This window comes from Oceanipulchritudo coccoides (assembly GCF_010500615.1).
GTDB lineage: Bacteria > Verrucomicrobiota > Verrucomicrobiia > Opitutales > Oceanipulchritudinaceae > Oceanipulchritudo > Oceanipulchritudo coccoides.
The window spans coordinates 114,990-576,362 of record NZ_JAAGNX010000002.1 but is presented as its reverse complement, the minus strand read 5'-3'; the positions used below and the strand labels follow the sequence as shown (position 1 = coordinate 576,362).

The following is a 461,373-nucleotide window of genomic DNA, read 5'->3' as shown; positions in this document are numbered from 1 at the left end:
CTCAAGGTATTGATTATCGGCTCAGGCGGACGTGAACATGCGCTTTTAAAGGCCTGCAAGGCCAGCCCGCTTGTGGAAAGCGTGGTCGCGGCTCCAGGAAACGGCGGTATGGAAGCGGAAGCCCCCTGCCATCCACTCGATGTGGAGGATATCGAAGCAACCGTGAAGCTCGCGACCGAGCTGGGAATTAATTTTGCCATCGTCGGCCCGGAAGTCCCTCTGGCGCTCGGGGCCGCGGATTCGCTTCGTGCGGCGGGCATTGATACCTACGGGCCCGGACGCGACGGGGCCGTGCTTGAATCAAGCAAGGCTGCCTGCAAGGCGTTTTTCAAGCGCTACGACATTCCGACTGCCGCTTGGGATACTTTCTCGGAAGTTGAGCCTGCGCTGGAGTACGCCCGCTCATGCCAGTTGCCACTGGTCGTCAAGGCGAGCGGCCTTGCGGCGGGAAAGGGCGTCATCATCTGTGAAACCGCTTCCGAGGCGGAAGAGGCCATCCGCGGAATGCTTGAAGGCAAGCAGTTTGGCGAAAGTGGCGAGGAAATCGTCATTGAAGAATTCCTGACAGGCCAGGAAGCCTCGATCATGGTCATGGTGTCCGGCAACAAGTATGTCTGCCTGCCACCAAGCCAGGATCATAAGCGGATTGGGGAAGGTGACACAGGGCCCAACACCGGAGGAATGGGCGCATATGCCCCGGCGGTGGTGGTCACGGATACCGTGATGGAGACGGTTGCGAAGGATATTATCAAGCCCACCCTGGGAGGCTTTGAGAAAGAAGGGATTGATTTTCGCGGAACCCTCTTCGTTGGCCTGATGATCAATGATGAAGGCATCCCCAAGGTGCTGGAATACAATGTCCGCTTTGGGGACCCCGAATGCCAGGTCCTTCTCCCACTTTGTGAAACGGACCCGGTTGAGCTAATGCTCGATTGTGCCCGCGGGACGCTTGAACCGCAGGATGTGAAGATCCGGAAGGATTATGCGATGAATGTTGTCCTCTCGGCCAAGGGTTATCCCGGCTCATACGCGAAAGGAGATATCATCCAGCTTCCGGATGAGCTTCCTGACAATGTCCACATCATCCATGCCGGGACCCGGATTGATGAAAGCGGCAACCTTGTCAGCAGCGGGGGGCGGGTGCTCGGCGTTGTCTCGATGGCTTCTTCCCTCGAGGCTGCCGCGAGGGATGCCTACGCGGTCTGCGATGCAGTAAAATGGGAAAACAAGAATTTCAGGCGGGACATCGGCCATCGCCAGTTGAAATCTCCGGCGGAATCCTGAAGGATATAATTATGAAAAGTGCTTACGAATTGGCCATGGAACGGCTCGAAAAGGATGATCCCGAGGGAGCGGTCACGCTCAGCGAGGAACAGAAAGAGGCTCTTGGCGACATTGATACCAAATTCAAGGCGAAGATTGCCGAACGGGAGGTCTTTCTAGAAAAGCAGTTGTTGGAAGCCCGCCAATCCGGTGATCCTGACGCAATCGAGCAGATCCGGACACAATTAAGGAATGAACGCCTTCGCCTCGAGGAAGAGCGGGAATCAGCCAAGGAAAAAGTCCGCAAGGCAGGATCTGGAGAATGAAGGCTTATCTCGATTTACTTGAACATGTGCTGAAGAACGGCGTGGAACGGGATGACCGGACAGGCGTTGGGACACTCTCCTGCTTCGGCGCGCAGACGCGCTTTGACCTGCGTGAGGGATTTCCATTGGTCACGACCAAAAAGCTCTACCTGCGGGCCATTATCCACGAGTTGCTCTGGTTTCTCAAAGGCGATACCAATACGCGTTATCTCAACGAGAACAGGGTCACCATCTGGGACGAATGGGCTGATGAAAACGGTGATCTCGGACGCGTCTATGGCGCCCAATGGACCCAATGGCGCAAGCCTGACGGGGAATCCATTAATCAGATTGATCAGGTAATTGAGTCCATCCGGACAAATCCCGCCAGCCGGCGCCACATTGTCTCCGCCTGGAATCCGGGTGAGCTGGACCAGATGGCCCTGCCCCCCTGCCATGCTTTCTTCCAGTTTTATGTGAATGAAAAGGAAGGCACTTTGTCCTGTCAGCTCTACCAGCGCAGTGCGGATTTGTTTCTCGGCGTTCCCTTCAATATCGCCTCATACGCGCTTCTCACGATGATGATGGCCCAGATATGCGAGCTCAAGCCGGGGGAATTTGTCCACACCTTCGGGGACCTGCACATTTATAAGAACCATCTTGAGCAGGTTAAGCTCCAGCTTTCTCGCGAACCGCGCCCGCTCCCGACCATGCACCTGAATCCCGAGCGGAAGAAGATTACCGACTTCATCTACGAGGATTTTGAGCTCCGCGATTACGATCCACATCCGGGAATCAAAGCCCCGATCGCCGTTTAACCCAACCAATGAGTCGGTCTTTCAAGCCCGGTTACATACTATGAAATCCCATCCCTGGAAAGCCATCGCGGCCATGTCTGAAAACCGTGTCATCGGAAATCGCGGACAGATCCCATGGCACCTCCCGGAAGATTTCAAGTGGGTCAAAGCCTGCACGGAGGGACAGGTCATTGCCATGGGGCGGAAAACCTTCGAGTCGATGGGTCGGCCCCTTCCCAAGCGCGAAAACATTGTCATTTCACGCTCCGCGGAGGAAATCCCAGGCTGCACCGTCCTGCCGTCGCTGGACGCTCTTGAGGCATACACAACCGACCGCGAAATCTGGATCTTTGGCGGGGCGCAGATCTACGCCCAGGCATTTGACCGGATCGGTGAGCTTTACCTGACAATCGTCAAGGGCTCCTTCGAGGGAGACACTTTTTTCCCGCCCTTTGAGGACCAGTTTGATCTCGCTGAAACTGTCCGGGAGGAGCCCGCTTTCAAGATCCTCAAATACGTGCACAAGGCCAACGGAAAGTGACTGCGAATCGGGCGATTTAACTACGGATTACACTAATTTTTAAACTGCGGAATATAAGAAACAATCGAAAATTCTTCCGTGTTTTCTGTATCTTCTGTAGTAAAAACCAATTCGAGTGATTCGAGCGATTCGTAGTTAAGACCGGACCTACAGCGCGGCCAGGTCGATTTCCGGGAAGATCAGTTGATTGGGATCGAGGCATTCAACCGGCCATGGGCAGCCGCCATTTCCCATCACCTGGTGCACCTTCTCGGGATGGTTGCAATCCTTGCTCAGGTGAGCCAGCAGGACACGCTGCCACTTGGGCTGCTTGACCGATTCGAGGAAGGCGCGGGCAGCCGCGTTGGAGAGGTGTCCGTGGCGACCAGTGATCCGCTGTTTCACAGAATGGGGGCGCTTGACATCCTGCTCGAGAAGATCCGGGTCATGATTGGCTTCCAGTACGAGCAATTGCACGTCACGGACAAGCTCCGCCAGATTGGCGGGCGCATGGCCCAGGTCCGTTATCCAGGCGATGCTTCCGGGAGGCTCAAACAGATCGCCACCGCCGGTTCGGAATACATAACCCACCGGCTCCATCGCGTCGTGCGGTAGAAGCATTGTTTGAACGGCTATATCCTTGAATTGAAAAGGGGTCCCTGTCTCGAAAATTTTCCATGACAGATCCTGATTCAGTTTTCTCTGGGCCACCTGTGCCGTGCCATAATTCGCGAAAAACTTGAGATGCTGATGACGCGCCAGTCCGCGGAGACCGGCCGTGTGGTCACTATGCTCATGGGTCAGGAAGACCGCATCCACGGTCTCAATCGGTTTCCCGATAGCATTCAAGAGGGCCACTAAACGCCGTCCACTGAAGCCAGCGTCCAGTAAAATCCGCGTCTGCCGTGTCTCGATCAAGGCACAATTGCCTGAACTACTGGTACCAAGAATCTGGAAGCGAAACCCCATGCCTCATACTCCAGCCCAGTCCATGCCGCTGTCACGCATTTTCTCCAAAATCTATTTCCAACAAGTTGCCTCTCCCCGAAATTAGTGTCATACTGACCCCTCATCACGACAAAAGAAGCCTTGATGCGAGTGAATCCGGACCCTACGGTCCACAATTCCTTTGAAATCCGTGACTACTGAATACAGACAATCCCTGCCCGATACACAAAACCGTGATGCCGCCGAGATCCTCGGGGCAAACGTCCCGATTCTGCAGGTCGGCATATCCAATTTCCGCCTGCCGCTACGCGTTATGTCAGCCAAGGGAGACCCGATCAGCCTGGAAGTCTCGGTAACTGGAACCGTTTCCCTCGGCGCGGACAAGAAGGGCATCAACATGTCCCGGATCATGCGGATTTTCTATGAGTTCAAGGACCGGGTTTTCACACCCGAGCTGCTTGAGGAGATCCTGATTGCCTACAAGGAGAAGATTGGCTCAAGCCGGGCCCGGCTGAAGCTGGGCTTCAGCTATCCGATCATCAAGAAGAGCCTCCGCAGCGACATGGAAGGCTACCAATATTACGAAGTGGCGTATGAAGGCATCCTCGATGATCTCGGGCGCTTCCGCAAACAGATCCATTTTGATTTTGTCTACAGTTCGGCCTGTCCCTGTGCCTCCGACCTCTCGGAGCATGCGCGGGAGACCCGCGGCCAGTATGCAATTGCCCATTCCCAGCGCAGCAAGGCACGCGTCAGTATCGAGGTGCGCCCCGGCAAAACGGTCAACATTGAGGATTTGCAGGCGATCTGCGACAAGGCCTTGCTGACCGAGACACAGGTCATGGTCCGCCGCGAAGATGAGCAGGCATTTGCCGAGCTCAATGGTGACCAGACCAAGTTTGTCGAGGATGCTGCCCGCTTGCTGTATGAAGCCATCGATTCGGATCCGCGCATTTCCGACTTCCAGGTTGCCTGCGCGCACTTGGAATCCCTGCACAGCCACGACGCAGTCGCGGTGATCAACAAGGGGGTCGATCACGGCTTTCCGGGTCATATCGATGATTTTCGCAGCCTGATTTGTTAATCCGAAATAATTCGGGAACAAATCCTCTATCCAGATCTCCGACTGGTATGAAACGGAATAACCCACTGGGAAAAAGTCTGATCCCCGGCCTCATTCTTCTGACGGCCATCCTCTACCCGCTTTTTCTCTTCTCAAACACCGCACACGATAAACCGATGGAAGAAAAACCAAGCGCACCTGAAGAAGTATCTGCTCCGGAAAAGCTGGAAGAGTCCGACTGGAAGGAACGGTTGACTCCCGAGCAATATCGAATCCTTCGACAAGCCGGGACGGAACGTCCGAATGGCGATGTCTATCATCAATTCAAGGACCAGGGTGCCGGAAAATATTTTTGTGCCGGATGCGGAACGATGCTCTTCTCATCAGAGCACAAGTTTGACTCGCGTTGTGGCTGGCCCTCCTTCTGGGACCCCGCCGCTATCGATAGCATCGAAACCCGCACCGACATGAGCCTCGGCATGAAGCGCGTGGAAGTGGTCTGTGCCAACTGTAAGGGACACCTCGGGCACCTTTTTGAAGGCGAAGGCTTCGACACCCCAACCGATCAACGTTTCTGCATCAACGGGACCGTGCTGACATTTGTGCCGGACGAGAAATAACGCCTTGGAGTGCGTCGACATGACGCCGCACTTCAAGTTACTCTTTAATGAACGCTTCCGCCCTTCTGCTTAATTGGCTCCGGTGCCTTTTCAGTCGGTACGTTGGGACCTTCTGAAATATCCTTCCACCAACCTTGTGGGCGGGCCCATTTCACCGCGTTGTAGATGACACGCTGAATCGTCTTGTCATGATAAATCGGGTACGTTTCGTGCCCCGGACGGAAATAGAACACCTTTCCGTTTCCGCGATGCCAGCAGTTGCCGCTCCGGAAAACCTCGCCACCCTCGAACCATGAGATAAAGACCTGCTCCTCCGGTTCGGGAATGGAAAAAGGTTCCCCGTACATTTCTGTATTCTCCAATTCGATACAGGGGCCAATGCCCTCCGCGATGGGATGGCCGGGATTGACCACCCAGAGCCGCTCGCGCTCACCGGCCTCGCGCCACTTGAGTGCGCAGGGTGTTCCCATGAGCCGCTTGAAGATTTTTGAGAAGTGCCCGGAGTGAAGCACGATCAGCCCCATTCCCTGGAGGACGCGCGAATGAACCCTCTCAACAATCCCGTCCTGAACCTGATCGTGGGCACAGTGTCCCCACCAAATCAGGACATCGGTATTTTTAAGAATCTCCTCCGACAGGCCATGCTCCGGTTGTTCCAAAGTAGCCGTCCTCACGGACAACTCGTCCTCAGCAGCCATGAAGGTCAGTCCCTTCGCAATAGCCTTGTGGATTCCCTCAGGATAGATTTTTTGCACGAGCTCATGCTCTTTCTCGTGCACGTATTCGTTCCAGACAGTGACCTTGATCATGCCTTGGCCTTCTTTAATGCGCTCTTTATTTTGTCAAGGGAAGAGGCGTTGAACACGTCGACCGGAGTGAGCCCTGCCTTGCGGGCGGTAAGGATGCCAACCCTCAAAAACGCCAGGTCATCAATCCTGTGTGCATCAGGCGTTATGACGCAGGGGACACCTTGCTCCTTCGCATAGGCCCAATAGCGCCAATCCATGTCCATGCGCCAGGGATTGGCATTCAGTTCAATAAGGACTCCATTGTCACGGGCAGCATCAATCAGTTTGCGTACGTTCACAGCATACCCCTCGCGACGGAGAAGCAGTCGACCGGTTGGATGTCCGAGGATTTTCAGACAACCCGTGTCGGTTTCAATTGCGCGTATGATCCGCTGAGTCATCTCCGTCTCACTCTGGCCACTCATCGAACCGTGAACGGAGAGGACGCAGTAATCCAATTCCTTCAGAATGTCCTTTTCAAAATCAAGTGATCCGTCCTTGAGAATATCAACTTCCGAACCGGCAAAAAGATGGGCCCGCTTACCACGATTCTTGTTCAGTGCATGAATTTCCCGGACCTGTTCGAGCAGGCGCTCTTCCGACAAACCGTTGGCCTGAAAACTTGCCTTGGAGTGATCCGCAATCCCAATGTATTCCAGTCCCATGTCAGCCGCGGCCTGGGACATTTCCTCAAGAGTATTGTGCCCGTCGGAAGCCTTGGTGTGGTTGTGGAAGGTTCCCTTCAGGACATCAAGCGGCAAGGGCTTCTCAAGCTTGTGCTTTTCCGCCAGCTCGATCTCGTCGATTCCCTCGCGTCGCTCCGGCGGGACAAAATCGAGACCAAGCGCCTCGAAAAGATCCGCTTCCTCCTCGATGCCCTTTTTGGCAAGGGGGCGATCATAGGCTTTACCACTCTCTTCGGATGGCTCATCGCCCTTGTTGAAAATCCCCCACTCTGACAACGACAAGCCCAGGCCAAGCGCACGCTGGCGCATCTTGACATTGTGATCCTTGGAACCCGTGAAGTGGTGCAGGGCAAAAACAAAACGGTCCCCGGGGACAACCCGAAGATCGGCTTGCAGGCCACCATCAAACCGCACGCTCGATTTAGTCTCCCCTTTGGCGGAGACCTCAACCACGTTTTTGCGTGTTGTGAACCACTCCATGATCGGGGCGGGCCTGGAGGAGGCGACAATGAAGTCGAGGTCACCCACCGTTTCCCGGGCACGCCGGAAACTTCCAGCTACCTCCGCCCGGTCGACTTCCGGCAAGCTCCGCAGCCCTTCAAGCAGCGGTAAGGCAACCTTCTCCACATCCCACCAAAGGTGACGCTTGCCGTAAGCAATGCGGTTTTCAATTCCGCTAAGGATATTCGCTGCGGACTTTGCCCCGAAACCCGGAAGTTCCGCGATCTGGCCGGACTCGCAAACCTCCTTCAAGGCATCAATGGTCTCGACTCCGAGGGCCTTGTGGACCTTCCGGATTTTCTTCGGTCCAAAACCCGGTATCTCCAGCATCTCGATCAATCCATCCGGAATTGAGGCGCGCAGCTTGTCATAAAAGGGAAGTTCTCCGGTTGTCCTGAGTTCGATAATCTTCTCCGTCAAGGCCTGCCCAATGCCCTTCACTTCATTTAGCCGCTCCTCTTCGATCAATATATCGAGGTCTTCCTCAAGGCTCTCCAGGGTGCGGGCGCCGGACTGGTATGCGCGAACCTTGAAGGGGTTCTCCCCCTTGAGTTCAAGCAAGACGCCGATCTCTTCCAAACGGCTGGCAATATCGCGAACTTCCATCCATCCCAGTAAAGGAAGAAAAAGGATTCGGGCAAGGGTCAGATGTCCGTTAATTTTCTCTGCCGCCTAAAGCCGGCAAGGATGTCCCGGACAAAGTCGCGGAAGGAGCTGACAGGAACACCAGCAGCAGCATTTTCAAGGGCGATCTCATGCGCTAACCGCCACTGGGCAAAGAGGGTCTGCCATGCATGAAAAAGCCCGTATTGGGGATCATAGATATGGGTTGACTCAGAGGTCGCACCGTTGACTTCGAGGACCTTGAGGCCGCGCCCAGCCTTGAGTGCTTCATCTCCCTCCGCCTTGAAATCAAAGCGGCCAAAATAGAACCCCGGGATGGCCTTCGCGATTCGGTCCACGCAACGACTCAGCTCTGGTGTCAATAAGTCCTTCCCGTCGAGGAAGAGGGACCCAAGGGCGTGAGTCCCGAGCTGGCCGAGGGGAATTTCCTCCCCGGAATCGGGGACCCGGTCCAGTTGCTTGTCAAAGCGGGCAAGAAACAGATTCAGCATGGCGATGGCCCGTGGGTGTTGATAGATCAAATCCTCCACAGTGTCCTCCCCGTTGCCGGTAATCGAAAGCTGCTCCTTGCGGGTGATGGATATAATCCGGCCCTCCGGCTTGCTCGGGAACCGGGCATAGAAAATGCCGTACTCTTTCCCTCCGGCATATTCCTGAAGGATAGCGGTTCCTGGAGTTTTCCCCAGCCATTCGTGCGCAACGGGCTCATCGGGTATGATTTCCACCGCAAGACCGCGCTGACCTTCGTCTGGCTTCAAGACAACCGGATACTTGAGCCCCTTTTCAGCCATGATTTCACGCACAGCCTGAATGCGCTCCGAAGGGGTACCGGGTTTAACTTGTTCCCATGCCAGAAGCCCTTCGCACGAAGGGGAAATCGTCTGCATCAAAGCGCCCTTGCTCTCCCCGATTATTCCACCGTGAGGCATGCAGGGGTTTACTGCTGTGACAAGCATCGGGCGACGGTATCGGACCAGGCCAAGATAAACGACATGAAGCAGGACGGCCCAGTTGACTTGCCAGACAGGCCAGAATTCCCAGCGGACCGCACGCATCCACTTGCCACGTAATTGCCGCCGGCCACGCCATGTTAAAAGAGGAATTCCGTAGTGGAAAATAAAATACAAGGCTAGGCCCGCAAAAAGAATAGCAGGTAAGGCAAAGGCCTCGTACACTTCGTAAAATTCGATCAGTTGCTTTCCGATTACAGCGCTTATTCCCACCAGCAGGGGTGTCCAGAGAAGTGCTGCGAGGGCAAACACTAAAACAAAAGGAAGTACCGGCGCATGGACTGATCCGGCGGAAAAATAGGTGGCCGTCCGCGTTCCGGGAATGAAACGGGTCATGAGGATAATCCAGATTCCGTGTTTTTCGAAAGCGCGCTGTGCGCGATCCACGGCACGCTCGGAAACCAGCCAACGCGACCAGCGATGGCACAGGATTGGGCGACCGATAAAGTATCCAAGTCCGAAAATGATGAGGTCTCCGACAAAGATGCCAAGGAAAGCAGCTGCCGTGGCAGAGACAAAATCCAACTGGCCGGATCCCGAAAGCAAGCCTGCACTAATGCTTGCCAGGTCCTCGGAAACAAAAGTGCCGAAGAATATGCCGATGAGAGTCCAAGCGTTCTCTTCGCTCGAGACGAAATATGCCACAACGCCACTCAACAAGACAAACGCGATAGCGAGCCACCATTTTGCGGAACGATTCATGCTCAGGCAGGATAACAAATCCTGATAGGTTCTTTAAACCCGACCCCATCCGGTTCACGCCCCCTGTAAAGCGCCGTGAACGAATCTTCCTCCACCTCAACATGGATCTGGCTCACCGTCCGTGCATCCTCGCGGTCCATTGTCGCTCCAAAGCCGGGATTTTCTCTATTTCCCATTCGTAGCCTTTCTGCCACTACAGCACTTTTCATTGGATGTCTGGACTGCCCTTTCCACCACTGTTTTCGCCAATTGATCACAGTATCCGGATCACGGGAAGAAGTTGTCCAGAAGGTAGCGGGACTGCTGTCCGGGGTAAGATGTTTTCCATCCCATGTGAATCCATACCTCGAGGAAGGCCCCATGAGAAACAAATGAAACGGGGAATAGGGCGACAGATCCAGTCTTGAAAACCTTTCGATGGCTTTTGTGAATGAGTCACACAACACCAGCTCCTTGACGATGAGCCCGCGGCTTTGGACACCCCCGGCATCATTATCTTCATCCGTCAGGTAAGCATTCAGGAGCGCGACAACAAATCCCCTCGAAGACACGGCAAACCAGGTTCCTCCACCTTGGGGATCCCTGGCATAGGCAACCGGGCCATTAGGTCCCTCATGCAGGGCGAACGCTTCTGCTTCAGGCCGGCTTCGCTGTTCATCCCGATTGAAACAAACCCACAGCTTCCCCGAATCCTCACCCCAAGCCATCGTGCACATGACGAATCAGGCTCCCTTGTCGGCGTGATAGTGGATTGTTGAAGGAGCAATCCCGAAATTCTCGGGAAAACGGCGGATCCCAAAGCCTCTCGCTATGGCAACCATGAGGGCATAGTGGTGGATTGAGTGGCTCAGGAGAAATTGTAGCTCCCTGCGCAGCGAGGTGGCGCTCCGTGTTGAATCGCGGCCGTCGTCCATGCAAATCTGCATCGGTCGATCGAGATCCGTTTCTCCCAACTGTTCGAGAATCACCATCAACCGGTTCATGAGGGAAATCGCCGTGGAAGGATCCGTCTCCAGCAATTCCTCGCGTTCGCGATTGTCATAATCGATCATGCTGCTGCCCAGCCCAGCAACAAAGGCGGCATAGTGGTCCAGATTGTGCCGCATGTGACTTCCGATCGAGCTGCCAAACAAGTCCTCGCAAGGGCGCGCGTAGAGTGTTTCCGGCAGAGACTCGAGAAAGACAAGACCTTGTTGCAGGCAGGATAAATTGGCAGATACGAGGCTGTTCATTCTGGGGTAAGAGACCAATCTACAGTATTCATTCCCGTAAAATCAATCCTCGATGGGGCCAACCCGACCACTGGCCTTGCCATTTTCGCGGAGGCCCCCATTAGTGTCTTTTTTTAAATCATGCCCGAAGACACATTTGATTCAGTAGAAGCAGCCATTGACGATATTGCTGCAGGAAAATTGGTCATCGTTGTTGATGACGAAGACCGGGAAAACGAGGGTGACCTCATTATGGCTGCCGCCAAGGCAACCCCGGAAACGGTCAACATGATGATCCGGCACGGCCGGGGCCTGATTTGTGTCCCGACGATTGAGCACCAGCTGAAGCGCCTCGGGCTCAACCCCATGGTCGCCAACAACCGGGAAAGCCATCGCACGGATTTCACCGTGTCTGTGGATGCTGCCGAAGGAGTGACCACCGGCATCAGCGCGGCGGACCGCTGTGAGGCCATTCAAATCATCGCCAACCCGGACTCCACCGCAGATCAGCTGGTGCAACCCGGACACGTCTTTCCCTTGCGCGCCCGCCCCGGAGGTGTTCTCCAGAGGGCTGGACATACCGAAGCCGCGGTAGACCTCGCCGTCCTCGCCGGCTTGCCGCCCGCAGGCGTTCTCTGCGAAATCCTGAATGAGGACGGGACAATGGCCCGCCTGAAGGAGCTGATCGAATACCGAAAGACTTTTGGGCTCAAATTAATCTCCATCAAGCAACTGATCGAATACCGGCACAGCCGGGAGAAGCTCATCGACCGGATTCTTTCCCAGCCATTCCAGAATGCCTACGGAGACTGGACCCTTCATCTCTTCCGTTCGCTGACCGATCATCGCATTCATTTTGCCCTGACGATGGGCGAACTGGGCGAGGGACCCACCCTCGTGCGTGTTCAATCTGAAAATATCCTCAGCGATGTCTTTTCGGGTAATTTGGAAGGATCTGAACGCGCAGTCGACCTCGCCTTGCGACAGATTGCCAAGGCTGGCAGAGGAGCCTTCGTCTATATGACCCATTCCTGCGCGGGCTTGAACATTCCCCAAGGCAGCGGTGGAGATCCCGATTCCTGCGCCCTTGAGCCGGTTAGCATGGACTTCCGGGGATACGGACTTGGAGCCCAGATCCTTTATACACTGGGGTTGCGGGAAATCCGGCTTCTTTCCTCCTCCCAGAGAAAACATGTCGCCCTGGACGGGTACGGGCTGCATATCGATTCCTTCGAGCCTCTGGACGGAGAAACCGTTTGACCCCGTTTTCGACCGTTCAACACACTTTTTCCAGCCTTTTACCGGAGACCGTTGACCGGGTCAGGGGAATTCGGATGTACTTCACATCGTGCTGACTTAGTCACACATTTTTGGGGTATTAGTATAAGAGCTGAAAGCCGCGGTCTGAAAGGACCGCGGTTTTTTATTTACGCAGGTTGGATTTCCTTCAAAACCAAGACTCCAGTAAAACCAAAGAAGTAACATTATGAGTCAGCAAAACTACCAGATGGGCACCCTTGCCGTTCACGCCGGACAAACACCGGATCCTGCCACCGGAAGCCGCGCCGTCCCCATTTATCAGACCACCAGCTACACTTTCCGTGACACTGAGCACGCCGCCAACCTCTTCGCCTTGAAGGAGCTCGGCAACATCTACACCCGGATCATGAATCCGACCACGGATGTGCTGGAGAAGCGGGTTGCCGCCCTTGAGGGAGGGACCGCCGGCCTCGCCCATTCCAGCGGCAGCGCGGCCGTGACCAATGCCATCCTGAATGTCGCGGGGGCAGGCGACCACATTGTTTCGGTCGCCCAGCTCTATGGGGGCACCTACAACTTGTTTCATTACACCCTACCAAAACTCGGCATTGAGGTCAGTTTTGTGGATGGGGAAAACCCGGAGGCTTTCAAGGCGGCGATCCGCCCGAACACAAAGGCCCTCTACGGCGAAACCCAGGGAAATCCGCGCCTGAATCCGTTTCCGATCGAGGAAGTAGCGGCCATTGGACAGGCCGAAGGGATTCCAGTGATTCTGGACAATACTGCCCTCTCTCCGGCCGTCTGCAGGCCTTTTGATTTTGGGGCCAACGTGGTGGTTCACAGCCTGACAAAATTTATCGGAGGCCATGGCACCAGTATTGGAGGTATTGTTGTGGATGGTGGGAATTTTGACTGGGGAAGCGGACGCTTCCCGGGATTCACCGAGCCTGATGACAGCTACCATGGACTTGTTCACTGGGATGCTTTCAAGGCCTTTGAGCCTGCTGGCGGGGCCAATATCGCCTTCGCCATGAAAATGCGGCTGCAACTGCTTCGCGATACAGGCAACTGTGCCGCCCCATTCAATTCATTTCTCCATCTGCAAGGCCTTGAAACCCTCCATTTGCGCATGGAGCGGCACTGTTCCAACGCGTTGGCCGTCGCGGAATTCCTGGCCGCCCACGACAAAGTTTCCTGGGTCAATTACCCGGGCCTCCCCGACAGTCCTCACCATGCCATGGCAAAAAAGTATTATCATGGAGGTTTTGGGGCACTCGTTGGATTCGGAGTCAAAGGTGGCCTCGAAAATGGGCGTAAGGTCATTGAAGGGCTCAATCTTTTCAGTCACCTCGCAAATATCGGCGACGCGAAAAGTCTGGCCATTCATCCAGCCAGCACGACACACGGACAATTGAGCGCGGAGGAGCAGGCATCGAGCGGGGTCACTCCTGATTTTATCCGCCTCAGTATCGGCATCGAGGACAAGATCGACCTGATTGCAGACCTGGATAGTGCGCTTTCGGTGGTTTGATTTGAACGAACACCTACCACATTCCATCAGATCGGTTGCACCGGAGCTACCGGTCAAGCACCAGCATCACGGCGTCACCCGGGTAGACCCGTGGCATTGGTTGCGCGAGCGCGAAAACCCGAATGTCCTTGCCCACCTCAAAGCCGAGAACACCCATACGGAAAACTGGTTTGCCCGTACCGGGAATTTGCGGGATGAAATTTACCAGGACTTGATCGGGAGGATTGAGCAGTCCAACTGTTCAGCCGTGTATCCAAAAGGGGACTACTTTTACCAGTCGCGAATCAGGAAGGGTCAGGAATACCGGGCATATTACAGGAAGCAAAGATTGATTAAGGGCGATTGGGAACTCTACTTTGATGCCAATGAAGAGTCCCGGGGAGAGGCGTATTTCGATCTGGGCCTTCTCGATATAAGCCCGGATGGGAATATTCTCGCCTACTCGATTGATACTGCCGGAGAGGAAAGCTACATCCTGCGCTTCAGAAACCTTGCCACAGGCGAAGATCTCCCCGGCCGGATTGAGAATACGTGCGCCGAAGGCGAATGGGATGCCTCCGGGAAGAATTTTTATTTTGTCATGGAAGACGAGACCCGCCGGCCGGATCGCATCTACCGCCATCGCGTAGGAACCAACCCTGGAGATGCGGAATTGGTATACACCGAAGCTGACCCGCTCTACTATGCCAGCATCTACAAGAGCCAGGACAGCCAGTTCCTGTTTGCCGTCAGTGAAAGCAAGGAGACCTCGGAAATCCACTTCATGGAGGCACACATCGCCAAGGGCAAATTCCAGATTCTCTTTCCCAGGCGTCCTTCCATACAATATTCAGTCGATCATCACGAAGGACACTGGTTGATTCGTACAAATGAGGATGCACCTGATTTCAAGCTCCTCCGCCTTCCAGTAAATGAAACGGGTCTCCAAACTGCCGAGGTGATGGTTCCCCCGAGCGACAAGGTCCGGCTCAATGATCTTCTTGTCCTCAAGGATTTCCTCCTCCTCTTCGAACAGACGGGGGGACTCGACCGGATTCGCGTTAAGTCACTCCGGGGGGAGCCCGAACACTTTATCGAAATGCCGGACCCGGTCTACGACCTGCAGGAGTCAATCAACGCTGAATACGACACCAACTTCTTCAATTTCACCGTCAGCTCTCCGATCCGTCCGTCCTCAACATTTCGTTACAACTTGAAAACACGCCAGAGCAAGCTCCTGCGTGAGGCCAAGGTTCCCTCCGGACATGATCCGGAACGGTATACCACATACCGGATTAACGCCACGGGTGAAGATGGGGTCAGGATTCCCGTCACGGTGGTCCACTTAAAGGCGCTCGGGATGGATGGATCCCACCCTCTTTACATCCATGCCTACGGGGCTTACGGGGAGACGGTCGAATGTGGGTTTCGTACATCCTGGCTGACATGGCTTGAGCGTGGGTTCGTGGTCGCCATCGCACATGTTCGCGGCGGCGGCCTCCTTGGCGAAAGCTGGTATCAGGATGGAAAACTGGAAAAAAAGGAGAATTCCTTTCGTGATTTCATTGCCTGCGCCGATTGCCTGATTGAAAAGGGCTATTCCAAGGCTGGGAAAATCCTCATCGAAGGAGGAAGCGCCGGGGGCCTCCTGGTCGGTGCCGCGATAAATATGCGGCCAGAACTATTCAAGGCGGCCGTGGCCACAGTACCTTTTGTTGATGTGGTCACCACCATGTTGGATCCAAGCCTGCCCCTGACGACCATCGAATACGAGGAGTGGGGAAATCCTCAGGAACCAGAAGTCTTCAGGCGGCTCCTCGCCTACTCTCCCTACGATAATATTCGCGAGACCGAATACCCCGCCCTGCTGGCCACTGCCGGTTTTAATGATCCACGCGTTCCCTATTGGGAGGCTGCCAAATGGGTCGCCAAACTGCGGAAAAACCAGAAGGGTAAAAACCCGATCCTGCTGAAAACAAATCTGGACACGGGCCACAGTGGTGCCTCAGGGCGCTATGAATACTGGAAAGAGATAGCCGCCGAACAGGCATTCCTTTTGACTGCAATTCAGCCCTTGGATGTTCCCGGAAGCTGACGGCTCAGTCGCCAGCGTCAAATATACCACATTTCCTCGGAGCCACGGGACATGACCTGCTCCACGGTGTAGCTTTTCAGGATCAATTCGAATTTTTCCGCCACTTCGCTCCAGACTGCTGACATCCGTGGGGAAGATTGACCTGTTCCCGGTTGACTGTGGGCAAGAATATTACCCTCCACCGCCTGCATGATGTCATGAAGCGTGATCTCCGCAGGAGGTCGCGCAAGGGCGTACCCCCCCTGCTTGCCACGCCGGGAGTTGATCAGGCCAGCCGTCCTTAACTCGTTCAGAATCTGAACCAGGTAATTCGATGGGATTCCCTCAGCTTTTGCCAGGTCCTCAATATGCGGGAGCTCGGGAGTATTAACAGTATACCCGAGCTGTGCCAGGACTTGGCAGGCATATTCGACCTTGAGGCTTAATTTCATCTCCTTTACATATCCTCCAAAGTATCTTGGGTTTCAAACCTAAATTTAAAATTATCCAGTTGTAGCCTCTACTTGCATTCCGTTTCAAGCTGGGCATAGTCCTCACTCGTGGCCCGGACTCTGCCAAAACCTGAGAAGTTTCATGAGAAGATGAGCCAGCTGGCAAAGCGCCTGAAGTTAACCGAAAAGGAGGTTAATTCGGGGGAGCGGCTGGCTCGATTCCGTGAATTCTTGACGCGTTCCAACGACTGGATCAACCGCTACCACCGAAGTGGAGGAAGCGGTCTTCGGGTTGTTCACTGCCGTTCCATCGCCATGGATGTCATGATCGGCCTGCTTTACGAGCTGGCCTGTGAGGAGGTACGGTCCCGGCAGGGGGGCGAACTCTGCGCGGAGGTTTCCCTTCTGGCCCTCGGGGGATATGGGCGCACTGAACTGTGCCCGTTCAGTGATATTGATCTCATGTTTCTCTATCCCGCCCGGGTCCGCTCGCCGAAATTCCCCGAAATGCAGAGGATTATCAATGATTCCATCCTGTATATGTTGTGGGACCTCAACTTGAAGGTCGGGCACAGCACCCGGACGATCAAGGAAGCGCTCATCGAGGCGGAAGGCGATGAACAAAGCAAGAACGCCATGCTGGAGTCCCGGCTGATCTGCGGGTCAGACAAGTTGCATGCAAAGTTCTCCAGCGAATACGATCGCTTCATCCGGAAGGACAACGTCCTTGCCTACCTTAAAGATCGCCTCAAGGACCAGACTGCCCGCCGGAGCAAACACGGGAATTCCGTCTTCCTGCAGGAGCCCGATATCAAGAACGGTGTGGGTGGATTACGGGACTACCAGAATATCCTCTGGATGGCTCGGCTTCAATATGACGGTCGGACCCTTGCCAAACTGGTCAAACTGAAACTGCTCAGGAAAAAGGAACACGACGAGCTGGAGAAGGCCTACGATTTCCTGTTGCGGGTCCGTAACGAGCTGCACCTTCAATGCCAGCGCGCAAGTGACCTGCTCGACCTTGAAAAACAGCCAAAGGTGGCATGGGCCATTGGTTACCGCCAACGTCTCATTTTCAACCGGGTGGAAACCTTCATGCGTGACTACTACAAGGCTGCCTACAAAATTTTCCACCTGTCGGAGTATCTTGAAAAGCGCCTGTCCCTGAATGCCCAGACCAGTATTAGCTTCCAATCAGTCTTGCAGTCGAGGCGTCTGGGGAAAACCGAACGCTTCGATGGTTTTGAAACGGAAGACAAGCTTTTGCTGGCTGAATCGCCGAAGACCTTCAAACAGGATCCAATTCGTTTGATCCGCGTTTTCAGGCACCTTCAAGCAAGGGGCCTTGAGCCCGATTTTGATCTTGAGCGATTGGTCGAGGAAAATCTCGACCTGATCGACAAGTCCGTCATCGAGTCAGAAGAAGCCAACCGCTCCTTTCGGGCGATTCTTCAGGCAAAAGGAGAAGTCTACCCGATCCTCAAGCTGATGAATTCGACCGGCGTGCTCCCCCGGTTCATGCCGGAATGGGCCGGACTCCATTGCCTGGTTCAGCATGAATATTACCATCGTTACACGGCGGATGAACACGTTCTCAAGACAATCCGGGAACTGGATCGGGTTTTCTCGGGGGAAGAGCCTGACCTTACACGCCGTTATCGTCAGGCCCTCGAAGATACCGAATTGCCAGGTCTGCTGTATTTAATCCTCCTGCTTCACGATATCGGTAAGTCAAAGGCAATTGATGACCACGCCAATATCGGTGCCGAAATGGCCATGCCAATTCTTGTGCGACTTGGGGTTGTGGAAAAGGCCAGAGAGAAAATTCTATTCCAAATCAAGAATCATCTGGAAATGGCACGAATCTGGCAGAGGTATGATTTGGATGATCCTCAAACTATCCAGATTTTCTGTTCCCTCGTGGGTAACGCAGAGCAACTGCGCTACCTTTACGCGCTCACATTTTGTGATGCCCGCGGGACTAAGCGGGGACTCTGGAACAGCTTCAAGGACACCCTTCACACGCAGCTGTTCAAATTGGCCCTCGGCCATTTCCAATCGCCGTCTGTTACTCCGCCTGCCCTGCCCATGATTTCACAGTCCCATATCCTCAATAAAGTCGATGGCCTGTCGGAAGAGGAAGTTGAAGCGCACTTCAACTTGCTTCCGGACAGGTACTTTTCCTACCACAGTGAAAAGGAAGTCCTGCTACACCTGAAGATGATCCACCAGCTTCTGGAAAATATCTCAGAAGCGGATTCAGTGGGCTCGCTGGTGCCGGTTGTTGAATGGGAAGACGACCACAACCTCGGACTTTCCGTTGTTCATATCGTCACGTGGGACCGGGCTGGACTGTTCTACAAGCTGGCCGGCGCGTTCACGCTTGCCGGACTCTCCATCGTCAGTTCGAAGGCCCTCTCACGGGCAGATCATATTACGATTGATACATTTTATGTCAGTGATCCAAAAGGTGGATTGGTGACCGACCAGAATGCCTTGGCCGTGTTCCAGAAGCATGTTGAGGAAGCTCTCATTCAGGGCAAAAGCCTTCAGCCGCTTATCCGGGAACGGGTCGAGAGCCAGAGCCGTCCCAGCTATGTCCGTAACGACACCACGCTTCCAGCGACCATTCCGGTACGGGTTGATGTCTACCATGAACTGTCCTTGAAGCGGACGATCATTGAGGTGGAAACCAATGACGACATCGGACTGCTCTACGAGGTGACCCGGACTATTTCCAAAAAGGGATTTGATATCACCTTTGCAAGGATCTCCACGGAGCGCCGCGTCGCGGTGGACACCTTCTACATTGAGCCCAGTTCACAGGCAGGCGACATGGAAAATTCGCAGGATCTGGTTGAACTCAAGGAAGCCCTCCTTGCCGTTCTCTTGGAAAGAAATCCCACTTCGGGCGAATAATCGTCTCCAAGGGATTGTTTGATGCTCGAGTTTAGGATTGGAAAGTGTCCCGACTGAGACATGCTAACCCGAAGTCATCGGCAAAATGACAGACCCATGAAGGACCAATCCGAGCAGCTCGCCATAGATGCCCTCTACCGCATTTCCAGTATCGTCAGCACGACTGAGGACCTGAGTGAAGCCCTGGAGATCATCATCGACGAAATCATGCACGTCCTCCCCTCGGAAACGGCCTCCATAGAAATCATTAATCCGGACAAAAATTCGCTGGAAGTGGAAGCCTACAGGGGCTTTCCAAAGGATGTCACGGAAACGGTCTTGAAAGTCGGTGCCGGGGTGACCGGATGGGTTGCCCTGCACGGGCGCCCCGTGAACATCGGGGATGTCCGGAAGGACGCGCGTTATATTGAGATTGATAAGAGAATCCGTTCCGAGCTGGCGGTTCCCATGCGTACAGAAACCGGGATGATCCTCGGCGTTGTCAATATCGACAGCTTCCAGAAAAACGCCTTCTCCGAACAACATGTCAAAATTCTCACCTTGCTGGCCGCGGAGGCCACACGAGGATTAAGCCGACTCTGGCTGATCCAGCAACTCAGGCAAACCGCCGACCACCTTGAAGTCTTGATTGATATCGCCCAGAGCGTTGTCAACAAGCGCCAGCTTGACGAAATCCTCGGAATTATCACCTCCCGCTCAAAGGAGATTTCCCCCTGCACGCTCAGCGCAATCTTCCTGCGCGAAGGAGACGAGCGACAGCTCTCACTGAAGGCATCGAGCGGGCCGGAGGGACCTCTCGATTACACCGAAACCATCTTCCTCGAACAATCTTCAATCGGAACAGCTTTCAGCCGCCGCAAGACAATTGAGATCATGGATCTCCCACGGATTGAAGAAAACCACTTCCGGGAACTGATCGCAGAATACCACCTTGCTTCAATGCTCTCCTGCCCGATCCAGTTTGAAGATGAGGTTATCGGGGTACTGAATATCTATACGGATCATCCCCATCGCTTTAATGATGGGGAAAAAAGGATTTTTGAGACGCTGGCCAACTTGAGCGCTGCCGCCATCCTCAATGCCCAGTTGTATCAGCGAGTCTTTCAAAGCGAGGAGAAGCTGCGCCGTTCGGAGAAGCTCACCACCCTTGGCCTGCTTTCCTCGGAAATTGCCCATGAGATCCGGAATCCCCTGACGGTCATTCAATTGCTCTTTGAATCCCTCACCCTTGAGTTTGAGGAAGGCGATCCGCGCCAGAAGGATGTGGCGATTATTCATGAAAAGCTGGAGCAGTTGGAAGTCATTGTCTCGAGGGTACTCAGCTTTGGTAAATCCCGACAGGAAATGCATTCACGATATGAACTGCCCAAGTTGATCGAAGATACCCTTCACCTGGTCCGTCTCAAGTTGCGCCAGGGAAAAGTCAATGTTTCCTATGCCTGCGAGACCAGTTCACCCCTGAAGGTTGACGTCAACAAGGGCCAGATACAGCAGGCGCTTCTAAACCTCATTCTGAATGCCGCACAAGCCCTGCCCAAGGGCGGAAGTATCGATATTTCCGCTACATCTGAGCAGGCAAACGGGCAGAACTGGGCTGTCGTTCGAATCCGCGATAACGGATCCGGCATCGATCCAGCCATCCAGGACTCGATTTTTGATTCATTCCTGACCGGTCGCCCCGACGGGACCGGACTGGGCCTGTCCATTGTCAAGAGGATCCTCAAATCGCACAAAGGATCTGTAACCGTTGAAGAAAGCGGCCCGGAGGGAACCACAATGAAGCTGCTCCTTCCACTTGCCGGATGAGAAATTCCTAGGAAGCGCTTCGCTCCCCGACCGGAAGGAAGTGACGCCATTCCTGTTCGATCTCGGAGGATGCGGCGACAGCCGAAAACGGACGCCATTTCGGCTTGATAGGTTTCCGGATCAGCCGCAGACCGGCCTCATGGGGAAGCTGGTTTGCCTTCAGGGAATTGATATCGCGCCGGCAGGTGACAATGTTCTCCCAGCTTGTTTTTCCTCCACGCTCCCGCGGGATGACATGATCCAGGGTCAGGTCGGCCGCCCGACAGCGTTTCCCCGTATACTGGCAGGTGTAATTGTCCCGGATAAAGACGTTCTCCCGGTTAAATTTGATTTCCGTAATCGGCAAACGGTCAAATGACCTGAGCAGAAGAACTTTCGGGATCAGGATTTTCATCCGCACCGTATGAATCACCTCATCCTCCTTGTGTGGTCCATGCTCCATGGAATAGGCAATCCACTCGGCCGCATCCAAGGGGGCAAAATCCCCACTGAGGGTATTGATAACCCGGGCATGGTCCTGACAAAGGAGCCCAAAGGCCCGGCGCACCCCGACAATATTAACCGCCTGCCAGTTTCGGTTCAGTACCAGAACTCGGCAAGAGGGAACATTTGCCAATCCATTCATCTGATTTCCGTTAACACCCATGCAATCCTCGAGGTGTCTCTGAATGTGCTCCCCGGCTGGATCCTGTCAACGCCAAAGCCCGGCCGGGAACGTCCGGCAGAGGCAATTTTTCCGGGAGAAATAGTCGCATTTTCCCATTGTCGAGTCTGTTCATTTTCAAAAGACTGCCCCGAATGAATCCCTCCCACTATCGGCACACAAAGATTATTTTCACGATCGGGCCGGCCACGAACAGTCCGGAAATGCTCGCCCGCATGTTAAGTGCGGGCGTGGATGTCTGTCGTCTCAACATGGCCCATGCAGATCATGAATGGACCCGTCAAGCCATTGAAAACGTTCGTTCCGCCTGTAAGGTCGTAGGGCGGAAAGTCGCCCTGATGATGGATGTCAAGGGGCCGGAAATCCGCACCGGACCCCTCGATGAACCCTTCCAGTTGGAACGGGACGAAACCTTTGATTTTCTCCTTGATCGCGATCAGGAACCCGTGAGCGAAGGCATCCGGGGGGTTCGAATAAACTACCCCTCCTTGAAAGAAGACGTAAAGGTCGGGGACACAATTCTCGTCGACAGCGGGTTACTGCGAATGCGTGTGCTCGAGGTGACGGATGAACGGGTCCGTTGCTCGGTCCGGATCGGCGGGGAACTGGGCAGCCGTCGGCACATCAACCTGCCGGGAGTCCATGTACGCCTTCCCGCATTGACCGACAAGGACCGCGGGGACATCGATGTCGGCATTGAGAATGGAATTGATTTTTTCGCCCTTAGTTTTGTCCGCAGTCCGGACGATCTGGACATTCTCCGCCGCTACATTGAAACAAGAGGATCAAAGGCCCACATTATCGCCAAAATCGAGGACCAGTCAGCTATTTCAAACCTCGAGGATATCATCAAGGCATCCGACGGCCTGATGGTTGCGCGGGGAGACCTCGGCATTGAAATCCCGTTTGAGACGCTTCCCGTTGTCCAGCGCAGGGCGGTCTACGCCTGTCAGCGAATGGGCAAACCAGCCATTGTCGCAACGCACATGCTAGAATCAATGATCACCAACCCGCTCCCGACGCGTGCCGAGATCACGGACATCTCGAACGCCGTCTATGAGCAGGCCGATTGCGTGATGCTCTCCGGTGAAACAACGGTGGGAAAGTATCCTGTGGAATGCGTGGATGTCATGAACCGGATCATTTTCTCGGTGGAAGCACAAGCTGAGCGTAAGAACAATGATTCTCTTCCCTTGAAAACGCCCAAGGCATTGCTCGTGAAGTCAGCCATGTTATTGAGCGATGAATTGACCAATTCGGGGATTGTCGTCTTCACGCGCAGCGGTTTTCTGGCACGTGTTTTGAGTGCCCTTCGCCCAAGAAAATCTCCCATTTACGCTTTCACGGATGATGAAGACGTATTCCAGAATTTGTTAATTTACTGGGGAATCGAACCGTTCTTCATGAATTTCGATGAAGAGCCCGAAGTGACAATTCAAAATGCCTTTTCGCGACTGAAAAGCCGGGGCTGGGTTGAAACCCGTGACAACATGGTTGTTGTCTCCAATGTGCTCGCCGGGAGCAAGGTGATCGATTCGATCCAATTACGAACGATTAGTTGAGCCGGATTTTTCTCAGCCCAAGAGACGATTCAAGCGGTCTTGCAACCCATCTTTGAACCGGAAGTAACCGGCCGTTGCATGTGGCCAATGCAGGGAATCCCATCGGCGACGGTATTCGAAGACTTTGATTCCCTGGGCCTTGAGGGCACTTCTCAAATCATCCATGGCGTCACCCCAGGGTCCTACGGGCGGTCTTAAATACCATACCGATTTGAGATGCTCGTTTCGCGCCCACGTGACGACTCCGTCAACCCAGCAATTCACCGACCCGCCATAAACACGCATCCGCTCACGGCGACCGACGTTATCCGGGGAGGCTCGTCCAACCGTCGGGATAACCTCTCCCTGGCACTCTGTCACCTTGCCGTCCCAATGCGCTGCAAGGCGATCTGCACTATCCGCAACGGCTCCTTCACAGAATGCACGCACCTTCGGGGAAGCATTGAAGGAATCCATCACGTCATTTCCAGAAAGCACACAGATCGAACTGAATGGAGTTTCCGACAATTCACCAGACTCGGGAGTAAGATCGTCAGGAATGACAAGAAGGCCCGCCGGGCAGCAGGATAAACTCGGGAGATGAACATCCCTCAACAAGGCAACTTTGGCGAAGGGAACAGATTCAAAAGCACCATCCGGAGGCAAGGGCGCGGCAGATTCATTCAGAAGGCCCTGTGGATTGTAACGACCGTCTGTGTAGCGATTGATGTTGTCTGCACGTGCGAGATAGTGCTTCCCCCTCGTGTGGAGACCGGCAACCCATCTCCAACTAAGGGTATTGGACGCAGCATCACCATCGAGAAGATGCTCAAGGAACAGAGCTGCACCCGCTTGCCAAGGCAGCTTCAATGTAAAAATCCATATACTGGCAAACCACATTCGCGTGTGGTTATGTAACCATCCAGTGGTGACAAGTTGCTGAACCCAGTCGTCAAAACAATCGATCCCAGTCTGTCCGCGTCGAGCTTTTTCAAGCCGATTTTGAAGATCCACCTCAAGATTGTCATGCAAGGCCTGATTATCCACCTTGTAGCGCTCCCAGATACCTGGACGCATTTCAAGGTAACCCTTCCAATAGGTCCGCCAGCAAATTTCCTGGATAAACTTTTCCGCGGACTCGTAGGAATATTCCGCCAAAACTGACTCAACAACCTCCCGCTCAGTGACAAGGCGATATCGAAGGAAAGGGCTTGCTTCACTGACAGCCTGATTCCCCGGACGGTCAAAATTTCTTCCCTTTGCGTAGCCGGAAACATTGGGCATAAACGCCGCAAGACGCGCGATTGCTTCGTCGCGAGTCGGCGTTATGGCCAGTGTATTGACTACACTGCTTTGGAAGGAGGATTTCATTGTCGAAAGAATCAGACGATTCAGGATATTTCTCACCCAAATTCCTGTCGGTGGTCAATTTGGTGCCCTGAATGGAGTATTTTGAGGGATTGGGAATTGCCAAAACCGCATTCAATTCGTTCCGATAGGATATGGAGCGTTCAAAAGCCTTGTTTGAAAAAGCCTCCCGGCTAATCCCGGGCGGAGTAAATTCACCTGTCCGTGCCTTCCGATCAGTCGGAGGAACCCCCTTCTTCACACAATCAGCAAGTGGAAGTCGCCTGACAACGGCAGACGGTCGCGAACTGATTGACTTTGTCTGCACATGGGGGCCCGCCATCCACGGCCACAATCCCCCCGAGATCAAAAGCGCGATTGCGGAAGCTTTGGAAAAGGGAACCAGCTTTGGCACTCCAAACCCCTACGAAGTGGAAATCGCCGAGCGTGTGGTTTCGATGGTCCCGTCACTGGAGCAAGTGCGTTTCTGCAATTCCGGAACGGAGGCCACAATGAGCTCAATACGGCTTGCTCGCGGAGCCACTGGACGGTCGGTCATTGTGAAGTTTGCCGGTTGTTTTCACGGTCATGTTGACTCCCTGCTGGTCAAGGCCGGCTCAGGGGCCCTTACCTTGGGAAATCCCGACAGTGCCGGAATTCCTGCCGCCTTCGCCGCTGAAACCCGCGTTCTTGAATACAATGACCTGGCTGCAGCCGAGGAACTCTTCAAAAAGGAAGGTGAGTCAATTGCAGGGGTCATTGTTGAACCCTATCCGGCAAACTGCGGCCTGATCCTTCCAGATCCGGGATTCCTGGAAAAGCTCCGGGAGCTTTGTACACGTTATGGTTCTGTTCTTATTTTCGATGAAGTCATGACCGGGTTCCGCCTCGCGGCGGGCGGAGTGCAGGAGAAAGTCGGTATCACCCCTGACCTGACAGCCATGGGCAAGATTATCGGTGGAGGCCTGCCCGTGGGTGCCTTCGGCGGAAAACGCGAGTTGATGCAACAGCTTGCCCCGGTCGGCCCGGTTTATCAGGCGGGCACCCTTTCCGGGAATCCACTGGCAATGGCAGCGGGGATCGCCGCCCTTCGCCTGCTTGTGGAGACCAACCCCTATGATCGGCTCGACAAAATGGGCCAGGCGGTCCGCGATGCCTTGCTGGAGGCGGCCAAGGAGAAAGGCCTTGCCCTGCAAGTCCCGCAAACCGGTTCAATGTTTGCCCTGTTCTTTTCCGATTCCCCGGTAAGGAACTACACGGATGCCATTGCCTCCCAAACATCCCACTTCAAGACGCTATTCCATGAAGCTCTCAACCGTGGCATTTATCTCCCTCCGAGCGCTTATGAAACCTGTTTTATCTCCACCGCCCATGAAGCTGGAGACATTGATATCGCCATCGAAGGATTAACTGCCGCCCTCAAGGCCATCTGATTCAGGGGAGATTCCGTCCAGCATCAGTTTGCGCGATATCTCCCCGTGTCGCATTTCCACGAAGGTCGGCTTGCCTCGGGCATTCAATAGAGGATTTTCACAGGATAGAAGGCTCCGCACGAGGCTTTCCCAGTCGCCCTGGGAACTGACCTGAAACCCGCGTGCTTCGCGGGTCGCAGCCATGCGCGCAACGAGGCTGCGCGCTGAAAGGGCATCCTCTGGACGAATACCCCGCTCCCGGATTCGGCTGACGATCTCCTCAACGAATTGCTCTGGATTCTCGCTTTGCATCCATGCCGGGACACTGCGAATGCGGAAGAGTTGTCGCCCGAAGGGTTCGATTTCAAAACCCATCTTGTCAAAAAACTGGATTTGATCGGAAAGGATGCCTGCATCGACCGGACTCAGCTCAAGCATTGAAGGAATTAAAAGTGGTTGCCGGGCGACATTTTCACCGGCAAGCGACCCCTCAATTCGCTCAAACAGGATGCGCTCACGGGCGGCGGCGGCATGGAGAAGAACCAGTCCGTCCGGACTTTCAAAAAGCCCCACATGGCGACGGAAAGTCCCGCAAAAGCGCCAGGCTGACTGGTCGGATTTTCTCGCAGTTTGTTCTGGAGCGGCCACCGGAGCGAAAGGCTTCTCGATGATTCTGGGAAAGGGCCGTGGCTCTTCCCAAGGGGATGTGCCGGTCTGCTTACCCGGCTCGACTTGATCAGCAGTCTGTTGCGATTCCACCGGCTCCGCTCTCCGCAGGCTCTTGTGCGAATGTTCCCCAAGAAATTCAATCAGTCCGTTCATCACCGCGCTCCGGACCCTCGGTTCATTCCTGAAACGGACCTCGCGCTTGGTCGGATGCACATTGACATCCACCTCCTCTGAAGGAACCCCGACAAACAGGAAAGCCATCGGGTAGCGTCCACGCGGAATAAACCGGTGGTAGCTTTCGATCAGGGCATAGTTAAGAAGACGGCTGTCCACGGGCCGGTCATTGACATAGGTAATCATCTCTGAACGCGTACTTCGGGCGCTTCCGGGCCGCCCGACCAGACCCTTCAGCTGGATGCCATCCACCTCACAATCAATTGGCAGCAGCTCCTCCATGCGTCGCTTCCCAAAGATCTCGCGGACCCGCTGGGAGTAATCCGGACAGGCGGGCGAGCGAAATACTTCATGCCCATCTTCCACCAGGCTGAATCCCACCTCCGGGTGGGCAATCGCCAGCAAACGGCACATTTGAAGAATATGGGCTGCTTCCGTCCGGTCAGTCTTCAGGAATTTCCGGCGTGCCGGGACGGTCTGGAAAAGGTTGGCCACCGTAACTTCCGTCCCTGGCGACATTCCACAATCCTTGATCACCGGGGCAGCATTGGCATTTATTTGGATTTCGGTCCCCTCGCCTGCCTCCCGGGTGCGGGTCTTCAGGGTAAAACGGGATACGCTGGCAATGCTGGGCAAAGCCTCCCCGCGAAACCCGAAACTTCCGATTTTCAGGATGTCACCGACCTCGCGAATCTTACTCGTGGCATGGCGTTCAAGCGATAAAATGGCATCTTCACGGGTCATGCCAATACCGTCATCCAGCACCCGCATGAGGGCCTTCCCGCCCTTTTCAAACTGGACCTCGATTGATTTGGCTTCCGCATCAAGGGCATTCTCAACCAACTCCTTGACCACCGCGACTGGACGCTCCACCACTTCCCCGGCGGCAATCTGGTTGGCTACTGAGTCGGGTAACTTGACGATCCTGCCAGACATCCGGGGAGCTATTGGAAAATAATGGGGATCATCGACTGCGCTCTTCGATGTTGAGAATCTCGTCCTCGGCCCGCAGCCATTTGATATCAAACCACCGGATAAACAGGAAAAAAGCGACGCCAAGACCGACAAAAAGGACGATCCAGTGCTGCTTTCCTTCCGTCCCGGGGATCATGTCGTCGAGAATCATGGCCAGAAGATAACTCAGGAAAATACTCAGGACTGCCCCTGAGGGGATGAGCAAGCGGGCGACCTCGACGGAAAGCTCGGGATCCACCTTCTTGACGACATACGCATTAATCCCGACCCAGAGCAGGAGAATCCCAAACAAGGTTCCACAAAAAACCAAACCTTCCTGATCTTGCTGGATGCCCAGAGTGAGTGCCATCAGCAACAAACTCACTGTTCCCGTTAAGGAAAGGATCAGGATGATTCGAAGAACGAATGATTTGAGCATTCTCATGATAAAATGGAAATTATGCAGATAATATGTAATTCCTTTAAAGGTTTCGTCCTCCCCGCAAGCATGTAATTCAGACAAAAGCTTGAGCCGAAGAAGAAAGCTACCATGAATTCATGCATGGCGAAAGCATCAAAAAGAACCGCAATCCAGCCAACTCGGGAGGAAAATTATCCGGAATGGTACCAGCAAGTCGTCAAGGCGGCTGAACTAGCCGAAAACTCTCCCGTTCGCGGGTGCATGGTGATCAAGCCGTGGGGCTACACGCTGTGGGAAAACATGCAGCGGGTGCTCGACCGGATGTTCAAGGAAACCGGCCATACCAATGCGTATTTTCCGCTCTTCATTCCGAAAAGCTATCTGGAAAAGGAAGCCCAGCATGTGGAGGGATTTGCCAAGGAATGCGCTGTTGTGACGCATTCGCGACTGGAAATGGGTAAAGACGGCAAACTGCATCCCGCATCGCCCCTCGAAGAGCCGCTCATTGTCCGTCCGACCTCGGAAACCATCATCGGGGAAATGTATGCCAAGTGGGTCCAGAGTTATCGTGACTTGCCGATCCTGATCAATCAATGGGCCAATGTCGTCCGCTGGGAAATGCGGACCCGGCTTTTTCTCCGCACGGCAGAATTCCTCTGGCAGGAAGGGCACACAGCCCATGCGACTGAGAAGGAAGCATGGGAGGAAACCCGCCAGATGCTCGATGTATACGCCAAGTTCGCCGAGGAATACATGGCGATGCCTGTCCTCCGAGGCGAAAAGACCGAAGGGGAGCGCTTCCCGGGGGCCGTCTCCACACTTTGCATTGAGGCCATGATGCAGGACCGCAAGGCCTTGCAGGCCGGCACTTCACACTTTCTTGGCCAGAACTTTGCCAAGGCCAGCGATATCAAGTTCCTCGATGATACGGGCAACACCCAGTTTGCCTGGACGACTTCATGGGGGGTCTCGACACGCCTGATCGGGGGCTTGGTCATGACCCATAGTGATGATGACGGAATGATCATTCCGCCACGGCTCGCCCCGGCGCAGGTGGTCATTCTCCCTGTCATTCCAAAAGATGAACACCGTGGCCCTGTCATGGAGGCATGCGAATCCCTGAAAAAAGAGCTTTCGGCCATCACCTGGGTGGACGGACAAAGGCTGGATATACATTTGGATGCCCGCGACCTTCGCGGCGGCGAAAAGATGTGGCACTGGGTCAAGAAGGGAGCCCCTATCCGCGTTGAAATCGGACCGCGTGACTTGGAGAAGGGCGGCGTCTTTTATGCTCGCCGTGACACCGGTGAAAAAGCGGGCTGCTCAAGGGAGGAGTTTGTCGGCAAGGTCACGACAATCCTAGATGAGATTCAGGATGGCCTTCTCAAGCGCGCCCTCGACTTCCGGGAAGCAAATTCCAAGGTGATCGATTCCGTTGATGATTTCCGCGCATTTTTCACGCCTCAAAACGAGAAACAGCCGGAAATTCACGGCGGATTCGCCTACTCGCACTTTTGCGGAGACCCCGCATTGGAAGACCAGCTCCAAAAGGAACTGAAGGTCACCGTGCGTTGCATTCCCTACGCCGACGAAGCCGAGCCGGGCACCTGTATATTCACGGGCAAGCCCAGCAAGCAACGGGTTGTTTTCGGTAAATCTTATTAAACGCCATGATTATTGTTCTTAAGCCCAAGGCCTCCAAGACGGAGGCTGATGAAATCCTTTCCAAGATTGAGGCCAAGGGCCTCAAGCCGCTCTACATGCCAGGCAGCGAGCGCACTGTGATCGGCGCACTTGGAGATGAACGGCTTCTGGGCGAGCTGCACCTTGAGAGCCATCCCTCCGTCGAGAGAGTCGATCCGATTCTCGCGCCTTACAAGGCGGTAAGCCGCGAAATGCACCCGGAGGATTCTATTGTCAAAGTGGGCTCCCTGGAAATCGGCGGGAGCGGCTTTGCCGTCATTGCGGGGCCTTGCGCAGTGGAGAGCTACGAGCAGATGTCAACCACGGCGAAAGCTGTTGCGGCAGCCGGCGCACATGGCTTGCGGGGCGGAGCCTTCAAGCCACGGACAAGCCCCTACTCTTTTCAGGGACTCGGCCTTGAAGGTCTTAAAATCCTGAAGCAAGTCCGCGAGGAAACCGGGTTACCAGTCATCACCGAAGTCGTCGAGGTTGCCGATGTTGAAGCTGTGGAGGAATATGCTGATGCCTTTCAGGTCGGCGCCCGCAATATGCAGAATTTCCGTTTACTGACCGCCCTTGGGCAGGCCAAAAAACCTGTCTTCCTGAAACGCGGCATGGCCGCCACCATCAAGGACGTTCTTATGTCGGCTGAGTATATCGCGGCCGAAGGCAACAATAAGATTATCCTGTGCGAGCGTGGAATCCGCACCTTCGAGACCGGTACCCGCAACACACTCGACCTCTCCGCGGTCTGCCAGTTCAAGCAACTGAGCCACCTTCCTGTCATGATTGATCCCAGCCACGGAACCGGTGTCCGGGACTATGTCGCCCCGATGGCTTACGCCGCAGCCGCAGCCGGGGCGGATGGCATTCTGGTCGAGGTTCATGTGGATCCCAAGGAAGCCCTGTCGGATGGCGCGCAGTCGCTTTACCCGGAGCAATTTGCCGAGTTGATGAAACAAATGAAGCCGTTCGCTGAAGCAGCGGGAAGGAAGCTCTGAAGGACCGATCCGGCCCGGCCTAATCAAACACCACGGTCTTGTTGCCGTAGACGAGGACACGGTGCTCCAAGTGCCAGCGGACTGCCTGGGCAAGGACGCTTTTTTCGAGGTCGCGCCCGCGCCGGACCAGATCCCGAACGGAGTGGCGGTGGTTGACGGGTGAAACGTCCTGCTGGATGATCGGTCCGTCATCGAGGACGGCCGTGGCATAGTGAGCGGTTGCCCCGATCAGCTTGACCCCTCGTGAATGGGCCTGGTGGTACGGCTTGGCACCCGCAAAGGCGGGCAGGAAGCTGTGATGAATGTTGATCACCGGGCATCCGCAGGTAGCGAGAAAATCCGCGGAAAGGACCTGCATGTAGCGGGCCATGACAACAAGATCTACCTTGTAGTCACGAAGCAATGACACTTGCGAATTCTCTGCTTCCTTCTTGGTTTCCTTGCCAACCGGGATGTGATGAAAAGGGAGTCCGTAATACTCGGTGATCGACCGGAGTTCGGTATGGTTGGAAATAACACACACCAACTCGGCCGGGAAGTCCCCCATTTTCCACCGGGCAAGGAAGTCGACAAAACAGTGCTCGATTTTCGATACAAACAGGGCGACCCGCGGCAGGACATTTGATTGCGCGATTGAAACTTTCATCCCAAGAGCTTTCACAAAGCTGGAAAAGTCTTCCTTCTCCCCCTCGGTTGCCCCGGCTGCTTCCCATTCAATCCGCTGGAAGAAAATTCCCGCTTCATCGTCACGATGCTGGTCCGCATGAAGGATGTTTCCATCCCGCTCGTATATCCAGTTTGCTGTCTTTGCCACAAGACCCGGTTGATCCGGGCCATGCAATAATGCGACAAGAGTCGGCTTGGCTGGCGAAGCGGCGTTCATCCTACTTGGACTTGGAGGGAGAATGGATGCGGTCTCGGTAGTGTTGCAGTGGATACACCTGAAGGTCGTGCTTATTCAGTGCCTGGAGGGCCTGCACTGCCGCGCGCGCGCCGGAGAGGGTTGTCATGATCGGCACACCCTGCTTGATGGCCTCGGTGCGAATGACATTCTCATTCTGGCGGGGTACCATTCCCGACGGTGTGTTGATGATCATGTGAAGCTCACCGTTTTTGATCATGTCGACAACATTGGGGCGCCCTTCATTGATCTTGTGGACATTCTTCACCTTGACCCCGTTTTCCTGAAGATGATCTTTAGTCCCGCTTGTGGAATAAATCTCAAAGCCCAGCGCTGCAAATCTCCTTGCGACATCGACCGCGAGGGACTTGTCACTGTCCTTGACCGAGAGAAAAATATTGCCCTTACGCGGAAGGGCTGGACCAACCGCCATGTGCGTTTTGGCGAAGGCCATGCCAAGGTCGTCGTCGATCCCCATGACTTCCCCAGTTGAACGCATCTCGGGAGATAGGGTGATGGGCGAACCCGGAAAACGGACAAACGGGAAGACCGATTCCTTGACGGCCCAGAAGTCCGGGATGATCTCTTCCGTAAACCCGAGTTCCTTCAGGGACTTTCCGGCCATGACGAGTGATGCATACTTGGCCAGCGGTATACCGATCGCCTTCGAAACAAATGGAACCGTGCGGCTGGCGCGGGGATTCACTTCCAGGATATACAGGTCATTATCCTTGATGGCGTATTGGATATTCATCAGGCCGACCACGTTCAGTTCCTTGGCCAGAGCGTAGGTGGCCTCGCGGACTTCCTGTAGAATCTGGCGACCAAGGGTGTGCGGTGGCAGCACCATGGCCGCATCGCCTGAGTGAACACCGGCAAATTCAATGTGTTCGAGCATACCGCCAATAACTGTCGTTTCTCCATCGCTGATCGCGTCGACATCCAGCTCAATGGCATCCTCAAGGAATTTATCCAGAAGGACCGGTTTACCCGGGGCCACATCAAAGACTTCGCGGACGACCTGTTTCATCTCATCCTTGCTGTAGAGAATGAACATGCCGCGACCCCCGAGAACAAAACTTGGGCGTAAAAGTATCGGAAACCCGATACGCTCCGCTTCCTCGAACGCTGTCGCCTCGTCGTAAGCAATCCCGTTGATGGGTTGCTTCAAGCCGATCCGGGTAAGGATATCCTTGAAAATCTCACGGTCTTCGGCGGCATCGATCATGGAGGGATCCGTACCAATGATATTGACCCCGCTCTCCTTCAGTTGGGTCGCCAGATTGAGTGGTGTCTGCCCGCCAAACTGGACAATCGCCCCATGGCACTTTTCCTGATGATAAACCTCAAGGACGTCATCGAGGGTCAGCGGCTCGAAGTAGAGCCGGTCGGATGTGTCATAGTCCGTGGAAACCGTTTCGGGATTGCTGTTCACCATGACGGTTTCATAACCGTGCTCGCTGAGCGCGAAGCTCGCGTGAACGCAGCAGTAATCAAATTCAATCCCCTGCCCGATCCGGTTCGGGCCCCCGCCAAGAATCATGATTTTCTTCCGGTCACTGGGGATGATTTCATTCTCATCACCGTAGCTGGAATAATAGTAGGGTGTCTTGGCCTCGAATTCTGCGGCACAGGTATCAACAAGGCGGTAAACCGTATTGATTCCGTTCTTATCGCGCATCGAACGGACTTCAGTCTGGGCAAGACCGGTTAAATTGGAGACCTGCAAGTCGGTAAACCCGTACTCTTTGGCAATTTTCAGGACCGGATGGGAAAGGGATTTTCCAGCCGCCTCAAGGGTCGATTCCATGTCCACGATTTCCTTGACCTGTTGCAGGAACCAACGGTCGATGAAACTGAGGTTGAAAATATCCTCAACACTCAACCCGGCACGGAAGGCATAACGAATGAAATACGGGCGCAGGCAGGTCGGCCGGGTCAGGCCGGCTTTGATCTGGTCGATATCCGTGATTTCGTCGCTCCCCCACTTACCGCCTCCACCGAGCCCGAGGGCACCGACTTCGAGTGAGCGGAGGGCTTTCTGGAAGGACTCCTTGAAGGTACGGCCAATTGCCATGGCCTCCCCGACCGACTTCATGGAAGAGGTCAGGGTGTCATCCGTGTTCGGGAACTTTTCAAAAGTAAAGCGGGGGATTTTCGTGACGACATAATCGATCGTCGGCTCGAAACAGGCCGGCGTCTCGCGTGTGATGTCGTTTTGCAGCTCGTCCAGGGTGTATCCAACAGCAAGTTTGGCCGCGATCTTGGCGATCGGGAATCCGGTAGCCTTACTAGCCAGGGCCGAGGAACGGCTCACACGCGGATTCATTTCAATAACGACCATGCGTCCATCCTCCGGATTAACAGAGAATTGGATATTGGATCCACCTGTCTCAACTCCGACTTCACGGATACAGGCGAAGGACGCATCCCGCATCAGCTGGTATTCCTTATCCGTCAGCGTCAAGGCCGGGGCCACGGTGATGGAATCCCCCGTGTGCACGCCCATGGGGTCAAAATTTTCAATGGAACAGATGACGACACACTGGTCCTTGTGGTCACGCATGACCTCCATCTCATATTCCTTCCACCCGAGGAGGCATTCCTCAATCATCACCTCGTGTGTTGGGGAAGCGTCCAGACCGTGCTGGATAAGCTCTTCAAAGTCCTTTTTATTGTAGGCCACCCCGCCGCCGGTCCCGCCAAGAGTGAAGCTTGGCCGGCTGATCAGCGGAAATGTACCAATCTCCTCCATGGCCTGACGCGCATCCTCAAGGTTGTTGACCACGCGGCTGATCGCCACGTCGAGCCCGATTTTCTGCATCGCCTCCTTGAAAAGCTCCCGATCCTCACCCTTCTGGATAGCCTCGTAGCGGGCACCAATCATCTCGACCCCGTACTTCTCGAGGATACCCTTTTCATACAAAGAGACCGCCAGATTGAGGGCGGTCTGGCCGCCAAGGGTCGGCAGCAAGGCATCCGGTTTTTCGGTTGCGATGATCTTCTCGATAATCTCCACCGTCAGTGGCTCGATATAGGTCACGTCAGCAAAATCCGGGTCGGTCATGATCGTAGCCGGATTGCTATTCAGCAGAACAACTCGATACCCTTCCTCCCTCAGGGCTTTACAGGCTTGGGTTCCACTATAATCGAATTCACAGGCCTGACCGATGACAATGGGTCCCGATCCTATGATGAAGATTGTTTCAATGTCCGTGCGTTTGGGCATTGAAATAGGAAATAAGCGGTCACCTGCTCATTCAGGCAAGGAGAAATTCGCATTTGTTTTTCCGATTGCCTGCGAAGCCGCTCAGTAGGCTGAAAATGCCTTGGTTAGGGAAGCGGTGTTCCACGACCGGCAAGGTAGAGGGCATACCATTCCTCACGGCTGAGCTGAATCGAAAGGGCCTGATGGCAAGCCCTCAGCCGGGAGGGCTCGCGTGTGCCGATAATCGGCTGGATCATGGCGGGATGCCGGAGAAGCCAGGCGATAACAACCGCCTCGGGTGCCACTTCATGCTTTGTGGCAATTTCCTTAACGAGCGAGGCCGTCTTTCCCACCCGCTCAGGATCCCAGTCCGGTTCCCGGCCGCTGAGATATCCGTAGGCCATTGGGGCCCAGGCCTGGGTGACGACACCCCGCATGCGGTGCCATTCAAGTGTTCCATCCGCCGGGTGTCCGTCAGCAGGGAGCCGATCCTGCGAAACAACGGAAGAATCGAGCAGGCTGGTCCGGAGAAGATTCAATTCAATCTGGTTGGCGACGGGGGTAAACCCCGCCTCACGATACAGGTCGAGAAGGGGTGGAGTGAAATTGGAAACACCGAAATAGGCCACTTTCCCTGAAGCGTGGAGGGAAGCAATCGCCTCCATCACCTCATGGGGATCAGCCAGCAGGTCAGGCCGATGGAGCAAAAGACAATCCAGATATTCCATTCCCAGCCTCTTCAGACTTTGATCTACCGAAGCGATGATGTGCTCACGGGAAAAATCAAATCGATGGGGCTCGTCGCCATTTGGTTCACCCGGAAAACGAATCCCGCACTTGTCCTGAACAATAATCGATTCGCGCGGGACTTTCATTTCCCGGATTAACTCGCCGAACAACTGCTCGCTTTTGCCCCGGCAATAGATATCGGCGTGGTCGAAGAAATCCCAGCCCAACTCAAGGACAGTCTCCAGCGCGGCACGGGCACGGGCACGGTCTCCGGACGAAATGGGCACACCGGCTTCCCAGGATCCGCCGAACTGCATGCAGCCAAGGCCGAGTCGGGAGGCCGTAAATCCAGAGGCTAAGGGATAGGCCAAAGTCTGGCCACCGTCAGTTGAAAAGACTGGAAGATTAGACATGGAAAGCCTTTTAGCTCCACGTCTCTGGAAGGTCAAGGAGCGGGCTTCAAGAACCGGCGGTCAGCAGGTCGACCATGAACTTGCCGGGACGATAATTGCCCATGATAACCGTCGTCTCGCCACCCTTGCGCATCCGGACTTCGGGCACACGCACCTCGGGTGTCTTGTGGGGTGCATAGAGAACATCGTCATGGGAGGCATTCTTGTGCTCCTTGAACATGTCCGGCGTCAATTTCCCGCCAAGATGATCGTCTCGACCGGTAGCAACATGGATGGTACCAAGGATTTTCTCATCCTGAATATCGCGTCCACTGAATGGAAGAACCTGTGTTCCAAAACCCAGTTCGCCAATCGCCCCGACCATTGGATCATCGACCAATTTGGCATTGTGTTCCTCAATGAGGGCGTAGTCGCCATAGATAAGGCGACTGTTCACGATCTTGCCATCCTTCACGGTGAGAAGGCCCAAGGTTTCCTCGTCGTATTTGAACGGGAACTGCCCTTCAGCGCCCTCGGGTACAAAATAGACTTCTCCAGCTGGAAGATTGGCCACGTCAGGTTTGCCAGGAGGGCACAACCCATGGCTTTTCTGTGCTTCCTGACCGTCCGTGATGAGCCTCAAGGTTGTTGTGACACCCTCCACTTCAAAATCAATTTCAAACCAGTCCGCCTGCGTCAGCCCGAGGCGGAGGAGCTCGGCCTCGTCACTGACCTGCTGGTAATTCACACTGAGCCCGGTATCGACAATGATCTGGTTAAGCCCGTGGAGGGTCGCTCCACGAAAACCAAACTCCTTTGCCTTGGCAGTGAGGGGCGCCGTCGCGGAAAAGGTCGAGACAACCAGAATGACCTGATAGTTCGGATAAATATCCTTATCGAGACTGAGCTTGTTGCCGTTAATGTCGTAGCACTCATCCTCCATATCAAGATTGCTCCCTCCTGTTTCCTTGTAAGCGAAGAAGTCACCATCCTTGTAATTCATTTCCTCGAGCCCGCCATTTTGGAAACCCTGATAGAATACCTTGTGCCCGTAATTCTGAATGGAGAGGCGAGGGTTATCGAGAAAAGCGAAATCCTTGACCTCGGTCGGATCAGGCAAATCGATCAAAATGCACAGGCGTTCACCTGAGCCTTTACCGAAAGACGTCTCCATGAGACGCTTGAGTGAGAAAGGAGGGAAGTTGCGTTTACTTGCGTCGAATTCCATATGAATAGTCTTACATTCTGTATCCATTATGTAAAGCGCCGAGGGCAATTCCTCACGATGTGACCCGGTCGACGGTCAAAATCCCAGATAAACATCAAAGACCGCCTGAGGGCCGAACGGCAGCTTCAGCCTATTCAAAAAGCCCGTCCCGCATGTGGAAGCAATGGTCACAGGCTCTTGCGAGGTCGAGATTGTGAGTCACAACGAGGATGGTCCGGTTTAGTTCATGGGCCAAGGCCTGCAATTGGTCGAAAAGTGCCTTTGAATTCTGGTAATCGAGGTTACCCGTCGGCTCATCGGCAAGGATGAGGTCGGGGTCATTAGCGAGCGCGCGGGCCACGGCGACGCGTTGTCGCTCACCCCCGGAAAGCTGGTTTCCCTTACGCGCGGTTTTGTCCCCCAAGCCAACGAGCCCAAGAAGCTCACGGGCCCGCTCAAGGGCGGTTTCGCGATCAATTGGCAAATGCTTGAGCATCGGCAGGGTCAGGTTTTCGGCAGCGGAAAATTCGGACAGGAGAAAATGAAACTGGAAGACAAAGCCAATCCGGCGGCCCCTGATGCGGGTACGCTCCGCTTCCGCGGCGTGATCCACACGTTGCCCGGCAAGCCAGATTTCCCCGGCATCCGGACGGTCAAGCAAACCAAGCAGGTATAGGAGTGTGCTCTTTCCACAACCGCTGGGCCCGACAATGGAGTAGGTCTTGCCCCGCTCAAGTCTGAGATCGATTCCCCGCAGGACATGCACCTTGTCGATACCTTCCCCAAGCGTGCGGTGCACCCCGCGTGTTTCCAAAACCAGATTTTCCTTGGATTCCGTCATGATCAGCCTCCCGTCCCCCGTATGACTTCACCCGGTTCCGTGCGGGCCGCGCGGCGGGCCGGAATCAGGGCAGCGATGACAACGACAATCCCCGCTACAATGGCTGCCGAGGCATAATGCCAGATCGACCAGGAAACGAGAAAGTGGTCCGTTGAGAAGATGCCGCGGATGCGAATTGGAAGCGACTCCGCAGTTCGGGTAAGGATTGCGGCAAGGACAAACCCGATGAGGGTGCCAAGGACATAAACGATCAAACCCTGATAGAGAAATATGTTGAGAATGTCATTCCTGCTGAATCCAAAGGAGCGCAAAATGGCGATTTCCCGGGATCGCTCCATGACGATTATGGCCAACGTGTTAAACATTCCAAGGCCGGCGATGAGGATGATCGTCGACATGGACAGTGCCGAGGAAATCCGCAGTACGCGAAATACCTCGAGCCAGGATTTTTCCCGTTCCTGCCAGCTAGCCACGTAATGACCGAGCGCATGTTCCATCTGGCTGGCCGTTGCCGGAGCCATATCCGGATCCTTGGTCATGATCTGGATGTAGCTGACCCGGTCCATCTTGTTAAGGAGACGACGGGCTTCCTGAAGATGGGTGAAGACATGTGTCTTATCAAAAAAATCGATGCCGGTCTCGAAGATACCGCTCACCCGGTACCGACGTGTCTCGCCAAGGTGGCTGAGAAGGATAAAACTGCCGGGACTTGCTTCCAGGCGTTCAGCCAGTCGCCTTCCCATGATCAGTCCATCAGGCGTTTCAGCAAAGGTCCTCAAATCCCCATAGACTATCTGGTATTCAAGATCCGAAACCTCAATGTATTCCTTCGGTTCCATCCCGATGACGCGCCCGCTTTCGGTCCGGAAACCACTTGAGATCTGGATATCCCCGCGCAGGACCGGCGTGGCCGCCTCAACACTTTCAAATTGCTTGATGGCATCGATCAGTGCTTCGGGATTGCGGATACCGGGCAGGTATTTTCTACCCTCGCGAAGGGGGACCTCGAAGGAACCGCCAGCCCCATCGCTTGCCACAACCATGCTGGTGATGGAATTCTGAAATTCATCCTGGACTCGGATCGTGCCATTGGTGCCGAGGATGGTCCGGATAAAGAAAGATTCGAAACCGGTGGTTTGTGCCTGCGTGAAGATGAAGAAGGCCACTCCGAAAACAATACCGGTCAGACTCATCAACATGGCCCGCTTCTTGGCGATGAGGAACCGCCAGGCGATGAGGATGTTCTGGCGCATTATGCTTAGCGCTTCCCGGACTCGACCGCTTCAACACGATCCCCCGGTTTAAAAAGATTCTGGTTTTCGAGAATGATCAAATCCCCTTCCTCGATTCCCTCGAGGACCTCCGCCTGGTTCAGCCCCATGTACCCTGGTTGGACCCGCCGAACGTCCACCGAGCCATTATCGACAACATAGACCAGATTGCCGATGAGTGCCCGGCGTGGAATGAGGACCGCGTTGTCGCGCTCATCCTTGACGAGGTACCCTTCACCAGTCAGGCCCGGGACCAGAATGGAATCCGGTGCGTCAACCGTGACGAATACATTGCGCGTCTTGCTGTTGGAATCCGACACGTCCTCAAGCCGTTGCACGGTCCCCGCAAAAGTGCGGTCAGGATAGGAAGCCAGCCGCAAGGTAACCGGCTGGCCCTCTTGTACCCCAAAGTAATCCTCTTCCGTCAGCTTCAAGATCACGATTCGCCCATGCGAAATCAGGCGCACAAGATTCTGGCCACCGTTGACCAAGTCACCCTTGAAGGCATTGATCTCAGCAATTGTCCCGGCAAAGGGCGCCTGCGTTATCATCTGGTTTTTCTTCAGGCTGAGCTGGGCAAGTTGGTTTTCGAGCAGACGCCGGCTTTCGCGTTCCTGAATTTCCTCAGCTTTCCAAAAGACCTCCGTCTTTCGCTTGTTGCGCTTCAGATTCTCCAATTGGGAAACCGGGGCCTGCTTTAATTGCACCGCGAGCGCAACGCCCTCAATTTCCTCCTCAATGGATTCCAGATCAATTTTGTTGGTGCTCTCAAGCGCTTCCCTTGCCCGTGCCGCTTCAAGCCGTATCTGTGCCTGCTCAATCTGCAGATCAAGATCCTCCGAAGCCTGCACGGAAATCACGGCATCAATTTCCACAACCTGACCCGGTTGGACTCGGTTTTCCACAATGACTCCAGGATGCTGCGCCTTGACACGAATATCCGCGTTGGCCCGCACCTCGACAGTCCCCGTAACAGCATTGACCGCCTTTCCTCCCGTAGCCGGGGCGACGATGGCCGTCATGCCAAATTGGCGATTGAGGAGAAATATCGCTACAAGAACGACCAGTACGGGAATGCCAATTTTGAGCCAGCGATTCATGATTGCGGAGTATAGTAAGCAGCTGCCGGATCCATGTCGAGCAGGACCCCGAGGCGCATCAGGTTCATAAGATATTGGACACGGGCTTCCATGAGCCACTGCTGCACATTGAGGTAGTTGATTTCACCCTCGATTAGATCAATCCCGGTGATGAGATTTCGCTCGGCCTGTTGGCGCAGGAGCGTGACTCGCCGGTCGAGCAGACTTTCGCGCTTACCCCTTGCCTCGATCTGTTTCAAGTTCAACTGGATCTCTGCCAGCAAGGAATCAACCTGTCGGCTGAAATCATCGGAGGCTTCTTCCTTGCGAAGCGCGTATGCCCGCTTCCGGGCGAGTGTGCTGCGCTTGTAGCCATCGGTTTGCCAGCTGTCGAAAATGTTCCAGTTAACCTGAAGGCCTGCATAAAATCGGACTCGGGTGACGGAATCCTGCTGATTGATTGAGTCCAGCTGATCGGTAAAAGCTCCGGCCACCAAGTCGACAAAGGGCCAGTTGCGCTTGTCCAACATGGCCAGCTGCTCGTCCTCAATTTGCTCAAGGATCTCCCAGCGGGATTGTAGCGGATCCGAAACTCCGCCCAGGCTTTGACGAACCGATGCCTGCAACTCTGCAAACTCCTCGCTCGACATGGGTTCAATCAAGGTAAGCGGAGCACCCTTTAGTCCACTTTGAGCGATGGAAATTCCGCTAAGCCGGGAAAGCGTGTCTTCCTGATTACGGATAGATTTCTCGGCAAAGGCCAGCGACTCACGGTTCTCAAGGAGACGGGCTTCCATTTCCAGAACATCCTGCTCAGAGCTCTGGCCTGCCTCCAGCAACTGGCGCCGGGCGGCCACGAAGGATTCCGAGAGCTCAATGGATTGACGGGTTATGCGGCGGCGTTCGCGCATCAGGATCCAATTCAGGTAAGCCTCGCGCAATTGCATGAACTGACGGGATCCCTGGTTTTCGTATTCCACACCCTCCAATTCAAGGCGTTGTCGAGCCACTTCGACTCGGCGCTTTAAATTGCCCCACTGATAAAGGGGTTGATTGATGGTAACACCGGCACTCAAGTCACCGCGAAAATCGTTATCAATGTCATCCCGGACGTCGTAATTTCCCAGTAGGCGCGCGTTAAGACGGGCACTCGGACGGTTTTGGGCAATGGCAACATCCAGATCGCCCGCTCTTTCCTCAACCCGAAGCTCCAGCAAACGGAGCCCGGGAGAATCCATCGCGGCACCTGTCATCAACTCCTTCAGCTCCGGAAAGAGCTCCTCGGCAAAGGGGATCGGGGCCTTGGCGAAGAGCCCTGTGCACAAAAACAAAGAAAGAAACAGGACAGGAAAACGTGGTGACATCATCGATACACTAGAATTTTGATTGAGGAATATAGCCGCGGTTGCGCTTCTTCTTTTTCGGCTTGCCGAGCTTTTCAAAAAGCGGAGACCAGTTGTAATTGAAAGAGTCCAATTTCTTCTGCGGGATCTCCTTGCCGATGAAGCGCTCGATCGATCGCAGAAAATCCAGCTCGCCGGCCGTCAGCAAAGTGACTGCGTCACCGGACTTGTTGGCACGGCCAGTCCGTCCAATTCGGTGAACATAATCTTCGGCGTGCAGGGGAATATCATAATTAACGACATGGCTGACGTCACTGATGTCGATTCCGCGGGCAACAATGTCGGTGGCGACAAGGATTTCAATCTTACCCGATTTAAAATCCGCCAGGCAGGCTTCGCGTTCCTTTTGTTTGCGGTCCGAATGCAAAACCCCGATTGGGCCGTGGTTTGTCTCGTTCAGCCAGCGGGAAATAGTATCCGCACCAACCTTAGTACGGGTAAAAATGAGCACACTGTGATATTCGATTTCCTCGAGGATCGCGACCAGCAGATCGAACTTCTGCCGGTCGTCCACCGGATAAATGGCATGCTCGATCGTCTCCGCCGGTTGGCGGCCTCCGCCAATCTTGATCTGCACGGGATCCTTGAGCATCATCTTGCTCAAGCGGTCAATCTCGGGCGGAATCGTTGCCGAAAACAGGAGGCTTTGTCGCTTTTTGGGACATTCTCGAAGGATGCGGTGAACATCCGGGAGAAAACCCATGTCTAGCATCCGGTCGGCCTCGTCAAGGATGAGGACTTCCACTTTTGCGAGGCTAGCGGTCTTCTGCCCCATGTGGTCGAGGAGTCGCCCGGGCGTCGCCACAATAATATCCACCCCGTTCTTCAAGGCGTCCTTTTGTTTCCCGTAACCTACCCCGCCATGCAACAGGACAGACTTGAGATGGCGGTATTTGCCGTAAGTCTCAAGCTGCACAATCACTTGCTGGGCCAGCTCGCGGGTCGGTTCAAGGATCAGGACCCGTGGATTCTTGTGGTTCTCCTGAAGATTGGAGAGAAGTGGCAGGGAAAAAGCCGCTGTCTTTCCGGTTCCGGTCTGGGAGCCGCCGATGACGTCCTTTCCTGAGAGGAGGAGCGGGATGGCCTCTGCCTGAATGGGCGTTGGGCGCTCGTATCCCTTTTCCTCGAGGGCCCGGAGAACATCCGGGTGGAGGCCTAATTCTTTAAAAGCCGGCAGCGCTTCCGCACTTGCCGCGTCTGATATGTCGATGTCTGTCATGGTATTCGTGATTATCTTCAACCTGCTCCAACAGTGGAACAGTGCTAACCACGAACCTACAGGGATGCCCTCCGGAAGCGTTTGGAACGATACGAAGAGCATTCGTGTCCATTCGTGGTTAACATTGAAAGTGCGGGCATTATCACCCATGCTTCGCCGGATTCAAGGATGAAAGCGCCAGAGCACACAAACACGCCCGCAAAGTACCGGGGCCGGATTGCCCCGACTCCCTCGGGATGGTTGCACCTGGGACATGCAGTGACATTCTCCATGGCATGGCGAAGGGCCCGGGATCAACAAGGTGCTCTGGTCTATCGCACGGAGGATCTGGATCCGGACCGTTGCCGCCCGGAATTCTCCCGCGGGGCAATGGAGGACTTGCGTTGGTGGGGCCTCGACTGGGACGAGGGCCCGGATTGCGGTGGCCCCTTTGGTCCTTACACGCAAAGTCAGCGTATGGAGACCTTCGCGGCGGCATTGAAGCAGTTAAAGGCCAGCGGATTCATTTATCCCTCACCGCATTCGCGGCGCGAAATCAAGGAAAGGCAGCCGCAGCAATCGCCGGTTGATGGAGACCCGCTCTTTCCGGTTGAACTCAGGAACACCTCATCCGACAGCCCGCAAAGCTATGCCGAAGAGGAAGTGAACTGGCGATTCCGCGTGCCTGACGGTCAGATAATCCGCTTTATCGACAACCGGTCGGGCGAAAAGGCCTATCTGGCCGGGCGCGACTTTGGAGACTTCATCGTCTGGCGCCGGGATGGTCTGCCCTCCTATGACTTTGCCGTTGTGGTGGATGATCACGCAATGGGAATCACGGAGGTTGTCCGAGGAGAGGACCTGCTGGTTTCAACAGCACGGCAACTCCTGATTTACAAGGCCATGGGCTGGGAACCACCCGAATGGTACCATTGTGGGTTGGTCATGGATCCGGCAACCGGCAGACGTCTTTCCAAGACACACCAGTCCCTGGGCTTAAGGGCGCTCAGGGAAAAGGGCCTCCGCCCGGGGCTTGAGCCGGGTGCTTACAGCAGCCTCAGTCCGTCTCAAGACGCTTGACAAGGGCTTCCGCGGAACGGCCCATCTCCATTTCCTTGAGCAAGGAAACCGCCCGCTCCGGATCCGGTTCGGCATGGGCCTCAATATCGATTGAGAGTGACCGGTCCAGCTTGGTCATTTCAAGATTTCGGCGGATATTGTCTGCCTCGGCGTAGACCAATCCCTGAAAGCGCTTGGGATTCAACTCCCCACAGTGGGCAATAATTTCCTCGAGGGTCCGGTATTGATTCAACCACTTGGCAGCCGTTTTGGGACCCACACCCTTGAGCCCGGGAATGTTGTCCGAAGTATCTCCAATCAGGGCGAGATAGTCGGCGATCTGGTTCGCGCGCACACCAAATTTTTTCTCCACTCCCTCAGGGTCCAGCTCACGCCAACCCAGCTTGGGATTGGCTGTCGGGGGCGGGACGAGTTGGTGTACCTTGTCCGTCACCAGTTGGGCGAGGTCCTTGTCGGCGCTGAGGATGAGGACCTCGTGGCCTTCCTCCGCGTATTTGACGCTGTAGGCAGCGATGAGGTCATCGGCCTCAACCCCGTGTTCTTCAATACCGACATAACCCGCAGCGCGGGTCCATTCCTTGATGACCGGGATCTGCTTTTCGAGATCCTCCGGCGCTTCACCCCGGTTGGCCTTGTAATCCTCACGGATCGCCAACTGCCTCTGGGCACCGCCCAAATCAAAAAAGACGAGGAGATTGTCCGGCTTCACATTATCCTCGATCCACCAGAGGGTACGGACCCAGCCATGCACCGCACCGGTCGGGAAACCATCCTCCCGGGTGAGCTCGGGCATTCCATAGTAGGCGCGGAACGCCATGTTGAATCCATCGACAAGGACAACTTTCATAACGGGCTCCCTAGAGGCGACAGGTCTTTATTTCCTGGGCGATAATACCCTTTGCCTGAAGCTCACCCAGTTGGTCAATAATCCGGTTTAGTCCAGCGGCCTTGACCATGGCCGCAACCGCCACCCAACCCGCTTCATTAACCGGTGAAACCGTCGGGCTTTTCACACCCGGAGTGATTGCGCAGGCCGCATCGATCGAATTGCGCGGCACCACGTACTCAAGCAGAACGTATTCGCGGGCGACGAGGATTCCCTCAAGACGCTTCAAAAGAAGGTTCAATGCCTCGTCGGGTGAATTGCCTTTGCGGTGAATGACCACAGCTTCCGATTTCATAATCGGGTCACCCGTGATTTCCAGCCCAGCCTCGACGAGTGTCCGACCCGATTCAACGACATCGGCAATGACGTCCGCCACCCCGAGCTTGATGGAAATCTCAACCGCGCCGTCCAGACGGACCACCTGCGCCTCAATTCCCCGCTTTTTCAAATCCTGGCGGACGATACTCGCGTAACTGGTCGCAATCCGCTTTCCGCCAAGCGTATCCGGGGTGATCCCGGATCCCTTTGGGACAGCATAACAGAAGCGCGATCGACCCAAGTTAAGAGAGAGGCATTCCTCCACGGCCGCCTCCGAATCCTGTGCCAAGTCACGGCCCGTGATGCCCGCATTGACCAGTCCCGAGCCCACATACACGGCAATATCCCGGGGGCGGAGGAAAATGAACTCCACATCGTGCTCCGCGTCGCGGACCACCAACTCGCGACTGTGCCGCTTGCACCGGTATCCGGCGTCACTCAGGATTTCCACGGCTCCCTCTGAGAGTGAGCCTTTGTTGGGTATGGCTACTTTGAACATATCAATTTATAAATAGCGGTAGATGTCTTCCAGTTCGAGATCATTGGCGAGCATCATTACCTGGGCGTGGTAAAGGAGCTGGGAAATTTCCTCCGCAGTCTGCTCTTTTCCCTCATATCGGGCCGCCATCCAGACCTCGCCGGCTTCTTCAATCAGCTTCTTTCCGATGGCATGCTTGCCTTTCGCCAGCAGCTTCACCGTGCCGGAAGAGGGGTCAGCGCGCTCCGCCTTCTCTTTTAATTCTTCAAACAGGCTCTCGAATTTTTTCATGGAAGGAACAACAAAACCCCTGACGCCTTTCCTCACAATGGTAATTTTATTTAATTCAAGGGATTTTTACATTTGTAAAATGTCTGTAAGTGATTAGAGAAGTTAGTATAAAGGTAAAAAAGTCATGGCTAAACCAAAACCACTCATCCTCATCGTCGAAGACGACCCGGAACTCGCCCACCTGATTTCCGATCAACTTGAGTCCTCGGGAATGCTCACCCAGGTGCATCACCGGGCCGCGAATGTCGTCCGCTATCTGCAGAGTAATTTTGCCAACCTGATGCTGTTGGACATCAACCTGCCGGATGGATCGGGCTTTGATCTCGTGGAAAAGCTGAAGGCTGAGAATATCGACGTGCCGATCATTTTCCTGACGGGGAACAACAACGAGACGGACCGGGTCAAGGGCCTTGAAATGGGCGGGGATGACTACATCACAAAACCGTTCAGCTTCACGGAGCTGGTAGCCCGGATTCACGCCGTCTTGCGGCGTGCGGAGACCTCGCTCGACAATCGCGTGACGAAAAACGCCAGCGTTTCGGAGGGACCCTTCGAGTTCCAGGGAGCCATGGTCAATCCGGAACGTATGGAGATTGAGTTTCCGGACAAGAAGTCTGAAAAGATCGGGCGCAAGGAGTTGGGCATTCTCGCCTTCCTGAATGACAATGCGAATTCTGTCATCACCCGGCGCACCCTGATTCACGGGGTCTGGGGAATCCACGCCGACGTCCGTAGTCGCAGCCTTGACCAGTATATCGTCAAGGTGCGGGGGCTGTACCAGAAACACGGCCTGAACCTGGATGCCTTCAAGACCATTCACGGTGTCGGATATATCTACAACACCGAGGGTGAAGAAAACTGATTAACAGGACGCGATGGAACTCAACGCCATAGAAGCTAGGGTTCTCGGGGCTCTCATGGAGAAGGCGAAGACTACGCCCGAATATTATCCGCTTACGTTGAATTCCCTCATCAGTGCCTGTAACCAGAAAACGAGTCGCGATCCCGTGACGGACTACGACGAGGAGGAAGTCTCGGGAGCGATCGAGACGCTCCGCGAAAAACATCTCGCCATGCGAGTGGATATGGCTGGTTCTCGCACGGCTAAATTCCGGGAAAATGCCTCTGTCACTTGGGAACTCCGGAAAGAGGAGTACGCCCTTTTGACTGCGCTCCTTCTGCGCGGTCCACAAACACCCGGCCAGCTTCGCCAGCGGACCGAGCGGATTTACCCATTTGCGGAGCTGCCGCAAGTAACGGATTGGCTTCATCGAATGGAGAACCGTGAGGATGAACCACACACCCTCGTGCAATCCGTTGGACGCACTCCCGGGGGCAAGGAAATCCGTTATCTCCACACGCTCGTTCCCGGGCTTGAGAATTTCGAGGCTCCCGTAGAAAAAGTTGAAAGGACAAACATCCCTGTCCCGACGGGCAGCAGCCGCTTGGACAACATCGAAGAGACCCTTGCCAACCTCCAGTCCAAAGTTGCCCACCTCGAAAAACTGATCGATGACATCACCTCCTGAAAACTCCAAAAGGGTCCGCCTCATTGATCCGAGGGAAGCCGGGATTTCAATTCGTGAGCCGCTCAACATCTACCCGTTCGAGTATGAGTCAGCTTCCGGGTGGATCGGTCTGCAAAAGGAAACGATTGTCTGGATCTCTTTTGGATCCTTGGACCGCGAGGCCCTGAAAAAATACTGGAGCGGTCCCTTCAAGGAGGGCAAACGCTGTCCGGTCAAGGTGGAATTGCTGGCGGAGGCAGCCAAAGGAGACGCCTCCCTTAAATTGTGCCCTATCGGAACCCCCTTCCAGAGGAAAGTCTGGCAACACCTCATTTGTATTCCTTTTTCCACGACAAGAACCTACGGGGAGATTGCCTCGGAACTGGGCTCAGCCAACCATGCACGGGCCGTGGGAACAGCCGTGGGGGCAAACCCGATCGCCTGGCTCATCCCGTGTCACAGGGTCCTTCCGGCAAGTGGGAAAACAGGGGCCTATCGCTGGGGCAGCAATTACAAGAAGATGCTCCTTGAGTGGGAAAATGGTTCACCAAAGAAAGAATCCATTAATCCGATTCCGGAGGGAAAGCAGAAGCTTGAGGCAATGCTGCTGAAGGCGCAACGCTTCGAGGATATCGCAAAGCTGGCGGGGGACATCGCCCACGACCTGAATAATCTCCTCGCCCCGATCGGTATGTCGACACAGCTCCTGAAACGCAAAATGCAGGACGAGTCACTCAACCGCTATGTTGACATCATTGAGACGAGCACCGGCAGGGCCCGCTCTGTCATCCAGGAAATACTGACATTTTCACGGGAAACGGAAGGCGGGGAAGTCGAGATTATAGCGGTCCATCCACTTCTCAAGGAAATCGAAAAGATCGTCCGGGAGACCTTCCCTGATCGCCTTGAAGCCGACTTTCAATACTCGCCAACCTCGACGAAAATCAGGATTGACCCGACCCAGTTTCATCGCGCCATCCTGAATATCCTCGTCAACGCGAGAGATGCGATCAAGGGAAAGGGCAGGATTACGCTTCAGGAAAGCGTGCATGATTTGAAAATGAAAGTGTCGGTGGGGGACCGACAGCTGGTACCCGGGCGCTTTGTCTGTATTTCCATTTCCGATACAGGATGCGGCATCCCCGAGGATATACGGGAACAGATTTTCGATCCATTTTTCACGACCAAGCCGAAGGAAGAAGGAACCGGACTGGGCCTTGCCTCAGTCTACGGGATCATTGCCCGGGCGGGCGGATTCATTGATTTGGAATCAACCCCCGGAGAGGGATCAACTTTCCACATTTATCTCCCGCAGCCCAAAAGCTGAACGAGAACCTCAGGATTCAGGTACCTTCTTGGGGACAGACTTCTCCGCGGGAGCGTCTTTTGCTGGTGTGGCTGGCTTCTTGTCGGTATCGACGGCGTCCATGGCCTCCTGGAAATCATCCTGAACCTCCTGGGTCGCCTTCTTGAATTCCTTCATGGATTTGCCAAGGCCCTTCGCCAACTCCGGGAGCTTCTTGGCTCCGAAAAGCAGGAGGATAATGACGAGGATAATCAGCAGTTCCGGGCCGCCAATGCCCTGGATAAAAGCGAAAGGGAATGCGTTCATTTGATCGTTACCTTATAGTTGAACGGGCCCCTGTAAAGGACAAGCCGCCAGCAGGTCCCAATAATATCCACCGATCCTGGTCGTCTTCACGCTTGCAAAGGCCGGTCCTCCGTAAATCCTTGGGATAGAGGAAACCCTCAATATCATGAATCCAATATTACGGAGCGAGTTGGACAGCAATACAAGAAAAGCGCTTGAATTGGCTGAAACTACCTTGGCCAACAGCCACTGTCCTCATTCAGGGCTTTGCGTCAGCGCAGGCCTGCTGCTGGAGGACGGACAGGTCATTACCGGTATCAATTACGAGAGCGATTCCTATGGATTGACCTTGTGTGCCGAGCGGACAGCGCTGTCGCGGGCCCAGGCCAAAGGTGTTATCGAGAAAGCCATGGCCATTGTCATAAGCGCGCGCTGGCGGGCTAATGCATCCGCCTCGGAGCCCTTGACCCCCTGTGGCGCCTGCAGGCAGTGGCTTTCCGAACTCAGCCACCGCCTCGGTCGGGATCTGCCCGTTTACAGCTTCTGGGCATCCGAGGAGAGCGGCCTGTCGACAACGGCCCGCGAGCTCCTTCCGGGGTCCTTTTCCCTCGACCAACATGAACCTGATAATCCCACCAACTGAATGAAGATCAACTTAGCCGCTTCTGTCGCCATTCTGCTGACCTTTGCCTTCGCCATTCTCACCCTTGGGAAAGACCTCATCATCCCGATGGTGCTCGGGATCTTTATCTGGTATCTGATCAACATCCTCGCCGATTCGATCCTGAAAATCAAATTGGGCGGGATTGGCCTTCCGCGCTTCATTGCCTTCCTGCTCGCTCTGGTGATTATCCTTGGATCCCTCACCCTTCTGACAAATGTCATCAGCACGAGCATCAACAATGTCATCCGTTCCGCCCCCGCATACCAGGAAAACATTGATTCTCTTCTCGACCGCGGGGCGCAGTGGGTCGGCCTCTCGGAATCGCCTCAATTGAAGGAGCTCCTGCACAAGATTGATTTAACCAAGATCATCCAGAATCTCGGAGTGACCCTGGCAGGTTTCATTGGCAGCGCAGGCCTGATTCTGGTCTACACACTGTTTATCTTTCTCGAGCAAAAGTGCTTCATGCCGAAAATCGACCGGATGCTGAATGAAGATTCCCAGCGGAAGAAAGTTCACCGCATGCTGGAGCGGGTCTACAATGACACCAAGACGTATATTGGGATCAAGACCCTGACCAGTTTGCTGACCGGCTTTGTCAGCTACGCCATCATGAAAAGCGTCGGTCTTGATTTTGCCGTGTTCTGGGCCCTCCTGATTTTCCTTTTCAACTACATCCCGACAATTGGATCAATTGTCGCCACGTTCTTTCCGTCCATTCTGGCGCTTGTCCAGTTCCCCACCCTCACTCCCTTCCTTGTGGTTGTCATCGGAGTCGCGGCAACGCAGGTTGTTGTCGGGAATATTCTCGAACCGCGCCTGATGGGAACAACCCTTAACCTGAGCCCGCTGGTTATCCTGATCTCGCTGGCCCTGTGGGGAACTGTTTGGGGGATTCCGGGTGCCATTCTCTGTGTGCCTATCACGGTTGTCCTGGCGATTATCTGCAGCAATTTTGAGAAAACGCGCCCGATTGCCATTCTCCTCTCGAAGGATGGCGAAATCCGGCCAGAAGGGTGATGCGCTCGGGGATCGCCCTTTTTCTGGCCACCGTGGCCGCAGGCTCGCTCGATGCCAGGTTACCGGATGGATACGAGACTCTTTACCTGAGTCCGCATGCTTCGAATGAAGTAAAGGAGGCCGCGGGCGAGTTGGCGCAACTCATGGAACAGCAGTTTGGGACGGCCCCGAAAGTTGCCAGACTGCCCATGTGGGGTGCGAGGAATGGAATCATTATTGGGCCGGATGCGAACCATGAGGCATTCGACGAGAATCCACTGACCGACGAAGTCCGGGTTGCACGCACCCGCCACGGTCTGGAAATCACCGGGTCGGACAATCCCAGTACCTGTTTTGCGGTGTTCCGCTTTGCCGAGCAGTTTCTTGGCTGGCGCTATTACCAGCCGGGTGAAACAGGGTTGGAACGGTTGGATTCACCACCGGAAGCACCATCCGTTCAAGGAGCGGACGAAGTCCTCCTTTTCGAAAGACCTTCCTATTTGAGCCGCAACCCGTATTCCCTTGGCCGCGCACAGGAAGGCCCGGACTGGGGCTCATGGCATGGCTTGAGGGAGCGCTTTTACTACAACCATACGCTGCACCGCGTGCTACCGCCAACGGAGTTTGACCGGCATCCCGAGTGGTTTGCCAAGGATGAAAACGGGAAGCCAATGCGTCCACCTTACTATCCGAAGGTCCATGGCTACAATGACCATCCGGATCTTTCGAGGCCTGAGGTCAGGCAATGGGCAATCGAAGCAACGCTTGATGCGATCGAAGCCGCGACTTCCTTCCAACGATCCGGGACAAAAGTGACTAGCACCTATCCGCCGGTGCGGCAATCCCGTGGCGTGCTCTCGGTGAGTGCCAGCCTCGGGGATTCCTTCGTATTCGGGCATTTTGGTGAAGATTACCCGTGGAAACCCGAAGGATATTTTCGCCGCTGGCCCGACTGGAGCAACCATGTCTTCGCATACAGCAATGCTGTCGCGGAAGGAATTGAGCATGGACTGCAGCAGGGAACCTGGAAAAGCCAATCCAGACCGGATCTGTACATCGGCACCCTCGCCTATTTGAACTGGGAGAATGTTCCGGATTTCCCGATTCATCCATCCATTGTTCCATACCTGACCTTTGACCGAAGCCAATGGTATGATGAAGCAGCCAAGGCTGACGATCTGCAAAATGTCGAGGCGTGGAACAAGACTGCCGCCCCTTTCCTCGGCACATGGGATTATCTATTCGGGTATGGATTCATTATTCCACGGTCGATGACGGAGATTGTCAGCGAATCGATTCCCGCCCTTCACGAGCGGGGAGTGAGGGCTTATTTCTGCCAGATCGCCGCAATCTGGCCCTACGATGGCCATACCAACTGGCTGCTGGCGAGGTTACTTTGGGATGTCGATAGCGATCCTTCCGACCTCCTCGATGAATATTTCACGGAGTTCTACGGGCCTGCGGCGGAACCCATGCGCGCATTTTTCGCCCATGCGGAAAAGCTCTGGATGGAGCAACCGGGCAGTGGGTGGTGGCTCAGGCACTGGAAGGATCCCTGGCAAGCAGGGCTCTGGAAGCAGGAGGACCTCGCCCTCTGCCGGAACCTGCTCGAGGAAGCCCTTGAGAAGGCGAAGTCCTTTCAGCGTGTGGAAAGTGGGTTGCAGGCCAATCGATTTGCCAAACGGATTGAGCCAACCCGGCAACTATTCGCCTTCACAGAAGCCTTCCATGAATATCAATCCCTCTGCTGGAAACTGCAGGGCAATGATTGGGATTCCGCCTCCCGGGAGGCCCTTCTGACCGGAATCCAAACGGCCAAAGCCGCTTCCGAGGCAAGATCACGCATGATTACTCTCCGCGACAAGGCGGTCCGCACATTTCCACTGGCTGCCCGTGCAAGCGATCTTCAATGGGTGTTCCGTTATGATTCACTTGGGGCAAACATGGCCGCTCTCCTGACAAATCTGGTTTCCCGCTTTCAGGAGGAGCAAGCGTCGAAAATCACGGAAGCGCTCTTGTCCGATTGGACCACGTCACAAGGCATCCAATGGGATCCTGGTAGGGAAATTAAACCCGTGCAGGTCTTGAACGACCGGAGTTTTGAACATGTTGAAAATCCAAGAATCTGGCATCGCCAATTCATGGATTCGGAAGGCATAGTGCAAAAAGCTCGGAAAAACCCGAATGGGTTCATCGCCGGGAATGTCCGCCGGGGTCATCTGTACCAGTTGTTTGCCGCGACTCCGGGAAATTACTATCTGGGAAAAGTCGATGTGGAGACCCGGCAGTCATTGACAGGCGAGGTCTATATCCGGATCGACTTTTTCAACAAGGAGCATGCGCTGCTGGCTGAATCCCCACGGGCAAGGATCGCACCGGTTGAAATGGCAGGCACCCGGCAAACCGTCCGTGCCTTGATGCAGGCCCCGCCTGATGCGGCATATGGACGGCTCTTTATTCGGTTTTATGAGATGGATCCGGGCTCTGAGGCGGTACTGAATTCAGCGAGCGTCCTCCAGTTGAAGTCCCGGGTCCCGTAAATTCGTGCATTGTCACAGTATTCTCCGCGGAGATGCCCTCGCGCGAGAAGACCGTCGAGACTGTTTTCCAGAGGATCTTTAAATCCAGAAGAAGCCCGGCATGGTCAACATACCAGACATCCATCTGGAACCGCTCGTCCCAGTCCACCTGATTACGCCCGTTGACCTGGGCCCAACCCGTGATACCGGGCCGGCATTCATGCCGGCGGGCCTGCTCTGTGGAATACCTGTCGAGATAAACCACCGGCAAAGGCCGTGGTCCGACGAGGCTCATGTCCCCGCAAAGGACATTGAAGAGCTCCGGGAGCTCATCCAGGGAAAGGCTCCTCAGGCGCTTGCCGAATGGCGTCAGGCGGGCCTCGTCCGGGAGCAGCTTGTGATCACTGTCCCGGAGATCACGCATTGTGCGGAACTTGATAATTTCAAACGACTTACCGTCTTTTCCTGCCCGTTTCTGACGAAAGAATGCCGGGCTCCCCAGTTTTATCCGCACAGTCAGCCAAAGCAGTATAAACAGGGGAAGCCAGAATGGCAGCGCGACGAGAACAAGCAAAAGATCGAGGATACGTTTCATCACATCCTGCCAGAACGCCTCAGTCGAGGTACGGGGAATATTCAGGAATAAACTGGTGCATTTCCTGTTTGATCTTATCGGGGTCAGCTTGCCCGAATTGCGCCTTCATGTGCCTCAGGAAGGTCTCCACTTCGCTGAGAGGATAAGGCTCCCCCGTGAAGCGCAGAATTCGGGGATGATGTGTAGGGGAATACTCTTCCCCAACATGCTGGAGCTCTTCGAACAACTTCTCCCCCGGACGTAAGCCGACAAAATTTATCTCGATATCCCGTTCCGGCTCGTAGCCAGAGAGCTGAATCATCCGACGCGCCAAATCGACAATCTTGATCGGCTTGCCCATATCGAGGACGAAAATCTCACCCCCGGAAGCTTGCGTGGCACACTGCAGAACCAATCCGGAAGCTTCCGGTATCGTCATGAAATATCGGATCACCTCCGGATGGGTCACCGTTACCGGCCCACCAAAGGCAATCTGTTTGCGGAACAAGGGAACAACACTCCCCGATGAACCAAGGACATTGCCGAACCGGACCGCCATAAAACGCGTTTTGCCTTCCTGGCTGCCGTTGTAGCTCTGCAGGAAAATCTCCGCCAGACGCTTGCTCGCTCCCATGACATTGGTCGGGTTGATGGCCTTGTCAGTCGAAATCAAGATAAAGCGCTCGACCTCAAACTCACTTGACATTCGAGCCAGAAGCCGTGTCCCAAAGGTGTTGTTCTTGAGGGCCTCCGTAGGCTGGTGCTCCATGATCGGAACATGCTTGTGGGCCGCTGCATGAAAAACCAGATGTGGACGGTAGCGGGTAAAGATATCGCGCAAGCGCGGCTCGTCGCATACATCCCCGATCAGCGGAAGGAGATTGGCCCCACCATAGCGGCTCTGCTTGAGATCCATTTCAATCCCGTAAAGTTGCACCTCGCAACGCTCCACCAGAATAAGGCGCTTCGGGTTGTTGAGGGCAATTTGCCGGCACAACTCGCTCCCGATACTGCCCCCGGCACCGGTCACCATGACAACCTTATTCTGAATCAGGGTCCGGATATCCTCCGTGTCCAGGTTTACGGGATCACGGCCAAGCAAATCCTCAATTTCTACCGGACGAATGCGCGAGGCGCGGACTTTGCCAGTGGCAAGTTCCGTAACCGAGGGCATGATGTCGGTCGACATTCCAAGGGCTTGCGCTTTCTCCGTGATTTCAAGAATCCGCCGCGCTGATGCTGAGGACATGGCGATAATCACTCCCTGAACACCAAAACGGTCCCGCAAGGAATCCAAGTCATTCGAGGCCCCGACAACCGGGATCCCGTGCACCTGATGGTTCCACTTGCTCTTGTCGTCATCCAGAAAAACAACCGGCCGGAGGCCAACACCGGCCCGGCTCAACAGGTCGTATGCCAAGTCCGCACCTGTCCGGCCTGCTCCGATAATCACCACTCGCTTGCTCTTGGAAAGACCTTTCTTGTCCGGCAAGGCACGTTCCCGATACACGCGCAGGGATGTGCGGAAACCAGCTACAAAAAACAGGCTTAAAATATAATCCGCGAGCAATACACTGCGCGGTGGAATCGGTAGCTCAGGGAATAAATACCACGCTTTGACAAACAACAGGGAGGCAATTGTCAGCCCCGTGGCGATTCGATACAGGTCGGGCAGACGAAAATAGGAGAGCAAGACGCCAAACTGTCCGAACATGAACAGCATGAGAAGCTTGATCAAAGCCATAACCGGAAAGGCATTGATAAACTCTGTCTGGTATCCCTCCGGAATAACAAAATCAAATCGGAGCAGGTAGGCCGTCCACAAGCTGACTGCAAACACGCCACTGTAGATCAAACAAAGGACCAAGGTGCGGCCCAGCAGGAGCTGGTTCGTCAAGGTGCGAAGAAAATGAAAGATCCGGAATTTCATCAATTTGGGGATAATCCTTCAGATAGGCCCCTTCTATTCTTGCTGACAAGCGAATTTTGAAGCGGGAATTTAAAGGGAAGTGGAGCTCCATAAATACATCTGTAAAAAGTGTAAAACACGAGCCTTAAGCGGCAGAAATGAGGGTAAATAGGGCCCCACCCAAAGGAAACTAAAAAAATATTGACAGACATCTAAGAAAAATCTGACACTCTTCTAGGTATTATACCTTATATCTACGTCGCAAATTCATTTCTTCAAATGGTCATAACTTCTGTCGCACAAGTTTATTTGTTTGTTTCAGGGCTTGCTGTCAGTATCGCCGCAACGGCTGCGTTTACTATCCTGGTCAAACATCTGGCACTTCGCTGGAACCTTGTGGATCAACCGAATCACCGGAGCGTTCACAAGAAACCAATCCCCAGAGTGGGTGGAGTCGCCATCGTTGGCGGGTTCATCGTGGGGCTCACGTACTTCTACGGACTGCAGATCCTGGTCCCCCAATGGGCATGGATCATCGACTTTCCGGACAAGTGGATACTTGTGGGAGCCGGTATCATGTTCTTACTCGGACTGACCGATGACCTCCTGCAAATCAAACCGCGGGTAAAACTCTTCTTCCAGGCACTGGCCGCCTTTGTCGTGGTAGCGGGCGGCTTCCGCTTCCAGATTCCGTTCCTCTATTTCCAGGACTGGGGAATGATGAACGAGATTATCGCTGCAGCGATCACCTTTGTCTGGATCATCGGCATCATAAACGCAGTCAACTTGATGGATGGAATGGACGGGTTGGCTGCCGGGATGGGCGTTATTGCCATCAGTAGCCTGACCATAGCGCTTGCCGTTAATGGGTACGGGCCAGACATCGTCCTTGTGACGGCTTTCATCGGAGCCCTTGTAGGCTTCCTGCTGTACAACACCTATCCTGCAAGTATTTTCATGGGAGACTCCGGGAGCTTGTTCCTGGGCTTTATTCTGGCCACGTTTTCCCTTCCTACGGCGGGCGCCCAAGTCGGCGGCCTGTCCTATCTGGTTCCGATTCTGGCCCTCGGGCTTCCCATCCTTGACACCCTGACCTCGATCATCCGGCGCGGGCTCAAGGGAAATGGAATCTTCACCGCGGATCGCGATCATATTCACCACCGACTCTTCAAGGACCGTGGAGAACGCCAACGTTCAACGGTCTTCATCCTGTACGCGGTAAATGCAATTTTTGGCGTCATGGCCATTCTCATTCTGAGCTCACGGGCAATGGCCCAGGTCACCCTGGTCCTCTCTCTCACTGCCATTTTCTGTCTTCTGTTCCTGCTGAAGCTCGGTTACATACAAATCAAGCAAGAATCCTCAACTCGTAAGACACAGATCTTAAACTAACCTAAATGGGCGCATTCCAAGAGAGTCGTCCGTCTCCTTCTTCCAAACCTGATCCTGAAATACTGGTCTGCCCCGAAGATGTCGACTGGATATTCGATGTAGATACTCTGCATTCTGCCGGAGGGGAGGCACTTATCCGGAGGAACGGACTTGAAGAACCACCCCGGGACTCTCCCCACCACCCTTTCAACTTAAGTGCGAGCTCGACAACCGTCTGGGACCAGACTGTGCGAAAGCTCTCCATGGCAGCGGGGGAATCACACCTCGTGTTGACCGCACACAGTAATTCTGAGGCACAGGAAATTGTCTTTTATGCACGGGTGGCGGGATTCCGGGAAAAAGGATTACCCAGAATTGCGGCAACCTTTCAGCGTATCAACCAATCAAGTTATCAATCAGTGGCGGACAATGTCCGCCAAAATTGGTTATACCTGCTCCATGAAATCAAGAATCCCCTTTCCATTTTAAAGGCAGCCGACGACATCGAGTACATGGAACTCCAGAAAGCCGAAAAGGACCCCAGCCGTTCCGCCCAAACCCGGCGATTCGCGATTACCTGCCTTGAGGATCATCTTCGCAACGGGGTATTTCTGGCGACCGAAGATTCCCGGATGATCCCCAACAATCCCGAGCCGCTCGATCTCAAGCTGTTCATGGAGGATCTCAGGGAATCCTTCGAGTTGATCCTGGGAATGGAGAATAACAATATCGAGCTGAAGCTTGATATCGAGGCCTTTCAAGTGGCTCGAATTGACCGGACGCTCCTCTCGCAACTGCTGAACAATCTGCTCCTGAATAAAATCAACCTTTTGCAGAATGAGACGGTGACCCTCGATTGCTCCCTTGCTTCCTCGAGGAGCGATGGGTCGGGGACCCTTCTTGTGATTACAATCGAGGATGAAGGCCCGGCCTTTCCGGCCGAAGTTCTTCAGGAACAAGAGAGCGATCCCAACCTTGAAGGCCTCCTGCGCATCCAGCGAAATTCCGGATTGGGCTTGCCCATCTGCCGGCGAATTGCCTCTGTGATGGGGGGGGAGATCAAATTCTACAATGATGCGCCAAAAACCCGGATCCGCATCTGGCTTCCCCTCAGCTGAGATTTTTTAACAAGACTTTCCTACAGACAGCAGCAGAAGTAGGACCATGAAGACACAGCGCGCGGCCGGAAACGGTCGCGCGCTACTGCATCCATAACTGCAAAGAGCCCGCAGGGCCCGACAAGCCACCCATTTAAAGTTTGCGGGAAGAATTGACGAAAGCACCTATTTTAAGAGTAATAGACGCTGTTGCTGTCGCTACAATTCCATAACAACCGATAAATATCCAATGAAAGCCAGGGTCATCCTAATCCCCATCGTCGTCCTAGTTGCGGCAGTCGCCATTTATTCCATCTTTTCGATCAAAGGTTCTCCTGTTTCTGACCGATTGACCATGGACTCCCTTGCCGGGCTTTCCGAAAGTGAGCAGGACGAAATCCTTGAGGAGGCCTTCTCAGGCGGATTTCTTCCAAATGGCGAGGAGGTTGAAATACTGGTCTGGGCATTTGCAAATCGTGGCGAGCAGGCACAAGCCATGCTGCAAAAATATTCGCGTGAGTTTTCCAACTTGCCACGGCACCTGAGCGACGCCGCCCTCCAACTCTTTAAGGAAATGAATCCTGACGCTGGGTTAGCCGCGCTTTCACTTGCTCGTGAGCTTTACCCGAATGATCCAGATGTCCTCGGCGTGACCGGTGTGATCGCCTTTCTTGGCGGCCGCGAGTTGGATGCCCGGCAATTCCTCGAGGAAGCGGAATCATGGAGGCAACATAGGCCTTTGGTCGATTTCTACCTCGGAGGGATTCTAATCCTTTCGGAATCCACTGCAGACCGTACTCGCGGTAAAAACCTCTTGATGCGCGTGGTAAATGGAGATGATCCAGAGTTCCGCGAATTGGCAGGACTTTCCCTTCTCGGAAATTCCGGTATTCCGATGATCCGCCAGGATGTGGAATCAGTTTTTGGACAGCTGTCTGAAGACTCTGTTTTCAGGGCTGGAAATTCCAATCTATCAGCTGAGGTCATCCGCATATTGCTCAACCGGATTGTCCCCTTTCTGCCAACCGAAGCCCTCGAACTGGCGGATCTCTTGATGGAATATCCGGGCAGGACGGCTCAGGACCAACTGGGAATCATCCAGCTTGCACAATCCCTTGGAAACACCCAAAAGGCGGAAGATTACCTTCTCAGACTGGAGAAGGAAGATACATTTGCAGAGGGCTCCCCCGAATTTCTGCGCCTGGAAAGAGTCAAGGCCATCCAGTTGATCATGGAGCAACAGTTTGAGCAGGCATTGAAGGCCATTCAGACGATTGTTAAAACCCAGGATGATTCTCCCGAGCTGCAAAACATGTTCAAGACCGCAATGGCTTATGAGGTTCCACTGGAAATTGAACGTGAGTTGCTCCGGACCTACCTGGAAATACCTGTTTCGAATGTCCGCACTTCACTCAATGTCACGTCACGACTCATGGCAATTGATCCGCTTGGTGAAGACCAGTGGATTAGCTATGCAACAAAGAACCTGCTCCATCTGGACCCGATCCGGGTGGGTCAATGGCTTACCTCAATCGGTGCTTCCGAGAAAATAATTGATTACCTGGGCAGCAAGGAGGAAAAGACCTCGAATGAATATCTTCTTCTGGTCAATTCATACCTTGAGGTGGAAAACCCTGATGATGCACAGGCAGCGTTGGCACTTTCAGAAAACACAATCGACCCAGCCATCGTAGCTTACTTCCGGGCAAGAATCTACGACCAACAGGATAAGAAAGAGGAAGCGTTTAGTTACTGGAAAGATGCCTACCAATATGCGGTTAGAGGGAATACCTTCCCGCTCCTGAAAAACCTGGGAATCCTCGCCGGCAGACTGGATCAACCGGTCTCTGCATTGCAGGCCCTGTATACTGCCTTTTCCTCGGGTGTTCCGTTCAGTTCAGACGAGGCGGCAGAGCTTCTTAATCTTACCCTTGAATATGGCAACCTGTCGCAATCCATTGAGATCGCCAGCTATCTTGCTGAAGAAAATCCGGAGGAAAACGATTATGCCAATAACCTCGCTTACTTCAATTTCCTAGCAGAGAGGAATCTTGAGGATTCCATCGAGAAAATGCGCGTAATTGTCGAGGACAGCCCGGATGTTCCGGAGTACCGCCTCACCCTTGCACTGGGACTGCTCAAGGCGGGTCGGATCAATGAGGCGGACCGGTTGGTTCAGTCCACGGATGTGGATTGGAACAAAATGGGCACGAGGGGGAAAATGGTTTATGCAGTGGTACTGACTGCGACCGACAAACGGACTTTGGCCGAGGGATTGATCCAGAACATGAACCTCGAAGATTTGATTCCCGAGGAGAAGGCCCTTCTTGAAGCATTTTAAGTTCTTCAAGCGTCTGAAAGCACTTCACCCCCGACGAGAAATTTCTGCTGCGGAATGACAGGAAATAAAAGCCTCCAGTCCCTTCTCAATGAAGCTGTGACAGCTGTTCTTGCTCTCACAATTGTATGGGTTATTCTCATTACACAGGTGAGGCATCATTGGGGCGGGGAATCCTACTACAACTTCGGCATGTTTGTTCCATTCCTGTCGATCTGGTTGGTTCTGAGAAATCTGGATTCGTTGCCCCGTAGCGTTACCGGATCCCTTCGCCCCAACCTGATCATAGCAGGCCTTTCCCTGCTTCTTATCCTGCCCTTTCACGCCGTATCCGAAGTCAATCCTTTCTGGCGTCTTCCGCTCTGGATCCAGGCCAGCGGATTGGTTCTTTTTACGGGAAGCGTTGTTCACTCCCTGTATGGATGGAAGGGAGTAAAGGCCGCCGTCTTTCCCGTCTTTTTTCTCTCAACGATGATCCCCTGGCCCTACCGGATGGAATTGCTCATCGTTCAGAATCTTACCCAGGTGGTCGTTGAGTTGGCGGTTAACGGATTGCACTTTCTTGGATATCCGGTCGAAGTGGCTGGCCGGAGTCTTGTCCTGGGAGACCTGAGTATTGGGGTCAACGAAGCCTGTAGCGGCATTCGCTCCCTGCAGGCTCTCTTCATGGTCACCTTGTTTCTTGGCAGCTTGTTTGGTCAAAGTGTGCCGCGGCGAGCGCTTGCCGTTCTCCTGCTTCCCTTTGTAGTCATTATCGTCAACACAGGCAGGGCCATCTTCCTTTCCATCCAAGTCATTGTTAACGGCCAGGAAGCCTATGATTCATGGCACGACCCGGCTGGATACATTGCCTTCGGGATCAGCATGGTGTTGATCTATGCCTGCATTGAACTCTTGAATGTGGGCAGTGATGAAAGTCGCCAATCACAAGGAGTTGACTTTCAAAACCTGGTCTCGGTCTGGAAAGCTTCATCCTTCAGAAAAAGCGTGGTCTGGTTTATGGTTTTCCCAGTCATCCTGTTTGTCTTGGTCGAAGGCTGGTTCCTGTATCACGAAGCCACCGCTCCGCCCGAATCCGGCTGGTCCTTCAATCTTCCCGAAGAGGAGGAAGGAATCATCCGCTACGAGACGATTCATCCACAAATCGAATCTGCCCTAGGATATGGATATGGATCTCGTTTCCTGATGCGGTTCTCCAGGACCAGCGGCGGCGAATTCTACTACTATGGATACGGTCCTGAGGATAAACTGGCCAGTGTTTCCTCCTACGGGCACTCACCCGCCATCTGCATGGAGGCTATCGGGGCAACCATGCTCAAACAATTTCCCAATATTGTTTTCCAGAAAGAGGGCCTCGCTATCCCCGTCACGCATTATCTGTTTGAGCTGCACTCAAACAATAAACAACTGCACGTCTTCTGGATTGTTTGGGAGCGCCGGAATATGGACATTAACCCGGAGGACCTCAAGGAACTGAACTACAAAACCCAATGGATTCAGTTACTGAAAGGAAGGCGCGACTTCAGCCGACAGGTCCTGCTGGCGAGCCTTGTAGGCGTTCAAGATAGCGATGAGGCAAGGCAGACTATTCTCCGCCTTCTTGAGGAGTGGATTGACCCCTCGGCTGGCTGAGTAAAAAGGCCTCACGCGGCAGAAGGAATTCACTCTCTTCCGGGAAAATGAGAGATTCTCGGGAAACACCGAGCAGGATTGCGGCAACCCGAAGGAAACGAGGCGATGTCCGACCGAGTTCAGGCATTCCCTGAAGAAATCCAGAGGCCACATCCTGACGGCCCTGCAAGAGATACGAAACCCCAAGGACAAGACGAAACTCGAATACCTCGGGATACTGGGTCAGGAGCGACTCAAGACGCCGGTTTAATTCTGGACGATAGCCTTCCAAAAGCAGGCGCAAGTATAGAATGAAACTGGCCTTGCCTGGCTCGGCATCGTATTCCCCAAGTTCAATCTGCTCGAGAATCCGTTCAAGATTGGTCTGGTCTCCAATATAATAGTAGGCCCCGAGCGCTTTTAAGAGGTAAATCGGATTGCCCCCCTCATCCTTTAGAATGATTTCATAGAGCTTAACAAGCAGGTCCCATCGGTTGTCACGCACGAGAAATCCTTCAATCTCGGTTGTTTCTGTAGGATTCACGACATCGATAGCCAATTCAAGGGCAGCACTGGCCTCATCCAGAAATCCCAACTGCTCAAGGGCTGCGGCACGGTAATAGAGGAGCGCAGAGGACCCTGCTTGCCGATCTTTGTATTCTCGTTCCGTCAGGGTCAAAAGGCGATCGTAGGCCCCCTGATTATAAAGAAGACGCAGGTAGAGTTCCCCGTTGGCGCCCGTGCCGATGAAGGTTTCCCAGGAAACCGTGTCCAGAAACCAGGAAACAGCGTCCATCCAGGTAGCCCAACGGGTCAGTTCCTGTAATTCCTCACTACTGGGAGCTTCCAGGATTTGGTCGAGAATCGGGAAGAGCTCGTCGCGATCCAGAGCACCAGACTTCACCGCGACGCTGCGCCCATATAATATATCCAGATCATCCTGAGGATGCTCCTCCAGATAATCAGTCGCCAGAAGACGTGTCTTTGTGTCGACAGTCGGGTGGGCTGCCAATTCACGTGCAGCGCGTAAGGAAAGGGGTCCGTCCTCCTCAATGAGTCTGCGCAGGTGATCGATCACCAGTTCCTCGCCCTTTTCACCATAAAAGTTCTCTTGCATCGACATGTGGAGCTGGTGAATCGACCAGTCCTCGCTGCCACTACCTGCCAGCTCGCCTGCCAGACTCATCATTCGGCTATATCGACGCTCCATTTGCAGGGCCGTCAGCCATAGCCGACGGGTCTCCGGATTTTCGCCGTCCAAAATCATCAGGCGGCCGAGAAAAGTCGTTCCATCCTCCAGTTCCCCGGCAGTTAACAACACCTCCGTCAACAAGCGCAGTTCATCGATCGGCAGGTCCGGCTCGTCGATGACCAGCTTCCACCAATCGACTGCCGAGCGATCACGCTGTTTCAGCAAAGCACGAGCCACCAGAAGCTGGACGGCCTTGTTTTCACTATCCAGATAATAGGCCGCTTTTCCCTGTCGTGCGGCCTGCTCCCACAATTCCTGTGAAAAAGCTTCCTCGGCCTTGGAAACAAGGCGCTCCGACCGGATCCCATTCACGGTCTGCTTAATCGGCTCACGGAAAATAAAAACTCCCCCGATTGAAACGAAGACCGCGACAATGATGACGAGGATAAGTATGCGTAGTTTTGAAAAGTTCATCTAAGATTCCTGTGACTTCTTATGCGATGCCTCATACTGCCTGCCAACACTGTAATTTGACAATTCCTTTCCACACGACCCCGAAAGGATTTTGTCTTACAAAATTGTCTCAACACCGTTGGGGTAAATACCTTAATTAAGGCGGGCATAATCCATTACGGTATATTTGACTCAAATAAATAAGGTGAACTCCCCACTATTTCTAACGGAAAGGGGCTGTTTTCGTCTTTATTTACAATATTTTAACGGTTTTTGTGAATTTCCTTCAAAAAAAGACTTGATCTTATCGGGTATCTACCCCAGATTGATGTTCTTAAATCGCAAACTCAATCATCATGAATAAATTACTAAAGCTTGCTATCTGTACGGGGATCATCTCCCCCATCTGCGCTTCTGCACAACTTATCACGGTCAGTGAACCATCGACCAGCGCCTCTTTCAATGCCTTGGTTGCCTTGATGGCAGCGGACGAAGCTGCCCTTGGAACCGGAGCAGGTGAAGCCAACGCTTCCATCTTTTCCGAAGTCCACTGGGACACCAGCGCCAATGCCTGGGTGACGGGTTCACTGTCTAACGACAATAACGACCTGAACTTTGAGCTGATCGACATCAACTTCCAGTACTTCATCCAGACCGGTAACAATATCGATATCGGCTTTGTCGGTAACGAAAACTGGGATTTGGACGAACTGTTTGTTAACGCATACGCTCTGGGAGATCTCGGAAACTCCGACCCACGCGTCAGCCTCTTCGACTACAGTGACAATGTGGCCGCAAACAACACGCCTGGTGACACTGCACGTTTGTCCCTGACTCAGGGAACGGACGCTCCGATCGTTCTGGAATTCGAGCACATCAACCAGACGAGCAGCCCATTGGGACCATTGTATCAATCCAGTGAGATCCGTTTCAAAATGTACCAAGGCGTCAATGTTGACGGAAATGGTGCGATTACGGATTACAAAAATGACGAGTGGCTGTTCGGTATCAATGACCGCAACAAGAACTTCGACAAGGATAGTGATGATGGATACTTCTTCATCAATGGCGACATCCGCCCTGTCCCGGAACCGTCTCAGATTGCTGCCTTGAGCCTCCTCGGCCTCGGCGCTCTCCTGATCATCCGCCGTCGAATCCTGAAACGCGTCAAATAATCCTTCTGGGAATTGACTTTCAATCACAATGCCACTCCTTGGCGGAGTGGCATTTTTTTAACTGAAAATAAGATCATCATGAGAAAATTACTAAAGCTAGCTGTCTGTGCGGGGATCGTCTCCCCATTCTGTGCCTCGGCACAGTTGATTACTGTCAATGAACCCTCAACGAGTGGTTCATTCAATGCCCTCATTTCGCTTATGGCGGCGGATGGAGCAGCCCTCCACGTCGGCAATGGCGAAGCAAATGCGACTGCCTTCACTCAACTCTACTGGGATGTCAGTGCATCGGCCTGGGAGGTCGGAAGCCTGTCCACAGATATTGAGGACTTCAACTTCCAGTTGAGAAACACGAATGTGCAGTATTTTGTTCAAACGGGTCCGACCGTGGACGTTGGATTTGTTTCCAATGAAAATTGGGACCTGGATGAGCTATTCATTAACGCTTATGCTGTTGGCGACCTCGGGAACTCAGATCCCCGCGTGAGCCTGTTTGACTACAGCAGCAAACCGGGATCAACGGCAACGGATGTTCCCGGTGACACGGCTGAACTCGTGCTTGCTGATGGCGTCAGTGCTCCTGTCATTCTGGAGTTCGAACACATCAACCAAACGGTTAGTCCTCTGGGTCCGCTGTACCAATCAAACGAAATCCGTTTCAACATGTTCCAAGGCGTTAATGTCGACGCACAAGGGGCTGTTGTCAGCTACATCAAGAATGAGTGGCTGTTTGGCATTAATGACAAGAACACCGACTTTGATGGGGACGGGGACGATGGATATTTCTACTTTAGCGGAGATATCCGGCCTGTTCCAGAGCCGTCACAAATTGCCGCTCTCAGCCTCCTCGGACTGGGTGCCTTTCTGTTTGTGCGCCGCCGCCTGATGAAACGCGGCAAGTAGTTTGCGATATAAGTCAAAAGCAAGTTTTATTCAGAACGCCACCTTTCGAGGTGGCGTTTTTTTTGAGCGAATATGCCCCAAAAAGCTGAAGGCCATCCCCACAAGGGGGATGACCTTCTTTTTTTTGTTCCTTGGTCGAAGCAGCAGCGCAGTTACCAAGAAAACACAGGTCTACTACCGTATCGGTAATTTTGGATTATCTATTCCAACAGTTGCGACAGTCGGACAGAATCGTCCAAATTCGTTTAATTCGCGGAAACGGATTCATAAAGATTGTTGATTTCTTCCGGAGTCAGGGCACAGCACCAGATATTTAAATCGTCGATTGATCCGGAGAAGGGATCCAAGCGGCGCACTTCCCGGCTGCGGTATACTGTTCCGCCCTGAACCTGGCCAATACCCGTCTTTTCCATGTTTGCCCAGAGCATCGAAGCAGGGCCCGAGGCAACAGGTTGACCATTCACATAAAGTGTCAGGCCGTTCTCCTGCACCGTCTCAGCGGCATCCAGAACCAGAACAATATGGGACCATTGGCCGACCGGGAGCTCACCGCCCTTGAGGGTCGTCCCGGCCCAGTCAGATTCCTTGACGGGACGATTCCAGCCACTGGCAAAGAGCCAACCTTCATCGACAATCAAATTCAACCCACGCCAGAAGCCACCTTGCTCATAGACTACGGATGTCTTTTTGGAGGAATTACTGGCAATTTTGACCCACAGAGAGAGTGTGAGACTCTTCTGGTTGGTCAGGTTTATCGCATTGGAATCAGGTACTTCGACGCCCTTATGAGAGCCGGAGAATTCCAAACCGGTCTGCAAGGCACCGACACCATCGCCCCAGTTGGTACCAGATTGTGCGCTCAACTCGATATCCAAAGCCATTGAGCCGGAATCATAGGCAATCGGTTCTGCCCCATTGTTGAATTTCCAATTGTGCTCAGCCCTTGGCCAAGGAATAGACTCCGTAAAGACCAAACCACTCTCGGTCCAACCTGAGAACAATCCGTTCCTTACAGAGCGAATACGGAACTGGTATTCCACGGATTCAACCAAATCCTGAACAAGCAGGGACGTGTCGTTCTGGTTCAATACCAGGCCAGCCTGCAAGTCTTCATAAGCAGCTCCTGATTCGCTGATTTGCAATTCGAAGCCATCCACTGATTCGCTGCTGCTCCAGGACAGGTTCACGGTGGTTGTTTCAATCAGAGTAGCGGCAATTGTCGGGGAAGCTGGGGCCTCAGGGGCGGGAGCCAGGGTTTTCACGGTGCTGGATAATCCCCAGTCTGAGCTAACTCCTTCCTTAACAGAACGTATTCTGAAGGCGTAGTTGACACCTTCTTCAAGTCCGAGCAACTGGACACCTGACTCGGTGCCAGTAAGCGGATCGGTGAGTTCAACATCAGCAAATTCCGCTCCGGACTTGCTCATTTGCAGCTCGAAGCCGTCAACCGTGTCACTTGTGTTCCATGAAAGATCTACAGTGCCGATGCCGACTGAATCGACGCTAATGGAAGGTACGACGAGAATGCCCTGAGAGGCCTCAGTGGTGGTTGCAAGCTTGCTCTTTTTCCACATTGAAGTGAGGTCGCCGCGGACTGCGCGTATTCGGAAACGGTAGCTCAGCCCCTGACCGAGTCCGGTCAACTGTACACCGGTTGCGCTACCCGAGAATTGGGATACGCCGGGCAATGGAGCGTACTTTTGGCCGGAGACACTTGCCTCAAGATCAAATGCATCAACACCCTCGGAAACAGACCAGCTGAGGGTCACAGTCCCAGCGCCAACGCTTTCGATATTGATGAAAGGCATCGGAGGTTCCACGTCGACTGGTCCTGAAACCAAAGTCGTTGCCAAGGAACTCACCTTCCAGGTCGAGGTGAGGCCGCTGCGTTCAGCGCGGATCCGGAAGCGGTAATCCACTCCCTCGCCAAGGCCCACCAATTGTACACTGGTTTCATTTGAAGCAAATACTCCACCACCGCTCAGGGCCACGTAGGCGCCACCGGCTTCGCTCATTTGTACCTCAAAACTGTCGACACTTTCGGAAGCGCTCCAGGAAAGGTCAATCGTGCCTACCCCTACTCCGGAAATTGCAATTTCGGGAACTGATGGAGCGACGGGCGCTGGAACCAAAGTCGTTGCCAAGGCACTCACCTTCCAGGTCGAGGTGAGACCGCCGCGTTCAGCGCGGATCCGGAAGCGGTAATCCACTCCCTCGCTAAGGCCCACCAATTGTACACTGGTTTCATTTGAAGCAAATACTCCACCACCGCTCAGGGCCACGTAGGCGCCACCGGCTTCGCTCATTTGTACCGCAAAACTGTCGACACTTTCAGAAGCGCTCCAGGAAAGGTCAATCGTGCCCACCCCTACTCCGGAAATTGCAATTTCGGGAGCTGATGGAGCGACGGGCGCTGGAACCAAAGTCGTTGCCAAAGAACTCACCTTCCAAGTCGAGGTGAGACCGCCGCGTTCAGCGCGGATCCGGAAGCGGTAATCCACTCCCTCGCCAAGGCCCACCAGTTGTACACTGGTTTCATTTGAAGCAAATACTCCGCCGCCGCTCAGGGCCACGTAGGCGCCACCGGCTTCGCTCATTTGTACCTCAAAACTGTCGACGCTCTCGGAAGCGCTCCAGGAAAGGTCAATCGTGCCCACCCCTACTCCGGAAATTGCAATTTCGGGAGCTGATGGGGCAACAGGAGATGAAATTAAAGTTGTCGCGAGAGGACTGTTTTTCCAATTGGAAGTCACGCCATCAAGAACAGCCCGGATACGAAAACGATAGTCTACGCCCTCACCAAGACCCGTGAGGCTAACGCTTCTTTCTGAACCCCCAAAGGAAGAAGCACCGGAAATGGATGCGTAGGGAGATCCTGCCTCACTCGCTTGAAGTTCAAATCCATCAACGGACTGGGAAGTATTCCAGCTAAGGCTGACTGAGCCGACCCCAACCTCGTCCAATGAAATAGAAGGTGCCTCAGGCGCAGTTGGCGCAGGGGCCAGAGTGGTGACAATCCCGCTCTCTTTCCATGAGGAAGCCAGGGCCCCTTTCAAGGACCGGATCCGGAACTTGTAACTGGTCTCCTGAGGCAGGTTCTCAACAAGCACACTTCTCTCGGATCCCTGCAAAACAGAGGTGGGTTCAAGGGCGGAAAAGGCAACGCCAGACTCGCTGACTTCTAGTTCAAAGGCGTCCACTGATCCTGAAACACTCCATTCAAGCCCGATACTGTTGGTGCTTACGGAAGCGATATTGAGGGATGGAAGACCAGGGGTTGGGTCTTGGGGGTCTGTGTTTGAGAGTGGTTCTCCCAAAAGCGCTTCAACGGCACCGCTCACATTCAGCCGGCCGTTGGAAATGCATAGGCCGTCGAGACTTGGGACAACATCCACACCCGCAACAATCGCAGAGGTAATTTCTCCAGCGGTTGCTTCAGGCTTGATGGCCCGCAACAAGGCGACTGTTGAGCTCACAAGTGGTGTGGAATAGGAAGTCACACTCGCGGGTGCAAAAAGGTCCAAATAGATTGAACTGAAATTGGAGGCGGCCCTCACGTCCGATGCATCGCTTGCGCCAACCCCAATCAAGTTGGGAGCAGTCAAGCAAACTGGATACAGCGGGTATTCACTGAGGTCACGCTTGTTGTTTCCTGCAGCAGCAACGATGATACAGTCAACTTTTGCGGCTTCAGTAATGACGTAGGAAAACATCGAGGAACTTGTGGCAATAAAACTGCAATTCACGACGTCTGCCCCGTTGTCCACGGCATATATCATTGAGTCGATCACATCGTAGTGGGAGCCGGCATTTGTCTCATAGTACATCACGCGCATCAGGGAAGCCGAACTCGCGGGGCTTGCTGTTCCAACGCCATTATTCGTGATGCTGGCAGCAATCCGGGAAACCGTGCTACCATGCCCGCCTGCAAAACTCAGGTCGTTTGAATTGTAGACAAAATTCCAGCCACTGACATCGTCCACAAAGCCATTTCCGTCATCGTCTTTTCCGTTACCTGGAATTTCATCCTCGTTGATCCAAATATGCAGATCTGTGCTTGTATCCGATGCCCCATTATCCACTACCGCGATGATTGGACGGCGACCCAATTGGGCCTCTGGGGAAAACCCATAAGCATCCCATACGGGTTCAAGCTCAAGCTTGTTCAAGGTGTAAGAACCGGCGTAGTTTGGGTCATTGGGTGCCGCTACCGGAAAGACGAGGGTGTTCATTTCAAACAATCCCTCATCTATGGAAGCGCCGATAATGCTTTGTGCGAGGAGCTGGTCGTCCAAGTTGCTCGCACGGAAACGAACGCTTGTGACCAGCCGGTTGGACTCAACGATCTCGACATATCCGCTATCAATATAACCAGCAGACTGCCACTTATTCAGAGGCAACGATTCATTCAAAACAACAAATTCCCCCAGAATGGCGGATTCCCGAATTTCCCAATCAGATCCCTGCGTCCGTTCCGCTTCAAAATAAACCGGCCCGAGTTCTTCAAAGACTAGAATCCCCTCAACAGTGGAATCTTTCCGGGCGCGCCATTCGATTACCGATCCTAAATCAAATTCATGCGAATCGAAGCGGAGGCTCCGAGCTTCGGCAAAGGAGAGTGTAGGAGAAGCCACTGCTGACTCCGGGCTAGCTTTAACCGATACCTTTTCAACATCCACAATCTCCAGTACTGGATTGATCGGAGCTGCGGGTTCAGTGGATAGCGGCGCAGGTGCTTGCTGAGAGAGAATCGCAAGGCCCAGGAACAGAGCCGTGATCGATCCGGCAAAGATGCTGCGTGAAACAGTGTGGTTGGATGTGCTGCTTTTCATTACAGCAGCAGACTAGGCCCTCGGATCACCCTGTGGTAAGCGGTCTCAGCCTTTTACTGAATCTTTCACAAGTCTTTGACGAAAGGAGCTTGGCTTGGTCTTTTCCGCCCAACATGGGAACGTCGGGGTCGTAAAAAGGTGTAAAGTCAAAGGCCAAGGTTGGCGGATGGTCGTTGGAGCGACTGCAAAGCTGTCTGCGATCTCTGGAGGGGCATTCTCTATTGGGCATGTAAACAGAATTAACGATCTTCAGGCAATCAACCTGACATCCTTAAATAATTCGTAAAGAGTTCCAGATAAGCGCCTTTCAGGCACTTTATTGTTGTCGTAGTGCTGACATTCGGTACTTGTGAGAGATATTATTGCTGGGGTATGAAAAGATTAGAATATACTGTCTTGAGCCGTGTTGTGCTCACATTTTTACTGTTCCTGATTACTACTGGAGGGATTGCTCAAACTGCGGCAACACCCCTTCCGGGAATTGATGAACGAGGAGCCAAGTTTTATAAATTGCGTCCGGGTGATACGGTCCAAATCACCGTCTTCAATGAGCCGGACCTGAGCGTTCTACAAGAGCTCGATCCAAATGGTGTTCTGATTGTTCCTCTCCTTGGAAGAACTGATCTTGGGGGCCTTACTTTGCGGGAAGCCGAAACTCGGCTTGAGGAAACCTATATAAGTGAGGAGTATTTGATAGACCCACAGGTCACGGTCTCAGTTGCTGAGTTTGCAGAACAAGTGTTCTACATTTTTGGTGAAGTGAACCAACCGGGGGCAAAAAAATTCCCCCGTGGCAAGCAATCCCTGGATATCCTGGAGGCTATCACAATGGCTGGGGATTTATCACAATACGCCAAGCGGTCGGAAATTGTCGTGCGCCGACCGATTAAGGGATCGGACAGGGAAGAGAAGATAATAGTGGACCTGGAAAAGGTCATCCGCGGCAGCAAACGTGGCAATGAGGATCTCATTACAATTTTTCCTGAAGACATAATTTTCGTCCCGGAACGGATGTTTTAAGTCATCCCCTTAAGCACCTGATCAATTTCCCAATCTTTCTACTATAAATGAGTAATCAACAATACGAATCAAACCCGAATTCTTCCCAAAGGAATAGCGGTAATTCAATTTCAAGTGAGAAGAGCTGGCTTGATTACCTGTTTGTCATTCGGGAGCACTGGATGCTCGCCTTGCTGGTAGCCCTGTCCGTTTCCGGCTTCTATGCATACAAAAAACTGCAGACGGTCCCCCTCTATAAGTCTGTTGCGATTCTTCTGTTTGAGCTCCAACAGGACAAAGTCATCAACATCCAACAGGTGGTGGATAACTCTCTTGGACGCTCGGCCGATTTTATCTTAAGGAATCACCTCACAGATTTACGAAGCAACTCTTTCCGGAACCGGGTTGTTGATTCACTGACCACGGAAGAGGTAAACCTGATCACCAAGGATTACCGGGACAATGACGGCAATAACGCACCAAGCATCCACAACATAATTGCCAGCGCCAACAAGATTGCCCTAGTTGGCGGTAATATTTTCAAGTTCGAATTTCATCATCGCAACCCACAAGCGGCAGCATTGCTCGCAAACAGGTTCAGCGAGGAATTCAACGACTTCCTTGTGGAGCGCTCGCGCAAAACCAACGACTCTGCCCTCAGGTTCTTGAGAAGCCAGAGTGAGGAATTAAAACTTAAAGTTGAACGCTCGGAACTCGCCGTGCAGCGATACCGCCAGGAGCGCAATCTCGTTTCGCTTGAGGAAAGCCAGAACCTGATTGTTGACCGCATGAAAAATCTCAGCGGGAGCCTGAACGATGCCAAGGTCGAGTTGTTGAACCTGTCTGCCACACTTGAGAAAATCCAAGAGGCAAAAGGAGACTTGGACTTGCTGGCAAAGTTACCCGCGATAAACCAAATGGGGACCCTGCCTTCCAAATTTGAAAGCAGGAACAATCTTCTTGCTGAGCGCAACAGCCTTTCCCTGCGTTATGGTCGTCGACATCCCCGCATGATAGAGAATGCGTCCAGCCTCGAGGGAGTTGAAACGGAAATTCAGGCGGCACTTGAAAAAAATGTCTCGGATTTTGTCCAACAACACAGCCAACTGAAGGCCCGGGTTTCAAATCTTGAGGAAGCCCTCACCCAGGCCGAACAGGAATCCCTCGAGCTGGACCAGGTGGCCATTGAATACAATGTCCTGCGGCGCAAACTTGATACCGATAAACGGCTGTTCACCCAAGTTCATCAGCGCTTGAATGAGGCTATACTGGCAAGCCAACTCAGCGATGTGAACCTTCGGGTCGTTGATCAGGCTTGGCCTGCGGGCGCGCCTTTTACGCCAGACGTCAAGAAAATCTACTCGGTCACTGTTTTCCTGTTTCTGTTCGCTTTTTCATGCGTGCCCTTTGGCATTCATTACCTCAACCTGAACCTCAAAACGGCGACAGACATTGAGCAGCAATTGCGTGTACCCTTCCTGGGCGAAATCCGCACTTTCCCTCGACGCCTCAAGAAGCTGCATCGGCTGGTGCTGGATCAGATGGACCCACAGGCCTCGGAACTGTTCCGCCAAATACACAGCCAAATTCTTCTCAAGAACAAGAAGCTCCAACCAGGGCATACTTTTGTTGTCACCAGCGCCCTTCCAAAAGAAGGAAAATCCTTCTTTTCAATCAATTTGGCAGCCTCCTTTGGCCGGCACCATTACAAGACATTGTTGATCGACTGTGACTTTCGCAGACCGTCCATCGGTGAGCGCATGGAAGAAGATCTTGTTAAACTTCTGGAACAGCGTGAGGATCCGGAAAAGCCTCTTGTGCTCTCAGAGGGACTCCATATCCTGCCCTTCGAAAATAGCACCGTCGAGGCGACTGAGTTGATTGAATCACCAGCCTTCCGCCAATCAATTGAGAAGTTCCAAGAGCAGTATGATATTATTATCATTGATACCGCTCCTGCTGGATTGTTCCCGGATGCCGGACTCATCGGGAATTATGCCCAGAATTTTATCTTCCTTACGCAGCTCAACAAGCACCGCAAGGCGACCCTCAAGGCAATTCTTGGCCGCCTCAGCCAAAGCAAGGCGGAAATTCTCGGTGTCGTTGTGAATAAGGTCTCGCGGAGCAAATCTCGTAACTTGGGCACATACAAATATGTGGACTATGGAAAATACAAGAGTTACTATCCGCAAAAATCTGAAAAAACTCGCTAGGATTCCAAACTACAAACGACAAGGACGATACTCATGAAAAACCAGACCAAACTGCTGATTTCTCTCCTGCTGGTCTCTTCAAGCCTGCATGCCTTTATGCGGCTGGGCGAAGGGAACATAGATCTGACTCTGGATGTGTCCACGTACTATGATTCTGAGATAAGGGGCCAGGATGAGGGATTGGATGATTTAATCTTCACTGCCTCACCGGGACTCCAGTACTCCCGCCAAAGCCGGAACTTCGGGATTGATGCTTCTGCCGGAGTCACCTTCGTCAAATACGCTGATAATGATCAGTTTGATGATGAAAATTTCTTCTTTGACCTGTCCTTCACTCCAGGAGCAAGGATGGAGACCTCCCGATTTGTTATCTCCGGGGATCTGATCCTGAGCAATGAAACACGCACGGAAGAATCTGTGGGTAACATTGTTACAGTCCTTACTTATGGCGCTTCAGGCTCAGTCACCTATAATCCCAATAGCAAATACAGCCTTATTGGCGGTGTTTCCTACAGTCGGGAAGATCCTGACTCTGACCTGTTTAGTGAGAAGGACCAGTATGGAGCCTCCCTTACGCTTGAGGTCCCTGTCAGCGAGACCACTAATAGTAGGATTGGCGTGTCGTATGGAAAGACCGAGTCAGACACTTCCGTTACGGACAATGATACTTTCACTTATTTTGTTGGACTGAGTGGCAATCTCCTGCCGAAAGTCTCGGGAAGTATCGATGTAGGAATCCAGCAACAGAAACTGGATTCTGGAAAAGACGAAAAAAGCCCCTACCTTTCGGCGGGGCTTCAGTGGTCGGCCAGTGAGCGGACCCAGGTTGCGTTGGATGCTTCTAAAAGTTTCGGGACGACGATTGACGATCGTACCTCAGAAAGCCTTTCATTTTCAGTTACTGGCAGCCACCAATTAACCAGGGCATGGTCAGTAAATGTTTTTGCGGGTTACATCGAGGATGACTATTCCGGACCGGGTCCCTTGGACAACCGGACAGATGAAGAGACCTTTGTCGGTGCGGGCACTTCATACCAGTTAGTGGAATGGGGGTCAATAGGCCTCGATATCCGGTATTCCGACCAGTCTTCTTCAGAGAGTACCTTCGAATATGATCGCCTCAGAGTTGGTATCAATTTCAGCGGTCAGTGGTAGAGCGTTTTTGCCAAACGGGATCTAATGGATCCAATAGTAGTCTTCCCATAGGGAGCGCTTAACAAGTTTCACCGTGCCGGTCTTCGGGTCCTCAGCGTAAACGTCAAGGACTTGGCCGGCCTCGGACTGGCTGCGATGGGTTAATTGGACCGCTGCGAAAGGAGCGGAATAACGACACCCGGCTGGTACTTCTTCACAAGTGAGTGCACGTCCTTCTTTGACTTCAGTATAAAGCAAAGCAAGGCTCTCACGGGCTGAAGGTCTCGTCTTTAACCAATTAGGATAGGCGTCGTGCGACAACTCCGGTAATTCTTGAAGATTCATGGTGAGCTGGATCACATGGCTGACCGGAAGGGCGAGAAGGATAACCATAAGGACTCGTTGAAAAAGCGCATTCCGTGTCAGGGAGCGACTGAACCCAATATCAATCGCGAGAAAATAAAATAAATACAGGGCAACAAGTATGCCTGCAGAGCGACGCAATCCGGGCAAATTAGGGCTGAGATGACCCATTACTAAAAAGGTCATGAGCAATACGCCGGCAAAGAGTCCAATTTGCACATTGGGTTGCCTGAGAAATCCGATCGCTTCACTTTTTCGGGGAGGCTGAAATCCTCTGATCACCAACAATAAAATTAAAACAGCTGAAAGGACACCTCCAGCAGCTAAAATTGTCCCGAATTCTGGGTGCGGCAGGTAAAACTGGTAGCTGTTCCCTGTGTGAAACAAATCAAGGAATGTGCGCCAGACGGAGTCCCAAAAGGCGAAAGGATTCAAGGATAATTTCCCTCCTCCCCTAAAAAGGCCAGCCCCGGTGTGTGGATCGAAATAGAGAACTTGGGGCCGGTTTACTAAAAGGAACGGGACAGCCAAGCCTGCTAGAATACCCCCACCAATAATACTCAGCCTTAAACAGGCCCCTTTGAGCAAGTCACTGGGATTCGCCGCCTTCAAAGACCGCACAATCACGTCCGTTAGGATGAGTGCGGGCAGATAAAAAAGCCCCGGGGGAAACATGCCTGCCAACAGGATGGCCAGGAATGCAGCAAGGAACAAAAGCACTGTGGATTGTAATCCAGTGCTCCGAAGACTACACAACCAGATAACTCCAACGACAGGAAATACCTGCAGGTCTATTCCGAATGAAGCTTGATGTGTTCCAAAATAGAGCAGCGTTGGCGATAGTACCCAGGCCAGAAAAGCCACGGCTGTTGCAATTGTAAACGGCACACAACGGTAAAGAAAGGTCCCCACTACGGAAATGGACAGCAGGGACAAGATTAGCCGGAACTCCTTGGCGGCAAAGAGATGAAAGCCACCAACCCGGTAATACAAATCCAGCGCTTTGTAGTAGACGATATTACTGGAAATACCGTCAAAAATATCCCCACCGGAAATCCAGTAGGGATTGCGAATGGACTCAGCAATTTCCTCAAAGGTTAATCGTTCCCAAAGTGCGAATGAAAAAACGCACTGGGCGGCGAATCCTGTCAACCCAATGAGAGAAATCCAAAGTGCCGGCCGGACCTTAAACTTCATTAAATGCAATTTTGAAATTCACCGGAAAGGAGTTATTCAGCTTTTCAAAGCGGGCCCGCGAAGAGTCCCCTAATTTCCGAAGTTCGGTTGCCGGCAGGCCAATGATCTTCTCAATACAGGCTTCCAGTGCTTTAGGCTCCACGGACCAGCGGTCCTCCATGTAGCTCTTCCCCATATGATTGGCATGAACACAAAACCCGCAGGAATCATCAACCAGTTCATTCATGGGGGCGGCATCTGTTGTCACAACTATACTGCCGACTGAAAGACCCTCCAGAATATAGTGTCCGAAGCCTTCCATCTCAGATGGACACAAATGAACTCCACACGTGTTCTGGTACCGGGATAATTCTTCCGCAGAGATCCAGCGTTCAATAACCTCGATATTCTCGGTGCTTTTCAAGCTCCTCCTGGGGCTTCCATAACAGTCATTCAGGGTTCTGATAATGGTCAACCGTGGCCACGATGGATGTTTTGACCAGATGTCATATACGGTATCGGTTCCCTTGAAATTACTGGCCCCAGCAAGATGAAGAAAACTCTGGAAATCTTTTTTATAGACCGGATTGAGATTATCATCACTGGTGAAGCCCGTATACACAGTCTTTAATCCCAATTCATCAAAGAGTTCGACCGCGCGGTGTGATTTGCAAAACACAACTGGAGACTCGTAGATCTTACGGAACAGATCGCTGTCTGTTATCTCGGGGTTTGGCAGTAAGATGTTTGTTTTGCCAAACCTGAATTGCTCACGGTGGATTTGTTCGACATGAATCTGCAACTCCCGTTTAAACAAGAGCCTTGGCAATTGAAGCAGAAAACGCCAAATACGCTCCTGTTTGGAACGCCTGTTGCGAGTAACAATGTGGTGGACGCGAAATCCCAAATTGGTCAATTCGTGCTCGAGAATCTTGATGTCCTTGGCAATGCCCGAACCAGAGGCCCAATATACTAAACTGACTGACTTATGTTTTCTCACGGTAAGTCTCCCTTAAGAAACTTCTTCGGTGCTGCTCAAGCCACTGGGAGTCCAGCTCACTTTATTGGATAGCACGGACTCTGTAGAATCGAGAATAGTCTCATCGTCAAAAACAGGATCCCCATGGTCCAGATGATAAAGGATTGCCTGCCTCCAAACTTTGTTGGCAGTGACACCACTCACCAAAAGCCTGCCCGCCATTTCAATATCTTCCAGAGCCCAGCCTTCGAGCGACTCGTTAAAGCCGTTTATCTTGACGATATCACTCTTCCAGAAGGCCATATTGCATCCCACTGCCAGATTGGCGAGTTCTCTTGCTGTTACATCTCCGTAGTTAATCCGATAAGGACGCTCAAGAGGATTGCGGATTGCAACATATCGCTTGTGCAACTTCTTAGACAAAATTCCCTTCATCACCTGCATGAAAGTTGGCTGGAAATCATTTGTATAAGGCTGCTTCACATGAGCCCGGTCTCCCAGGGTAAAATGTCCTTCTCTGGCAAGCTGCTTATGGTCCTCGATAAACTTGTGATGAGGCACACAGTCTCCGTCAATAAAGACGATGTAATCCCCGGCAGCTTCCTTAATCCCCATATTCCGGGACTTGGACACCTGCCAGCCCTCATCTGGTTGCCAGAGATGGCGTAGGGGAACCGGGAAGTCTAGCTTGAGCCGGTCCAGCATGGATCGTGTTTCAGGGCCTGATCCGTCATCACAGACAATCACTTCGTCAGGCAGAACGGACATTCGTCTGATGCCGCTTAGGACCTGTTCCAACTGGACAGGCTTATTGTAAGTCGTGATGCACAAACTTATTTTCATCAACTACTCCTGCAATCACTCGAAGAGATGAATGTAATCCATAATGACATTCGCCCACTGGAATTTTTGTGAGAACAACTTTTGTCCAGCCGAGCCTATTTGGTCGCGTAACTCCGGGTTTTCGACAAGTTTTACCAACGCGGACTCCACGGAATTCTGATCATGGGGCCGTGTTAAAACGGCTGTTTTTTGATCTTCAAGGATTTCCGCCACACCAGCATCTTCACTGACTATGATCGGTAACCCCGAGGCCATCGCCTCAAGAAAAACAACCCCGAAAGGTTCAGCCCATCCAACCAGCGCGAAAATGTCAGCATTTTGCATTTCTGAAACAACAACTTCAGAGGGAAGAAGTCCCATCAGCGTAACCCGGTCCTGATGCTTGAGTTTGCTGAGACAGTCTACCACTTTTGCACGGTCCGGGCCATCTCCAGCTACTCTCAGTCTTACATCATAGCCTTTTTCAACCACAGCATCGAAAGCGCGAAGAAGAAGGGGAATATCTTTCCTCCCATAAAATTTGGAGCAGCAAAACACGGTGACCGGACCGGTCTCCGGGGATGGAACTCTATCCTTGTAGATGTCAAAGGAACTTCCGTTATAGATCGTGGAAAAGGGAATGTTTGGAAGAACCGCTTCACCTTCTCTTTGCATCGCGCTTGATACAACCACCATCCGCTTGGCATGCTTTCCAACATCGTTGAATATCCTGTTCACTTTGGCGTTGTCTCGACAGCTGATCAAATCCCCTACTTCATGGTCTGTTACAATGTAAGGGGTCCTGTGCTTCTTAAATAATTTCAGGGCGAGTTGCCCGGCCACAAGCGTGTGATGGGCGACAATGGCGTCTGGTTTGAACCGATCAACAATCCTGTTAATTCTTGTCTGGGCGAAATGCCACCCGATAGAGATGATCCTATCTGGATACCGGCGATTTATTCCGTGAAAAGTGTGCCAGGGATAACAGGGCCACCTCGGGTATTCGACCTGCAACTCTCCAAACTTCATAGTCACAGGTGTCCCGGAATAGGCTGCTAGCTTGGGATGTAACTTGCCTAGAATCCTTGGAACCCACGGTGTTGGGACGACAACCAGAACATCAATACCAGCATTTTGAAAAGCCTGTGCTTGCTCCAGCGCCCAATTCCCCCTTGAGGGATTGTTCGGATCCGGAAAGTAAGTCGCCAGAAAGAGTAGTTTCTTAATCTTCATCTGTTTTTCGGACAATTGCGTCTTTGACCGTTGCAGCATTCCGCTTCCAGGAATGATCATCCGCATATTCTGCAAAGTGAAATTCTCGACCTGGCTTCAGGAGCGAAGTAACGGCAGAGGCAACTGACTCCTCGTTCAAGTCTTCAATCCATTCACCAATTGGGTAATTGCTTACTGCGGTTTTCAATGGTCCCGCTCCCCCCGAGGCAAGCACTGGCTTGGCGCACTCAACAGCAATGTTCAAGACTCCACTCGCTGAAACAAAGGCCTTGGAATAAGTTAACAGGACAAGGTCCGAGGCAGCGAATAGATCTGCGATTTCGTCTTCGTTAATGTATTTGATAAGCCACTGGCAGCGGGCATCCACTCCCCTCTCCCGCGCCTCATTCTGATAGTATTCCGGAGTCTTCTGGGATCCGGAATCACTTTTGCCTGCCACAAGTAGTTTCACGCTCTCGGGGAGGGAAGTCATTGCCCGGAGGAACAAATCGAGATTTTTACCGTCGCGAATTTGCCCGAATGAAAGACAAACCTGATCGTCCTTTTGGAATCCCATCTCCTCGCGCACTATTTCACGACCTTTGATTGGGGGAGAAATCTCGTAAGGACCATGAGGAATTTCATGAATTCTGATTGTCTCCGGGTGCGATCTGCCAAAGTCGATTCTGCTGCTGTCATGCACATACACATCGTCAATAAAACTGTAGGCCATGCGAATGCTGAGGCTATGCCACCAATGCGGACCAACAACAAAGTCGCGCACAGGATCATGTGCGACGACCCCGAAACGAATTCCCTTGGCTCGTGCTTTCTTCAGTGGACCAACCCAGAAAGGAGAGAGGTACTCTCTGAAACAATCAAGGAGCACGTAGTCATAACCCCCTCCCGTGACTAAATCTAAAACCTTTCGAGAAATTGTGCGGGAGTCTGAAATATAGTCGAGGACGCGCATCAGTGAGGAAGCCTTCTTCTGTTTTGCCGGCAGTTCGGCCACGAAGGAGACTCCTGGAATTTTCTTATGCGGGTAATCCTCGCGGCACAATATTGTTACTGCTAATCCTGACTCAACCAGTGCCAGAGAATGGAATTTCACATACTCGGCAATACCACCAGAGCTGGCCTCGGCACAGTACAGCACTCGAGCTTTTGTGGAGGTATTGGATTTCATTCAGGTTTGTTAAGCAGGGGATTCCAGGGTTTCACGCCCGAGGGCCCTTAAGTGTTTTCTTGATTAATCCAGCGATTGTCGACCTGGCCTGATAAAGCGGCTTCGCCCACTTCTGATATTTCTGGTTTTGCATCCGGAACCGTTCGAGTGCATTGTCACCATCTTGAAAAACTGAATTGTATGTATCCATAAAACGCTCTTTGCAGATGGCATATAATTCCGAATCAAGTTGGTTGCATTCCTTGATCCGGATCTTGAGATCTTCATGGGCGGCCGGTTTACTTTCTGTGATCCGGCTGGTATTAAGCCTTACATAACATGGGTTTCTCCAATTGAAGGTTTCTGCAAGCAGAAGAAGGGAGCGGTCAAACTCTTCCTGGATGCCGACAAAGCTAAAAAAGTTGTCCAAGTTGGATAATGCTTTTTCAAGCATCTTGTGGCCGCATTTCCCGTATGGAGTTCGGTTGATAAAGAGGTCTTCCTCATCGCCGGCAAGAAAGCGGGTCATTCCATTGTCCATTTCAAGGAGCTTGCTCTCAAAAAGGAATTCCTCGCAGGTCATATCCTTGGCAACTTTGTAGTAATGTGCTCCGGGGGTGTTCGCGGAAAAATTATACAGGGAGATCAAACGGGAAGCCGGATCCCTGAGAAAGGTAATATATGTCGTATTGAAGTTTAGAAGCCGGTGCACCCCAAAGCAGAAGTGTCCCATGAAGATCTTGTCCTTTTGTGAAAGCGCAGAAAGCGCTTCAGCCATTCCCAGCCCCTCCGGGGATCTTTTTAGTAGCCGCCTAATGCTTCTCTTAGCCAATCCTGGGCCATACTGACGCCTCAAGAGCTCCTGCAAAGTCATGCCGGCAGTCTTCTGGAGGTGAAGGAAGAGGATAAAATCGGAAGGTGCTGGTTGTTTCATTGTTAAGAGGTTCGGAGTGTTCTTGTTCAACCGGGGATGTTGTATCCGGCTTGCTGGATTTCTGTAATTTGTGTTTCTGTCAGGGATCCGACCCTGAAATCGCGTGAACCGCGATTGCCCGTCAGGCGCATTTCCAATCCCTGCCGTTTCTGGTTCACAAATCCGCTCACATTATAGAAAAACTTTTTCCGTGGAACAAACAAAGCGGACAAGTTGGATAGCAATTCCTGTTTGCCCTGGAAATCCAGTTCCTTCAACTCAGAGAATACGTTGTAAGCACGTTTTTGAAAAAGGAACCAATCTGTCGGAATGTATCTGTTTTTCCTGCAGAGATGATTTGCCTTTATAAGAAACCGAGCCCACTCAACCAAACGCTTTATTAACCCTCCACCCGATTCAGTGATCTTGTCTGTATTATCCGCCCGATACAATTCGAGCGTATCCGGGGAATGGACTACCTTGGCTCCCGCCAATAGACAGCGAAGAAACATGAACTGATCTTCACCGACAAAGAGGTCATCCGGGAATCCTCCTGAGCGCTCAACAATATCTCTCCTGAACAAACAGGCATGAGGCACGATCGACCAGTCGCAGAGCAATGACTTGACGAGATCTCCGGCAGGCAGGCCTCTCTGCTGGAGTACGCCGTTTGAAGGAATAAATGTTTTTCCAGAAAACGCGCCCTTGATCCACGGCCCGTAAGCAATGTCGGCACCACCGGCCTCTAACGCCTTGAGCTGGACTTCATGTTTGTTTGGTACCGCAATATCATCACTATCAAAGAAGTGTATGAATTCTCCGCGACTTTGGCGAAGCCCGTTATTGCGTGCCGCAGAGGGGCCTTGGTTTTCCTGATGGATGACTCGCACGCTTGGTCCAAAACTGGCCGCAACCTGGGCGGTTTGATCTGTGGACCCATCGTCAACGACGAGGATTTCTACCGCCGGGATAGTTTGATTCAGTAAACTTTCCAGCGTCGGACCAATTAATCCTTCACGATTAAAGGCCGGGATAATGACACTGATCTCACTGGCACTCATGCAATGCTCCTCCGGAAGGAATAGAGAGGTTTGGCGCCAAACAGAAAAGCGGTTAGCTTAAATCGCCGGATTATCAGCGCTGTTACGAGGGACAGTGGATAGCTGAGCAGGATGACAGTGAAATATACGGTGAGCGCTGTAATCTGCAATTGAATTAGCAGGTATGTGAGAAGGCTGATTACCGGAAAATGAATCAAATATATTGTATAGGTCGAGTTTGTGACAAAATTCAACCGGGTCACCCTCTTGTTCAAGTATACATTAAAAATGGACAGCATGAGAACTAGCGGCAGTGCATTCGAAATTACAGAGTACAATTGAATTACGGGCTGCAACCCGTATGCATAGCCCGTATACCCGGTTAGGGCGTAGATCAGGATAAACACAATTGTTTCGTATAGGTTGAAGCGGATATTATTTTGAAACCGTTTAAAGGAAAGACCTGCCAATGCACCTACTGAAAAATATGTAATGTTGTGAACCAGGTACTTAAGTGGAAGGAAGGGAACGTTCTCATAAAGTTCATCCGGAACAGTGTGTAGAAAGACAAATTTACAGGTCTCAATGAAAAGCAGTGCTCCAAGAAAAGTATACTTGCTGTAACAAAACAAATCAGAGGCTTTTCGGAGGCCTGATTTTAAAAATGCAACCTTTTGGGCAATCCAGTAAAACCCAAGTAGAACACCACTGTAAATGATCAGCACATATAAAAACCAGACATACCCCAAGCCGCCAAAGCCGCTGACTATATAATTCGAATAGTCCTCAACATTCAAAACCCGGGAAAGATCACCAAACCTGCTTATCACAAGAACAAGGTAAACATAAGAGCAGAGGGCAATTATCAGAGGAATCAGGATCCGTTCGAACCTGGTCTTGGAAAAACCGGCTATTCCACGCTTGCCCAGATACGTTGCCGAGAACAAACCAGCTATGAGAAAAAAAAAGGGTACTCGGATTGGGCCCAGATTCATTGAGAAGAACCGTAACAATTCAACCAGTTCCAATTCGCTTGTGCTAAGGGTGGTTTCCAGCGACTTGTTCCAGAATGAGTGGTTGAGGACGATCAGGAAATTGACCATAATCCTTAAATTATCAATATAGGCGACACGATCCCTCATCGAATTGTGACTAGATAATCGAGCAATTTTCGCGGCGGATCCGCTGCTTCCAACTGTAGGGCTCGTTCATGTGCGCGAGCACCAAGTAATTGCCAGTCATTCTGCAAACCCCATGCCCGATCAAGCGCTTTCCCGAATGAACTGGCGGTTGGCGCATCAGCAATGAAGCCTGAAATTCCCTCATCAATTATTTCACTGTTGCCTCCGACATCGGTTGCAACCACAGGGCGCCCGCACATCATCGCTTCCAGCGCGGCTAATGGTGTTCCCTCTCCACGCGATGGAAGGAGCAGCAGGTGATGCGAACCGTAGACCTCTCTCATGTCGCGGACGTATCCTCCAAACTTAACCTTTTTGGAAAGCTCGTACATTGTCACAAGTTCCCGGATATATTGCTCATCCGGCCCGGTCCCGAAAATTGTCAGTTCCCAATTTCGCTCCCTCCAGATATCTCCTGCAAGTGTTTCCAGAAGGATATCGTGCCCTTTCCATTCTGTTTCCAGACGGGCCACCTGCGCAAAACGGATAGGACTGTCGGGCCAGGCAAGAGGCTTATCCATCTTTAACCGTGGACCGTTTACAATAACCTGTGCTGAAGGAAACAGGGTCGCTAATTGTCTTTCGAGTACCCGCTTGTTATCTTTGCTTACAAATACCATCCCGCTCATTTCCAGGAAGGTTTCCTTCAATGCCGCGCGGTCCGGAATCCTCAATCGGTCAGAATTGAAATGGCAGAAAAATACTTTGGGCGCATTCAGCTCCCTGCAGAAATCCCATATGTAGGGTGAGAAAACATGGTCTAGGGGAGACCCCGCGTTAACCAGGATAACATCCGGGGAAAACGCCTCGACTGGAGCCATGTCTGGACGGATGCGCTGCTTGAGGAGAAACAGCCGCATCGGTTTGAAGAGTCTTCTGGAGGCAGTTTTCAATCCAAGTTTGACAAGCTCCTTCACCTGATCCGAGGCCACCACTTTCTCGTCTGCGCCAAGCATGATTTCATGGCCCTCTTCCATCGCCAGTTTCGCGAAATGGTACCAGACTTCTTCCGTCCCGGCCCACGAGTAACCCCGCATGGTTGAAATGATGGCAATTCTCATTCGGCACCCTTGATTCTGGTTGCAGGTACCCCACCCCAAGTTTCGCCGGCAGGCACGTCCTTCGTCACAACTGCACCTGCACCAATGATCGCGCCGTCCCCGATTTTGACACCGGGCAAAACAACTACATGACAGCCCAACCAGACATTACTTCCCAATTCGATACTGGCTCCGCTGTAACCCTGCTGGTCATATGTGTCTCCGCCTTTATCAGTCCTGTGATTGGCCGTGATCAAGTAGGAATGGGCACCAATCATTGAATTACTGCCAATCACCAGCTTGTGACAAGAGCCTAGAAAAGCATAAGGCCCGATATAGGAATTATTTCTAATCAGGATTGATCCCTGGCTTCCCTCGGATTCATCCACCCAGAGAATACAGCCTTTGTCTATCGCAACGCCTTTTTCGATTACCAGGACCTCGCCCAGCTCATTCAATCCAGGCACATTTTTTCTAACCTCAGTAGAAGGATCTATGATTCGGCCCGAGCGCCTGTGTCGATACAGCCACATCCAGCGCTGGAACCCGCGCAGAATATCCGGCCGGGGTGAATCCAGACAAGAGAGCAAGGCAAAGCCCCGGTATTTTACCCTGAGCCAATTGATCAAATTCTTCACGTATGCCTGTAAGGTTAGAAATTAAGCTTCAGGAAATAATTCGCTCCAAACTGGGAGTCAGCGTCAACCCGAAGCGATTCAAATGGGAGGCGTACTCTCTGGCCAGTTTCTTGCGCTTTTCCACATAGGACATCCAATCTAATTGAGAGAGATTAATCAAGTCCTTCACACTAACCGGGTTTTCCAGCTTCAAAGCGTCTTCAATCTTAATGTAAGGAACGCCCATCAAGGACGCCAACCCCTCTGTCCTTGAATCTGTAGCAACAAGCACAGCGGGAGTTCCGGCCTGTACGGGAGCCATTGTTCCATGGATTCTTGACCCGATTGCGAAGTCCCACGAACTCGCATCCTTAAGCCATGCCTCCACATCAAGATAGACCCCTAGGAGCGACCTCCATTCCTCAAATGCTTCCTTTCGACCAAAGAATCCGCCACCCAGCTTGAAAGACTTTCTCATGTGACGAATGTCTTTGCCTGAGTATTCGCCTGATTTGTCCAGCGCCATGGCAATGGCCCCGTTGTGGTTTGCCTGGACGAGGTAAGATCCCGGGCGGTGCTTGGTCAACGGGAGCAACTTCCGGTCAAGCTCAAGGGTTGGCCCCGCAAAGTGCCCTGAGTTCAAAATGACCTTATCATAATGCGAACGTTCAGTCTTGGAGATCAACTTGTCAGCAAAGTCATCGCTGGAGTTGATGAAATTGGAAGGACAACCAGTCAGGTGCACATCTTTTAAACCGTAGTGCCGGCATTGGATCAGGGTCATTTCATCCCGGACAAGGACACAGGCCTCCAGTTCGCGGAGAGCATCAAGAAAATCCAATGTCTCCTTTGGAAATTCCAACTTCTCATGTGTAGTGAAATAATGCTGGCATCCCAATCCTATACAGATGACGGGAAGTCCCAGTTCGCGAAGGGCCCGGGCACGCTTCTCGTTGCCAAATGGCTGGGATGTGTTCAACCAGTTGGCTCCTGCCAGCACCACTCCATCAAATTTCCCGGTCTGCGCCAAGGCTACCCCCTCCTTCCAGTGGGTGTCCACCAGCTCATCCCCGATCTGTGAACGAATAGCGTAACGGAATAGTAGATTCCCCGTATTGCCACCTGCCTCACGAAGGATCTGCTGGATTGGCTTTTCTTCGGGGTTCAAGATGGCCCGATGAACCGGAAGATCAAAAAACAAGTACTTCATGAATTGGTAAAATTGGCATCCATTAACTAGTGGGCTTTCCTGTAGGCCTCGATCGTCTTGATCGTTTCCGCCAGTGCCCGCCCAAAGACAATTCCAGCATCCAGATTTTCCTTGAAAAACCGTTCACCGTTCCGAATCAGGGACTGTCTTTTTTCTGAACTAACCTGTAACTCCTCGGCCACCCTGACAACCGCAGTTGGATCAGGATTCGTGACAACCTCGGCAAACCCTTCACGGCGGGCGTGCTTGACCGCAGTGCAATACTCTGGTCCCCAGATGATCAACGGCTTTTGCTGCACCAGGTAATCAACCATCTTGGACTTGAAACTTGTGCTTTCAATCATCCTGCTGTCTTCATCAAACCCCATTATGACGAGAAGGGCATCCGCCTCTCCCAATGCATCCGCACAGGCTTCATGGTCAAGAAACCCGAGAAAATGGCCAGACGCCCTCAGCTCCTCACCCCGTTCCTCGGACCATGGGGCGTTTTTTCCAGCGACCTTCAATTGTATCTTCTCATGCCCTTCAAGAGCGTCCAACAGCTGAATGATGGCGTGTCCGTACCACTGACCTAGATTCCCGGCAAACATGACAACGAAGCGACCATCATTACTGACTTGCGACGCCCTGCTATCCTGCCCGGTCCAGTTTCCGGAGGGATAGTATACATGGGCATTGGGATGCGGTCCCAACGCTTCCAACATCTCGGGGCAGATTCCAAATGCAAGGTGACACCGATGATACCGGCGCTTGAACAAAGTAGTAAATTTCCGTTTCACGCAGTCATGACCAAGTGAAGCGTAGGTCGGCCAATCCATGAAGTGGCCCGCGACTGGAACATCGAGTTTTTTGCCAAGTGTAATCGCGAGGTCGCTCATCCACGTTTCCGCGCCTGTGATAATGACGTCGGGATTAAATTTTCTGGCGAATTGTAGTGATTCTCTTGAGGCAAATTTTCCTGCAAAGAGGTGAATGAAGTCATGTCCAAAAAGCGAAAAACGCGTCCTTAAAATCCGCGCCAGCCAACGGGGATGTTTGACTTGAAACCAAGGGACAGAATCCAGTTGTGAATCCAACCGGTCGGTCATCACAGCAACATCATAGTCAGCCCTCTCGATGAACTGTCGGTAAAACAGGAGGCTACCTCCCATCTCCTTTAGAGGAGGATTCGTCGTGACAATTAATACGCGTGGGCGATTCATTCGGTAAAACCTCAAAACTCAAGCATCGGGGCTGTACCACCCAAGTTCGTTGTAGAGGTCGATATGCCTCTGCGTGATTTTTTCAATTTCAAATGTTTCTTCGGCAAAACTGCGACAGGATAGACTCCACTTCTCACGTTCTCGAGGAAGGCCCTCGGCCATCCGGGTTATCCGGTCCAGAAGAGCGCTGGAGTTGCCTTTTTCAAACAGGTATCCCGTCTTCGCCTCTACAACCAATTCAGGAATTCCTCCTATCTCAGATGCGATAACGGGCACTCCGCAGGCAAGCGCTTCGCATATCACATTCGGATAATTGTCCGCCTCGGATGGAACGATCAGAAAGTCTGATCCCGCATATAGATTGGCTAGCTTCTCCTCGTCGTGGATTTTTCCCAACCATTGCCATTCCTCCGGGAATTGGCCTTCACCCTTGTCTCCCAGATAACAAATCCTAATCGATGGATTGTCGATATGCCGCAAGGATTCGATAAGCGTCTTCATCCCCTTGAGAGGATTCTCAAAAGAGGCAGCGACAAACAGAATGACAATCTCATTCGGATCACAGGCAATCATCTGGCGACCTTGATCTCGTTTGTTTGGACTGAATGTTTCCAGATCGAAACCATTGCGAATTACTTCACAGCGAACACCTTCAAAAATGGAACTCCTACTGGCCATTTTGGCCATCCACTCGCTAGGACATACTAGTGTGAGTTGCTCCTTGATGCCGTGTACAGCCTGTGCCTTTCGGCCATGGCTTAAAAACGTTTCGTGTCTTGCGGAAGCTGCTGACAATTGAGGACATTCCCCGCAACTCTCCTCAAAGCGTTCGCATCCCAGACTGTAGGAACACCCACCCGTGAAGGCGCCCATGTCATGAAGCGTCCAGACCAGGGGGAGGTCCTCGGGCACCCGTTTCATCGAGTCCAGATAATCAATCAAGTCACACACCCAGTGAAAGTGGAGCAGGCTTGTGGAATTGAACATTTCGCTCATTGCCAACCCGTTCGGACTTCGGTCGCTGAAAAAGACCGCTCCCGAAGATGATATTCCCTCGTATCCTTTTCCAGAACGCTTAAGCTGATAGTTTCTCAATCGCCGCCGTAAATTGGAAAAAACATCCCCCTTATAAGTGACCCCAAGAATGTGATCCGCCTCTACCTCAGGACTAAAACCAACGAGCTTTGTATCCACTCCGGCACGCAGCAGTCCTCTCACAAGTCGGTCTGCCGCAATCCCCGCCCCACCCCGGGCGGGATACGTGCAAAAATGATGGATTGCCGAAGGTCGAGGCATTTTTTTTCGGAGGTGAAGAGGATTTCAATTCAGCTGGAAAACTGCGATTTCCAAGCCGCAATATCTTTCGTTCTTAAATTCAAGCGGACTGGTTCAGAACCTTCTGTCCATTTTTTGATGGCATCCAGATTATCCCGTTCAACAGTTGGAAGGTGTGTCTCCTTGCCAATTTCCCGGGCCCGGTTATCCACTTCAAGGGTCAGGCAGCGCTTGCCGTTAATCAAGCAACGCACCCCGCCATGTAGCCTTGTCCCGACATAGTCCAGTTCGGGTTCATCTGCCAGAACAGCATCCAGAGCATCCAGACTTCGGTCCAGGACAACGCCCCCAAAGTCCAGATCCTGAATATACAAGTAGTCACCAAATCCTTGTGGCCAGAAATAGACCGTTTCGTATTGGGATTCCAAGAGGCTGAGCAAGGCCTGATCCAGTTCAGGATCCGGATAGTAGTCTGTCAGCATGCAAAGAACCTTCTTTGCCGGGCGAGTACGAATTGCGGCCGTATCCATTGTCGCGAGTGGCCACATTGTCGGACATCCCGTATTCAAAACGTTACGAATCTTGGTTAACCCAAGAAGCTTCTTCGCCTGTCCGTCGCGGACGGAATGTTTGAGTTTTCTCGAAAGGACAAGGTTTAACAGGATCTTGGTGTAGCGGTTGGGTTCACCCTGGTCTCTCCACCAGCCTGCCCCCATCAGGACTGCTCCTCGAGCGGCAAAGGCATTCTGCATGGTCAGGTCCCATTGAAAATATCCATCCATGTAGGAGCTGAGCAAATTGGAGCCGCCAATAACAATCCGGTCTGCGGATCGAACCAAATGTCGTTGTTGCGGGCCAAAACGCAGGTGGGTTGAAACCTTGCTCAATTTCCAACCCGGGAAGAGTTCATTGATTTCCCGAAGAACAGCTTCCTCGATAATCAGGTCGCCCAGATTTGCACTAGGCCTTCCTTCATGATTCTCAATTCCCGGAGACCACAATACTAAATGTTTTTCTTTCATACTTTTGCTTGCGTCACGTCCTTGTCCAGAATTCAGCTGGCTTTCCAAAGTCCTTTAAAAATGCAATGTTATCCTCGGAGATATCCTGAAGGAATTTAGCCCTGAGGTTCGTCTCCCAATCATCATTTCCAAATTTGATGGGTTTGCTCCCGATATTGGATTCAGCGACTGCTGCCTTTAATCCTCCCGGAACGAGCCCCTTGACCGAATTCCAGAGAGAGCTTTCTTCAAGCCGTCGGCGGAATGGGGTTTTCTGGGATCGGTTTTCTCCTGTGTTGTAATTAATGCGACTGGCTTCTTCCAGGGTGCCGGGAGCCAACTCTAGAAAATTACTCACCTTGTTCAATGTATCCGTTTTTCGCTCTTTTAAATCCTCAAGGAATATCACATGTTGCTGTTCCTTGGGAAAAAGTTGCCAGGCCTCCAGTTGGTAACGGTAAGAACTGGTCAAGACCATATGCTTGTAAACCACCGGATCCCGCAACCAGTTGTTGAACCCTTTCTTCGATGTCGTGATGAGGTGATTTCCAAAGTCAGACTGAGTCGGCTCAAGGGAGGCCCACATTTTCCAGGCCGACACACATCGCGCCAGGGGATCCCTGACCATGTAGATAATTTTTGATTGGGGATTGTGCTCGTGGATTCTTTCCGCCGCGGCACCACATTGTGCCCGGATTGAATAAGCTGGTGTGGCTTCGGCCACTAACGATTCACCGGCATAGTGCGGGAAAAAAGTGTTTTGATACCAATCAATTCCCTTTTCAAAGAGCCGGTCACTGCCAAAAAACATCGTTTCCTTTGGCTCGCTGAAACAACACTCATCCAAATCGCTCAGCCATTTTGCAAGGCTGGTCGTACCAGCTTTACCAACACCTATAATAACCAGGTTAACTCTGAATTGCGCCATGTGCTAATAATTCCGGAAAGCTGCTATTCTGTTGTCTCATTTCCAGGGAGGAGAGAAACGACTTCGTCATAAGTGCCTTGGGCGCCAATACCTCCATCCTTGAGCAGAACCACTTGATCGGCCCGTTGGACAGTTGTTAATCGGTGTGCGATGACAAGTAAACTGAGTTTGCCCTGTAAGCCCTCAATGGCGGACATCAGGGCAGCTTCCGTCTGGTTATCAAGGGCACTCGTTGCTTCATCAAGGATGAGTAAGGATGGCCGATGGTACAAGGCGCGGGCCAGACCAATGCGCTGGCGCTGGCCACCAGAGAGGCGCACCCCCCGTTCGCCTGTTCTCGTATCGAATCCAGCGGGGAGTTCTGCCTCAATAAACCCGCGAATCTGGGCCGCCTCAGCAACTTCGCGAACCCGGTCGTAATCAATTTCCTTTGGACTTATGCCGAATGCGATATTCGCTGCGATTGTATCATCCATCAGGAAGATATCCTGCGGCACATATCCTATTCCAGCTCGCCAAGCTCGTTTTTCACTCTCCTCAAGAGGTTTCCCGTCAATGAGCAGACTCCCTTCACTCGGCCAATGGAGCCCGAGAATCAAATCGATCAAGGTAGACTTGCCGGATCCAGTCTCACCGATGAAGGCAAAGAACTGGTTCTTCGGGATAATCAGGTTCAGGCCGCTCAGGACAGGTCGCTTTGCCTCTGCGTACGAAAAAGAAATCCCCCGCAACTCAATTTGTTCATTCCATTCGATCGCCTTGATGCCTTGGCCGCCCCTGAATCGTGCCGGCATTTGATAGGAAGGATCAGAAGTTGAAGTCAGCTCCTCATGGATTTCTTCGAGGGCATGACTTGAGAGGGAAATCCCACTGAAAGCCCCATAGATCAATTGCATATTGGGGAGCAGTCGGTATCCCGCCAGGGCCATTACACCAAGGATTGGAAGCACTTTGTCCAGTTCACCTCCGGAGATAATATAATACAGGACAACGATCACAATACCGCCAAAGGCCAAGGGCTCTATCAGGTAGCGGGGTCCGTTGGAAACAACCGGCATCCACTTGGAAAGACGGGCAAGCATCGCAGTGTGAAGACTATATCGGTTGATGAAATGTTCTTCCACACCATGTACCTTGATCGGCTTGATGCCGGAGAGACATTGCAATGCCTCCTTCATCGCACCACGGTTGGCAATCTTCAAGCCATCTGATGTGCGTCTGCGCAGAGCCCCCAGGAGCTTGTAAACGCTCAGGTAATACAAGCCAAGGGCAGCACCGGCGATGAGGGTTAAGCGGGGACTTATAATCAGAAGTGTCCCGATCAGCAGCCCGACCGTAATTAAACGGGCAACCAGATCCATTAGCGGGGCAAGAATACCCGCAATGAAATTCATCACATCTCCCGATGCTTTCTTGATTAACTCACCAGTATTGCGGCTGAGAAAGTAATTATAAGGATTGTTCACCATCCTGGTCAGCAATCTCACACGCAACCAATGGCCAAGCCCCTGGACATAGCGTGCCCTGAAGACTTCACCGAAGAGCAACATCCCGTTTGCGATTCCCAGCATCATTACCGCAAAAACCCCGGAAAGAACCAGTAATTGCTGCTCGGTTATCTCTGGCAGGATCCCGAGGACGCTTTGGCCAAGGCCGGACTCCATAAACAAGGTTGGGTTAGCCGCCAGGGCAAGGAAGGGAAAGATGGAAGTGACACCGACAACCTGAAGAAGTCCCTGTAGAAGGGCCACCAGGAACATGATGAATAGCTTCTTCTTGCCGTATGGTGCCGCGATCAGGAAGACCCGGCTGATTTTTGACCAGAAAGTATGCATTAAATTGCTTTTGTTGGCTCGTGCAAAAACTGGAGATTACTTGGCAACATTGAGCCAATCGTTCTCCTTTTCCGCGAATGAGGCAATCTCTTCAAGGACTTCCCCAATCGGGGTTTGCGGTTGCCACTCCCATAATTCGGAGGCCTTTTGGCAATCAAGGACAACCCAGGGAAGGTCGAACCGACGCACTTCCGGCGAGGAGGCGGGCGTGCCGGTTTGGGAACCGGGAAAGCGCGCCTGACACCAGTGCGTCAGCTCTGCAAGGGACATGCTGTTTGCCAGTCCTCCGGCAAGGTTGATGACACGGTCCGTTGTTTCCGGCATGTCCCCTGAGGAGAATTGCTTCTCAAGCAAGGGCAAGATGTCGCGCGGATGCAGACAATCCCGCACCTGCCGGCCCATGCCATCAAAGCCAATGTACTTGAGAGGTTTTCCTTCGCGGAAGGAATGTATCCAAAAAGCAAATATTCCCTGGGCAGGATGCCCAAACTGTCCGGCGCCAGAGAGAACCCCACAACGATTAATCCAGACGGGAAAGTCGAAGGTCGCGCCATACTCAAGGGCCAGATGCTCGCTTGCTACCTTGGTGCTTCCATACAGGGAAACAGGTGGATCGATACTGTACTTCTCGGAAACCCCATTGACTGAAATTCCTGCGGGAAAGTGTTGCCCTGAATCTGGAATATAACGATTCCGTAATTCTTTACCATCCGCTTTCGGTAAATTCTCCACCTCCATCCTCAATCCGGAAAGTTCCGGGATGGAATAAACCCGACTGGTTGATAAAAGAATGAATCCCGCCTGATGCTGCTTGCAATATTCAAGGAGATTTACGGTTCCGTAGAGATTGTACTCCACCAGTTGGCGCGAGCTTGTTTTACCATCTACACCAGCGAGCACGCTTGGATTGGCAGCCGCATCAATTACCCAGTCGCAGGCTGGCAACATTTCCAGGTCCGTCTGGGAACGAATATCGCCGGTGAAAAACCGGACTCCTGATTCATCTTCCAGGGCATCCCGGTTTCTCCAGGATCCAGACCGGGAGAAATTATCAATCCCCACAATCTCCCAGTCGGGATGGGCTGCATGAATGGCCTTGGCCAGAGTGGATCCGACAAACCCGCAGATGCCTGTAATTAGGATTTTCATAAAAGTTCGTTCAACATCAGGTTAACCATGGGGCAAATGAGAGCCTGTAATCAAGTTCGCGTTCACGGGTCCCAATCACCTTTGCCGGTGTTCCCGCAACAATAGTGTAAGGATCCACGTCGCGACTCACGACAGATCCTGCAGCGACAACCGCTCCATCCCCGATGGAAACCCCGGGAAGAATGAGCGCCCGGTAACCAATCCATACATGATCTCCGATAATCACGGAGCCCCCCTTATCGGCAAAGGACTTTGATTGGGGGTCATGGCCAAGGGTAAGAATACTGGCTTCCGGACCAATACTGACGTCCGATCCTGTCCGGATCTCGAACTTTCTTCCGTCAAAGAGGCAACCGAAGTTGATGACATTCCGCTCACCCAGGAGGACCTTGCGGCCATTCAGAAATCGACACCGCATCTGGACACTGCTCCCTCGGCCCATCTTTCCCAGCCACTGACGAAGATAGAATCCCCGCAACTTTCTCGAGGGAACGGAATTAATCCATTCATTGTGGATGTAAGCGCAAAGCGCTCCTGCCAGTACACGGCTCTTCATGATACGGTTGCCTCCTGCATCAATTGATGAAACCGCTCCGTGGAGTGGTACTTGATCAACTCTTCAGCGTGTGTTTCTGCCTCCACTTTCAGGGAATTGAATTCTGATACAGCCTGTCGGATTGCTTCAGCGAGGGCCTTGCCGCTTTCGGCTCGAATCGGTACACCCGCTTTTGAAATTTCAGCCACTTCCGCGGCCCATGTACCCGACATGTAAACCAAGGGTTTTCCTCGTCCTGCTCCTTCAATTGCAACGCGTGACACGCGGTTATGGTACGACTCCCGCCGGTAGGGAAGCAATATAATATCACTTTCCTGAAGCAGAGATTCATATTCTTCCAAATTGAGGTTTTCGTTTTTAAACTCGACCTGTGGATGCTTGGTCAAGACCTCCCTCGGTTGCATGAGACTGCCGTCCGGCATTTCAAATGGATTGGGCCATTGCAGAATAAAGCGAACATGGTTCAACTTGTCGTCGCTTAGAAGTTCGAGGATGGCGTCCTGCAACAGGTCCGTTCCTTTCTCGTGCCTCGCAAACCCGGGACAGGTCAGCGTAATCTGTTTCTTTTCCACTACAGCTTTATCAGACAATACTGGGGGAGGGACCGGATGTGGAAATAAAGCTACTGGGAGACCCGTAAAGCGTTCCAACTCATCCTGCATGCCTTTTGTCTCAGCAGCCAGTACGATCCTTCCCGAGCGTACTGCCTTGGACATCAGGCGAAAACATAATCGGGCCAGGAGAGTGGACCTGTTGCGCGGAAAAACACTTTTTCCGATCGTCGCATCATAGCGACCGAAGCCCTGCACAAAAAGCAGAAGGAAGTGTGTTTCCCGGGGAATATCCCGTGCACGACTCATTAGGGCAAAGGCGAGCAAATGCTGCAACCTCATGGTCAGGGCACAAACAAGGTCGTAGCGTTCGCTTCTTGAGCAAATCCATGACTTGAGTTCCCTGCGAAAGATAAAATTGTGTCGCAACCCGCCAAGCCCCCCTTGGCTTGCCGGATCCAACCAGCAATTCCGACTGAATACCGGCGTGCCATCGAGCGCAGCATAGAGATCCGGAACACAGTTTTTGTGAACCAAAATGTCTACACTATTTCCAGCTGAGCGCAGGCCGGATGCGATGCCTCCGATGTAGCCCGGCCAATGGCCAGTTCCCGTTTGAAGGGCTTCCTCAGCAATTAAGACTTTCATCCTGTGGCAATTAGAGGTTGGAATGTCCGGCTAAGAAGCTGTCGGACCCCATCGTGGACAGGAACTATGAGCACGGACAGGAACAAGGTCCATCCTGTTATATTGATCCCGTTGTTGGCGATTCCCCATCCATCAACAAGCAAGCTGATAAAAAGGGGATGCACGAAGTAAATGACCATTGATAGATCGGAAAGTCTCTTCGAGGAGTGGGTCCATGGCAATGTGGTAATCGCAAGAAACAAGGCGGGGGCAGCCAGCCCAAGAGCCAGGAGACAATCGAAGGAATGTCTTGTTTCCTTGAGAAAAGCATAATTCATCCCTGCTTCAAGAAAGACAAGAGTGAGCCCGATACCCAAAAGTGACCAAACAAGCCCCGGGGAAAGCCTTTTCTGGATGGAATGGCGGCGTATCAGGATCCCGGTAACCATGAAAGGGTATGCCATAAACAGAAAGTTTCGGCTTATCCACTCCACATCAAGCAGGTTGTTAATCGCCGACTGAGGAAAGGAAATGTAGGCGCGCACATATTGAAGAAACACCCCAACACTGAATAGAATTCCAGCGGAAATGACCAGGAAGCGGGATGATCGGTTCCTGAGTAAGTAGATAACAATTCCCGACAGGATGAAGGCAGAAAGATACCAGATATGATGATAGCCCAGAGCCAATGTCTTCAGAAAACGTGCAAAGGATGATACTGTGAGACTGCCGGGAATATAGAATGGGAGAAATACCACCATCCAAGCCATGTAGAGAAAGAAAACTTTCTTAAACCATGGCATAAGGGATTCACCAGCAAGTACGCGCGAAAAGAAATATCCATTTATGATAAAGAACACCGGTACCGCTACGCGAAAAAGCCCATTCCCCAGAAGATCGCCCCAGAGGGTGCCTGACCCGTTTAGGAAATAGGAGTGAATTCCCACCACGAAGACGGCCAGAAGAACCTTTAAGGAGTCAAGGGCGAGGTCTCTTTTCATCCAGGATGAATTAGCTCAAGTGCGGCAGGATAATCCTATCCGGAGTTGCGGGACTGCCAGCTTTCCACGATTTGCCGAATGGTCTCCTCCAAACTGATCGAAATATCCCACTTTGGGTAATGCTCCCGCATTTTCCTCAAGTCAGAGTAGTAGCAAATGTGATCCCCTATCCGGTTGGTCTCCACATAGGAGGAAATCATTGCCTTACCGGAATACTTTTCAACCAGCTTGAATGCTTCAAGAATTGAGCAGGTGTTATCCTTCCCTCCCCCGATATTGTAGACCTCTCCACAACGTGGTGCTTCAATGAAAGCATGGATGAAGCGGGCGACATCATGACTGTGAATGTTATCCCGGACCTGCTTGCCCTTGTATCCGAAAATCTTGAATTCCCGTTCCTCCAGATTGCACTTGGCAAGGAAACTCAGGAATCCGTGCAGCTCGACACCCGAGTGGTTGGGGCCCGTAAGGCATCCTCCGCGAAGGGCGCAAGTCGGGAGATTGAAGTAGCGTCCATATTCCTGGACCATTACATCTGCCGCCACTTTAGAGGCCCCGAACAGTGAGTGCTTTGACTGGTCGATGGGGAACTCCTCCGAAATTCCGTGGGCAAAGTGATCATCATCGTAATCCCAGCGTGTCTCCAGTTCCTTCAAGGCAATTGTGTTGGGTCGGTCACCATATACCTTGTTGGTCGACATGTGTGCGAACGGTGCTTCCGGACAGGCCCGACGGGTAGCTTCGAGAAGATTGACCGTTCCCACCGCGTTTGTATCGAAATCCGAGAAGGGAATGGCCGCCGCCCGATCATGGCTGGGTTGTGCCGCCGTATGCACAACAGCATCCGGCTTCACTTCCTCCAGAAGGTCCAGGATACTCAGCCGGTCACGAATATCGACCTCATGATGGACAAACTGTTTTTTAAGGGATTCCGTCAATCTCTGCTGGTTCCAGCGTGTATCCCCCTGCGGCCCGAAAAAGACCGCGCGTTGGTTATTGTCCACGCCATGTATTTCCCACCCGCGCTCCGCAAAGTAAATGCAGACTTCGGAACCAATTAATCCTGATGATCCAGTTACCAATATTCGCTTCATGATGTTATATTGTTATAATAGTACTAAGGGCTTCCTGTTTGAATTGATGCTGGGGACACGCTGCCGCCCTTGGTCGAATTCGCGCATTTGCGAAAAACCAATCGCTCTGGATGTCCTCAAGGGAGTTTGACTTCATTATTCTTTCAGCCGCGAATAAACCGCGAACTGGCTGCTGCCTGCAAAGGCTCTTATAGACCACTCAAATCGGTTCATCGGGTCAAGGGACATGGCTTTTTGATCACTGACATGGAAAATATAAACATGGATTTTACAGCTGATGCCGCTTTAGAAGACGCTTGTAAAAATCAAACTGCTTGGTGGCGAGAATATCATAGGTGTAATTCTCTTCAATGTAGTCACGGGATTTGGCAGAAAGCTCTGTGTACGCGGCCAAATCCATCGAAAGGACCTGGTCCATGGCTTCCCTCACACTTTCCATGCTGGGCTCAATCCTAATGCCGAGTGCTTTTTCAAATACATCGGGGAAATTACAACCACTGGTAATAACCGGAACGAGCCCGTTGAGCATGGCTTCCAGGACACTTGTGGGGAAGCCTTCGCTGTAGGAAGGTAACAGGTAGAAATGACTTTCACGGAGAAGGGCCTCCTTTTTGTCTCCATAAACCGGTCCAAGGTACTCCACATTACTCACGCTGTCATTCACCTTGAGGAATTGCTCAAGCTTCTGAAGCTCACCATCATCCGGGCCCGCGATTTTCAGGCTGTAACCCTCACGATTGCAGAGTTGGCTGGCTTTCCAGCCCTCCAGCATGGGAAGAACACCCTTCTTGTGGTGCAAGCGGGCCATAAACAGTACTGTCCGGTGAAGAGGTTTATCAGCCGTATCAGCATTCTCATCACTTGGTGGGACGCCGTTCGGCAGCCAGACAAGATTACTTTTGAAAACTGTCTTCAGGCTGTCCAACTCAGGGCGCCCAACTGCACGGATTTTGTCAGCTTGCTTCAAGGAAGGTTTCTCAATGCTATGAAAGTAAATCCACTTCCGGAGACGCTTTTGGGACACGCTCCATTGCTCAAGCATTCCATGGGGCACTGCCAGCCAGGCAAATCCCTTTTGTTTTAACAGCCTCCCCCACCGGGTCGGATATTGCCAGCACCCATGACTCACGATGATATCGGTTGCGGGATCCAGTCCGGCCAGACTTGCGGTGCTTTCCATTTGAGCCTTGTCCAGACGGGCCAATCCGCGAGGAAGAGCGCCATTTAGTTCGGAGTCTTCCGCTTCCCGGGTTGCCTCTGGAAACCAGATTTCAGAGGAAACATTAAATTTCTCCTTCAAAACTCCCGCGGTAGCGATGGAAGCATTCCAAATTCCGAAATTAACTCGGTCGAGCCGGTCAACGAGGTTAATTATCCGCATCTTTCAAGAATCCCTTTCTTAACTGTTCCGCCCAATCCTCACAACGATAGCCGGAGATAATATTCGTGGAGGCTGTGCTTAATTTCTCCCAGTCACTCTCCTTGAGTTCTGCAATCTGGTCCAGCAATCTGGTCAGCTCCTCTTTGTCGTCTGCTGGAAAGACAAAACCATTCGACCTTGTCACAAGGTCGGGGACACAACCACAGGCGTCGCTGGCGATAATCGGCAACCCTCCAGCCATCGCTTCGTTTATGACGAGACCCCATGGTTCAAAAATGCTGGGCAGGATGAAGAAGCGGGCCTGCCCGTACTGGTCTGGAAGGTCCGCGTATTCGACCCAGTCCAGCAGCTCTACCCGCCTCCGCTCGTCCACGATTGCTTCCAGTAGTTTTCTGTCTGGGCCGCCGCCAATGATCCTGAGCTTGTACCCTTCTGCCAAACGAGACTTCTGAAACGCTTCTATGAGGCAGGAAAGATTCTTCTCAGGGCTGAAACGGGCAACGCAGAGGATGACAGGTTCCCGGGAGTGAGATCCCTTTCGGGAAAAATGCTGGTTGTCCACTACACTGTATTTGCAGAGGATCCTTCTGGCCGGGATGCCCAGTTGTTTTATGAAATGCTGACGAGACCGCTCCCCTGAGACAAAAAACACGTCGGCAAGTATCTTGAGGAACAAACCCTTGAAAAAATTCTTGAGCGCCTGACTCCCATACCATGACTCGGCAAACATGACGATCCGGCACCCTGCCATCCTGGCAAGAATCAGAAAGATGAAGTATTCAGGGTGCGCATAGCCAGCAACTGCTATCTGCGTGATACTTTTGTCTTTGATGATGCTCCTGAATGCCCTTGCCCGTCCCCTGATATCACGCTCATCAACAGGCTTTTCAGATAGGACGAAATGCCTCTCGCTCTCACTGGAGGCTTTCCACCCATATAGCTTGTCCGTACTTCCTAGATCGGCCGTGAAAACAGTCTCCTTTCCCACAAGTTCCTCAAATGCTCGAACGCGGGCACGGTGATAATCGCCGATTCGATCCCAGATAATTAACGTGCGCGCTTCAGTCATTCTTACCCCCCCTACCCGGCGTCCCAAGCCGGACAAGCACTTGTTTCCATTTCTCTATCTCGAGGGATTTCTGGTATTTCTCTTCCCAGAGGACTCGAGCCAGCTTACCTGCTTTGGCGGATTTCTCCTGATCTGCTTTCGCTGACCGGATGACTTCGGCTAAGGCGGTGCCTTGGCCTTCGGATAATGCGTGACCAATTTTGTTTGAGCGGATCAAGCCGGCAATTTCCCCTGCAGTGGATCCAATAAAAATCAGGGGTCGACCTGCCTGCAATATCCCAAAGAACTTACTCGGAAAGATAAAAGGCGTGAGACTTTCCTTCAAGGTAAGCCAATGTATGTCCGGCACCCGGAGCGTTGCGCCCAACAGCTCAAGTGGTTGGTAGGGAAGAAAACCAAATAGCTCCTGTAGTTGTTCCTCCTCCACGGCGATTTTCAGCTGTTCATAACCGTGCCCACCGCCACAACAAAGAAAGAGCAGGTCTTTTTCCTGTTTAAGCAACCTTGCCGCTTCAAGCAAAGTCTCCCAGTCGTGGGCCCGTCCGAGGTTGCCCGAGTATCCAACGACAAAAGTTCCCGTTGGAATGCCCCACTTTTCCCGCAAGGCTGCTTCATTGATCGACGGTTCCTCATCCTGAACCGACCAATTGGAAATTTCCTGCAGTTTCTCTTTTGGAATGCCTCGCATGGAAAGAAAATCCGTCATGTCCTTCCCAAGGACAACAACAGCATCGGCAACCTGCAGGCTCCAGTCCCTGATCCGGGCCAGGACATTAAAGATCAATCCGGCCCCCTTCGGTAATTGTATTCCAGAAGTCGCTACTTCCGGAAAGACATCCTGACACCACGCAACCATCCTGAATCCCTTGACGGTTTTCCCCACCGCACCCGGGATGCTTAACAGGGGCGGGTCTGTCTTGAATACCGCTATATCCTCCGCACCGAGCCTGCTGATTGTGAAAACAAAGAAGGAAAGGTAAATCGTGGCATAATCCAATAGTCGGCCCAGTAGTGTGGATCTTCCAAAGCGCGTTGACCAGAGCCGTGAAATCTCAATCCCCTGGAACTCCTCTTGGCCCGGATACGCGACTGCCGGATCGCCGTAATTCAACCGGCTCGTGACAACCGTGACCGCGTATTCGCGTTTGTCCAATCCCCGGCAAAGATCCGTCAGTATCTGGGCCGTGGCACTGTTGTCCGGCCAGAAAAACCTGTTGAAAAAATAGACCCGTTGGCGACTCATGTTTGTTCGGGGCACGAACCCTTTTCAGGAAGCGGGCGGTCCTTCACCTTGCGAGCAGGATTTCCCCCGATTATTGAAAATTCCGGAAAGGACTTCAGGACGACGGAACGCGCACCCACAATACTGTAGTCACCGATCGCTACACCCGGCCCGATGAATGCATCCGCACAAACCCAGATTCCGGTCCCCAGGCGAATCTCCGGTTTCAGCAGGGGCAGGTTGATTTTTGAGTAATCATGCGTGCCGGCGCAAAAATGCGCCCCGTAGGAGATCATGGTTCCGTCACCGATAATAATTTTCCCAAGCGAGTAGAGTTGAACATGGGTTGCAATGGTTACTTCATCCCCAATTTCAAGATTCCATGGATAAAAGATATCCACCGAAGGATATATACGGACCGACTTGCCAATCTTCGCTCCAAACAGGCGGAGAATCCGGTTGCGGAATTCATAAAAAAAACGCGGAACAAAACGCAGGAGAGGACGGGCCGCCATCCAAAGGACACGTTTCCTGAATTCCTCCGGCCGGTAATTGTCGTTGGCACGGTGCAACCGCACATTGAAAACTTCGTCTCGTGGATGTTCTTTCATGCCTGCCTTCTCCTTGAACCAACGGATTGGCGGTTCAATTGTGTTCCCGCCTCCTGTGCTTGTAGATAAATGCGCCCATTATGATCAGGGCAATTGAGGGCAACAATGCCGTTGTGAAAAACAGCAGGCTTCTCATCAAAAGGAGAATAGAATAAAAGCCACTGGCAAAAACCACCAAAGGAAAAGGACTGTGTATGAAGTTGGCCAACTGGTTCCAGAAACAACAGAATATGCCAATCAGGATACCCGTGGCAACAATCCAAATAACGCCGCCGGCGACATAGGCCTCCCCCACCCAGGTACAGGCAATGGTGTAGCCTTTCGCCCCGATCACTTCCTCGAGCCCGACTTTGAGATCAGTTGGTTTGCCGGGCCAGAGGGCCCTCGGGATGGGTTTTGTAATGGCAACAAAAGGCAAATTCCAGCCGATGTAGTCGTACAATTCCGGGAAAGCGGCCACCATCTGCGCAATGCGCCATAGATTGTAGTCCACGAAGTATCCGGAATCCGTGGTCGCGGCATCTTCCCCGTAATATTCATCCTGAAAGGCGTAGTAACTTGCATATTCCCGGCCTTCGGCGAGATATCGCTTCAATCCCACCTGCCGGAATTCCAGCATCATCTCCGCAAGAAACACAAAGGTCACGGCTATGACCAATCCCAGAATGGCCACCGGCATGATTTTTAAACGCTTCTGGATAATCAGAAAACCGCCAAGAAAACCTGCCATCTGGATCGCGAGAATGTTCCGGGTACCGCTGGAAAAAGCAACAAACCAAAGTGTCAGCAATGTAATCAGGACAAAAAAGAGGGCAAATTTGCTGTAGTCCTTCCGGTTGGCGAAAATCACTCCGGCAATCGGCGGCATGATGTATCCAAGCAATTTGAGCTCGTGCAGGAGCGCCGATACATCACCGAATTTTCCGCGCCCCCAGGCCCTGCCAAAACGCGGACTCATCAGTTCGTCAAACCACCTGACGGGATTGAATTCGACAGACAGCCACATGGGAAGACTGCTCAGGATGAAGGCCCCAAAATAAATTGCCAGAAGATCGCCCCGCCGCATTTCAATCTCCCCGATAAACCCCAGCCAGCGCTTTGGCAGCACGTCTATATGCCGGGCGATGGCAAATGTCGCCAATCCCACCAGAGTCAAATGAACCGCCTTCACGACATCGCTCCCAACGACAAGATAGTCAAATCGCGACTGGGGAAACAAAAACTCAAAGTAGGTCAGGAAATAGAAGGCAAGAAGCGCGAAAACATCCACCCGGATGAGATTTCTTAAGCCGTGTCGCCAATCCAGAAGGAAGCTGACAATTAATCCGATCAGGAGGGAATAACTCACTCCTCGGGCCATAAGCGAGGGCTCAACTGGCTGAAAGCTCAGGAAAACGGAAATCAAGCACGAGCCAATAATGGCGATGGTACCCGCTACGGTGGGATGAACCTTATCTGATGCTTCCATTGTTGAATCAGCTTGGTAAAGATTGGCTGGCCTGCAAAAGCAAATTATCGGCACAGGCCGACCAAGGAAAATGATCTTCCACCGTTAAGCGTTTCTCCTGCCAATCAAGGAGTGAATTTGCGATGGCTTCGTGGTCTGCGAAAGGAACGATACTACCAGATTCACCATCCCGGATTAAATCCTTTGCCCCAACACGGTCACTGACGATGCAAGGCACGCCAATCTCGAGGGCCTGCACAACCACCAATCCGAATGCTTCCTCCGCTGAAGGGAGGACCAGCACATCCATTTCACGGAGGGATTCTGCCAGCTCTTTCTGGGGAACCGACCCCCGCTGCAAAACCTTTGCTCCCCCGCTGAATTCCGAGAAATCCCGGGCAGTCTCCTTGAACTCCATACCGAAGCAATGCAGCTCCCAACCTTGGGAATCCACACTTTCAAGAGCTTTCAGCAAGTAATGGATGCCTTTCCGGAGGGATTGGCGTCCCGCAAAACAGATCCGGAACGGGCCGCTCGGCACAGTTCTCCGCTTGGCAAAAAGGGCGGCATCCGCCCCGTATGGGACCACCCAGATTTGCTCCGCGGGAATACCGTCAGAAATCAACTGATCCCGCACAACTGTGGAAGCCACACAATGGACGTCCGCCAGTTGCCGCTCACCGTGCAGCCGCTCTTCATATCCTTTCGGAAACGGAACCAAGGCTTCCAGATCCAATCCAACCCGCTCGTACTCCGGGGCGATCATCGCCCGCTGCTGCTCCACTGGGCCGGAGGCATGATTCAGGATGGTCCGCATCCCTATCGTCCGGGCCCGCTTGAATATCTCCAGGCACTGGCCAGGAATGCCATGAATAAAACCCTCCCCGGCGAGGCTCCTTGACACGGCTCGATCAAAGCCGGCGTCCTGCCAGCGGAACATGGAGTCGTCATTGATCCTCAGTGCTTCGGGAAGACGCTGCATGCCGTATGTGACAAGCGTTCGGAAGGCCTTGGTCTTTATCGGGAACGCCGGGGGCGGTTTGAGTCGCCACCGGGGATATCCGCTGAAATAGGCCCCAAGGGCCTTTTTCTCCCAAAGCGCCAAGGCCATGTCATAGACGTGGCACGGGTTTGTCGCTGCAAAGGAATGCTTCATCCGTGCTTCGCTAATTCCACCCCTCGACTCGAAATACAGCCACTCATGAAGCTATTTAATACGCAGGCCAGAGGCCTTTCTGCAAGCCGGTAAAATTATATTGACCCCGCGCTGTTTCGGGGCCGATAATAGGGACCTCTCACCTCGATAAAGTTACTACCCCAAGTGATCGTACTCTCCAAAAAACTATTTTGCCTGATCTTGATCGGACTGGCCAGCCTGGCCGCCGCAAGCCTGTGCTCCGTTTTGCGATTGCCCATGTCCCAAGCCGTCTTGGTGTTTCTGGGAACCTGGGTTGTACTGATTACCCTTTTTGAGGTGGGAACCACTTTTCAGGGCCCATCCGATCACTTTCAGGAGACTCCAAAGCATAAGTAGATTGAGTTTGCGACGATTCAGCTCTTTTCCGGAGTTTTCCAAATCTGTAAAGAAGGCCAGCAATGGCCTTCTTTTTTGTGCTCTCGTCAGGGTCAACCAAGGAAGCAGACTTCAGTTTTCAATTGAACCCCCTCCTTGTTGAAAACCACTGCCTGAATGTGTGAAATCAATCGCCGTACGTCGCTCGCAGTGGCCCCGCCAAGGTTCTCGATCCAATTGGCATGCTTGAAGGAAACAACGGCCCCACCGACCTTGAGGCCTTTCAATCCGCAACGGTCGATAAATACAGCTGCCGGGACACCCTCATCCGTTCCCTTGAAGACCGAGCCACAGGTCGGGCGGGTCAGGGGTTGCCGTGAACGCCGCATGGCCAGATGCCCGGCTGTCACGGCGCGGATTTTTTCTTTTGTTGATCGCTCGGTAAGGGCAAATTTTGCCCCCGTTGCGATGACATTTCCGTCCACAAGGCGGGTATGGCGATAGACCGGTTGAACCTCCGAGTAAGCTTGCCAGCTTGACTGGCCATCCAGTGAAACCGTTCTGATCTCCCGGCAGCGATTGGCCGTCTGGCGTTCATCCCCGGGCCCAAAGCCTGCATTCATGACCACCGCGCCACCGACCGTACCAGGAATGCCAATATAGAATTCGTAGCCTCCAAACCCGAGCTGTGCAGCCACCTTGGCCAAGCGTGGCAGCGACATCCCTGCTGAAACGGTGAGCAGTCCCCTGCCCTCACCGTCATCTTTAAATTCAAACCAATCTTTCTCCAGTTTGCGCAGGCAGATTACAAGGCCGCGGATTCCTTCATCGGGTACAAGGACATTGGAGCCTCTTCCGAGGACTTGAACAGGATGGCAATTCTCCCTCGCCCAATCCAGGGCACACAACAATACGGCTTCTGTCTCGGGCGCACAATACCACTCAGCGGGACCACCAATTTTCCAGGTAGTCAGCGGCGCAAGGCTTACTTCCCGCTGGAGGAACGACTCCATCCTGATCAGGACTCTTTCAGGAGCTTGTCAAAGTAGTGGATACTCTTTTTGAGGCCTTCCTCAAGAGGGACCTTGGGCTCCCAAGAGAGTTTTTCCCGGGCAAGGCTGATGTCCGGCTTGCGCTGCAGCGGATCATCCTGCGGAAGGGGCTCATTGATAATCTTCGACTTCGATCCAGTGAGGCGGATAACGGCCTCGGCCAGCTGGAGAATGGTGAACTCACCCGGATTACCCAGATTAACCGGACCGACGAAATCCTCGCAGTTCATCATCCGGAGAAATCCCTCCACGAGGTCATCGACATAACAGAATGAGCGGGTCTGCGAGCCATCCCCATAAACCGTAATGTTATCCCCTCGCAACGCTTGAACAATGAAGTTGGAAACGACACGCCCGTCACCCGGATGCATCCGCGGTCCATATGTGTTAAAGATCCGGACTACGCGGATATCCACCCCGTTTTGCCGGTGGTAATCAAAGAAAAGTGTCTCGGAGACACGCTTACCCTCGTCATAGCAAGCGCGGATTCCAATCGGGTTGACCGAACCGCGATAGGATTCCACCTGCGGATGTACTTCCGGATCACCATAGACTTCAGAGGTGCTCGCCTGAAAGACGCGTGCCTGCACCCGCTTGGCCAGGCCAAGGCAATTGATCGCCCCCATAACGGAAGTCTTCACCGTCTTGATGGCATTGAACTGGTAATGGACCGGCGATGCTGGACAGGCCAGATTGTAGATTTGGTCGACCTCCACCTTGAACGGGTCCGTCACATCCCAGCGCATTAGCTCGAAATTCGGATTTCCCAGCAAATGGCGGATATTTTCCTTCGCGCCCGTGAAGAAGTTATCCAGACAGATAACATCGTGACCTTGCTCAATCAAGCGGTCGATTAAATGCGAGCCAAGGAAACCAGCTCCACCCGTAACGAGAATGCGTTTGTTCATAACTTAAAAATAAGGGTTTATCGGATAAGACAATGGAAGGCCATTTCACGGGTTGTTTCATCACTGCCATTGGTAGCCCGTAATTGAAATGTAACGCGTTCGGTTGCACGCTTGTCCGTGTTTTTGGGGGCAATACTGTACACCCATTCATTGTCAGCCGTCTTCACATCCATCACGGTGAAATGTTGCATGTTGAATTGCGGCTCCACCAGTTCGATGTTTTCCGGGGATTCTATACGCAGGCGGATTTCCTTTGGCGAGGGAGCGTTTCCAATGGTCCAGCGAACAATCTGGGGAGTGATAGTGGCCCAGTTGGGAATCGTGGTCGTGAGGAGCAGGCTGTAGTTCTCTTCGCTCGTGGAGACCGTGATGCGCTTTCGCTGAACGCCGTGGCGGCTCCCGAACTTGAAGACAGCCTTGATCTCACCGCTTTCGCCCGGCGCATATTCACGCTTGGCCAACTCGGGGACCGTACACCCGCAGGATGACTTTAGGTTAGTAATAACAACTGGCTCGTCACCCGCATTGGTAAAACGGTAAAGCCCTGTGGATTGATCGTCCATGAGGCCTGCTTTAATCTCAACCTCGGTGGTCTCGAATACGAGCGAGCTCGCAGGAAGGCTACCCATGGAAAGGAGTAAAAAACAAAGAGCTGAGTTAATATGCTTCATGATCAAAATGGAAACTTCGTCACAATACCAGATTCCAATATATTAGCCATTATAAACCGACAGTTCAGGAGCAAGCCAAGCCTGTTCCTTCAAGTACCAGTCCGCCAGTTCCTTGAAACCCACCTCCGGTTTTACCTGCGGAATCCAGTTGAGCAATCTGCTGGCCTTCGTGATATCGGCAGCTGTGTGGCGCATATCCGCAGGATTCCAGGCCTGTTTTTCGATGATCGCCTTTTTACCGACAAATCCCTCCATCAATTCAATCATCTGGTTGATGGTGATCGGTTCATTCCCTCCACCAAGATTGATGATTTCAAATCCAGCAGGCTTCAGGGACGCCACAACACCCCGGGCAATATCGTCGACAAACGTAAAGTCCCTTTGTTGCTCACCGTTCCCGTACAAGACAATGGTTTCACCCTGCACAATCCGGTGGATAAACTTGAGCGGCGACATATCCGGGCGACCGCCGGGCCCGTAAACCGTGAAAAACCTCAACACGGAAACATCGAGCTGATAAAGGTCGTGCCAGGCATGGGCTAAAATTTCAGAGGCCTTTTTGGAAGCTGCGTAGGGAGACTGGGGCCGGTCCACCGGTTGATCCTCGTTAAAAGGCGGTTGCTGGCCGGCGTAGACAGAGGAGCTCGATGCATGTACCAGTTTCTTGACCCCCGCCCGGCACATTTCCTCCATCAATCCGACTGCTCCGCTCAGATTGGTTTCAACATACGACAAAGGATCTGCGATGGAGGCACGAACCCCGGCGCGGGCCGCTAAATTGATCACCGCATCAGGTTTTGTATCCTGCAGCAATCGAGCGAGGAGTTTCCTGTCGAGCAAGTCTCCTTCAACAAATTGGAAATGCCCCTGACTCCCTTTTTCCAACTCGCCGAGTCGCCATTTTTTCAGCGCAACCGGGTAGGAGTCATTCAAATTATCGAGGCCGGTTATGGTGTGGCCCGCATCGAGCAATTGTTCGCATGTCTTCCAGCCAATAAACCCCGCACAGCCTGTTAACAAAATCCTCATAGAGAGTCAGTCTGCCACTCAGGAACGAAGGAGTCCAGATTCCAGGGAAGATAAAAAGTCCTTATAAGCGGAAGCGATCCCCTCTTTCAGTCCGATCCGGGGTTTCCAGCCGAGATTGTTGATCAGGGAATTGTCCATCAACTTCCGGGGAGTGCCATCGGGCTTGCTGGTATCAAGGCGGATCTCGCCTGAAAAACCAACCACCTCGGCAACGACCCCGGCAAGATCACGAATGGCAATATCTTCACCACTCCCCACATTCACCCAGTCGGGCGGATTTTCAAGTTCAAGCAGGTAAAGCAATCCCTCGGCAAGGTCGTCGACATGGAGGAATTCACGCCGGGGCGTGCCCGTTCCCCAGATAGTGACCGCTTCGGCACCCGCCTCCCTTGCTTCATGGAAGCGACGGATGAGCGCGGGAAGGACGTGTGAATCCTGTGGATGGTAATTGTCTCCGGGTCCGTAGAGGTTGGTTGGCATCGCCGAATGGAAAAGCACATTGTATTGACGGCGTAAATACGCGCAGTACTTCAATCCGGAAATCTTGGCCAGTGCGTATGCCTCGTTTGTCTGCTCGAGCTGGGAAGTCAGGAGGCAATCCTCGGGCATCGGTTGGGGTGCCTCACGCGGATAAATGCAGGAGGATCCAAGAAACAGGAAACGACCGGTTTTGTTCTTATGGGCGGAGTGGATCGCATTCATCTCCATCATCATGTTCTCATACATGAATTCCGATGGATATGTGTTGTTTGCGTGGATACCTCCAACCCGGGCGGCCGCAAAAATGACTGCGTCCGGTTGCTCCTCCTGAAAAAAGGTTTCCACTTGCGACTGGGAGACGAGGTTCAACTCACTTGATGTCCGCGTGACCAGGTTATTGAACCCTTTTGACTTCAGGCACCGGCATACCGCCGATCCGACCATCCCGCGGTGTCCTGCAACGTAAATCTTAGCTGTCTTTTCCATGATCGCCCGGCTATAAAAATTTGTGAAGCCTACCAGCCGAACTTTTCGACTTCCGCAAGGTCAGCATCCGTCATGAGGCGGACAAGGTCGACAAACTTGGTCTTGGGTTCCCATCCAAGCTCATTCTTTGCCTTGGTTGCATCACCGATCAACAACTCCACCTCGGCCGGGCGATAGAATTCCGGATCAACAGCGACCCGGACAACGCCGTTGGCATCGATCCCCTTTTCCTGTTCCTCCTTGCCTGTCCACTCAAGCGGGATGCCTACCTGCTTGAATGCCAGATCGGCAAACTCCCGGACTGTGTGGGTCTCATTTGTCGCGAGGACAAAATCATCCGGTTGGTCATTCTGGAGAATCCGCCACATGCCTTCCGTGTATTCCGGGGCAAATCCCCAGTCGCGCTTTGCATCAAGGTTGCCCAGGCGAAGGGTCTCCTGCTTGCCCAGTTTGATCCGCGCAACACTGCGCGTGATCTTGCGGGTCACGAAATTCTCACCGCGGCGCGGTGACTCGTGATTGAAGAGGATGCCATTGGAGGCATGGATGCCATAGGATTCACGATAGTTTACGATGATCCAGTAGGCGTAAAGTTTGGCCACCCCGTAAGGAGAGCGTGGATAGAACGGGGTTGTTTCGCTCTGGGGAACAGCCTGCACTTTCCCATACAATTCAGAAGTCGAGGCTTGATAAAAGCGGACCTTGTCTTTCAACCCGACTTCCTTGATCGCATCCAGAAAGCGGAGGGTCCCGATGGCATCCACCTCAGCGGTGTACTCCGGCACCTCGAAAGAAACTTTCACGTGCGACTGGGCACCAAGATTGTAGATCTCTTCCGGCTGGATTTTTTCCAGGAGGCGATTGAGGTTGGAGGAATCGGTCAAGTCGCCGTAATGCAAGAAGAGGCGCTTCCCCCCGATTTCGGGATCAAGGTTAAGGTGCTCAATCCGGCCCCAGTTGAAGGAACTGCTCCGGCGAACCATGCCATGTACGATGTACCCTTTTTCGAGAAGTTGTTCAGTCAGATAGGAACCGTCCTGGCCGGTGATCCCGGTGATCAGGGCGACACGGCCCTCGTATGGATTTTTTTGAGAAGACATTGTAGTGATTAATGGTTACGTGTTTCGAATCATCCCTCCAGCGAGGGTTTCATTGGTAAAAGGATCGATGAGGACAAGCGATCCTGTGATGCGGTTGCGCGTATATTCGTCAAAAAACAGCGGACTGGCAACGCGGATATGAACACGGGCAATCTCGTTCAGGCCGACCTCATGGTCTTCTTCAACCTTGTGCAGGGTGTTCACATTCACCTTGTACTGGACATGCTTGACGATCGCTTTCACCTCGCGGGTTGTGTGGCGCATCATCAGTTTGTCGCCCGCCTTCAGTTTGCGGGTCGGGGAAAACCAGCAGATCATGGCGTCGATTTCCTGTTCCACCTGGGGTTTATTGTTGGGCTTCACCAGCATGTCACCGCGTGAGATATCAATTTCGTCCTCAAGGGTGATTGTGCAACTATGCGGGTTGAAGGCCTCCTCCAACTCGCCCTCAAAGGTGTGGATTTTCTTGATCCGGGAAGTGAACCCCGACGGGAGAACCATTACCTCATCCCCGGGCTTGAAAACTCCCCCGGCAACCCGTCCGGCATACCCGCGGAAATCATGCCATTTGTCGGAATGAGGACGAATCACCCACTGCACCGGGAAACGGGCATCGACGTGGTTGGCATCCGGCCCGATGTAGACCGTCTCCAAGTGATAGAGCAGACTTGAGCCTTGGTACCACGGCATGTTCTCCGACTTCGAAACAACATTGTCGCCATGGAGGGCGGAAATCGGAATGAAGGTGATTTGCGGGATGTCCAGGCGCGATGCAAAGTCCTTGTAATCCGACACCAACTCGTTGAAGCGCTCCTCTGACCAGTCAACAAGGTCCATCTTGTTGATCGCCACGACCACGTGTTCAATCTGGAGCAAGGAGGCAATGAAGGAGTGGCGGCAGGTCTGTTCAATCACCCCGTTTCGCGCGTCCACGAGAATGATGGCCAGATTGGCTGTGGAGGCCCCGGTCACCATGTTGCGCGTGTACTGGATGTGACCTGGCGTGTCCGCAATGATGAATTTTCGCTTGGGCGTTGCAAAATACCGGTACGCCACGTCAATCGTGATTCCCTGCTCCCGTTCCGCCTTCAGGCCGTCCGTTAAAAGCGCCAAGTTGACGTTTTCGTCACCGCGTTGTTTGGACGTGCGTTCAACTGCTTCCAGCTGGTCTTCGAAAATGGTTTTCGTGTCGTACATCAAACGGCCAATCAGCGTTGATTTGCCGTCATCCACGGAACCAGCCGTCGTGAAACGAAGGAGCTCCATGTCCATGTAATTGTCTTTTACGTCTGTCATGATGGTAAATTCCTTTTCGGCTTAGAAATAGCCCTGTTTTTTGCGGTCTTCCATGGCCGTTTCGGAGCGCCGGTCATCGGCACGGGTCCCGCGCTCGGTTTGCCGTGCCGCCGCCACTTCGGCAATGATATCATCAACAGAGCTGGCCTTGGAACGGGTACAGCCGGTGCAGGTGGCGTCCCCAACTGTGCGGAACCGGACTACTTCTTCGAAGACTTCCTCGCCGTCCTGGACGGTAATGAAATCGGTCAGGGCCATGAGTGTCCCGCCGCGCTCAATTACTTTGCGTTTGTGGGAAAAGTAAATGCTCGGGAGATCGATGCTTTCCCGCTTGATGTATTGCCAGACGTCCATTTCCGTCCAATTGGACAGCGGGAAGACCCGGAAATGTTCACCGGGATTCATCTTTCCATTGAACAGGTTCCAGAGCTCCGGACGCTGGTTTTTCGGATCCCATTGGCCGAAATCGTCACGATGCGAGAAGAACCGCTCTTTCGCCCGCGCCTTTTCCTCGTCCCGGCGGGCGCCTCCAATCGCAGCATCAAAGCCATTCCCTTCAATCGCGTCCAGAAGAGTCACGGTCTGCAGTCCGTTGCGGGAGGCATTCGGGCCCTTTTCCTCGACCACCCGGCCCTTGTCGATCGAGTCCTGCACGGAGGCCACCTCAAGGCGCGCCCCCATTTCCGCCACAAACCGGTCCCGGAATTCGATCGTTTCCTCAAAATTGTGCCCTGTGTCCACGTGCATCAGCGGAAAAGGGACCCGCGAGGGCCAAAATGCCTTCCGCGCCAGGTGCGCTACGCAAATCGAATCCTTCCCGCCGGAAAACAGCAGGACCGGATTCTGGAATTGCGCCGCCACTTCACGGAGGATGAAAATCGCCTCCGATTCAAGGTGCTCCAAATGCGTGATTGTATAGGATCTATGCATGTTCCGTCGAATTTGTGGTTTGTAAGGTTAAATGGTCAACACTTAAGCTGAAGGGATTTGCCGGGCCTTATGGACGGCGAGGAGTGACTGGACACAATCCTCGACGGATTGGTTCTCGGTATCGAGGACAAGGACATCGTCGGCATCTCCAGGCTCCTCGAAGGCGGAATCCTTCCCGGTAAAGTTGGCAATCTTGCCGGCGGAGGCCTTGGCGTAAAGGCCCTTTGGGTCTCGCTCGGCACAGGTTTCGAAACTGGCCTTGACGAAGACTTCAACGAAATCGGCCTCACCGACGTGTGACCGGGCAAGGAGGCGGAGCTCCCTTGTCGGGCAGATAAAGCTGGTGATTGTGATCAGTCCCGAGTGCAGGTAAAGTTTGGCGACCTCGGCGATACGGCGGATATTCTCGGCACGGTCCTCATCGGAGAACCCGAGGTTGGAATTGAGCCCGGAACGGATATTATCCCCGTCAAGGATTTGCGTCAGGTGGCCGGATTTGTGGAGTTCCCTTTCAAAGGCGTTGGCAATCGTCGATTTTCCAGAACCGGAAAGGCCGTAGAGCCAGTACACGGTGGAATGTTGCTTCAGGAGAGCTTCCTTGGCCTCTCGTCCGAGCATTCGATGAAATTCAGTATGAATATTGTCCATGAAGAGTTCGTTCCGGAAAAGAAATAGATCGACGGATAAGAGGGGACGAGGACGGCTAAGTGTCAATTGAAAAGCGGCTTGGATACTGACTGGAGAAGAGATCGGGGCTTTTCCGTTGCCATGGCGAACGGGACCATAAAACTCGCCTTCAAACAAAAAAAGATGAATACAGAAATATGGGAATCATTGGTGTCGGTGAAGACGGGGCCCTTCACTCTCGGCGAGCTGGGTCTCAGCTTTGGAATTATTCTGGCCACGCTCTTTCTCCGAAAAGTGCTGGCGCGTGTGCTCTTTGCCAATTTGAAACGGCTGGCCGGAAAGACACGCTGGGAACATGACGACCGGTTTCTGGACGCCCTGGAGTCGCCAACCTCGACCTTCATCCTGGTGCTGGGGGTTTTCCTCGCGACCATCGTCCTTCCCTTTTCGACAGAATGGGAAGACCTCGTTCGCACGATTTTTCGGGGGCTTTCCATTCTCATCGTTTTCTGGGGGCTGTTCCGCATCACCGATGTGCTCGTCGATATCATGGCAGACCTCTCCTCAAAGACAGGCAGTGACAGCTTCCGGGGCTTTGGCGACCTGGTAAAAAAATCCTTGCGGGTCTTCATCATCATTGTCGGTGCGGTGATGGTAATCGACAACCTCGGTTACAATATCGGCGGCATCCTGGCCACGCTCGGGATTGGTGGAGCCGCCTTTGCCTTTGCGGCCAAAGACACGATCGCCAATATCTACGGTTCCATTGCGCTCGCCCTTGACCGGCCTTTCCAAGTGGGCGACTGGATTCAAGTGGGCGACCGCGTGGACGGTGATGTGGAGGAAATCGGCCTGCGCTCGACGAAAGTCCGTACCTGGCCGAAGACCGTTATTTCCATTCCCAACGCTGTCCTGGCCAATGAAATGATCGATAACTGGAGCCGCATGCCCAAGCGACGGGTTAAGCAGGTCGTCGGGGTCACGTATGAGACTTCTCCCGAAACCATGGAGAAAATTGTCCAGGCGATCCGCACCATGCTGGCCAATGATCCTGACGTGAATCAGGAATTCACACTCGTCAACTGGACAGATTTCGGAAGCAGCTCACTGGATATCCTGGTCTACTATTTCACCACTACGACCAAGTGGTTGGAGTACATGGATGTCCGCCAACGGATTAATGTGAAAATGGCCAACATTGTGCGCGAGCATGGTTCCAGCGTGGCCTTCCCGACCCGGACGCTATATCTCGAGGGCGAAATTGCCCAGCAGATGGCCGGTGGAGTCCGTTTGCCGGATGACCGGGGTCCACAGCAACCGCATTAATCACCGCCACTCCTTCCGCGGATGACGGGTTGATCACGGACGATGACGTGGGCCACGGGGGAGCGTTTCCTCCCTTGGTGGCTCAAATTTCGGCCCCGGTTGCACGGAATCGGCATAACGATCGTTGAGGAAGCCCTTGGTCCACCAGAGGAGGATTGAAAGCACAACGGATCCGAGGATCAAAATCAGGCAAAGAAGCCGCTTGAAGGAGGGTTCCAGCTTGAGACCCTTTTCAAACTTGGCGCTCCATCCGATTGCAATGACCGGAAGGATAAAGATAAGCGGCCACCAAAGCCCGATTGCCTTGAGCGGGCTCCGCAGGATGCCAGCAAGGGAAAAGCCCAATAGGGCCATCGCGAAAACAATGGAAAATACCAGACTGTTTCCTTTCAGCCCCTTCCAAAGTGCCCTGAGGGAAAGAAACGGCATGACGGGACGCTGTTAAGGGGTGGATTTTACGCGCTCGGGTCTGCCTCGGCGAAAGTGCCGGATGAGGCCAAAGAAAATATAGCCGAGAAAGAGGATAGCCACGCCAAGAAAGTGAAAGAGGAAAATCCCCGTAAAGACCAGTAGGAGAAGGATGAAACCACGGAAATCAATTCGGCTGTGGGTTCCAAGGGTTTTCAGGCTCGGGTAATGGATGTTGGAGACCATCAGGACCGCGATGAGGATCATCAGGATCGGGAGAAAAAGAGCGCCCGCAGGCAAGTCAAAGCGGTTCAGGACAAGAACAATGGATGAGACCATGCCCGCTGCGGCGGGAACCGGCAAACCGAGAAAATCATCCTTGGGAAAGGCTTCGGCCTGAGGAAGAAGCGGGGTCGTGATGACATTGTAGCGAGCCAGGCGCACAGCCGCACAAAGAAGGTAAAAGAAACCCACCAGGCCGCCAATTGTCCGAACCAAAGGAAAATCAGCAGTCGGGGTAAGAAGGACAAAAAAGACCAGCAAGGCTGGGGCAACGCCGAAAGACACGACATCTGCCAGCGAGTCGAACTCCTTCCCAAAGAGTGACTCCTTCTGGGTCATGCGAGCCATCCGGCCGTCCAGCATGTCAAAAACAACAGCCGCAAGAATAAACCAAACGGCCTGCTCATACAATTGGCTTGGCGTCCGGGCGATAGTCTCGATGAAATCCGCGTTGAGGCCCTCGGTGGTCGAGGCAAACTTGGCCTGGATACAGCGGATGATGGCGACAAACCCGCAGAAAAGATTACCGGCGGTCATCAGGTTCGGGAGGAGGTAGATCTTGCTCGCTTCTCCCGAGTCAGAGTAGAGGGGAATGTAGTCAGCCTTTTTGGAAGACTCTACGGGATCAGGCTGTTCCTCTACGGGCGCATTCACGAAGGATCGTTCTTTTTCAACGTTTCGAGATATTTCCAGAAAGACTTGTGCTGTTCGACCATGGTCTCGGTCGTGACCGGAAGTTTGTTGCGGTAAATAAAGTCGGTCAGGGAGTTCTTGTGCAGAATGTAATGGGCGTAAAGGGTGTCGCCCTTGATCTCAAAATAGCAGCGGAAATCGCCGGCACGGACCCGGTAATAGGTAATGCCTTCACGGTGGAAGCGTCCGATGGCTTCGTCCGGCTCGCTCAACTGGGCAGGAGTGACGTTGGAAATCTTGTCAACGAGGTCCAACTGGTTCTCGACCGGGAGTTTGTTCAACTCGCGCATCGAGTGGTCACTGAAGGTCACTTGATAGAGGCCGCGGGCTCGGCGGGAAAGGGTCTGGGCATTTTCGGATTCCATTAATTTAACCCGAATTAAACGACTCCAAGGGCCTTTGGCAAGATCGGCCCTCTGAAAAGCACCATATGGGCCGAATTCGGGCGTGATTTTGCATTGCCACCATTTGCCGGAGTCCTCAATGATCTGCCGTATCCAATGAAATTTAAAATCAATCGCGACCACTTTACGAGCGGACTTCAGCAAGTTCTCAATGTTGTAGGCACCCGGGCAACCATGCCAATTCTTGGGAATGTGCTTATTGAAGCCTCTGAAGACCTGATTTCCCTTACCACGACTAACCTGGATCTGGGCATCCGCTGCAAAATCAAGGCCAACGTCTCCGAGCCGGGGTCGCTCACCCTGCCCGTTCGCAAGCTGGCCAGCATCATCCGGGAAATGCCTTCCCTGGAGGTTGAACTGGAAACCTATTCCAATAATCAGGCCAAAATCACCAGCGGCTCATCGCTCTTCCGTGTCATGGGTATCGGCGGTGATGAGTTCCCTCCCCTTCCAAGCTTTGCCGATCAACACAGCTACCTGCTGCGCCAGGATGACCTCCAGCGGATGCTCAAAAGCGTCTCCTATGCGCAATCGGCCGATGAGACCCGCTACATCATGAATGGCGTGTTTTTTAACTTTGAGGACCAGCAGCTGACGCTGGCCGCCACCGATGGACGCCGGTTGGCCGTCATTTCCAAGGAAGTGGAAGTTTCCGAGGAAAATGCCGGACATCTGATCCTGCCGGCGAAGACCGTTCAGGAAGTTGAGCGCCTTCTCGGTAAGGGGGACAATGTCCGCATTGCCTTCAACGAACGGCAGGTCGCCTTCGAAATTTCCTCCGATGAGGATGCGGAAGATTCCGGGCTGGTCGACTCCATCTACCTTGTGTCGAAAGTGGTAGAGGGAAATTACCCGAATTACCGGCAGGTAATCCCCAAGGGCAACGACCGCCACATCAAGTTGAATCGCGAAAACTTCGCCAACTGTGTGCGCCGGGCCGCCCTTGTGACCAGTGAGAAAAACCACTCGGTGAAGGTGCACGTCCAAGACAATGTGCTTGAGGTGACAGGCCAAAGCCCTGAGTTCGGCGAATCCAATGTTTCCCTCAATGTGGAATACGACGGGCCGGAAATCACGGTCGCCTTCAACCCGCAGTTTGTCCTCGACCCGCTCCGCGCGCTGAGCCGTGACGAAGTCATTTTTGAGTTCAAGGACGAGCTCAGCCCAGGCGTGATTCGTACGCCGGACAGCTTCCTCTGCGTCATCATGCCTTTGCGCCTTAACTAGGCGCCCGCCAGCACATGACCGCCGTTTCCAATGGAAACGCCCTCCTGATCCAGGTCCTGATCCTTCTCCTGGGCGCTCTGAGCTTGGTGTTCTCATGGTGGGCCGCCCGTGCCGCCTCACCCGTGATCGCTATTTTCGGTCGATGGATCCGCTGGTTTTTCATCGCCTCATTTGCTGCCGGCCTCCTTCAGGTTACCGGCTGGACCGGATACGGTTTCGGGACGCTACTGATAGTGGCCTTGCTCCTGTTCTTTGTTCTCGAAACAGGCTATAACTGGCTCGCCATATCCGCACTCAGCAAAAGCGAGTTACCCCTCTTCCCTAAATTCGAAATCAATGAGCGCGGGGACGAATGGCCAAGCAATCCCGCCTTCATCAAGCTGAAAGGATGGCTTCGCCAATCAGGGTTTCAAAAACGACAGGCCCTTCTTTCCATGCTCGGGGAAACACTTCTGATGCGGGTCTCCGTCTATGAGAATGAGGAGCAGACCCTGCGCCTGCACATCCTCTTCCTCCCGAACGCACGCGGGAATACCGCCTCCTGCTTCACCTTTTACTCCACGACCCAGTCCGGGGAAGCGATTGTCACCGATAATATTTTTCTCCCCTTTGGCGGCTTTTATCCAGAATCATGGGAGGTCGAACGCCAACCATGGATCCGCTCGATTGACCGGCTCCTCCAACGCCACCGGGCCAGGATCGACGCGAAGGGAGAGGCACTGATGCCTTTCCTTACCGAGCCTATCGAGCAGATTAACGCTGACCAGCGCACCGTCGAGCAACTCAACCGCGAGCTTGGATTTCTCCATACGCCAGCCGAGGAAGCGGAACAAGGGCGGCTCACCACTGCTGGCCGCGCCCGTATCTGGCAGGAGGTATGGACCCTCGCCTACCTTGGCCTGTCGCTCAAGTATTCCTGAACCGGGAATTCCACGGAAAAACTGGCCCATTCCAGTTCTTTTGCTATGCTATCTGGCATGGACTCGCCGCCTTATCAAAAACTACTCGCCGAGACGGAAGCCGCCGCGCAGGCCGCTCCCGCGCCGGGCTCACCTGCCGAAGCGGAAGCGCTTGGCCGCTTCCAGACCTTCTTTGAAAATATGACCCCGGAGCAGGTTGCGAATACAGTGGCACAGGTTTACGCACCACAAGCATGGCTCTACGATACCCTCGTCCTTCATCACGGGATTGATGAGATCAAGCCCTACTTTATCAAGACCGCCGAACGCGCTGCCGGTGTCCGGGTGGAGGTTCTTGATATCCTCCGCAGCGGGCATGACTTCTATTTAAAGTGGTCCATGGATATCGATTGGTCGGCCTTTAAGAAAGGAAAGACAACCCGCTCCTTCGGCATGTCCCACTTGCGCTTTAACGACTCCGGACAAGTCATCATGCATTATGATTTCTGGGACAGTACCAACGGCTTTTTCGAGCACCTGCCTATAATTGGTGCCGTCATCAAGTGGATTAAGCAAAAGGTCGCGACAGGCTCTTAATCACTCAGCCTGTAAAGCCGCAGTTCCTCACGGCCTGCCCGCGATTCATAGGCTTGCTTCGGGACACCTGCCTTGAGGAGCGAGAAGCGGGGCTCGAACAATGACTCGATCGTCGCTTCGTCAATGCCGAAGGGCGGACCGGCGTCATCGTGCGGATTACGGTAGAACAATGCCAGGAAGTGCCCCCCGGGCCGGAGCAGCTTAGGAATCGCCGCAGCGTATGCCGGCCAGAACTTCGGTTCCATGGCACACAGGCAGGTATGCTCAACAACCCAATCAAATTGACGGTGCAGCTCAGGCGCAGGATTGAGAATGTCGCCCAGCATGTACCGTGCGCCCGGACACGGATTCCTCGCCTGGGCCACTTCAATGGCTGACGGGGCGATGTCCAAGCCGGTTACACGTGCGCCCAGCTCGGCAAAAAAACGAACATCGTGCCCTGAGCCGGCTCCGGGAATGAGGATCTCCCCTGTCGGGGCGCCTTCGTTCTGGACAAATTCCGCAAATGGCGGTGCCGGGCGCCCGTGATCCCAAGGGGTGTGCCCGGATTGCCAGCGGCCTTCCCAGAATGCATCTGATTCGCCGGGTGCTGATTCCATTTCCATACCGGATGAAGTCTTGTCCGGTCACTTGATTGGATCAAGTCTTGTCAGCCGAATTTAATTGATCCATGAATCTTGAGCTTCATGCCCAACCATCGACATATCCGCAGTGCAGCAAGGGCCGTCGTCATTTGCGACGGGTCCCTGCTGGCGACCAAAATGCGCGATAGCCGGGGGGTTTACTACATTCTCCCCGGAGGTGGCCAACAGCACGGAGAGACCCTTGAGGAAGCGGTAAAACGGGAGTGTCTTGAAGAAGTGGGCCTGAAGGTGAAGGTCGTCCGGATGCTTTACGTGCGCGAGTATATCGGCAAGAACCATGATTTTTCCAAACGGCACAAGGCCTTCCATCAGCTTGAGCATGTCTTCCTCTGCGAAGTGGAAGATCCTTCCAAGGCTTGTCCGGGACATGAAACCGACAATTACCAGGTCGGCGTGAGTTGGCTTTCAATCGAGGCCCTGCAGAACATTCGCTTCTATCCGGAAGCCATCAAGGAGTACTTCCGCTCGGGCAAACCCGAGTTTCCGGACACGTATCTGGGCGATTGCAACTAGGGGTTGGAAACGGCTTTTTTAACCTCTGTCAGCTCCGCCCAGAAGCTGCCGACCGCTACCTGGCTTTCCATTCGCAGAGGCAGCTTTTCTTCATCCGCACTGAAATAGAAACGGATCCGGCCACCCTCTGATCGTTTAAAGACACCGCCCACATCCTTGATATCGGGCTCCAGTAAAAAGGCCTCACGTTTCCCGAGTGCAAACTTCCGTTTCACTTTCTTCACCACATGGACAACCGTGTAGAAAAATTCCTTCCCGTTACTTGTCGGAACAAGAATGTCGTCGCCAACTTTGAAATCCAGACAGCGGACAAAATAAACAATGCCCAACGGATCGAAAGTACCGGGCTCGATCTTGATTTCGTCGCGCTCGCTCCCGTTCAGGTTGTTCCGGTACCGGGCCGTCAATTCCACCGGCTTGAAGGTTGCCACTGTATCCCGGTTGCGTGTGCTTTCCTTTTGCACAGCGCTGAATTCAAAGGCATGGGTGACTTCGGGGGAGATCCAGCTGGTGCTGAGATTGCGCACTTTGTAGAACGCATCGGCAAATAAATTGGTCTCCGTCTCGAGTGTGACTTTCAGGGCCGGTTGCTCCTCGTAGAAACCCGGGTTCACGGAAAGGGTTGAATCCGCAACGCGAAAGAACCCCCACCCGAGCTTGTAGGTCAACTCCTCGCCGGCACTGAAAACGGGCGCATTCTTGATCGTAAGTGGATCGATTGTCCCAGACTTTTCCGCGCCCATACAACCACAGGCGAGTCCACAGCCCAAGGCTGCAAGAATCACTGAACGAATTCGACCCATAGTTGAGTAAGACGCTTAAACCGGGTCACCGTTCATCGATACTTTCACCGGGGTGAGTTTCCAGATCTCTTCCGCGTATTGGTGAATAGTGCGATCACTGGAAAACTTGCCCACTCGCGCGGTGTTGAGAATTGCCATGCGCGTCCAGTTATCCTGATCACGGTAAGCCTTGTCCACCCGCTCCTGAGCCTCGACATAAGCCGCAAAGTCCTCGAGGACCAGATAGGGATCCCCACCGTCTAGAAGGGAATCCTTGATGGGCACAAGTGCGTCGGGATGGTCAGGCGTAAAGAAATTCGAGCCGATCCAATCGACAATCGCGCGCAAGTTCTCGTCATTAAAGTAACGGTCGTAAGGATTATATCCGCCATTCCACAACGCCTGCACCTCATCCACATTAAGGCCGAAGATAAAAATATTATCATCACCGACTTCCTCGAGGATTTCAACGTTGGCTCCGTCGAGGGTTCCAATGGTCAAGGCCCCGTTAAGGGCGAACTTCATATTACCGGTTCCACTGGCTTCCTTACCCGCGGTCGAAATCTGCTCGGAAACATCAGCCGCCGGGATCAGGCTCTCGGCCAAAGTCACGCGGTAGTTTGGCATGAATACCACCTTGAGCTTACCGCCAATCCGCTCGTCGTTGTTGATCTTCGCTGCCACCGCGTTAATCGCCCGGATGATGGTTTTTGCCATCGCATATCCGGGTGCCGCCTTGGCGCCGAAGATGAAGACCCGCGGATGCATGTCAAAGTTCGGGTCCTGCAACAGCTTCCGGTAGAGGTGGAGGATATGCAACAGGTTCAGATGCTGCCGCTTGTATTCATGCAGTCGCTTGATCTGCACGTCAAAGATCGCATCGGGGGAAATTTCAATCCCGCATTCGGACCAGACAAGCTTTGCCAAGGCAACCTTGTTGGCATGCTTGATCGCACGGAACTTTTCGCGGAACTTCGCCTTCTTCGCATGCGGTTCAAGGGCGCGGAGTTTGTCGAGATCGGAGGCCCAGCCATCACCGATTGTTTCCGTGATCAGTGCTCCCAGATCCGGATTGCTGGCCAACAACCAGCGCCGCGGTGTGATCCCGTTGGTCTTGTTCTGGATCTTGCCGGGATAGAGGGCATTAAACTCCGGAAACAAATCCTTTTTCAGGAGTTCCGTATGCATCGCTGCCACTCCATTCACGTATCCACTTCCCACTACACTCAGGTAGGCCATTCGGAGCATTTGCGGATTGCCTTCCTCAACAAGCGAGAGCTTCTCCTTCATCCCATCGTCACCGGGCCACTTGGCCTCAACTTCGTCCTCGAGAAAGCGACGGTTGATTTCAAAGATGATCTGCAGGTGCCTTGGCAGGACCTTTTCAAAAAGCGGGACGCTCCACCGTTCAAGCGCTTCCGGGAGAAGTGTGTGGTTTGTGTAGTTGCAAACCTCGCGGGTAATGTCCCATGCGCGATCCCATTCGAGCCCTTCCTCGTCGACGAGGATGCGCATCAGTTCAGCGACCGTAATCGCGGGGTGCGTATCATTGAGCTGGATGGTCGCCTTCTCCGGGAAGCTGTCCCAGTCACTGTTCAATTTTCTCCAGCGTCGGATGATATCCTGGATCGAGCAGGAAACAAAGAAGTACTGCTGGACCAATCGCAACTCCTTGCCCGATTCCGAATTATCATTCGGGTAGAGCACCTTGGAAATGGTTTCTGCTTCCGCCTTGTCCTGGACAGCCTCAATGTAGCCACCCTCGTTGAAGACATCAAAATCGAAATCCTGCGAGGAACGCGCTTCCCACAAACGGAGGAAATTAACTGTTCCGACATTGTAGCCACTGATTGGAATATCATACGGCAGGCCATTCACTTCGACCGTGTCCGACCACACCGGGGCCGGGTTTCCAAGGCTGTCAAATCGCATTTCCACTCGGCCATACAAACGAACTGTCTTTGTATACTCAGGCCGGACAATTTCCCATGGACAACCAAACTTTCGCCACGAATCGGGGCGCTCCACCTGCTCGTTGTTCTCAAATTTCTGACGGAACATACCGAATTCATAGTAGATCCCGTAGCCGACCGCCGGATACTCCAGCGTGGCCAATGAATCAAGGAAGCAGGCAGCCAGGCGGCCAAGGCCTCCGTTGCCCAATCCCATGTCCTCCTCAAGTTCCTCCAGTTCCTCAAGGGAGAGGTCGAGCTCGGCAAGGGCCTGCTTCGTGATATCGTAAAGTCCCGCGTTCCAGACGTTGTTGCGCATCATCCGGCCCATCAGATATTCCAGGCTGAGATAATAGACGCGCCTCACGTTTTGATCATTGTGCTCACCCATGGTGCGGATGAAGCGCTCAAGGATCCGGTCGTGGACGGCGTGACAGGTGGAAATCCACCAATCCCGCTGTGTGGCAGTCCCGGTATCCCGGGCCAAAGTGAACTTCAGGTGATTGAGAATGGAGGACTTGATGCCTTCCACTGTCATGTGCGTGTTGAAGTTGAAGGATGGCTTGGGCGTACCAGTCTTGGCCTTGGACGCTTTTTTCTGGGCTGGTTTCTTGGTTGGCATGATGAAATTCTTTGAGTTTGAGTTAAAAATTTCCCGCGAGACTAGAGGGACTGGCCTGCATGGGAAGCGTAAATAAAGTCCTTTTCTGGATGCATGAGTTTGAAAGCAGGTCTTATTCCGATATTATGAAGAGGCGTCAATGAGACGATTTACAAAACTGTTCAGGGACTTGGATGAGTCAAACCGCACCGGCGACAAGGTGGCGGCCCTGCGGGCGTACTTTCATGAGGCCCCGGCTGAGGATGCCGCCTGGGTCCTCTGGTTCCTCTGGGGCAACCGGTTAAACCTGAAAATTCCCTCCCGCCGCCTGCGTCAATGGGCTGCAGACCTTTCGGGTTATCCGGATTGGCTCGTTGAGGCCTGCTACGAGCGGGTCGGTGATCTGGCAGAAACGGGTGCCCTCCTCCTGCCGCTCAAGCCCACGGAGGCCGCAAACCTTCCCCTTCACAAGGTCATTGAAACCCACCTTTTGCCGCTCAGACACTGGGATGACCGGTTTCAATTCCAACTCCTGCGCGAATTCTGGCTATCGCTGGACAGGGATAAGGTCCTGGTTCTCAACAAGATGCTGACCGGTGGATTTCGCATTGGCGTCTCGCGGCTTCTGGTTGTACGCGCCCTTTCGGAAGCATTGGGCATCGAGCGCGCAACCCTCACTCACCGATTGATGGGCGATTGGGAACCCGATGCCGACTTTTTTCATTCACTGACCGACCCTGAGGCCAATGCGGAGGCCCTTATTACCTGTCCCTATCCTTTTTACCTGGCCTCCCCGATCAGTCAGGAACCCTCGGAACTTGGAAAAATCGATGACTGGATTGTCGAATGGAAATGGGATGGCATCCGGGCGCAGTTGATATGCCGGGAGGGCACCTGCCACATCTGGTCACGCGGGGAAGAACGTGTCACCGATTCCTTCCCCGAGTTGGTGGAGGCGGCAAAAGGGTTTCCAGACGGAACCGTTCTGGACGGGGAAATCCTTTGCTGGGAAGGCGACTCCCCTTTGGGATTTCATGTCCTGCAAACGCGGCTCAACCGAAAGAAGCCTGACGCACAAATCATGGAAACAGCCCCCGTCGTTTTCATGGCCTATGATTGCCTCGAGCAGAATGGAAAGGATATCCGGGACCAGCCCCTCGCCAATAGAAAAGCCTTCCTGGAGGACCTCATGAGAGGTCTGGAGAGCCCTTTAATCCGGCTCTCACCTGTAATTCAAGTGACTGACTGGCAATTACTTGAGGAGAAATGGTCACAATCCAGGCAGCTCAAAGTGGAAGGCTTGATGCTGAAACACCGTGACAGCGCCTACAAGGTCGGGCGCGTTCGCGGGGAATGGTGGAAATGGAAGGTGGATCCCTACACCGCCGACCTGGTCATGGTTTATGCACAGGCCGGGCACGGCCGGCGCGCTTCGCTGTACACGGATTACACACTGGCAGCCTCTGACGGCGAAAAGCTGGTCCCTGTGGCCAAAGCCTACTCGGGCCTGACCGATGAGGAGATCCGCAAAGTCGATAACTGGATCAAGCGCAACACCCTGGCCCGGCGTGGCCCCGTGAGAACAGTCCCCCCGGAGCAGGTCTTTGAAATTGGCTTTGAAGGACTGCGCCCCTCAAGCCGGCACAAATCGGGCCTTGCCATGCGCTTTCCGCGCATCCTCCGTTGGCGCAGGGACAAACCCGTCTCGGAAATCGACACCGTGGATTCCCTGCGCAAATTGATCGAATAACGGAGTGCCGTTGACTTGCTGGCATAGCTGAGTCAACTCATGGCCTATGGATTGGAGTCATTTGTTGGAGGCTGCGGAAAAGGCAGCGCGAGAGGCTGGCGAAATTTTGAAGGAGGGCGCAGCCCACTTGCGGGAAGTTGAATTTCAGGACAAGCGGGACGTAAAACTCCGGGCGGACATGGAGTCCGAGGAGCTTATCCGGAAATGTCTTGGCGAAGCGGCGGAATTCCCCATCTACGGGGAGGAAAAGGGCGGAGATGCCAGTCTGCGGGAGCGGGATGAGCCCTACTGGATTGTGGATCCGCTTGACGGGACATACAATTACCTACGAGGCAGCGCTCTTTGTGCGGTCAGCATTGGGCTCATGCGCGGGGAGACCCCTATCCTCGGCGTCATCTACGATTTTAATTCCGACCGCCTCTACAGCGGGGTTGTCGGGGATTGTTTTCGCATCAACGGCAAGGATACCCGGCCAAATTGGGAAACCCGTCTGGAGCAGGCAGCTCTGGCCACCGGATTTCCCGCCGGAATGGACCGCTCCTCTGCCCGCATGGAAGCATTTTTGGAACGGATTGCTCCTTTCAAGAAGGTGCGCATGGTCGGGTCCGCCGCCCTCGCCCTGGCTTACGTGGCCGGCGGTATCTACGACGTATACTTTGAGGAATCCATCCGCTTGTGGGACGTTGCGGCCGGTCTGGCACTTGTCCAGGCAGCCGGAGGCACCATCCGCATGAAGCCAAGCCGCTCGGGCAAGCCGATGGCCTACGATGTCTGGGCAGGGAAGGAAGCGTTTTTCGCACAATAAAGCCGATGCCCAACAGACTTGCACAGGAAGACAGCCTCTACTTGCGCCAGCACGCCGAAAACCCGGTTGACTGGTATCCGTGGGGAGATGAGGCATTCAAAAAGGCGCGGGATGAAGACAAGCCGGTCCTCGTCTCAATCGGCTATTCAGCCTGCCACTGGTGCCATGTGATGGCCCATGAGTCCTTCGAGGACGCTTCCATCGCCAAGCTGATGAATACCCACTTCATCTGCATAAAGGTCGACCGTGAAGAACGCCCGGATATCGACCAGATCTACATGGATGCGGTGCAAATGCTTAACGGTCACGGGGGTTGGCCGCTCAACGCATTCTGCCTGCCCGATGGACGGCCCTTCGCCGGCGGGACCTATTTCCCGCCCGATGAGCGCCGCGGCCACAATATCGTCCCCTGGCCACAGCTGCTGATGCGCGTAGCCGACTTTTACGACCGTCAACGCAAAGACCTTGTCCAGAATGCTGAGGCCATCATCGGGAATCTGGAAGCAAGCAACAGCCCGCACCAGGCGACTGGAGACCCCGTCGGACCAGATGAATTCCTGCAGGCAGTCGGTCGCCTCCTCGACAATCACGATGCGGAATTTGGCGGCTTTGGAACGGCGCCCAAATTTCCACCGGCGATGACCCTCGAATTCCTGCTCGCCATGCGGGCCAGCGCGACCATCGAGCTGGGCAATCCGGAGATTGCCGGGGGAGTTGATCAGGCGATCAACCGGACCCTCACCGGAATGGCCCACGGAGGGCTCTTTGACCAGATTGGGGGTGGCTTTGCACGTTACAGCGTGGATCAACACTGGCTCATCCCGCATTTTGAGAAAATGCTCTATGACAATGCCCTGCTTCTGGATATTTATTCCAAGGCATGGCAGCGTTACCCAAAACCGCTCTACAAGAAAGTGGTTGAGGAAACAGTCGGCTGGCTTGAACGGGAAATGCGGTCACCGGAGGGTGCATATTACGCTGCGCTTGATGCCGATACCGAAGGTGAAGAGGGAAAGACTTATCTCTGGTATCCGGCCGAGGTGAAATCCATTCTCGGGGATGAGGCCGGTGCGCGTTTCTGCGAAGCGTACGGCATCACCACCGAAGGGAATTTTGAGGAAACCGGACTGAGCAACCCAGCCCTTCTGGAAGGTGATGCGGATATGCGTGACACCTTGGAAAGCGACCGCAAAAAGCTGCTTCAAGTACGAAACGCCAGGCCCCAACCGGGACGGGACAATAAGTGCCTCACGGCTTGGAATGCCCTCCTTGTCCGGGGCCTGGCTCAAGCCGCGTTCACTTTCGGACGGAAGGATTGGATGGAGGCAGCCATCCGTCTCGGGGAGTGGATCTGGTCGCACATGCGCGATGAAAATGGTCGTCTTCTTTCTGTCTCCTACAACGGCACTGCCCGCGGCAATGGCAATCTCGATGACTACGCCCACACGGCCCAGGCATATATGGTCCTGGCAGCCTACGCCGAATGGATCAGTCCGGGCGCTTCCAAAACATGGCGGGAACGGGCAGAGGAACTTGTAGGGATTGTATCACGACATTTTGGCGATCCTTCAGCAGTCGGGTATTACTTTACGAGTGATGATCACGAGTCACTCGTCCACAGGAAAAAGGACTGGTTTGACAATGCCACACCTTCTGGAAATGCGAGTATGGCGCAGGCTTTTTCCAGCTTGGAAGCGGTCACCGGCGAAGCGGCTTTTGGCGAACAAGTCGAGCGACTCAAGGTCGCCTACCCCGGCATTGTGCAAACCTCCCCTGCGGCCGCCAGCCACGCATTGTCGGCTTTTGTCCAGCGCGCTGTCGGCATTGCCGTGATCAAGGTACGTCAGGATGCGGATCTGGAAGCCCTCCATAAAGCCCTCACGGGACGGCCATGGAGGCAGGTCTTCATTTCAGTCGAGGAAGGCGATGAGCTTCCTGCCGCCTACCAACTATGCGCAGGTACCCAATGCCTCCCTCCGACCAACTCCGCCGAGGAACTCGCAGGTCATCTGTAATTTTCTATTTTTGCGGCAAAGGACGCCAACCAGCGACAGCAAGACGGTGATCCGAGCCGACTGAAGCATCCGTGGCCGAAGGAAAAAGGCCGACCGGGGTAAAGGCCTTCACCGAAGCAGGGGTTGTCCAGAATCCATCCAGCAACTCAAACTTGGCGTCCTTCTTGTAATGGTAAGTCCATTGCTGGCCTTGCACATCGGTCAACGGGACGGGCTCCCAATTCTCCCGGATTGGATCAAGAAGGGGCGATTCAAATGGAGTATTTAAATCGCCGAGGAGGAGAAGGGTTTCGTTCTTCCCTGAAATGGCGAGCCGCTGGTCCAGGATTCCCTTCAAGGCGGCCAGTTCGGCGGCGCGGAAAATCCGTGAATCCGGGTCTGCGTTGTCGGATGTGTAGCGGCTTTTCAGATGGACATGAAATATCCGTAACCGCTTTTCCATGAAAACAAAGACCACTTCCTGAATTCCCCGGCGGGTCAGGGAAGCGCAGGTTCCGGATTCCGATTTTGGATCAAGGTGGAGCACCTCATCCGGCGCGATTGAAGAGAGGATTGCCAGTCCGCTACGCGAGTCCGACAGGGCTGAGAAATGCGAAAAAGGATAATCCAGCCCGGCAATGGCCAGATCCTCCCGGAGCTCTCCCAGCATGGCCTCGGAGCCAATTTCCTGAAGGAAAAGGATGGCCGGGCGAGCTTCCAGCAGCTGTTCACGCAGGGCTGCCTTATCCGCTTCCGGTTTGGGATATTCAAACCGGTAACGGCTCTCCTCCCAGCGGTTTTGCAGGAGGTAATTCTGCACGTTCCAAGTGCCCAGACGGAGCACCGATGATTCCGCACAGAGCGAAACCAGCCCTGACAGCCACGTCATTAGGAGAAGCAGGCAAGCTCTCTTCACGACATTAGCCGAGCAGTGACTTTTCACGCTCCAGCAGGGTCGGATGGGAATAATAGAACGCGCTGTAGACAGGATGCGGGGTCAGGTTGCTGAGGTTCTTTTCGCTCAGGATCCGCAAGGCCTGCAGAATCGGGTTCGGGTCATCATCCAAGGCGCGCTTGGCAAATTCGTCCGCCTCGTATTCGTGCTTCCGTGAAAGCGCGTTCGTGAGGGGGGAAATCCAGAAGGTAACCAATCCAGCCAGAAGGGCAAAGAGCAGAATAACAGGGCCTATGGCCTCCGTGGAGGCAAACCCGAATGCCTCGATAAACCACCCGCTCCCTTGCAACCATCCAAGGGCAAGAAAACTGAAGAAAAGCGAGATAACTGAAAGCAGGAGGAGTTTAGGGATATGGCCCAGCTTGTAATGCCCGATTTCATGGGCCAGAACGGATGCCAGCTGGGTTTCCTCCATTTGCTCGATCAGCGTGTCATAAAGGACAATTCGCCGGAAGCGCCCAAAACCGGTAAAATAGGCATTTGAATGCCCGGAGCGCTTGCTCCCGTCCATGACGAGAATCGTCTTGGCCTTGAATCCAGTCCGATCCCCAAGATCCATGAGCCGTTGGCGAAGCGACCCTTCCGGTAGATCCTCAAACTTGTTGAACAAGGGCAGGATAAACATCGGATACAGGACCACCATGACAAGTTGCAGAACGACAAAGGCGGCAAATCCCCACAACCACCAATATTGGGAGAGCCCAACGAGGAAGATCAGGAAAGCAAGGGCTGGAATGCCCAAGGCCGCTCCGATGGCAAAGCCCTTGAGTTTGTCGACAATCCATAAGCCCATTGTGCTTTTGTTGAAACCAAAGCGCTCTTCCAGCCGGAATTGACGGTACCATTCAAAGGGCAGTCCGGGAATTCCAAGGATCAGGAAGACAGAAAACAGTGAAAGGGCCTGTCCCCAGATCCCCGATCCAAGAATGCCCGTGGTGTTGTTCCAGAGCCAGGGAAGCAATCCGGAAAATAAAACCACGGCCAGAATAGCCGCGTCAAAAAGGGTTTCAATAATGCCTAACTTGTTCTTGGCCAACGTATAAGAAACCGACTTCTCATAGGTCGGCGCATCGATGAAATCACGGTAGGCTTCCGGGACTTCGCCCGCTTTATCAAGGACGCTGCGACGGTTCAGCAGGTCCAGCCATACTTCGGCAAGGGTCTTGAGGACCAGGAGGGCCATAATCAGGAGCAAAAAACTGTTCATAGGACGTGCCCAAGTCTTCAGCTGGATTACCCTATTTGAGCAAGGGAAAAATCTTGCTCGATTCAGGTGTCCGGCACACCTTTACAGCGATGTCTCCAAAGAAAAAGGAAACGACTTTCGAAGAAGCCCTCAAAAACCTGGAGGCTCTTGTAACCTCCATGGAATCCGGAGATGTCCCTTTGGCCACTCTGGTTGAAAAATTTGAGGAAGGCAGTAAGCTCGTCAAAACATGCGAGGAACGACTCAAGCAGGCAGAGCTCAAAATTGAGAAATTACGCCAGGACGCCGACAAGGCTTCGCTGGAGCCGTTCGCGCCCGACGCAGACTAGCTGAATAAAATGTCCCTTCTTTCCAAAATTCACACCCCGTCCGATTTAAAAGCCCTGACGCGGGAACAACTCGACCAAGTGGCGGAGGAAATCCGCGCCCGGGTTATCGAAGTGACCTCCCATAATGGTGGCCATATCGGCCCAAACCTGGGTGTCGTCGAGCTGACCATGGCCCTTCACCGGGTCTTTGATTCCCCTTCAGACCGCTTTGTATTTGATGTCTCCCATCAGGGGTATGTCCATAAATTGCTGACAGGAAGAAACGGTGAGAAATTTGACCAAATCCGGCAGACTGACGGATTGAGTGGTTTTCTTTGCCGGAGCGAAAGCCCGCACGACTCCTTTGGAGCCGGACATGCGGGAACAGCTCTTTCGGCTGCCTTGGGAATGGCAGCTGCCCGTGACTGGAAAAAAGAGGACAACCATGTGGTTGCGGTCCTCGGAGATGCCGCATTCACCTGCGGGATCACAATGGAAGCGCTGAACAATATCGCTGAGACAACATCCCGGCTGGTCATCATCCTGAATGACAACGAATGGTCCATCGCCAAGAATGTCGGTGCCCTTGCGCGCTACTTCAACGAGATCATTACCAATCCCGTCTACAACCGAATCGACCGTGGGCTTGGCTCCTTCTTAAAGAAAGTTCCCGGCGGGGCTTCCGTTTTGGAATACGGCAAGCGCTGGAAACGCGAGACCAAGGACTTTATCGTCGGATCAAATCTCTTTGAGGCTTACGGGGTCCGCTACATCGGACCGATTGACGGCCATGATCTCGATCTCGTGACCAAGCATTTGGAATTCGCCAAGAACGAGCAGCAGCCGATCATTCTCCACCTGCTCACCAAAAAGGGCAAAGGGTATGAGCCGGCCATGGCCTCCCCGGAAAAATTCCACGGCCTCGGCCCTTTCGACAAGGAAACCGGAAAGGCGCCACCTAAAAAGAAGGACACTCCGCCAAACTATCAGGATGTCTTTGGTAAATGCCTTCTGAAATATGCCAGACAGGATTCACGGATCGTCGGGATAACGGCCGCAATGCCACCCGGAACAGGCCTCTCTTTCCTGCGGGAAGAACTCCCGGGGCAGTTTTATGATGTGGGTATCGCAGAGGAGCACGCCGTTCTCTTTGCAGCTGGCATGGCCACCGATGGATTGCGACCGGTTGTCGCCATCTATTCGACTTTCCTCCAACGCGCATATGACCCGATCATCCACGATGTATGCCTGCAGAACCTGCCTGTGACCTTCTGTATGGACCGGGCCGGCCTGTCGCCAAATGACGGCCCCACCCATCATGGCTTGTTCGATATCGCCTACCTGCGCACTGTGCCCAACACGATTGTCATGCAGCCCAGGAATGAGGACGAGCTAGCCGACATGCTGTGGACCTGCCTGCACGTTGATGGACCTACTTTCATTCGGTACCCGCGTGGAAGCGCTACGGGAATCGAGAAGAAAGCTGAGCCGGTCCTGCTGCCTGTCGGCAAGGCGGAAGTTGTGCGCGAAGGTAGCAATATCCAATTCTGGGCTCTGGGTCCATGGGTTGCTGAGGCAGAGGATATTGCCCGTGAATTGGAAGCTGAATCCGGCGCCTCAATCGGCGTTGTCAATGCCCGCTTTGCCAAACCGCTCGATACAGAGTTGCTTCTTTCCCAGGCAGGAAAAGCAGACCTGATTGTGACCTTTGAGGATCATGTCATTCAAGGTGGATTCGGAAGCGCTGTCCTCGAGTGTATCAATGATCATGAAATCCGGACGCCGGTTCTTCGTTTCGGCTATCCTGATCGCTTTGTAGATCATGGTTCCAGTACGGCAGACATCCGCTCAAGCGCGGGCTTGGACCACCAGTCTATCATCAGTTCAATCCGATCAAGAGCATCCCTGCCGGAAAGCAAACAGCAGAGAACTTCCGCGACAGTTGATCAAACTTGAACAAAATCCGTAAATTGCTGACAAACACCCCCATGAGAAACCTCCCTGGTACGTTTATACTATTTTTAGGCTCCTTATCCGCACTGCTGGGTCAAACGACTATCCTTCCCGAGGTGCTGGACCTTTCCCAAACCACAGAGAAGCCATACTCCTACAACGGCTATCTGGGTGTGGGGAGCACAAACGGGTTTGCCAGCGGCAGTGCCTCCATGGTGGAAAACGGTGTCATCGTGACAGCTGCACACGTAATTTTCGATGATGTGAATCTCGTCTGGGAACCCTCCAATGCGATCTCTTATTATCCACAGCGCCACACGCCCAACGGATCGCCCGTACTGACCGGTTCCTTCAAGCCAGAGGCGTTCTCTCGTTGGACCTCATACGCAACCCGTGTAGAAAATGACCCCAGCGGGATAGGCCTGAGCTCCCCGGATACCTTCAATATCGATTTTGCGGCAGGGTATATCAGCCCCTTTATCAAACTGGCTTCGTTGAGATCATTTCCCGAAGTACATGTGGATGCCGAGGAAACAGTAAGTATTCTCCGGGACAACCGGGAGAAAATGATCGTCGGCTACCCGGCGGATACCGATTTCATCCCTGAAAGCAATATCGGCCTCATGCACCGGACCGAACCCGGAGACTACTTTTCATTCTGGAGCGGATTGGAAAGCCGGCCTGACGACACCTGGCGGGATAGTGAAAACTTCTGGGTCGCCACATATGGATTTGAAAATGTGAACACCCACTCAGGGAACAGCGGTGGCCCAATTTATGTCAGGGATGATGAAAATGCCTGGGTTGTTGCCGGTGTTGTCGTCGGGAGCGTGGGCAGCACGGGGGTCCTTATACGGGGCATCGATGAAAACGCCTGGCAGTGGATTGAAGAATCGATTGTCGCCCGTGGAACCAGCGATCTTCGAAGAGTCACCAATCTCACCGCTGAGCAAACATCCAGCACGACGATTCTCCTTCAGTGGGAGGATAATTCTGAAGGAGAAACGGGATATAAAATCTACCGGCTGGATGGCGGATTTTGGGAGGCAATCGCAACCGTACCGGCTGACCGCGAAGCCTACGGCGACGTGAATATTATTCCCGGACAAGTCTACCGCTACAAGGTGCAGACAATCGGGACCGGTTCCGCCCTGACGCCTAAAAGCAAGCCTGTCACCGTTGTAACCACAGGTCGCAGTACGGTGGCCGCCACTCACTTTGACCAACCTTGGCTTGGATTTGTTACCGAGGGTGACAGCAACTGGTTTGTCGATGATGGAAACCGGTTAAGGGCAGGTAAGGTTCGCTCCCTTGGACAATCCTCACTCCGTCTGGACATTATTGGCCCCGGTACCCTTGATTTCTCATGGAGTGTTTCGAGTGAGGTCAACCAGGAGTACAACACGCCAGGGCCTACTTTCGGTGAAATATATGACGCCGTCTATCTGCATCTAAACGGGAATCCGGTTATGGAGGGTCAAACTCCTGTTTTCCTGTCTGGATTCATCGGTCCAACAGCTCGACAGATGGTGCTTCCCGCAGGAGCCCATACTATCGAATGGATCTATGAGAAAGACCCCTACTCTACCGAGGGAGAGGATACCGCTTTCCTTGATTCTTTGCTTTGGACGCCGGACCCGGCCAACCCCTATCCGGTTCAGGGTGGCTTTGCCATGGAAGATCCCGGGTGGCATAGTTCAACCTGGTTCGGTCCCTATGTGGCAACCGGCACCCCGTGGGTGAGTCACTCAGAACTGGGCTGGCTCTATTTGAGGCCTGGCAACGGGGAAGACCTCTACTTCCACAGTATTCTGCCAGAGTTGGGCGACCTCTACACTAATTCGGCAGTCTTCCCCTATGTCTATCATATCAACCGGGGGGTCTGGCTCTTCTACTTTGAGTCATCCGGGGACTTCGGGGAACGGTTGTGGTTCTATGATCAAGAGCTCAGTATCCCGGTCCGGGTGAATTAGTATAGCCAACTACCTCTATTCAGGTGGCGAAAACCGTTGCCCTGTTCCGCCCTTGGCGTTCCCATCGGCACTATGAATACCGTAGCCGAACTGAAAGAACTCCCGAAGGACCAGAAGGTCCCTTATGAGGCGGTCGTGGTCCTTCGCAAATCCTCGATCCGGAAAGCCCGGAATGATTCCGAGTTTCTCATGGTTGAATTCGGGGACAAGTCAGGCGTTTTTCACTACATTTGCTTTGGTAACTCATCGCATTACCAGCTCTTCCTGAATGCTGTTGAGGGGACAATTTACCGCGTTCAGGGATCAACCGATTACTACCAAAACCGGTTTTCCCCAAGCATTACCCATATCGAGAAGGTCCACGAATCAGAGGTTCAGCGGTACCTCGACCGTCTGGTTGAGTGCGCCCCGATACCGGTCAAGGAACTATGGACGGAATTGCAGGGCTTCATCGCGAAAATCAACCACGCTCCCCTGAAGGAGACGGTCAACTCCGCCCTGTCCGAGTTGGAAAAGGAATTCAAAACCATCCCCGGTGCCATTTCCATGCACCATGCCTACCGCTCCGGCCTTATGGAGCACACGGTCCGCATGTGCCGGGCCTGCGTCAGCCTCCTACCGCTTTACGATGAAGTTGACCCCGATCTGGCCCTCGCGGGTGTCATCCTGCACGATCTGGGTAAAGCCCTTGAATACACTGGCGATCTTGCCACCACCAAGAGCCGGCTGGGACACCTTCACGGCCACGTCGTTCTCGGCTACCGTCAGACCCGCCGTGCCGCCATCAAGGCCGGTCTCAGCGAGGATCTGCTCGACCGCCTTGAACACATTATCCTCTCCCACCAGGGCGAGCTTGAATGGGGGGCCGCCGTGAAAGCCGCCACCCCTGAAGCGGTCTTTGTTTCAATGGTCGATAATCTCGATGCCAAAATGGGAATGGTCCAATACGCGCTTCGCTCAACTCCCGAAAATCAGGACTTTTCCGATTATGTCGCCGGCCTGGGCGCCCCGCTTCTCGTGCGCAAACCACAGTATCCAGCCTGATTTCCCCAGAGATTCGGGGAATTTCCCTTTTCCCTCAGCAAGCACCCGATGCGGGGGTTAATAATTATTATCCAAGTCTGTTTTACGGGGATTCAATCCCTGTTGCCCCGGTACAGGGAACCGACATCGTCATCAATCTCGATCGCTCCGGCTCCGGAAGTGTTGGATTTCTTTGCTCGTTGGCGGTGTCCGGGCCGCCTCCCGCCGGAAAAAAACGCTTCTAAAAGGTTATCGCTTCAGTCAATCCCTGAGGATCAGACACCGTTTACCAATAGCTCGGCCAACCCTTTTAGCTTGCACCCCCACTCCACATTGGGCAAAGCTCTGGTTAATAATTATTAACCATAACACTTTACCCCCCACACCCCGCATATGTTTGGTACTAATCTAGAATCCTGGGACTTACTGGTCATTGTCTTTTATTTTGGCTTTCAGCTCAGCCTGGGAGTGATCTTCCGGGCCTTCAGCAAGGACGCGAGCGACTATTTTCGCGCGGGGGGAAGCATGCTCTGGTGGTTGGTCGGGGCGAGTGCCTTCATGACGCAGTTCAGTGCATGGACCTTCACGGGAGCGGCCGGAAAAGCCTATACCGATGGTATTCTGGTGGCGGCAATTTTCTTTGGGAACGCACTGGGATACTTCTGCAATTACCTGTTCACCAGTTACAAATTCCGCCGGATGCGCAACATCACGGCAATCGAAGGCGTCCGCGACCGTTACGGCCGGACAAACGAGCAGGTCTTCACGTGGCTACAGGTTCCCATGAGCGTGGTTTACGCGGGCATCTGGCTGAATGGTCTGGCGATTATCGCGGCTGGATTCTTCAACATTCCACCGAACCTGACAATCTGGATTGTCGGCTTTGTCGTGGTGTTCATGTCGGTCATTGGAGGTTCTTGGGCCATTGTTGCTTCGGACTTCATGCAGACTGTACTCTTGATGAGCATCACGGTAGTCGCCTGTGTTTTAGCCCTTGGTCATCCAGAAGTGGGCGGAATTACCGGATTTGTGGAAAAACTTCCGGCGAGCCATTTCAAATTCTGGGAAGCTGAGGATGCGACTTTTGTGTACATATGGATATTCGCGGCTTTTGTGATCCAGTCATTCAAGCTGAACAACATGTTCGACGCGTACCGTTATCTTTGCGTAAAGGATGACAAGCAGGCGCGCAAAGCGGCCTTGATGGCCTCGGCACTGATGTTCATTGGTCCCTTCATCTGGTTCATTCCACCGATGGCCGCACGGATCATCCAGCCTGACTTGACCTCGGTCTTCCCCAATCTAGGCGACAAGGCCTATGAGGGAGCGTTTGTCTTCATCGGTCTGGAGCTGATGCCGGTGGGCATGCTCGGGCTCCTGCTCTGCGCGCTGTTTGCGGCGACAATATCCTCAATGGACTCCGGCTTGAACCGGAATGCGGGCATCATTATCAAGAACTTCTACCAGCCCATCCTGCGCAAGGCGGCCTCGGCCAAGGAGCTTCTGGTTGCTGGAAAAATTGCCTCGGCGCTGTTTGGGTTTATGATCATCCTGTCCGCGCTGGCCATCCGTTCCATCAAGGATTTCAACCTGTTTGAAATCATGATCCTGTTTGGATCCTTGATCGCGATCCCGTACGCGATGCCATTGGTCTGGGGCATCTTTTTCAAGGGTGCCCCGCGGTGGGCCGCCTGGAGCAGCCTTGTCGTGGGATTTACGTTCTCGGCCTTTGTGAAATTGGCCCTTGATCCAGCATGGTTTGGCTACACCGACCTGACAAACCGTGAAGTCTCTGACTTTCTGTTTATCACAAGTGGACTTGGAAATATCATCATCTGCTCAATCTGGTTTTTCTGCACCATCTGGATAGCGAAGCGCATGAAGGCGAAGGTACATCCGGCAGTGGAGGATCTCTTTGACCGCATGAACCGCCCCGTCGACCACAGTGGGGAAGGTGGTGTCGACTCCGACCAGATGCAGGCCCGGATACTTGGAAAACTCTGCTTCACATACGGCGGCTTCATCACCGTTCTCGGCATGGTCATCCCTAATCCACTTGGCGGAAGGTTTGCCTTCATGTTCTGCGGGTTGCTGATTGTGGCTGTTGGAGGCCTTCTTTACCGTGCCTCGAAGATTCACCGGAAACGGGATGAGGCCAATGAGGCATCAAAAGAGACTCCGACGATCTGACAGGACGGGTGAGAGGGCTCTACCCGGAAGGTCACCCGCTGTTGGCTAAAGACCGCGGAGGGTCTTCCAGATGGCTATGACGGGCTCGACGACAGCAGCCAGTTGGTTGAGCGGTATCTGATTCGGGCCATCGGAAATCGCTTGATCCGGATCCGGATGCGTCTCGACAAACAAGCCGTCCGCTCCAGCGGCAACAGCGGCGCGTGAGAGCGGTGGGACAAATTCCCGCTTGCCGGAGGTTGTGCCGTCACCGGCTCCCGGCATTTGCACACTGTGCGTGGCATCAAAGATGACTGGATGGCCGTAGGTTTTGAGAATGTCGAAATTGCGCATATCGACGACAAGGTTCTGGTAGCCAAAAGTCGTCCCGCGTTCGGTGAGCCAGATTTCACGGGCATCCGATCCCTCCAGTTTGTTCACGACATAGCGCATTTCCTGAGGGCTCAGGAATTGTCCCTTCTTCACGTTGACGATGGCTCCGGTGCGGGCTGCCGCGACGAGCAAGTCCGTCTGGCGGCACAGAAAGGCGGGGATCTGGAGGATATCCACAATCTTCCCGGCCTCGGTAGCCTGGGCTTCCGTGTGAACATCCGTCAGGATCGGAAGGGCGAACTCCTCCTGGATCATCTTCAATATCTCAAGGCCCTTTTCGAGACCGGGGCCGCGCGGGGAATCGAGGGATGTCCGGTTGGCCTTGTCGAATGATCCCTTGAAAACCACTTCAATCTCCTCGTGGGCAGACCATATCTCGCGGAGAAGGGATGCCACGGTACGGCAAAGTTCATGGGATTCGAGGGCACAGGGCCCGGCGATCAGGAGGAACTTATCTGGGTTTCTCTGGAACATGCTCAAGTATTCTGACGTGAAAGTGCGGCGGCGATAAAGTCGGCAAAGAGCGGATGCGCCTTGCGTGGCTTGCTCTGGAATTCCGGATGGAATTGTACCCCGACAAACCAGGGATGTTCGGGATTCTCGACTATTTCGACGAGGTTGCGGTCGGGATTCATCCCCGCAATGACAAGGCCAGCCGACTCGAGTTGCTCCTGGTAATCGTTGTTGAATTCAAAACGGTGTCGGTGCCGTTCACTGATCAAGTCTTCCTTGTAAGCCTTGGCGCTGATCGTCCCGTCCTTCAATTTGCAGGGATAGGCACCGAGGCGCATGGTTGCCCCCTTGTCTGTGACGCCTTTTTGCTCCGGCATCAGGTCGATGACCGGGAACGGGGTCTTTTCATTGAATTCCGAACTATGGGCTCCTTCAAGGCCAGCCACATTTCGGGCAAATTCAATCACCGCCACCTGCATCCCGAGGCACAATCCAAAATAGGGAATGCCACTCTCACGGGCGATCCGGACCGCCTCAATTTTGCCTTCAATGCCACGGGACCCAAAACCGCCGGGAACAAGGATGGCATCAACACCGTGCAAGGCTTCGTAATTGCCCGACTCTTCAAGCTTCTCGGAATCCAGCCGATGGATCTCAACCGCACAATCGTTGGCGATGCCTCCGTGGACGAGGCTTTCATAGACGCTTTTGTAGGCATCCTGCAGCTCAATATACTTCCCGACGACCGCCACGTCGACGCGATGTTTTGGATAGCGCAGGATGCGCACAACTTTGTCCCAGCCGTTTTCCAACTGTGGAAGGTGATCAAGGCCGAAAAACTTGAGGACGAGCTTGTCCAGTCCTTCGTTCTCAAGCATCAGAGGCACCTCATAGATGGAGGTCTCAACATCCTTTTCCTCAATGACCGCGGATTCGCGCACATTACAAAAAAGGCTCAGCTTCTGGCGAAGGTCACGACCCATGGTCTTTTCCGTCCGGCAGACAAGCGCGTCCGGCATGATTCCGATTTCACGCAAGCGGGCCACGCTCTGCTGGGTCGGCTTGGTCTTGAGCTCACCGGCTGCATTCAAATACGGAAGCAATGTCACATGGAGAAACATCACTTCGCCGGCATCACGCTCCAGGCTGAACTGGCGCATTGCCTCAAGGAAGGGCAAGCCTTCGATGTCGCCCACAGTCCCCCCGATCTCGGTGATAATAATGTCCTCGTCGACGGCATTCGCCTCAAAGCGGGACTGGATCTCGTTGGTGACGTGAGGAATGACCTGGATGGTCTGGCCAAGAAAATCGCCCCGCCGCTCTTTCTTCAGGATGGTATCGTAGATCTGGCCGGAAGTCAGGTTGTTGTCATAGCTGAGATTGCCGCTGGTGAAGCGTTCGTAGTGCCCGAGATCGAGGTCCGTCTCGGAGCCGTCATCGAGCACATACACCTCGCCGTGTTGGAACGGGTTCATCGTCCCGGGATCGACGTTCAGATAGGGATCAAACTTCTGCAGCTTGATCTTCAGGCCTCTCTGCTCAAGCAGCGCCCCAAGGGCGGCGGCGGTCAGGCCCTTGCCTAAGGAGGAGACAACGCCTCCTGTTACAAAAATGTGTTTAATGCGTTTTTTATCAGCCATATAGTGCACTCCGTTGCGGTTGGAGGCATCGCCCGCCAACGGGAGTCCAGCAGAAACTCGAAGGAGGTGACATGGCAATCACAAAGGAAAGAAAACCGCACAAAGGGGAGTTCAGGGCCGGTAATCCACGGCATTCCCGGAGAAAATATTTCCCTGGTCGACGAGGTCGTCCACATCATTGAAAATTTCAACTCCATAGGACGTATTATCCTCAATACGGTTGTCGAGCATCCAGACCCAACGGGAACTCGTCACGGAAATGCCGGTATTATTGTCCTGAACGGTATTTCCCCGGATGTAGATGTGATCGCCGCCGATGTCATGCACACGGATTCCGTAGCGGCATCCGGAGAAAGTGTTCTCGTCAATGTAAACCACATCGGAGCCCTGGATCACTTCTATGCCTGAGACAGCTGCATTCTCGACGGTATTGTGATGGATCCAGTTATTCGGGCCGCTGCGATCGTGTGTAGAACCAGTGTTCCCGACACCAAATCCGTCGCGGTCTCCCCCTGATGCGGTGTTGTACCGTAACTCGTTGGCATATTCGTCCTCCCCGTGGAGGTCGTAGGCATCCTCGGAGTTGTCCACCGCGAGGTTGTGCTCAATCAAGTTGTTATGGGAAAAGTACTGAACCAGGATGGCGTGCCGGATCACGGGTCCGATCGTGTTGTGCCGGATCCAATTATTGTTGTTTGTCGGATAATTGAGGGCGATCCCATAACCACGGCCCCCGCCGCCCAGATTTGTGGCGTTGAGGATCTCACAATTCTGGACAAGCACGTGGTTGCTATCACGCAGGGAGACTCCGTGGATGGAGAATTTCTCGATCCGCAGGTTGTCAATGAGGATGCGGTAGCTGTTCAGGCCAGTTCGTGAACTGCCAACATAGACCCCGAACGCGAGCTCTTCAGTCGATCCCAAATACGTGATGGCAAAGTCCTCGATGCGAATGTTGTTGGCACGAGGACCAACGTATACCGCCCGGTTGATCCCTTCCGTGACAAGGATCGTCTGGTCCTTGCCCGCACCGCGCAGCGTCAGCCCGGTGGGAATCTGCAGCTCCTGCCGGAGGGTGTAGGTTCCTGCGGGAATGAAGATGATGTCGCCCGGTTGTGCCACGCTGATGGCGACCTTGATCCCGACGGCGTCGTCGTTGGTCGGCGAGATGTTGCTTGGCGAGGCACCGAATTGCGTGACATCCCACACTTCGCCATCCGGTTCCGGAGGTGTTTGAAAGGGCTCTGATAGTCCGATCGTTGTCGGACGCTCGTAAGCTCGCGTACTCACGCGGAAAAACCGGTTACCCGCGCTCAGGGATTTACTGAGTTCAAAGCTTTCTGACTCTTCAAGGTAGACCGGAGAACCGGTCGGCGACCACGTATCCAGATCAGAAGATTCCTCCACCGTGTAGGTCGCACCACCACCTTGGAATCCAAATGAGTAGGAATCGGAGCCTGTGAATGTCATTGCCGGCTCCGCCTTGGGAACACTCCATTGGGATAGGGTTGTAGCAGAAACTTCACTCGCTTGGGGATCGCCCGTGACAAGCGCCTGGACGCGATACGTGTAAGCGGTGTCGGGAAGGAGGCCGGTATCCGTGTAAGCCGTATTGTCCGGTGGCGTGGTGATCACTGTCTCGAAAGCTCCGTCCCCGGACTTACGCTCCACAAGGAAACCGGTTTCACTGTCGGTGACATCTTCCCAGCGAAGGAAAATGCTGCCACCTGGAGCAGCGATCGCCTCCAACCCGGTAACAGTGGCCCCCGCCGCACAAGCGGATAGCAGGAATACTCCCGCACCCGCCCGGCGGAAAATCAGGAAACGTTTCATTGTAGCAGAATCATAAATACAATCAGATGGCTTTCTCCCAGGCCGCCTGCTGGCTGTTATAGATGAAGATGCCTGCTCCAGCCGCCGGATCATAGTAGATCCAGGCATCGCGTTGTGGATCGAAGAAGAACGGATAGCAGTCACGCGAGGACCACAGCCATCCGTCCTCGGAAGCGCTCCAGAACCACATGCTTTCGGTCGTCGTGATGGCCTTGATGTAGAGCCAGCCGTAAGCGCGATGGTAAATCCACTCGGCGTTGACGATATTGAACATCCCGTACGTGGGCGAATCTATCAACCGCCCGGACTTGAGGGCTGGTCCCCTCCATGGCGGGGATGTATCGATACTTTCACGCCATGCGGGTCCGGATTCCAACGGCTGGATCGGGCCGCCGACATTGAGGCCCGGAAGGTTCACCAGCTCGTCGGCGCCGACGTCGGGCGAGCTGTCGCGCGCCTGTCCGTCAAGATCCAGATCGAGGTCCGAGCCGACCGAGGCATCGACAACAGGACTTCCCGCCTGCGGGCGCAGGAGCCCGTAAGCACCTGTTACATATGGCACGGTAACAATTGTTGCACCGGAAGAAGCGGCAACATCCCCGAGCGTCACCCCGGAAACAATATTCCCGGCATAGGCGGCGGTGGGTGCCGCTTCTCCGCTGATCGCGGGGCCGTTATAGCTGAACGTTGTTGTGGCCCATTTGGCAAAGAGGTTGTTATCGACAACAACTCCTATTGGCAGGACCGTGCGGTCTCTTGATGGATAGCCAGCCCCGACAGAAATATGGGTCCCCACAACGTCAATGATCGAATTATGTGCGATCAGCGCATTGTTTGCCGGGAAATACTCGTTCAGGGGCGAGTTGGGGACACCGGCATAAACCGTGATAGCAGCGCCGTCTCGCCCGGTGGTGCGTTCGAAGTAGTTATTCACCACTACATGGTCCTCGCCGATGACACGGATTCCCCCCGTATTGGAAACACCCTCGCCAAGGAACATGTTCCCCTCGACAAGGCACTGGTTCCCGTGGCGCAGGGTCAGCATTCCCTGGTTTCGCCAGAAGGTGTTGTAGCGATAGATGTTCTCGCCCGACTTATTGGAGATCGTCTCAATTTCACCGTTGCAGGCCTCAAAGAGATTATACTCCACGATACACTTCGAGGAGCTCAAGGAATCGGAGCTGGTTCCGATACGGATGGTCTCCCATCCATTCTCGCCACCACCACTTGGGCGGTTGCGGAAGTGATTGTACGCGATCCGGTGACGGTCTTCCTTTCCGGGCGAACGCCAGACGACGAGAGTGACCCCGAGAGAGCTGTGGCCCGAGATGAGATTGTGGTCAAAGGTGTTGTCTGTGCCATAGAGGGCAATCCAGTCACGGTCTGTTTCAGGATTGGGCGGGCTGAAATCAATGATGGCGCAATTGGTCACCCGGCAGTTTTTAGCTGGATTGGAGCTGCCGGCCCTGAAGCTGATAACAAAGTCCCGGGTCTGGTTCCACCCATTAGTGAAGAGAAGCCCGTCGACAACCATCCAGCTTCCGCCGACTTCAAGGGAGGAATCATTGGTAAGGATAACCTTTCCCGGTGTCTCCGCCTTCAAGGTGATCGGCGCGTTGGCTGTTCCCTGTCCGCTGAAAACAATATGCGCATTAGGATAGGTTCCATTATCAAGAACATAGGTGTCACCCGGCAACGCATCGGGAAGCAGCGCATTGAGCTGGGTCAGGTTGACCACCCGGATAATCCGAGGGTCGAACACTTCGACCTCGGCTGTGACGGAATCATCCGATCCGTTTGCGTTGCTGACGCGCACCCAGTATGTCGCAGCGGACATAAGCACCGGTGTTGTGAAAGAGACATCGGTCGCCCCTGGAACAGGATTGGAAACGTCACCGCTTGTCCCCTTGTACCACTGGTAGGAAAGCGGAGCAAGCCCCGTGGCCGAAACGGTCAAGGTAATGCTGGTTCCCTTGGGAATGGATCCACCCACAGGTTGCATGGCGATGTTTGGTACAAGCTGGGCCAGCGTTGTAGCGGAAGCCTCATTACTTGGTTCCGAGATGGAACCGTTTGTGGAGAGCACGCGGGCGGTGTATTCCGTTTCGGAATCGAGTCCCGTGAGTTCAACGGATATCACATCCGCCTCAACGGTAGTCGCCTCGATCCAGGACGCGCCATCAAGTAGCTCGATAATAAATCCACTCTCGTCGTCGGAGTTGTCCGTCCACTCCAAAAGGATGGAATCCGGACCCGTGGCCTGGGCGGTCAATCCGCTCGGGGCCTCCGGCGCCTCAAGAGAGGCGAATTCGCGAATGGAAAGATTGTCGAAAACAATACCACCTTGACGACTGGTATCCTGATAAATTCCCAACCTTCCGAAATCATCAGTTGTTTCAAAGAAGGCGATTGTCCCGGCGTTATTAGGATCCGGGGTGTTAATGAAGAGATACTCGCCGAGCTTCACGTCATTGAGAAACAGGACCATTGTATTTGGAGGGACTTCGCCCTGCCCAAGCTGGGCATCGTCATATGGGAATGAAACAGAATTATTACCGTTGGCAAAAAAGGTGAGGTGGTTAATTCCCGTTGTCAGGTACTCGCTCACGATCACCGATTCACGGCCTTCTTCAAGAGCTCCGGTGGGGTTGTAATTCACGACAAGGTTGCCGTTGTTGAGTATCCGGATTTCGAAGGGCCGGAAATCGGAGTTGTTTGTTTCCTTCCCGGCCGGGGCAAGCCCGACCTGGATCCGGGAATCCTCGTCATCAATGACAGTGTCGTACATCCGTTGAAAATCAAAATCAACGCGGACATTGCTTGTGTTGGCCGGGGCAAAATCAAAACGCATGTGTGTGGGGGCGCTGCCAACCATGTCGTAGGCGTAAAGAGCCTTTCCAGTATCCATTGGGTTGGCAGGTGTCGTTCCTGAATCAACAACAACAATACCGTTTGTCGAAGAGTTACTGCCGGGACTGAAAATTGTCGCGAAAGGGATTACCGGCTGTGCGCCAAGTGTCTGGTCCTCGAAGTCCAGAAGATCAAGAAAGACAACGGGTTCACCGCTGCCGCCACCACCGCCGCCGATTTCAAGCTCAGTGATTAGAACATCATCAAAAACAATGCCACCTTGACGGCTTGTGTCCTGATAGAAGGCAACCTGTCCAAGATCGGCGTCACTTGCCCAATAATCAACAGTGGGAGCCCCTAACGTATCAGGGGTTTTCAAAGTGAGGAAAGATCCGACAAACGAGGCGTTAATATACACATCCATCATATTAGGCAGCAGTAATCCCGAATGGTTTCCGTCGTCATAGGCAACCGATTCTGTCCCGTGTGAGTTGATGAAAAACACTGCCTCATTGGGGTTGTCCGTGTCGTAGGTTCCAACCACGGTGGATCCGCGTTTGTCACCGGTGCCATCAGTCGAGTATTCAACGCGCATCTCACCACTGTTGTAGGCGCGGAACTCAAATAGTCGAAAGTCGGAATTGTTCATTGCCAGGCCAGCGGGTCCAACTGTGAAGTGTACCCGGGTGTCCGCATCTGATGCCTCGTACATTCTCTGGAAAGAAAAGGAAGCGCGCACGGCTGAAACATTCACACCACCGCTTAACGGCAGGCGCGCATGCGTACTGGCGCCGCCAGACTGGTCGTAAAGATAAAGGCTTTGCCCGGTGAGCGGATTGGCCGGTGTTGTTATGCTGTTAACAACAACAGCTCCATTTGTTCCCGTGTTGCTGGATGGAGAAAATGTCCAATCTCCAGTCGGTTGTTGACCGGGAGTGCTTCCCTCAAAGTCAAGGGAAAGAAGAGTGCTTTGTCCGGCAAGCAGGAGTGGGCTGGAGAAAGCAATAAGAAGGGAAATTTGGCGAGACAGCTTTTTCATTGGTAGAAAATTTTAAGGATTGTTGAGGAAAAAAGGCGGCCCCGGCTCGCCGGGGCCGCCTCGAAAAACAGCTGGATGCCAGAGGCAGGAATTACTTGTAGATGTAGCTCCAAGCACCGGCGTCACCAACAAGATCTTCGGGAAGATAGATGTAGGTTTCGAGATCGGCACTATAAACAAAGGGAGCCTCATTCACGTAAATCAACCCAAGCCATGCGCCTGTATTGACCCAGCCTTCAGGGGAAACAGCATAACCGGCCCAGGTATTTCCGCTGCCGCCACCAAAGTCGGGGGCAGTGAGGTTCTCGCCGGTGACGTCAACAGCCACATTATCAAAATAGACCGGGTCGAGACTCTTCTCACCTTGGACGGAATTACCGCGGCTCAAGGCAACAAGCATGTGATTCACTACACTCGTTTCGCCAGGATTGAAGCGGAAGAACCAGATTCCGGACATATCACCCGCGTCAAGCTTGGTCCGCTCCGTCCACTGACCGCCTTGAATGTAGGTCTCATAGAAGTTCAGGTTGAAATCGACGACAAACCAGATCTTGTAGCTGACGTCTGCCTGAAACGCCTCGATGGTGACATAGCTGCCGCCGTTGCGCCCTTCGAAGTTATCGGTGGTGATGAGAATGCGCTGCATTGCGTTGTAGGAGTCATAACGCGTGGTGAGAACATTATCGGGCTGTTCGTTGGAAAGCCCCCAGGTAACGTCGACAATGGACTTGCGGGTACCGCCAGCACCATCGGAAACAATCGGCTGGGTCACTTCCACATAGAAGGTGACAGCGCCGCCGACACCGATCGAGGCAGCCCTCAGGTCAGTGCCGAGATCCAACATTCCGTACAGGTTTGAATTGGTCTCAAAGAGGAGACCCGGGAACAAGGCCCATTTCCCGTCAATAATTTCAGAACGGGCTTCAGAGCCTTCGATGTTCGCGACATCAGTGACAAGGTCGAGTGCGCTGGCATCGTCAAACGTGCTGACAACAGTCCAGTCTGCTTGGGCAAAAACTGCGCCCAAGGCACAGGATAACACAGTAAGGGGGATTTTTGTATTCATAGTAGTTTTATTTATGTATTGTTAATATTGAGGTTGGGAAACTTAGAAAGATACGGCCAACCCGACTCGGAAGGTTGTCGGTGTGTAATATTTTTCCGTGCGCTTCGTTACTTCAGCTCCGGTGATTGGATTGCGCGTGTCCAGAGTCTTGATCTCAACGTCGTACGTCTTGTCGAAAATGTTGTAGACATTGATAGACAGGCGCATGTCCAAATTGTTCCATGTCCACCGGTAGGATGCACCAAGGTCAAACTGGAACCGTTCCGGCACTTCAGGGGTCACCTGCAGGCCAGCCAGCGGGCTGACAGTATTGAAAGAGACGCTTGTCGCGGAAGAACCGATATACTTGAGTCCGGCCGTCAGGTTGAGGCGCTCAAGCAGACCCTCCGTGAAGGTGTACTTGCCGAATATGGAAAGCTCATCCTCCGGATTGTAGTTCAGGCTGATCCCCGTGAGGATTCCGCTGTAATCGGTCGCCTTGGCATTGTTGTTTTCATTGATGACATTGCCGCGCTGGTCGACCAGAAGCAGCAACTGACCGGCTGCTGACCGGTCAACGAAAGTTTCATTCGAAATGGGAGTGTCGGATTCCCCGTCGGGCACCCGCTCAACCGCGGATTCCGGGAGATTGTCGATGCTGACAACTCCGTCACTGGAGGCAGCGCGGGCTGCTTCGTAGGCGTCAAAATCCACCCAGGCGAGGTCAATACCCGCATTCTCCCATCCGTATTCGCGATGCAGCATCGAGAATGCGGGAATATAAGTCCCGTCATTACCGGCGATGCTTTCCCACTCGGTGAACTGGAAGCTGTCCTTGGCCTCGCGCTCAATGTGCGAGTAGTTGATGACAAACTGCAGGTTCTCGGTCGGAGTGAGGAACACTTCAAATTCGAAGACATTAATCTCCTCGTCAAAGGTGACCAGGGCCCGCCGCTCAAAATCAACATTGTTGTTGTTTTGGGGCTGACCATCACTGGAAAGGCGATGGTAACGGATCGGGTGCACATCCTGAAGCAGGCTGTTCTTACTGAAATCAACCGTCCGGTCAGCAAAGGCCGAATAAATCACCGGTAAATTGCTGATGTCCTTGGTGATGAATTCGTTTGTCTCCGGATTGTAGAAGGTGACCTCCATCAACTCATCGAAGCCATCCGGATTAATCCCGTAGTAATCAAGGGTGACCGCACCATTGAACGGTGCCTGACTGGTGTAGTAGTTTGCAAACTGCTCGGGGAGAACGGTCTTGTCGGCAACATCCTTGAGAAGCTGGAGCCGTTCCAAGATTGGAAGATTGGGATCCAAATCGCCAAGGCTCACCTTTTGGTTGAGTTTGCTGCCGGCCGCCTGCAATACAAGTTTACCGGGATCAATTCCATACTCATCGGCGATATAGTCGGCCAGATAATCCCCGCGAACCAGATAAGTGGTTGGCACCTCTGGATCGTAGGCGGGAGTATCCCAGTCGCTGGCGCGCGTTAAACTGTTCTGGGCATCCAGCCACCTCGAGGCGTTGGGCGCAAAAGAGTTGTCCCAGATTCCGTTTTCGCGATCGATCCTGGACAGGGCCACGTTACCGGAAATCTTTCCTTCCATAAGATCAAATTTAAGGCCGATCTCACGACTCTCGGTTTCCTCTGCGGGAATAACATCCCCAGCCCCATCGCGCAAAGCCGTGTTAGGGCTGATTCCCTGCGCATACAAACCATAAATGGTCAAATCGGGCGTGATGTCGAAATTCAACCCGAACGTGTAGGTGGTCACTTCGATATCATCTTCAAAGACATCAAATTTGCTCCCGGGGACAACGCCGAAAGTCTCGTCGGGCGCACCGGCCCGATTAGCGTATCCAAAATAGCCCTGGTCCCCACTTTCAAATGAATCCCGGTACCATGCGGTGATATAGCGGTCGTCGGCGGTGGTCTGTGCGATAATATCATTTTTGATTTGTTCGATAACAGCGGCGTCGCCTCCGCCCAGGTCCTTCGCGATGTCCTCAGCTGTCTTCACCACATCGGCAAGCGCCTGCTCACGCAGGAACGCATCGGACACATCCGCCCGCTTGTGGGTGAGCTGGGTGGCGTTGTAGATGTCCCTGCGGACACCAAGGATCACTTCAAGTCGGTCCCTGAAAAACTTGCCCTGGTAAATCCCGTAGTAACCTGTCTGCTCAATAACCTGGTTTAAGTAAACATCGCCGGCGCGAACCGTGTTGTGTCCATCAACCCCGTCATTGCGGCCATCAAAATAAATGGGCTCAAAATTGGAAATGGAGCGGTAGTAGAGTCCGTCATTGTTGAAGGGGTCGGCTACAGGCGAACCGGTTGTGGTGCTATCCACAATAGGGATCCCGGCAAAGTCGGTGGATCGGTTGGCACGAGCATTGCCCCGGTTGATCCCGCCATCCGGAAAATCGATATCGTCCTTGATGTAGGAAAATCCGACAAGAAAGGTATGGTGAGCCTCTTCATCGCGGAAAAAGGGCGTATCAAAGCTATACGTTGCGCGCGCCCGGTATTGCTCGGAGTCGCTTTTGACTACGCTGTCTCGCCACCAGTATTCGATCAACTTAATGTCGTCTGTCGTGGCTGGAAGGATGTAGCTGCCCGTGTGTTTGGTCGGATCCACCTTGGTCGTCAGGCCAAAGGCGTCCCGCACCACATCATCCATCGGTACACCGTAAATTCCGCCGGACTGCCAGATGGAATTCAGCTGGGCATCGTTGGGAATAACCACTTCCACCAGGTTCCGGGAATCGGTACCATCGGTTGAGGTGAATTGCATGGTCCGCTCGGTTGTTTCCTGGCTGGCGAGGAAGGCCCCCAGGTTGATGGAGAGGTTTTTCACCGGAGTCAGGGTAAGATCAGCGAGGAAGTTCTGTTCCTCACGCTCGGCAAAGGTGTCAGGACCGGTGATGCGAAAACCGTCCTTGCGGCCTCCCCCGACAAAATTTTCGTCCTTCAGTTTGAATCCGGGCTGGGTCTTTTCTAACCCGTTTGCGTCAATCGTGTTGAGAGAGGTATTGTAGCCGTTCGGATCGAGCGGTTGCAGGGTTGGGATTTCGCCATCATGCTTGGCCCAGTTGTAGGCTTCGTCATAGATATTCCGGAACTCGGTATTCTTGGCATTGTTGACATTGTCGTAGATCCACTGGGAGGCGATCCCGTCAAACCGGTTAAACCCATCCTGATACTCAAGGAAAAGATTGGCCCACTTGGCCGGGGAATAATCCAGCTGCACTGTCCAGTATTCGGTCTCTTCTTCGGAAAAGTCTCTCCAATTACCGCGGGATTCGATCGATCCCGCTGCACGGTAATTCAGCTGGCCGGGAATCCAATCAGCCACAATCGGTCCAGTGAATTCTGCTTCTGTACGCAAAAAGTCATAATTTCCACCCTTAATACTGAAACCATAGTGCGGTTCAGACAATGGCTTCTCGGGAATCACGTTTACAATACCGGTGAGTACGCCAACACCATAGAGCAGGGAATTCGGGCCCTTGACCACTTCGATACGCTCGATATTGGCGGAGTCCAGCATGCCGCCAAGGGCGATACTCGAATTGGGTGTGACAATCAGGCCACCGTAACGGAAGCCGTAGCGGTTCTGGTATGGGGTCGACAAACCACGGATATAAACCGTGTTCGCAAAACGGTTTGACTGACCGGCCGAGGAAACCGAGCGGTCGCCACTCCCGCTCCCAGCGACTGAACCTTGGGTCCCGCGCGTTGCTCCGACTGAATTGCTTGCCTGATTATCGTCGGTGAACACACCTGCGGCATATATCAGCGCCTCGTTCAGGTTCGATGCACCAGTATCCGTGATGAAGTCCTGGTTGATGACCTGAATAGCCATCGGCAGGTCCTTGATCGCCGTGTTCAAGCTTGTTCCTGAAGTTGAGTTGGTCGACAAGTAGCCAACGTCCTGCGAAGTCGAAACTTCAAAGGGAGACAGCTCAAAAATATCCCCGCCACCGGGGAATTCTGTATCCTGTCCGTTCACCAATGGAACGATCATGCTGATCGTTCCCGCCAATCCTGCTAAACGGATAAATCGGTCAAGTCTGCTTAGTGTTGCCATCATTTTCGGGGTGTTAAAATAAAGGGTAATTAGAAACTGCTTTAATAATTATGAATGCCCAAAGCCCATGTCAACGGCATTTACTGATAATTATAATAGCCGCTCCGGAAAGGCGGGTGGGTCAAACGGGGACTCCCCGGCTCAGGAACCCGCGGCAAGGAGGCTTTTAAGCTTTAGGGACGGCTTGGGCAAGGCGGGGCCTGAGCTCTCGCGGACCACAAATTTAGAGGGGAGGACGATATCGAGGAGGGAATCCCCTTCGTGGAGCTCGGGGTTGAGGAGAATCCGTCCGGCCTCGCGGCCAAGATTTTCCGGAATGGAGGCCGCACTAGTGATACCGGGAATTTCCTCAGCGCAAACGCGGGTATTATCGAAGGCGGCGACGCTGACATCTTCGCCGATGTTGAGCCCTTCCTGGAAGAGCCGGCTCAAGGCGCCCCGGGCGACAAGGCCGTTTACACACATCCATGCTGTGGGGAAATTCTTGGTGTGCCCTTGGAGGATGGTCCCGGCCATCTGGTATCCCTGCTTCCGTTCGGCGTCCTCCATGATGAACACGGCCTCATCGGGTAAATTGAGATTATACCGGGCAAGAGCCCGCTGGAGGCCGTGGAGGCGTTCATCATTTCGGCTGCGGGAGACCATGCCACCGAGGAAGGCGAAGTGCCGGTGACCGAGTTCGTAGAGGTGATCCACCAATTGCTCAGCCGCCTGATATTCATTCCCGTTAACGGAATGGCAAAACCCGGGGCTGCGCGCACTCAGATAAACCAGGGGCTTGCCGAGATCCCTCACTGCGCCGAGAAAGTCTGAGTTGACTTCGCCCATGATGACAACCCCCGTAAGGGGCGTATTGCGCCAGCTATTATTGGCCAACTCCTTTGTGGAAATATCCATTTCAGAACCAAGGAAAACCAATTTGTAGTTCTGCCCTCGCAGGAAGTCATGCAACCCCTGGGCCACATGACTGAAAAAATTGCTCTTGTTCGCCAATTTCAGCGGCGCACGAAGGAAGTAGCCCACAGTCTGCATGGATTCCCCACCGAAGGCACTGTTTTCCGACAACTTCATCCCTTTCGGCGAATACCCATGCTTCAGTGCATAGTCCCAGATACGGTCGTAGGTTTCCTTCGCAATGCCCTCCTTGCGCCCATTCAGGACAATCGAGACCAGCGACTGGGAAACTCCAAGCTTCTCGGCAATCTTAGCCTGTGAAATCTTTTTAGGCATTAAAAGAAATTAATTTAGATTTCAGCCGGAGTGCAATTTTCTTTAAGGAAAAATTTAGCTGTGCCCAGGACCCGTTTTGATTGGTGTTCTTCCCTTTGTTAGTCCTGCTCCTTAATTTAGCCTTGAAGATACTCGCCCAACAGGCAAGAACCTCTGTTTAATAATTATTATAAAAGGTAAAATATGACGCACTCAAGTGAACTTAACTGGAGCTTTTCGAGTTTGGGCTGTCCTGAACTCGGGCTTGAGGAAATTGTTAAACTGGCGCAGCAGTATGACCTGAGCCGATTGGAGCTCCGAACCGTGGAAGACCGTGTGGACCTGCCGGAACTGTTCAAGGGGCGATACGGGAATGCAGAAACGCTTTCGAGGTATTTATCGGACGAAGGAATGTCCGTGGTCGCGTTGGATGCATCCTTGAAACTGGTCGGAAACACGCCAAGCGACCGGGATGAATTTCTGAAATTCATGGAATGGGCAGATGCCCTGGGAGCCCCCAATGTGCGGATCTTTGATGGAGGAAGCTTCACTCCTGAACTGGGAGAGGCGGACATGGAAGCCGCTCTTGAAACCATTTCCTGGTGGCGCGGGGAACAAGCCGGAAATGGCTGGAAGGCAGACATCATGGTGGAAACGCATGACTGCCTGACCGCTACGCGCGCAGTGCAGCAGTTACAAGCGGCACTGAGTGATCCGGTAAGGATTCTCTGGGACACGCACCATACATGGAAAAAAGCGGACGAAAAAATTGAGGATACCTGGGCAGCGCTCAAGGAATGGATTCCTCATGTGCACGTGAAGGACAGCATCAGCGAACCATCGGCACGTCATCCATTCACTTATGTGATGCTGGGAGACGGGGAATTCGATCTCGCCTCGACCGTTGACCTCCTTCGTGGTGAAGCTTTTCAGGGAACGGTGAGCATTGAATGGGAGCGTAAATGGCACCCGTATCTGCCACCTCTCGGGGACGCCCTGAAGCGCGCGCGGGAACTCGGATGGTGGTGAATGAAGGAACCTTCTTTTTAGAGTGACTCGATGCTGAGCTCTCCATCCGTGAGGCGAATGCGGTCGATCTTGCCGTCGGGTCGCTGGATTTCAATGCCCTCACGGTCGATTAGCTCCATCTTAAACTCCGAGGCCTCGGCGGCGTCGCGCGACGGCCAGAGGACGGCAAAAATCGTTTGTTCATCCCTGTCGTTCAAGGTGTTGGCCTGGAAGTGCGCCTGGTCAACGGCGGGTTCCCGCAAGTAAACCTGGGAGTTGATAAACCCGGGATCCTTGTACTTTGGATCGACCTCTACCGGGAACCCGGTCCAGCCTTTCATCTGCAGGGTGTTGTCGTAGGCGCGCAAGCGTCCATAAAGATAGACACCGTTGCGCTCGATGACGACCGACCCATCCACCTCGTGGAAGGTCATGGGATCCCGGGCATGGAGTAGCCAATCAATCCGGCCGGGGCTTTTCAAGAGGACATGATCGCGGATGACGAAGTATCGATTGTCGATGAAGATAATGTCGCGGATTGCCTTGCGCACAGTATCGTGGCGGGATTGGCGGGTATTGTATGCCACGGTGGCATCACCGGTTGTCCAGACCGCGCGGTCCGATTCCTCAAAACGGAGAATCTTGCCGGTAGCGTTCTTGTCCTGCGACTGCTGCCCCTGGCGACTGATAAGAATGTTGTTCTTCGAAATTGTCTGCCTCGTGTAGTACTTGTGCATCTGGGAGCGGTGGTACTCGCGGTATCCGCTGTTGATGGCAAGCTGCTCGCCATAGGCATTCAGGATAAAGGAATTCTGGTCGGCATGGCTGTGGCTGAAGGAACCGTAGGGACTGCTCTTGAAAGACAGCATGATGTCGTTCTCCGGATTCCCAAGGTCACTGTGCATCGAAACCCAGCCGACATCGGCAAACAGCCGCGATCCGGGAAGTTCTGAGAGCGGTTCGCGCTCCAGTTGGCCCGCCTTGGCGCCGATGAAATCGCGAACCCAGGATTCGGCAGCGGTCGGATAGGAACGGTAGAGATGCTCAATACCGAGATCAACCGGTAGCGGACGCGGATCAGAGTAGAGATCAGTATAGGACAAAAGGTATCCATTATTGGTGACACGCCCAAGGTGGGCCAGGAAATGACATACACCCGGTTCCATGTTGAATTGTCCAGCGTTTGAAAGATCACCGAATCCAGTTGTCGGATACGGCTGGACGAAATACACCTGAAAATAGCCCGTGTTGCGCCAGAAAGACTGAGCGTAGGCGAGTGGGTCTCCAATCGCGAACAGGGCATCCTGAAAAATGGCGTGCTCATAGACACCCCTCCAGTAGGCGGGGCCTTCCGCCCAGCCGCCGTCATCGCCGCCCCAGGGTGTGAAGATATCGCGATACCATGTGTAGACAAATTCCCACCAGTCACGCGCTTCAGGAAGATCGTCCCACAGGGCAAGGGCGGCCAGACCAGTCATGGCCATGAACCGGACCGAGTGGCTGGCCGGCTCATTCTCGACTGAATTACGTGTCAGATCAGGAACTCCGTGTTCCATGATTGAAGCCATGTTGCGTCCGCCCCGGACACGGAAGTGATCAAGGACTTGCTGCCGCTCAGTATCCGATAATTGAGTACGTATTTGATCGTAAACCTGGGGCAGTTTGCGGAAAAGCCTGAAATGGGCCTCATCATTGTAATCAATCCCTGTCGGGCCGAGTGGATCCCACTTCGTCAATAAAAGGAGTATCGCCTTCGCCTTTTCCAGATAGGGCTCCTCATCCGTAAGCAGCCAGATAAGCGTTGCTGCCTCAGCAACACCCGTTAACTGGCCGCTGAGATCCTGCATGCCCCGCCACTTGTCAACTTGCTCACTCGTGCGCCGGCGGGGATCGGGATCCCCATAACTCTCGGGTTCTTCGGGAATGGGCCAGTCCATCCAGAATGTATCTAAATCTTCCTTGAGTCGTTCGAGGTAAGCCTTCCCGTTTCCCGTGGAATTGAATTGAATGAAGGTATTCTTCTGTCCGGAGAGGACCCATGTCCGTGGAGCCTCCTCGGGGACATGCTTAAACGGATCGAGGCCAACATCGGCGGAATCCAGGAGCAGGGGGCTCCCCGCAAGGGTGATCAAGATCGCGAGATTTTTGTTCATAGGTGGAGTCTCCTTATAGATTCAATGACGGCAGGGCGGAATGTGTGATCGTCCAATTCCCGAGGGAGGGATGTTCGAGTATCCATTTACCCCGCTGGATGGAAAGACATTCCCACGGCTTGGCTTCCTCCTCCTTGTTTCCGCCGTAGACAAGGGCGGCAAGCACACGCTCGCCGGAAGCCTTTCCTGTCTGCGCCAGAGGCGTGACGTGGTAAGGTGCCTGCACATGGCTGCGGCGCTCATCATCATCTGTCCGCTCGTCCCACAAAACGCCTTCAAACCCCAGCAATGGCTGGAGTGCACTGTAGCGGCTATTTGTCGCAACTGAGTGGATACACCCATCGCTCTTTCTCTTAAATGACTGCGCTTCCCTGCTGGGAAGGGCGTACCCTCCGAGCGTGAAGAGAACGGGCTGGTAGGCGTCCGTCCAATGGATTTCGAGTAGCCAGCCCTTGTTCCACCAGATGCTGGTTTCGACAATGGTGAGGAGCTGCTCCAACTTATCCCCGAGGGCGTACGTGCAGGACAGGTGGTCCTTATCCAGTTCAAAGGGTTGTGTATAGTGGCGTCCATGGATGCGGGTGTCACTGCCGCCTTCCATGGTCAGACCCCCGTCACGGGAATACCATCCGGCGAACTTGTTGTAATACTCGCCTTGATGTCCGATTTGAAACCCCATCCCCGTGCGGTAAGCCAGTTTGCCCCATTTCCATGGACCGAATTTGGTCATGTTCATGGGGGAGATCTCGGTCCCCGCATTCAGGATTTCCACCTCTCCATCAATTGACCGGAAAACAAGACCGGCATCCTTTTGAACCCGGACATATTCCCCTTCTTCAGAGGCAAGCGGCTCCTCGGCATCAACCCAAAAGGGATGATCCGGGGGGAGGAGCAAAGCGGAAAAAGCCTTGGATGCCCAATAAACGGATCCTGCGCAGCTATACCCTTCGGACAACTCGGGGAACACATCGGTCCAACCGATTCCGATCGCCCCTTGCTCCTGGTAAATCGGCTTCTCAAGGAAAAAGCGGAGATTGCGATTGCAGAGGCGACGGGCCCTTCCTGCAGAGAGCGGACTCACGCCAAGAAGCGCGGCTAAAGGAAAGGGCGCACAGGCATTGAAACGGTAGGTGATCGACCGGCCAAACGCTGGATGTTCCCCGCTGGCCGCGAACACGTGCTGGTACTCGTCAAGGAATTCGCCGGCCCAACCGCACCAGCGGGCCTTGCGCTCCGGATTGGTATGTCCGAAGAGGTGACTCCATAGCAGACCGTAGAAATGAAAGGCGTAGGCATTGTAATGATCGTAGCTCTGATTCACCCCATCCATGAACCAGCCCTGGCTGCGGTACATTCCCTCCATTTCAGAAAACCAGGATTCAATGGAGGCGGCGTCAGCTGGACGGTCCATGCCGATTTCCCTTAAAAACTCCAATGCGAGAAGCCCAAAATAAAAATGATTGTTCCACACATGGCCGGTTGCCCGGTTTGTGGCAATGTAGCGACTGACCTGATACTTTTCCTCATCGCTGAATGGATTCCACAAATATTCCCGTGCCAGGAGCAAGGCACTGGCGAGCAGACCGATCTCCACCCCATTCTGATGGTAGTTTGTGTTGGGCCCCCAATAACAGGGTGATTCAGGGTCAGTTCCGCGCAACAAGGCTTGCCTCAGCCAGGAGGCCACCCGTTCCCGCTTACCTGAGTCGTTGCCGTGCTGTAGGGATTGCAACCAGAAAGCGGACAATAAACAGGGCCGGGTAAAGGCTTCCAGCCTGTCCGCGTTCGCATCATGGTCACTTGCCTTTCCGGATAAGGGAATCTCGGATCCCTCTGGATCTGCCAAGGCCATCAAAGCATCAACGAGTTGCTCTGCAGATTCCTGCCAGAACACGTAGTCAGCTGGTAGCTTCATAAATCAGGATATCCGCTTACTCACCTCGGCCGTGATCTGGTCCATCATCGGTTCCCCGGCCAGATAGCGATGAATATTCCTAATTCCATGCAGTGTGGCATCCTGCCGGCGATCAATAGTCGGGCCTCCAAGATGCGGAAGCGTAAAGACTTGGTCCAGTTTTCTGAAGGGAGAATCAGCTGGCAGGGGTTCTTCACCAAACACATCCAAGGCAACCTGAATATTTCCCTCCGCCGCAACTTTGGCAAGGGCCACTTCATCCACAACCGCACCACGGCCAATATTCACGAAGGCTCCACCGTGCTCAATCATCCGCAAAAGTTCCTCAGTAACGATCCCACGGTTTTTAGGCGTAAGGGCAGCCAACTCGAAAATCACATCGTTTTTGGAAAAGAGATCCTCCAGCGTGTCAGCGCGCAGCACATCATGCTCCGCAAGAAGCGCATCGGGGACACTGGGAGAAAAGGTCGAGACAGGGCAGTCAAACGGAACCAGCAGTCTGCGGAGCTCCTGGGATATTGCGCCAAATCCGTGCAGGCCCACACGGCGCCCAAAGAGCGAACCGGTTTCCACTTTTTTGCGGTCCTTCCATCCCGCGCGGTTATGCATTTCCAATGTCCAGAATGACGCCCTTCTCAGGGCACCGATCGCCAGCATCAAACCGCATTCGGCTACTGTCCGGGAAATTGAATGCCCCCAGTTGGTCACGATAAGTCCTTCAGCAATCAAATCGTCAGATACGGTCCCCTTGACCGACCCGACGAGATGGCACATGTAATTCAACTCCGGGATTTCCTTTAAACAGTCTTCCGGCAGGGATGGGGTCATCCATCCCGTCAGGATAATTTCTGGACGAATTTCCTTCAGCCATGCTTTCCATTCATCCTCGCCCTGGAAAGAGGATGCCTCAGCAAAATGGATATCGTCGCTGATTTCCTCTAGCTTTTGTAAAATGTGCTTGGGTATGAAACTTGAGTATTCCCAGGGGTCGAGAATCACTCCAATACGGGGGTTGCGTGTTTTCATTTAAGAAGAGTGTTGAGGTAGTTAGGATGGTATAATGGAACCACCGCTAAAGAAGGATTAGATTGTGAATTGCCGTAAGTCCAACAGGGAGGCCACGTGCTTATGATTCATATTTATTACTTATTAAAATAAACAGGGGTTGCGTCAAGCCTTGGGTTTAAAAAGGGAAAGGAATAAATATCCTCGCCAGCGGGTAACGAAGATATTTCTTACGGAATACATGAAAATCTGTTGTATAGGAGCCGGATATGTGGGTGGGCCGACGATGGCCAAGATTGCCCAGAAGTGCGAAAAGATCGAAGTCACGGTTGTGGACATGAACCCGGACCGGATAGCCGCATGGCAGACGGATGAGCTACCTGTTTACGAACCGGGACTGCTTGAGGTTGTCAAGGAGGCCCGTGGTCGCAACTTGTTTTTCTCAACGGATGTGGACGCAAAGATCAAGGAGGCCGATATTGTCTTCATTTGTGTAAACACCCCGACAAAGACATTTGGAATCGGGGCCGGAAAAGCCGCTGATCTCCAGTATGTGGAGAAGTGCGCCCGGCAGATCGCGTCTGTCTCGGACAGCGACAAGATCATTGTCGAAAAGTCGACCCTGCCCGTCCGCACCGCCGAATCCATCAAGCGCATCCTCGACTCGACCGGTTCCAGCAACAAATTCCAAGTCCTCTCCAATCCGGAATTCCTTGCTGAAGGAACGGCTATGGCGGACCTTGAGAACCCAGACCGGGTCCTGATCGGTGGCGAGACGACGGAAGAAGGCCAGGCAGCTGTCCAGAAGCTCGTGGATGTCTATGCCGAATGGGTGCCGCGGGAAAACATCCTCACCACGAATCTCTGGAGCTCCGAGCTTTCAAAATTGACCGCCAACGCCTTTCTGGCCCAGCGCATCAGCTCGATCAACGCCATTTCGGCCCTCTGTGAAGCAACAGGGGCGGATGTGGACGAGGTAGCCTACGCAATTGGCCGCGATTCACGGATTGGACCCAAGTTTCTGAAGAGCAGTGTCGGCTTCGGGGGATCCTGCTTCCAGAAGGACATCCTGAATTTGGTTTACCTGTGCAACCACTTTGGTTTGTCATCGGTGGCAGACTACTGGGAATCGGTCGTCCAGATGAACGACTACCAGAAGCGCCGCTTCAGCCAGCGGATTGTCCGGACGCTCTTCAACACCGTTTCCGGCAAGAAAATCGCTATCCTTGGCTTTGCCTTCAAGAAGGACACTAACGACACCCGTGAATCCGCCGCGATACATGTCTGCAAGGACTTGTTGGAAGAAGGTGGCCATCTGGCGATCTACGACCCGAAAGTCACGACAGCGCAGATTTATTCCGATCTTGGTATCGATGAATCGAATACACAGGTCTCAATCCACAAGGACGCCTACTCGGCCGCGGACAAGGCTCACGCTGTCGCGATCCTCACAGAATGGGATGTCCTCAAGGAGGACCAGACCGATTACAACAAAGTCTTCGACTCGATGGAAAAGCCGGCCTTTTTCTTTGATGGGCGCAACCTCGTCGACCTGGAAGTGCTTCGTAAGATCGGGTTTGAGGCTCACGGAATCGGCAAGCCCTGAGGTGTTCAGTAATGACTGCTATCCCCGTGCGTCAGCGAACGGGGTGTGTTGCCTTCGGTAACGGCGGATTAGCGGGAGAATATCTGCCGGATCATCGCAATCAAACAGTTGCTGTCGAACCTCGGCATCTGCACAAAGGCGGGCAATTTCCCCGAGCACAGCCAGGTGAAGCTCGGGTTTATCAACCGGACTGACCAGCATGAAGACAAGGCGCACGGGATCCTCTTCATCACCGAGCTCGATCCCGGTTGGCAACAAACCAATGGCGCAACACGTGCGGCTGATGCCCTCCACCTTGGCATGAGGCAAAGCAACTCCGTGTCCCAGAGTCGTCGGAACGGATAATTCCCGCTCAAGAAGCTGATCCAAAAGCACGCTCCCGGAAAGGATGGGGTCCGCTGTGGAAAGTTGTCCCGCCAAGGCCTTGTAGAGCTCACCCGGTTCCTTGGTATCCAGCGAAACAATCCAATCACTGTTCAGGGCATTGAGCAGATAATCCGCCTCCCTCTGCAGGTAAAGTGTGCTGGGTGCCACCTTGTCGGAGGTCATTTTGCTATCCGGGCCAGGATCCAGGAGAACTTCCTCGGCGTGCGCGGTCAGCAAGGCAGCAAGGTTTCCGGGATTTTTCATCCGCATGCCTTCGAGTTCGACGGTGGCCGCCTCCCCGAGCATGAGCTCGGAACTAATCATGGACGGTTTTGGCATCCAGCTCCACAAGATGATACCGGTGTGATGAATGTCCTCCTCGGCTGGCTTGGAAGAAGCCCACCGATAAACATGGTCCTTCCCGAAAACGGGTTCCCATTTTTTGCACAAAAGCTCGTTGAGGTCCTCATTGTCGGTAAAGGCCATCAGCTTTCCGACCCCGCGCATTTCCACGCGATCCTCGATGGCCGCCGTCTCCCGGGCATCCCCGAAAAAGGCCTTGAGGCCTTCCTGCTGGGCCTCACTCACGGCCACCCGGTTCCCGTCAACAAGGGCGACTGGCACTTCCCTCACCTTTTCAAGGAAGCGGGCTATCTGGCGGGCTATTGGATGCGCTCCGACAATCAACCATCCGTCTGGATGCTTCTCATTCAGGCCGAGAAGTTTTGATAGTGGTCCGGCGGTAAACCCTTGCAAAAGGACCGTTGTGAAGATCACGGAGTAGACGAAAGTCTCGAGAAAAGCAGGATTTTCGAACCGGCCAAGCTCCGTCAGGGTCAGGACAAAAAGGGAAGCCATGGAGGCGGCAACCACTCCGCGCGGGGCCACCCATGAGAGAAAGACCAACTCCTTCCAGTTCAAGCCCGCCCCGCGGGTACAGGCAAAGATTGCCAAGGGGCGCACAACTAAAATGACAACACCGACCAGGGCAAATCCCAGTAATCCAAAATCAATGAACTGCTGAAGTTGCAGGCGGGCGGTCAGGAGAATAAAGACAAAGCCGATCAGGAGATCCGTTATAATCGATTTGAACTCAACAATCCCCCGCAAGGCTGGCGGTTGACGCGATCCGCAGATCAACCCGGCCACAATCACTGAAAGCAGCCCCCCTTCGGCAATTATCGCCTCCGTCACGCCGAAGATGAGCATGGCGGATCCAACCGTGAATACATTGATCATTTCCTCCGGAATAATCTGTTTCTTCAAGATCCAGGCAATCAGCTCGCCACCGACGACGCCGATCAGCAACCCGCCAAGGAGCCGGATTGCAAAGTGAATGAACGCCTCCTCGCCCCCACCGCCAACAACCCACTCATAGGCCAGAACGGCAAGAAAAACGCCGATCGGATCAATCAGGACCCCTTCCCAGTGAAGAATGTTGTGCAGGTTCCATTTTAACCGGATTCGTTTTAAGATTGGCTGGATGACGGTTGGTCCAGTCACGATAACGAGGCTGCTTGTGAGGGCGGCAAAGGCGGGATCAACTGGAAAGATTAGCCAGATCGTCAGCCCCGTGCCGACCCATGTCACGACCACCCCGACAGTCAGTAGATTCCGGATAACCCTTGGGGCGGAACGATACCCGTTCACATCAAGGGTCAGCCCCCCCTCAAAGAGAATGAGGCCAACGGCTACTGCCACCAGGACATTGAGCGCGGGTCCCAACGTGTCCGGTTGCACAAATCCCAGTACCTCCGGGCCGAGGATAATGCCCCCGAAAAGCAGGAGAACGATTCCCGGAATCTTGAGCATCTTGGCAAGGACCATGAGCATCCCTCCCACCGCAATGGAAAGGGCAAGGGTGCTCACCACCACATTGCCCATGTCACCATTCAATTGTGCTGCTAAAATCATAGGGGCGAGGCTTTGGATCGACTTTCAGCCAACGCCTGAAGGATTTTGGGGAGGCTCGAGAAACAGGGACACCCGGTCTCCTTCAGGCGGTTCATCGGATGATGCCCTCCTTCGATCATCCACCCGTCAATGCCCATCTCAGCGGCTACTTCAGCGTCGTGCATGGTATCACCGATCAGCAGCACCCGTGCCGGATCAATCCCGGATTCACGAATCCAGTCACAACCCCGGCCGGACTTGCCCGGTGCATGAATGGAATCAATTCCCAGCAATTCATCGAAGAACCCAGCCAGGCCGTAATCGCTGATCATCCGTTCAAGGTTGTCCTGCCGGCTGGCACTCAGGACAGATTGGCGGATCCCAAGGTCCCGGATCTGACCAAGCGCTTCGACGGTTCCTTCGCGAAGAACACAACTGTTCACATTTTGAAAGTACGTGTCCACGAATTCATGGGAAATCACTTCGAACGGCTCCTTCTCAAAATCAAAGCCAAGACGCTCGTAATAAAGTATAACCGGAAAATCAAAGAGCCGCCCGTGTTCCTCCCTGGAGGGTTCCGGCAAGCCACGGCGCCGGAGCATGCTGTTGATAATCGAAAGGCCGTACAGACTGTCGTCGAGGAGGGTCCCGTTCCAGTCCCATAAAATTACATCGTAGCCAGAGCCATCCATATCCGTGACGAAAGGTAAAACCTCCGCAAAGGCAACTGCACATTAGAATAATGGCACAGGGAGCAAAAAATGGTGAAAATGGCAGGCCCACAAGGACTTGAACCTTGAATGGCTGGACCAAAACCAGCTGTGTTGCCAATTACACCATGGGCCTACGCTTGATAAAGGAGAGCAATAAAGGCCCGCCCAATCCCCTCGTCAAGCACGATCCCGAATTCTCCGGGCCTATCTTTGAGCGTGAGAGGGATTGACCTTTTGCGCTTCGCTCCAACACTGTCCGCTTTGATGCAAGCAAGTTCCGAAGGCAGTGAAACCCGCGTCAAGCGGATCGTTCTAAAACTAAGCGGTGAAGTCCTTCGCTGCAGCAAATCAGGGGAAACGATTGATGGAACCATCCTGCACGACGTGTGCAAGCAGGTGAAATCAGTTTATGACCTCGGAATTGAGATCGGACTTGTCGTGGGAGGAGGCAATATCTTCCGCGGCCTGAGCGGCGTTGAAAAGCGGGGGGTTGCCCGGACCACAGGCGACTATATGGGCATGATGGCCACCGTGATCAACGGGATGGCCCTGATGGATTGCCTGGAAAAAATGGAAGTGCCCGTGCGGGTGCTCAGCGCAATCGAGATGAACAAGGTGGCTGAGCCTTATATCCTCCGCCGGGCCACGCGACATCTTGAGAAAAAGCGTGTGGTTATATTTGTTGGCGGAACAGGAAACCCTTATTTCTCCACAGACACCACGGCCGCCCTGCGGGCCAGTGAGATTGGCGCTGAAGTCATTTTGAAGGCCACCAAGGTTGATGGAATCTACGACAAGGATCCCGTAAAGCATCCGGATGCGGTGAAATTCGACAAGATCTCCTTTGCCGAGGCCCTCAAACTTCGCCTGAAAGTCATGGATGCGACAGCCTTTGCTCTCTGCCAGGACAATAAAATGCCGATCCTTGTCTTCAATATGAACCAGGAAGGCGGGATCAAACAGGCGGTCCTTGGGAAAAAAATTGGCACCCTCGTCAGTTAATCCCCTCGACCGAGGCTTGAACCCGTTTGTACAGACCCTATAAAGATAATTCTAAACCCAATTTGGAGGTAAATCATGGACTTCGACACAATTCATCTGGAAGCAGTAGAGCTGATGCAAAAGGCGCTTCAACACACCTTGCATGAGTTCGCCAACATTCATACCGGCAAGGCCACGCCGGCGATGATCGAGAATATTTCTGTTCACGTGGAATCCTACGGTTCCAATATGGCCATCCGTGAGTTGGGTGCGATCACAACTCCGGATAACCACACCCTGCAAGTCACGCCATGGGATAAGGGCACTTCAGGGGCCATCGAAAAAGGGATCCGGGATGCCAATCTCGGGCTGAATCCCCTTTCGAGAGGCGCAACCATTCTGGTCCCCATCCCGGAACTTTCCGGTGACCGGCGTAAGGAGATGGTCAAGATGGCCGCTAATCATGCAGAGGAAGGCCGTGTCAGTGTTCGGCAGGCCCGTCACCACGCAATGGATCAGCTTAAAAAACTCAAAACGGATGGGCACGTCTCTGAGGATGATGTGAAGCGCCATGAGAAGGAAATCCAGGACGAAACGGATTCCCATGTGAAGCAGATCAATGACGCCCTCGCGGCCAAGGAGCAGGAGCTCCTGCAAGTCTAGGCACTTCATGCAGTTTCTGGAGGCGAATGCGCGCCGGGTCGTCATAAAGATCGGGACCAATTCATTGACGGGTCCCGGGGGCGATCTGCTGAGCGGCCGTATTGAAGCCGTTTGCAGGGAAATTTCCTCCCTCAAGGAGCACGGCTTTGAAGTGGTTGTGGTCTCCTCGGGTGCCGTCGGGTTGGGCATCGGAAAACTTGAATTGACCGACAGACCGGATGATCTCGCAGGCTTGCAGGCCTGTGCGGCAGTCGGGCAATCCTGCCTCATGCAGGCATGGCAGGCTGCCCTCCAGACTCACCAGATAACGGCTGCCCAAATTCTCCTCACCCGCGAAGATGTCCAGGGCCGCAAGCGGCATCTGGCCGTCCGGAATACACTCGAGGAATTGCTTTCATACGGGGCCGTCCCTGTTGTGAACGAAAACGACACGGTCAGCGCGGATGAGATTAAATTCGGTGACAATGACGTCCTGAGCGCGCTGGTAGCCAGTCTTATAAAAGCCGACCTGCTGATCATCCTCTCCAACATTCCCGGGCTCATGAAGGATCATGGGCGAGGAGCCCTGATTCCCTTGGTTGAAGAGGTCACGGAAGACATCCGAGAGCTTGCCGGTGGTCCCGAAAACCAATTTTCCACTGGTGGGATGATCACCAAGATTGAAGCTGCGAAGCTGGCCACCCAATCCGGTTGCGGGGTCTTTATTGGCAGTGCCAATGAGCCCGGGATCATCGGAAAGGTCCATGATGGCACAGCCCCCGGAACCTTTTTCATGCCGCAGACGATTTCCCTTGCCGCCCGGAAGCGCTGGATTGCTTTTTTTGAGAAACCAATGGGCTCCCTCCATCTTGATGCAGGGGCAGCACGGGCCATTCTTGAAAATCATTCCAGCCTGCTGGCGAAGGGGCTTCTCAGCTGCACAGGTTCCTTCGAGCAGGGCGCGGTAGTCAACCTTCTCGATCCCGATTCAAATACAATTGCCCGCGGGATTGTCGCTTATGATGCCGCGACGCTTAGTGGCATTATCGGGTTGGATTCCAGCCAAATCCAGAAGACCCAACCGGAACGATCGCGCTTTGAGGTCGTCCATCGCGACAGCCTGGTGCTGATCTGAAGGTGCCCGGGATTACTGCGCGGAAGTGACTGTGTTGAAGCGGTCGGTCACCAGGACAACAGATGCCGTCTCCGCTTTCCATGAGGATTCTCCCGAATATGGCAGGATAATGTTGTCCCCGCGGGTCACGGCATTTCCGTCCCCGGCAACCAGCTTACCTTCAGCGACACTGAGAATGCGCGGTTCTTCATTGGCAGGAAAGAAAAGTTCCTCACCGGGCTTCAGCTCAAGCCGGCGAAGGCGAAATTCCTCAGAATCGGCCAGAACCGATTCCGGGCCTTCGGGGTGCATCAACTCGGGATCCGTATCCTCGAAATCTATGGATTTCATGGATTCCTCAATGTGCAACTGCCGCGGCTTTCCATCCAGGCCGACCCGTCCCCAGTCATAGACGCGATAGGTCGTGTCCGAATTTTGCTGAATCTCAAGGATCAGGTTCCCAGCATCAATTGCGTGCAGGCGCCCACTTCGGACAAAGAGGGAATCCCCTTTTCTCGCCGGAAGGCGGCAGACCAATCCCTCCAGCTCCTCATCTTCAATTGCTTTGCGAAACACGTCGGCCTGCACGCCCGGCTTGACCCCGGCCAGCAGGGCCGCATCCGGTGTGGCTTCCACAATGTACCAATTCTCAGTCTTGGGCTCACCATTGAGCTCGGGCGCGACCGAGGCAGGTGGATGAACCTGCAGGCTGAGCCGGTCCTGGCAGTCCAACCACTTCACTAGGATGGGAAACGGCCTGTCGGCTGGCCAACCCGGACCCATCAGGGCATTCGGATCCGATCTACGAAGGGTTCCGAGGGTCCCGGTTCCTGAATCAAGGGGAGAGTCCGCCTCCGGCCGGTCGACGAGTTCCCAGCTTTCGCCAATCACCTTTCCTTCCGGCAAATCACGCCCGAGGGAAAGCTCAAGGCCCCGGCCTCCCCAGACTCGCTCTTGATAAATTGGTGTAAAACGCAGAAAAGAAATCATAAAAAAGATAAAAAACTCGTGATGTACGTGGTCAATTGCTAATCCTTCCTTGTCTTCTGGAAAGCTTCTGCCTATTCAATTTCCCTTAACATAAATGGCAGCCAGGAAGCGTAAACCGGTGCAGAAAGCACCCACATTCGGACCACGGGATCCAAAACCAAGGCCTTTTTTGGCTTTGGTCTTCCTTATACTTGGACTTTTGATGGCACTTGCCGTCGGGGATTATCACCCCACCCAGAATCCCTCCTTTTATTCTGATATCCAGGATAGCAATCTCATCGGGAAATTCGGCGTCCAGGTGGCCTCCTTCACTCTTTACCTGATGGGTCTGGCGGCCTATGCCACGCCGGTACTGGCTTTTTGGATCTCCTACATGTTTTTCAGACCGTATGCCCGGAAACTCGGTATCCGAAAGCTGGTCCCTGTCGTTCTCGTTTTCCTGAGCCTCTCAGTCTTTGGCAGCATGTACCAGATTGAGTCGGCCGAGTCTCCTGTTGTGGGGGTTGTTCATCTGGCGGAGGTTTCCGACAACTTCTTCCCATACGGCTGGGGAGGCCTTCTGGGCTTTTACATCTATGCCCAGTTCTTGCGCGATTTTCTGGGTATGGTCGGCTCCATCGTGGTCTTTGGTGTCTTTAGTCTGTTTTCCCTCGTTTTCCTGCTCTTCGACAATGTGGGCAGCGACATTCGTCATCTTTTCAGCGTGAAGATTGCAGCCTGGGTGGCTTCACGTGAGGAACGGGCTATCGCCCGCCGGGAACGCAAGGAAGCCCGTAAAGCCGAAAAACTGGCTAGAAAACAGAAAGCCCTTGAAGCTAAAAAGGCCAAGGCCGCCTCCGCCCCGCTTGCCCCAGACGAAACTCCGGCAGTGGCCAAGCCCCCGGAGAAAGCCCCTTCAAACCTGAAGATCGGGCGTTCCGAAATAGCAGAACCTTTCGAGCCAATCATGGAGGAAGATACCGTTCCGCAGGCTCAAAAAATGGAAGCTCCGGTTCCAAAGGCCAAGGAGGCTCCCGTAAAGAAGCCAAAAGGCATCACCCTCCCATCGTCCTCTGCCACGGAAAAGGCAGCTGCCACAGGGTCAAACCTGCGCATTATTGCGGGCGAGGAAGTCAAGAAGGCGGCAGCCAAACTTCCCGAGAGGAAGGGTAATTACAAATTCCCGCCAATGCGCCTGCTTACTGAACAAGCTGAGCCGACAACCGTGGAAGACGAATCCGTGCACCAGGCAACATCCGAGATGCTGGTGAAAACCCTCGAGGAATTCGGGGTGCGGGTCTCTCCGGGTGATGTCCATACGGGTCCGGTCATCACACGCTATGATGTGTTCCCCGCCCCCGGTGTCCGCGTGGAGAAAATCCAGAATCTGGACAAGAACATCGCCCTCAACCTGAAGGCGCTTTCGGTGCGTATTCTGGCCCCTGTCCCAGGCAAGGGGTGCGTCGGGGTAGAAGTTCCCAACAAGCACCCGCAATCTGTCTTTATTCGCGATATTCTTGAATCAGCTGACTGGGTTAACAATAAGGCCGAGATTCCGATTGCCCTTGGAAAGGATGTTTCCGGCAAACCCCTGATTGCCGACCTGACCAAAATGCCTCACCTCCTCATTGCCGGTTCGACCGGTTCGGGCAAGACAGTTTGTATTAACGCTGTCATTACATCCCTTCTTTATCATTCCAGTCCTGAGGATCTGCGCTTTGTCATGGTCGACCCGAAAATTGTGGAAATGCAGGTTTATAATTCACTGCCCCACATGCTGGTCCCGGTTGTCACGGATCCAAAGAAGGTACCCAACGCGCTCAAGTATCTGCTCAATGAGATGGAGAAGCGTTACCAACTCTTCGCCGGGCTCGGGGTCCGCAACATCGCCGGCTATAATGCCAAGATGATCAAGTCGAAGCGTGAGGCCAAGGAATTTGAAGAGCGGGCCGCCGCCCTTGATGCTGAATTGACGCCGGAAGAAAGAGCCGCCGCATCCCAGATCGAGGTTCCGCGCGATCCGGGAGCCGGCGAGGAAGCCCCACCGGAAAAACTTCCCTACATCGTGTGTATTGTGGACGAGCTGGCTGACCTGATGATGGTTGCTCCAGCTGACATTGAAACCGGCATTGCCCGACTTGCTCAATTGGCCCGTGCTGCCGGAATTCATCTGATCCTCGCCACACAGCGACCATCCGTGAATGTCATTACGGGCGTCATCAAGGCCAACCTGCCAAGCAGGATATCATTCAAGGTAGCCTCCCGCGTCGACTCACGGACTATTCTGGATACCATGGGGGCCGACCACTTGATTGGAAAAGGGGACATGCTCTTCCTGCCACCAGGCTCGGCAGACCTTGTTCGCGCCCAGGGCGCCTTTGTCAGCGATGATGAGATTACGGCTATTGTCAGTCAGATCAGCGAGATAAATGGCGGACCCGTGTTTGATGAGCAATTTCAACGCAACATTGAATCTGGAGATGACTCCTCCTCCACGGCGGAAGGCGAGTGGGAAGACGAGTTGGTCCCGGATGCAATCAACGTCATCAAGACAAGCAAACGGGCATCCACATCAATGCTGCAACGCCGCTTGAAAATAGGTTATAACCGGGCCGCCCGGATTATGGAAATCCTCGAGGCGGAGGGTATGGTCGGGCCGGAAAACGGGTCCAGTCCGCGGGAAATCCTGATGGATGTCGATCTCTGAAAACTGGCGATCGATGACTGTTCCCCCCACCGCATCGCCGATTATCCTCATCATATGCGGCCCCGCAGGGTCAGGCAAAACCACCCTTTGTGAGCAGTTGCTAAGCGAATTTCCCGACCGCATTGAGCGCATTGTCACGACCACCAGCCGGCAACCAAGACCCGGGGAAGTGGACGGGCTCGACTACCACTTTCTTGATGAGGAAGTGTTCAAAAGGCGACTTGAAAACGGTGACTTTATCGAATGGGCGATCGTCCATGGACGATACTATGGCTCACAGAAAAAGCACATCCTGCAACAATTGGAAAAAGGCAAGGATCTCATGCTCAATATTGATATCCAGGGAGCACAAACATTCAGGAAAGAGCCGTCGATAAATTCGCGCTTGGCCGGTGGGTTGCATACGATTTTTATCCAGCCGGAATCCCTCGAGCAAATCCGCGAGCGCCTGAAGGGTCGCGGAGAAAGCGAAATGGAAATCGAAAGGCGCCTCAAGTCCGCCAGGATTGAACTGCAGGAAGTGGACAATTTTGAACACGTTATCTTAAGTGGAACCCGTGAGGCCGATTACGACGCCCTACGGAAATTATACCTCTCACTCAGGAAATGATGAAAAAAGTATATGTAATAGAAGACCAGACTATCCTCCGTCAGCTCGTCTGTCGCCTTGTTGAGGAATTGCCTGAATGTGAATTGGCGGGCCAGTCAGGCGACGGACTGGAGGGGTATGATGCGTGCCGTGAAATCAAGCCGGACTTGGTCATTGTCGATATTATGGTCCCCAGCTTGAACGGTCTGGAGATTGTCAGGCAACTGAGGAAGGACCTTCCACGCGTTAAGCTGATTATCTTCTCCGCCTATTCGTCACGGGAGCGGGTTCAGTCGGCCATGAAGGCGGGCGTGAACGGAATCATCCACAAGAACGCCTCCATTGACGAATTGGAGGAGGGCATTAAGCGAGTGCTCAACAACGAGTCATTCATGAGTAGCCAGATCCTGGAAACCCTGAGGGACTTGATGCTCAATCCGCATGTCACGGATTCCATGGAGAAATTGACGACCCGGGAACGTGAGCTGCTTCAATTGATTGCCGAGGGCAACACGACCAAGGAGATTGCCGCCAAACTTAACATTAGCGTGAAGACCGCGGATACCCACCGCACCAATGTCATGAACAAACTGGATATTCATGATATTGCCGGGCTGACACGATTCGCCATCCAGAATGGTATCGTCGAGGCCTGAGCGGGAGACAGCCGTCAGGGGAAATGAATGGCCTCAATACCGGCCAGCGTGGCGGCATCCAGAAAGGTGACCACCGCCTGGTAAGGTGCATCATCATGTGGCTGAATTCGTAGTGATGGTTCACTACCGGATAGCCTGCACGTGTTGAGGAAAGTCTTAAGCCTGTCACACAAGGACCTGTAGCCCGTGGATGAGCCCAGCAGGTCAAAACTCGAGCCGTTCCACAAGACTGTTCCCGAGGGAGAAATTGTCATCTGCTGTTCATCAATCGATTCAAGGGGATCAAGAGCCATGCCGGCCGACCCAACCGGACACGGGAGGTCCGCCTCGCTCTTCTCGAGTGAACTGGTTGTCATGAAGTAAACAAGCATGAGGAAGACGCAATCGATCATCGGGGCGATTGGAATCTCGGGGGCATCCATTGGCCGTCGCTGACGCATCCAAATGCCTCAGTTTTCAAAAGTTCCCAGGACCACCTCATCCGCACCAGCCGTACGAATTTCCTCGAATATCTCCTTCCAGAACTTCCAGGGAAGCGAAGGGGGACCGCGCAGGAGCAGCTCGCTCCCCTCGCCTCTCTTCTCAAGCAGGCCCTCCAAAGCTTTGCCATCAACCTGCTTGTTGTACCAGAATATCCTGCTCGAGTCGGCATCCGGAATAAGCGTGAGAACATCCCTTGGTGGTGCCTCAGCGGGGACTTGTGCCGTCTCCGAAACAGGAAGGCTTGTCTCTGGACGGGAATCCTTGGCAAGCGTGCTCACCGTCATGAAAAATACCAGCAGCAGAAACACCATGTCGATCATAGGAGCCATTTGGAAGGGCTCCTCCTGGCGTCGGGTTCGTTTACGCATGCATCCACCTTGGTGACCGGCGGGCGATCAAAAAAGGCTTTCTTTTACCTGAATTTGGGTAAGCAGCCCAACTCACTAATTAGCAAAATCAGTCGGTCTTATTTTTCGATGTAAAGAATCTCTACTTTTGACAAAACTGGTTCTGAATTTTATTAAGGAGTACTCCCCCTGAAGCAGGATTTACAGGAAATCTCAACGAAGGAGGGATAATGAAACGGAGAAATTGCTGCGGCGACTGGGTATGTGTAGTAATACTGTTTATTCTCAGTGCATATTTTGCTAATGGATTGCTAGCCGAAAAGATGGTAACACTTGAATTTCTTGGGACTCCGCCAGGGTATTATGAGTCGTCTGCTGCCATAATAACAACAGATGTTTCTTCAGATGGTTCAATTATTGTCGGCGGATTATACGAATACAACATGATCTCCGACGATGCCGACGATGAATACTCGATCTTTATCTGGGAAAACGGTGTTTATACTCTCTTGCCTGAAATTGGTCGGTGTACACCTATTATAACTGACGATTGTGCCCATATTGTTGCGGAATTAGGATCCGGATTCAGATTTGGGAGTAAATGGAGTTTCACTACAGGAGAAGGATGGGTTCGATCGGAGTTGCCTCATTGGGGGGAAAATCGTTTTTTAATAGAAGCTGTTTCTGGTGATGGAAGTATTACAGTAGGGTCTGCCTATTACGGTGACACCTATATCAAAGAAGCCTGCTGCTGGAAACCAGGCCGTACCGGCACAGTCTTAATGGGGTTGGGCTTTTCAGACCTTGGCGAAAGAGAAAGCAACGCTTATGATGTTTCCTCAAATGGTTCAGTCATAGTGGGTGCAGACAACACGGGAGGTAATCAATATATCCCAGTTCAGTGGATAAATTATAAAGTCAGCATTTTACCGAAACTACCAGGATACGAAACGGAGGCACATTTCGCAAGGGCGGTTTCTGATGATGGTTCTCTAATCCTTGGGCTTGTGGGAGATGACAATAGACCGTCCAAATTCATGATGTGGAAAAATGGCCATCCTGAAATTCTCTTTGAAAATACTGGTCAACTCCGCTTTCTCGACATTTCACGAGATATGAAATCCATGCTTTTGGTCAGTGACACTGGTAGCCAATACACAACAGAAATGATGGATTGGCAACCCATAGCACTGAATCAATTTGTCGACTCTTATGGGATTAACCGACAAGGGTTTAATCTTTCAGCAACTGCCATAAGTGGGGATGGAAGTACCGTTGTTGGCCTAGCGTCTAGAGATGCTGGGGCTAATTATGAGACCTCTACATTCCGTTTGCAAATACTGGAATCGGGCAGGGCAAATTTCGGTCCATTTGAAGTTCGGGTTGACGGCTACTGCGACACCACTCCATGGCTCAGCTGGCTCTGGGTGGAAAACGATCCCTGGGTCTGGAGCGTGGACATGAACCACTGGCTCTATTGCCCCGGCGAGAATGTCACCGAGAACGGCGCATGGGTCTATATCCCGAAATAGGGATTCATCCGTACAGAAAGAGTCGAAAAAAGCTGCAGAAACACAATTTCGATCATTGGAGCCATTTGGAAGGCCTCCTCCTCACGTTTTGCTCGCTTTCGCATATAGCTGAGGAAAACAGGAAATTTGGTCCCTGTCAGGATGGTAAACTGGTCAAATTTGAGCTGAAGACCCGGTCTTTATTGTGCGGTTTCCGAAAACCGCTGCTCACGGATGACGGTGACCTTGATGGTTCCCGGATACTGGAGCTCGTCCTCAATGCGGCGACGAATATTCCGCGCGAGCAAGCCGGCGTCCGCTTCACTGACGGAACCCGGGGAGACAATCACACGGATTTCACGCCCGGCCTGGATGGCATAGGCCTCGGAGACCCCTTCCATGGACTGGGCAATTTCCTCGAGGCTGCGTACCCGGTGAAGATATCCATCCAGGCTGTCGGCACGGACCCCCGGTCGTGTGGCGCTAAGGCTGTCAGCGATCATCACAAGGGCCACATATGGGCTTTCTGCAGGGACTTCACTGTGGTGTGCAGCAACCGCATTGACCACCTTCGGATCTTCGGTCCCTAGACGTTTCAGGAGATAGCTGCCGGCAAGGGCATGGCTGCCTTCATGATCCTGATCAAGGACTTTTCCAATATCATGGAGGAGGCCACTTCGCTTGGCCAGTTCGGTATCCAGCCCGAGCTCTGAAGCAATTAAGGCACATAGATTAGCCACCTCGACGGAGTGCTCGAGTGAGTTCTGATTATTCGAGAGACGAAATCTCAATTTTCCCAGACAAGATACAATTTCCGGGTGCATGCGATTGAGCCGGAGACGGCGCAAGGCATCTTCACCACTGTCAACAACGCTCTGCTTGACTTCCTCTTCAGCGCGATTGACGGCCTCCTCAATACTGCTCGGGTGAATGCGGCCATCCTTGATGAGAGCCTCAAGGGCAAGGCGGGCGGTCTCCCGGCGAACCGGGTCAAAAGATGAAATCAAGACGCTGTCAGGTGTCTCATCGATTAAAAGCGTCGTTCCCGTCATGGACTCGAAGGACTTAATGTTACGCCCTTCCCTGCCGATAATACGACCTTTCATATCATCGCTTGGAATCGCCACAATCGTCGCTGTGATATCCTCCTGCGGGGCCGCGCTCAGCCTTTGCATGCAAGCGATAAGCGTCCGTTTGGCCTCTGCCTCGACTTCCTTTTCCGAGCGGCCCAAAAGCTCCTCTTTCAATTCCCGGACCTCGTCTTGAATATCGTGCCGGACCTGCTCCAGCAATTGTTCCCGGGCTGAATCTACCGTCAGCTGGCTCACTTCCTGGAGGCGGGTGCGATATTCCGCTATATTTTCGCGGAGACGATCCTCCGATCGCTCAATGACATCGTAGCGTTCATCCAGCTCTGACCGCCGCTTTTCGAGCTTTTCGCGTTCCTTTGCAACTGCACTTGCCCCCACAGCCGTCTCTTCTTCAAGACCACGAATCTCGATTTCGCGTCGTTTGAGCTCCCGGTCGGCCTCAGCCTGCCGCTTTTCCAGAGCAATTTCCTCGCGCAGCTTCAACTCCTCAATTTCGAGGGTCTTTTCGCGTTCGATAATCCGGCAACGCTCCGAAAGAAGCGCTTCGTCAGTTTTCTTGCGACGCTGATAGACGAGGAGGGCGAGGACTCCCGCCAAGAGGAGACCCGCGACAAAGGCGGCTATGATACTTATCAACCCCATATTCAGTTCCGATCCAAAAAGAACCGGAAGGTCCGCTTCCGGAAATCCGTCAAACGCATTTTGATAGCGATAGGGGTGCCTTGGTCCGTGTCAAGAAAGCCTTCTCAGCCGATTGCCCCAAAAAACTTCTTCGCGGAGGCCACCGCGTAGTCGCGGTTCATTTTGGCAATGAAATCGAGGCTGATGCCTTTCGGACAAGCCGCTTCACACTCACCGATGTTGGTACAGTTGCCGAAGCCGGCACCATCCATGGCGTTGACCATGCTTAGTGAGCGGCGGTCCTTTTCGGGCTTACCCTGCGGAAGCATGTTCAGCTGGCTCACCTTGGCCGAGGTGAAGAGCATGGCCGACGCATTCGGGCAAACTGCCACGCATGCGCCGCAGCCGATACAGGCCGCTGCATCCATCGCCTTGTCAGCGATTTCCTTGGAAATCGGAAGGGCGTTTGCGTCCTGCGCCGCGCCCACGCGCTGATCAACAAATCCGCCCGCCTGCATGATCGTATCAAGCGGAGTCCGGTCAACGACGAGGTCCCTCATCACCGGGAAAGGCTTTGAGCGGTAGGGCTCGATCGTGATCGTATCCCCATTGCTGAAACTGCGCATGTGCAACTGGCAGGTCGTCTGCAAGGCATTCTTACCGTGGGGAATACCATTGATTACGAGGGAACACATCCCGCAGATACCCTCACGGCAATCATGGTCGAAAGCCACAGGATCCTTGTCCTCCGCGATCAGTTGCTCGTTCAACAAATCAAGCATCTCCAGGAAGGAAGAAGAGGTGGAGACCTCATCCATCTTGTAGGTCTCAAACTGGCCGGTTTCGGAGGCGTCCTTTTGACGCCACACTTTCAAGGTGATTTGAATGTTTTTCTCAGACATTATTTTTCCTGTCTCTTAAATTATCGGAAAGTTCCTTATTTGTAACTGCGTATACCGAGGTGGACATTCTCGAAGGAAAGAGGCTCAACATGCTTTGCGGGAGGATTTTCCAATCCCTTGAACTCCCAGACGGAAACATTGGCGTAATTTTCATCATCGCGGACGGCTTCCCCCTCTTGAGTCTGGTGTTCCTCGCGGAAGTGACCGCCACATGATTCATCACGGTCCAAGGCGTCGTAGCACATCAGCTCGGCAAACTCAAGATGGTCGGCTACCCGGCCCGCACGCTCCAGCTCGATATTCAATTCCTCGGGCCCGCCAGGAATCTTCACGTCTTCCCAGAATTTTTTCCGAAGTTCACGGATTTTCTGGATAGCTTCTTTCAGGCCAGCTTCGTTCCTCGCCATGCCGCACTTGTCGAGCATGATCTTGCCCAACTCAATGTGGATACTTCGCGGACTGGTCTTTCCTTGAATGGAAACCATCTTATCGATCTTCTCCTTCACGGCCGCCTCAGTTTCCACAAAAGGTGCTGAGTTTACGTCCGTCTTGCCGGCTTTGCTCAGAGGCACTTGGGAAGCAAGGTAATTGCCGATCACATATGGGGTAATGAAATACCCGTCTGCAAGCCCCTGCATCAGCGCCGATGCCCCAAGTCGATTCGCCCCATGGTCGGAGAAATTGCACTCGCCCGTGGCGAACAGACCCGGAATGGAAGTCATCAGGTTGTAATCAACCCAGAGTCCGCCCATCGTATAGTGTGGAGCAGGATAAATCTGCATGGGTTGCTCATAGGCGTTGGCGCCCATGATATTCTCATACATGTCGAAAAGATTGCCGTAGCGCTCCGCGATCACGTCTTTGCCGAGGCGATTAATGGCATCCGCAAAATCGAGGAAAACGCCATACCCGGTCTTTGCGACACCGCGTCCGTCATCGCAGGCTTCCTTGGCAGCACGGCTTGAAATGTCACGCGGTGCCAGGTTGCCAAAGCTTGGATACTTCCGCTCGAGGAAATAATCGCGTTCATCTTCGGGAACTTCGGACGGCTTGATCTCACCGTCGCGGACCTTGGCGGCCATCTCCCGGGTTTTGGGAACCCAGACACGCCCATCATTGCGAAGCGACTCAGACATGAGCGTCAATTTTGACTGATGTTCACCTTCCTGCGGAATACAGGTCGGGTGGATCTGCGTATAGCAGGGGTTGGCAAAGCCTGCTCCACGACGATGCGCGCGCCAAGCCGCGGTCACGTTACAACCAGCAGCATTTGTGGAAAGGAAGAACACCGTCGAGTAACCGCCGGTTGCCAGCACCACAGCGTCCGCGGCCCAACGATCAATCTTACCTGTGACCAGGTTTCGCGTGATGATCCCCTTGGCTTCACCATCGACCAGAACCACGTCCAGCATCTCATGGCGGTTGTACATCTTGACCTGGCCAAGACCGATCTGGCGACTCAAGCTCTGGTATGCCCCAAGCAGCAGCTGCTGTCCGGTCTGGCCACGGGCATAAAAGGTACGGCTCACTTGCGCGCCGCCGAAGGAACGGTTGGCAAGCATGCCTCCGTATTCGCGGGCAAAGGGCACACCTTGCGCGACACACTGGTCGATGATGTTGCTCGAGACCTCAGCCAGACGGTGCACATTGGCTTCACGGCTCCGGAAGTCTCCTCCCTTGACTGTGTCGTAGAAAAGCCGATACACGCTGTCGCCGTCGTTCTGGTAGTTCTTGGCGGCATTTATACCGCCTTGGGCGGCAATGGAGTGCGCCCGCCTGGGACTGTCCTGATAGCAGAAACACTTCACCTGATAGCCGAGTTCGCCAAGCGTCGCCGCAGCGGCTCCACCGGCAAGCCCGCTTCCCACAACAATCACGCTGTATTTGCGCTTGTTGGCGGGATTAACCAGCTTGTAATTAAATTTTGCGTTGGTCCACTTTTCCGCAACCGGACCCTCGGGGATTTTTGATTCCAAATTCATGATAAATTCCTCGTTACTCAATGAGTGGCTATGAGTGGCGTGATGGGCTCAAGTATGCCCGTCAGGCTGGCCACCGGGATGGAGGCGAAGCCGATAAAGACCACAATGGCCAGGGCTAGGGCAATCCGGTCGAGACGCACCCGCCAAGCCGCGTTACGCAGACCCAGACTCTGGAACATACTGCTGATACCATGCATCAGGTGGAAGCAGAGAAGGGCCATCGAGATAATATAAAAAACGGAGACATACCAGAACCGCGGTCCAAATCCGTGGACCACCATGCTGTAGACGTCGTGCACGTGCGTCTTACCGATCGCCGTCAGTTTGTCATTTACGTGGTGCATGGTCCCCACTCCCTCGAGCTGTGTTTCCAGCTCCTTGAATTCCGGATGGATGTTCTGCACCGTGAAATGCATGATATGGAACACGATGAAGACCAGAAGGATCGTCCCGCTGTAACGCATCGTCCGACTGGCAAAACTCGCCTGAAGATGGGCCTTCTCCACGTAGCCCGCCGGACGCGCCCGCTTGTTTTCCACGACAAGCAGAATAGCCGTCACAATGTGGGCAATCACACAGACCAGGAGGACCAACCGTACGACCCAGAGCAACCCGTAGGGCAGGTTTTGCAGCTTGTACGCATACTCGTTGATCCAGTCTGGGTGGAGAAACATCTGCAGGTTCCCCACCATGTGGCCAATGACAAATCCGACGAGGACCAGTCCGCTGAGGGCCATGATGTATTTTTTTCCTAATGAACTCATTTCCTGATTATTAAAAAGTATTCTTAAATATTGGGATTGGGGATAATAAGCAATGGTTATACAGTAAAGGATTTAAGGACAGGGGCTAGATGGGGCGCAGGGGTATAAGGTGTGTTTTTGTGGCCGTTAAGCACCTCTAATGCAAGCACGGGCTCCCCCTGCTGCCTGAATTAACGGTTGAAGGCTTGCCACGAAGGAGTGTCAGGGCAAAATTTACTGACCATGCCGAAGGAAATGCACGCACTGAAAGCCCGTTTCCAGAATGTCCTGGTGACTGGCGCCTCCTCCGGGATTGGGCAAGCGGTGACAAAGCAGCTTCTGGAGGAAGGCCTTGAAGTGTATGGCACAACGAGGGATCCGGAATACACTGCCGGGCCGGACGGCCTCCGTTGGCTGAAGCTGGAAGGCGGAACGGCCGAAGGAATGCAGACTTTCATCGAGGACAACCGCGATGTGCTGGAGCAGATAGACATCCTGATCAACAACGCGGGCTGGTCCAGCTTTGGAAACCTGACGGCTGGCGATGGGGAATCCGTGGAGAAGCAGGTCCAGTTACTCTTGCACACCCCGATCCAACTGACGCGGGCGGTTCTCCCGGGAATGCGCAAGCGCGGCAAGGGCTGCATCCTCAATGTCAGTTCGCTGGCCGCCTGTTTTCCGCTCCCTTTCATGGCGACTTACACCGCCGGCAAAGCGGGTTTAAGTGCCTTCACGCAGAGCCTGATCACCAGCGAGCACGGAACAGGCCTTGCCTTCATTGATTTTCAGGCGGGAGATTTCCGGACAGCCTTCAATGAAAACATGTCGCGACCGGAAAGTCTGGAAACAAGTGAACTGCGCGCATGGGAACAATTTGAGAGGCATCTTCAGGCGGCCCCGGAAGCCAGCTTGGCGGCCTCCGACATGATCCGGGCGATCGCGAAGGGAAAAAGCAGTGTTGTCCGCAGCGGTGGATTCTTCCAAAAATGGGTTGCCCCGATGGGCCTTCGAGTCCTTCCCGTTTCCTGCCTATTGCGGGCAATTCGCAGCTATTACAAGTTGCCTTCGAAGTGAGCTTGCCTCAATAGATGGCGATAAATGCGAGACCCGATGATAAATTACCAGACAGCCACGCGCATCGCCGCAAGCACAGGAACACCCGTCTTTGTCTATGATGAAGCTCAATTAAAGGCACAGGCGGAAGCAGCCCTCACTATTCCGGCCCCGTTCGGGTTGACTGTTCGCTATGCCATGAAGGCGGCCCCGACACGAGCCATCCTGCGCCTCTTCTCGGACAAGGGACTCCATTTCGATGCCAGCAGTGGTTATGAGGCGGAACGCTTGTTGGCCGCCGGTATCGACGCCAGCAAGATCTCACTCAGCACGCAGGAACTTCCAGTGAATTTTGTAGAGCTGGTTCAGCAAGGCATGTCCGTGAATGCCTGCTCATTAAACCAGCTCGAGACTTACGGGAAAGCCCTTCCTGGGACTCAGGTCGGCCTGCGCTTCAATCCTGGCCTTGGCTCGGGCGGAACCAACCGCACCAACGTTGGCGGGCCTGCCTCCAGCTTTGGGATATGGAATGCCAAGGTGGAAGAAGTCCGGGCAATCCTTGAAAAATTTAGCCTGTGCGCATTTCGCATCCACACGCATATCGGTTCAGGGAGCGATCCGGAGGTCTGGAAACGGGCGGCAAGCCTGAGTCTGCGAATGGCGGAGGCATACGAGACCGTCACCCATTTCAACCTTGGGGGAGGATTCAAAGTAGCCCGGGTTGAGGGGGAAAATTCAACCGACCTCCAGGCCTGCGGGGCGCCTGTCGCGCAACTGCTGGAGGACTTTGCCGAAAGGACCGGCCGCAAGTTGCATTTTGAAATTGAACCGGGCACCTTCCTCATTGCCAATGCTGGCGCACTCCTGACCCGCGTGCAGGATATCGTCGATACCGGGGAAGAGGGTTATTCCTTTCTAAAAATTGATGCCGGTATGACGGAGATTCTACGGCCGTCCCTTTATGGGGCCCAGCATCCCATCGAACTCCTGCAGGCGAAACCCGGTACGGTGCGCCGACCGGTCATTGTCGTTGGCCACTGCTGTGAATCCGGCGATATCCTGACACCTGCTCCCGGAGACCCGGAAGCCCTGTCGGCAAGAGATCTTCCGGATGCCCGGATCGGGGACTTTGCCTTGATTGGCGGGGCGGGTGCCTATTGCTCCGCGATGTCCGCCAAAAACTATAATTCATTTCCGGAGGCCCCGGAAATCCTGTTGTGTACCGATGGATCCATCAAAGTGATCCGCAAGCGTCAAACCCTGGAACAAATCCTCGTCAACGAGGCCTGAGGGGATTCCTCTCAAAATGCCTGAACTCTTCAAGTCCTATCCTCTGGGTGATCCGGTCAATGGAAGTCCGCACAGCGTTTGTGTGAGTCTTCCCACAATGGCCGATGTGATTGGCTATGAGGAAAAGGATCCGAAGGTTCTATCATCCTTCACGGCTGGTTATCCGCGCTTTTTCAGGAATCCGCTCATCACGGATTTGTCCGTTCGTCTGGAGCAGGAGGGTTGCATGATGGCAACCGATCCCCTCCTCCCCTCCGAGGCCGTGGCTCGCGACTTGAGCCACTTTCTCGGCTTGAACGATCATAGCATCGCACCGATTGAGGAAATCTGGACGATCCGCCTGCATGGTGACCCGGAAATCCAGAAGGAGGCTGGCATTTTTCTTCAACATACCGGTGCGGGACTCTCTTCCCGGGAAGCGGGTCACTTTCTTCAAAAGTGGTTTGATGTCCCGGAATTCGAAGAGGAGCGCCGGTCTGGAAGTGCGGAAGAAAACGGAGCGGTCATCCGGAGCCACCTCCATTCGGTCTATGGGACTGCGGCCGAATCAGATATCAGGCTCTTTCGTAGCGGGATGAATGCTTTCTACACGGGTTTCCGTGCCCTGCAGTCGATTCAGATGGACCGTGGCCGGGACCTCTGGATCCAGCTCGGATGGCTCTATGTGGACACGGCACGGATTCTTGAACGCTTTGCCCTTCCCAACGCCGATCCGATCCAGTTGTACGAAGTGATGGACCTGTCAGAACTGAAGGATACTCTCGCGGAACATGGACACCGTGTCGCGGGGATTGTCACCGAGGTCCCGACCAACCCGCTTGTGCAGACTCCCGATGTTGAGCAATTACGCGAACTTGCAGACAAGTACAAAGCTGCCCTGATCCTGGATCCCACGCTTGTCAGCCCGCACAACCTGAATGTCCTGAAGTATGCGGATCTCCACATCAACAGCCTGACGAAATACGCCGCGTCGGAAGCCGATGTCATGATGGGGGCCCTTGCCTTGAATGCGGAATCGCCGTTTTATGACGACCTGCTGCCCGTCGTTTCGGCGTTTGGCTCGCGCCCTTCAGATGGTGACTTGGGACGAATGGCTATCCAGATAGACCGTTATCCCGAAACAATCCGCCAAATCAATGCCTCTACCGGAAAAATAGCGGAGTTTCTCGCGAATCATAAAAGCGTGGACTCAATTTTCTGGGCGCACAACCAACCGGCCGCCTACAACTACAACTGGCTGCAGCACAGGGAAGCCGGACCGGGCGGGATCATTTCATTCAGCCTCAATAAGCCCGTGGCCGAATTCTACGATCCTTCCTGTATCGTGAAGAGTCCAAGCTTCGGAGCGCGATTTACGATGATGTGCCCTTTCATGTATCTGGCCCATTACGACATGGTGAAAACCGCCAAAGGCCGAGCAATCCTGAAGAAGCATGGGATCGACCCGGACCTGATTCGCCTCTCGGTCGGCACGGAGCCCGTTGAGGCTATTATCGCCGAGCTTGGTCGTACACTCTAAGCCCGTTTTGTATTACACGCTTGCCTCAAACCGAGTCGGCATTACCCCATGATCCTTTATGCAGGAACGTCCAGAGATAGATATTGATAAATTGGCCATGCTGGCGCGCATCCATCTTACCGAGGAGGAGAAAGCCGCCTTTGCGGGCCAGGTTTCGGATATTCTCGGCTTTTTTCAAAAGCTCCAGGAAGTGGATGTGGAAGGAATTGAGCCGATGGCCCACCCATTCGATGTCGCTGGACCCCTTCGTGAGGATGTCCCCGGAAGCCCGTGGGAACCCTCCCGCGCACTGAAGAACGCACCTGCTTCACGCACTGACCAGATCGTGGTGCCAAAAGTTGTCGAAGACGCATAAGCCCGGTTTACCATGGATACTGAAGGAATATTGGAAGCATCCGCGATTGAGTTGGGAAAAGCCCTGCACAAGGGCAAGGTCAGCTCGGTCGAGATTTGCACGGCTTTGGCAGACCAGGTGGAGGCCATCGATCCGGAAGTGGGCGCTTTCCTGACCCTCGACCGGGAGAAGGTCCTCGAAGCGGCGGCGGCCAGCGACGCACGGCGTGAAAAAGGCAAAAAATTGAGCCCGATCGATGGTATACCGGTCGGCATAAAGGATGTGATGGCCATCGAGGGAGAGCCCCTGACCTGCGCCAGCCGCATTCTTGAGAAATTCAATTCCCCCTACACGGGGACCGTTGGCAACAAATTGCTTTCAGCGGGACTGATCCCTTTCGGGCGCCTCAACATGGATGAATTTGCCATGGGATCGTCGACCGAGAATTCGGCCGTCAAGAAGACCCGCAACCCGTGGAATACCGAGCATGCCCCCGGCGGAAGCTCCGGCGGAAGCGCGGCTGCCGTGGCAGCGCGTGAATGTCCGTGGAGCCTCGGCTCCGACACCGGTGGATCAATCCGCCAACCAGCGGCATTCTGTGGGGTTGTCGGGTTGAAGCCCACCTACGGGCGCGTTTCCCGGTTTGGCTTGGCGGCCTTTGCCTCGAGTCTCGACCAGATTGGCCCGATGGGGCGCAGTATCGACGATGTGGCAACACTTCTCGATGTAATCAGCGGACCGGATCCGCTCGACTCAACTTCGTGGCCGGAAAAACTGGAAGCGGCCAGCGTCCAGTTGCACATGCCGGATGAGCCGCGCAAGCTGGGAATCCCGGAGGAGTATTTTGGTGAAGGAATCCAGCCGGAGGTCCGGTCGGCCGTCGAGGAAGTGATCGAGGTGTATCGAACTGTCGGATACAAAATTAAGAAAATCTCCCTTCCGCACACCGGGCTGGCTGTCCCGACTTATTATATTATCGCGACGGCGGAGGCATCCTCCAATCTGGCTCGCTATGACGGCATCCGCTACACCCATCGCTCGCCAAAAGCCGTGGACGGAATCGACCTGTATTACCAATCCCGTGGCGAAGGCTTCGGACAGGAGGTCAAGCGACGCATCATCCTGGGCAGCTACGTCCTGAGTAGCGGGTACTACGACGCGTACTACAAGCGCGCCCAGCAAGTTCGCACCCTCATCCGCAACGATTTCCTGAAAGCCTTCGGCGAAGTCGATGCGATCCTTACCCCCACGACCCCGAGCCCCGCTTTCCAAATTGGAGAGAAGGTTGATGACCCGATTTCCATGTATCTCGCTGACATCTTTACGATCTCGGTTAATCTCGCCGGCCTTCCGGGATTGTCGATGCCCTGCGGATTATCAGAAAGTGGTTTGCCGATTGGCTTTCAGTTGATCGGGCAGCCCTTTGCGGAAGGAAACCTTCTGCAAACCGGAAAGGCTTACGAAATAGCGCAACCATTCAAGCACCGGCCCGCGCTGGTTACCAACAACGGAAAGTAATCGACCATGCCAGAATACGAAGCCGTTATCGGACTGGAAGTCCACGTGCAGTTGAAGACCGCGTCGAAGATGTTCACGGATGCTCCAACTGGTTTTGCCCAGCCACCGAATTCATTGACGAATGCCATCGTCATGGGCCTGCCCGGTGCCCTGCCCGTCCTGAACAAGGGAGCGATTGAACAAGCCATTCGCATGGGATTGATCTTCAATTGTGAGATTCCTGAAGTCTTCCAGTGGGACCGGAAAAACTATTTTTATCCGGACAGTCCAAAGAATTACCAACTGACCCAGATGGATGCGCCTGTCTGCATGGGCGGTGAGGTGGAAATTGAATTGTCCGGGCCGTCTCGCAACCAGATGGGCGAGCACAAGATTATTCATTTGGATCATGCCCATCTTGAGGAAGATGTCGGCAAACTGACCCACTTTGAAAAGGAGTCGCTGGTTGATTACAACCGGGCCGGTACACCTCTCCTTGAAATTGTCACTCAACCGGATTTGAGAAGTGCGGATGAGGCGGTTGCCTTGCTCCAATCAATCCGCATGCACCTGATGGCGGCAGGCGTTTCCGATTGTGACATGGAAAAGGGCCAGATGCGCTGCGATGCCAATGTCAGTGTCCGACCGAAAGGCCAATCGGCCCTCAATAACCGGGCGGAAATGAAAAACCTCAATAGCATCACAGGGGTCAAGAACGCTATCAATTACGAGATCAAGCGCCAGTCGCGGGCCTACGACAAAGGAAAGGAAGTCCCGCAGGAAACGCGCCGCTGGGATGCCGATGCGAGTCGCACAACTTCCATGAGATCAAAGGAGGAAGCGCACGACTACCGCTACTTTCCCGACCCGGATCTGCTTCCAGTCAGGTTTCCAAGGTCGCGGGTGGAAGAATTGAAAGCCAGTCTTCCGGAAGGGGTCTTTGTCCGTCAACGCCGTTATATGGAGGCGTATTCATTGCCCTACACGGTCACTTCGGTCATCTGCTACGATCACGAGCTAACGGGGTTTTTCGAGGAGGCCATGGCAACCTACAACAAAAACCCGAAGGCCCTCGCCAATTATATCGCGAATGAACTCCAACGCGAACGCGCCCAGGCGGAAGGCGACGGCATGCTTCCCATGGAACAGGTCAAGCTGGTTCCCGGTGAGCTTGCGGGCCTGGTTCGTTTGATCGACGAAGGCAAACTGACCAAGCACCTTGCCCGCGATGTCCTGATTGAAATGTTTTCTTCCGGCAAATCCGCCGAGTCCATCATTGAGGAAAAAGGCATCAAGGCTGAACCTACCGACTCAAGCGAACTTGAGCAGTGGTGCCGCGATGCCGTGGCCGGCAATGCTGTAGCGGCCCAGCAAGTACGCGATGGCAACGAAAAGGCTGTCAACAGCTTCATGGGGCCGATCATGAAGGCCTCCAAGGGCAAGGCCAATCCGCAGGCCGTGCGCGACATGCTCCTCAAGATAATCGCTGAGGGGTGACCCTCAGGACTTTTTTATGAGTTTCAGGAATCTGGCGGGAGTCAGGGCCGGAACCGGTGAAAGGAGCCCTCTATTTCAATCAGCAAGAAAACTTGAATAAGGCTAAAACCCGGCCCGGAGGCGTTGAATGCGCTCGTACCAACCGACTGGATAAAGGCTTGCGATGGGCCTGCGCTGTCGAAGTTTTGGGACGCGCTGGTCAACAAATTGCGCCTTGCAGGTGTTCCATGAGTCCATGAAAGCTTCACTTGGCGGATGGGTCTCGAGAACAGAATCGGCCCATTTTCCAAATTCCGGAAGAAGGGATTCCCTCGCCGAGCGCCATTGTTGAAGAAGCCGGACAGCGTCTGCGGTGTCTCCCCATTCATAGGGCTTTGGGGCTGAATCGTCGAGCCACGGCCCCATTTGGGCAGGACTTTCTCCATCCGGTACCAAAGGAAAACACCTGATCGAAAGGGCCTGAAGAAGCCATGGGGAATCGAGTGAGAAATCATTCAGGAGCAACGTGCTGTCCCATGTGAAAATCCGGTGCAGGGCGAATTCAAATGGCATTCCTGAATTCCAGATGATGAAGGGCTTCCTCGCCCAGCGAGGCGGACCGCCTCCCTCCGTGATAATCTCCACTTCACCAGCGGCCTCGGGCCAGCGGTCAACGATGGCGCGGAGGCGATTGCCATAAGGTCGCCACGATTTCCCGTGAAGCCAAATCCCGGTTCGTGGCTTGGCAGCTTCCGGGCGAGGCACCAATTCCTCCTTGGAATACAACTGGGGTTGGGGGGCCACACCAATAAACCGTTCAGGAATCCAGCCGAATTTCTCCCTCAAGATGGGAGGCATCCAGGAATCACCGACAAGAACCTTTCCCGTACAGCGCAAATGCCATTCAAAATGGCGCTCCCAGCGGGGGAACCAATGGTGCAGGAAAAGCAGTTTGTGGGATGTGGGGTCGAGCGGGCCGAACGCATCCGATCCGAACCCGTCGTGGTAGATGGACATGGCAGAATCGCCGCCCGTTGCCTCGATCCATTCCGCGAAGGTCTTCTTGACGGACCCGAAAAGACGGCTCTCCTCCGCCCCTGAAGCGATTCCCCAGACAAAGACGGGCTCCTTTGTTGCCTCCTGCCAGGCATGAATCCGGTCCCAACCGGTGCGGGGTGCGTGAAATATGTGCCTGGCCGGAATCACAGAAGAAAGTCTTCAAAATGTAATTCCGCTTTGCAAAGAGAATGAGCGCTTATTTACCTGTCCCTATGAACAAGGCTGCCGTTATTTACCTCTCCCCCTGGGGAAAGGTGACCGGGTCGCTGATCGACAGCCTGGAATACTTGATTGCCCTCAAGCGATCGGGCGTCCCTGTGCAACTGGTTTATATGGGCTGGAACCAGGGCCTGCCGGAAAAACTGATCCGGGACCGCTATGCGCTGGAGTTTGATCCGCTTGAGGATGCAATTTTCCTTCCCCTGCGCTGGCAGGTTGTGGCCCAAAAATTTGATCGCGTCCTGTTACCTTACAACACCTACCGGCGGATCTTCTGGTGGTTGCGGGCTCGGGAGACCTTTGTCCTTCCGAGCATGTGGATGCGAAGGGATGCCCGATGGCCGTTCGGCTTTCCCGTGGAACGGGGAAAGGTGACTTACCTGCTGAATCCCAAGCAACACGACTATCGGCTGAGGAATGTTGTTCCCTACGAGAAAAAGCTCCTGCTCGATTGCCTGAAACAACCGGCGACAACGGAAAACAACCTGCTCATCAATTGCCAATCCTCCCATAAGCAGCACTCCGCGGAGGAGATTCACAAGGCGGCAAAGGACATTCCTCATGACAAACTTCTAGTCCTGTGTGGTAAACGTCAGGCAGCATATTACCGGAATGCCGGATTCACGGTCCTGACCCCGCCCGTGGAGGACTTCTTCGCCCGATTCAGTCGATACCTCTATCTGCCGGCAATTGATGGTTACGACGAAAACCCGCGTCTGCTCATTGAGTGCGCAGCAATGGGCAAGGAGATCCATTTTCCGGAGGAAAGCTGCACGGATCCGCACACCCTTGGGAAGTACCAGCGGCTCAAGGAATCAACTCAATCCTTCCAGATCAAGGCGGACGACTTTGTCTTACAGCAGTTCAAGGCGTGACCGGAACTAGCTGTGCCGGATGATTCCCCTCCAGCCAAAACGGAGTCGCTTTGTACGCATGTGGTAGAGACTCAGCGGTGCCCACCCCGGGAAGGACTTCCCTGCACGGATCCTCGCGTCGGGCAAGGCGGGCAAGGCTGCCAGTTGATCCGGGTTTAGAAGCTCGTGGAAACGGGAGAGATAATATTGCGGGTCGTGGATTCCTGCCAGCTCTTTGGTTTTTAGAGGCGAAGGCATCGCGGAACCCGCTTTTTCCAACCGGGCAATGAGATGTGCCGCAGCGGTCACATTGCCCGGCGGATATAGATTTTCAGTCGTCAATCCGGCCGGCAAGGGAGCTCCCGGATGAAAGTCCGGATACACCGCACAGAGACCAGCATGGGCTCCTTCAATAAGGGAAAGCGGCGTGCCTTCATAATCGCTCATGAAAAGCAGGTAGCGCCACCTGCGAATGGCCTCCCAATAAGCCCGCCCCTCAAGCCAGCCGAGGAAACGGACATTCGTTCTTCCTTTCAAGCGCCGGCGCAGCTCATCCTCGAAGTCACCACTGCCCAGAACATGCACTTCATACTTGTCCAATAACTGGTCACATGCCGTGAGAAAAGCCGGAAGCCGGTCGAGCCGCTTTTGTTCACGCTTGATCCGCCCGATAATTCCAATGACGGACGGGCCTTCCCCCGCCTCGGGAACAACAGCAGGAAGCTCTACGGGACTGTCGAGGAGCATAAAGCGTTCCTTGGGCCAGTCGGGAAGCAACTCCATGCTCTTTTGATGCAGGCCCGGATTGATGTTTACAAAGGCGTCGAAGTAGGCGGCAAAATGCTGGAGCATTCCGGGAAATCCCGGGAAATCCGAGTGGAGAAACCCGACCCGGCAGGGAGCCGGATCCAAATCATGGACAAGCTCCACTCCCCAGCAATTGTGGTAGACGGAAACAGCCGGTTTCAACGAGTCGACAGCATTTCGGTAGCGCTCACGAATTCGGCGAACGGAAGTGGACAGCTCAGCACAAAGGGCATCGGAAGAGGATTCCGGCTGGTGAGGGGCTGCATCGCGAAAGGAGATTGCCCGATCCTTCCCCCCTTCCAGATGCAATTGAATCATACGCTGCATCCCGCCGGGGGTGTAGAGGTAATTGGTGTGATGCAGGTAATGTTCTTTCATCCCTCCGCGTATCGCATCATTCCCGGGCGACCTTTTCAAGACCCGGTTGCCATTGGGCGCAGACTTGCTTTTGACTCGCCCAATCAAGTCCCGGGCTTAAGCCTTTTCACGCTGTGATCCGCATCCTGACGAACGAGTTCTTCCCGCGAACAGGTGGCATTGCCACTTACAGCCTTGAATTAGCCAAGGCCTTGGCGGCGCATGGACAGAAAATTGTTGTTTCCTGCCCGGATTTTCCAGGCCCCGTTCCCCGGATGCCCTTTGCCTGGGATCGCTTTAAAAGCCGCGGGTCGCAGGACCCGGACGACTTGTGGCGACTGCAAAGGGTCGTCAAACGGCACTGCCGGGAGTCTCCCGGAGCGGTCTTGCTCCTGACTGAGCCCGCTCCCGTTCGCTCCCTTCTCCTTTTCCAGCGGTTCTTCGATTTATCAAGAACTCCGCTCTGGATCACCTTTCACGGATCTGAATTGTCGCAATTCACGCGGAACAACTTCTGGAGAAAGCGCCTTTTGAAGCTGTTTCCCTCGGTCGATCGCCTAATCGTTAACAGCGCCTTCACGCGCACCCTGCTTTTGGAGGCATTCCCGGATTTGAAAGAGCGGGTCCATATTATTCCGCCAGCCGTTTCTGAGGAGTGGAAGAAGGCCTTTGCAATACCTGAAAAGCGATCCGGCGACGAAATCCGTATTCTCACAGTGGCCCGAATCCATCCCCGAAAAGGACAAGTTGAAGTAGTTAAGGCGTTGTCATCCATTCAGTTAAAAAACCATAACCTCCATTATCAGGTTGTCGGGGATGCCCGGAGAAGCCTTTGGCAAAAGCATCTCGAGGCGGCAACAAGTGCCTGCCCATACCCGGTCGAGCTTTCCGGAGCCCTGCAGGGAGAAGATCTCCAACGGGCCTTTTCCAACGCGGACATCTTTGTCATGGCCAGCCAGCCCGACCCCGCGAGCATCGAGAGTTTTGGGATTGTTTATCTGGAAGCAGCCGCGGCGGGCCTGCCAGTTATTGCCGCTGATGTCGGCGGGGTCCGGGAAGCTGTCAGGGATGGGGAAAATGCCATTCTGGTGCCGCCCGGTGATGCCAAAGCGCTTCAAGAAGCGCTCATCCTGCTGATTCAGGATCCGGAGATGCGCCAGCGAATGGGAGCGGCCGGAAAGGCATTGGTGGCTGATTGCTCGTGGAAAGCCAATGTGCGGGGGCTGCTCGAATGAGTGGGAATACACAATTCTGGACCCATATCGGTGAGCGGGTCTGCGCACCTTTGTATTTCAGTATGTGTCACTGGATTCATGAGCAGATCAGCGGCCGCAATATGCGGAAGATCCTCTTTCTGGCCCGTGACGGCCTGATTTTAAAGGACACTTGGGAACTTCTTTACGGCAAGGAAGGGTCACCTGCACCGCTCTATCTCTGGGCCTCACGCCGATGTCTGCGCATTGCCCGGATGGAGCGGCTCGGCGATTCCGAGAAAGCCCTGATTCTCTCAAGGAAGAACCTCACACCGGCCCAATGCTTGCACCAACTGGGTCTCGATTTTCCGGAGCCGGGCGCGGACACAGGCGTAGCCTGGAATGCTCCCCTGCGTTCCCGGCAAGACCGTGAGGCCTTCATGGACTATCTGGATTCTGTTTCGGGAAGAATCCTCAAGCAGGCCAAGGAGGAACGTGAGTGCCTGCTCGCTTATCTGGAGTCGGTGGGACTGATCACTGCCACAAAAGAACCGGTGGCCCTCGTCGATCTGGGCTGGCAAGGTAATCTGCAGGCAGCACTGCAGGAATTATTGAATAATTCCGGAAGCCAGACGGAGCTGCACGGTTATTATATGGGAACCATTGCCCCAGTCGGTGTGCAGGATTCCAAGCGCACCTCGGGCCTCTATTTCAATCACTCCTCCCCGGAAAAGCCATGCCGCGCCATCAGGCACTGCCAGCTGCTTGTGGAAACGCTCTTTGCGGCACCGCATCCGTCCATTAAGCGCATCCGGAGAGAGGGCAATTCCTTCAAGCCAGAATATGTTCCCGTTGATGAACATGCCGATATCCAACCTTCCCTGATCTTGATGCAAAGGGCCGCTTTGGCACACATCCAGAAAAAGCGGGAATGCTGGGAGGCTGATCCAGCAATGCCGCTGGAGGAGGGCTTTGCTGAATTGACGCGCCTTTTGAGGAAGCCCAACGCCAAGGAAGCCCAGATCGTTGGGAATGTGAACCACTTTGGCGGCTTCGGGCAGGCGCTTGATCTCCATCCACTGGCCCGTCCGGAAGGATCATCCACATCTGTCTGGAACTTGCGCAACCAATACCGTCGGGCTTACTGGAGAGCAGGGTTTTTAAAGCGCCTGAAGCCATGGCAGCGGCTCGCCCTTGCCCCACTGATTATTGGCATGCCTCCCGATCGATCATGAGGAGCCCGACATTCTCCTTGAAAAACAATGTTGGCGGACTGAATCTCACGATGTGGCAGAAGTAGGCATCATCATGCGGACTCAAAGCCGCCCCATGCTTCTGGAGCGCGCTATCCAGAGCGTATGCGACCAGTCATTCAAGGATTGGGAACTGGTCATTGTGAGGGAAAACAACAGCCCCGACACCGTGGATCAAGTACTGGAATCCCTGAGCCCGGAAAACCGAAGCAAAGTCCGGCACATCCATCTGCAAGAGGCCGTCACGGAGGGAGCGGCGCTAAATGCTGGACGGATGCTGCTCGAGAGCCGCTTTGTCCTCGTCCACGATGATGGAAATTCGCTTCACCCGGAATTTCTTGAGCGGACAACCGGATATCTGAAGGCTCCGGCTCATCCCTCGGTCAAGGGTGTCGTGACCGGTACCGAACAGGTTTTTGAGCGCGTCGAGGAAGCCTCCATAGAGACAACAAGCCGTGCCCCCTTCAATGACTGGCTGCAACACATCAGCATGCGGCGACTGCTTGCCGAGAATGTTATCGCCTCGATCGCCTTTCTTTATGATCGCGAGGCCTGCGAGAAGGCGGGCGGCTTTGATGAATCCCTTCCTGTCCTGTACGACTGGGAATTCTATGTGCGCTTCCTCACCCTCTATGAAATAGCCGTCCTCCCGGAGGTGCTCGCCTTTATGCACCAACGTGGAGAACCGTCCGATGCCCATGAGCACGCGCAGCGCAGGCTGTTTTTTGACAACCTTCTGAGAAACCGTTGGCTGCGTTCAGACATTCAGAACGGGCGAACGGGTCCCGGAGTCATCGCCAACGAGGCCCGCATGCTGAGGAATCTCACGCAGAAGTTCAAAAAACGCTCCCTTCGCCTGTTTAAAAAAGCTTAGCCCCTATATTTAACCTTGAAAAAGGGGCATTTGAGGCTGACCGTTTCCGGATGTCTAAAATTGGTGCAATCATGCGGACCAAGAACCGACCGGTTCTGCTTGAACGGGCAATCCGTAGCGTCTGTGAACAAACCCTCGGAGACTGGAGCCTCGTGATTGTCAATGACGGTGGCGACCCGGAACCGGTAAATCGTCTCATTGAAGCCCTTCCCGCCGAGAAAAAAAGCAAGGTCCAGTGCCTGCATCATCCCGAATCCGTAGGGATGGAAGCCGCCTCCAACGCCGGCCTGAATGCCCTCGACAGCAAATACGCGCTTATCCACGACGATGACGATTCCCTTCACCCGGAATTTTTTGCGAGGACCTCCGCCTATCTGGATTCCCCGCCCCACCCCTCCGTCAAGGGCGTGATAACACACACCGAGCGGGTCATTGAGGCCATCGAAGGGGATTCCGTCCGCCAGCTCCGGACTTTTCCCTACAATGACTGGTTGCAGCATATCAGCTTGCGCCGGATGCTCGCTGAAAATGTCTTCGCCCCGATCGCTTTCCTATTTGACCGCGAGGCCTGCCATGAAGCAGGTGCGTTCAGGGAAGACCTTCCCGTTCTCGGAGATTGGGATTTTAATGTGCGCTTTCTGTCCCGGTATGAAATTGGCCTGATTCCCGAACAGCTCGCCTATTACCACGATCGCGATCACAGCGGCAACGGTGACTACGCCAGCTCGGTTCAGGCGAAAGCACACCTGCACGCTTTCTATGACAACCTCCTCCGCAACGAGTGGCTGCGCGAGGATATCAAGAGCGGGCGCACCGGGACCGGGGTCATCGCCAACGAGGCACTTATGCTTTGGGACCTTGCCTGGGACGTGAAGAACGAGTTTAAAAAACGCCGGTTCAGTCTCTTTAAGAAAAAATGAGCCCGGAGTTTGAAGGCCATTTGGCGGATGTTGAGGTGCTTTCCCTCGATATCTTTGATACGGTATTGGGACGTCGCTGCGCGCTCCCTGACGATACTTTCACAATTCTTGAGACTGAACTGGTTGAGCGCTTTGGAGAGGCCTTCAATCACTTTGCTCAAATTCGCCGCGACGCGGATTCGAGGGCCCGACGCCGGGCATGGGACGAACGGCAGTCTGAGGAAATCCTGCTGGATGACATCTATACGCTTTTGAAGGAAGACTATCCGGCATGGCCCCTGGATGCGGCTGAATTGATTGAGCACGAAATGGCGGTCGAGAAACGCCTGCTCTATCCGCTGGAAAACGCCAAGGCCATGATTCGGTCCGCGCGCGAGGCCGGCAAACGGGTGATTTTAATTTCCGACATGTATCTCCCCCAGACCTTTTGTGAGGATTGCCTCCGGGAAAACGGGTTTGAAGATTATGACGCCTTCTATCTCAGCTCGACGATTGGAAAGCTGAAACATACCGGAAAGCTTTTTCAGCATGTGCTCGATGATCTCCAGATCTCACCCGAAAAACTCCTTCACGTGGGGGACAACCCACGCAGCGATGGAAAGCAGGCGGCCAAGCTGGGCATCCGTACACTTCAAATCGGCAAGGCCATTGATTCAATCGACCGCTTTTCCGGAAACCCCTGGGAACCGCTTCTTCTTAAATCCTCCCGCAGCCCCCAGGAGAGCCTCCTTCTTGGACTTTCGGCACGGGGATGTCTCCGGGAAGATCTGCACGAGGATCCTTTCTGGTATCGCATTGGATACCAATTTGCCGCCCCGCTGATTTATGGATACGTGCAATTCCTGATTGAAAAGCTGCGTGGCCGCGGGATCAAAAAGGTTTATTTCCTCTCGCGTGACGGCCACATCCTGAAGCAGGTGTATGAGATTCTCACGACAAATTTGAGTGACTGCCCTGAAGCAGATTATCTTTTTGCCTCCAGACGGGCTTTGAATTTTGCCTCAATTCACGAACTGGACAAGGTCACTGAGGACTGGCTTGCCGAGGGGATCGGCCTTACTATCGGGGACTTTTTAAGACGCATCAACATCGACCCGCAGGCACATCTTGAATCGATCCGTGAGTGTGGCTTCGACAACATTGATCACCCGGTTGTTGGTGGTCACGAATACGAGAACCTGCGCAAACTATACCACCATATTTCCCCTGCGCTCCTTGAGGCAGCGGCAAAGGAACGTTCCATTTACCTTTCCTACCTGAGACATAAGGGGGTCCTCGATGACCAGTCCTTTGTTCTTGTTGATGTCGGTTGGATGACATCCATTCAGCGCTCCTTTGAAAAGCTCCTGCGACCCGAAGCGCCAGACCTGCCCATCGAGGGGTATTATCTTGGGACTTATCCACAAGCGATTGAACGGTCCGGTCCACTGTCAAAGCATGTGCACTATCTCATGGAGTACGGTTTCCCGGAGGACACGATGGATATCATTCGCCACTGCGTCTGCCTGGTCGAGTTTTTCTTTGCCGCGCCCGAACACACTTTTCTTTTCATGGAGGGTGATACCGACACGGGCTTTAGTCCGGTGCTGGCAAAGGATCATGATAATCAGGATGACCTCCCGGCACTAGCCGAAATTCATGGTGCCGTTATCGAATATGTACAAGAGATCATGCGCGCCAGCAACGGACCGGGTAAGGGAGTCCCGCCGAAGGATGTAATGCGTTTGCTTCAACGCCTTCTCGTCGAGCCCTCTGCAGAAGAAGCTACCCGGCTTGGTGCGGTTAAATATGCCGATGGCTATGGTTCATATTTTCGGCACAGTTGCATGGCTGGACCATCAGGGTTCAAAGGTCTGGGAATCTCCAAGAAATTGTGGAAACAGGAATTCAAGCAATCCCACTGGCGGAAAGGTTATTATACCCAATTAAGCCGTCCTGAACGGATGCTCTTTAAATTACTCTACCCCGCTGCCCGCTTCAGCAAACCGCACGGTTAATTTTACCCGGACTGCTTCAATCCTTCTCCGGGATTTTCCCGCTAAAGAATACTTTTAGTAGTTTCCCGCGATTCAACAACAATGCCTTGAGACGATCCCGCTCGGCGACAAGGTCGGCATGCGCGCTTTCCAATTCCGACAGATGGGTTTGCGTTTCCGAAAGCACCGCATTGAGCTCGTCTTCCCGAATTCCCGCAGAAGCAATCTGTTCATTCAATTCAGCGACCTGTCGCTCAAAGGATTCAACGGATTTTTCCAAGGTGGATATGTAGGATGATTGACGGCCATGCTCCGTCTCCACGTCCGAAAGGCGGGCGCGTGTTTCAGAAAGCGCCGTGTAGAACTCCTTTTCCCGGGTCCCCGCAGAAATAATCTGTTCCTTTAGTTCAGTGATCTGGCTTTCCAGGGTAGCTATGTAAGAGAGCCTTACCTCTTGATCCTGGGCGATCATCTGCAACTGTTCCTTCAACGATTGCGCTTCAATTTTGTGGCGCTCATTCTCCGCCCAGAATTCATCAGACTGCTTGGTTTTCCAGTCCAGATCTCCCTGCAACTTTTCTGCGGTCTTTTCCAGCCGGGAAATGATCTCACCGGAATGTTCAGCCCGCCACTTGTATTCCTCCTTTTCTTTCCAGAACTTATCTGCCTGCTGTGTTTTGTAATCCAGGTCCGATTGAAGTTTGTTGGAGGTCTTTTCCAACTTGGAAAGCGTTTGGGTCAAGTTGTCTACCTGCCACTTGTAGCGTTCTTTTTCGCCCCAGAGCTCGTCTGCTTGACGAATCTTGTACTCGAGATCTGCCCTTAGTTTCTCAAAACTTTTTGGGGAATCATCTTCAATCCTCTCAATCACGAACTGGCGCTGCGTGTCAGAAAGGGATGACAGAAAACCCCGTTTCCAATTCGATCCACGGTAGGCCGCCATCAACGCATCACCCGTCAGGTCAGGTGTAACTGCTTCAACCAGGGGCTTGTATATCTCAATCCCAAAGCCATCCGAGTGAAGAATGGCCCCCCAGGTTTTGACTTCTTGCTGGCTGGGCTCCCGGAGGAGCCGGTTCAAGACCAGAAACAGGTAGCAATGCCCGCCGGATTCCCCTGTTTCAGGCAAACCATTCTCCAGAACAGTATCAAGAAACACCTTTGCACCCTTCCAAAGGCGTTCCTGCTGATCGATGGAAAACCCGCTCTTGAGGTATTTCGAAAAGTGCGGAACAACCTCGTCTCCCTCCGTATGGAAGGCCATCAAAGTGGGGAACGGGGCCGCATTCAAGGACTCCAGAAGGTTGACGGATTCTCGAATTAACCGGAAATGATCCAGCGGCTCGCTGAGATGCATGAAAAAGGATTTTATTTTAAGGTGGTCGGACCCCTTTAAAACCTCCCTCCATGTTCCAAAGAAATAGGCCTTCACCTGCTCCGGTTTGTCGAGACCGAGTAATCGACCAATAGGCCGAATACAGGATCCGTTCCAACCAATGTCGACAAAGGCGCAGTCTTCATGATTGTAACCGGCTTCCTTGAGCACATTGAGTGTGCCCGCGCGGTCCTCCGCAAACATCAATTCGAGCTCCGGCCTCAAGAGCCGGAATAGTTTTTCCAACTGGGCCTGATAGTTATCCTCAAGAAAGCGCCCCCCCATCTCGTTTGTCAGCACCTCCTCCGGATCATCAAATCCGGCCATCTTGATGAATTCCGTGAATGCCGATGAGTCCAGACCTGTACGGTCAATAAAATCCTTTACCCGAAGGGCAGGATTGGGAGTTGAAAGAAACTCAATCGCTGTATCGTCCAGGGTGAAGAAGGAGGCAAAGTTGAAGACCTTCCGAGAGGCGTGAAGATATGTGAACTCAATCTCCAGGTTTTCCTTTTTGGCAAGGATCTGCAGCGTCTTCTCCCAGTAATATCCATCCCGGCCAATGAGGAGTAGCTTGCGGACGCCATCCTTTCTCGCTTCTTGTATGACCCACAAGAGATAAGCCAGGTAAAAAGGTCCTGCCACCTCTCGGCCCAGTTTTGTGATGAGGTCCTCGCCGGTTGTCTCATCCAGCATCCCGAGCCGTGCAAGCTCACCCATGATGCGCGGACTGAGAAGGTCATGGGAATTGTGAATGTAGGGATCCACTTCGGCATACCAGGGAATATATCCAAACTCCCGCGACCAGTGGAAAGCCTGCCAGCCAGCGTGGACGGTCTTCAGGTAATCGCTGTGGAAATTATCTCCAACATGTAGAATCGATGCGGGTTTCACGCCCAGCTTTTCGACAACTTTTTCCTGAAGGGCTCCCTCGTGCTTGGAGGCTTGCAGATCACAGGATACGTACACCTCCGGGTCGGGAAATCCACAACCCTCAAGGATTTTCCGCATTGTATCCGTTTTTAGATACATGTCAGAAACGAAAATTACCCGCTGGCCGGATTCCTTCAGTTTCCTGTAATATTCAATCCAGCGCGGATCCCCGTAGAGATACTCCGCCTCAAGAGCCAACTCAAGGGCCATGAGATCTTTTGTTTGCTTCTTTTTAAGCCCACAAAGCTTTGCCACAAACGGGTAAATCTCATCAAGCGTGACTTCAGTCGAAATCTCCGGGCGAACTTCCTTTCTGGCAAGGGCCTCTGCCTGTTCCCGGGCAAGCGCATAGGGTTTCTCCGGCAGGCCCAGCTCGCTGACCGCCCGGGCCTCAAGGAATTTGAAAACATCCTTCGGGTGATGGCATCGCCGCTTGAGAACCGTGTCAAAGACGTCAAGGGAGAGAATCTCGAATTTAAAGTCCTTGCTGAAATCTGGTATCGGCCTTGGCGGCTTGGACTCTTCGGTACGCAGCTTGAACGGTATGGGGTCCGTCCCGTCCGGTTCCGGAAAATCCACTCCCTCAAGATCGCCCACCGCAACATCGGGATTCTCGAGGGCTTCCCGGTAGTAGGTGTTTTTCATCCGGTTGAGCATCTGGCGATGGCCCTCTCGGCCCCGGGTGACCGTGTTTCCATGGCTTCCATGACGCCAGTGGTAATAGGCGTGGAAAGTTGGTATTACGCCAATTTCAAAGTGTCGGAGAAAACGAAGATTGAAATCATGATCGCCCAGCACATCAAATTCCTGCCGGAATAATCCAATTTTTTCATGCGCTTTTTTTCGATACAGAAAAGCGATTGGGGCGAATATGTTGCGTTTACGCAGTTCTCCCAGGTTGACAAAGGCGAAGGGATAATAAGGGCGACGCTTCAATTCCTCGATTTGCCCGGAAAGTGTGATTTCCTCCATGATCTGGGTTGTCTGGGTAACAACCCCCTGCACCGGGCTTTCGGGGCCCTTTGCTTCGAGGAAGGAAACCGACTTGCTCAGGAAGTCGGTATACCAACTGTCATCGTCATCGTGGATCACCGCATAGGTGCTCTCGACTGCTGCCAACCCGGCGTTGGAAGCGTTTTGCATACCCTTGCTTTCCGCATGGTGCACCACCTTGACGCGACCGGCATACGCCTCCTTGTGGACCTCGACCAGCAGGTCAACGAGCTTTGGATCTCCCCCGTCATTGACGATCACATGAACCCAGTCCGTAAAATCCTGTTTCAGCACAGACTGCATGGCCCGCTGCAGAAAAACAGGCCGGTCCTTGGTACGGGTAATGATAGCAACTTGTGAGCGTGTCATTGTGGATCTTCCACGGATGGTGTGTTTAATTTTTTGTAACCGCTGAAAAACTCATCCTGCACCTTGCGCGTCTCTTCCTCGGGAACCGACTCCTCCTGCTTTTGCTCCTTCAAGTCCCGGATCTCGGCTTGCAGGGCCTGCACTTCGGCTCGAAGCGCTTCCTCCCTTGCAGACTGGGCTTTCTCAATGGTTTCCATGTAATGCTGTTCGGGTTGTTTACCTGCGACTACCTCGTAGTGATATTTTCCCCACCCGAGGACATTCGTAAACTTTCTTTGCAGTTCGCCGTGCTCGAAAAACAACTTGTTGTGGCGGCTGAAAAGATCCGTGTACTTGTGGGAAAGGGACTTTAATTCACTGGCGTAAGTCTGGGCACGGACAAAGTCCTTGAACCAGGCCTGACGGGATAGTGCGATCTTGTGGCCAAAGGCATCAGGAAGGGGTGCATCAGAGGCCAGAAAAACAAGGGAGTCGCTTGTTTCGGTTGTTTTTCCGAAATCAATTCTCGCCGCGTCCATTGTTTCGAAGGAGACCACGTCAGGAATTGACGACCCGGCAGAATCAACAATTGAAGCCAGGTGGAACCGCTGCTTGAGAATCACGCTGTTCTTAAACTCATTTTGAAGAAGCGTGCCCAAGCGTTGTTCATTGTATGAGTGGAGATGAAATTCGTTTTCCTCGTACAGGTCGGTCTCGCCGGGAACAGATCCAATGAACAGACCCTGCTCGCCCAGCAGTCTCTTGATTGCCGCCAATCCGGCCTTTGGGTCGGGAATGTGCTCCAGTGTTTCAAATGAAACAAGACAGTCCACCTGACCTGAAACCAGCTCGGGAACCTCCTCGATAAGTCCTTGTTTAAAGCTGACGCTGGGATGGTCCCAAAGCTCCAGGCAACGGTTAATCGTGTCCCCGTCGGAATCCACCCCAATGATCTCGGCTTCATTGTTCTCAGCCAACATGACTGTTCCAAACCCCAACCCACAGGCAATATCAACCGTCCTCTTTTTCTCAACCAATGGCCTTGCCCAGAGGTACCGCAACAAGTGGTCCACTGCAAATCGATCTTCCTCTTCAAAAGGGTTAACGCGTTCAAGTGCCATGAATTATCGAAAGGTGAATGGTGATGGAGGGTTAAAGATCCTCAGCAGTAAAACCACGCATGGGCAAAGGCGCAAGACCCCAGAATGTTTCCTGCCCCGTGACCAGAACCTTGGCACAATCCCAGATGCAGTCAAGATCTTGCCAGTCGTCAGCGGTGTGGTTAATCGCCAGTCCAATCACAAGGAGATACATCTGCGGCTTCAGATCGAGCTTGAACTCACAGGTAATGATTTTTCCCTGACCAGCGCTCTCAATAGCGACACTTTTTTCCTCATAGAAGGAATGATATCCTCCAATTAGCTGACCACTGCGGTCGCGAAATCCAAAACCAAAGTGAAAAAGCTCAATGGGTTCACGCGCCCTGACCTGGATCTTTACCTTCAGCCATTTGCCCGAAGGAATTCCCTCCTGGAGGTTGGGTTGGGTCCATACCTTCTCAATCGTGACTTGCTGGTTTCCGGTGCGCTCCTTGATCCTCAAATTCAATAACCACCACCCTGCTTCGTCCTTCACCGAGACCAGGTCGTCCTCGTCATCCTTGTCCTCCTCATCGGCGGGCTCATCCTTGTCGAGGAGGCGGCCCCCAACCTTCGCCCCCTTGCCGTGCAGGCGGTAATACAAGTTTGCGGCATCTGAAATATCTCCCTCAAAAGCCTTCCGTCCGTCATCAAGGACAATTCCCCGCCGGCACAAGCGCTGGATCATGAACATGTCGTGGGAAACGCAGATGAAGGTGTTTCCCCGCTCCAGATAATCCTCCAACCATCGCACGCACCGGGATTGAAAAAAGGCATCACCCACTGAGAGGGCTTCATCAATGATCAGGATTTCCGGATCCACCGCTGTAATCACCGCGAAGGCGAGCCGTAAGCGCATCCCGGAAGAATAAGTCCGGACAGGTTGATCGACAAACTCCCCGATTTCCGCAAAGGCAAGAATGTCCTCCAGCTTGTTCTCGATGCGTTTGCGTTCGAGCCCGAGCATCGCTCCATTGAGATAAATGTTCTCCATTCCCGTGAATTCAGGATTGAAGCCCGACCCAAGCTCAAGAAGCGCACAAAGGCTGCCATTCACCTGAACGGTTCCCGTCGTTGCCCGGAGGGTGCCCGCGATAATCTGCAGGAGAGTGGATTTGCCCGATCCGTTCCGGCCAACAATGGCCATGCTTTCGCCACGTCCAATCATTACATCAAGCGGCTCCAAGGCGTCAAACTGCCGGAATGTCCCGTGGCGCTTCCCGTAATTCCCCAGAAGGGCATCAAACATGACCGTCATGGATCCCAGGAATGATTCGCGGCCTTTGGCGGGAATCCGGTAAACCTTGGAAACATTCCTCAGTTGAATTGCATGATCATCAGGTGCGGTCATCTTGAAAAGAGCCGACCTAAACGCCTTGAGCAGCCAAAATCAATGATGAATAAGCCTTGACTCACCGGGTCCATGCCCAAACTCAAGGCTGATTGAATGCCGGATGAGTTCTTCCCACGCAAATACCGCCTCACGCTGGACCAATGTCGGTGAACTGCTTCGCCAGTTGACCGTCAGGGAGGTTGCTGAGACGATCAAGGGCAGCGCCCTGGGCATCCTCTGGCTGGTTTTTAATCCCATCCTCAGCATGTGCCTCTACCTGGTGGTGTTCGGCGTGCTTTTTGGCGGTTCGTTCGGGCAGGTGGAAAACGAATCCTCAATCAGCTACGCCATCGGGATCTACATCGGGCTCAGTATGGTAAACCTCGTCAACGAGACCATCGCCAAGTCCACAAATAACCTGCTCCGCAACAGAAACCTCATTAAAAAAGTCGTTTTCCCGCTCGAGATACTGCCCATTGTCCAAGTCCTCGGGACCGCCTTCAAGGTCGCGATAAATGCCTGCCTTTGGATTATCATGGGGCTTTTCTTTGGCTCTGTGCTCAGCTGGGAGATTCTTTACATGCCGGTCATTTTCCTGCCCATGATGGGCCTTGCGCTCGGACTTTCGGCCATGATCAGCGCCCTGAGCGTCTATTTCCGTGATCTTCAGCAGCTCACCAACGTCATGAGCCAGATTGTCTTCTGGTCCAGCGGGGTCTTTTACAGTTCCATCAAAGTCATGGAATTTCCCCAAATTTGGACCTTTCTCAAGTGGAATCCGGTTCTCCTGGCCACTGAGAATCTCCGGGCCATCGTGCTCTGGGGAATTGCCCCGGATCTGGTCCAGATCGCCTATTTGTACGGCTTTTCGGCCCTGTTCCTCGTCGGTGGGTTTTTCCTGTTTGCCCGGCTGAAAAGCGGATTTCCCGACTTTCTTTGAAAAATCTTGTGCATTTTCCCCCTTTCGGTTTAGATATTCAGACAATTTTTCCCGAAAAAGGTGCATAAATTGAAACACTTCGCGCATTTGCGTGTTTAACCTCACACATAACTGTAACTTCAAAACAAACCTAGTAACATATTATGAATACCATCAAAAAAATCGTCGCAACCTGCCTTGTCGGCGCGGTTGCTTTCTCCCTGAACGCCCAACCTGACCCGGGAGCCACCGTTGACCAAGACGGTAACCTCGTTCTCAGTGACGGCACAGTCATTGCCCCGCCGGCTGGTGAAGTCGTTGACGGCAATCTCGTTGTCGATGGAAACACCATCAATGCTCCTGTCGCTACGGTTAACGGAGACGGCAGCATCACGCTTGGTGATGGCACGACACTTACTGTTCCTGATCTCCCACAGGGTGGCGACTTCATCGTCAGCTGGTTCGGATCTGACTTCTTTGACTTTGATACAGGCCTCGCTGCCGATCAAAGCCAGCAGTACTTCAGCTTCACTTTGAAGAACATGTACCACTTTGCTGCCAGCAACTGGTTCTACGTTCTTGAGTGGGATGCTACTGTCTTCGTCGATCCCAACACGGGTAATCGTTCCCTCGCAACGGGTGTCTGGATGTATACCAACAACCTCTTCCCGGGACAAACCTCAGGTATCTGGTTCTTCGTCTCCGGCACAAACGGCTGGAACGACCTCCGCGATTCTGACGGTGACGGCGTGAATGACCTCAGTGACGGCGAAGCCGGCGCACAGGTCCTCGAAGGTTACCTCTACCTCGCAGACGCTTCCGGTTATGACGCCAATGGCGCTGGCTGGTTCTACTTCAGTGAGTTCGATGATTCCCCAACTGACCCGGGTAATTTCATCATCCGCCTCGGCGGTGGTGGCAGCTGGGTTGAGCTGACCGATCCGGTCCAGTAATTGGAACTGACATATTTAATCACAAGCCCCGGTGTCTGCCGGGGCTTTTTTTATGCCCCGGACAAGAAGAGCTTAGTCATTCCCGGGATTGAGTTTTTCGAGGTGTTCGGGCCTGTTGGTTTCAAAACTCATGTCCCGGTCTTCCGACAGATCCCTGAATAGACGCTTGTCCTCGACACGTTTGAGGAAAAGCCACCGTTTGCCATCCTTAAGGCTTCGCAGCTCGGGGTACCGGTCAGGATAAACCTCCAGCCAACCCAGCTGCGCATCAAGGATATGCAATGCCCCGTCATCATTCGGCTCAGGCTTGATGAACAGCCATTCGTGATCGGCGTGGTAGACCCAGGGAAACTTGTCATCGAGGAAATACCCAAACCACTCGACATACTGCCAGCTGTCATCCAGGTCACGAGTCTCCGGCAGTAGTTTTCGCGCGGCCTCCCGGGCGGGTGGATGCCTGAATTTCACTTCATGCTCCACCCCGGGCGAGGAGAACAATTCATCCACCTGCAAATGCCTGCGCGAAAGAACCAGCTTCAGGGAATAAACACCTGCCTTTGGCGGCATCGGGAGGATACCCTTTGCGGTAAAGGCACCCGACTCCGCCAACTGTAGCTCCTGCTCAAAAGAGGACTCAAACCCATCTCCCGAGAGAAGACCGGAAACACGCAACCAGCCATCGCCATTATTTTTCCCGACTGGAGATATCTCACTTCCAGGATCTGGCTGACAGGTCACATCCAGGGAATACCTTTCGCCAACGATGTAATCCCTTTCAAGTCCAACATCCGAGATACTGATGTTCTCAGGCCCTTCAAAAGAGGGAGCAGAGGTATCGTCAAGGGAGCGTTCCAGGTCCTGCTCAAATCGCTTGATCCAATCATCGTTTATTGAAGAACGCATCGGTTGGAATCCACTGGAGGCCTCGGATTTTGCCACCGGACTGAACTTGAGCCCCGCCCAGTTGAAAATACGCTCAAGCATCCCTTCCTTGTCCGCTATGAGCTCTTCATAGGACATCTCAAAAACATCAGCAGGATGGCTTTCGAAGAACTCCTCCCATAATTTTTCGGATCGTCGCCTTTCCTCAAATGCGTCCAATATTCCGAGGAAGGAATAAACCGGATTGATGGCAGGCCGCAATTCCTCCCCCCTGCGCTTCACCCATTGGCCCGTTTGCCGGGCCTTGTGGAGAGAAATGGCCTGGGCCACCTTATTCTCCCGGGAAACCCGGATAAAAGCCGGATTGGGAAATATGTGGCAGAGCTTCTCCATGAAGGTACCTCCCGGCACCTCCTTTGATTCGCCAAGAAGCTGAGTCAGTTGGTAAAACTGGGGAAACATCACCTTCATGGAGAAAAGGCCGGCCTGGCGTTCCCGGGCGGTCAACAACTTGAGAAAGGAGATGTAGTCCAAGCTGTCCTTGACCCCATAGGCCCGCTTTCTGGACTCCTGGTGGAACTGCGTGAGCCATTCTTCTGCGAAGGGCATCCCTCTCTGGTTGAGAAGATCCGAAAGGAGATAACTGCCGGATCTCGGGGTGGCGCAGATAATAATCGACTTCATCAACAAAGGAATCCAACCCCGCGGTCAGGGTTTCGACGGAGGGGTTGTGCCTGGCGGCAGGGAAGGAAGAAACTCGGGAGCCTGGGTGGCCGGATCGCCAACGGGTTCGGGAGGAACAAAACCCGGCGGAAGGGCAACCGGGGGATCCCCTGTTACGGGTCGCCTCGTTGAACGAATGGGCGGTCGCGGTACATTTGAAGATGTCCTTGAAGTCGGCCGGATGACATTTCTTGTCGAGGAGGAAGTCGTGCGGTTTGATGGCCGGATAACGCGGCGTCTCGTCGTATTTTGATTTGTGTTGGTTGGTCTTGCGGGTTGGACAGCGGCCGAGGGCTTGCCACTGGCTTGCGGAAGATCCTGCAGGGAAAGCCACTTTTCCTGATTATCGTAGGCAAGGAGCAGCTCATCCTTTTCCCGGTTGTATTCCTTGGGAAGCATCCCCTCCACTTCCTCTCCAATCCGGATCCAGTGGAATTCGTTCTTTCGGCGGTCCTTCAGCAGGACTTTTGTTGTACCAGAAAGTTCATACACCGCATGAAATTCAAGGTCCGATGGCGCTCCCGCAGCTACCTGCGCCTTGGGATCGCCCTCCTTGGGTGAAAATCCGGGCCATAGAAAGGGGCTTCGGTCAAGCAGGCTCAGGGCATATGCAGAACTGTCCAACGAGGTCAAAAGGACCACGGATAAAGCAAGGCTGAGGACGCGAACTCGCATGACCTGCTACTTTCTTACCCGGATGGGTGAATTTCAAACCTTCTTGAGGGATTTTTTGAGGACATCCACCATACGCTCCAGATCCTCAAAGGTGTGCTGGGCGGATACTGCCGTCCGGATCAAGTCCTTTCCCGGTGGGACGCCCGGCGGGATGGAGATAACGGTGAAAATATCCTCGTCCATGAGAGCTTTCCAGATCCGGTAGGCCCGTTCCTTGTTACCAACGATAATCGGCACGGCAGGCGTCTCGCTTTCCCAGATGTTCGCCCCGATCTGGTTCAACATGCGCTTGTAATAGCGTGTATTCTCCCAGAGGCGCTCCCGGTGCTCGGGCTCGTCCTGCAGGATATCAAGACTTGTCTTGGCCGCAGCGGCCTGCGTCGGGCTGATTGCCGCACTGAAAATAGTCTGCTTGGAATGGGAGCGAAGGTACTCAATAATCGTCTTGGATCCGGCAATAAAACCACCTGTGCTGGCCATGGACTTGGAGAGACTGCCACAGATGACATCGACATCATTCGTCCGGTCAAGGTAGCCAACCGTGCCCTGCCCCCGGTCACCAAGAACCCCGAGCCCGTGGGCATCATCCACGACGAAAAAGCAATTGAAAGGTCGGCAAACCTCGATCAGCTCCTGCAACGGGGCAATGTGTCCTTCCATCGAATAGACCCCCTCAACAACCACCATTTTCGGCCGGTCACGGTCTTCCGTGACAAGAATGTCCTGCAGGTCCGACGGATTATTGTGGGCAAAGCGCTCCACGTTCGCCCCGGAAAGGAGAATTCCAGACCAAAGGGAACTGTGGACATTGCGATCGACGAGAATGAGGTCACCCTTTTCGGCAAAGGTCGAAACCGCACCCATGCAGGCCAGATAGCCGGCGCTGAGCACCATGGCATCCTCTTTCCCAAGGAAGGCCGCCAGCTGCTGCTCCAGATCCCGGTGAAATGATCGGGACCCGTTGGCCAGTCGTGAGCCAGTCGTGCTGCTGCCCCACTTCTGCAGGGCCTCTTGCCCGGCCTGGATAACCCGCGGATGATTGCTCAGTCCAAGGTAATCATTGCTGCTCATCATGAGCATTTCACGCCCGTCAACTTGGATCCGGCACCCATTCTGGGAGTCGATGTGGTGATACCACGGATTGTACTTCAGGCGTGCTTTCGTCCCTTCATCCCGCTGGCAACGCTGCAGGATCGTGTTCTTGGGACGCAATATGTTTCCGATATCAAAAGGCATGGCGGCAAAAGGAATTAACCAACTGATGTTGAAAAAGTTACAAGCTCAAACCGAGCAATTAGCGGGCCAAGATTGTGGGCTATTTGGTAATGGGCCTCAGTCCACTTTCTTGCACGCGTACGGAGAAGGTCCTGTAAGATGGGATCTTTGCAAGCCTGAATCATAATGGATGCCTCTGGCTCATTGGCCCAGACGATGCCGTTTGAGCCATCATCAATCGCTTCCCGGACCGCTCCGACATCCGTGGCAAAGACCAATAGTCCCCATGCCATGGCCTCCGCAACCGCATTGGGAAGACCCGCGCGGTCGCCCCGGCTATCGATCCGGCCCGTAAAGATGAATATCTGGTTTTTTTGGTAGGCCAATTCGACCTCACTGAAAGGAAGCCGACCACGAAAGGTCACAAAGTCCGCCAATCCCGCCTCTTGGACGGCTTTTTCAAGCGAATTCCGCTCGGGACCGTCCCCAATCCATTCGACGGAAAAAGGGATTCCTGCCTCCTTCAACTCGAGGAACAGTGGAATCTGCCGGTCAAAGCCCATTTTCTCGACCATCCGCCCGACGCTGAGCAGGCGATATGGCGTGGAGACGGGAAGAGGTTGGTTCCACGGCGGCAGCTCGGGCAGGCCACGCCGAACAACAATCACTTTGTCCTTTTCAGCACCCTTTTCCTCCCAGCGGAGACGACCCGCATCGGTAGAGGTGCGAATCCATTCAGCTTCCCCAGCCTTCCGCTCAAGCCACCCATCACCGCCTTTTTCGTACAAGTCATACGCATGTCCGCTGACAGAAAACGGAATCCCGGAAAATTTGTGCAGGGCCCATGCGGCCATCCCCGGGGCAGAAGCCCACACAGCATGGTAGTGGGTGGCCCTGAGGGCAGTCCAATATTTTGCCGTGCGCATGGCATAGCTGAATCCAAGCAGGTTTTCCACCCAGTTCAGGCACCCGGAAGACCTCGGCTTCCAAAGTTGACCCAGGAAAAAACACAAGGTCCCGGGCTTCTTGATCAGCCAATACGGCAGCCATAACAACCCCGCCAGTGCGCCAAAAAAGCCGCTTCTGTGCACGGGAAGCCCATTCCACTCACTTTCTCCACCCCAAAGGGAAACCAGCTCCATCGTCAGGCCAGCCGACTGGAAGCATTGTACCTCCCTCTGAAGGAATGTTTCCGAGAGGACGGGAAAGGACGTGAAGATTAAGACCACCCGATGCGGGGGTGGCGAAACGGGGTCATGCATTGGGATCAACCCTCGGCTTTACGCCGCAGGACGAGCTTGCCTTCCGCGATTTCTGCAGACTCCAAATTGTCGAGGCTTTCACCAAGCCAATCCACATCGGCACCTTTGGAAATGCGCTTGGTGAGCAGACCAAATAACAAATCGCGGACAACTGGGATAGACCCTAATGGCGCTGCTCCAATATTCCCGGAGAGGGGGACGAACCGGATACCGTGTGCAGAGTCTTCAAAGCGCCCTGTGACCTGATAAATGACAGTCTTGTCCTTTAGATAACCACCCAGTTCGATTTTAGTCGCCAATTGCAGACCGTCTTCAACAACCCGGAAATTCACCGCGGATGGCAAGAAATGGAAAGTTCCCTCCAGATCAGATGCATCCTTTGCATCAGGAGACTCATCAATGTCCAAACGGTCGCGGCTCCATTGGTTCAATTCTGGTTCACTGAGCCGCAGGACATCGACCATGCCAGCGCGCCAGGCATCCTCTTTAGCCCGCCAAGCTGTTCGGCCCGACTGTTGCCCTTTAATATAATAGACCGTTCCCGGCTCAATCTCGTCCGGCTCCAGCGCCTTGGTGCTCTCAACAACTGGCAGGGAGATGAGACTGGCAACTCCAAGAATGCCCCCGATACAAAAGCTCAGGAAACCAATAAAGAGAACAAGGATAAGGCTCGGATCGTTGGGTTCATTTTTTTTCATAAGACACTCCTTGGAAAATCAGGTACCGGAATTAGTAAAAGGGATAGTGGAAATTCCCAACTGAGGCAAGCGCGTATCACTGGCTGGAAGTTGCCGGTTTAACTGGCAGATGCCTCGCTGCTGGAGGCGGAGCTCTTTTTTTCGCTTGAGGCTCCGCTTTTATCATCCGCTTTCTTTGATTTATCCGGGCCAGGTGAGCTTTCTTTCGGTTGGCCCTTCCGGTCCTTGAAGTCGGTCTCGTAGAAACCGCCCCCCTTGAAGATGATACCGGCTCCAAGCCCGATCTTGCGCTTCAGCGAAGGGGTCTGGCACTCAGGACAGTCTTGCAATGGATCATCCGACATCCTCTGAAAAACCTCCAGGTCGTGACCGCATTGTTGGCATGTGTACTCGTATGTGGGCATGGCTGGTTTTTAAAAGGAAGCTTTCCTCAATTAAAAAACGGGGCTTTGCAAGCCACTATCCTTCGGGCGCATGACCAGAATGAGCTGGGCCAGCAGCGGCAAGGTGGCAAGAAAAGCCGCAAATCCGATCAGGGGCCAACCAACGGCCAGAATGCCATAAAACTGGAGCATTGGGAAAAGGCATCGACGGAGCCGGTTGATGGTGAAGTGCAGCACCCCGTGGACATCGATACTCTCGCGGATTGAATTGTTCCGGTATAGACGGATGAGGGAGGCGACCAGGCAAGGGGGTGCAATGAGGGCCACCAAAGCCACGGGGAGCCAGGATACGGTCGCGGCAAAGATGTCGAGATACAGCAGATGAAACAATCCCGAGATGGCCCAACCGAGAAGACCCGCAAGGGCAAACGGAATAGCCAGCCAGACAACGACCGGGACAATGACCCGGACCAGCTCCTCCAGAATCTTGCGGCCCTCCGACCATTCCGGCAGGTCCATCCCTTCCCGTAGAATGAGGCGCCTCGCCCAGCGCCCGTAATAGCCCAATAGAAGAAAATTCAGTATCGGGACATAAAACAGCAGTCCGCCGATAAGAAGCGAACGCCCGATCCCCGGACTTTCCCAAATCCGCCATGTGACTTTTTCCATATTCTCCATTTGCCTGATCCCTTGTTAATCTTTTCGCTTCATCTTTTCGCATTCAGCAGATTTCTCAATTACAATCCACAAATCGATGGAGTCCTTGGACAAAACTTACCAGCGCTATCAGAACCAGGTTGAGACTGGCCTGAGCGCCCTTCTGCCCAAAGTGGACGTAGCACCGGGCGCTATTCATGAGGCTATGCGCTATTGTCTGGATGCGGGCGGAAAACGGCTTCGCCCGGTCCTGCTGCTTGCTGCTGCGGATCTCTATCCCCAAAAGGCCGATCCTCTCCCGGCAGCTGTGGCCATTGAATGCCTGCATACCTATTCGCTCGTGCATGATGACTTGCCGAGCATGGACAACAGCCCATTGCGCCGCGGTAAGCCATCCGCACATGTCCAATTTGACGAGGCAACCGCCATTCTGGCCGGGGACGCCCTTCTCACAGAGGCCTTCCGCCTTCTCGCCTTTCACTACGAAGAACAGCCGGCGTGCTGCGTCGCGCTGATGAAATGCCTTTCTGAAGCGGCTGACAGCCGGCACCTCATTGGTGGCCAGGTTGTCGACACCCTCTCGGAAAACACGACCATTTCAGCCGACGAGCTGAATTATATCCACCAGCACAAGACTGCCGACTTGATCACCTCGGCCCTCCTGATGGGACTTCATTTGACCGAGGCTCCCGCAGAGGCGTTCGAGCTGCTTGAAAGGGCCGGTCAATCCATCGGTCTGGCATTTCAAATCATCGATGATATTCTCGACGCCACCTCCACTGCGGACGTTCTCGGAAAAACGGTCGGCAACGATGCCCGGCAGGCCAAGAACACATACGTCTCCATTCACGGTCTGGAAGCCAGCCGGAAGGCAGCCCAAGAGGCCACCATGCTCGCTATTGAAGCTTGCCATTCCCTCCCCGGCACCAAGGCGGATTTCCTCGTGGGCGTAATCCGCAAACTGGAGCATCGCCTGAATTAAACAAAAAATTCCGTTGTCAGCCTTGCTCAAAGTGATCTTATCGCCACTTTTCTTCTTATGCAATTCCGTCCAACAGCAAACGACGAGACCGATCAAAACGATTCTCCAAAGAAACTGCCGCTATCCGAAATGATGAAGCGCAAGTTTCTGGAGGAGCGTAAAATCTTCTTTTGGGGCGAAGTGAACGACAAGTCCGCTCGCGTCGCCACGGAGGAGCTGCTTTATCTGGAAGCCAGCGACCCGGGCAAGGAAATCACCCTGTACCTGAACAGCCCCGGCGGCTCAATCACCGCAGGAATGGCCGTTTACGACACGATGATGCTGATCACCAGCCCGATCAAGGTCGTCGTCGTGGGCCTGGCCGCCAGCATGGGATCAATCTTCCTTTGCGGAGGCACCAAGGGAAAGCGCTTTGTCTACCCGCATTCCAGGGTGCTGATACACCAACCCCTCATCATGGGCACCATGCGCGGGGCGGCCGTTGATATCCATATCCAGGCACAGGAAATGGAAAAACTCCGCGAGGAAATGAACAAGATTTTGTCTGACTCGAGCGGCCAGCCGATTGAGCAAATCCAAAAGGATACGGACCGTGACTTTTATCTCAATGCGCAGGAGGCCATCGATTACGGCCTTGCTGACGCGATTGTTGAAAAAATAGATGACTGAAGTGGGTGGGGTCATTCCGTCTTGTCAAATGGCCCATAGCTGGCATAAAACAATGCCTCTACTTACAAACTACACCCCATAGGAAAGCCAAAAAGGAATAAATGCCGAAACCATACTCTGGAGGCCGTGGTCGTCGTAACCACGGTAATTACGTTAGAAAAAATGAGCGCATCCGTGCACGCGAAGTGCGTTTGATCGGAAGCGATGGATCGCAAATAGGGGTTGTCTCACGGGACGATGCCTTGGCAGCCGCCAAAAAGATGGGCCTGGACCTCGTGGAAATCAGTGCGAGCGCCCGTCCACCGGTTTGCCGGATTCTCGATTTTGGCAAGTACATGTACGAGCAGTCCAAGCGCCAAAAGGAAAACAAGGCGAAAGGCTCATCCACCTCCAAGATCAAGGAAGTCAAATTCCGCGTGAGGACGGAGGAGCATGATTACATGACGAAGCTCCGCCATGGGGAGGAGTTTTTGTACAAGGGCAACAAGCTCAAATTGAGTCTAATGTTCAGGGGTCGTGAAAACGAGCACAAGGACCTTGGGCTCGAAGTTGTCGCCAAAGCCGCAAAGGACTTGAGCCACGTGGGTCAAGCAGACGGTACTCCGAAACTCAGCGGGCGCCATGTCAACCTGATCATGACTCCGCTCCCCGTCGCAAAGCGCACCCTGAAGTTCAACGAATCCGTATCCGCCCAGCCACCTGAGGAGGAGTAAGGACAGGCCCGCTATGGCCTTCGGATTGCTTGTCTCTTTTTTAAAGCGAATTCACCGCGAGGGAGTTGTTGCCTTGCTGGCTATTTTCTTTGTCTGCATCCCTTTGTGCGCCCTTGAGCTGAACGGGGTGAACCACCTCCAACTGGATGAGATTGGGGCAAAGCTCGGGATGCAATCCCGCTGGGTGGAAAAGGGGAAGATCAAGGAACTCAAGTCCGAGTGGACACGCCTTCGTTTCGAATTGCACAAGCGCGAAATGATCGTGAATGGCCTGCGGGTCCATCTGGGATTTCCTGTCGCGGGGTCGCGGGGCAAGTTGTATCTCAGTGAAACAGACTTTCGCCACCAAATACAGCCGATCCTGACACCTCAGGTTTTTGGAAAACCGCCGGGCTTTCATCACATCATTATTGATGCCGGACACGGCGGCACTGATCCGGGTGCGGAAAATCCTGCCCTGAAATTGCGTGAGAAGTCCCTCACTCTCGATCTTGCCAAACGCCTCAAGGCCCAACTGGAAAAGGCTGGCTACAAAGTCACCCTGACCCGTTCCGGTGACCGGCTGATTGCCCTGCCGGAGCGTGCCCTAATGGCCAACCGGTTGAAGGGTGATCTCTTTCTCTCGCTTCACTTCAACGCCTCCGGAAAATCCTCCGTTCACGGTGTCGAAACCTATGCCTTTACGCCGCTGCTGCAGCCCTCCACTTCCCGGGGCAAATTGCACCCGAGCGACCGCAAAAGCTATCCGGGCAACAAACATGATCCGTGGAATGAGCTATTGGGATTCTATGTGCAACGCAGCCTCAAGGAGACCTTGCCCTCCCCGGATCGCGGGCTAAAACGCGCCCGCTTCACAGTCTTGCGCGACTTGAACATGCCCGGGCTCCTTATTGAAGGGGGATTTGTCTCGCATTCACAGGAAGGAAGAAACATCGGGTCAGCCGCTTACCGTGAAAAAATCGCCCGGGCAATCGCCAGCGGCCTCGCTACATTTGAGAAAACGGCCAATCGCCTGAAGGGGAAAGCCCAGTGAAAACACCCCGCCTCAGTCTGATGGACATTTGTTATATCGGGCTCGGGGGGATGTTGGGTTCACTCTTGCGCAGTTGGGTCGGTTTTGGATTTGAGGGGGACTTTCCCGTTCCCACCATGCTGGTCAATATCCTGGGCGCATGCGCACTCGCTGTCCTTCATGCAACACAGCACAGGATTCATGCGCAGGGCCGTTACTTGTATATGGTCGGTTTTTGCGGGAGCTTCACTACTGTATCCCTTTTCTCCTACGAAACCCTTCAATTGGCCCAAAACGGGGCGTTCCTGCAGGCCCTGTTGAACATTCTTGTCCCCGTTATCTGCGCACTTGCCTTAACCGTTTGGATTATAAGCCGTCTGGACCGTCGGGAGGAAGCTTCGCAATGAGTTTCCTGGCATTGATCCTGATCGGTCTCGGCGGGGCTCTCGGGGCCCTTCTGCGCGCCTTTGCCGGACGGTGTATCAAATCGCCGTTTCCATGGGCAACCCTGTTGGTCAACATCGCGGGATCGTTCCTCCTCGCCGTTGCCTACACGGCCCTCCCCCATGACGCTGAGCTGGCCCGAGCGCTTGTGGGGGCCGGCTTCTGTGGTGCTTTCACCACCTTTTCCACCTTTATCCTGGAAACAGTCATCCTTGCTAAAACGGGAAATTACCGGGATGCGGGCCTCTACCTTTCATTGACCCTGTGCCTTTGTTGCCTTGCCTCATGGGGCGGCTTTTATTTGATGGCCTAAGACATGTTATCAATCCCCCACAAGCTCTTGACCCTCGGTGCCGTCTCCATCATTGGATTCATCGCGGGCGCAGGCGCACAGGAAGTGGATCCAGCCACTGTGGTCGTCGTTGCCAACAAATCAGTCAAGGGATCCGTCAAGGTGGCGAAAGCCTACCAGGCCTTGAGGAATATTCCGGAAAACAATCTGATTCTAATCCGGACGGAAGAAACAGAGCGCATAACTCGCGAGGCTTATATCGAGACAATACACAATCCCCTGCTGGAGGAGTTGCTGGATCGCGGGCTCCTCGATGCCCTTCCCGGTAAAAAGGACGAATTCGGGCGGAAAACTGTCAGTGTATTGAAAAATCCGCTACGCTACATGGTCCTTTGTTACGGCGTGCCTTCCCATATCCTGAAAAAACCGGTTGAGGAATTGGACGATCTGAACCTTCGCAGAAGTGCCCTCACGGGTGTTTACCTTTCTCTCGTCGACCAATTCTCAGAGGGCCTCATGGCGAGGAACGAAGCCTCCGTTGACGGGGAGCTCGCTCTCCTGCTCAAGCGCGACATGCCCATGAACGGTTTTGTCCCCAACCCTCTATTTAACCGTCCTCCCAATGGGCCAACACAGGATATTATCCGGGTGACCCGTTTGGATGGGCCGTCTGAAAAAGCGGTTTTGCGGATGCTCGACAACTCGCGCCGGGGAGAGGCCCTTGGCCTCAAGGGGCGAGCCTATGTCGATGAAGACGGAAGAAAAGGCCCGTATGAGGAAGGCAACACCTGGATGGCCAACACGGCCCTGGTTTTCAAGACGCTCGGGTTTGATCTCGATCACGACACTGCCCGCAAGACCTTTCCCGCGGAGGCACGGTTTGACGCACCGGTTCTTTATGCAGGTTGGTATGCCGGTAATATCACCGGGCCCTTCACCCTTCCGGGTTTCACCTTCCCGCCTGGCGCCGTGGCTGCGCATTTGCACAGTTTTTCCGCCAAGAGCATCCGATCCCCGAACCGTGGCTGGGTCGGGCCGATGGTGGAGCGTGGTGTCAGTGCAACCTTTGGTAACGTTGCCGAACCATACTTGAAATTCACCCATCGCTTTGACCTCTTTTTTGCGGCACTGGGGAATGGCTGGACTCTCGCCGACGCAGCCTATTTCGCACTTCCCGCATTGAGTTGGCAGGCCGTGACCATCGGGGATCCGCTCTACCGGCCGTTTGCGGTCTCGCTGGATACCCAACTGGAGAACACGGGCGACGCCACGCAAATCCTCAGCGACCAGTATGTCGTCCTCAGGAAGATGAACCGGCTCCTTGAAGCAGGGGAAACAAAGGAAGCGGTCCGGACAGCAGGTCGTGGGATGCAGAAAACGCCTGGAGCCGCCCTCGGCCTCGGTCGGGCCCGCTTGCTTGAAGAACAGGGAAAGACTGATGCCGCCTTGCGGGCCCTTTCATTTCTAGCCCAGTTGGACCCGATGGATTCCATGGAATGGGGACTTTACGCCGAGCTCGGGGAGACCCTGAACCGTCTTGGCGATACAAAAAATGCCTTTCGCATCTTCGAAAAACTGGAAGCAATCAAAATGCCGGAAAAAGTGAAACTGGCCTTTTTGAGACGGGGAATTCCCATTGCGGAGGACGCCGGCCGGGCTGATATTTCCGTCGACTGGCGCGTACGGGTGACACCGCCACCGCCGCCACCACCACCGCCTGAAAGCGAATAATGACCATGGGCAAACTCAACGCAGACGACAAAAGGAAACTTCTTCAAACGATGCTCCTTTCACGGAGCGGTGATTTGCGTGAACAAAGCCTGATCCGCCAAGGGAAGGGCTGGTTTCATGTATCCGGAATGGGCCATGAAGCACTTGCCGTTGCCGGCTACCTCTTGCGGGAGGGAGATTATTTTTCGGGATACTACCGGGATCGTCCAATTGCCCTTGCGCGCGGGATGGAGAATTACGATCTCGCCCTTGCCTTTTTTGCCAAGCGGGCCAGTGCCAGCGGCGGTCGCCAGATGCCGGCCCATTTCAGCAGCAAGGAACTCGGCATTTTATCCATTGCCTCCGTAGTGGGTTCATCGCTACTTCCGGCAGCCGGCCTGGCATGGGCCTTGAAGCTGGATAACAAACCCAATCTGGTCCTGACAACTGTCGGGGACGCCGGGAGCCGTCAGGGTGATTTTTTTGAAAGCATTGCCTTTGCGATCGAAAGGCAGTTGCCCGTCATATTCCTCGTTGAGGACAACGGCATCGGGATTTCCACAGTGACCGAAAAGATGCATCCCCTGGGTCTGGACATGCTCAACGGGAAGATGTGGAAAATTGCTGATGGATGCTGTGTGGACGCAGTCTATGATGTCGTCCAACCCGCCATGGAGGCCGCCCGGGCTGGTAAAGGACCCCAATTCATCTGGTGCCAGACAGAGCGTATTTCCAGCCACTCAAGTGCGGATGACCACCGTAAATACCGGTCCGAGGAAGAGCTTGAATCGCTCGATGGGAAGGATCCCATCAATCGACTTAAACGGGACATGATTGCCTCAGGGGACTTGAGCGAGGAAGCGTTCGAGGAGATGAAGGCATCTATTGAAAAAGACGTGCGCTCCGAATACCAGCGTGCTTTTGAGGATCACGATCCCACTCCGGAGGACCTCATGAAGCATGTCCTCGGGCCCACTTCAAAGGCACCCAGCCTCAAGCTTGACCTGAAAGGGGAGCAAGCTCGCATGGTCGATGCTATCAATGCGACGTTTCATGCGGCCCTGAAAAAATCGCGCGAAGTCGTCTTTTTCGGTCAAGACATTGAGGATCCAAAGGGTGGTGTTTTTAGCCTGACAAAGGGTCTATCCACCCGGGCTCCGGAGCAGGTCTTCAACTCACCACTTGCGGAATCGACCATTTTTGGTGTGGCCGCCGGGATGGCAGCGTACGGGAAACGCCCGGTGTTCGAGATCCAGTTTGCGGATTATATCTGGCCGGGATTCAACCAGTTGGTAACGCAGCTCTCCACCCTGCATTGGCGCACAAACGGTGAATGGAGTGCCCCGGCGGTGATCTACGCTCCCTACGGTGCTTATTTGCCGGGCGGCGCGCTCTGGCACAGCCAGACAAACGAAAGCGCCCTTGCCCACTTCCCCGGACTGAAAATTGCCGTTCCCTCAACTCCGGAGGATGCCGCCGGCCTGTTCTGGACAGCCATGCACGGGAACAGCCCGAGCCTGATTCTCTTACCCAAGCACTTGATGTGGACCACTCACGAACCCAACGGGAATTTCCAGCCTGTTCCATTTGGAAAGGCCGTCATCCGGCAGGAAGGGACATCACTAACACTCGTTACTTGGGGTAACGGGACTGAAGTCGTGCAAGAAGCCCTCGAGCTGCTCGGGGACACCGACCGCATTGAAGTCATCGACCTGCGGACCGTCTCGCCAATTGATATGGCAACCATTGAAGCCTCTGTTGAAAAGACCGGGCGCATCCTGATCGTACAGGAGGATGCCGAGTCCTGCTCAATCGGACAGAATATCATCTCGCGCCTTACCGCCAACGGGGAGATTTTCTCGCGTCTGCAGGCACCGCCCACCCTTCTGGCCAAACCCGATGTGAATATTGGTTACAACCCGGTGCTGGAATACGCCGCCCTTCCGGGGAAAAAGGATGTAGCCCGTAAAATCCAGGAGCTGCTAACCCTTGAATGGGCACGGCAGGAGCCGCAAAAGGCGGCTCTACCGGTGGCAAATCCCGCCTTTGAACAGTTAAAGGAAAGCCTTGCCGGAGAGCATGCGGGGCAAGCCAAGGAGCTGACCGGAATAAAGGTTCCCATATTGGGTGAGGGCATCACCACTGCGCGGGTCATTTCCCTGATTGCCAAACCGGGAGACGAGATCGAGCCGGATGACGCGCTCTGCGAGGTGGAGACCGACAAGGCCCTGTTTCCAATTGAGTCACCGTATTCGGGCCGCTTTGTCGACTGGAAGGTCCGGGAGGATGACGAAGTTGGCGTGGGACAGGTGATCGCTGAAATGGAAGTTCCGACTGAGGAACGGCCGGCCCCTCAATCAAGCCTGGAGTCCACGACGCAAAGGGAATCCACTTCCACTTTGGAAGACGCGGGGCAACCTGCGACGGATAAAATCATAGAAGGTGGCCTACCCCATCGGGTAATTGCGCAATTGAAGAATGTTGTCCCGGCGCACATGACTGTGAAGGCTGGCTGGGAGACTATCCGGGAGGCCAGGAAGGCCGCCAAGAAGGAATTGGGGAAAGCCGCACCATCGCCCACTGTGATGGTCGCGTGGGCTCTTGTTCAGGCAATGAAAAGACACCCGGTCTTCAGCTGCACGATCACCCAGGACAATACTTTGAGCCACAATAAGATCTTTGATTTCGGGGTGGCTGTCGCCCTGAAGAAGGATGCCCTCGACACGGCCATAATCCCAAGAGCCAGCGAGCTTGAAGGGCCTGCCTTCGTGGAAGCCTACGCCGGGGCCATTGAGGCTGTGCGCGAAGGGAATACCCGCTCGAAGGCAGGTGTTCCCTTGATCCTGACCAGCATGGGCGGTTTTGATGTGCGCGATGCCCAGCCACTGGTGGTTCCCCCTGCCATCGCGACTCTGTTCCTCGGCGAAGCACACTGGGAATCGAAGGACACGAAATCATTTATCCAACAAGTCGCCCTCTGCCTGAGTTTTGATCACCGTTGGCTCAACGGAGCTGCCGGGGCTCACTTCCTTCAGGATGTGAAAAAGGAAATGGAATCCTTTTCACTGGATGTGCTGAAAGGGTAAGGACGCTTGTTATAAAAAGCCGCCGGGCTTCCCGGCCCGGCGACTGTCGTGCGTTGATTTTTCAGGTAATTCCCTGTCTCAATCTACGGAAGATCCCACCAGTACTTATAGGCAGGCAACTGCGTGGAATAGTAATCATAGAACATCGGGTATGGCCCGGTGATCGTTACTGCTTCATCCGGATGCGGCCAATCGCATTCAGGAATCACCAGTACACAGGGAACTTCATAAATACCCGCAGGAAGCGGGGGTTTTGCCAGCCTGACATTGGTCATATGCGACTCAATCATGCCAAGGCTTCTGTTCACCATATACGGGTCATAGAGGGAGAACCGGTCGCTCAGGTCAAAGCGCGGAGCGGGTCCGAAATCCCCCAGTTTATTGAGATCGTTGCCCACATCCATGGTAATGGTGATCGTCACGATCTGATCCAGAACCTGGGATGCATCGTTGGGCCAGCGCTCCGTATCGAAGAGAACAACATCGAAATCCCCGCTCCCGGGGATGTCCACGCCGCCAACAGTTTCCGTGCCCATGGCAACATGGTCCCGGACCAGACTGTAGGTGTAGTTCCCTTTGAGGGAGCGTAGAATATGGATGTCGTGCAGGTTTTCGGCACGATTGACGCGCGCGCAAAACTGCAACTCGATTGTCCGGAGGACATCACCGACGTAGGTTTCCACGCCCATGAAATCCATTCCGAAATCATTGTAATCGAAGTCGCAATTCGACGGATTGTCCTCGTAGCCGACATAGCTGGGGACAATTTCAAACCAGCAGGGCTCGAACATGATATACATGCCCCAGTTGCCGCGTTCGTTAAACCGGGAGCCTTCGCCCCAGGCTGTCTCCATCATGTACTCGATGCTGTCGTCAACAATGCCCACCACCGCGTGTGCGGCAATGTACAGGGTCTCAACATCCACCAATCCGAGGTCGCTGAGAAGCAGGCAAAAGCTCACACAGGGAACCCCTTCGTAGAAGGATTCACCGTAAGGGAATTGGCCCGGAATCGGGTTGGTCCCCCACTTGTTGCCTTGTGTCTGTGCTATGTCTACCAGCTCATCACCAATCGCGAGGTGTGTTTCATAAATCAGCATCCCGTCGACCAAGGACTCTTCACTGAGTAGATAAGTCACACAAACCTCGTCGGTACTTCTTTGGATAACAATTGATCCCACATCCATAGATTGACCCGCAAGGAGCCGTACTTCGGCACTGCAATCCGGATCAAGTTCCGGCAGACAATCCTGCCCGTTTTGGGCGCTTACGCTGCCGGGAAAGGCCAGGACCGCCAGAAGGGCTGTCCCGGACCATACTATTCGCCATCGATTTTTCATCAGAACTCCTTTCATCGATGCTTCGTTTTACTTTTCTGAGAACTCGATAATGCACCAGCCAGGACTCCATCCTGCTACTGCTGCCATCGTTTAAACGAGCGTATCAATTCACCCCTTGTGAGGCAAGGTAAAGGCCTTCATGGGGGCTCCAGAGACAATTTAATTTCCGGGCTAATATAGCAGATTAAAAATAATAAGGGGTTTCTGGAGACTTCGCGGGGGATTGGCTTCGGGGGGGGCAAAATGTGTGCTGAGCACACACGATTGTGTGATAATCGCACCGGACAACCTGCCGGACTCTGCTAGAATAGACCCTTGGAAAAGGCGTTATGAGGATCAGCATTCGGAAGGGGGCAAAAAATGTCCTTGGGCCTGCGCTGAGGCGGGCCCGGGAGGAATCAAAACTTCGCCTGACACAATCCGACCTTGCTGAAATCATATCGGAAATGGGGCTCTCCATTGACCGCTCGGCGATCAGCCGAATTGAAAATCAGGAACGTACCCTGAGTGACTTGGAATTCCTGTACTTCGCGGCGGCCTTGCGCATCAACCCGGTTCGCTTGTTCAGCCTGGCCTATCAGGACCCCTCAAAGCTCCCCGCCTATCGTGATTTCGAAGCGGAGGAGGAACTTCAGGTGGCTGAGGAAGAGGACAATGCGGACACGCTTCCCTGAAACACCTAATCCGGCATCTTTTCCCTGAGCGAATCAATGTGCTTGTCGAGCACCATGCGCTGGTTGGGGGCAAGCATGCGCTTCACACGACCCAGGTGCTCCGGTTTCACCTTGGCCCCGAGGGATTTGGCAAGGTTCAGGTGGACATAGGCCATGGCCAGGTTCTCCGGCTTTTTCCCATCACCCAGATACAGTAATCCGAGCTCATGGTGGGCCACGGCGTTGCCCTGGGTGGCGGCCTGATTCAGAAGGAGAATTGCCCGGTCCTTGCTTTGTTCAACTCCCTGACCGACAAGATACATGCGCGCCAGATTGACCCGTGCCTCGGAATATCCCTTGCGGGCCGCCGTAGAAAAAAGCTGTGCGGCCTGCTTGAAATCGACTTTCACGCCAAGTCCACGCAAGTAGAGCTGCCCGAGATTATTTGTTGCCTCAAGCTGAGCCTGCGTCGTCATCCGGTACAGGTCTTTCCCTTCGGCAGATTGACCTCCCGAGGGCACTTCGTGGGCCAGCGCTTTCCTGTAGGCATTTGCCGCAAGGGCGTGGTTTTTCTGAAAGCCTTGGCCGGACTCGTAGAGCTGGCCTATTTTTGCAAGAGCATAGATATCGCCGTTTCGCGCCAACGGCTGTAGCAATTCGATGATGCGCTTGTAGTTCCGCCCGACTCCCGGTGCTTCCAAATACAGCGAAGCCAGAATGATCCGGGCAATTGTGACGTCCATCTCCGACGCTTTCTCGAACCAGTAGACCGCCCGCCTGAAGTCCTGCCGGACGCCTGCCCCTTCGCGGTAAGCGCTTCCGACAGCGTAGCAGGCTGACGGGTTATCCTGCTGGGCCGCTTTTAAATACCAGCGAAAGGCCAGTTTCTTATCTTCAGGAACCCCCCAACCGCGGCGATAGAGCGTTCCAAGGCGGTATTGGGCCACCGAATCGCCCTTGGCGGCAGCGACTTTCAGGAGCTTGGCCCCCTCTTCCATATCCAGTGGGACCTCCTGTCCACGCAGATATTTGTCCGCCAGCTCAATCTGCGCGCCAATGTCTCCTTCAGCGGCGTCAGCCTTCAAGCCCTCGATGCCCAGGCCACCTGCCAAAGCAGTCGAATAAGCCAAGGCGGCACCAATCAGCAAAATGACATTAATTCGCATGAATGGACCATACGGGGTGCCCCCATTGGTGACAAGGGCGCTCTTTACTCAACCAAGGCCCAGGTCGTCCCGGTTGCGCAGGTGCACCCAGTGCCTGAAATACGGATTATCGAAAGCATAGCCGGGAGCCATTTCCAGTTCGTAGAGAATGCCGCGCTCAAACAGGGATTTGAGAGTATTCGTCACGCTTCCGCTGGTGGGCAGACTGTAACGATCACGTACCGATTCACTGGTCAACTTGGTCTCCCCCTCCGCCAGGGCGCGGAGCACATTCTGCTGGTGGGCTGTCAATTGCTGCCAATCACTATGGAAGAAGGCTTTGTCCTCCTCAATGATCCCGGCATGTGCGGTCTGGATAATTTCTTCCGTCAACTCACCCGCCCGAAGGGCCATCGGGAAACACATCGCCGCCAGTCGAAGACGGTCGACGGTACAGGTCTCGGACAGGGCTAGAAGATCATCCAACAAAGGTTCAGCCTTGATCTTGTGATCCCGAAAGCGCTTTGCCAGCCAGGTCCGCATTTCCCCAATCTCGATCGATTCAAAGTTAAGAACGCGGAACATCTTGTAGAAGGCCCGGTCGCTCGACATCAGCATTTTGATCAGGTGGGCCCGTGAGCCCGTGAAGACATAGCTCAAGTTCGCGTGGTGCTGGATCTCCCCGCGAAGGTTCCACAAAGTCGCCTCTTCCTCAAAGCGTCCAAGCTCCTGAAATTCATCAATGACAATTCCCAGATGGATCTTTTTCTTTTTGGCCAATGCATTGGCGCGGTTCAGGATGCCGATGAAAGTTCCCCGTTGTTCATCCAGTGGCGCCTTCCGGGCGGATGGCTTCAGTCGCAATTTAATGGCCCCGGTCTGTGGATCCGCCTCTGTCTCAAGTTGCAGGCTGAGGGACTTCATCAGGTCCGTCGCATAGTCCTGCCAGCTCTTGCCAAGTGAGGCTGTGATTCCCCGCAGCAAGGCATTCGACAGGTCGGCGAGCTGGGTGGCTGTTGAGAAATCCACCAGCATCACGGCATGCTTCTCGCGCCTCAATTCGTTGACCACGGCCTTGCAGACCGTTGTCTTCCCCATCCGGCGCCGGCCCTGCACCAACAGGCGCGAGCCCCGCTCAAGGAGTGCTTCACGGATTCGTTCGCGCTCCTTTACCCGGTTGATCAGCTCGGGATCCTCTTCAATGAATTCATAGCGGAAAGGGTTTTTCACGGCTCCTCCCGTAGATGGCTTCTTCTTTGCACTGGGCATCGAATCCTTTATCCATATAAAGTTTATCGAAGTAAAGCAAAAACCCTGTATTTATTTAAAGTTCATACCGATAAAGGATTCCCGGCTGAAGGGCCCCTTTTCCCTTCCAAGATCAAGCAGGTCATCGCTCGATCAGGAGCAAGCGGTAGAACTGGTATGCGTGGGCGGGGATATCAACGGTCCCGATATCGCTTGTGCTCCATTCGACATTATTGAATTCCACACCTTCTTCCCCGTGGATCAGGGTGAACCAACGGTTTCCATCGGCTGAGGCTTGGGGCGTGTATCTGGCCCCGTAATGCGGTGAGGCGAAACTCATCCGGACAACAGGATATGCCTCGTCCGCAATCACCTCAAATTGCGGCCACATGACATCGGCAAAAAGCTGTGTGGTGTTTCCCGGGTCCGGGGCAAAGGCGAAATGCTCGAGCAGGGTCCGGTCATCATTAAACGGCTTCGCGGTGTGATCAGGGGCAAAACCATTGTCCCCGGCTACGGATTCAAACCATGTCATGTAGTCAGGATTAAATTGAAAGTCATCCACCCAGACCTGATCCTGCCCGGCGCTCCCCTCCTCGCTCTTGCTGTAGACCCAGCGGACTTGAACCCAGCCGCTTTCCCCGGTGTAATAGCTGTACCGGCGCCAGTCCTGTTCCCCTGACAGCCGCAGGCGCGTCACTCCATCCACTTGGAACCGCACTTCATCCAGCTCCGGTTCAGTGGAGGTCTTGATATAAAACGAAACCGTTCCGGGTCCGCGTACCCAGCCACTCAGGTAAGCCTGTCGGTCATCGTCAACTTTCCCCGAAGCAGCCGCGAATGGCGGCGTCCAGGTCACGGCTTCCTGCCCATACCATGGGCGGTGGCGGCCGGTGTCCCAGTAACCATCCCAGAACGAAAGCGCGTCCTCCAGCGGGATCCGGACTTGAAGCTGCACCGGAATCGAAACGGGTGGGGCGGAGCCGGATGAAGGCGTGAAGACAATCCGTTCACGCGTCATATGCAGCGGCTTGTCGGCCGTATCCCAGGCAATATATTGTGCGGTCTCTCCATCCAGCGGGATGTCGATACTTCCCGGCGAACTGGCATTGGCCAGAAGCTGGGCCGCGCCGAGCGACAGGCTGCCCTCATAGGACTCACTGTAAAAGGTAAACGCTGTTGGCGGATGGTCCAGGCCGGGGCCGGTTCTCAATTGAAGATGGCTCGGGCTGACCCGTACAAGCGGGCCCGTGTAAGCACCCAGCCGCATTCCCATGTTGCCGTTCGGGGAACGCGTAATGCTGTCCAGGACCAGCCTTGACGGCGCATAGGCATACGTTGCGCTTGCTGGTTCCGACCATGGTGAAAAAGTGTCGCCGGGGCCAAACAGGTCCCCTTCATCAATATTCGCTCCGAGTTGCTCAACTTCTTCCAGCCCATCCCGCTGGATCAGGCGCATCATTTTGTGTTCGGTCCGCGAGTTGTTAAACAGGAACCCGTTGTTGTTCTCATTGAGTGCGCCGTGAATGTGCCAAAGAAACAGCCCGTCGGTGGGCACAGTCGCAATCCCGCCATCATTGCCGACTGCCTGGCGGTTTTCCACCAGCAACATTTCCGAAAAAGGGGCAAAGGGATCAACAACCCCACCGTCCGGTGTCTCAAAGTAAACCACAAGAGCAGGGTTTTCCGAGTTCAGCGCACCGGATGGCGTTACGCTGACTATCGCTTCGTCGCCGACGGTATGGACTTCCGGCTCGATCCAGCCCAGCAACCAACGAAAATAGGCATTGAAATTGCCGCTTCTGCTTGAATCCATCACACAGCCGCCTCCGGCTCCACCTTCCGGGCCCACCTCTGGTTCATAGTCGTATAGATCCGGCAGGCCCAACAGATGCCCAAACTCATGAATAATCACCCTTGGATCGTAGTCGTTTGGCACCTCTTCCCGTGTTTCTACCCATTGCCAGGAAAAATCACTGAAGCGAACCCCATCGAGGATAAAGTCCCGGGCAGCATCATTATAGAAACTCCACCGGTATCCCCACCAGAAGCTCGACCATTCGCCAATCTCCCCGCTCCAGATGAAGTTCAGTGCATCGACATACCCGTCGCCATCATTGTCGTACTCCGAATAATCGATCAGGGCATCGTACGCCAAAAGGACCTCCCGGGCCATCGACCAGTTCGTCTCGATATCATCATCCGAGTCCATCGATTTGTAGCTCTCCTGAGTTAATGGGAAATTATACCACCCGTAGGTCTGACCCTTGATTTGCAAGAGATTGTTTGAGGCGCGCTGGTAGAAGTTGCGCATGCTTTCACGGGGAGTGTAGGGCTGGGCCTCAACGGTCCCGTTGCCAAATATGTTGGCGTCTATACGCGTCCGCGTCAGCCCGGGGAATTTCGTCTCTGCCCGGTGGTCAGCAAAATCCATCAGGAATACGAGGACATTTGCCTCCCCAATCGGCGGAACCCCGTCCCAAGTCGACGGTAGTTGTCGGGACAGCTCAGCATAGCCGCCTCCGTGAGCCACAACTGCTTCCGCCCTCAGTTCGATTGCCCGCCGTACCAAATCCTGCTCGGGACGGTCGTTTCCGTAGCGCATGGCCGATGCCTGTCGCCGCTCCAGATTGCCGCTCGCCTGCAGCTGCTCCCATTGCTCTGCATCCGGTGGCTGCAAGGCCATCAGCCCAACCGGGAGGAAGGCTATCAGCCCCACCAACCACAGAGCGTTAGATTCAGTCAATAAGTGTGTAATTCTCTGACTTATTGCCATGGCCTGTTTTCGTTTAGAGTAAGGGTTGCCCACCCCGGACGGGGAATGGAGGGCTTCGATTTGGATGGGATCCTTCATTGGCTCAATCATTTTGGCACCTTATGACATCGGCATACACCAAATTCAAGTGGCAAGACGTGAAAAGACATTTGCCGGATAGGGGGAGGGCCGGGCCAATTTAATTGACCCCGCCGCAGCATAAGGTTTTTTTATAGTTGCCATAAGGAAACCTCGGGTTGGTTCATGCGGTCATGTCGCTTCTCCAGCTCTCTTCAACGGTGATTTTTCTTTGTTGGTGAAACCTCCACAAAGAAAGCCAAATCATGCGTTTTAGCGTTCCTTTCCTCCTTTCCAATTTTCTTGCTTCCCGTGTGCCGATCCTGATGGGTGCGGTTCTCCTGTCGGGAATCATTCCCAATGTATCGGCGGAAACGACGACGGGAGAAGTCACGCGCTTTTCGCCGGACGAGGGCCAACCCCTTTTTCCGGCGGGAAATTTAAATGTATTCAAGCAATACGTGCTTGCCGTAGACGAATCCGAACGGGTGGGAAAGCGGGTCAGCATCGACCTGTTGTTTACCTCCCTTGAATTTGGGGGCGAAGTGTCGGCGGGGGTCAAGGCAGCCCTGGGTCTGGAAGTGGGCATGTGCTTTGGTGGCAATGCGGATTTCGACCTGGCCTTCAAACCGAGTATTACGGTACCTGACCGGTATCCGACGGAATTTCCCATTCGGTTGGTCGTGGATGAAGGCCTGCTGCCCGACTCGCATTTCACGACGACATTTCCTCCTCTTGGGAAAGCTTATGCGGATCTCATTTTTGATTTGGGAGCCCACCTGAAGGCGACTGCCTGTGTGTTCGGCTGTATCGATGCAATCGATTTCAGTTTTGATACCTGCGATCCCCGCATACCATCGGTAGGAGGTTATCGGATGTTCAAGGAAAGTGTGCGCTGTGACCCCGCATTGGATGCCGAGGCTTATTGCAGTGTGGAGCTGGCTTCGTTCAATCGAAACGATGACAACACCTTTCGCATGCTCAATGTAACGGCAAACAACCGCTTTGAGTTTGTCGATAAACCCTACCTTGAATTTGCGCCATCAACTGGAACCAATTTCACCAAGACATTTGCGGTAAATTCCGAAACCAACACCCTTGTCGTGAGTGGAGTTCATCGGCTGAGTAATGAACAACAGGTCAAAGTATCGTCCACCGGCTCACTTCCCGGGGGACTGAGTAGCTCGAAGATATATTTTGTCACCAATCTCAAGTCGGCAGGGGCGTCACAAATCGAGTTTCAACTGGCGACGAGGAGCGGCGGATTGGGGATCGCCATAAGCAGCGTTGGTTCGGGCGAGCATTCAATCTCGCTTGTGGAGACGAACAAGCCCGAGGCCCCGACTTTCGGAAACTACGGGACCATTTCCATCAATGCCCCGACCGTTGGAACCGATTCGCGCACCGCCTCAATCAACGGTGAAGAAAAATCATTCACGGTTAATCCGCTCAATGACACGGTCGCGATCTTGTCGCCTCCGGGTTTCCGCAATGGGAGCAAAGTGAGAATATCCAGCGCCGGCAAGTTGCCCGGAGGACTCAGCCGTGGATGTGTTTACTATGTGACGAATGCGAGTCAGGGTGGTTTGGTTTTTCAACTTTCCACAACAAACGGGGCCGCGCCCGTCGCCATTGCAGATTTGGGCATCGGCACGCATCGGATCGCCCTGAGTGCGGAATTCAACACCGCCAAAAGCCTGAAGAGCACGGGAGCTGAAGACATGCTGTCCATCAGCATCGATGTCGCCAAACTGGTTTCCGACATTCTCCTTCCCCCCACCTTTCCCTCGCTGTCGGATTCAGGCTCGCAGGGACCCGTGTCCTGGGATTACACCTTGGCATCGCTGAACCTTGGCCCAGCAGTCCAATTAAAGACGGACTTTGAAATGACATGGGATCTCGTGGTGACGGATATTCTCTTTATGCAGCCGGGTACGGTGGGCGCAAATGCCACGGTTATCGTTGATGGTGTGGAGGTCAGTGGGAGCTACCGGAGCAAGTTCCCTGCAAAAACGGTCCACCTGACCAATGAAGGCCCCTCTCCACTCCCTGGAGTTGTCTTAAAAAACACGGATCCGGTTGCGGTAACGATTATCTACGCCCTGCGTCCAAAACTGAAGACAACGGTTTCCTCGCCGTTTCTCGGACGCGTCAAATATGCCGCGTTGGGAGCAGGTGCATCGATTGATCGCGTGGGTGAGTTGCGCTTTGGGCCACTGATTCAAGGAGAACACGTCTTCAAGGCAGGCGAGTTTACAGTCTTCGATGGTGATCCGTCCGAAATTGCCAGCGCTGAAGCGCGAACGGAGTATGAACTCCCTCAGGATATTTCCCGTTACGACCTTCTTTTGGTCGATACCGACACGGATCCGCTTCCCTCAGACGGTTGTGCATTGGTAATTGTTTACAGGAGTGGCGGGGTGCTCAACATTCGCATTTTTGATTCTACCGGTGATAGGGTTGAAGACGAATTGGCATCGACCCTTCTTTCCCCCTCATCCTTTGCGGCCCTTGAGGATCAGTTGGATCCATGGCCAATCGCGGATTTGAATGATGACGACAGTGAAGCCGTCCTGGAGAGCGCTACGTCGATCGCTGGAAATACTCCCGGTGTCATTAAATTTGAACTACAGGCGGCAGGTCCACCGAGTTTCCTGTGGAACCCACAAGGTCTGGAAGGTGGAAATAACGGTTTTGGCAATTATCGATACTGGAACTTCATTGGTGGAGATGTCGCCAACCCGTATACCAATTGGCTCGAGCTCATCCTCTATGAACAAAACCCCAATGATCCCAATGCGGATGATTCCTATCCCGGGGCACTGGGAACCGGCAGCGACGCGACTATTGATGTCACGCCTTACCCGTTTCTTTACCAGTCAGTTGAAATCGCCTCGCTTAATGTTGGATCATCCGGGCGACTGGATATTTATCAATTCGCGGGTTTTGACCCTGTCAACCTGACGGTGAATGGTGGCGCCATTACCAACAGCGGAACAATAACTTTGAATGCGGCTTCTTCAGCGAATACGGATAATTCTTATCTGCGTTTGGACAGGCAGGATGCTATTCTCTCAGGAACGGGTACGCTTAACCTGGACAACGGCATGAGCTTGAGGGGATATCCCGGCGGCCAACCCTTCACCTTCATCAATGAAAACGAAATTTCTGGTATCGGCATTGCCATGGATCGGTATGGCGTCGGTGGTGACTCAAAAACCACTAACCTGGGAGCATTTATTGCCAGCGGCGGAAGTGGTAATGGTGATAAACTGATCTCCTCAGCCGCCCTTTTTATCAATAGTGGTGAGCTTATCGGTGAGACAGGCGCAACCCTGCAGGTCAAGGGAGCCCGTCTTGAAAACCGGCCCGACGGGCTTATCCGGGCTGTCGGCAATAACGCCTCCGTCTTTGTTCAGTTCGAGGAAGTGGAGCAAACCGGTTTTCTCAATGCCTCAGGTGGTGGTTATATTGGTATTTCCTCAGGTAGTGGGAATGGAACTACATGGTATGGTCAGCAGTTACTCTCCGACTGGAAACCGGGATCTGGATTTACCTCAATATCCAGAGGCGGGTTTCTCGCCACGGGCTTTGAGAGCCGGATCAATTTCTATGATGCAGATGTCATTGGTGGATTTTTCGGGATGTCGAATGGGGGGCTGGTGAGCTCCACGATTTCAAACTTTGACGGATCCGTATTCCAGATTGGCGATTTTAGCACGACCTCAATAAACCCCCAGTCGGGAACACTGAGAATCAGTGGAGGGGAAACTACCCTCTTCAAGGGAGCCTACCTGACCAACCACGGAACGCTCGAGATATTCGGTGAGGCGGAGTTTACGGAGACCATGTTATTTGCAAACAACGGAACGGTTCAGGTGAATTCCAGCGCAGTTCTCCAGATCCGGGAGAACGTGGGCAGGACCGCTGATCCGGATGCGTCGGAAGTAGCCAAGCGTCAACCCGGGATGGCCAATGCCACGGGCGAATTACTGGTCGGCGGTACCTGGGATATTGCAGGAACCTTGCTTATTGATGGCGCCACCTTCATCGGGACGGGCGCCAACGCCTTGCGCACCAGCACAAACTTTGGTTCGGCCGATGAGGGCTTTGAACCGGATCCGGTAACGATCGAGGACGACCTGAGTAAGGTGCTCTCCCTCGGTAATCCAGCGCACGTGATTCTTCGCGGCGCTGAGGCTGCGTTTCCCGCCCTCGATTCGCTACAACAAAATGGCGGTGTCCTTGAACTGCTTGAAGGCGCCGACTTTCCGGGAGGTGAGCCCGGGAGTTTGACCGCAGGGGATTTGATCAACCGTGGAAGAATAATCATTGAGGCAGGCAGCGTTTTGTCCGTCGGAGAACGCTACATTCAGACCGGCGCGGATACCGAAACGGTGGTTCTCTCCGGTGGGGAACTGATCAGTGCGATCGGCAACTACCAGATTATCGGTGGTGATTTTACCGCTGAATCCGGTGCGAACGTCATTGGTTTGAATGGAGGGTCTTTCCGTTCCGGGACAACCCTCCGGGTGGAGTCGCCGCTTATTGACACGAACGAGACGGATTTCACAGGACAGGAGATATTCATCCAGGAGAAGGTGATTGTCACTCTCGGTAGTGGAATTGCCATTACGGCTATCGACCCGAATGTCGATGTTACGATCCACGGGGGCGCTGTTCAATTTCCCGCGCTCTCGAATAACCTCAGCTTCAATGCCGGCCGGCTTACCCTGAGTGGTGACGGCATCGACAATTCCCCCAATATCGGGTTCGGGAATTTTACTAATACGGCGGCAGTGAATGTTCTTGGCAAAACCACCAGATTCAGCTCCACCGACTACACCCAGAACGGGTCGGGATCCTCCACCCGTGTGGGTCCGGGGGCCACCCTCAGCACGCCTGATCTGGTGATCAATGGCGGGGAGCTGGTTTTGGAAATCTCCGCCCGTCCAGCAGAGAACCAGTTTGGGAAAATCCAATCTGCCAGGGTGAATTTTAATAACAACCTGGTGATCGATTTCATCGGTGAGGTGGCTGAATCCAAACCGGATATCGGTGATACGTGGCCCATAATGAATCCCAATCAAAACAGCAGAATAAGCGGCGAAAGCATTGTTGATTTCCGGTGGAACGGGGGTTCCCTGCCATCCAACTGGTTGCCCATGAATTCGCGCCTTGAGGTAGTTCGCCTAAAGCCGAAGGAAGCCAACGACGGCGGCATTCTGAGCGGACTCGGGATCCAAGTTGTTCCGGCTGGCGGATTCATCGAGTATGAAGACTGGGCAGTTGCCGAGGGCTTCGACCGTTCCCCGACAAGTTTCCTGTCGGATCCAATGCGTGATTTCGACAACGATGGCATCAACAATGTTTATGATTTCCTCTTTGGCTACAACGGCGGCAACGGGATGTTCCCTGGAAGGCAAGCGTATCGGTTAATCGATGCGGACGAAGCAGGTGCGTACTATGAGCTCAGTTATGAACGTCCCTCGGGCACGGGTGCCGCTTACATTCCCTATTACACTCGGGATCTCAAGAAGTGGTATCCCGCCGGCATGCTTATTACGGATATCGTTCCTTCCGAATTTCAGCAGGGCATGGAACGCGTGATTCTGCAATCCACTTTCCCAATTCCCCCGGGCTCGGTTTATTTCCGCGTGACGGCCTCTCTATATAATATTGATCCCGGTTTGGTTCCGGAGAATCCGCTCAACAGGAACGGTTGTGGTTCCATGAATAACCTCCAACCAGAGGACCTGATTCAAGATAATATAACGCCGAGCTATGAGGTGGTCTTCGGCAAGGAGCTGTATTTTCGAACTTCCGGGTGTAGTGAAGGAACGGTCCAAGCGTATATCACCGGTGACAACGAGGGCCTGTATGTCTACGGTGGTTTCTCCGGTCTCGGACGGGCTGCCGTGCATGCTGGTTTACTCGAAATAGGCCAATATGGAATACTCAAGGTGACCTTCATCGAACCACTCCCGGTTATCGACGATCCGAATACATCGAGCTGGGAATGGGAACAGAATGGGGTGAGCGCAGACCCTATCCCGGCACCAACAGAGGCCAATCCTTACAGCTTTTTCATGGAGTTGATCAGCGTTGAAGGAGATTAACCTCAAACTAAAAAGCTCCATGAATTCCAAGCGCTTTGACCCGAATATTCACCAATCCATGCAATTATTAAAACTTAGTCATTGGGCCGTACTGGCCAGTCTCATTCCCTTGTTCACGTCCTGCAGCAAACCGGAGGAAGAGGTCGCTTCAACCCCGGTTGAGGTTGTCTCTTCGATAGAGGCCGATTTGTCTCCCGCAAAAGAGGCCGCAACCACCGCTGCCGGTTTCGAGACAGTCGACCAGCAGGCCAGCTATGGAATGGGATACGGGATGGGTGCCAATATCGCTCGCCAAGGCGTTGTTAAGGCCGATCTGGACGCCCTCTTTGCGGGCCTGAAGGACGGGCTCGCATCCGTGGCTCCACAACTTGACGAAGCTACATTGAGAGCTGCATTTTCCGAACTGGATAGCCGGGTCGCTTCAGAGGCAAAGGCCCAGAGCGAGGCCAACCTGGCAACGTCGGTCGCGTTTCTTGAGAAAAACGCCGTGCGCCCGGACGTGACCGTCACCGCTTCAGGCCTGCAATATGAAGTCCTCGATCCAAGCGAAAATCCCGAGGCTCGTAAACCGACCACTACTGACAAGGTGAAGGTCCATTATCACGGGACACTCATCAACGGGACAGTTTTTGATAGTTCTGTCCAGCGGGGCGAGCCGCTCACGATTCCTGTGGCTGGGGTCATCTCCGGTTGGGCCGAGGCACTCCAGTTGATGTCTATTGGCGAAAAGTGGAAAATCACCGTCCCGCCAGCCCTCGGATATGGCGCTGAGCAGACCGGCGGCATCCCAGGCAATTCCGCACTCATTTTCGAGATTGAATTGATTGCCATCGAGGAGGAGTGAGCCCGCTTGGCGGGTAATAACCGGCCATGCGAAGCTCCGTAAGACAAACTATCCGATGGCGTCGTCCGAATAATTGATCGCGGCCGGAGGGATCGCCTGACGCATCAATCCGGACTCAACCACAGGATATCGTAGGGTTCCAGTTGCATCGAATCGTGGAGGGCTGAAGTCTTGCCGGTGAATAACTCCCGGACCGGAACCAAAAGAGCTCATGGAGACAATCTCCATGAGCTCTAAATTGATACCTGGGAGGCACTGTTGCTCCAAAGTCAGGAGCAACAGCGTACTGGTAAGGTCTATGGGGCAGGCACTGCGTCCGGATCGATGCTGAACCGGATGAAGAAGGGATTGCTGCCCAATGGATCAGAATCGTAGAAACGGAGGGTGCGAACACCTCCAACGTCTGATTCGACCACCCGGTTTGCGGAGATGTCGCGCCAGTTTGTAAGGTCGAAGCTGGCTTCGACGACAACATCAAGCGCATCATCCTGTGCGGAATCCGTCTCGATGACCACACTGCCGCGGACGATTGTGGACACTTCGTGCTCCTCAAGAATCAGGGGCACCGGTGAGTCAATCGTGCCGGCATCGGTGCCTTGCCATACTTCCATGAAGTTGAGGTGGCCATCGCCATCAGGATCTGCGCCGTCCCCGATGATCGCGAGATCAGTTTCACCCGGAAAGGGGCCTCCTGCATCCGAGAGGAATGCGGAAATGATATCCTGATTGGTCACGACATCATTGACCGTAATCGTCACTTCGGCAAAATCCTTGAGTGCCGGGGTGCCGTCGTCACTGACAGAGACCGTCAGGGTGTAGGATGAAGTCGCGTCGAAATCGAGCGGCGCGGCGACTTCAATGAGACCGCTGCTATCAATTGAGAAAGCTCCACCGGTGTTGCCATCGATGATTTCGTAACCGCTGATACTACCGTCATCGGTAGCGGTTACAGTAAGGACATCGTCACCAATTGCCGCGTTTTCATCAACAGATCCGCTGTTGTCAGAGGCAACTGGCGGGGTATTTCCGGATGTATTAAGCGCTGTTTCAACTTTGATGTTGGTGAAGGTGATGCCATTGTCTGCAGTCGCTCCAGAGGATGTTGTGCTACCGAAGGTGCTGGAATTCACCCAGGCTCCCAACATACCGAAAGTATTCGCAATGGTGCCGTCCAAATCACTCGCCGTATGTGTAGCAAGTGGCGCGCCGCCGCTTGCGAGGCTTAACGAAGCGAAAATTTCCAGAATGCCGCTACCCGTTCTCGTAACTGTTATTACAACGACATAATCCGTCGTTGCGTTAAAAGTATAGCCATCAGAAGAGCTATTACTGATTGAGTCCCACTCAGAGGTCGTTCCCAGGAATCGTCCCAGCGTGGACGCTACATTGTGCTCCCTGACCGTGATATTGGCCGTAGCGCCCGTATTGACGTCAAGATCAATCATATAGCCGGGCAGGCCAACATAAAGCGGATTAGAAGAGCTCGATGAAGAGGACAAGTCGTCAGCCAATCCAGGATTATTGAAGTCCATTAGCGCAAACTTGAGCGCCGTGCTCTTGCCGCTCCCGACGGTTACCGGAGTCGTAAAGCTCATCGTGGCAGTTAAGGAATCGCCAACAGCAAGCGTCTGCGGAGCAAACGTGCCATGAATTCCGCGACCCGAGGTGCCCGAAATAAGGCCTAGCTCTCCGACGTAAGCTTCGATGGAATTACCACTTGTGCTGCTTGAAGACCACCAGTCGGCCTCCAAGGCGCCCGTATTGGCGCGATTGCCATCCGCAAAACTGTCGTCAACGAGCGTTCCGCCTGTGAACGATGAAACCACTGTGATATTCAAAGTAGCCGTATCGCTACCCAACGCATCAGCTACCTGAACCGTATAGGTATGCAGACCAATATTGGCTACCGTTGGCGTTCCGGACAATGCCCCGTTAGGATCAACGACCAACCAGTCTGGACCGGGACCGGAACTGGAGACTTTCGTGAAGGTCAGTGAGTCGTTTTCAAAATCTGTAGCGTCATCGGCCAAGGTATTGCCGCTGTAGTCAACACCCTCAGTGGCATCCAATTTCGTAATTGGATCGGAGGTGAAGGTCGGTGCCTGATTGGGGGCTACTGTGATATTCAAAGTGGCCGTATTGCTACCACCCGCGTCAGCTACCTGAACCGTATAGGTATGCAGACCAAGATTGGCTGCATTTGGCGTTCCGGACAATGCTCCGCTAGGATCAACGACCAACCAGGCTGTACCGGGACCAGAACTGGAGACTAACGTGAAGGTCAGTGGGTCGTTTTCAAAATCTGTAGCGTAATCGGCCAAAGTATTGCCGGAGTAGTTAAGATCCTGAGTGGCATTGGTTTCAGTAATTGGATCGGTGGTGAAGGTCGGTGCCTGATTGCCGACTAAAATACCTTCAGCTTGAATTGTGATATTCGAGAAGGTGATGCCATTGTCTTCGGCCGCGCCTGCGGTTGTTGTGCTACCGAAGGTGTTGGAATTTGCCCAGACTCCCAACATACCGAAGTTGTTCGCGATGGTTCCGTCTATATCACTCGCCGTGTAGCTGGCAATTGGCGAACCGCCAGTGCTCAACAAAGCGGTTATACCCAGACCGTCTGTCGTCAATCTCGTTACGGTGATAACAACGACATACTCGGTCGCCGGGGAGAAAGTGTAGCCAAAGCCAGAGCTACTGCTGATTGCGTCCCACTCGCTGGTCGTTCCCAGGAATCGTCCCTGGGGATCAAGTAAATCGTGCTCGCTGATATTGATATTGGCTGTTGCGCCCGTATTGACGTCAAAATCAATCATGTAGCCCGGCAGGCCAACGTAGAGCGGATTAACAGAGCTCGATGAAGAGGATAGGTCGTCAGCCAACCCACTATCATTAAAGGCCATAATCGCGAATTTGAAAGACGCTTCCTTGGCAGTGCCAACGGTTGCGGGAGTGGTAAAGGTCATCGTTGCCGTTAAGGAACCGCCAACATCTAGCGGCTGTGGAGCAAACGTGCCATGTATTCCACGACCCGAGGTGCCCGTAATAAGGCCTAGTTGTCCGACATAAGCTTCGATTGAACTACCACTTGTGCTGCTGGAGGACCACCAGTCAGCCTGCAAGGCACCCGTATTGGCGCGATTGCCATCAGCGAAGTCATCATTGACGATTTCCGGCATAGCACTCGTCGTCCACGTAAGTTCGTTGAAACGAACAGTGGCCGCACCAGCATCCTGAAGGTAGAGACCCGCTTTCCAGTAGCTTGGATAGGTCCAATAGGAAACATCTACCGAAAGCTTACTTACACTGTCGATCAGGACTTCCATATTCCCGTTGTTCACGACGATGTCACAGTCAAAATAAGTACCAAGAGGCATCAGTCCAAGATCGACTTGCGCGTTGACGGTACCCGTTGCATCCGTCTTGTAAACTGCCCAAATGTGCCCGGTTGAAAGAAGTCGGTAGATGCGCACCAGAGGCAAATTCGGCCCGCTCCCCACATTTGCATCATCGTGAATCTGCATCACTGTCACTTGCTCACCGACCTGCGATATTACCGACAAGTTAGCATGGGCAGTCCGGACACCGGTGTTAACAATCCAGTTTTGCAAATTTCTCAGCTCCACCCGTTGGTCAGCTATATCGTGCGTAAACGCCATCTTGTCCGTGTCTTGGAGCGTGAAGTAAGGCTGATCGTACCCGGCAAGGAGTGCCGCCGTATCCGCGGCAGTTGAACTATCGGGATATTGCAATTTAGACGCTGCGAGCGCATCGAGGAATTTGGATTCCGTGGATGGCGCAACCGCAGAGACGAATGCCGGTACAGCCAGCAGGGCAGCCAAAGTGGCTGTGATATGTCGTTTTGTGATCATGATGGTAACGTTTGGGGTTAGTGCTCAGGATGAAACACCCCAATTAGGCCGCTAATGAGCTTCAGAGGATAACAGCGACCGGGGTGAAACATAAATTGTTATTAATAATAATTATTAATTAGTGGGTCTGGATTTCCGGGGCAAGGGAAAAATGAAAGAAATTAATAAGTATCAATTAGCAAAAGGAGGGTGTAAGATTCTGTTGAGTCGCCCCCTTTGTGGTGCACTGTCATAAATCCGGGCGCAAAAAAGCCGCATCCTCAGGTTTGATGCGGCTTGGTTTCGAATGGCTCGCCATCCGAAGCCCGCAGGGCGAAGGATGGTGCGGGCGGGGAGAATCGAACTCCCACGACCAGCTTGGAAGGCTGGAGTTCTACCATTAAACTACGCCCGCTTGAGTCGACAAAGGATGGGAATAAGGCCTCTGGAACGGGAGAGGTCAAGACGGATTTTAGTCGAGGCTTACTTGGCCCAGCTGGGAAAATCGCCAAAGGCGGCACCGGTGACAGCGGGGAAGAAGATGTAGACGGCGAGGAGGGTGAGGCCGACGGCAAAGAGGTTGAGGACAATACCGGTTCGCGCCATTTCAATGATGCGGATCCGCTGGCTGCCGAAGACAACGGCATTGGGGGGCGTGGCAACCGGCATCATGAAGGCCATGGAGGCCGAAATGGTGGCGGGGATGGCGAAGAGGAGTGGATGCACGCCCATACTGGCGGCCCATGAGACGAGGATGGGCAGGAGCATGGTAATGGTAGCCACATTGGAGGTGAGTTCCGTGAGAAAGGTGACGCTGAGGCAGATGACCAGCAGGAGGATGGGAATGGGAATATTCCCGAGGGCGCGGAAGGATTCACCGATATGCAGGGACAGCCCGCTTGAGGCAAATCCGGAGGCAAGCGCGAAGCCCCCCCCGAAGAGGAGGATAATGCCCCATGGGAGCCGGCCAAAAACATCGGTATCGAGGATTCGGTTGGCCTTTTCACGTTGGCGGGCGGGGACCAGGAACAGGACCAGGGCCATGGCAATGGCAATGGTCCCGTCGTCAATCCGGTCAAAGCCAGCCCACAGGCTGGACCAACCGGGTAAAGTGAAGATGCCGAGGTCCAGATCGCGGCGAAAGGTCCAGAGAAACACGGTGCAGGCAAAAACCACTAAAACAGCTTTTTCCTCAAAGCGCATGGGGCCGAGCTGCTTCAGTTCAGACCGGATGATGGAGCGGTCCAGTCGCAGGGATTTGTCAAAACGGCAAAGCACGTGCGTGAGGAGGAACCATGTCGTGAGCAAGAGGACAATTGAATAGGGAACGCCCATTATGATCCAGTTTCCAAACGTGATGGGCGGTGCCTCCGGGAACAGTTCCTGGATTATCCGGATGAAGGCCAGGTTTGGGGGTGTTCCGACCAGCGTGGAGACCCCGCCGATCGTACACCCGTAGGCAATGCCCAGCATCAAGGCGAGGGTGAGTGGATGCGACCGTTCCTTCCCGAACTCCTCTTCCATCTTGGAGACCACTGCCAGCCCCACAGGCAACATCATCACGGCGGTGGCGGTGTTGGATATCCACATCGAAAGGAATCCACAGGCGACCATGAAGCCGAGAATCAGCAAGTCCGCCCGCCGTCCGATAACGTAGATAATATTGAGGGCAATCCGCCGGTGGAGGTTCCAGCGCTCCATTGAGAGGGCAATAAGAAAGCCACCAATGAAGAGGAATATAATGGAATTCACGTAGTCCTTGGCGATCGAACCGCTGTCGAGAATTCCAGCGAGCGGAAAGAGGACAATCGGCATCAATGCGGTGGCTGCGAGGGGAATGGCCTCGGTAATCCAGAGGATTGCCATGAAGGCGGCAATAGCCGCCATTTTTCCCACTTCGGGGCGATCCGGAACCGGATTATAAAATAGGAAAAGCCCCGCAAACACCGTGAGGGCCAACACCAGACCGATTCGTTTCCATGGCAAATTCGACATACTTTCTTCCTCCTCAATACCCCACCGCGTGATTGGTACGGCGGTAATCCGCCCAGCCGGTTAGTTTGCCCTCCCCGGAAATTTCCAGACCGGTCACGCCGCCAAAGAATTCGGTGTCGTCCGAAACTTCAACCTGCCAACCCTTTTCACGGAGATGAGTGGATAGCTCCAGAGAGGTGTCTTTCTCCATCTGGAAAAGGTCCGAATCCGGTTCAGCGGACCAGCTCCTCAAGAGGTGGAAGCGCGGGGAACTAATCGCCTCCCCCAACCCGCTTCCGAATTGCAAATGATCAATAAGGACTTGAATGAGCGTGGTCGGGATTCGTTGTCCACCAGGCAGGCCGATCGCCAGGACCGGCCGGCCATCCTTTAAAACAATCATCGGCGCAATTGTGCTTCGGGCACGTTTCTGTGGGGCGGCATAATTCACCCCTTCCGGATTGAAGGTGCTGAAATTATTCAGGGAGTTGTTGAGGATGACCCCTGTGCCGGGCGCAATGACACCGGACCCAAAGTGGTGGCTGAGGGATTGCGTCACAGAGGCCACATTGCCCTTGCTGTCAGCAACCACAAAGTGTGTGGTCCAGCCGCCCGGGCCGCTGGCGAGCGGCTCAGCCGCTTCAAGGCCGTCTTGTTCAGATATCCCTGCCAAATCCGTTTTCAATGCTGCCTTGCGCAATTGGGCGACCGCTTCCGGATCAACCAGTTTTTCCCACGAATCCATCGCCTCCGGGACATCGGCAATAGTGTCCTGAATAACTGGATACACATGTCGCATGGCCCGGCCCCAATGGTCGATATTGTTAGCCGTACGGAAGGGTTCACTATCCGGCCATGAGTGCCCCTCCAGAACTTTCAAGGCAAGCAGGACAGTGGCTCCGCCCGAGACCGGGGGCGTGGCGGTCATCAACTCGTAGCCTTCCCAGTCGGCCGTCAAGGGCTTGGAGACCTGGGCTTTGTAGTGTTTAAAATCGGACAAAGTGAGTGAGCTTCCTTTCGATTGCAGCTCATTCACTATCAACTCCGCAACCCTTCCCTCATAAAATCCCTGACGGCCCTTGGCCGCGATGTGCTCCATCGTAGTGGCCAAATCGGGATTGGGAAGGCGAGTCCCCTCCTCCGGCACAGCCCCACCAGGCATGTACAGGCGCGCACATTCCGGATGTGACTGAATTCGCTCAATGCGTCGCTCGAAAAAGACTTTCATTCCGGGAACCACCGTAAACCCGTCCCGTGCCAAACGGATTGACGGCTCGAGCAATTCCGCCCACGGACGACTTCCCAGCTTTTCATGGGCTGCCTCCATCGTCGCGACCAGACCGGGCACGCCCACTCCCAAGGCACCTTCTGCCCGCGCGTCTGAGCCGGCTTCCACAAAGGCCTCCACATCCAGTTCCGCTCCGGATTCGTCCAGACCCTCAAAAAACCAGGTCTCTCCGCTTTCGGCCTCGAAATAAACAATGACACACTTTCCGCCAATCCCGGATCCGTAGGGCTCCGCGACGCCCAGTGCGAAAGAGGCAGCGACCGCCGCATCCATTGCGTTACCACCCGACTTTAGTACCGAGAGCCCAATCTCAGCTGCCTCGGGATGGCCGGCAACAACCATCCCCTGATCGCCCATCACCGGGACAATTGATTCGGTGGAAGCACATCCGGCCGTTGAGACAATGAGGCATACTGCACAGATCAGGTGAACAGCCCGTACTCGGATAAATTCTCCCTGCTTCATGTCCATGTCTTTTACTTTTTCCTAGTAGCCCGCCTCAATAAGGGCGGCAATAATTCGTTCACTGCCCCCAATCACATGACCGCACATGACCACTTCCGCTTTTGTCGGATCACGGGCCTCGATCGCATCCACAATGTCATGGTGGCACTTGCTCGGCTTCTTGTGATCCGTCACCCGCCCGATTCCCAGATAAGCCGGTCGCTGGTATTGATCAAGGGACGACATGACAATCTGTTCCAGAAAATGGTTGTCCACGCATTGCGCCAAGAGGAGATGGAAACGGGCATTCGCCTGACAGAAAGCGACAAAGGACGCATCGTCCCCAGCCTTGATCTCTGGCATTTCCGCTGCTGCCCGAAACAGCTTGATGTCTTCCTCGCTCGCCTTGACTGCCGCCAGCGCAGCCACTTTGGACTCAACTATTCTGCGGAGCTCCTGCAGGCGCCTCGCCTCCTCCGCACTGATTGGTGCCGCCAAATACCCGCAATGAGGACGGAAAATGACCAGGTCCTCATTGCCCAGACGGTTCAAGGCCTCCCGCAAGGGCGTCCTCGAAACCTCCAATTCCTCACAGAGCGCCTTCTCCCGGAGATGCTCCCCAGGAGCGATCCGGCCACTGAGAATGCGACGCTTGATTTGTCCATAGATCTGGTCCCGCAAGTTTCGGCTCCCCGGCATGTCTTCCGGGATTTCTATCAGCGATGGCTTCCTTTGATGCATTCGGTTTTCGGTAGAGATTAAGGTCCATTTACAGCGGACTGATCACTTTTTGCTACGGGTCGCATCCCCAACTGTCAAGGGATTCCGGCATTTCGTATACGATTACTAATTTTGGGTTAAGTTGCTTGTAATAAGACGCTTACCCGCCCAATATTCACAGAATAAGACCCGCTTAAAGGAAAAACCCTCTTTCAATATGGGTTTGACAAGCCGTTTAGCCTGTTTTCGTATACAATCTTTCACAACTCAACCACTACCAAGGAAATAGATATGAAAAAGACACCCTTAACCGGGAGCGCATCCAACTGGTTGCCGCTTCGCACTATAATAGTAAGCGGGCTCTGTGGTCTGCTGCTTCCCTTCAACGCCGCCAGCGGCCAAGCAGAAGAGGATGAAGATGTATTCGAGCTCGAGCCAGTGACTGTATTGGGCTCCGCGATTACACGGTTTGACCAGGAATCAGGACTTCCCGTTTCCATTTTGGAAATGAATGAGATTGAGTCCGATGGATTCATTTCCCCGGGGGAGATATTTTCAGAACTTGTTTTTACTGGATCCCCGGAATTCAACGAGACGGAGGACGGTCCCAATGACGCCCGTGGCGATGTCACCTCGATCAACCTGCGCGGCGCCGGCCCGGGACAGACCCTCGTCCTCATGAATGGCCGTCGCCTGGCACCGCACCCGCTCAACCAAACGGTGGGTCAGGCACCCAGCGTGCTGGTCAACGCAAACGTGATGCCGGCAGGGCTGATTGAGCGGATTGACGTTCTCCGTGACGGTGCTTCCGCCATTTATGGTACGGACGCCTCAGCCGGGGTGGTCAATACGGTTCTTGATACCAACTTTCTCGGCAATGAAGTCCGGCTCCGCTATGGACAGGACGGTAGCGGGGACTACACCGAGCAGCTCTACACCTATACCGGTGGATTCGACTTCAATGAAGGGAAGACCAACCTGTCATTGTTTCTCAGCTACTTTGAGCGGGATCCAATTATCGCGACGGATCGATGGTACGCCCGCGCTGGCGACAAGCGGCCTTTGGTCGATGAAAACTGGCGAGGCGATGTGTCCATCATCAATGTCAGCTCAGGTAGTGTGTATGCACGCTTTGAGACAGACCTTCCCGGCAGCCGGGATGAACTCTCACAAAACGGGGTCGAAATTACTGACGGCACCGGCGAATTCCACATCAATGCACCGGGACTTCCGGGAACCACAGCCGTGCTGGCTGATGGAACCAACATTGACGACGATGCCCTGCCCCGCGACGAGCGATATGACTTTGCTCCCTGGCGGACGCTTACCTCAGAGGTGGAGCGGACTAACTTTTTCGCCACCCTTCACCATGAGTTTTCCGATACATTGAAGCTCTTTGCAGAGATTGGGTATTACCATGCTGATACGTGGCAGCAGCGTGCCCCCGTGGTCATTGGCACCAGTGACGACATCGTCATTCCGGCACAGAATTACTACAATCCATTCGGGCCGGTAACCTTTGCCGACGGACGTACTAATCCGAACCGCCTTTCGGGAATCACCTTGCAAAACGGCGACCCGCTCCCGGATGAAGGAATTGGGATTGTCCTCGAAGGCTGGCGGACAGAATGGGCCGGACCCAGACTGGTCGATGTCGAGACAGACAGCTACCTCTACACGATCGGGTTGAAAGGTAAGGCATACGACAACTGGTACTGGGAAACCGGTATCCGCTACAACTTGAACGAAGCCACCGACACCTCCTCCAACCGCTTGTCGAAGACCGGACTGTCAGGAGCCCTTGCGGATGACACACCTGCAGCCCTGAATGTCTTTTCGGGACCGGGGGCAAATAACCGGGAGGATTTTGAGGATCTCATCATTCAAGTATCGCGGACAGCAGAAACAGAATTGCTGAGCTACGACCTGCGGGCCAACAACCCCGAGGTGACCGAACTCTTTGGCAACCCGGTCGGTATTGCCCTTGGGATTGAAGCCCGTGAAGAAACTTACATGGACGACCGCGATCCGCGAATCGACGGGACAATCCGCTTTGACGACTCCTTCCAGGGCACTTCCGATATCATTGGTGTCAGCCCGACAGAGGATACGGACTCTGATCGCGAAGTTATCGGCGCTTATGCTGAGCTTCTGGTCCCCATTGTCGGTGAGGCAAACAGGACGCCCCTCTTCCATCGCCTCGAAGTGCAACTTGCCGGCCGCTGGGAAGACTACAGCGACTTTGGCGACCTGACTAAACCCAAAGTTGGGGTCATGTGGTACCTCAGCCCGGATCTGCTCCTGCGCACAAGCCAGGCACAAGGCTTTACCGCGCCGAACTTGTCCATCCTGACAAAGCCGATCCAGCGCTTCAACACCGGTATCCTTGACGACTACCGGCTCCAGTGGGATCCGGATAACGCTGCCAACGACGGATCGGAACAACTGGCTGACCTTCGGGGTGGAAACTTTGGTCTGGGACCGGAAGAATCCAAAACCAAGACATTTGGTATTGTCTGGCGTGTACCCTACATCGAGGGCCTTACATTGACGGCCGATTATTGGGAAATTGAGATCACAGACCGTATCGGGACTATCGGGACAGCTGACATCATCGATGCTGACCAGGACATCCTTGATGCCCTCTCCGCCAACCCGGCAGATTATTCCCCCGGTGATGTCGTCATCGGTGATCCGCGCGTTGAGCGTGATCCCATCACACAGGAGCAAATCGACCTTGCAACAGGCCTTGGATATGCACCGGCTGGTGCGATCTCGCGGGTTATCAACCCCTTCGTCAATGAAGCGGCGCGGGAGATTTCCGGCTGGGATTTCGGCTTGGAATACGCCTTCCCGGAAACGTCCTTTGGTCGCTTCCGCCTGACGGCTGAGGGAAGTTACCTTGAATCCTTCGATGACATTGAAGTTGCAGGGGACAGCCCGGTTAGCCAGATCAAGGACGAGATCAACCCGCGCTTCCGCGGCAAGTCCACCCTTAGCTGGCGCAAAGACAACTGGTCAGCCAGCGTCACCGTCAATTACATCAGTGAGACAGTTGATAACGATGTGGATGGCGATGATGGACGCGAGTGGGTGATCGACGATTACATGCGCACCAGCATTCGCATGGGCTACCGCTTCAACGACGGATCGCTGGACGGCCTGGCCGTTTCCTTCGGTATCCGAAACCTCTTCGACGAGGATCCATCCTTCAATCCGGATGAGTCCTTTGGTTATGAACCGTCCCTGCACAGCAACCGGGAACGGTATTACTATCTTGACCTGAAGTACTCCTTCTAAAAAGGGGGCGTGGGAGAGTTGATGTGATTATTGTGGAGAATCCGGTGCCCGGCCGAGGTCGGGCGCCGGCCCCCTCCAATCGCAAACCTTGTCCATCTTGACAGGAAAATGAAGTTTGATCTGAAAGCATTTGAAGAAGAACTGAAGTTCCTTGTGAATATAGATTCCGGCTCAACGGTCATTGATGGCGTGAACCGGGTTTCTGACTGGTTTGAAGACCGGTTTAAACAACTTGGATGGCAGACGCGCTTTGTCGCGTATCAGCCAGATCACTACGGCAAAACCTTGTTCACATGGAATGGCGATGCAAATGATCTCGACCTGTTGATTATTTCCCACGTCGATACTGTCTTTCCTGACAAAACCGCTGAGGCTCGGCCCTTCTCAATAAAGGACAAGCGTTACATGGGACCCGGAGTGGCCGACATGAAGGCGGGATGCCTGATGGCGTTGCATTCCATTGAACAGCTTGAACACGAGAAAAGGCTGAATGGAAATATTGGGATTATTTTTAACGGGGAACACGAACTCAGCTGCCCGACAATTCGGCCGTTTCTGGAAGAGAAATCCAAGCAGGCAAAGGTAGTGGTGACGACTGAGCCAGCACGAGCGGACGGCTCCTGTGTTCGACAGCGTAAGGGAATTCTCCGTTACACCATTCAATTTCACGGAAAGAGCGCGCACTCGGGTGTGGATCCTGAAAACGGAAACTGCGCTGTCACAGAAATGGCGCGCATGATCTTAAGGCTGCGGGAGCTGGATGACCCAAAGCGGGGAATCAATCTGAACCCGGGTATTGTCAAGGGTGGCGTCTCCATTAACGCTGTTCCAGATTTTGCTGAATGCCGTTTGGATGTGCGGGTGGTTCACATGGAGGATGCTGTTCGACTTGCGAAAACTATTGAAGAAATGGGACAGGCTCCAACGGATCCAAAGGTTACCATTGATGTGTCGGGCGGAATCACCCGGCCCCCGATGCGGCCCACCGCACGGGGAGATGAACTTATCGAATCCATGAACGAGATCGGGAAAAAATACGGCGTTCAACTCAAATGGACATTCTCGGGTGGAGGATCGGATGCATCATATGCAAGCGCATTCAACATTCCTACCCTATGTGGTTTGGGGCCTGTGGGCGGCGGCTATCATACGGATCGCGAGTACTTGGAGATGGCTGAGCTGAACGAGCGTATGTCCATCTTCAGGGATTTTGTCGAAGCAATCGGAAACAGACAAACCTGATGATTCCACGACAACTCGTCTTCTGGCTCCTGACTCTATTTGGGTTATTCCTGTCGGTCATTCTTGAGGCGGTGCTTCCCGATGGAACCGGTTCATTCAGCTTCACAAGTGAAAGAAACGGCAAGGAGGTTGTTGTCCACTATGTGAAGTCGGATAATTATAACCCGGGCAACCCCCCGGTGATGGTCTTCCACGGGATGAATCGTAATCCTGGTGAATACCGGGATGGATGGATCGAGCTGGCGGATAAACACGGGCTCTTTGTCATCGCCCCTTTGTTCAGTGAGGAGGACTATCCCAATACCGTCGGGTACAATTTGGGAAATGTTTTCCTTTCCGAGGAGGACTTGACCCGGAAGCCGGAATCGGAATGGAGCTACAAGGTCCCCGGAGAAGTATTCGACTATCTCAGGCATACAAGCGGTGACACACGGGCCAATGGATACTTTGCTTTTGGTCATAGTGCCGGAAGCCAGTTTCTTCACCGGAAGATTGCCTTCGCACCGGATGAACAGCTCTTGCTGGCCGTGGCCGCAAATGCAGGCTGGTATACCTTTCCATCTTTCACGGAGAGTTGGCCCTACGGATTCAAGGGGACAGGAATTTCTGAAAAGGACATGCCGGCCTACCTTGCTTCCAATCTGCTGGTCCTGCTCGGCGACAGGGACAATGATCCCATGCACAGTAGCTTGCGCCGCGCACCGGAGGCAATGTTACAGGGTGCCCACCGTTTTGAGCGTGGCCAGGTTTTCTACAATGCCGGTAAGGAACTGGCAGAGAAACTTGGAACTGTATTTAACTGGCAACTACAAGTTGTTCCGGGTGTAGCGCATGAAGGCGACCGCATGGCCCCGGCAGCGGCTCGTTTCATGGCCAATAAAATGGAGCCCGTTCCTCATCCCCTGGAGCGCGTTACACAGCTGATCGCCATTCTTTTTATTGCCCTTACAGTGTTTATGGTCGTCAGGCGCTACCAGACTCATGCCACCCTTTTCATATCCGGTTTTGCCCTGTTGATTCTTGCTTATGTCTCTGCCCGGATCACCGGAAATCCTTTTACGGCTTATGAACATTCTCCGACCGGATGGTTTGGATTCGACCTCTTTGCCATAGTGAAGGAGAGCTTCTCCACGCGCCTTGCAAAGATCGGGCTGATCATCATGGCCGCAGGCGGGTTCGCGCGATACATGTCGTCCATTTCCGCTTCCACGGCCTTGGTCAAATTATCAGTGCGCCCCCTTTCCAACCTGAAGAACCCGTACCTTCTCCTGGCATTTGCCTACGCCGTTGGACAAACCTTGAATATCTTTGTCCCGAGCGCGGCTGGCTTGGCCATGCTGCTCCTCGTCGCGATGTACCCGACGCTTGTCGAGCTTGGCCTGCGACCTGTCTCCGTGGCAGCGGTTATCGGGACGACAGCCTGCCTTGATCTCGGTCCCGCTTCCGGAGCTTCGAATGTGGCTGCCAGTGTAAGCGGAATGGAACCCGTGGTTTATTTTGTGCGTTACCAGCTTCCAGTCGCAGTGTTCGTGATTCCCGTTGTCGCCCTTCTGCATTTTCTTTGGCAGCGGTTTTGCGATAAACGCTTGCCGGAAGAGCCGGAGCAAGCCTTGGCAGGTCTTCAAGACGAGGTTCCCAACGAGAACGTGCCCGGCTTCTATGCTTTTCTCCCGATCCTTCCCTTGGTGCTGCTTCTGGTGTTCAGTCCACTTGTTGTTAAATCAATCCAGGTGGATGTTGTGACGGCCATGTTGATCAGCCTCTTCTTCAGCATGGGCTGCGAAGCCATTCGCAAACGAAGCCTCAGGGAGGCCCTTGCCGGGATCGTTCACTTTTTCAAGGGCATGGGCGACATTCTGGCCAAGGTTGTGACGCTGATTGTGGCTGCCGAAACTTTCGCCACCGGGGTCAAGGCGACCGGCCTCATTGACGGGTTAATTGGCATGGTCCAGAACGCCGGCATGGGAAGTATCGCGATGGTGATCGCACTCGTTTTATTAATCGGGTTTACAACACTCGTTACAGGAAGTGGCAACGCCGCCCTGTTCAGTTTCGCGAACATGATTCCCGGTATTGCCTCACCAATGGGCGTGAGCACCGTTACAATGATGCTCCCTGCTCAGCTGGCAGCGGGCTTATTCCGCAGCTTCTCCCCTGTCGCAGGCGTGATCATTGCTGTTTCCAGCGCGGCCAATGTCAGCCCGTTCGCCATTGTGAAGCGAACTTCAGTCCCGATGATCGGAGGCGTGATTGTCATGGTCATTGTGCACGCCCTGATCCATTAGCCTGTATACAGGAAACTCAAAACCTGAATCAAGTTGGTTCCCCCAGAATCCCAGCGAGGCAAATCCAGACAGGCAGCGAGGTTCGAGGGTGATCAGGTAAAGTGCGTTGGGTTGGGCTGTACTGACAATCCAACTACCTTGGGGAAACATCCGGTTTTGCGTCTTAACATCCATCGATATTTCATGGTTGCGCAGGACCGCCGGTCGTACAGGTGCCCCGTCGCTTCGCAGTAATTCACCCCCGTACAGAACGGCACTTCCCGGATTGAAAGTATCCACGCTTAGGGTCTCGACCGTGATGGCTGTTTCTTTATTCAGGGTTGTCATCTCGAGTCCGAATCGACGCAGCCGATCCGCCAATGCGGCCTCGCTTGCGTGCAGGACATAGGCAGCTGGCCTTTTCTGGATATCGACCACGGTCCCCTTGGTTCGCTCCCAATAAGTCGTCTCAACCGCCTCCGTCCCGAAGGTTTCAGCGTTCACCAGTTCATGGGTTGAGGGCACCTTCACCGGGTCAACCCGAAGAACCCAGTCATCCTTGCCTGATGTAATTGTATTCCTCGCCTCCGCGACAATTCGCCTGATTTCATCCTGATTCTCCGCCACGGTCTCCAGCACCGAGCGGGCCGCCGTGTATTGCGTGAAGGTGCGCCTGTGAAAATGTTGGGTTCCAAGACCAATTCCCCTGCCTTCCGTCAGCAGGCTGATGCGTCCAGCCATCGCCAAGGCATTCTTCTCACTCACAAAGGTTGTGGCCGATTCACGAACCCGCACACCATCTTCCTGAAAGTCGAGGAGGCGATAAGGTCCCAGATGTAGTCCAGCCGCATCAAAGGCCTTTTTCATCCCTCCAATCACGACCCCATTAGTGAATGACAGGATGTCCTCCGGAATGTTGGGGTTGTTCGGGCCAATCGTCATCAGGTCATACGGCCACGCGTAGGCGTCGTGCTCATGCATGTCCATGACCACTTCAGGATCGTATTCCCGCATCAGGCGGTAAACCGCCCGGATGGATCCGCTTTTGTGCAGGATGTAATCGCGGTTTGGATCAATATCTGTCCCGGTCCGTCGGCGCATTTCGCGTGCCCCCTCGGGATTCAGGACCGGCAGGATGATGATATTCATGTCCAACTCTGCGAGGTCCCCTCGCGCCAACTCATAAGCCAGCTCAAGTGCCCCTTCTGTCGAGGCGGGCTCATTCCCGTGTACCCGCGCCTGCACCAAAACCGTCACGGCGTCAGGGCTAGGACTTGTCTGAAATAGCGCCCTGATGGGCACCCCCAACAGGCTCTCCCCTACTTCGCGTACCTCCAGGTCCTCCCGCTCAAGGGCCAACTCGTCCAAGGCAGCATAAACTTCCTCGACGGTCGACCAGCGACCCGTTTTCGCGCCGGGTGTCCGCAGTTCCTTTTCCGGCTTGGGAAACCAGCGCTCTGTAAGCCCGGACGGATCACGGTAATATCCGTCCTCTACCTCCGGTCCCGGAGCCGTGTAACCAAAAAGCAGACCCGGGAAGACACACAGGGGCAGGCCTTTAATTAATTCTAAAAACGCCTTCATATGAGGCGATTGTATACAAGGCAGGTTGAGGTCAACCAAAAATGGGGTATTGACAGCCCTAAACACCCTTGTTCGATAGAGATTGTATACATTAACCCCGAATTGCAACTCTTGTAGATATGAAAGAATCCGGTCCCATGAGCCGCCATCTCCTGGCCATATGTGTCGGGATGGTGATTCTCGCGAGCCTCATCACCTCTGGGATCCAGCAGTCCTGGGGACGGGTTGACGTGATGGAGATCAAACTTCCGACGCAAAACGGGCAATGGCTGGTAGCGGATTTATTCAAGCCGGACACGGCGACGAAAGACAACCCCGCCCCGCTGGTTGTCGTGGTACCGGGTTTTCAGCGCTCGAAGGAGGCCTTGTCTAACATTGCCATCGAGTTGTCCCGGCGGGGGATCGTGGCCATATCGATTGACCCCTACGCGCAGGGCGGATCAAGCTCATCGATGAGCCGTCGGGCTGCGACAACCGAGGGATATGGTATGTTTGCCCTGGTGGACTACGCGGCTGAGACATCCAATCTGAATTATATTGATAAGGAGCGCATTGGTGCGACGGGTCATTCAGCCGGCGGTAACGCAGCCATCCGGGGAGCAAACTTCTTTGGTAGAGAATCGATTCGGACAGGAAGACCCAGCAAGCTCCATTCTGTATTCGTTTCTGGATACGTACTGACCCTGAGGGATGATGTCCTCGCAGATGTTCGTTCGAACGTCGGTGTTAGCTATGCCTATTATGACGAGGGGGCCTACCGGAATGACCTTAAAAACGGGGACATGCGGGTTGCCCCGGAAGCCTTGCGGACCGTCAATTCGGCCCTTCTGCCCGGAGATGAACCAATTCGGGAAGTGGAGCTGGGAAAATACTATGGTAATGCGGAGGACCGAACCCTGCGGGTCATCCACAACGAACGTATCCTGCATCCCTTTCAGCCATACATGCGTGAAGCGACAGCGAACCAGATCGAGTATTTCGAGAAAGTATTCGACCTTGACCCAGCCATCACAAGCCGGAACCAGGTGTGGTACTGGAAGGAAATCCTCAGCCTTGTATCGCTGGTTGCCGCTTTCATCGCCATTGTTCCCCTTGGGCAACTGCTGCTGGCAAAGGTTCCGTATTTCCGGGTGCTTGTACACCCGCTTCCCGAAGCCCAGCCGGTACCGCGCGGGAAAGGCAAAATTCTCTTTTGGGGTCTCTTTATCCTCGGCGCCTTGATCGCCTGTTTTTCATACATTCCGATGACTGAGCTGTCCAAGAAGTTGTTTGTGGCGGCATCCAGCCGGGAGATGACATGGTTTTTCCCGCAACGGATGAACAACGGGGTCATGCTCTGGGCGGTCTTCAACGGGATAATCGGATTCATCATCTTCTACCTGAGTTACCGTTTTCACGGAAAGAAGCATGGTATTCACCCAGGGTTATGGGGGGCAAAGACCAACTGGATGGAGCTGAAGCGGACAGCCCTGCTCGCCCTTTCCATTTTCTCCTCCTTTTACTTTCTTCTCTTTGCCTTGTATTATTTCCTGCATGTCGACTACCGCTTCATGTTCATGGGCGTGCGGGTCTTCCAGCCCGTCCTGATCCTCCTGATGCTGATGTACGTGCCAATGTTCTTTATTTTCTTCCTCTCAAATTCATTGCGGGTCAACGGCGCCATGCGCATTGAGGGAGAGCCCGAATGGAAAAGCATGTTACGGGCGGGCATCGCCAACTCACTCGGCTTGTTCTTTATTGTCCTTGTCCAATACGTCACCTTTGCGGTGACCGGAACCGTCTACTGGACGGATGGATGGCTCTACATCAACCTGCTGTTTGCGGTCGTCCCGATCATGTTTATTCTGCCTTACTTCAACCGCTACTTTTTTCGGATGACCGGGCGTATTTATCTTGGCCCCATGACGATGTGTCTGATCTTCATCATGATCCTGCTTTCCAATACGGTCTGCTACACGCCGCTGTAAGAATGGGTGGCGATTTCGCGAATTGCCATTTCCGGTCACTCTTGAAAAGTTGCCGGTATGAGTGAAGAGGACACGGGGCCCATTCGGATATTCCAGAAACGATTCACGGTTCCAAGGACAGCCATAGATCGCAACGGCCATGTTAACAATGTGGTTTATGTGCAGTGGATGCAGGATCTTGCGATCAAGCACTGGCAGACCGTGGGCGGGGAAACCGTTAACCGGGACAACGCTGCCACTTGGGTTGCGCGGTCGCATCATATTGAGTACTTGAGACCGGCTTTCGAAGGAGATGAACTTGAGGCACTGACTTGGATATCTAATCTCCGGAGAGTTCGCTCCTTGAGAAAATATACATTCCGGCGGGTGGGAGATAAACAGATTATTGCGCGCGGGGAAACAGACTGGGTCTTCATCGATGTGCAGTCGGGTCATCCGAAACCGATTCCGGATTCCGTTCCCGCGATCCTTCCAATCTCCCCCGATCCAGCTTAAAACCGGTAGCACAAATCCGACCATTCGCCCTCAATTCGGGCATCCATATCAGGCAATGTGCCCGTATGGTTTTCCACAACCGGGGCGAAGACCGCATGCACAGCCTTTACCTCGCTGGCAAGGATGCCGCTGAGGACAAGCCACCCGCCTGGCCGGACGGACTGGCAAAGGAGTTCAGCATGGTCGCAAAGGACGTTGGCAAGAATGTTGGCGAGGAGCAGGTCCCCGGTTTGTCCAATAAGCCCCTCCTTGAGGTCGGCCCATTTGAAGTCAATGCGACCATCAAGATCACAGAGCTTTTCATTTTCGAGACTGATGCGGACCGAGTCGGGGTCGTTGTCGAAACCAGTGACATCCGTGAAACCGACTTTTGCTGCTGAAATGGCAAGGATGCCTGAACCGCATCCGGCATCGATGACCCGCTTTGCTGAAACAGCGCTCCCCCATTCGTCCCGGGCGTCCAGCAAGCGGCGCACGCAGAGCCGGGTTGTCTCATGGTTACCGGTTCCAAAGGCCATCCCCGGATCGAGATAGACAATCTCCTCTCCTTCCGGGAGTTGGTAAGTGTCTTTTTCCCAGAGTGGAACCCAGTGCAGACCGCGCTCACTCCATGGCTTGAAATGCAGCTTGTAGGCCTCCTTCCAGTCCTGATCGGGAAGCTCCTTGATCGGGGGATCGTCCGGAAGAGAGGGGAATTCCTTGCGGAGGGATGCCGTTTCCTCGGCAAGGACCTGTTGGTCTTCAAAAAAGCCGCGGAGAAAGTTTTCGTGCGTGAGCCGGTTTTCCTCGATTGACCAATACTCTTGATACTCTTCGCAGAAATAATCTTCCAGTTGTTGGGCGAACGCCTCATCGATGGGAAAGCGGATCTCGATCATTCAAGGCCTCCCTCGGCGAGTGCACGGACAACTTGCGGCAACAGTTCGTGTTCAGCGGCGTGAACTTTTAATTCAAGATCCTCAAGTGAATCGGTTCTTTCGATGGGAACAACCTTCTGGTCGATGATCCTCCCACCATCAAGCTCACCTGAAACAAAGTGGACCGTGCAGCCGGTCACTTTCACCCCGTATTCGTAGGCCTGGCGGATGCCGTCCAATCCCTTGAAGCTGGGAAGCAGGCTGGGATGCAAATTGATGATCCGGTTGGGGAAAGCCTCAAGGAAAGGCTCCTTGAGGACCCGCATGAATCCTGCCAGAACAACCAAGTCCGCCTTCGTGGCGCGTATTGCCTCGATATAGGCCTGCTCGCCCTCCGGGGACAACTTAGTCCGGAACGGACCCGGTTCCACATGAATTCCTGGCACGCCAAACGGTTTTCCCAACTGGAGGATGCGGGCTTCAGGCTTGTCACTGAGAATGGCAACGGGTTCGGCCTTACCCAGTTTTCCCTCGTCCCATGCTTTCAAAAGCGCTTCGGCATTGCTCCCTGTTCCAGATCCCAAAATCACAAACCGCATCGCTGTCCCTCAAGTTTCACGTTAATCGAAGATCTTCTTGGCCTTGTCCCAGAAGCTCTCCTCCATCGGATTATCAGCATCCCCCGATACTTGGGCAAATTTTTCAAGCAGCTCACGCTGATCGCTTTTCAGCTTCTTGGGCACCTCGATATGGACCCGCGCAAACTGGTTGCCTTTTGTCCCACCGCGTAAGGAGGGCATGCCGCGATCACGAAGTTTGAAGACCGTTCCGTTTTGCGTTCCCGCAGGAATTTTCAGGGAGACCCGGCCGCTTGTGTTGGAGAGCGTGGGCACTTCGATTGTCCCGCCAAGCGCCGCCAGGGTGAACTTGATCGGTACATCACAATAAAGATCATCCCCGTGACGCTCGAAAATGTTGTGCTCCTTCACGTGCACGACGACATACAGGTCGCCCGCAGGTCCGCCCATCACGCCCGCTTCGCCGTTTCCGGCTGAACGAAGTTTCTGTCCGGTGGCAATTCCCGCCGGAACATGAATCTTCACCTTCTTGTTTTTCACCACACGGCCATCGCCATTGCAGGAGCCACAGCGCTTTTCCGGCATGCGACCGGCGCCGTTACAGGACGGGCAAGCCTGTTGAACCTGAAAAAAGCCTCTTGAGCTTACCACGCGACCTGCACCGCCACAGGTTGAGCAGTTGACCACCCGTGATCCGGGTTCAGCGCCAGAACCGCTACAGTGGCTACAGGCGACCGCGGTCCGGTAGGAAACCTCTTTTTCAACCCCCTTGTAGGCGTCCACAAGCGAGATCTCGATATCATAGCGAAGATCTGATCCGCCCTGGTTTGCCTGGGAACCCCGGCTGCCGCCGCCTCCACCACCAAAGAAGTCATCAAAGGCGCTGCCTCCAAAAACCTCACGGAAAATATCAAACGGATCATGGAAGCCGCCCCCGGCTCCGCCGCGCATGCCAGCTCCGCCCTGCTCGAAGGCTGCATGGCCGTAACGGTCGTAGGCTGCCTTCTTGTCGGCATCCTTGAGCACCTCATAGGCCTCGGAGACTTCCTTGAACTTCTCCTCCATGCCTTTGTCGCCCTTGTGCTTGTCCGGGTGGAACTCGACGGCCTTCTTGCGGTAGGCTTTCTTGATCTGCTCTGGTGTGGCGTCACGGCCGACACCCAGCAATTCGTAGTAATCGTGCTTGGCCATCCGGACTATTTTTCCTCCGCTTCAGATGTTTCAGCGGCTACCTCCGCCGGTCCACTGGAAATCAGCACTGATGCGGGACGCAAAAGGCGCTCATGCAATTTGTAGCCGATACGGTGGACCTCGATGATTTCGCCGTCAGCGACCTCATCATGCGGCACATGTGCCACGGCCTCATGAAAATTCGGGTCAAAGGGCCCCTTCTCCGGGTTGATCTCCTCGAGTCCATTCTGGCGCAAGGTCGATTCCATTTGTCCGAGAATCATGCGAAATCCCTCGGCAAAGACCGCTCCACCCTCATGGGATTCAGCTGACTTCAGTCCGAGGCGGAAATTATCAAGGATCGGTAGTAAATCCTCCATCAAGCCGCAGTTCGCCTGCCGGCGGGCTTCATCCTTCTCGCGAACGGCACGCTTCCGGTAGTTTTCCAGATCTGCGACGGTTCGCAGATAGCGCTCCTTCTGTTCTGAAATTTCCGCCGTTGCCTCGTCGAGCTTCTTAAGCAGCCCGCTAATCTCAGCATCCGGTTCAGTGGAATGAACAGCTTGTTCCTGCTCCTGCGAGGCCTCTTCCGGGGTCTTCACTTCCTCGGATTGCTCCTCAGGGTTTTGATTTTCTGGATTATCTGAATTCTTACTCATTTTGTCTTTCGGCTTATTTCGGCAAAAGGCTTGGAACTCTCGCATCAATTCTGAGAATTTCAAACGCTTTTGGCAGCGTCCTTTTTCGCCGTTTTCCTTGCTGCACGCTTTTTTGGAGCAGCCTTTTTAGCGGTAGTCGACTTTTCGACCGCTTTTTTAGCTGTTGCGGCTTTTTTCACGGCTTTTTTGGCAACCTTTTTGACCGCCCTTTTCGGGGCTTTTTTGGCCGGATGTTTCTCGTCTTTAAGATGAGGTTTTTTCTCCGCCGGTTTATCCGGGCTCATCTGCCTTGAATTATCAGCCGAATCGGCTGACTTCTCCTTTTCGCGATTTAAAAACCCGACACTTGTCATTGGGGGCCTCGGCTTGCGGCGTGGACGACGGCGCTTCTGTTCCGGCTCCTGGCTGACTTCCTCGGTTGGCTCCTTCTTTGCATGTTCCCGTTTTGCAGGCTTGTCGCGCCTCGGGGATTTTTCGCCCTGCTTTTCTTTCCCTTCAGTCTTTTTCTCCTCGGTGGCGGTTCTTGAAGATTTGGCTTTTCTGGCCCGCTTGCGCTTGGGTCTCTCTTTCTCGTCTTCACCCTTGGGCACTTCTTTATCCGCTTTGGGCTCATTGGGTGCAGCCCGCTTCTTGGTTTGCTGCTTTTTCCTGCGCTGGTTCTGTTTTCTATCGATTTCCTCGTTTTCCAGTTGCTCCTCCGCCTCAATCATTTCCCGGGGAACCGTATATGGAACGGGCTTTGGCTTGGGATAAGGGAGGCGAATGACTGGATCAAACTCAGGCTCACTCACGCGGAGCGGCCTCAGGACCATCTCGGTGACGATATTCCCGAACCGGCTCTGGATAATCTGCTCTACCGCCTGGGCCACGGCTTCCGGATCAATCGCCGACTCAACACGGGCACCCGGGCGGGCTACCGTGCGGGGATCACGGCCCCTGTTTGGCTCCGGTGAAAGATGGCAAACCTTGACCCCGTGATCGCGTAAATCATGGAAGAGTACTTCCCCCATCCACTTCAGGCCGCCCGAAGCAGCTGCTCCGACTGGCCCTCCGCGGCTGGTTTCCGCGTAGGGAGATCCCAGCTGGATGAGAAACCCCTGCAGGGTGACAAGGCTGTCCGCGAGGGCCCGTGTCAGAATCAGCGGGCACAAGAGGTTGATGTTCAGGACTCGCTGAATCTCTCCACGGTCTGCTTCAAAAAACTGTTTTTTCCCGTAGTACTTGGCATTATTGATCAAGAGGAAAACGCCCTTCTCCTTGTTCAATATGTTTTGTGCAGCCGCCTCAACGGCCTCCGGGTCTCCCAAATCGCAGGGATAGGGCTTGAAGTTGACGTTCTGCAGGCTGCAGTCCGTGTAGTCCCCTCCCAGTCCGTAAACGCGAAATCCCATCTGGATCAGGCGCTTCGAAATAGCCAGGCCAAGAGAGCTCGAGGCTCCCGTTACAATTGCTATGTCCATATATGTATCTTATCTTCGGAAAGTATATTCATAAGTCCGCCACGGCACAACTCAACAAGTGCATCCTTCTCGGCTTCATTATAAGAAACGGCGTTGTTAGCATGCTCATAGGGATAATGCAAGAGGTCCGTATCCGGACGCTTTAACATGTGTTTAAAGTAGCTGGTACTGACCCTGAAGACCCCCAACTCAACCCGTTCAACGGCCTCCCAGGGCAGGGAACCAGAAAGCCTGTCCATAAACTCCCGGTAGACGCGGTCAGCATTCTTGACTTTCAGGATCGGATCCAGGCAAAGGGAAATCCGCCAACCACGCTCGACAGCCTGATTAAGGGCCTCGAGTCGCGCATCCAGCCCTGGCGCACCAGACTCATACTGCCGGCACACAAAATCCGGCGAAAGCGTCCAGGCCATCCGTACCGAGCGTGAGGGCTCATTCTCGAGGAAAAACCGCTTGCCTGCGGATTTTGTACGCACTTCGACGAGGACATCCGGTTGCCCGCGCGACCAATCGACCCATTCCTTTACGTAACCAAGCACACCCTCAAGGGAAAGGAGGTCGGAGTCGTAGGATATTGCCAACGGCATCGGAGTGGAGGGATCGGGACGGGCTTTTACCTGATTCTCCGCCGCCTTGAAATACTCTTCCATGTTCACAAAAGCCACTACATTGGCACTCCCGTACATTCCCTGAAGATAGCAATAGTGACAATCGTACGGACAATTCAGGACAAGCGCATTGTAACAGAAATTTGGTGACAAGTTGGCCTGTAGAAACTCGTTTCCCTCATAAAGGAAGTTATCCTTTTTTATCCCAAGAATCAGTTTTGGACTCGCTTTCTGGCGCCAGAAGTTCTGCTTTCCTCGACCAAATACATTCTGGTAATCATCCACCTCGACAACGGTGCTTTTTGGAAAGCGTTTCAGGATTCCCTGCGTGCGCGGATGATCCAGTGCGCACGTCTCAATGTAAATATGCGAAAATGTACTAGTTTTTGAATACATTTTTAAGGCTTTCAAAAATCCGGGTGTTTTGGGATTTACTCGCGGGAACCGCCTCGGGCAACAGCCTGTAAACCTCCCCGGGATCCCCACCCCGCGCCAGATACCCGCTGGCCCACTTCCTGACATAATGTCGCTGGGTCGAGGTCAGCTTCAGTCGCTGTTCCACTTGCCCGACAAGCTCTTCCGGGGCCTTGTCCATTTTTCCTTCAAGGAAGCGGGGCCATTGCCGGATAAAATCCACCGCTGGGTCAAGCCCCTCGGCATAGGCCCTGGAAGTCTCCTCCAAGTGAATGGAACCCGTTAGCGGATCAGAAACCCATTTAATCAGGGAAATCTGGTCCGGGGAAACAAACTTCCTTGCCGCCTCAAAGAATCCACTCCCTTCCATGTCCACAACACCGTTCCAATCAATGCGGTCCTTCACAACAGTTGGGACAGTCAGCAGGGCGGCCTCCCTGAAGGGATGTTTCTGGAGTATATCCGGTATCGAAAGTCGTCCGCTCGCCTTGTCCCTTATTGAGGAAATATAAACCCATTCATGTAGCCCGGCGACTTCGGGGGCAGCCCCGCAAAAGCCCGCATTAATGGCGGCAAAAATCCCGGGAAAGCGCGCCATGGCCCAACCCGTGGCAGCGCTGGCCTTCAGCGCCCCAACCCCAGTCACCACAAGGACATAATCTTCACCCTTGTACACCGGATATGCCTCGTCCGCGATGGCTGTCAGCCCAAGCCGTGAAACGAGCGGTTTGGCCTCGATGGGCAGGGCTGTCGTGACAAGAATCATGTCGTTAAAGGGTCGCAAGCGGGTGCCGGCAAGGTCAACACGTTAGACTGGCATCGCTGGAAAATCTCGACGGGGAAGGGAATTTAAAGAAATCTGGATACATGGACGCAGGGGAATTCATGCAGGTATGTGAGCAATTCAAGCTCGGCGACCTGGTCACGGAAATGCCACACGCGGAGACCGTTGGCCTTGCGGATTTGGCCCAGCGCGACCCAATCCGCGCCGTCGAGCTGTTTCATCGGGCTGACCTGTTGGCAATGGATGCACTGGCGAGCCGGTTGGGGCCTCTCCCGGAACTTGTCGCCGCCATCCAACGAACCCTCTCAGAGGACGGACGCATCTTCATCGTGGGATGCGGTGCCACCGGACGGTTGGCCCTTTCACTGGAGACCTTTGCCCGGGAATCCTGGTTGCCGACCGATGACCGGGATCGCATCATTAGCTTCATGGCGGGAGGAGATGCAGCCTTGATCCGCTCAATTGAAGCCTTTGAGGATTTCCCCGAATATGGTGCGCGTCAATTAATGGAGCTCGGCTTCTGCGAAAAAGACCTTCTCCTTGCGATCACGGAAGGCGGTGAGACTTCTTTTGTTATCGGTGCCTGTATGAAGGCGGCAGAGGTAGCAATTGAATCCCCGTGGTTTCTCTTTTGCAACCCCCCGGAAACTCTCTGCCGGATAGTTGAAAGATCCCGCGCTGTCCTCGAATCGGAGAAGGTGAATAGCTTTTGTCTTGAGGTAGGTCCCATGGCGCTTTCCGGATCGACCCGCCTGCAAGCAACCACGGTGCAAATGTTGGTGGCCGGGGCGGCTATTTCCGAGGCTCTAGGGCTCGAGTCCGCCCAAGAATTGATCACGGGCTTCGGGGAACTGCTCCAGCAGCATGATCCATCATTCCTCGTTCCCTTCATTGAGGCGGAAGCCATGCTCTACAACGATGGACACCATGTCTTGTATCAGACAGATCGCTACGGTATGACTGTACTGACCGACACGACGGAGCGCTCCCCTACTTTCTCGCTCGCTCCCTTCGAAAACAAAAACCGCCCCGGCGATGAAACCAGCCTGTGTTATCTGTGTATGCCGGAATGCCCCGACAGCCAAAGCGCATGGAAACACCTTTTGGGGCGTGAGCCGCGCACTCTTGAGTGGCCGGAACTGGATGGAAAGGCATCCATGAAAACCCTTCTGGGTCATGATATTTCAGCTGAAGCATTGATCTGGAGATCATCCCGGTGTTCCGGAAAAAAACAGGTTCCTTTCCTGGTCCATGGCGCCGGGCCATCATTGGAATTCGCGGGTATTGACCATGACCTCGGGCTTGATGAAGCGCCGCTTTTATTACGTCATTTGATTCTTAAGTGTTCCCTGAACCTACACAGCACACTCGTGATGGGGCGATTGAAACGCTTTGAAAGCAACTTGATGACCTTTGTCAGGCCCAGTAACTACAAGCTTGTCGACCGCGCAGCGCGTTATATGCAAAACCATCATCTTCAGCAAACGGGGACGCCATTGGCATATGAAGCGGCCGTGGTTCGTGTTTTTGAGAACCTGTCATAAAAAAAACGGAAGGGAGGCCGCCTTCCGTTTGAGGGTAGAAACCATAGGAGACGCTCCTATGTTATTATTGCTGGCAGGGTTACGCTGAAGCAAGTGCCTCCTTCAGGTAAATTGACGTAATTGATACTGCCCTTGTGGGCGGTGACAATGCGGTGACAGATTGAAAGGCCCAACCCGGTGCTCTTTTCCCCGCCCGTGGGCATGTTGGAGGTTGTTCCAAACTCCTTGAAGAGCGAACCCGATTCGTGCGTTGGGATTCCCGGCCCGGTATCTTTGACTTCCATGACCACATCCTGTCCGGTAGCCTTTACATGGACGGACACCGTTCCACCGTGAGGTGTAAACTTAAGGGCGTTGCTAAAAAGGTTATCTGCAACCCGACGTATCTGCTGACGGTCGCAGGAAATTTTAGGGAGCCCCGGCTCACAGGTAAACTCAAGCTTGATGTTCTTCCGTTCAGCTTCTCCACGGAAAAGTGGAACAAGGTTTCGGATAAGATCACAAACAGCCAGGGATTCCTTTTTCAGGTTTACTTGTCCGCTATCAAAGGCGGAAAGATCCAGAAGCTCATTCAGTAGTGTCACCACGCTTCTGCCGGCTTCCTCGATGGCGTCGACAATCTCCTGTTGGCTTTCCGACATATTCTCCGTATCTTCCTTGAGGAATTCAGCTAACCCCGCGATAGCGGCCACCGGGTTCCGGAGGTCATGAGAAGCAACTCGCAGGATCCGGTCTTTGGTCTGGTTGAGATGCTTTAGTTCGAGAATATTCTTCTCGCGCAGCTGCGCCAGCTTCCTGACATGTAAGTGCGTACGGATACGTGTCAGGCTTTCTGCCGGATGAAATGGTTTTACGATGTAGTCAATCGCTCCGCTTTTGAAGCCACGGACAATCTCTTCCCGGTCGCCCATTGCGGATAAAAAGATAACGGGCATATTGAGATTCGCTGTGTCTTCCTTGATCCGGCGACACGTTTCCATCCCGTCCATGCCATCCATGGTCACATCCATGAGGATCAGCTCGGGATCCACCTCGTTGATGAGCCAAAGTGCTTCCTCTCCGGATTTGGCCTCATAGACCTCGAATCCGTCCCGTTTCAGGAAAAACTGGATTTGCCGCCGCGCCATCGCGCTATCGTCGACAATCAGGATCCGGCTGCCTTTCAGGGTCTCCTCACTCAAGGGCGGAAGCACCGCATTGTTGAGAATATCTTCTGCGGAGGCTTCGAGGGCAAAGTTATCAACCAGGAACTTTTCGATTGATTTCCTGAGCTCCCGGCGGCCAACCCGTTTGCGTGCACGGATCAGGCGGCCCAGGTGCATGCTGGCCATAGCGAGAACTTCCCGCTGGTCCACGGTTCGCTCGAGCAGCGGATGGATTTCATCCAGAATGGTTAATACCAATGGATAATACTCCTTGAAAAGCTCCTGCTCGGATCGGTGATCCGTGGATGTATCGTCTTTATTTTGCCACAATGCCATGCCTATTTTTTCCTACCGAAAACGAAGTTAGCAGATTTCCCTCAAAGAATCTATATGGAATTTACCTGAGTTCCTTCGCTGAAAGACCCGAGTGGGGTATAAGGCCTATAAGAAATGTAGTTGAGGTCCCGATCAGGAGCAGCCACGTCCAAGCCAATGGCAGTGCCCCGGTTTCAATTAGCCAGAGGCCGGAGGCGGAAAGGGCTGTGCCCGCAAGCATGGCCCACAGGTTGACCCGGTCCGATCCCCGTTTGCTGAAAATTCCCAGAAGGAATACCCCCAGAAGGCTGCCATAAGTGAGGCTGGTGATCTTAAAGGCCAACCAGAGGAACTTGCCCCCGTCACGCAGGAACCAGGCGGCGAGCATCAAAAGGATGGCAAACAGCACCGTAAAAGCCCGGCTAGTCCAGAGCCAACGTGAAGCTGAGGTTGTGCGGGGCATGAGTGGTTGGAGCAAATCCCTCACGGTCGAGGTGCTGAGCGCTGCCATGGCGGAATCCAGACTGGACATGGCTGCCGCGAGCACCCCTGTCAAAAGAAGCCCTTTCAGCCATGCCGGGATTGCGGTCACCATAAAATAGGAAAACGCCTTGTCGCTGTCGGGAACCTCATGGCCATCCACCAGCTTCGTGGGAAAATCCGGGTCGGGATTGGCCTGAAAGTAAACATAAAGGGCAACCCCGAGAAAAAGGAAAAGCCCTGCGACCGGAAGGGCGATAAAGCCACTGACAATGAGACTGCGCTTGGCGTGGCGAGCAGATTTGCTGGAAAGAAGGCGCTGCGCCATATCCTGATCTGTGCCAAGTGCGGCAACGGTGCTGGCAAATCCAAAAAGGATGGCCGTGACGACCCATTGGGAATCATTGAACCATCCCAGCGGGCCGGAACCTTCCGGTACCCACCGAACCAGTTCCCACCGTCCCGCTTCAGCGGCTGTCTGCCAAAACGCAGACCCACCCACTTCATTGAGCAACCAGCTGGCCCCGGCCAATCCGGCGGCAATAAAAACAATTCCCTGAATGCAGTCGGTCCAGATTACAGACCGAATTCCACCCATGAAGGTATATCCGAGTGTGATTGAACCAAAGAGGAGAAGGCTCCAGCCAAAAGGAATATTGAGAATGACCGAAAAGCCGGTCACGGCGATCATCAGGCGGACGCCCGAGGCGAGAATCCTTGTCACGAGAAAATAGACGGAGGCGGTGTATTGAGTACTTTGGCCAAAACGCTTTTGCAGGTATTCGTAAATACTCAGGCAGTCCGCCTTGTAGAAAGCCCCAATAAAGACTGTTGCCACAAAAATCCGGGCAAAGAAGCTTCCGACCCCAAACTGAAGATAGGTCAGATTTTCTGAAAACCCGACTGCGGGCACCGCCAAGTATGTGGCCGCACTGACCTCGGTGGCAACAAGTGATCCGAGGACTGCCCACCAGGGGATTTGCCGTCGCCCGACAAAATAATCCTCAACCGAGGTCTCGTGTCGTCCCATGAGCCATCCGACCGAAAGGATCAGGACAAAATATCCGGTCAGGATGCTGATCTCAAGGGGACCCATTCTCTATCGAATCATTGTCCTATCGCTTGAAGATATTGTACTTCACGATGGCGTAAATCGCCCGTACCCCATCTCGCCAACCGATTTTCTTCCCCTCGGCATAAGTCCGCCCATAATAGGAAATACCCACTTCATAAATGCGACAGTCAATGCGGGAAACCTTGGCAGTAACTTCAGGTTCAAACCCAAAACGGTCTTCCTCGATCGAAATCTGGCTGAGAATCTCCCCCTTGAAGACTTTGAAACAGGTTTCCATGTCAGTGAGGTTGAGGTTTGTCATCATGTTGGAAGCCAGTGTGAGCAACCGGTTGCCGACCATGTGCCAGAAGTAGACAACGCGGTGCGGTCGACCGCCCATGAACCGTGAACCAAAAACAACATCGGCATCACCCGACTCGATTGGCTCAAGGAGGAGGGGATACTCTTTGGGGTCATATTCCAAATCGGCGTCCTGGATGATGATGATATCACCACTGACTTGCTTGAATCCGGTCCTCAAGGCAGCCCCTTTTCCCTGATTCACCTTGTGATGGAAGACCTTCACCATCGGATCGTCGTCCCATTCCTTGAGGACCTCGGGCGTCTTGTCGGCGGAACAGTCATTCACGATAATGACTTCATGGAGGGAAACTCCGGCATTCTTAACCCGGTCAACAATTGTCCGGATGGTTGATTCCTCGTTATAGCATGGGATGACGACCGATATCTTCATATTGGGGCAAGATGAAATCCTTCCCTGAGAATGGCAACAATCTAAACAATCCTGCATGGAATTGAATATTCTCAGGCTTGACCCGGCTGTTTTCTAAATTATAGTGGTATTACCCTATGGATTATCACGAAGGTTATACTTCGGTTCGAGGGTTGTTATCTTGTCCGAAGGTATTGGAGGCCGAAAGGATCGAAGTCGGTCTGTGCGATGCTGTGCACTTCCGGCTCGTCGAGACGCGGCTCGTCTTCGAATTGATTGAGAAACATCTGCGCAAGAGAAACAGCGGCCACTTCAAGGGCTTTGCTTCTGTCAGGGAAAAGGTTGAAAGGGAAAAGCGGGGAGCATCGCTGAGGGAGAAGGTCGAAGCCTGCTGTATCGAGCACCATGAATGGTTTCTTGAAAAGCAGGTGCTGTACAGTTCGGAGCTGGAGGTCTGGATGGACCTTTCATACGCAAACCCTTGGATACTCGAATTATATCATGAAGCACTTTACCAGGGTAAAGCGCTTTATATCAGCCGGGTTGGCCCGTTTACGCCCCTCTTCATAAAGCTCCTGCTGCGAAAAAACGGGTATGAGCGCATTGCCGAGGAACCTGATCCGAGCAAAACGGTCCAGGTTATCCTCGGGCAAAACGGAGAGTTGAAACCGGGACAAGTCCTTTTTAATCCGGTTGGCGGTCGAGAGCCTTGCCATGCCTTGGCCGATGATCCCTCCCTCTCCTCGCAACTGGCTAACGGCAACATGTGCAAGAGTGAGGAAGAGCTACTGCTCCGAAAGCCGGAAGGCAAGGGGCGCTATCTCCATGAGCTGGGCTACCGGTTGATTGGGCCCACACTCTGGCTTATGATGCAACGCTTGGGCGAAGAGGAAAGACCCGTTGGTTTCACTGGACCCGGCTCGGAATATCTGACTTCCCTGGCGCGCTCCATCCAACAACGCTGGTCCTTGGTGCCTGAGGTTGTCATTGAAGAAAAGGCAGCTGTCGTTGCATCCCTCTTCCCGGGAGCAAAGTCTGCCTTCAGTCTTCTGCCGATGGACAAGTGTGAGCTTTGCCCGCCGATTATCCCGCTGGAACTTTGCCAACCACAGTCGCTTTTCCTTGAGCCTTTGGAGCACTTCTTTTTGGCCATGCTCGGGGGTGACCAGGCGGCCGAGGTTCAGGCGGCGGCAACCGCTTTTGTGGAAGAGTTTGCCTTAATCACTCGTGGTTTGAGAGTTCAGCTTCCTCTCGAACCGATTATTCGTGAATGGCAGCACTTCATACTCTCGCCCAGCCATGAATGTCTACACGCAATCCTGACTTCCAGGATTGTCCCGGGCTTTAACTCGCCACACAATCCTTGGCAGGCCAGTCGTCAGGTTATGCGGGGGCCCTGGCCGACTGGAAGCTACCTATTGACAAATTCCCTCGAGCGCTGGTGGTTGCAAATGACGCATTCCGACCGGAAAAGATCCATCGGCGAGTGGGTTGAACGGTTGGAGAACCCTGTCCGGGAACCACTTGAATCCAGCCACTAAACGGCAAAACTTTCGCCACAGGAACAGCTTGCCTTGGCGTTCGGGTTATTAAACTTGAACCCGCCCGCGACCAGCTTGTCCGAGTAATCGAGGGTCATTCCCTTGAGATAGAGAGCGCTCTTTGTGTCGATCAGGATCGAGGTCCCCTGCCCTTTGATCATCAGGTCACCCTTCTTCGGTGCCTCAACAAACTTCAACTTGTAAGCCAGCCCGCTGCAACCCCCGCCAGTTACGCGTACTCGCAAGAATGAGCCCGATTGTTCGCGCTCACACAATGAGTCGAGCTTTTTAGCGGCGGCATCGGTCACCTTCACCAGACGATCGTCCACAACGCGGACGCCTTCGGGAATACTGGAGGAAGCCTCATTCATAAGCATAAACCTTAGTGGAGATCCCCGCTTGTTTCAACTCATGAACGCACTTGTGCATATCTGGCGGCCAACTCGACCGCATGGGCAAAGCTTCCGGTACGGGCAATCCCTTTGCCTGCAATCGCAAAGGCCGTTCCGTGGTCTGGGCTTGTCCGGACAAATTTCAACCCGAGGGTCACATTGACCGCAGTGTGAAATTCAAGGGTCTTCACTGGAATGAGGCCCTGGTCGTGATACAGCGCCACTGCGACATCAAACTCTTGCTCCCGCATTCGATGGAAAACGGTGTCTGCCGGCAGGCAGGCAGTCACACCGGGATAAAGACGGCGCATGATTTCCAGTCGCGGGTTAAGCAGGTCCCGCTCCTCGAGCCCGAGCATTCCACCCTCTCCGGCGTGTGGATTAAGACCGCAAACGGCAATCCTCGGTTCCTTGATGCCCTCACGCTGGGCCCATTCCACGGCGTGGATAACCGCTCGATCGAGCAGGTCAGGTTCCTTTTTCAGGCGGCCGGGGATGGAGGCAAGCGACTCGTGCCATGTGGCGAGGACCACCTTGAGTTCTTTCCCGGCAAAAGCCATGGAAGGCACCCCGCCCCACGCATCCGCGAAGAACTCGGTCTGCCCGGGGAATGGATACCCGATTGCCTGAAGCTGTTCCTTGCCAACGGGGCCTGTTACAACAGCGGAAAAGCGGCCTTCAAGGCAACCGGTCGCCGCGAGTTGAAGGGCATCCCAGGCAACCTTGGCGCCTTCTCTTGTGGGCGTGCCCGGTGCAAATAGTCCCTTCTTTCCGGGCGTCTGCAGCCCCGGGATGCCGAGAGATTCCAACCAGGCTTCCGGGCCAACTGGACAGACCAGAGGCGCCCAATCGGGGTTTTCCGACAACCACTTGGCAATAATCTCGGGGCCGATACCCGAGGGATCACCGCAGGTCAGGGCGATGGGTGGACGTGCCGACATTAATCAGATCCCCTGCGGGGACGCATGACCCCTTTTATCGATTCAGCGGCAAGAAACTCCAGGAAGTGCAAGGCTTCCGGGCTTTGCGCCAACTTGTCATCGATGGCGCCCTGCGCCAAAACCCTTGGTCGGCCAGCAACCCCGAAGACCAACTGGTAAAGCTTCTTGAGTTCCTTTATTGTTTCCCTCTCAACTCCACGGCGCTGAAGCCCGATCAGGTTCAGTCCGATGAGCTCGTTGCGTTCCGCCATCATGCAAAACGGTGGCATGTCTTGGCTCACGCGGGCCACTCCGCCAATCATGGAGAATTTACCGATCCGGATATTCTGGTGGACACCCGCATTCCCTCCAAAAAAAGCATAGTCTCCCACTGTGCCTTTGCCCGCGATCAGGACACCATTACCAAAAATCACATTCGCGCCGAGCCGGCAGTCGTGCGCAACATGGCTGTTGGCCATTAAAAGGCATCGGTCCCCAATTTCGGTGAATGTTCCCTCTGCGGTTGCACGGTTCACCGTGACACCCTCGCGGAAGGTCACTCCATCACCAACACGCACCCCGGTCGGCGTCTTGGGATTAAAGGATAAGTCCTGGGGAAGACCGCCGATAACAGCATGCGCATCAACTTGACAGCCTTTGCCTAAAATAGTCCCGGACCGGATAATCGCGTGTTCACGGATGACCGTCCCCTCGCCGATTTCCACGCCGTCCTCGATGACCGCATAAGGGCCCACGACGATGTTCTCGTCGAGCCGGGTGGCTTCATGAATTACTGCCGTCGGGTGTTGCTTCATTCCTTGGTCTTTTGTCCTTAGTCCTTAAAAAGCCCCATCTGGGAATCCTTCAGCAGGTCATAATTTTTCAATACCCGAAGAATCTGGAGAAACTCACTCTTCTGGTAGCTCCGGTTGACCTCGATTTTCTCGATGATGTCGAGAAGCATCGTGCGGAAACTGATGATCCCGTCGACCCCCTGCTCACGGAGTAGCTGGATGCTCTCGCTACGGTAGGGTTCACTTGTCGGTAATCCAGGCAGGACCAGGATTCGCTTCAAATCAGTGGCCTTCTCAAATGTCGTATCCGTCTCCTTGAAACTTCCCTCAATTGCCTTGCTCACATTTTTGCCGAGGAACTTCAATATCTCGGAACTGCTCTTGAGGAGATTGGGCGTAAAGCGATGGGTTGTGTGCCACGCCTTCACCACCACAACCGCGCGGTGCAGGTAGGGAAGCTCGGAGGCAAAGAGGAGAAAGTTCGGATCGCGATCCCCGGGAGCAAAGGTGGGATTGTAGACGAGCAGGTCAATTTCCTCCTCGGCCACCTTGCGCCGGGCCTGCACCTGGTACTTGCGCACCTGCCGCACCAGGAAGCCGTGGAGCTCGAAATACTCCCGTACAATGTTCTCGTCGAAACCTGACATTACAGGGCACTAAAAGAGATCTGTTCGTAATAGGCAACCGCATAGCGGTCCCTATACTTCAGTTGAACTGTGGTGACTCAGCGGCCTGGAATTTCTTTTTCGAGCACCCAGCGGCCGGTGGAAAAATTGAAGTAGAACGGAAGAAATTCCTTTTTCGTCCAAAACCAACCCTGGTCAGGGGTATACATATTGAGGGACGTATCATCCCTTGGATGGATGGTGGTCCATCCAGTGCGATGATTCCAGATCCACGCCTTGTAAGGACGCTCCTGGGTCTCCCGGGGAATATGTATCAATCCGTTCAACGGATCGAAGCGGAACCACTCACCGTTAATCCCAGCGTTGGGATCCCAGAATCCCGAGTAGATTGGAGGAGCCGGCGTAGAGGCACTTCCGAATAGATCCACCCGCCCGTTGATAGCCATGGCGTCCTTTGCTAGAAGGATATTTCCACCCCCCGAGCGGAGAACTTCCTGATCAAATTCACCTCCGAGAAGTGTCTTCAAGTCGAGGGCGACGACGACTCCATCGCCCTTGTCAAAAATGGGCGCGTTGAGGATATCATCCAGATAAGCTCCAAACTTCAGAACGGTGCGGATCCCGCCGATTCCGTCGACCATCCAATCGATTGTCGTGACCGTGATTCCATCAATGTCATTTGTTGCGGTACCGGGGAACTGGCCACCGATAGTCTCAGTAGTCATGGTGCCATAGGAATAGGTTTCCGTGATCCTGACCAATGCCCGATATCCGGGCGTCACTTTTACCGGATTGGAGCCAGGGTAAAGTCCATCAATATCGTCAAATCCCGCAATGACCGATCGGACCTCACGCGTCGTGAGGCTGGTCTGGGTCTGCCGGTCTTCACCCGAGTAGCCTTCGCCGAGAATGATTTTCATTGCGGTGGCGCTGATCGTGGCAACTTGCTCAGTCTGGTACTCGTGATTGGTCACTTCACCGATCTTCTTGCTTTGCCTTTCTTGAAGGACCTTGTTGCTCGTCGTACCAGAAAGGGTTCTTCCCCAGATCACCCGCTCGATCGTGGACATCACGCCATCCGCAATATGTCCCGAAGTTGTTTTGTAGGTGACCGATTTATTTCCGTGGAAATACAGACCCTCGTCGGTCAGCTCATTATCAATCCAGGTATCGGTCCGCGGTAAACCCGGGAAAAAGGCATTTTGAGTAATGCTCTTCTGTTTGAGAAAGGTGTTTCCGGAAAATTCGCGAATAATCTGCATGGCATTGTTCGCCCCGCGCAAATTCTCCAGTTGGGAATAGGTATCGCCAACGTACTCGGCAGTGAAAAAATACGATTCCTCCCACTCGGGTGTTGTAATGGATGGGAAATAATCAGACGCAAGACCGCTGGCTGCCGTTAACAGAATCAACGAGCAGCAAAGGGTGGCGCGTGAATTAACCATTTAAAAAGCGGGTATCCCTACCGTCCCTTGCTTTCCTTGATGATCTGCTGGACGACGGTAAACCGGGCCTGTGTCTCGAGCTGTTCGAGAATTTCCGGATCTTCCCCGCTGGCTTTGGCTTCCTCGAGGGCTTCCTTGGCGCGGGCCTGTGCTTCGGCCAATGCGCTGGGATCAATCTCGTCGATCTCAATAGCCGCCTCCGTGAGAACGGAGACCACATCCCCGATCACTTCGATAAAGCCCCGATCAATGGCAATCGATTCCATCTTGCCGCCCTGGAAATATTTCAACTCCCCGGGATTGATCATCGTCATGAGCGGGATGTGCCCTGGCAGGACATCAATTTCCCCTCCGGCTTCCGTCGGCAGGACAACGTGCTCGACCTCTTCGGAGAGGACCTTGCGCTCAGGGGTGACAATTTCGAGGGTGAGTGGCATGGCGATTACTCGGCCTTTTCGTGTGCGGCGATGACTTCGTCAATCCCGCCCTTGTAGGCAAAATCATTTTCGTCGATGTGATCCAGTTCGCCATCAAGGATCATCTTGAAGCCCTTGATGGTTTCTTCAACCGGAACAATCTTACCGGCAAATCCGGTGAAGACTTCCGCCACGTTGAACGGCTGGGAAAGGAACTTCTGGATTTTACGGGCACGGTAAACGGCTTGTTTATCTTCCGGTGACAATTCATCGATACCAAGAATGGCGATGATGTCCTGCAGATCCTTGTAACGCTGGAGAACAGCCTGGACCCCGCGGGCCACCTTGAAGTGCTCTTCACCAACAACTGCCGGGTCGAGCGCGGTCGAGGTGGAACTGAGCGGGTCAACCGCCGGGTAGATCCCGAGCTCAGCGATACGACGCTCAAGAACGATCGTCGAGTCAAGGTGAGCAAAGGTGCTGGCCGGCGCAGGGTCGGTCAAATCGTCCGCAGGAACATAAACCGCCTGGAAAGAGGTGATCGAACCATTCTTGGTCGAGGTAATCCGCTCCTGCAGGTTACCCATTTCCTGAGCTAGCGTCGGCTGGTAGCCCACCGCTGAAGGAGAACGGCCCAAGAGCGCAGACACTTCGGAGCCCGCCTGTGAAAAACGGAAAATATTGTCCACGAAGAGGAGCACATCGAGACCCTTTTCATCGCGGAAGTATTCCGCCATGGAAAGACCTGAAAGGCCCACCCGCATACGGGCACCAGGCGGCTCATTCATCTGGCCGTAACAGAGGGCAACCTTGGAATTCTCAATATTCTCAAGATCGATAACGCCGGCATCGGCCATTTCATGATAAAGGTCATTTCCTTCACGGGAGCGTTCCCCCACCCCACAGAAAACCGAGTAACCGCCGTAGGACTTGGCGATGTTGTTGATCAGCTCCATGATGACAACCGTCTTGCCAACACCAGCTCCACCGAATGCACCAACCTTGCCTCCCTTGGTGAAGGGACAGATCAGGTCGATCACCTTGATGCCGGTCACGAGAATCTCCGCCTCCGTGGATTGGTCAACCAGTGCGGGGGGGTTGCGGTGGATCGGATAGCGCTTGTCAAAATTCACGTCGCCCCGTTCGTCAACGGCATCACCGGTTACATTGAAAATCCGGCCGAGGACACCTTCGCCAACGGGGACCGTGATGGCATCGCCAGTATCGAGCACATCCATTCCGCGAACAACGCCTTCGGTGGAAGACATGGCCACGCCGCGAACCATTCCGCCGCCAAGGTGCTGTTGAACCTCAAGAGTCAGCGTTGTCGGCTTTCCCTGGTATTCATAATTGATATGCAGCGCCTGGAAGATGGCGGGAACGTTCTCTGTATCGAACTTCACGTCGACGACAGCGCCGAGAACCTGGACGATTTTTCCTGTATTTTGGCTCATGATATTGAAATGTTTATCCGTTGGATTAGCAAAGAGCGGTTAGTGTTGGGCGGCGGCGGTAATTTCCAGGATTTCCTGGGTAATGCCGGCCTGCCGGGCCTTGTTGTATTGAAGCGTAAGGCTGTCGGTGAGTTTATTGGCGTTGTCGGTCGCAGCCTTCATGGCGACCATCCGGGCGCTGTGCTCCGAAGCCCGGGCATCGACGAGCATCTGATAGATCTCCCGTTTCACAAAGCGCTCAAGCAGTTCGGTAAGAATGATTTCCGGATTCGGCTCGAATACCAGTTCGCGGGAATCTTCCAGCAATTTTTCGTGATTTGCCTCCGCCTGGTCCTCGACATATTCATCGAGGCTGGCCAAGGGCAGGAACGGGATGCGGGTCGGCTCCTGCACAAGCGTGTTTTTGAAACGCGGGTAAAGGACCTCGATCGTGTCGATAGCACCTTCCTTGAACTGCTCGACAAGAAATTCCACGACCGGGCGTAACTCCTTGAAGTGCGCTTCCTCGGAAATAGGGAAATCGGCGAGCAGGTCGCGTCCAGTACGGGAAATGAACTGGCGGGCTTTGCGCCCGATGGTGATAAAGCCAGCAGAATCGCGCTCTATATTCGTGATCTCGCGGAACAAGTTTGCGTTCAACGAGCCACAGAGGCCTCGATCCGTGGAAATGACGAGAATTCCGCGTTTCTTGATCTCACGTTCCTCAAGGAACGGATGGTTGAAGTCCTCGATCTTGCCGTTCAGGGAGGCCAGCATCCGGCTTAATTGCTTTGCGTAGGGACGCCCCTGCAATGCCCGGTCCTGAGCCTTCTTCATCTTGGAAGCCGCTACCAGTTGCATCGCCCGGGTGATCTTCTGGGTATTCTTAACCCCTCGGATCCGGTTTCGTATGTCGCGGGTATTTGGCATGGCTCTCAGTCAGGACGGATTTGAAAAACAATTAGGCGGTGATCAGTTCTGCTTGAAAGTCGACTTCCAGGCGGCAACAGCTTCCTTGAGGCCAGCCTCAACTTCGTCGTCGATTTTCTTCTTGGAAAGAATCTTGTCCAGAAGGTCGCGCTTACCTGTCTCGAGGTATTCCTGAAGTGAACCAGCGGCCGAAACGATATCGTCGACGTCGATGTCATCAAAGAAATCATTCTGCAGGCTCCAGAGGAGAGAGACTTGAATTTCCACGGACTTCGGCGAGTAGGCTGGCTGCTTGAAGAGTTCCACAGTGCGGGCACCGCGATCAAGCTGACGGCGGGTACGGGCATCCAGGTCCGAACCAAACTGTGCGAAGGCAGCCAGTTCACGGTAGGCGGCCAGCTCAAGTTTCACCTTACCAGCCACCTGCTTGGCAGCCTTGATCTGGGCGGCGGAACCCACGCGGCTCACTGAAAGGCCCACACTGACGGCGGGGCGGATTCCCTGGTTGAACAAGTCCGTTTCAAGGAAGATCTGCCCGTCTGTGATGGAAATCACATTTGTCGGGATGTAGGCGGACACGTCGCCGGCCTGCGTTTCAATGATCGGCAGGGCGGTCAATGATCCGTTTCCATTACCCTCGTTCAGTCGGGCAGAACGCTCGAGCAAACGGCTGTGCAGATAGAAAACGTCTCCCGGATAGGCTTCGCGGCCGGCCGGCCGCTTCAGGACGAGGGAAATCTGCCGGTAGGCGGCGGCCTGCTTGGAAAGGTCATCATAGACAATCAGCGCATCCATGCCGTTCTGCATGAACCATTCGCCCATCGCGCAACCGGCAAACGGGGCAAGGAACAAATTGGCGGCATTTTCCGCGGCAGGGGCGGTGACAATGATTGTGTACTCCAGCGCGCCAGCCTTTTCGAGGGCCTTGATTGTCCGTGCGATGGTCGAATTCTTCTGACCGACCGCCACGTAAATTGAGTAAACCGGGCGGAAGGATTCATCACCCGAGGCAATGCCCTGCCGGTTGATATTCGCCTGATTGATAATGGTATCGATGGCAATCGTGGTCTTGCCGGTCTGGCGGTCGCCGATAATCAGCTCACGCTGCCCGCGGCCGATCGGGATCATCGAGTCGATGGCCATGATACCGGTCTGGAGGGGCTGGTCGACCGACTTGCGGGGGATAATTCCCGGAGCAATCTTCTCGATCGGATAAGTTTCCTTTGCGTCGATGGGGCCCTTGCCGTCGATCGGCTCGCCGATCGCATTCACCACACGACCCAGCATTTCCTTGCCAACAGGAACAGACAAAAGGCGGCCGGTGGTGCGAACTTCGTCACCCTCCTTGAGCAGGTTGGCATCTCCAAGACAGACAATCCCAACTTCGTCCTCTTCCAGATTCAGGGCAATACCGGTGATGTCATGGGGAAACTCCACCATTTCATTGTACATCACCTCGGAAAGGCCTTCCACTTTGGCAACCCCGTCTGCGACGGCGGTGATAACACCGGTGTTTGTCTTGCCGACCTCGGGCGCCAGCGCGGAGATCTCTTTTTCGATTTGTTCGAGAATGGTGTTCATTTTCTTAAATGGATTCTTTGAAAAATATTAGCGGATGCGGGATGCAAGGGTTTGCAGATTATGGGACAGGGACGCATCGTAGACCGAGTCACCAAGGCGGACCCGCATGCCCGCGATCAGGCTCGGGTTTGTCTTCCGGATTACCTCAAGGGGGCGGGCCCTTCCTTCGTTGAAATGCGCAACTAGCTGATCAAGTACATCCTGCGAAAGTACAGCGGCCGACTCAACGGTCAACGTAACCTTGTGGATCTCGCGGGTTGCCGCCTTGAGGAAGGATTTGAGGAAGGCCTTGCGGTCAGCCGCGGAACGACCGACCAGGATTGCTTCAATCGCGGGCTTGATTTCGGGAATCCCCGCTTCACCGGCCTCAACAACCAGTTGGGCAAGCTTCTTTGAAAGTTTGATGTCCCTCGGGTTCAGCATTTCTAGTTGAGCTGGGAGATTTCCTCGGCCGCGGATTTGTCGAGTCGGTTCTTTTCGTCGTCACTGAGCTCGCGCTGGAGAACCTTCCCTGATGTCAGAACAACCAGGCGGGCGATTTCCTGACGAACCTCGGTTAGCATCTTCTGCCGCTCGAGCTCGTTGGCCTCATCCCCGCGACGACGCATGTCTTCAATCTGGGAGGAAGTCTCGGCTTTCATCTTGTCCTCAAATTCACGGGCATTTTCACGGGCTTCGTGGAGAATCTCCTGTGCCTTGACGTTCGCCTCCCGCAACACCTCGGCCTGCCGCTTTTCGGTCTCGGCCAGCTGGGTCTTGGATTCCTCGGCAAACTGCAGCCCCTCGGCAATCTTGTGCTGACGCTCATCGAGGGTCGCCATGACTGGCTTGAAGGCAAAACGCCACAGCAGGAAAGCCACGACAATGAAATTGACGGCCTGGGCAAGGATCAGCTTCCAGTCGATGCCGAATTTGCCGACAAGGCTTGTTTCCGCGACTGCCTCCGCGGCTTGACCCGTGGCGGCGGCGATGATCGTGATGGACTCCAACATGGTGAACGTGGGTTAAGGTCGGTTAAATTCCGGAAAAAGGGAGGCGCACCCGGGTTTGGCCAGGTGCGCCTGCAAAATTAGCGTCCCAGGAAGAGGGCGTAGAAAGCAACAGCTTCCGCCAAAGCCATACCAATGATGGATTGGACGAGAACCTTACCGGATGCTCCGGGGTTGCGGCCAACGGCTTCAACAGCCTTCATGCCGACAAGGCCTACACCGATGGCGGCAGCGGCACAGCCGATAGCGCCCTGGAGACCGTAGTGGATATTTCCTTCAATTGCTGCGATGATTTCGTTCATAATCTTACTTGTTTAGGTTTTTTGTTCTTAATCAGTTTCTCGCTGCCCGGCACTCGGTGAGGATTGGTTACCTCTGGCACCGGTCCCAACGGGAAAGGTTAGTGGGCGTGTTCCTCGTCATCTCCATGGTTGCAGATCAAGCCGATGTAGACGGCCGTCAACAGGGTGAAAACCAGCGCCTGGACGGCGCCAATGAGGATTTCCAAAAAATAGAAAGGCACTGGGACAATCCAGGAGGCCAGGCTCGTCATATTGGCGAGCAAGTTTTCTCCCCCGAAAACATTACCAAACAGTCGGAAGGAGAGAGAAACGGGACGAAAGAGAATGGAGACGACCTCGATCATTCCGACCATGAAGAAGATCGGGAAAAGGAGAACATAGATGACTTTCGGCACTTCCTTCGGATCAGCCTTGTTGCCGAATAGATCATAAATCAGCACTTTCAGCCCCGCGTAACGGAAAACGAAGTATGTCCATGCAAAGACTGCCGAGACGAGGGCCAAGGCGATTGTCATATTTAAATCAGCGTTTCCGGGCCGCATCCAATACTTCAAATGCTCATGTTCATCGTAGAATCCGAAGGCGCCCACGCCCGGCAACATTCCACTCCAATTCTGAATGAGAATAAAGGTAAAGAGGGCGATCAGCAGCGGGAAGGTCTTCTTAATCATGGACTTGCCAACAATTGGTTCCATGATGTCTCGTATCCCGCCAAGCATGTTTTCGACAACAGCCTGACCGGCACTTGGGATCAAGGTGGGCTTTTTCACCATCAGGCGCACCCCGACGATGATAATCAGGGAAATGGCCCAGCTCATGACCATGGAGTTCGTGATCGGCAGCCCGAAAAGGCTCTCCTCGACCAGCTTGTAGGGACTGGCTGAGACCGCCAAAGCGTCCGTCGCGGCGAAAATTCCGGCGACGGGTAACCCTTTATGAATTAACTTCTTGAAGCTCGCGAACATGATCGAAATGAGGCTGCTGAAAAGAGGCATGGATGGATTTCTTTTATGAGTGCGTCAACCCTTGAGTGCTTTTTTTACTCACTGTGAACTGGGCAAAACCTGTGAATGAAAACCCTTCTCGGCTGTGAAGAAGATGTGGATAAGGTTATCCGCCGTGTTCCCGAGTATCCAGGCACATCCGGATCAACATTTTTTTGCTTTGTTTCTAATTAATATTCAGTGGCTTACGGAGATGTTAAGATATTCACACCCTATATTAAGAAGAAGTTCTTTATATATAATAAAAGATAACTTCTTATGGAATCCATGCCTGGGGCAAAAGACATCACTGGTGACATCGGGAAACTCCGTAACAGGAACGTCCTTCCACGCGGGGAAGCTCCTGTCCTTCCAAACCTTTCTCATCAGGAACGCAAGATCGCGTTTAATGCCCTCAGTTTCTTCTTCTGGACCCTCGTCTGCCTGTTCCTGGTCCTTCAGTTGGTATTCCTCGCTTGGCTTACCCTATGAGCGAAATGGCCGCATCCCTGCCGGAGGGCCAGCAGCGCTTTCTTGACCGCCAGGCTGAACGGATCCGACGCCTCCGGGAAACGCTGGTTGAGATCGCGCGGGTTCCAGAGACCGTCACCCTCGAGATTGGATGTGGCCACGGTCACTACCTGACCGCCTATGCCCTTCAGCATCCCGACAAGCGTTGCATCGGCGTGGATCTTGTCACAAAGCGGATTTTGAAAGCCTGCCAGAAACGGGATAAGCGGAATTTGCAGAACCTGCATTTCCTCAAGGCGGAAATTCGGGAATTTCTTAAGGCGTGGCCGGAGCACCTGACATTGGAACGGGTCTTCATTCTCTTCCCGGATCCGTGGCCGAAAAAGCGTCACGCCAAGAACCGGATTCTCCAAAGCAGCCTGCTCGACGCCCTCGGCCAGATTGCCAAAGAGGGAACCCAGCTCCATTTTCGGACGGATCATCCGGAGAATTTTGCCTGGGGGATGGAAGTCATCGCCTCCCACGCTGATTGGCACATTCGTGACGATATTGAGTGGCCGTTTGAAAATCCCTCCTTTTTTCAGGACCTGCTCGGCGATTATCAATCGCTCACGGCGTGCTTCAGCCCTCTTGAAACCGGGGAAAGCGAATCTCAATAGCCGTTCCCCCACCCTTCACGTTCCGGGCCAGAATATTGCCGCCGTGTCGGACGACAATGTGCTTCACGATGGATAAGCCCAATCCCGTTCCCCCGGAATCCCTGGATCGGCCCTTTTCCACCCGGTAAAATCGTTGGAAAATATGCGGCAGGTCCTTTTCCGGTATGCCGGCGCCGTCATCTTCGACGACGAGCAGGACCATTGCCTCTTCAACATGTGTTTTCAGGCGAATGCGCGTGAAGCCCTTCGCATGCAAAACCGCATTTTGCAGAAGATTCGTGATGACCTGGGTCAAGCGCAGAGGGTCTGCCATGATCTGGTCATTTTCTCCTTCGTGGATGAGCTCCAGTTCTCCGCCTCTACCCTCGAGAATGGCTTTCCAGGCATCTCTCCTGCCGGACAAAAAACTGGACAGGGAAAGCGCTTCCCTCTCCAGCCCCATCTCCGCCGATTCAATCCGGGAGAGGAGCAGGAGGTCGCGTAAAAGATGGTCAAGACGGGTCGAGTGGTCGTGGATTTTCTCAAGGAAACGGATTTGTTCGCTCGACGGAAGTTCCTCATGGTCCTCCACCAGGGTCTCGGCAAATCCCTTGATTACGGTGACGGGTGTGCGAAGCTCGTGCGAGACGTTTGCGACAAAATCCGACCGCATCCTTTCAAGGCCTTTCTGCCGGGTTATGTCATGGAGCACAAACAGCGTGTAGCGGTTTTCTGGATACAAATACTTTGGCAGGGGAGCCATGCTAATCTCAAGCCAGCAGGTTCTTCCGCCGACAACCGCCTCAAGTTCCGTCTGGCTTCCCTCATCCGAGTTGCTCATCGTTGACAGGAATTCAAGGAAATCCGGACTGGAAATATAGAGGTCGAGACGATGACCGACCGGATTCATCTCTTCCCCGATAATTTTCCCAAAGGCCGGGTTTGCCAGCTGGATCCGCTTCTCCTCGTCGATCATGACCACAGCTTCCCGGAGGTTGGCGAGTGTGGCCTGTATCTGTTCGAACTGCTTTTTCCCGGTATCGGAAATGTCAGCCTTTTCCCGGATTAATTCATTGTAAGCGAATACAAGACCCCTAACGAGCCCGCTGTTGAAGGGCCCTCCCCGCTTATCCACAAGCACGGGCCTGCTTTCCCGGGCTGCCTCAGTGAGGCCCCTCACGGCCTTTCTCATGGAAAGCAGTTGCATCAGCACGATGCAAAAAAGAATCAGGGTGACTATAAAAAGTAATGACAAAACAACTACAAATAAAGGGGTTTAATTCGCGATGAAACGGTACCCTACCCCGCGAACGGTTTCGATTGGATTGGAGTCCCCGGCCAGTTTTTCCCTCAACCGCCTGATGTGTGTGTCGATGGTCCGCGTTTCCGTGTTGGTGTCGTAATTCCAGACGTTGACGAGGAGATTTTCCCGCGTCAGCACCCTACCCTTTCTCTGCATGAGCAACTTCAACAGTTTGAATTCCGTTGCTGTTAATTCGACCTCTTTACCCGCGACACTTACCTGGTGCAGTTCTTCGTCGAGGACAATACTTCCCGAGACAAGACGTTCCTTTTCCTTTTCAGTTCCAGGTCCCGAGCGCTTCAGGACAGAGCCTATCCTCAGGATCAGTTCTTTCGTATCAAAGGGTTTGGCGATGTAGTCGTCACCTCCCTGCTCCAGTCCTTCAATCCGGTTCTCCACCTCTCCCCGCGCTGTCAGGAAAATGACCGGCACGGATTTAAGTTCCCGATCGGCCCGGATCAAACGACAAACCTTCAATCCATCAAGCTCCGGCATCATGATATCCAGAATGAAGAGGTCCGGCCGAAATTCACGGGCTGTCCCAATAACCTGTAGTGGATCATTGAGGACTTCTACCTCGCAACCTTCTCTCGCGAGCTTGTACGAGATCAACTCCGTCACATCCGGCTCGTCATCGACGATTAAAATGCGTTTGCCTGATAATGTTTTCATTTTCCGTTGAGCAGACTTTTGTACAAGCAAAGCGCTCATGGGCTTCACGGCAACGCCAATTGGGAAACAATTGTGTGACAATACGCAGCGAGGGGGTTACAACGGCATAAAACTACATAAACAATTGTATACCAACGATTTAAGAAACCCTCAGCGCAATCATTATGATGGTGATATCGGTCGGATTGACTCCCGAAATGCGCGACGCCTGGCCGAGTGTGTCAGGTCGGATGGTGTTCAACTTTTGTGCTGCTTCGGCCCTGAGTCCCGACACCGCCGTGTAGTCTAAATCCCTGGGAATGCGGATCCGGTCTGTTTGTTGCAGTTTCGCGATAGTCCGCATTTCCCGCTCGAGGTATCCCTTATACCGGACCCGGTACAGGACTTCTTCCTGGGTTTCCTTCGAAAGTTCACGAAACGTGACGGGTGTTTCGTTAATATCGCCGTCCCGTCGGATAAAGTCCCCCCAGGTTCCCCCACTCCGGGTTTCGCGCTCAAACTTATCAACCCACTTCTCCACAGCCGTTTGTTTGGCCTGAATGCGCTTGAGGCGGTCTTCCGGGACCAGTCTGCAGGTCTCAACGAGCTGTGCGAGACGCAGCTCAGCTGATCCTTGGTTGAATAAAAGCCGATGTTCGGCCCGTGAAGTAAACATTCTGTACGGCTCGGTTGTCCCTTTTGTCACAAGGTCATCGATAAGGACACCAATATAGGCGGTCTCGCGGCCAATGTAGACGGGTTTTTCCCCGCGAATCTTCAATGTTGCGTTGATTCCGGCAATTAATCCCTGTGCGGCGGCTTCCTCATACCCGGAAGTTCCGTTGATCTGGCCGGCAAAGAACAGATTTTCCACTTTCTTTGACTCAAGTGAGGCAAATAACTGCGTTGGTTGGGCGAAATCGTACTCAACGGCATAGGCCGGTCTCAGCATGTGCGCGTTTTCCAGCCCGGGGATGGTTTTAAGCATTTCCTGTTGTACATCGAATGGCAGACTTGTTGAGAGGCCGTTAACGTACCATTCGTCGGTGTGGCGGCCTTCCGGCTCAAGAAACAGCTTGTGCTGGGGTTTTTCGGTGAAGCGGACGATCTTATCTTCAATGGAGGGACAATAGCGGGGTCCCGTGCCCTGAATTTCCCCGGCGTAGAGGGCGGATTGATGCAGGTTGTCCTGTATGAGCTGGTGTGTTTTCTCTGTGGTGCTGGTTGTCCAGCAGGGTACTTGATTGTTTCCGGGGCATTCTCCGATCCGTCGTTGCCCGTTTTGTTCCACGTGGAACATTTGCCGTTTGAATTCGTCGGTTGGGACACGCTGACCCTGTTCCACGTGGAACATCGACTCATCCGAGCGCGTGTCATAGAAGGCAAACAGGGTGGGGAGCGGATCCCCGTGCTGGGGTTCCATGCTTGAAAAGTCGATTGAGCGGCCCAGCAAGCGGCATGGCGTGCCTGTTTTAAGGCGTGATAGCTCAATCCCGGCCTCCGAGAAGGAATTGGAGAGGGTCTTGGCGCTGAAATCACCCATGCGGCCGCCTTCCGACTTGGAGCGCCCAACGTGCATCAATGCGCGAAGAAAGGTCCCGGTGGTGACAATGACGGCCTTTGCGGTGAAAGTCATCCCCAATTGAGTCTCAACGCCGGTGACCGCGCCATTTTTGTACATCAAGCCTGTGACCAGTGCCTGAAAGACGCTGAGGTTGGGTGTGAGCTCCAGGGTGTGCTTCATCCGGAACTGGTACGCCTTCTTGTCACACTGGGCGCGGCAGGCTTGCACGGCAGGGCCTTTGGAGGCATTGAGGAGGCGGAACTGGATCGCGGTTAGATCTGTATTGATCGCCATTTCACCGCCCAGGGCATCAATTTCCCGGACCATGTGTCCCTTGGCGAGTCCGCCGATGGCCGGATTGCAGGACATCTGGGCAATGGTGTCGATATTGCCGGTCAGCATGAGTGTTCTGGCACCCATCCGGGCAGCGGCGAGGGCGGCTTCGCAGCCGGCGTGTCCGGCGCCGCAGACAATGATGTCAAAATGGTTCTGAGAATTCATAAACCTTTAATAAACAATTACTTACCAATGCAAAACCGGTTAAAAAGTCGATCCAGAATGGACTCATTATCGATCTTTCCCGTGATAAGGCCCATGGATTCAATGGCGGCATGGAGGTCGGAGGCGACCAGCTCTGCGGGAAGACCTTCCCGGAGCTTCTCACGGCTCTCTTGAAGGAGGGATTTGGCCTGCGCGAGGGCCTCGGCATGGCGGGCGGAGACAATAACGGCACTTTCATCGGGAATGACCAAACCCTCCTCAAGGGAGCGGCGGATGACCTCCCGAAGATCATTCAGACCCGTCTGTTTGGCGGCGGAAATCGGAACATGCGGACAATCTGCGGCAAAAGCGGCGAGATCTTTCCCCTCGGCGAGATCCACCTTGTTCACAACGACAACGGTGTTCCGCTCATTCAAGAGGCGGACGACCGGATCGGGCAGGGTGGGGGCGGGCCGCGTGGAGTCGAGCACGACAAGGAGCAGGTCGGCCGACTCGATCTGCTCAAGCGAACGGTGGATGCCCTCTTCCTCCAGAGATGAAGCGGCTTCGTGGAGCCCGGCAGTATCAATTATGCGAAGCAGGTAGGGGCCAATATGGATGCGTTCCTCGACATAATCCCGGGTTGTTCCGGGCTCAGCGGAGACAATGACGCGATCTTCACCCGTCAAGGCATTGAGGAGGCTGGATTTCCCAACGTTGGGTTCGCCGAGGATAACGCATTTGACCCCGTCGTGCAGAAGGGAGGCGTATTGACGTGTGGCAATGAGGCTTTCCATGTCCGTGACAAGGGAGGAGAGCGCCTGTGCGGGACCCTTTTGGTCCTCCGGTGGAAGATCCTCCTCTGGAAAGTCGATGTAGGCCTCCAACATCGCCGTGACGACGAGGAGCCGGTCAACGAGTGAATCAACAGTCCGGCCCACCGAACCCGACAATTGGCGCCTGGCCGCCTCCAGAGCCCGTTCAGAGCGGGCCTGTATGACCTGGACGACCGCTTCAGCCTGACTCAAGTCCAGCTTTCCGTTCAAAAAGGCCCGGCGCGTGAATTCACCCGCTTCGGCCAACCGACAGCCCCGGCCAAGGAGATCATCAAGGATTTTACGGACCAACCACGGGTTGCCGTGGGGGGTGAGCTCAAGAAGCCAATCACCGCTGTAAGATTTGCCCTCCTCGTAAACCGTGTAGATCAAGGTATCGAGAGTTCGTCCATCTGTGGAAAGATAGCGGCCCAATCGTACCTGACGGGGCAGGGGAGCCTTGCCAAAGATTGCTTCAACCAGCTCCGGAACGAGCGGTCCGCTCACCCGGATTACAGCCAACGCGGCCTCTCCGGAGGCCGTGGCGGGGGCGATAATGGTGTCAATCGGCGTCATAAGTCTACAGGGGAAGTGAAAACCCTTAGGAGGCAACATCTTTTGCTTTTCTTTTCCCCCTTAGTAGGCCTATCCATAAGCATGCCCATCGCGCTCCCTATTGATGACCTGCTTCCGGATTTGCACGCGGCCTGGTCAAAAAGTCCCAATTTTATCCTCCGAGCGCCAACTGGGTCCGGCAAATCCACCCGTGTGCCCCGTTTCCTTATGGAATGGAAGGATTTTCCGGAAGATAAAACCATCATCATCCTGCAACCCCGCAGAATGGCCGCCCGCCTCCTTGCCCGACGCGTTGCCAGCGAGCTGGACCAGCCCGTGGGGCAGGTGGCTGGCTACCAGATCCGCTTTGAATCGCGCAGGAGCCCGTCAACTCGTTTGCTCTATGTCACGGAAGGATTGCTTTTGCGGATGTTGGCGGGCGGGGACGATCTGAAAGGGGTCGGGGCAATCCTATTTGATGAATTTCACGAGCGACACCTTGAAGGGGACGTGGGCCTCGGGCTTGCCTTGGCGCGTCAGAAAGCAGGGTGGGGTGGCCGCATTGGGATTTTCTCAGCGACCCTTGAAGTGGCCGGCTTAAAGTCCTATCTGCCTGAAGCGGAGGTATTGGAGAGCGAGGGCCGACAATATCCGGTTGAAGTCAATTATCTTGGCGCTGCCGGGACGGACCGTGTGTGGGATCAGGCGGCGGAGGGCTTTCGCCGTGCGGTGGAGGCGGGGGCTGAAGGGGACATCCTGGTCTTCATGCCGGGCAAGTACGAGATCATGCGCACCGTGGAGGCAATCCAGGCAAGCCGGGCAGCTCGTGGCTGGGAGGTCTATCCCCTTCACGGGGAGCTGGACGCCACCTCCCAGGACAAGGCAATTGGTACCGGTTCGGTGCCTCGGGTCATTGTCTCAACGAATATCGCGGAAACCTCGCTGACCCTTCCGGGGATTCGGACCGTGATTGATTGCGGGCTGGCCCGAATTCCAGACTTTGATGCGCGAAGGGGAGTGAACACCCTTTTGACCGAAAAAATCAGCCGGGCGAGTGCAGACCAGCGCGCCGGCCGGGCGGGCCGCGTTGCGCCGGGACACTGCTTCCGGCTCTGGTCAAGAAAGGATCATGAACACCGGTCTGCCTTCACGCCTCCAGAGATCCAGCGACTTGATCTGACGGAGATTCGCCTGCAACTGCTTTCCCTTGGTCAGGCGGACTCCTTTCCCTGGCTGGAGCCGCCCCCTCAGCTTGCTTGGGAGCATGCCGGGGAGCTCCTCACAGACCTCGGCGCCTCCCGCGACGGAAAAATCACGGCACTTGGCCGGACATTGGCCCGCTTCCCCTTGCATCCCCGCTTCAGCCGCATCCTGGTTGCCGGGCAAGAAGCGGGCTGTGAGGATCTGCTCATTGCGGCTATTGCGCTGAGCGAGGGACGACAACTGATTCTTCCCATCAATGACAAGAGAAAGGCTGCTGAGCGGGAGGCCTGGTGGGCAGCAGCAGAAGGGGTTTCCGATCTGCTCCAGGGGGTCCTTGTCTGGCAACAGGCGATGAAAGCCGGCGGCTCAATGGCTTGGTGCCGCGAATGGGGTGTGCACGGCCAGACTTTGAGGCAAGCCAGTCGAGTATTCGAGCAACTCAAGCGCCTGACGTGTAATCGTGAAAGCGGAGGAGGAGGGACCGTGCAGGATTTTGCCAAATGCCTGCTGACCGGATACGTGGATCATCTCGCCAAGCGCTTGGACCGGGGCACCCTCCGTTGTGAGCTCGTGCATGGCCGCCGGGGCGAAATCCGCCGTGGAAGCTTGATAGGCGGGGCTGGGCTATTTGTCTCAGCGGAGGTCGAGGAGCGCGAATTCCGGGGAGAAGCGACCCTTTTTCTCGGCGGAAACACCGTTATTGAACGCAGCTGGCTGGATGAGCTATATCCGGGCGAAGTCATTCAGGAAGGCGTGGAGCGTATGGATCAAGCCCGCCGCCGAGTCGAACGGGTTGAGCGGACAGTTTTCCGGGGACTACTCCTTGAAGAACGGGAAAACGGGGAGCCGGATCCAGCCGGAGCCGCGCAAGTCCTCGCGGAGCATATCGTCAGCGAGGGGTGGATCCTGAAAAAATGGGACAATGAGGCCGAGACATGGATTCGTCGCCTCAACGTGCTGGCCCGCGCTTGTCCAGAGCTTGAAATCAAGCCTATCGAGCAGGCGGACCGGCTTTTATTGATCGAACAAATCTGCGAGGGATCGACCGCCTACAAGGAAGTGAAGGACCGGGCCGTCCTGCCAGTCCTGCAAAGCTGGTTACCCGATGCGATGCTGCCTCTCGTTGATGAATGGGCTCCACCGAGATTTCCGCTTCCGGGAGGAAGCCGGGTCAAGCTCCGCTACGAGGAAGACGGTACGGTGGTCCTCCCGGCGCGCATCCAGCAATTGTATGATGTTCCGGGAAAATCACTCGTCATTTGTCAAGGAAAGCAGCCTCTGCGGCTTGAAATCCTCGCTCCAAATGGCCGCCCGGTGCAGATTACCGATGATCTGGACGGGTTCTGGACGGGGCAGTATCCCCAGATCCGGAAAGACCTGTTCGGCCGCTATCCAAAGCATGAATGGCGTTGATTTTGCCTCGTTTCGGGCCCATTCTGCGAAATCATGACCACACAGAACGGCGAGCAGGAATCAGCTGATTTTAATGATCCCCTTGAAGTGCCGGTGGACGGTGTCCTGGACCTGCACACTTTTCACCCGAGGGAGGTTAAGGCGGTCGTTCTGGCTTATATTGAGGCTTGCGAGGAAAAAGGCATCCATGAACTGAGGATCATCCACGGAAAAGGAATGGGCGTCCTGCGCCAGCAAGTCCACGCCCTTCTCGAGCGGCACGAACGGGTAAAATCCTACACCTTGGCGCCCGGCAATGCTGGTGGTTGGGGAGCGACCCTGGTCAGTCTGCGTAACTAGGCTCTACCAGTCGACCACGCAGTCCCGGCCGGTCAGCTGGGAACTCTCGGAAGTATACTCGTGCAACTCGATCTTGACCCCGTTCGGGTCTTCGAGCCAGGCCTGCCAAGACAAGTCAGCGCCCATTTTCTTTTCCCCCACCGGAAAGCCGGCCTTGGCGACATCCTCCAGAACGGATTCAATGTCATCGACCTCAAGGGCAACATGCCTGATGGCACCCTCTGCAGCATCCGGTTTGCCCTTGAAGACTTCGATAAAGGAATCATTTCCCGCCTTGAGGTAAAAGCCAAAGAGCTCCGCCTCACGCTGAAAGTCGAAATAGCGCTTCATGCCAAGACCCTTGCAATAAAAAGCCTCTGTTTTTCCAAGGTCCTCAGAATGGATACAAATGTGTGCGACTCGCTTAATCATGTCCGGTCAAGGGTTGTCAGTGGATGTATCGGCAGGTTTCCCAAGGGTTTCAAGGGCTTCCTTGGATCCTTCCAGTTGGTAGCGGAGGCGTTCCTTTTCATCCCCTTCAGCCAATTTGAGCTCCTCCTCGAGTTTCTGGATTTCCGCCTTCAGGGATTCCCGCTCAAACTCACGCGCCTCGGCTTCCTCGGCCTTGTCGAAGACGATCTTTTCGGCCTCCGTCGCGGCCGTGACAGACTTCGCATAAACAGGCTGTGGAATGAATTGCTGCCCGTCCCTGAGGGGGCGCTGGTTCATGAATGCCGGGGAGACAATTTCAATATTCTCCCGGTGCAAGCGGTCGAGGACAGCCGCATATAGCTTGGATTTGGCGGTGAGGAAGCTCTTGGTTTCCTTCAACATGCCATTGACCTTGTAGGTGACAGCGGTGTCCCCGAGCTTCATGATATGAACGAACGGCTCTTCAAGCCCGCATGAACTCGCGGCTTCCGTGAGAAGCGGTTCAATCTGTGAGTGGTGAAGGTCGTATCCAAGGGAAAGAGTGGCCGAGACAATGGTGCCGGAGCTTCGGATCACTGACACGGGATGCGAGATGAGGAAAGTGTTTGGGATGGCAATTAATTCCCGGGTCTCCGTTTGTATCTCGGTATCCATTAATCCCCGTTCGGCCACACGGCCAAAGTATTCCTCGACCCGGATAAAGTCACCCGCCCGGAAGGGTTGGGTGATGCGCATCATGAGGCCCCCCATGAGATTTGCGAAGAGGGTGGTAGAGGAAAAAGCGAGAATCCCTGAGACAACAAGCCCGATGAAGGCAATGACCTGGTTGCGGGTGCTTTCCACGACAGGAAGGGCCAGCGCGATGCTGACCACACCGACAATCGTCAGCCCGAGCATGATTAGTTGCCGGGTAAATTTCTTCTCACTTGCCAGGTCCTTGTGCCTCCCGAGAAGCACCCAATGGAGCAGCCACAATCCAAAGACGACTGCAGGCAATGTGATCGCAATGGGGATAAACCTGCTCACCGTTTCCATTAATGGCAGGCTAGGGTTGAATCCGCACCCCGACAAGGATTGATTTTGAGTGCTGAATGGACTTATCCGCGGTCCTCGATCTCCGCAATAGCCCATTGGGCGTGCTCGGCGATCAAGGTGTCCGGATCCATGGCGGCCTTTTTAAGCACGGGTAAATCCTCCCGTGTGCCGGAATTGCCCAGGACAATACAGACATTCCTCAGGAAGCGGGGCCGCTTCAGGCGGCGGACAGGAGATCCCGCAAAGAGATTGTTAAACGCATCATCATCCATGGTTAACAATTCGCGGAGATCCGGATAATCGCGTGCTTCAAAGGCCGCTTCCCGGGTTTTTCGCGCCCATTTGTTCCATGGGCAAATATCAAGGCAATCGTCACAGCCGTAAAGATGGTCACCCATCAACCGCCGGTAGGGCAGGGGGATGGACCCCTTGTGCTCAATCGTCAGGTAGGAAATGCATTTGCGGGCGTCCAGTTGATAGGGCGCGGTGATGGCGCGTGTCGGGCAAATATCGATACAGCGGGTGCATGTGCCACACCGGTCCTGCTGTGGTTTGTCCACTGGAAACGGAAAAGTCGTCAGGATAAACCCCAAAAACAACCACTGCCCGTGCTCTCCATTGAGAACCATGGTGTTCTTCCCCTGCCATCCAATGCCAGCAAGGGCGGCAATCGGTTTTTCCAGCAGTGGCCCCGTATCGACATAAGGCCGGTTGGTGGCGCCTATTTCCTGAAGCCATTTACAGAGTGTCTTCAGCTTGTTGATCATCACCTTGTGATAATCCTTCCCGAGAGCGTACTTGGCAATGCGGCCCCGGCGACCGGGCTCCGGTTGGTAGTAATTCAAGCCAAAGCACAGGATGCAATGCGCCCCGGGTTGAACTTGTTCGGGGTTGGCGCGTCGTTCCGGATCCCGCGCCATCCATCCCATCTCTCCGTGCTGGTCCGTCTCAAGCCACTTGTAAAAGTAATCCTGCCGTAGCTCCGCTGGTACCGGAGCCACTCCCACCGGATCCAGCCCGAGGCTCCCTGCCTTTTCAACAAGGATTCTTTTGGCTTCATTGGGGTCGAGATTCTTCATCGAGAGTGCTTGTGAAGTGGGGAAATCCGGTTTAATTAAGGAACAAGATGACAAGGTCATGCAATACCCTCTTTCTTTTCCTTTTTTTCTTCGGATTAACGGCTTTCGCCAATTGGGGCCCCGCACCGGAAAAAGAAGACCCGCCCGCGGCTGTCTCCAAGCGTGCGGATCCTGTTGTTGAGGCCATCGCGGTCGAAACAATGACACCGGAAGAACGAGCCAAGCCGCTCATGAGTGATGATGGCAAGGTTCATGTCTACCGGGTTCCCATCACCGAAGGCATTTCCAAGCCAAACCTGTTTATTCTCCGGCGCAGCATCAAGCAGGCGATTGAGCAGAACGTGAATGTCATCGTCCTGGATATGGATACGCCTGGTGGCCGTCTGGATGTCACGCTCGATATGATGGAGCTGCTCGAACGCTTTGATGGGGAGACCATCACGTTTGTGAACAAGGACGCGATCTCAGCCGGAGCCTATATCAGCATGGCGACCGATTCCATCTATTTTGCCCCGGACGGGGTCATGGGGGCCGCTGCGGTTGTTTCCGGAGGCGGGCAGGAGATTGACGAAAGCATGAAAGCGAAAATCAACAGCTACCTGTTGGCCCGCATGCGCAGTTACACCGGGGAATTTCCCTATCGTGCAGAGGTTATCAGGGCCATGGCCGATCTCGATTATGAGTTGGAGATTGACGGAAAGGTTTTAAAGGCAGAGGGGGAGTTACTCTCCGTGACCGCTGCCGAAGCCGTCGAGCTGTACGGTGATCCCCCGTTTCCCCTCCTTGCGGACGGCATTGCCACGGATTTGGACGATCTCCTGGCCCAGCGCTACGGGGAAGGGGTGACCGTCCTTGAAACCTTCGAAATTTCCTGGTCGGAGGAGGCCGCCAAGTATCTGGACTCTATTGCGCCCATTTTATTAGGCCTCGGATTGTTGCTCCTCTTTGTTGAATTCAAGACTCCCGGTTTCGGTTTGTTCGGAATCGCCGGCCTCACGCTTGTCGCGATTGTATTTGCCAGCAACTACCTGGCCGGACTGGCCGGCTTTGAGGCCATCCTGTTTTTTCTCCTCGGACTGGTCTTTATCGTTGTCGATATATTCCTTCTGCCGGGGACTTTTGTTTTTCTTGTCCTTGGACTTGTTTTCATCCTCGGCTCCTTGCTCTGGTCCCTTTCGGACATATGGCCTACTCCCGATGGGGATGGCCCGGGCGGCATTTCGTTCACAGTGGAAATGGATTCAATATGGGCGGCCCTGTATGAAATTCTGGGAGCCTTCGCCATTGCAGCATTCGGGCTGTGGCTGATCTGGCGATTCCTGCCGAATACGCCCATTTATGGTAGACTCGTTCATTCCATATCCGGCGCCATGCCTGATCCTGTGATATCCGGAGGCGGAGAAGTGCGCGGCACGGAGGCTCTTCCGGATGTCGGCGCGAAGGGTGTTGTGGTTGGCCCCATGCATCCGCTTGGGGAGGTTTCCATTGACGGAAAACGGTATCAGGCGTCTGTGGCAATCGGTTCCCTTGACCGCGGAACCCCGGTGGTCGTCACGGGATATAAAAACTTCAGCCTTCTGGTTGAAGCAGAGGAGGATTTGTCATCATGAGCTTGTTGATCGGATTAATCATTACTGCTTTCGTCCTCTTCTTTTTTGAGATTTTTCTTCCGGGAGGGGTGCTCGCCGTGTTGGGAGGCATTCTTCTTCTGGCAGCTTCCGCGGTGGCCTACACCGAGTTTGGCCTGATCTGGGCGATCACAATCCTCTTCCTTGGGCTTGTGGGTGCCCTTTTGATGTTCTTCATCGAGATCCGTGTCCTTTCCAAGACCCGCTTTGGGCGTCAACTATCTCTCCAGTCATCCATTTCGGCAAAACTGAATCCCAGAGCGGATGAAAAACTGGTTGGGCAAGAGGGGGTCACCTTGACAATACTTGCCCCCAGCGGCAAAGTTGAAATTGAAGGTAAAGCTTATACGGCTTCCGCCTTGGATGGATATCTTGAAAAAGGGGCATTCATCCGTGTTGTCCGCACTGAAACTTTTAAACTCATCGTAGAAAAGAAATGAACCTACTAATCGCCATCACCCTGCCGCAGATCGGTGCCATTCTTGGCCTGGTCGTTATTCTTATCCTGCTCTTCATTGTGGGATCCTTCCTGAGTGTCTGGCTCAAGGCCTTCTCATCCGGAGCGCCGGTCAGCATGTGGAACCTCATCGCCATGCGCTATCTGCGCAAATTGCCTTACTCCGTTATTGTGGACGCCCGGATTATGGCGGTTAAAGCAGGCCTGCCGATAACGGTGAATGAATTCGAAACCCACTTCATGGCTGGCGGGGATATTCTCCAGACCATATCAGGACTGATTAATGCCCAGAAAGCCGGGATCCCCCTTGATTGGGACCAGGGCTGTGCGATCGATCTCGCTACCAAGGGGACCGAAAAATCAATTATCCAGGCTGTCCGTACCTCCATTAATCCGATGGTGATCGATTGCCCAAACCCGAATATGGGAAAAAGCACGATTGACGGGGTTGCCAAGGACGGGATTCAAGTCAAGGCGCGCGCACGGGTCACGGTGCGATCAAACCTTGAGCACTACGTCGGGAGCGCCCAGGAGGAAACCATCATCGCCCGTGTGGGTGAAGGGATTGTCACAACAATCGGTTCCGCGGAAAGCTACAAGTGGGTCCTCGAGAATCCGGATTCGATTTCCCGGAATGTTCTCAACCGTGGCCTTGATACCGGCACGGCTTTCGAAATCCTTTCAATTGATATTGCTGATGTGGATGTTGGTGAAAACGTCGGGGCGCAACTTCAGGTTGCCCAAGCCGAGGCCAACAAAAACATGGCCCAGGCCCAGGCGGAAATTCGTCGCGCCGCGGCTGTCGCCCTTGAGCAGGAAATGCAGGCCAAGGTCCAGGAGATGCAGGCCAAGGTGGTTGAAGCCCAAGCCCAAGTCCCGCTCGCCATGGCAGAAGCTTTCCGTAAAGGAAACCTTGGTGTGATGGACTATATGCGCCTTAAGAATATCGAATCCGATACCGATATGCGCCAATCCATTGCCAAGCCTGAGGATTCAAGGGATCCGCAGTAATTATGGGGAAGGCCCCGTGCCGTTTCATAATAAATGAGCGAAAGCCCGCAGATCATTCAGTGCGCCGCTTCCTTTGATTGGGAAACGCTCCTTCCGGTTGTCTTCTTTGTTCTCTACGGCCTCGCCCAGTTCTTCGGCTCGAAGAAAAAGGGCGAGGCTGCGGAGGAAGAGATCAATCCGGAAGAAGATCCAATGGAAAAGGCCAGGCAGATCCGCGAGGAAATCCGCCGCAAAATCGAGGAGCGCAAGCAGGCTTCACAACAGGGTAGAGCCTCTCCTCAACAGGCGTATGACCCGAATCTTCCGGAATCCCGGCAATCCAGCGCGAGCCCATCAACACAGCAAAGTCAGCCTGCACACGAGTCCCGACCGGTAGTTGTCCATCAGGCTCGAACGATCCAGGCGAAGAGCCCTGTTTCCGGTGTCGAGCAACAATTGATCGAGCAGAGAAAACGCCTTCGGGAAGCCCGTAAGCAGCACGATGCAGCCCTGGTTCAAGCCCGAAAGATGACCAATGAGGCAAGCGTGAAACGGCAGGCCGATTCGCGGAAGCTCTTTGAACACGAATCTGTTCCTCTGGACTCTTCCACTCAGCTACGCACCGCCGTCTTGTCGGGCCTACGCCATCCAAACTCCCTCCGCAAGGCGGTCCTTTACCGCGAAATCCTCGATCCGCCGATCGCTCTGCGCTGAGGCCGCACCCAAAATCCAACTTCCCGCAAAATCCCCTTGCCACCCGCGCTTATTGACAACTCAATGCCATTAAGATGCGAAAAACCAGTTGTCCTGAGAAAAAGAACATAAGCCCTCTGCTATTCTTATTGGCAGGCGTGTCACTGGTGACGGGGGAGATCACGGTGGGATTCGAGGACCTGCCGGTGACGGTGCCGCCGCTGCAGGAATACGCGGGTCCCGGCGGAGGCGTTTATTACAACGGATCGGATGGAGCGGGAGGCTTTACCAGCGAGGGAGCCTTTTTAAAGAATACGTTCACGGATTTCGGAGGAGGGTTTACTGGTTGGACGGGCTGGAGCTATTCGACAACATCGGATACCGAAACAGCAGGATTTGGAAATCAATACAGCAGTTATGTGGGCGTTGCGGCAGAAGGAAGTGCCTATGCGGTGGCATACGCCCCTGCGGGAATAGAGCTGCCGGTTGGGGCAAAGTCTCCAATCTCGATATCCGTGAGCAACACGACCTATGCAGCGCTTTCGATGCGTGACGGGGATGACTTTGCGAAGAAGTTTGGCGATGGAGATTATTTCAAATTGACCCTTAGCGGGTACGGAGCGAGCGGACAAATTCTTGGTTCAGTAGAGGTATACCTGGCTGATTACCGGGAAGAGACCGACCCAAAAGGCATTGTGCAGGGATGGAACGAAGTTTCCCTCTTGGAGCTGGCCGGAGGGACAGGTCACCTTGTGTATGAGATTGGCTTCAGTCTGGATTCAACTGACAGTGCCCCATGGGGAATCAACACACCTTCATATGTCGCCATTGATCAGTTGGTCCTGGGGGAAACACCGGCGTGGGGAGGATTTGATATCGAACCTGACGGATGGGTCAATACCGGCGATTTTCTGGGCTGGGTATATCCGGTCGGGGACTATGCTTACGTCGCCTTGCTGCGCAAATGGACTTACCTGCCGGTCGGCGAACAGGAATCAAGTTCGGGCGCCTGGGCCTATCTGCCAAATTAACGAGCGGGCGATAGCGGTGCCCGGAAAGAGACTTGATCCTTCGTGCACGGGAAAGCATGGTTTACCCCGACAGGCCGATCCAGACACATGATTTATCTGGGCCTGAGAGGACCAACCTATGAGTACGGAAAACACCGACGAAAACTGCTACAACTTCCCAAAGGACTACGCGGCAACGATGGTCCACTTTTATCGCGGCGAGCTTGGCCGCATGATGATCTGGCGACAGCGTTTTGATACAACCACCCATTGGGCGATTATCGGCCTTACGGGCATTGTCTCGTTCGCATGGAACCACGCCGAATCAAGCAACTTCCTCTTCATACTGGCCAATTTTATTGTTTATCTTTTGCTCACGATTGAAGCACGCCGGTATCGATTTTATGATGCTTACCGGGCACGCGTGCGGATGCTGGAATCCCACTTCATCTTTCCGGTAGTGACACTTTCCAACAAGCGCCTTGAGGGGAACTGGCGTCGCCAAATGGGAGAAGACCTGATCCTGCCTTCTTATAAAATCAGTTTTCTGGAGGCATTATCACGCCGATTCCGAAGGAATTATATTTGGATCTACATGATATTGATTGGCGCCTGGGCTGTCCATGCCCTGGAAATCCGGAACGCCAATTCGGTGGAAACCTTTATCACGGAATTCTGTGCCAATCAGCCCCTGCCGGAATATGTTTTCCTGTCTATCCTCGGCTTGTTTTATGTCTATCTTGGCTTCCTTTATCTTTATGGCCACTGGAAGCGGACAGCGCTAGGCGAATTCCAGCGCCGGCCTTCCAGCGGCAACTGGAACCTATAGAAGGCTGTCATGGAACTGCCGATACAAACGATCCTTGGGGCAGCGATTCCAGTATTCGCACTGCTTTTGATCGGATTGATTCTTCGTCGAACAAATGTGCTGACGAAAGAAGCCGATGTATCGATCATGAAATTGGTTGTGAGAGTATTTTATCCCTGCCTGTTTCTCGACTTCCTCATCGGCAATCCCGCAGTCAAGGAAGCGCCCAACCTGCTCGCTGCACCGCTTGTCGGCTTTCTCACCACAGTCGCCGGTTTTCTTGCCGGCTATGGAATAGCCAAGCTGATCGGTCTTGAAAAAGGGAAGGGGCTACGCACCTTCGCATTTTGTAACGGTATCTACAATTATGGATACATTCCTATTCCGTTAATCATCGCCCTGTTCGGCGACCGGGAAACACTCGGTGTCTTGCTTGTCCACAACGTGGGAGTTGAGGTCGCGATCTGGACGGCTGGGATCATTCTCATTTCCGGGCAATTTCACCGTGGTACAATCAAGCAACTTTTCAATCCACCGTTGATTGCGCTTCTTGTCTCCCTTATGATCAATTCAAGCGGAATGGACAGCGAAATGCCCGAGCCGCTCCTGCGCCTGATCTCCATGTTGGGCGCCTGCAGCATTCCGGTGGGAATATTGCTCGCTGGCGCGGCTATTGCAGACCTGCTTAAAAACAAGGGCGTTTTGGAAAACTTCAAGATACCGGTCGCCTCGATTCTGCTCAGACTGGGCTTGTTGCCCATGGTCTTTCTCGTCGTAGCGGCAACTCTCCCCGGTCTCTCTACGGAACTCAGGCAGGTAATCTTGATACAAGCAGCGATGCCAGCCGGTATTTTACCAATTGTATTGGCCCGTCACTACGGGGGAGAAGCATCTGTGGCCGTGAAGGTCGTCATCTCGACAACCCTTGCCTCTGTCATTACAATGCCTTTGTGGATCCAGTTCGGGGCGTGGTTCGTTTTCTAGGCATCCGGTTTCCACGCTTGGAGCATGTGCAGATATCCTGCCCGGGCCATTGCCTCCGTATTGCTACTCTGGGCAAAGCTCAGGATGCCGCGCAGCTGATCCAATGACTCGAAGTCATGTCGCTCCATCCAATTGCTGAAATCCTCAATGAATTCACTTAGATATTCCGGTCCCTTTTTCAAAAGGCAGGAGACGACCTGAATACTTGTTGCTCCGGCCATGAGGCCCTTTACGGCATCTTCCGGTGAATCAATCCCACCGCTCAGGCTGAGGTCCAGGCCAACCCGACCATGCAGGGTGGCGATCCAGCGGGTACGCAATAGTAGGGCATGGGGTTCCGAGAGGGAAAAGTTCTCCTTGTAGGTCATCGTTTCAATATCGATGTCTGGTTGGAAAAAGCTGTTGAAGAGAACGGCAGCCTGCGCGCCTGCTTCTTCCAGTCGCTGAACAAACCTTGGTATCCCCGTGTAGAACGGTGCAATTTTCACGGCCAACGGGAGGGAGAGGTTTTCCTTCACGGTACTGACAATGTTGAGAGCGGTTTTCTCAATCTCGCTGCTTGGGTCGCTGTCGCTGCGGGGGGTAAAATACAGATTCAATTCCAATGCATCCGCACCGGCCTCCTGGATCAGTTTTGCGTACTCAACCCATGTGCCGACATGGACGCCATTCAAACTGGCAACGATGGGAAGCTTAACTGTTTGTTTCAGCTTTTGGAGATGGTCCAGATAAGCGTCAGGATGAAGGGGAAAGTGCCGAGACTCCGGGTAGATACCCACTCTTGATTTGTCCAAGTGTGGAAACCCGCGGATATTATCACGTACAATTTGCTCCTCAAAGAGGGAGTGCATGACAACAGCGGCCGCCCCGGCATCCTCGAGACGCTTGACCGTATCCAAATCATAGACGAGGGGAGAAGCCCCCACCAGAAAAGGGTTGGACAGTTCAAATCCGAGATAACGCGTTTTTAGATTCATATGGCCTTAGGGGTTAGGGGTAAGCTTATTGTGCGTTACCCGGTGCCCTTTGGCGATATGAAAATCAAGCGCAGGTAGAGAGTGCCGAAATTTAAAGGATGCAGGGCAATCTGCCAATTACTCGTAGAAGAGCGTGGCCCAGCGACCCTGTGCCGCCATCTGCTTTTTCATCTCGCCCCATGCTTCCGCGGACCCAGCCATTTCGGCGAGGGTCTTGTCGAGAGTTTCCTCAAGGCGGGAGAGGCCGGAGACGTAGACGTATGTCTTTGGATCTTTCACAAGCTCCCAGACTTCATCCTTGTTTTCAACCAGTGTCCGATCAATTTCCTCCGGGGCATCCGCATGCGGCCGTGGGCTCAATGCTTCGATCGCCTTGAAGGTTTCCTTGTCGTAGTAATTGGCAAGGTCCCCGTTCTTGTCGTTCATGTAGAGCAGGTCCATACCGGTCTTGGCACCATAGAAGAGGCGAACCTTACCGGTCCATTCCTTACGCTCCTCATAGACGTGTTTCAGGAATGCGCGGAACGGAGCAATGCCCGTCCCGATTCCAATCATGAGAATATTGCAAGTCTTGTCGCGCGGCGGCATGAAGTGACGGCCGTAGGGACCGGCCAATTCAACTTGATCGCCGGGAACGCGGTCACAAAGGAAATTCGAGGCCACGCCTGGGTAGCGTTCACCGCTGACTTCATCTATGTAGAAGCAACGCCGGACACAGAGGGAAATTTCCGACATGTTCTGTTCCTCGCCCTGGCGCGCATTGGCGATGGAGTAGAGGCGCATGTGGGTTTCATTACCAAACTGATGCGGACCCGGGACAAGAACCCCGACGCTTTGTCCTTCCAGATAGTGGAAAGTGGCATCCGAGACATTTAATGTGATGTGCCGGACTTCGTCCGTGCTTTCATCCGTGATACGCTCTGATTTAACGACCGTCGCCTTATATGGACGGCTGATATCATATTCAGTAAGGTTCATAATTTTCTTCTCCTGGTTTTTGAATTTAAATTTCAGTGGATGGGTAAGTTATCCTTCTTGGGTACCGGGGATTTCTTCCGGGGGCACTTGTTGCCGTTTTTGCAAAAGCAGAACATGCCACAGGCGGTTTCTTCTTCCGTGGTCAGGCTCAATTCGGGATGGCGCGCATTGAAAGACCGCGACAAATGCTGCACGCCAACCCAGCCGGACAAAAGTCCGAGGATTATCAGCATGGCAATCAAGTATGTAACGATCATCGCAGGTTCATCCTCCCAGTCCGGCAAAGCCCATGAAGGCGAGTGAAAGCAGACCACCAATTGTCAGGCTGAGGGCGGCCCCCATACTGACGTCCGGCACGTCCGCCAGCTCCAGTTTTTCCCGTAAGCCGGCCATGAGCATCAGGGCCAGCGTGAACCCCATTCCAGCGCCTACGCTGAAGGCAAGACATTGCGGAAGGTTGTAGCCGCGGTTTGTTTGAAACAAGGCCAGTCCCAAAATGGCACAGTTCGTCGTGATCAGGGGAAGGAAGATCCCGAGGGTCCGGAACAGGGCGGGACTGAATTTCTTGACGGCCATCTCAACGAGCTGAACAGAGGAAGCAATGACTGCAATATAGCTGATCAGCCGAAGAAACTCCAGATTATAGGCAACGAGTATCTTGTTGATCAGGTAGGCGCAGTTTGAGCTCACGAACATGACAAAGATGACCGCGAGCCCCATGTTCCAGGCGGTTTTCAACTTGCCTGAGACACCCAGAAAAGGGCATAGGCCAAGGAACATCGCCAGCACGAAGTTGTTGATGATAAATGCGTTGAGAAAAATAAAGGTTAATGAATCAGGCTGCATTGGCGATGTCCTCCTCGATGGTTGCGCGCTGGGTTTTGCGCTTTTTGACAACGGAGAAAAGGAACAACCAGAAGGCCAGGACGAAGAATCCCCCCGGAGGCAGGACAAAGATGGCCCATGGCTGGAAGTTGGTTCCAAAAAGGTCTATTCCGAAGATTGCGCCGCTACCCAGCACTTCCCGGACGATGCCAAGACATAACAGCGCAATCGTAAACCCGACACCCATTCCAAGGGCGTTGACGGCCGCATTGACCACGTTGTTCTTGGAGGCGTAGGCCTCCGCCCGTCCAAGGATGATGCAGTTAACGACAATCAACTGGATGAAAGCACCAAGGGCCCTGTAGAGGTCCAGGCTGATGGCCTGGATGGCGTAGTCGGCAATCGTCACAAAGGTGGCGATGATGATAATGTAGGAGGCAATCCGGACCTGTTTCGGGATGATCTTCCGCAGAAGGGAGACCAGAATCCCGGAGGCCAGCAAAACAAAGGTAGTCGCCAGTCCCATTGCCAAGGCATTCATGGAAGTATTTGTCACTGCCAGCACCGGGCACAGCCCGAGAAGCATGACGAACACCGGGTTTTCATTCCACAAACCCTGGCTGAATGTCTTCCAGCTCAAGGGATCGGGAATTCTCGGGTCTTTTACCATGACTTGAATCCTTTCAAATACGGGCTCATTCGCTCAGGCTCCTTGGAAGAGATGACTTGTATTTGGCGAGCAATGGAAGCATCTCGTTGGTGCTCCTCCGCAATCCGGTCCCGATGGCGGTTGAGGTGACGGTTGCTCCGGAAATTCCATCAATTTGCCAGGGATCGGTTTTCTTGCCGTTCTTGACCGTGACAATTTCATTCGCCATGGCCGTACCGGTGTTGTTGAGGCGAGCGTCCAGCTTTTCGAAGTTGGCCAGAAAATCCGGATCTGTTTCCACTTTGTCACCCAGTCCGGGCGTTTCCGTGCTTTGGAGGACGGTTATTCCAATGACAGCTTCATTATCCACCGAGTAGCCGTAGAGGATTGTCACGACATCCTGATACCCTCGGGCGGAGGCTTCCATTGCCAGGCCAGCGAGCTTACCTGCGTCATCATATCCGGCAAATACGTTGGCATCCGCAAAGGCCTCATCGGGAAGGGCGGCGAGGCCCGACTCATCGAGAAAGAAGTTTTTCCTGACAGTGGCTTCCGGCAGGACCGTGAAGACCGCCTTTTCAAGCGCGCGCTGTTTGTTGAGGGCGATGCGCGGCTTTGTCAGTTGAAAAGTGAGAACAACCATGAGGCCCGAAAGCATGGCAATAATCCCCAAGGTGAGGATCAGCGAGCTGCTTTTAGGCGAAGCGGATGGAGGTGTGGTTTCCTCGCTCATGCGGCACCTTTCTTGGCAAGAGCCCCGTAGATGCGGGGTTGTGTGAAGGAACTAATCAACGGGGAGCAGGCATTTGCCAAAAGAATGGCATACATGACGCCCTCATTCAGCCCGCCAAAGAGGCGGATAATGACAGTGATAAAACCGATCAAGGCACCGTAGATCCAGATTCCCAGCGGAGTGACCGGCGAGGAGACCATGTCCGTCGCCATGAAGACGGCGCCCAGCATCAGGCCTCCGGAAAAGATGGTGAAAATTGGATCCGGGTAAACAGCGGGGTTGATCATATAAAAGATCCCGGAGGTCGCCCCGGCGGTAAGGAGAACGCTGAAGGTGATCCGCCAGTCCATCATTCTCCGCGCGACAAGATAGAGCCCGCAGATCAGGATCAATAACGCGGAGGTCTCACCAGCAGAACCGGCGGTGGTTCCCAGCATGAGCCGCACAGGCTCGGTGGAAATCTGATCAAATTTCATCAGGGCGAGGGGGGTCGCCCCGGTCCAACCATCCGGGCTCACGGAAGCAATCCAATCGGCAACCGGGACCGGCTTCATGAATGGCATCGTGAGGGTGCTTGGAATAAAGTCAGTAAAGCGGTTTTCCGCCATGAACGGTGTCCATGTGGTGGCCGGAACAGTGAAGGCCGCCTGGGCAAAGGCACGCCCGACAAGAGCCGGGTTCATGATGTTGAAACCAAGCCCGCCAAAGAACATTTTTCCAATACCGACGCCAAAAATGGCGGCCACAGCAGCCATCCAGAGCGGAAAGCCGGGGGGAAGGATCAGGCCGAGAAGAAGCCCGGTGATCGCAACACTCCAGTCATTTGTTGTGGAGGGCTTGCCGGACAGTTTGCACACAAAATGCTCGGTCAAGAGGCAAGTAGCGGTGCAGGTGATCAAAAGAGCCAACACGCTGATGCCAAACTGGTAGACGGAAAAGGCGCAGACCGGCAGGAGCGCGTAGACAACATTCCGCATGATGGTATCCACCCGGTTGTGGGAGCGGAAGTGCGGGGACGTCCGCAAAATTACATTGGCGGCTGATTCACTCATGACGCTTTCTTCGGGGCTTGCCGGTTACTGGACTTGGCGATTCGGAAATACTGCACTAGAGGGATGTTGGAAGGGCAGACAAAGCTGCAGCAGCCACACTCGAAGCAATCATTCAGGTGGAAGGATTCCGCCATTTCCTCGTAGCGGTGCTTGTAGGCGAGTTTGCCGAGCTGGGACGGATTCAAATGCATCGGGCAGGCTTCCAGGCATTTGGCGCAGCTGATACAGGGATAAGAGTTTGGCTGAATTCCGCGCATGTCCTGTTCGGTCAAGACAAGGACCCCGCCGCAACCCTTTGTAATCGGGACATCCAAAGAGGCGACTGTCCCACCCATCATGGGCCCACCCATAATCAGATGTTGCGCGGTACCGCTGAAACCCAGCTGATCAAGGATAAAGCGTAAAGGCGTCCCGATGGGGACAATGTAGTTGCCCGGGCGATCCACCCCCGGTCCCGTGATTGTCACGACCCGTTCAATGATTCCCTGGCTGCGCGGAAGCAGTTGGCCCAGCTGGGCTGTTGAGGAGACATTAAAGACCGCCAATCCAACGGATGAAGGGAAATTACCGGAGGGAATCTCAATATCCATGAGGGCCTTAGCCAACATCTTCTCCGCCCCTTGCGGATACTTTGTCTGGACCGCCTTAACGGTGATGGATCCGTCCGCAGGAAGGACTTTTTCAATCGCTTCCACCGCGTCCAACTTGTTTTCTTCCGTCCCGATAATGGCCTTCTCGGCCCCCAGGGCCCGCATGAAGATCTGGGTCCCTGAAACGAGATCCTTCGCCTGCTCCACCATGATGCGGTGATCGGTGGTGAGGAACGGCTCGCATTCGCACCCGTTGATCAGGACGGTATGGACCTTGTGTTCCTTTGGTGGGGAAAGCTTAACATGGGTTGGGAAAGCCGCCCCGCCAAGACCGACCAAACCAGTATCTTGAACGGCCTGGGCAATCTCCTTCGCGGACATGGCATTCACATCCCGCGGTTCAAAGTAACGCACTTCCTGACTGTCGCCCGGATAAACCTCGAGAATAACCGAGGGTGTCCTGGGCCCCTTGGAAGTCGGCATCAGCTCAACCCGCTTGATGACACCCGTGGCGGGAGCATGCTGGGGAACCGAGACAAATCCGCCTGCCTTGGCGATCAACTGTCCACGAAGAACCTCCTGTCCCGGATGGACCACCATCTCGGAGGGTGCTCCCGCATGTTGTGACAGCGGGATCACCAACTCCGGAGGGAAAGGCAGTCGCCGGATCGGCTTGTTTGCGGTGTAATGCTTGTTCTCTTCCGGGTGAACCCCGTGCGAGAATGTACTCCGCATCCAATGCGCCGGATCAAAGAGACTTTTCAGGCCGTGCATCATTTCAGTGGATTTCCTGACAGTGTGTAATCACGTTCATTCGAGCATCCAATTCCGGTTTACTGGAATTTCTCCGCCCGCTTGATCAGTTTATCCACGCCCTTTTCACTGGGATCAGCCGGCGTGCCGGGATGAATGCACCGACCGGTGCACTTTTCCGCCGCGCGGACAATATCCTTGAAGGGTCCACCCCGAGCATCCTTGACGAAGGCCTTCTTGTTGCCGTCGTACTCGAAGATCTTCGGGTTGATGTTCACACACTCATCGCAGGAAGTACACTCTGACTGGTCAATCCAAGCCGCTTCAAAGGCCCCGCCGGAAGCGGATCCATTTGTTGGGGCACCCTCCGCTGCTGGGGCTGCTGCGGTTGCTACCGGCATATCCACCAACTGTGCTGGAGAGCCGTTTCCGGCCAGCATTGCCATGAGGCCGGAAGCCAGCTTTTGGGCTGTCTCGCTGCGGACCTGGGAGGCAATTTGCTCGGGATCGATTTTCTTGGTCAGTCCGGCCAATCCCTTGAGGGTTTGCCAGAAGCCGAGGCGTTCTTCACAGGAACGGACCATTTCTTCAGCAACAAGGACCCGCATGAGGCGGTTCTTCTTGTCCACTGCCCATACGTATGGGAACTGCCCTTCGCGTTCTTCCTGGTCGAGCTCGAGGAACTCAGCCATCGGAACCATGTTCTCGTTCCATGTGTCCTGAGGGGCCTTGCGGAAGTGCTTCCGGAAGCGCGCTTCCTGAACCGCAAAGTCCGCGAAGGTCATCGGTAGTTCCATGGTCTGCTTGTTGCCGTCATCATCCTCGTATTCAAGGTTGTAGACAGGCCAGTCGCTTTCCAGGGACGGGTTACCTTCCAGATCGAAGCAGTCTTCCCATGAGTCGCCCGCATCAGGATCGAAGCGCATGACCGGGTAAGCCCGTGATTCAAGGGCCATCTTGCTGCGAATGTACGTGGCATCGTCCGAGACACCGTGCTCGGGTTGACAGACCGCGTAGATATTGAACATGGCCGGACGGCGAGTGTTCAGGCCGTCGATGAAACCTTCGATCAGGTGCGTGTAATTGGAGACGTTCCCCTGGAAAATGAAGGCTGTACGGTGCGCCGCACCGATGAGGCTCATTTCCTTGCGGCTTTCTTCCTTGCCCTTCCATGCGGCTCCATACGGTGCCATGTCGGAGACCTGGCCGATAAAGCCGGAGGTACAGGCTTGTCCACCCGTGTTCGAGTAAACCTGCGTGTCGAGAACGAAGATCTTCAATGGACGACCCGCCATAAGGGCGCGGGAAACATTCTGGAAGCCAATGTCAAACATCGCTCCGTCACCGCCCACGGCGACAACCGGCGGGCTCATCAGGTATTCCTCATCAGTGAATTGCTTCCAGTTGAAGAATGTGAGGGATGCTTCCTGTTCCGTGTAGGACTTGCCTTCAAGTTCGCCTTCAGCAAGGCGGATGGCCTTGAAGCCATCAGCCATTTTCCGCATGTGGCCTTCAAAAAGACCGAGGGAGACGGAAGGTGCATCCTGGAAGAGGTGATTGGACCACGGGAACGGATACGGATTGTACGGATAAGAAGACCCGTAGACAGAAGAACATCCGGTGGCATTCTGGAAGCCGAGGCTTGCCCGACCATTCTTCGTGGGACCTTCAACATAGCGCCACTTCAGATCCTTCAGCTTGGCCAGGAGATCACTGATCCACGCCAGCCAATCCTGATCAAGCGGTGAACCCGCTTTGCCCTTGTCCAGTTCCTGTGCGAGCTCGGAGAGCTTCAGGTCCTTGTCCTTGTGCGACGAGACAGCAGCCTTGACGGCGGCCAGGTCGCTGATGTCAACCGTGTCAGCCAGCTTGTTTTTCAGATGCTGCTCAAGCTTCGCGATGAGTTCATCAAGGTATTCAATGTGCTTCTTTACCCGGCGCTGCATCAGCGCGGTAATCGTGCTGGTGAAGATGTGCAGGACAGTCTTCTCGCCACAACCGGTACAGGCACCGTCACCACAGGCCATTGATGAGTAGACGGACTTGTCCATGAGCATTGTCTCAAGGGCGCCGATCTTCTCGTCGATGTCGTCGATCCGGATGAAGTCCGGTGGGGTGGTGGGCAGGTCCAGCCAGTAATCCCATTCCTTTTTGAGGCTGGTGACTGAATCCGTTGTCTGCGTCATGACCGTGAGCGCGTCATCATCACAGACATCCACACAGAGCATACAGCCCTTACAGGTGTACGGATTGATGGTGATGGCGTAGAGCCCGCCTGTGCCGGCCTGGCTCTTTTCACGCTGGTCGAAGTATGGCTTGGTCAGGGCAAACTTGAAATCGCCCATTTCCTCGCGGAACCATTTGAATTCTTCCTTGAGGGCTTCGGCATCCCCGTTTGCTTCCGCAATCGTCTCGTTGATGGCCTTTTCAAGCAGCGGACGCGTGTCTATGCTCGGAGCGTCGCCGGGTTTGGCGGAGGTACGGAGCTTCTTTTCCACGGTGCGAACCGCTTTCGGGAGAAGCTTCACTTCATGGCCGGCCTTCTGGACGCGTTTGATGGTCGTTTCGAAGGCGGAGGCAATCGGCACGGCCAATCCCGGGATGGCGCTGTCCGGACAAATCGTGAAACAGTCGCTGCAGGCGGTACATTTTTCAGGATTCCAAACCGGGTGGTTGAAGCGGATCTGCGTCATGTCGCGGTAAAGCCCGGTGTTCGCGGGGATCAAGCTCATGGCATTGAACGGATCGGCCAGGTTGTCGTTCGGACGACCACCCAGGTAGAAGCTACCGGTCTGTTCCCAGAACCGATGGATGTCGGTCTTCGGGTCATCACTCGGCATCATGCGCTTCAGCATAATGGGGAGGTTGGTCTTCTTCTCGACCTGTCCACCGCTCGGAGCGGCAACCGTCTTCGGATCAATAACTGTGATTTCGTCGAAGCCACGACGGACAACGCGCATGTTGTCCTCGACAACGCGTGCGCCCTTGCTGCCGAACTTCTTCGTTACCTGGTCGCGGATTGCCTTGAAGAGGGATTCCTCGTTCAGGTTGGCCTTGTCCATCAAGGTGGAGCCGGCGAAAAAGGCACCCTGGAACGCAATTCCCTGCATACGGAACTGGAGCTCCACGTCAGAGGCTTCCTCGCGGGCAATCTTGAAGGCATCGAGGTAACAAACCTTGATGTCGTTATCAATAATGTACTTACGTGCCTCAGGAGGGAAGGATTCCCAGACATCTTGCGGAGTTTCAAGATCGCTTTGGATGATGAAGACACCGCCCTTGATCAGCCCGAACAATGGATTTGAGTGGCTAAAGACATTGGGATCCGGTGAAAGCACCGCGTCGACAAAGTAGTATTCGCAGTTGATGCGGATGGGTTCCGGTGCTGCCGAGAGGTAGTAAGTCGTCGGCTGGCCCTTTTTCTCGGAACCGTATTTCGGATTGGCCTTGATGTCGTATCCGAGCAGGTCGTAGAGCGTGATGGCCAGGTTCTTACCGGTCGTGATCGCTCCCCAGCCACCGACAGAGTGCATCCGCACTGTGACCGCCCCGTCTGGAAGGAGGTTCGGGTTTTCACTGCCCTTGACGGCCAGTTCGCGGACGTTCGGGTAATACTCCTCGAGCTTCTGCTGGTAGATCTCGTTCTTCGGTGAAGACGGCTTATCGTGCAGGAAGTCGATGGACAAGTAATAGAAGCGTTTCTTTTTGCCCTTCGGCAGCATGTTTTCGACTGCCCCAACAACCCCTTCGGGCTGCAGGTCGCGGCTTCCCATGCCAAAGCAACCGGAATACAGGACCGGTGCGTCTCCCGGCTTCTTGTATGTGGCGTAAGTCGGGTAGGGGAGTTCCTCGCCTTTGCCAATCATGCCGTTTTCAATACACTTGCTGACGGTGGCGCGGATTTCGCGGATCAGTGGCAAGTCCTCCGCCAATGGCTGGTCTGTCCGTTCGAGAACGGCAACGCCCTTGCGGCCCTTCAGCAATCCACCCAAAAGGTCACCCGGGAATGGCCGGAACATGGTCATGTTCACCACGCCCACCTTGAGGCCGCGCTTTTCACGGAGGTAATCGGCAACCGCTTCCGCTGTCCCAATCACGCTTCCCATCCCGACAATGATGTATTCAGCATCGTCGCACTTGTAGGTGGCAACGCGCTTGTAATCCCGTCCGGTCAAGGCGCCGAATTCGGCCATGCAGGTGTCTGTGATATCCTTGATGTGATCAAAGAAGTAAGGCCTTTGCGCCGCTACGGACTGCATGTAAGCATCCTGATTCTGGACCGGGCCTGAAACAACCGGGTTATCAACGTCCCAGAGGATGGGAACACGACGGCGCTTTTCACCATACAGAATCTTCTGGGCCGGCGTCGGCGTATCGATCATGTCATCCGGAAGACCGAGGTATTCCTCAATCAGTTCCCGTTCGGGAACCGTGAGGGTCTCAATGAGGTGAGTCGTCAAAAATCCATCCTGGCCGACTGCGCCCGGCGTGAGGGAGATTTCGGCAATCTTGCGCGAGATGATATTTAAATCGGCTGCCTCCTGGGCACTTTTACCCATGACTTGGAAGAAGCCGGTATCATCCATCAGGTGATAATCGTCATGGCCAGCGTGCACATTGAGCGTGGTCTTGGTGATCGCGCGGCAACCAATGTTGAGGATATAGGGAAGGCGCTTACCAACAGCACCATACAGGGATTCGTGCATGTAGGCGATCCCCTGACCGGAGGAGAAATTGGATGCGCGCAGGCCACTCATGGACATCCCGGCGGTGACCCCGGCTGCAGCGTGTTCTCCTTCCGGTTCCACAAAGATGAGTGGACGGCCCGAGATATTGATGTGGCCCCGGGCGGTTTCCTCCGCCCAGTATTCACCCATCTGGGTCGACGGCGTGATCGGGTATGCCCCCGCCGCGTCGCTTGATTCCCGCTCACACATGATGACAGCGGTGTTACCGTCCATGGCCACCGGGATTCCCGGGTACTTTGCTTTTTTTGTTTCAGAAGCCATAATTCACTACATTTTTGGTGTTGATATTGTATAAAAGAGCTAAATTCAGGTGTGGTCGGGTTGTATTGGAAGAGGTTCCTTGCGGATGATCTTTTTCGCCGCTGAACCCTTCTGCGTCTGGCCTTTTTCATTCCAGACGATTGCGCCAGTCGGGCAGCGCTGGATTGCCAACGGGGTCGCCAGATTGTTTTTGGCGTAATCAATAACGGCCAGATTGTTTTTTATCTGTATGAGCCCTTCCGGCGCATCCGCGGCGCACCGGGCACATCCCGTGCAAGCCACTTCGCAGTCGGCAAGGGCCTCATCGCCTTCGGCAAGGCTTTTACAGGCGACCCATAGGCGGTGGCTGACGGGATGGAGCTCAAATAGATCGAGAGGGCAGGCCACAACACAGTCATTACAGGCCACGCACTTGTCTTCGTCGACAATCGGCAGGCCGAAGCGATTCATGTGAATGGCATCGAAGTCACAGGATTCCGCACAATCAGCGAGCCCCAGGCAGCCCCATGCACAAGCCTTGCCTCCACCACCGGCGGCAACGGCCGCTCGGCAGGAACCCATTCCCGCATACTCGGCCCGCATCTTGGCAACATGGTTTCCTCCTGCGCAGGCCAGACGGGCCACGACTTTCTCGGAGTTCCCCACTTCCACGCCCAGATAGGATCCAATGAATTCAGTCATCTCCTTCGGGCTAACGGTACAACTTCCGGGGTTGGCTTTCCCCGATACGCAGGATTCTGCAAATGCGCGGCAACCAGGACTGCCGCAAGCACCACAATTGGTCCCGGGGAGCATTTGCTCGACTTCGTCAATCCGGGGATCCTCATGCACGTGCAGCTTCTTGTTGGCGAAAGCCAGAACGCTTGCCAGAACAAGCCCCAAAACCCCCATGAAGATAACTGTACTCAAGAGGTATGTGGTCAGTTCGGTCATTTAGGGGGGCTTTCTTAAAATGTTACCGGTTAACTGTGAATGGGAAATCCGGATGTTTTGACCACCTTGCCCGTCTTTGAAACAAATAGGGCGTCGGCCTCTGGAATGGATTCAATGAGCTGCATCCCGCGGTCCATTCCGGTCAGGAAGAGCGCTGTCGAAAGGGCGTCGGCCTCCAGCGCAGTGGGGGCTACCACGGAAACGCTTGATAATTCCTGTGGGGAGCGCCCAGTTTGCGGATCCAGCAAATGATGGAATTCATAACCGGAACCAAAGCGGGTTTCATAGTCCCCCGAGGTAGCCAGGCACCGGCCGTTGAGCTGGGCCAGAGCCAGAAGGCTGCCTTCTTCGCGGGGATGCTTGATCCCGATGTTCCAATTGTCATGCTCGACGTGTCCTCCCACGGCATTCACCTCGCCGGTGTCGATCAGGGCGTGTTGAATGCCATGCTTCTGCAAAACTTTTCCCACCGCATCGGCAGCAAATCCCTGCGCGATTCCGTTCAAGGTGATTTCTGTTTCTTCGCCTTCCAGAGAGACAAACTCATCCCCCAGCTTTACACGTTTCCACCCAACCCGTTTCAGAACAGCGGCGATATCATCATCGCCAGGGCGGATTCCACGCTCGTTATGCTCAGCATATAATTTGTAGAGGGGCTGGACGGTAATATCAAAGGCACCGGATGTCTCGGCTGAAACCCGCTCGGCGGTCTTCAATACTTCAACAAGATATGGGTGTGGTGATTCCAGTTGCCCGGTGCGGTTTAGTTGGCAGATCTGGCTGTCGGAGCGATACAAGCTCATCACAGATTCCACGCGCTCCAACTCGGCAAATGCCTCCTCCAGCGCCACCTTGGCGCCCGTTTCGTCACCATGAAAAACAGTCAGCTTAACTTGTGTTCCAAGAGCCCATGAGCTTCGGCTTAAGCGGCTCAATCCACTTGTCCACGGTTTCCCGGATCCCGATACGGTTTTCCATCCGGCCCAGCCAACCAACGCGGCTGATCCTGCAAGCGATAGCATGAATTGACGACGTTTCATTCAGTAAAGTTTTATTAGGGGTTCGATGCTCGTTTTAGGGTCTCCTTGCGATCGCCTCAAGATGAAGTTTTTCAACAATTTGATAAATTAAAGTCTATTAGCTCGTCTAAACACAAAGGAAATTTCGTCAAGATTTACTTATACACACAAGAAGGATTTTCTTTCTGTGGTTTCTTGCCCCGCGAACCCCACATTCACACTTGCTTGACAAGGTCGGGAGAAGGGGGAATTTTTCGCACCTTTCGCAAACCGAAAATCAAAGGAATTCCATGGCAGTAAACAGGTTTTTAAAAGTAGCTCTGGCGTTGAGTGGGGCATTTTTCTGGGTATCCGCATCAACGGCGGAGTCCCCTCTCGAGGAAACAGTGAACACACTTGAAGAGTGGGTTGAGACGGAGCGTTTAATCAGCGACGTCAAGGCGGAGTGGGAGGCCAATAAATCCTCAATGGAGAATTTGATCTCTATATACACCCAAGAGATTGAGACCTTAACGGAGTTGATCGAGGCCGCGGAGAAGGACACCAGCGCTGCTGAGACACGCCGTGCCGACCTGACAGAACAGGACAAGGCGGTAAAAGAGTTTGAAGCCAAGGTTGTGGAAGGCCTGATCGCAGCCGAAACGGCGATGAAGGGATTGCAGGCCTTTTTGCCACCACCGCTCCAAGAGGAGTTAAATCCCCTGTTTTCAACCATACCCGAGGATCCCAAGGCGTCGAAGTTGTCTGTGGGTCAACGCATCCAGCCCATTGTGGCAATTTTGACTCAGGTGCAGAAATTCAACCAGGTAGTGACGGTGGTTGAAGGGTTTCGTGAATTTGAAGCTGGCCGGACAGTCCAGACCGAGAGCATCTATTTTGGACTCGGAGCCTCTTATTACGTCGACCAGGCAAATGAGCACGCTGGCGTGGGTGTGATGGGATCCGATGGTTGGGAGTGGAAGGATGACGACGAGCTTGTCTCAGCCGCCAGGAATTTCGTCGAGATCTACCGAGGCACCCAACAAGCCAAATATGTGGAACTTCCCGTTTCCGTAAATTAACGGATCCCCACTACCTTTAATCATTAAACCGGGACATTTTGTGAAATACCTATTCAGTATTATTTCTTTCCTACTCTCCTCTGTTATTGTTTTTGGAGCGACTCTATCCCAAGCCCAAGCGGGGGCTAAGGCCGATCTGGAAGACGCGCTCAGTCGTTATTCCGATCTGCAGGAATCGATCAAGGATGAGCAGATCCCCCTTGCCAGGGAGCTGAACGCCCTAAAGGCAGACCTTCGCGACAAGCGGCGCGCTGCTGAGCGCGCACAGCGCCTCAAGGACAACAGCACAGTGGATTTGAACGCCCTGCAGGTGCGTGTCGAGAAGCGCCAGGAGCAGCTTGATTACGTGGCCAATCTGGTGGCGGATTTTGGGGAGCGCTTTGAGCGCGATATCGCCCTGCCCGAGCAGCAGTTGTATTCGAATGAAATCGATAAATTCCGGGAAGCGGCAAATGTCTCCATTGGGGAGGATCAAATGGGCAAGGTGAAACGCCTCCTTGACCAGATATTCATCCTCCAGACCTCGATTGAGCGCTTTAAAAGTATTTCCGGTGGCCAGATATTTCCGGGCGAGGCGGTGGTCTCGAATGGTGAAGTGGAACAAGGCAAATTCCTCCTGATGGGCCCCACAACATACTATACGAGTGACTCGAGCGATGCGGCCGGAGTCGCCCTGAAGGCCGGTTTGCTGCCTCCGATCATCGGATTGAGCCCGGACCTCGACAATCAAATCAGCGCTACAATCACAGCCGGGAGCGGTCAACTGCCTGTCGACCCAACCCTGGGTAGTGCGTTGGCCATGGCCGCTCAAGAAGAGACTCTCTGGGAGCATATTCAAAAAGGGGGTATCTGGATCTGGCCGATTTTGTTCTTCGCCCTCTTGGCGACGCTCACAGCCCTCTTCAAGGTCTACGAAATTTACTCCGTCAAAATGCCGCGTGCAGGAGCCCTGCATGGCATCTTGAAGGCGCTGAACGAAGGCAATCGCGATGAGGCGATGAAACTCGCCAAAGCTGTCCAAGGACCTGCGCAGTCAATGCTTGTGGATGCCGTTGAGCACAGCGAGGAAAGCAAGGAGCTGATTGAGGAAGTCATGTACGAGCGCATGCTGGAGGTCCAGCCCCGGCTTGAACGGTTGCTTCCCTTTATCGCCGTAACCGCTGCAACGGCCCCGCTGATGGGTCTTCTTGGGACGGTTACCGGGATGATCAATACCTTCAAGTTGATTACCATTTTCGGGACAGGGGATGCCAAGCAGCTCTCCAGTGGTATTTCCGAAGCACTCGTGACAACTGAATTTGGCCTGATTGTGGCCATTCCCTCATTGATCATGCACGCCCTGTTGAACCGTCGCGCGCAAGGCGTCATGGCGAACATGGAACGGATGGCCGTTGCCTTCGTGAACGGGCTGGTCCGCAAAAACTAATCCGTCGGAGTCCGACCATTGAATAATTCCATCTGGGAACAGTTTCAGGCTGAGTTCATGACGATCCTCACAGACGGGGGTTCGCTCATGGTTCCGCTTACCTTGTTGGCCCTGACGATCTATTACACGGCTTTCAAGCTCTTCTATTTCTTTTCCGAGCACCATTTTTACAAAGTGAACCGGGATCGCTTGATTGGACTTGTTGAGAAGCCGAGTATCGCCAAAGACGAGCTGCGCCAAGTGCTGGATTACACCCAGAATGACGAGGTCAGTTCGGTGGATGAAGTGAGGGCCCGTTTTGCGGAGATATTCAGTTCCTACCTGTCTGAAATTGATAGCAAGCGGGCATTCCTCCTGATTTTGATTACGACAGCCCCTCTGATGGGATTGCTCGGAACCGTTATGGGCATGTTGACCACCTTCAGTGGTCTGGCGATCAGCTCGGGCGGAAGCACAGTGGACCAGATTGCCGCCGGTATCTCGGAAGCACTGATCACCACCCAGACCGGCCTGATCATTGCTATCCCAGCTTATGTCATGGCGACTTTGATACAAAAACGCCGGAATGAAATGGAGGCCTGCCTGACGACCATGGAGGCCCTGACCATCCAGCTATACGAAAAAAAACTTAACCTGAACGAGGAATCCGCATGAAGCGTAGACGCGTATTTTCTGCTAACCGGGGGGCCAGCGAGGATATTAACATATCTCCTCTGATCGATATGGTCTTTATCCTCCTTATCTTCTTTATCGTGACAACGGTCTTTGTTGAAGAAACGGGAGTTGAAGTCACCAAGCCACAGGCCGCCTCCCAGATCCAACTGGAGAAGAACAGTATCCTGATCGCCATCACCGCCAACAACAATGTGGTTTATGGGGGTCGTGATATCGGCGTAAACGGGGTTCGCAGTGTTGTGAAACGCCTTGTCCAGGACGATCCCAAGATGCCGGTAATCATTCAGGCGGATGAAAATGTTCCGACCCGGATTCTTGTCCGCGTCATTGATGAGGCAAAGCTCGCTGGTGCTAACTCCGTAAATATCTCGACTGAAGATTCCTGATGCCCCCCCGTTCAGACAGGCTAGTTGGCTACCAGGTGCAGAAATCCAACCGGTACGTGATCCGGATTGTTATTGCGACAATTCTGATGACACTGGCCATTTTGGCGATTCTGCCCTTTACTCAGGCCCTTTCCGGTGATCCCAGGGACAAAACCCTTCGCTCGGTGGATGTGGCCAATCTTCCTCCCCCGGAACCTCCTCCCCCGGAGCCACCACCGCCCGAGGAAGAAGAGGAACAGGAAGAAGAGCCTGAGCTGGAACAGCCTCCGGAGCTTCTTGACCTCAGCCAGCTTGAATCCGCCCTGAACCCCGGTCTCGGCGGTGCCGGAACTGCCGCCTTCGACCTGGATGCATTCTCCTCGGCGATCAACACCGGGGACGAGCTACAGATTTTCGACGTTATTGAACTCGACCGGACACCCAGGATGGTCAAGCGCGTCATGCCCCAGTATCCCACGGAGCTTCTGGCCCGGGGTGTGACCGGATCCGTCACGTTGATTATCATTATTGATCAAAAGGGCGAGGTCACGATTGAGAGCGTGAGCGACTGGCAGGGTAGCCGGACGTTCATTCAGCCCACCCGGCTGGCAATCACCCGTTGCCGTTTTGAAATACCCACCAAGGACGGAAAGCCCGTTCGCGCCCGCTACAAGATAACCATTCCCTTCCAACTCTAGGAATTGCCATCATGAAGAATCTAAAATTCTCCCTCATTTGCCTCCTTGGCACACTCCCATTCGGCCTTTCGGCACAACAAATGGTCCTTACCGAAGTCTGGAACGATCCCGGTTTTGTGAAGAGCTTTGCCGGGTCTTTTCTTCCCCTGACAGACCAGGAGCCGAAGATTACCGAAAAGGAAGCGGACTTGTTCAAGGAACTGGCAGACCTTCTGGCCATCAATCAATCGGTTCAGGCCACGGAAAAATTGGCCAGTGCGGTGCGCTCTGCCGCGGATCCCAGCACGGTTTCCGCCGCCCTTAACTATACCCTCGCGAACCTTTATCTTCAAAACGGACGCTACGCGGAGGCTTCCGGGCAATATCAAGAAGCTATCCGTAAATTCCCGAACTTCCGCCGCGCATACAAGAACCTCGGCCTGGCCCTTATCCAGAATGGTTCCTATGGCGAGGCTATCAAGGCCCTCGTGAAATCCATTGAAATGGGTGACGGGACTGGCGAGACATTCGGGCTACTCGCCTTCAGTTACTTGAATGAGGGTAACCCGGCAGCAGCTCTTGAAGGTTACAGGCAAGCTTCCCTGCTCAATCCGGATAATCGCGAATGGCGAATCGGAAAAGCGGAAGCATTGATGCGTACAGAGCGGTATGCAGAGGCCATTGCTGAGTTTAAACAGCTGATCGCTGAGCTTCCCGATCGTTTTGCCTTCTACACATCCATTGCCAATGCCTACCTTTCCTTGAATGAGGCCGAGACCGCGGGCTATTACCTTGAGGTCCTTCGCCGTCGAAAGGAAGCCAAGCCGGCTGCCTTGGGCTTACTTGGCGATATTTACGTGAATGGCGGACTCGCAAACCTCGCCCTGACTGCCTATCAGGATGCCCTCAAATCTGGTGGTTTTACAATCAACAAGAGCATCCGCGCCCTGAAAGCCTTTCTTCAGCGGGGCTTTTATGCAGAAGCAAAGGTCTTTCTCGCTGAAATGGAAGCGGTTCACAGCGCCAATCTCAGTGATGAGGAATCCCGCGAGGTTCTGAACCTGAAGGCCCAGCTTGCACTTGCAGAAGGTGAAAATGAAGAAGCCGCGGCAATCCTTGAGGATGTCCTCGACCAGGATCCCCTCAACGGGAATGCCCTTTCCCTTCTGGGAGACTACAACCAGAGCATCGGCGATGACGAATCGGCCATCTATTACTACGAGCGCGCCGTGCAACTCCCAGACTTCCAAAGGGAAGCACAGCTGCAACTGGCACGGATCTACGTCCGCCAGAAAGAATACGCCATGGCCATCCGCCAGCTCGAGGGAGCACTCGCAATGGAATACTCTGCCAATGTGCAGGATTTTCTTAATGCTGTGAAAGCGGTGTATAACCGCGCTTTATAGGTTTTTAGGGTCAAATACCTCAAAAGAGGCAGCGACGACCGCTATAAGAAAACGTTCAAAATAGTTGCTTTTTCCATTGGGGATCTGATAATCCCCGCTGTTCTTATCTGAATGTAAATCGTTCAGATTCCTATCAAACTACAATCACAACAAATGATGATGAAACATCTGACAAAAATTAATCCGTTTAGTAAGGCATGGCGCTATATGCTTGCTTTGCTTCTCTTGTCTTCTGTTTCCGCGTTCGCGCAGGATGCTACCGATGACGACGATCTGGAAGAAGTTGAAGGCTTCACAGTCGTTGGTTCGAACATCCAGCGCTTGGACTTGGAAACAGTTAATCCGGTGATCAATATCACCCGTGAAGCCCTGGACGCCACCGGTTTCTCGACAGCTGGGGATGCGATTCGCGCCCTTCCGATCGTCAGTGGTCAGAGCCTTGTCTCTGTTGACGCCGGTACCAGCTTCACTCCTGGTGTCAGCTCAGTGAATCTGCGCGGTCTCGGAAATAACAACACACTGGCCCTCTTGAATGGTCGCCGTGTTGCTCCGTTTGCCACGCCTGGTTTCAACGGCTTCCAGCAGGTTGTCGACCTTAACAGTATCCCGGCCTCAGCCATTGAAAGCATCCAGATCCTCAAGGACGGTGCTTCGGCTATTTATGGTTCGGACGCTGTTGCTGGTGTGCTTTCCGTCAACCTGACCAAGGAATATGACGGTTTGACCACAGAAGTTTCCTACGGGAACACCATGGAAACCGATAGTGCTGAATACGAAGTTTTTGTCATTGGTGGAGCTACCTCCGGCCGTGCAAGCCTCGTTTACACAATCGACTACAGCGAGCGCGAAGCAATCTTTGCCCGCGACCTTGACTGGACCAAGACAGCCGATGGTTCTTCCGTTGGTGGTTTCGACCAGCGCTCCTCGGCCAACGTTTCCGCCAATGTTCGCGGACTTGACCGTACAGCTTACCTGATCGACCCAAATGGTGATCCTGATGATGCAGCCAACCAGAAGTTCCCGAGCGGACGTGCTTCGCTGAAGGGCATTCCTCTGGCCAATGCACTCCCTGCTCTCCCTGGTCCTGACTTCATCCCGACCGTCGATGACTTCGAGGACGGAAACAAGTTCTACAACTACCAGGAAAGTGCCGGTATGTTCCCGAAGACTCGTGAATACGGCTTCTACACACGTTTGTCCTACGCTATCTCCGATACACTCGACGCATACGTGGAAACCAGTTTCCGCCGCATTGAGTCCATCATTGACGCAGCTGCCACTCCGGCATTCTTCTTCAATGAAAACGGTGACGGCAATGGCGGTGTCATGATTCTCCCAGCTACCAATCCGTACAACCCGTTTGGTGTTGATCTCGGAAATGTCCGCTGGCGTATTCTCGACGCGGGTAACCGTGTCAATGACATCCAAGGCGACACACCTCGTATCGTTGCTGGTTTGAGCGGGGATCTCCCGATCGAAACCTGGACATTTGATTCGGCTGTTCTCTTCACGGAATCCGAAATCACAAACACCAATCCTGGTGCCGTATTTGACCGTCAGCTCCAAGACGCCCTCAACGGTGTCACGATTGATGGTGAATTGTACTATGCCAACCCGTTTGGCCGTAACGAAACAGCCGTTTTGGATTACATTCGTGGAACCAATCCTGTTGTCGACAGCTTCGAGCTCTGGTCATATGACTTCAAGGGACAGGGCGACCTGGTTGACCTTGGTGACATGGGCATTGTCAAGGCTGCCTTCGGTTTGGAATACCGCTATGAAGAATTAGCCTCCGTTCGTACGATCGCCAATGAATCCGGCCAGATCACGAGTGGTAGTGAAGGTTCCAGCGTCTTCGGTGACCGTGATATCAAGTCCCTCTACGGTGAGTTGAGCATTCCGGTTTTCGAATTGGCTGAAGTTCAGCTGGCTGCCCGTTATGAAGACTACTCTGATTTCGGTGACACCACCAAGCCAAAGATTGGTGCGAAGCTCACTCCGATCGACGGTCTCCTCTTGCGCGTAGCTTATGGTGAGAGTTTCCGTGCTCCTGACCTTCCCTTCCTTTACAGCTCGGGCAGTGTCAGCTTCACCTCACAGTTCCTGAATGACCCGCTGCGCCCGCAGGATTCCCCCACTCAGATCAAGACGATCGGTGGCGGTAATGCCGGCCTCCAGCCCGAAGAAACTGACAGCTACTATGCTGGCGTGGTTCTCGATATGGGCAAGTTCATCGACGTGCTCGATGGCCTTTCACTCGAGGTTGACTACTGGCGCTTCAAGCAGACAGACGTGATTTCACGCCTGAGTGCAACTCAGATTGTTGCTGGTTCTGGCGATCCTTTCTGGGATGCCTTCATCACCCGTCTTCCCCCGGATCCGGGAGAGACTGTTGGTGTGATCCAGTCTGTCTCCACACAGTGGCAGAATCTTGAAGCACAGGACACAGATGGTTTCGACATTGCTGTCCAGTACGTACTCAACACTGACGACATGGGTGAATTCCGCTTCAAAGTGGAAGCCACTTACGTCAACAGCTTCGAGTACACCGATTCGAATGGTGATACCTTCGAATTCGCTGGCACATGGACGCAGCCTGAGTGGCGTACAAATGCTACGATCGCATGGCGTCGTGGTGACTGGGCCGCTTCCTTGTTCATCGACTATGTTGGTGAATACGACGGTCTGTACGGCGACGTGGTCAAGTCCTACTGGCGCTTCAACCCGCAGGTTTCCTTCAGCGGATTGTACGACACCTCCGTTACTGTTGGTGTACGTAACGTCTTCAATGAAGAGCCTCCGGTTGACATTGCTGACACGACTACACGTGCAATCGGTGTTCACAACATCGAACCAACCTTCCTCTACGTCCGCGTTTCCAAGGATTGGTAGATTAAAGGTTATCTGATTTAAACAATGGGGCCGCAGCTTTTCAGTTGCGGCCCCTTTTTTTTATTCTCAAATAGTCCCCATGAAACAAATTCTTGCTTTGATTCTTACGGTTATGCTTCCCATGGGCTTGTTGGCTTCTTTCGACCTGAAGGATGAGCTCGGCAGGAAGACATTTGAGGCCAGCGGCCTGGACAAGCTGTCGAAGGAAGAGCTGGCGACATTAAATGCCGCTGTATCCGGTCTTCTGGGCAAGCAGGAGGAGGTTCTGCGGGCTGAGAACAGCCTTCCGCAGGGGGAGGACCGCTTTGGTCTGGAAACAGTCAAATCGCGCGTGAGAGACCTTTTTCAGGCCAGTGGCCCAGAGACAATTGAGAGCTCAATATCAGGTGAGTTCAGTGGATGGAGCGGAAAGACACTCTTCAAGCTCGACAACGGCCAAGTCTGGCGCCAGACGAACGCCAAGACCTTTGTTGTTAAGGTGAATGATCCGAAGGTCTTTATTCGCCGGGGTGTCTTTGGGGGCTACTTATTGAAGATAGAGGGCTACAACAGCAGCGTTAAAGTTGAACGCATCAAGTAGCGGCTGAAATCCTCAAGGTTCCGGGGAATCCATTTCCTCAAACCAGTCAAGGGCCAAGGGGATGTGTTCCTTGTGGAGGACGTGTTTGCCGGGGTAGGTCTTTAAGCGTAGATTTTTAAAATTTGATCGCTTTAGGGATTTAAGGACTTTTTCCGACTGTCTGACCGTGGAAATCCGATCGGCTAGACCCGTACTCAGGAAAATCGGGATTTGGCGGAACAGATCCTTGTCGGGCGAGAGTTTTTTCATAGCCGTGGTCGCAAGATCCTGATTACACCCACCCATAAAGAACCCAATGAGTCGGTACCCTTCACGCTGGAGATAAGCTCCTGTAATGGCGGCGTTTTTTGCACCACCGGAGAAGCCGGCGACAGCAACGGGCCAGCCGGTACTGTTAGGGAACAATTCGGCCAACTTCCTCATGGCGGCGACCGTGACAGCCCGGCGATAGGCCTTTGTATCACGGGCCGGGTGGGGGTCTGCCCATCCCGTGACCACGACCCAGTTTTTTGCAATGGCCGCAGGCCAATACAAGTCCATTTCCTTGATATTGCTGCGATAGCGGTTACCGGTCACGCAGGTGACAAGGACAGGATATGCCCGGTCGGGATCAAACCCTTCCGGGATGGCAATGGCGCAATCCGCAACCTCGTAGCCCGACAAACCGCTGCTCTCGATCCAGCTGATCTCCCTTTCCTCAAGGGGAATGGGGTAAACATGCTTTGAGCCTGGATAGACCGTACTCTCCCCGGCACCAAGATTGAATATGCAGAGGAGTAAAGTGCTGGAGAGGGCCAGACCCATGTTGGTGGATTTAATCAATCAGTCCCCACTTTTTGCGGAATGGCATCAGAAAGGAATCTATCTCGCTATAGACCCTGATACGCAGTTCGGGGTTTTCGAGAGAATGCATTTCGTCGGCATCAAAGACTTTTGTGTATGGATGATGAAGCCTGTCCAACGCGTTGACCAGCATCCTTGATTGCTCGATGTCGACATTATAGTCCCGCACCCCATGATAGATGAACACGGGTCCCTTAATGTCATCGATGTGAGTGATCGGGCTCCATTCCCTGAGGTAGGCCTTCCCTTCCGGATCCTTTGGATCATAGAATTTCTCCGACCAGTAATCGTAGGCCTCTTCGCGATTCCACTGCAGGTACGTCAGGATTGCTTCGTTGAGATCGACCACCCCGAAGAGGTTGATGCCAAACTTGATCAGATCGGGGCTCTTGACCAGACAGAGCATGGTCTTGTATCCGCCCCAGCTGGCCCCGGCGATTCCGACGCGATCCGGATGGGCATACCCTTGGTCAATGGCCCATTGAGCCGCTTCAATGGTATCCAGATACATCCGTTCGATGTTTTGCTTATGATCATTGAAGAACTTTGATCCAAAGCCTGTGGAGCCACGGAAATTGACCTGCAAGACGGCGAACCCGCGGTTCGCATAAAACTGGGGTTCATTATCGAAATACCACTGCAAGCGCCAGGTATCCCGGGCCCACGGTCCCCCGTGTGGATTTAAAATAAGCGGGACAGGATTTCCCGCCTGAAAATCCAATGGCAAGGTGAGGTATCCATGGACCGTTTCTCCATCACTGGCAGTGAATGAAATCGGTAGCTTCCTGCTGGCCTTTGAGGGATCCAGCCAGGGAGCGATATTGGTCAACTCGGAAAGCTTAAATCCATTCAGGTCAAGCAGGTAGTAGGTCGGCATGATGCGGTCTGAACTCGAAACAATCAGCAACTTGCCTCCTTGTTCGTCGGTCTGGAGGATTTCATTGAAGGTGTTTGGCAAAGCCGAATCGATCATAGCCTGGAGCTTCTTGTGCTGCTCATCAAAATACACGGCCTTGGGCTTTTCAGCCTCGTAGACGATACCTACACCCCTGTCCTGTTTTTTGATCTCGGTAATCAAATTATCGACGTTCACATCGAATTCGGGATCTTCATAAACAAGCTCTGAGGTGAGGTCCTTCCAGTTAAATCGCAGGATAACAGTCCGGTCACGGTCGAGATTTGTTTGCACCAGAAAAGTGTCCCTATCCGGGGAGAAATCCAAGGGCAGCCAGTCCGCATCTGTTTCCGGCAGTTCGGTCAGCACTTCCCATTTGTCAGTTTCCGGATGCAGGAAATGGACAGTTGTCTTGCCAACAAGTTCCGTTTCAAAGCCAAATCTAACATTATCATTGATGTCTGTGGTGAAATAGCGCGCATTGACCGTGTTGAGGACGACCCGCTTCTCACGGCCGTTATTGATGTCCATGGAATAAATGTCCGGATGGGTACGCGAACGTTTTCCAATGGAAAGTAGGATGCGCTTTTCTGAATCAGGGTCAGGGCCAATGTATTGTGGAATGGCAACGTTGTAATTGGCCTTCGTATCATCGCCACCCGGCGGAACGACCAGTACCCGGCCCTTTTTGCCGTTTTTGTTGACCGCAAAGATTCCTCCGGTCCGCTCAAGTTTCGTGTCCGTGACCTTGTCGGTCATATAGATGAGCCGGTCATTGTTTATCCAATAGTATCGCGAGATGTCCTGCTTTTCCAGCGTGATGATCTCGGGCTTGTTCGTCGCCAGCTCGATCACGGCCAGGTTCATGATGTCATTGTAACGGACGAGGACGGCGATATGCGTCCCATCCGGGGATAACTTGACTGAACGGAAGGTCGGATCCTTGAAGAAATACTCAACCGGTAAATCTTCAGCATGCAAAGCAACAGAGCCCAAAAGGAGCACAAGGAGGGGGAACAACTTTTTTAATATCATATGAATCAGAATGAAAATGAACACTGGAACCTGTCACAATAAAACCGGAATTTCATTAGTGAACAGACATACTGTGCTATGGCCGCAATTTCCTTCAGTCAAGAGGAAGAAGGCTTCGGATATTATTTAAGCAGTTGGTGAGATAATCAGGCCCACGCCAAGGGGACCGCTCTGAATTCAGTATTGACATTTCCCTAAAATCCAACACGTGTTAGATTTTATGCCTGAACCAACCCCGAAAGCCGACACAAGCGCCAGTACCGTTCAAGGAACGGCTGGGTTGGCGCGTCATCTGGGGGTCTCACGGTGGACCATCTCGCGAGTATTAAACGGCCACGACGGGGTGAAGGAGGAGACCCGGAAGCGTGTCCTGGCGGCGGTTGAGGATCTTGGATTTGAGCCGAACAAGCTGGCGCGGGGCTTGCGCGGAGTGCCCAGCGGTTTGGTGGGGGTGAGTTTTCCACATCTTGAGGCAATGGTGTTGGCGGCCAAGAGCCAGGTAATCCAACAGGAGTTGAAGAAGGCTGGATACCGGGCGATGTTTGAAATGCCGGAGGGGGATCCCGATGTCGAAGAAGCTGTTGTGCGGCACTTTTTATCCATCAATGTCGATGGAATTGTCCTGATTGGATCGACGCTTGAGGTGGACTCGCCGGTTTTCAAGGAAGTGAAGGAGCGGGGAGTGGGGATTGTCGCGGTGGACCCTCGCCATGCGCTACCGATTCCCCGGGTAAGTTTGGACCGCGGGAAAGCGATGGAAATCAAGCTCCGTCATCTGCATGAACTCGGGCACAAGAAGATTGCTGTTCTTGGATTGAGCAGTGACGACATGTACCAGGGTATCCGGAAACGCGGCCTTCGGCGGGCAGCTGGAAATCTGGGTCTCGATTTCAAGAAGGACCTGCAGTTTATCGATGAACCTGGATACGATCAGCAGAACTATAAATTTGGATCCCTGTTGGCGAGGAAGGTTCTTGAAATGGGAAAAGGCGGCCCAACAGCCCTGTTTTGTCTCAATGACCGGATTGCCATTGGAGCGATGAGAGGACTTCAGGAGGCAGGAAAAAAGATTCCCCAGGACTACTCAATAATCGGCTTGGACAACCTTCCCGAGACAGCCTGGACCAATCCCCCGCTGACAACCGTGGATCAGAACATCGGCAAGCTCATGGAAAAAGGACAAAAAGCGCTTTGGACAAGGGATAAATCACTCAAGCCGCCCCATTATAAAGTAGAACCTATTTTAGTTGTGCGGAAGTCAACCGGCCCATGCTGAGTCAAATACCGCTGATCAACCAATAAAGACACCCACTTCATCAAATCGGATATGACTACTCGAATATTATTAACAACGACCTCCTTCCAGGACACACCCGGATCACATCACGATCTTCTCAAGGAAACCGGGTGGGAAATCATCACGGCGCGCGGGCCCTTGAATGAAGAAGACACGCTGGCGCTGGTCGGCGATGTGGATGGATATATTTGTGGAGACGACGCCATCTCCCGCAAAGTTATTGAGAAAGCCCGTCCCCGCCTTCGCGTCTTGAGTAAATACGGAATCGGGGTGGACAAGATTGACGTGGAAGCAGCGACCGAGATGGGAATTCCGGTGTGTTTCACTCCCGGAGTCAACCACACGACGGTTGCGGAGCACTGCTTTACGTTGCTTTTAGCGCTTTATAAAAACCTCATTGCTGAAGTCGACATCACCCGCGAGGGAAAATGGAAGCGCTTGATTGGCCATGAAATAATGGGTAAGCGCATCGGGATTGTCGGACTTGGCCGAATTGGCAAGGAAGTCGCCGTACGGGCCAAGGCCTTCGGGTTGGAGTTGGTTGGGCACGACTTGTATTGGCCGGAGGCATTCGCTGATGAGTACGGAATCACCAAGGCTCAATCACTCGAGGAATTGTTAGAGACCTGCGACATCATCTCGCTGCATACAAATCTCACGGAGGAAACCCGCGACATGATTAGTTCGCAGAGTCTAGCCCGGATGAAGGACGGAGTTGTTATCATCAACTGCGCCCGGGGTGAGCTGGTCAGCACCAGTGCCATGGTTCAGGCACTCAAATCAGGCAAGGTGGGAGGCTATGGCACCGATGTCCTGGATGAAGAGCCACCTGCTGCAGACCATCCCCTGTTAAAGGAGCCCAACTGCATTGTGACTCCCCATATTGGGAGCCGTACCTATGAAAGTGTTGTTCGTCAGGCAACGGCCTCGGTCAAGAATCTTATCCTGGCAATGAACGGCGAGAAGCCGTTGGCACAGGTCAACAAGTTGGACGAGGGACAAGGATCTTAAGATAAAGAAATGCAATTGTAGCGAGCGGGTTTATCCCGAGATGAAAACAGGATTATCATGACAGAAAAATTTTATGTAGTAGAAGAACCAAAGCACAATGCACTGGTTAAGGCTGCTTATCTGCATCGTGGATTTAATGAGGCGGAGGCAGATGCTGCAGCGCGGTTTTCGGCCTATGCCTCCAAGCACGGAGTGCGCACGCACAATGCCCTGAAAGCGCTTCATCTCGATCATCTTTTTGGAAGCGGATCACAGGGCTGCCAACCGGCATCCGAAATTGAGAAGCTGGAGAGCCGGTTCACGTCGGCACAAGTCTGGAATGCCAACCGAAAGCTCGGACAGGCCGTGGCCTATGAAGCAATGGAGGCGTGTATTGAGATGGCCGACAAGACGGGAGTAGGGATTGTCAGCGTGGACAATGCCTTTCACTACCTTTGGGGTGGGGGCTATGTAATGGATGCCGCCAAGCGTGGATATATCGCCTATACAAACTGTACAGCCGCATTGGCGGAAGTTGTTCCCTTCAAAGGCAAATTCCCAACACTTGGGACGAATCCTCACAGTTGGGGCTTTCCAACGACGGAAGCCGTTGGTTTTCCGGTTGTCATTGATTGGGCAACCTCAGTTGTAGCGATGGGGCGGGTACAGCAGTTTGCCAGGGAAGGGATGCCCCTTCCACCTGACGCGGCGGTTGATGAGAATGGCCATCCAACCACGGATGCCAGAGAAGCAAAGTACCTGCTCCCCTTTGGGGCACACAAGGGATACGGTCTGAGCTTGGTTAATGAACTAGTCGGAGCGCTCATTGGGGGCGGCTTGCCAACGGTGCGGAGCCGTTGGGCCGATGACGGTGAGAAGCATGCGCCTTGTTTCTATTTCCAGGTTATCCATCCCGATGCGGTGAGTGGAGGAGCCTTTGCGGGAGGAAAATCCCAAGCTGAAAACTTGAAGGATGTCATAGCGGACATTCTGGGCCACGGGAACGAAAGCTGTCTCCTGCCCGGTCAAATTGAAGCCGAGGCAGCAAAGCGCTCGGAGAAAAATGGAGGCCTGCTCTTTTCTGAAAAGGAGATCGAGGGCTTTAACGCGTTGGCGGCCGAGTGTGGTGTCCAACAATGGGAGATAAATTCCTTCAAAACAGCTCAATAACATTTTCTACCTGAAATTTAAACACACCGACAAATGAAAATCCGAAATAAAGAAGACTGTACATATGATTGCATTTCCCTTGGGGAAGTCATGCTCCGGCTTGATCCGGGAGAGGGACGTGTGCGCACAGCACGTTCCTTTCAGGCGTGGGAAGGCGGAGGAGAATACAATGTCACCCGCGGCCTTCGCCGTTGCTTCGGTTTGAACACGGCAGTCGTCACCGCCTTCGCCGACAACGAGGTTGGGCGCCTGATTGAGGACTTTATTCTTCAGGGCGGAGTGGATACCCGTTACATCCAATGGAAGGAGTATGACGGAATTGGGCGCAATGTCCGCAATGGATTGAATTTCACAGAGCGTGGATTTGGAATTCGTGGCGCAGTCGGTGTGCCGGACAGAGGAACAACAGCGGCCTCCCAATTGAAACCCGGCGATATCGACTGGGAAGAAATCTTTGGCCGTCGGGGAGCACGCTGGTTTCATACGGGAGGAATCTACGCAGCTTTGAGCGAAACAGCAGCTGAGGTAACCATTGAGGCGGTCAAGGCTGCCCAGAAGCATGGAACAATTGTCAGCTATGACCTGAATTACCGTCCATCCCTTTGGAAAACAATTGGCGGCTTGAAGAAAGCCCAGGAGGTAAACCGGGAAATCGCGAAGTACGTTGATGTCATGATTGGCAATGAAGAGGACTTTACGGCGAGCCTTGGATTTGAAGTGGAAGGCGTGGATGAAAACCTCTCAGAACTTCCAATTGAGAGTTTCAAGAACATGATTAACAACGCGACCAAAGCCTTCCCTAACTTCAAGGCGACAGCAACGACGCTACGCGCGGTCAAGACCGCGACGGTGAATGACTGGGGGGCCATGGCGTGGATGGACGGAAAATTCTACGAGAGTCGTGAGTATCCGGCCCTTGAAATCCTGGATCGTGTGGGAGGTGGGGACAGCTTTGCCTCCGGATTCATTTATGGATTGATGGTCAAAGGCGATCCGCAGGCCGCCGTGGAATATGGAGCGGCGCATGGTGCCCTCGCCATGACAACACCCGGAGACACGACAATGGCCACACTGAAGGAGGTGGAGAAAGTCGTGAGTGGCGGAGGAGCGCGAGTTGTTCGGTAGATCTTAGGTTCTTAGGTGTTAGGAAGGAATTTGGTATGAACAAATTGATACAGGAACTGTTTTCCCTTGAGGGAAAAGTAGCGCTGGTGATTGGCGGTACTGGTGAACTGTGTGGAGCAATGGCCGGTGGACTTGCTGGCGCCGGCGCCCGTGTCCTGCTTGTCGGAAGAAACGAGGAGAAGGCCAAGGCCCGCATGGAATCGATTCTTACCATGGGCGGGAAGGCCGAATTTATCAAAGCCGACGTCAGTACAAAGGCGGCCCTGGAAACGCTTCTCTCTGAAGCGACTTCACTTGCGGGGGAAATTGATATTGTCATCAACGGGGCCGGTGTGAATTCCCCGACTCCCTTCCTTGATGTGGAAGAGGAGGAACTGGACAGGATCATGAATCTCAATTTCAAATCCGTCTATCTGGCCTGCCAGATTTTTGGAGGATATCTGGTTGAGCGTGGAAAGGGTGGGAACATTATCAATGTAGGATCAATGTCGGGAATGATCCCTTTGTCGCGGGTTTTTACCTACAGCGCTAGCAAGGCTGCCGTGCACAACTTGTCCAAGAACCTCGCCCGCGAGTGGGCCACCAAGGGCGTGCGAGTGAATACAATCGTTCCGGGCTTTTTCCCCGCTGAACAAAACCGCAAGGTTCTCACGGAGGAACGGGTCGCCCAGATTATGGGACATACTCCAATGAAACGCTTTGGTAATGCCGGGGAACTAGTTGGGGCAACACTCCTCCTGGCAAGCGACAAGGCCGGCAGTTTCATTACCGGACATGAGCTGGTTGTCGATGGTGGATATGCCTGCATGACAATTTAAAAGGGCGGGAATTAAAATGACATTTATTACCGAGGATTTCCTGTTGCAGAACGATGCAGCGAAGGAGCTGTACCACGGGTATGCACAGGACCTGCCCATTATTGATTACCATTGCCACTTGTCCCCGGAGGACATTGCAACCAACCGGACATTTGCAAACCTGTTTGAAATATGGCTGGAAGGCGATCACTACAAGTGGCGGACAATGCGCACAAACGGGATCGATGAACGTTATTGCACTGGCGATGCAGAGCCGAAAGAAAAATTTCTGGCTTTTGCCAAGACCCTTCCTGATTGCCTGCGTAACCCAATGTACCACTGGTGCCACTTGGAGCTGAAGCGTTACTTTGGAATTGAGAAAACCCTGGGTCCAGACACCGCTGAGGAAATCTGGAGTGAGGCAAATACCAAACTGGCGGACGGGCCGATGACCGCGCATAAGATCCTTGAGAAATTTAAAGTGTCGGTTGTCTGCACAACGGATGACCCGGTGGATTCCCTCGAGCATCACGAGAAGATTGCCTCGAGTAATATAGCGACCCGGGTCTATCCCACTTTCCGCCCCGACAAGGCAATTGCCCTGAATGATGTCGCGATCTGGAATCAATGGGTCGATAAACTCTCAGCGGTAAGTAACTTGGATTGCTCCAATCTGGCGGGTCTGCGCGATGCCCTGAAGAACCGGCATGACTTCTTCCATTCAGTTGGCGGCAGGCTTTCAGACCATGGCCTGGAAAGGTGTTATGCGGATTTCCCGACGGAAGCAGAGGCTACGGCGATTTTCGATAAGGCTCGTAGTGGAAAAGCGGTGACACCGGAGGAGATTAAGCAATTTGCTTCACACCTGATGGAGTTTTTCGGTGAACTCGACGCGGAGAAGGGTTGGGTCAAGCAGCTGCACTTGGGTGCGATGCGTAATGTCAACGATCAGCTCTACAATGCCCTCGGGCCGGACATAGGCTGTGACTCGATCGGAGACTTTGATCAGGGGTCAACTCTCGGTCGATATCTAGGGAGACTCGCGGGAAAGAGTATTCTACCCAAAACAATCCTCTACAATTTGAATCCCCGCGATAACTATCTGTTCGCCACGATGATAGGAAATTTTCAAAGGGGAAGCGTTCCCGGGAAAATGCAGCTTGGAAGCGGTTGGTGGTTCCTTGACCAAAAGGAAGGCATGACCTGGCAGATCAATGCACTGTCAAACCTCGGCCTGCTCGGTCACTTTGTTGGTATGCTCACGGACTCCCGCAGTTTCATGAGTTATTGTCGGCATGAATACTTCCGCCGTCTAATATGCCAAATAATCGGTGAGGACGTTGAGAAGGGCGAGCTACCAAATGACATGACCCTTCTCGGAACCCTCGTTGATAAAATCTGCTATACCAACGCTTCTCATTACTTTGGATTTGAGCTCGGAGATTACGTCAAGTAATTACGTTACAGGATACGAAACCCCGTCCGAAGTGGAGGGAGCAAGGGGATTGTCGGGAACTGGCCAGCTTGCTGGAATCGTTTTATTTAGATAATAGCTGTAGATTTCATCCGGATCCCCGCTTATCCATTTGAAGTGAGCTTTGCGGATTTTAGATTTTGGATTCACCGTTAATTTCTGGTGGATTACAAGCCGGATTGATTCTGCAAGAATCCCGGGAGCCAATCCCCACGCCTGCAAGCGGTCCAGGGCGGCTACAGGGGAGTGGGCATGCAGCGATGACAGAACACTGTGGCCGGTCAATCCGGCCCGGCAGGCCATGGCCGCTGATTCTTCGTCCCTGATTTCACCAATCATAATAATATCCGGATCCTGCCTGAGAAAAGCCTTCAGTGCTTCGGAAAAGGTCCATCCTGTAGAAGGATTGACAGCACACTGGGTCGCATTGGATAAATCAAACTCTATAGGATCCTCAATCGTCAGTATCTTCAGGCAGTGTTTGTTCAAAGATGAAATTAGTGAACACATTGTCGTTGTTTTTCCACTACCAGTAGAACCGGTGCAAAGGACAATACCGCGCTCATAGAGCAGGCTGGTTTTTGCCCTTGTGGAAAGGGTCGAAGGCATCCCAAGCTGCTCTGGTTCTGGAAGAATGGATTCTTTCCCAATCAGGCGGAGAACAAGGCTTTCACCGTTGACAGCGTGAATATGGGAAACCCTGAAAGATAGGCGGGAAGGGCCTTGTTTGACCTCAAGTCTGCCATCCTGAGGCAGGCTCAATTGGGCGGTCGAAATGTTGGCCTGTCTCTTGAGAATCCGCAGGCATTCGCTGCATTCGGGCTCTTTCCATATCCCCATATTCTCCATGCCACCTCTTTCCTTGCGTCGAATAACCAAGCGGCCATCAAAACGCTCAAAATGAATGTCCGAAGCAAAATTTGCGGAAGCTTCAATGAGCAGTGACTCCACTCTTTTCATGAGGGTTGATTGATCCGGGGAACTCTCCTTCTCTGATCCTGCCGCAAAATCCGGTTTAGAATTTGATTTCCGGACGGGATTCAACAACACCCACTCCCATGAAAAATGATTCACACCCAGGTATTCCTCCAAACTTGGAGGAAGCTCTTTCCCTCCCGCAACGACTTTCCTGTTTTCACTATCCTTTCCAACCAGAAATCCGTTGTTCTCCAAGACGGATGACGAGGCATCCTTTTCCGAGTCGCACACGGGGAGTATCTCTTCCAGCATCCGGCTCCCTGTCCCCGCGGCCAAGGACTGTTTCAATACTGTTTCAGTTAAACAACGGGAATGGATAATCCATTCCATCAGGGTGAATTCCTCGCCGCGAGTCCGCCATTCCCCGACGACCTTCTCCCACATTTCCTTCGTGAGAGGATCGGGTACCAAAATAGAGCTAATTAAAAAAACGTTAGATTCGTAGGGAAAGGCATCCCGCATCGGACAGTTTCGTTTCCTGAATTCCCCTAGATGTCGGTGAAGCTGATATTGGCCTCGCGGAATTTCTGCTTCAGCTCAACGGGGCTCTGGGACTTTTCGAGAGCGTCATTTGGCTCAACAAGGCCACGGTTGACGAGGCTGGAGAGATGGGCATCCAGGCCAATCATCCCATATTGTGAACCAGTTTGGATCTCGGAGGTGATCCGATAGGTCTTGTTTTCGCGGATCAAGGCGGCGACGGAAGTGGTCGTCACCATGATTTCAAATGCGGCAATACGGCCACCACCTTTTTTCTTGAGAAGGACCTGGGAGATGACAGCGACAACCGATGAGGCAAGTTGCGTACGAATCTGATCCTTGGTGGAATCAGGGAACGCATCGACAATGCGATCAACCGTACGAGCCGCACCGGTCGTATGAAGCGTACCAAAAACAAGGTGACCCGTTTCAGCGGCAGAGACAGCGGCTTCGATTGTTTCAAGGTCACGCATTTCCCCGACCAGAATGACGTCGGGATCCTGACGCAGGGCACCTCTCAGCGCTTCCGAGAAGGATGGCGTATCATTGCCAACTTCACGCTGTGTAATGATACAGTTCTTGTGCTCGTGAAAGTACTCGATCGGATCTTCAATGGTAATGATGTGTCCATCGCGGTTTTCATTGATCCAATTGACCATGGAGGCGAGGGTGGTCGACTTGCCGGATCCGGTTGGCCCGGTAACCAGGATCAGCCCGCGCGGTCTTGTAAGAAGCTCCTTCACGTGATCAGGGAGCCCGATCTGGCGAAGCCCGAAAAGATCCTTTGGAATGGTCCGCAAGACCATGCCGTAGTTCCCCTTGGCCTTCATAACGCTCACGCGAAAGCGCGCCCGGTCCATAAAGGCAAAACCGAAGTCTGCTCCACCGCGTGTCTTCAATTGCTCCTGCATGGCGTCGGAAGTGATGGCCTGCATCAGTGCCTTCGTGTCCGAGGCGGTCAATGGCGGACCCTCGACATGAACCATGGAGCCGCTAATCCGCAAGGTTGGCGCTTGATTAACCTGTAAGTGAAGATCACTTGCCTCCTGATCGACCATCAATTCAAGAAGATCGTTCATCTCATACGGGCAATTCATGGCTTCGTTTTCAACTGCTGCTTCTAATGTCATAACTTAAATCATTTTGTGGTTTCTCTCGTTACTTCCAAGGCTGACACCTGCTACTTAGGATTTTTTAACAGAAAGCTTACGGTTGGCAAATCCCAAAACGGGAGCGGAGAGGTTCTGAAAGGTGCGGAAGGGCATCATTGAGAGACACCTCGTGCCGAAAAACAGCATTCCATGCGGATCTCTGCAGTTCAATCCGGGTCTCGCTCCTTGGACTGAAGTCTCCGGAAGAGAAGATGGGCATTCTTCCTTTAACACCCGAATGGCAATGCGTGCATCCTTTTCCTGATGCCAGCGTTGCTGGAACAGGGAGGCCCGCGCGGCGAATTTCAGCCGAGGCAGCCTGTGATACAGGCGCCAGACTGCGACAATGGGGGCATAACCGTGGGAGCAAGCGCTGATGCAGAATACACTCACAGACGCTATCCAGTGAATCCGAAGGCTGTCCAAGGTCGCATAAACGCCGTTTAACCCCGGGATTATCACGGGCATGCAGTGTGCTCAAAATCCGGTGGCCTGTCCTCGCCGCTTGCAGTGCGATGGTAGCCGTTTCCTCATCCCGGATTTCCCCAATTAGAACGGAATCCGGGGCCTGGCGCAGAAATGCGCGGAGTGCCCGCGTCCATGTCAGTCCTGGCGGGGCCCCAACCGACAGGTGGTGCGCCCCAGGCAGGGGAAATTCAACAGGATCCTCAACGGCCAGAACTTTTTCCTGCGCCTTTATCGAAAGCTGCAGGAACGCACGCAGGGTTGTCGACTTTCCCGATCCCGTTGGGCCCACGACGAGCCACAATCCGCGGCCCGCCTGATAGCGGTGGGTAAGCACTTCCGTGTCTTCTGGTGGCAGGCCCAGTATTTCCAGATGCATTTTCCTTTTCTCCAGCGGATAGAGGAAGCGCATCACAACCGCTGGACCGTGCTGGGAGGGGATCATGGAAACCCTCAGCGGAATCTCTTTTCCCGAAGGCAACCGATGCAGTAACTGTCCTTCTGAGGCGATACCTGCGGCAGGATTCAGCCCGATGACTGAGACAAGTGAGTTGATGAGCCACCGGCCCTTCGCAGCTGGGATGAACTCGTCCAATTGAAGGCGGCCATCAATTCGGAGCCGCGAGCGGAATCCATCCTGGCCCGGTTCCAGATGCCAATCGGACGGATCGCCCATCTGCACCAATGCGGTGATGTATTTCTCCAGTGCCCGGGCGGTTTTCTCGCTGGATTCTTCGACTTGAAGGTCCGGTGCAACCTCAGGTTCTCCAACGTTCTCCATTTCCCGCCAAAGCCTTGCGAAAAGGGTCGGCCGTGCGATGGCAGCCCTCTGGTCTTCGACGGAATACATGTCAATCAAGGGGATTGAAGCCGGCTGTTCGATCAGAAACCAGTTTGTATGCGGGGTTTGCAGAACAAGAAAGCGATTTGGGGTCCTTTGCCGGATCATTCCCGGGCAGGAAACAACCCTGCATTTTTCAGGCAGGTCGAGCAACAGCGATATCCCAAACGATTCCTTTACCTTCTGCTCCAAGAGCGTCCATATCCTTTCCTCCTGGCCCTGGAAGCCACCGAGGAGCGCCTCTTCCTCCAATGGTGACTTGGGAGGCTCTCTGCGCGCTTGAGCAACCCCTGACAGCGACTTTGGTAATAAAGGTGTGAGAAACGGACGGTAACTGGGCATCAGTTCCCAGAAAACCAACACCTGCAATCAACACCAGCCCTCGAACTGGCTAAATCCGGGCAATTCAAATGCCCGGAATCAGGTACGCGGGGCAAAGCCTGCCTTGCGGTAGACTTTTGAAATCATCTTATAGGCGCGCTTTTGGGCGACTTCAGCCCCCTGCTTGAAAACCGAGTCAAGGTAGGCCTTGTCGTTGTGGATTTCCTCATACTTCGCCTGAATGGGTTCAAGGGCATTGATCACCGCATCTGCCACAGCGTCCTTGAAGGGCCCGTATTGTGATCCCTCGAATTGTTTTTCGAGATCCTCAACACTGCGCCCGGTTGCTGAGCTGAAAATTGTCAGGAGGTTGGTGATGCCCGGTTTGTCTTTGCCTGCCCTTACCTCGCTCCCGGAATCCGTCACCGCCGAGCGGATTTTCTTGCGGATAGTCTTTGGGGAATCCAGCAAATACACACAACCCGATTGGTTTGCATCGGATTTAGACATTTTCTTCAAGGGATCCTGTAGCGACTTGATCCGGGCACCTGTCTTCGGGATATAGACTTCCGGCACCCGAAAGGTTTCCGAATAAGTGTTGTTGAACTTGATGGCCAAGTCGCGGCAAAGCTCTACGTGTTGCTTCTGGTCTTCTCCAACCGGGACGCGGTCGGCATTGTACAACAAGATATCCGCCGCCATTAAAACCGGGTAATTTAATAAACCCGCACCAATAAACCCACTGTCCTCCCGCTGGGATTTGTCCTTGAACTGGGTCATCCTCTCAAGCTGGCCGATCGGACAAAGGCATCCGAGGACCCACGCCAGTTCGGTGTGGCCGATGATGTGGCTCTGGCAAAAGAGATGGCACTTCGAGGGATCAAGCCCACAGGCGATATAGAGCGCCAGGTTACGGTAAGTCGCTTGACGAAGCTCCGCGGGGACATAGGGGAGGGTGATCGCATGCTGGTCGACAATCCCAAAAAAGCATTCGTAATCGTCTATCATCGACGCCCAGTTACGAAGAGCCCCGAAATAATTTCCAAGATGGAGCTGCCCGGTTGGCTGGGCACAAGTAAGGATGACTTTCTTTTCTGGGCTGGACATAAATTATTTAGGCAGAAGTTTATCGGCCGCTTCAAGGTAGCGGGCCTGGGTTTGCAGGATGATTTCCTGTGGCAACTTGGGACCCGGAGCGGTCTTGTCCCAATCAAGCGTTTCCAGGTAGTCCCGGACATATTGCTTGTCGAACGCCTTCTGTGGCTGTCCCGGCTCATAGCTGTCCTTCGGCCAGTACCGCGAGGAATCGGGTGTGAGGATTTCATCGATCAGCGAGAGCTTCCCGCTGCCATCCGTTCCAAATTCAAATTTTGTGTCGGCCAGAATCAGGCCACAGGCCCGGGCCGCCGCGGAACCAAGAGCAAAGAGTTTCAAACTGATATCCCGAACTTCTTCAAATCGTGACTCACCAACGAGGCTGTAGCCCTCCTCCGGTGTGATGGGAATATCATGCTCACCAGCCTGCGCCTTTGTTGTCGGGGTAAAGAAGGGCACCGGAAGGGATTCACTTTCCCTCAAACCACTTGGTACGGGAAGCCCGAAGAGACTCCCGGTTTTCAGATAATCCTTCCAGCCGCTCCCGGCCAGATACTGCCGCACCACAGCCTCAATAGACAATGGCTGGCGTTTGTGGACCAGCATGGACCTCGGGATCAGGGATTTGTGATCATAAAGCAATTCTGAAAGGGCCTCGGCGTGGCCCGGCACCAGATGATTCCTGATCAAGGAGGCTGTCTCTTCAAACCAGAACAAGCTGATCTGGGTAAGGATTATTCCCTTTCCGGGAATTCCATCAGGCAGAACAACGTCAAATGCACTCAACCGGTCAGTGGCAATAATCAGGAAGGCCTCCCCCGTGTCATAAATCTCCCTGACCTTGCCAGAACCAACCTTTTTAAAGGGTAGTTCAGGCAGTTGCAGAAGGGCTTCCTTTGGAAGTGCCTCCCGCAGAGTTCTTGCGTCCATGTGTAGGCTCATTGTTACCGGAAAAAGGCAACACCGTGCTGATATTTGTGCGAGGCGCAATTTTTTTTAGAAAAAGCTTGCGGGAGGACCCTCTCCGCGTAGCTTTTTGCATCTTTCCAAGGGTCCCGTTCGTCTAGCCAGGCCTAGGACACCGGGTTTTCATCCCGGCGACAGGAGTTCAAATCTCCTACGGGATGCCACTTCGATCTTCAAGTTGGTCGAAACAAGCTCAATTGGAATTTGGCGCCCTTTCCCTCGGTGCTTTCAATTATGAAGCGGCCACCGAATTTCCGGCTCAGCAAATAGGCCTTTGTGAGCCCAAGGCCGGCTCCCATGGTGTTGCGGTCCATCGCGTTTGTGGCGCGGTAGCCGTATTCCACGACCTTCTCTATTTCAGTTTCTGGAATACCAATTCCACTATCTGAAACGCTTAATTCTATCCCCGGTGGCTCAGTTTCCTGCAAAACAATCGTAATTTCCGTGCCTGGAGGGGAGTATTTCCGGGCATTGCCAACGATATCCCGTATTGTGTCATGCAGGACTGGTGGAGCCATCAATTCCTCATTTTGCGAATTGATCTGAAAGTTGATCTTGTAACTGAGCGGGGAAACCTCTTCGGGCGGATAAACAAAGTGGAATTTGCCTCGACTGACTCTTTCCGTTGCACTCAGGAACTGGTTCAACCTTGAACGAAATTCTGCCAAGGGAATGCTTCTCCAGCTGAGCCGGTCCTCGTTCAACTCCTGCAGGCGGACATGTGCCACTTCAACCGTTTCGAGAATCCCCCTGAAAAACTCCAGGTGCCGGGGTTTCCGCTCTATCAACCCCCGGATATAAGTTGTGAGCTCCTCCAGCTCCTTCTCAATGCCCGGAATTTTCTCTTCCAGATCCCCCTCGGAAATCACCATGAGGATATGCACGCAGAACTGTGAGTATGACTTTAGCTTATCCTCCCGAATAAGGGCATTCAAGCCCTCCAGTTGCCGTTCCAGGATATTGAACAGGTTCAACAGGCCATGGTTGTCCAGAAGGAGGATTTCATCCTTCTCTGGCCTCAGTTTTCCCTTGATCTCAATACGTTTTGGCGGATTCCCCATTCAAATGCTGTCATTGACCCTAGGGCAATTCGTGCGAGCGAAAAGGAAATTATCCAAACTCCCGGTGCAGGCCTGATTGTGACCTGCAAGATCAGGAGATGGCGCCGGCAAGGTTGAAGATCGGGAGGAACATGGCCATGACGATCGAGCCGATGACAATCCCTAGGAAGACAATCAAGGCTGGTTCCATGAGTGATGTCAGGGAATCAACTGTCGTCTCGATCTCAGCATCATAAAAGTCGGCAATCTTGCCCATCATGCCATCCACATTCCCGGTTTGTTCACCCGCGCGCGCCATGTGCTTGACGGTTGGGGGAAAGTAGGGGATGTCCGCAATTGTTTCAGAGAGTTGGCCCCCTTGGCTGATATTGCGGCTGATATCCTTGCAGCTTCGCTCGATATAGGTGTTACCACTGGCATTTGAAACAATCTCCAGGGTACGCAGGATGGGAACACCGCTCCGGAGAAGAATCGCGTAGGTCCGGCAAAAGCGGGAAAGGGCGATTTTCTGAAGCAGGTCGCCCAGAATGGGCACTTTCATGAAGAAAACATCCTTCGCCCGGCGGCCCCGCGGGGTCTTGACAATCCTTTTGATCAGATACCAAAGGCCGATGAAACCAATAATCAGGTAAATGATGTATGATTTGAGAAAGTTGGACGTCGCGATCAGCAAGAGGGTCGGCTTTGGCAGCTCTTTCCCGAAGCTGGAGAACATATCTGCGAAGACAGGAATAACAAAGATGAGAAGGACCTGAACCAGTGCCACAGCCAGGGCAATGACCGCAATCGGGTATGTCATCGCGCTTTTGACTTTCTTGGTCAGCTTGACCGTGTCTTCAAAGTAGATGGCGACTTTGCCGAGAATGCTGGCCAGCCCGCCTGATGCTTCACCGGCTTCCACCATGGAGGTGAACAAGTTCGGGAAGGCATTCGGGTATTTGGTCACAGCCTCGGAGAAGGCGGTACCCCCGGATACATCATGGCGCACATTCCGGATGATGATCTGGAAAACCGGATCTTCGGTCTGGTCCTGTAGTGCCTCCAGCGCGGAGACCAGAGGCAACCCCGCTTCAAGCATGGAAGAAAGCTGCTGGGTGAAGATGGTCAGCTGGTCGAGCTTGATCTTCTTCCGCTTTGCCTGCTTCTCATATTGTTTAACCTTTGCCAGTCGCTGACTCTCCCAGAAGGAAACTTTTTTCTTTCCAGACATGGAGGATGAGCGGCCCGGCGCTGCTGCTGTAGATGTGGCCATGCGTTCTATAAAGCCTTAGACTGCTCCACACCGCAAATCAAACCCTTTTTATAAGGGACGATTTAACAAAAATTTACAGCCAGTGACCCTGTCGGGCCCCTTTGTAAAGGCTGCGTAAAGGCCGGAAACTAGGCTTCTTCGTCGTCTATCAGGCTGGCGTCAAACTCGGAGTTGTCGTAGACGTTCTGGACATCGTCCAGATCCTCCAGAGCACTTGTCAGACGAAGAAGTTTTTGCACCGTTTCCTTGTCCTCGAGCGGCGTGACGTTTCCCGGAATGTAGGCGAGCTCGGCGCTGTCCGGCTCAACACCCGCTTTTTCAAGAGCGGATGACAAGTCGTCAAACTCAGTCATGGCGCAGCGCATTTCGAAATGGTCATCGTTGTTAATGATGTCCTCAGCCCCGTTTTCGAGCCCGATTTCCATCAACTGGTCTTCGGTGGCTTTCGCCGAATCAATGAGAAACTGACCCTGCCGGGTGAAAAAGTGTTGTACGGATCCCGGTTGGGCAAGATTGCCTCCCTGTTTGGAGAATGTGGACCGGACCTCGCTGGCGGCACGGTTTTTATTGTCAGTCGTCACCTGGACGATGATTCCGATACCGCCCGGGCCATACCCCTCGTATAACAACTCAAAGTATTCCACTCCCGGAAGTTCACCGGTCCCCTTCTTTATGGCCCGGTCGATATTGTCTGCCGGCATATTGGCCGCTTTGGCCTTGTTGATGAACGTACGAAGGCGCGGATTGAACTCGGGGTCGCCTCCCCCGTTACGGGCCGCCAAGGTCAAGTCCTTGGAAATGGCACTGAAAATTTTGCCACGTTTGGCATCGATGGCGGCTTTGTGGCGCTTCGTCGTCGCCCATTTGCTGTGTCCTGACATATCCTTCTACCTGTTAAGTGTGTGTGGTTCTATTATGAAACTAACTTAGCGGGAATCCTTTTTCCGGTTCTTCTTTTTCTTCGAAATGAGCGGCCCGGAAGGGAGCTTGCCCTTTTTCTTGTCTTCCATTTCAGCAATTTCCTCCTCAATGGCAACGTCCTCTTCGTCGCGGGTGCGGTTTGTAATCCACTGCTGGAAGATGGAGAAGCAGTTGGTTGTGGTCCAGTAGAGGACAAGTCCGCTCGAGAAGTAGTAAGTGAAGGGGAAGAAGATGAAAGGCATCCATTTGATAATCTTTGTCTGGGCATTATCGATGGATGGGGTGGGCATCATCTTCATCTGGAAGTACATGGAGACAACCCAGATGAAGGGGAGGATATTGATGGCCGTTCCGATAAAAGGGAGCGCGGCATCCCCGGGAATGGGAATGGTCGCATCCGGCATGGATAGATCATGAATCCAGAGAAATTCTGCAAAGCGCAGGTCGGATGAATTGCGCAGCAGGTTGAAAAATGAGATAAAGATCGGGAACTGTATCAAGACGGGCCAGCAGCCGGACAGCGGGTTGATCTTGTGCCTTTTCCATAGCTTCATCATCTCCGCATTCAGTTTTTGCGGGTTGTCCTGGTACTTCTCCCGGATCTCCTGAAGCGGTTTCTGCAATTCCTGCATCCGTTTGGAGGAGCGGGCTGCCTTCGCCGTCAGGGGCCACAGGAGCAGGCGGATGACAAAAGTGGTGATAATGATGGCGAGGCCCCAGTTACCGAGCAGATTGTGAATCCCGCCCATCAGTGTGAGCAACATGGTGGCGACAAAACTGATTGCCCCGAGGAACATTCCAAGGAACCAGCCAAGCTGCATCACGTCCTCCTGCTTATTGCCAAGCTGTGACAGGCGGTCGTGGTTTTTCGGACCAGCGTAGAAGCCACCACTCACAACATGTTTTTCACCGGGTTGAAGGATGGGTATGCCAAATTCAAGCGCCGCAGTGACCCCTGTCGGTACTTTGCCGGTCTTTGGATCCTGCGGGAAGCGGATGCCCCGTGCAATGAGACCCTCTGCTGGCCTTTCCGGCGTGAAAATGGTGACAAAGAACTGGTTTTTTACAGCACCCCATTGGATGACACCCCGTTCTTCAATGAACTCCTTGGGTTCCCGCTTAAAGATAAAACCCCCTCCAGCGAATTTACTGGCGGGAATGTTATCGTAGTCGCCGTTTTCAAAATAGGAGGCATTCAGGTTGAAGCCCATATAATCGGCGGCGGTCGGGGCCGCTGTACCGATATTCAGAAAGGCCCGGTCAAGAATGATGGCTTGGCTTGAGGCATTCGATAATGAAGTGATATGGGAAATCACATACGGATTCGGGCTGTCCGGATCATCGCCCATGGATAGCGTGTATTCGCGGGTGATTACCAGCCCACTGGGCAAGGTTGCTTTGAAAGTGGCCGAAGAATCGGTTTGCCTGACAAGCTCATAGAAACGGGCCATGGGGGCCATCTGGGAGCCGGTTGAGCGGTTCAGGGCAAGCGCTTGCTGATCTGAAACCTTGTTCAGGACAACCGGATTCGGGTTTTCGTTGGTGTGCGGATTTTCGTTGGGATAGTTTTTAAGGACAATCTCTCCAATGGCACCGCCATAAGAGGATAAGGTCACCGCCAGATCCCTGTTTTCAAGGGTCACGAGGACTTCCTCTGGCCGGTCCACGATGGGAGTGGCGGTTTCGATCCGTTCCTCAATTGGCGGGGGGCCGGTCTCCGCTGGTGCAAAAGCTGTTTCGTCAGGATTTGTCGGTGCCGTATCCCAATCGCTTTCACGAAGTGCCTGCTCGTTTTCACTGGCTTGTTGCAGAAGCTTTTCCTGACGGGCTTTGGTTTCCTGCATGCCATTGTAGGTCATGAGCAGGAATCCGCCAGCGAGGAAGACAATGCCGAGAAGTATGCTTTTCTTATCCATTGAAATTTAAAATTATTTCCCCAACTGGGCGTTGCGCGCTTTTTGGGATTTGTTGAAAGGTGAAGGATGCTGGGGATCAGGATGCGAGGTGCAAGAACAACTATTGGGTACGGGGTCGTAGCCGTGCCCCCCCCATGGGTGGCACTTCGCGATGCGCCTCAAGGCAAGCCAGCCGCCACGGAAAGGGCCGTGGCTTCGCATGGCCTCGATGGCATATTCTGAACAGGTCGGAGTAAATCGGCACCCGCTGCCGGGAGCAACCATGTGGAGAACCGGTGAAATGGCGTATTTATAAATGTACAACACTGCCAGAAGGACGCCCGTGAAGGCGATCCGAAGGAGATTCTTGATGGCAGAGAGGATTTTCAAGCGTTCGGGGGGTTGAGTTTATGGACGGCATCCCGGAAGTTCTGTTCAAGGTCACCTAACACGGCATTCCGAATATTTGCCCGCGCAACCAGCACAATATCGCAGGATTCCGGGAGAATTTCCTGATTCAGGCGAAAAACTTCCCGCAATAATCGCTTGGCCCGGTTTCTTTCAACGGCATTTCCAACCCGTTTGGAGGCGATTACTCCAATGCGCCGGACCGCCTTTTCAGGGCCCGGGCGAGGCAGGAAATTGACATAAAAAAATCCGCACCTCCATTTCTTGCCGGAAGCGCGAATTTCGAGGAAATCCGTTGAAGTACGAAGGTGCTGGTGACGCCTATACCGCATGACTGCGGCCTTGCCACATTAATCGCTCAGCTTGTGGCGACCGCGTGCGCGGCGCTCCCTGAGGATTTTACGGCCACCGCGGGTGGCTTTACGGGCACGAAAACCACATTTACGTGCTCTTTTGATTCGGGATGGTCGATATGTCGGTTGCATGGTTGTCTCCTTGAGAAAAAGGTGAGAACAGAAGGGCTTTTCCCGAACCTGTCAAGTTCAGGATTCCTCGAACTTGCGTTCGAAGAGCGCCTGCATTTCCGAGAGCAATTTATCCGCGTCGTTTCCGCTGGCCACAAAGCGCAGGGTCGAGCCGTTGCCAGCGGCGAGCATCATCAGGCCCATAATGGATTTACCGTTCACCTGTTCGTCATCCTTCTCGACGATCACATCCGCCCCGTACTTGTTGGCAACGCGTACGATCATTGCCGCCGGGCGGGCGTGAATCCCCATCTTGTTGGAGACAGTCAGTTCTATAGCTTTTTCCATGGATTTAACGTGTAGGCGTGGAGGGAAAGATGACCAAGGTCGTTAAAGAGAAAAGAAAAAAATGGCGTTATCATGGGCTTCACGTGGCTGCTTTCTTTGATTTTCCGAGATAAATCCTGACATCAGCTTCCTTTCCACCCATCAATTGCATGGCCCGCCTGAGGGCTTTGGCAGTGGCGATAGTGGGATTGCTCGGGTTATCCGGAAAGATGTTTTCCCGGCCGATGACCTCAATTAATCCGCTATTTTTAAAGATGCGGATGGCATCCTTCCTGACTTCGGTAATAAGGAGGGTCCGGTCCTGCTCGCGCATGTAGCGAATGAGCTCCTCAAGGGCGAGAACGCTCGTCGCGTCGAGGTGGTAGGCATTGCGCATTTTCAAAACGACGATCTTGAGCGAAGCTTTTTCGCAGACGCGGCGCATCTGGTCCCGAAAAATCTCGGAAGCGCCAAAGAAGAGGTCTCCCTCCACATGAACAATGGAAATCTCCGGGGTGGCCTCACTATCCTGGTCGCTCAGCGGGGTCAGCTGGCCTGCATCGTCCTGGGTGAATTCGGTCAGCTCGGGCTGGGCAGCCTTTCGAAGGAAGAGTAGGACGGACGTGGCGGTGCCGAGAATTATGGCAAAATCCAGGCGGATGAGGAGGGCGGCGAGGAAGGTGGTCGCAAAAACAATACGGTCTGACCCGGTGGCGTTCCAGACAACCCGGATCACATGGCGGTTAATCAGTGAAAACCCGATAGCGATAACCAGGACAGCAAGGACACTCACAGGGATAAAGCGCGTGAATGGACCCAGGGAATAGGCCCCAATAGCACAGATGATCCCTGAGATGATACTGGCCATAGGGGTGAAAGCGCCACTCACCCAGTTGAGTTGCGACCGGGTGAGGGATCCGGAAGCAGGCATGCCCTGATAAAATGCGCAACCGATATTGGCGATGCCCATCCCGAGCATTTCCTGATTTGAATCGAGCTTCTGTCCGGCCCGGGAAGCGAGGGATTTGCCGATGGAAGTGCCTTCCAGAACAGACAGAAAGGCAATGACAAGGGAAACGCTAGCCACCTGGCTGACGAGGTCACCGCTGATATCCGGGAACGAGAAGCGCCATTGAGTGGCATCGACTGCGGTCAAGGTGATAACAGGCGCTAAATCCGTGAAATTGCCCAGGAGATTGTTCATCGCAAAGCCTGCCACAGACATCACAACAAGGGTGATGGCGACGTTTGGCAGGAGTTTGTAGCGTCGATCAAGGACCCAGTATAGTCCGAAGGCTGTGACCGATAGGAGGAAGGTTGGCCAATGGGTTGCTGGAAGACCTTTAAGGGTCAGCCAGATAACGGTCAGGAAGGTCGATCCCTGAGGAAGGGTGATCTCAAAGCCCAAGGCCTTCTTCAACTGGTTGACGATGATGTAGATGGCGGCAGCGGTGATGTAGCCCGTCACGACCGATCGCGAGATGTACTGGATCAGGTTGGCGACTTTCAGGAAGGCCCCCATCACGAGAAATATCCCGGACAGAAGAACGGTGAGGGAAATCAGGGGGATTTTTTCATCCGCCATGACTCCCAGGCTGAGAAAGGAGGCAAAGACCAGAACAGAGGTCGCGTTGGTAGGTCCAAGCACGATAAATCGTGAACCGGAGAAAATCGGGCCCAGCATTGCCGCGATTGCCGACGCAAATATTCCGTATTGAATGGGTAGTCCGGCAATGGCTGCGTAGGCCATTCCCTGCGGGAAGGCGAGCAGGGCGACATTGATTCCGGCCCGGAGGTCTCCTTTTGCCTGTATTGTGTTGTATCCTCTCAGGCTTCTCCGCAAGGGGAAGTAATCCAAGTGGTTACGCCGCTTGAATTCAGAGAGAACCTTGTGAATGGACCGGATGACTCGCAATGGCTTGTTGGTTAAGAGCTTTCAGACAGGCAATGGTCTTGTAAATCCACTGGCAAATTTTTTCTCGTCATGTGGACTTCGCTGTGCGGTTTAATTCCGCAACTTATGCGCGCCGCTATCATTTATACCTTGGCCATACTTGTGGCCAATTTAACCGCTACCCTGTTTCTCCCATTCGAAATAGCCCCGGGAACAGGGATTCTCGTTTCCGTTGGAACCCTCGTCTTTGGCATCACCTTTACCCAGCGCGACCGCATGCACTCGCGCGGCCGTCGCTTTGTCTACGCCGTCATCGGGATTTCCGCAGTCCTCAACCTGTTCATGCTGGTCAGTTTCAGTTATCTCTGGGGCCAGTGGGTCATCAACTTGTTTGACAACCGGGAATGGGCCTGGCTTTCAGAATCCGCAGCCATGTTGAAAGACAACGGGTGGCGGGTCTTTTTGGCATCTTTCCTCGCCATTATCATTGCCGAGTCTGCGGATACCGAGGTGTTCCATTACTATCGGGACCGCTCCTGGATGACCCGGGTTTTCCGTTCCAACGCCGTGAGCATTCCCGTGGATTCAATCCTCTTTAACCTGATCGCCTTCGCGGGGAGCAGCTTTTTCCCTCTGATCGTTTTGATAAAGGTGATCCTGGGAGAAATTGTATCAAAGTTCCTCGTCGGCCTGGCCTACGCATGGCTTTACCCAAAACGCGAAGCCGAAAAAAAATAAGCAGGGGCTGTTTACCGGATCCTGTCGGACCGGCGGGCCTCCCGCCATCCATCGCGGTGCTTTCGAATCCAATCGAGCAAGGCACGCTCAAAACCGATATCCTTACCGGCCTTTTCTGATTCGATCCATTTGTGACGTAAAATCTCCTCCCGTTCCGCCAGAAATTCCCTGTAAAGACTGGATCTTTGCAGGAAACTTTTGTCCCCCGGGGGTTTGGGATTTCTGTTGTCTGGAGATTTCATGGGCCTTGCCGCGCCTTTCCTTGAAAAGCCGTTCCGGCTAAGTCTGTGGATAATGCTAACTTGGCATGTTGCCGCAATCACTATTTTCAGATTGTCGGCACGGGATTTTACACGGTTTTGAGGATCGTCTCGGCCATCGTCTGGAACACCTTGGCCGCCGGGCTATCCGGATACGCAATGGAGATCGGTACGCCCCGGTCGCCTCCTTCGCGGATTTCACTGTCGAGAGGGATTTGACCAAGCAGAGGGGCCCCGAGGGCTTCCGCTGTCCACTGGCCGCCCCCCTCGCCAAAAATATGGACACGGCGGCCCTCACCGGCGTCAAGGTAACTCATGTTCTCACAAACGCCGATAATCGGCACATTCACTTTTTCGAACATCATGGCTCCCCTTCGGGCCACATTGACAGCGACAGCCTGGGGGGTGGTCACAATCAGCGCACCGTCGACCGGAAGCGTTTGGACAAGGGAAAGTTGTGCATCGCCTGTTCCCGGCGGGAGGTCTACCACCAATACATCCAGCTCGCCCCAGGCGACATGCTTGGCAAACTGAGAGATGGCGTTGTTGATCATGGGCCCGCGCCAGACAACAGGAGAGCTCTCGTCGATAAGAAGGGCCATCGACATGACCTTGATGCCATAGTTTTTAGGTGGAATTATTTTTTCGTCCTCAATTTCCGGGCGCGAGCCAATGCCCATCATGAGAGGCACCGACGGGCCGTAGATATCGCAATCGAGTATCCCGACACCCTTGTAATCGCTCTGGTAACGCAATTGACGGTCTAGGGCACAGGCCAGGTTGGTGGCGACAGTTGACTTGCCTACGCCCCCCTTGCCGCTTGCCACGGCGATTATCTTTTTTACACCCGGCATGACAGCGGTCTTGTCTGTCGATCCGGCAGCTGCCCCTTTCGGCTGTTGGACAACAATATCAACCTGCACGCGCTCAACGCCGTCAAGCTGGCCAAGGACATTCTCGACCGACGACTTGATTTGCGTGGGGATTGTATTGTCACCAGTCGTGATACTGAGCCGGACAGAAACAGAGCTTCCATCCACCGAGATATTGTCGACCAGTCCGAATGAGACAATGTCCCGGCTGAATCCTGGATATTTGACGGCCTTTAGAGCGCTGCGGATAATTTCTTTATCTAACATGATGATAAGCGATGAGCGTAAAACTTCTTGAAGTCTGTAAGAAAGCATATTCGGTCATCTTCGCAATGATTCGGATCTTTTACATGGTCCCGAACACAACAAAATCATGAATTTGAAAATTTCCCGCCTAACAGTATCTCTAATCTTCTTGTGCCTTGGGTCTTTGCTTCCCGCACAAAACCCGATCAATCTGGGTGATGTCGTCGGCTCTGCCACGGTCACGACTCGGACGGTCCAGATTACGGGTTCCCCGGCTTCGCTAGTGAATGATGCCGCCCGGCTATTTGATTTGCACGGCGGTTACAAACGGGTGGTGGACCGGGCTGATTTTACGCTGCAATTCCAGTCAGCTGGGCCCACAACGGTGGCCCTTGAGATTCTGTCTGGAGGAAAATCCCTCTGGAAAAGTAGTTTTCAGGGAAGCTCCCAGAATGATGCCCTGTATGCAGCCGCAGATGCGGCAGTTTCTCGGACCCTCGGTATTCCGGGTTTTTTCCGGAGCCAGGTCGCCTTTATTTCCGACCGGACCGGGTCGGCGGAAGTGTATATGTCAGACATTCTGTTCAAGGGAATCCGTCAGCTAACCCGCGATCGGTCCCAGTGCTTATCGCCAAACCTTTCCCCCGACGGCCAGACGGTCCTTTACACGAGCTACCACGGGACAGGTTTCCCTGATATTTACCGCATTGATCTCAGGACGGGGAAGCGGACAGTTTTCGCGGGCTTCAAGGGGACCAATACGGGTGCCACCTTCGGGCCAGATGGTCGTCAGGTCGCCATGATTCTCAGCGGTTCGGGAAACTCGGAAGTTTATATCACCAATAATCAAGGTCGCCAGTTGCGGCGCTTGACCCGGTCCGCCAGCTTGGAGGCGGATCCATCCTGGTCACCGGATGGGCGGCGGATTATTTTTACCTCAGATCAGATGGGTGGCCCGCAAATTTACACGATGGACGTCCAGGGTCGTTCCGTTAGCCGTGTCCGAACGGATATCAGCCGGAATTGCTCCGAACCGACATGGAACCCCGTCGATTCCGGAAAGATTGCCTTTACAGCCGCGGTCGCGGGAGAGTTCGAGGTGGCGGTTTATTCCTTCAAGGAGAATAAGAGCACGATAATTTCCAAGGGTGCCGGCGACGCTGTTCATCCAGTCTGGCTTCGTGATGGCCGCCACTTAGTTTATACCGAAAGAACGCCCCGTTACAGTCGCCTGATGATTCTGGATTCCTTAACCGGGAACCGCATGCGGCTGAGTCCTTCTGAGCTCAACAATGCCCGCGAGGCCTCTCCGGCCTATTTGGGTAATTAATCAGAAAAGCAGATAGAGTCGGCGATTTCGTCCCGTTTATTCTGACCAAATAGCGCCTTTATAAGAGCGAGGGCGAAAACAAGCGCGGTTCCCGCACCTTGAGACGTGATGATGTTCCCGTCCACCACAACCGCCGATTGGGCATCACGATCCGGCAGTAGATCGGCTGTTCCAGGAAAAGAGGTAAATTTTTTCCCCTCCAGTACTCCTGCCTGATTCAGGACAACCGGACCCGCGCAAATGGATCCAATCAAGCGGCCCGCCGTATTTTGTCGGACTAGAAGATCAAGAAGACCTTTATGTTCAAGAAGGTCCGCATGGCCGGGCCCGCCCGGAACAACAACCAGATCGAAGGCCTTTCCCTCTGCTTCCGCAAATGGCATGTCCGCGGTGACCCGGATTCCGTTGCGCCCAATGATCTCCAAGGAACTGCTTGCTGAAGCAACCGTGACGGTGGCTCCCGCGCGCCGAAGCAGGTCGACCGGCGCGATGGCCTCCAATTCTTCCACGCCTTCCATAATGATGACAAGTGCGTTGCTCATGGGATATATTCAATCGTGCCCGAGCCGGGAAGCAACCGAAATGCTGTTTACTGACCCGAATCGCCGTCTTCGTTGAGAAACTCCGTGAAGCGACGAATACTGCTGTAGTAGCTTTCTGGATACGATTCAATCAAGTCGTTGTGTCCACCACCGCTGAACCAGGAAAAGAACTTTGGCTTCGGGGCCTTTTCCATCAGGGCTTTTCCGTGACTGAAGGGAACGACCCGGTCGTCTGAGCCATGAAGGAACAGAACCGGACAACGGATATTTTCAATGAGCGCAAGGTTGTCGAAAATATCCCACGGCAGGATGTTGTACCTTATCCCAACCCGGAAAACGCTTGTGAAAACCCCCTCAAGGATCAACCCAGCCACCTTTTCACGGGCAGCCAGCGCGACTGCGGGGCCGCCTCCAACAGACCGCCCATAAAGAATGATTTCCCGGGTGTCATAGCCAAACTGTTCCGGGATTGAATTGAAGATACCGCGGGCGATTTCATTGACAAGCCGCTCGGAAGGTTTTCCGTCACTGGTACCGTAGCCGGGATAGTCCCACGCGAGAACGGCAAACCCCATTTCCCTGAGGACCTGAAGCCGCTGCAATATCGATTGAAGGTCCTCCCCGTTGCCGTGGTGATAGAAAACCAGCCGGGAAGCCCTCTTGTTTTCAAGGAATACCATGGAAACCTGATTACCTTCCTCGTTGTAGGTAAACTTGAGGAGATCCGGCGAATCAGAATATCCGGGCGGCGGGGCAGGAAAGACGAGTTTGTTGGCAAAGAGAAACGCAAAACCGGCTAGCCCGATATAGCTGATCATCGGGATCAGTATTAGAAGCTTTATAAAACCCGGAGAAGGCGTGCTCGACATGACAATTATGAGAGGAATGCATTCCGCGCTATTCCGCCAGTCCAATTTTTCCGCCTGTTTGTGCAGTTGACTTAATCCGAGGTCCTTTTCTGATCCATTGTATGGAAGCCATTCGCCTCTATGACACGATGACCCGCACCGTCAGGGAACTGACCGCCGGCGCCTCGGACAAGTTTCGTCTCTATGTCTGCGGGCCGACGGTCTATGGGCCCGCCCATATCGGGAACTTCCTCACCTTTCTGCGTTTCGATGTCCTTTACCGGTTACTGCAACTGGGCGGTTACAATCCTCTGTACGTCCGCAACATTACCGACGTCGACGACAAGACAATCCGGCGTGCGATGGAACAGGCGATTGACCTGCAAATCTTCACGAAGAAGTGGACGGAACGATTTCACGAGGATTGTGACTTGCTGAACATGCTCCATCCCGATGTTGAACCCCGGGCGACCGAGCACATCGCCGAGCAGATCCAAATGGTTGAGAAGCTCATCGAAAAAGGGAATGCCTATGTGGGAGGAGACGGATCAGTCTACTACCGGGTGGCCGCTTTTGAGGACTACGGGAAATTATCGCATTTCGATCCTGAAGCACTCCAGCAGCAATCCACGACCAGCGCGGGTGCCACCAATCTTTCCGATGAATATGAACGGGATTCCATAGCCGACTTTGCCCTCTGGAAGGCCCATAAGGAGGCGGATGGGCCCGTTTTCTGGGAAAGTCCGTGGGGAAGGGGTCGTCCGGGTTGGCACCTCGAGTGTTCCGCGATGAGCCTGAAATACCTGGGTTCTGGCTTTGACCTGCACGGGGGCGGGGAAGACCTCTGCTTTCCACATCACGAGAATGAAATTGCCCAGAGCGAGGCAGCCACAGGGAAGCCCTTTGCTTCACACTGGATGCACAGCATTCATCTTCTTGTGGAGGGGAAGAAGATGTCCAAAAGCCTTGGAAATTTCTTTCTCCTGTCGGATCTGTTGGAAAAGGGGTTTCATCCGATGGAAATCCGCCTGGCTTTGCTTGGCGGGCATTACCGGCAGCAATTCAATTTCACAATAAATGGTCTGGGGGCCTCCAAAAGCGGACTCAGCAAGCTCGAATCAGGGGTGCGCGCGTTGCTCGAGGCAGCTGGCTTGGAGACCTCGGATTGGGAAAAGTTTGTCCAACCAGTCCTGCCTGCGGACTGGGGCCTTTTCCGAAATGCATGGAAGGCTCTTTGCAACGATCTCAACACGCCGGCCCTTCTGGGTGCCTTGTTTAACGCCTTAAAGAAGGCTCGCGCGAGTGCGGGGGATTCAACAACCGAAGCCACCGAATCACTGCAAGCTGCCGGAGCCCTCTTTTTTGTGCTGGGGGTTCGCCTTTTTGCACGGTCAGAAGAGGCACCTGCAGATGAAACCGCTCCCACGGAGATCCAGTCCCTGGCAGAGGAGCGCTGGAAGGCCAAGCAGAGCAAGGACTTTGCGAGGGCCGACGCCCTCCGAAGTGAAATTGCTGAAAAGGGATGGCTTGTCGTCGACCAGCCGGGTGGCTATATTCTTAAATCAAATTCTTAAACCGTTAATCTATTTTCGCCATGTTGAACCCTGGAGAACCTCGTCCCCGCAGATTACGCAAAAACACTGCTGTCCGTGACCTTGTTCGCGAGACCGCCATCGCATCCGCTGATTTGATCCAGCCACTTTTTGTCATCGATGGAAATGGAGCCCCCGAGGACATTTCCAGCATGCCGGGCCAACAGCGCCTCAACACGGACGATCTTTGTCGCGAAGGAAAAATCTTGCACGAGCTGGGCATTCGGGCAGTGGCCTTGTTTCCGTCCCTCAAAAGCGATCTCAAATCCGAGGATGGGGCAGAAGCGCTTAACCCGGAGACGCTTGTCCTGCGGGCTGTCCGTGCCTTGAAAGCAGCCGTTCCCGAGCTGCAGATTCTCACCGACATTGCATTGGACCCCTACACAACCCATGGTCACGATGGTGTCCTGACCACTGATGGATCGGATGTGGATAACGACCGCACGGTCGAAATCCTTTCGCAAATGGCCGTCCTCAACGCGGAAGCTGGTGCGGATTTTGTTGCTCCCTCCGATATGATGGATGGGCGGGTCGGCGCAATCCGCGTCGCCCTGGATTTGGCCGGCTTGAGCAGTTGTGGGATCGTTGCGTATGCCGCTAAATTTAACAGTGCCTACTACGGGCCCTTCCGCGATGCAGTGGGTAGCTCCAAGGCGGCCGGAACGACCCTCCTGAGCAAGGCTACTTACCAATTGGATCCGGCAAATGCGCGGCAGGCCGAACGCGAACTGTTCCTTGATGAGAGTGAAGGAGCTGACATTTTAATGGTCAAACCGGCGGGACCGTATCTCGATATTATCCGTATGACCCGGGAAGGAACAACCCTTCCAGTTGCCGCCTATCAGGTGAGTGGAGAGTATGCCCAGATTCACGCTGCGGCGAATGCGGGCTGGCTTGACCTTAAAAGATGTCGCGATGAAAGCCTTCTTTCAATCAAGCGGGCCGGTGCGGATTTGATCCTGACCTACTTTGCCAAAAGCTGGGCTAGCGAGCAGAATTCCTAGGATGAGCGGTCGGCATCTTCGCCTTCCTTCTCTTCCTCTTCTTCCTCTTCTTCCTCGTCCCAGCGCATCGTCTCGTCTTCCTCGAGCTTCTCGGATTCTTCCTCCTTGAATTCGGGAATATCGTCGATTTCGTCTTCATCGCCCTTTGCGGACTCATCCTCGTCTAGTTCATAGCCCTCTGGGACATACTCGAGAATGGAAATAACTTCGACAAACGGATGAACCGCCTTCCCCTCCATGTATTCCTGGTTCTGCCGCTCGCGGATTTCATCCTCAAGTTCGTCCACAGTCAGGTTTTGGTCGAATTCAATGAGGTCGTTCAGCATTTTGACCCGGAAGCGCGTGATTGTGTCGAGAAAATCCGCGTAAGGGCCCTTTTCTTCATCAATTACATCCGGCAGGGCAAAATGGGTATTATCGTCCTCAAGCAGAGACTCCTTGTTTTTAACAAGGCGGACTTTCTCCTTCTTTTCCTCCTTCTCGATTTTCAAGGAGATGAATGCTTCGTCGACGAGATCGGCATCAAAACCGTATTCGCGAAGGGCATCGCATTGTTCGAGGATATAACTCATTTGGCGGGGATCGATCAGGCCAAGCCCGTCGACATCCCAATGAATGGCATCGGAAACTTCGACGACCCACCAGTTCATGTCTTCCCCGATTCGGGCAAGACACCAGTCCAATTTCTGATTTTTACTAGGCATGGATAAAAAGATTGATTGACGAAAAAGGGAAAGCGGGCGCCGGGGCAAGGATGAAGCACCGTTTAAACCCAGGAACTTTGCCGTGGGGCCAGTGCACGGGCCAGTGGCTTGGCGACAAATGGGCCCCGGTAGACAAATCCGGTATAAATTTGAACCAAGTGCGCCCCATTATCAACCATCGCTCCAGCTGTTTCCGGAGAATCTATTCCTCCAACCCCGATAATCGGGAGTTTGCCATTTGTTTGCCTGCTGATGTAGTTGACGACTTTCAGTGTCATTGAATGGAGCGGCTTGCCGCTTAACCCACCGGTCTCCTTCGAATTGGACATGGCGCCGGGCCGGGTGAGGGTTGTGTTGGTGGCTACTATTCCGTCGAGTCCACAATCCTGGATTACTTCAAGAGCTTCATCAATTTCGCGGTATGAAAGATCCGGGGCAATTTTCAGAAGCATTGGAGTGGCCGTCTGGCCAAGCTTGCGCGCCCGGTTATGGTTCACTTTGCAAAGTTCTCCGAGCAAGGTACGGAGGTATTCCTTTTCCTGAAGCTTGCGGAGATCGCGCGTATTCGGGCTGCTCACATTGATCGTGAAATAGTCAGCGTACTCGACCAGCAGCGAGAACGAGGCGGCGTAATCTTCCACCGCCTGGTCAAGCGGAACAACTCTGCTTTTTCCGATGTTAATGCCCAGTGGAATCCGGGATTTGCTTTTCCCGAGACTCTTCTTGAGCCGCTCTGCAACGACTTGGGCTCCGTCATTATTAAAGCCCATCCGGTTTATTATGGCGGATGATTCGGGGTACCGAAACACCCGTGGCCGTTCATTCCCGGGTTGCTGCTGATGGGTAATTGTTCCGATTTCAGCATGTCCAAACCCCAGGGCGGCGGCGGCCCTCCAGAAGCGGCCATTCTTGTCCATTCCTGCTGCGAGACCGACGGCATTGGGAAACTGGAGCCCGAATAGTTTAACCGGATGATGTCCCCGGACCATATTGAAACTCTCCATTATCCGGCAAAGCGGTCGCACCCGGCTGAGGTAGTCCAAGGCGGTAACACCCAAGTCATGGGCTTTCTCGGGATCCATCCTGAAGAGGACAGGCCGCACGACTTTCTCGTAATAATATCCCATCAGCTGAAGGTGTTTAGGTTATAACCAAAAAGGTGGGATCGCTCATTTTTCCCACTTCAGGGCGCCTTTCTTCATTTCATACACAAGGCCAGCGACCAGGAGCAGAATGAAGAAGAGGACCGGTGTGAGAATGGGAAGGTTTTGCGATAGAAAATCCCGGTAGACCAAGACCCACGGGATCAAAAAGACAATCTCGATATCGAAAAGGATGAAGAGCATTGCCGTGACATAAAATTTCACGCTGAAGCGGGCGGTTTGCTCCCCCTCAGGAGGTAGTCCACATTCGTAGGCAGAATCCTTGAAGCGGTTTTTGGGTCCACGCTGGCCGAAGATGTGGCTGAAAAACAGGACTGCCGCCCCGATGGCAAGGGCAAGGAAAACCTGAATGAGAACCGGTATATAATCCGACAGTTCCATAATTGCTGACAGAAAATGCCCTAAACCTTTATCCGCAAGGCAAATCAGTCGCTGCGTGGATTTGCTGAAGCGGGTTGGTTCAATTGAAACGGGAGCCCAAGCCCCAGATCAATCGAGTACTCAATAAACTCCGGGATGGATGGCAATTCCTCAAAACCCTCCTCCCGCCGTGCTTTGTTGATCAACTGGATAAGCCGCGTATCCATTACAACTGGATCAACGGAGAGCCAGAGCTCAGGCAGGCTCCGTGTATAATTGGCATTGAAAGCAGGCCCGGCTATGAACTGGTAGCTTTCAAGGGAAATGAGGTTGAGGGCCCACGTGGCCTGAAGTTCCGGAATCGAGGAAATTTCCGCCACGGCTACGGGCGCATTTGCCGGACTGTTGAAAAAACGGGTCCCGTTTGTGATATTCCAGAGGGAAGCATTCACAAGCGCACCGCTCAGGCCGGCTGATGGATGATGGCAGGCAACCGGGAGGTTTATCCAGAAGTCCACGCTCGTCACCAGATTCTCGGGGAGATAACTTTTGCGAGCTTCAATGGGATCGAGCTCAAGCTGATTACCGAGAATCGCACGCCCTAATGGCGTCGTGAATTCCTGAGGCAAGGGGCTGTCATAATACCAAACCGCTGACTTGAGTTCCTTCCGGTCGAGTGAATAAACCCGGACACCCTCGAAGTAGGGGCCCAACAGTTGAGTCCGGGAATGGGGTGGAAGAAAACCCGCATCTCGCAGCATTTCTGAACGGGCGTCCAGAAGGCACAGATCTTCGCGCTGAAATCCCCTGTCCAGAAGAGCCTCGATGACCGCCCTGACCAAGTCTGGAGGCGTTTGCAGGCCAGCCCCGGAACTGGTGTAGACCTTCAGGGCCGCCTTGCCTTGCCTTCCCGGTGCCAGCCTTTTCCCTGTCTCTTTTTCGAACTCGTCAAAAAGCGATTGGACTTCCCGGGCATAGGCAGTCTGGGAAAAGTCCTCCAATTGGACCTCCCATATTTTCCCGTTCAGCTCGCGTTTGGCGGTGGACTCAAAGCCCCAAAATCCGATTTCATCGGCATTTGCAAGGAATGCCAGCAAAGGCATTGCCAATAAGCAGCAAAGGGGTTTCATTACGTTAATTGGGTCTAAGGTTGGGAATTTGTCCAATATGAAACGAGCATTATGCAATTAGCTTGGAAGCAAGTTTGGTCTCTGGGGTTCATCCTTTTTTTCTTTTTTTCCGGATGCGGGGAAAGGGAACGACCGGTTGAAGACCTTGTCATGCAGGCGGAGACGCTGATGGATGCCGGTCAGATTGAGAGTGCTATTCTCATTCTGGAGCGATGCCAGGAACGTGCCCCGGAGCGAGTGGATGTGATGGAAGCCTTGGCTTTCGCCTATGCTGCTGAAGGGGATCCGATGCTGGCTTCGATGACGTTTGCCAGCATTGCAGAGATTGTTCCAGACCGTCCCGAGTACTATTTATACGCAGCGGAGTCCCTGCTCGAAGCCGGCGACTCGAAGGGAGCGGTTGGCCAGTACAACCGGTATTTGACCGTGCAACCCCTGGACCGGGCGGTCTGGGTCGCTCTGGCCGATCTCCAGATATCCCAAGGCGCCATGAATGAGGCCCTGGAAGCATTACTCGCTGCAGAGCAGGTCGAATCCCGCGCCGTCCAGCGCATTAAGATTGGAGAGCTTTATCTCAGGCGAAACAATCTTGCCCAGGCCCAGGTCTGGTTTGGTCGATCCCTCGAAAGCGGGTCCGATGTGCGGGACGAAGCACTCCTCGGATTATTGGAGACGGCCGTCCGCTCAAAGCGGTTTGCGGATGCCGAGTCGCTTCTCAAACAGCTCGACGCGGAATATCCCGGACGTCTTGATCAATCTGAAATCGACTCGGTTCGCGACCAGCTTCTTGTTTGGCGGGCGCGTCAGACAGCAGCCCAGGAGGCAGCAGCAGCATTTGAAAACAGCCGCCTTCAGACCGCCACCGAGGAAGCGGAAGCACTTGTCGAAGACCCTGAAGAGGGCGAAGGAGATGCTACCTCGACCCCTGCAATAGAGGTCACAACCGTGGAAACGGTTCCCGAGGGAAGCAGTTTGACCGTCAGTACGGAGGCGCTTTCCCCGGAGCCCACGGACCCGGAAATTGAAGCACCGGTGGAAGCGGTAGAAGTCAGTGTAAGTGCAATTTCGCCGGAGACCATGTCCAACGATTTGCTGGGACTCGCGCGAGCGAAGCGCTCGGTTGGGGAGACCATTGAGGCAATCCGCTATTACAAGCAATGCCTGATCCAAAATGACGCCCAACCCCTTGTCTGGGCCGAACTGAGCGAGGTTTACCTTGAATCGGGGAATGACCGTTGGGCCCAGGCGACTGCCAGTGAGGCGATGCGGCGTGATCCGGATAATCCCAAACTTGTCCTGCAGTATCTTCGGGCAGCCCAGCGCACCATGGGGACTGAGCGGCTTATCCAGGAAATGGAGTCTGCCTATAGAAAGTTTCCCGACCAACCCGAGATTATGGTTGTTCTGGCGCGCGCCTATGCGGGAGAAGGTGTTACGCGCAATGCCCGCATACTTTATAATAAATTCCTGGAGCAAGCACCCCTTACGCATCCTCTTCGTCCCGTTGTGGAGGATGAATTGAGCGCGCTGGGCCGGTAGCAAGGCAACACTTTCCTCCTGATATTGATGCCTTTCTTTTCTGAGGAGACTCTTCAAGCAGTGCGGGCCATTCCGCTTTACGATGTTGTCCGGCCGCATGTCGAATTGACGCGTTCCGGTCGGAACTGGCGTGGATTAAGCCCCTTTTCGCAGGAGAAAACACCGTCATTTTACGTGCTCTCTGAGCGCAATTTTTTTAAATGCCATTCCACCGGGCTTGCCGGTGACGGGATTCGTTTTATTCAGGAGACAGAGAAATTGACATTTCCTGAAGCGGTCGAGGCCCTCGCGGAACGCTTTGGCATAGAGGTTCGCTATGCAAGCGGGGCCGGCCCGGATCCAGAGGTGCGAAGCATGAAGCAGGCCCTGTTGGATGTACACGAGTATGCCCGGGACTACTATCACGAGGCTTTTCTGGCAATGAACCCTCAAGCTGAGGAGATTCGGCGTTATTGGGTCGAGCAGCGCGGGTTTTCACTCAAACTGGCCGATGAATTCCGGATTGGCTTTTCCCCGCCCGAAAGCCGTGAGTTGCTCGACAGGCTTAAGGGCAAAGGCTTCAAGCAGGATGTTCTGGCCGCAAGCGGGCTCTTTTACACTGGCCGCCAGCCAGCTGATCTGGATCGCTGGTTCTTTGTCTTCCGGGGGCGCTTGATGGTTCCCATTCGCGATATTCAAGGGCAGGTCATCGCCTTTACCGCACGCCAGCTGGATGTGACACCCCGCGATCATGCTTCGTGGAAGGCCAAGTACATAAATTCTCCTGAGACCCCCATCTTCAAGAAGAGCCAGTTGTTGTTTAACCTCGACCGGGCCCGTGAGGGAGTCAAACAGGCTGGCCGGCTATTGCTCGTTGAGGGCCAACTGGACGCCTTGCGTTGTTGGGACTGTGGGGTAACTGAGGCGGTCGCGCCCCAAGGAACGTCAGTCACCGAGGAACAACTTGCGCTTGTTAAGCGCTACACCGATCAGCTTACAGTTCTCCTCGACAGTGATGAAGCGGGGGTCAGGGCTGTCCTCCGATTGTTGCCGATGGCTTTCAAGAATCGTCTTCAAGTGACGGTGTTGGCTTTGCCCAAGGGAGAGGATCCCGACGATTTTCTTCGCTCCAGAGGTGCGGAAGGCCTCAAACAACTGGACCCCCAGACAGGAATGCATTTTGCCGGTCACTCGCTATTGCAGGGGGACAAACCCACTCCAGAGGGACGGGCCAATGCCTTGAACACCCTTTTCAAGATGCTTATGGAGTGCCCCAGTGCCGTTGTTCGTGAAGGGTATTTTGAGGAAGCTGTGCAGGTGACCGGTGTCTCTCGAGAGGCTGCGGTGGCTGATTTCAAAAGGCTTGCAAGGGAGTCTAAACCACCCAATCCCGCCCGTGTTGAAAGAAAAGAAAACAATAACGGAACAAAGGCTCCCGAAGCATTGACAATTCTGGAAGGCGACTTACTTTGGGCCGTTTTACAGAATGTTACATTGGCAGAAACGCTTGCGCAGGTCATTGACCATCAATGGATTAAACTCCAAATTATCGAAGGTAAGCTACTCTCACTCATTCTGGCACAGGCATTAGAGGATCATATTGAGAAGGCGGAAGACATCCATCTGCTTCTGGAAACAGATGAGGAGCGGGATTGTTTTGCACGTTATCTTGTGGATGAGCGCCCGCACATCGATATGGAATCTTTTGTCAACCTGACGATTGCTTCATTGGCCCGCCGTTATTGTCGCGAACAGGTCAGGGTCCTTAACCAGAAAATTTCAGAATGCGCCAACAATCCGGATGATCTCACCCAAATTCGTGACCTCATGAATCAGAAAAACGAACTCTTCCTTCAGATGACGAAAGGGGAGTTCCCATCCATTTCCCTGAATGGGTAGGAAACTAATTTAAATACTAATTATGCCAGCAAAAAAAGCACCTGCTAAGAAAGCCACTCGGAAAACAGCCTCCCCGGCCAAGAAAAAGTCGCCAGCCAAGAAGACAGTGAAAAAAGCCGCGAAGAAGGCTACCACGAAAAAGTCGACTCCAGCTAAAAAGGCCCCGGCTAAGAAAAAATCTGCCAAAAAAGCGACGGTAAAGAAATCCGCCAGCAAGGCTCCGGCGAAAAAGGTCGCCAAAAAGGCAGCCGCTAAAAAGACAACCGTCAAAAAAGCGGCGACCAAGAAAACAACGGCGACCAAGAAAACAGCTGCGAAAAAGGCGACCAAGAAGGCTGTTCAGAAAAAGTCACTTGCGAAAGAGGTAGCGGCCAAGCTTCGGGAACTTGCGGAAAGCAAGATCGAAGCAGCGGCAAAGGAAGGGAAAAAAGCCAAAGGCAAAGGCGCCGCATCTGAAGGGGACAAGGCGGCGGATGTGAACGATCGCATTCGTGCCTTGATCCGGAAATCCAAGGAACAGGGTTTTCTGACCTACAAGGATATCAATGAGCACCTCCCGGAAACCGTGGACTCCCCGGCCGAAATTGAGAACGTCATTACAATCCTTGAGAATCTTGATGTAGACATCATCGATTCCGAAGAGGTCGAAGGTTACAAACAGCGGCTCGAAGAATCAACCGAGGAGGAAGTCCGCAATGCGCAGTCGGATATTCTGGATGACCCGGTCCGGATGTACCTCAAGCAGATGGGACAGGTACCGCTACTTACCCGGGAAGAAGAAGTCGCGATTTCCAAGAGAATTGAAGAGGCGGAAATGCGCGCCATGGACACGCTATTTTCCATCGCCTTCACCAAGAATTTCCAACGTGAATTGGCTCAGAAGCTGATTGACCGGGATGAGCGTTTTGACCGCGTAGTGCTCGATAAGAAGATTGAAAGCCGGGAACAGTACTTCAAGTTGATCCCCCGACTGATCGAGCAGATCGACAGTATCGAGGTGAAGCTGGACGAGGCCTGGAAGAGCTTGAATAAAGCCAAGACCAAGGCCGAGAAGGAAAAGATCCTCAAGCGTTACAATAAGTATCAAGCGGAGTTGAAGCCAATTTTTCGTCGGTTCTGCTTCAAATTGAAGGTTTTCGAGGAGTACCTTGAAACCCTTGAACCGATGATCCGGGAAATCCACACAATGGTCGACAGCCTTGAACTTGCTGACAGGGCCAAGACAAGGCGTGGCCGCGCTATTGATGTGGACAAGGTCAGCCGCCGACTTTCGGAAATCAATAAACAGCTCCGTGTTGAGCCTCAGGAATTCCTCGAGATTCTCAAGGAGGTCCGGAAGGGCATGCGCAGTGCACATCGGGCAAAGACGGAAATGGTCGAGGCCAACCTCCGACTGGTTATTTCCATTGCCAAGAAGTATACAAATCGCGGCCTCAGCTTCCTTGATTTGATTCAAGAGGGCAATATGGGACTGATGAAGGCGGTCGAGAAGTTTGAATACCGTCGTGGATACAAGTTCAGCACCTATGCGACTTGGTGGATCCGGCAGGCCATCACACGCTCAATTGCCGACCAGGCCCGGACAATCCGTATTCCTGTCCACATGATTGAAACCCTCAACAAGGTCATGCAGGTCCAGAAGCAGTTGTTGCAGGAGCTTGGACACGAGCCCACCGCTGAAGAAGTAGCGGATGAGATGGACCTTCCGGTCGAGCGCGTGCAACAGATCATGAAAATGGCCCAGCAACCCATTTCCCTGCAAAGCCCGGTTGGCGACAGCGATGATACCAACTTCGGCGACTTTATTGAGGATAAGGGAGCCGATAATCCTTACGATATGACGGCCTACTCCCTTCTAAGGGAGAAAATCATGGATGTTCTGGATTCCCTCACGGATCGTGAACGTCGTGTGCTGAGCCTGCGGTTCGGACTTGTGGATGGATACAGTCGTACGCTTGAGGAGGTTGGGCGCCAGTTCAATGTGACGCGTGAGCGAATCCGTCAGATTGAGGCCAAGGCACTCCGCAAAATGCGCCACCCAACGCGTATCCGCCAGTTGCACGGGTTCTTCGAGCCGGAACACGTCAAGAATCAGCTCGAGCCGAATCCGTAATTAATTTTGGCGTGTCACCGCACTCCAAATAAAAAAGCCGCATCCTTTCGGGTGCGGCTTTTTTTTAAAGTCTGTCAGGCGGATCTACTTGATCTCACGATGCAGGGTGTGACGGCGAAGATTCGGATTGTACTTCTTCTTCTCAACGCGGCCTTGTTGCAGCTTCTTGTTGCGGGTCGACATGTAGCGTGAGACCGGCTTGTCCTCGGCCCGGGCTTCTGTGCATTCTAAAATGATATGTTCTCTCGGCATGGCTAAATTGGGTTAAAACGGGAGAAGCTGAGGGATTTCCCACTTGGTGCAAGTCAGAAATCCATTCAAGGGCTTATTTTTCAGCTTTCTCGACGGATTCCTCGTCATCCAGATGGCCCAGCAAGCTGCCTCCAACGACCGTGACCTTCTTGTAAATAGCCTTGGTGACCTTCTCCACGACCTCAGGATTTTCGGCGAGGTATTGCTTGGCGGCTTCACGCCCCTGGCCGATTAAATCCCCTTCGTAGGAAATCCAGGATCCCTTCTTCTCGAGAATCTTATGTTCCAGACCTAGATCCAGGACGGAGCCCGTCCGTGAGATACCCTCGTTGTACATAATGTCGAATTCACACTCCGTGAAGGGTGGGGCGACCTTGTTCTTGACGACCTTGATCCGTGTCCGGTTGCCCTTTACAGCGCCGGAAGTGTCCTTGATGGCGCCAATCCGCCTGATATCCATCCGGATGGAGGCAAAGAACTTAAGGGCCCGTCCGCCTGGCTGGGTCTCGGGATTCCCGAACATGACCCCGATCTTTTCGCGGATTTGATTCGTGAAGAGACAGACGCAGTTGGTCCGGTGGATGGCCGCGGTGAGACGGCGCATGGCCTGGCTCATCATCCGGGCCTGCAGGCCCACTGTGCTGTCGCCGAATTGCCCGTCGAGCTCGTTTTTGGAAACGAGGGCGGCCACCGAGTCGATGACGATAATGTCAATGGCGCCGCTCCGGATGAGGGTTTCGGTGATATTCAGGGCATCTTCCCCGCTCTCCGGCTGGGAGACCATGAGGTTGTCGATATCCACACCGACAATGCGGGCATACCGGGGATCGAGGGCGTGCTCGACATCGACAAAGACCGCGTTACCGCCGGCCCTTTGGGCCTGTGCGATGAGGGCCAGACAAAGGGTTGTTTTACCGGATGACTCAGGTCCATAGATTTCGCTGACGCGACCGCGCGGCAATCCACCGACGCCAAGTGCCAGATCAATGGAAGGGCAGCCAGTCGGAATGACATCGATTTTGACCTGGCTAGCCTGGCCGAGGCGCATGATGGCGCCGTCGCCAAATTGCTTGTTGATTGCGGAGAGGGCGAGGTCGAGGGCTTTCACGCCTTCGGCTGCGCTGGTTGGTGCTTTGGATGAACTACGTGCCATAGGAATTAAGAGTGAGGTTCTTTCTTTGTCTGACAAATTGAGTTTATAATTAAATTCAGGCAAGAAAAATGTGATTATATGTTCACTATACTGTAAGCCCCTTTGTTTTCATGTATTTGCGGCACAGCGGGTTGACGGATCACCCGACATTGGCATCTAATTTATGGCATGATTACAATTATATCGGGGACCAACCGGGAGAATAACAACAGTATCAAGATCAGCCGGCACGTTGCTGGAATCTACAAGGAGCTTGGTGAGCCTGTTGAGCTCCTGGATTTGCGGGATTTGCCCGCGGAGGCCTTTCTCCCCGGAGTCTTCACGGAAAAGCCGGAATCGCTGACCAGTAATTTCACCGACAAAATCCTTTCTTCCGATGGCCTTGTCGTTGTTGTCCCGGAATATAACGGGAGTTTCCCGGGGGTTTTGAAACATTTTGTGGATTTGCTTCCGTTTCCAGAAAGTTTCAACTGCCGACCGGTTGCCTTCATTGGGTTGGCTGCTGGGTACCATGGGGCTCTTCGTCCGGTTGAGCAGCTGCAGATGGTTTTTGCCTACCGCAACGCCCACCTCTTTAATCGACGGGTCTTTATCCCTTCTGTGCACAAAGTATTGGCTGAGGACGGGTCCGTCTCGGATACGGACCTGAAGAGCAGGCTGGAAGAGCAGAGCCGGCATTTTGTCCAATTTATCCAGGCTCTCAAGCCGTCGGCATAAGGAATTGTTGGAACAATCCAGCGAAAAGGGTATCATAAGGTATTATGAAGGCTAAGCTGTCTCTTATTCCGGTTGTTCTTGGCATTGTTCTCCTGAACGGATGCGCAAGCCGCTACACGGTCCGGGTCGATGCATTGAGCGCGCCCAACACGGGAAGCTCCACGCCACAAACCTATGTTCTGGCGAGTGATCATCCGGAAGTCGAAACAGCGGATCTCTTTTTCAAGGAGGTTTCAACCCACATCAATACCTTGCTTCGGAAGAATAACCTGCGTGAGGCGCAAGCGGGGGAAGGGCCGGACTTACGAGTTGGGGTCAAAGCCTTTCTCTCTGAACCGATGGTGGAGACAAGAAGTTATTCCGAGCCAATTTATGTCGAATCAAGGGGGCATTTCAGGACCGTAAGAATTCCTGTTGTGAATAGTGATGGTAAATTCATCCGCTATGCCTACCGAGAATACTGGACTCCTCCCCGGACACATTTCGCAGGCTATGTTGATCGTGACCAGCAAGTGACCGTATACGAAAAGATACTCGTCTTGAGCGCAAAACGCCTGGGAGCCAATGGACAGCCGGGCGAGGAGATGTGGAATGTTAAAGTTTCGCTACGCAGCCAGAGCACGGACTATCGGCAAGCCCTTCCCTATATGCTTCTTGCGGCCAAACCATACATCGGAAAGCGAACAAAGGGAGAGGAGGAGATTGTCATCAAGGATGATGATCCGGGACTGCTTCAGTTTCTTGGTGGTGAGCGCGATGGCCGATAATCCTGACGAGCTTTTCGATGTAGTTGACCGCGAGGATCGAGTGGTCGGGCAGGCTCCGCGGGGAGTGGTTCACGCGGAGGGTCTTTTGCATCGGGCCGTGCATGTTCTTGTGCAGCGCCAGAATGGCGACTTCTTCCTGCAAAAGCGCTCGATGGAAAAGGATTGTCATCCGGGTTGCTGGGACTCCTCCTCAAGCGGACACCTGGACAGCGGTGAAGCTTATGATGAGGCGGCAGTCCGTGAGCTTCGTGAAGAACTGGGGATCGAGGTGGATCAGTTGGCCCAAATTGCTTCATTGCCAGCGAGTGAAATGACCGGACAGGAGTTTGTCCGCATCTATCTTGCCCGCCATGAGGGGCCGTTCACCTTGCATCCGGGGGAAATCTCCGATGGACGCTGGGTCTCCGTTGAAGAATTGAATAAGTGGCTTCAAGAAAGGCCCGGAGATTTTGCCCCGTGTTTCCACGAGGTCTGGAAAACAATCCGGACCACCTGAAGGCGGGACTCCAACGAGATGGCAGACCTCGCTTACTTGAGGAGATGCTCCTTTGTGAGGAACTTCACTATGTAGTCGAAGGCTTCTTCTGTCGTATCAACGATCTTGAAGAGGTTCAGGTCCTTCGGGGAGATGACGCCCCATTCGACAAATGTATCGAAACTGAGAATACCGTTCCAGAATTCCGACCCAAAAAGGACAATGGGTACCTTCTTTTCAACCTTTCGGGTCTGGATAAGCGTCAAGGTCTCAAAAAGCTCGTCCATGGTTCCGAATCCACCCGGAAAGACCACCAACGCCTTTGCGAGGTAGATAAACCACCACTTGCGGACAAAGAAGTAATGAAATTCAAACTGCAGGTCGCGTGTGACATAGGGGTTGAGGCCCTGTTCGAAGGGAAGGCTGATGCCGAGGCCGATGGAGGCCCCTCCGGCTTTGCGCGCCCCGCGATTGGCGGCTTCCATGATGCCGGGACCGCCGCCTGAACAGATCAGGAATCGCCTTTGTTTGGAGGTCAGCGACATGGACCATTTGGTCAGCTTGTGCGACAAGTCCATCGCATAATTATAATATGGCGCATTGCGCAGGTTTGCCTTGGCCAGCCTGAGTTCTTCCTTGTCTTTCTGGGAGAGACGCTTTTTTCCAGCAAACCGTTTTTCAAGCCCTGCGAGCCTGCTCTTGGCTTCCTTCAAGGGCATTGTCCGTGCAGAACCAAACATCACGATCGTATCTTCGATGTTCTCCTCCTTGAAACGCCTTTCGGTTTCTTCCAGCTCACACAGGATGCGAATCTGCCGTGCCTCTGGACTGTTCAGGAAATCAACGTTCTTGTAGGCCCGTGGAGGCCATGCTTCAGCAATTTTTTTTGTCATGGGGAATAACTACAATTTAGGAATCCTTTGATTCTGACCGATTTCTGAAGAGATGGAAAGCCTTTTTAGGCTTCTTAATTTCCTTCATAACCTCCTTTGTCAGCGGAATGTCCACATGAACCGTGTGCATGTCATCGCCTTCTTTTTCCTCGGCCCCCATTTTGCGGAAGAGCCCCATCATGGGCGTATTGTCCCTGTCGACTTGGGCCCACAAGTGAGTCAAACCCCTTTGATGTGCGGTTTCCAGCATGCTTTCCAGAAGAGTGCGCGCCATTCCGACACGCCGCTTGCTTTCCGAAACGACGAACGCCATCTCAGCACCCTTTTTATCTGCATCAAGGTAGTAACGGCCGACCGCGTGAATCACTTGTCGCGGTCCCTGGAGTTCGACAATGGCAATGGCGAGGTCGTGGTTTTGGTCAATTCCGACAAGCTCGAAGGCTCGCTCACGGCTCATGCGGGTAACGGTAAACCCGTAGCGGCGGACAATCGTCTCCTCGGTATGGGAATAAAAGAATTCCTGCAGCCTGCGGTCGTCAGCGGCCCCAAGGGGGCGGAGGATGTATTCCTGTTCATCGCGCAGGACTATCTTTCGGATCCTAATACCGTGGGCGGCATCCTTGTAGGGTGGTGGAAGTTGAAAATAAGGCGGTACCAAGTGATGCTCTCTTGCCTTCTTGAGCAAGTCCTCGCGAAAATCAGGATGGGCGATCTGGATAAGCTCTTGAACACGTTCCTGGATCGTGCGTCCCCGCAGGCTCGCGATGCCATGCTCAGTAACCACATAGTGGACATCCGATCGATTACATCCAACACCCGCACCCATGGGTAGGTCTGCCACGATACGTGAAAAGCGCTTTCCTTCATCGTCCACGCCGGATGAGGCCAAGGCAATGATCGGTCTGCCGTGCAGGCTCATCGCCGCGCCGCGAACAAAATCCACCATTGAGCCGACCCCGCTCCGGAAAAGCCCCTGTACCGAATCGACAACGGTTTGTCCGGTGAGGTCCATCAGCAGAGCACCATTAACAGAAACCATGTGCTCGTTACGGGCGATGCTAATTGGATTGTTTGTGAAATCCGCGGGACGAAAGTCAAAATGCGGATTTGTGTTGAGAAATGAATACAGTTCACTTGTTCCAAGTGCATGGGAGGCGACGACCTTTCCCGGAAGAAGGGTTTTCCGGCTATTGTCAATCACGCCCTCCTTGAACAGGTTCATGACCCCATTGCCGATGACCTCAGAGTGTATTCCCAGGTGCCGATGCTGACGGAGTGCGGCAGCGAGGCCGTCCCCCACGGGACCGACCCCGAATTGAAGAGTATCGCCATTACGAATCAACTGGGCCGCATATTCCCCTATCTGTGAGAAGACCGGATCCTCCTCGCTTGAGATCAGCTCCGGCAGGGGAGCCGAAAACTCAAGGGCGTAGTGAATTTTAGATACATGGACATGACTTAGCCCGCCTGTCCTTGGCATTTCAGGATTCACTTGGGCGATCACGACCCTGGCAGTCTCGATGGCCGCAGGAGTCCATTCAACAGAAGGCCCAAGCGAGCAGTAGCCGTATTCATCGGGAGGGGAAACCATGATGAGCGCGGCATCTATTCGGATGGTTCCATCGCGGTAAAGAGTCGGGATGTCGGAGTAATGAACAGGTGAGTAATCGGCATCACCCTGGTTGACGAGCTCACTCAAACGGGCATCCAGGTAAAAGGCGTTGGTCTTGATCCCCGGATATTTTTTCCTGTCCAGCCAAGGCGCCGGGGGGAGGGTGAGGCCCTGCATGAGCTCGAGATCCTCAATGTCTTCAACATGCTGGAGAAGGTCTTCAACCAATGCATGCGGACATGCAGCCCCTGAGGCGAGATGTATACGCATGCCTGGCCGGAGGCATTTGCGCCAGTTGGGTGCGGGGGGTAGGCTGGGTGTGATGGTGCTCATACTCATACAAAGGAGCATGGTTTCAGGGTTGCAAGGAAAGCTCCTGACTCCAGTCGCGATCCATTCCCATATAGGAGATGGCGTGTTGCAGACTGCGTTTCACGACAAGAATATAATTATCCTTGGGGTGATAGTGGGAAAGGGTTTCCTGGTTGACGAGTTCCAGCCGTTCCTGGGGAGAAAGACTCGCCGGATAAGTGGCCATGACGATCCGTGCGAAAACGAAAGGATTATCCGGGTTTTGATTGTCTCTCAAAGGGGCGGAGAAATAGGGGCTGACAACCAGGATGGAATGGTCCGTCTCCACATTGGACAATGTCTCAAAAGAGACTGGTCGGTAGCCCATATCCCGAAAGTGCGATTCGAGGGATTTTTTAACTCCAAGCGCATCCGGAGCCTCTGATCGCCAGAAAAGCTGGCCTTCTTCGTTAACGACATAAGACAAGTCGCCCAAGGGTCGTCCATTGGCATCGATGAGCAAAGGGGGGAATACATAGACTCTTCTCACATTACCCACTCCCTGAGGAGCGGCGTTGGCAGTCAGGAATACCTTGGTCACACCCTGCTTTGGGATATATGCTTGAGCAGGAGCTTGAGTTTGGCCCCCTCCGGTTGTCTGGCATCCAACAAACAGAAGAATCGGAAACAGGAGGACCGGTAAGACAAGCCCGAGGAATTTTGCCTTTAATTTCATCACTTCAGACCGCCGCACTATAGACATCTGGGTGCTGACTTCAATCCGGAGTTTGTCCGGGAATAAAAAAAGTGCCGCCATTGCTGGCGGCACTCTGTTAAAGATGATTAGAAAAGCAGTTTACCACTGGAAGCTAACACCACCGCGGACAACGCTTTCTTCGAAGTCGGAAGTGGAGGCAGCACCGAAGTTGATCTGCGTGTTTTCATTGACGCGACGGGAGTAGCTGATTGCCAGACCCAGTTCGTCTTCGAAGTATGCCGCGTTGATGTCCAAGGCGTTTTCCATGCCCGGAAGGATAGTGGAGTGCGTAAGGGCAGCCACCATCGAGATACCGCGAGCATTTCTTTCGATTGATTCCTTGTTATCAGCAATGTCGCCGATGTTCTTGCTAACAAGAGCATAATGAGCGGACAATGTGTCATTGTTAGCAGCAATGCCTGCAGCCAATTCAGCGTCAGCAGCCTGGTAACCGGCAACGATAGCCGAGTCAGCAGCCTGGTAGCCGGCAACGATCTCATCATCAGCGGCAGCGCGAGCAGCAGCTTCGTCAGCAATGGCGGTTTTGTTAAGGTCGATATCGCCAATGTTCTTGGAAACCAAGCCGTAATGCACGGAAAGCGTGTCATTGTTGGCAGCGATGCCAGCAGCCAATTCAGCATCGGCAGCGATGTAACCAGCAGAGATTTCATCGTCAGCGGTGGCCCGAACAGCAGCTTCGTCAGCGATTGCTGCGATGTTCGCAGAAACCAGACCGAAATGCGTATTCAAGGTGCCTTCCACGTCGGCAACTCCACCAGCGCTCAGTGTGCCCAATACAGTAGCATCACCAGAAACGAGAAGATTTCCGCCGTCTCCGGGGATATCCGATACGCTTACCAGAAGAGCTTCCTGTTCAGGGGTGAGTGAGTCGGCGATGGTCGGATCAAGGATCAGCTCACCTTCGAGGGCAGTTCCGACAAATGCGGGATCCCAGTTTTCAGCAAGGTCGAGTAATCCGAGTTCAACAAAAACACCAGTGTCAGGATCTACGTATCCACCAATGTTCACAAACTGTGCTGACTGACCGGCGAGCGGCTGGTCGGCATTGTAAACATCATTACGGACTGCGCGGGTGTAGGCGAAGGTTTCTTCCTGTCCCTGATTGCTGAGCAATGTCAAGTTGCCGTTGGTTTCCGCGATAATGCCACTGTTGTCGAAGTCTTCTTCGCTGATCGTGGCTCCGCCGAGCTGCGTGTATACAGGTGTTGTATCAGCAACTGGGTTGATCAAGGTGCCCAGATCTTCCGGAATGGCAGGGTTAACGCCCAAGCCATCGTCGTTGATCCCAAAGGCAGCATCCGTTGGAGCGGTTTGAATTGTGACCGTCCCGTCGACATTGACGTCTTCATTGACGTCCAGGCCGAATAAGGCAGACGGGAGAAGTGCTGCCAGAATAACGGTCCCGACAACGCTGGATTTGGTATTTTTCGATATAGTTTTCATATACATTTGTTTGTTCAGTTTTCGCTTTTAGGACAAAGTCCGTCTAAGTTGATAGCTACAGTTAAGCATTATCCAATCACGTTACAATCCTGCTTTGACAGTCATTGCAAGTTAAATTTTCCCAGTCCCGGAGCCTGATCGGGCCCTAACGATGCGGGCTCAGCCCCCCGAAAGCCAGGTCCCAGATGTGCCCCTCAAATGGTACACCGCATATCCCGCTGTCAGATTTGGGAGAAACGAAGTCCGTTGTCGCCAGTCGCCCTTGAGAAAGATGGTATTGGCGATGTCGATTCCTTCCTTCGAGGCAAACTGGTTGAATCCCTTGATCGTGACGGGATTGTAGGGGTGGCCGGCATCCCAGGATAGTGGAAAGACCTCATTTGTCGGGCGCGAGCCGGTGCGGAGGGTGGACCAGCGGTTTAGCCAGTAACCATGGTTGACAAAGCCGACAGCGACGTTGCTGGCGACACGCAGTGACGCGCGGATCAATTCACCGGGGTGGGCGAGCTCCTGAACCATTCGGGAAAGAATGACCCAGTCGAAATAGCCATCGGGAAACTCTTCCAGAAGGGATTCTGCGGCGCCATGGTAGACCGGGACTCCCCGTTTGACGCAGGACTGTACTTTTTCCAGGCTGGCATCAACCCCCAGGGCGCGTGCCGAGCGGGTCCGGATGAGATGCTCAAGGAGGATTCCGCGTCCGCAACCCACATCCAGCACGCTTTGCCCCTCATCAATCCATTCGGAGATGATCTGCAGGTCGGTTTCCCGTTTGATTTGGTGGCGTGGCATGGCGGATCAGGCGTTCAGGAAGTTGTGGACCAGCTGATACAGGTCGGGAGCGTTCACGAGGAAGCTGTCATGTCCAAGCGTCAAATCGAGCTCCGCGTATGAGGCCTCACATCCACAACGCAGAAGCGCGTGGACGATGGCCCGATTCTGGGCGGGCGGGAAGAGCCAGTCGCTCTTGAAAGCCACAACAAGGGTCCGCGCACGGATGGCCTTGACCCGGTCCTCAAGCTGGCCTGATTCGCCGAAGAGATCGAAGCGGTCCAAGGCCTTGGTCAGGTAAAGGTAGGAATTGGCGTCAAAGCGGCTGATAAAGCTCTGTCCCTGGTAGCGTAAATAACTTTCAACTTGGAATTCCGCATCAAACTGCGAACGGGCTTCATTGGGCTTCACTTTGTCCCGGCCAAATTTTTCCTCGAGGCCGGCATCGCTGAGATACGTGATGTGAGCCATCATACGGGCAACCGCCAGTCCTACATTGGGGCCCTTCCCGTCCCCGTAAGCGCCGTTTTGCCATTCGGGATCCTGCATCACGGCCAGGCGACCCACTTCGTTGAAGGCGATGGCCTGTGCGTTCTGGCGCGCGGTGGTCGCCATCGGAATCAGCTTGCGGACAAAATCCGGATAATCGATGCCCCACTGGAGAACCTGCATTCCGCCCATGGAACCGCCGATGACCGCATAGATTGACTCCACGCCGAGCCCTTCGCGAAGCAACAGATACTGCGAGCGGACCATGTCTCGGATCGAGACTAGCGGAAAGTCCATATTGTAGGGGTTGCCGGTCTCGGGATTGATGGATTTCGGTCCAGTCGAGCCCTGGCAGCCGCCAAGGCAATTGCTGCAGATGATGAAGTACTTGTTCGTATCGATCGGCTTGCCCGGCCCGATCATGTTATTCCACCAGCCCTGTTTCTTGTCGTTCAGGTTGTGAATGCCCGCGCAGTGATGATCCCCGCTCAGGGCGTGACAAATCAGGATGGCGTTGTCCTTCTGCGGGTTCAGCTTCCCGTAGGTCTCGTAGCGCAGCGTAAACCCGGGAATTTTCTCCCCCGATTCAAAGGTGAAGGCTCCCGTGTGGACATAATCCTTCCATCGGACGAGTCCAATTTCGCCCGGATGTGTTTCCGTGGATTCTGTCGGCGGGTCAATCATCTGTCTTTTAATGAAAGCTTCCCCCGCATTTGCGCGAGCTTCCAGACAGCGACCGTTATTTGGTGGAGTGCTTAATTCCGCAACACCTTTTCCGATTCCGGATCGAAAAGGTGGACCTTTTCCATGTTAAAGTACAGTTCAACATTCTGGGTAATTTCATATTTGTCCCCGGAATGGACCTTGGCGATGAAGCTGTGGGCGCCACTGTCCAGGTAAAGGAATGTTTCCGCCCCCATCGGTTCGGAGACTTCCACTTTCGCTTTTGAACGCACGGTCGGATCGATGTCGGTTACCGTGTTTGCGTCCGCGATATCCTCTGGGCGAATCCCGAAGACAACCTTGTTTCCCACATGGGTTATGCCTTTCGCGGCCAGGTTGTCACTCAACTTGATTTTAATGGGCGCACTGCCGGGATTCTCCTCTGTGAACCAGACCGAGCCGTCCTCCTTCGTCAGCGTACCGTGAAGGAAATTCATGGGAGGGCTCCCGATGAATCCCGCGACAAACATGTTTTCCGGACTGTTGTACAGTTGGAGCGGTTCGGCCACCTGCATGATATCCCCATCTTTCATGACGCAGATCCGGTCGCCCATGGTCATCGCTTCCACTTGGTCGTGGGTCACGTAGATCATGGTCGCTCCAAGGCGCGCGTGCAGCTTGGAGATCTCCGTCCGCATGGACACCCGCATCTTGGCATCAAGGTTGGAAAGGGGCTCATCAAAAAGGAACACTTTGGGATTGCGGACAATGGCCCGACCCACTGCCACACGCTGGCGCTGACCACCCGACATGGCTTTGGGCTTGCGTTCAAGCAACGACTCGATCCCGAGAATTTCCGCCGCGGCCATGACGCGCTTGTTGATTTCCTCTTTGGGCTTTTTTTGCAATTTCAGCCCAAAGGCCATATTTTCAAAAACTGTCATGTGCGGGTAGAGGGCGTAATTCTGGAAGACCATTGCGATGTCACGGTTCTTCGGCTGGATATCATTTACGACCCTCTTACCAATGGAAATTTCTCCCTCCGTGATTTCCTCAAGCCCGGCGATCATCCGCAATGTTGTCGACTTGCCACATCCCGAGGGCCCGACCAGCACCATGAACTCGCGGTCCTTGATATCGAGGTTGATCCGCTTCACCGCCCCGACGGGCGGGGTTTTCCCCGAGGCAGGGTAGATCTTAACAAGGTCCTTCAGGGATACTTCGGCCATGGAACGAGCTTACTGCATTATTCTTTTTTAGGATACTTCAAAATGCAGATTATCGTCACTCAAGGCTTAATCCATATTACAGGATCTGCTCGGGCTCGTAGGCGGCGGGTCTTATCCACTTCCATATCATTGAGGCTTTACCTTGGCGCGTGAGTTTGTATCCGTGAAAGCGAGGAAAGACACGATATGGGTTTGGATAGAAGTGATTTACTCGAGCGGATACGCACGGCCGGAGTCGTCGGGGCCGGGGGGGCGGGGTTCCCGACTCACCGGAAACTGGATGCGCAGGTCGAGCATGTGATCGCCAACGGCGCGGAGTGCGAACCGCTGCTGTACAAGGACCGCGAGGTCATGCTGCAGGAGTCGGTGCGTCTGATGGAAGGACTACGGCTGATGCAGGAGATAACCGGTGCGACCACCGTCACGATCTGCGTGAAGGAGAAGAACGCGGATGTGATGGACGTCCTTCGCCCGTTGATGGAGCCACTCGGTTTCCGATCACTGGTTTACCCGAATGTTTATCCGGCTGGGGATGAGTATGTGCTGGTGCATGCGGTGACCGGAAGGCTGATTCCTCCGGGCGGGTTGCCGCTTCATGTCGGTTGTGTGGTGGACAATGTGGAGACGATCATCAACGTGGCAAAGGCCGTGGAAGGCATCCCGGTCCATGAAAAATGGGTCACGGTGACGGGCGAGGTGGCCGAGCCGAAGACTTTCAAGGTCCCGTTGGGCACCTCTTTCCGGGAATGTATTGAAATGGCGGGCGGGCTGACCTGTGAGGATCCGGCCATTCTGACCGGCGGTGTCATGATGGGGGGCCTGTCCTTCGACTTGGAAGCACCCGTCACGAAGACAATCGGCGGGTTGATTGTGCTGCCGTCCGACCATTACCTTGTCCAGCGCAAGGGTGCCCCAAAGGAGACCTACACGCGCGTTGGTCACGGGCAGTGTGACCAGTGCTCAATGTGCACGGAATTGTGCCCGCGTTACCTGATGGGCTACCCAATCGAGCCGCACAAGGTGATGCGCAACCTGCTCATGACCGGGGAGGACAAGCAGCGGACCAGCCTCTGGGCGGAGTTCTGTTGCGAGTGCAATATCTGCTCACTGATTGCCTGCCCCGAGCAGCTCGATCCCAAAAACATCTGTGTCGATGCCAAGGCATTGCTCCGGGAGACAAAGACCAGCCGCACCGAACAGGAACTGGAAGTCCTCACCCGCGGGATTCATCCTGCCCGGCACGGGCGGGAAGTGCCCATCAGCCGCCTTTACCGGCAACTCGGGCTGAACCCGTATGACCGGCCGGCAAAGTTTGCCGAGGCAAGCGCACAGCCGGCATCGGTTAGGATCCCGCTTCGCCAGCATATCGGCACTCCGGCCAGTTCCTCAGTGGAGCTGGGCCAGCAGGTCAAGGCCGGGGAGCTCATCGGGACGGTTGCGGTCAAAGACCTTGGTTGCCCTGTGCATGCGGGTATCGCCGGAACGGTATCGAAAATCAACGGGTCGGAGATTATCATTTCGGCATAAGCGAATTTCACCGAGGAAACAAAAATGGATTTAAAACAAAACGGGACTTCAATCGGGCTTGTGGAAACCAGCAGCATCGCGCGCGGAATTTACGTGGCCGACACGATGATGAAGGCCGCCGATGTGCAGATTATCGTCAACCGGACCATCTGTCCGGGAAAGTACATGGTCCTCGTCGGGGGTAGCGTGGCCAGGGTTTCGGCAGCCATTGAGGCTGGTGTACAGGCCGCCGCTCATACCTGTGTCGATCACTTCACGATCGCCAATGTCCACCCGGAAGTCTTTCCAGCCATCAGCGGGGTGACCCACCTTCCCGAGATGAAGGCCCTTGGGGTAATTGAAGGATTCAGTGTTGCCTCGGTCATCAAGGCAGCCGATGCATCGGTCAAGGCCGCTGACGTCCAGCTGGTCACGATTCACCTGGCCATGGCGATCGGCGGAAAGGCATTCGTCACTCTCACCGGGGATGTTGCCGCTGTGGAGGCGGCGGTGCAGGCCGGGGCCGACGTCATTTCCCGGAAGGGCATGCTGGTCGAGAGTGTTGTCATCGCCTCCCCAACCCCGGAGATCGTCTCGGAGTTTGTTTGATCCCCTCAGTCCCTCCATCCTGTGAACACAGGATGACGTGACCATTGGAACTTGTGCTACAGTTGCAAATCCTTCCCTTGTTCAGTTACCTTGTGGGTGGAGGTACCCTGACACCCTCGCACACAGATGGCCAAGTTACCAAGCATACGAATCCAGATCTTTCTCTTTCCAGCCCTCCTGTTGCCGCTTGCGGCGCAGGCCGGCTATGACTTTGACAGCGTCTTTCCCGCGCCAACCGTCTGGACGGCAGGTGGCCCCATTGCGACTGTTTCGGATATCTATGACCCAGTGGATGCGTCCCCGTGGTCGGTGAGTTTCCCCGAGACGGATGTCTTCGCCTTTTCGCTCAAGGGGACAAGCAGCAGCCTGGGCAACTGGACGGTCCGCGTCGGCAAGGGCGGGCAGATCTTTTCGATCCGCGCCAACGGGGATGAGTGGATCCCGCCGCAATTCAGGGGTGGAGCAAATCCTGACCGCGCTCCTTGGGTGGATGAAGTGACGATGCCGGTATCAGTCAACACTACTCTCAACACGGAAACAGACCCGTATTTCATCCACGGGGCTGGCATCTACCTTGATGATCCACCTTACACCGACACACCCTTTTTCAGCCCGCTGCTGGCTTCTGCCATCAACTCGCCGGCAGGCCAACTGGTAACAGCCAACTGGAGCCAGCATGCGCATGTTCCGACAATCCATAAGTCCGGCCAGATTCTCTTCCAGCGCATCACCGACCGGGGTGAGGGAATCCTTGAGGTGGAATATGTCCTGCATAATGCAGGCGACGAGGTGCTGGATTTTTTCAATTTTCCCTGGACGGGCGTGAGGCGGAGCAGCCTTCCCAATCATTACATCTACAATGGCGGCCTGCGCGTCCTTTCCGGTGGATTATTTTCCGATCCGAACCTGACGCTATTGAGCGCCACCGACGGCTATGCCAGTTATGCAGAATCCAGCGCTTCCGACGCGCCGAGCCTTACCGTGGTTTTCGGGCAAACTACTCCGTCCGGCGCCCGGCGTGCTTCGGAGTGGCGGTGGGGTGCGGCCTCCTCGCAGAGCGAGCCCTTCCCCGTCGACGAAACCTCCTGGCGGAACTTTTACGTCAGTGCCGTGCGCCACTTCATCACCCTGAACCCGGGAGAAACGGTCCATGTCCGCTATTTCCTTGTCATCGGCCGGGAATCGACGACTACCGGGCTCATTGCGACGCATGGCCTGGTGGCCAAGGCCGGACTTACCCCGTTGACCTATGCGTCGACCGACCCCGGCATTAGCCAGCCCTTGTATGCATCCCTTGCCGGCCCCCCGATTGAGCCAGGCGCAACCGCTGGTGCCACCCAGGACCCGTGGTTCCATGTTTCCTCCGTTCCGATACCCGGTTGGCGGCCCCTGCTTGTGGAAAGCGGCACGTTGCCGGCTGACGCTACCGTCAATTCACTCGGTGCGACAGCCCCCATTCAGAACATCATCATCAGCCAGACCACTGGCGACACAACCGGTGTGCCGGTGCGTTGGGATCTCGACTTTCAGCAGTCCGGCGGGCAATCGTTCAGCCTGACGGAGACACGAACACTCGACGCCTTTGTGCTGAAGTGTGGGAGCAATTCCAGTTTTGGATCGGGGACCCATGTCCTCAAGATCTGGATCGGCGCGTTTAATGCCCCGAATCCGGTCTTGCCCGGCAATGCGTATTTAATAGACGTCCAGAATACCAACTGGCTGGCGGGGGATTTTTATGCCTTTGATATTCCCGATCTGGAACTGCCGGCTGGGGACTATGCTTTCCAGATCGGTTGGACCACACAGGATCCTTCACGCCCGAATATCTCCTTCAAGCGGGCCGATGGGGAAGGGGACTACGCCGCTGGAGGGCGTCTTTTTTCAGGCAATTCACAACCTCCGTTCAATTCCACACCGGATGACGGAAAGGACTTGGTATTCTTCCTGGTCGAATCATCGGGTTCGCCGACCGACATTGTCCTGACAGATAACTTCTACCAACTGGCGCACGCCGGGGGAGCCCCGGGTGATGGCTTCTGGCGCCCCTATAACGGCAATACCGACCAGTGGCGTCTGCTCGGGTTTGTTTCGCCCACAACCGGTGGAATCGAGGACTTCGGCACCGAGGCCGAACTCGTCAACAGTTTGCTCCTTTCACCCAACACGATCGAAGGGGGACTCAGTCAGGTCCTTTACGCCGGCACCGACGGGGCTTCTGCAATTACCCAGGAAATCCTTGCGGATTCCGGAGACTTGCTTCTGCGCCACCGGGTTCCGGTTGGCTGGAACTATTTTATCGAGAAATCCTTGGATCTTCAGGGCTGGTCAGGCTTTACCTCTCCTGATGTCGGGACAAATTCCCTGATCGATCAAGCGATCGAATCCCCAGATGGAGTCACTCCCAGACTCTTTTATCGCATTGATTATTCAGTCCCGGCTCCCTGAGCGCAAGGGCGCTTGAATTCTGGATTTACAGTCATCCCGTAAAGACGGGATACCGGATCACCCGGTGAATTTGCTACGATTGTAGAGCGTTTAATGGCGCTCCGTCCTAACCCCGCAATCAACCCTTGTTGAAAGAAAAATGAAGAATTCATTCTACCCCATTCTCCGGAAATCCCTTTCCGCGTCCGCTGCCCTGCTCGCCTTGGCATGCACCGTCCATGCCGACACACTTGCATTCATCGCGGCCGACGACGATTACGCAACGGTTGCCAATTGGAACAATGTCACTGCAGGAGCCCCGGCGACGGCGCTGCCCTCAGCTGGCGATACGGCCGTTATCAACGGTGGCAGGATCGCCAACCTGGCAAGCGATGTATCTGGATCTGTTCCCACCTCGCTAGTCATTCCGAACAACACAAGTGAGGGCACCCTGAATATCGATGCGGGCGGAGCCCTTGTCGTTACCGGTCTCGTGGTCGATTCCACGAATGACGGGATTGGCACTGTCAATATCAATGGTGGGGCCTTAACCGTGAACGGGACGGCTGCAATCGGGGCTTTGGGCCTCGTGAGCATCAGCTCGGGCTCCTACACGTCCACCACAACCGCATCCCACTTCCTCGGGGGCACCGATTCCGCACCCGTCACCGGATCCTATGAGATCTCCGGAGGAACCCTGCAGACTTCGCAGGCGCCCGGGAGCTTTCTTCAGCTGACAACCGAATACCTTGGGATCAGCGGGGGAACGGTTGATTTTTCCAGCGCCACCGTGGTGGGGTATCTCGGTTCAACGGTGTCTGTGACAGGTGATACGGCCACCATTGATTTTGGATCGAGCCTCTTGGTAAACAACGCGTCGCGGGCAACCACCTTTGAGTTCAACTTCAATGCCACGGGCATCAGCCCGATCAAGGTGGATGGCACAACGCGCCTCAACAATGCCACAATTGTCATTGACGGGACCAACTACACCGGCGGCACGGGCTCCTTCCCGCTATTCACAGGCACCGGCTACGACCAGATTGGCGGAATCTCGGCTATTGTCACCGTGTTGGGTTTTCCGGGATTCAGTGTTTCGATGAACATCAATGACACCACCGATGTTTTTGAATTAGTCCTTTCCCCGGCTGCCGCGGCCGGACCGAACGTGTTCAATAAGCCGAACGGGGATTACAATAATGCCCTGAACTGGTCGCTGGCCCGCGTTCCTGTGGCAGGTGACACGGCCGTCATCAACAACAACAATATTGCCAACCTCGATACGGATGCCTCCGCTGCCGTCCCCGATACCTTGAGGGTCGGCAACCAACCCGCCAATACCGGCACCTTGAATATCAATGCTGGAGGGAAACTGACTGCCAGCCTGATCCAGGTCTCCACAGCGGGTGCAGCTGATGTGCTTGCGGTCAATGCAGGAGGCACGCTTGAATGTCTGGGTCTGGTCAGCCTGGTGAATGCTGCCGGAACGCTTCAAGTCTCTGGAGTCGGTGCCGTGTACCGGAATTCCTCCAACACAACCGATCCCACGAAAGCCATCACCACAGGTGCCGGCACACTCAGCGTGACGAATGGCGGAACGGTGGAAGTCAACAATCCTGCCAACTTGAACGCCGTCACGGATTTCAAAAACAACACTGTCACCGTGGACGGGGGGTCCATCGTCTCCGATGCCCGGATCCGCTTTGGTTTTGGAGGGACGACCACGCTGAACATCGGGGGAGTGGGCAGCCTCGTCGCTCCCAAGGACTTCATGATCTCGGGCGCGGGCACCATCTTGAATTACACCTTTGATGCCAATGGGGTTGGCCGGATCGACTGTGCCGGGTTTGCCCATCTCCAGAACCTGACCATCAACATCCAAGCCGCGGCCCTTGCCGGCGGTGGTGGGGCCGGGTTGGACAGCGTCTTCGATTTGGTGGATACCCAGAATGTCGCCAGCCTTCCGTTGGCCGTGAACGTGACCGGTGCGGCCGGAACGCAGGGCGTTGACTGGTTTGTCAGGCAGGACACCTTCCTCAATCTCTTCCAGATTGTATTCGGTGACCCGCCCCTTGAGCCGATATTCCTCGATGTATCGGAATCAGCCGGGACCCTGACGATCACCGTCGATGCCGCTGACAGCAAGACCGGCTTTGATTATACCCTCGAGTCGTCTTCTGTCCTTTCAGGCTGGACGCCCGTCGAGACCAAGCCGGGTACCGGCGCCGACCTATCCTTCACGGATCCGGCTCCAACCGCTGGCGATAAGGCCTTCTACCGGGTTTCCACCGCTCCCCAGTGAGCATCGCCCACGCTCTAAACAATAGCCTTATGAAGTATTCAAGTCTGGCGAAAACCCTCGCCGCGTTTCTCGCCTTTGATGTGGTTGCCCTCGCTGCTGAGCAGCCCAACATTGTCTTCATCTTCACGGATGATCAGGGGTGGGGGGATGTTGCCGCCTATGGACATCCAGATGTGCGCACGCCCAACCTCGATCGACTGGCGAAACAGGGCACACTCTTCACACAGTTCTACGTGGGTTCCCCGGTCTGCTCGCCCTCGCGTGCCAGCCTGTTGACTGGCCGCTTCTGCGCCGAAATCGGCATTGATTATGCCATCGGAGGACCGGCCGGGCAGAAATACAACCATGCCCTATGGCTGGATCCCGAGCTGCCAAATGTCTACAAGACCTTCGCCGCGAATGGATACCGGGTGGGCCATTACGGCAAGTGGCACCTTGGCGCCATGGACAAGGATGGCAACATGGTCGCTCCGGCCCCCGTTGAATATGGCGCTCAGGAAAGCGCCACCGCCCACAGCACAGGTCCCAAGCTAAAGGGCCTCAATAACTCCAACAAATCCGAGATCATCGCCAACTACGGGATCGACTTTATCGAGCGCAACCAGTCGTCGCCCTTTTTCCTCAACCTCTGGATCATGGATCCCCACTCTGTACTCGATCCAACCCAGGAGCAGATGGATCCCTATATGGACCACACGCATCCGGCTGTCCGGTCGCACTTGCGAAGTTCACAAACCGTTTATTACGCGATCATCGAGAATATCGACCGGGCAGTGGGCCGGGTCATTCAAAAACTCGAGGAGTGCGGTCTTTTGGAAAATACCATCATCTTGTTCAGCAGCGACAACGGCCCCTCTCCCCTCTGGAGCTCAGCCACCGGGCACGCGGGCTCCGGCCTAACCGGCCCCTTCCGCGGGACCAAGGCCAGCCTCTATGAGGGTGGCATTCGGGTTCCCTTCATTGTTTCATGGCCGGGGCATATTCCCGCCGGGAAGGTTCAGGACCAGTCCGTGGTCGCAGCAGTCGACATGTATCCGAGCCTTGTCCAAATGGCGGGACTGGAAGTAGAATTGCCGGAGGAACTTGATGGCGAAGACCGCACATCCGTGCTCCTCGGCACCCCATCCAAGCGCTCAAAGCCACTTATGTGGGAATACCGCTTCGGCAACTGGGGACGCGAGATCCAGGTCAGCCCGACGCTCGCCATGCTCGACGGGGATTGGAAGCTCCTGATGAATCCAGACCGTTCCCGCGTGGAACTTTACAATATTCGTGAGGATATTACCGAGACCGAGAACCGCGCCCGCTACGAAACGGAGATTGTCGGGGAAATGTCGGCCCGGCTCATGGACTGGTGGGACACCCAAGTGCCCAACCCCAAGAACGCTCCCCCATGGTCTGGTCACTCCGGTTGGCGCATGCCTCGCGGAAATTAACCATCAGAATCCCGCAAATACGGGATACACAGTTTCCCCTTTCACTGGTAGTCTACCCGTCCTCATACCCTTCGAACCACAATCTCAATACCTCAATAACATGTATTCCTTCAAGAAACTCGTCCCCTTCGGATTAATCGCCGCCCTGGCTTGCACCGCGCACGCGGGCAAGATGTTTGACACCATGGATGCCGACAAGGATGGCAAGGTCACCGAGGAGGAATTCATGAACCGCTGGACGAAGGTCCATAACCATCAGGACAAGAACAAGGACGGCGTTCTTCAGCCGGATGAATTCAAAGCCCCCGGGCCTGCGTGGGATACCAACCAGGATGGCGTCGTCTCACTCGAGGAGAACCTCGCCGTCCGCAAGCGCCACTTCACGGCTTGGGACAAGGACGGCGACAGCGTCCTGACCCCCGAGGAGCTACCGCAGTAAATTTCACGCATTGGCGCAATCTAAACTCTTTACATTTCTAAATCTCAATCTCCAACCCTTATGACTATCCACTGCAAACCTACTTCACAACCGCGTCTCTCCTTTTTAGTGGTCGGGTTCCTCGCGACTGTCATCAGTGCCACAGCCGCAGTTTCAATTATAAATCCGGCAGGAAACATCATCGATTGGGATGATGGCACCCAGTGGAGTACCGGATTGGAGCCGAATGCTTCGGACGATGTGCTGATAAATCAGCAGAAGACGGCCAATGTCACAACAACTGGCAACCAGGCGCTTTCGGCTCTGGTTGGAAACACGATCGGCAATTGGAATCCCAGCTACCTGAACGTGAAAAGCGGTGGCGGTCTCACGCTCGGATCCCTCACGCTGGCAAATGTTAATGCTGGAGCCGATGAGGGAATTGTTAATATCGAAACAGGCGGGTCGCTGATTAATACGGGTGACTTAGTCATCAATTCAGCAGGCACTTTGAACGTGAGCGGCGGAGCCTACACGAGTACGAATTCTGGTGCCCGGGTCGTTTCCACGGGGGGAGGAGTGATCAATGTTTCAAGTGGGTCCTTCATCGCTCAGGGCAGTGCAGCAACGCATCTACTCACCTTGCGCACCTCAGTCAATATCACGGGAGGCGTTTTTGACCTGAGCGGAGGTCAGGTAATTTTTGGGAACTCCCCGACCGTCACGATCACCGGTGATGCAGCCACGGTGACAATGGATCGCCTTAATACGACTGCTGCTGGACGAGACGGGACCATACAATATATTTTCAATGCGTCGGGCATCAGCACAATCGCGGCCGATGCGTCGTTCGTGAATCTTGACCAGCTTACAATTCTCATAGATGGCTCGGCCTACGCTGGTGGGCCCGGCACCTTTACCCTCATCACTGCCAGCAATATAAGTAACGACTTTTCGACCTCGAATCTCACTGTGACCGGCTTGGGAGATGAAGGGACCGGTTGGAACTGGCTTGCGGATATGGATGGATCGGGTGGAGATTCACTGGCTATCCAAGTCGTTCCCGAGCCATCCGTGGTCGCCATATACTTTGGACTTTTTGCTCTTGGCCTTGTGAGTTGGCGTCGCCGCTCCCTGAAGTAAACCGTTTGCACTCTTTTCCTTGAGAAGGATATCTTCCAAGAGGACGGCTTCTCTCGCGGGAAGCCGTTTTTTTTACCTCAGAATATAGTTACCCTTATGAAATTCTTTACACAATCGATATTGATGGGCCTGCTGCTGCCGCTCACCGTTTCCGCTGCCGACCAGCCGAACATCCTCTTCATCCTGACCGATGACCAGGGCTACGGCGATGTCCAGAAGCATGGCCATCCGTATCTGGAGACGCCGCATATCGACCGCCTTCACGATGAGAGCGTGCGCTTCGACAACTTTTACGTAAGTCCGTCCTGTTCGCCGACCCGTGCGGCCCTGATGACCGGCATGCATGAATTCCGCAACGGGGTGACGCACACCCTGCAACCACGCGAACACCTCTACAAGGATGCCGTAATTCTACCACAGTTGCTGAAGACAGCGGGCTACCGGACCGGCTTCATTGGCAAGTGGCATATCGGCGGTGGTCCTGGATACAATCCGGAAAACCGTGGTTTCGACTGGACCTCGACCAATCGCAAGGGACCACGCAACCACTTTGATGTGGACATGGTCCGCAACGGAAAGCCGTTCAAGGCGGAAGGCTATCGTGAGGACACCTTTTTCGATGAAGCCATGACTTTTATAGAGGAAAGTGGTGACCAGCCCTTCTTCTGCTACCTCGCCACCTATTCGCCGCACACGCCGCTGGCCGCCCCGGAGGAATTTATCGAACCCTTCCGCAAGGATGTGAACGAGAAGCATGCCACCTATCTCGGCATGGTAGCGAATATTGACTACAATGTCGGTAGGATCCTGGAATTCCTTGAAGAGAAGAACCTTGATCAGAACACCATCATCATCTTCATGAACGACAACGGCGAGACCGAAGGCCTTGATGTCTACAACGCCCACATGCGCGGCTGCAAATGCACCATCTGGGAGGGGGGCTCGCGGGCCATGTCCTTCTGGCGATGGCCCGGCAAATGGCGGCCTGCCAAAGTCGACAAGCTTACTGCACACCTCGACGTCCTGCCCACACTTTGTGATCTGGCGGGGGTGAATATACCCGAGGAATTGCAACCGCAACTCGAGGGCTACAGCCTGATACCGTTATTGGAGAGCGAAGACCAGGACGTCTGGACGCACAACGACCGCATCCTTTTCCATCACGTGGCGCGCTGGCCGAGCGGGCTTGCCGCCTCACACAAGTATGCCATGGCTGCTGCCCGACGGGGAGACCATCTCCTCCTGCGGAGCAACCCCTGTATTGATCCCAAATGTGAAGAGTACCAGAGCCAGTGCACAACCCTGCGGCTGGTTCAGAACGGCCTGACCACAACCACATATACTAACGGAAATGCGCAATTCCACTGGGGCGTTTCCGCTATCGGCCAATGGGCACTATATAACGTGAAGGATGATCCCGCATGTGAGACGGATCTCGCAGCGGAAATGCCAGAACTAACGGCTACGCTGGCAACCGCTTATGACACTTGGTGGGATGATGTATTTCCCGTCATGATCGCAAGAGGTGGTGATGAGGGTGATCCGAATGCATCCAGGAGGGCTGCTGCAAAGGACAAGGCTCCACGGAAAACCACTCCAACAACACCTGCAAAAGCAGGGACTGTCCCCGCTTCGGTTAATTCCCGTGAAGCAGCCATGTTCAACCGGATGGATGCCAATGCGGATGGCATTGTCACAAAGGAGGAATACGTGACGCTCTTTCAAAGGAATTTCCCCAATATGGATTCAAATGGCGACGGCGTGCTTGTCCCCGCGGAGTTTCCCTATCCCCCGTCTTTCAAAATTGGCGATACGGACATGAACGGCAGCCTTGATCCGCAGGAGTTTGAAGGCCTGTATTCGCGACAATTTGATGGCCGGGACGATGATGGGAACGGAGTTCTCATCATTTCCGAAATGTGATCCGGTTCCCCGAAAAATTAATCCTGCCTGTCGCTCCATCCCTCAAAAACGGGATAGGCAAATGACGCCTTTCTGATAAGATTCAATGCCTATGATGCGCCCCATAAGTTTCTCCCTTTGCTGCCTCTTTCTGCTTCAAGTGATCCTCCCCGCAGAGAATATGGATGCGATGTGGGGCGATTCCACCGTCAAACTTCGTGCGGAAAATTCTGCCCGTGGTCAACTGTTCGAGGAAGGCAACTACGCAATGTTCATCCATTGGGGGCTCTATTCGCATCTGGGCAACAAGGTGAATGGAAAAACCTATTACGGAATCGGCGAATGGATCATGAGCGACCGGATGGCAGGTATTCCCATCGGCGACTACAAGCAACTTGCGGAGGAGTTTAATCCGCTGAATTTTGATGCTGAGGCAATTGTCCAGCTGGCAAAGGACGCCGGTATGAAATACATTGTCATCACCAGCAAGCATCATGACGGCTTCGCGATGTATGACTCGGAAGTTTCTGACTTTGATATCGTTGATTCCACTCCATGGGGACACGACCCGATGAAGGAGCTTTCAGATGCATGTCAGAAAGCAGGCCTGGGATTCGGATTCTACTATTCACACAACCAGGACTGGACGTATCCAGGGGGCCACAATGGACCGGATAAAAAGGAGAATGGGGAAAGCGCCAGCTTTGACGATTACTTCAGGGAAAAGTGCCTGCCACAAGTCGAGGAAATTACCACACAGTATGGTCCGATTGCTCTGGTCTGGTTTGATACACCCGGTGAAATGCCCAAGCACTATGTGGAGCAGCTGGTCGAGGTCGTTCGCAGGAACCAACCGAATGCCTTGGTTTCAGGCCGGGCAGGGCATGGACTGGGAGATTACCAGACCCTTGGAGACATGGAGGTCCCTCACCACAACATTGACGGAATGTGGGAAAGCGTGGATACCACAAATAATTCATGGGGATACGCATGGTATGACGAGAACTGGAAGTCCCCCAGGGAAATCCTGAATCGTCTCATATCCACAGTGGCCCGAGGCGGAACCTATATGTTGAACATCGGGCCGCGCGGTGATGGCAGTGTGCCCGTGAGGGCATCCCGTGTGCTTCGTGTAGCTGGCCAATGGATACAATCAAATCCACAAGTCATTTACAGAAGCGGGCCGTCTCCATGGGGACATGCATTGCCATGGGGTGATGTGACAACCAATGGCAATACACTTTCCCTCTGCATATTCGACTGGATGCCTCTGGACAGGTTATATCTCCCCGGGTTGAAATCAGAAATCAAAAGCGCGCATATACTGACCCCGGATGGCCCCCAGGCTGTCCCGTATTCCCGCGAAGGAAATTGGACCATCTTCACCCTGCCATCCTGTGCCCCTGATTTGCTTGTTTCCGTTATTGAAGTGGAATTGGCCGGACCGCCGGATGTCGATCAGACCTTCGGTCTGGACCCCCTTGTCGGGACAGAGATTCTGGCCGAATTTGCCGAAGTTGACGGCGCTGAGAAATCCAGCCTTCGCTGGATGGAAAAATTTGGCGAATGGGTACGGCTCACCCGGATCCATGAATGGAGCCCGGACAGTACCGCCTCGTGGGAAGTTGATGTCATTCACCCGGGAGAATATCTAGCCAGTCTGAGCTACGCGGGAAAAGGAAGAATTGTCTGGGGCGTTTCCGTCGAGGGCGGGGAACATATCCAGAACGAGCAGGATTCCTCGCACAACTACGAGGAGTATCCAATTGGCTGGATTCACTTCCCGGAACCCGGGCGTTACCGGATTCATGTCAGCTGTCTAGAAGATGAAAACGGGGAAGCCAGCCTGAAATCAATCCGCCTTGTCCCCATAATGTGAAGGATGAAATTTGATATCCAAAACATGCTCCTTTCCTGCTTGGTCCTTACCAATGTGAGCTTGGCCGCCGCTCGAGAGCCGGATGCGATGTGGACCTACAAGGAGGTCGACGGGAAATCGCTTCAACTTTCAGTTTTTCTGCCCGACGGTTACGCCGATTCGGAAGAAACATTTCCCACCATGGTGATCTACCATGGAGGCAGCTGGCGTGCTGGAGAACCAGACTGGCATTATCCCGATTGTGAATACTACAGCAAACGGGGAATGATCGCGGTGTCGGTTGATTACCGCCTGAAGGACCGGGACAATATCCAAGTACCTCTTGAATGTGTGAAAGATGCAAAGTCTGCCATTCGCTTCCTACGCAAGAATGCGGAGGAGCTGAAGGTGAATCCCGACAAGATCGTGGCAGCCGGAGGCTCAGCTGGCGGGCAGTTGGCGGCCTCCCTTGCCACCATCACCCGCGAGGACACGAACGACGATTGCTATGATCTTTCCATTTCCTGCGTGCCCCAGTTGGTCGTCCTCTGGAACCCCTGGTTCAGGTGCGAGGCTTATCTTTCTCCACCAAATTTTATTTCGGATGACCTGCCGCCTTTCATCACTTTTCTTGGGGACGAGGACATTATTCCTGTCGAAGAGATTCTAAGCTTTCATGAATCCCTGAAATCGGTCGGCGTTGAATCCGAGTTCTATGTGGGCAAGGGTGGCAAGCACGGCTTCTGCAATGGTCGCAATCCCTACAACCCTTACTTCTACTGGTCGGTGAAATTGATTGACCAGTTCCTCGTAAAGCACGGCTTTCTGGCTGGTTGTTCCTCTCTGGAGATACCTGAAGACGTCAGGGAACTTACTTTCCCCGAGGATTACTATTCCCATAAATAAAGATATCCAAAATCTGGAAATTCCGTAATGAAAATACCCCTCCTACTCCTTTTATTGCTGGCCGCCCTGAATATTTCTGCGCAGCGCCCGGCAAAGCCGAATTTTGTCCTCATCCTTGCCGATGACCTCGGCTGGCAGGATTTGAAGTGCTATGACACGGAGGCGCCTTTTTCCGTCTTCCAAACGCCTTACATTGATTCGCTGGCAACGGAAGGGATCCTCTTCCGGCAGGCCTACTCCCCTGCTCCAACTTGTGCCCCAAGTCGTAGCGGCATCATGAGTGGAAAGTTTCCAGCCCGCGTGGACAACACCCATGTCGTGGGAGGCGAGTGTCCCAAGCCTTACAACTTGGCGAACCGCATGATGGATCCCTACTATAACGCCCGGCTGGAGCTTGAGGAGATCACCATTGCCGAAGAACTAAAACCCAACGGATACTTTTCGGGGCACATTGGAAAGTGGCACATGGCGGTGAGCCACAATTCCTTCCCGCAACCACTCGATCAGGGCTTTGACTGGACCAGTAACAGCCGTGGAGTGACAGTTGGCATGAGCGATCGGTTGACCGGTTTCGGAACAACCGACCCGTCTGATCCGTATCAACTCGATGCCAATGGATTCGCCTTCGACCAGACAACAGAGGATGCCCTGACTTTTCTTGATGAAGCGGTCACCAGGGAGGATCCTTTCTTCTGTTATTATGCCTCCTGGCTTGTACATACCCCCATACAGATGCGTACGGAAAGTCTGCTTCAGAAATATGCCGGATTGATGGGGTATTCCTATCCGCTCGACGGAAGCGAGTTCTTCGCCGAAGGGCAGAACAACCCCTTCTACGCAGCCATGGTGGAAACTTTTGACTACAATGTACATCGCATCCTCACCTATCTAAAAGACACCGACGATCCGCGTTGGCCGGGACACAAACTCATCGAGAACACATATGTTTTCATTACATCGGATAACGGCGGCTACGAGGGTACTGCCAGCAACGAGTGGATCACCGACAATTTCCCTCTTGATGAAGGGAAGATCCACGCGGAAGAGGGTGGAACACGCGTTCCCTTCATCGTTCTGGGCGCGGATGTTCCCGCCAGTTTGACAAGTGAGGTCATGGTCAACGGATTGGACCTGTACCCGACCATGCTCGCCCTTGCGGGTATGCCGATTCCGGAACGGCTCGACGGCTGTGATCTGAGCTCGCTCCTTCTGAGCGACCCGCAGGATCCGGACCTGGTCACCCATCCCGGAGGAGCCGTCCGGGACACCATGTTCTGGCATTTTCCTCATGGGAACGCGCTCCAAAGTACCATTCGCAAGGATGGCTGGAAACTTTTCAAGAACTGGGACCATGTTAATAATCCTGCCCTGGAGCCATACCGTCTTTACGAGCTGTACGATCCAAGCGGCCTGCGCGAGGACATCGAGGAAGCAAACGACCTCTATGCCACGCAACCGACAATGGTCTCTCAACTGGCCTCCGAGCTCGAAAGCTGGCTGACTTCGGTGGATGCCAGTGTTCCTCATTATAATCCAAAAACTTCCCAGACCCTTCTGAATAAGGACCAGGTGCCGGCGGTAATTGACTCGGGAAGCTCGAACGGGGTGGCATGGGTTACGTTTGAGACCGACAAGGCTGCGGTCGAACGGGTGGAGCTCATTTACACGCCCAATGGAGACAACAGTGTCAACGAGGAATGGTTTGATCTCAATGTGCCGTTTGTCCCAGCCTCAGGATATGCTGAGATAACCATTCCGGATGGAACGACTCATTTTGTCTTCAACCTGATTGATGAAAACAATTTCCTCGTCAGCTCAGTTGATGTCGGAGCCGTAAACATCAATACCGGCAAGGACTCCACGATTGTCCCCCGCTATGTCAGGGAGCCCGCGGCTGAAGCGCTCGTCACAGATGCCGGGATTGCCTTTCCGACGAATGATGTCGTCCTCAGCAATGAGGTCGCCGAGCTTGCTGGCGTGCCCATACGCGATGACACCAGCGGCAGCCCCGTTCAGGCCGGTGGACAGACCTTTACCATCACCAGCAGTACTCTGCTGACCTCCCTGACGCTGAAGAGCGCATCCACGACAAGCTTCGGGACAGGGGATTACAAGCTGACGTTGTGGATTGGAAAATATAGCGGAGGCACGCCCAGTCCGGCTTCGGAGGATACAAAAGTGTTCGAGTGGATCGACCTTTCGGAATCATCCTTCACCAACCTGAACTACTACACGATTGATTTCACAGATGTGCTTCTCGAACCGGGTCAATACGCCTTTCAGTTGGCATGGCAAAGCAATGCAAGCGACCACCTTATCAACTTTTGGAGGGCAAACGGCGGTGGAACATACACAGGCGGGGCTCGCTTGTACGCAAGTTCGACAACCGAGACCATCTACCCGCCCTTTTCGGCAGGTGCCGAACAGCCCGATAATGATCTGGTCTTCGCCCTCCACGGCAGCGTGGTGAGCCCCTATGACACTTGGGCCGCTTCATTTGGCCTGGACCTGATTCCCGGTGATCCCGACCTGAACACGGTGGGAGCGACGTCTTTGCCAGTGGAACGGGATGCCACAGGTTTCTACAAGTATTCCGACAGCGCATGGACTATTACCCATGGAATTCTGGCAAATTCCAGCCTTATTAACTCAAGGGTGGGGGAAGGCGCCATCGGACGGGTTTTTGACCTTTCAGCCCTGCCTGATGGACCGGAAAACCAAATCCAACTGAGCTTCGATTACTCCACTGGGGATTCATCTGAGAAACTGTATGTTCACCTGTGGGGATATGTGGATGTTTCCTCCGTCTCGACGACAAAAACCATCAATACAGGGGGTTCAAACGGCAATGCATGGGAGTCGGCCCTTGGGGCGATGACGGCCTACAATCTCGGGCAGGCTGACGGCATATTTACTGATACGCCCGGCAAGGCAAGCGATGCGGCAGTCCTCATTGAAGGGGCCAGCGGATCGGCAAATTTCAGCCAAATATTTGACCTGTCAACCTTCACAACCGCCCCGGATACTGTATCCGGTTATGACTACATCGTACTTGGCTTTGCCCGTGAAATCGGGACCGCTTCAACGCCTGCTGTCACGATCAGCAACATTGTTATTTCCGCGATCGGCGGAGAGACGCTCTTTGAGTTTATGGAGGAAGTGCCTGCGGACGCCCCGGAGGCAAATCCTGACAGGGATCAATTGATCAACCTGATGGAATATGCGTTTGGGGGTGACCCAACCCAAGGTGGTGACTTCTCTGTTCTTCCATTTCTCGTTACCAATGCCGGGGGCGTTCCTGGAGCTTTGGAGTATGTTTACCGTCGTCGGCCTGATGCGGCCACACGCGGTCTTGCCTATACGGTCCAAAGGTCCACAACCCTGCAGCCCGGCAGTTGGGATACGGCGGGGGTTACGGAGACCGGGACAGATCCTGTCGATGCCGACTTCGAGTCCGTTACAACGGAAGTACAAGGTGGGGATTCCGTTTTTATAAACCTGAATGTTGATCTGGCAGAATAATCCTGAAAGTGACATTTCACCCAATCAGTTTCTCAAGATGATTTCCCTGCCCACGGTAATCCGCCTGGCCGTCACACTGCTCCTTCTCCCCGCGACCGGGGCAGTGGGCGCGACCAATTCGTTCACTAACTCGGGGGGTGATGGATTATGGTCAACCGCGGTCAACTGGTCTCTTGGGCGGCTTCCTAACACCGGTGACGACGTATTCGTCAATTCCGGGTTGACGGTGACCCTCAAAGGCAATTCCACCTTTTATCAAGCTGGAAGCCTGACTCTTCAGAGTAACGCACACCTTGTTATCGACTATGGCCGGTCGGGGATTGGCTCACTTCTTGTTGTGACCGGATTCACTTTTGAGCAGGACAGCGGGATCATTGTCGATGGGACCTCCTACGAGGCATTGCAGGGGTATCTGCCTCTCGTTAAAACGATCTTTCCCCTTGATGTTTTTCCCGAACAGAAAGTCACCTTCACGGGTTTTGAACAACGCAGCCCGGCCATCGTCGTTGAGGATAAAGGTGTCGGTTTACGACTAGCCGCCCCTCCGGCCTTTTCGACCTATCTGGGAACCCTTGTCCCGTCGAGCAGGGTGGCACCGGATTATGCCGGTACTGAATTTTCCGCTACGCGTGAGTTGCAGCCTACTGTCTCCGCGTGGACACCGACATACTCTGAAGCCTATGTCATGGACGCCGAGCTCTCAGGGGAATTTCCTGATGGCGGGATGGGGGAGAATATTCTTTCATGGGACATGCGGATCGGCCGTGGCGGCCACATGTATTCCCTGCGCACGCCGGCACTCGGGGAGACGGTTCCCCCTTCCTACCGGAGTGAACCCAACGATTCCCCGTGGAATGACGAAGTCTGGCAAGGGGTGGCGGTGGCCACCTCCCTGAACGATCCGGATGCCGACCCGCCCTCCAAATACTTCATCCATCATTCCGGGGTTTACATGCGCGATCCCATCCTGACGGAGCCGTTTTATTCTCCCCAGGTTGCCGCCCACCTTGATTCAGAAACCCGCAGCTACACGACCATCAACTGGGCCCAGCATCCGCATCTGGAAGTCTTTCAGGACGGGACAACGGCCAACGACTGGCGGTCGGATTTGCTGGTGTTTACCCGCTACCGCGACCTCGGGAAAGGCGTCATTGAGGTCACGATGGGATTCTACAACTACGGGGAGGACATTCTCAACCGGCACAACCTGCCATGGGGAGGGGTCCGTCGCACCAGTGCTGAGTACGGCTTTATTTCCAATCCGGATGGTACTTCATGGGGCGATCCGGTGACGGAGTTATGGGGCGACGGATTGACTGAGTCCTTCGCGGAAACTGGCGGATGGGCTGCCTTCAGCGATTCCCCCACCGGCAATTCCCCCGTCCTTGGCCTTGTTTACGGACCAGAGTCGGCACCATTGATTCCAAACCAGACGAGGAACAGCCTTTTGCGCGTGGGTTACGCTGGTGGTGAAGATAACGGAACCGAGGACGGGTGGCGTAATTACATGGTCATTACAGCGGTGCGCAACTATGTCCTCACCCGGGGAACAGGCGTCTGGGCACGTTTCTATTTTGCCTTTGGGAGCAGCATGGCGGATTTGTCCGAGCGTATTCAGGCACGCGGCCTGACTGCGGAGCCAGAGCTCCAGGCCATGGAATATTCCGAAACCGACAGCCCGCTGATCGGTTACGGCTATTCCGGAAGTGGAAGTGAGTTTCGTGTATTCCGCAAACGCGATGACGCCGCCTTTCACCTCTATGCCCATCCAGTTAATGGCAGCTTGCCCTTGTATGAAATTATCGAGGCTGACGGGTCGCGCTACCTGACATGGGATCCTTACGCCTCCGGTGTCATCAAGACCTACGACGGAACGATCGCCGGCATCCGCCTGCTCGGGTTTGCTTTAAGAAACGGGGATACCAACCGCAATAACACGGATTTTGCCTATGAAAGGCTGTCTGTCCTGCTGGCGGGTGTCCCTCAGAATTACCTCCCCTCGGGCGAGGATCTTGTTGCACGTCTGAACTCCCCCCTTGAGCGGTGGCGCCTGGAGCATTTCGGGGAAAAGGAAAACGCCGGCAATTCCGCCGACACCTTCGATTTCGACGGTGACGGGGTCGTCAACCTTCTTGAATACGCATTGGGCGGACAGCCTGCGCTTGGGGATAGCGCAGATATTCTGCCGGTCACTTCTTTGGGATACAAGGATGGGAGTCCTCAACTGGAGTACACTTTTCGTCGCCGTGTCGATGCGGCCGCCCGCAGCATTCTCTACGCAGTCGAGCAATCCGCCAATCTGTATCCAGAATCATGGACCCTCGTGGGCTTGGCCGGGAGCACAATAACGACAATTGATCAGGGAATTGAGGATGTTCTCACCTCGTTCACCGGACAGGATCCCCTTTTTGTCCGCCTGACGGTACAGGTGAGTGAGGAATAAATCCCTTCCGTTCCGGACGATTTACGCTGTTTGCTGCATTTTTACGCGAAGACCGCCCCGGCGAACGCTATTAGATACTGTTTTTACGTGATATCTGGCTTCCTGCGAATATGTTAGTATCGTTGTTTAATCCCATCTTCCTTACCCATTTCCCGTCATGTTTCTAAAGCACACCCTGTTGTATTTATCCCTTTTCCTCTTTATTGCCTCCGGTCTCGACGGGGCAAACGTGACGCCATCAGCAGCGAATGACTCCACCAGCAACTGGCTGCAGAATTGGACAAACGCCACCGTCAGCGACGGGACTTACCTGCTTCCCGCGGCCTCCGTGCCCGACACGGCCATCATCAACCAAAGCCGCACGATCCAGGTCGATACCGCCGTTTCCGTCCCCGCAGGACAGGTAGTGGTGAACAATACAACAGGTAGTCCCTCGCCCAACGCCTTCCTTGAAATCAATCCATCCGGTTCACTCACCACGGGCGCGATTATCGTGTCACAAAATTCAGATCCGGGAGCCCTGACAATCCAAGGCGGATCATTGACCACCGATGACATTGTCACGGTGAAAGCCAACGGCACCTTTACCCTTTCCAGCGGTAGCTTCACTCATAACGGAAGCGGTCCGCGGACGATCTTCGCCGACACCAACGGGGCGGGCGGAGTGATCAACATCACCGGTGGGACATTCACTGCCCAGGGCGCAGCCGCGTCGGATGCCCTTTATCTTTTTACTGACGAGATCAACATCAGCGGTGGTACCATCGACATGGGCGGTGGCCAGGTGATCATGGCAGACACAACCACTCTCACGGTGACAGGTGATGCAGCCGCTATCACCATGGACCGGTTGAACATAAACAGCACAACGCGCGCAGCCACTGTCGAATTTATCTTCGACGAATCGGGAGTCAGTCCAATTTACAGTGATGGATTTTTGAACCTGTCCCATGCAACCTTGGTGATCGATGGCTCATCCTACACGGGTGGACCCGCTACTTTTGATCTGTTTGTCAGCCCGAATGTCGCCTCAGTTTCATCAAATGTCACGGTCACCGGTTTTGGGGTGGAAGGTATCGACTACACCCTCACTCAGGATACGGTGACCAATGTCGTCCAGATTTCGGTCACTGACTATCCGGGTGCCCGGGCAACGATCGCCGCCCTCGGTGGCCTGACCACGGCTCCAGCCGTTTACGAGGATGACGGCGACGGGGACAACCCTCTGGGAGGGACGCCAGCCACCCTTTCCGCAGGTGACCTGAAGACCATTTACTACGACGCCTTGGATTATGAGGGCAACCCGACCCGTGTTTACGCATGGATCGGCATTCCCGCAGGTGCCAGTGCTGGCAGTCCCGTCCCAGCCGTGGTGCTTGCCCACGGGGGTGGGGGAACGGCTTTCCTTGAATGGGTGCAGAAGTGGAATGACCGAGGTTATGCCGCCATTGCCATGGGGCTTGAGGGACAGACTGATGACACATCGCTACCAACGATGAACACCGGCTGGACCATCCACGGTATGCCGGGGCCTGTGCGCGTGGGGATTTATGGCGATACGGGCCTGCCTCTTGAGGACCAGTGGATGTACCATGCGGTCGCCGATGTTGTTCTCGCAAACTCCCTTATGCGCTCGATTCCGGTAATCGACGCAACAAAGATTGGCCTGCACGGGGTTTCATGGGGAGGCGTGATCACCAGCACCGCCATCGGTATCGATGACCGTTTTGCCTTCGCCATTCCGACCTATGGGTGCGGGCACTTGTTTGATGTTCCCAACCAGTACGGAACCGCGCTTGGGAACAACAGCTTCTACAAGTATGTCTGGGATCCGATGCTTCGGATGGACCAGGCAACGATGCCGGTCCTGTGGTTCTCATGGCCGCAGGAAAACAACTTCTCCCTCGACAGCCAGGCCTACACGTACCACGCCGCCATCAACAGCACCCGCATGGTCTCGCTGGTCCCCGGGATGGGTCATGGCCACCCCCCAACCTGGAACCGTCCGGAAAGCTACGACTACGCGGATGCCATCGTCAACTCGGGCAGCCCGTGGTGTGTGCAGGACAGCATCAGTGAATCCGGGAGCTCTGTCCAGGCCGTCTTCAGCTCATCCAAGGCACTGAATTCTGCCTCCCTGATCTACACCACCGGGACGGGCTACACCGGTGACCTCACTTGGACCGAAATCGCGGTGAATTCATTTGTTGAGAGCCCGGCCGGTACATGGACCGTCGATGCCGCACTTCCGCCGGGGACCACCGGCTGGCTTATCAATGTCAAGGCCACCGCGACGCCTGGTTATGTGGATACAAACCTGATCGTCAGTTCGGACTACCGTGAAGTCATTGATGTCAGTACATCCCCCAGTGTTGAAATAGATCATCCACTGGGTCAGACACAGTCTGTTGGTAACCTCGGCGTGTCCTTTACTGCCCCGACCAATGTGGAGATTGTCGATGTCCAGTTCACAGCCGAATCCCACCCGGGATCCTTTTCATTCGGGGAGGCGCTTCCCTATGTTCTCTGGGATGCCGTACCGGCGACCAGCTTTCTTCCGATTCAGTTTGATAACAGCGTGGCCGGCCTCACTGATCTGCAGACAGCAACCGCCACGCTGACCCTTGTCTGGGAAGATCAGCTCGATGGAACGACCGATCAGCTTCAGGTACCGGTCACCGTTACTGCCCGGGCTCCCGCTACCGTGATTTACAGCGTCACCGCTCCCTGGTCATCCCAGAGCGTCTACTCCTTTGACGGTGTCATCATCAATTCGGGCGCGGTTGTGACCTTTGATACGGAGGACACCGCAGCCACCCTGACCGTGCAGGACGGGGCCCTTCAGATGACGCTCGGAAACACATTGTTTGTGAATGACAGCCTCGGCATTCAATCAGCCGGAGCCATCAACCTGACCAGCGGGATGCTTGCACCCAATGTGGATGCCGTCCAATTGGACGGGGATTTGACGATCAATGGCGGAACCTTCCAGCAATCGGTAATAGGCATCGATGCGGATTTCACGGGCAGTGGTACCCTCTCCATGGTGTCCGGCAGCTTCGCCCTGACTGGGGGCGCCGCGGCCGATTTGTCGACCTTTGGGATGCTCACTGAAATCAGCGGAGGATCGTTCGAGGTTGTAGGCCAAACCCAGATTGCCTCAACTGGCGTCTTCAAGGTGATTGGAGATTCTGCCAGCATCAACATGGACCGGATATTCGGTGGATCATCCGGCACGTTCAGCTTTGTCCTTGGCCCCGGTGGAGTCAGTCCTGTGAATATCCAATATTACGCCAACCTTCAATCCATGTCGCTGACAGTGGATGGGTTATCCTATGAAGGCGGTCCCGGCACCCATACCTTGGTTGACTCGACCAACTTGAACGGCCTTGTCCCTGCCGGAAATATCACTGTCACCGGCTTTGCAGGACAGGGGCTGGATGCCTCAGTGGAACAGGATCCAACGGATGGCAAGGACTGGGTCCGGCTTTTATTGACGCTGAATGATTTTGGTGTCTGGGCCGATGGATTCGGCCTTAGCGGGGCGGATGCCTTCGCGATTGGAAACCCGGATCATGATACGCTGAACAACACAATGGAGTACGCCCTCGGTGGTGATCCCACAAGCGGCACTGACGGCAATGCCTTGCCGTACCTTCTTCCCGCTTCGGGTGGAGCCCCGGGGGAGTTTGAATTTTTCTACATGCGACGCCTGGACGCTGCGTCGCGCGGGTTGACCTACACCGTTTTGCGCTCGACCAGCCTTGAATCCGGCAGTTGGAGCACCGCTGGTGCCACTGAGACTGGCTCCACGCCAATTAATGGGAATTTCGAGGAAGTGACAGTTTCGATTGCTCCTGCAGATGCCGTTTTCGTCAGATTGCAGGTCGATCTCTCCGAGTGAATCGCTTTTCAGATTCCTTTGAAAGGATCATCCTGTATTTAAGGGATATTTACGGAGGGGATTTCCTGATAGAATCGCTGCCCTTACCAAACCCCAAACGACTACCCCCATTATCAGGGACTGCAAAACATGAAACACAACAGATTCCTCACTCTTATCCTTCTCGTTTCCCCGCTCCTGATGAGCGTTCCCATCCAGGCCCAGCAGGATTCGGATGACACTGATGAAGAAAAGGAAGTGTTTGAGCTCTCCCCCTTTGAGGTCACCACTGATGGTGATATTGGCTACTACGCTTCACAAACCCTCTCCGGGGGCCGTATCAAATCGGACATTTCTGATCTCGGTACATCCGTCCAGGTCGTCACTGAAGAACTGATGCAGGATCTTGGGGCAACCGGAGCGGACGATGTTCTCCTTTACACGGCGAATACGGATGTCGGCGGGCCCAGCGGCAATATTTCGACCCCTTCCTCCGATACCAGCGGGACACCGGATGATTCCGCCCTGCGGACCAATCCCGCCGGCAATAACCGTATCCGGGCCATCGGGTCGGCCGATTTGACCCGGAACTTTTTCCGCACTGATATCCCTTTCGATCGATACAACTCCGGAAGACTCGATATCCTCCGCGGGGCAAACTCCTTCCTGTTCGGTCTTGGATCGCCCTCGGGCATCCTCAATTACTCACTCGACCGGGCAGAGTTCCGTAACTCCGGCTCAATGAGCTTTTGGTTCACCAATGAGGATTTGGAAGAAAACCTGAGTAAACGTTTCGATATCAATATTAATCGCGAGTTGGTCGATGATACCCTGGCGGTACGCGTGGCCGTTGTCAAAGATGAGCAGGAATACATCCAGGAGCTCGCCCACCGGGATACGAGGCGGTTTTATGGAGCCCTTACCTACAAGCCGTTTAGTGAGCGTAACATCTTCTTCCGGGTGAATGGGGAAACGGGCGATCTTCGCTCGACGCCTCCTTCCGCTCTCGGCCCTCTCGAAACCTTGACTCCATGGCTCAACGATACCGCTGAAGCAGGCTCCGGAGGCCCGGCGAATCGCTTTGTCGCTGATTCCTTCACCAATATCGTTGAAAATAATCTCCCGTATCAAGGGATGGAGGAGTTCAACAGCGGAGGGAATATTGTCGCCGCGAGAAAGTGGGCTCTCGTGTATGATGGCACCGAGGATGCCAACGGCCTGCCGACCCGATCTATCCAGAATGGAGTAGATAACACCATGTGGGTGCCTGGAGATACCCTTTTTGATCCAGATAATAATTTTCCTGCAAGCACCGACGGGGGTCTCTACTTTTTCGCCTATCCAAACCTTCATGAGATTGGCGGAGATTTCAATGGATACCGCCCACAGGGATTGACGGATTATTCCATTTTCGACTTCCAGAAGCAGTTGATCACCGGCGGCTTTGACCGGGTGAATTACGATTACGACACGTACAATTTCACCCTCGAGGCGACGACGAAGGATCTCAACTTCGGTATCGAACTCGCTTACAATTATGAAAGTGTTGACAATGTGAATACACTTCCGATCCGCAATCCCACCCTCTACATGGACCTGAACAGGACCCATGTGACCGGCCCCAACAGCCTCTTTGGTGACAGTAATCCGAATTTCGGACGAATCTTTATTACCGGTAGCAACGCAGCCCGCAACTCAACCTACACCGAGCGGGAAACATGGAGAACCACGGCTTTCGGCAAATTTGATTTTAGTGAGAAATTTGACCGTGGTAGTTTGCTTGCCTGGCTGGGCCGGCACACCGCAACACTTCTTCTCGATACGGACACACAGAACCAGCGCATAACCCAAGAGCGGATGTTTGCCTTTGGCAACGATGCTGCCTGGCATCTCCAGCAAGACAACTCGACCCAGTTCCAGCGCCAGGTCAATTACACCATCTATGTCAGTGATGCTTATCCGGATGCGTTTACCAATCCCAATTTCAAGGCAACGGATTTTCAGATCAGCCCGCGTTCAGACATCAACCTGAACCTTCCGGAAAATTTCTCGGTGCCTCTGTCTTATTATGATCTCGGTCCGGTCGGCTGGAAAGATCCCTTCACCCTGGTGCCCGGAACGGACACTTCGATCGGCTCATCGCAGGTTGCTGAGTTCAACCCTGCATTCGGGAAGGCAGACGGATCCCTTTCAGAAGAAAAGGTCGAATCGGTCGCTTTGAACACACAGAGCTACTTCCTCCGCGAGCACCTGGTGGTAAACCTTGGCTGGCGCAGGGACAAGTGGGAATCCAAACGGGCTAATGCTCCAGTGAGCGATGATCCATTGCTTGAGGGCCAGCGGGACTTCTCGCGTGAGGTATTCAATCTCGATGATATTGAAGCAAACAAGGTTTCCGACGATAACTTCTCCTACAACCTTGTCCTCAAGGTTCCCACTTCATGGCTGCCGCACGGCTATGGCTTTCAGATCCATTATGGGGAGGGCTCCAATTTCATTCCGTCAACCCAGTCATTCGGCATAGACGGTACGCCGATCCCCAGCAGCTCCGGTACCAACAAAGACTATGGGTTCACCGTGTTTGCGATGGATAACAAGTTGATTGCCCGGTTCAACTGGTACGAGACCAATATTGAAAACGAAGCCTACGACGGAGTTTCATTCCCATACGCATGGACCTCGACCGCACACCTTACCCGCCAGTTCAATAACATGCGGCGCGAACTCTGGCTGTGGGACAAGGACAATGATGGCCAGCTTGACCGCGATGATGCCAACGGAAACGGAATCAGGGACGGCCTTGAAGCCACCGGAAACAATTACTTGTCCCTGTCCGAATTGCGCCAGGTATACGAAGTCTATGCCAGCCTGATGTCCCCGTATCTTATTGAAACCAATGATGTCCAGTTCAACGAAGCAACCGGTGCCGTTTCGCAGGGCAACGGGGCTTATTTCACCTTGGCGGATACCGCCGATGTCGAGGCAAAGGGGATGGAGGTTGAGATCGTCTATAACCCGTCACGGCAGTTCCGGGTCGGCATGACCCTCGTCCGGCAGGAGGCCACCCGTTCCAATCTGGCACCCCGCTTCAGCGAATTATTCAATGCGCTTGTTGATATTCACGAAGCGGTCCCCGCCATCAAGGGGTCAAGCCTTGGGGCCAACAAATTAAGTGTTCCACTGGTGGAAAATGTCGGAGCCACCAACAAATTGTGGGGTCAGCTGACAAACAGCCAGTATGCGGGCCAGGCCTATTATCTGAATACTGCCCTGGCTGGCGCTGACAATCCGGAGGTCCGTAAGTGGCGGGCAAGCCTCTACGGTAATTACAGTTTCACGGAAGGCCGGTTGAAGGGTGCCAACATTGGCGCGGCCTATCGCTATGTTGACGATGCGGCAATCGGATACGGGCTCAAGACGGTTGGTGATGATCTCACGATTCCGGACGTGGATACGGTCTACTATGACAACGACCGGCATTCCTTCGACATATGGGCTGGGTATTCTTTCCGTATCGCCAGAGGCGTGAACTGGCGGATCCAACTAAACATCCGTAATCTGTTTGCCGACAGCGACCCATTGCCAATCCAGACCCAACCGGACGGCTCCGTTGCCCGTGTGCGGTATGCACCACCGAGAACCTTCCTCCTGCAGAATACCATTACCTTTTAAATCCACCTTGATTTCTAAATATCACTCCGGACGGACTAATCCCCGTCCGGAGTTTTTCATCAAATGAGCAACTTGCTGAATATATTTGCCCGAACCCAGCACCTGAATGCATTGGCCTGTCCAAAACGAGGAAGGAAGTTCTTAAGCCTGATCCTGTTTTCGTGCCTTGCTTCTGTTTTAGTGGGTCTCGAAACCCCAAAGCCGGGCTACCTTTACTGGTCCAACGGCCCACCCAATCTCGATCCGGATTCCGGGAGTGGTGGAGATTTCGTCACCGAAGATACTGACCAGAGGTACCTTGCGGTATCGACTGATTACTACTTTCTTGAGTTTGATGTCCGTGAAGGCCGGATCAGCAAGTTTAATTCGAGCAAAACCATTCCTTCAGGGGAATCGGGATTCGGACAATTAACATGGAGTACTGAAAACAGGACCATGAGCGTCTCGGGAAATCAGGCACAGAAATACTCCCCCGACTTTTTTCCGGTCCGGATTGTCGAATCGGGCCCCTGGTTCCAGCATTTTACTATCCATGACATCGTCTTGAGAGGCGAGAATACGCGCGCCCCGAAGGGCCAATTCTGGATGGAAATCATGGCATGGCCGGATCGGGTCCTTGTAGCCTTGAGAACACAGGACAAGCGATTTGCGAAAAACGTCATGGCATTCACTCCTGACGGGCCTCAATTCGCCGGCATCTTGAATTTTCATAAGGGGGAAGCGGGTAGTGTACAGGTGTTGAACGACGAAAAGGTGATCACCTTTGCTCTGCTCGAATGGAAGGCCGGAACATCCTGTCAGAACACGGCCTCAATCGAATCCAAGGATCCCAAAATTGACATTCGGATTTGCGAACTGGAAGGAATTCCGAAATTACAGTTGGCCAAGCTCGATCATGAAAAAGGGAAGAGGACGGCATTGGGAACGCCGGAGCATTTTGGTATTGGGGAAGAATACGAGATGACATTTTCCAACAAATCCGATCAGCCGTCCCGGTTGGATTTCATGGTGGAGCTTCCCGACAACCGGAGCCTGACCGGCCACAGCCTGATGCTCATTGACTCCAACGGCAATCAGACGGGCATCCCCATTCAGATCAGCAAGAATTGGCATATCAAAAAACTGGATAAGTTCCTCCCGTACATGGGTACTTGGTCGCACGGGCGCATTAGCTTGATTCTGCCTCCAAAATTCAAGGAGGAGATGACCCTTCAGCTGATCCAGAGCGATTTTGGCCCATACAATGCCGCGAGCATTGCCCAGCTTTCGTTGGTCGGGTGGGGCGGTAATGGTTTCTGGATACAGGCGGCCCTCGGATCATGGGGCGAGACGGTCTGCCTGCAGCCTGGGCGTGTGCTCCGCAGAACCTATCTCACTGACTGGCGGCCGTTCAACAGCCAGGCAATTGGTGGGGGAACCTATGATTGGAGCGCCAATGCCGGGGGAGCCGACATCTTTGTTTATTTTGATAAAGCGGGCAACTACGTGCCTTTCATTGATAACAAACACCTGATTGCAAGTAATGGTCCCTGCCTTGCACAGATGAATTTCCACGAAACCAGCAAAGACGGGAAAGTGGAAGTCAGGGGGACATGGAGCTTGCCGATGTCCAACGATGTCGCCCGGGTCTACCTGAAAGTCCGGTGTGACTTTCTTGAGGAAACGGAATTCAGCCGCTTTTCCATCCTTCAAGTCGGAGCGGATCGCTATAATCCGGAATCTTCCCCACGGGCTGCTTTTGGAAACAGTGAAGGTGTCCTTGTCGAGCAAGCCTTTGAGCCGGGCTTGAGCCCCAAGGCATACCTCTCCGAGCCGGTCGTCCTCGCCGGGGATTTACCATGGCTCAGCATGTTTGGAGAAGCGTTGGACCTGGATGCACGGATTGGCCAGGCCCAGCGGATAGTGGTTGTTCGGGAATGGAAAGCTGTCCTCGGCGGCGAGCCAGCTGGCAGCCCCAGTGCGGCATTCTACAACAGCCGACTGCATGATAACGACTCATTCCACGCGGAGCTGGTCCCGGGGAAGGATCTGACACGCTTCGAGGCGGGTGACTCCATCGAGATGACTCTGGAATTTGTCCTGATGCCTCTGTCGCTTGATGCTTATGCCGGAAAGAACCCATCTGTTTTGGATTTACTCAAGACGGTCGCAAATCAGCCGCAGATGGCCCAGTCCGTAGCCATAGGCAACCATCCTGAACTTGTTGTTGGTGAACAAGAGCTCCTCGCTGGAGCATTCCCGGCTATTCCTTTTTCGCATACGGACAATTCCCTCACACTTTCAGGTACGTCGGCCCTTGTGCCACTCACTATCACCGGAATTCCTTCTCCGGGCAGGTTTTTCCTGTCGGGCAAAGCAATGGATACATTCGAACCAGCCCAGGAATGGCGAAAAGACCCCGAAACCGGCTGGAATTGTGTTCTCATGCTCGATACGGTGTGCCTTTCTCACCCCTTTCAGATCGACTTTAAACCGCCTCTAGAGTAAGACTATCCTGTGAATGCGGGATGTTGAAAAATCTCCTACATGGTATGCTTGTTTATTGCGCCTTTAACCCTAGAACCACATTATGAAAAGATATATTCCTACCCTTAAAAACTATTCCCTTCTTCTCTTTGGCCTGACCTTTAGTGCGGTCATGGCACAAGCTGCCACGATGGTCATTTCCGAAGACGGAGGCACCATTGATTATGCGGATACAAACGCCTGGAGCACCTTCACACCAGGGGACGGTAAATTGCCTGCTGGCAGAATCCCCACGGCTGGAGACATTACGACCATTAATGCAAACGGCACGGTCAATCTGGCTTCGGATGTAAGTTCTGATGTTCCAGATCTCATTAACCTGGCCAATCAGTTTCCGGGTGAAGCAACTGCCGGCACGCTCAATATCAATTCGGGAGGTAACCTGGTTCTTGGACGCCTTACCATTTCAGGTAACGGGTCAGCGGGGGTTCTCAATATCCAGGGTGGATCCGTTTCGGCAAACGGGACCAATGCACCGATTACATTTGGGTCGGACGCCGGCATCCTCAACATTACCTCCGGATCTTTTAATGACCTGTTCACCGGGTCCCGCACTGTCTTTACCGGTACGGGTGGGAATTGCCTTGGGGTCATCAATTTGAGCGGCGGTTCGCTGAATTCAACGGGTTCGGTTGATAACGAAATCCTTCGTTTACGGGCTGCCCAGATCAATATCAGCGGCGGTACCCTCAATATGACCGGCGGACAGGTCGTCCCTGGCAACTCTGGCGCACCCGGCAATCCTGTCACGACTTTCACGGTCACTGGGAACGATGCCACCATTCTCACAGACCGTTTGAATGTATCGGTGAGTCCAACGACTTTTGTTTTCAATTTTGACGCTGATGGAATCAGCCCGTTCGTCTCCTCAGCTTTCATGAACCTGGGAACGGCGACCGTTGTCGTGGATGGAACCAACTACACGGGTGGATCCGGCAGTTTTCCAATATTCACTGCCACCAATATCGCCACGCTTCCCGCAGGTGACATTTCACTTGTTGGTTGGGACGGATATGATGTCAGCATCGAGAGCGAGATTGTGGGAGAAGCCACCGTCAGTATCAATGTGGTCGTTGTTGGAGAGGGCCAGGACCCGACTTGGGCCGGATTTTTGATCGGCACGGATGGCTGGGTGGACACTGGCTCCCTGCTGGGTTGGATCAATGTATCCACAGATGACTTTGTCTACGCGAACTCCCTTGGGAAGTATCTTTATCTGCCTGAGTCCCAGGTTGGCGACTCCGGTGCATGGACCTACGTCTATGATTAATCCTATTTTTCTGGAATTGGGTTTCGAGTAAATTGAAACAGGGTTATAGGAGAGGGCTCATTCCTTAGGGAATGGGCCTTTCTGTCGCTTGACCTGCGTGCCTCGCCCTTGTATGAATCCTCTTCTCACGAGCTCTCATCGTCAGGTTGCATGCGTATCTTCCAATATTTTCTCCTATTCCTAATTCCGGGCTTTCCAGTCTATGGGTATGAATCCCGGACGAATTTAAAAGCCCTTGGTGAAACGATCGATGACATGTCCCTGGGTGAACTGGAGGAGCGCCGTGAAACAATTGAACGTGAAATAGGTCAATTGGCCCGGTTTGCCATGAATAGCGGAGTCGGGAGAATCGGATACCGATCCAATACCCATCCTTCTGAAGACAGTGAGGAATGGATTGAAATTGATTTTGGAAAGACTGTCTCACTTGATTCGATAGCACTTGTCCCTGCTCTCTGGAGAGATGCACAAAAGGGATTTATAGCGGATTCCTTTCCCGAGGCTTTTTGCATCACGGCCGGCATCCGGGGCGAGAGTGAGGAGACAGTCGTTTTTCAGATCGATAGCTCGAAAGGGATTATTCCACGGGTTGCCCCCTTCCTCATCAATGGAAAGGCCATCAAGGCCTCATGGATCCGGTTGACCGCCAACCGGCTTTCCCCGCGGAATTTCGATGGCGAGTATGTGCTTCAGTTGTCTGAAATCCTGGTTTTTGACGGTTATGAGAACGTTGCCCTCGGGGCAACCGTTGAGGTCTCTTCATCAATAAGCTATGGTTCAGGAGCCTGGGGAGAAGAGTATCTTGTTGATGGGTTTGTCCCATACTTGATGGATTCATCGGAAGGTTCTGGAACGGTGGCCTACGTGGTCCTTGCTGAGACGGGTGATACACCAAGTTTCTCAATCGACCTGGAAACCCCTTCCGTCCTGGAAGATCTGGTCCTCCATGTTGTCGAGCAAACAGATACCGTTCCACAGGCCTTTCCCGGTGACTACGGAATTCCTTACAAATTCCTGCTGGAGGGATCGCTCAAGAGCGATTTCTCGGATCCGGTAGTTCTGTTGGAGTTTGAGCGGGACTCAATATTCGACGTGGGACCCATCATGAGTTTCAGCCTGACCTCTGTTGCTATGAGGTATGTGAGGCTCAGGGCAACGGAGCCATATGTCTTTTCCTATGTAGGGGTAAACGGCGAGGCCATTCCAGGCGGACGCCTTGGTTTTGCTGAAATTGAACTTTATTCAAAAGGCGGGCACAACATGGCCCTTGGAAAACTGATGAAATCGGAGTTCCGCGGGGAATCGCCACCGCGACATATCGAGGCGTTAACCGATGGAAAGAATTTGTACGGGAGCATCCTGACCTTCAGGGACTGGATCAATCAATTGGCAGTGCGGCATGATCTCGAAAAAAAATTGCCATTAGTCAGTGCCGAATTGGGAATCCGCTATGCCAAACAGAAGCAATTGTTATTCTTTATGAGAATATCCCTCGGGTTGCTTGTCCTCTTCGTTATTGTAGGGGTTTTTGTATACAGGCACCAGCAGCAGCGAGTCCTTTTTAAAGCCAGGGAACGAATCACCGCTGACCTGCACGATGTCCTCGGAGGCAACATTTCCGCTATTGTCCTCTTGAGTGAACTGGCCAAAGGGGAGACGGAGAATCCCAAGGAACTTACTCGATTTGTTGGAAAAATCGATAGTCTTGCGGTAAGGACAAGGAATGCCCTCAAGTACATTTCCGATGTGTTGAGCCAGCCAAACCTCTATGAGAATCTCACCGCTGAAATGCGCCGGATTGCAACCGGTTTAACAGACGGGCTTGAGCATGACCTGCAGATATCGGGGGAGGAATTCATTAGTAGGATACATCAAAGGAACAGGGTGGACATATTCCTCTTCTACAAGGAGTGCCTTGTTAATATCATCCGGCATTCCGGCGCAACCAAGGTTTCCACACGACTCGACATCGACAAGCACTATTTGAAGTTGGAGGTTACCGACAACGGAATTGGACTTGACGAGAACGGTGTCCCCGTGGTGCCAACCTCCCTCCGGCGGCGCGCGAGAATTCTTGGTGCCAAGGTCTCTGTGAGCCCGGTCGAAGGTGGTGGATCCCGCATTCATATGATATTCAAATGGAACCGGATTTGGCCATGGGGATCCTTTAATCTTCCATTCTTATTCCGTTCATGATCCAAACAAGGCAACAAATGAAAAGTTCGATAAATGTCATGTTGATTGAGGATAATCTCGAATATCGGGATGTCATATCCATGGCCCTCAACAAGACTTCCGGGATTGTATTGGTAAATCAGTACAGCAATGCTGAGATAGCGATCCGCCGTCTGGAAGAGGGGAATACGGAGTTGCCTGACATTATTCTTCTTGATCTAAGCCTTCCGGGAATGAACGGAATAAATGCAATTCCCCATTTGAAACAGATAGTGCCAGAGACAAAAATCGTCATGCTTACGCAATCGGACAAGGAAGCGGATGTATTAAAGGCAATAGCCATTGGGGCTTCCGGTTATCTTCTCAAGACGGCGGCGCTTACTGATATAATTGGCAGTATCCGGTCGGTTCAACAAGGTGGGGCTACCATCGATCCCGGAGTGGCAAGGTATCTCTTGGAAAACCTAAAGGACCGTCTCCCCGAGATTAATATCGAAATGGATCTTTCAAAGCGCGAGACGGAGATTCTATCTCTTCTGAGCAAGGGATTTGTTAAGAAGGAAATTGCGGACAAACTGTCTATTGGATATACGACGGTAGATACACATGTCCGCCACATCTACGAAAAACTCCATGTGTCCAATGCGCCTGCTGCGGTGAGCAAGGCCTATAAGCTGGGCATTTTTACTGCACGGAATACCCCTGAAAAAGAGGAGTAGTTTCCGGGTGAAAGCTCCTGAGAACGCGGGATTCCCTCATTTTTGATTTCCTGATAGAATTGTATCATGAAAGCCCACTTTTCGTCATTTGGATTGATTGCCTGTGTCCTTGCCCAGGGTTCAACACTGGCAGATGAAATTGCCGGTAATCTGGAGGTCGAGGCTCTATCCGCATTAATCTCAGTCCCTTCCTTCGAGGACGCTGAAGGATTTCCTCGGGAAGAAGGAATGAGGGCAGTGTACTTTGACGCCCTGCCTTGGCACGGGAGGCCCACGAAGGTCTTTGCCTGGATCGGGATACCGGAAAGCGCCGGTGACAAACTGCCCGGAATCGTGCTTGTGCACGGAGGAGGAGGAACCGCTTTCCGTGAGTGGGTCAAGAAGTGGAACAATGAAGGGTTCGCCGCGATCTCCATCGCGGTCGAGGGCCAGACCGATGAACGGGACACAGGTTTGAAGGATCAATCGAATCCGCAGGGCTGGAAAAAACATGACTGGGCCGGACCCTCCCGGGTCGGCATTTACGGGGATTCTGGCAAGCCCTTGAAATCCCAGTGGATGTACCACGCGATTGCTGACACAATCCTCGCCAACTCCCTTCTCCGGTCACTTCCGGAAGTCGATCCCGGCAAAGTCGGTGTCATGGGCATCTCATGGGGTGGTGTCATTACCAGTACCGTGATTGGCATCGACGAGCGATTTGCCTTTGCCATCCCCACCTACGGCTGTGGTCACTTGTTTGATGCGGGGAATGCCTACGGCCGGACACTGGGAAACAACACGTTGTATAAAACGGTCTGGGACCCCATGGTGCGATTACACAAGGCCACAATGCCGACCCTCTGGTTGTCATGGCCCGGAGATCAGCATTTCCCGCTCGACTGCCTTGCTGCCTGTGCCAATGCCACGCTGGGGGAGAGTTCCTTCAGCTTGATCCCGAGAATGAAGCACTCTCATCCGGCAGGATGGAACCCGCCAGACAGCTATGCGTTTGCACGGAGTGTCGTCGATGACGGCAAAAGCTGGTTCCGCGTGGATTCCACAGAGCTCCATGACGGAGTGGCCTCTGTCGAATTGCATTCTTTCAAGCCCCTTGACGAAGCGGTTCTTGTTTCAACGTCTGACAAGGGATTTACCGGTAAGCGCACCTGGACAGAGCGCCCCGCAACACTCGAGGCAATCTCGCCAAACTGCTGGAAGATGACCGCTCCCATTCCCGATGGAACGACGGCTTGGTTTATCAATGCCCGGAGCGGATCCCTGACCGCAAGCTCGGGATTCCATGAAGAGGACAAAACTCCCTAGCCCTGCTCGGAACGGTTTCCCAGTTCCTTCCCGATGACGGCGACTGAGTGAATCAGCAAACCGAAAAATACGGCAAAAAGCACTGCTGACAGGGCCCATCTGCCAAGGATGAAGGAGCCAATACTGAACAGCAGGCAGACGATCAGGATCGTCACCAGAGCCCAATGCCACAGGGTCAGCGGTACACTTACGCCCGCCTTGTGATCCTCCATCTCACGAACCACTGGTCCCCATCCAGGGCGCGGAACACCTGAACGTCTCACGAACTCCTTCAGCTTTTCCATGTCCGTCGGCTTGCCGGTATACGAGACAATGACCCCCACAATCAGACCGAAAACAGCCATGAAGAGCATACGTGCGCCCAGCAGACTGTAGTCGCTGCTGAAGCTTACATCTTCTGGAAGGTTGAGCAGTATGGCCATCGGTTGATCAAAGATTTTGGCGAACAACATCAGGAGGGCGACCACCCAGGTCATGACAAACGCCACCAGCTCGGCCCGTGGTGTCATCCGCCACCAGAACCAGCGCATCAGGCCAATGAGGAGCGACCCTCCACCTACGACATAGAAGATTCCGAGCAGCTGCTGGATGTCTTCCGCGTACAAGCTGATGATCGCACCGGCAATTCCCACTCCTGTGGTCACCAGCCTCGCGACCGTGACGTAATGTTTTGGCTTCTCATCCTTGCGGATGAAGCGGCGATACAAGTCGTTCACGATGTAACTGGAACCCCAGTTGAAAAGCGTACTGATGGTCGAGATAAAGGCGGCCATCATCGCCGCAATCATAATGCCTCTCAACCCGACTGGAAGGATATGGAGGACCATTCTCGGATAGGCGGCATCGTCACCGGCTGCGCCCATGTCAGGGAAAATAATGATGGACGCGAGGGCCACTGCGATCCAAGGCCAGGAAATGACGGCATAATAAACAATGGTGTGCATGAGCATCCCAATGGAAGCATGGCGGGAATCCTTGGAAGCAAGAATTCGTTGGGCATTGTAGCCGCCCGACATCGCGACACCAATCCACAGCAGGCCAAAGAATCCAATGGCGTTCCAGATGGACATATAGCCGGGTGCTGAACCAATTCGCGGGGCGATGTTCAATCCCTTGCCCTGCCACTCGGACATGTTGGACAGTTGCTCAACCATCGAAGAGATGCCACCAACTTCACGAATCGAAAGTATGGCCAGGACAATGACCCCCACTGTCGCAATGATGAATTGAATAAAATCGGTATACACAACCCCATACAACCCGCTGAGTGCGCACAGCAAAAGGGCACACAACAGGATCACGCCGGTGCTCATCATCTGGTACTCCGGAGGCAGGCCCATCGTTTCGCGGACAATGGTGTCCATGGCCTTGACCACCCAACCAATGATAAGCGGGCACAAAACCAACGCCCCCATGGTTGCCGATATCCCGCGAAGGCTCTTTGCCGCCGGACCGGAATACCGCAGTTCCAGCATTTCGATGTCCGTGATGACCCCGAGGCGCCGCCAAAGCCTGCTGAACAGCACAACCGCCAAGGCTCCACCGATCAGCGGCGACCAGTATTGCCAGATGGCATGAATCCCGTTTTGCCGCACCAGTGAAGTCACCCAAAGTGGAGTGTCCGCTGCAAAGCTGGTTGCGATCAGGGAAGCGCCCACAATGTACCATTTCAAGCTCCGTCCCGAGACAAAGTAGGAATCGATACTGTCCCCCGCCCGTTTGCTGAAGTACAAGCCGACGGCGACCATCGAAACGAGAAAAATGCCTACGATGCTCCAGTCTATCCAATGCATGAGATACCTTTTTGTTACTTCGCTTCCTGGTGAAGCTTAGTTGGGGTTGGGGTTTTTGCGCAGAGGATACTTTACCATATTTGGAGACTCGAGTTATCCCGCATTCACAGGATGCTACCTCCTTAAAACCTGCTTTACCCCATTTTCCAGATGAAGAAACCGCGAGGGGCTTTCCGGAAAACCCAGCTCAATTTCCTGATCCTTACCAAGGGACAGTAATTCAGCCTCAATCAAGTCTTCATCGATGTCCCAGCGAATGGAAACCTCAATGCCTCCCCGGGCGAGAAGCCCTTTTATGGATCCTTTCGACCACGCTTTTGGCAGGGCTGGCAGGATTTCCATCCGCCCCGGCAGGGAAAAGAGAAGCATTTCCTGGATAGCCGCTGTCCATCCCATGTTTGCGTCAATCTGGTAGGGGGCCCATTCCATTTCCACGCCAATCCCCATGGAGCGCCAGTCGTTGTGTGTCGTGTAGAGATTATTCATGACACAGGAACGTGCCAGCAGGTTGAGGCATTCAAGGGCCTGGTCACCTTCCTTCAAGCGGGCATAGACATTTGTCATGTGGGCGAGGGACCAACCAGTCTGCTCGCTGATCCCAATCTCAAGCCGCTTCTGGATGGCCGTCTTGAAAGCCTCGAAAAGGCGGAGATCCGACCTTGAGTTGACTTCAAGTCCGGGGAAGAGCGGGTAGATGTGGCTTTGGTGCCGATGGTGATAATTATCCGGAAAGTAAGGGTGCATCCACTCCATGACCGCTCCATCGTCATTAACCTGGTAAGGGGGGATTTTCTGAATCATTTCCTCCCACTTTTTCAATTCATCTTGATCGCTGCCAATGAGCTTACCCCCTTCAACAAGGTGGGTCAGCACTTCCTTAGCCAAGGCAAAGTCCATTGTCGCGTTGATGGTCGTTTCCATGCGACTTCCCATGCCGCTACCTTCGTAGAAATTACCCGGAGTATTTTCCGGTGAGTTTGACGGGGAACTTTTAAAGAAACCCTCCTCGTCGAGGGTAAAGAAGTCATCATAGAACGAGGCGGTTTCCCTGAGAAAGGGCATTGCCCGCTCCCTTAGAAAGTCCAGGTCACCGGTATAGCGGAAGTAATCAAAGTAGAGCTGCCCGACCCATGCGGCAGCTCCTGTCCAGTGGATTGTATGTGGCTGGATGTCCTTGAGCAGGCCGGAGGGCGGAGTCGTGACACAGGGCACATAGATTCCCCGGCAACCGAACAGTTTGCGGGCGTTTTCACGAAAGTCTCCCAGCTTCTTGTCAAAGTAGTCGAACACCGGCAAGGCCGTCTCGGTGAGATTACCCGACAGGGCCTGCCAATAGATCATCTGCAGGTTCTCGTTGGCCATGTGAAAGGCCCAGAAGCCATGGTATTCACCACACCATTTCCCCATCAGCGGGCAAGGCAGGCTGCCCGGGCGCGAGCTGGAGATAAGTAAATAGCGTCCGAAGGCCCACATTTTCTCGACCAGAGCGGTGGAAGCTGTCCCCTGATATGCGTCCAGAAGCAGTTCCTCGTTTGATAACTGGTGATCAGCTTCAGATCCTCCAAGGTCAAGGGTGAGCCGGTCGAAAAGTGTCCTGTGTTCCTCCGTGTGGCGAGCGAGTAGGGTTTCATAATCCACATCCTGCTCGTGTAATTCCTGTTTGAGGGAGGCCCATGCCGCTTCCCGCTCACCGCGGACAAAGAGCTTTACCAATACAAGGGCGCTTCTGGAACTGTTCACATGGAGCCGGCCTTCAACTGCTTTGAATCCTGCTGGCGAATTCTCCTGTGATGTTGGAATCACCCGTGCCACCGCTCCAAAGTCGGTCCCGTCATCATTGCGCCCGGCGTAACGAATCCAGCCCGCGGCATCTGCCTCTGTCGTAATGTTCAGCGGTACATGCCTGAAGGTATCGTTGGGAGAGGAAATGTCCCTGAAGGTATGGCGTTCCAAGGTGATCTGGAAATCCATCACAGATGCGCTTGAGCAAATCTCCATGACCACCATGTTATCCGTTCTGGATACAAATAATCTGCGGCTGTAGTCGGTACCTGCATCCTTCCATGAAACAGAGACCTCACCTGTCTCCATATTCAGGTCGCGACGGTAATTCTGGAATCCGCTGTTGACGGGAGTCCGTACCTTCAAGTCTGCCAGTGGAAGCGGTGTCCCGATTTGCGGGGCATAGCCACTTTCTTTCAAGGCATCTGCCATGACCCGGTCCGCTTCGAAAAAGGCTTTTTCATCCAGCAAGTTTCTTACTTTATCCAACCTGTCGCTTATATCGGGTAGTTGTTCCGTCACGACTCCGTGCCACAACTTCTCGTGCGTCAGGAGAATGGTCTCGTCCTGAACGGCTCCATAGACAGCAGCGGCAATTGTCCCGTTTCCGCTGGGCAGGGCTTCCCGCCATTGACCCTTCCACCAGCTGGCCGGGTATTTCAAAAGTAAGGTGTTCATCAAGAAGATATCCTTGAAGGATTAATCAGATTCCGTGGTGGAGGGAATCCTGAATTACTGGATGCGGGTGACAATGGCGAAATAGGCACCAATGGCGCCTGTTTCCGTAGTGAATTCTGCTTCCATGTCAGTATCCCCTTCGGGTAATTCAATGAGGAAGCGCACATCATGGTCCTCTGGCTCGACAGGTTTGCTCATCGACTGGCCCGCCAGCATCAAAGTAGCGCAATGGGCCTGGATTGAGCGTCCCGGTGTTTCCCGGAAAGCGGTCAGGCCGGGAACGGGCAACCCCGGCTCAAGGGATGCGTTAATGGGCAAATCCAGCTCGGCAGGCCACCGCCGCAGGGCAATTTCATAAGTCCCGGCTTTTTCCACATGGATGGCCCAGAAGCCTGTTCCCGGCTTTCCTTCCCGAATGTACGCTTGATGCCACGGTGTCACTTCATCGGTTGTTATCCAGTCATGGCAGGTAAGCTTGGCTGGATTTTCCGCATCGTTCCCGACGACAATCCGCGTTTCCTTGTCGAACAGGGTTGATACACTTTCCCACCAGGCATCATATTCCATCCTCAGGCACGAAACCACTTTGGGGTGTTCAGCCGCGATGTCGTTCTTCTGGGCGGGATCCAGCTTGATGTCGTAGAGCTCCTTTCCGTCGATCAGGCGCCAGCGCTTGGTCATGGTGGCCGACTGGCGCCACTTGATGGGATCCTTCACACGCTGCGAGTCCGTGATGAGGGTCCGTTCGGGCCACGGAGTAGGGGTTTCGAAAAGGAGCGGGGCGAGGGAACGCCCATCGAAACTGTAGTCCATGGGGGCCTTGAGTCCGCACAGTTCAATCAGAGTGGGGAGAATATCGATATGCGCTGTCAATTGGTCGATATCCCTTGGCTGGGTGAGCCCGCCATCTGGCCAGCGCAGGAATAAGGGGACGCGATGCCCGCCGTCATACTGGCTGCCTTTCTGCCCGCGCATACCGGCGTTGTAGATGGCTTTCCCTGAGGCGGTCCCATTGTCCGTTGTGAAGATGAAGATCGTGTTCTTTGCCACACCCTCATCCTCAAGGAATTGGCGCAATTGTCCGAGGTTCTCATCGATATTGGCGATCATGCCATAGAAGATGGCTTCTTTCTCCGAGGGAACTTTTCCGACATAGGGTTTCCAGTAATTGTCTGGTACGTGGGAGGGCGAATGGGGTGCGTTGGTTGATATATATGCGAGGAAAGGTTTTTTCGCTTCAACACTTTCTGAAATGAAGCGTTTGGCTTCCCGGAAATAGACATCCGTGCAATAGCCTTCGTACTTCTCAGGTATTCCATTGTGCAGATAGGTGTCGTCAAAATAGGCGTTGTCCCAGTGATCGGGTGTCTGACCCACGCCGCCCCCTCCATGGCTGACGACCTCCCCAAAGCCCCGGTCGATTGGACGGTAGGGGTAATTGTCTCCAAGGTGCCACTTGCCGAAAAGGCCCGTCCTATAGCCATTTTCGAGAAAAACTTCCCCGAGCGTTGTCGATTCTGGCCGGAGGAAGGAGCGCCCCATGATGGTGTGCCAGGGGCCAGCCCGGTTGGTGTAGTGGCCACTCATCAAGGCTCCACGGGTAGGGGCGCAGGTCGGGCTGACGTGGTAATCCGTGAGGCGGACACTTTCCGCATGCAGGGCGTCCATCGCCGGAGTCTCAAGGATTCGGTTCCCATGGCAGCCAAGATCCCCGTAACCCTGGTCATCCGTGATGACGATGATCACGTTTGGTTTACCAGCCAACACCTGGAAAGTTAGCAGGGGCAATAAAAGGGTGAGCAGGACATGCCTGACAAGTGGCTGGCTGAAGAGTTTCATGTGCCACTTCACTATAGGTTTCGGCTAGAATTGTACCACCCCTTAAATACGGGATGCCGGCGGAGGCTAGTCCTGGGTCTCAGTAGGCCCGCATCACAGGATCGGCTCAGGCTCTTAGGCCTCCACCTCACGCCCCGCATCGGCCTCCATGAGCAGGGTGGTTGTGGAAAGGAAGGGGAAGTAATAGGCATTTTCCTGGTCAATGAAAGCTGGATAGACTTCCATCTGGTTGGGGATTGCAGTAAGCTTGGATTTGAGTGGCCTGAGTGACTTTTTCTGGCGTGTAGAGGCTACTTGATAATGGCTTTGATGATTTCGGAGTGCCTTCCCAGCTCGCCGAAATGCTAGAGACGGAAAGGTGCTCGATCCCCTACTCGTTTCCCGTGATTTTCATCCTAACAAAAACGGAATCGCTGCCTTCAACACGAGTTGTGACACTCTCAAACTCAGAATCCACAGAGCTAACTGCTGTTTCGGTAACCCATTGAGAACTCCATGAATCGATTGAAAGATCTGTCGAGCGCTGAACTTCATATGTCAATCCGCGTGAGGCCGCATCTTTTCGGCGCAAGTAAGTGTATTGCAAATCCCAACTAGCTCCCTCCGGGTCGGTTCCAATACTCCAATAGTTTGCAGCTGTGAAGCTCATCGGATCGGTTCCAAAGCTGTATTCAAGCAGGTTCTTAAATCCATCACGATCTGGATCATCTTCGGCTCCATCCTGACCAACAGGAAGGCTCTTGGATACGCCCCAAGCAGTAAATCCATTTAGATAATTGATCGTTTGCCCGTGGAGTGCGAAGACCAAATCCTTTACATCATCTGCTGCAGGACTCGCAAAGGGAACACTAACCACGCCCGGTGCCACTTCAGATTCATACAAACGCTCACCACCAGCCAAATCGCCACTACCGTTGGCTCGTCTCCAGGTAATATCGTGCTCGGCTCCATATTCAGACCATGTGAGCTGAAACGCATACTTCCCCGGAGTGAAGATAGTATCCTGAAAGTTGATCGTATAGTATTCAAGCGCAGTAAAACTCAATGCGTCAAAATCGATCCACTCGTAAACAAGGGTCTCGGTAGTCGCACCACCGTATTCACCTATCCAAAGAAGCATTTTTTTTGATCCAGCTGAAAAGGTGTAATTCTTGGCCACTTGTAGCGTCAAAGCAGTCAACTCGGTTGTCTTAGTGAGTGTGAATGTTTGGCCAGATGATTGTATCGGGTCCCCTCCATCATTATTAACAGGAGCCCCATTTAGTTCACTGTGGGCTTGACTCATAACAACACTACTCGTTGGCAGTGTCGTTCCGAAATACTGGATCGTCGCCGTCTCACTTGGTTCATCAAAGTAGGCTGGAACTCGTGTCGAATCACCCCCCGTGTTTGATGCAATTTCTCCTACATTCACCGAGCTAACCAAGAAATTATTTTCATCGATTAAGTTGAAGACGTAATGAGTCGTTCCAGCGGGAACCGGAATTGATGCAGTTCCATCGGCAAATATGAAAGGAACATCCAAATCGAACCACTCCTCTTCATCGTGCCCACCATCAAGTGTATAGATCAGTTCAATTTTAACGACTTCTGCCTTATCGGTTTCAAACGTAACCCACGCGACGCTGTTTGAATCTCCAGAGGCAAGAACCTGAGGGACATTCCCCTTGTTCGTAAGTGTGCCAGTATAATTCGGATTGTAGTGCGGCACACTTGCATTCACATCGCTAAGCCATGTCTCCAACTCCGTCGAGAGTGTTTGAACGAGTACCGCTTCAGAAGCGTTTATATCATTCATCTCTTCGATATCTGTTCGAACGTCATTGGTATCATAGAGTTCATAGAGTCGATACGGATCAATCGCGGGATTATCCAAATAGTCATACTCCTTAAAGAGCTTATATCCCCCCTTGCGGATAACACTATGGAAGGCAGTGCGATGAGGATAATGCCAATACATTGTATCGCGTTCACTCTGATCCGGGTTTTTCACAAGAGTTGGATCCTGCGCATCGCTCAGCAAGAGGTCGGACAGATCAACCCCGTCCAATCGTCCCGGAAGAGGGAGACCTGCAAGTGATAGAATAGTAGGATAAATATCCAATCCATTGATCATCACTTCACTAGTGATGCCTGATGGAATTTCCCCACCTGCTACAATGAAAGGAACCCTAATTCCACCTTCTTCAGCATGCGTTTTTCCTTTGTCCAATGGAAAATTGTCTGTAATCCCCTCGGTGCCCGTCACTTCTTTCCCTCCATTATCCGAGGTAAAGATGATGTAGGTATTTTCGATCAACTTATGCCCAGGCCAGCGAGGGTCGTCTGTGTTTTTCAAGTAATCCACTATACGGCCGACGTTATAATCCAAAGTTTCAACCATAGCTGCATAGTAAGGATTATTCTGCCCTTCTGCAAAAATCTCACTGCCACTAAGAGGATAGCTATAGCCCATCAGTCCCGCGTATTTTTGCAGCAGGCTTTCCGTCCTGACCTGAATTGGAACATGCACCAGCCATGACGCATAATAGCAAAAGAACGGATCAGCATTTGTAGTCGCATCCTGAAGGAAACCAATCGCATCTTCCGTCAACTGATCGTAAGCAAATCCATTAGCATCAAGTTGATACGGATCAGCCGGGTCAGTCGTCGCAAAACCACTAAGCCGGTCCGTCATTGCCCGATGCACTCCACGAGTGTTGCTTGTCACGTCGAAGCCCTGTGATAGAGCCCCAGGTTCTGCGTTATGGCCTACGGCCATATGCCACTTGCCGAAGTGGCCGCTGTAGTACCCATGTGGTGCCAAAGCTTCTGGAATGGTAATTTCTTCCAATTCCAGACGAGCACTATAATAGGGATCCATAATCCGGCTGCTGTTATTATTATGAGGCTTGGGAACCTCCCCCCCGATGACATGCGTATTATCAACACGCGCAGGAAAACGCCCACTCATAATACCACTGCGACTCGGCGCACATGTAGGCGCTGGCGCATACCCTTGACGAAATAGAATACCATCTGCCGCCAAAGCATCAAGGTTGGGCGATTCAAACACTGAGAACGGTGCCTCTGTATCATAGCACTTCAGATCTTGCCAACCAAGATCGTCTGCTAGAATTAAGACAAAATTCGGCTTTTCCGGGCGTGCTTGCAGCATGCTCACAAAGAAAAACAAATAGAAAGCGTAACGAAGCATTTTCATAGGGTAAAATATTAGGATATATAAACGATACTATTGGTTTAAACTCACACACCTAAGAGCTGTGATTTCCTTTGGTTTCAAAAGCAGCCCATCAATCATCCGCCAAAAAACGCAATAGGGTTAACAGCCAGCTGTTGATAGTATTCTTTTGCCAGAAGTAGCTGCGAATGTATATAGAATATTCGTTCTATATCGGACGATTTTATTCTCCAAAAGGGCTTCTAACGATTTAAGCCTTCACGGAATCTGAATAAAAGAAACTCCACACCGTTGTCGGTGTGGAGTTCAAGATTCCATTAACCTGGCCAGCGTACACTTAACGGCGGCGAAGCGCTACAAATGTAACAGCAAAGAACCCAGAGATGAGGGCAAAAACACTTGGTTCCGGGACGGCAGTAACAGTGAACTGACCATCCAAATCACGAATGCGATCATTAATAGTCGTCGCTGTTAGAACAAACACCTCAGGAGTGCCTGGGATCGAAGCGCCACCATTTGCACCTGCGCTTAAAATCGGGAGGTTGCTACCCGTTCCAAGAATATAGTCGCCCGTAGTAAACCATGCCGCATCAAAGCCGTCAAACGCGATAGATGCGGAAATATCAGTGCTCAAAACCACATTTTCAATTGTGAAACGCAAAGTATCGCCAGGCTGCAAATAGCGCGCAGTAGTGTCTGTGCCACTGGTGTTCCCTTGCAACCCAAATTCATCATTAACGGCCCCTACATCGGCCGTGGTTCCGAGCGCTGTGACGGATGAGGTTCCATCTCCAACCAAACTAAATGTAGAGCCAATCCAGCCCTCAACCCGTAAATCCCATGTCAAAGTGTCGTTCGATAAGCCACCGTCATCCAAATCCTGATTGGCAAAACTAAAGGAATAGAGAAGGTCATTACCTGTAGCATCCAATCCTATGGTAACATTTGGATCAGTTGCGTCCAAACCATTAATAACGCCAGTAGACAGATCGGCTCTCAGATTATCAAATCCGATAACAACCTGCCCCTGCAGTGATCCAAAAACGGCCATCAGCAAAAGAGTAAAAATTTTCTTCATAGTGGGTATTGATAGGTTATAGTAATTAGCTAGATATGGGCTAAAATATCCGCCCGAAAGGACTAACAGTATTCAATTATCTTGGTTAATTGTATATAGAACGTTCATTCTATATCGCCCTGATTCTTTTTAGATTACCTTAGAGCACACGCACGGCCGCGGGCCAATTTGACACAGGCACAACCGGCATCAGACCTCACCAAAAATGAATCGTAAAACGTTGATAACGTGCAGCTTGATCACACTCAGCGCCCTTTTACATCTGAGAGCTGATGCAGACTTCACGTCGGCACTTTCCACAAGTGAGCTGGAGAACCACATCCGAGAAATCGACGAGCGATTAGGCACGCTGGCTCAGATCAGGATGCGCTCGGACATTGGAGCGGTCGGATACCGATCAGAAACAGACCATTTTGATGTGATCGAGCTTACTTTTGACCAAGAGGCAGTGGTCGACCAGATTGTCGTAGTCCCAGTGATCCATTCCAATCCATCAGATGGCTTCATGCCCTTCTGTTTCCCCGTGAAGTTTGACCTGGAACTGTTTGATCGTAATGGAATCCCAATCAAGACAGTCGCCCGCTATCAGCGAGCGGAGAACGAACTCGCAGGAATCGCACCTTTGATCTTCCCCTTCCCTCCGACAAAGGCTGCTGGAATACGGATCAACATAACTCAATTTTCGATACGCGAGCTGGACAAAATACCTGCCTTGGAACTCTCGGAGGTGATGGTTTTTGAGGGCAATGTGAATGTGGCCTTAGGCTGCCAAGTAAAGACAACCAGCAACCCTGCAAGATGGAGTCGCCATCGCCGTCCTGAGTTTCTGGTCGATGGAGCCGTTCCCTACATGATGGATTGCCCCGGGGATAAATCCAGCGCAGGAACCATCAGTAACTCAGCAGTCGACTTCCAGCAAAGCTATACTGTAGATTTGGGTGCTATTTACCCAATTGATCGTATACAACTCCATGCCCTTGAACAGAGCACCTCAGTTCCGAGCCCATTTGCCGGCGACATGGGAATACCGCGCCTGATCCGTATTGAAGCCTCCCTGCTGCCGGATTTTTCAGATTCGATCATGATCGCCGAAAAAGAGCATCGTTCGCACTATCAGACCAATCCCATATTGTTCTATCAATTTGAGGAAACTAAAGCCCGCTACATAAAACTGATCGCTGTAGAACCCTACATTCATGATACGGGAAAATTAAGACGCGTGGGTGGCGAAAGATTGTCGCGCGCAAGAACCGGATTTGCAGAGGCTCAAGTCTTTTCCGGATCTGAAAATGTCGCCTTTGGAAAGAAGGTTTCTGCAAATTTCATTCACAGCCCTACAAATTGGAGACGCAGCCTATCAGCGCTCACTGACGGGCTCAATTATTACGGCCGAATCATCCCGATCCGCGAGTGGATGAGTCAGCTTGCCGAACGACATCAGTTGGAAACTAACCGTCCACACTTGCTGGCAGAGCTAAATAACCGCTATGCACAACAGAAAGCGCATTTAAAGCTACTGGGCTGGTTACTGCTGCTTTGCATCCTCCTGGTGTTTTTTGCCATCTTGATCGGACATATCACGCGCCTGCGCGAGATTGCGAAACTGAAGGAATCCTTTGCTGCCGACATGCACGATGAACTGGGAGCCAATATCCATGTGATTGGGTTACTTGCTGACATGGCCAAGGATGCGATTGACTCACCCGATGAACTGGTTGATGCGGTCGATGAGATACGAGCCGCAACCGAGCGAACCAGCTCGTCGATCCGGAATTACACAAAGAAGCAGTTCGGAATATCCGAGGGCATGCTGCTTCAGGAAATCGAACGCAATGCCAGTCGTATTTTAGCTGGTGTTGATTACACCGTGCATGTCGATGGCGAGCGATATGTGGAAAGCATCGATACGCATCGACAAATGAACCTGCTTCTATTCCTCAAAGAGTGTATGGTCAACGTGAGCAGGCACTCCAGCGCAACCAAATGCGACATTCGACTTCGTTGTGATGACAAGAGGACGGATCTGTCGGTCACTGATAATGGCAAGGGTATGGAGGGCACACCAACAAGAGACTTACCACCCTCTCTCAAACGCCGGGCTAAGATTTTACGTGGCGCAGCCAAAGTCACTAGTTCAGAATCTACCGGCACCTGTGTCACGCTAAGCATGAAGACCCACCGATGGAGTATTTTTAACTGAGGAATCCTATGGGTAAACAAATTCGAGTCATGTTTGTAGAGGACAACACGGAGTATCGCAATGTGGTCAGCGCTGCGATGCACCGTAAACCGGAAATCAATTTAGTAAGCGTCAATGGCACAGCTGAACGCGCCCTAAGTGAATTGAAGTGCCTGAATGAAAGCAGCCACATTGACGTCATCTTGCTCGACATTAGCTTACCCGGCATCTCTGGGCTTGAAGCCATAACTGAAATCCAAGCAATTGATCCCGAGGCGAAGATTGTCATACTCACACAATCCGAAGAGAGAGCAGACATCCTCTCCGCGATCCATCAGGGTGCAGCGGGCTATCTGCTAAAATCTTCTACAATCCAGCAGATATTCGAGTGCATCAGTATCGTCGCAGCAGGCGGTGCGATGCTTGACCCCAGCATGGCCAATTACATTCTGGATACAGTCATGTCTGCTCGCCTTGAGGAAGGTTCTTCAGACCTTTTAACAAGCAGGGAGCGCGAAGTTCTGGAGCTGATCGCACAGGGATTAGCGAAAAAAGAAATTTCCGAGAAGCTAGGGCTCAGTTTCTTTACGATTGCAGCTCACATCCGCAACATCTACGAAAAACTCAATGTCGTGAATGCAGCCGCAGCTGTACACCAGGCCCACAAAAAGGGCATTCTATAAGTGAGCGGATGATGTGTTGGGTTTTTCCTGCCGCAGGGGGATAATGGCGGTTATTGGAATCGCCGACTTACTGGTCGAGGCCTACGGGATCAGCCGCATCAACGCCCGACGGCGACCCGCTGACGTTGCCCTCCCGAAAGGGCCTTTGGCTTGCGCACCAGCATCGACTCAATACCGAGGATTTCCGCCGCGGATTGAACACGCCTCATGATTTCCTCCAGACCGGCAACCATCCGCAGGGTCGTTGACTTGCCACACCCTGACGGCCTGACGAGGACCATGAACTCCCTGTCCCGGATATCCAGCTGGATTTTCTTAACCGCCTTGAAGGGAGGATTCTTCCCCTATGCGGGGTAGATCTTGACGAGGTCCTTCAGTCGTACTTCCGCCATGGGTCATTTCAGAGGATGGGCTCGGGCTCGTAGGCTCCGGCCTCAGGGTAGTCTTTAAGCAAGGCGGTGACGGTCCGGGCGAAGGCGTCCACTTGCGCGGAGGCCTTTCCGGAAAGCTTCTCCGCCGAGGAAATCACACCATCGATCTGTTCCTTCGACAAGCCAAGCCGTGAATCGGCGGCAAGGCGCTCGGCGAGGTTGTTGGCGGAGATTTTCCCGGCGCGGAGATCAGCCACTGTGGCAACCGCGTTTTCCTTGATAGCCTCGTGGGCCTGTTCACGTCCCGTACCGGCCTTGACCGCTTCCATGAGAAGGGTGGTGGTCGAGAGGAAGGGGAAATAGTAGGCGTTCTCGCGATCGATGACGGCGGGATAGACCTCCATCTGGGTGAGGACAGTGAGGGTCGTTTCAAGGAGTCCATCCAGGGCGAAGCAGGCATCGGGCAGGGCGACGCGGCGCACAACGGAGCAGGAGACATCGCCTTCATTCCACTGGTCGCCCATCAATCCCTGGACCATACTGAGGTAGCCCTTGAGGATTGTAGCGAATCCGTTGATACGTTCGCAGGAACGGGCATTCATCTTGTGGGGCATGGCGGATGAGCCGACCTGTCCCTTGGAAAATCCTTCCGACCCCAATTCATGGCCTGCCATGAGCCGCAGCGTGCGGGCAAAGCTGGAGGGCCCCGAGGCGACGAGGTTGAAAAGGCTGATGACCTCAAAGTCGAGACTGCGTGGATAGACCTGCCCGACGGTAAACAATTGTCCGGGCAAACCGAGGTGCTTGAGGACACGTGATTCCAGCTGGCTGACCTTCTCGACATCCCCGTCAAACAGGGTCAGCAGGTCCAGTTGTGTGCCGACGGCGCCCTTGAGGCCACGGGCCGGATAATCCTCGAGCAGGGCCCCCAGCTTCCGCGTGGCACGCATCAGGTCTTCCCCGAACATGGCGATGCGCTTGCCGACGGTCGTTGGCTGGGCGGCGACATTGTGGGTCCGGGCCGTGAGGACAACGTCCTTGTACTCATCGGCCTTGACGGAAAACGCCTTGAGCACGGCGAGACTCTTTAAAAATAATATGCGCACCGAGCGATAGAGCTGGAGCTGCTCGACATTTTCGGTGAGATCACGGCTGGTCATGCCCTTGTGGATGTGTTCCGCGCCGGCCTTTTCATTGAACGCCTCGATGCGGGCCTTCACATCATGCCGTGTGATGCGCTCGCGCCGGTCGATTGCCGCCAGGTCAATATCATCAAGGGCCGCCTCATAGGCCTTAATGGCCTCAGCCGGAATTGACATCCCGAGATCGACCTGTGCCTTCATGACGGCGATCCAGTATTCCCGCTCGAGGCGGATCTTCCCGGAGGGTGACCAGATATCGCGGATGGCGGCCGAGGCGTAACGCTGGGCGAGAATGTTAGGAATGGCGTCCATTTCTCAAAATTCGGAACAAATCCCGCTGATGCCAAGCCCATTCAGGCGGATCTTGAGCGCGTGATTACCAGACAACTTTGATGTCCGGAAAAGTAACGAAGGCGGAATCACAAGTCAGCAGGGTCAGCTTATTGTGAAGCGCCTGGGCAGCAAGGAGCCGGTCAAAAGGATCCCGGTGCGGCCACTCGAGCCCGCCGGCTTGCTGGGCTTCATTGATGGAAAGGGCAAGTTCCTGCCAACCGGAAGAGGCAACCGCTGCTCCGAGATTCCTCGCCAGCTGGCCGGAGAGGGCGAGTTTCCCCAGCCGGACTTTTGTGGATAGCTCCATCGCGCTGACCGAGCTGAAGTAGATGGTGTTGCGGCTATTGGTAACGCACTCCCGTGCCTTGACCGAAAGGCTGGGTGAGTCCTGCCACCACCAGAGTGCAGCACAGGTATCGAGCAGGAGGTTCATTTGGATGTTCCCTCCCATGCCCTCAACTCTTCCACGGGAAGAGGATCAAAAAAAGTGGCGGATAGCTGAATGTTCGCCTTGTAACGTCCCGGTTCACGCCTCGGCTCATCCGCATAGGGTACCAGTTTCGCTTTCGGCTTCCCCGACTTCGCGATGATGATTTCTTCACCCACCGCCGCTTCCTCTACCAGCTTGGACAGATGCGTTTTCGCTTCGTGGATGTTGTAGGTGTGTTTCATATCAGCAAAATTAAACTAAGTCACTGGACTAAGTCAATATACGCGCGGGAAAGATTCCAAATAATTTACCTGTCCCTAAATCGCCTATTTTGCCTGCAACGGGGCGAGGCAGCGCACGGCCATTCCGCTGAGGACGGCTTCCTGCTCATTCGGGCGGAAAATGATCTCCATAAAGGCGTCGCGAAAGGCCTCTTGGAACTCGATCAGGGTCTTGAGGGACAGTGAAGGCAGGACCTCCGACAGCTTTCCCAGATACCACGGGTTCTGGGTGAAGATGTTGAAGCTGGATTTGCGCTCCGAAGCGCCGAAGAACTCGCCGTAGCGCGAGGCGGCGCGTTCAAGGTCGGCCTTTCCAATCCGGCCGCGGCCTCCTCCAGCTGCCTGCATCGCCTTGAGCTGGATGAGCAGGCGGTTGCGGTTTTGAAGTGACGAAATCAGCGGGCGGGCATCATGCCCGGCGAAAAAGTGCCGGTGAATGGCCTCCAGGGCCCATTCCAGTTTCAAACTGTAGAACGCTTCGGCCGCCTCAAAGAAATCGCTGTCGCCGACACTCGGGACCAGCTCGGAAACAAGCTCGGGGGTGATGTCGTTATCCTTGTCGCCGAGGTAGGTAATCAGCTTGCCGGTTTCCTCCAGTCCCAGGCGGGTGCTTCCGCCGATCAACTCCACAAGGATCTGCGCCGCATTGCCCTTGAATTGTTTTCCTGCCGCTGAAGCTTCCTCCTTGAGCATGGCCAGCAGGGCGGTCTCATCCTTGCTGGCGTCCAGAAAGAGGCTGTCGCCATTTTTCTGAAACCACTTGTAGGCTTTCTTTCGGCGGTCCACCGGTGAGGCCGAAACAAGGATTTTCACCGCTGGATCATCGAAGTTGTCCAGTAGGTCCTGCATTCGCTCGACCGCTTCCACCGTCGTCTTGGAGCGGCCCGTCACACTGTCGGCCAGGAAAGTGATATTCTTGAACCAGACGGCTTTCTCCGGCGTGAACATGGAGACAGTCTGCACTGAGCTGATGAACTGATTGATCGCCTTCTCGGCCTCGTCGATGGTTCCGGCCTGTCCGTCCACTTCCTCGAGGGAATTCGGATCGCTGAACTCTTTCGCCATGGACTCCCATTCCTCGCGCGCCTTGCGCTGTACGAGGAAGTCATCCGGGCCGGCTATGAAACGGAAGGGCATTTGCTGTTCAGATTGGTGTTTTGTGTCTTTAGACGCTTGTCCCTAAAGGAATAATCCGGGGGCGCCCGGTCAATTGTATTCAGGAGGAAAGCCGGTTTTAGACTTGTTTTAGAATAAGTGCAGCTTTACGCAGTTATAAGCAGAATCTTAATTGTATGTTGTTCAATTCCTTAACCTTTGTCATCTTCTTTGCCATTGTTCTGGCGTTGCACCACCTGCCGATTGGCTGGAGATGGAAGAAGTTGAACCTGCTGCTGGGAAGTTATCTATTCTATGCGGCGTGGAATCCGCCCTTTGTGCTTCTGTTGTGGTTATCGACGGTGGTGGACTATGTCGCAGCGGGCCGGATTGCCAAAAGCGAGAGGCTGGCCGTGCGCCGGGCCTGGCTGCTGGTCAGCATGGGGACCAACCTCGGGATGCTCGGGTTTTTCAAGTATGGGGGATTCCTGCTGGACAACTTTGTCGCGGCGGCGGGGGCCTACGGATTCGATTACCATCCGGCGATGGCGAGTATCATTCTTCCGGTCGGTATTTCCTTCTATACCTTCCAGACAATGTCCTACACGATCGATGTTTACCGTCGCAACAGCCCGCCGACAAATTCCTTTCTGGACTTCGCCCTCTTCGTCACCTTTTTCCCGCAACTGGTCGCTGGTCCAATTGTCCGGCCCAAGCAGCTGATACCGCAGTTCAAGAAGGAGCATCAGGCAACGCATCCCCAACTGATGTGGGGTCTCGGATTAATGACCCTCGGGATGTTCCAGAAAATCGTGATGGCGGACACCTTTCTCGCCCCTTCAGCGGATGCCGTCTTTGGCGCAGCGGAGTCCGTGCCCTTCATCGATGCCTGGTTGGGAGCCCTTGCTTTCGGGGGGCAGATCTTTTTTGATTTTGCCGGATACTCGACCATTGCGATTGGGGCAGCCCTGTGCCTTGGCTTTTCGCTACCGGAAAATTTCCGCTACCCGTACGCGGCCATCGGCTTTTCAGATTTCTGGAAGCGCTGGCACATTTCCTTATCTTCGTGGTTGCGCGATTACTTGTATATTCCCCTTGGAGGGAACCGGAAAGGACCCGCCCGCACATACATTAACCTGATGCTGACCATGCTCCTCGGCGGCCTCTGGCACGGTGCGGCCTGGACCTTTGTCGCGTGGGGGGCCCTGCACGGATTCTATCTCTGGCTGGAAAAGGGCTGCGCGCGCATTTTTGCGGGCAAGGAGTGGACGCAGAAATCCACCGTGCGCCTCTTGACCGGGTTGGCAACCTTTGCCCTGATCACCCTGACATGGGTCTTTTTCCGGGCGCCGGATTTTGCCACGGCTTCCCGCATTCTTCTCTCTATGTTCGGGCTCGGGGCGGACGGCGCTCCCGTCCTGACCACGACCGACATGCTCCTGACATCGGTTGTAGTGGTTTTCCTGTTTGCTTTCAGTTGGATTCTGCGGGACCGAATGGTCGAGGACGTTGTGGGGCGGATGCCCTGGTGGCTAGGCGCATGCGCCTGGGCGGGCATGCTTGTATTGATCATCTTAACACAAGGAGGCGGTGGTGCATTCATCTACTTCCAATTCTGATTCACCTGACAAGTGGCCGGAAACCTACTGGCGCCGCCCTATCCCCACAGCCCACTGGCAGGGCGTGAGCTTGCTGACGGCTCTTCTCGTGCTGGCATTTCTGTTCGTCTGGGAAACATGGTGGAGACTTGATGGCTACGAACCCAGTTTCGAGGAGACAGCCGAGTTATGGGCGCGTATGCGTGACAAGGCCGGCACCGGGGCTCCGGATGAAGTGGTCTACATTGGATCTTCCCGGATTCAGTTTGATTTTGACATGGCCGTCTGGCAGCAGGATTTCGGAGGGTCCAAGCCCATCGCATTACCGAAAGTCGGGACCTGTCCCAGGCCTTTCTTGAGCGATATTGCGGATGATCCCGATTTCAAGGGAGTCCTGATCTGCGGTGTAACCGAATTGCTCTTTTTTGCTCCTGACATGTCGCCTCCGCATTCAGAAGCTACCGCCTATTTGAATCATCGAAAGAACCGACCCATTTCCAGCCGGACAGACTTCCTGCTTTCTGTTCCGCTCCAATCAGCGCTTGCTTCCCTGAATGCAGAGGACCTAAAACTCGGGACGCTTCTGCGCAAGCGTTGGCTGGCCTTGCCCAATCGGGAAGGCAGTCGGATCATGCCGGACTTGCCTCCATATTTTGCCCGAATTGGCCCAGATCGCCGTTACCACATGTGGTCCCGGATGGAGCAAGAGGCCCCATTGCAGGAGAAGGTTCAACAGATCTGGTTGCCTTGGTTCACGATGGGACCTCCATTTGCCGGCGAAGGCTTGGATGCCCTCATTGAATCTGTCCGTCTGGATGTCGAAAAGATTCAAGCCCGTGGCGGACGGGTCGTTTTTGTCCGCTTTCCCTCCAGCGGACAGCTTCGTTCGATCGAAAAGGCGCGCTGGCCCCGCGAGGCCTACTGGGACCGATTGCTTGAGGAGACCGGCGCCCCCGGCATCCATTTTGAGGATCATGAGAGCCTTCAGGGCTTTGTTTGTCCCGAATGGTCGCATTTGACCCGGGTAGATGCCGTGACCTTTACGCGGAACCTGATTCCCTTTATCAAAGAGGTTTTGTGAGCTCGAAAGGGATCTCCTGTGATCCTGTTCAATTTCCCTTGAAGCACGCGTCTGGCTGGTCAGACTGCTCCAGTGTGAGATTTAGCCCGCAGGATCCATTCATTCAGTGAAATTCCTTGTTTCCCAGTTTTCGTATTTTCTGAGTGACCGCCAGGCCAAGCGCAACCTGAGTGCGCTGCGCACCTATGTGCTGTTTCTTCTGGCAATCGTCTTTTTGTATTCGGTGCTCTTTCACTTCGTCATGCTCCTTGAAGATCAAGAGCATTCCTGGCTGACCGGTTTTTATTGGACGCTCACCGTGATGAGTACATTGGGGTTTGGTGACATCACGTTCCATACTGATATTGGGCGTCTTTTCAGCATTCTTGTCCTGGGCTCGGGAGTGGTCCTCCTGCTGATCATGCTGCCATTCGCCTTTATCCGGTTTTTCTACGCTCCCTGGCTGGAGGCCCAGATACGTGCCAGGGCCCCGCGCAAGCTTCCCCCGAATATTTGCGACCATGTTATTATTTGTCGTCAGGATTCCATTACAAACGGTTTGATCCGGAAATTGACCGTCAACAAGATCCCGTACTGTCTCCTTGAGCCGGATCCGGTCATCGCCGTCCAGCTGCGTGAGGATGGTTTCAGCGTGGTGACGGGCGAGATTGACGACCCGGAGACCTACGAGGCCGTGAATGTCGAGTCGGCCCGGCTACTCCTCGCGAATGCCGAGGATCCGATCAATACCAATATTCTCCTCACGGCCCGTTCCCTGAATTCTTCCCTGCCGATCATCGCCATTGCCGAGGAGGAGGACTCCCTTGACATCTTTTCGATGAGCGGGGCGACCTATCCTTTGCCCCTGAAGATCCGCCTCGGGGAGCATTTGGCCACCCGGGTCAGTGCGGGGGTTGGGACGGCGCATGAAGTCGGGCGGTTCAAGGATTTGGTGATTGTGGAGTTTCTTGTCCACGACACGCCTTTGGCCGGGGAAACATTACGAAACACACATGTGCGTGAGCGAACAGGCATGAATGTTGTCGGCATCTGGGAATCGGGCCATCTCCAGCCCGTGGATCCTGACAAGCCGCTGGCCGAAACCTGTGTCCCGGTGGCCATCGGGACCGAGGAACAAGTAAAAAAGCTGAACGAGCTGCTGGGTGAAGGCCCCGACAACCCGCATGAGGTCCTTGTCATTGGTGGAGGAAAAGTGGGTCGGTCGACAGCGGTGACCCTCAAGAAGCGCGGCGTGCATGTCCGCATTCTCGATCTGAAGCCGGAACTCCAGGAGGAGCTAAAACCATATTGTGATGAAGTTATCATCGGTAACGCGGCTGACCGGGCAACCGTGGAGCGGGCCGGAATTGCCAATGTCAGCGCCGTCGCCCTGACGACGAACGATGATGCCCAGAATATTCACCTGGCGGTTTACTGCCGTCGTCTCCAGCCGCAGCTCAGTATTGTGAGCCGGATCACGAGAGAGCGCAATATTGAGGCGATCTACCGGGCCGGAGCGGATTTTGTCCTGAGTTACGCTTCCCTGGGCTGTGAATTCATCACGGCTTACCTGCTGGGCCGCGAACCGGTGATGGTCGGGGAGGGTGCGGAGTTCTTTACGATCGATGTTCCCGTGGTCCTTCATGATACAGTTCTGGCGGAGAGCGGCATTGGCTCAAAAACCGGGTTGGTTGTCATCGCCATCGAGCACGATGGTGAGACCGTCACAAATCCCCCGGCGACGACACTTTTGAAGCCATCCGCCCGCCTCATCATGCTTGGGACCAACAGCCAGCGTGAGCTCTTCGCGGAGCTTTTTGCCTGATGCATAAAAAAACGGAGCCCTTTCGGGCCCCGTCCGGGTACTTCAACAATGGTAAAAGTTGGTTTACTGGTCCTCGTGTCGTTTCAGTTCGTTAGCGCCAAAAACAAGCAGGAGGACGGTGGTCAATGCGATTGTAAACATGGTGTGTTCTTTCGAGTTAAGGACGTCTGGATGTGACAGTTAAAGTGGTTCAGGCTTCGAGGGCTTCCTTGAGCTCGAAAGCACCGAAAGTGAGAAGGCAGGCGGAGATGAAGATGATAAGTGTCATGGCTTTTTATTTATTGGTTAATTTGCCAGATACTTACGCTGGGAGCGTGCCAACTTTTTCGGCTGTTTTGTAAAGCGTTAATTAATAACGATTTAAAAACCTTTAAAAAATCCATTCACTCTCCGCACGTGCGATTACGCCGGTTTTTATCGCATCTTCGGGACACCCTCCGTCCCGGAATTGGGACAACTTGCTATGCTGAGAAGGCTGCTTCGATGGCCGCCTTCAACTCATCGTGGGTCGTCGCCACTGGCATGTCGGGTTCGGCGGACTGGAGGCTTTCCGGGGGACGGAAGAGGATTCCGTGGTCCGCACTTTGCAGCATTGTCAGGTCGTTCCATGAATCCCCGGCGGCGATCACGTGAAAATTCAGGCTTTGCAGGGCCCGCACGGCTTTTTTCTTCTGGTCGGGTTGCCTTAGATTATAATTAAGGATTTTCCCAGCATCATCAATTTCCAGCTCATGACAAAACAGGGTGGGGTGACCAAGTTTTGCCATCATCGGTTCGGCAAACTGTACAAAGGTGTCTGAGAGGATGATCAATCGGCTCCGGGCAACAAGCCATTCGGTGAACTCGACAGCCCCCGGCAAGGGCTCCAGGTCCTTGATGGCCTCGTGTATGGCATTAATGGTCAACCCGTGCTTGTCCAGCAGGTCGAGTCGGTAACGCATCAGGACATCGTAATCCGGCTCGTCGCGGGTTGTCCGCCGGAACTCGGGAATGTTGGTCGCCTCCGCGACGGCAATCCAGAATTCAGGGAGGAGGACACCCTCCAGGTCAAGACAGACAATATCCATGGGCGGATAATCACTGTTTGCCGGCGATCCTGTCAAGGTCCGGCCTTTTTCCGGGAACCATCAAAGGATTGATCATTGAGGCATTCTTCGACATACATGATGTTCATCGTGAGGATTAACTTAACGAAGTTCATGATAATCATCGCGGTTGTTCTGGCCGTCCCGGCCTCAGCTTCCCTTCTGGCTCCGTGGGTCGGTCCAAATGTCCTCCTCGGGGAAGACCCTGTTGAACTTCCCGGCGGAGACGGACAAAACCAGGCCGAGCCACATGTGACCCGCTCCATCATGGACCCGGACCTTGTCCTCGCGACATTTCAGGAGGGTCGTTTCAGTGATGGGGGGGCCTATTCGAACGGGTATGCCGTGAGTGAAGACGGAGGCTTCACCTGGCGGCGTGACCTGAACCCGCGCCTGACACAGGTCAATGGGGGCCCCTATTTCCGGGCCACTGATCCGGTTGCCGGCATTTCCCGTGACGGGAACCTCTACTTGAACTCCCTTGTCTCCGTCACGGAGGCTTTTGAAGTCGGACGGGTTGTCCTGCAGCGATCCACGGACCGTGGCCAGAGCTGGACGGATCCGGTCACGATTTATACAGGTGAGTCCATCGCGGCCAATGCCCGCACTTTCCCGGACAAGAACTGGATGGTGGTTAACGATTACCCCAACACGCCCACCACGGGTCGGATCGTCGTCACCTGGACCAATTTCCGGTTTTATCAGGATGAGGTGGATGACATTGATGATTACCTCATCACTTCCGCTTTCTCTGACAACGGTGGGGACAATTGGAGTTCCGCGGAATATGTGACACCGCCGACAAGCGCCTGGTTTTCAAAGATCAAATTTCAAGGTTCGCAACCTGTCTTCCTGCCCGATGGCAGCTTGGCCATAGTCTTCCATAATTTCCTCGCTAGCCGGCTTGAAGTGACGCACTCGCCCGACGGAGGCGCGACTTATCCGGGCCCGATTGTCCCCGTTCACGACGGCTACATCCTCTATGACACGCCCAACATGCGCGACGGATCCTTTCTTCCCAGCGTGGGAGTCGCCCGTGACACCGGGGATCTCTACATCGTCTACACCTCACGGGCCTCTTCATCCGCCGAGCGTGGAGACATCTACTTCGTCCGCTCGCAACGATCGGAGAGTGCGCAATCCCCGGTGGACTGGCGCTTTACTTCGCCCATCAACATCAGCGGAAGCATTCCGGTCCGCATCGTCTCGACCCCGACCGTTTCCGTCTCCCCGGATGGCCAGCGAGTCACCGTATATTTTTATGATAACCGCAACGGTTCCGGTGAAAACGACTCCGGGGATTTCTATGCCGTCCAATCGACAGACGGAGGAACCTCATGGACAAGTCCGTTCCGGATCACCGAACAGACATTTCCGCTCAACCGGGCAACCTCGACCGCGCGCGGTTTTATGATTGGCGATTACTTTGGGTTTGCCCCGCCCCTTGGGCCCCGCCAGGCGGGTATTGCGGTATGGGTGGACACCCGTCGGCCCACAGCAGACCCATGGAGCACGCGCATCGGCGGCCTTGAGCATTCTGTATTCGACTCGTGGCTACAAGCCAACCTTCCCCTGTCCAGCCGGGTGTCGAATCTGCAGCTTGACCGATATGCGGATCCCGACAAGGACCAGACCCCAAACCTGCTGGAATATGTGCTCGGAACCTCCCCGCGTGTGGCTGAGAGTCCACCTTCATTTGTTAACGGGATGAGTCACTTGAAAATCCGGTCATTCACCGATCCCCAGACAACAGTATCCCTGAATGGTGGCACGGGACGGTGGCCACTCTTTCGTCAAACCCTCGGCGGCAGTCCGCCCGGGGAACCGTTTGGGGAAGGATTCTGGGAGCAGCTCTTCTGGCCGAATGCGGGCGAATTTGAAAACCTTGAGGTATCCCTGAACACTGAGAACTGGTTTCTTCTCTCACCTTCCGCTCCTGTCCGGTGGGTTCGCGACGAGGGAGAAGGTTGGGTTTGGTCACCTTGGTTTGGCCATCTTTACACGGCCAATGCACCGTGGCTTTTTCATCTCACGCTTGGATGGGTCTATGACCTTGAGGGCAATCTCTACAGTCCTTTGCTTTCAACCTACCTTTATCATTCGATTGATATCCATCCGTGGGTCTATCGTCATGACGGGCACTACATTTACCTGCTTGAAGGGATTCCATGGATCTACGATTCCTCAACTGAAGTCTGGTTGAAAACCTACTGAGTTGCATGAAACTCCTATTAATCCTCCTGTTTCATCCGACTTATATTGTTAAAGGCCGGAGCACTGTCCCGCCAATCCTGATTCTGTTATCCGTTGTCGCCTACGCAGCCCTTTGCGGGCTTGCCTTTCAGCATTTGTACCCGCGCCTGCTGAACAATGTTCCGTGGTTGGGGGGATTCCGAAAGCTGCATCCGGGTAATTGGAATCCAGCCTTTGATACGGAATTGTTTATTCGTGGGGCCTCAATGGGAATGATTCTCTTCGGGACCTATTGGATTTCCTACAGCCTCATGAGTTTACTCACTCCAGGAAGAGCCAAGCCAATCACACGGTGTGCCCTTGCCTCCCTTTCAACCTGCGTACCGGTCCTCATTTGCTGCGCTGTGGGCTTTTTCTTCTATTACCTTCACAACGCCCTTGGCCTGCTTCCGGTTTACGGATTATTTGCAGCAATCTGCCTGCAAGTGATCCTGCTCAGGGACCTTTTCGGAGTCAGCCGGGCCCTTGTTGTCTACCTTGTCCCTTCGGTTTTGACGGCACAACTTATTGCCTGCACGCTCCTGTTGCCGTAATGAATCGGGAGTTTCCTCCAAGCGCAGATGATTTATCTTGAACTCATATACAGTGTCCTGGTCTTCCTTGCCACAACAGGAGGCCTTGGCCTCTTCTTCGCCAGTTTTTTGAAAGGGGAGATGCTCCAACGGTTTACCCTTGGCTTGGGGCTTACCCTCTTTCTGCTCTTCGGGCTTTTCTTTTTCCTTTATCAAACGGGTCTTCCTTTCGGGTGCTTAACAATTACCCCGGTCATATCGCTGCTTCTTTTGGCTCTTCGTTATCGGAGTTTGGAAGAGTCCCTCCGGGAACCCGGGTTTCGCTCAAGCCTTCTCCTCTACCTGATGTTGAGCGCATGGACCCTCCTCTGCCTTGCCTACATCCAGACCTACAACGGCGGCAAGTGGGCCGGTGACTGGATTGAGCATTATGAGCGCGCGCTATTTTTCCTGAAACCACTCCCGCTCGACCACATCTTTATCGGGCTTTACAGTTTCACGGCCCGGCCTCCCATGGGGAATGCCCTCTACGCTTTTTTCATGGCTATAACGGAGGCGGATTTCGCCCATTTCCAGGTTTTCTGCAGTTTGCTCAACCTGCTCGTCCTGTTTCCTGCCCTTCTCCTGCTGAAGCATTTCCGGACTGGAAAGTTCAACCACTTTCCCGCATGGATTTTGCTCCTTCTTTTAATGACGAGTCCAATGTTCATGCAGAACGCCCTTTACGCGTGGACGCGTCTCCTGTGCGCCTTTTTCATCCTGTTTTCAGTCTACCTGTTTCTTCGATCCGAAAAAGATGCCGGGCTCTTTTTTAGGCAGGCCATGGCCTTTGCCTCGCTGGCTGTCGCCCTTCTTGTCCATTACTCAGCCGGGCCTTATGTTGTTGCCTGCCTGTTCGCCTATTTCTTCGTCTCACGGGACCGGCTCCGGAAACCCCGATTCTGGAAGGAGACCGTTTGGATCGGGTTCACTTGCGCCCTGCTTTTATTCGTCTGGTTTGCCTGGGCCATCCGGGTCTACGGGTTCAGCGGAACATTCCTGAGCAATACCGCGGTAACAGATGTTCAGGACTACACCTTCCTTGAGAATGTCTTCAAGGTTTTCAGCAATCTCTTCAACTCGTTGGTTCCACATCCGTTGAGAGGTGTCTCCATGGACACGGCTTTTAGCCCCGCCGATCCCTTGTTTGCCATACGTGACTACTTCTTCTCGATTTACCAGGTCTCCCTCTTCCCAATGATGGGTCTGATGACGATTCCCGTATTATTTTTCCACTACAAAGACAACTTATTCAATTCAATCCGGACCGGCTCTGCTTTTCGTTCGATTTCCTTGTGGTGGTTTGCCGGCGTGGTCGTGCTTGGCGTTGCCGTGCATGGAGGCTACGATTCCCTTGGACTTGCGCACATCTGTCTTCAACCGCTTGCCTTGCTTGTTGTGGTATTCCTTGCGGCAAACTTCGACCGTCTTTCAGGACGCTTGAAGGCAATCTTGTTCGCCGGAATCGCCTTCGATTTTGTTTTCGGGGTCGCGCTTCATCTCCAACTGCTCAGCACCGGTCCCCGTGATTTGTTATTTTTCTTTATTCCTGGCGGCCAGATTGAGCTTCTTCAAGCCACAATCGGGCATGCCGCAGTCGCCAATTACCAGGCACAAATGTTCAAGGGGTTCACCCTGCTCGGTGAGCTTGTCAGCATGCCTGGCTGGCTCTTCTGGACAATGGCCCTCATCCTGATTTCGGTTGTCCTGATCGCGTTGGCAAGAGGCCGGACAAGGGAAAATTAAGTCAGCACTTCAGGCTTTCGAGGAGATCGTACATCTTGTACTTTTCAAGCTTGTGCCTGAGAAAATCCAGTGAGGCAACGACTGCCCGCTCCTTGACGGCAATCCGGTTGCCCGGAAGGACAACCTTTCGCGACCAGGCCCCGACCGGTGAATGATAACCCAGATACACGGTGCCGGCCGGTTCCCTTCCCCCGTTGGGGCCGGCATAGCCAGTGATCGCCAGCGCATAATCGGATTCCATCAGCTCTGCCACGGCGGTGGCCATGGCTACTGCGCACTCCGCACTGACTGCTCCATGTTGTGAAAGGATGCAGTCCGGAATATTCAGGATAGCTTCCTTGATCTCATTGTTGTAGCAAACAACCCCGCCCTTGAAGACTTTTGAGGCGCCGGCCATGTCGGTAAAGCGACTTGCCAGCAGCCCGCCGGTACAGCTTTCGGCAACAGCGAGGGACTTGTTCAGCCCGCGAAGCTGTTTTAAAATGACACACGCAATGTCGGGGGTGCCATAACCCAGAAATCCGATTCCGAGCCGTTGCCGGCAGACTTCACCCAATGCGCGCAAAGCTTTGCCATCGAGTCCCCCTTCGACAGGCGTGAGACGAACATCGACATAATTCATATGGGCGCAATAGGCGACACGGACTTTGTCTCCGGCCTCCGCAAGGATTGGCTCGAGCATGTCCGCGACTACACTTTCACCCAGGCCCAGGGTGCGGATTTCAACGGGCGGGGCCCCTTCTTTGGCCCATGCCTTTTTCAAGAGCCGAGGCAGAACTTGTTCTTCAAACATCGGTTTGAGTTCACGCGGCGGCCCGGGGAGGAGGACAATGACTTTTTCGTCTTTCTCAATCCACTGCCCGGGGGCGGTCCCGTTGCTGTTGAGGAGAGCTTCGCCCCCCTCGACTATTTCGCATTGTTTGAAATTATTCGGCGTCGGCTCCCGGTCCCGTGCCCTAAAAAATTCCACGATGGCCTCTTCGGCGGCCTTGTTGGTGACGAGAGGTGTTTTCAATGCGCTCGCCATGCAGTCAGCCGTTCGGTCATCGGAGGTGGGGCCGAGGCCACCCGTGACAATGATCAGGTCCGATCGCTCAAGCGCCTGCTGGAAGGCCGCCAGCATTTCCTCCGGTTCATCACGGATTTCCGAGGCACGGGTTATCCCAAGATCGTGTTTCTGGAGCAAATCCCCAAGGTAGACAAGATGGCTATTGGCCCGCAGGCCATTCAGCAACTCATCACCAATGGCGACTAATTCCACTCTGTGCAGAGTCTTCATTGCTCGATAAGCCAGACCGGTTGGCTTGTCGTCAGGGGTTTGCTGTGCCATGTTAGCATTATTCAATATAGGTAATTCCAGCAAGTATGCCAGTCCCCGAGCGCAGTAAATTGAAAGAAAAGGTCCGCCGTCTTCCGGAGGGGCCCGGGGTGTACCTCATGAAAGACCGGCTTGGTAGTGTCTTATATGTGGGAAAAGCCAAAAATCTCAAACGCCGGGTATCATCTTATTTTCAACCCTCGCGACGATTCCGCATCGAGCAGCCAAAGATCGCCGCCATGCTCGATCTGGTCACGGACTTTGATATCATGGAAGTCCGTTCCGAGAGCGAGGCTCTTCTCTTTGAAGGAAAGCTGATCAAGGAATGGAAACCAAAGTACAATACGGACTTCACGGATGATAAACGGTTCCTGCATGTCCGGGTGGATTTAACTGTCGCTTTGCCGCGATTCCGGCTGGTCCGCTTCAGGACGGATGACAGGTCGGTCTATTTTGGCCCCTTTGCCCATAGTGGACTTCTCAGGCGAACCTTGCAGGAAATGCGGCTCAAGTTCGGCATTCTTCTGGGGGATGCCCAGCCGCAAAAACGCGAGGACGGGCTTTGGCAGCTTTACGATGACGCGCGGGCTGAAATCTATGGGCATTCAAATTTCATTACGGCGGAAGAGTATCACCAACGGGTCGAACAGGCCTGCGGGTTCCTTGAAGGCAAGTCGCGGGAGTGGTTGTCCGAGCTGGAGGTGCTGATGAACAAGGCCGCCGAGGCACGGGACTACGAGCGGGCAGCCGAGCTGAGGGATATCATGGTCGCCTTGAGGAGAACCACCGAGCGGACGCGCAAGTTTACCCATGCCTCCATTCTAAATGCAGATGGACGCCAACCGCTGGATGAACTCAGGGAAGCCCTCTCACTGAAGCATGTCCCGCGGACGATGGAGTGTTTCGACATCTCCCATATTTCAGGGAGTTTCTGTGTCGCATCGATGGTGCATTTCAAGGATGGCAGGCCAGACCGGAAGAATTACCGCCGTTACCAGATCAAGAGCTTTGTTGGGAACGATGATTTTCGTGCCATGTGCGAGGTCGTCGGTAGGCGCTACGCCCGCCTCAAGCGCGAAAATCGTCCATTCCCTGACCTGATCGTGATTGATGGCGGGGTCGGCCAGGTGAGTGCGGCCCTAAGGGCGTTTCTCGAAGGTGGTATTGAGCCGCCGACCTTGATCGGCTTGGCCAAAAAACGCGAAACAATCATCTTCAGCGATGGGCGTCCGCCCATGAATTTGCCCGGCAATCACCGCGGGCGGCTTCTGCTGCAACACATCCGCGATGAGGCTCATCGCCACGCCAACAGCTACAATGCGGAGTTGCGGCGGCGGAAGTTACGGGAATCGGTGCTCGATGATTTTCCGGGTCTTGGCGACAAGAAGCGCCGGGCCCTGATGGGGCACTTTGGCAGTCTCGATAAACTCCGCAAGGCAAGCATTGATGATCTCCAGCAGGTAGACGGGATCGGGCCAAAGCTGGCGGTGAAGATCCGGGAGTTCTTTGGATAAGGCCCTTGGAGCACGGAGCTCCGGGAATTACGAACTTGTCCCGATGGGTTTTTCCAGAAGCGGGAACATCACTCCCTTGCGGAAGAGGGTGACCTGCCCGCTCGAAGCAGAGACACAGAGGGATATGCAATCGGCGGCCTTGGTGACCGCTGCCGCGGCCGAGTGGCGGGTGCCAAACCCTGAAGGCAGGTTATGGTAAAATTCTGCCGGCGCATGAATAAGTGAACCGGCGGATTCAATGATGCCGTCTCCTCGAATGACAAAACCACCGTCGATAACTGAATATTCCTTGATTGTCTCATCCATGAACGGGTTGAGAACATTCCGGTCCTCCATCCGGTATCCGTAAAACGGGTTGAGGACGAGCGGTTTGACCATGGAGTTGACCTTTTCGGTATCGCCGATGACGAACATGGTCCCCACGGGTTTGCCTTCCCGTCCCTCGACCGACAGCTCCGTGGCGATCCCAATCATCCGTTCGAGAACCTCGATTTTTACCGATGGGGGAAGAAGGTCGTTTTCACGATCAATGACGCTCTGGAATTCGCGCTCGATATCAATGACCATTAACGTGTCCAATTGATTGCTGGAAGGAATGCCGCCCACGCACAACAGCCGGTCATTGTGTTTGAAGATACCGCGTGTGAGCCCGATCAGAATTGCGCTGCGGGCTTGCGAAAGTCGCTGACTGGAAAAGGACCTGACCTCGATGGCCGTCTCAATCTGACCGCTTTCCTGTGCCCGATCGCTTGCCGCACGGGTGACCAGGACAGTCCTGAAATTCGGAAAGCCGCGCGCGCCCTCGATGCCCCCGGCAAAAGTATCGCTGAAAAGCAGGATGGCGGAACATTTTGACTCCCGGGCAATCTTCTCGGACTCCTTCAGGAGAAGCCGGTTAAAGCGTGTCTGTCGGCGCTCGGGCTTGGCCAGCAAACCACTGAAGCCAAGGAAGACCCGCTCCGCGAAGGTCTTCGTATCGGGCGCCGTGATCATGTTGTCGACCAGATCCCGGTCACGGAAAAGGCGGGCCAGCGAGGCCAGGACATTCAGGTAGTTCTTCTCGTTCTCGGAGGCGAGGAGGAGAAAGAGCAGGCGGACCTCATTATATTCGTGAAGTCCTTCAAACTCGATGCCGTCCTTGACCCGGCCGATCGCGAAGATGTACGGGCGCTTCATCTTCACCCGGATATGTGGCATGGCGACCCCGTTGCCGAGGTAGGTGGTCATGGTCTTTTCACGCGCCATGAGCTGGTTTGTGATCTTACGCACATTCAGCCCGTCCTGTAGCCTGGCGGTGGATACCTCCATCAGCTCAAGCAATGCCCCCATTAAATCAGTTGATTCAATCTCAATGATTCGGGATTTGGCGATATACTTGTCAAGCCGCATGAAATCTTGATTAAAGGAGGAACCAGAGGTTTGACAATGTCAATTTTGCCTAAGGGTTAACTCTTCCGTAGAGGCGTTCATTGATTGCCTCCTCAACCTCCGTCAGGGTGGGTTCAAGCCGGGACATGCCGGGCTCGCTCCGCCAGTCGCGCACCAGATCAAGAGCGGCCTTCATGATTTCCTGGTTTGTCGACGCCCCCGTAATGGAAATCTGGCTACTCAGGAGATTGTGCGAAAGGGATTGGTTCAGGTTTGGAAAAGAGAGTAGGAAAAAGCGGGCTTCCCCGGCGGAAACCTTCGGGGAGGTCAGGTATTCCTCAAGCAGCTCCGGTGCGCCAGCCAGTCCCGGATCCATCCGGGCAAAATACCCGGCGCGTGCTTTTTCCATACCTTCCGGCCAAGTGTCCTGCTCCAGAATTTCCGTCAAGGCGACAACAGGATCCTTGTCGACAAGCCTCTCAATGGCCAGTGCCGCGGCCCGGCGCAGCATCTGGGGATCCCCGATTTTCATCAGGTTGGAAAATTCCGGGACAAAGGCTGTCTCCCCGGTATAGACCGCAACATCCAGCAACTCGGCGATGGCGGAGCTTGGATTCCCCGTCCATTGGTCATCCTGCAGGGCGGCTTCCAGACGGCGGTTTAGAAAGTCAATTCGGGCCTCTTCCGGATCGGTTGTTCCAAGGGCGTAGTTTCTCAAGTGCACTGCATAGACATCCGGAGTGAGGGAAGTGCCCAACCGGGACAACTCATCTGTGGCCCATTCTGCGGCGAGTCCGGGATCCAGTTGGTGCAGCAAATCGAGAAGAAAAGCCCTGAGTGAAGCAGTGCCAACCAGTGAGTTCTCGGGGCCCGGTTGGAAACCAAGGCCCGTTTTGAGGTCAGCACCACTTTGCAGGAATTCCAGAATTGCCTGTAAGGCGTCCTCTTTCGGGGAACTGAGAATGGAATCCGCGAGCTGCTTAAGGGCGGTCCGCATGGCCTCGGGCGATGAGGCGGACTCGAGGTGTTGGATCCATGCCGCCCATGATTCGGGCGGGGTGGGTTGGACTTGTTTTGGTGTGTCGGGCTGCGGTGGCGAGGGAGCTTCCGCAACCGGCGGCTCGACCTGCTCATCCTGAGATACGCTCGGTGACGGCACTTCCCCGGGGTCGATTGGTTCCTCTTTGGCGAGTCGCATGAAGAGGAGAAACCAGGATCCGACCAAAAAGAGGACCAGGAAGAGAGCTTGAATAAATGCGCGGCCTTTCATGGCACTTCAGCTTTGGGTTTTTGCGTGACGAATGACAATGATGGCCCCTGCCACGACAAGCAGGGAAGAGATATAGAAAATCGTGTGGGGAATTTCCGCGAGGAGGATGAACCCCATCAAGCCGGCAAAGATGAATTGGGCCAGATTGATGATGACAACTGCCTGCCCGCGGATGGTCCGCAGGGCCCAATTAATGATACTGTGGCCAAAGACTGTCGGGACAATGGCCAGCCCGAGGATGGAAATCACTTCATTGCGTATATTCGGGCCCAGCCAGACTACTGGTTTCCCTGAAAGCTCAAGTGTTCCTGCAATCCCCAGACAAAAGAGGCCGGAGAGTATGTACACCGGGACAACATAGAGATATACGGATGAAAGATCCCGGTTCTTACGGGCAAATATTAAATAAAATGCGTAGAAAAGCATGGAAAGGAAACAGACCGCATCGCCAAGGGCGTGCTCCGGGCTCAGATTGAAATCGACTAACCCAAGGAGAAAAACGCCGAGGATGGCGACCGAGGTGCCCAGCGCCTCGACATTTGAAATCCGTTCATGCAAGACGAGCAACAGGAGGATCGGCATCACGACCGGCACCATGTTGACAATGAGAGAGGCGTTGGCGGAGGGGGTAAGCCTTGCCCCTATAATCCAGCTGATAAAGTGGATGCCGAGAAAGAATGCAGGTGGCCAGGCTCGCTTGAGCAGCTCTTTCAAAGGAGGTCGCTGGGTCTTCTTGACCTGCAGGATGAAGGGGATGAGCAAGATCCCTCCCAGCAGAGTCCGGTAGGCGGAAAGGACAATGGGGTCGGTGCTCCCGATCTTGATAAAGATCACAGATGTCGAGCAGCAGAAAACACCGAAAATAAGGATTAAAAAGCGCATTTGGGTTGGATGTGGAGGACTCTCCGGATCTCTTTTATTATAAAAGATGCAGAATTTTGCAACTTGGCAAACCCGAGCGGGTTTGTTAAAGTATTAGATAGTTGGGTATCAAGTTAGAGTTAGCCGGGTACATTTACCGAGGTATTTGTCCCGGTGCTATCTAGGGTAATGAAAGGCCCCGTTCTTAGGAGCGGGGCTTTTTTTATATGCGGGCAAAGAAAAGCCCCCCTTCCTTGCGGAAGAGGGACCGGTTCCAGGCTCATTTACTAGATCCGTTCCCGAGAGGATATCTCAGAGCACGGAAAGGCCTTCGCCCCTAGTGAGCGTCTTTTAGTAATCATTCCCCGTGCCAGAATTAGCCTCTATTCAACAACTAGCTGATGAATAATTGCTTATGGCTTTTTATCAGCACTTGGGATCTCCCGGAACTTCTCCCGGGCACCTGAAGTGTTGCGAAATCAGGACAGTGGCTGTCTCGATTCCGGGACGGCAAACTGGAGATTCAAAGACCGGGACCGGTCCATTCCGAGAGGGCGGGGTCAAAGAAGTAACGACCTGTGTAAATCGCGCTGCCTTGAACATGAAAGAACCATGAGCTGCTCGAATACCGGTAGTAGTAATCTGGCGCCCTGTCTGAGGCGTATAACCAATCCGCCCCGTTGAATTCATAATAGATGACATCGGAGACTGTTGAAGATTCTATCCAGAGGAGGCCGTGTTCCTGATGCTCAACCCATGGTAATCCGGTGTTCTTGAGCCAACCGGACCCGAACCACGGGACAAGGATCCAGTCATCCACAACCTGGGTGATGGCCGGAAACACATCCACCATTTCGGTATTTTCCAGGTCAGGCAGGAATCCGGATTGGCGGCGGTTTGACTGGAAACGTGGCCACTGTCCATCCATGAGCCTGGCTGAGCCCTCGAATTTGTAGAGAGCCCCATCGTGTGCCCCGAAGTAGATGCTTCCATCGGGGGCAATGTTCGGGGATGAGTCGTTGAAGTTGACGATGAGGTATTCCCAGATGATTTGACCATCAGCGCTCACGCTTGTGAAAAGCGAGGCAGGTCCAAGGACTGAAGATCCATCGTATCCGCAGATGAGGATGTTTCCATCGGCATCGATGGCCGGGCTGCAGTAGAACACATCGCCAACAAAGGTTTCCCAGAGCTGGAATCCTTCCGAGTCCAAGGCGTAGAGGTAGCCGTCCTGCGCGGCAAAGTAGACGGTGCCATCTGCCGCAATGGCGGGCGAGGAGCGGATTGTCTCAATGGTCTCGAAAGACCACCGCAAGGCACCGCTCGAATTAAGCGCGTATAGCGAGCCATCTTCACTCCCAAAATAGATATCGCCCCCGCTGCCGATTGCTGGCGACCCGACAATAGCCACTTCCTTTTCGTCATCTGGAATGAGGGGGTCATTCGGAACAGCAAATGACCAGCGCTTGGATCCGCTTATGGCATCAAGCGCGAATAGTTCTCCTTCTTCATTTCCAAAATAAAGAGTATCCCCTTCTTGATTGAGAACGGGGCTGCTGTTAATCGGACTATAACTGTCAACGGCCTCGGAAACCCATTTCTGGGTTCCATCGGGATTGACGGCGTACAGGAAGCTGTCGTTGGAAGCGAGATAGATGGTCCCGTCGGGACTGATCGCCGGCGAAGCGATAATGAGACCACCCGTTTCAAATTTCCAGATCAGTGAACCATTTTTTCCATTGATGGCATACAGGAAGTTGTCCCATGAACCGACGTAGACCGTACCGTCGGGGGCGATTGTCGGGGAGCTGTCAACCCAGTCGGTCGGATCGGTAAAGATCCAGCGAAGTGATCCGTCCGGGTTGTATGAATAGACATTGGTATCTTCGGATCCCACGACCACTGTGCCATCCGGACCAATAGCCGGGGCAGCATAAACCGTGTTTCCCGTTTCCGCCTTCCAGATCAAATCCCCGTATGCACCTTCAGTTGGTGAAATCGTGACAATCGAGGCCAAGAGGCAAACAGAGACAGGAAGAGTGAGAATTGCTTTCATTGGGATAATTTGAGCGAAAAGGTCGTGCCGCCAGTATCGGATTGGACCAGTTCCAGGGTCGCAGGAACGTGGCGCGCGAGGGTCGCGGAAATGGCCAGGCCTATTCCTGTCCCACCCGATTTGGAACTGATGACAGGTTCAAAGAGTTTCTCCTTCACGGATTCCGGAAGGCCGGGTCCGGCATCACGCACCCGGATTTCCAACTGGGTTTCCGATCCCTCCAGCTCGACTTGAACGGGAGATTTCGCAGGAGAAGCCTCGACCGCATTTTCCACGAGGTTGCGGAGGATCAACAGGACCAGTTGTAACTTTCTTGAGGGATATGATCCTGAGCCCGAGCCGGATAAATTGACCGGATGGTTTCTTGAACTCGAAATGGAATCCAGCCTTGTTCCGGCCATTTGCATGAGGTCTTCAAAAGAAAGGTCCGTTTCCGGGGCGGTATTTTCATCCCGCAGAACGCTGAGGGTTTCGTCGATGAGGGACTGCATGCGGTCGGTAATGGCCACGGCTTCTTCATCTTTTGCAGTGACCTGCAGATAGGCCTTCAATCCGGCAAGAGGATTCTTTAGACCGTGGAAGAGGTGGCTGCTGACTGAACCGATGGCGGAGGTGCGGGCCGCCATGGCGAGATCCGCATTGGCCCTTTCGAGGGATTCGTTGCGCTGGGTGAGGAGCGCGGCCATGCCGGTCAGCCGCTTTCGCGCATACAGGAAGACAATGGAGAAGAGGGTGCCGCCCCCGAGAACAAAAATGAGGCCAAGGAACATTAGTTGCCGGTCAAGCTGGGCGAATTCGGTGGAGACCTCAGTGCCATCCAGCCAGTATTGAATGGATGCAGTTGTATGGCCCGCCTCGTCAAGAAGCGGGGCAATCACTTCCACCAGGGGAGCTGACTCCTCGAGGTCAAACTCCTCGATACCGGAGAAGAGTGAATACAGTGGATAGGCTTCGAAGTAACGTATGACCGGTTTTCCATCCTGAAGGAGTTGCCTGTCTTCCTCGGCAAGAGAAACAGCATAAAGCGAATCCGGAACCTGCTCGACGAGGGTCTCAACCGGTCGGAAAACCCTCACCGCAATGATGCCTTCAATCTGGCTGGAGCCCGCCGCTAGCTCAACCAAGTCCCAATTCGCGAGTGAGGACGCTTCGCCCGTCTCGTGGAGATAACGGGCGACATTGGTGAGGAGAATTCCATCCCGCTGAAGGATCTGGTGCATCACTTCTGAGCGGAAGAGGAAGATGCCAATAGTGACTGCCGCGATGAAAATGCCCAGCACACTGCTGCCAAGAAGGAGGAAAATTTTCTGGAAACGTGGGGTGTTCATTCGGGCCGTCATCTTTTGCTTCTAAAGTGTCAGTAGGTCCAGTCAAGGAGGGCCTGAATCCGCCGCTCGGAAAAGCTGTCGTCAGATACCCGTGATACGAATTCATTCCATTGGACACTGGCTTTGAAAGAAAGGTTCCACATAAGGTCCCTTTCCAGGTCAAACCGGAGGGTCCGGTAGCGCTGCCGCACCAAGCGGTCATCAATGGAACTGACTTGGCGATCCGTGTAGCGCGTCTTTTGCCAGGCACCGCTGACCCGGAATTTGGTCGCCTTGAGGTCAAGGGATGCATTGGCCGAGGCCCAGAAACGGGTCAGGCCATCGTAGTCATCGTTTGAATCCTCTTCGCGGGCCGCGCCGAAGCGCATGGATGTGCTTAACACTTCCCATTGAACCGGTTTCCATGTGAGGACTTCTTCGATCTGCACACCATTGATTTGCAAATCCTCTTCCGGCAGGCGGTTGATTCCGGTTGAAGTTTTGGCGACCTCATCGTCATAGAATTCCTGATACAGGGAGAGTTCTGTACGTGAGCCAAAAGAGCCAGACCAGACACGGTTCCATTCAAGGGAAATTCCGGGACGCCAGTAATCTTCATCTTCATCGACAATCAATGACCTTCTTGCGGAAAGCGTCACCTTTATGGAGTTGAACTTACCCGCATCCCACTCTCCAAAGAGGCTGAGCTCCGGGCGGAATTGCTCAAGGCTGGCGCCAGTCGGGTCGATGCTATCCTCCAGCAGGCTGGCATCATAGATTTGATCGCCATAAAAGGCATCCACTTCAATCCCGTAGGAATGCCGGGCGCGGATTTCTGTCCAGTTTGCGTGCAGGAAAGCGATGGCTTCCCGGTCGACCTCGGCATCTTGGTCAAACTTTGCTGTTTCAAAGTAAAGTAGCGTTGTGAAGCTTGAGTGCGTGAAGATGCCGTTGAGAAAAAAGTCTGCTTCAGCCTTGAGGTAGGGACTGCTGACAGCCTTGCCGCGCTTCAGGAAATTTGAGCTGTGCCCGGCACCGGCACGAATGCTGGCCGACCAGAAGAAGGGGCTTTCCGCGAATTCATCCAACCCAAGAAGGGGATCATTGGCATCTTCGAGAAAGAGGTCTGTTTCATCAAGGAAGGCCTCCAACTCGGCAAAATCAGTGAGGGGGTCTTCAGTGCTTTCCCCGGATGCAAGGAGTGGAGAGGTCCCCAGCGCGAGCGCGGCCAGGATGAAATTGCTGCGAAGGGAAAGTAATCGAATAAGGGACATTAATGTGGAGATATAAAGTGGAGAAAAAGAGAGCGGGCGGAATTAAATCCGCCCGCTCGTTTTGTGAGAAGCAAGCGAAAGTCAGGCGTTAAGATCAACCACCAGGACGACGGTCTCCACCGCCTTCGCCCTGCTGAATGCGTTCTTCGCGCTTGAGCTGCTTACGTTCCCGCATCAATTTACCTTGTTCTTGACGGAATTCCTGCATGAGGGCCTTGCGCTCCTCATCAGTCAGGGCCGGGTCTTGCATTTGCTCACGCAGTTCCAGGCGGTTCGTGCGCATTTCCTTGACGTTGTCACGGAAGGCCAGGCGGCGCTGGAGCATGCGTGGGGTCATGACGCGGCCATCACGTCCGGGACGGTTTTCACGGAACCAGTCGCGGAGGCTTTTTGCCAGCACGCGGACAGCTTCGATTTCATCCGCATTTTCAGCCCGCCATGCTTCGATCGCTTCGCGAACAGCTTCGTCGGTCGGGTTTTCGCCAAGGGCGAGAATAGCTTCGCGGCGACTTTCAGCGAGTGCGATCCGGCGAGCCTTCAGGGCTTCGCGGTCAGCGAGAATATCTTCCGGAATATCAATAACCGGTCGATCCGGCCGATTTTCCTGGATGAGGGTACGCAACTCCTCGGTGAGGACACGCAATTCCCCGAAGGTGTCGGAATTGTCCTCCCGCCATACGGTTAATGCGGCAACCTTTTCCTCATGAGTTGCATCCGGTCCAAGGGCTTCAATGACAGCCGCGCGGGACACGCGCAGCTCTGCCCGGATTGCCTTCACGGCATCGTGCAGTTCTGTGATTTCAGCAAGGACCTCCGGATCAAGATCTGCAGGCGGATCAAACATCATGCTGCCGTCACCAGGTCCGTCGCCGGTACCATCGCCAAACCCGGGGCCTTGCATTTGGCCCTGGGCGGAACCAAGCAACAGTCCCATACTAATCAATGTGATGAATAATTTCTTCATTTTTTTCCTTATTTTTAGAGGGTTGTTATTAAATGTGGAGATACCCTCTCCCTTGCTTGAGAAATGCCAGTTCTTGCGTTATTAATATAACACATTGGTAATAAGTGGGTTATAGATATAGTGATGGCCGGGCGGGGTTGGCCAAAACACGCAATTGGGAAAAATCCCCCAACTGGGAGAGCCTTTTGAGAAACCGGATTGGGAAATATCCCCCAATCAGGAGTCAATACGGTAGCGGATAAAGTCCCTCGGGACACCAAGGCGTCGCGCCGCCGCCGAGACATTACCATTCTCCTGATCGAGCGCTTCCTCAATCACATCCTTGGTCAAATCCTTGAGAGCGGCTTCAAAATCAAATCCGGTCTCAGGCAAGCTCCAGTAAGGATTTTTCAGCGTATCCAACCGTATTTCCGGACTATTTCCACCTGCTGGATCCGCCAGTGATTCAAACTCAAGGCTACCGGAATTCTGGAAGACAAGCGATCGCTCAATCTCGTGGATAAGTTCCCGGACGTTGCCGGGCCAGGGTTGAGCGGCAAGGCGTTGCATGCCCCCGGTTGAGATGGTGGCCTCCGGGAAACGATAGCGCTTTTTCAGGTCATCGAGGAGATGCCGGGCGAGCGCCGGAATATCATCCGGAAATTCCCGCAATGAAGGGATCCGGATGTGCAGAAGATTGAGACGATGGTAAAGGTCTTCCCGGAAACTGCCCTCCCGGACAAGTTTATCAAGTGAGTGAAGCGAGGCGGCAATGAGGCGGACATCAATTTTCCGCTGGGCATTTCCACCGACACGGCGGATGTGGCCGTCCTCGATAGCGGTGAGGACCTTGGCCTGAATCGGGAGGGAGAGGCTGGCAATTTCGTCGAGAAAGAGGGTGCCGCCATCAGCCGCCTCAAAGAGGCCGATCCGCTCCTTGCGGGCATCTGTGAAAGCCCCCCGTTCGTGCCCGAAGAGTTCAGACTCGACCAGCGATTCGGGCAGGGCGGAACAATTGATTTCGATGAGCGGGGCCTCCTTGCGCGGCCCATGCTGGTGGAGCCAGCGGGCCAATGTTGATTTGCCGGTCCCCGTCTCTCCCTCGATCAGCACCGGGGGAAGCGCCGAGCCCAGACGCGCGTCGGCCTCGAGAATCTTATCGAGCTGGGATTCAATAAAGCGGAGCCGGGCTCCTGTAAAAAGGGATTTCCCCGGAGTGGCGTGCGTATCCCGTTCAAATTGTTCCTTCCGCTGTCGCGCCCCCTCCCGGGCAATACGGGAAAACACCATGGGCAGTTCTTCCGGATCGAAAGGTTTGCTCAGGTAGTCGCTTGCTCCGCGCCGCATTGCCTCAATCGCTGTACGGATACCGCCGTCGGCAGTCATCATGACAATTCTGGTGTTGTCGGAGAATCCCGGCTTATCCAGCAAATCCAACCCGTTCCCGTCCGGAAGGTTGATATCCAGCAGGGCATAATCGAGTTCGGTGGATTCCCGAATCCGCCTTGCTTCCTCGATGTTGCCCGCGGGGAAGACCTCGGCGCCTTTGCTTTCCAGATAGTGGCAAAGGGACTTTCGCAGGAGCGTCTCATCCTCCATGACAAGTATTTGCCGTCCATTCAGCATAATGCCTCCAGACTCTCGAAAAAAGAGGCTCTGGCAAGCCGGATTGCCCTGAAGAATCAGGGCGGGCCTACCAGAGCCAATCAGGGGGGCTCAACCAGAGCAGGAACCTTTCTCATTCCAGTTGGGCCTAGGGTAAGGAACAATTCATCAGTCTTCAGTTTCCATGAATTGTTCCACAATTTCTTTTCATGGACATCCAATTGACAAGGGGCTCCGGCAGGGGACAAGATGCTCTCCTTTGCCTGAATTAGGGCACCCTATGTTTGACGTCAGAGAAAAGCCAAAAATGGTCGAGCGGGCCTACCTTGTCGGAGTGGCTGGCCCCACGGACAGCGAATCCGATTGCGAGAGCCTGCTCGATGAACTTGAGGAGCTCGTCAATACCTTGCGGATCGGGATTGTCGGGAAGGAACAGGTCCGCATGCGTAAACCACAGGCGCGCTACTTGCTGGGCAGCGGTAAGATGGAATCCGTGGTGGAGCGGGCGCGGGAGATCCGGGCAGATTGCCTGGTCTTTGAGGCAGAATTGAGTCCAGCTCAACAGCGTAATTGGGAAGCCGCCAGTGGAATGTGTGTTATAGACCGCCAGGAGGTAATCCTCGATATTTTCAGTGAGCGCGCGCAGACCCGCGAGGCCGTCCTGCAGGTCGAATTGGCACGGGCCGAACACTCTCTTCCCCGCCTGAAGAATGCCTGGACACACCTGAGCCGGCAGCGCGGTGGTGGTGGCGTCACGCAGCGTGGTGAGGGTGAGGCCCAGATTGAGCTGGACGCCCGGATGGTCCGGACACGCATTGCCAAATTAAAAAAGGAGCTGGAAGCCGTTATTCGCCACCGGGATACCCAGAGAAAGCAACGGCAGCGCGTTCCGGTGCCGACAGCCGCCATTGTCGGTTATACAAATGCCGGGAAATCCACTCTTTTGAACGCCTTGACCGGGGCAAGGGTCCTTTCGGAAGACAAGCTCTTTGCCACATTGGATCCCACAACGCGTCAAATGCGCCTCCCTTCCGGCCAGAAGCTGCTCCTGACCGACACGGTGGGCTTTGTCCGGCGCCTCCCACACAAGCTTGTCGAGGCTTTCAAGGCGACTCTTGAAGAGGCTGTGCTGGCGGATTTTCTGGTCCATGTAGTCGATATCAGCAACCCCGAGTATGAACAGCAACTGGTGACCACCAATGCCGTCCTGAAGGAGCTAGGGGCGGATGAAAAACGGATGATCACCGTGTTCAATAAGCTCGACCGGGTGCCGGCAGTCCGCCTTCCCAAGGGACTGTCCCGTCCTTCGGTTCCGGTGAGCGCAATGACGGGTGAGGGCCTCCTGGAATTGACGGCCCAGTTTGAGCAGTTCCTTGAGGACCGGATGGTGACCATGGATTTATTGATACCGTTTGACCGCTATGAGTTGATCAGTCAGCTACACCAGCAGGGGACCGTCAAGGAGGAGAAGGCTGGGGATGAAGGACTGCGGCTCGTGGCCAATGTCCCCAATCGCATTCGGTCGCAGTACGAGGAATTTGTCGTTTCCTGACCGGTGAAATTTCCGGTTAATTCCGTTGTCATTCGGGAAACTCCCCGCAGGCTTGCTTTTGATCCAACCAGACAGCAATGACGGAAGTATTCATGATCCTTGGTTTCATGCTGGCGGCGTACTCCATCGTCGGCAATGACTCAATTCAAACGCTTGGAACGTTCCTGTATTCCAATTCCCATCGGAAGTGGTGGCAGCTCTGGCTTTTCAGCAGCACGGTCATGGTGGTCGTCATCCTGAACGGGTGGCTGACCCACAATCAGGATCCATCCTACTCGCGGTTGAACAAGGTCTATGACAAGTCCGTCTCCATCAGTGCAGCGATGGAGGCGATCTCGTCCGCGCAGGAGGGCTTGAGCGACGAAAGTCCGGAGGATGAGATGTTGATCCATCTGGCGCGTCTTTCCGCGCAACTCGAAGAAACCAAATCGGTCTTTGTGAAGACTCCCAAAAAGCTGGATGTCTCGCTTGACGGTCTGAAAGGGGAGCTGGCCTTCCTGCAGAATTATCGTGCCAGCGAAAATGTGACGCGGGCACAGTCAGTCATTCTGCGTGGCGTGGAAGAACGGGTCAGCGAAGTGGTTGAGCGCATGGAAATAAGGCGCGATGTTAAGTTTTTTATCACCTGGAAGCATCTTATTCCGCCTTTCGCCTTGCTGATCCTGACGCGTTACGGCTTTCCAGTCAGTACGTCTTTCCTCGTCCTGGTCACTTTCCAACCGGCGGTTCTCACGAGCATGCTGACCAAATCCCTGATGGGCTACTTTGTCGCGATGGTTTCGGCGATTGTGATCTATGTCCTTGTCATGCGGACAGTGGAATCCCGTTGGCGCAAGGAAGGGGAGGAGGGCATCAAGCCTGTCTGGGTATTTTTCCAGTGGGCTTCGACAGCCTTCCTCTGGTCGATGTGGCTTATCCAGGACATGGCCAATATCTTTGTCTACCTGCCCAGAATGCCCAGTATTGGGTGGTTGAGTTTTGCAATTTTCTGGATGGTGCTTGTCCAGGCTTTTATCTACTACAACCGGGGCGGCAAGATCCAGAAAGTGGTAACGTCCAAGACGAACACACACGATATCCGGTCAGCGACCATTGTTGACCTGATTTATGGGGTTGTTCTCTACATCTTCAAGATCCAGAGCAACGTGCCGATGAGTACGACATGGGTCTTCCTTGGACTGCTTGCCGGGCGGGAGATTGCCTTTGCCATTTCTGGAACAAAAAGCCGGAGCCTGAAGAAGGCTTTCAAGCTGGCCCGCAAGGACATGGTGAAGGCAGGGTTTGGTCTCGGTGTCAGCGTTGCCATTGCCTTTGCCATCAACGCCGTCTAGCGGCTTGGTCTACGGGTCTGCCCGGACAGGCAACAGGGCCTCAAGGAGCGCAATGTATTCCTTCGCGGTTTCCTTGATATAACCGTGTCTGAGGACTTCTGTCCTGTCGGGTGCAATGAGGATGAAGGTGGGGTAAGACTTGATATCCAAGTGAATTACAAGCGACTGAAGACGCGCTGTTTGCTTCTTTCCCAGTTTGGGCATGCTGCGCGCCAGGACCGGACAATAGACAAGATGACTTGCGGCGAATTGCTTGAATTCGGGCGTATCCAGCACGGCCTCCTGGAAGCGTTTGCTGCCCATCGACCAGCCATCACCGAGGAAGGCAATGAACAAGTATTTGCCGGATTCCTGTGCCTTTTCTGTCGCCACCGACCAATCCTCTTCGAGAAGATTGATCTCTGTTGCGGGTAAGCCTTGGCAGAAAATGGCGAGTAGGGCGAAGGCCGCGTGGAATCGCTTCACTTGGCTTCGGAATGGTCTTTCAAAGCGGCAAGAATATCTGCGCTTTGCGAGGCAGGTTTTGCTTTCAGGTCACGCCAGACAACCGTGCCATCAACGACCAGGAAGGACTGCCGGCGATAGGCCATCCCCATGAAGCCGCCAACTCCAAAACCTTTACCCAACTGCTTGTCTTCATCGGCGACGAGCAGGAAGGGGAGGTCATATTTCTCCTGGAATGCGCTCTGGTCCTCAACGCTGTCCATGCTTACACCAATCACTTCAATTCCCGCAGCTGTGAGCGAATCGAAGTTGTCCCTGATATTGCAGGCTTGCTTGGTACATCCAGGCGTATCGGCCCGCGGGTAGAAATAAACCAGTACAGGCCCTTTGGCATACAGTTCACCGAGGTTCAGTTCGGTTCCCTTGTGGGTGATGACTGTTATGGTCGGGGCTTCGGCGCCGACCTCGAGCGGGTTGCTTGCAAAAAGGGACATGGGTAGAATTGAAACAAGGATTATCAACAACAGGTTGGTTTTCATACCTGAATAGAATGACAGATTGCCAGTCGATGGCAACCCAGACCGGGATAATCGGGCTATTTGGTCGACCAGAGGGGATTTTCGCGGGCTGTATCAATCAGCTTCTGCGTTGTCCGGTCGAGGCGGCTGGCCAGTGTGCGGATCAGTTTAACCGCGATTTCCGGATTTGCGGTAACCAGCTCGTCCAGCGAATCAACTGGATAGTAGGCAATGCTAGCGCTGTTTTTGGCCTTAACGGTGCAGGTTCTGGGCCTGCCGAGAATATCTCCCATTTCGCCGAAGATCGTTCCCGGATACATGATGACCGCCAAGAGCACATCATCCTTGTAAACTTCAAGTGTTCCGGATTTCAGAACAAAAAATCCCGATCCTTCTTCCCCTTGCCGGAGGATTGTTTCTCCGGGCTTAACTTCTAATATTTTTTCCATGACAAACAGACAGACTGCGATTGATCTGCCAGATTGTGTAATCCCACCCTGTTTTGGCAAGCCTTGTATGCCTTGGGGCGGGATTCGTTCAAGGTGCTGCCGCTGCTTCCACAGCCTCAAGGACAATTCCCGGAGTGAGTAGCTCTGGAAGGATTTCAGGCGATTCGAGGTGCGGCCCGTAAACAAGATTGAATGGCACGGCTGACCTGCCGAACTTCGCCAGTGCCTGGCTGATTTCGGGATCCTGGTTGGTCCAATCCGCCTTCAGGGTGATGACCTCAAGATCGGCAAATCGCTGCAGAACCTTGCTTGAGCTGAATACGGCGGCCTTGTTTGTCTGGCAGGTGACACACCAACGAGCCGTAAAATCGACATAGACAATCTTCCCATCGCTGGCGAGCGACTCGGCCTTGCCGGGTTCCCACTTTTGCCAATCCAAGGCATTGCTTCCGCTTTCTGCAGCCTGCGTTCCAGAGATGCCGAGCGCGAGCGCCCCAATCAAGATAGCTGCTGAAATACCGGTGGCCATAAACCGGGTTTTCTTCTTCTGGTGGAAAGCCCCCCATCGCCCGAAAATCCACAGGGCAAAAGCGAGGACAACCAGACTGAGGAGAACCTTCAGAAGGCTGAAGACAGGGAACCCGGCCTCTTCGCTCAGTTGGCCTGCGAGCACCCAGATCAGAAACCCGACAGTGGCGTAGAGGAGGAAGCTCATGAACTGTTTGAAGGTCTCCATCCAGGCTCCCGGTCGGGGCAGGTAATTCAGCAATGCCGGAAAGACCGAGAGCAGCATGTACGGGGTGGAAAGGCCAAGGGCAATCAGGGTGAAGACGAGGAAGGAACTGGCAGCTGGCAGGGTGAGGGCTGCACCAAGTGCGGGAGCAAGAAAGGGAGCAGCGCAGGGAGTGGCAACAACAGTGGCAAGAACGCCACTGAAGAATGAACCCGTGAATCCGCTTTTTCCTGTCAGTTCAGATCCAACCCCGACGGCGGATTGCCCAAACTCAAACAAACCACTCATGTTGAGGGCAAATGCGAAGAGGAGAAGCGTCAGCGCGAGGACAAACCCCGGAGATTGTAATTGAAATCCCCATCCGAGCTGGCTCCCGCCTGAACGCAGGATGAGAAGAACCGCCGCAAGCGTCCAGAAAGACAGCAGGACTCCCGCAGTAAAGATAAGCCCGTGGGTGGCGATCTTGCCCTTTGAGGAGCCAGCCTGCCCGACAAATCCCATGATTTTTATTCCCAGCACGGGGAACACACAGGGCATGAGATTCAGGATCAGGCCCCCGGTAAAGGCCAGAAGAAGAATGCCGAGTGTGATTTCCGGCGAGCTCGTGGATGCCGCCGGAGCTTGCGCCGATATGGGCAGGTCGATGGCGATGGAGGGCCGGTCATCTGCCCCGGGCCAACCCGCTTTGGCTTTGAGTACACCGGTGAGCCGTGCCGGCATGTTGTTGGTCGCCTTGTCCAGGGTAAGGCGGACTTGCAAGGTGTCCGGACCGGTTTTGCTGAAGTTGGTCTCCAGGGAGGCCTCAAAGGCAGCCTGATCATCGAAGAAGTATACCGATTCAGGAAGCTCACCCTTTAATTCCAGAGTCACTTGCGCTCCGCTCGACCAGGCCTGAAGGGTGTAATTATCGGGTTTTGCGGGCAGATTTCGGGTGGTCTGCCCGAAAATCCCACTCCATTCAGAGGATGGCGCGGGTGGGCTGTCCTTGACCGGCAGGGTGAGGCTGGAGGAAATGCTGCCCGGAACACAGACGGCCTCGCACATCAACCATTCCGCCGTGAAGCCAATCTTCACTTCGCCGGGGGGGAAATCGGCCGGAGGCGTCAAGGTGACCATTAAAAGGACCTCTCCTTCGTACACAAATTCTGTCCAGCCTTGGAAATCGTAGACCTTCGGAGTTGGCCATGCAATATCGCTGACTGTGAATCCCTCCGGGAGATCCCAATCAATCGAGGTGGCATATCCAGTCGCCGTGGATTTCCAATAGGTGTGCCAACCCGGATCGTGATCCAGCAATAGTCCGACCCGGTAGGGTGTTCCCGGTTGAAGGTGCTCCATTTCGCCGATGAGGACACCTTCCACGAACTGGTCGCGGAGACGCTCGCTGTTTTGGGCGATGAGCGGGCTCAGGCCTAACAGGGAAATCCCCGCGATTAGGATTCTCGGAATCTTGGATGTGAACTGCATGTGTCTAAGATACGGGTAAGGCTTTAATATTCCTGTTTACCTCCCCGGGACAAGCCTGAGTCCACTTAATTCATTGCGCAAATCGGGGCTTTCTATCTGATTTGGGGCTTTCATGGACCCAATCATTTCCATTTCCCATGATCTTGTGCTGAAGGTCTTGCGCCCGTGCGAGGCCGGGGTGCTTTTTTCCCTTGTCCAAAAAAACCGTGCCCATCTCCGGGAGTGGCTTCCCTGGGTGGACTCAACCCGCAGCCCGGTTGATACGCGAAAATTTCTTGAGATGAGTTACGGCGGGTTTCTTCACGGCGCAGGCTTCAATTTTGGGATTCGCCACCACGGTGGTCTGGTCGGTCTGGTCGGGTTTCATGGATTTGATATGGCCAACCGCATTACCAGTTTGGGTTACTGGCTTTCCGAGGATGCCTGCGGGAAAGGGATTATGCGGGAAGCGGTCGCCGGCTGTGTCCAATATGCTTTCAGCGACAGGGGCATGAACCGGGTTTATGTACGCTGTGCCACCAACAATTTCCGCAGCAAACGAATCCCGGAATCACTAGGGTTCACACACGAGGGAACCCAGCGCGAGGCGGAGTGGCTCTACGACCACTTTGTTGACTTGGATGTCTACAGTGTCCTGGCGGCGGAGTGGGATGGCTCAATCGCCACTTGAATCCACATCCTTATGGCCGAGCTCTTTTCGCGCCCAGTCTGACAACAGCTCCAACTCATAGAAGAAGCTCATGTTTTTTCCCCGGACGCTTGCACTGATATTCATCTGGAATCCCAGGTCGCTTTCGATTGCCTCCCCTTCCTTCAGGATATTGCCGTCTGCATCGGCCAAGGAGTAACTGAATTGGAGCCGCGGAGGGTAGATGGCTTCAACATAACGAATGTCCGAGTTGGTCCGATTGCGCCATGGCTGAATGTCTCCAGCCATGTCGATATCCGTGAACACAAGGGTCAGTGTTTCACCCTCTGCGAGGTATTTGTCAGCGATACGTTCCAGTTCCTGCTCCAGTTCGCCTTCAAATATGTTCAGCGTCTTCTCTTCGGACATTCCGCTGACCGAGAAGTCCGTGAAGTCCTCGGGATTTGCAAAATCCGCTGTTGCGGTTCCACAAATACCGGCGAGAGGAGACAGGCCCAGAAGGGCGGAAAAGATTATGTTCATCGTCTTCATGTCTATATTAGACATTAAAATTGGGAAATGTTCTACAAATTCCTGAAAAATTCGGCTATAACAGCTTGTGACCCATCCTGTTTTCATTCCCTTTAACTAATTATGATACAAATGCTCGTCATTTATATGCTGCTTGGCGGCATAGGGCTCAGTTTATGGCACTCTTATCGGCTCATACGGATAAGCAAGCAGCCCGGAGCGACCGTAAATGCCATTTTGGATGGCCGGCGGGAAAAGGGCTTGTTGATTTTCGGGGGCGCCGTGGCGGGATTCTATGTCCTGACCATTCTTTTCCTGATGATTTTCTGGAAGGACCTGGCGACTTGGATTGTCCTGACCCCTTTCCTGTATCTTGTCGCTTGGAGCCTCCCGCGGCCTTTTCTGAAGCCGAATTGATCAGATGTAGCCAAGGAGCCGCATGGCACCGAGGACAAGGGGGAGAATCACCATGACCACGGTGATGACAATGATAGCGGTCTGGTAGTTGTTGCCGTTATCCGGCTCGGGCGGAGAGGAATTCTCGTCGGATGGCATGTTGTTACTCCGAAAAATCGACCACAAACCTGAATCCGACAAACCGGTTACGTTCAGTCCTCGAGCGGGATTCCTCGGGGATAGTTGCCAGCCGGGTTGAAGTGTCCCGGGCGGAACCGCCCACAGCGGTGGCGCGTCCCGTCAAATTGTTTTCTTCCCCGGAAAGCCATTCTGCGACATTTCCGGCAAGATCGTAGAAGCCGTTCTTGCCGGGCTTGGAAGTCCCAACAAGTTGAATCTCGCGGCTGGTATTCTCGCTAGACCAAGCGGTTGCACGGATTTCCTCCGGATTCATTGAACCAATGGCGGCCTTGAACTGTTCGAGAGTGGGAAGCGAGACGGGATGTGCTAAAATCCAGCTGAGTTTATTCAAAAAGTCTCCTGTTTCTTCCCAAGTGACTGAGTCCACTGGCAGGGCAGGGTCCTTTTTAACGGATGGATTTTGTTTGGTGACTTGAAAAAACAGGGACTGTGGGACTTCCGTCCGGTAGAGCAATTTGTCCTTGAACCCTTCCACCGGCAGTAGATTCCCATAAACAGTTTCCAGAATTCCCGGAATATCTTCACGATTCTCATGGAGGTACGCCACTTTCTCCATCTCCAGATTTCCGGCATACTCACTGTTTGGAAACTCCCTAATGAATGCCTGCGTGGCACGCGTCCATTCTGAAACCTTGTTTTTGAACGGCTCCATATTGCGGGTCCTGAGCATTTCCCGGACAGATTCCTGCAGGGCGTTGAGCTCCTTAAAAGCGGGGAGGCTCGCCGCCGTGTCCTTGAGCCGCGATATATCCATCAGGATTTCCGGGTTCGCCACCTCCAATTCCGGAAATCGATCCATGATTTTCCGCTGGATAATCTCTGCCTCCTCAGCGCGGGCAATTGATAAAGTGTATTGCTCGGAGGAAAGCGCGCTTCTTGCTTCCTGAGTCATTGTCTGAACCAAGCTGGCCTCTTCAGCCACCTGCACAAGCTTCCACGCATCTTCAAATTCCCGCATGCGGGCCATCGAGGCTGAGCGGGAACTCCGGAATGAGTCGTTTAATTCCTGCTGCTTCTCCAGGGCTTTCTGGATACTATCCCGGGCCTCGGCGAAGCGGCCAGATTCCACCAGCGAAAAGGCTTCCCTCTTCAATCTGTCTGCTTCGTCAGCCAAAGGCTTGGTCTGCCAGGATAGGATTTGATTGTTCAGTCGGTGCAGTCGCGAGGGATTGCGATCGGTTGAGCGTGGGTATTGCTGGTCAATTTCTTCCTGAAGATTGCGGGCTTTCTCGAGAGCCTGAATGGCCTCCTCGTACTCGCGATTCTCCATCTTTCCGTCGGCCTCCTTCTCCAGTCGCATAGACTGGGCCATAAGAAAGCGCCCCATATCCACATCATACATCGTGAGAAGTTCCTCCAGTTTGTCCAAATCCGCCTTTGGAGCGACTTCGCTGCCCCTCAGGCTGATTACTTCCCGCTGCAAGGAAATTGCCCTTTCAAGGGCCTGCATTTCCTCCATGCCGTTTGGCCCCCCGTCAATTTGGTTCAGGATGGCTTCCACATCCGCCCGCAGACGAATCAGTTTGGGGTTGTTAAAGGGATCCCCCACATTCAAAGCGCTTTCCGGGACCTGGTCCTCATCGATTCTCGGACGGAATTTGGAAATAATTATCATTCCCGCGAAAAAGAGCAGGACGGCGATAACCATCGAAATTCGCAGGTAAAGCTCCCGGCGAGCGCGCCGGATCTCATTTGTCCGGGTTCCGTATTTATGTAGGAATTTCATTCAAGATCAGGGTGGTCTTCAATTTTGGGAAATGGGAGAGCATCTCCTTTCGCCGAAAAAATGCAACCTCAAGAAATCCAGACAGACGGGTGGACGAATTGGCTGAACTTCCTGAAGAATTAGGTTTTCAGACAAGCATTGAGGATTCATACAAAAGGTCGTGTTTCAACAAATCACAATTATCGCGCCAGGATTACTGGGTGCTTCCCTTGGAATGGCTGCCCACGAGTACGGCTTGGCAAAGCGCATCCAGGTTTGGGCGCGTCGCGCGGAGAGCCGCCAGTCCTGCGAGGATTCAGCCTGGTGTGACCAGGCCTTCAGTGATCTGGCCGAAGCGGTCCAGGGCAGTGAACTTATCGTCATCTGTACGCCCGTTGATCGGATCACTGAAATTGTCCGGGATATTGCCGGAGCGCTTTCGGAGGGTGCCTTGGTCACCGATGTGGGGAGTACAAAAAGCCGGATTTGCCGGCTGGCGGCCCATCTCGTGCCGGATCATGCCAATTTTATCGGGTCTCATCCAATGGCCGGATCGGAGAAAAGCGGCATGCAGTACGCCGAATCGACCCTTTTCAAGAACCGCGCCTGTCTAGTGACTCCAATTGAGGAGTCCCCATCCGGGGAAGTCGACCGGATCGTCCGGTTCTGGCGGGCCATCGGCATGGAGGTGACCTCCGTCAGCCCTGAAAAACATGATGAGATAGTGGCCCATATCAGTCATTTCCCTCATTTGTTGGCCTCTGTTCTGTGTTTGCAGCTCAGCCGCTGCCCCGAAGCATGGAAGGCTTTTTCAGGAAATGGATTGCGTGATACGACCCGGATCGCAGCTGGCAGTCCCGAGATTTGGAGATCTATATTTGAGGAGAACAAAGAGGAGTTGCTTCGAGCGCTGGACGGCTTCGAGAACGAGCTGGCTTCCATACGTTCACTGATTCACAACGATGAGTGGGCCAGTTTAAGGCACCGGCTCTCCCTCGGACAATCTTACCGGGAGGAGCTCGATTAATGCTCCCGGATCCGTACCCGGTTAAACCTTGGCGTGCTCCCTGTCGTGGTTCGGTCAGCCTGCCAGGTTCCAAGAGCCTGACCAACCGTGCCCTCATACTCAGCGCCCTGACCAAGGGAACGGTTCAGCTCGAAGGTGCCCTTGTGAGTCGCGATTCCCGGTTGCTTGTACAGAATCTTCAAGCACTGGGCTTTGAGGTTTCCATGGATGAAGCAAAGCGCTCCATGGTAATCAGGGGAGAAGGGGGCTCTATTCCGGAAAGCGTTGCTGACTTGTTTGTCGGTAATGCCGGAACGGCGGCGCGGTTCCTGACGGCCTTCGTCTGCCTGCATCCTGATGGCCGCTATCGTTTTGATGGTGACGAGGAGATGCGAAAGCGCCCCATGGAGGGGCTTCTGGATTGTCTCACGAGGCTGGGGGCCCGTGTTGCATTCGAGGGTGAACGGAATTGCTTCCCGTTCGAAATCCAGACCACTGGATTGCCTGGGGGAAATTGGTCGGTTGATGCCGGCGCTAGCAGCCAGATGCTTTCCGCCCTTATGATGGTGGCTCCGTTCGCCAGCGAAAATGTCTTTCTTTCCGCTCCGGGGGTTCGTCCCGCTTTTGTGCAGATGACCGCTGATTTGATGCACCAGTATGGGGTCAACCTTTCTGGAACCCCCTCCGATGGTTATTCAATCCCCGCCGGACAATCGTATTCGCCAGGGAAAAGCCGCTTCCCGATAGAACCGGATGCCACAGCTGCCAGCTACTTCATGACCCTGCCCCTTGTTGTCGGTGGGTCCGTTCTCGTGAGAGGCATGCATTCCGGGCTTCTTCAGGGCGATACCGCATATGCCGGCGTATTGCGGGATTTAGGAATGGGAATCACTGAAAAGGAGGATGGTTTGCTCGTCGAAGCCCCTGAAGTGTATACTGCAGAGGCACGGGCCTTCTCCTTTCGTACTTTCTCAGACACTTTTCTTACGCTTGCCGCAGTCGCCCCTTTACTGCCCGCGCCAGTCACCATTTCGGGAATCAACCACACGCGGTATCAGGAAACTGACCGAATCCATGCCATGGCCGAGGGTCTTGGCAGGGCAGGGGCTCAAGTCAGCACGGACGAAGGAAGCATTACAGTTGGCCCGGGAGGAATTTCCGGTAGTCCGAAGCCGGTTTTTATTGACTCCTACAAGGATCATCGGGTGGCAATGTCATTTGGTATCCTCGGTTGCCGTGATGTCCTCGGGACAGGCGAGCCTTGGCTTTATGTCAGGGATCCTGCCTGCTGCGCGAAGACTTTTCCCGCTTTCTTCGAGGAACTTGAGTTGTTGTATCGAAATTCTCATGACAAATAATTTATCAAGCAAAAAGGCCTTCAAGGTGATCGCTATTGATGGGGGCGCCGCTTCCGGAAAGTCCTCCACCTCCAAGCGCCTTGCCGAGGAACTGAACTTGCTCCATGTGGATACCGGTGCGCATTATCGTGCCGTCGCCTATGCCTGCCAACAGGCCGGCATCGCCCCCACGGACGCCATTTCCCTGAAACACTTTCTTTCACAACTGGTCCTTCGGTCCCATGTCGTGGGCCGCGAAAGTTATATTTCCTTCAACGACCAGCCTCCTCCGGGTCCCGAGCTTCTCCGGTCCGAGAATATCAACCGTTGTGTCTCGCCATACGCCGCCTTGCCCGTTGTCAGGGAAACAGTGAAAGCCTACCAGCGGGGGCAAGTCGATATTGCGAAAAGGAGCGGCTTCGACGGCATTGTTATGGATGGACGGGATATCGGGACAGTCATCCTTCCCGAAGCCGAGGTTAAGGTCTTTCTCGTTGCGGATACCTCAACCCGCGAGAAACGACGGGTCCATGAGGGTGGAGTGGATGCCATCGCCGACCGTGACAAGACCGACTCTTCCCGTTCCGTTGCCCCATTGCGGCCCGCGGAAGACGCAGTTGTGATCGATAATTCCGACCTCTCACTCGAGGAGGTTGTTGATAAAATCCTCCAGATCATCCGCGCATGAGTCAGGTTTCGGCAGGCTTTTCGCCACAGCCCGGGGGTGCGTACCAGCAGGATATCGTTATCCGCCATCCCAGGGAAAGAAAGTCCAAATGCAGCCTGCAACCTCTTGTCGGTCGGCCCGATCTCCGTTTCGAGACGGCCCGCCCGGGATTCCTCTTTGATGCTACTGGTTATGTTCAGCTCCACCTTGATGCGCCTGTTCTTTCCTCAGCAGACGCTGGGTTGCCCCTTCTTCTTCTCGACAGCACATGGCGACTCCTCCCCCGGCTTGAAGCCTGTGTCACCGGCTCACCCGTCCTCCGCTCGCTTCCGGATTCCCTGGTGACCGCCTATCCGAGGGTCAGCAAAACCAGCGATGATCCTGCCCGCGGGCTCGCTTCCGTCGAGGCCCTCTATGTCGCCCGCCGCCTGCAGGGGAGGACCACTTCCGGCCTGCTGGACCAGTATTACTGGAAGGACGATTTTCTCGCACAATTTGACTAGGAAAGCTTTTTAAAAATAAAGGCTTGCCAGATCCTTCCAGCCTGCTTGCTTGGCGCACTTCCTGTTTATTGAAAGTCGATCATTTGCTATCTCTGCTCGAGGCCCAACCGCTCCGGCAGGCGCTTCCGGAAAAGTTCAGTTTTTTCTCATATTTGTGTTGACCGGACTTCTCCAGAACTTGCATGATGGTCCTCTTTCCCTAATTGGGAAAAACGTTCTTTTTCAGCCCTTCAGAAGTTTTTCAAAAAAAGTTTCGCAAAAGGCTTGACGGTCTTCGGATCCGTCACCTTTTTGGAGGGCTTTCCCAAATTGGGAAACGCTGTTCTTTGAAATTTACTAAGTGTGATTGGATGGTTACATACCAACCGATCAATTCTTTGTTTATGTGTCCTAATTTATACCTAGGACGTCACTGTCAGCTTGCTGGCAGTTCAGACGTTATAGGGTCCGAAATTTTTGATGGATCCTAACGATCTGAAAGTTTTTTCTTTCGGAGAGTTTGATCCTGGCTCAGAGTGAACGCTGGCGGCGTGGTTCAGACATGCAAGTCGAGCGGGATTCACAACATCGATCCTTCGGGTGATTTGTTGTGATGAGAGCGGCGAACGGGTGAGTAACACGTGAGCAATCTACCCTTAAGTTCGGGATAGCCCGCCGAAAGGCGGATTAATACCGAATGTGGTCTTCTGTCGCATGGCAGAAGTACTAAAGCTTGTAATGGCGCTTATGGAGGAGCTCGCGGTCTATCAGCTTGTTGGTGAGGTAACGGCTCACCAAGGCTAAGACGGATAGCTGTTCTGAGAGGATGATCAGCCACACTGGAACTGAGACACGGTCCAGACACCTACGGGTGGCAGCAGTTTCGAATCATTCACAATGAGGGAAACCTTGATGGTGCAACGCCGCGTGGGGGATGAAGGCCTTCGGGTCGTAAACCCCTGTCACCAGGGACTAACCGTACGGTTCATAGCCGTACCTGAATTAACCTGGAGAGGAAGCAGTGGCTAACTCCGTGCCAGCAGCCGCGGTAATACGGAGACTGCGAGCGTTACTCGGATTTACTGGGCGTAAAGGGTCCGTAGGCGGCCATGTGTGTCGGGTGTGAAATCCTACAGCTTAACTGTAGAACTGCGCTCGAAACTACATGGCTAGAGTATTGGAGAGGTGAGTGGAATTCCAGGTGTAGCGGTGAAATGCGTAGATATCTGGAGGAACACCAACGGCGAAGGCAGCTCACTGGACAATTACTGACGCTGATGGACGAAAGCATGGGGAGCGAAAGGGATTAGATACCCCTGTAGTCCATGCCGTAAACGTTGTACACTCGCTATTGGCGGTTTCGACCCCGTCAGTGGCTAAGCTAACGCGATAAGTGTACCGCCTGAGGACTACGGCCGCAAGGCTAAAACTCAAAGGAATTGACGGGTCCCCGCACAAGCGGTGGAGCATGTGGCTTAATTCGATGCAACGCGAAGAACCTTACCAGGCCTTGACATGTAGTGGACCGGTGCAGAGATGCACCTTCTCTTCGGAGCCGCTTCACAGGTGCTGCATGGCTGTCGTCAGCTCGTGTCGTGAGATGTTCGGTTAAGTCCGTCAACGAGCGCAACCCCTGTCCTTAGTTGCCAGCATTCAGTTGGGGACTCTAAGGA

Annotated in this window: 368 protein-coding genes, 3 tRNA genes, 1 rRNA gene and 1 pseudogene (2 of these 373 running past the window's edge); 158 read left to right on the top strand and 215 right to left on the bottom strand. The window is 53.9% G+C overall.

The window, feature by feature from the left end; genetic code table 11:
- The 4 genes in view from purD to G0Q06_RS08005 are tightly spaced (at most 40 nt apart) and all read left to right on the top strand, a layout consistent with a single transcriptional unit that may run on beyond the window.
- Positions 1-1,284, top strand: partial view of a phosphoribosylamine--glycine ligase gene (purD, locus tag G0Q06_RS08020; RefSeq protein ID WP_163964227.1) — the 3' portion only. Its footprint begins 12 nt before the window's first position; 1,284 of the gene's 1,296 nt are visible here — the last part of the coding sequence; its start codon lies beyond the left edge, outside the window; its stop codon occupies positions 1,282-1,284.
- 11 nt (positions 1,285-1,295) lie between these two features.
- Entirely contained in the window at positions 1,296-1,589 is a 294-nt protein-coding gene (locus tag G0Q06_RS08015) for a hypothetical protein (RefSeq protein ID WP_163964226.1), read from the top strand.
- Positions 1,586-2,386, top strand: a complete 801-nt coding sequence (locus tag G0Q06_RS08010) for a thymidylate synthase (protein ID WP_163964223.1) — start codon at positions 1,586-1,588, stop codon at positions 2,384-2,386. The genes G0Q06_RS08015 and G0Q06_RS08010 overlap by 4 nt, the downstream gene beginning before the upstream one ends.
- A gap of 40 nt (positions 2,387-2,426) precedes the next feature.
- Positions 2,427-2,906 (top strand): dihydrofolate reductase, encoded by a 480-nt coding sequence (locus tag G0Q06_RS08005; RefSeq protein WP_163964222.1) that lies wholly within the window; start codon positions 2,427-2,429, stop codon positions 2,904-2,906.
- Positions 2,907-3,053: 147 nt separating this feature from the next.
- Here G0Q06_RS08005 and G0Q06_RS08000 read toward each other — a convergent pair whose 3' ends face one another.
- Positions 3,054-3,854, bottom strand: coding sequence for an MBL fold metallo-hydrolase (locus tag G0Q06_RS08000; protein ID WP_163964219.1), 801 nt, complete (start codon positions 3,852-3,854; stop codon positions 3,054-3,056).
- Positions 3,855-4,023: 169 nt separating this feature from the next.
- On the opposite strand from G0Q06_RS08000, the gene folE2 reads away from it, so the two are divergent.
- Together folE2 and msrB are read left to right on the top strand one after the other, a co-directional pair.
- Complete coding sequence (gene folE2, locus G0Q06_RS07995; protein WP_338045119.1) at positions 4,024-4,917, top strand: GTP cyclohydrolase FolE2; 894 nt, start codon at positions 4,024-4,026, stop codon at positions 4,915-4,917.
- Positions 4,918-5,072: 155 nt separating this feature from the next.
- Positions 5,073-5,516: a peptide-methionine (R)-S-oxide reductase MsrB gene (msrB, locus tag G0Q06_RS07990; RefSeq protein ID WP_163965620.1), complete on the top strand. Its 444-nt coding sequence runs from the start codon at positions 5,073-5,075 to the stop codon at positions 5,514-5,516.
- Positions 5,517-5,560: 44 nt separating this feature from the next.
- Here msrB and G0Q06_RS07985 read toward each other — a convergent pair whose 3' ends face one another.
- Genes G0Q06_RS07985 through G0Q06_RS07965 form a run of 5 tightly spaced genes read right to left on the bottom strand, consistent with a single transcriptional unit; the run spans position 5,561 to position 11,059 of the window.
- The gene (locus tag G0Q06_RS07985) at positions 5,561-6,325 is read right to left on the bottom strand and encodes a ThuA domain-containing protein (RefSeq protein ID WP_163964218.1); all 765 of its coding nucleotides are present in this window, start codon (positions 6,323-6,325) and stop codon (positions 5,561-5,563) included.
- Positions 6,322-8,097, bottom strand: a complete 1,776-nt coding sequence (gene polX, locus G0Q06_RS07980) for a DNA polymerase/3'-5' exonuclease PolX (protein WP_163964215.1) — start codon at positions 8,095-8,097, stop codon at positions 6,322-6,324. Before polX ends, G0Q06_RS07985 begins: the two co-directional genes overlap by 4 nt.
- Before the next feature lie 38 nt (positions 8,098-8,135).
- Entirely contained in the window at positions 8,136-9,827 is a 1,692-nt protein-coding gene (locus tag G0Q06_RS07975) for a DedA family protein (RefSeq protein WP_163964213.1), read from the bottom strand.
- A 2-nt stretch (positions 9,828-9,829) separates the two neighbouring features.
- Complete coding sequence (locus G0Q06_RS07970; protein ID WP_163964212.1) at positions 9,830-10,543, bottom strand: NRDE family protein; 714 nt, start codon at positions 10,541-10,543, stop codon at positions 9,830-9,832.
- 6 nt (positions 10,544-10,549) lie between these two features.
- Entirely contained in the window at positions 10,550-11,059 is a 510-nt protein-coding gene (locus tag G0Q06_RS07965; RefSeq protein ID WP_163964210.1) for a DinB family protein, read from the bottom strand.
- A gap of 120 nt (positions 11,060-11,179) precedes the next feature.
- Between G0Q06_RS07965 and ribB the strand changes: the two genes are divergently transcribed.
- From ribB to G0Q06_RS07950, 3 genes are all read left to right on the top strand, one after another.
- Positions 11,180-12,298: a 3,4-dihydroxy-2-butanone-4-phosphate synthase gene (gene ribB / locus G0Q06_RS07960; RefSeq protein ID WP_163964208.1), complete on the top strand. Its 1,119-nt coding sequence runs from the start codon at positions 11,180-11,182 to the stop codon at positions 12,296-12,298.
- A gap of 226 nt (positions 12,299-12,524) precedes the next feature.
- Positions 12,525-13,829, top strand: coding sequence for an O-acetylhomoserine aminocarboxypropyltransferase/cysteine synthase family protein (locus tag G0Q06_RS07955; protein ID WP_163964206.1), 1,305 nt, complete (start codon positions 12,525-12,527; stop codon positions 13,827-13,829).
- 1 nt (position 13,830) lies between these two features.
- A complete protein-coding gene (locus G0Q06_RS07950; RefSeq protein WP_163964204.1) occupies positions 13,831-15,903 on the top strand; it encodes a S9 family peptidase in 2,073 nt (690 codons plus the stop codon).
- Positions 15,904-15,920: 17 nt separating this feature from the next.
- On the opposite strand, the gene G0Q06_RS07945 is transcribed toward G0Q06_RS07950, so the two are convergent.
- Positions 15,921-16,334, bottom strand: coding sequence for an RrF2 family transcriptional regulator (locus G0Q06_RS07945; RefSeq protein WP_163964202.1), 414 nt, complete (start codon positions 16,332-16,334; stop codon positions 15,921-15,923).
- A 150-nt stretch (positions 16,335-16,484) separates the two neighbouring features.
- On the opposite strand from G0Q06_RS07945, the gene glnD reads away from it, so the two are divergent.
- A complete protein-coding gene (gene glnD / locus G0Q06_RS07940; RefSeq protein WP_163964200.1) occupies positions 16,485-19,253 on the top strand; it encodes a [protein-PII] uridylyltransferase in 2,769 nt (922 codons plus the stop codon).
- 96 nt (positions 19,254-19,349) lie between these two features.
- Positions 19,350-21,059, top strand: a complete 1,710-nt coding sequence (locus G0Q06_RS07935) for a GAF domain-containing protein (RefSeq protein ID WP_163964198.1) — start codon at positions 19,350-19,352, stop codon at positions 21,057-21,059.
- A 7-nt stretch (positions 21,060-21,066) separates the two neighbouring features.
- Here the strand turns inward: G0Q06_RS07935 and G0Q06_RS07930 are convergent, their stop codons facing one another.
- The gene (locus G0Q06_RS07930; protein WP_163964196.1) at positions 21,067-21,684 is read right to left on the bottom strand and encodes an HNH endonuclease; all 618 of its coding nucleotides are present in this window, start codon (positions 21,682-21,684) and stop codon (positions 21,067-21,069) included.
- Positions 21,685-21,857: 173 nt separating this feature from the next.
- On the opposite strand from G0Q06_RS07930, the gene pyk reads away from it, so the two are divergent.
- Positions 21,858-23,285, top strand: coding sequence for a pyruvate kinase (pyk, locus tag G0Q06_RS07925; protein WP_163964194.1), 1,428 nt, complete (start codon positions 21,858-21,860; stop codon positions 23,283-23,285).
- Positions 23,286-23,297: 12 nt separating this feature from the next.
- Here pyk and G0Q06_RS07920 read toward each other — a convergent pair whose 3' ends face one another.
- Positions 23,298-24,635: an FAD-binding domain-containing protein gene (locus G0Q06_RS07920; RefSeq protein ID WP_163964192.1), complete on the bottom strand. Its 1,338-nt coding sequence runs from the start codon at positions 24,633-24,635 to the stop codon at positions 23,298-23,300.
- A 131-nt stretch (positions 24,636-24,766) separates the two neighbouring features.
- Between G0Q06_RS07920 and hemL the strand changes: the two genes are divergently transcribed.
- Complete coding sequence (gene hemL / locus G0Q06_RS07915; RefSeq protein WP_163964190.1) at positions 24,767-26,044, top strand: glutamate-1-semialdehyde 2,1-aminomutase; 1,278 nt, start codon at positions 24,767-24,769, stop codon at positions 26,042-26,044.
- Here hemL and mutL read toward each other — a convergent pair.
- Together mutL and G0Q06_RS07905 are read right to left on the bottom strand one after the other, a co-directional pair.
- Positions 26,018-27,802, bottom strand: coding sequence for a DNA mismatch repair endonuclease MutL (gene mutL / locus G0Q06_RS07910; protein WP_163964189.1), 1,785 nt, complete (start codon positions 27,800-27,802; stop codon positions 26,018-26,020). The two genes, hemL and mutL, sit on opposite strands and share 27 nt — an antisense overlap.
- A 28-nt stretch (positions 27,803-27,830) precedes the next feature.
- Entirely contained in the window at positions 27,831-28,265 is a 435-nt protein-coding gene (locus tag G0Q06_RS07905; protein ID WP_163964187.1) for a hypothetical protein, read from the bottom strand.
- Positions 28,266-28,382: 117 nt separating this feature from the next.
- Between G0Q06_RS07905 and proS the strand changes: the two genes are divergently transcribed.
- Complete coding sequence (gene proS / locus G0Q06_RS07900; protein WP_163964185.1) at positions 28,383-29,906, top strand: proline--tRNA ligase; 1,524 nt, start codon at positions 28,383-28,385, stop codon at positions 29,904-29,906.
- Between the two features lie 5 nt (positions 29,907-29,911).
- Positions 29,912-30,925, top strand: a complete 1,014-nt coding sequence (aroF, locus tag G0Q06_RS07895) for a 3-deoxy-7-phosphoheptulonate synthase (protein ID WP_163964183.1) — start codon at positions 29,912-29,914, stop codon at positions 30,923-30,925.
- Positions 30,926-30,944: 19 nt separating this feature from the next.
- Here the strand turns inward: aroF and purU are convergent, their stop codons facing one another.
- The 9 genes from purU to G0Q06_RS07850 form a co-directional block, all read right to left on the bottom strand.
- The gene (purU, locus tag G0Q06_RS07890; RefSeq protein ID WP_163964181.1) at positions 30,945-31,808 is read right to left on the bottom strand and encodes a formyltetrahydrofolate deformylase; all 864 of its coding nucleotides are present in this window, start codon (positions 31,806-31,808) and stop codon (positions 30,945-30,947) included.
- Position 31,809: 1 nt separating this feature from the next.
- Complete coding sequence (gene carB, locus G0Q06_RS07885) at positions 31,810-35,055, bottom strand: carbamoyl-phosphate synthase large subunit (RefSeq protein WP_163964180.1); 3,246 nt, start codon at positions 35,053-35,055, stop codon at positions 31,810-31,812.
- Positions 35,056-35,159: 104 nt separating this feature from the next.
- Positions 35,160-36,176: an aldo/keto reductase gene (locus G0Q06_RS07880; protein ID WP_163964171.1), complete on the bottom strand. Its 1,017-nt coding sequence runs from the start codon at positions 36,174-36,176 to the stop codon at positions 35,160-35,162.
- A 46-nt stretch (positions 36,177-36,222) separates the two neighbouring features.
- On the bottom strand, positions 36,223-37,383 hold the full coding sequence (locus tag G0Q06_RS07875) for a M29 family metallopeptidase (protein ID WP_163965618.1): 1,161 nt from the start codon (positions 37,381-37,383) through the stop codon (positions 36,223-36,225).
- 130 nt (positions 37,384-37,513) lie between these two features.
- Complete coding sequence (locus G0Q06_RS07870) at positions 37,514-38,203, bottom strand: ABC transporter ATP-binding protein (RefSeq protein ID WP_163964169.1); 690 nt, start codon at positions 38,201-38,203, stop codon at positions 37,514-37,516.
- Positions 38,204-38,205: 2 nt separating this feature from the next.
- Complete coding sequence (locus G0Q06_RS07865) at positions 38,206-39,456, bottom strand: ABC transporter permease (RefSeq protein ID WP_163964167.1); 1,251 nt, start codon at positions 39,454-39,456, stop codon at positions 38,206-38,208.
- A gap of 5 nt (positions 39,457-39,461) precedes the next feature.
- The gene (locus G0Q06_RS07860) at positions 39,462-40,574 is read right to left on the bottom strand and encodes an efflux RND transporter periplasmic adaptor subunit (protein WP_163964166.1); all 1,113 of its coding nucleotides are present in this window, start codon (positions 40,572-40,574) and stop codon (positions 39,462-39,464) included.
- Positions 40,571-41,920, bottom strand: coding sequence for a TolC family protein (locus tag G0Q06_RS07855; protein WP_238710417.1), 1,350 nt, complete (start codon positions 41,918-41,920; stop codon positions 40,571-40,573). The genes G0Q06_RS07860 and G0Q06_RS07855 overlap by 4 nt, the downstream gene beginning before the upstream one ends.
- Before the next feature lie 7 nt (positions 41,921-41,927).
- The gene (locus G0Q06_RS07850) at positions 41,928-43,175 is read right to left on the bottom strand and encodes a DEAD/DEAH box helicase (protein WP_163964162.1); all 1,248 of its coding nucleotides are present in this window, start codon (positions 43,173-43,175) and stop codon (positions 41,928-41,930) included.
- A 168-nt stretch (positions 43,176-43,343) separates the two neighbouring features.
- Between G0Q06_RS07850 and G0Q06_RS07845 the strand changes: the two genes are divergently transcribed.
- The gene (locus G0Q06_RS07845) at positions 43,344-44,234 is read left to right on the top strand and encodes a glutamate--tRNA ligase family protein (protein WP_163964160.1); all 891 of its coding nucleotides are present in this window, start codon (positions 43,344-43,346) and stop codon (positions 44,232-44,234) included.
- Here the strand turns inward: G0Q06_RS07845 and G0Q06_RS07840 are convergent.
- From G0Q06_RS07840 to G0Q06_RS07830, 3 genes are read right to left on the bottom strand one after another with little or no spacing between them, the layout of a single operon-like run.
- Entirely contained in the window at positions 44,212-45,081 is an 870-nt protein-coding gene (locus G0Q06_RS07840) for a 5'-3' exonuclease (protein WP_163964159.1), read from the bottom strand. The genes G0Q06_RS07845 and G0Q06_RS07840 overlap by 23 nt on opposite strands.
- 10 nt (positions 45,082-45,091) lie before the next feature.
- On the bottom strand, positions 45,092-45,937 hold the full coding sequence (gene hisG, locus G0Q06_RS07835; RefSeq protein ID WP_163964157.1) for an ATP phosphoribosyltransferase: 846 nt from the start codon (positions 45,935-45,937) through the stop codon (positions 45,092-45,094).
- A gap of 6 nt (positions 45,938-45,943) precedes the next feature.
- Positions 45,944-46,207: a phosphoribosyl-ATP diphosphatase gene (locus G0Q06_RS07830; protein ID WP_163964155.1), complete on the bottom strand. Its 264-nt coding sequence runs from the start codon at positions 46,205-46,207 to the stop codon at positions 45,944-45,946.
- A gap of 124 nt (positions 46,208-46,331) precedes the next feature.
- On the opposite strand from G0Q06_RS07830, the gene G0Q06_RS07825 reads away from it, so the two are divergent.
- From G0Q06_RS07825 to G0Q06_RS07815, 3 genes are read left to right on the top strand one after another with little or no spacing between them, the layout of a single operon-like run.
- Complete coding sequence (locus G0Q06_RS07825) at positions 46,332-47,069, top strand: response regulator transcription factor (protein WP_163964153.1); 738 nt, start codon at positions 46,332-46,334, stop codon at positions 47,067-47,069.
- Between the two features lie 13 nt (positions 47,070-47,082).
- Positions 47,083-47,736: a YceH family protein gene (locus G0Q06_RS07820; protein ID WP_163964151.1), complete on the top strand. Its 654-nt coding sequence runs from the start codon at positions 47,083-47,085 to the stop codon at positions 47,734-47,736.
- Entirely contained in the window at positions 47,720-49,042 is a 1,323-nt protein-coding gene (locus tag G0Q06_RS07815) for a methylated-DNA--[protein]-cysteine S-methyltransferase (RefSeq protein ID WP_163964149.1), read from the top strand. The genes G0Q06_RS07820 and G0Q06_RS07815 overlap by 17 nt, the downstream gene beginning before the upstream one ends.
- A gap of 9 nt (positions 49,043-49,051) precedes the next feature.
- Here G0Q06_RS07815 and G0Q06_RS14790 read toward each other — a convergent pair whose 3' ends face one another.
- Positions 49,052-49,303: a twin-arginine translocase TatA/TatE family subunit gene (locus tag G0Q06_RS14790; protein WP_163965615.1), complete on the bottom strand. Its 252-nt coding sequence runs from the start codon at positions 49,301-49,303 to the stop codon at positions 49,052-49,054.
- Between the two features lie 169 nt (positions 49,304-49,472).
- On the opposite strand from G0Q06_RS14790, the gene G0Q06_RS07805 reads away from it, so the two are divergent.
- From G0Q06_RS07805 to G0Q06_RS07795, 3 genes are read left to right on the top strand one after another with little or no spacing between them, the layout of a single operon-like run.
- A complete protein-coding gene (locus G0Q06_RS07805; protein ID WP_163964147.1) occupies positions 49,473-49,949 on the top strand; it encodes a cytidine deaminase in 477 nt (158 codons plus the stop codon).
- A complete protein-coding gene (locus tag G0Q06_RS07800; RefSeq protein WP_163964145.1) occupies positions 49,950-50,990 on the top strand; it encodes an AI-2E family transporter in 1,041 nt (346 codons plus the stop codon).
- Positions 50,990-53,509, top strand: a complete 2,520-nt coding sequence (locus G0Q06_RS07795; protein WP_163964144.1) for a DUF4838 domain-containing protein — start codon at positions 50,990-50,992, stop codon at positions 53,507-53,509. Before G0Q06_RS07800 ends, G0Q06_RS07795 begins: the two co-directional genes overlap by 1 nt.
- On the opposite strand, the gene G0Q06_RS07790 is transcribed toward G0Q06_RS07795, so the two are convergent.
- Together G0Q06_RS07790 and G0Q06_RS07785 are read right to left on the bottom strand one after the other, a co-directional pair.
- Entirely contained in the window at positions 53,424-54,083 is a 660-nt protein-coding gene (locus G0Q06_RS07790; protein ID WP_163964143.1) for a sugar transferase, read from the bottom strand. The two genes, G0Q06_RS07795 and G0Q06_RS07790, sit on opposite strands and share 86 nt — an antisense overlap.
- A gap of 19 nt (positions 54,084-54,102) precedes the next feature.
- A complete protein-coding gene (locus tag G0Q06_RS07785; protein ID WP_163964142.1) occupies positions 54,103-55,992 on the bottom strand; it encodes a polysaccharide biosynthesis protein in 1,890 nt (629 codons plus the stop codon).
- A 258-nt stretch (positions 55,993-56,250) separates the two neighbouring features.
- On the opposite strand from G0Q06_RS07785, the gene G0Q06_RS07780 reads away from it, so the two are divergent.
- The 4 genes from G0Q06_RS07780 to G0Q06_RS07765 all read left to right on the top strand — a co-directional run bounded on the left by G0Q06_RS07780 (position 56,251) and on the right by G0Q06_RS07765 (position 62,409).
- Positions 56,251-57,363, top strand: coding sequence for an MraY family glycosyltransferase (locus G0Q06_RS07780; protein ID WP_163964141.1), 1,113 nt, complete (start codon positions 56,251-56,253; stop codon positions 57,361-57,363).
- Positions 57,364-57,368: 5 nt separating this feature from the next.
- The gene (locus G0Q06_RS07775; protein WP_163964140.1) at positions 57,369-58,460 is read left to right on the top strand and encodes a sensor histidine kinase; all 1,092 of its coding nucleotides are present in this window, start codon (positions 57,369-57,371) and stop codon (positions 58,458-58,460) included.
- Between the two features lie 229 nt (positions 58,461-58,689).
- Complete coding sequence (locus G0Q06_RS07770; RefSeq protein ID WP_163964139.1) at positions 58,690-60,780, top strand: tetratricopeptide repeat protein; 2,091 nt, start codon at positions 58,690-58,692, stop codon at positions 60,778-60,780.
- 54 nt (positions 60,781-60,834) lie between these two features.
- Complete coding sequence (locus G0Q06_RS07765) at positions 60,835-62,409, top strand: exosortase/archaeosortase family protein (protein ID WP_163964138.1); 1,575 nt, start codon at positions 60,835-60,837, stop codon at positions 62,407-62,409.
- Here G0Q06_RS07765 and G0Q06_RS07760 read toward each other — a convergent pair.
- On the bottom strand, positions 62,363-64,054 hold the full coding sequence (locus G0Q06_RS07760; protein WP_163964137.1) for a tetratricopeptide repeat protein: 1,692 nt from the start codon (positions 64,052-64,054) through the stop codon (positions 62,363-62,365). The genes G0Q06_RS07765 and G0Q06_RS07760 overlap by 47 nt on opposite strands.
- 335 nt (positions 64,055-64,389) lie before the next feature.
- On the opposite strand from G0Q06_RS07760, the gene G0Q06_RS07755 reads away from it, so the two are divergent.
- Both G0Q06_RS07755 and G0Q06_RS07750 read left to right on the top strand, forming a co-directional pair.
- The gene (locus tag G0Q06_RS07755) at positions 64,390-65,208 is read left to right on the top strand and encodes a PEP-CTERM sorting domain-containing protein (protein ID WP_163964135.1); all 819 of its coding nucleotides are present in this window, start codon (positions 64,390-64,392) and stop codon (positions 65,206-65,208) included.
- A 78-nt stretch (positions 65,209-65,286) separates the two neighbouring features.
- Complete coding sequence (locus tag G0Q06_RS07750) at positions 65,287-66,111, top strand: PEP-CTERM sorting domain-containing protein (RefSeq protein ID WP_163964133.1); 825 nt, start codon at positions 65,287-65,289, stop codon at positions 66,109-66,111.
- 245 nt (positions 66,112-66,356) lie between these two features.
- Here G0Q06_RS07750 and G0Q06_RS07745 read toward each other — a convergent pair whose 3' ends face one another.
- Positions 66,357-70,943 (bottom strand): fibronectin type III domain-containing protein, encoded by a 4,587-nt coding sequence (locus G0Q06_RS07745; RefSeq protein ID WP_163964130.1) that lies wholly within the window; start codon positions 70,941-70,943, stop codon positions 66,357-66,359.
- Positions 70,944-71,315: 372 nt separating this feature from the next.
- Here G0Q06_RS07745 and G0Q06_RS07740 point away from each other — a divergent pair, with 372 nt between their 5' ends.
- The 3 genes from G0Q06_RS07740 to G0Q06_RS07730 are packed head-to-tail and all read left to right on the top strand — an operon-like array spanning position 71,316 to position 75,310.
- Entirely contained in the window at positions 71,316-71,963 is a 648-nt protein-coding gene (locus G0Q06_RS07740; RefSeq protein ID WP_163964129.1) for a polysaccharide biosynthesis/export family protein, read from the top strand.
- Positions 71,964-72,010: 47 nt separating this feature from the next.
- A complete protein-coding gene (locus G0Q06_RS07735; RefSeq protein WP_163964127.1) occupies positions 72,011-74,155 on the top strand; it encodes a GumC family protein in 2,145 nt (714 codons plus the stop codon).
- 33 nt (positions 74,156-74,188) lie between these two features.
- Positions 74,189-75,310, top strand: a complete 1,122-nt coding sequence (locus G0Q06_RS07730) for an outer membrane beta-barrel protein (RefSeq protein WP_163964125.1) — start codon at positions 74,189-74,191, stop codon at positions 75,308-75,310.
- Positions 75,311-75,331: 21 nt separating this feature from the next.
- Here G0Q06_RS07730 and G0Q06_RS07725 read toward each other — a convergent pair whose 3' ends face one another.
- From G0Q06_RS07725 to cysC, 36 genes are all read right to left on the bottom strand, one after another.
- A complete protein-coding gene (locus tag G0Q06_RS07725; protein WP_163964123.1) occupies positions 75,332-76,849 on the bottom strand; it encodes a hypothetical protein in 1,518 nt (505 codons plus the stop codon).
- Positions 76,839-77,828 (bottom strand): glycosyltransferase, encoded by a 990-nt coding sequence (locus G0Q06_RS14695; RefSeq protein WP_163964121.1) that lies wholly within the window; start codon positions 77,826-77,828, stop codon positions 76,839-76,841. Before G0Q06_RS14695 ends, G0Q06_RS07725 begins: the two co-directional genes overlap by 11 nt.
- Positions 77,829-77,840: 12 nt before the next feature.
- Positions 77,841-78,650 (bottom strand): glycosyltransferase family 2 protein, encoded by an 810-nt coding sequence (locus G0Q06_RS07715; protein WP_163964120.1) that lies wholly within the window; start codon positions 78,648-78,650, stop codon positions 77,841-77,843.
- Between the two features lie 15 nt (positions 78,651-78,665).
- On the bottom strand, positions 78,666-79,862 hold the full coding sequence (locus G0Q06_RS07710) for a glycosyltransferase family 4 protein (RefSeq protein ID WP_163964118.1): 1,197 nt from the start codon (positions 79,860-79,862) through the stop codon (positions 78,666-78,668).
- Entirely contained in the window at positions 79,852-81,030 is a 1,179-nt protein-coding gene (locus G0Q06_RS07705; RefSeq protein WP_163964116.1) for a glycosyltransferase, read from the bottom strand. Before G0Q06_RS07705 ends, G0Q06_RS07710 begins: the two co-directional genes overlap by 11 nt.
- Before the next feature lie 31 nt (positions 81,031-81,061).
- Positions 81,062-81,943, bottom strand: coding sequence for a sulfotransferase family 2 domain-containing protein (locus G0Q06_RS07700; RefSeq protein WP_238710415.1), 882 nt, complete (start codon positions 81,941-81,943; stop codon positions 81,062-81,064).
- Between the two features lie 26 nt (positions 81,944-81,969).
- The gene (locus G0Q06_RS07695; RefSeq protein ID WP_163964112.1) at positions 81,970-82,983 is read right to left on the bottom strand and encodes a glycosyltransferase family 2 protein; all 1,014 of its coding nucleotides are present in this window, start codon (positions 82,981-82,983) and stop codon (positions 81,970-81,972) included.
- Positions 82,980-84,104, bottom strand: a complete 1,125-nt coding sequence (locus G0Q06_RS07690) for an acyltransferase family protein (RefSeq protein WP_163964110.1) — start codon at positions 84,102-84,104, stop codon at positions 82,980-82,982. The genes G0Q06_RS07695 and G0Q06_RS07690 overlap by 4 nt, the downstream gene beginning before the upstream one ends.
- Positions 84,101-85,204, bottom strand: coding sequence for a glycosyltransferase family 4 protein (locus G0Q06_RS07685; protein ID WP_163964108.1), 1,104 nt, complete (start codon positions 85,202-85,204; stop codon positions 84,101-84,103). Before G0Q06_RS07685 ends, G0Q06_RS07690 begins: the two co-directional genes overlap by 4 nt.
- A complete protein-coding gene (locus G0Q06_RS14625; RefSeq protein ID WP_338045118.1) occupies positions 85,201-85,821 on the bottom strand; it encodes an acyltransferase in 621 nt (206 codons plus the stop codon). Before G0Q06_RS14625 ends, G0Q06_RS07685 begins: the two co-directional genes overlap by 4 nt.
- Positions 85,822-85,849: 28 nt before the next feature.
- Entirely contained in the window at positions 85,850-87,010 is a 1,161-nt protein-coding gene (locus G0Q06_RS07675) for a polysaccharide pyruvyl transferase family protein (protein ID WP_163964106.1), read from the bottom strand.
- A gap of 26 nt (positions 87,011-87,036) precedes the next feature.
- Complete coding sequence (locus G0Q06_RS07670) at positions 87,037-88,212, bottom strand: glycosyltransferase family protein (protein ID WP_163964104.1); 1,176 nt, start codon at positions 88,210-88,212, stop codon at positions 87,037-87,039.
- 18 nt (positions 88,213-88,230) lie between these two features.
- Positions 88,231-89,208: a glycosyltransferase gene (locus tag G0Q06_RS07665; protein ID WP_338045117.1), complete on the bottom strand. Its 978-nt coding sequence runs from the start codon at positions 89,206-89,208 to the stop codon at positions 88,231-88,233.
- Between the two features lie 329 nt (positions 89,209-89,537).
- Positions 89,538-90,509: a polysaccharide pyruvyl transferase family protein gene (locus tag G0Q06_RS07660; protein WP_163964101.1), complete on the bottom strand. Its 972-nt coding sequence runs from the start codon at positions 90,507-90,509 to the stop codon at positions 89,538-89,540.
- 13 nt (positions 90,510-90,522) lie between these two features.
- The gene (locus G0Q06_RS07655) at positions 90,523-91,416 is read right to left on the bottom strand and encodes a sulfotransferase family protein (RefSeq protein ID WP_163964099.1); all 894 of its coding nucleotides are present in this window, start codon (positions 91,414-91,416) and stop codon (positions 90,523-90,525) included.
- A gap of 23 nt (positions 91,417-91,439) precedes the next feature.
- The gene (locus G0Q06_RS07650) at positions 91,440-93,251 is read right to left on the bottom strand and encodes an ABC transporter ATP-binding protein (protein ID WP_163964097.1); all 1,812 of its coding nucleotides are present in this window, start codon (positions 93,249-93,251) and stop codon (positions 91,440-91,442) included.
- Positions 93,252-93,287: 36 nt separating this feature from the next.
- Positions 93,288-94,400 (bottom strand): NAD-dependent epimerase/dehydratase family protein, encoded by a 1,113-nt coding sequence (locus G0Q06_RS07645; RefSeq protein WP_163964095.1) that lies wholly within the window; start codon positions 94,398-94,400, stop codon positions 93,288-93,290.
- A 16-nt stretch (positions 94,401-94,416) separates the two neighbouring features.
- Positions 94,417-94,956, bottom strand: a complete 540-nt coding sequence (locus G0Q06_RS14785; protein WP_163964093.1) for an acyltransferase — start codon at positions 94,954-94,956, stop codon at positions 94,417-94,419.
- On the bottom strand, positions 94,953-96,155 hold the full coding sequence (locus tag G0Q06_RS07635) for a glycosyltransferase (RefSeq protein WP_163964092.1): 1,203 nt from the start codon (positions 96,153-96,155) through the stop codon (positions 94,953-94,955). Before G0Q06_RS07635 ends, G0Q06_RS14785 begins: the two co-directional genes overlap by 4 nt.
- Entirely contained in the window at positions 96,152-97,135 is a 984-nt protein-coding gene (locus G0Q06_RS07630; protein WP_163964090.1) for an acyltransferase family protein, read from the bottom strand. Before G0Q06_RS07630 ends, G0Q06_RS07635 begins: the two co-directional genes overlap by 4 nt.
- Positions 97,136-97,170: 35 nt before the next feature.
- Positions 97,171-98,229, bottom strand: coding sequence for an NAD-dependent epimerase/dehydratase family protein (locus G0Q06_RS07625; protein ID WP_163964089.1), 1,059 nt, complete (start codon positions 98,227-98,229; stop codon positions 97,171-97,173).
- 268 nt (positions 98,230-98,497) lie between these two features.
- Entirely contained in the window at positions 98,498-99,610 is a 1,113-nt protein-coding gene (locus tag G0Q06_RS07620; protein ID WP_163964087.1) for a glycosyltransferase, read from the bottom strand.
- Positions 99,597-100,598: a glycosyltransferase gene (locus G0Q06_RS07615; protein WP_163964085.1), complete on the bottom strand. Its 1,002-nt coding sequence runs from the start codon at positions 100,596-100,598 to the stop codon at positions 99,597-99,599. Before G0Q06_RS07615 ends, G0Q06_RS07620 begins: the two co-directional genes overlap by 14 nt.
- A gap of 73 nt (positions 100,599-100,671) precedes the next feature.
- Positions 100,672-101,922, bottom strand: coding sequence for a glycosyltransferase family 4 protein (locus G0Q06_RS07610; protein WP_163964083.1), 1,251 nt, complete (start codon positions 101,920-101,922; stop codon positions 100,672-100,674).
- The gene (locus tag G0Q06_RS07605) at positions 101,919-102,512 is read right to left on the bottom strand and encodes an LbetaH domain-containing protein (RefSeq protein WP_163964081.1); all 594 of its coding nucleotides are present in this window, start codon (positions 102,510-102,512) and stop codon (positions 101,919-101,921) included. The genes G0Q06_RS07610 and G0Q06_RS07605 overlap by 4 nt, the downstream gene beginning before the upstream one ends.
- Before the next feature lie 34 nt (positions 102,513-102,546).
- On the bottom strand, positions 102,547-103,980 hold the full coding sequence (locus G0Q06_RS07600) for an oligosaccharide repeat unit polymerase (protein WP_163964080.1): 1,434 nt from the start codon (positions 103,978-103,980) through the stop codon (positions 102,547-102,549).
- 7 nt (positions 103,981-103,987) lie between these two features.
- Positions 103,988-105,115, bottom strand: a complete 1,128-nt coding sequence (locus tag G0Q06_RS07595; RefSeq protein ID WP_163964078.1) for a glycosyltransferase family 4 protein — start codon at positions 105,113-105,115, stop codon at positions 103,988-103,990.
- A gap of 470 nt (positions 105,116-105,585) precedes the next feature.
- Positions 105,586-106,485: a UDP-N-acetylmuramate dehydrogenase gene (gene murB / locus G0Q06_RS07590; protein WP_163964076.1), complete on the bottom strand. Its 900-nt coding sequence runs from the start codon at positions 106,483-106,485 to the stop codon at positions 105,586-105,588.
- Positions 106,486-106,490: 5 nt separating this feature from the next.
- Positions 106,491-107,432 carry a UDP-glucuronic acid decarboxylase family protein gene (locus tag G0Q06_RS07585; RefSeq protein ID WP_163964074.1) on the bottom strand — a complete coding sequence of 314 codons (942 nt, stop codon included), beginning with the start codon at positions 107,430-107,432 and terminating at the stop codon, positions 106,491-106,493.
- A 17-nt stretch (positions 107,433-107,449) separates the two neighbouring features.
- On the bottom strand, positions 107,450-108,103 hold the full coding sequence (locus tag G0Q06_RS07580) for a DUF1573 domain-containing protein (RefSeq protein ID WP_163964072.1): 654 nt from the start codon (positions 108,101-108,103) through the stop codon (positions 107,450-107,452).
- Between the two features lie 42 nt (positions 108,104-108,145).
- A complete protein-coding gene (locus G0Q06_RS07575; protein WP_163964071.1) occupies positions 108,146-109,132 on the bottom strand; it encodes an NAD-dependent epimerase/dehydratase family protein in 987 nt (328 codons plus the stop codon).
- Between the two features lie 18 nt (positions 109,133-109,150).
- Positions 109,151-110,098: a GDP-L-fucose synthase family protein gene (locus tag G0Q06_RS07570; protein ID WP_238710412.1), complete on the bottom strand. Its 948-nt coding sequence runs from the start codon at positions 110,096-110,098 to the stop codon at positions 109,151-109,153.
- A 29-nt stretch (positions 110,099-110,127) separates the two neighbouring features.
- Positions 110,128-111,198 carry a GDP-mannose 4,6-dehydratase gene (gene gmd, locus G0Q06_RS07565; RefSeq protein WP_163964069.1) on the bottom strand — a complete coding sequence of 357 codons (1,071 nt, stop codon included), beginning with the start codon at positions 111,196-111,198 and terminating at the stop codon, positions 110,128-110,130.
- A gap of 15 nt (positions 111,199-111,213) precedes the next feature.
- Positions 111,214-112,494 (bottom strand): sulfate adenylyltransferase subunit CysN, encoded by a 1,281-nt coding sequence (cysN, locus tag G0Q06_RS07560; protein ID WP_238710411.1) that lies wholly within the window; start codon positions 112,492-112,494, stop codon positions 111,214-111,216.
- Positions 112,495-112,515: 21 nt separating this feature from the next.
- Complete coding sequence (cysD, locus tag G0Q06_RS07555) at positions 112,516-113,424, bottom strand: sulfate adenylyltransferase subunit CysD (RefSeq protein ID WP_163964066.1); 909 nt, start codon at positions 113,422-113,424, stop codon at positions 112,516-112,518.
- Between the two features lie 42 nt (positions 113,425-113,466).
- Positions 113,467-114,072: an adenylyl-sulfate kinase gene (gene cysC / locus G0Q06_RS07550; RefSeq protein WP_163964064.1), complete on the bottom strand. Its 606-nt coding sequence runs from the start codon at positions 114,070-114,072 to the stop codon at positions 113,467-113,469.
- Between the two features lie 162 nt (positions 114,073-114,234).
- Between cysC and G0Q06_RS07545 the strand changes: the two genes are divergently transcribed.
- Positions 114,235-115,377 carry a mechanosensitive ion channel family protein gene (locus G0Q06_RS07545; RefSeq protein WP_163964062.1) on the top strand — a complete coding sequence of 381 codons (1,143 nt, stop codon included), beginning with the start codon at positions 114,235-114,237 and terminating at the stop codon, positions 115,375-115,377.
- Positions 115,378-115,410: 33 nt separating this feature from the next.
- Here G0Q06_RS07545 and G0Q06_RS07540 read toward each other — a convergent pair whose 3' ends face one another.
- From G0Q06_RS07540 to G0Q06_RS07530, 3 genes are read right to left on the bottom strand one after another with little or no spacing between them, the layout of a single operon-like run.
- Positions 115,411-115,806: a hypothetical protein gene (locus tag G0Q06_RS07540; protein ID WP_163964060.1), complete on the bottom strand. Its 396-nt coding sequence runs from the start codon at positions 115,804-115,806 to the stop codon at positions 115,411-115,413.
- Positions 115,807-115,818: 12 nt separating this feature from the next.
- The gene (pssA, locus tag G0Q06_RS07535; RefSeq protein ID WP_338045116.1) at positions 115,819-116,721 is read right to left on the bottom strand and encodes a CDP-diacylglycerol--serine O-phosphatidyltransferase; all 903 of its coding nucleotides are present in this window, start codon (positions 116,719-116,721) and stop codon (positions 115,819-115,821) included.
- A complete protein-coding gene (locus tag G0Q06_RS07530) occupies positions 116,718-117,125 on the bottom strand; it encodes a type II toxin-antitoxin system RelE family toxin (protein WP_163964058.1) in 408 nt (135 codons plus the stop codon). The genes pssA and G0Q06_RS07530 overlap by 4 nt, the downstream gene beginning before the upstream one ends.
- Positions 117,126-117,260: 135 nt before the next feature.
- Between G0Q06_RS07530 and dnaN the strand changes: the two genes are divergently transcribed.
- From dnaN to G0Q06_RS07515, 3 genes are read left to right on the top strand one after another with little or no spacing between them, the layout of a single operon-like run.
- Positions 117,261-118,391, top strand: a complete 1,131-nt coding sequence (gene dnaN / locus G0Q06_RS07525; RefSeq protein ID WP_163964056.1) for a DNA polymerase III subunit beta — start codon at positions 117,261-117,263, stop codon at positions 118,389-118,391.
- A gap of 14 nt (positions 118,392-118,405) precedes the next feature.
- Positions 118,406-119,311 carry a hypothetical protein gene (locus tag G0Q06_RS07520; protein ID WP_163964055.1) on the top strand — a complete coding sequence of 302 codons (906 nt, stop codon included), beginning with the start codon at positions 118,406-118,408 and terminating at the stop codon, positions 119,309-119,311.
- A gap of 57 nt (positions 119,312-119,368) precedes the next feature.
- Positions 119,369-119,887 carry a nuclear transport factor 2 family protein gene (locus G0Q06_RS07515; protein ID WP_163964053.1) on the top strand — a complete coding sequence of 173 codons (519 nt, stop codon included), beginning with the start codon at positions 119,369-119,371 and terminating at the stop codon, positions 119,885-119,887.
- On the opposite strand, the gene G0Q06_RS07510 is transcribed toward G0Q06_RS07515, so the two are convergent.
- On the bottom strand, positions 119,884-120,486 hold the full coding sequence (locus G0Q06_RS07510; protein ID WP_163964051.1) for a methyltransferase domain-containing protein: 603 nt from the start codon (positions 120,484-120,486) through the stop codon (positions 119,884-119,886). The genes G0Q06_RS07515 and G0Q06_RS07510 overlap by 4 nt on opposite strands.
- Before the next feature lie 87 nt (positions 120,487-120,573).
- On the opposite strand from G0Q06_RS07510, the gene G0Q06_RS07505 reads away from it, so the two are divergent.
- Positions 120,574-121,044, top strand: coding sequence for an NUDIX domain-containing protein (locus tag G0Q06_RS07505; RefSeq protein WP_163964049.1), 471 nt, complete (start codon positions 120,574-120,576; stop codon positions 121,042-121,044).
- On the opposite strand, the gene G0Q06_RS07500 is transcribed toward G0Q06_RS07505, so the two are convergent.
- Together G0Q06_RS07500 and G0Q06_RS07495 are read right to left on the bottom strand one after the other, a co-directional pair.
- On the bottom strand, positions 121,041-121,847 hold the full coding sequence (locus G0Q06_RS07500) for a DUF3108 domain-containing protein (protein ID WP_163964047.1): 807 nt from the start codon (positions 121,845-121,847) through the stop codon (positions 121,041-121,043). The two genes, G0Q06_RS07505 and G0Q06_RS07500, sit on opposite strands and share 4 nt — an antisense overlap.
- Before the next feature lie 15 nt (positions 121,848-121,862).
- Complete coding sequence (locus G0Q06_RS07495; protein WP_163964045.1) at positions 121,863-124,400, bottom strand: glycogen/starch/alpha-glucan phosphorylase; 2,538 nt, start codon at positions 124,398-124,400, stop codon at positions 121,863-121,865.
- A gap of 139 nt (positions 124,401-124,539) precedes the next feature.
- On the opposite strand from G0Q06_RS07495, the gene G0Q06_RS07490 reads away from it, so the two are divergent.
- The 3 genes from G0Q06_RS07490 to G0Q06_RS07480 are packed head-to-tail and all read left to right on the top strand — an operon-like array spanning position 124,540 to position 128,949.
- Complete coding sequence (locus tag G0Q06_RS07490; RefSeq protein ID WP_163964043.1) at positions 124,540-126,129, top strand: ATP-dependent DNA ligase; 1,590 nt, start codon at positions 124,540-124,542, stop codon at positions 126,127-126,129.
- Between the two features lie 46 nt (positions 126,130-126,175).
- Positions 126,176-126,934, top strand: a complete 759-nt coding sequence (locus G0Q06_RS07485) for an inositol monophosphatase family protein (protein ID WP_163964041.1) — start codon at positions 126,176-126,178, stop codon at positions 126,932-126,934.
- A gap of 5 nt (positions 126,935-126,939) precedes the next feature.
- Complete coding sequence (locus G0Q06_RS07480) at positions 126,940-128,949, top strand: thioredoxin domain-containing protein (protein ID WP_163964039.1); 2,010 nt, start codon at positions 126,940-126,942, stop codon at positions 128,947-128,949.
- 4 nt (positions 128,950-128,953) lie between these two features.
- Here G0Q06_RS07480 and G0Q06_RS07475 read toward each other — a convergent pair whose 3' ends face one another.
- The gene (locus tag G0Q06_RS07475; RefSeq protein ID WP_163964038.1) at positions 128,954-129,817 is read right to left on the bottom strand and encodes an endonuclease/exonuclease/phosphatase family protein; all 864 of its coding nucleotides are present in this window, start codon (positions 129,815-129,817) and stop codon (positions 128,954-128,956) included.
- A gap of 31 nt (positions 129,818-129,848) precedes the next feature.
- Positions 129,849-131,090 carry a M48 family metallopeptidase gene (locus G0Q06_RS07470; RefSeq protein WP_163964036.1) on the bottom strand — a complete coding sequence of 414 codons (1,242 nt, stop codon included), beginning with the start codon at positions 131,088-131,090 and terminating at the stop codon, positions 129,849-129,851.
- Between the two features lie 89 nt (positions 131,091-131,179).
- Here G0Q06_RS07470 and xseB point away from each other — a divergent pair, with 89 nt between their 5' ends.
- From xseB to G0Q06_RS07445, 5 genes are all read left to right on the top strand, one after another.
- On the top strand, positions 131,180-131,419 hold the full coding sequence (xseB, locus tag G0Q06_RS07465; RefSeq protein WP_163964034.1) for an exodeoxyribonuclease VII small subunit: 240 nt from the start codon (positions 131,180-131,182) through the stop codon (positions 131,417-131,419).
- 9 nt (positions 131,420-131,428) lie between these two features.
- Positions 131,429-133,354 (top strand): 1-deoxy-D-xylulose-5-phosphate synthase, encoded by a 1,926-nt coding sequence (gene dxs, locus G0Q06_RS07460; protein ID WP_163964032.1) that lies wholly within the window; start codon positions 131,429-131,431, stop codon positions 133,352-133,354.
- A gap of 32 nt (positions 133,355-133,386) precedes the next feature.
- Entirely contained in the window at positions 133,387-135,324 is a 1,938-nt protein-coding gene (locus tag G0Q06_RS07455) for a fibronectin type III domain-containing protein (RefSeq protein WP_163964030.1), read from the top strand.
- Positions 135,325-135,396: 72 nt separating this feature from the next.
- The gene (locus G0Q06_RS07450) at positions 135,397-136,368 is read left to right on the top strand and encodes a 3'-5' exoribonuclease YhaM family protein (protein WP_163964028.1); all 972 of its coding nucleotides are present in this window, start codon (positions 135,397-135,399) and stop codon (positions 136,366-136,368) included.
- A gap of 372 nt (positions 136,369-136,740) precedes the next feature.
- Positions 136,741-138,537, top strand: a complete 1,797-nt coding sequence (locus G0Q06_RS07445) for a sodium:solute symporter family protein (RefSeq protein WP_163964026.1) — start codon at positions 136,741-136,743, stop codon at positions 138,535-138,537.
- Positions 138,538-138,582: 45 nt separating this feature from the next.
- Here G0Q06_RS07445 and kdsA read toward each other — a convergent pair whose 3' ends face one another.
- From kdsA to G0Q06_RS07410, 7 genes are all read right to left on the bottom strand, one after another.
- Entirely contained in the window at positions 138,583-139,383 is an 801-nt protein-coding gene (gene kdsA, locus G0Q06_RS07440; protein ID WP_163964024.1) for a 3-deoxy-8-phosphooctulonate synthase, read from the bottom strand.
- A 2-nt stretch (positions 139,384-139,385) separates the two neighbouring features.
- Complete coding sequence (pyrG, locus tag G0Q06_RS07435) at positions 139,386-141,002, bottom strand: CTP synthase (RefSeq protein ID WP_238710409.1); 1,617 nt, start codon at positions 141,000-141,002, stop codon at positions 139,386-139,388.
- A gap of 111 nt (positions 141,003-141,113) precedes the next feature.
- Positions 141,114-142,835 carry a right-handed parallel beta-helix repeat-containing protein gene (locus tag G0Q06_RS07430; RefSeq protein WP_163964022.1) on the bottom strand — a complete coding sequence of 574 codons (1,722 nt, stop codon included), beginning with the start codon at positions 142,833-142,835 and terminating at the stop codon, positions 141,114-141,116.
- Positions 142,836-142,857: 22 nt separating this feature from the next.
- Entirely contained in the window at positions 142,858-146,724 is a 3,867-nt protein-coding gene (locus tag G0Q06_RS07425) for a chondroitinase-B domain-containing protein (protein WP_163964021.1), read from the bottom strand.
- A gap of 91 nt (positions 146,725-146,815) precedes the next feature.
- The gene (locus G0Q06_RS07420) at positions 146,816-147,790 is read right to left on the bottom strand and encodes a hypothetical protein (protein ID WP_163964019.1); all 975 of its coding nucleotides are present in this window, start codon (positions 147,788-147,790) and stop codon (positions 146,816-146,818) included.
- A 42-nt stretch (positions 147,791-147,832) separates the two neighbouring features.
- Positions 147,833-151,870, bottom strand: coding sequence for a TonB-dependent siderophore receptor (locus tag G0Q06_RS07415; protein WP_163964018.1), 4,038 nt, complete (start codon positions 151,868-151,870; stop codon positions 147,833-147,835).
- A gap of 138 nt (positions 151,871-152,008) precedes the next feature.
- Positions 152,009-153,097, bottom strand: coding sequence for a LacI family DNA-binding transcriptional regulator (locus G0Q06_RS07410; RefSeq protein WP_163964016.1), 1,089 nt, complete (start codon positions 153,095-153,097; stop codon positions 152,009-152,011).
- 183 nt (positions 153,098-153,280) lie between these two features.
- Here G0Q06_RS07410 and G0Q06_RS07405 point away from each other — a divergent pair, with 183 nt between their 5' ends.
- The gene (locus G0Q06_RS07405) at positions 153,281-154,105 is read left to right on the top strand and encodes a sugar phosphate isomerase/epimerase family protein (RefSeq protein WP_163964014.1); all 825 of its coding nucleotides are present in this window, start codon (positions 153,281-153,283) and stop codon (positions 154,103-154,105) included.
- Between the two features lie 17 nt (positions 154,106-154,122).
- Here G0Q06_RS07405 and G0Q06_RS07400 read toward each other — a convergent pair whose 3' ends face one another.
- From G0Q06_RS07400 to G0Q06_RS07390, 3 genes are read right to left on the bottom strand one after another with little or no spacing between them, the layout of a single operon-like run.
- Positions 154,123-156,237: a DUF4962 domain-containing protein gene (locus tag G0Q06_RS07400; RefSeq protein WP_163964012.1), complete on the bottom strand. Its 2,115-nt coding sequence runs from the start codon at positions 156,235-156,237 to the stop codon at positions 154,123-154,125.
- Positions 156,238-156,250: 13 nt separating this feature from the next.
- Positions 156,251-158,152 carry a DUF2264 domain-containing protein gene (locus tag G0Q06_RS07395; RefSeq protein ID WP_163964010.1) on the bottom strand — a complete coding sequence of 634 codons (1,902 nt, stop codon included), beginning with the start codon at positions 158,150-158,152 and terminating at the stop codon, positions 156,251-156,253.
- Positions 158,153-158,155: 3 nt separating this feature from the next.
- Positions 158,156-159,178 carry a hydroxyacid dehydrogenase gene (locus G0Q06_RS07390; protein ID WP_163964008.1) on the bottom strand — a complete coding sequence of 341 codons (1,023 nt, stop codon included), beginning with the start codon at positions 159,176-159,178 and terminating at the stop codon, positions 158,156-158,158.
- Positions 159,179-159,398: 220 nt separating this feature from the next.
- Here G0Q06_RS07390 and G0Q06_RS07385 point away from each other — a divergent pair, with 220 nt between their 5' ends.
- Positions 159,399-160,763, top strand: coding sequence for a UDP-glucose 6-dehydrogenase (locus G0Q06_RS07385; protein WP_163964007.1), 1,365 nt, complete (start codon positions 159,399-159,401; stop codon positions 160,761-160,763).
- Between the two features lie 18 nt (positions 160,764-160,781).
- Here G0Q06_RS07385 and G0Q06_RS07380 read toward each other — a convergent pair whose 3' ends face one another.
- The 3 genes from G0Q06_RS07380 to G0Q06_RS07370 all read right to left on the bottom strand — a co-directional run bounded on the left by G0Q06_RS07380 (position 160,782) and on the right by G0Q06_RS07370 (position 163,868).
- The gene (locus G0Q06_RS07380) at positions 160,782-163,043 is read right to left on the bottom strand and encodes a cation:proton antiporter domain-containing protein (RefSeq protein ID WP_163964005.1); all 2,262 of its coding nucleotides are present in this window, start codon (positions 163,041-163,043) and stop codon (positions 160,782-160,784) included.
- Positions 163,040-163,714 carry an HAD family hydrolase gene (locus tag G0Q06_RS07375; protein WP_163964003.1) on the bottom strand — a complete coding sequence of 225 codons (675 nt, stop codon included), beginning with the start codon at positions 163,712-163,714 and terminating at the stop codon, positions 163,040-163,042. Before G0Q06_RS07375 ends, G0Q06_RS07380 begins: the two co-directional genes overlap by 4 nt.
- A gap of 79 nt (positions 163,715-163,793) precedes the next feature.
- Positions 163,794-163,868, bottom strand: a tRNA-Gln gene (locus G0Q06_RS07370).
- A gap of 131 nt (positions 163,869-163,999) precedes the next feature.
- Between G0Q06_RS07370 and pyrH the strand changes: the two genes are divergently transcribed.
- From pyrH to proB, 3 genes are all read left to right on the top strand, one after another.
- Complete coding sequence (pyrH, locus tag G0Q06_RS07365; RefSeq protein ID WP_163964001.1) at positions 164,000-164,737, top strand: UMP kinase; 738 nt, start codon at positions 164,000-164,002, stop codon at positions 164,735-164,737.
- 75 nt (positions 164,738-164,812) lie between these two features.
- Complete coding sequence (frr, locus tag G0Q06_RS07360; RefSeq protein ID WP_163964000.1) at positions 164,813-165,379, top strand: ribosome recycling factor; 567 nt, start codon at positions 164,813-164,815, stop codon at positions 165,377-165,379.
- A gap of 7 nt (positions 165,380-165,386) precedes the next feature.
- Positions 165,387-166,493: a glutamate 5-kinase gene (proB, locus tag G0Q06_RS07355; RefSeq protein WP_163963998.1), complete on the top strand. Its 1,107-nt coding sequence runs from the start codon at positions 165,387-165,389 to the stop codon at positions 166,491-166,493.
- A 12-nt stretch (positions 166,494-166,505) separates the two neighbouring features.
- Here the strand turns inward: proB and G0Q06_RS07350 are convergent, their stop codons facing one another.
- Entirely contained in the window at positions 166,506-167,462 is a 957-nt protein-coding gene (locus G0Q06_RS07350) for a type I phosphomannose isomerase catalytic subunit (RefSeq protein ID WP_163963996.1), read from the bottom strand.
- Positions 167,463-167,556: 94 nt separating this feature from the next.
- Here G0Q06_RS07350 and G0Q06_RS07345 point away from each other — a divergent pair, with 94 nt between their 5' ends.
- The 3 genes from G0Q06_RS07345 to G0Q06_RS07335 are packed head-to-tail and all read left to right on the top strand — an operon-like array spanning position 167,557 to position 171,393.
- Positions 167,557-170,148, top strand: a complete 2,592-nt coding sequence (locus G0Q06_RS07345; protein WP_163963994.1) for a DNA translocase FtsK — start codon at positions 167,557-167,559, stop codon at positions 170,146-170,148.
- The gene (gene gmk, locus G0Q06_RS07340; protein ID WP_163963992.1) at positions 170,135-170,758 is read left to right on the top strand and encodes a guanylate kinase; all 624 of its coding nucleotides are present in this window, start codon (positions 170,135-170,137) and stop codon (positions 170,756-170,758) included. Before G0Q06_RS07345 ends, gmk begins: the two co-directional genes overlap by 14 nt.
- Positions 170,755-171,393: a response regulator gene (locus G0Q06_RS07335; protein ID WP_163963990.1), complete on the top strand. Its 639-nt coding sequence runs from the start codon at positions 170,755-170,757 to the stop codon at positions 171,391-171,393. Before gmk ends, G0Q06_RS07335 begins: the two co-directional genes overlap by 4 nt.
- Before the next feature lie 14 nt (positions 171,394-171,407).
- Here the strand turns inward: G0Q06_RS07335 and G0Q06_RS07330 are convergent, their stop codons facing one another.
- Both G0Q06_RS07330 and G0Q06_RS07325 read right to left on the bottom strand, forming a co-directional pair.
- Complete coding sequence (locus G0Q06_RS07330; RefSeq protein WP_163963988.1) at positions 171,408-171,833, bottom strand: ExbD/TolR family protein; 426 nt, start codon at positions 171,831-171,833, stop codon at positions 171,408-171,410.
- A gap of 9 nt (positions 171,834-171,842) precedes the next feature.
- A complete protein-coding gene (locus tag G0Q06_RS07325; RefSeq protein WP_163963986.1) occupies positions 171,843-172,244 on the bottom strand; it encodes an ExbD/TolR family protein in 402 nt (133 codons plus the stop codon).
- Between the two features lie 209 nt (positions 172,245-172,453).
- Between G0Q06_RS07325 and G0Q06_RS07320 the strand changes: the two genes are divergently transcribed.
- The gene (locus G0Q06_RS07320; protein WP_163963984.1) at positions 172,454-173,755 is read left to right on the top strand and encodes a hypothetical protein; all 1,302 of its coding nucleotides are present in this window, start codon (positions 172,454-172,456) and stop codon (positions 173,753-173,755) included.
- A gap of 179 nt (positions 173,756-173,934) precedes the next feature.
- Here the strand turns inward: G0Q06_RS07320 and rny are convergent, their stop codons facing one another.
- The 4 genes from rny to G0Q06_RS07300 form a co-directional block, all read right to left on the bottom strand.
- The gene (rny, locus tag G0Q06_RS07315) at positions 173,935-175,461 is read right to left on the bottom strand and encodes a ribonuclease Y (RefSeq protein ID WP_163963982.1); all 1,527 of its coding nucleotides are present in this window, start codon (positions 175,459-175,461) and stop codon (positions 173,935-173,937) included.
- A gap of 110 nt (positions 175,462-175,571) precedes the next feature.
- The gene (locus G0Q06_RS07310) at positions 175,572-176,348 is read right to left on the bottom strand and encodes a succinate dehydrogenase/fumarate reductase iron-sulfur subunit (RefSeq protein WP_238710403.1); all 777 of its coding nucleotides are present in this window, start codon (positions 176,346-176,348) and stop codon (positions 175,572-175,574) included.
- Between the two features lie 35 nt (positions 176,349-176,383).
- Positions 176,384-178,330 carry a fumarate reductase/succinate dehydrogenase flavoprotein subunit gene (locus G0Q06_RS07305; RefSeq protein WP_163963980.1) on the bottom strand — a complete coding sequence of 649 codons (1,947 nt, stop codon included), beginning with the start codon at positions 178,328-178,330 and terminating at the stop codon, positions 176,384-176,386.
- Positions 178,331-178,347: 17 nt separating this feature from the next.
- Entirely contained in the window at positions 178,348-179,094 is a 747-nt protein-coding gene (locus tag G0Q06_RS07300) for a succinate dehydrogenase cytochrome b subunit (protein WP_163963979.1), read from the bottom strand.
- A gap of 234 nt (positions 179,095-179,328) precedes the next feature.
- On the opposite strand from G0Q06_RS07300, the gene G0Q06_RS07295 reads away from it, so the two are divergent.
- The 6 genes from G0Q06_RS07295 to gatB are packed head-to-tail and all read left to right on the top strand — an operon-like array spanning position 179,329 to position 186,263.
- On the top strand, positions 179,329-180,147 hold the full coding sequence (locus G0Q06_RS07295) for an SDR family NAD(P)-dependent oxidoreductase (protein ID WP_163963977.1): 819 nt from the start codon (positions 179,329-179,331) through the stop codon (positions 180,145-180,147).
- A gap of 36 nt (positions 180,148-180,183) precedes the next feature.
- On the top strand, positions 180,184-181,416 hold the full coding sequence (locus G0Q06_RS07290; RefSeq protein WP_238710397.1) for a diaminopimelate decarboxylase: 1,233 nt from the start codon (positions 180,184-180,186) through the stop codon (positions 181,414-181,416).
- A gap of 16 nt (positions 181,417-181,432) precedes the next feature.
- On the top strand, positions 181,433-182,935 hold the full coding sequence (locus G0Q06_RS07285) for a PLP-dependent transferase (protein WP_163963973.1): 1,503 nt from the start codon (positions 181,433-181,435) through the stop codon (positions 182,933-182,935).
- 58 nt (positions 182,936-182,993) lie between these two features.
- On the top strand, positions 182,994-183,290 hold the full coding sequence (gatC, locus tag G0Q06_RS07280) for an Asp-tRNA(Asn)/Glu-tRNA(Gln) amidotransferase subunit GatC (protein ID WP_163963971.1): 297 nt from the start codon (positions 182,994-182,996) through the stop codon (positions 183,288-183,290).
- A 12-nt stretch (positions 183,291-183,302) separates the two neighbouring features.
- On the top strand, positions 183,303-184,787 hold the full coding sequence (gene gatA / locus G0Q06_RS07275) for an Asp-tRNA(Asn)/Glu-tRNA(Gln) amidotransferase subunit GatA (protein WP_163963970.1): 1,485 nt from the start codon (positions 183,303-183,305) through the stop codon (positions 184,785-184,787).
- A 6-nt stretch (positions 184,788-184,793) separates the two neighbouring features.
- Positions 184,794-186,263, top strand: a complete 1,470-nt coding sequence (gene gatB / locus G0Q06_RS07270; RefSeq protein WP_163963968.1) for an Asp-tRNA(Asn)/Glu-tRNA(Gln) amidotransferase subunit GatB — start codon at positions 184,794-184,796, stop codon at positions 186,261-186,263.
- Between the two features lie 102 nt (positions 186,264-186,365).
- Here gatB and G0Q06_RS07265 read toward each other — a convergent pair whose 3' ends face one another.
- Entirely contained in the window at positions 186,366-187,448 is a 1,083-nt protein-coding gene (locus G0Q06_RS07265) for a hypothetical protein (RefSeq protein ID WP_163963966.1), read from the bottom strand.
- Between the two features lie 65 nt (positions 187,449-187,513).
- On the opposite strand from G0Q06_RS07265, the gene G0Q06_RS07260 reads away from it, so the two are divergent.
- Entirely contained in the window at positions 187,514-188,395 is an 882-nt protein-coding gene (locus G0Q06_RS07260; protein WP_163963964.1) for a hypothetical protein, read from the top strand.
- Between the two features lie 6 nt (positions 188,396-188,401).
- Here G0Q06_RS07260 and G0Q06_RS07255 read toward each other — a convergent pair whose 3' ends face one another.
- Positions 188,402-189,559, bottom strand: coding sequence for a glycosyltransferase (locus G0Q06_RS07255; RefSeq protein WP_163963962.1), 1,158 nt, complete (start codon positions 189,557-189,559; stop codon positions 188,402-188,404).
- A gap of 113 nt (positions 189,560-189,672) precedes the next feature.
- Here G0Q06_RS07255 and G0Q06_RS07250 point away from each other — a divergent pair, with 113 nt between their 5' ends.
- Genes G0Q06_RS07250 through G0Q06_RS07230 form a run of 5 tightly spaced genes read left to right on the top strand, consistent with a single transcriptional unit; the run spans position 189,673 to position 195,775 of the window.
- Complete coding sequence (locus tag G0Q06_RS07250; protein WP_163963960.1) at positions 189,673-190,773, top strand: glycosyltransferase; 1,101 nt, start codon at positions 189,673-189,675, stop codon at positions 190,771-190,773.
- Positions 190,770-191,966, top strand: coding sequence for a hypothetical protein (locus tag G0Q06_RS07245; protein WP_163963958.1), 1,197 nt, complete (start codon positions 190,770-190,772; stop codon positions 191,964-191,966). The genes G0Q06_RS07250 and G0Q06_RS07245 overlap by 4 nt, the downstream gene beginning before the upstream one ends.
- A gap of 52 nt (positions 191,967-192,018) precedes the next feature.
- Positions 192,019-192,858, top strand: coding sequence for a glycosyltransferase family 2 protein (locus tag G0Q06_RS07240; protein ID WP_338045115.1), 840 nt, complete (start codon positions 192,019-192,021; stop codon positions 192,856-192,858).
- Between the two features lie 50 nt (positions 192,859-192,908).
- The gene (locus tag G0Q06_RS07235; RefSeq protein WP_163963954.1) at positions 192,909-193,778 is read left to right on the top strand and encodes a glycosyltransferase family 2 protein; all 870 of its coding nucleotides are present in this window, start codon (positions 192,909-192,911) and stop codon (positions 193,776-193,778) included.
- Positions 193,775-195,775, top strand: coding sequence for an HAD family hydrolase (locus tag G0Q06_RS07230; RefSeq protein ID WP_163963952.1), 2,001 nt, complete (start codon positions 193,775-193,777; stop codon positions 195,773-195,775). Before G0Q06_RS07235 ends, G0Q06_RS07230 begins: the two co-directional genes overlap by 4 nt.
- Positions 195,776-195,791: 16 nt before the next feature.
- On the opposite strand, the gene G0Q06_RS07225 is transcribed toward G0Q06_RS07230, so the two are convergent.
- From G0Q06_RS07225 to G0Q06_RS07215, 3 genes are read right to left on the bottom strand one after another with little or no spacing between them, the layout of a single operon-like run.
- Complete coding sequence (locus G0Q06_RS07225) at positions 195,792-199,424, bottom strand: glycosyltransferase (RefSeq protein ID WP_163963950.1); 3,633 nt, start codon at positions 199,422-199,424, stop codon at positions 195,792-195,794.
- Positions 199,421-200,524: a class I SAM-dependent methyltransferase gene (locus tag G0Q06_RS07220; protein ID WP_163963949.1), complete on the bottom strand. Its 1,104-nt coding sequence runs from the start codon at positions 200,522-200,524 to the stop codon at positions 199,421-199,423. The genes G0Q06_RS07225 and G0Q06_RS07220 overlap by 4 nt, the downstream gene beginning before the upstream one ends.
- Before the next feature lie 31 nt (positions 200,525-200,555).
- Entirely contained in the window at positions 200,556-201,893 is a 1,338-nt protein-coding gene (locus G0Q06_RS07215) for an ABC transporter ATP-binding protein (protein ID WP_163963947.1), read from the bottom strand.
- A gap of 103 nt (positions 201,894-201,996) precedes the next feature.
- Here G0Q06_RS07215 and G0Q06_RS07210 point away from each other — a divergent pair, with 103 nt between their 5' ends.
- Entirely contained in the window at positions 201,997-202,815 is an 819-nt protein-coding gene (locus G0Q06_RS07210) for an ABC transporter permease (protein ID WP_163963945.1), read from the top strand.
- A 143-nt stretch (positions 202,816-202,958) separates the two neighbouring features.
- The gene (locus G0Q06_RS07205; protein WP_163963943.1) at positions 202,959-203,747 is read left to right on the top strand and encodes a hypothetical protein; all 789 of its coding nucleotides are present in this window, start codon (positions 202,959-202,961) and stop codon (positions 203,745-203,747) included.
- Between the two features lie 72 nt (positions 203,748-203,819).
- Here the strand turns inward: G0Q06_RS07205 and G0Q06_RS07200 are convergent, their stop codons facing one another.
- From G0Q06_RS07200 to G0Q06_RS07170, 7 genes are all read right to left on the bottom strand, one after another.
- Positions 203,820-205,313, bottom strand: a complete 1,494-nt coding sequence (locus G0Q06_RS07200) for a Stf0 family sulfotransferase (RefSeq protein ID WP_163963941.1) — start codon at positions 205,311-205,313, stop codon at positions 203,820-203,822.
- 24 nt (positions 205,314-205,337) lie between these two features.
- Complete coding sequence (locus G0Q06_RS07195; protein WP_163963939.1) at positions 205,338-206,027, bottom strand: hypothetical protein; 690 nt, start codon at positions 206,025-206,027, stop codon at positions 205,338-205,340.
- 33 nt (positions 206,028-206,060) lie between these two features.
- The gene (locus tag G0Q06_RS07190) at positions 206,061-207,263 is read right to left on the bottom strand and encodes an aminotransferase class I/II-fold pyridoxal phosphate-dependent enzyme (RefSeq protein ID WP_163963937.1); all 1,203 of its coding nucleotides are present in this window, start codon (positions 207,261-207,263) and stop codon (positions 206,061-206,063) included.
- Between the two features lie 14 nt (positions 207,264-207,277).
- Positions 207,278-208,504, bottom strand: a complete 1,227-nt coding sequence (locus G0Q06_RS07185) for a glycosyltransferase family 4 protein (protein WP_163963935.1) — start codon at positions 208,502-208,504, stop codon at positions 207,278-207,280.
- Between the two features lie 5 nt (positions 208,505-208,509).
- A complete protein-coding gene (locus G0Q06_RS07180) occupies positions 208,510-209,202 on the bottom strand; it encodes a hypothetical protein (RefSeq protein ID WP_163963933.1) in 693 nt (230 codons plus the stop codon).
- 98 nt (positions 209,203-209,300) lie between these two features.
- Positions 209,301-209,606 carry an FmdB family zinc ribbon protein gene (locus G0Q06_RS07175; RefSeq protein ID WP_163963931.1) on the bottom strand — a complete coding sequence of 102 codons (306 nt, stop codon included), beginning with the start codon at positions 209,604-209,606 and terminating at the stop codon, positions 209,301-209,303.
- A gap of 30 nt (positions 209,607-209,636) precedes the next feature.
- Positions 209,637-210,263, bottom strand: coding sequence for a DUF4013 domain-containing protein (locus G0Q06_RS07170; protein ID WP_163963930.1), 627 nt, complete (start codon positions 210,261-210,263; stop codon positions 209,637-209,639).
- A 76-nt stretch (positions 210,264-210,339) separates the two neighbouring features.
- Here G0Q06_RS07170 and G0Q06_RS07165 point away from each other — a divergent pair, with 76 nt between their 5' ends.
- The 8 genes from G0Q06_RS07165 to G0Q06_RS07130 all read left to right on the top strand — a co-directional run bounded on the left by G0Q06_RS07165 (position 210,340) and on the right by G0Q06_RS07130 (position 219,150).
- On the top strand, positions 210,340-211,224 hold the full coding sequence (locus G0Q06_RS07165) for a polyprenyl synthetase family protein (RefSeq protein WP_163963928.1): 885 nt from the start codon (positions 210,340-210,342) through the stop codon (positions 211,222-211,224).
- 57 nt (positions 211,225-211,281) lie between these two features.
- Entirely contained in the window at positions 211,282-211,893 is a 612-nt protein-coding gene (locus G0Q06_RS07160) for a ClpP family protease (protein ID WP_163963926.1), read from the top strand.
- 101 nt (positions 211,894-211,994) lie between these two features.
- Entirely contained in the window at positions 211,995-212,606 is a 612-nt protein-coding gene (infC, locus tag G0Q06_RS07155; protein ID WP_163963924.1) for a translation initiation factor IF-3, read from the top strand.
- 13 nt (positions 212,607-212,619) lie between these two features.
- Complete coding sequence (locus tag G0Q06_RS07150) at positions 212,620-213,639, top strand: N-acetylmuramoyl-L-alanine amidase family protein (RefSeq protein ID WP_163963921.1); 1,020 nt, start codon at positions 212,620-212,622, stop codon at positions 213,637-213,639.
- Complete coding sequence (locus G0Q06_RS07145; protein ID WP_163963920.1) at positions 213,636-214,025, top strand: CrcB family protein; 390 nt, start codon at positions 213,636-213,638, stop codon at positions 214,023-214,025. The genes G0Q06_RS07150 and G0Q06_RS07145 overlap by 4 nt, the downstream gene beginning before the upstream one ends.
- Positions 214,022-214,375 (top strand): fluoride efflux transporter FluC, encoded by a 354-nt coding sequence (locus G0Q06_RS07140; protein WP_163963918.1) that lies wholly within the window; start codon positions 214,022-214,024, stop codon positions 214,373-214,375. Before G0Q06_RS07145 ends, G0Q06_RS07140 begins: the two co-directional genes overlap by 4 nt.
- A 3-nt stretch (positions 214,376-214,378) precedes the next feature.
- Positions 214,379-216,085, top strand: a complete 1,707-nt coding sequence (locus G0Q06_RS07135) for a TIGR03790 family protein (protein WP_163963916.1) — start codon at positions 214,379-214,381, stop codon at positions 216,083-216,085.
- 5 nt (positions 216,086-216,090) lie between these two features.
- Positions 216,091-219,150, top strand: a complete 3,060-nt coding sequence (locus G0Q06_RS07130) for a thiamine pyrophosphate-dependent enzyme (RefSeq protein ID WP_238710395.1) — start codon at positions 216,091-216,093, stop codon at positions 219,148-219,150.
- Positions 219,151-219,233: 83 nt separating this feature from the next.
- Here the strand turns inward: G0Q06_RS07130 and G0Q06_RS07125 are convergent, their stop codons facing one another.
- Positions 219,234-220,490, bottom strand: coding sequence for a hypothetical protein (locus tag G0Q06_RS07125; RefSeq protein WP_163963912.1), 1,257 nt, complete (start codon positions 220,488-220,490; stop codon positions 219,234-219,236).
- A 329-nt stretch (positions 220,491-220,819) separates the two neighbouring features.
- Between G0Q06_RS07125 and G0Q06_RS07120 the strand changes: the two genes are divergently transcribed.
- Complete coding sequence (locus tag G0Q06_RS07120; RefSeq protein WP_163963910.1) at positions 220,820-221,164, top strand: helix-turn-helix domain-containing protein; 345 nt, start codon at positions 220,820-220,822, stop codon at positions 221,162-221,164.
- A gap of 5 nt (positions 221,165-221,169) precedes the next feature.
- Here G0Q06_RS07120 and G0Q06_RS07115 read toward each other — a convergent pair whose 3' ends face one another.
- The 3 genes from G0Q06_RS07115 to G0Q06_RS07105 all read right to left on the bottom strand — a co-directional run bounded on the left by G0Q06_RS07115 (position 221,170) and on the right by G0Q06_RS07105 (position 226,255).
- Complete coding sequence (locus G0Q06_RS07115; RefSeq protein ID WP_163963908.1) at positions 221,170-222,309, bottom strand: tetratricopeptide repeat protein; 1,140 nt, start codon at positions 222,307-222,309, stop codon at positions 221,170-221,172.
- Positions 222,310-222,357: 48 nt separating this feature from the next.
- Complete coding sequence (locus tag G0Q06_RS07110; RefSeq protein WP_163963906.1) at positions 222,358-223,518, bottom strand: AAA family ATPase; 1,161 nt, start codon at positions 223,516-223,518, stop codon at positions 222,358-222,360.
- A gap of 160 nt (positions 223,519-223,678) precedes the next feature.
- Positions 223,679-226,255 (bottom strand): M6 family metalloprotease domain-containing protein, encoded by a 2,577-nt coding sequence (locus tag G0Q06_RS07105; RefSeq protein WP_163963904.1) that lies wholly within the window; start codon positions 226,253-226,255, stop codon positions 223,679-223,681.
- A 380-nt stretch (positions 226,256-226,635) separates the two neighbouring features.
- On the opposite strand from G0Q06_RS07105, the gene G0Q06_RS07100 reads away from it, so the two are divergent.
- Positions 226,636-232,488: a hypothetical protein gene (locus G0Q06_RS07100; RefSeq protein ID WP_163963901.1), complete on the top strand. Its 5,853-nt coding sequence runs from the start codon at positions 226,636-226,638 to the stop codon at positions 232,486-232,488.
- 19 nt (positions 232,489-232,507) lie between these two features.
- Positions 232,508-233,332 carry a BamJ family beta-barrel-assembly machinery protein gene (gene bamJ, locus G0Q06_RS07095; RefSeq protein WP_238710393.1) on the top strand — a complete coding sequence of 275 codons (825 nt, stop codon included), beginning with the start codon at positions 232,508-232,510 and terminating at the stop codon, positions 233,330-233,332.
- A gap of 296 nt (positions 233,333-233,628) precedes the next feature.
- Here bamJ and G0Q06_RS07090 read toward each other — a convergent pair whose 3' ends face one another.
- From G0Q06_RS07090 to G0Q06_RS07070, 5 genes are all read right to left on the bottom strand, one after another.
- Positions 233,629-237,201 carry a polysaccharide lyase family 7 protein gene (locus G0Q06_RS07090; protein ID WP_163963900.1) on the bottom strand — a complete coding sequence of 1,191 codons (3,573 nt, stop codon included), beginning with the start codon at positions 237,199-237,201 and terminating at the stop codon, positions 233,629-233,631.
- A gap of 320 nt (positions 237,202-237,521) precedes the next feature.
- Positions 237,522-237,595, bottom strand: a tRNA-Gly gene (locus tag G0Q06_RS07085).
- Positions 237,596-237,663: 68 nt separating this feature from the next.
- The gene (locus G0Q06_RS07080) at positions 237,664-239,175 is read right to left on the bottom strand and encodes an SLC13 family permease (protein ID WP_163963898.1); all 1,512 of its coding nucleotides are present in this window, start codon (positions 239,173-239,175) and stop codon (positions 237,664-237,666) included.
- Positions 239,176-239,188: 13 nt separating this feature from the next.
- Positions 239,189-240,907 (bottom strand): gamma-glutamyltransferase, encoded by a 1,719-nt coding sequence (gene ggt / locus G0Q06_RS07075; protein WP_163963896.1) that lies wholly within the window; start codon positions 240,905-240,907, stop codon positions 239,189-239,191.
- Positions 240,908-240,928: 21 nt separating this feature from the next.
- Positions 240,929-241,627 carry a GntR family transcriptional regulator gene (locus G0Q06_RS07070; RefSeq protein WP_163963894.1) on the bottom strand — a complete coding sequence of 233 codons (699 nt, stop codon included), beginning with the start codon at positions 241,625-241,627 and terminating at the stop codon, positions 240,929-240,931.
- A gap of 270 nt (positions 241,628-241,897) precedes the next feature.
- Between G0Q06_RS07070 and G0Q06_RS07065 the strand changes: the two genes are divergently transcribed.
- The 3 genes from G0Q06_RS07065 (at position 241,898) to dcuC (ending at position 248,433) form a co-directional block, all read left to right on the top strand.
- Positions 241,898-244,906, top strand: a complete 3,009-nt coding sequence (locus tag G0Q06_RS07065; protein WP_163963892.1) for a TonB-dependent receptor plug domain-containing protein — start codon at positions 241,898-241,900, stop codon at positions 244,904-244,906.
- A gap of 108 nt (positions 244,907-245,014) precedes the next feature.
- Positions 245,015-246,148 (top strand): M20 family metallopeptidase, encoded by a 1,134-nt coding sequence (locus tag G0Q06_RS07060; RefSeq protein ID WP_163963890.1) that lies wholly within the window; start codon positions 245,015-245,017, stop codon positions 246,146-246,148.
- On the top strand, positions 246,148-248,433 hold the full coding sequence (dcuC, locus tag G0Q06_RS14485) for a C4-dicarboxylate transporter DcuC (protein WP_238710391.1): 2,286 nt from the start codon (positions 246,148-246,150) through the stop codon (positions 248,431-248,433). Before G0Q06_RS07060 ends, dcuC begins: the two co-directional genes overlap by 1 nt.
- On the opposite strand, the gene G0Q06_RS07050 is transcribed toward dcuC, so the two are convergent.
- On the bottom strand, positions 248,374-249,996 hold the full coding sequence (locus G0Q06_RS07050) for a M14 family zinc carboxypeptidase (protein ID WP_163963888.1): 1,623 nt from the start codon (positions 249,994-249,996) through the stop codon (positions 248,374-248,376). The genes dcuC and G0Q06_RS07050 overlap by 60 nt on opposite strands.
- Before the next feature lie 137 nt (positions 249,997-250,133).
- Here G0Q06_RS07050 and G0Q06_RS07045 point away from each other — a divergent pair, with 137 nt between their 5' ends.
- Both G0Q06_RS07045 and G0Q06_RS07040 read left to right on the top strand, forming a co-directional pair.
- The gene (locus G0Q06_RS07045; RefSeq protein WP_238710388.1) at positions 250,134-251,963 is read left to right on the top strand and encodes a dienelactone hydrolase family protein; all 1,830 of its coding nucleotides are present in this window, start codon (positions 250,134-250,136) and stop codon (positions 251,961-251,963) included.
- A 57-nt stretch (positions 251,964-252,020) separates the two neighbouring features.
- Positions 252,021-252,458 (top strand): acyl-CoA thioesterase, encoded by a 438-nt coding sequence (locus G0Q06_RS07040; protein WP_163963884.1) that lies wholly within the window; start codon positions 252,021-252,023, stop codon positions 252,456-252,458.
- On the opposite strand, the gene G0Q06_RS07035 is transcribed toward G0Q06_RS07040, so the two are convergent.
- Genes G0Q06_RS07035 through G0Q06_RS07005 form a run of 7 tightly spaced genes read right to left on the bottom strand, consistent with a single transcriptional unit; the run spans position 252,455 to position 258,970 of the window.
- Positions 252,455-253,336, bottom strand: coding sequence for a 50S ribosomal protein L11 methyltransferase (locus tag G0Q06_RS07035; RefSeq protein WP_163963882.1), 882 nt, complete (start codon positions 253,334-253,336; stop codon positions 252,455-252,457). The two genes, G0Q06_RS07040 and G0Q06_RS07035, sit on opposite strands and share 4 nt — an antisense overlap.
- Entirely contained in the window at positions 253,333-253,914 is a 582-nt protein-coding gene (gene purN, locus G0Q06_RS07030) for a phosphoribosylglycinamide formyltransferase (RefSeq protein ID WP_163963880.1), read from the bottom strand. The genes G0Q06_RS07035 and purN overlap by 4 nt, the downstream gene beginning before the upstream one ends.
- Before the next feature lie 21 nt (positions 253,915-253,935).
- The gene (gene dnaJ / locus G0Q06_RS07025; RefSeq protein WP_163963878.1) at positions 253,936-255,084 is read right to left on the bottom strand and encodes a molecular chaperone DnaJ; all 1,149 of its coding nucleotides are present in this window, start codon (positions 255,082-255,084) and stop codon (positions 253,936-253,938) included.
- A 5-nt stretch (positions 255,085-255,089) separates the two neighbouring features.
- Positions 255,090-255,722, bottom strand: a complete 633-nt coding sequence (locus tag G0Q06_RS07020) for a nucleotide exchange factor GrpE (protein ID WP_163963877.1) — start codon at positions 255,720-255,722, stop codon at positions 255,090-255,092.
- A gap of 59 nt (positions 255,723-255,781) precedes the next feature.
- Positions 255,782-257,182: an SDR family oxidoreductase gene (locus tag G0Q06_RS07015; protein WP_163963876.1), complete on the bottom strand. Its 1,401-nt coding sequence runs from the start codon at positions 257,180-257,182 to the stop codon at positions 255,782-255,784.
- Positions 257,173-258,186, bottom strand: coding sequence for an SPL family radical SAM protein (locus G0Q06_RS07010; RefSeq protein ID WP_163963874.1), 1,014 nt, complete (start codon positions 258,184-258,186; stop codon positions 257,173-257,175). Before G0Q06_RS07010 ends, G0Q06_RS07015 begins: the two co-directional genes overlap by 10 nt.
- Positions 258,170-258,970 (bottom strand): nucleoside phosphorylase-I family protein, encoded by an 801-nt coding sequence (locus tag G0Q06_RS07005; RefSeq protein WP_163963872.1) that lies wholly within the window; start codon positions 258,968-258,970, stop codon positions 258,170-258,172. The genes G0Q06_RS07010 and G0Q06_RS07005 overlap by 17 nt, the downstream gene beginning before the upstream one ends.
- A gap of 101 nt (positions 258,971-259,071) precedes the next feature.
- Here G0Q06_RS07005 and G0Q06_RS07000 point away from each other — a divergent pair, with 101 nt between their 5' ends.
- Positions 259,072-260,532: a phosphoheptose isomerase family protein gene (locus tag G0Q06_RS07000; protein WP_163963871.1), complete on the top strand. Its 1,461-nt coding sequence runs from the start codon at positions 259,072-259,074 to the stop codon at positions 260,530-260,532.
- A 56-nt stretch (positions 260,533-260,588) separates the two neighbouring features.
- On the opposite strand, the gene G0Q06_RS06995 is transcribed toward G0Q06_RS07000, so the two are convergent.
- The 3 genes from G0Q06_RS06995 to G0Q06_RS06985 form a co-directional block, all read right to left on the bottom strand.
- A complete protein-coding gene (locus G0Q06_RS06995) occupies positions 260,589-262,013 on the bottom strand; it encodes a hybrid sensor histidine kinase/response regulator (RefSeq protein WP_163963869.1) in 1,425 nt (474 codons plus the stop codon).
- Between the two features lie 61 nt (positions 262,014-262,074).
- Positions 262,075-263,568, bottom strand: coding sequence for a sodium:solute symporter family transporter (locus tag G0Q06_RS06990; protein WP_163963867.1), 1,494 nt, complete (start codon positions 263,566-263,568; stop codon positions 262,075-262,077).
- Positions 263,569-263,587: 19 nt separating this feature from the next.
- A complete protein-coding gene (locus tag G0Q06_RS06985; RefSeq protein WP_163963865.1) occupies positions 263,588-264,280 on the bottom strand; it encodes a glycosyltransferase family 2 protein in 693 nt (230 codons plus the stop codon).
- A gap of 116 nt (positions 264,281-264,396) precedes the next feature.
- Here G0Q06_RS06985 and G0Q06_RS06980 point away from each other — a divergent pair, with 116 nt between their 5' ends.
- A complete protein-coding gene (locus tag G0Q06_RS06980) occupies positions 264,397-265,800 on the top strand; it encodes a hypothetical protein (protein ID WP_163963864.1) in 1,404 nt (467 codons plus the stop codon).
- On the opposite strand, the gene G0Q06_RS06975 is transcribed toward G0Q06_RS06980, so the two are convergent.
- The 13 genes from G0Q06_RS06975 to G0Q06_RS06915 all read right to left on the bottom strand — a co-directional run bounded on the left by G0Q06_RS06975 (position 265,797) and on the right by G0Q06_RS06915 (position 276,623).
- On the bottom strand, positions 265,797-266,171 hold the full coding sequence (locus tag G0Q06_RS06975) for a HesB/IscA family protein (protein ID WP_238710386.1): 375 nt from the start codon (positions 266,169-266,171) through the stop codon (positions 265,797-265,799). The genes G0Q06_RS06980 and G0Q06_RS06975 overlap by 4 nt on opposite strands.
- Positions 266,172-266,209: 38 nt before the next feature.
- Positions 266,210-267,133 (bottom strand): PdxA family dehydrogenase, encoded by a 924-nt coding sequence (locus G0Q06_RS06970; RefSeq protein ID WP_163963861.1) that lies wholly within the window; start codon positions 267,131-267,133, stop codon positions 266,210-266,212.
- On the bottom strand, positions 267,133-267,927 hold the full coding sequence (gene lpxA, locus G0Q06_RS06965) for an acyl-ACP--UDP-N-acetylglucosamine O-acyltransferase (protein WP_163963860.1): 795 nt from the start codon (positions 267,925-267,927) through the stop codon (positions 267,133-267,135). Before lpxA ends, G0Q06_RS06970 begins: the two co-directional genes overlap by 1 nt.
- Before the next feature lie 17 nt (positions 267,928-267,944).
- Positions 267,945-268,553: a hypothetical protein gene (locus G0Q06_RS06960; RefSeq protein WP_163963858.1), complete on the bottom strand. Its 609-nt coding sequence runs from the start codon at positions 268,551-268,553 to the stop codon at positions 267,945-267,947.
- Between the two features lie 77 nt (positions 268,554-268,630).
- Positions 268,631-269,977 carry a hypothetical protein gene (locus G0Q06_RS06955; protein WP_163963856.1) on the bottom strand — a complete coding sequence of 449 codons (1,347 nt, stop codon included), beginning with the start codon at positions 269,975-269,977 and terminating at the stop codon, positions 268,631-268,633.
- A gap of 17 nt (positions 269,978-269,994) precedes the next feature.
- Positions 269,995-270,414 (bottom strand): ATP synthase F1 subunit epsilon, encoded by a 420-nt coding sequence (atpC, locus tag G0Q06_RS06950; RefSeq protein ID WP_163963854.1) that lies wholly within the window; start codon positions 270,412-270,414, stop codon positions 269,995-269,997.
- A gap of 5 nt (positions 270,415-270,419) precedes the next feature.
- Complete coding sequence (gene atpD / locus G0Q06_RS06945; protein WP_163963853.1) at positions 270,420-271,847, bottom strand: F0F1 ATP synthase subunit beta; 1,428 nt, start codon at positions 271,845-271,847, stop codon at positions 270,420-270,422.
- Positions 271,848-271,886: 39 nt separating this feature from the next.
- Positions 271,887-272,756, bottom strand: coding sequence for an ATP synthase F1 subunit gamma (gene atpG / locus G0Q06_RS06940; RefSeq protein WP_163963851.1), 870 nt, complete (start codon positions 272,754-272,756; stop codon positions 271,887-271,889).
- Positions 272,757-272,798: 42 nt separating this feature from the next.
- The gene (gene atpA, locus G0Q06_RS06935; protein WP_163963849.1) at positions 272,799-274,337 is read right to left on the bottom strand and encodes a F0F1 ATP synthase subunit alpha; all 1,539 of its coding nucleotides are present in this window, start codon (positions 274,335-274,337) and stop codon (positions 272,799-272,801) included.
- Positions 274,338-274,364: 27 nt separating this feature from the next.
- Positions 274,365-274,760: a F0F1 ATP synthase subunit delta gene (locus G0Q06_RS06930; protein ID WP_163963847.1), complete on the bottom strand. Its 396-nt coding sequence runs from the start codon at positions 274,758-274,760 to the stop codon at positions 274,365-274,367.
- A 2-nt stretch (positions 274,761-274,762) separates the two neighbouring features.
- Positions 274,763-275,329: a F0F1 ATP synthase subunit B gene (atpF, locus tag G0Q06_RS06925; RefSeq protein WP_163963845.1), complete on the bottom strand. Its 567-nt coding sequence runs from the start codon at positions 275,327-275,329 to the stop codon at positions 274,763-274,765.
- A gap of 77 nt (positions 275,330-275,406) precedes the next feature.
- Positions 275,407-275,628 (bottom strand): ATP synthase F0 subunit C, encoded by a 222-nt coding sequence (locus G0Q06_RS06920; RefSeq protein ID WP_163963843.1) that lies wholly within the window; start codon positions 275,626-275,628, stop codon positions 275,407-275,409.
- A 98-nt stretch (positions 275,629-275,726) separates the two neighbouring features.
- Positions 275,727-276,623: a F0F1 ATP synthase subunit A gene (locus tag G0Q06_RS06915; protein ID WP_238710385.1), complete on the bottom strand. Its 897-nt coding sequence runs from the start codon at positions 276,621-276,623 to the stop codon at positions 275,727-275,729.
- A 267-nt stretch (positions 276,624-276,890) separates the two neighbouring features.
- Between G0Q06_RS06915 and G0Q06_RS06910 the strand changes: the two genes are divergently transcribed.
- Together G0Q06_RS06910 and trmB are read left to right on the top strand one after the other, a co-directional pair.
- On the top strand, positions 276,891-277,103 hold the full coding sequence (locus G0Q06_RS06910) for a hypothetical protein (protein WP_163963842.1): 213 nt from the start codon (positions 276,891-276,893) through the stop codon (positions 277,101-277,103).
- 5 nt (positions 277,104-277,108) lie between these two features.
- Complete coding sequence (trmB, locus tag G0Q06_RS06905; RefSeq protein ID WP_163963840.1) at positions 277,109-277,741, top strand: tRNA (guanosine(46)-N7)-methyltransferase TrmB; 633 nt, start codon at positions 277,109-277,111, stop codon at positions 277,739-277,741.
- Here the strand turns inward: trmB and G0Q06_RS06900 are convergent.
- From G0Q06_RS06900 to mnmE, 4 genes are all read right to left on the bottom strand, one after another.
- The gene (locus G0Q06_RS06900) at positions 277,704-278,912 is read right to left on the bottom strand and encodes a sensor histidine kinase (protein ID WP_163963838.1); all 1,209 of its coding nucleotides are present in this window, start codon (positions 278,910-278,912) and stop codon (positions 277,704-277,706) included. The genes trmB and G0Q06_RS06900 overlap by 38 nt on opposite strands.
- A gap of 84 nt (positions 278,913-278,996) precedes the next feature.
- Complete coding sequence (locus tag G0Q06_RS06895) at positions 278,997-279,695, bottom strand: response regulator (RefSeq protein ID WP_163963837.1); 699 nt, start codon at positions 279,693-279,695, stop codon at positions 278,997-278,999.
- A gap of 139 nt (positions 279,696-279,834) precedes the next feature.
- Entirely contained in the window at positions 279,835-281,739 is a 1,905-nt protein-coding gene (locus tag G0Q06_RS06890; RefSeq protein ID WP_163963835.1) for a tRNA uridine-5-carboxymethylaminomethyl modification enzyme MnmG/GidA, read from the bottom strand.
- Between the two features lie 17 nt (positions 281,740-281,756).
- Positions 281,757-283,109, bottom strand: a complete 1,353-nt coding sequence (gene mnmE, locus G0Q06_RS06885) for a tRNA uridine-5-carboxymethylaminomethyl(34) synthesis GTPase MnmE (protein ID WP_163963833.1) — start codon at positions 283,107-283,109, stop codon at positions 281,757-281,759.
- 81 nt (positions 283,110-283,190) lie between these two features.
- Between mnmE and hrpB the strand changes: the two genes are divergently transcribed.
- Both hrpB and G0Q06_RS06875 read left to right on the top strand, forming a co-directional pair.
- Positions 283,191-285,704, top strand: a complete 2,514-nt coding sequence (hrpB, locus tag G0Q06_RS06880; RefSeq protein ID WP_163963831.1) for an ATP-dependent helicase HrpB — start codon at positions 283,191-283,193, stop codon at positions 285,702-285,704.
- 33 nt (positions 285,705-285,737) lie between these two features.
- Positions 285,738-286,043, top strand: a complete 306-nt coding sequence (locus tag G0Q06_RS06875; RefSeq protein ID WP_163963829.1) for a Smr/MutS family protein — start codon at positions 285,738-285,740, stop codon at positions 286,041-286,043.
- A 3-nt stretch (positions 286,044-286,046) separates the two neighbouring features.
- Here the strand turns inward: G0Q06_RS06875 and G0Q06_RS06870 are convergent, their stop codons facing one another.
- From G0Q06_RS06870 to queG, 3 genes are all read right to left on the bottom strand, one after another.
- The gene (locus G0Q06_RS06870) at positions 286,047-286,454 is read right to left on the bottom strand and encodes a VOC family protein (RefSeq protein WP_163963827.1); all 408 of its coding nucleotides are present in this window, start codon (positions 286,452-286,454) and stop codon (positions 286,047-286,049) included.
- A 6-nt stretch (positions 286,455-286,460) separates the two neighbouring features.
- Positions 286,461-287,489 (bottom strand): mechanosensitive ion channel family protein, encoded by a 1,029-nt coding sequence (locus G0Q06_RS06865; RefSeq protein ID WP_163963825.1) that lies wholly within the window; start codon positions 287,487-287,489, stop codon positions 286,461-286,463.
- A gap of 62 nt (positions 287,490-287,551) precedes the next feature.
- Positions 287,552-288,568, bottom strand: a complete 1,017-nt coding sequence (gene queG / locus G0Q06_RS06860; protein WP_163963823.1) for a tRNA epoxyqueuosine(34) reductase QueG — start codon at positions 288,566-288,568, stop codon at positions 287,552-287,554.
- Between the two features lie 47 nt (positions 288,569-288,615).
- Between queG and G0Q06_RS06855 the strand changes: the two genes are divergently transcribed.
- The 7 genes from G0Q06_RS06855 (at position 288,616) to G0Q06_RS06825 (ending at position 295,138) form a co-directional block, all read left to right on the top strand.
- Positions 288,616-290,178, top strand: a complete 1,563-nt coding sequence (locus G0Q06_RS06855) for an NfeD family protein (protein WP_163963821.1) — start codon at positions 288,616-288,618, stop codon at positions 290,176-290,178.
- Entirely contained in the window at positions 290,175-290,636 is a 462-nt protein-coding gene (locus tag G0Q06_RS06850) for an NfeD family protein (RefSeq protein ID WP_163963819.1), read from the top strand. Before G0Q06_RS06855 ends, G0Q06_RS06850 begins: the two co-directional genes overlap by 4 nt.
- The gene (gene floA / locus G0Q06_RS06845; protein ID WP_163963817.1) at positions 290,633-291,664 is read left to right on the top strand and encodes a flotillin-like protein FloA; all 1,032 of its coding nucleotides are present in this window, start codon (positions 290,633-290,635) and stop codon (positions 291,662-291,664) included. Before G0Q06_RS06850 ends, floA begins: the two co-directional genes overlap by 4 nt.
- Positions 291,665-291,697: 33 nt before the next feature.
- On the top strand, positions 291,698-292,357 hold the full coding sequence (locus G0Q06_RS06840) for a hypothetical protein (protein WP_163963815.1): 660 nt from the start codon (positions 291,698-291,700) through the stop codon (positions 292,355-292,357).
- A gap of 137 nt (positions 292,358-292,494) precedes the next feature.
- On the top strand, positions 292,495-293,367 hold the full coding sequence (locus tag G0Q06_RS06835; RefSeq protein ID WP_163963813.1) for a DUF4465 domain-containing protein: 873 nt from the start codon (positions 292,495-292,497) through the stop codon (positions 293,365-293,367).
- Positions 293,368-293,485: 118 nt separating this feature from the next.
- Positions 293,486-294,175 carry a DUF2270 domain-containing protein gene (locus G0Q06_RS06830; protein WP_163963811.1) on the top strand — a complete coding sequence of 230 codons (690 nt, stop codon included), beginning with the start codon at positions 293,486-293,488 and terminating at the stop codon, positions 294,173-294,175.
- Positions 294,176-294,184: 9 nt separating this feature from the next.
- On the top strand, positions 294,185-295,138 hold the full coding sequence (locus G0Q06_RS06825) for an AEC family transporter (RefSeq protein ID WP_163963809.1): 954 nt from the start codon (positions 294,185-294,187) through the stop codon (positions 295,136-295,138).
- Here G0Q06_RS06825 and G0Q06_RS06820 read toward each other — a convergent pair.
- The 11 genes from G0Q06_RS06820 to G0Q06_RS06770 form a co-directional block, all read right to left on the bottom strand.
- Entirely contained in the window at positions 295,135-296,115 is a 981-nt protein-coding gene (locus tag G0Q06_RS06820; RefSeq protein WP_163963807.1) for a dihydroorotate dehydrogenase-like protein, read from the bottom strand. The genes G0Q06_RS06825 and G0Q06_RS06820 overlap by 4 nt on opposite strands.
- 117 nt (positions 296,116-296,232) lie before the next feature.
- Positions 296,233-297,093, bottom strand: a complete 861-nt coding sequence (locus G0Q06_RS06815; protein ID WP_163963805.1) for a ferredoxin reductase domain-containing protein — start codon at positions 297,091-297,093, stop codon at positions 296,233-296,235.
- Between the two features lie 32 nt (positions 297,094-297,125).
- Positions 297,126-297,350, bottom strand: a complete 225-nt coding sequence (locus G0Q06_RS06810; protein ID WP_163963803.1) for a chemotaxis protein — start codon at positions 297,348-297,350, stop codon at positions 297,126-297,128.
- Positions 297,351-297,357: 7 nt separating this feature from the next.
- Positions 297,358-297,939, bottom strand: coding sequence for an electron transport complex protein RnfA (locus tag G0Q06_RS06805; RefSeq protein WP_163963801.1), 582 nt, complete (start codon positions 297,937-297,939; stop codon positions 297,358-297,360).
- Entirely contained in the window at positions 297,929-298,588 is a 660-nt protein-coding gene (gene rsxE, locus G0Q06_RS06800; protein ID WP_163963799.1) for an electron transport complex subunit RsxE, read from the bottom strand. Before rsxE ends, G0Q06_RS06805 begins: the two co-directional genes overlap by 11 nt.
- A 25-nt stretch (positions 298,589-298,613) precedes the next feature.
- A complete protein-coding gene (locus G0Q06_RS06795) occupies positions 298,614-299,300 on the bottom strand; it encodes an RnfABCDGE type electron transport complex subunit G (protein ID WP_163963797.1) in 687 nt (228 codons plus the stop codon).
- Positions 299,297-300,352 carry an RnfABCDGE type electron transport complex subunit D gene (locus G0Q06_RS06790; protein WP_163963795.1) on the bottom strand — a complete coding sequence of 352 codons (1,056 nt, stop codon included), beginning with the start codon at positions 300,350-300,352 and terminating at the stop codon, positions 299,297-299,299. The genes G0Q06_RS06795 and G0Q06_RS06790 overlap by 4 nt, the downstream gene beginning before the upstream one ends.
- A complete protein-coding gene (rsxC, locus tag G0Q06_RS06785; RefSeq protein WP_238710382.1) occupies positions 300,349-301,719 on the bottom strand; it encodes an electron transport complex subunit RsxC in 1,371 nt (456 codons plus the stop codon). Before rsxC ends, G0Q06_RS06790 begins: the two co-directional genes overlap by 4 nt.
- Positions 301,720-301,775: 56 nt before the next feature.
- Positions 301,776-306,704, bottom strand: coding sequence for a 2-oxoacid:acceptor oxidoreductase family protein (locus G0Q06_RS06780; RefSeq protein WP_163963793.1), 4,929 nt, complete (start codon positions 306,702-306,704; stop codon positions 301,776-301,778).
- Between the two features lie 45 nt (positions 306,705-306,749).
- Positions 306,750-307,637: an RnfABCDGE type electron transport complex subunit B gene (locus tag G0Q06_RS06775; RefSeq protein ID WP_238710381.1), complete on the bottom strand. Its 888-nt coding sequence runs from the start codon at positions 307,635-307,637 to the stop codon at positions 306,750-306,752.
- Between the two features lie 29 nt (positions 307,638-307,666).
- Positions 307,667-308,677 (bottom strand): FAD:protein FMN transferase, encoded by a 1,011-nt coding sequence (locus G0Q06_RS06770; RefSeq protein WP_163963791.1) that lies wholly within the window; start codon positions 308,675-308,677, stop codon positions 307,667-307,669.
- A gap of 269 nt (positions 308,678-308,946) precedes the next feature.
- Between G0Q06_RS06770 and G0Q06_RS06765 the strand changes: the two genes are divergently transcribed.
- From G0Q06_RS06765 to G0Q06_RS06730, 8 genes are all read left to right on the top strand, one after another.
- On the top strand, positions 308,947-309,717 hold the full coding sequence (locus G0Q06_RS06765; RefSeq protein WP_163963789.1) for a DUF3450 family protein: 771 nt from the start codon (positions 308,947-308,949) through the stop codon (positions 309,715-309,717).
- 40 nt (positions 309,718-309,757) lie between these two features.
- The gene (locus tag G0Q06_RS14685; RefSeq protein WP_163963787.1) at positions 309,758-311,143 is read left to right on the top strand and encodes a MotA/TolQ/ExbB proton channel family protein; all 1,386 of its coding nucleotides are present in this window, start codon (positions 309,758-309,760) and stop codon (positions 311,141-311,143) included.
- An 18-nt stretch (positions 311,144-311,161) separates the two neighbouring features.
- Entirely contained in the window at positions 311,162-311,797 is a 636-nt protein-coding gene (locus G0Q06_RS06755) for a MotA/TolQ/ExbB proton channel family protein (protein WP_163963786.1), read from the top strand.
- Positions 311,794-312,204 carry an ExbD/TolR family protein gene (locus tag G0Q06_RS06750; protein ID WP_163963784.1) on the top strand — a complete coding sequence of 137 codons (411 nt, stop codon included), beginning with the start codon at positions 311,794-311,796 and terminating at the stop codon, positions 312,202-312,204. The genes G0Q06_RS06755 and G0Q06_RS06750 overlap by 4 nt, the downstream gene beginning before the upstream one ends.
- Positions 312,204-312,881 carry an energy transducer TonB gene (locus G0Q06_RS06745; RefSeq protein WP_163963782.1) on the top strand — a complete coding sequence of 226 codons (678 nt, stop codon included), beginning with the start codon at positions 312,204-312,206 and terminating at the stop codon, positions 312,879-312,881. The genes G0Q06_RS06750 and G0Q06_RS06745 overlap by 1 nt, the downstream gene beginning before the upstream one ends.
- Positions 312,882-312,892: 11 nt before the next feature.
- Positions 312,893-314,266 (top strand): tetratricopeptide repeat protein, encoded by a 1,374-nt coding sequence (locus G0Q06_RS06740; protein WP_163963780.1) that lies wholly within the window; start codon positions 312,893-312,895, stop codon positions 314,264-314,266.
- A gap of 153 nt (positions 314,267-314,419) precedes the next feature.
- The gene (locus G0Q06_RS06735; RefSeq protein WP_163963778.1) at positions 314,420-317,158 is read left to right on the top strand and encodes a TonB-dependent receptor domain-containing protein; all 2,739 of its coding nucleotides are present in this window, start codon (positions 314,420-314,422) and stop codon (positions 317,156-317,158) included.
- A 79-nt stretch (positions 317,159-317,237) separates the two neighbouring features.
- Entirely contained in the window at positions 317,238-317,738 is a 501-nt protein-coding gene (locus G0Q06_RS06730) for a hypothetical protein (RefSeq protein ID WP_163963776.1), read from the top strand.
- A 12-nt stretch (positions 317,739-317,750) separates the two neighbouring features.
- Here G0Q06_RS06730 and G0Q06_RS06725 read toward each other — a convergent pair whose 3' ends face one another.
- Both G0Q06_RS06725 and G0Q06_RS06720 read right to left on the bottom strand, forming a co-directional pair.
- Positions 317,751-318,560 carry an alpha/beta hydrolase gene (locus G0Q06_RS06725; protein ID WP_163963775.1) on the bottom strand — a complete coding sequence of 270 codons (810 nt, stop codon included), beginning with the start codon at positions 318,558-318,560 and terminating at the stop codon, positions 317,751-317,753.
- Positions 318,553-320,511, bottom strand: coding sequence for a S9 family peptidase (locus G0Q06_RS06720; RefSeq protein WP_163963773.1), 1,959 nt, complete (start codon positions 320,509-320,511; stop codon positions 318,553-318,555). Before G0Q06_RS06720 ends, G0Q06_RS06725 begins: the two co-directional genes overlap by 8 nt.
- Positions 320,512-320,731: 220 nt before the next feature.
- On the opposite strand from G0Q06_RS06720, the gene G0Q06_RS06715 reads away from it, so the two are divergent.
- From G0Q06_RS06715 to uxaC, 6 genes are read left to right on the top strand one after another with little or no spacing between them, the layout of a single operon-like run.
- A complete protein-coding gene (locus G0Q06_RS06715; RefSeq protein WP_163963771.1) occupies positions 320,732-321,787 on the top strand; it encodes a LacI family DNA-binding transcriptional regulator in 1,056 nt (351 codons plus the stop codon).
- Positions 321,788-321,838: 51 nt separating this feature from the next.
- The gene (locus G0Q06_RS06710) at positions 321,839-322,819 is read left to right on the top strand and encodes a phosphoglycerate dehydrogenase (protein ID WP_163963769.1); all 981 of its coding nucleotides are present in this window, start codon (positions 321,839-321,841) and stop codon (positions 322,817-322,819) included.
- 57 nt (positions 322,820-322,876) lie between these two features.
- Complete coding sequence (locus G0Q06_RS06705; protein WP_163963767.1) at positions 322,877-323,968, top strand: Ldh family oxidoreductase; 1,092 nt, start codon at positions 322,877-322,879, stop codon at positions 323,966-323,968.
- 33 nt (positions 323,969-324,001) lie between these two features.
- Positions 324,002-325,093, top strand: coding sequence for a sugar kinase (locus G0Q06_RS06700; protein ID WP_163963765.1), 1,092 nt, complete (start codon positions 324,002-324,004; stop codon positions 325,091-325,093).
- A gap of 35 nt (positions 325,094-325,128) precedes the next feature.
- Positions 325,129-325,911: an SDR family oxidoreductase gene (locus tag G0Q06_RS06695; RefSeq protein ID WP_163963764.1), complete on the top strand. Its 783-nt coding sequence runs from the start codon at positions 325,129-325,131 to the stop codon at positions 325,909-325,911.
- Between the two features lie 16 nt (positions 325,912-325,927).
- Entirely contained in the window at positions 325,928-327,346 is a 1,419-nt protein-coding gene (gene uxaC / locus G0Q06_RS06690; RefSeq protein WP_163963762.1) for a glucuronate isomerase, read from the top strand.
- Here the strand turns inward: uxaC and G0Q06_RS06685 are convergent, their stop codons facing one another.
- The 5 genes from G0Q06_RS06685 to G0Q06_RS06665 all read right to left on the bottom strand — a co-directional run bounded on the left by G0Q06_RS06685 (position 327,347) and on the right by G0Q06_RS06665 (position 333,625).
- Entirely contained in the window at positions 327,347-328,753 is a 1,407-nt protein-coding gene (locus tag G0Q06_RS06685) for a GspE/PulE family protein (protein ID WP_163963753.1), read from the bottom strand.
- A 77-nt stretch (positions 328,754-328,830) separates the two neighbouring features.
- Complete coding sequence (locus tag G0Q06_RS06680) at positions 328,831-329,952, bottom strand: type IV pilus twitching motility protein PilT (RefSeq protein WP_238710380.1); 1,122 nt, start codon at positions 329,950-329,952, stop codon at positions 328,831-328,833.
- A 76-nt stretch (positions 329,953-330,028) separates the two neighbouring features.
- Positions 330,029-331,621, bottom strand: coding sequence for a GspE/PulE family protein (locus G0Q06_RS06675; protein WP_163963751.1), 1,593 nt, complete (start codon positions 331,619-331,621; stop codon positions 330,029-330,031).
- A 78-nt stretch (positions 331,622-331,699) separates the two neighbouring features.
- Complete coding sequence (gene trpS / locus G0Q06_RS06670) at positions 331,700-332,707, bottom strand: tryptophan--tRNA ligase (protein ID WP_163963749.1); 1,008 nt, start codon at positions 332,705-332,707, stop codon at positions 331,700-331,702.
- 3 nt (positions 332,708-332,710) lie between these two features.
- Positions 332,711-333,625 carry a phosphoribosylaminoimidazolesuccinocarboxamide synthase gene (locus tag G0Q06_RS06665; protein WP_163963747.1) on the bottom strand — a complete coding sequence of 305 codons (915 nt, stop codon included), beginning with the start codon at positions 333,623-333,625 and terminating at the stop codon, positions 332,711-332,713.
- 122 nt (positions 333,626-333,747) lie between these two features.
- Here G0Q06_RS06665 and G0Q06_RS06660 point away from each other — a divergent pair.
- Positions 333,748-333,825 (top strand) — tRNA-Glu (locus G0Q06_RS06660).
- A gap of 9 nt (positions 333,826-333,834) precedes the next feature.
- Here the strand turns inward: G0Q06_RS06660 and G0Q06_RS06655 are convergent.
- The 9 genes from G0Q06_RS06655 to G0Q06_RS06615 form a co-directional block, all read right to left on the bottom strand.
- Positions 333,835-334,722, bottom strand: a complete 888-nt coding sequence (locus tag G0Q06_RS06655) for an ATP-binding protein (protein ID WP_163963745.1) — start codon at positions 334,720-334,722, stop codon at positions 333,835-333,837.
- Positions 334,723-334,813: 91 nt separating this feature from the next.
- Entirely contained in the window at positions 334,814-335,974 is a 1,161-nt protein-coding gene (locus G0Q06_RS06650; RefSeq protein ID WP_163963744.1) for a type II secretion system F family protein, read from the bottom strand.
- A gap of 128 nt (positions 335,975-336,102) precedes the next feature.
- Positions 336,103-336,855 (bottom strand): YebC/PmpR family DNA-binding transcriptional regulator, encoded by a 753-nt coding sequence (locus tag G0Q06_RS06645; protein WP_163963742.1) that lies wholly within the window; start codon positions 336,853-336,855, stop codon positions 336,103-336,105.
- 45 nt (positions 336,856-336,900) lie between these two features.
- Positions 336,901-338,811 carry a membrane protein insertase YidC gene (gene yidC, locus G0Q06_RS06640; protein ID WP_163963740.1) on the bottom strand — a complete coding sequence of 637 codons (1,911 nt, stop codon included), beginning with the start codon at positions 338,809-338,811 and terminating at the stop codon, positions 336,901-336,903.
- A gap of 12 nt (positions 338,812-338,823) precedes the next feature.
- Complete coding sequence (gene yidD / locus G0Q06_RS06635) at positions 338,824-339,180, bottom strand: membrane protein insertion efficiency factor YidD (RefSeq protein ID WP_238710379.1); 357 nt, start codon at positions 339,178-339,180, stop codon at positions 338,824-338,826.
- Positions 339,177-339,530: a ribonuclease P protein component gene (gene rnpA, locus G0Q06_RS14905; RefSeq protein ID WP_163963739.1), complete on the bottom strand. Its 354-nt coding sequence runs from the start codon at positions 339,528-339,530 to the stop codon at positions 339,177-339,179. The genes yidD and rnpA overlap by 4 nt, the downstream gene beginning before the upstream one ends.
- Positions 339,531-339,548: 18 nt before the next feature.
- Positions 339,549-339,683 carry a 50S ribosomal protein L34 gene (rpmH, locus tag G0Q06_RS06625; RefSeq protein WP_163963737.1) on the bottom strand — a complete coding sequence of 45 codons (135 nt, stop codon included), beginning with the start codon at positions 339,681-339,683 and terminating at the stop codon, positions 339,549-339,551.
- A 57-nt stretch (positions 339,684-339,740) separates the two neighbouring features.
- Positions 339,741-340,010: an HPr family phosphocarrier protein gene (locus G0Q06_RS06620; protein WP_163963733.1), complete on the bottom strand. Its 270-nt coding sequence runs from the start codon at positions 340,008-340,010 to the stop codon at positions 339,741-339,743.
- Between the two features lie 79 nt (positions 340,011-340,089).
- Complete coding sequence (locus G0Q06_RS06615) at positions 340,090-341,904, bottom strand: SulP family inorganic anion transporter (protein ID WP_163963732.1); 1,815 nt, start codon at positions 341,902-341,904, stop codon at positions 340,090-340,092.
- Positions 341,905-342,009: 105 nt separating this feature from the next.
- Here G0Q06_RS06615 and G0Q06_RS06610 point away from each other — a divergent pair, with 105 nt between their 5' ends.
- Positions 342,010-342,621, top strand: a complete 612-nt coding sequence (locus G0Q06_RS06610; RefSeq protein ID WP_163963730.1) for a VUT family protein — start codon at positions 342,010-342,012, stop codon at positions 342,619-342,621.
- A gap of 11 nt (positions 342,622-342,632) precedes the next feature.
- Here G0Q06_RS06610 and G0Q06_RS06605 read toward each other — a convergent pair whose 3' ends face one another.
- Together G0Q06_RS06605 and G0Q06_RS06600 are read right to left on the bottom strand one after the other, a co-directional pair.
- The gene (locus tag G0Q06_RS06605) at positions 342,633-342,863 is read right to left on the bottom strand and encodes a hypothetical protein (protein ID WP_163963728.1); all 231 of its coding nucleotides are present in this window, start codon (positions 342,861-342,863) and stop codon (positions 342,633-342,635) included.
- 107 nt (positions 342,864-342,970) lie between these two features.
- Positions 342,971-344,020: an Mrp/NBP35 family ATP-binding protein gene (locus tag G0Q06_RS06600; protein WP_163963726.1), complete on the bottom strand. Its 1,050-nt coding sequence runs from the start codon at positions 344,018-344,020 to the stop codon at positions 342,971-342,973.
- 106 nt (positions 344,021-344,126) lie between these two features.
- On the opposite strand from G0Q06_RS06600, the gene G0Q06_RS06595 reads away from it, so the two are divergent.
- Positions 344,127-345,329, top strand: coding sequence for a PD40 domain-containing protein (locus tag G0Q06_RS06595; protein ID WP_163963724.1), 1,203 nt, complete (start codon positions 344,127-344,129; stop codon positions 345,327-345,329).
- Here G0Q06_RS06595 and G0Q06_RS06590 read toward each other — a convergent pair.
- Positions 345,326-345,871: a DJ-1 family glyoxalase III gene (locus G0Q06_RS06590; RefSeq protein ID WP_163963722.1), complete on the bottom strand. Its 546-nt coding sequence runs from the start codon at positions 345,869-345,871 to the stop codon at positions 345,326-345,328. The genes G0Q06_RS06595 and G0Q06_RS06590 overlap by 4 nt on opposite strands.
- A 47-nt stretch (positions 345,872-345,918) precedes the next feature.
- Positions 345,919-346,689: an alpha/beta hydrolase gene (locus G0Q06_RS06585; RefSeq protein ID WP_163963720.1), complete on the bottom strand. Its 771-nt coding sequence runs from the start codon at positions 346,687-346,689 to the stop codon at positions 345,919-345,921.
- 152 nt (positions 346,690-346,841) lie between these two features.
- On the opposite strand from G0Q06_RS06585, the gene cysS reads away from it, so the two are divergent.
- Positions 346,842-348,293 (top strand): cysteine--tRNA ligase, encoded by a 1,452-nt coding sequence (cysS, locus tag G0Q06_RS06580; RefSeq protein WP_163963719.1) that lies wholly within the window; start codon positions 346,842-346,844, stop codon positions 348,291-348,293.
- Positions 348,294-348,313: 20 nt separating this feature from the next.
- Positions 348,314-349,315: a porphobilinogen synthase gene (gene hemB / locus G0Q06_RS06575; RefSeq protein WP_163963717.1), complete on the top strand. Its 1,002-nt coding sequence runs from the start codon at positions 348,314-348,316 to the stop codon at positions 349,313-349,315.
- Here the strand turns inward: hemB and G0Q06_RS06570 are convergent.
- From G0Q06_RS06570 to G0Q06_RS06555, 4 genes are all read right to left on the bottom strand, one after another.
- Positions 349,312-350,019 (bottom strand): hypothetical protein, encoded by a 708-nt coding sequence (locus G0Q06_RS06570; protein ID WP_163963715.1) that lies wholly within the window; start codon positions 350,017-350,019, stop codon positions 349,312-349,314. The genes hemB and G0Q06_RS06570 overlap by 4 nt on opposite strands.
- A gap of 62 nt (positions 350,020-350,081) precedes the next feature.
- On the bottom strand, positions 350,082-351,146 hold the full coding sequence (locus G0Q06_RS06565) for a quinone-dependent dihydroorotate dehydrogenase (protein WP_163963713.1): 1,065 nt from the start codon (positions 351,144-351,146) through the stop codon (positions 350,082-350,084).
- A 42-nt stretch (positions 351,147-351,188) separates the two neighbouring features.
- Entirely contained in the window at positions 351,189-351,563 is a 375-nt protein-coding gene (locus G0Q06_RS06560) for an NADH-quinone oxidoreductase subunit A (RefSeq protein WP_163963711.1), read from the bottom strand.
- Positions 351,564-351,607: 44 nt separating this feature from the next.
- Positions 351,608-352,645 (bottom strand): DUF362 domain-containing protein, encoded by a 1,038-nt coding sequence (locus G0Q06_RS06555; protein WP_163963709.1) that lies wholly within the window; start codon positions 352,643-352,645, stop codon positions 351,608-351,610.
- Between the two features lie 78 nt (positions 352,646-352,723).
- Between G0Q06_RS06555 and G0Q06_RS06550 the strand changes: the two genes are divergently transcribed.
- From G0Q06_RS06550 to rpoD, 3 genes are read left to right on the top strand one after another with little or no spacing between them, the layout of a single operon-like run.
- Complete coding sequence (locus tag G0Q06_RS06550) at positions 352,724-354,211, top strand: tetratricopeptide repeat protein (RefSeq protein ID WP_163963707.1); 1,488 nt, start codon at positions 352,724-352,726, stop codon at positions 354,209-354,211.
- 27 nt (positions 354,212-354,238) lie between these two features.
- Positions 354,239-356,089: a DNA primase gene (gene dnaG / locus G0Q06_RS06545; protein ID WP_163963705.1), complete on the top strand. Its 1,851-nt coding sequence runs from the start codon at positions 354,239-354,241 to the stop codon at positions 356,087-356,089.
- A gap of 22 nt (positions 356,090-356,111) precedes the next feature.
- A complete protein-coding gene (rpoD, locus tag G0Q06_RS14680) occupies positions 356,112-358,202 on the top strand; it encodes an RNA polymerase sigma factor RpoD (protein WP_163963695.1) in 2,091 nt (696 codons plus the stop codon).
- Positions 358,203-358,286: 84 nt separating this feature from the next.
- Here rpoD and rpmG read toward each other — a convergent pair whose 3' ends face one another.
- Complete coding sequence (gene rpmG, locus G0Q06_RS06535) at positions 358,287-358,454, bottom strand: 50S ribosomal protein L33 (RefSeq protein ID WP_163963692.1); 168 nt, start codon at positions 358,452-358,454, stop codon at positions 358,287-358,289.
- Positions 358,455-358,527: 73 nt separating this feature from the next.
- Entirely contained in the window at positions 358,528-359,607 is a 1,080-nt protein-coding gene (gene recA, locus G0Q06_RS06530; protein WP_163963690.1) for a recombinase RecA, read from the bottom strand.
- Positions 359,608-359,775: 168 nt separating this feature from the next.
- Here recA and G0Q06_RS06525 point away from each other — a divergent pair, with 168 nt between their 5' ends.
- The 3 genes from G0Q06_RS06525 to G0Q06_RS06515 are packed head-to-tail and all read left to right on the top strand — an operon-like array spanning position 359,776 to position 361,587.
- Positions 359,776-360,324, top strand: coding sequence for an NADPH-dependent FMN reductase (locus G0Q06_RS06525; protein WP_163963689.1), 549 nt, complete (start codon positions 359,776-359,778; stop codon positions 360,322-360,324).
- 44 nt (positions 360,325-360,368) lie between these two features.
- Positions 360,369-361,091 (top strand): hypothetical protein, encoded by a 723-nt coding sequence (locus tag G0Q06_RS06520; RefSeq protein ID WP_163963687.1) that lies wholly within the window; start codon positions 360,369-360,371, stop codon positions 361,089-361,091.
- Positions 361,081-361,587 (top strand): NUDIX hydrolase, encoded by a 507-nt coding sequence (locus tag G0Q06_RS06515; protein ID WP_163963685.1) that lies wholly within the window; start codon positions 361,081-361,083, stop codon positions 361,585-361,587. The genes G0Q06_RS06520 and G0Q06_RS06515 overlap by 11 nt, the downstream gene beginning before the upstream one ends.
- Before the next feature lie 32 nt (positions 361,588-361,619).
- Here G0Q06_RS06515 and G0Q06_RS06510 read toward each other — a convergent pair whose 3' ends face one another.
- The 7 genes from G0Q06_RS06510 to G0Q06_RS06480 all read right to left on the bottom strand — a co-directional run bounded on the left by G0Q06_RS06510 (position 361,620) and on the right by G0Q06_RS06480 (position 369,735).
- On the bottom strand, positions 361,620-362,459 hold the full coding sequence (locus tag G0Q06_RS06510; protein WP_163963683.1) for an LOG family protein: 840 nt from the start codon (positions 362,457-362,459) through the stop codon (positions 361,620-361,622).
- Between the two features lie 16 nt (positions 362,460-362,475).
- Positions 362,476-364,341 (bottom strand): bifunctional acetyl-CoA hydrolase/transferase family protein/GNAT family N-acetyltransferase, encoded by a 1,866-nt coding sequence (locus tag G0Q06_RS06505; protein ID WP_163963681.1) that lies wholly within the window; start codon positions 364,339-364,341, stop codon positions 362,476-362,478.
- Between the two features lie 85 nt (positions 364,342-364,426).
- Positions 364,427-365,098 (bottom strand): hypothetical protein, encoded by a 672-nt coding sequence (locus tag G0Q06_RS06500; protein WP_163963679.1) that lies wholly within the window; start codon positions 365,096-365,098, stop codon positions 364,427-364,429.
- Between the two features lie 120 nt (positions 365,099-365,218).
- Positions 365,219-366,583, bottom strand: a complete 1,365-nt coding sequence (locus tag G0Q06_RS06495; protein ID WP_163963678.1) for a YadA-like family protein — start codon at positions 366,581-366,583, stop codon at positions 365,219-365,221.
- Between the two features lie 159 nt (positions 366,584-366,742).
- On the bottom strand, positions 366,743-367,375 hold the full coding sequence (locus G0Q06_RS06490; RefSeq protein WP_163963676.1) for a methionine biosynthesis protein MetW: 633 nt from the start codon (positions 367,373-367,375) through the stop codon (positions 366,743-366,745).
- A 6-nt stretch (positions 367,376-367,381) separates the two neighbouring features.
- Positions 367,382-368,527 (bottom strand): homoserine O-acetyltransferase MetX, encoded by a 1,146-nt coding sequence (gene metX, locus G0Q06_RS06485; protein ID WP_163963674.1) that lies wholly within the window; start codon positions 368,525-368,527, stop codon positions 367,382-367,384.
- Between the two features lie 71 nt (positions 368,528-368,598).
- A complete protein-coding gene (locus G0Q06_RS06480; protein WP_163963672.1) occupies positions 368,599-369,735 on the bottom strand; it encodes an ABC transporter ATP-binding protein in 1,137 nt (378 codons plus the stop codon).
- Positions 369,736-369,921: 186 nt separating this feature from the next.
- Here G0Q06_RS06480 and G0Q06_RS06475 point away from each other — a divergent pair, with 186 nt between their 5' ends.
- The 19 genes from G0Q06_RS06475 (at position 369,922) to G0Q06_RS06385 (ending at position 405,754) form a co-directional block, all read left to right on the top strand.
- A complete protein-coding gene (locus tag G0Q06_RS06475; protein WP_163963670.1) occupies positions 369,922-371,262 on the top strand; it encodes a 4Fe-4S dicluster domain-containing protein in 1,341 nt (446 codons plus the stop codon).
- 24 nt (positions 371,263-371,286) lie between these two features.
- Entirely contained in the window at positions 371,287-371,850 is a 564-nt protein-coding gene (locus G0Q06_RS06470; RefSeq protein ID WP_163963668.1) for a BMC domain-containing protein, read from the top strand.
- 126 nt (positions 371,851-371,976) lie between these two features.
- Positions 371,977-374,295, top strand: a complete 2,319-nt coding sequence (locus tag G0Q06_RS06465; RefSeq protein WP_163963666.1) for a hypothetical protein — start codon at positions 371,977-371,979, stop codon at positions 374,293-374,295.
- Between the two features lie 139 nt (positions 374,296-374,434).
- Entirely contained in the window at positions 374,435-376,576 is a 2,142-nt protein-coding gene (locus G0Q06_RS06460; RefSeq protein ID WP_163963664.1) for a beta strand repeat-containing protein, read from the top strand.
- A 29-nt stretch (positions 376,577-376,605) separates the two neighbouring features.
- Positions 376,606-378,012: a sulfatase family protein gene (locus G0Q06_RS06455; protein ID WP_163963662.1), complete on the top strand. Its 1,407-nt coding sequence runs from the start codon at positions 376,606-376,608 to the stop codon at positions 378,010-378,012.
- 100 nt (positions 378,013-378,112) lie between these two features.
- Positions 378,113-378,451 (top strand): EF-hand domain-containing protein, encoded by a 339-nt coding sequence (locus G0Q06_RS06450; protein WP_163963660.1) that lies wholly within the window; start codon positions 378,113-378,115, stop codon positions 378,449-378,451.
- 60 nt (positions 378,452-378,511) lie between these two features.
- A complete protein-coding gene (locus G0Q06_RS06445; RefSeq protein ID WP_163963658.1) occupies positions 378,512-379,573 on the top strand; it encodes a hypothetical protein in 1,062 nt (353 codons plus the stop codon).
- A gap of 96 nt (positions 379,574-379,669) precedes the next feature.
- Complete coding sequence (locus tag G0Q06_RS06440; RefSeq protein ID WP_163963656.1) at positions 379,670-381,496, top strand: sulfatase-like hydrolase/transferase; 1,827 nt, start codon at positions 379,670-379,672, stop codon at positions 381,494-381,496.
- 91 nt (positions 381,497-381,587) lie between these two features.
- Complete coding sequence (locus tag G0Q06_RS06435) at positions 381,588-383,354, top strand: alpha-L-fucosidase (RefSeq protein ID WP_238710377.1); 1,767 nt, start codon at positions 381,588-381,590, stop codon at positions 383,352-383,354.
- Between the two features lie 3 nt (positions 383,355-383,357).
- Positions 383,358-384,239, top strand: coding sequence for an alpha/beta hydrolase (locus G0Q06_RS06430; RefSeq protein ID WP_163963654.1), 882 nt, complete (start codon positions 383,358-383,360; stop codon positions 384,237-384,239).
- Between the two features lie 27 nt (positions 384,240-384,266).
- Positions 384,267-387,761: a sulfatase gene (locus G0Q06_RS06425; RefSeq protein ID WP_163963652.1), complete on the top strand. Its 3,495-nt coding sequence runs from the start codon at positions 384,267-384,269 to the stop codon at positions 387,759-387,761.
- Positions 387,742-390,204: a hypothetical protein gene (locus G0Q06_RS06420; RefSeq protein WP_163963650.1), complete on the top strand. Its 2,463-nt coding sequence runs from the start codon at positions 387,742-387,744 to the stop codon at positions 390,202-390,204. The genes G0Q06_RS06425 and G0Q06_RS06420 overlap by 20 nt, the downstream gene beginning before the upstream one ends.
- 157 nt (positions 390,205-390,361) lie before the next feature.
- Positions 390,362-394,108 (top strand): acetylxylan esterase, encoded by a 3,747-nt coding sequence (locus G0Q06_RS06415; RefSeq protein WP_238710376.1) that lies wholly within the window; start codon positions 390,362-390,364, stop codon positions 394,106-394,108.
- 129 nt (positions 394,109-394,237) lie between these two features.
- Positions 394,238-397,759 (top strand): hypothetical protein, encoded by a 3,522-nt coding sequence (locus G0Q06_RS06410; protein WP_163963648.1) that lies wholly within the window; start codon positions 394,238-394,240, stop codon positions 397,757-397,759.
- A gap of 63 nt (positions 397,760-397,822) precedes the next feature.
- Positions 397,823-400,246 carry a hypothetical protein gene (locus G0Q06_RS06405; RefSeq protein WP_163963646.1) on the top strand — a complete coding sequence of 808 codons (2,424 nt, stop codon included), beginning with the start codon at positions 397,823-397,825 and terminating at the stop codon, positions 400,244-400,246.
- Positions 400,247-400,328: 82 nt separating this feature from the next.
- A complete protein-coding gene (locus G0Q06_RS06400) occupies positions 400,329-401,555 on the top strand; it encodes an autotransporter outer membrane beta-barrel domain-containing protein (RefSeq protein ID WP_163963644.1) in 1,227 nt (408 codons plus the stop codon).
- 150 nt (positions 401,556-401,705) lie between these two features.
- Complete coding sequence (locus G0Q06_RS06395) at positions 401,706-403,751, top strand: histidine kinase (RefSeq protein WP_163963642.1); 2,046 nt, start codon at positions 401,706-401,708, stop codon at positions 403,749-403,751.
- Between the two features lie 17 nt (positions 403,752-403,768).
- Positions 403,769-404,449 (top strand): response regulator, encoded by a 681-nt coding sequence (locus G0Q06_RS06390; protein WP_163963640.1) that lies wholly within the window; start codon positions 403,769-403,771, stop codon positions 404,447-404,449.
- 66 nt (positions 404,450-404,515) lie between these two features.
- A complete protein-coding gene (locus G0Q06_RS06385; RefSeq protein WP_163963638.1) occupies positions 404,516-405,754 on the top strand; it encodes an acetylxylan esterase in 1,239 nt (412 codons plus the stop codon).
- Here G0Q06_RS06385 and G0Q06_RS06380 read toward each other — a convergent pair.
- The 5 genes from G0Q06_RS06380 to G0Q06_RS06360 form a co-directional block, all read right to left on the bottom strand.
- Positions 405,751-407,547 carry a sodium:solute symporter family protein gene (locus G0Q06_RS06380; protein WP_163963636.1) on the bottom strand — a complete coding sequence of 599 codons (1,797 nt, stop codon included), beginning with the start codon at positions 407,545-407,547 and terminating at the stop codon, positions 405,751-405,753. The genes G0Q06_RS06385 and G0Q06_RS06380 overlap by 4 nt on opposite strands.
- Positions 407,548-407,661: 114 nt before the next feature.
- Positions 407,662-410,007 (bottom strand): glycosyl hydrolase family 95 catalytic domain-containing protein, encoded by a 2,346-nt coding sequence (locus tag G0Q06_RS06375; RefSeq protein ID WP_238710375.1) that lies wholly within the window; start codon positions 410,005-410,007, stop codon positions 407,662-407,664.
- A gap of 54 nt (positions 410,008-410,061) precedes the next feature.
- Complete coding sequence (locus tag G0Q06_RS06370) at positions 410,062-411,846, bottom strand: arylsulfatase (protein WP_163963633.1); 1,785 nt, start codon at positions 411,844-411,846, stop codon at positions 410,062-410,064.
- A 370-nt stretch (positions 411,847-412,216) separates the two neighbouring features.
- Positions 412,217-415,048, bottom strand: coding sequence for a sulfatase (locus G0Q06_RS06365; protein WP_163963631.1), 2,832 nt, complete (start codon positions 415,046-415,048; stop codon positions 412,217-412,219).
- Between the two features lie 316 nt (positions 415,049-415,364).
- Positions 415,365-416,105 carry a hypothetical protein gene (locus G0Q06_RS06360; protein WP_163963629.1) on the bottom strand — a complete coding sequence of 247 codons (741 nt, stop codon included), beginning with the start codon at positions 416,103-416,105 and terminating at the stop codon, positions 415,365-415,367.
- A 235-nt stretch (positions 416,106-416,340) separates the two neighbouring features.
- On the opposite strand from G0Q06_RS06360, the gene G0Q06_RS06355 reads away from it, so the two are divergent.
- Positions 416,341-418,305, top strand: coding sequence for a sensor histidine kinase (locus tag G0Q06_RS06355; RefSeq protein WP_163963627.1), 1,965 nt, complete (start codon positions 416,341-416,343; stop codon positions 418,303-418,305).
- Between the two features lie 8 nt (positions 418,306-418,313).
- Positions 418,314-418,967, top strand: coding sequence for a response regulator (locus G0Q06_RS06350; RefSeq protein ID WP_163963625.1), 654 nt, complete (start codon positions 418,314-418,316; stop codon positions 418,965-418,967).
- Positions 418,968-419,068: 101 nt separating this feature from the next.
- Here G0Q06_RS06350 and G0Q06_RS14780 read toward each other — a convergent pair.
- From G0Q06_RS14780 to holA, 5 genes and pseudogenes are all read right to left on the bottom strand, one after another.
- Positions 419,069-419,359: pseudogene (locus tag G0Q06_RS14780) on the bottom strand (sugar ABC transporter ATP-binding protein); the annotation flags it as partial.
- An 8-nt stretch (positions 419,360-419,367) separates the two neighbouring features.
- Positions 419,368-420,792 (bottom strand): adenylosuccinate lyase, encoded by a 1,425-nt coding sequence (gene purB / locus G0Q06_RS06340; RefSeq protein ID WP_163963623.1) that lies wholly within the window; start codon positions 420,790-420,792, stop codon positions 419,368-419,370.
- A gap of 64 nt (positions 420,793-420,856) precedes the next feature.
- A complete protein-coding gene (locus G0Q06_RS06335) occupies positions 420,857-421,246 on the bottom strand; it encodes a type II toxin-antitoxin system VapC family toxin (protein WP_163963621.1) in 390 nt (129 codons plus the stop codon).
- A complete protein-coding gene (locus tag G0Q06_RS06330) occupies positions 421,243-421,485 on the bottom strand; it encodes a type II toxin-antitoxin system Phd/YefM family antitoxin (protein WP_163963619.1) in 243 nt (80 codons plus the stop codon). Before G0Q06_RS06330 ends, G0Q06_RS06335 begins: the two co-directional genes overlap by 4 nt.
- 84 nt (positions 421,486-421,569) lie before the next feature.
- Positions 421,570-422,661 (bottom strand): DNA polymerase III subunit delta, encoded by a 1,092-nt coding sequence (holA, locus tag G0Q06_RS06325; protein WP_163963617.1) that lies wholly within the window; start codon positions 422,659-422,661, stop codon positions 421,570-421,572.
- Positions 422,662-422,816: 155 nt separating this feature from the next.
- On the opposite strand from holA, the gene G0Q06_RS06320 reads away from it, so the two are divergent.
- From G0Q06_RS06320 to G0Q06_RS06310, 3 genes are all read left to right on the top strand, one after another.
- The gene (locus G0Q06_RS06320) at positions 422,817-424,238 is read left to right on the top strand and encodes an MBOAT family O-acyltransferase (protein WP_163963615.1); all 1,422 of its coding nucleotides are present in this window, start codon (positions 422,817-422,819) and stop codon (positions 424,236-424,238) included.
- A complete protein-coding gene (locus tag G0Q06_RS06315; protein ID WP_163963613.1) occupies positions 424,213-425,298 on the top strand; it encodes a hypothetical protein in 1,086 nt (361 codons plus the stop codon). Before G0Q06_RS06320 ends, G0Q06_RS06315 begins: the two co-directional genes overlap by 26 nt.
- Positions 425,299-425,404: 106 nt before the next feature.
- Positions 425,405-427,102: an NAD-binding protein gene (locus G0Q06_RS06310; protein WP_163963611.1), complete on the top strand. Its 1,698-nt coding sequence runs from the start codon at positions 425,405-425,407 to the stop codon at positions 427,100-427,102.
- Positions 427,103-427,563: 461 nt separating this feature from the next.
- On the opposite strand, the gene thrH is transcribed toward G0Q06_RS06310, so the two are convergent.
- Positions 427,564-428,169 carry a bifunctional phosphoserine phosphatase/homoserine phosphotransferase ThrH gene (gene thrH / locus G0Q06_RS06305; RefSeq protein WP_163963609.1) on the bottom strand — a complete coding sequence of 202 codons (606 nt, stop codon included), beginning with the start codon at positions 428,167-428,169 and terminating at the stop codon, positions 427,564-427,566.
- A gap of 132 nt (positions 428,170-428,301) precedes the next feature.
- Between thrH and G0Q06_RS06300 the strand changes: the two genes are divergently transcribed.
- Genes G0Q06_RS06300 through G0Q06_RS06290 form a run of 3 tightly spaced genes read left to right on the top strand, consistent with a single transcriptional unit; the run spans position 428,302 to position 432,737 of the window.
- Positions 428,302-430,401 (top strand): sialidase family protein, encoded by a 2,100-nt coding sequence (locus tag G0Q06_RS06300; protein WP_163963607.1) that lies wholly within the window; start codon positions 428,302-428,304, stop codon positions 430,399-430,401.
- Between the two features lie 5 nt (positions 430,402-430,406).
- Complete coding sequence (locus G0Q06_RS06295; protein WP_163963605.1) at positions 430,407-430,973, top strand: hypothetical protein; 567 nt, start codon at positions 430,407-430,409, stop codon at positions 430,971-430,973.
- Positions 430,974-431,000: 27 nt separating this feature from the next.
- Positions 431,001-432,737, top strand: a complete 1,737-nt coding sequence (locus G0Q06_RS06290) for a glycosyltransferase family 39 protein (RefSeq protein ID WP_163963603.1) — start codon at positions 431,001-431,003, stop codon at positions 432,735-432,737.
- Between the two features lies 1 nt (position 432,738).
- On the opposite strand, the gene G0Q06_RS06285 is transcribed toward G0Q06_RS06290, so the two are convergent.
- On the bottom strand, positions 432,739-434,067 hold the full coding sequence (locus G0Q06_RS06285; protein ID WP_163963601.1) for a CinA family nicotinamide mononucleotide deamidase-related protein: 1,329 nt from the start codon (positions 434,065-434,067) through the stop codon (positions 432,739-432,741).
- Between the two features lie 35 nt (positions 434,068-434,102).
- Here G0Q06_RS06285 and G0Q06_RS06280 point away from each other — a divergent pair, with 35 nt between their 5' ends.
- Positions 434,103-435,569: an excinuclease ABC subunit UvrC gene (locus G0Q06_RS06280; RefSeq protein ID WP_163963599.1), complete on the top strand. Its 1,467-nt coding sequence runs from the start codon at positions 434,103-434,105 to the stop codon at positions 435,567-435,569.
- A gap of 27 nt (positions 435,570-435,596) precedes the next feature.
- Here the strand turns inward: G0Q06_RS06280 and G0Q06_RS06275 are convergent, their stop codons facing one another.
- The 8 genes from G0Q06_RS06275 to G0Q06_RS06240 all read right to left on the bottom strand — a co-directional run bounded on the left by G0Q06_RS06275 (position 435,597) and on the right by G0Q06_RS06240 (position 446,274).
- The gene (locus tag G0Q06_RS06275) at positions 435,597-436,958 is read right to left on the bottom strand and encodes a PTS sugar transporter subunit IIA (protein WP_163963597.1); all 1,362 of its coding nucleotides are present in this window, start codon (positions 436,956-436,958) and stop codon (positions 435,597-435,599) included.
- A 49-nt stretch (positions 436,959-437,007) separates the two neighbouring features.
- A complete protein-coding gene (locus G0Q06_RS06270) occupies positions 437,008-438,207 on the bottom strand; it encodes a hypothetical protein (RefSeq protein WP_163963595.1) in 1,200 nt (399 codons plus the stop codon).
- Positions 438,208-438,213: 6 nt separating this feature from the next.
- A complete protein-coding gene (locus G0Q06_RS06265) occupies positions 438,214-439,089 on the bottom strand; it encodes a DMT family transporter (protein ID WP_163963593.1) in 876 nt (291 codons plus the stop codon).
- A gap of 502 nt (positions 439,090-439,591) precedes the next feature.
- Positions 439,592-441,124 carry an outer membrane protein assembly factor BamB gene (locus G0Q06_RS06260; RefSeq protein ID WP_163963591.1) on the bottom strand — a complete coding sequence of 511 codons (1,533 nt, stop codon included), beginning with the start codon at positions 441,122-441,124 and terminating at the stop codon, positions 439,592-439,594.
- On the bottom strand, positions 441,121-442,452 hold the full coding sequence (locus G0Q06_RS06255) for a sensor histidine kinase (protein ID WP_163963589.1): 1,332 nt from the start codon (positions 442,450-442,452) through the stop codon (positions 441,121-441,123). Before G0Q06_RS06255 ends, G0Q06_RS06260 begins: the two co-directional genes overlap by 4 nt.
- A gap of 29 nt (positions 442,453-442,481) precedes the next feature.
- Positions 442,482-443,705 (bottom strand): hypothetical protein, encoded by a 1,224-nt coding sequence (locus tag G0Q06_RS06250; protein WP_163963587.1) that lies wholly within the window; start codon positions 443,703-443,705, stop codon positions 442,482-442,484.
- A gap of 94 nt (positions 443,706-443,799) precedes the next feature.
- Positions 443,800-444,669: a hypothetical protein gene (locus tag G0Q06_RS06245; protein ID WP_163963584.1), complete on the bottom strand. Its 870-nt coding sequence runs from the start codon at positions 444,667-444,669 to the stop codon at positions 443,800-443,802.
- A 216-nt stretch (positions 444,670-444,885) separates the two neighbouring features.
- A complete protein-coding gene (locus G0Q06_RS06240; RefSeq protein WP_163963582.1) occupies positions 444,886-446,274 on the bottom strand; it encodes a sigma-54-dependent transcriptional regulator in 1,389 nt (462 codons plus the stop codon).
- 259 nt (positions 446,275-446,533) lie between these two features.
- Here G0Q06_RS06240 and hflX point away from each other — a divergent pair, with 259 nt between their 5' ends.
- Positions 446,534-447,805, top strand: coding sequence for a GTPase HflX (gene hflX / locus G0Q06_RS06235; protein WP_238710373.1), 1,272 nt, complete (start codon positions 446,534-446,536; stop codon positions 447,803-447,805).
- A 77-nt stretch (positions 447,806-447,882) separates the two neighbouring features.
- Complete coding sequence (locus G0Q06_RS06230) at positions 447,883-449,136, top strand: hypothetical protein (protein ID WP_163963580.1); 1,254 nt, start codon at positions 447,883-447,885, stop codon at positions 449,134-449,136.
- Between the two features lie 9 nt (positions 449,137-449,145).
- Here G0Q06_RS06230 and G0Q06_RS06225 read toward each other — a convergent pair whose 3' ends face one another.
- The 4 genes from G0Q06_RS06225 to G0Q06_RS06210 form a co-directional block, all read right to left on the bottom strand.
- Positions 449,146-449,601: a thioredoxin family protein gene (locus tag G0Q06_RS06225; protein ID WP_163963579.1), complete on the bottom strand. Its 456-nt coding sequence runs from the start codon at positions 449,599-449,601 to the stop codon at positions 449,146-449,148.
- Entirely contained in the window at positions 449,598-450,074 is a 477-nt protein-coding gene (locus tag G0Q06_RS06220) for a peroxiredoxin (protein WP_163963577.1), read from the bottom strand. The genes G0Q06_RS06225 and G0Q06_RS06220 overlap by 4 nt, the downstream gene beginning before the upstream one ends.
- A gap of 101 nt (positions 450,075-450,175) precedes the next feature.
- Positions 450,176-450,547, bottom strand: a complete 372-nt coding sequence (locus G0Q06_RS06215) for a Crp/Fnr family transcriptional regulator (RefSeq protein ID WP_163963574.1) — start codon at positions 450,545-450,547, stop codon at positions 450,176-450,178.
- Between the two features lie 88 nt (positions 450,548-450,635).
- Complete coding sequence (locus G0Q06_RS06210) at positions 450,636-452,747, bottom strand: protein-disulfide reductase DsbD family protein (protein ID WP_163963573.1); 2,112 nt, start codon at positions 452,745-452,747, stop codon at positions 450,636-450,638.
- Between the two features lie 112 nt (positions 452,748-452,859).
- Between G0Q06_RS06210 and G0Q06_RS06205 the strand changes: the two genes are divergently transcribed.
- A complete protein-coding gene (locus G0Q06_RS06205; RefSeq protein ID WP_163963571.1) occupies positions 452,860-453,417 on the top strand; it encodes a GNAT family N-acetyltransferase in 558 nt (185 codons plus the stop codon).
- Here G0Q06_RS06205 and G0Q06_RS06200 read toward each other — a convergent pair.
- A complete protein-coding gene (locus tag G0Q06_RS06200) occupies positions 453,403-453,942 on the bottom strand; it encodes a DUF3016 domain-containing protein (RefSeq protein ID WP_163963569.1) in 540 nt (179 codons plus the stop codon). The two genes, G0Q06_RS06205 and G0Q06_RS06200, sit on opposite strands and share 15 nt — an antisense overlap.
- A gap of 87 nt (positions 453,943-454,029) precedes the next feature.
- Here G0Q06_RS06200 and G0Q06_RS06195 point away from each other — a divergent pair, with 87 nt between their 5' ends.
- Positions 454,030-454,323, top strand: a complete 294-nt coding sequence (locus tag G0Q06_RS06195; protein ID WP_163963567.1) for a hypothetical protein — start codon at positions 454,030-454,032, stop codon at positions 454,321-454,323.
- On the opposite strand, the gene G0Q06_RS06190 is transcribed toward G0Q06_RS06195, so the two are convergent.
- Positions 454,324-454,461, bottom strand: a complete 138-nt coding sequence (locus G0Q06_RS06190; RefSeq protein ID WP_163963565.1) for a hypothetical protein — start codon at positions 454,459-454,461, stop codon at positions 454,324-454,326.
- A 4-nt stretch (positions 454,462-454,465) separates the two neighbouring features.
- A complete protein-coding gene (locus G0Q06_RS06185; RefSeq protein ID WP_163963563.1) occupies positions 454,466-456,229 on the bottom strand; it encodes an SUMF1/EgtB/PvdO family nonheme iron enzyme in 1,764 nt (587 codons plus the stop codon).
- Between the two features lie 160 nt (positions 456,230-456,389).
- Here G0Q06_RS06185 and G0Q06_RS06180 point away from each other — a divergent pair, with 160 nt between their 5' ends.
- The 5 genes from G0Q06_RS06180 to G0Q06_RS06160 form a co-directional block, all read left to right on the top strand.
- Positions 456,390-457,235, top strand: a complete 846-nt coding sequence (locus G0Q06_RS06180) for a prephenate dehydrogenase/arogenate dehydrogenase family protein (protein ID WP_163963556.1) — start codon at positions 456,390-456,392, stop codon at positions 457,233-457,235.
- On the top strand, positions 457,235-458,572 hold the full coding sequence (gene aroA / locus G0Q06_RS06175) for a 3-phosphoshikimate 1-carboxyvinyltransferase (protein WP_163963555.1): 1,338 nt from the start codon (positions 457,235-457,237) through the stop codon (positions 458,570-458,572). Before G0Q06_RS06180 ends, aroA begins: the two co-directional genes overlap by 1 nt.
- Positions 458,562-459,239: a (d)CMP kinase gene (cmk, locus tag G0Q06_RS06170; protein ID WP_163963553.1), complete on the top strand. Its 678-nt coding sequence runs from the start codon at positions 458,562-458,564 to the stop codon at positions 459,237-459,239. Before aroA ends, cmk begins: the two co-directional genes overlap by 11 nt.
- Positions 459,236-459,721 (top strand): hypothetical protein, encoded by a 486-nt coding sequence (locus G0Q06_RS06165; protein ID WP_163963551.1) that lies wholly within the window; start codon positions 459,236-459,238, stop codon positions 459,719-459,721. Before cmk ends, G0Q06_RS06165 begins: the two co-directional genes overlap by 4 nt.
- 487 nt (positions 459,722-460,208) lie before the next feature.
- Positions 460,209-461,373 (top strand): 16S ribosomal RNA (locus tag G0Q06_RS06160) (it continues 388 nt past the right edge of the window).

Bases quoted from the DNA above. Each gene is read 5' to 3' on its own strand.
- G0Q06_RS08015 (WP_163964226.1), top strand. From the start codon at position 1,296: ATGAAAAGTGCTTACGAATTGGCCATGGAACGGCTCGAAAAGGATGAT.
- G0Q06_RS08010 (WP_163964223.1), top strand. From the start codon at position 1,586: ATGAAGGCTTATCTCGATTTACTTGAACATGTGCTGAAGAACGGCGTG.
- G0Q06_RS08005 (WP_163964222.1), top strand. From the start codon at position 2,427: ATGAAATCCCATCCCTGGAAAGCCATCGCGGCCATGTCTGAAAACCGT.
- G0Q06_RS08000 (WP_163964219.1), bottom strand. From the start codon at position 3,854: ATGGGGTTTCGCTTCCAGATTCTTGGTACCAGTAGTTCAGGCAATTGT.
- msrB (WP_163965620.1), top strand. From the start codon at position 5,073: ATGGAAGAAAAACCAAGCGCACCTGAAGAAGTATCTGCTCCGGAAAAG.
- G0Q06_RS07985 (WP_163964218.1), bottom strand. From the start codon at position 6,325: ATGATCAAGGTCACTGTCTGGAACGAATACGTGCACGAGAAAGAGCAT.
- polX (WP_163964215.1), bottom strand. From the start codon at position 8,097: ATGGAAGTTCGCGATATTGCCAGCCGTTTGGAAGAGATCGGCGTCTTG.
- G0Q06_RS07975 (WP_163964213.1), bottom strand. From the start codon at position 9,827: ATGAATCGTTCCGCAAAATGGTGGCTCGCTATCGCGTTTGTCTTGTTG.
- G0Q06_RS07970 (WP_163964212.1), bottom strand. From the start codon at position 10,543: ATGTGCACGATGGCTTGGGGTGAGGATTCGGGGAAGCTGTGGGTTTGT.
- G0Q06_RS07965 (WP_163964210.1), bottom strand. From the start codon at position 11,059: ATGAACAGCCTCGTATCTGCCAATTTATCCTGCCTGCAACAAGGTCTT.
- ribB (WP_163964208.1), top strand. From the start codon at position 11,180: ATGCCCGAAGACACATTTGATTCAGTAGAAGCAGCCATTGACGATATT.
- G0Q06_RS07955 (WP_163964206.1), top strand. From the start codon at position 12,525: ATGAGTCAGCAAAACTACCAGATGGGCACCCTTGCCGTTCACGCCGGA.
- G0Q06_RS07945 (WP_163964202.1), bottom strand. From the start codon at position 16,334: ATGAAATTAAGCCTCAAGGTCGAATATGCCTGCCAAGTCCTGGCACAG.
- glnD (WP_163964200.1), top strand. From the start codon at position 16,485: ATGAGCCAGCTGGCAAAGCGCCTGAAGTTAACCGAAAAGGAGGTTAAT.
- G0Q06_RS07935 (WP_163964198.1), top strand. From the start codon at position 19,350: ATGAAGGACCAATCCGAGCAGCTCGCCATAGATGCCCTCTACCGCATT.
- G0Q06_RS07930 (WP_163964196.1), bottom strand. From the start codon at position 21,684: ATGAATGGATTGGCAAATGTTCCCTCTTGCCGAGTTCTGGTACTGAAC.
- pyk (WP_163964194.1), top strand. From the start codon at position 21,858: ATGAATCCCTCCCACTATCGGCACACAAAGATTATTTTCACGATCGGG.
- G0Q06_RS07920 (WP_163964192.1), bottom strand. From the start codon at position 24,635: ATGAAATCCTCCTTCCAAAGCAGTGTAGTCAATACACTGGCCATAACG.
- hemL (WP_163964190.1), top strand. From the start codon at position 24,767: ATGGAGCGTTCAAAAGCCTTGTTTGAAAAAGCCTCCCGGCTAATCCCG.
- mutL (WP_163964189.1), bottom strand. From the start codon at position 27,802: ATGTCTGGCAGGATCGTCAAGTTACCCGACTCAGTAGCCAACCAGATT.
- G0Q06_RS07905 (WP_163964187.1), bottom strand. From the start codon at position 28,265: ATGAGAATGCTCAAATCATTCGTTCTTCGAATCATCCTGATCCTTTCC.
- proS (WP_163964185.1), top strand. From the start codon at position 28,383: ATGGCGAAAGCATCAAAAAGAACCGCAATCCAGCCAACTCGGGAGGAA.
- aroF (WP_163964183.1), top strand. From the start codon at position 29,912: ATGATTATTGTTCTTAAGCCCAAGGCCTCCAAGACGGAGGCTGATGAA.
- purU (WP_163964181.1), bottom strand. From the start codon at position 31,808: ATGAACGCCGCTTCGCCAGCCAAGCCGACTCTTGTCGCATTATTGCAT.
- carB (WP_163964180.1), bottom strand. From the start codon at position 35,055: ATGCCCAAACGCACGGACATTGAAACAATCTTCATCATAGGATCGGGA.
- G0Q06_RS07880 (WP_163964171.1), bottom strand. From the start codon at position 36,176: ATGTCTAATCTTCCAGTCTTTTCAACTGACGGTGGCCAGACTTTGGCC.
- G0Q06_RS07875 (WP_163965618.1), bottom strand. From the start codon at position 37,383: ATGGAATTCGACGCAAGTAAACGCAACTTCCCTCCTTTCTCACTCAAG.
- G0Q06_RS07870 (WP_163964169.1), bottom strand. From the start codon at position 38,203: ATGACGGAATCCAAGGAAAATCTGGTTTTGGAAACACGCGGGGTGCAC.
- G0Q06_RS07865 (WP_163964167.1), bottom strand. From the start codon at position 39,456: ATGCGCCAGAACATCCTCATCGCCTGGCGGTTCCTCATCGCCAAGAAG.
- G0Q06_RS07860 (WP_163964166.1), bottom strand. From the start codon at position 40,574: ATGAATCGCTGGCTCAAAATTGGCATTCCCGTACTGGTCGTTCTTGTA.
- G0Q06_RS07855 (WP_238710417.1), bottom strand. From the start codon at position 41,920: ATGATGTCACCACGTTTTCCTGTCCTGTTTCTTTCTTTGTTTTTGTGC.
- G0Q06_RS07850 (WP_163964162.1), bottom strand. From the start codon at position 43,175: ATGACAGACATCGACATATCAGACGCGGCAAGTGCGGAAGCGCTGCCG.
- G0Q06_RS07845 (WP_163964160.1), top strand. From the start codon at position 43,344: ATGAAAGCGCCAGAGCACACAAACACGCCCGCAAAGTACCGGGGCCGG.
- G0Q06_RS07840 (WP_163964159.1), bottom strand. From the start codon at position 45,081: ATGAAAGTTGTCCTTGTCGATGGATTCAACATGGCGTTCCGCGCCTAC.
- hisG (WP_163964157.1), bottom strand. From the start codon at position 45,937: ATGTTCAAAGTAGCCATACCCAACAAAGGCTCACTCTCAGAGGGAGCC.
- G0Q06_RS07830 (WP_163964155.1), bottom strand. From the start codon at position 46,207: ATGAAAAAATTCGAGAGCCTGTTTGAAGAATTAAAAGAGAAGGCGGAG.
- G0Q06_RS07825 (WP_163964153.1), top strand. From the start codon at position 46,332: ATGGCTAAACCAAAACCACTCATCCTCATCGTCGAAGACGACCCGGAA.
- G0Q06_RS07820 (WP_163964151.1), top strand. From the start codon at position 47,083: ATGGAACTCAACGCCATAGAAGCTAGGGTTCTCGGGGCTCTCATGGAG.
- G0Q06_RS07815 (WP_163964149.1), top strand. From the start codon at position 47,720: ATGACATCACCTCCTGAAAACTCCAAAAGGGTCCGCCTCATTGATCCG.
- G0Q06_RS07805 (WP_163964147.1), top strand. From the start codon at position 49,473: ATGAATCCAATATTACGGAGCGAGTTGGACAGCAATACAAGAAAAGCG.
- G0Q06_RS07800 (WP_163964145.1), top strand. From the start codon at position 49,950: ATGAAGATCAACTTAGCCGCTTCTGTCGCCATTCTGCTGACCTTTGCC.
- G0Q06_RS07795 (WP_163964144.1), top strand. From the start codon at position 50,990: ATGCGCTCGGGGATCGCCCTTTTTCTGGCCACCGTGGCCGCAGGCTCG.
- G0Q06_RS07790 (WP_163964143.1), bottom strand. From the start codon at position 54,083: ATGAAACGTATCCTCGATCTTTTGCTTGTTCTCGTCGCGCTGCCATTC.
- G0Q06_RS07785 (WP_163964142.1), bottom strand. From the start codon at position 55,992: ATGAAATTCCGGATCTTTCATTTTCTTCGCACCTTGACGAACCAGCTC.
- G0Q06_RS07780 (WP_163964141.1), top strand. From the start codon at position 56,251: ATGGTCATAACTTCTGTCGCACAAGTTTATTTGTTTGTTTCAGGGCTT.
- G0Q06_RS07775 (WP_163964140.1), top strand. From the start codon at position 57,369: ATGGGCGCATTCCAAGAGAGTCGTCCGTCTCCTTCTTCCAAACCTGAT.
- G0Q06_RS07770 (WP_163964139.1), top strand. From the start codon at position 58,690: ATGAAAGCCAGGGTCATCCTAATCCCCATCGTCGTCCTAGTTGCGGCA.
- G0Q06_RS07765 (WP_163964138.1), top strand. From the start codon at position 60,835: ATGACAGGAAATAAAAGCCTCCAGTCCCTTCTCAATGAAGCTGTGACA.
- G0Q06_RS07760 (WP_163964137.1), bottom strand. From the start codon at position 64,054: ATGAACTTTTCAAAACTACGCATACTTATCCTCGTCATCATTGTCGCG.
- G0Q06_RS07755 (WP_163964135.1), top strand. From the start codon at position 64,390: ATGAATAAATTACTAAAGCTTGCTATCTGTACGGGGATCATCTCCCCC.
- G0Q06_RS07750 (WP_163964133.1), top strand. From the start codon at position 65,287: ATGAGAAAATTACTAAAGCTAGCTGTCTGTGCGGGGATCGTCTCCCCA.
- G0Q06_RS07745 (WP_163964130.1), bottom strand. From the start codon at position 70,943: ATGAAAAGCAGCACATCCAACCACACTGTTTCACGCAGCATCTTTGCC.
- G0Q06_RS07740 (WP_163964129.1), top strand. From the start codon at position 71,316: ATGAAAAGATTAGAATATACTGTCTTGAGCCGTGTTGTGCTCACATTT.
- G0Q06_RS07735 (WP_163964127.1), top strand. From the start codon at position 72,011: ATGAGTAATCAACAATACGAATCAAACCCGAATTCTTCCCAAAGGAAT.
- G0Q06_RS07730 (WP_163964125.1), top strand. From the start codon at position 74,189: ATGAAAAACCAGACCAAACTGCTGATTTCTCTCCTGCTGGTCTCTTCA.
- G0Q06_RS07725 (WP_163964123.1), bottom strand. From the start codon at position 76,849: ATGAAGTTTAAGGTCCGGCCGGCACTTTGGATTTCTCTCATTGGGTTG.
- G0Q06_RS07715 (WP_163964120.1), bottom strand. From the start codon at position 78,650: ATGAAAATAAGTTTGTGCATCACGACTTACAATAAGCCTGTCCAGTTG.
- G0Q06_RS07710 (WP_163964118.1), bottom strand. From the start codon at position 79,862: ATGAAGATTAAGAAACTACTCTTTCTGGCGACTTACTTTCCGGATCCG.
- G0Q06_RS07705 (WP_163964116.1), bottom strand. From the start codon at position 81,030: ATGAAATCCAATACCTCCACAAAAGCTCGAGTGCTGTACTGTGCCGAG.
- G0Q06_RS07700 (WP_238710415.1), bottom strand. From the start codon at position 81,943: ATGAAACAACCAGCACCTTCCGATTTTATCCTCTTCCTTCACCTCCAG.
- G0Q06_RS07695 (WP_163964112.1), bottom strand. From the start codon at position 82,983: ATGAGTGCCAGTGAGATCAGTGTCATTATCCCGGCCTTTAATCGTGAA.
- G0Q06_RS07690 (WP_163964110.1), bottom strand. From the start codon at position 84,104: ATGAGGGATCGTGTCGCCTATATTGATAATTTAAGGATTATGGTCAAT.
- G0Q06_RS07685 (WP_163964108.1), bottom strand. From the start codon at position 85,204: ATGAGAATTGCCATCATTTCAACCATGCGGGGTTACTCGTGGGCCGGG.
- G0Q06_RS07675 (WP_163964106.1), bottom strand. From the start codon at position 87,010: ATGAAGTACTTGTTTTTTGATCTTCCGGTTCATCGGGCCATCTTGAAC.
- G0Q06_RS07670 (WP_163964104.1), bottom strand. From the start codon at position 88,212: ATGAATCGCCCACGCGTATTAATTGTCACGACGAATCCTCCTCTAAAG.
- G0Q06_RS07665 (WP_338045117.1), bottom strand. From the start codon at position 89,208: ATGAGCGAAATGTTCAATTCCACAAGCCTGCTCCACTTTCACTGGGTG.
- G0Q06_RS07660 (WP_163964101.1), bottom strand. From the start codon at position 90,509: ATGAAAGAAAAACATTTAGTATTGTGGTCTCCGGGAATTGAGAATCAT.
- G0Q06_RS07655 (WP_163964099.1), bottom strand. From the start codon at position 91,416: ATGGCGCAATTCAGAGTTAACCTGGTTATTATAGGTGTTGGTAAAGCT.
- G0Q06_RS07650 (WP_163964097.1), bottom strand. From the start codon at position 93,251: ATGCATACTTTCTGGTCAAAAATCAGCCGGGTCTTCCTGATCGCGGCA.
- G0Q06_RS07645 (WP_163964095.1), bottom strand. From the start codon at position 94,400: ATGAAAATCCTAATTACAGGCATCTGCGGGTTTGTCGGATCCACTCTG.
- G0Q06_RS14785 (WP_163964093.1), bottom strand. From the start codon at position 94,956: ATGAAGAGCCGTGTACTGGCAGGAGCGCTTTGCGCTTACATCCACAAT.
- G0Q06_RS07635 (WP_163964092.1), bottom strand. From the start codon at position 96,155: ATGAAAGTCTTAATTGCTGAGGAAGCCCTTCAAACGGGAACTGGCCAT.
- G0Q06_RS07630 (WP_163964090.1), bottom strand. From the start codon at position 97,135: ATGAAAAGAGACCTCGCCCTTGACTCCTTAAAGGTTCTTCTGGCCGTC.
- G0Q06_RS07625 (WP_163964089.1), bottom strand. From the start codon at position 98,229: ATGAAGCGAATATTGGTAACTGGATCATCAGGATTAATTGGTTCCGAA.
- G0Q06_RS07620 (WP_163964087.1), bottom strand. From the start codon at position 99,610: ATGCGGATAATTAACCTCGTTGACCGGCTCGACCGAGTTAATTTCGGA.
- G0Q06_RS07610 (WP_163964083.1), bottom strand. From the start codon at position 101,922: ATGAGTCGCCAACGGGTCTATTTTTTCAACAGGTTTTTCTGGCCGGAC.
- G0Q06_RS07605 (WP_163964081.1), bottom strand. From the start codon at position 102,512: ATGAAAGAACATCCACGAGACGAAGTTTTCAATGTGCGGTTGCACCGT.
- G0Q06_RS07600 (WP_163964080.1), bottom strand. From the start codon at position 103,980: ATGGAAGCATCAGATAAGGTTCATCCCACCGTAGCGGGTACCATCGCC.
- G0Q06_RS07595 (WP_163964078.1), bottom strand. From the start codon at position 105,115: ATGAAGCATTCCTTTGCAGCGACAAACCCGTGCCACGTCTATGACATG.
- murB (WP_163964076.1), bottom strand. From the start codon at position 106,485: ATGGAGTCGTTCCTCCAGCGGGAAGTAAGCCTTGCGCCGCTGACTACC.
- G0Q06_RS07585 (WP_163964074.1), bottom strand. From the start codon at position 107,432: ATGAACAAACGCATTCTCGTTACGGGTGGAGCTGGTTTCCTTGGCTCG.
- G0Q06_RS07580 (WP_163964072.1), bottom strand. From the start codon at position 108,103: ATGAAGCATATTAACTCAGCTCTTTGTTTTTTACTCCTTTCCATGGGT.
- G0Q06_RS07575 (WP_163964071.1), bottom strand. From the start codon at position 109,132: ATGAGGATTTTGTTAACAGGCTGTGCGGGGTTTATTGGCTGGAAGACA.
- G0Q06_RS07570 (WP_238710412.1), bottom strand. From the start codon at position 110,098: ATGGAAAAGACAGCTAAGATTTACGTTGCAGGACACCGCGGGATGGTC.
- gmd (WP_163964069.1), bottom strand. From the start codon at position 111,198: ATGTCTTCTCAAAAAAATCCATACGAGGGCCGTGTCGCCCTGATCACC.
- cysN (WP_238710411.1), bottom strand. From the start codon at position 112,494: ATGACAGACGTAAAAGACAATTACATGGACATGGAGCTCCTTCGTTTC.
- cysD (WP_163964066.1), bottom strand. From the start codon at position 113,424: ATGCATAGATCCTATACAATCACGCATTTGGAGCACCTTGAATCGGAG.
- cysC (WP_163964064.1), bottom strand. From the start codon at position 114,072: ATGGACAATATTCATACTGAATTTCATCGAATGCTCGGACGAGAGGCC.
- G0Q06_RS07545 (WP_163964062.1), top strand. From the start codon at position 114,235: ATGAATACAGAAATATGGGAATCATTGGTGTCGGTGAAGACGGGGCCC.
- G0Q06_RS07540 (WP_163964060.1), bottom strand. From the start codon at position 115,806: ATGCCGTTTCTTTCCCTCAGGGCACTTTGGAAGGGGCTGAAAGGAAAC.
- G0Q06_RS07530 (WP_163964058.1), bottom strand. From the start codon at position 117,125: ATGGAATCCGAAAATGCCCAGACCCTTTCCCGCCGAGCCCGCGGCCTC.
- dnaN (WP_163964056.1), top strand. From the start codon at position 117,261: ATGAAATTTAAAATCAATCGCGACCACTTTACGAGCGGACTTCAGCAA.
- G0Q06_RS07520 (WP_163964055.1), top strand. From the start codon at position 118,406: ATGACCGCCGTTTCCAATGGAAACGCCCTCCTGATCCAGGTCCTGATC.
- G0Q06_RS07515 (WP_163964053.1), top strand. From the start codon at position 119,369: ATGGACTCGCCGCCTTATCAAAAACTACTCGCCGAGACGGAAGCCGCC.
- G0Q06_RS07510 (WP_163964051.1), bottom strand. From the start codon at position 120,486: ATGGAATCAGCACCCGGCGAATCAGATGCATTCTGGGAAGGCCGCTGG.
- G0Q06_RS07505 (WP_163964049.1), top strand. From the start codon at position 120,574: ATGCCCAACCATCGACATATCCGCAGTGCAGCAAGGGCCGTCGTCATT.
- G0Q06_RS07500 (WP_163964047.1), bottom strand. From the start codon at position 121,847: ATGGGTCGAATTCGTTCAGTGATTCTTGCAGCCTTGGGCTGTGGACTC.
- G0Q06_RS07495 (WP_163964045.1), bottom strand. From the start codon at position 124,400: ATGCCAACCAAGAAACCAGCCCAGAAAAAAGCGTCCAAGGCCAAGACT.
- G0Q06_RS07490 (WP_163964043.1), top strand. From the start codon at position 124,540: ATGAGACGATTTACAAAACTGTTCAGGGACTTGGATGAGTCAAACCGC.
- G0Q06_RS07485 (WP_163964041.1), top strand. From the start codon at position 126,176: ATGGATTGGAGTCATTTGTTGGAGGCTGCGGAAAAGGCAGCGCGAGAG.
- G0Q06_RS07480 (WP_163964039.1), top strand. From the start codon at position 126,940: ATGCCCAACAGACTTGCACAGGAAGACAGCCTCTACTTGCGCCAGCAC.
- G0Q06_RS07475 (WP_163964038.1), bottom strand. From the start codon at position 129,817: ATGACGTGGCTGTCAGGGCTGGTTTCGCTCTGTGCGGAATCATCGGTG.
- G0Q06_RS07470 (WP_163964036.1), bottom strand. From the start codon at position 131,090: ATGAACAGTTTTTTGCTCCTGATTATGGCCCTCCTGGTCCTCAAGACC.
- xseB (WP_163964034.1), top strand. From the start codon at position 131,180: ATGTCTCCAAAGAAAAAGGAAACGACTTTCGAAGAAGCCCTCAAAAAC.
- dxs (WP_163964032.1), top strand. From the start codon at position 131,429: ATGTCCCTTCTTTCCAAAATTCACACCCCGTCCGATTTAAAAGCCCTG.
- G0Q06_RS07455 (WP_163964030.1), top strand. From the start codon at position 133,387: ATGAGAAACCTCCCTGGTACGTTTATACTATTTTTAGGCTCCTTATCC.
- G0Q06_RS07450 (WP_163964028.1), top strand. From the start codon at position 135,397: ATGAATACCGTAGCCGAACTGAAAGAACTCCCGAAGGACCAGAAGGTC.
- G0Q06_RS07445 (WP_163964026.1), top strand. From the start codon at position 136,741: ATGTTTGGTACTAATCTAGAATCCTGGGACTTACTGGTCATTGTCTTT.
- kdsA (WP_163964024.1), bottom strand. From the start codon at position 139,383: ATGTTCCAGAGAAACCCAGATAAGTTCCTCCTGATCGCCGGGCCCTGT.
- pyrG (WP_238710409.1), bottom strand. From the start codon at position 141,002: ATGGCTGATAAAAAACGCATTAAACACATTTTTGTAACAGGAGGCGTT.
- G0Q06_RS07430 (WP_163964022.1), bottom strand. From the start codon at position 142,835: ATGAAACGTTTCCTGATTTTCCGCCGGGCGGGTGCGGGAGTATTCCTG.
- G0Q06_RS07425 (WP_163964021.1), bottom strand. From the start codon at position 146,724: ATGAAAAAGCTGTCTCGCCAAATTTCCCTTCTTATTGCTTTCTCCAGC.
- G0Q06_RS07420 (WP_163964019.1), bottom strand. From the start codon at position 147,790: ATGAATACAAAAATCCCCCTTACTGTGTTATCCTGTGCCTTGGGCGCA.
- G0Q06_RS07415 (WP_163964018.1), bottom strand. From the start codon at position 151,870: ATGATGGCAACACTAAGCAGACTTGACCGATTTATCCGTTTAGCAGGA.
- G0Q06_RS07410 (WP_163964016.1), bottom strand. From the start codon at position 153,097: ATGCCTAAAAAGATTTCACAGGCTAAGATTGCCGAGAAGCTTGGAGTT.
- G0Q06_RS07405 (WP_163964014.1), top strand. From the start codon at position 153,281: ATGACGCACTCAAGTGAACTTAACTGGAGCTTTTCGAGTTTGGGCTGT.
- G0Q06_RS07400 (WP_163964012.1), bottom strand. From the start codon at position 156,237: ATGAACAAAAATCTCGCGATCTTGATCACCCTTGCGGGGAGCCCCCTG.
- G0Q06_RS07395 (WP_163964010.1), bottom strand. From the start codon at position 158,152: ATGAAGCTACCAGCTGACTACGTGTTCTGGCAGGAATCTGCAGAGCAA.
- G0Q06_RS07390 (WP_163964008.1), bottom strand. From the start codon at position 159,178: ATGAAAACACGCAACCCCCGTATTGGAGTGATTCTCGACCCCTGGGAA.
- G0Q06_RS07385 (WP_163964007.1), top strand. From the start codon at position 159,399: ATGAAAATCTGTTGTATAGGAGCCGGATATGTGGGTGGGCCGACGATG.
- G0Q06_RS07380 (WP_163964005.1), bottom strand. From the start codon at position 163,043: ATGATTTTAGCAGCACAATTGAATGGTGACATGGGCAATGTGGTGGTG.
- G0Q06_RS07375 (WP_163964003.1), bottom strand. From the start codon at position 163,714: ATGGATGGCTCTGGCTACGATGTAATTTTATGGGACTGGAACGGGACC.
- pyrH (WP_163964001.1), top strand. From the start codon at position 164,000: ATGCAAGCAAGTTCCGAAGGCAGTGAAACCCGCGTCAAGCGGATCGTT.
- frr (WP_163964000.1), top strand. From the start codon at position 164,813: ATGGACTTCGACACAATTCATCTGGAAGCAGTAGAGCTGATGCAAAAG.
- proB (WP_163963998.1), top strand. From the start codon at position 165,387: ATGCAGTTTCTGGAGGCGAATGCGCGCCGGGTCGTCATAAAGATCGGG.
- G0Q06_RS07350 (WP_163963996.1), bottom strand. From the start codon at position 167,462: ATGATTTCTTTTCTGCGTTTTACACCAATTTATCAAGAGCGAGTCTGG.
- G0Q06_RS07345 (WP_163963994.1), top strand. From the start codon at position 167,557: ATGGCAGCCAGGAAGCGTAAACCGGTGCAGAAAGCACCCACATTCGGA.
- gmk (WP_163963992.1), top strand. From the start codon at position 170,135: ATGTCGATCTCTGAAAACTGGCGATCGATGACTGTTCCCCCCACCGCA.
- G0Q06_RS07335 (WP_163963990.1), top strand. From the start codon at position 170,755: ATGATGAAAAAAGTATATGTAATAGAAGACCAGACTATCCTCCGTCAG.
- G0Q06_RS07330 (WP_163963988.1), bottom strand. From the start codon at position 171,833: ATGCGTCAGCGACGGCCAATGGATGCCCCCGAGATTCCAATCGCCCCG.
- G0Q06_RS07325 (WP_163963986.1), bottom strand. From the start codon at position 172,244: ATGCGTAAACGAACCCGACGCCAGGAGGAGCCCTTCCAAATGGCTCCT.
- G0Q06_RS07320 (WP_163963984.1), top strand. From the start codon at position 172,454: ATGAAACGGAGAAATTGCTGCGGCGACTGGGTATGTGTAGTAATACTG.
- G0Q06_RS07310 (WP_238710403.1), bottom strand. From the start codon at position 176,348: ATGTCTGAGAAAAACATTCAAATCACCTTGAAAGTGTGGCGTCAAAAG.
- G0Q06_RS07305 (WP_163963980.1), bottom strand. From the start codon at position 178,330: ATGAATTTGGAATCAAAAATCCCCGAGGGTCCGGTTGCGGAAAAGTGG.
- G0Q06_RS07300 (WP_163963979.1), bottom strand. From the start codon at position 179,094: ATGAGTTCATTAGGAAAAAAATACATCATGGCCCTCAGCGGACTGGTC.
- G0Q06_RS07295 (WP_163963977.1), top strand. From the start codon at position 179,329: ATGCACGCACTGAAAGCCCGTTTCCAGAATGTCCTGGTGACTGGCGCC.
- G0Q06_RS07290 (WP_238710397.1), top strand. From the start codon at position 180,184: ATGATAAATTACCAGACAGCCACGCGCATCGCCGCAAGCACAGGAACA.
- G0Q06_RS07285 (WP_163963973.1), top strand. From the start codon at position 181,433: ATGCCTGAACTCTTCAAGTCCTATCCTCTGGGTGATCCGGTCAATGGA.
- gatC (WP_163963971.1), top strand. From the start codon at position 182,994: ATGCAGGAACGTCCAGAGATAGATATTGATAAATTGGCCATGCTGGCG.
- gatA (WP_163963970.1), top strand. From the start codon at position 183,303: ATGGATACTGAAGGAATATTGGAAGCATCCGCGATTGAGTTGGGAAAA.
- gatB (WP_163963968.1), top strand. From the start codon at position 184,794: ATGCCAGAATACGAAGCCGTTATCGGACTGGAAGTCCACGTGCAGTTG.
- G0Q06_RS07260 (WP_163963964.1), top strand. From the start codon at position 187,514: ATGAACAAGGCTGCCGTTATTTACCTCTCCCCCTGGGGAAAGGTGACC.
- G0Q06_RS07255 (WP_163963962.1), bottom strand. From the start codon at position 189,559: ATGAAAGAACATTACCTGCATCACACCAATTACCTCTACACCCCCGGC.
- G0Q06_RS07245 (WP_163963958.1), top strand. From the start codon at position 190,770: ATGAGTGGGAATACACAATTCTGGACCCATATCGGTGAGCGGGTCTGC.
- G0Q06_RS07235 (WP_163963954.1), top strand. From the start codon at position 192,909: ATGTCTAAAATTGGTGCAATCATGCGGACCAAGAACCGACCGGTTCTG.
- G0Q06_RS07230 (WP_163963952.1), top strand. From the start codon at position 193,775: ATGAGCCCGGAGTTTGAAGGCCATTTGGCGGATGTTGAGGTGCTTTCC.
- G0Q06_RS07225 (WP_163963950.1), bottom strand. From the start codon at position 199,424: ATGACACGCTCACAAGTTGCTATCATTACCCGTACCAAGGACCGGCCT.
- G0Q06_RS07220 (WP_163963949.1), bottom strand. From the start codon at position 200,524: ATGGCACTTGAACGCGTTAACCCTTTTGAAGAGGAAGATCGATTTGCA.
- G0Q06_RS07215 (WP_163963947.1), bottom strand. From the start codon at position 201,893: ATGACCGCACCTGATGATCATGCAATTCAACTGAGGAATGTTTCCAAG.
- G0Q06_RS07210 (WP_163963945.1), top strand. From the start codon at position 201,997: ATGAGTTCTTCCCACGCAAATACCGCCTCACGCTGGACCAATGTCGGT.
- G0Q06_RS07205 (WP_163963943.1), top strand. From the start codon at position 202,959: ATGAATACCATCAAAAAAATCGTCGCAACCTGCCTTGTCGGCGCGGTT.
- G0Q06_RS07200 (WP_163963941.1), bottom strand. From the start codon at position 205,313: ATGAAGTCGATTATTATCTGCGCCACCCCGAGATCCGGCAGTTATCTC.
- G0Q06_RS07195 (WP_163963939.1), bottom strand. From the start codon at position 206,027: ATGCGAGTTCGCGTCCTCAGCCTTGCTTTATCCGTGGTCCTTTTGACC.
- G0Q06_RS07190 (WP_163963937.1), bottom strand. From the start codon at position 207,263: ATGCCTTTTGATATCGGAAACATATTGCGTCCCAAGAACACGATCCTG.
- G0Q06_RS07185 (WP_163963935.1), bottom strand. From the start codon at position 208,504: ATGCATGACCCCGTTTCGCCACCCCCGCATCGGGTGGTCTTAATCTTC.
- G0Q06_RS07180 (WP_163963933.1), bottom strand. From the start codon at position 209,202: ATGAAAAAAAATGAACCCAACGATCCGAGCCTTATCCTTGTTCTCTTT.
- G0Q06_RS07175 (WP_163963931.1), bottom strand. From the start codon at position 209,606: ATGCCCACATACGAGTACACATGCCAACAATGCGGTCACGACCTGGAG.
- G0Q06_RS07170 (WP_163963930.1), bottom strand. From the start codon at position 210,263: ATGGAGAATATGGAAAAAGTCACATGGCGGATTTGGGAAAGTCCGGGG.
- G0Q06_RS07165 (WP_163963928.1), top strand. From the start codon at position 210,340: ATGGAGTCCTTGGACAAAACTTACCAGCGCTATCAGAACCAGGTTGAG.
- G0Q06_RS07160 (WP_163963926.1), top strand. From the start codon at position 211,282: ATGCAATTCCGTCCAACAGCAAACGACGAGACCGATCAAAACGATTCT.
- infC (WP_163963924.1), top strand. From the start codon at position 211,995: ATGCCGAAACCATACTCTGGAGGCCGTGGTCGTCGTAACCACGGTAAT.
- G0Q06_RS07150 (WP_163963921.1), top strand. From the start codon at position 212,620: ATGGCCTTCGGATTGCTTGTCTCTTTTTTAAAGCGAATTCACCGCGAG.
- G0Q06_RS07140 (WP_163963918.1), top strand. From the start codon at position 214,022: ATGAGTTTCCTGGCATTGATCCTGATCGGTCTCGGCGGGGCTCTCGGG.
- G0Q06_RS07135 (WP_163963916.1), top strand. From the start codon at position 214,379: ATGTTATCAATCCCCCACAAGCTCTTGACCCTCGGTGCCGTCTCCATC.
- G0Q06_RS07130 (WP_238710395.1), top strand. From the start codon at position 216,091: ATGGGCAAACTCAACGCAGACGACAAAAGGAAACTTCTTCAAACGATG.
- G0Q06_RS07125 (WP_163963912.1), bottom strand. From the start codon at position 220,490: ATGAAAAATCGATGGCGAATAGTATGGTCCGGGACAGCCCTTCTGGCG.
- G0Q06_RS07120 (WP_163963910.1), top strand. From the start codon at position 220,820: ATGAGGATCAGCATTCGGAAGGGGGCAAAAAATGTCCTTGGGCCTGCG.
- G0Q06_RS07115 (WP_163963908.1), bottom strand. From the start codon at position 222,309: ATGCGAATTAATGTCATTTTGCTGATTGGTGCCGCCTTGGCTTATTCG.
- G0Q06_RS07100 (WP_163963901.1), top strand. From the start codon at position 226,636: ATGCGTTTTAGCGTTCCTTTCCTCCTTTCCAATTTTCTTGCTTCCCGT.
- bamJ (WP_238710393.1), top strand. From the start codon at position 232,508: ATGAATTCCAAGCGCTTTGACCCGAATATTCACCAATCCATGCAATTA.
- G0Q06_RS07090 (WP_163963900.1), bottom strand. From the start codon at position 237,201: ATGATCACAAAACGACATATCACAGCCACTTTGGCTGCCCTGCTGGCT.
- G0Q06_RS07080 (WP_163963898.1), bottom strand. From the start codon at position 239,175: ATGTCGAATTTGCCATGGAAACGAATCGGTCTGGTGTTGGCCCTCACG.
- ggt (WP_163963896.1), bottom strand. From the start codon at position 240,907: ATGAAGCAGGGAGAATTTATCCGAGTACGGGCTGTTCACCTGATCTGT.
- G0Q06_RS07070 (WP_163963894.1), bottom strand. From the start codon at position 241,627: ATGCATCAAAGGAAGCCATCGCTGATAGAAATCCCGGAAGACATGCCG.
- G0Q06_RS07065 (WP_163963892.1), top strand. From the start codon at position 241,898: ATGAAAAAGACACCCTTAACCGGGAGCGCATCCAACTGGTTGCCGCTT.
- G0Q06_RS07060 (WP_163963890.1), top strand. From the start codon at position 245,015: ATGAAGTTTGATCTGAAAGCATTTGAAGAAGAACTGAAGTTCCTTGTG.
- dcuC (WP_238710391.1), top strand. From the start codon at position 246,148: ATGATTCCACGACAACTCGTCTTCTGGCTCCTGACTCTATTTGGGTTA.
- G0Q06_RS07050 (WP_163963888.1), bottom strand. From the start codon at position 249,996: ATGAAGGCGTTTTTAGAATTAATTAAAGGCCTGCCCCTGTGTGTCTTC.
- G0Q06_RS07045 (WP_238710388.1), top strand. From the start codon at position 250,134: ATGAGCCGCCATCTCCTGGCCATATGTGTCGGGATGGTGATTCTCGCG.
- G0Q06_RS07040 (WP_163963884.1), top strand. From the start codon at position 252,021: ATGAGTGAAGAGGACACGGGGCCCATTCGGATATTCCAGAAACGATTC.
- G0Q06_RS07035 (WP_163963882.1), bottom strand. From the start codon at position 253,336: ATGATCGAGATCCGCTTTCCCATCGATGAGGCGTTCGCCCAACAACTG.
- purN (WP_163963880.1), bottom strand. From the start codon at position 253,914: ATGCGGTTTGTGATTTTGGGATCTGGAACAGGGAGCAATGCCGAAGCG.
- dnaJ (WP_163963878.1), bottom strand. From the start codon at position 255,084: ATGGCCAAGCACGATTACTACGAATTGCTGGGTGTCGGCCGTGACGCC.
- G0Q06_RS07020 (WP_163963877.1), bottom strand. From the start codon at position 255,722: ATGAGTAAGAATTCAGATAATCCAGAAAATCAAAACCCTGAGGAGCAA.
- G0Q06_RS07015 (WP_163963876.1), bottom strand. From the start codon at position 257,182: ATGGACATAGCAATTGTAACGGGAGCCTCGAGCTCTCTTGGCCTGGCT.
- G0Q06_RS07010 (WP_163963874.1), bottom strand. From the start codon at position 258,186: ATGTATTCAAAAACTAGTACATTTTCGCATATTTACATTGAGACGTGC.
- G0Q06_RS07005 (WP_163963872.1), bottom strand. From the start codon at position 258,970: ATGATTCTTGTCACGACAGCCCTGCCCATCGAGGCCAAACCGCTCGTT.
- G0Q06_RS07000 (WP_163963871.1), top strand. From the start codon at position 259,072: ATGGACGCAGGGGAATTCATGCAGGTATGTGAGCAATTCAAGCTCGGC.
- G0Q06_RS06995 (WP_163963869.1), bottom strand. From the start codon at position 262,013: ATGGCATTGTGGCAAAATAAAGACGATACATCCACGGATCACCGATCC.
- G0Q06_RS06990 (WP_163963867.1), bottom strand. From the start codon at position 263,568: ATGGGTCCCCTTGAGATCAGCATCCTGACCGGATATTTTGTCCTGATC.
- G0Q06_RS06985 (WP_163963865.1), bottom strand. From the start codon at position 264,280: ATGAAGATATCGGTCGTCATCCCATGCTATAACGAGGAATCAACCATC.
- G0Q06_RS06980 (WP_163963864.1), top strand. From the start codon at position 264,397: ATGGATTATCACGAAGGTTATACTTCGGTTCGAGGGTTGTTATCTTGT.
- G0Q06_RS06975 (WP_238710386.1), bottom strand. From the start codon at position 266,171: ATGAATGAGGCTTCCTCCAGTATTCCCGAAGGCGTCCGCGTTGTGGAC.
- G0Q06_RS06970 (WP_163963861.1), bottom strand. From the start codon at position 267,133: ATGTCGGCACGTCCACCCATCGCCCTGACCTGCGGTGATCCCTCGGGT.
- lpxA (WP_163963860.1), bottom strand. From the start codon at position 267,927: ATGAAGCAACACCCGACGGCAGTAATTCATGAAGCCACCCGGCTCGAC.
- G0Q06_RS06960 (WP_163963858.1), bottom strand. From the start codon at position 268,553: ATGTCAGGTTTCGACGAGAACATTGTACGGGAGTATTTCGAGCTCCAC.
- G0Q06_RS06955 (WP_163963856.1), bottom strand. From the start codon at position 269,977: ATGGTTAATTCACGCGCCACCCTTTGCTGCTCGTTGATTCTGTTAACG.
- atpC (WP_163963854.1), bottom strand. From the start codon at position 270,414: ATGCCACTCACCCTCGAAATTGTCACCCCTGAGCGCAAGGTCCTCTCC.
- atpD (WP_163963853.1), bottom strand. From the start codon at position 271,847: ATGAGCCAAAATACAGGAAAAATCGTCCAGGTTCTCGGCGCTGTCGTC.
- atpG (WP_163963851.1), bottom strand. From the start codon at position 272,756: ATGCCAAATACCCGCGACATACGAAACCGGATCCGAGGGGTTAAGAAT.
- atpA (WP_163963849.1), bottom strand. From the start codon at position 274,337: ATGAACACCATTCTCGAACAAATCGAAAAAGAGATCTCCGCGCTGGCG.
- G0Q06_RS06930 (WP_163963847.1), bottom strand. From the start codon at position 274,760: ATGCTGAACCCGAGGGACATCAAACTTTCAAAGAAGCTTGCCCAACTG.
- atpF (WP_163963845.1), bottom strand. From the start codon at position 275,329: ATGTTGGAGTCCATCACGATCATCGCCGCCGCCACGGGTCAAGCCGCG.
- G0Q06_RS06920 (WP_163963843.1), bottom strand. From the start codon at position 275,628: ATGAACGAAATCATCGCAGCAATTGAAGGAAATATCCACTACGGTCTC.
- G0Q06_RS06915 (WP_238710385.1), bottom strand. From the start codon at position 276,623: ATGCCTCTTTTCAGCAGCCTCATTTCGATCATGTTCGCGAGCTTCAAG.
- G0Q06_RS06910 (WP_163963842.1), top strand. From the start codon at position 276,891: ATGGAATCCATGCCTGGGGCAAAAGACATCACTGGTGACATCGGGAAA.
- trmB (WP_163963840.1), top strand. From the start codon at position 277,109: ATGGCCGCATCCCTGCCGGAGGGCCAGCAGCGCTTTCTTGACCGCCAG.
- G0Q06_RS06900 (WP_163963838.1), bottom strand. From the start codon at position 278,912: ATGAGAAAGGCCGTGAGGGGCCTCACTGAGGCAGCCCGGGAAAGCAGG.
- G0Q06_RS06895 (WP_163963837.1), bottom strand. From the start codon at position 279,695: ATGAAAACATTATCAGGCAAACGCATTTTAATCGTCGATGACGAGCCG.
- G0Q06_RS06890 (WP_163963835.1), bottom strand. From the start codon at position 281,739: ATGAATTCTCAGAACCATTTTGACATCATTGTCTGCGGCGCCGGACAC.
- mnmE (WP_163963833.1), bottom strand. From the start codon at position 283,109: ATGACGCCGATTGACACCATTATCGCCCCCGCCACGGCCTCCGGAGAG.
- hrpB (WP_163963831.1), top strand. From the start codon at position 283,191: ATGCCCATCGCGCTCCCTATTGATGACCTGCTTCCGGATTTGCACGCG.
- G0Q06_RS06875 (WP_163963829.1), top strand. From the start codon at position 285,738: ATGACCACACAGAACGGCGAGCAGGAATCAGCTGATTTTAATGATCCC.
- G0Q06_RS06870 (WP_163963827.1), bottom strand. From the start codon at position 286,454: ATGATTAAGCGAGTCGCACACATTTGTATCCATTCTGAGGACCTTGGA.
- G0Q06_RS06865 (WP_163963825.1), bottom strand. From the start codon at position 287,489: ATGGAAACGGTGAGCAGGTTTATCCCCATTGCGATCACATTGCCTGCA.
- queG (WP_163963823.1), bottom strand. From the start codon at position 288,568: ATGAAGAATCTCGACCCCAATGAAGCCAAAAGAATCCTTGTTGAAAAG.
- G0Q06_RS06855 (WP_163963821.1), top strand. From the start codon at position 288,616: ATGACAAGGTCATGCAATACCCTCTTTCTTTTCCTTTTTTTCTTCGGA.
- G0Q06_RS06850 (WP_163963819.1), top strand. From the start codon at position 290,175: ATGAGCTTGTTGATCGGATTAATCATTACTGCTTTCGTCCTCTTCTTT.
- floA (WP_163963817.1), top strand. From the start codon at position 290,633: ATGAACCTACTAATCGCCATCACCCTGCCGCAGATCGGTGCCATTCTT.
- G0Q06_RS06840 (WP_163963815.1), top strand. From the start codon at position 291,698: ATGAGCGAAAGCCCGCAGATCATTCAGTGCGCCGCTTCCTTTGATTGG.
- G0Q06_RS06830 (WP_163963811.1), top strand. From the start codon at position 293,486: ATGAGTACGGAAAACACCGACGAAAACTGCTACAACTTCCCAAAGGAC.
- G0Q06_RS06825 (WP_163963809.1), top strand. From the start codon at position 294,185: ATGGAACTGCCGATACAAACGATCCTTGGGGCAGCGATTCCAGTATTC.
- G0Q06_RS06820 (WP_163963807.1), bottom strand. From the start codon at position 296,115: ATGAATCTAAAAACGCGTTATCTCGGATTTGAACTGTCCAACCCTTTT.
- G0Q06_RS06815 (WP_163963805.1), bottom strand. From the start codon at position 297,093: ATGAACCTTACTGAATATGATATCAGCCGTCCATATAAGGCGACGGTC.
- G0Q06_RS06810 (WP_163963803.1), bottom strand. From the start codon at position 297,350: ATGATCGTTACATACTTGATTGCCATGCTGATAATCCTCGGACTTTTG.
- G0Q06_RS06805 (WP_163963801.1), bottom strand. From the start codon at position 297,939: ATGCAGCCTGATTCATTAACCTTTATTTTTCTCAACGCATTTATCATC.
- rsxE (WP_163963799.1), bottom strand. From the start codon at position 298,588: ATGGTAAAAGACCCGAGAATTCCCGATCCCTTGAGCTGGAAGACATTC.
- G0Q06_RS06795 (WP_163963797.1), bottom strand. From the start codon at position 299,300: ATGAGCGAGGAAACCACACCTCCATCCGCTTCGCCTAAAAGCAGCTCG.
- G0Q06_RS06790 (WP_163963795.1), bottom strand. From the start codon at position 300,352: ATGAGTGAATCAGCCGCCAATGTAATTTTGCGGACGTCCCCGCACTTC.
- rsxC (WP_238710382.1), bottom strand. From the start codon at position 301,719: ATGATGCACGGCCTGAAAAGTCTCTTTGATCCGGCGCATTGGATGCGG.
- G0Q06_RS06780 (WP_163963793.1), bottom strand. From the start codon at position 306,704: ATGGCTTCTGAAACAAAAAAAGCAAAGTACCCGGGAATCCCGGTGGCC.
- G0Q06_RS06775 (WP_238710381.1), bottom strand. From the start codon at position 307,637: ATGACCGAACTGACCACATACCTCTTGAGTACAGTTATCTTCATGGGG.
- G0Q06_RS06770 (WP_163963791.1), bottom strand. From the start codon at position 308,677: ATGAAACGTCGTCAATTCATGCTATCGCTTGCAGGATCAGCCGCGTTG.
- G0Q06_RS06765 (WP_163963789.1), top strand. From the start codon at position 308,947: ATGGCAGTAAACAGGTTTTTAAAAGTAGCTCTGGCGTTGAGTGGGGCA.
- G0Q06_RS06750 (WP_163963784.1), top strand. From the start codon at position 311,794: ATGAAGCGTAGACGCGTATTTTCTGCTAACCGGGGGGCCAGCGAGGAT.
- G0Q06_RS06745 (WP_163963782.1), top strand. From the start codon at position 312,204: ATGCCCCCCCGTTCAGACAGGCTAGTTGGCTACCAGGTGCAGAAATCC.
- G0Q06_RS06740 (WP_163963780.1), top strand. From the start codon at position 312,893: ATGAAGAATCTAAAATTCTCCCTCATTTGCCTCCTTGGCACACTCCCA.
- G0Q06_RS06735 (WP_163963778.1), top strand. From the start codon at position 314,420: ATGATGATGAAACATCTGACAAAAATTAATCCGTTTAGTAAGGCATGG.
- G0Q06_RS06730 (WP_163963776.1), top strand. From the start codon at position 317,238: ATGAAACAAATTCTTGCTTTGATTCTTACGGTTATGCTTCCCATGGGC.
- G0Q06_RS06720 (WP_163963773.1), bottom strand. From the start codon at position 320,511: ATGATATTAAAAAAGTTGTTCCCCCTCCTTGTGCTCCTTTTGGGCTCT.
- G0Q06_RS06715 (WP_163963771.1), top strand. From the start codon at position 320,732: ATGCCTGAACCAACCCCGAAAGCCGACACAAGCGCCAGTACCGTTCAA.
- G0Q06_RS06710 (WP_163963769.1), top strand. From the start codon at position 321,839: ATGACTACTCGAATATTATTAACAACGACCTCCTTCCAGGACACACCC.
- G0Q06_RS06705 (WP_163963767.1), top strand. From the start codon at position 322,877: ATGACAGAAAAATTTTATGTAGTAGAAGAACCAAAGCACAATGCACTG.
- G0Q06_RS06700 (WP_163963765.1), top strand. From the start codon at position 324,002: ATGAAAATCCGAAATAAAGAAGACTGTACATATGATTGCATTTCCCTT.
- G0Q06_RS06695 (WP_163963764.1), top strand. From the start codon at position 325,129: ATGAACAAATTGATACAGGAACTGTTTTCCCTTGAGGGAAAAGTAGCG.
- uxaC (WP_163963762.1), top strand. From the start codon at position 325,928: ATGACATTTATTACCGAGGATTTCCTGTTGCAGAACGATGCAGCGAAG.
- G0Q06_RS06680 (WP_238710380.1), bottom strand. From the start codon at position 329,952: ATGACATTAGAAGCAGCAGTTGAAAACGAAGCCATGAATTGCCCGTAT.
- G0Q06_RS06675 (WP_163963751.1), bottom strand. From the start codon at position 331,621: ATGCCCAGTTACCGTCCGTTTCTCACACCTTTATTACCAAAGTCGCTG.
- trpS (WP_163963749.1), bottom strand. From the start codon at position 332,707: ATGTCCAGCCCAGAAAAGAAAGTCATCCTTACTTGTGCCCAGCCAACC.
- G0Q06_RS06665 (WP_163963747.1), bottom strand. From the start codon at position 333,625: ATGGACGCAAGAACTCTGCGGGAGGCACTTCCAAAGGAAGCCCTTCTG.
- G0Q06_RS06655 (WP_163963745.1), bottom strand. From the start codon at position 334,722: ATGGGGAATCCGCCAAAACGTATTGAGATCAAGGGAAAACTGAGGCCA.
- G0Q06_RS06650 (WP_163963744.1), bottom strand. From the start codon at position 335,974: ATGGCCACATCTACAGCAGCAGCGCCGGGCCGCTCATCCTCCATGTCT.
- G0Q06_RS06645 (WP_163963742.1), bottom strand. From the start codon at position 336,855: ATGTCAGGACACAGCAAATGGGCGACGACGAAGCGCCACAAAGCCGCC.
- yidC (WP_163963740.1), bottom strand. From the start codon at position 338,811: ATGGATAAGAAAAGCATACTTCTCGGCATTGTCTTCCTCGCTGGCGGA.
- rnpA (WP_163963739.1), bottom strand. From the start codon at position 339,530: ATGCGGTATAGGCGTCACCAGCACCTTCGTACTTCAACGGATTTCCTC.
- rpmH (WP_163963737.1), bottom strand. From the start codon at position 339,683: ATGCAACCGACATATCGACCATCCCGAATCAAAAGAGCACGTAAATGT.
- G0Q06_RS06620 (WP_163963733.1), bottom strand. From the start codon at position 340,010: ATGGAAAAAGCTATAGAACTGACTGTCTCCAACAAGATGGGGATTCAC.
- G0Q06_RS06610 (WP_163963730.1), top strand. From the start codon at position 342,010: ATGCGCGCCGCTATCATTTATACCTTGGCCATACTTGTGGCCAATTTA.
- G0Q06_RS06605 (WP_163963728.1), bottom strand. From the start codon at position 342,863: ATGAAATCTCCAGACAACAGAAATCCCAAACCCCCGGGGGACAAAAGT.
- G0Q06_RS06600 (WP_163963726.1), bottom strand. From the start codon at position 344,020: ATGTTAGATAAAGAAATTATCCGCAGCGCTCTAAAGGCCGTCAAATAT.
- G0Q06_RS06595 (WP_163963724.1), top strand. From the start codon at position 344,127: ATGAATTTGAAAATTTCCCGCCTAACAGTATCTCTAATCTTCTTGTGC.
- G0Q06_RS06590 (WP_163963722.1), bottom strand. From the start codon at position 345,871: ATGAGCAACGCACTTGTCATCATTATGGAAGGCGTGGAAGAATTGGAG.
- G0Q06_RS06585 (WP_163963720.1), bottom strand. From the start codon at position 346,689: ATGATCAGCTATATCGGGCTAGCCGGTTTTGCGTTTCTCTTTGCCAAC.
- cysS (WP_163963719.1), top strand. From the start codon at position 346,842: ATGGAAGCCATTCGCCTCTATGACACGATGACCCGCACCGTCAGGGAA.
- hemB (WP_163963717.1), top strand. From the start codon at position 348,314: ATGTTGAACCCTGGAGAACCTCGTCCCCGCAGATTACGCAAAAACACT.
- G0Q06_RS06570 (WP_163963715.1), bottom strand. From the start codon at position 350,019: ATGCCTAGTAAAAATCAGAAATTGGACTGGTGTCTTGCCCGAATCGGG.
- G0Q06_RS06565 (WP_163963713.1), bottom strand. From the start codon at position 351,146: ATGGGATATTATTACGAGAAAGTCGTGCGGCCTGTCCTCTTCAGGATG.
- G0Q06_RS06560 (WP_163963711.1), bottom strand. From the start codon at position 351,563: ATGGAACTGTCGGATTATATACCGGTTCTCATTCAGGTTTTCCTTGCC.
- G0Q06_RS06555 (WP_163963709.1), bottom strand. From the start codon at position 352,645: ATGCCTTTGCTGGCATTCCTTGCAAATGCCGATGAAATCGGATTTTGG.
- G0Q06_RS06550 (WP_163963707.1), top strand. From the start codon at position 352,724: ATGCAATTAGCTTGGAAGCAAGTTTGGTCTCTGGGGTTCATCCTTTTT.
- dnaG (WP_163963705.1), top strand. From the start codon at position 354,239: ATGCCTTTCTTTTCTGAGGAGACTCTTCAAGCAGTGCGGGCCATTCCG.
- rpoD (WP_163963695.1), top strand. From the start codon at position 356,112: ATGCCAGCAAAAAAAGCACCTGCTAAGAAAGCCACTCGGAAAACAGCC.
- rpmG (WP_163963692.1), bottom strand. From the start codon at position 358,454: ATGCCGAGAGAACATATCATTTTAGAATGCACAGAAGCCCGGGCCGAG.
- recA (WP_163963690.1), bottom strand. From the start codon at position 359,607: ATGGCACGTAGTTCATCCAAAGCACCAACCAGCGCAGCCGAAGGCGTG.
- G0Q06_RS06525 (WP_163963689.1), top strand. From the start codon at position 359,776: ATGATTACAATTATATCGGGGACCAACCGGGAGAATAACAACAGTATC.
- G0Q06_RS06520 (WP_163963687.1), top strand. From the start codon at position 360,369: ATGAAGGCTAAGCTGTCTCTTATTCCGGTTGTTCTTGGCATTGTTCTC.
- G0Q06_RS06515 (WP_163963685.1), top strand. From the start codon at position 361,081: ATGGCCGATAATCCTGACGAGCTTTTCGATGTAGTTGACCGCGAGGAT.
- G0Q06_RS06510 (WP_163963683.1), bottom strand. From the start codon at position 362,459: ATGACAAAAAAAATTGCTGAAGCATGGCCTCCACGGGCCTACAAGAAC.
- G0Q06_RS06505 (WP_163963681.1), bottom strand. From the start codon at position 364,341: ATGCGTATACATCTCGCCTCAGGGGCTGCATGTCCGCATGCATTGGTT.
- G0Q06_RS06500 (WP_163963679.1), bottom strand. From the start codon at position 365,098: ATGAAATTAAAGGCAAAATTCCTCGGGCTTGTCTTACCGGTCCTCCTG.
- G0Q06_RS06495 (WP_163963678.1), bottom strand. From the start codon at position 366,583: ATGAAAACTATATCGAAAAATACCAAATCCAGCGTTGTCGGGACCGTT.
- G0Q06_RS06490 (WP_163963676.1), bottom strand. From the start codon at position 367,375: ATGCCACGCCACCAAATCAAACGGGAAACCGACCTGCAGATCATCTCC.
- metX (WP_163963674.1), bottom strand. From the start codon at position 368,527: ATGATTGACCCGCCGACAGAATCCACGGAAACACATCCGGGCGAAATT.
- G0Q06_RS06480 (WP_163963672.1), bottom strand. From the start codon at position 369,735: ATGGCCGAAGTATCCCTGAAGGACCTTGTTAAGATCTACCCTGCCTCG.
- G0Q06_RS06475 (WP_163963670.1), top strand. From the start codon at position 369,922: ATGGGTTTGGATAGAAGTGATTTACTCGAGCGGATACGCACGGCCGGA.
- G0Q06_RS06470 (WP_163963668.1), top strand. From the start codon at position 371,287: ATGGATTTAAAACAAAACGGGACTTCAATCGGGCTTGTGGAAACCAGC.
- G0Q06_RS06465 (WP_163963666.1), top strand. From the start codon at position 371,977: ATGGCCAAGTTACCAAGCATACGAATCCAGATCTTTCTCTTTCCAGCC.
- G0Q06_RS06460 (WP_163963664.1), top strand. From the start codon at position 374,435: ATGAAGAATTCATTCTACCCCATTCTCCGGAAATCCCTTTCCGCGTCC.
- G0Q06_RS06455 (WP_163963662.1), top strand. From the start codon at position 376,606: ATGAAGTATTCAAGTCTGGCGAAAACCCTCGCCGCGTTTCTCGCCTTT.
- G0Q06_RS06450 (WP_163963660.1), top strand. From the start codon at position 378,113: ATGTATTCCTTCAAGAAACTCGTCCCCTTCGGATTAATCGCCGCCCTG.
- G0Q06_RS06445 (WP_163963658.1), top strand. From the start codon at position 378,512: ATGACTATCCACTGCAAACCTACTTCACAACCGCGTCTCTCCTTTTTA.
- G0Q06_RS06440 (WP_163963656.1), top strand. From the start codon at position 379,670: ATGAAATTCTTTACACAATCGATATTGATGGGCCTGCTGCTGCCGCTC.
- G0Q06_RS06435 (WP_238710377.1), top strand. From the start codon at position 381,588: ATGATGCGCCCCATAAGTTTCTCCCTTTGCTGCCTCTTTCTGCTTCAA.
- G0Q06_RS06430 (WP_163963654.1), top strand. From the start codon at position 383,358: ATGAAATTTGATATCCAAAACATGCTCCTTTCCTGCTTGGTCCTTACC.
- G0Q06_RS06425 (WP_163963652.1), top strand. From the start codon at position 384,267: ATGAAAATACCCCTCCTACTCCTTTTATTGCTGGCCGCCCTGAATATT.
- G0Q06_RS06420 (WP_163963650.1), top strand. From the start codon at position 387,742: ATGTTGATCTGGCAGAATAATCCTGAAAGTGACATTTCACCCAATCAG.
- G0Q06_RS06415 (WP_238710376.1), top strand. From the start codon at position 390,362: ATGTTTCTAAAGCACACCCTGTTGTATTTATCCCTTTTCCTCTTTATT.
- G0Q06_RS06410 (WP_163963648.1), top strand. From the start codon at position 394,238: ATGAAACACAACAGATTCCTCACTCTTATCCTTCTCGTTTCCCCGCTC.
- G0Q06_RS06405 (WP_163963646.1), top strand. From the start codon at position 397,823: ATGAGCAACTTGCTGAATATATTTGCCCGAACCCAGCACCTGAATGCA.
- G0Q06_RS06400 (WP_163963644.1), top strand. From the start codon at position 400,329: ATGAAAAGATATATTCCTACCCTTAAAAACTATTCCCTTCTTCTCTTT.
- G0Q06_RS06395 (WP_163963642.1), top strand. From the start codon at position 401,706: ATGCGTATCTTCCAATATTTTCTCCTATTCCTAATTCCGGGCTTTCCA.
- G0Q06_RS06390 (WP_163963640.1), top strand. From the start codon at position 403,769: ATGAAAAGTTCGATAAATGTCATGTTGATTGAGGATAATCTCGAATAT.
- G0Q06_RS06385 (WP_163963638.1), top strand. From the start codon at position 404,516: ATGAAAGCCCACTTTTCGTCATTTGGATTGATTGCCTGTGTCCTTGCC.
- G0Q06_RS06380 (WP_163963636.1), bottom strand. From the start codon at position 407,547: ATGCATTGGATAGACTGGAGCATCGTAGGCATTTTTCTCGTTTCGATG.
- G0Q06_RS06375 (WP_238710375.1), bottom strand. From the start codon at position 410,007: ATGAACACCTTACTTTTGAAATACCCGGCCAGCTGGTGGAAGGGTCAA.
- G0Q06_RS06370 (WP_163963633.1), bottom strand. From the start codon at position 411,846: ATGAAACTCTTCAGCCAGCCACTTGTCAGGCATGTCCTGCTCACCCTT.
- G0Q06_RS06365 (WP_163963631.1), bottom strand. From the start codon at position 415,048: ATGAAAATGCTTCGTTACGCTTTCTATTTGTTTTTCTTTGTGAGCATG.
- G0Q06_RS06360 (WP_163963629.1), bottom strand. From the start codon at position 416,105: ATGAAGAAAATTTTTACTCTTTTGCTGATGGCCGTTTTTGGATCACTG.
- G0Q06_RS06350 (WP_163963625.1), top strand. From the start codon at position 418,314: ATGGGTAAACAAATTCGAGTCATGTTTGTAGAGGACAACACGGAGTAT.
- purB (WP_163963623.1), bottom strand. From the start codon at position 420,792: ATGGACGCCATTCCTAACATTCTCGCCCAGCGTTACGCCTCGGCCGCC.
- G0Q06_RS06335 (WP_163963621.1), bottom strand. From the start codon at position 421,246: ATGAACCTCCTGCTCGATACCTGTGCTGCACTCTGGTGGTGGCAGGAC.
- G0Q06_RS06330 (WP_163963619.1), bottom strand. From the start codon at position 421,485: ATGAAACACACCTACAACATCCACGAAGCGAAAACGCATCTGTCCAAG.
- holA (WP_163963617.1), bottom strand. From the start codon at position 422,661: ATGCCCTTCCGTTTCATAGCCGGCCCGGATGACTTCCTCGTACAGCGC.
- G0Q06_RS06320 (WP_163963615.1), top strand. From the start codon at position 422,817: ATGTTGTTCAATTCCTTAACCTTTGTCATCTTCTTTGCCATTGTTCTG.
- thrH (WP_163963609.1), bottom strand. From the start codon at position 428,169: ATGGATATTGTCTGTCTTGACCTGGAGGGTGTCCTCCTCCCTGAATTC.
- G0Q06_RS06300 (WP_163963607.1), top strand. From the start codon at position 428,302: ATGATAATCATCGCGGTTGTTCTGGCCGTCCCGGCCTCAGCTTCCCTT.
- G0Q06_RS06295 (WP_163963605.1), top strand. From the start codon at position 430,407: ATGAAACTCCTATTAATCCTCCTGTTTCATCCGACTTATATTGTTAAA.
- G0Q06_RS06290 (WP_163963603.1), top strand. From the start codon at position 431,001: ATGATTTATCTTGAACTCATATACAGTGTCCTGGTCTTCCTTGCCACA.
- G0Q06_RS06285 (WP_163963601.1), bottom strand. From the start codon at position 434,067: ATGGCACAGCAAACCCCTGACGACAAGCCAACCGGTCTGGCTTATCGA.
- G0Q06_RS06280 (WP_163963599.1), top strand. From the start codon at position 434,103: ATGCCAGTCCCCGAGCGCAGTAAATTGAAAGAAAAGGTCCGCCGTCTT.
- G0Q06_RS06275 (WP_163963597.1), bottom strand. From the start codon at position 436,958: ATGCGGCTTGACAAGTATATCGCCAAATCCCGAATCATTGAGATTGAA.
- G0Q06_RS06270 (WP_163963595.1), bottom strand. From the start codon at position 438,207: ATGAAAGGCCGCGCATTTATTCAAGCTCTCTTCCTGGTCCTCTTTTTG.
- G0Q06_RS06265 (WP_163963593.1), bottom strand. From the start codon at position 439,089: ATGCGCTTTTTAATCCTTATTTTCGGTGTTTTCTGCTGCTCGACATCT.
- G0Q06_RS06260 (WP_163963591.1), bottom strand. From the start codon at position 441,124: ATGAAAGCAATTCTCACTCTTCCTGTCTCTGTTTGCCTCTTGGCCTCG.
- G0Q06_RS06255 (WP_163963589.1), bottom strand. From the start codon at position 442,452: ATGAACACCCCACGTTTCCAGAAAATTTTCCTCCTTCTTGGCAGCAGT.
- G0Q06_RS06250 (WP_163963587.1), bottom strand. From the start codon at position 443,705: ATGTCCCTTATTCGATTACTTTCCCTTCGCAGCAATTTCATCCTGGCC.
- G0Q06_RS06245 (WP_163963584.1), bottom strand. From the start codon at position 444,669: ATGAAGAAATTATTCATCACATTGATTAGTATGGGACTGTTGCTTGGT.
- G0Q06_RS06240 (WP_163963582.1), bottom strand. From the start codon at position 446,274: ATGCTGAATGGACGGCAAATACTTGTCATGGAGGATGAGACGCTCCTG.
- hflX (WP_238710373.1), top strand. From the start codon at position 446,534: ATGTTTGACGTCAGAGAAAAGCCAAAAATGGTCGAGCGGGCCTACCTT.
- G0Q06_RS06230 (WP_163963580.1), top strand. From the start codon at position 447,883: ATGACGGAAGTATTCATGATCCTTGGTTTCATGCTGGCGGCGTACTCC.
- G0Q06_RS06220 (WP_163963577.1), bottom strand. From the start codon at position 450,074: ATGTCCCTTTTTGCAAGCAACCCGCTCGAGGTCGGCGCCGAAGCCCCG.
- G0Q06_RS06215 (WP_163963574.1), bottom strand. From the start codon at position 450,547: ATGGAAAAAATATTAGAAGTTAAGCCCGGAGAAACAATCCTCCGGCAA.
- G0Q06_RS06210 (WP_163963573.1), bottom strand. From the start codon at position 452,747: ATGCAGTTCACATCCAAGATTCCGAGAATCCTAATCGCGGGGATTTCC.
- G0Q06_RS06205 (WP_163963571.1), top strand. From the start codon at position 452,860: ATGGACCCAATCATTTCCATTTCCCATGATCTTGTGCTGAAGGTCTTG.
- G0Q06_RS06200 (WP_163963569.1), bottom strand. From the start codon at position 453,942: ATGTCTAATATAGACATGAAGACGATGAACATAATCTTTTCCGCCCTT.
- G0Q06_RS06195 (WP_163963567.1), top strand. From the start codon at position 454,030: ATGATACAAATGCTCGTCATTTATATGCTGCTTGGCGGCATAGGGCTC.
- G0Q06_RS06190 (WP_163963565.1), bottom strand. From the start codon at position 454,461: ATGCCATCCGACGAGAATTCCTCTCCGCCCGAGCCGGATAACGGCAAC.
- G0Q06_RS06185 (WP_163963563.1), bottom strand. From the start codon at position 456,229: ATGAAATTCCTACATAAATACGGAACCCGGACAAATGAGATCCGGCGC.
- aroA (WP_163963555.1), top strand. From the start codon at position 457,235: ATGCTCCCGGATCCGTACCCGGTTAAACCTTGGCGTGCTCCCTGTCGT.
- cmk (WP_163963553.1), top strand. From the start codon at position 458,562: ATGACAAATAATTTATCAAGCAAAAAGGCCTTCAAGGTGATCGCTATT.
- G0Q06_RS06165 (WP_163963551.1), top strand. From the start codon at position 459,236: ATGAGTCAGGTTTCGGCAGGCTTTTCGCCACAGCCCGGGGGTGCGTAC.